The sequence below is a fragment of the Bradyrhizobium sp. CB82 genome (genome assembly GCF_029714405.1).
In the GTDB taxonomy this organism is placed as follows: domain Bacteria; phylum Pseudomonadota; class Alphaproteobacteria; order Rhizobiales; family Xanthobacteraceae; genus Bradyrhizobium.
In genome coordinates this window covers 8,726,073-9,183,844 of the sequence record NZ_CP121650.1, presented here as the reverse complement: position 1 = coordinate 9,183,844, position 457,772 = coordinate 8,726,073, and the positions used below count along the sequence as shown (strand labels likewise).

Here is a 457,772-nt window from a genome sequence, read left to right as displayed (position 1 = left end):
GGGTCGCCCGGCTCCTTGCCGTATTGGGTCGAGATGATGCCCTTGGAGATGTCGAGACCGGCAGGCTTCAGCGTCGCTGAGATCGGGCTCGCATTGATGTCGACGATGTGGACCGGCGTCCAGCCGAGGTCGGCCAGCTTCTTGATCGCCTGGGCCGCGAACTTCGGCGTCGAGGCGTCAAAGAACACGTCGGCGCCCATCGACTTCAGCTTGACCACCTGCGAGTCGACGGTCGGATCGGTGACCTCGTATGACACCTCGCCGACGATCATGCCGGCGGCCTTGTCGCCGAGGCCACTCTTCAGGCCGGCGAGATAGTCGCGGCCCATGTCGTCATTCTGGTAGAGCACGCCGATCTTGGCGTTGGGGTGATTGTCGAGAATGTATTTTGCGTAGATGCGCCCCTCGGACACGTAGTTGGGGTTATAGGCGATGGTCCAGGGATAGTTCTTCGGATCGTTGAAGCGCGCCGCACCGGTCGAGGCGAGCAGCTGCGGCACCTTCTTGCCGTTGAGATATTTCTGCACGGCGGCATTTGCCGCGGTGCCGATGAGCTGGAACGTGAACAGCACCTCGTCGCCTTCGACGAGTTTGCGCACCTGCTCGACCGTCTTCGGCGGCGAGTAGGCGTCGTCATACTGGATCAGGTTGATCTTGCGGCCGTTGATGCCGCCCTGATCGTTGATCATCTTGAAATAGGCGGCCTGCGTCTTGCCGATATTGGCATAGACGGAATAGGGGCCCGAGAACGGCACAGTCTGGCCGATCTTGATCTCGGTGTCAGTCGCGCCGGTGTCGTACTTCTTCTGGGCGAGCGCGGGGGACGCCGCGAGCGCAAGGGCAAAGGCCGCGGTGGCGGCCAAACGGGCTGGACGATTGTTCATCTCGGAATCTTCCTCCTGACGGAATTATCTGCCGATGGTCTGTTTCCGCCCGTTTTGAGCGGCCGCCATCGCTGTCGGGAATTGTGGAGGAAGCCCAGCCACGACGCAAGGCGCGTCAGCTTTCGGGTGGCGTTTGCGGGCGTCTCGCGACAATGTGCGCTGGTCCTTTCGAGCAGAGTGATCATGCTGAAGTCGCCACAGAACCCGGAAGCATTTGGCCTTGATCATCTGACGACGCCGATCGGGACCGCCTTGCTCGTCATCGATAACGACGGCATCCTGCGCGCGCTCGATTGGGAGGACTACGAACACCGCATGCGTGAGCTGTTGCGACTGCATTATGGCGCGGTGGATTTGCGCGCGCAGCGCGCGCCGGCCGACATGCGATCGGCGCTATCAGGCTATTTCGAGGGCGATCTCGGCAAGCTCAAGACCATCAAGTGGCGTGTCGCGGGCACGCCGTTCCAGCGCAAGGTCTGGACGGCCCTCGCAACGATTCCCTCAGGAACGACGCTGAGCTACGGCGCATTGGCTGCAAAGCTCGACATGCCCAAGGCAGTGCGCGCCGTCGGTCACGCCAACGGCTCCAATCCGATCAGCGTGGTGCTGCCCTGTCACCGCCTGATCGGCGCCGACGGCTCGCTGGTGAAATACGGCGGCGGCCTCGAGCGCAAACGCTGGCTGCTCAGGCATGAGGGGGTGGAAGTTTAGCGAAGGTCGCGCCGACCTCTCCACTGGTCAGTCCGGGCTCGCGCTGCGCGCGCCCCGGACTGACGAGTGGAGGTATTGCGCGACTCGCCGCCTTACGCCGCCGGCTGAACCGTCTTCTCGCCCGTCATCACATGGGTCAGCGCGCTCTTGATCGCGGCTTGGCGCGTCGGTGCGTTGATCTGGGCGCCGAGGAGGTCGGTGACGTAGAACACGTCGCGCGCGCGCTCGCCGAAGGTCGCGACATGCGCGGACGCGATGTTGAGGTTCAGCTTGGAGATCGCGGTGGTCAACTCGTAGAGCAGGCCGGGACGGTCGAGGCCGGAAACCTCGATCACGGTATAGCGGTCGGACCACTGATTGTTGATGATCACCTCCGGCTCGATCACGAAGGGCCGCGCCTTGCTGCGCACGGTGCGCCGCGCCACCACCTCGGGCAGCCGCAGCTTGCCTTCCAGCACGTCCTCGATCATCTCGCCGATGCGGGTCGCGCGGCGGCCCTCGTCCTCGTCGCGATCGTACTCGCGCGAGATCGAGATGGTATCGAGTGCGCGGCCGTCAGTCGTGGTGTAGATCTGGGCGTCGACGATGTTGGCGCCGGCGGACGCGCAGGCGCCGGCAATGATCGACAGCAGCCAGGGATGGTCGGCAGCGAAGATCGTGAGTTCGGTAACGCCGCGCACCTCGTCGAAGCCGACATTGATCGCGAGCTTGTGGCCGGCTTGTTCGCTCGCGCGCACGAAACGGGCGTGGCGCATCTTGCGCGGCAGCTCGACCTTGAGCCAGTAGGCCGGATAGTGCCGGCCGACATAGGCGTCCAACTCCTCCTTCGGCCATTCGGCGAAGGCGATGCGGAATTCGGCCTGCGCGGCGGCAAGGCGCTTTCCCCGATCGACCTCGGAGAAGCCGCCGGTCAGCACCGGCTCGGTCTCATAGTAGAGCGAGCGCAAAAGCTGCGCCTTCCAGCCGTTCCACACGCCGGGGCCGACGCCGCGGATGTCGGCGGTGGTCAGGATCGTGAGCAGCTTCATCTGCTCGACCGACTGCACCACGGCGGCAAAGTTCTCGATCGTTTTGCGGTCGGACAGATCGCGCGACTGCGCGACCGTCGACATGGTGAGATGTTCTTCGATCAGCCAGGCCACGAGCTCGGTATCGGCCGGGCTGAAGCCGAGCCGCGGACAGAGCCGCCGCGCCACCTTGGCGCCAGCGATCGAGTGATCCTCGGGCCTGCCCTTGGCGATGTCGTGCAACAGCGTCGCGATATAGATCACCGGCCGGTGCTCGGGCCTCGTCTTGCGCATCAGGTCGCTCGCGAGCGTGAATTCCTCGATGCCGCCGCGCTCGATGTCCTGGAGGAATCCGATGCAGCGGATCAAATGCTCGTCGACGGTGTAATGATGATACATGTTGAACTGCATCATCGAAACGATCTTGCCGAAGGCACGGATGAATTGACCGAGTACGCCGGTCTCGTTCATCCGCCGCAGTACAGTCTCGGCATCGTTGGAGGTCAGGATCTCCATGAACAGCCGGTTGGCTTCGGGATTCTCCCGGAGCTGCGCGTTGATCAGATTGAGCGAGCGCGTCACGTTACGCATCGCGTCCGGGTGGAAGGCGAGGTTGTTCTTCTGCGCCAGGCGGAAAATGCGGATCAGATTGACGGGATCGTGCTTGAACACGTCGGGCGCAGCCAGGTTGATGCGGTTGTTGTCGACGATGAAATCGTCGCTCTCGGGCACCCGTCGCTTGACGGTGCTCGGCCGCAAGCGCGCCATCATCCGGCTCAGCACCGGCGCGGGCTTGGCCTGCTGGTCTTCCAGCTTGGCGCACAGGATGGCGGTGAGGTTGCCGACTTCCTTGGCGACCAGGAAGTAGTGCTTCATGAAGCGCTCGACGTCCTGCATGCCAGGATGCGAGGTGTAGCCAAGGCGGACCGCGATCTCGCGCTGGAGATCGAAGGAGAGGCGCTCCTCGGCGCGGCCGCAGTAGAAATGCAGATTGCAGCGTACCGACCAGAGGAAGTCGGCGCAGCGGCGGAAGGTACGGTATTCCTGTGCGTCGAACACGCCGCGCTCGACGAGCTCGTCGGTGTCGCGCACGCGGTAGACGTATTTCGCGATCCAGAACAGCGTATGCAGATCGCGCAGGCCGCCCTTGCCGTCCTTGACGTTGGGCTCGACCAGGTAGCGCGACTGTCCGCCGCGGCGATGCCGCTCCTCGCGCTCGGCGAGCTTTGCGGTGACGAAGTCGGATGCCGTGCCCTGCACGACCTCCTTGTCGAACCGCGCGACCAGCTCGTCATAGAGCGGCTGGTCGCCGGTGAGGAAGCGCGTCTCCAGAATCGCGGTGCGAATGGTCATGTCGCCGCGCGCCTGCCGGATCGATTCATCGACCGAGCGCGTGGCGTGACCGACCTTCAAGCCCATGTCCCAGAGACAATAGAGGATGGCTTCGGCGACCTGCTCGCCCCAGGCGGTCTGCTTGTAGGGCAGGATAAACAAGAGATCGATGTCGGATTCCGGTGCCATCAGGCCGCGGCCGTAACCGCCGGTTGCCACGACGGCCATGCGCTCGGCGCCGGTCGGGATCGGCGAGCGGTACAGATGGCGGGTCGCGGCCCAATAGAGGATGCGGATGATCTCGTCCTGCACGTGGCACAGCCGCTCGGCGCAGCGCCGGCCGTGGCGGTCCTTCAGCAGGATCCTCTGCGCTTCCGCGCGCGCTGCGATCAGCTCGGCCTTGAGCAGTTGCGCCATCGCCGTGCGGAACGCGTCCTCGCGCCCCTCATGCTTTGCGGCAAGCGCATCGACCGCGGCGGTAATCCGCGCGCTGTCGAAGCGATCATCCATCTCCTGCTTGTGCTGGGTCGCGACACTGTCCATGACTTAACCCGATATAAGAGGCGATGAGCGCTGTCACGAGACATTAACAGGGAGACAGAGATACGTTCCGGCCGGCCTCCTCGGAAGCGCGGGCTGCCGGCGCGAGGTGTCTGTGTAACATATTGGATGTAATATACTTTTAAGCGGCCATGGTGCCGCCCATGGCAGCCCATATCAATCATGGGCTGACATCAAACCGGTCGCCCTCTATACCGCCTTGCCGACCGAACCTTTTTTGGGGAGAGAAAACAGAATGGACGCCGCACAGCTCCGCCAGATGCAGGCCCCGATCAAGGAACGCTACAAGACCGATCCGAAAGCCGCGCTGATCACGCTGAAGGCCAAGGGCTCGACCGACGGCGACGGCATCGCGTGCAAGGTTGAGACCGGCCGCGCCCTCGCGGTGGCCGGCCTCCATCCGGCGACCGGCGGCTCCGGACTGGAGCTTTGTTCGGGCGACATGCTGCTCGAGGCGCTCGTTGCCTGCGCCGGCGTCACGCTGAAATCGGTCGCGACCGCGATCGATGTGCCCTTGAAGACTGGTAACGTCTATGCCGAGGGCGACCTCGATTTCCGCGGCACGCTCGGCGTCGACAAGGAGACGCCGGTCGGTTTCGCCGAGATCCGCTTGCGCTTCGAGGTCGACACCGACGCCCCGCAGGACAAGCTCGATCTGCTGCTGAAGCTCACTGAACGCTATTGCGTGGTCTACCAGACCATCAAGAGCGGCCCGAAGGTCTCGGTGTCGATGCAGAGGATGTGAGGGAGCGAAGGTCGTAGTCCGAACATCGGTGTCGTTCCCCGCGTAGGCGCGAACCCATAACCCCAGGCCGTTGTGCCTTCGGACGGTCTTCGCGCCATCGTTGTGAACGACTGCCGTCTGTGGTTATGGATTCCGCGCTCGCGCTTCGCGCGCTCCGGAATGACGGTGAAAGTTGCCGGATCCAGCCTGCTTGTCCGGGAACGACGACGAACAAAACAAACAAGAATGCCTCCCGAACTCACCTTCCTCCTCTTTCTCCTCCTGCGCATGGCGATTGCTGCGGCGTTCGTCGTGACGGCGTCGATCATCACCGAGCGCTCGGGTCCCGTGATCGGCGCGCTGGTCGCGACGCTCCCGATTTCCGCGGGGCCCTCCTATGTCTTTCTCGCGCTCGACCACGACGCCGCCTTCATCGCGCAGGGTGCACTGGCGAGCCTTCCCGTCAACGCCGCGACGATCTTCCTCGGGCTCACCTACGTAGTGCTGGCGCAGCGGCGCAACCTCATCGTCAGTTGTGGTGCGGCAATTGCCGTATGGATCGCGCTCGCCTCGATCATCCGCCAGTTCGATTGGTCGCTGACGGCGGGCCTCGCCGCCAACCTGATCGCGTTCGGCATCTGCATTCCGCTGCTCGCGCGCTACCGCCAAGTGAAGATGCCGCTGGTCACGCTCCGCTGGTATGACATTCCCTTCCGCGCCGCGCTGGTCGCAACGCTCGTTGCCATCGTGGTGTCGACATCAGGATGGGTCGGGCCGCGCGTCAGCGGCATCATCGCGCTCTATCCGATCGTCTTCACCAGCATGATGGTGATCCTGCATCCGCGCATCGGCGGCCCGCCGACCGCGGCCGTGATCGCGAACTCCGCGTGGGGCCTGCTGGGATTCGGCATGGCAATCGCAGTGATGCACGTGGCGGTCGTGCAGCTTGGATCGCCGGTTGGTCTCACTCTGGCGCTTGCAACCTGCGTGACGTGGAATCTGACGCTGTGGCGGCGCGGACGCAGGAAAGCTGCACACTGAAGCGTAAGCAACGCGGACGGAAAGTTTGCGGGCTCAGGGCGCGTAGTTTTACGGTGTTTCGCTGCCAGTTCTCGATATCATTATTAATTTAATCTTTGTGTCTTGTCCGTAAATGTACCCGTCGGAGGCGCTCTCGGCGCTTGGTCGGAGATCGGCATCAGGGGATCATGTCCGAGTAAGCGGACATTGCAGAGTTCAGCCAACCAGTATGAGCGATCGGCCGGCCGAAAGCTCAAACTGCTCGTTACCATGGCGCGCCCGCATGCGAGCGCCCAACGCAGACTTATGACTTGATTCCGGAGGAAGCTTTGATTTTTGGTCGCAAGCCTAACCACGACCTACTCGCCTTGCTGGCCGCCAAGGCGATCAGCGCAAACGTCATGATCGCAGACGAGAGCTTCAACATCGTCTACATGAACGAGGCGATGACCGAGTTCTTCAGAGGTGCCGAATCGGACCTCAGGAAGGAGCTGCCGCAATTCAAGATCACCGGATTGATCGGCGCCAATATCGATGTGTTCCACAAGAACCCGAGCCATCAGCGCCGGATGCTCGAGAGCCTCCAGTCGCGGCACCGCGCGACGATCAGGATCGGCCGGTGGACCTTCGATCTGGTAGCAACGCCCTTGAAGCACCCCGACGGACGTCGTGCCGGCGTCGTCGTCGAATGGTCAGATGCCTCGGTGCGTCTCCAGAACGCCAACTACGAGGCCCAGGCTGCGGCGATCAGCCGGGTTCAGGCCGTCATCGAGTTCAATCTCGACGGCTCGGTGCTGACCGCCAACGAAAATTTCCTGAAGGCCATCGGCTATTCGCTGGCGGAAATCCAAGGCAAGCACCACAGCATGTTCGTGCCGCCGGTCGAGCGCGATAGCGCGGCCTATCGTGAATTCTGGGCAGCTCTCAACCGCGGTGAATACCGGGTCGGCGAATACAAGCGCATCGGCAAGGGCGGCAGGGAAGTCTGGATCCTCGCATCCTATAACGCGGTTCTGGATGACAAGGGCAGGCCATTCAAGGTCGTCAAGTTCGCAACGGACATCACCGCGGAGAAGCTGAAGAACGCCGATCTCGCCGGCCAGCTCGCCGCGATCGACAAGGCGCAGGCGGTGATCGAGTTCAACATGGACGGCACGATCATCACGGCCAACCACAACTTCCTCGCCACCCTCGGTTACGGCCTGTCCGAGATCAAGGGCAAGCATCACAGCATGTTCGTCGAGCCGTCGGAGCGCGATAGTGCGGCCTATCGCGATTTCTGGGCTGCGCTCAACCGCGGCCAGTACCAGGCGGCCGAATACAAGCGCATCGGCAAGGGCGGCAGGGAGGTCTACATCCAGGCCTCCTACAACCCGATCCTCGATCTCAACGGCAAGCCGTTCAAGGTCGTGAAATATGCGACCGACACCACGAAGCAGGTCTTGGTCCGCATGGGCAATGAGCGCGTCCGCGGCATGATGGAATCGGTCGCCGCCGGCTCAGAAGAGCTCAACGCCTCGGTGCGGGAGATCTCCGAGGCGATGACCAAATCCCGCGAGACCGCGATGAGCGCGGTGGATCAGGTCGCCTCCGCCGACGCGCAGGCCCAGCGCCTGACCGAAGCCGCGCAGGCAATGAGCGGCATCGTCGAGATGATCAACAGCATCACCGGCCAGATCAACCTGCTCGCACTCAATGCCACCATCGAATCCGCGCGCGCGGGCGAGGCCGGTCGCGGCTTCGCGGTGGTCGCCTCCGAGGTGAAGAGCCTCGCCAACCAGGCCAAGCAGGCCACCGACAAGATTGGCCAGGAGATCGGCAGCCTCAACGGCATCTCCGGCGACGTCGTCAGCGCGCTCAGTTCGATCAAGCAGGCGATCAACAATGTCAGCGAATACGTGACCTCGACCGCGGCCGCCATTGAGGAGCAGAGCACGGTCACCAACGAGATGTCGACCAGCATGCAGCGCGCGGCGGCGGAAGCCGCCGCGATCGCGGCGAGGGCGTAGGCCGGTACCAGCCTGTCGTAGGAGCTTAGCGTGAAGCGCAGTCCGCCGGGCGTTACCCGTCACTTTCGTCGCTGCGAGAGAAGAGGTGGGTTACGCTTCGCTAACCCACCCTACGGTTTCGTCACTGCTTCGGCAGCTTGGCCTTCAGCGCATAGAGCGCGTCCAGCGCCTCGCGCGGCGTCATCTCGTCCGGATGCAGCGCTTTCACGGCTTGCATCAACTGCTCGGCCTCGCTCGGCGGGGCCGCTTCCGCGGCGGCGCGTGAGGGGACCGCGAACAGCGGCAGGTCGTCGACCAGCGCACGCGCGGTCTGGCCGCGGTCTTGTGCTTCCAGTTTCGCCAGCACGGATTTGGCGCGCGTGATCACGGCGGGCGGCAGGCCGGCGAGCTTTGCGACCTGGATGCCGTAGGAGCGGTCGGCCGAGCCCGGCAGCACCTCGTGCATGAACACGACGTTGCCCTGCCATTCCTTCACCCGCACCGTGGCATTGAACATCCGCGGCAGCTTTGCCGAGAGTGCGGTGAGCTCGTGATAGTGCGTGGCAAACAGCGTGCGACAGCGGTTGCTCTCGTGCAGATGCTCGATCGCGGCCCAGGCGATCGAGAGGCCGTCGAAAGTCGCGGTGCCGCGGCCGATCTCGTCGAGGATGACGAGCGAGCGCTCGCCGGCCTGGTTCAGGATCGCGGCCGTCTCGACCATCTCCACCATGAAGGTGGAGCGGCCACGGGCGAGATCGTCGGCGGCGCCGACGCGCGAGAACAACCGGTCGACGATGCCGATGCGCGCGCGCGAGGCCGGCACGAAGCTGCCGGTCTGCGCCATCAAAGCAATCAGTGCGTTCTGACGCAGGAAGGTCGACTTACCGGCCATGTTGGGGCCGGTGAGCAGCCAGAGCTGGCCGGACTTTTGGCCGGGTGATGGCGAGAGATCACAGGCATTGGCGATGAACGGCTCGCCATTGCGCTTCAGGGCCTGCTCGACGACGGGATGGCGGCCGGCCTCGATCGCAAAGCCGAGAGAGCCGTCGACCTCGGGCCGCACGTAATTCTCGTCGAGCGCGAGTTTTGCCAGCGACGTTGCAACATCGAGCAGTGCAAAGCCATGCGCGGCGGCGCGCAAATCCTCACTGATATCAAGCGCCTTGGCGCAGAGCCGCTCGAAGATTTCGAGCTCGAGCCCGAGCGCGCGGTCGCCGGCGTTGGCGATCTTGGCCTCGATCTCCCCTAACTCGGACGTCGTGAAGCGCACTTGGCCCGCCAGCGTCTGGCGGTGGATGAAGGTCGCATTCAGCGGCGGCGACATCAGCTTATCGCCGTGCTGCGCGGTGACCTCGACGAAATAGCCGAGCACGTTGTTGTGCCGGATCTTGAGGCCTTTGATGGAGGTGTCGTCGGCGTAGCGCGCCTGCATCGAGGCGACCACCAGGCGCGAGGCGTCGCGCAGGTTCCGCGCCTCGTCGAGCGCCGGCTCATAGCCCTCGCGAACGAAACCGCCGTCGCGCTTGATCAGCGGCAATTGTTCGGCGAGCGCGGTCGCAAACTCTGCCGCGAGCTCGCGCGACGGCCGCTGCATCGCTGCCATCACCGCGGCGATCTCCTGCGGCGGCTGGTCGATTTCATTGAGCCGCGCCAGCGCCTGGTCAGCCGCCAGGATGCCGTCGCGGATTCCGGCGAGATCGCGTGGCCCACCGCGGCCGACCGAGAGCCGCGCCAGCGCCCGCGACATGTCGGGGGCACCGCGCAGGATGCTGCGGATATCCTCGCGCGCAGCGGAATCCGCGACAAAGGCGCCGACCGCGTCGAGCCGCCGCGCAATTCCTGCCGCGTCCGTCAGCGGCGCGGCGAGGCGTTGTGCGAGCAGGCGCGAACCGGCCGAGGTGACCGTGCAGTCGATGGCGTCGAGCAGCGAGCCGCGCCGTTCGCCGGCGAGCGTCCGCGTCAGCTCGAGATTGGCGCGGGTGGCAGGGTCGATCGCCATGGTCGCGCCCGAGGCCTCGCGCGCGGGCGGCGACAGCGGCGGATGTTTTCCGACCTGGGTGCGGTCGACATAGGTGACAGCTGCGGCCGCGGCAGTGGCTTCGAGGCGCGTGAGCTGCGCAAGCCCGTCCATGGTCGCGACGGCGAAATAGTCGCACAGGCGTTTCCCGGCGGTGGCTCCGTCGAAGACATCGCGGGTCAGCGGCGTCACGGCCGGCAACTCCCGCAAGACCGGCCCGAGTTCGTTGTCGCTATAGAGCGCGTCAGTGACGATCGCCTCGTTCGGGTTGATGCGCGCGAGCGTTGCGGCGAGCTCGCCGCCGGCGCATTCCGTCACCATGAACTCGGCGGTCGAGATGTCGATCCAGGCGAGCCCGAAACGGTCGCCGCCGGAAGAGGAGCGGGCGCGCGCGATCGCGAGCAAATAGTTGTTGGCCCGTGCATCGAGCAGCGTGTCCTCGGTCAGCGTACCCGGCGTGACCAGTCGCACCACGCCGCGGCGCACTACGCTCTTGTTGCCGCGCGCCTTGGCAGCGGCGGGATCCTCGGTCTGCTCGCACACCGCGACGCGGTGACCAGCTGATATCAGGCGGTGCAGATAATCCTCGGAGCGCTCGACCGGCACGCCGCACATCGGGATATCGGTGCCCTGATGCTTGCCGCGCTTGGTCAGCACAATGCCGAGCGTCTTGGAGGCGATCTCGGCGTCCTCGAAGAACAATTCGTAGAAATCGCCCATCCGGTAGAACAGCAAGAGGCCCGGATGCGCCGCCTTGATCTCCAGATACTGTTCCATCATCGGCGTCACGCGCGCGGACACTTCCGCTTGCGGCGCGGGCACGTCGTCGGGGGGAGGCACAGGGATCGGCTGCTGGACGGTCATGAGCGGCGCAACCTACAAAATTTCGTCCCGTGCTCCTATCGCTTTGGCTGGGAAGACCGGGTTTTCCACGCTGTCCGCACGGCGGGATATGGGCGCCACAGCTTCGGTCGTCGTTCCCGGCTCGGGCGCCCCCATTGCGCAATGTGGAATGACAGTTGAGATTTCATGCCAAGCATGCGCCAGGCCATGCAGCCTTGCGCGAAACCGTCAATTGACCTGCCGCGGGTGCCCTCCTAAAACTGCGCCGTCATTGAAGAATTTGGCCGGACCGCGGCACTCAGGGAGAACAACGATGCGTGATGTGTTTATCTGCGATGCCGTCCGGACCCCGATCGGCCGTTTCGGTGGCTCGCTCGCCAAGGTGCGCGCCGACGATCTCGCCGCTGCCCCGATCAAGGCGCTGATGGCCAAGCACCCCAAGCTCGACTGGTCGCAGGTCGACGAAGTGTTCTTCGGCTGCGCCAACCAGGCCGGCGAGGACAACCGCAACGTCGCGCGCATGGCGCTGTTGCTCGCAGGTCTGCCGGATTCGGTTCCAGGCCAGACGCTGAACCGCCTCTGCGCCTCCGGCCTCGATGCCGTCGGCGCGGCCGGCCGCGCGATCCGCTCGGGCGAGATCGAATTCGCGATCGCGGGCGGCGTCGAATCCATGACGCGCGCGCCCTTCGTCATGGGCAAGGCGCAGGAAGCCTTCTCGCGCTCGGCCGAGATCTTTGACACCACCATCGGCTGGCGCTTCATCAACCCGGTGCTGAAGGCGCAGTATGGCGTCGATGCGATGCCGGAGACCGGCGAGAACGTCGCCGAGGAATTCCAGGTCTCGCGCGCCGACCAGGACGCCTTCGCGATCCGCTCGCAGCAGCGCGCGGGCGCGGCGATCGCGGCGGGCTATTTCGCCGAAGAGATCACGCCGATCACCATTCCCGGCGGCAAGGCCGGCCCCATCACGGTCGACAGGGATGAGCATCCGCGTCCGGAGACCACGCTCGAGGGCCTCGCCAAGCTGAAGCCGATCGTGCGCAATCCCGGCACGGTGACGGCCGGCAACGCCTCCGGCGTCAATGACGGCGCTGCCGCGATGATCCTCGCTTCCGAGGCCGCCGTGAAGGAGCACGGCCTGACGCCCCGCGCGCGCATCCTCGGCCTTGCGTCAGCCGGCGTGCCGCCGCGCATCATGGGCATCGGACCCGTGCCGGCGACCCGCAAGCTGATGGAGCGGCTGGGTAAGAAAATCAGCGATTTCGACCTGATCGAGCTGAACGAAGCCTTTGCCTCGCAGGGCATCGCCTGCCTGCGTCAGCTCGGCGTCAAGGACGACGCTGATTTCGTCAATCCGCATGGCGGCGCGATTGCGCTCGGCCATCCCCTCGGCATGAGCGGCGCGCGCCTTGCGCTCACGGCCGTCCACGGCATGGAGAAGCGCGGCGGCAAGCTCGCGCTCGCCACCATGTGTGTCGGCGTCGGCCAGGGTGTTGCCGTTGCGATCGAGAAGCTGAATTGACGGGAGACTAGTGTCCCCTCATCCCGGAGCCACCGCAAGGGTGGAATCCGGGATCTCGAGATTCCGGGGTCTGGTCGTTCAGACCATACCGGTCCGAAGTCTGTCACAGGTACTTCGAAAAAGTCCAGCAGCTTCAGTGCTTAGCGCCATTTTTCTTCGAGTGTCACACGGTCCGATGTGTGACACTTTTCGAGGGCGTTCTGTTCACTATCCTACCCCGCGAATGGCGCAGCGTAGAGACCTCGCGATTGAAATTGAGGTGATCGGGGCAACTTCACCGGCTAGCACCAAGCAGACAATCGACAAAGTCGTTGCCACCTGCCAACGAAGCCAGCCGCATGAATGGCGCGCAGTATTTTTCTCTGTCGAGAACCCAAAGAATAAGATTGTATCAACTGACGGGTATCAGCCGACAGATCACAGATCGATAAAAGCAGTGCCGACTTTGAAATCGTAGTATTCGCCCGACCCTTGATTCAGCGCGTTACGAAAAGCGCCGTAGTATCTCGCGTTTCGAAGGGCCCGTATCGCATCCACTAAATCTGTTGCGTCATGGGAAGTCTGACCGCCTGTGCTATTAGATCGTCCAATTGTTCGCAGTCCTGATTTCTCAACGGAGGACTGCGCGTGAAAATCTGCAAGCTTCGGTTCTGGCCTCGCTTCATGCTTTGGGTGAAGCGGATGGACGCGGCTATCACCACCGCGACGCGACTGATCAACATCGCGGCCGTCTGCATCAAGCTCTGGCAACTCGTTGCGCCGTGGCTGAAAGGCCCGACGCATGAGAGATGGGAGCGGCTCGGGCGGGTCGATGCTGGCGCAGGGGCGAGTGCCGAAAAAATGTGACACTCGCCGGCGGAATCATTCAGCGACACGATTGCCCCGGATGTGACAATGCTAAGTTGCTGAAAGCACTCGATTCCGATAGACCATCCCCGGAATGACAGGGAGAAAACAACAGCATGATCATCGAGCGTGAGCGGGACGTCACGGCTGCGGCACTGGCGGTGATGGAGCGGACATCCGATCCGCGGCTTCGCCAGATCATGGTCTCCCTGGTCAAGCACCTGCATGGCTTCGTCCGCGATGTGCGCCTAACGGAAGCGGAATTCCGCGACGCTACGGCGATCGTGGCCGAGCTCGGCAAGCTGACGACCGACACGCATAATGAAGTCGTGCTGATGGCGGGCTCGCTCGGCGTCTCGCCGCTGGTGTGCCTGCTCAACAATGGCGATCAGGGCAATACAGAAACCGATCAGTCGCTGCTCGGACCGTTCTGGCGCTTGAACTCGCCGCGGGTCGAGAATGGCGGATCGATCGTCCGCTCCGAGACGCCCGGTGCGCCACTGTTCGTGAGCGCCCGCGTCGTGGACAGGGACGGCCGTCCCGTCGCGGGCGCGGAGGTCGATGTCTGGCATGCTTCGCCGGTCGGTCTCTATGAGAACCAGGATCCCGAGCAGGCGGACATGAACCTGCGCGGCAAGTTCACGACCGATCAGGACGGACGCTTCTCGTTCCGCTCGGTGATGATGGTCGGCTATCCCATCCCGACCAACGGCGTGGTCGGCCGCCTCCTCAAGGCGCAGGACCGGCACCCCTATCGTCCCGCGCATCTGCACGCCCTGATCTTCAAGCCCGGATTCAAGGTGCTGATCTCGCAGGTGTACGACCCCGCCGATCCGCACATCGACAGCGACGTGCAGTTCGGCGTGACGCAGGCGTTGATCGGCAAGTTCCTGCGCCATGATTCGCCGCATCCGACCGAGCATGAGGTTGCGACGCCCTGGTATTCGCTCGACCATACCTACCGGCTCGAGGCCGGCGAGGCCGTGCTGCCGCGTCCGCCGATCAAATAAGTCAGCCCACGGGTAGTGCGCAGCAGGATCGCTAAACCCGCTTCCCCCAATTAATTATATACTATAATGATTGGCGGAAGCGTTGACCGGCCGGACCAGAATAGCCGGGGAGGAGTTCGCCAAAAGTCGCCAGGAGTTTGGCCATGACATTCATCTATCCCGCCGACAGCAACAAGGCGCATCCCTTGCCGCTGTCGCCCGACTATAAGAGCTCGATCAAGCGGGCGCCGCACAAGCCCCTGATCCCGATGCGCCACACGCTGTCGGAGCTGACCGGCCCGGTCTACGGCCATGAGACCGTGCGCGAGGGCGACAACGATCTCACCCTTCAACACAAGGGCGAGCCGCTCGGCGAGCGCATCATCGTGCACGGCCACGTGCGCGACGAGGACGGCCGCGGCGTGCCCAATTCGCTGGTCGAGATCTGGCAGGCCAATGCCTGCGGCCGCTACGTGCATCTGCGCGACCAGCATCCCGCGCCGCTCGACCCGAACTTCACCGGCGCCGGCCGCACCCAGAGCGATGCGTCCGGTTACTACCGCTTCGTCACCATCAAGCCCGGCGCCTACCCCTGGGGCAATCATCACAATGCCTGGCGGCCCGCGCACATCCATCTCTCGGTGTTCGGTCATTCCTTCGTCAGCCGCCTGGTGACGCAGATGTATTTCCCCGGCGATCCCTTGTTCGCGTTCGATCCGATCTTCAACGCGGTGCCGGACGAGAAGGCGCGCGCGCGGATGATCTCGTCCTTCGATCTCGAGAACACGCAGCCCGAATGGGCGCTGTGCTATCGCTTTGACATCGTGCTGCGCGGCAAGAACGCCACGCCAATGGAGAACACTTAAGTGCAGGATTCTGTGAAGCCCAACGGGATCACGCCATCGCAAACCGTCGGTCCGTTCTTCAAATACGGCCTGACGCCGACCGGCGAGTATGAGTGGAACGACGCCTTCACCAACTCGACGCTCACGCCCGACGTCACAGGGGACCGCCTGCGCATCGAGGGCAAGGTATTCGACGGCGACGGCATCGCCGTGCCGGACTGCATGCTGGAGATCTGGCAGGCGGATGCGCAGGGACGCTTTGCCGATCCGCAGGACAAGCGCGCGCTGCCGAACGCCAGCTTCCGCGGCTTTGCCCGCTGCGGCACCGACAAGGACGGCAACTATTCCTTCGACACCATCAAGCCGGGCGTAGTGCCGGATCCCGATGGCAGGCCGCAGGCGCCGCACCTCCTGGTCGCGGTGTTCGCGCGCGGCATGCTCAGGCATCTCTACACCCGCATCTATTTCAGCGATGATGCAGGGCTCGCCTCCGATCCCGTACTGGCTCTGGTGCCCGTCGATCGCCGCGCGACGCTCATCGCCAGGCGCGAGGCCGGCAAGCCAGTCTATCGCCTCGACCTGCGGCTCCAGGGAGACCACGAGACGGTGTTCTTCGACGTGTGACGTCGGGCCGCCGCGTCAGGCGGCCGACGCGGCTGGCGCTTCGCCCAGTGATCATGCAGTATGGCTGCAGCACCGGGGGGCGCTTCATGACATCCTCACAACTGCCGGCGGTTGCTGAGCCCAGTTACCTCACGGCTTCGCTGCGCAAGGCCGGCGCGCTTGACGCGGGCGCCGTGCGCGAGGTGAAGGTGCTTCATCAGCGCGACACCGTCGTGTCGCACATTGCCCGGCTCGGCCTGCGCTATGTCGGGGAGTCTGCTGGTTCCCCGCAGACGCTGATCCTCAAGACGCCTCATGTCGATTTTGCCAAGACGCTCGCGCATGGCGGTCGGCACGAGGTGGCCTTCTATACGAAGCTTTCACCGAAAATGCCGCCGGGGCTGGTGCCGCGCTGCTTCGACGGGCGTTTCGAGGAGGAGAGCTCCAACTGGCATCTCCTGCTCGAAGACCTCACCGACAGCCACGAGATCGCAACCCAATGGCCGTTGCCGCCGTCGCGCGAGCAAACATTCGCGATCGTCGCCACGCTTGCACGTTGGCACGCGGTCTGGTGGGACCATCCCGATCTCGGCGACACCGTCGGTACCTGGGCGAGCACCGAAGACAGCGCGCAGCATATGGAGACCTTTGCCGGCCATTACGACCGTTTCGCCGATCTGCTCGGCGATCGCCTCAGCGAAGAACGGCGCATTCTCTTTCGCCGTCTCATCGACCAGTCCGCTCGGCTATCCGAGCGCTACCATTTACGCCGTCATCTCAGCATCACTCATGGCGATGCCCATACCTGGAATTTCTTCCTGCCGCGCACTGGTGTTGCCGACACCGTGCGCATCTTCGATTTCGACCTGTGGGGCGTCAATGTGCCGACCAACGACCTCGCTTACATGATGGCGATGCATTGGTATCCGGAACGCCGGCAGGCGCTTGAGCGCTCACTGCTCAATCTCTATCACGAGACATTGCTCGCAAACGGCATCACGGGATACACGCGCGGCGCGCTCGATCGCGATTACCGCTGGTCGGTGCTCTGGCATATCACCAAGCCGGTCTGGCAATGGGCCATCAACATCCCGCCGGGGATCTGGTGGCATCATCTAGAGCGAGTGATGATGGCGGTCGAGGATCTGGGGTGTGAGGAGTTGTTGTAGCAGCTCACGCGCCTCGGGGACCTGCTACTCCATCACCGCATGCTCCGGCCCCGCCGCCTGCTTGCGCAGCGCGGCCTTGCTTGACCCGATCATCAGGGCCAGCGGGATGGTGCAGAGGATGAAGATCATTACGAGCTGATAGTCGTGCGCGAACGCGATGATCTGCGCCTGCATGGCGACGATCTTGTCGGCCATGGCGCGGCCGGCGTCGGTGGAGAGGTTGATCATGCCGGCGACGTCCGGCATTTGCAGCGCGTGATTGAACGGGTTGATGTGCTCGGAGAGGATCGCATAGGTCTTGCGCGAGCCCTGGGTCAGCTCGGCGATGACGATGGAGATGCCGACCGAGCTTGCGACGTTGCGGAGCAGCGTCAGCATCGAGGTGCCGTCGGTGCGCAGATCGTTCGGCAGGGTCAGGAACGACACGGTCGAGAGCGGCACGAAGACGAGGCCGAAGCCAAAGCCCTGGAAGATGCTGACGGTGACGATCTCCGGCACCTGGGTCTGGTCGGTCCAACCGGTCATCTGGAACAGCGAGCCGGCTGTCAGCGTCAGCCCCGCAATGATCAGCGTGCGCGCCTCGAAGTAGCGCATCATGCGCCCGACGAGCATCATGGCGAGGAAGGTGCCGAAGCCGCGGGTCGCGAGCAGCTCGCCTGCGGTGATGATGGGATAGCCGACGACGTTTTGTAGGTAAGGCGAGGCCAGCGCCATGGTCGAGTACAGCACGAGCCCCATCACCGTCATGAAGATGCAGCCGGTGAGGAAGTTGCGGTCTTTGAACAGCGCGAAACGGATGAACGGACGCGAGGTCGTGAAGGAGTGGGCGAGGAAATAGTAGAAGGCGATCGCGGAGACCACGAACTCGGTCACGATCTCGGCCGATTCGAACCAGTCGAGCTGCTCGCCGCGGTCGAGCGCGAGCTGCAGCGCGCCGATCGCGATGGCCAGCGCCGTGAAGCCGAACCAGTCGAATTTCAGGCTGAGGTCCTTCTTCGTCTCGTCCATGAAGACCATCAGCCCGAGCACGGTGATCGCGCCGAACGGAAGGTTGACGAAGAACACCCAGTGCCAGGAATAAGTCTCGGTCAGCCAGGCGCCGAGCGAGGGGCCCATGATCGGCCCCATCATGACCCCCATGCCCCAGATCGACATCGCCTTGGCGCGTTCCTGGAGCGTGTAGGAGTCGAGCATCACGGCCTGCGACAGCGGCACCAGCGCAGCGCCGAACACGCCCTGGAGCAGGCGGAATAGCACCATCTGGTTGATGTCCTGCGCGAGCCCGCACAGCACGGAGGCGAAGGTGAAGCCGGTCGAGCAGATGATGAAGATGCGCTTGCGACCGTAGCGGTTGGCGATCCAGCCCACCGGCGCTGTCATGATTGCGGCGGCGACGATGTAGGAGGTCAGGACCCAGTTGATCTGGTCCTGCGAAGCCGACAGCGTGCCCTGCATGTAGGGCAAAGCGACGTTGGCGATCGTCGTGTCCAGCGCCTGCATGATGGTCGCGGTCATGGCGCAGATCGTCACCATGTTCCGGCGCAGGCCGGGGACCATCGCGGTGTTGGCCGGAGACGACATGGACGTCAGTCTTCCTTGTCCTGGTTGGCATTCGCCGACAGGCCGAGCAGGCCGGCGAGCGAGCGCTGATGGCCGGTGTCGATGGTGGCATAGACGCTCATGCCGGCTTTCAGCTTCTTCACGAACTTGTCGCTGTCGTCGAAATAGATCCGCACCGGCACGCGCTGCACGACCTTGACGAAATTACCGGTGGCGTTCTGCGGCGGCAGGATCGCGAACTGCGCGCCGGTGCCCGGCGACAGCGAGCCGATCTTGCCCTTGAACACGTGGTTGGGGAACGCATCGACCTCGAGCGTGACCGCCTGGCCGACCGCGACATAGGTCAGGTCGCTCTCCTTCGGATTGGCGTCGACCCAGGGGTGCGCGATGTCGACGATGGAGAACACCGGCGTGCCGGCGGCGACGAAGCGGCCGAGCTGGATCTGATCGACCTGCGCCGCCACGCCGCTCATCGGGGCGCGCAGCACGGTATGGTCGAGATTGCGCCGAGCGTCATCCAGCTTGGCCTTGGCCTGCACATAGGGCGGGAACTCTTCCAGCGGCAGGTCGGGATTGCCAAGCAGCTGTGTCTTCGCGTTGGAGAGCTGCTGCTTGACGAACTGCGCCTGCGCACCGGCCGTGACCATCGCGTTCGACGCGTTGTCCAGGTCGAGCTGCGAGCCATAATTGTTCTTCACCAGCGCCTGCTTACGCTCGACGTCGCGCTGCTTCAGGTCCATGCCCTGCTGGGCGAGATCCAGCATCTGGCCGTAGATTTTGACGTTGGCGATGAGGTTGTCGTAGGTGATACTGGCCTGCGCGAGCTGCGCCTTGGCCTCCTCCACTGCGAGGCGGAAAGGGACGGGATCGATTTCGAACAGCTCGTCGCCCTGCTTGACGAGCTGGCCCTCTTTCACGACGACCTTGGCGATCTTGCCGGAGATGTCGGGCGTCACCAGCACTTTCTGCGCGCCGACATAGGCATCATCGGTGCCGACATAGCGTCCGCCATGCAGATAAAAGGCGATGCCGCCGATCGCGGCGGCCGCAGGCAGCACCACCATCAGGAGGAAGCGGCGATAGCGGCGCAGGCCCGCCAGCAGGCGCCGGCGCGGCTCCGCCGCGAGTTTCTTGGTGGGCTTGCCGCTCGGGGCACCCTTCTGTTCGGGGGCGAATTTCAGGACTTGATCAGCCATAGCGCTGCTCCTTACGTGCTTGTTCCGCTCCGCTGGTCTGGATGGCGTTGCGCACGTTTTCCTTGATTGTTTCGAGGTGGGTGAGCAGACGATGGGCGTCCGCCGGGTTGATGCCGTCGAGCGCGTTGGCCGTGAGCTCGGACTTCAGGCCGCTCATCTTGCCGAGCAGCGCGCGGCCGGCCTTCTTCAGGTACAGCCGTTTGACGCGGCGGTCGGAGGCGTCGCTGCGGCGCTCGATCCAGTCATTGTCGCAGAGCTTGTCGATCAGCCGCGTCAAGGTGATCGGCTGCATCTCCAGGAGCTCGGCGAGCTCGGACTGCTTCATGCCCTCGCTGCGCTCGACCTTGGCCAGCACCGCCCATTGCGCGCGGGTGATGCCGTAGCGGGATGCCTCCTTGTCGGCATAGACCCGGAGCAGGCGATAGAGTTCGCCGAGCGTGAACAGGAAGTTCTGATCCACCGACGTGCGGCTCATAAGCTTGGCCTCCAATAAGCTTTGCTATAATAAGCAAGCTCATGATTATTTCATGGCCAGTTAGCGCGGCGCTGCTCCGCCGGAAAAGCATGGCTGGCAGCGATCCGAGTCGCGGCCTTTGGGTTCCCGGTCCGGAAATGCTAAAGAGGAGCGCGATGAGCCTTGCAAAACCGGCCTTTCCCGCGCCTGACCACGATCACGGCCGCTGCACCGCGGATGCCTTGACGCATGCGGAGGCCGTCTGTGAGCAGCGCGCCCAGAAATTCACGCCAATCCGCCGCGAGGTGCTCAAGGCGCTGCTCTCGAGCCACCGTCCGCTCGGCGCCTACGAGGTGATCGACGAACTGGCCAAATCGATGCCGCGGCCTGCGCCGATCACGGTCTATCGCGCGCTGGATTTCCTGATGGCCAACGGCCTCGTGCACCGCATCGAGAGCCGCAACGCCTATCTCGCCTGCGCCCACGACCACGACGCGGTCTCGGCGGTGGCGTTCCTGATCTGCGAGCGCTGTGGTCTCGTCGGCGAGATTCCGGCCGCGTCCGTTGCGCAAGGCGTCAACCAGGCTGCGCGCGCATCGGGTTTTGCCCCCAAACTGTCCGTGGTCGAGATCACGGGCACCTGCACCCATTGTCAGAAAGCTTCTTAAGATAACAACGGCGCCAAGCCGTCCCGGGAAGACATGTCGATAGAACCAACGAGCCCGTCCGCCGGCCGCCCCTTGAGCGCCGGGGCCATCGCCCTGATGCTCATGCTGTGCCTGACCTGGGGTTTCAACCAGATCGCGGTGAAGCTGGTCATCCCGGATATCCCGCCGGTGCTGCAGGCGACCATCCGCTCGATGGGCGCGCTGCCGGTGGTGTTCATCATCGGCACCTTGCGCGGCGCAAGATTCTTCGAGCGCGACGGCACGCTTGCCGCGGGTCTCATCGCCGGGCTTATGTTCGGCATCGAGTTCGTGCTGATCTATCAGGGCCTGCGTTTCACGCCGGCCTCGCGCGCCGTGGTCTTCCTCTACACCGCGCCGTTCTTCGTCGCGCTCGGCTCCTACCAGGTGCTGGGCGAGCGGCTCAGCGGCATGCAATGGCTCGGGCTCGCTGTCAGCTTTGCCGGCGTGGCGCTTGCGATCGGCGTGCCGCAGCCGAACGTGGATTCACAGGTCCTGCTCGGCGACCTCCTGATCGTCGGCGGCGCCGCGCTGTGGGCTGCGACCACGCTGGTTGCCAAGTCGACACGTCTGCGCTTCGCCCCACCGGAAAAGGCCATCGGTTACCAGGTCGCGATGTCGATCCCGATTCTGGGCCTGGCCGCGTACCTCTTGGGCGAGACCATTCCCCATACTCCGAGTCCGCTCTCGATCACGCTGATGGCGTTCCAGGCGGTCTGGGTGGTCGGAACCACGTTCACGCTTTGGTTCGCGCTGGTGAAGGCCTATTCGGCCAGCAAATTGTCGGCTTTTACCTTCATCACCCCTTTGTTTGGCGTCGTCGCTAGCTATTTCATCCTGCATGACACCCTCAGCCTCACGTTCGGGGCTGCCGCCATCCTTGTAATTGCTGGGCTTTTTCTGGTTAACCGTCCCAGCCAAGAGACTGCGGCCCCGCGCGATGCATTGCTGAATGTCACCAAAACCTGATATCTGGACCGCATGAACAAGCCCGAAAACACCATCGATTCCGACATCGCGGGGCCTCAGCCGCGCCACAACACCACCCAGGTCAAGGTCGGCGACGTCGCCGTCGGCGGCGGCGCGCCCATTGTGGTGCAGTCGATGACCAACACCGACACGGCCGATATCGAGGGCACCATCGCCCAGGTCGCAGCGCTGTCGCGCGCCGGCTCCGAGATGGTCCGAATCACCGTGGACCGCGAAGAGGCCGCCGCCGCCGTTCCGCACATCCGCGACGGCCTGCGCAAGCGCGGCATCACCACGCCTTTGATCGGCGACTTCCATTATATCGGCCACAAGCTGCTCGCCGACCATCCGGCCTGTGCGGAAGCGCTCGACAAGTACCGCATCAATCCGGGCAATGTCGGCTTCAAGGACAAGCGCGACACCCAGTTCGCCGACATCATCGAGATCGCCAACAAGCACGACAAGCCGGTGCGCATCGGCGCCAATTGGGGCTCGCTCGACCAGGAGTTGTTGTCCAAGCTGATGGACGAGAACGCGGCCTCGGCCAATCCGCGCGATGCCCGCGCCGTGATGCGCGAAGCCATGGTGCAGTCAGCGTTGCTCTCGGCGGCGCGCGCCGAAGAGCTCGGCATGCCCAAGAACCGCATCATCCTGTCGGCCAAGGTGTCGGCGGTGCAGGATCTGATCGCCGTCTATGAGGTCCTGGCGAGCCGTTCCGACTACGCCATCCACCTCGGCCTCACCGAGGCCGGCATGGGCACCAAGGGCATCGTCGCCTCGTCGGCCGCGCTCGGCATCCTGCTGCAGCAGGGCATAGGCGACACCATCCGCATCTCGCTGACGCCGGAGCCGGGCGGCGACCGCACCCGCGAGGTGCAGGTGGCCCAGGAGCTCTTGCAGACCATGGGTTTCCGCACCTTCGTGCCGCTGGTTGCGGCCTGTCCGGGCTGTGGGCGCACCACCTCGACCACGTTCCAGGAGTTGGCCCGCTCGATCCAGGATTTCATCCGCGACGAGATGCCGACCTGGAAGACGAAATATCCCGGAGTCGAAGAGCTCAACGTCGCGGTCATGGGCTGCATCGTCAACGGCCCTGGCGAATCCAAACACGCCAATATCGGCATCTCCTTGCCCGGCACCGGCGAGGCGCCGGCCGCCCCCGTCTTCGTCGACGGCAAGAAGTTCCGCACCCTGCGCGGCCCCGGCATCGCCGCCGACTTCAAGGCACTGGTGATCGACTACATCGACCAGCGCTATGGCCAGGGTGCCAAGGTGCCGGTAACGGCGGCGGAGTAGTTTGCTCCGCTGTTTTCCGCTGTTCGCGGCCCGTTACCCCATCTACCATGTTTCCAATCAACAATGATCGGGAGCAACATCCATGAGCTCGCTCGCCGGCAAGCAGGGTCCGCGCTATCGCCACATGGCGGAGGACGGCGCGCCCTATGAGACCATCGCCGTCGAAAAACTGACGCCCATCATCGGCGCGGAAATATCAGGCGTCGACATCGGCAGGCTCGTATCCGACGATGCGCGCTCCAACCGGCAGGTGGACGAGATCCATCGCGCGCTCGCCGAAAACCTCGTCATCTTCTTCCGCGACCAGCACATCACCCCAAAGCAGCACCTCGCCTTCGGCCGCAAGTTTGGCGAGCTGCATTGTCATCCCGCCGCTCCGCATCAGGACGAAGATCCCGCGCTGATGAAGATCTATGCCGACAAGAACTCGCCGCGAGCCAACGGCGAGGGCTGGCATTCCGATGTGTCGTGCGATCTCGAACCGCCGATGGGCTCGATCCTCTACATCAAGCAATGCCCGCCGCGCGGCGGCGACACGCTGTTCGCCAACATGTATGCGGCCTATGAGGCGCTGTCGGACCGCATGAAAACCTATCTCGACGGCCTCACCGCGCTGCATGACGGCGAGCCGATCTATCGCGGGCTCTACGCCAACCACGGCGTCGCCGACAAGCCGAGCTATCCGCATGCCGAGCACCCGGTGGTGCGCACACATCCGGTTACGGGCAAGAAGGCCCTCTACGTCAACCGCGGCTTCACCCGTTACATCAACGGCATTCCCCGCGACGAAAGCGACGCGATGCTCGCTTATCTCTATCAGCACGCCGAAAACCCGCTGTTCCAGTGCCGCTTCCGCTGGACCGAGAACGCCATCGCCTTCTGGGACAACCGCTGCACCCAACACCGCGCGATGTGGGACTACTGGCCGCACACGCGCTCCGGCACGCGCGTAACGGTGAAGGGCGAGCGGCCGGTGTAGCGCTTGCCGTCCTTGCGGGACATCATTGCGGCGATCGTTGCTTCGCTTCTTCCGTTGTCGCTCGCGCCGATCGACGCGAGTCATGCCGTGCCGGCGTGGAAGATCGTGCGCGCCAAGCCCAAGCCCAATGCCAAGCCCGTGCTCGAACATTGCGCGCCGGCCAAGTTCCGCATCGTCGTGGACGTCGGCCACACCGCCGAAGCCCTCGGCGCCGACAGCGCGCGCAACGATCCGGAGTTCGCGTTCAATCTCCGGCTTGCGAGGCTCATCTCTACGAGGCTGAAGTCGGAGGGTTTTGCCACGACACGTCTCTTGGTGACCGAGGGCAGGGCGAGGCCGAGCCTGTTCAAGCGCGTCAATGTCGCCAACGACTGGCGGGCCGATCTCTTCCTGTCGATTCATCACGACGCCGTGCCGGACAAACTCCTGGAGGAGTGGGAGTTCGAGGGCGCGAAAAGCCATTTCAGCGACCGCTTCTCCGGTTACTCGCTGTTCGTCTCGCGGCAGAATCCGCATTATGCGGCGAGTCTTGCGTTCGCGCGCCTCGTCGGCAGGGAGTTGAAGGCGCAGGACCTGACTTACGCGCACCAGTACACCCTGCCGCTGATGGGCCGTTATCGTCACGAGCTGCTGGACAAGGATTTCGGCGTCTATCGCTACGACCAGCTCATCGTGCTCTCACGCACGAGAAGCGCCGCGGTCCTGCTGGAGGCTGGCTCCATCATCAATCGCGACGAGGAGATGGCGATGAATTCGCCCGAGCGGCAGCAGGTGATTGCAACGGCCGTGGCGGGTGCGATGAAGGAGTTTTGCGAGAAGCGCTAATAGCGTCTTTGCGAGCGCAGCGAAGCAATCCAGAATCCTTCCGCGGAGACGGTCTGGATTGCTTCGCTGCGCTCGCAATGACGAAGCTGAGCCAATTTCGCACACATCTCTCCAATCTCGTCCCGGATCTCCGCTCGCTTGTCCGGGACGGCGAGTTGAGGATGCCGCTACAGCGGCACCCTCTGAAACTCCCTGTTCGCGAGACTGGCTTCCTCCAGATCGAGATCACGCTCGATCCGTCGCCTCGTTTCGTCGGTGATCTTGCCGTCGCGCAACAGCTCGTGGATGAACCTGCGCTCCGCGGTGATCAGCTCGCGCGTCAGCGTGGTGCCGGCGGCGGAGACGTCGTGGCCGCTCGGATCGAGCGAGTCGGGGAGCTGGCTGGCGCGGATTTCGTGCCGGGCGCGCAGCAGGCGCAGCACCTCGTCGGACAGCTTCGTCTCCTCGGCGAGCGTATCGAGCGATCTCAGGGCTGCATCGAGCGCCTGGCGGCGTGCGGCGATCTCGGCCTCGTGCTCGGCAAGGTGCTCGGAGCGGCCGGCGTCTGCCACGCCGAGCCATCGCACCACCTTGGGCAGGCCGAGGCCGACGCCGACCAGCGTGACGAAGATGACGCCGAAGGCGACGAACAGGATCAGGTCGCGATAGGGGAATGCCTCGCCGCCCGGCAGCACGAAGGGCAACGCCAGCGCGGCCGCGAGCGACACCGCACCGCGCACGCCGGTGAAGGCGAGCGTGAACGCCCATTGCCAGGGCGGTGAGGGATCGCGCCGGCGCAGGCTCGGGCTCAAGATCCGCGGCAGGTAGGTCGCGGGATAGAGCCAGGCGAAGCGCGCGATCACCACGATGAGAACGACCACGCCGGTGGCGACCAGGATCTCGTCGAGCGGGAACGCCTTCGACTTCTCGTAAAGCGCGCGCATCTGGAAGCCGGTGAGGAGGAACAGGATGCCCTCGATCAGGTAGATCACGAGGTCCCAGAAGAAGATGCCCTGCAGGCGCGTGGCCGAGGAAATCCACAAGGGCCCGTTCCAGCTCACATAGAGCCCGCAGGCGACGGTGGCGATGACGCCGCTGCCGCCGACATGCTCGGGCAGCCAATAAGCGAGGTAAGGCGTGATCAGCGACAGCGTGATCTCGACCTGCGGATCGCGCGCCCATTTGCGTGCACGCAAGGACAGCCAGCCGACCCCGATGCCGTAGGCGATCTCGCCGGCAACGATGAGGAAGAACTCGCCGGTCGCAAGCGGCAGCGAGAAGCTGCCGGTCGTGATCGCGGCGAGCGCGAAGCGGTAGAGGATCAGCGCGGTGGCATCGTTGGCGAGCCCTTCGCCTTCGAGCACGACCAGGATGCGGCGCGGCATGTGCAGCCTGCGCGCGATCGCCAGCGGCGCCACCACATCCGGCGGCGCGACGATGGCCCCGAGCAGGAAGCCGACCGTCCAGGGCATGCCGATCAGGAAATGCGCAGCGCCTGCCACCATCGCCGCGGTGAAGATCACGGCGCCGACCGCGAGCAGCACGATCGGACGCAGATTGTTCCTGAATTCGCGCCAGCTCATGGCGACGCTGGCCGAATAGATCAGCGGTGGCAGCACCAGGAGCAGCACGAGCTCCGGCGGCAGCTCGACCCGCGGCATGCCCGGCACGAAGGCAAGGCCAACGCCCGCCAGCATCAAGAGGATGGCGGGCGCGATGTTGAAGCGCCGCGCCAGGAGCGCCGTGCCGGCCAGCACGGCGAGCAGGATCAGAAATATCTGAAATCGCGCTTCCACCATCCCTTCACTTGCCCCGGAAGCGCGGCGCGGGTCAATGCGGCGCGATCATCCCAGCTGTTCGGCGACCATCCGCCCTATACTCGCGAATACGGTGTCGATCTGCGCCGCGGTCGGCGTGCCACCCTGGGTGTAGGCCACAATCAGGATCGGCGTTTCGGGCTTCGGCCAGGCCACCACGATGTCGCCGGAGGCGTCCTTGCCGTTATTGCCGGTCTTGTCGCCGATCATCCAGCGTCCCGGCAGGCCGGCGCGCAGCCGTTTTGCGCCGGTCTTGCAGTTCACCATCCAGCCGGTGAGTTGTGCGCGCGAGGCCGCGGACAACGCTTCGCCAAGCACGAGACGGCGGAAATTGCCGGCCATGGCAGCGGGCGTGGTCGTGTCGTGCGGGTCGCCTGGCGGCGAACGGTTGAGCTCCGGCTCGTTGTGATCGAGCCGCGAGGTGGTGTCGCCGAGCGAGCGCCAGAACGCGGTGAGTGCCGCCGGTCCCCCGATTCGCGCCAGCAGGAGATTGGCGCAGGTGTTGTCGCTGAGCTCGACGCTGGCCTTGCACATGTCGGCGACCGACATCGCGCCTTTCGAAAGGTTATCCTTCGCCGCCGGCGCATAGTCGAGCAGGTCGGCCTGGCCATAGCCGATCATCGCCGCAAGCCGGTCCTCGCCGCGATCGACCCGCGCCAGCACGCAGGCCGCAAGCGACGCCTTGAACGTAGAGCACATGACGAAGCGCTCGTCCGCGCGCCAGGCCAGCTTTTTGCCGGAGCGCAGGCTTTCAGCATAGAAGCCGACCCGCCCGCCACTCTCGCGCTCGTAAGTTTCGAGCGCAGGCGGGGCGCCTGCAGCAAATGCGGGACCTGCGGCCAGCGCGCACAGCGAGGCGAGCAGGGAACGACGATCGAGCAACATGGGATTCCTTGACAGCGGGAGCGTGTGGTGGCGAGCGGCGCGCCGTCCGACGCGCACTGCGGTTTCCTCTGCTGCTTCGACAAATTTGTGACGCGAGATGACGGCGCGATCACGGTGTGCTCCCCCCGCAAGGGCTCGCATGCGGGAGAGGGAGCGCGCCGTCCGAAGGGTTAGAGGCCGATCTAGCGCGGCGTATCCGGCGGCGCCGGCGTGCCGTTGCTTGGCTGCAAATGCGGCGACTGGATTTCCGGCGAGGGCGGAGCTTGCGCCGGCTTCGGCGCGGGGTGATCCATCAGCACGGATTCGGCGACGGACTGCGCAGATGGCGCGGGCGCAGGAGGCGCGACCGGCGCGGGCTGCGGCGCAGCCGCCATGCGCGGTTCGACGACAGGCTCGTCCGCCGCCGCCTCGACCTGACGGCGCGCTTTGCGCGGTGCCGGCTCGGTGACATAGGCGCGCCGACGCGTGCGTTGGGCGACGCCGCCGATGAAATCGGCCATCGCGAGCAGCACCAGCAGGAAATAGATGGAATTACCGAATTTGGGCCACATCACGAATTCGGCCACGGCCGCGCCGAACACGATCAGCGACAGCAAATGATCCATCAGGAATTTTGCGCCGGGCCGCGCGCCCTTCACGACCTCGAGCAGCAGCAGCACAATTCCGAGCGCGAGCAGGAGATCGCCCAGCGTGACCGGCCACGGCTCGCCGGTGATCATCGGCACCTTGAACAGCACATCCGTGAAGGACACGGTGGGCATCAGGAAGACGATGATGTTGTAGACCGCGAGCGGAATGAGAAGCAGCGGGAAACCGACCATCGCGTGTGCGCCTTCCTGATCGAGACATCCGGGCAGGACAATGCGGCGGCGAAGCATTTGCTCCGCCGCCGTCACCGTCTTAACTCACTGATTGGCCGAATCCAGGGGGCGAAACGCCCGCCTGTCGATACGCCGGCCTCAGGACTCTTTCTTCTTCAGGACCTGCCGGCCCTTGTACATGCCGGTCTTGAGGTCGAGATGGTGCGGGCGGCGGAGCTCGCCGGAGTCCTTGTCCTCGACATAGGTCGGCTTCTTCAGCGCGTCAGCAGAGCGGCGCATGCCACGGCGCGACGGCGAGGTTTTTCTTCTCGGAACGGCCATTATCGATTCCTCTAGGGATTGGTGTTCGGGGCATCGTCCGGCCTTCCGGACGGCTCAGCACCCGCAATGCGGGGCGAGCTGAATGCCGATCAAGGCCGGGCTTATAGAGGAACGCTGTTCGTAAAGCTAGGGTTTTGGGCCGGAAAAAGTGCCCGAAATGGGCTCAAAATCCGCGATTTTCCCGCCAGCAGGTCTGAACGGCCTGCGCCCGCGCCATATAAGTCACCGCCAGCCGCCGCACCCCAGGTCCCGGGGTGCGGGCGCTGCGTTTGACCGGGTTTGGCAGGATCGAGGCCAAAAGTCCCGCCTCCCGCGGCGAGAGACTGGCAGCAGACCTGCCGAAGGCATAGGCGCTGCCCGCCTCCGCACCGAACTGCCCCTGCGGCCCGAGCTCGGCGATATTGAGGTAAATCTCCAGGATCCGCGGCTTGGGAAGGACGAAGTCGATCCAGAGCGCCAGCGGAAACTCCAGCACTTTCCGGATCGGATCCCGCCCCTGCCAGAGGAACAGGTTTTTGGCCACCTGCTGGGTGATGGTGGAGGCGCCGCGGAACGGCGTGCCGTCCTCCTGCGCGTCGTCGATCGCCTCGCGCAGCGCGCCCCAGTCGATGCCGTGATGCTTGCAGAAATGGGCATCTTCGGCGCCGACCACCGCACGCGGCAAATAAGGCGACATCGCCGCCAGATCGATCCACTGCCGCTGCATCGGCGCGCCGCGCAAGCTGCGCCAGGCCATCAGCGTCGAAACCGGGTGGCCGGTGCTGTAGAACGGCGCGATTGCGTAGGGCAGGAGCGCCGCGACCGTAACCACCAGAGCCAGGGTTTTGACGATGCGAAAAATCGACCTTGTCCTGCGCCAAAATGGAAGTGATGAACCGGCCCGGCGATTAAGCCTGTGATAATTCGGGCCTTTTCCAGCAGTTTTAAGGCGTTCCAAGTGATTGACGGAAGCGCCGGCATAAAGGATTGTCCGGCCGAATTTTAGTTCTGGAGCCCTTCTTGATGACCGGCACGACCCCGTCCGATTTCGCCAAACGCCTGGACAAGACCGCAGACGATACCGAGGCCCTGCTGGCCAGGCTGTTGTCGGATGACATCCTGCCAGACGAGATCGCGCGCCCCAAGCGGCTGATGGACGCGATGCGCTATTCGAGCCTCGGCGGGGGCAAACGCCTGCGGCCGTTCCTGGTGGTCGAGAGCGCCGCGGTGTTCGGTGTGCCGCGCGAGGCCGCCCTGCTCGTCGGTGCGGCGCTCGAATGCATCCACTGCTATTCGCTGATCCATGACGATCTGCCGTCGATGGACAATTCCGACCTTCGCCGCGGACGGCCGACGCTGCACAAGAAGACCGACGACGCCACCGCAATCCTCGCCGGCGACGGGCTTCTGACGCTTGCTTTCGATATCGTCACCCGCGACGAGATCCATCGCGACGCCAATGTCCGGCTCTTGCTGACGCGCGCGTTGGCGCGCTGCGCCGGCATCGGCGGCATGGTCGGCGGGCAGATTCTCGATCTCGCCGGTGAAGGCCGCTTCGGCGATCGCGAGCCGGTCGACGTCGCGCGGCTCCAGCAGATGAAGACCGGCGCGCTGCTGCGCTATGGCTGCATCGCCGGCGCGATCCTGGGCCAAGCCTCGAGCGCGGAATACCAGGCGCTCGACGATTACGGCCGTGCGCTCGGCGAAGCCTTCCAGATCGCCGACGACCTGCTCGACGTCGAGGGCGACGCGGCGGCACTCGGCAAACCATCCGGCCAGGACGCTGCCCTCGGCAAGACCACCTTCGTCACCCAGCTCGGCATCGAGGGCGCCAAGCAGCGCGTTCGCGATCTGCTCGCGCGAGCCGATAGCGCCGTCTCGATCTTCGGCGGCCGCGCCGCCGTGCTGCAAGCTGCCGCGCGGTTCGTGGCGGAGCGGAAGAACTAGTTTTTCAAAGGCGGGTTAACTCGCCACGAACTCACTGCACCTCTCCCGCTTGCGGGGGAGGTCGACGCGCTCGAAGAGCGCGGCGGGTGGGGGCTCTCTCCATTCGGAGAGCGTCCATTTCGGCAACACCCCCACCCCAGCCCTCCCCCGCAAGCGGGAGAGGGAGCGCGCCTTCACCGTGATTGCGATTTTACCGGACGGTAAAGACGATGGACAAAAACGACCCCGTCCTCATCCGCTTCCGCCAGATGTCGCGGCCGGTGCGCGTGGTGTATGCGCGGCCGCGGACGTTCATCGCGCTGGCCACCGGCGTTCTGGTCTGCCTGTTGCTGCCGGGATCATTGCGGCTGGTGACGCGGCTTCTGATCGGCTGGGATGCGCTGATCGCGGTCTATCTCACCCTCGTCTACAGCATGATGCTAAACCAGGATCACAACCACATCCGCCGCGCAGCGGTGATGCAGGATGACGGCCGCTTCGTGATTCTGCTGGTGATAGCGGTAGGCGCATTCGCGAGCATCGCGGCCATCGTCGCCGAGCTCGGTACCCATCGCGGGATCGGCGAGCTCTCGCTCGCGATCACGACCATAGCGCTGTCATGGGCCGCCGTGCACACGACCTTCGCGCTGCACTACGCCCACGACTACTACCGCCACGCCAAGCCGGGCGGCCTGCAATTTCCGAGCGGCGAAAAGGACGACCACGCCGACTACTGGGACTTCGTCTATTTTTCCTTCGTGATCGGCATGACCGCGCAGGTCTCCGACGTCGGCATCACCGACAAGATCATCCGCCGCACCGCGACCGCGCACGGCATCGTTTCGTTCATCTACAACACGGCGCTCTTGGCGCTGACGGTGAACATCGCGGCGAGCGCGATCGCGACGTAAGTCGATCAGGCGCGTCAGCCCGCTCAGCCGCCTCCAATGTGCCCCTGGTGCTGCGGCAGATTGTCCGTGATCTCGTACCAGGGCGCTTTGGAGCCGACGAACATATGCGCTGAGGGGCGGATCGAGGGATCGTCGAGCAGGGTTCCCAGGGGGACGTGGATCCAATGGCCCTCGCGCACCACCGAATAGAGCAGCGAGCCGCAACGGGAGCAGTGCGCGTCATGGGTCGCGGCCTCATCGCCATAGATCAGCCGTGCACCCTCGCCCGCCGTGACGCGGAACTTGTGCCGCTCGATGCCGGCAAACGGCTTGAAGGCGGAGCCAGTGGTGCGGCGGCAGTTCGAGCAATGGCAATTCAGCGCATAGACGAATTCATCCGCGACGTCGTACTGCACGGCGCCGCAGTAACATTGTCCGGCGAGGCGGCGACGGCTTGTCGTGCTTGTCACGATCTTTCTCCAGCGCGAAATGCGGCGTGACAATCTAGCGGGTCGGCCGGCCCTTGCCGATCAGCTTTTCGCGAGCAAAACGCTGGCGGATTCGCAAGTGCCGCCCTACGCTTCTTCGTCGCGCCAACATGCCAGGGAAGGAGAGCAGCATGGGGTATGACCGTTCGAGCGTCGAGGCCGTGGTGCAGGGCTATTTCGATGCGCTCTATGAAGGCGATGCCGACAAGCTCGGCGCGGTGTTCCACCCATCCGCCGATCTGCGCTGGGTGGAAAAGGGCGAGCTCAAAATCCTGACCGTGCCGGACTGGCTCGCCTGGGTACGCAAGCGGCCGTCGGCGAAAGCCGAAGGCAAGCCGCGCGAGGACTTCATCGTCACCATCGACCGCTCGGATGACAAGACCGCCTTCATCAAGGTCAAATGCCAGCTGCCGCCGCGCTACTTCACCGACTATCTCGTGGCGATGAAGCTCGCCGACGGCTGGCAGATCGTGTCGAAATCGTATCGGTATGATCTGAAGGAGTGAAGGGCGCCCCGGGCGATCGTTCGCCAAGCATCGGATGCGTTTCCTCTTCTCTTGCGGTCCCGCAAGCGGGAGAGGTGCAGCGAGCCTGGGGCTCGGATCGCAAACCTAAAGCGCGATGAGATTGGGATGAATCATCATCGCACTTTAGGTTGTTGTTTGACCATGATCTGCGCGCAAACGCGCCGCGTTTGGCGCGAGGGAAAACCGCTTCACACTTTTCCGGATCATGCTCAAGCGAGTGCCTCTACGCCACCTGGCGCGTCCGCGCGCTCACGCTTCCCAGCGGGAGCTTGTGGCCATAGGCCATGTTCGCATCGACGGGGCTCGCCCGGCGCAGCCGGCTCGCCTCCGGCAGGTGCTCGGCATTGGCGAGGAGCTGGGTGACGAAGCTAGGGTCCGGGCGCGGCGGCACCACCACCTTGTGCGCCCATTCGAGCGTCGGGGTCAGCGGGACCAGGGCGGTCCCGCTGCCGCCTTCTGCCTCTCCTGTTCGATCCGTACTCACCATCGCAAACACTGTTCATCCGGCAAAACTGTCGCGTTTCGGGACGCGGGCAGCCGTGCGTGGGAGCTACTCGCAAGGCCTATGCCGGCCGGGTCGATTTGGTTCCGGGTTGCCTTGCAAACGTGGTTTCCAAATTGTTTATGAACTTTGCCTAGGGTCAAAGCCGAATCTCGCTCTATCCTCAGGTCGTGAGACCGTCTCCGCTGTCCCGAAACGAGGCGCCCTTGACCGCTGTTGTGCCGCAAGCCTCCGACATCCTGGCCTCCCTGGGCGAGGCCGTCTTCATCTGGGATATCGCGAGCGATGCGATCGCCTGGAGCGAGCAGGTCGGCTCCGTCTTCCCCGGCATCCCCGCCGGGCGGCTGGCGACCGGCGCCGAATTCGCCCGGCTGATCGAGCCGTCGCAGTCGCTGCGCACGGCCGCCCTGGCCCAGTCGCCGGCCGTGCACGGCGCCGACGGCACGCCCTACCGGACCGAATATGGCGTGCGCGTTGGCGCCTCCGATCCCGTCGTCTGGATCGAGGAGACCGGCCGCTGGTTCGCAGGTCCCGATGGCCGGCCGGTCCGTGCGATCGGCGCCGTCCGCATCAACAATGAGCGCCACGCCCGCGACGAAGAGCTTGCAAAGCTCGCCCGGCTCGATCCCCTGACCGGCGAGTTCAACCGCACCCATCTGATCGCGGCGCTCGCGGAAGCGATCGAAGAGTCGATGCGCTTCCGCTCGGCCTCGGCCTTCATGCTGGTCGGCATCGATCATCTCGCCCGCGTCAACGACGCCTTCGGCTTCGACGTTGCGGACGCCGTGATCCTCGACGTGGCACAACGCATCCGCACGCGCCTTCGCGGCGGCGACGTGCTCGGGCGCTTCTCCGGCAACAAGTTCGGCCTCATCCTGAAGAACTGCACCATCGACGACATGAACATCGCCGCCGAACGCTTCCTCGCCGGCATCCGCGACGAGGTGGTGCCGACCAAGTCGGGCCCGGTTTCGATCACCGCTTCGATCGGCGCGGTCAGCGTGCCGCGCTACGCCCGCAACACCGATGAAGCGATCAACCGCGCGCATGAGACGCTGGACGCCGCAAAGCGCCGCCGCGCCGGCTCGTTCGGCGCCTGGCGGCCGAATGCCGAGCGCGATGCGCAGCGCCGCGTCAACATCCGCGTCACCGACGAGATCGTCACCGCGCTGAACGATCGCCGCATCGTGCTCGCATATGAGCCTGTGGTCTCGGCCGCGTCGCGCGACGGCGCGTTCTACGAATGCCTGGTGCGGATGGAGCAGGGCGACGGGCGGACGCTGCTCGCCCCCGACATCGTGCCGGTCGCCGAGCGGCTCGGCCTGATCCGCCTCGTCGACCATCGCGTGCTCGAACTCGTCGTCGCCGAACTCGCCGCCTCGCCCGAGGTCAGGCTCAGCCTCAACATCTCGCCCGATACAACCATGGATCCCGACTGGTGGGCGTCGATCGAAACGCTGATGCAGACCCATCCGGGCGTTGCCGAGCGGCTGATCGTCGAGATCACCGAGACGGTCGCGATCCAGGACATCGACGACGTCCGCGCCTTTGTCGGCCGGCTCAAGCATTTCGGCAGCCGTATCGCCATCGACGATTTCGGCGCCGGCTACACCTCGTTCCGCAATTTGCGCAAGCTCGGCGTCGACATCGTCAAGATCGACGGCGCCTTCGTGCAGAACATCACCCATTCCGCCGACGACCGCGCCTTCGTGCACACACTGATCGACCTCGCCCGCCGTCTCGACATCAAGACGGTGGCTGAATGGGTTCAGGACGAGGAGGCAGCAAACATGCTGCGCGACTGGGGCTGCGACTACATCCAGGGCCGGCTGATCGGGCTCGCATCGGCCGAACGGCCGTGGGGCGTGGGCGCGGGCAACACGGTGCCCGCGGCGGGGTAGCGATCGCAGGGGGCGTTAGCTAAGCGTGACCCGCCACTTTCGTGCCCGCATATCCGAGAAGAGGTGGGTTGCGTCTTCGGCTCAACCATCCCTACGATCCAGAATCGTACGCGAGCTACGCCACGCAGATAGCCGGCACAGCGACTTTCTGAAACAGATGCGGGCTTGCGACCGCCGAGGCCGGATACGCCGAAATCTTCGCCCGGAATTCCGGGTGCGTGAACGCCGCGCGGAAATGGGCAGTCAATTCCCACACCGCGTGATTCAGGTAGGTCGGACTGTCGCCGATGGCGCGGTGAAGCTGGGTGGAGATGAAGCCGGGCTGCCGCTTCATGAAGGCGGCATCGTCCTGCCATGTCACAAAGCTCTGCTCGTCGGCCTTGTCATGTGCATTCCACACCCTCAATGTCATCGCCCGGCTTGACCGGGCGATCCAGTACTCTGAGACGGCCGTGATTGAATCGATAAGCCGAGACGTACTGGATTCCCCGCTTTCGCGGGTGATGATGGCGAACCAAGCTTGACTCTCTTCCTCCAAATCCCGAAAAAGCGCCCCAATTCATCCTAAAATCCCTGCCCGCCCCTGAGGAAATGCCAATGTCCCTCCAAAACCTCGAATCCACCATCAACAGCGCCTTCGACGCGCGTGACGGCATCTCGACCTCGACCAAGGGCGAGGTGCGCGAGGCCGTTGATCAGGCGCTGGAGATTCTGGACAAGGGCGCGGCGCGCGTCGCCGAGCGCGAGGCCAGCGGCAAGTGGAAGGTCAATCAGTGGCTGAAGAAGGCCGTGCTGCTCTCCTTCCGCCTCAACGAGATGAGCGCCATTCCCGGCGGCCCGGGCAAGGCGACCTGGTGGGACAAGGTGCCCTCGAAGTTCGATGGTTGGGGCGAGAACCGGTTTCGCGATGCCGGCTTCCGCGCCGTCCCCGGCGCGATCGTGCGCCGCTCGGCGTTCATTGCCAAGAACGTCGTGCTGATGCCCTCCTTCGTCAATCTCGGCGCCTTTGTCGATGAGGCGACCATGATCGACACCTGGTCGACCGTCGGCTCCTGCGCGCAGATCGGCAAGCGCGTGCACGTCTCCGGCGGCGTCGGCATCGGCGGCGTGCTCGAACCGCTGCAGGCCGAGCCCGTGATCATCGAGGACGACTGCTTCATCGGTGCGCGGTCGGAGGTCGCCGAGGGCGTGATCGTGCGCAAGGGCGCGGTGCTGTCGATGGGTGTGTTTTTGGGCGCATCGACCAAGATCGTCGATCGCGAGACCGGCGAAATCTTCATCGGCGAGGTGCCGGAATATTCCGTCGTCGTTCCTGGCGCGCTGCCCGGTAAGCCCATGAAGGACGGCCAGCCAGGCCCGAGCACCGCCTGCGCCGTCATCGTCAAGCGCGTCGACGAGCGCACGCGCTCGAAGACCAGCATCAACGAGTTGCTGCGGGACTGATCGAACCAATTTCGGTCGAAAATCGACCAAACTCCGAGCCGCACACGATGTCCGCCGCCCGGAGCTTTTTGTTGTGGATTGGACCTGGTACCTATTCAGCTTCAACGGCCGCATCAACCGGGCCAAATTCTGGCTGGCCTTGCGAGCTGGGCTGGGACCAGCAGCGCGAGCTCGAAATGGTCCCGCACATGGCTGGCCCGCCGCCGCAATGGCGTGTTAAGCCAGGGGTATGACTGACGCTGTTTCCATCACCCGCGACCTCGTCCGCTGCCCCTCCGTCACCCCGGCCGATGCCGGCGCCCTCGGTGTCCTCGAAGACCTCCTGAAGGCCGCCGGATTCACGACACATCGCGTGACCTTCTCCGAGGCAGGCTATCCCGACGTCGACAATCTCTATGCGCGGATCGGCAGCGAGGGTCCGCACATCACCTTTGCCGGCCACACCGACGTGGTGCCGCCCGGCGACGAAAGCGCCTGGAGCGTCGGCGCGTTCTCCGGCGAGGTGAGGGACGGCGTCCTGTACGGCCGCGGCGCGGTCGACATGAAGGGCGGCATCGCCTGCTCCGTCGCCGCCGTGCTGGAGCATCTCGCAGCCAATGACGGCAAGCCGCGCAGCGACGGCAAGGGTTCGATCTCCTTCCTGATCACCGGCGACGAGGAAGACGTCTCGATCAACGGCACCATCAAGCTGCTGCAATGGGCCGCGGCGCGCGGCGAGAAGTTCGACCATTGCGTACTCGGCGAGCCCTCCAACGTCGAGACCCTCGGCGACACCATCAAGGTCGGTCGCCGCGGCTCGCAATCCGGCACGCTCCATGTCGAGGGACTGCAGGGTCACGTCGCCTATCCGCACCGCGCGTCCAATCCGGTGCCCGATATCTCGCGGCTGATCGTGGCGATCTCGGACGAGCCGCTCGATCATGGCAGCGCGCAATTCCAGGCCTCAAACCTGGAATTCACCTCGGTCGACGTCGGCAACACCGCCAACAACGTGATCCCCGGCCAGGCGCGCGCCAGATTCAACATCCGCTACAACGACAATCACACGCAAGCGAGCCTGCGCGAGCTGGTCGAGACTCGGCTGGCCAAAGCCTGCGGCAACCGCATCCGCGCGCATATCGTCTGGGAGCCCTCGAACTCCAACGTGTTCGTCACCAAGCCCGGCCCGTTCACCGATCTCGCCGTCTCGGCGATCGAGGAGGTGACGGGGCGCAAGCCCGAGCTTTCAACGTCAGGCGGCACCTCGGATGCGCGCTTCATTTCGAGCTATTGCCCGGTGATCGAATTCGGCCTGGTCGGCCAGACAATGCACCAGGTCGACGAGCGCGTGCCGGTTGCGGACCTGGAGAAGCTGACGAAGGTCTATCGCGGGATTTTGGCGCGGTATTTTGCTTGAGGCTCGACTCCCACCCAGTCCTCCGCCGTCACCACGCACTCCGCTGTCATCGTCCGCGAAAGCGGACGATCCAGTATTCCAGAGACGGTGACGGATAGGGAGAAGCTGCGGCGTACTGGATGCCCCGCCTTCGCGGGGCATGACACTGGTGAATGTGGTGCGAGCGTCGCGTCTCTCTAATAATCCACCCTCACCAGATACAACCCCTCGGGCGGGGCGACGATACCGCAGGCGGCGCGGTTGCGGGCTTTGAGTGCTGCGGAGAGATCATCGGCGCTCCAGCGGCCTTCGCCGACCCACACCAGCGAGCCGACCATGGAGCGGACCTGGCTATGCAGGAAGGAGCGCGCCGAGGTGAGGATCGTCACTTCGCGCCCGTCGCGCAGCACGTCGAGCTGGTCGAGCGTCTTCTCCGGCGATTTGGCCTGGCACTCCGTATCGCGAAAGGTCGTGAAATCGTGCTTGCCGATCAGCCGTTGCGCGGCCGCATGCATCGCATCGGTATCGAGCCTGCGCGATACGCGCCAGGCATGGCCGACGTCGAGCGCGAGATTGGCGCGGGTGTTGACGATACGATAGCGGTAGTGGCGCTTCACGGCCGAGAAGCGGGCCTCGAATGTTTCCGGCACGATCACTGCTTCGAGCACCGCGATCGGAGCGGGGCGCAGATGCGCATTGAGGCCATCGCGAAGGCGATCCGGCGCAAAGGGCTTTTCGATATCGACATGCGCGACCTGGCCGAGCGCATGCACGCCGGCATCGGTGCGGCCTGCGCCGTGCACGCGCACCTCAGTGCCGCACATCGCCTTCACGGCCGTCTCGAGCGCGCCCTGCACCGAGGGCAGCGTCGCCTGCACCTGCCAGCCGCAGAACGGCGCGCCGTCATATTCGATGGTGAGCTTGTAGCGGGGCATCTCAATCCGGGTGGTGTCATCGCCCGGCTTGACCGGGCGATCCAGTACTCCGCGGCCTATCCGTTCGACCGAAAAGTCTCGGCGTACTGGATACCCCGCCTTCGCGGGGTATGACAGCGTTAGGTGAATTTGGCTCCCGCCTTCAGCGGCACGCCGCGCAAGAAGTCCGCCGCCTGCATCCGCGCCTTGCCTTCGCGCTGCAGCTCGATGATGCGGATCGCGCCGTCGCCGCAGGCAACGGTGAGCTGGTCGTCAAGCACGTCGCCCGGCGCGCCCGAACCCTTTGCGAGCTCACAGCGCAGGATTTTTAGGCGCGCGTTCTCGGTTACCCCGGCGAGTTCGCTCCAGGCGCCGGGAAAGGGCGACAGGCCGTGGATGTGGCGCAGCACCTCGCGCGCAGGCTTGGTCCAGTCGATGCGCGCCTCGGCCTTGTCGATCTTGGCCGCGTAGGTGACGCCGTCCTCGCTCTGCTTCCTGAGTTGCAGCCCACCTCGCGCGAGCGCGGCCACCGCGCGCACCATCAGGTCAGCGCCGAGCCGGGCGAGGCGATCGTGCAGATCGGCGGCGGTCATGCTGTCCGAGATCGCAACATGCTCGGCCATGGCGATGTCGCCGGTGTCGAGGCCCACGTCCATTTTCATCACCATGACGCCGCTCTCGGCATCACCAGCCATGATCGCACGGTTGATGGGCGCGGCGCCGCGCCAGCGCGGCAGCAGCGAGGCATGCAGATTGTAGCAGCCGAGCTTTGGTGCATCGAGGATCGCCTGCGGCAGGATCATGCCGTAGGCGACGACGATGGCGGCGTCGGCATCGAACGCGCGGAATTCGTCGAGCGCGTCCTGCGTCTTCAAGGTTTTCGGCGTCAGAACGGGAATGCCGAGCTTTCGCGCGGCATCTTCAACCGGGGTCGGCTGCAACTGCAGCCCGCGCCGCCCGCCCGGCTTCGGCGCACGGGTGTAGACGGCCACGATCTCATGGCCATGCGCGACGAGCTCGAGCAGCGTCGGCACGGAGAAATCGGGCGTGCCCATGAAGATGAGGCGGAGAGGCATCAACAGAACTCACTGCGTTCCCTCCCCCTTGCTGGGAGGGCTAGGGGAGGGGGGTGCCACATGGCGCGCTCTCTCGATTCACGCGCAGACGATGCGGGCGCCTCGTTGCTGGCGCCCGCAAATGATGAGCACCATTTCCTGAGCTACCCCCTCCCCCCACCCTCCCTCACAAGGGGGGAGCAGCAGCAAAAATCACTCCACCGCGCGCTTTGCGGCTTTCTCGAACTTCTTGAACACGCGGTCGCGCTTGAGTTTCGACAAATAGTCGACGAACAGTACGCCGTTGAGATGGTCGATCTCGTGCTGGATGCAGGTGGCGTAGAGGCCCTCGGCATCCTCCTCATGCAGCTTGCCATCGAGATCGGTGAAGCGCACGCGCACCTTCGCAGGCCGCTCGACCTCCTCGTAATATTCGGGGATCGAGAGACAGCCCTCCTCATAGACCGACATCTGCTCGGACGACGCGACGATTTCGGGATTGATGAAGACGCGAGGCTCTCGCGCAGTCTCGCCGTTTTCATCGCGCTTGGCGAGGTCCATGGTGATCAGACGCAGGGGCTGGGCGACCTGGATCGCCGCGAGCCCGATGCCAGGCGCGTCGTACATGGTCTCGAACATGTCGTCGGCAAGCTTGCGAATCTCCGCCGTGACCTTCTCGATCGGCTTGGAGACCAGACGCAGCTGTTTGTCCGGCAGGATGATAATCTCTCTTAAGGCCATGGCGGCGATTTAAGCCGCGCGCCCGGTGCGGTCAATGCGGTGGGGAACGCCGTTAACGTTTCGCTAACCATAAAAATTAGAGCCTCATTAACCATAAAAAATTCACTGCCGGTTAACCATAAATGTTCCCTCTTCGTTCGCGCCGTGCCGCGAATCGGCTAGAAGGGCTGGCATGAACGAGATCGTTTTTATGCTCGGCGACTGGCCGGTGCGCACCGTCGACGCCCTGATCGGTGTCAGCGGGCTGGTCCTCATCCTGCTCCTGACCATAGCCATCGTCATCGCGCGGTCCTCACGGCGCGGGGCGGAACTCGCCATGGCGCAGACCATCCGGGCCGACGAGCTGGAGGAGCGCCTGAGCCAGATGCTGCGCGCCCAAGCTGAGGCCTCCGGGCGGGTCGACGCCATGGCGCAGGCTCTCGCCGGCCGGCAGGCCGAGATGGCGCGCGCGGTCAACGAGCGGCTGGATTCGGTCACCCATCGCGTCGGCCAGTCCATGGAGCACTCGACGCGCAACACCATGGAGAGCCTGCGCGCGCTGCACGAGCGGCTCGGCATCATCGACAACGCGCACAAGAACCTTACCGACCTGACCACGCAGGTGACCACCTTGCGGGACGTGCTCGCCAACAAGCAGTCGCGCGGCGCGTTCGGCCAGGCGCGGATGGAGGCGATCGTCCAGGACGGGCTGCCGAAAGGCTCCTACGAGTTCCAGTTCACTCTCTCGACCGGCAAACGGCCGGACTGCGTCGTGTTCCTGCCCGACCAGCGGCCGCTCTGCATCGACGCAAAATTTCCGCTGGAGGCGATGACCGCGCTGCACGATGCGCGCACCGACGAGGAGCGGCGCCTCGCCACGCAGCGTCTGCGCGGCGACGTGATGAAGCACGTCAGCGACATCGCCGAAAAATATCTCGTCACCGGCGAGACCCAGGAGATGGCGCTGATGTTCGTTCCCTCGGAATCTGTCTATGCCGAGATCCATGACGGCTTCGACGACGTGATCCAGAAGGCCTACCGCGCCCGTGTCGTGCTGGTGTCGCCGTCGCTGTTGATGCTCGCGATCCAGGTGATGCAGCAGATCATGAAGGACGCGCGCATGCGCGATGCCGCCGACCAGATCCGCACCGAGGTGATCAAGCTCGGCGACGATCTGGGACGCCTGCGCGACCGCGTGCTGAAATTGCAGAAGCATTTTGCCGACGTGAACGAGGACGTGCGCCAGATCCTGATCTCCGCCGACAAGATCGAGAAGCGCGCAGGACGGATCGAGGAGCTCGATTTCAGCAAGACCGACGCGCCCGAAGGCCCGCGCCTGGTCGCAAGCGGCCCAGAGCTATTCCCGCGCAAGCTCCAGGCGGGGGAGTGATTTCCACGGTACGCTGTCATGCCCCGCGAAGGCGGGGCATCCAGTACGCCGCGGCGGTCGCGATTAAATCGAGACGCCGGTGAGTACTGGATCGTCCGCCTTCGCGGACGATGACATCGAAAGGAGTGTCGATAGTTCCTATCCCACGCGCAGGAGCGAAGGCCTTTTCAGCCAGAATCTGCTAACACCCCTCCATGACCGCACCCGACGCGACCTCCGGAACTGCCCCGGCAACCGCCGCCGATGCTTCAGCCGCCGCCTCCTGGCGCGAGAGCCTGGCCGTGTACCTGCAGCCGCGGGTGCTGATTGTGCTGTTCCTCGGCTTCTCCTCCGGCCTGCCGCTGGCGCTGTCGGGCTCGACGCTTTTGGTGTGGATGCGGGAATCCGGCGTCGATCTCGGGACCATCGGTCTCTTCGCGCTGGTCGGCACGCCCTACACGCTGAAGTTCCTCTGGGCCCCCCTGGTGGATGCGCTGCACGTGCCGCTGTTCACACGCGCCTTCGGGCGCCGCCGCGGCTGGCTGCTGTTCTCGCAACTCCTCCTGATCATCTCGATCCTGCTGCTGGCGCTGACCGACCCCGCACGCTCGCCGTTCTTCGTCGCGCTCGGCGCCCTGCTGGTGGCGACGACGTCCTCGACGCAGGACATCGTGGTCGACGCCTTTCGCGTCGAGAGCCTGCCCGAGAGCGAGCAGGCAGCCGGCATGGCCTCCTATGTCGCGGCCTATCGCATTGGCATGCTGGTCTCGACCGCCGGAGCGCTGTTCATCGTGTCCGGCTTCGAAAGCACCGGCATTTCGAAGCCGTCCGCGTGGATGTGGGGCTATATGGTGATGGCGGCGCTGGTGCTGATCGGCACCATCACCGCGCTTCTTGCTACCGAGCCAGCACAATCCGCAAAGGCGGAGGCCGCAACGCAGACCGAGACGGCGTTCGCGCGCGTGCTGCACGCCGCGATCGGCGCATTCTCGGAATTTCTGTCGCGCAAGGATGCGCTCGCCGCGCTCGCTTTCGTGGTGCTGTTTAAGTTCACCGATGCCTTCTCCGGCACCATGACGGCCCCGTTCGTGATCGACCTCGGCTTCTCCCGCAACGACTACGCGGCGATCGTGAAGGGCGTCGGACTGGCAGCGACGCTGATCGGCGGCTTTGCCGGCGGTTTCGTTGCGCGGCGCTATTCGCTGGCGACGAGCCTGTGGATCGGCGGCCTGGTGCAGGCGATCGCGAACCTGTCCTTCTCGTGGCTCGCGCTGGTCGGCACCAATCAATGGGCGCTGGCCTTTGCCATCACAGCCGAGAACTTCACGAGTGCCATCGGCACCGTGATCTTCGTCGCCTATCTCTCCGCGCTGTGCCAAAATCCGCTGCACACGGCGACGCAATATGCGCTGCTCACCGCGCTGGCCGCAGTCGGGCGCACCTATCTCTCGTCGGGCGCCGGCTTCGTGGCGAAGATGACCGGCTGGCCGCTGTTCTTCATGATCTGCGTGGTGGTCGCGGTGCCCAGCCTGATCCTGCTCGCCTATTTGCAGAAGCGCGGACATTTCGAGACGCTGGGGCCGGTGCGGGTTTAGAATTACTGCTGCATCTGTCGCCGGACGTTGCCGTTGAGCTTTTCGAACTCCAACACCAGAGCATCGCAAGCAGGCTTGGACGCCTCGCACAGCACGTTCATCTTGATCACGACGTTGCTTCCCTCCTGCATCACCCGACGCTGAATCGCCGCGGGATAGGCCGGATGCCCGGCGGGCGGAAAAGACCACAGGCTCAACGTGGCCGCATCCTCGATCACGGTCCAACCGGACTGTACGGACGTCTTCACGCCAGACTTGGCGCGCAATGCCGCAAGCGCAGCGGCAGCGGTCGTGTAGGAGGTGTCTTCCGCTGCGGCCAAGGCCATCGAAGGATTGACGCTGGTGCAGGCCAGCAGAAGGACAAAGCACGTTCCGCGCACAGCCATCGACCTCCTGAATAATTCGATTGCTTGCACTATGCTTGACGCACAACCTGAGATCAAGATCAGGGAGCATCCAACAGGACGTGGCGCCGCGCGCAACGTCCGCTACTGCCTCTTCACCAGGCTCCACTTGGTGATCACGGCCTCGCTCACCTGGCCGGGATCGCTGGCGCAGGTGACCTCGTCGACCTTGACGGAGATCTCCTTGCCGACGAATGATTTCAACTGCGCGGCCTGCGCGTCGCTGCTTGTGACGAGCTGGAATGTCTCGGGGCCGGTCTCGAGGTTGCACAGCCCGTTCGGCGGCGGCAAGCGCCGCGGCTCGGACGTGATCTGGTAGGTCGCAACCTTCTTGCCATTCTTGACGTCACGCACGCGCATGGCGTTCAGCTCGCCAGAAAGCACGTCACCGGTGTTGATCGGCTTGCCGGGCTTTGACGGCGGGGGCGCCTCATACCCTTGCTGCGCGGAGACGGCCGGCGTCGCCAGCATCATCATCGTCGCGACCAAAGCCAGCCGTTTGGCGAATCGTTTCGTCATGTCGTCCGTTCCGTCGTCTTCTGGGATTGCTAGAACAGGGTCCGCTGCCGCATTGCCGCCGATAGCGTACCTTCATCGAGATAATCAAGCTCCCCGCCGACCGGCACGCCATGGGCGAGTCGGGTCACCTTGACGTTGGCATCCTGGAGCAGGTCGGTGATGTAATGCGCCGTGGTCTGGCCGTCCACCGTCGCGTTCAGCGCCAAGATGATCTCATGCACCTGCGGATCATGCGCGCGAGCGACCAGCGCATCGATGGTGAGATCCTGAGGTCCGACGCCATCGAGCGGCGACAATGTCGCGCCAAGCACGTGATAGCGCCCTTGCGTCGCATTGGCCCGCTCCAGCGCCCAGAGATCGGCAACGTCGGCGACGACGACGATGATGGCGGGATCTCGCCGTGGGTCGGTGCAGACGGTGCAGGGATTTTGCGTATCGATATTGCCGCAGGTCTTGCACACCTGGACCTTGTCGAGCGCGACCTGCAAGGCGGCGGAGAGCGGCATCATCAGCGCCTCGCGCTTCTTGATCAGGTGCAGCGCGGCGCGCCGTGCCGAGCGCGGTCCCAAACCGGGCAGGCGCGCCAGAAGCTGGATCAGGCGTTCGATCTCGGGACCGGCAACCGCTCCCATGTCACTGGCCGAACAGTCCCGGCGGCAGGCCGAGCCCGCCGGTGAGCGCCTGCATCTTCTCCTGCATGGCGGCTTCCGCCTTGCGGCGCGCATCACTGAGCGCGGTGACGAGCAGGTCCTCCAGCACCTCGCGCTCCTCCGCCTTCATCAGCGAGGGATCGATCTTGATGCTCTTGACGTCCATCTTCGCAGTCATGCGCACCGCAACAAGGCCGCCGCCGGAGATGCCTTCGACCTCGACACTGCCGAGTTCGTCCTGCATCGCCTGCATCTTGGATTGCAGCTGCGCCGCCTGCTTCATCATGCCGAGAAAATCAGCCATGGGGGTTTGTCCTTAAAACTGGCTCAGAGATCGTCGCCGTCGGAACCTTCGAGCGGATCATCACTGCCATAGTCGGCGTTAATATTGGATTCCGGCGTCTCGGGGGCAAGCCTGCGGACCTCGACGACCTTGGTGCCGGGGAAGCGTGACAGCACTTCCTGCACCCGCGGATCGGCCTCGGCGGTGCGCGCGTGCTCCTGCTTGGCGGCCTGGTTGAGCGAGCGCAGCGTCGGCTGGCCCTGCTCATTGGAGACGACCACCGTCCAGCGGCGACCGGTCCAGAACTCGAACTTTCGCGCGAGCTCGGTGATCAAGGTCTTGGCGGCGTTGGGCTCGAGCGCGACCTCGAGCCGGCCATCCTCGAAACGCACGAGGCGCATGTCGCCTTCCAGCGCGGCCTTGGTCATGAGATCGCGCTTCTGGCCGGCGAGTGCGACGAGCTGGGCGAAGCTCGTGATGCGCAACGCCGGTGCCGAGCCTTGAGTCTCCGGCGCCGGTGCCGCCATCTGCGGCCGCGCACCGCCGAAAGAGGAAGGCGGGGACGGGGCGCGCACCGGAGCTGCGGATGCAACCGGCGCGGTCGGCGTGCTGCGCGCAGCGCTTCCGCCGCTCACCACGGGCGAAGCGCCGCCGTTCTGCTCCAGCATTCTGATCGCTTCGTCCGGCGTCGGCAGGTCGGCGACATAGGCGATGCGGACCAGCACCATCTCCGCGGCAGCGGCCGGGCGCGTTGCAGCCTGCACCTCGGTGATGCCCTTGAGCAGCATCTGCCACATCCGTGACAACACGCGCATCGAGATCTTCGACGCAAAGTCACGCGCACGCAGCCGCTCGGTCTCGCCATAGGCGACGTTGTCGGCCGTCGCCGGCACGATCTTCACGCGGGTGACGAAGTTGACGAATTCGGCGAGGTCCGAGAGCACGACGATGGGATCGGCGCCGGTGTCGTACTGGTCGCGGAATTCCTTGAAGGCGGAGGCGATGTCGCCGCGCACTAGCGAATCGAAGAGATCGATGACACGGGTGCGGTCGGCGAGCCCCAGCATCTGCCGTACGGCATCGGCTTTCACTTGGCCCGCCGCATGGGCGATCGCCTGATCGAGCAGCGACAGCGAGTCGCGCACGGAACCTTCCGCTGCGCGCGCGATGATGCCGAGCGCCTCGGGCTCGATCTCGACGCTTTCCTTCGCGGCGATATTGCCAAGGTGCTTCATCAGTACGTCGGCCTCGACCCGGCGCAGGTCGAAGCGCTGGCAGCGCGACAGCACGGTCACCGGAACCTTGCGGATCTCTGTCGTCGCAAACACGAACTTGGCGTGCTCCGGCGGCTCCTCCAGCGTCTTCAGGAAGGCGTTGAATGCCGCCGTCGACAGCATGTGGACTTCATCGATGATGTAGACCTTGTAGCGGGCGCTGGCCGGCGCATAGCGCACGCTGTCGTTGATCTGGCGGACGTCATCAACGCCGGTGTGTGATGCCGCGTCCATCTCCAGCACGTCCATGTGCCGGCTTTCCATGATCGCCTGGCAATGCACGCCCAGCGTCGGCATGTGGATGGTCGGGCCCTTCACAGAGCCGTCCGGCATCTCGTAGTTGAGTGCGCGGGCGAGGATGCGCGCGGTGGTGGTCTTGCCGACGCCGCGGACACCGGTGAGGATCCAGGCCTGCGGAATGCGCCCGGTTTCGAACGCGTTAGAGACGGTGCGGACCACCGCCTCCTGGCCGATCAGATCGTCGAAGTTGGAGGGACGATATTTTCGCGCCAGCACCCGGTACGGCGTCCCCGGCTGGGCGCCGAGCGCAAAGCCAGTCTGGCTGGCGCTGTCAGGGTCGGTGGGGGCGCCAGCGTCGGTCATCGGTCGATCCGCAATGAAATGTCTCTCGGCCGGCTTTTGCGGAAAGGAGCGCGCTGGCGGGGAGCCCGCCGGCGCAATTCGCTCGAAAAAACAGGTAGGAGACTGACGAGCGACCCGATCCGGACCTCGTTAGGGCTGCTTCCTTCCGGACCTGACCCGGTTGGCGAGTGGCTCGTCCACCGCCAATCTCCCGGTCCCTATTTGGGGCCAAAAGGGTCGGAAAGCAAGCGGGTATCACCGGGGGGTTGGGCTCGCTGGGTTGCCCAGCACCCGGGCAATTCCTTGCTCCTGCCGCCAAGAGGCTGTGCTTTCGCTGACCGTGCCGCCTTGGTAAGAACCCCGCCGGAACTTCACCCAACCAGAAAAGCGATACCAAAATGGTTACACGTCGTGATGTTGCATCGATTGTCGGGCTTGGCGTAGTGGGCGCGGCAATGGCGGCAGGCGCGGTCGTTCCACAGGCGGCGGCGCAGTCGGCCCCCGATCCCAACGAATCCACCTTCGTGCGCATCCGCCGCACCAAGAAGATGCGGATCGGCGCGGTCAATGGCGGTGCGCCCTATTACATGAAGGATCTCGCCAGCGGCCAGTGGAAGGGCTTTTACATCGACATCGCCAAGGCGCTCGCCGACGACATGGAGGCCGAGCTCGAGATCACCGAGACAACCTGGGGCAATTCGGTGCTCGATCTCCAGTCCAACAAGATCGACATCTTCTTCGGTCTCAACCCGACCCCGAAGCGCGCGCTGGTCATCGATTTCTCGATGCCCGTCTTCAACAACGCCTTCGGCTTCCTCGCCAAGAAGGATTTCAAGCCGAAGACCTGGGCCGAGCTGAATTCGCCCGACATCAAGATCGCCGTCGACCAGGGCTCCTCGCACGACCAGGTCGTCAGCCGCCTGATCCCGAAGGCGCAGATCTCGCGCCTGAAGACGGCGGATGATGCCACCGCCGCGCTGCAGACCGGCCGCGTCGATGCGCAGTGCCTGATCACCATGCTGTCGCTGACGGTGCTGAAGAAGAATCCATCGCTCGGCCAGTTCGTGCTGCCGACACCGATCTTCGCTACCACCTCCAACGCCGGCTTCCGCCGCGAGACCGACAAGACCTGGCGCGACTACGTCAACACCTGGATCGACTTCAACAAGGGCCTCGGCTTCATCCGCACGGCGATCCTGACCAACATGGAACTCGTGGGCGTGACCGAGGCGGACATACCGCCAGGCGTGACATTGTAAGGCGTGATGAGATTGCGTCGAACCGGCTCCGCAAACTCCGCTCCACGCCCTCTCCCGCTTGCGGGAGAGGGTCGGGGTGAGGGTGTCTCCACAATCGAGAACCCCTGCGAGGGGAGAACCCTCACCCGCATTGCATCATCGATGCAATGCGACCTCTCCCGCAAGCGGGAGAGGTAAAGCAAGAAAGCACGCATGTATCAGTGGGACTTCGGCATCCTGTGGAGCTATCGCTGGCTCTTCCTGAACGGGCTCGGCGTCACCGTCGGCTTTACCGTGGTAATCGTGCTGCTCGGGCTGCTGTTCGGCCTCGTCGCCGCGCTCGCGATGCTGTCGCGCTTCGGCTGGCTGCGCGCCATTGCGCTGACCTTCGTCGAGGCATTCCGCTGCACGCCGATCCTGGTGCAGCTGATCTGGTTCTACTACGCGCTGCCGATCCTGGCCGGCGTCGAGATGACGCCGATCACGGCCTCGGCGCTGGCGCTGTCGCTCTATGGCGGCTCGTTCTATTCGGAGATCATCCGCGGCGGCATCGTCTCGATCGACAGCGGCCAGTCGGAAGCGGGCGCCGCGCTCGGCATGACGCCGCGCCAGAGCATGATGCGCATCGTCTTGCCGCAGGCGATCAAGCGCATGATCCCGGCGCTGATGAACCAGTCGATCATCCAGTTCAAGAACACCTCGCTGGTCTCGGTGCTCGCCGTGCCCGACCTCGTCTATCAGAGTCAGGTCGCGGCGCATGACAGCTACCGGCCGCTCGAGACCTACACCGCAGTGGCGCTCGCTTATGCCGCGATCCTCATTCCACTGACCATCATCGTGCGGCGGGGCGAGAAGCGTTTGGCGGTCAGCGAATGAGCGATATGTCCAAGGAAACTTGCAAGATCGAGATCCGCGGCTTACGCAAGAGCTTCGGCAGCAACGAGGTGCTGAAGAACATCAACCTCGACGTCGCCAAGGGCGGCGTGGTCGCGCTGATCGGGCCGTCGGGCTCCGGCAAATCGACACTGCTCCGCTGCATCAATCTGCTGGTCGTGCCGAACGGCGGCAGCGTCCGCGTCGGCGAGACGCGGTTCGCGTTCGGAGAGGGTGCCAAGCTGCCCGACGTGAAGACGCTGGCAAGATTCCGCGCCTCCACCGGCATGGTGTTCCAGCACTTCAACCTGTTCCCGCACATGACGACGCTGCAAAACGTCATGGAGGGACCGGTTACGGTGCGCCGCATGCCCAAGACCGATGCCGAAAGACTTGCGCGAGCGCAATTGGCAAAAGTCGGGCTGCTGGAAAAGGCCGATCAATATCCGGCAACGCTCTCGGGCGGACAGAAGCAGCGCGTCGCGATCGCGCGGGCCCTCGCCATGGAGCCGGACGTGATGCTGTTCGATGAAGCGACCTCGGCACTCGACCCCGAGCTCGTTGGCGAGGTGCTCAATGTGATGCAGCAACTCGCCTCCGAAGGCATGACCATGGTGATCGTGACACATGAAATCGCCTTCGCCCGCGAGGTCGCAGGCCGCGTCGTTTTCATGCGCGACGGCGTCGTGGTCGAGGACGGCCCGGCGCGGCAGGTGATCGACAGCCCCCGCGAGGCGGCGACGCGCGCCTTCCTCAGCCATTTCCACCGCACCGGCGCATTGCCGCCAGCCACTGCAGCATCGTGATGCCAAATATCGATCGCGCCTATCTCGTCACCGGTGCCGCCAGCGGCATCGGCCGCGCCACCGCAAGGCTGCTGGCAGCTCCCGGCATCGCGCTTGTGCTGCACACGCGCTCGAACGAGGCCGGACTTGATGCGACCGCGACGGAAGCCGAAGCATGCGGTGCCGTCGTTGCAAAATGCCTCGGCGATCTCGCCAGTGAAACAGCCGTGACGCTTGCGTGCGAAGCTGCGCTCTCGTTCGGCAGGCTCGACGGATTGATCCTGGTCGGCGGCCACGCCCGCCGCGGCAGTGTGATCGGCACGCCCGCGGATCAATTCCTGCAGGCGATGGACGAGTCCGCCCTCGCCTTCACGCGCTTCGTCCAAGTTGCGCTTCCGCAGCTGCGTGCGGGGCGAGATGCGCGGATCGTTGCGGTCTCGTCCTTTGTGGCGCACGCGATCCGGCCCGAATTCGCGCCCTTCGCGGCAACGGCCGCGAGCCGCTCCGCGCTGGAAGCCTTGGTGCGGCTGACCGCGGTCGAGCTCGCCGGCGACGGCATCACCGTCAATGCGGTTTCACCTGGCCTCATCGTCAAGGACAAGCCCAGCGAGAGCCGGCTCTCGCCCGAGCAGATCGCCGCCACCGAGGCGCTGATCCCGATGCGCCGCCGCGGGCGGCCGGAGGAAGTGGCCGAAATCATCGCCTTCCTCGCGTCACCGAAGGCGTCCTACGTCACCGGCCAGGTTTGGCACGTCAATGGAGGCCTGACATGACCGAGACGACCGTCGAAAGGATTCGCCTGTTCCTGATCGAAAGCCCGATCAAGATGGCACGGCTTCAGGGCGTCGGCAACGTCAAGGGCACGGTGAAGCGCGTGCTGCTCGAGCTCACCGCGAGCGACGGCGTGGTCGGCTGGGGCGAGGCGGCACCGTGGGAGGTGTTTACGGGCACGCCGGAAGCAGCGTTTTCCGCGCTCGACATCTACTTGCGGCCGATCATCATAGGCAAGCCGGTGCGCCGCATCCGCGCGCTGATGGCGGAGCTCGACCGCGCGCTCGTCGGCCACGCGGAAGCAAAAGTCGCGATCGAGATGGCGCTGCTCGACATCGTCGGCAAGTCGTCAGGGCTTTCGGTCGCCGACCTGCTCGGCGGCCGCGTGCGCGACACGATCCCCCTCTCCTTTTCGATTGCCGACCCGGATTTCGCTGCAGATCTGGAGCGCATGCGAAAGATGGTTCCGGACGGCAACGTGATCTACAAGGTCAAGACCGGTGTGAAGCCGCATCGCGAGGACCTCGATCACCTCTCGACGATCCGCAAGGAATTCGGCGACAAGGTCGACCTTCGCGTCGACTACAACCAGGCGCTGGCGCCGTTCGGCGCCATCAAGATCTTACGCGACGTCGAGCAGTTTTTGCCGACCTTCATCGAGCAGCCGGTGCCGCGCAACTATCTCGACGTCATGGCGCAGCTGACGTCAGCGCTGGAAACGCCCGTTCTCGCCGACGAAAGCTGCTTCGATCGCCGCGACATGATGGAGGTGGTGCGCCGGCAAGCCGCGGACGCCGTGTCCATCAAGCTGATGAAGGCGGGCGGCCTGTTCGAGGCGCAAGCCACCATGGCGATCGCCGACGTCGCCGGCCTGCCCGGCTACGGCGGCACGCTGTGGGAAGGCGGCATCGGGCTCGCTGCCGGCACGCAGCTCATTGCGGCGGCGCCGGGCATCTCGCTTGGCTGTGAATTCTACATGCCGCATCACGTACTGACCGAGGACGTCCTGGAGGAACGCATCCCCAACCGCGCCGGCCATGTCGTCGTGCCCGACGGCCCCGGCCTCGGCATCCGCGTCAGCGAATCCTCGGTCCGCGCCAACGCGCGCGTGCTAGCGGAGGCGTAGGACACCGCGGCCAGCTTGGTGTCGTCCCGGATCTGCGCTCCGCTTCGCTACGCTTGTCCGGGACGACGATCGAGTATGCAAAGCGCGATCCTTCCCCTAACGGAATCGGTATCGTATGGTCGGCGCCAGATAATCAGGGTTCCTGCCCTTGCCGCCCGATCCTGTCGGGCCATCCGGACACACTCCATGCCTGATCCCGCCTGGTCGCTGCACTCCCGCCTGAAAGAGGACACCATCGATATCGGCGACCTGCCGCTGTCGAAAGTGCTGGTCATCAAGGATGCCCATTACCCCTGGCTCTTGCTGGTGCCGCGGCGCGCGGATGCGGTCGAGATCATCGATCTCGACGAGGTGCAGCAGGCGCAATTGATGACCGAGATCACGCGCGTCTCGCGTGCGCTGAAGGAAATCACCAAATGCGACAAGCTCAACGTCGCAGCGCTCGGCAACCTCGTGCCGCAGCTTCACGTCCACATCATTGCGCGCCGCACCAGCGACGCGGCGTGGCCGCGCCCGGTCTGGGGCGTGATGCCGCCCTTGGCGCATGATGCCGAGGAGGTGCAGAATTTCATCAGCGCGCTTCGTCGCAAGATCTGGTTGGGTTGAAAGAACGATTGGGTTGAAAGAACAATAATGTCAGCATTCGACTCGTTCCCACTGGGACAGCCGGCCTTCGTCAGCAACGCCCTCGATCGCGCGGCGCATCTGCGCCTCAATGACGAAAAACTGTTCGCGCTCGAGCAGAATCCGTCTTCGCGCGCTTATGTGATCTACCGCGACTCGCTCCTGGTGAAGCGCGAGGGCGAGCGCGTCCGCGCGCTGCTCTCGATCGACGAAGCCACCAAGTGCGGCGCCAATCCCGGCACGATCTTCTTAGGCTTGCGTGATGGCGCAGCGGTGTTCGGCATGGGCATGCCGCAGGCCGCGGCTGAAAAGCTGATCGGCCGAGAGGACTATGCCGTGACCGAATTGCGCGGCATGGCCATGCAGGGCGCCATCCCTCCGCAGGAGCTGTCCGCGATCGCGATGGCGAAGTCGATGGTCACCTGGCATCAGCGCCACGGCTATTGCGCCAATTGCGGTGCGCGCAGCGCGATGAAGGAAGGCGGCTGGAGGCGCGAGTGTCCTGCTTGCAAGGCCGAGCATTTTCCGCGCACCGATCCGGTCGTGATCATGCTGGTCGCCTCCGGCGACAAGTGCCTGCTCGGCCGCCAGAAGCAGTTTCCGCCGGGCATGTACTCATGCCTCGCCGGTTTCGTCGAGGCGGCCGAGACCATCGAGGATGCTGTGCGACGCGAGATCTTCGAGGAGTCCGGCATCCGCTGTACCGATGTGCAGTACTACATGACACAGCCCTGGCCCTATCCGTCGTCGCTGATGATCGGCTGTAGCGCGCGGGCGCTGACCGATGAGATCACGGTCGACCGCTCCGAGCTGGAGGACGCCCGCTGGTTCAGCCGCGACGAGGCACGGCTGATGCTGACGCGGACGCATCCGGACGGGCTTGCCGGTCCGCACCCCTTCGCCATCGCCCATCATCTGGTCGGCCGCTGGCTGCAGGGCGGGGACAAGAGCGGCGCTTAAGGCGGCTCAGCCCGATGTCTGCCAGAACCGCGCCGCGCATCCTCTGCATCGGCATCCCCGTGCGCGACCTCACCTTCCGCGTGGAGGGCGTGCCGCAGCATGGCGGCAAGGCGAACGCCACGCATCTGGAGGAGATCTGCGGCGGCAACGCGCTCAACGCCGCGATCGCCATCGCGCGGCTCGGCGGCCGCGCTGCGCTGGTCGGGCCGATGGGCGATGTACGGGAGACCTCGAGCGGCTTCATCCTCGAACGGATGGCGCGGGAGGGCATCGATGTGGGGCACGTCGTGCGAATGCCGGGCCTGACGACGCCGGTCTCGGCGATCATGATCGACGCGAGCGGCGAGCGCACCCTCGTCATCTATCGCGATCCCAAACTGTGGACGGTGAAGCTGCCTGATGCCGACGCGCTGCTCAGCGACTGCGACGCCATTTTGGTCGAGAGTCGCTGTGCCGAATTCACCATTCCCCTCTGCGCCGAGGCGCGACGCCGCGGCATTCCCGTGATCGCCGGCGTCGACCGCGCGATGTCGCAAGACGATGGCCTGCTTACGGCAGCCTCGCACGTCGTGTTTGCCAGCGCGCAGTTGCAGGAAACGGCCGGCGTCGCCGACGACGGTGGGGCCCTGAAGACGCTCGCGAGGCTGACGCCGGCATTCCTCGCCACCACCCGCGGCCCGAGTGGCACGATCTGGCTGAACGAGAGGGGCGAACTGGAGGAGATGGCGGCCTTTCCGGTCCATGCCGTGGATACGCTCGGGGCCGGCGACGTCTTCCATGGCGCCTTCACGCTTGGCCTCGCCGAAGGCCGGGACGCACGGGAGGCGCTGCGATTCGCCGCAGCCGCAGCGGCGCTGAAATGCACCCGTTTTGGCGGCGGCCTGGCCGCCCCGCAACGCGTTGAAGTTGAAGAGCTTTTTCGCGGAGGCTGATTGGTGCGGGCACCCTGCCGCGCGGAATATGGACTTGCTCTAGAAGATTTTTCTATATATGAGGGGTTTCGACCCCAAAAATGGAAAAAAGTTCCTCAAATGAGCGACCTTGCCGTCCAACTCCCAGAGACCAACCGCCGCCTCGACGCCATCGACCGCAAGATCCTGATGGTACTCCAGGAAGACGCCTCGCTGTCCGTCGCCGAGATCGGCGACCGGGTCGGTCTGTCCTCAACCCCCTGCTGGAAGCGTATCCAGCGCCTGGAGGGCGATGGGGTGATCCTCAAGCGGGTAGCGTTGGTCGACCAGAACAAGATCGGGCTCGGCATCTCCGTGTTCGTGTCGGTGGAGAGCGCCGACCATTCGGAGGCCTGGCTGAAGAAATTCGCCGAGGCCGTCAGCGCCATGCCCGAGGTGATGGAGTTCTACCGCATGGCCGGCGACGTCGATTACATGCTGCGCGTCGTGGTCGCGGACATGCACGCCTACGACGTCTTCTACAAGAAGCTGATCAGCGCGGTGCCGCTGAAGAACGTCACCTCGCGCTTTGCGATGGAGAAGATCAAGTCGGTCACCGCACTGCCGATCCCGACGGTGGTCGCGGCTTAGGTCTTACTACAGGAGCCGTCATCGCCCGGCTCGACCAGGCGATGCGGTACGCCGCGGCTTTTCAGCACACCGGCCGTCTCTGGAATACTGGATCACCCGCTTTCCGCGGGGAATGACGGCGGAGTGCGTGGTCGAGGCCGATGCGATTCGCGGCGCAGGAGATGCGGCGTGGATGGAGGAAGCCTACTCCTCCTTCTTCGACATCCGCTCGAGGCGCTCCTGCATGTCCTTCATTTGCTGGCGCAGCTCGTCGATGTTGTCGCTCTTTGGCGCCTCGCCATTGCCCTCCGGCTCGGGCTCCGGCGTCGTGGAGCGCTGCGGGGTCGCGAACGGCTTGAACATCGAGAAGGTCTGCTGAAACAGCTCCATGTTGCGTCGAACCTGCTCCTCCAGCGGAGCAAAGGGCGTGCCGGACAGGGTGTTGGCGAGTTGCTTGCGGAATTTCTCCTGCTCCTGGGTCAGCGTCGCGAGCGACTGCTCCAGATATTTCGGCACCACCATCTGCATGCTGTCGCCATAGAAGCGGATCAGCTGGCGCAGGAAGGTGGTGGGCAAGAGGTTCTGGCCGGCCTTGTTCTCCTGCTCGAAGATGATCTGGGCGAGCACCGAGCGGGTAATGTCGTCGCCGGTCTTGGCATCATAAACCAGGAAATCCTCGCCTTCCTTCACCATGGCGGCGAGATCTTCCAGCGTCACATAGGTGCTCGTTCCGGTATTGTAGAGCCGGCGGTTCGCGTATTTTTTGATGGTGGTGGGTTGGTCTGATTTCGCCATGGGCTCTCACTTGCAAACGCTGAGAACGGGAACCCGGCGGGCTATGCCGCAGGGCGGGAAGAGTACGCAACGCAACAAAATAAGCATTTTCAAAGGGCTCACGCTACCGTTTTGTGCGCCACGGTTAATTGCAGAGCAAAAACTTGCTTGCGAAAGCGCCAAGAACGCTGTTTTGAAATGCGCTGCGGCATGAATCTGGCGCCCGGCCGATTGACATGCCGCAACGACGTTAACAGGATGCCAGGCAAGACTGGCGAGCCCATTTCAACGGTTACGCCTGCCCTTCTCACCAAGAACCTCAAGCCCCAGGAGATGCCCATGTCAGACGATGTCGTCATCGTCAGCGCCGCCCGCACCCCGGTCGGAAGCTTCAACGGAGCCTTCGCGACCCTTCCCGCCCACGACCTCGGCGCCATCGCCATCAAGGCCGCGCTGGAGCGCGGTGGCATCGAGCCCGGCCGGGTCTCCGAAGTCATCATGGGCCAAATCCTGACAGCAGGTCAGGGCCAGAATCCGGCTCGCCAGGCTTCGATCATGGCCGGCATCCCCGTGGATAGCCCGGCCTGGGGCGTCAACCAGCTCTGCGGCTCGGGTCTGCGCTCGGTCGCGCTCGGCTATCAGGCGCTGGTCAACGGTGATTCCGACATCGTGGTCGCCGGCGGCCAGGAGTCGATGAGCATGGCCCAGCACGCCCAGCACCTGCGCGGCGGCGTCAAGATGGGTGCCCTCGAATTCGTCGACACCATGATCAAGGACGGCCTGTGGGATGCCTTCAACGGCTACCACATGGGCAACACCGCCGAGAACGTGGCCAAGCAATTTCAGATCACCCGCGCCCAGCAGGACGAGTTCGCGGTCGCTTCGCAGAACAAGGCGGAGGCCGCGCAGAAGGCCGGCAAGTTCAAGGACGAGATCGTTCCGGTCACCATCAAGACACGCAAGGGCGACGTGGTGGTCGACACCGACGAGTATCCGCGCCACGGCGCAACCCTCGATGCGATGGGCAAGCTGCGGCCGGCTTTCGAGAAGGACGGCACGGTGACGGCCGGCAACGCATCCGGCATCAATGACGGCGCGGCTGCCGTCGTGCTGATGACTGCCAAGCAGGCGGCCAAGGAAGGCAAGAAGCCGATCGCCCGAATCGTCTCCTGGGCCCATGCCGGCGTCGATCCGAAGATCATGGGCACCGGCCCGATCCCGGCCTCGCGTTTGGCGCTGAAGAAGGCTGGCTGGAACGTCGGCGATCTCGATCTGATCGAGGCCAACGAAGCCTTCGCGGCGCAGGCCTGCGCCGTCAACAAGGACCTCGGCTGGGATACCTCGAAGGTCAACGTCAACGGCGGTGCGATCGCGATCGGCCATCCGATCGGTGCCTCCGGCGCGCGCGTGCTGGTGACGTTGCTGCACGAGATGCAGAAGCGCGACGCCAAGAAGGGCCTTGCCACGCTGTGCATCGGCGGCGGCATGGGTATCGCCATGTGCGTAGCACGAGACTAAAGAGTGTGTTGCACGCGACTAAAAAGGGCAGCGGTTGCAAATCAAATATTCTTCGCAACCGCGTAAGCCTCGACTAAAGACAAACGCCCGGCTCACCGCCGGGCGTTTTGTTCTTGATGTCCGTCAATCCACCCGCATAATCCGTCAGTAAAAGCGTTCACTGACATCTGTAGAAGCGTCCAAGGAAACGTCGAGGGAAGGAATATAATATGGCACGTGTTGCATTGGTCACGGGTGGTACGCGAGGCATCGGTGCTGCGATCAGCAAGGCGCTGAAGGCGGCCGGCTACAAGGTCGCGGCGAGCTATGCCGGCAATGACGCGGCGGCGGAGAAGTTCAAGGCCGAGACCGGCATCAACGTCTACAAATGGGATGTCAGTTCCTTCGACGGCTGCGCCGAGGGCGTGAAGAAGGTCGAGGCCGAGGTCGGCCCGGTCGACGTGCTCGTCAACAATGCCGGCATCACCAAGGACGGTGCGTTCCACAAGATGAGCCTCGAGCAATGGAACGCCGTGATCGGCACCAACCTGGGCTCGCTGTTCAACATGTCGCGCCAGGTGATCGAGGGCATGCGTGCGCGCAAGTTCGGCCGCATCATCAACATCTCCTCCATCAACGGCCAGAAGGGCCAGTTCGGCCAGGTGAACTATTCCGCCGCAAAGGCCGGCGAGATCGGCTTCACCAAGGCGCTCGCGCTGGAGAACGCCAAGGGCGGCGTCACCGTCAACGCAATCTGCCCGGGCTACATCAACACCGAGATGGTGCAGGCGGTGCCGAAGGACGTGCTGGAGAAGTCGATCCTGCCGCTGATCCCGATCGGCCGTCTCGGCGAGCCCGAGGAGATCGCCCGCGCGGTGGTGTTCCTCGCAGCGGATGAGGCCGGCGCCATCACCGGCTCGACGCTGTCGGTCAACGGCGGCCAGTACATGGTGTGATGCGCAAGCATCACGCCCGATCATATCGATGACATCGTCGTGCCCGGGCGTGTCCCGGGCATCCATGCCTGTCCAGCCAGCCGCGGCAACGCGTGAATGACCGGACATCGGCGAGCGGAAGTGACGCCGTCCTTAGGACGGCTATGTCCGGCCATCCGCGATCGCCGCGATCCTGATCGACGGAGGCGGCCTGATCGCGGCCAAGGACATGGTGTTGCGGAAGCGGTGAGGATGCCTGCGAGCCTTTAGGGCTCCCAGCCCTTCGGCGCGAGCTCGAATTTTACGAATTCGAACGCCGGCGCCACGGTGCAGCCGACCAGCGTCCATTCGCCGGTGGTCTCGGCCATCTGCCAGGCTTGCGCCGGCACGATCGCCTGCGGCCGCTCGCCGTGCACGAGCCCCGTGCCGAGCCGGACCTCGTGCTGTGAGCAGCCATCATGGGCAATGCGCAGCGTCAAGGGACTGCCGGCATAATAGTGCCAGACCTCGACCGCATCGATGCGATGCCAGTGCGAGCGCTCGCCGCGCGCCAGCAGGAAATAGATCGAGGTCGAGCGTGAGCGTCCCTGGGCGTCGGTCGCCTGATCACGAAATGTCTCGCGGTAATGCCCGCCTTCGGGATGCGGTCTCAGCTCCAGGCGCGCGATGATCTCGGCTGCAGTCGGCATCGATCCCCGTCAGGACTTGTTCTTGCGTTCGCGCAATTCACCGAATATGGCGGCGGCGTCGGCGCCCTTCATGTGTAGCCTGGCTGCAACCGAGGGGTCATCGGCGCGCAGGAACACGTTTGCTCGCTTCTCATCACCAAGCAGTGAGGGAATCGTGGGCTTGTTCTCGGCGCGAAGCTTGGTCACCTCCGCCGCGCGGGCCTGAAGCGCCTGATTGTCCGGCTCAATGGTGAGCGCGAACTTGACGTTGGAGGCCGTGTATTCGTGGCCGCAATAGAGCTTGAAGTCATCGGGCAGCGACCGCAGCTTCAGGAGCGAATCCCACATCATCGGGTAGTTGCCTTCGAACACGCGACCGCAGCCGATCGAGAACAGCGTGTCGGCGGCGAACACCGTCTTCTCCGCGTCGAACACGTAGGAGATATGGTCGAGCGTATGACCGGGCGTCTCCAGCACGCGTGCAAGCAGGCTCCCGACCTTGACGACGTCGGCATTGACGACGCGCAGATCGACGTCGGCGATTTTCGTCGTCTTGTCGTGCGGCGCGACGACGCGGCAATTATATTTCTGCTTCAGCTCGGCGACGCCGCCGACGTGATCGCCGTGGTGATGGGTGATCAGGATGTCGGTGAGCGTCCAGCCCTCGCGCTCCAGCGCCTTGAGGATCGGCCCGGCTTCCGGCGCGTCGATCGAGGCGGTTGCCTTGGTTTCCTTATCGTGGATCAGATAACCGAAATTGTCGTTTAAACAGGTGAAAGTACGAATTTCGGCGGCCATGACATCTCCATCGCGCTCAGCCCCGTCAAACAGATATGGCGTTAACGTTGCGCAGGCAATGCAATATTCGGCGCGCGCAGGTTGCCGGGCGCATGTTACATTGCGGTCATGAGCATCGATGTCATTGATCTGCGTGACTTCTACTCGCGTCGCCTCGGGATCGTGGCGCGCCAATTGATCAATCGCGGGATCAAGGAACGCTGGCCGGGTGCCGAGGGGCAGCGGGTGCTCGGCATCGGCTATCCCACCCCCTATCTCGGCCTGTTCCGTGAGGACGCGGAGCGCTGCATTGCCTTCATGCCTGCAGCCCAGGGCGTGCTGAAATGGCCGACGGGCCGGCCCGCGCTGGCCTCGCTGGTCGATGAGCTCTCGCTGCCGTTGCCGGATGCCGCGGTCGACCGCATCCTCTTGGTCCATGCGCTCGAGATCTCTGACGACCCGGCGGCGCTGCTGCGTGAGGTCTGGCGGGTGCTGGCGCCGTCGGGCCGCGTCATTGCGGTGATCCCGAACCGGCGCGGGGTGTGGACCCGCACCGAGAACACGCCGTTCGGCCATGGCCGGCCGTATTCGCGGGCGCAGATCACCGACCTGTTGCGCCAGACCTGGTTCACGCCGACCGCCTGGGGCGAGGCGCTGTTCATGCCGCCCTATGCCGGCGGCTGGCTGTTGAAGTCGGCGCTGATGTGGGAGCGCGCGGGTGCCGCGCTGTCGCTGCCGTTTGCGGGCGTGCACATCGTGGAAGCGACCAAGCAGGTCTACCGCGTGATCCCGGCGAAACGCGAACGCGCGCGGCTGATCCCCTCGCTCAAGCCCGTGCTGGTGCCGTCCTCGACGACGGTGACGCGGAGCTGACGGCAAAACGCCCCGGACGGGCGGGGCGTTTTTCGTGTCGGATAAATCGAAGTGGGGGCCTTAAGGCTTACTCGCCGGGCGCGAGATCATCGCTCGAGGCGGCCGGCGCTGCCTCGCGGTCGGGGCGCGGGCCGTGTGGCCGGCGACGCCGCCGCGGATAGCGCTCACCGCCGCCGCCGCCTTCGAAGCCGCCCTGGCCGCCATTGGCCTGCGGCTGTGCACCGGTGATGAAGGAGGGCAGGCGATCGACGCTGCCGGCGTCCGCAATGACCGGCTGCGGTTGGTTCTGCGGTTGCGGCTGGGGTTGATATTGCGGCTGCGGACGGTGGTCGCGATCGCGATGCTCGCGCGGCTGCTGCTGGTCGCGTTGATAGGGCTGGCCCTCGCCACGGTGATGGTCACGCTGATGGTCGCGGTCGCGCACATACGGCTGCTGCTGGGGCTGCGGGACGAAGCCGGGCTCCTGGCCGAAATTGGAGAAGGTCTCGCCATCGTCATCACTGTCGTCGCTGACGACGACGACTTCTTCACCGCCGCGCGGCTGCTGCTGGTTCTGGCGGAATTGCTCCTGGGCTGCGGCAATCAGGCGGAAATAATGCTCGGCGTGCTGGTAGTAGTTCTCAGCCGCGACGGGGTCGCCGGAGGAGCGCGCGTCACGCGCGAGCTGGAGATATTTCTCGGCGATGTGCGAGGCGGTGCCGCGGATCTTGATGTCGGGTCCGTTGGACTCGTAAACCCGGGTCATCGGATTCTGGCCGCGCCGGTTATTGTTGTTGTTGTTGTTCCGGTTACGCATCCGCTGCTTGTTTTGACCGTTTCTCATGTCCTGCCTTTAATTCCAGCCCCTGAAAGGTTTGTACGCGTTACTGCTGTTGAGAGTGACCTAAATTGCTGCGGCGCAGGGTTGGCACACGCGCCGCGCGCAACTCGAATCCCTGCCCACGTCCCGGGCTCAAGTCCCGACCAAGGTCCCTGCCGATGTCGTTGACCTTCGCGTTCAACAAAGACGCGTTCCCCACCCGCCAGCGACCATCGCCGGCGAACCATTCATTCTGCCTGCCGAAACAAGCCCTGGTTTCTTGCGTAAATTTTCAAGCGCAATATCAGGCTTTCGTTCACTTTGCGGTCGGGAAGCGGCGCAGCTCCACGGACGGGCCATCGCGCTTAACAGGACCTGCGGCTTGGAACCTTCAATCCAGTGCAGCTCTCGCCTTGAGAGCCCGGCTTTCGCCCGTAGGTCTACGGGGCCGGCACCGATGTTTGACCGGAACGTAGTCGTTCCCACGGGATATTCCAAGAGGTTTTTGCAACCCAATCGGGCTTTTATGGGGGCATTTTTCGGGCCGACACGGCCCTCAAGACGCCCGCCAGATCAGCCTTGGGCGGCCTCTCCACCTCTAACGCCGCAGCCGCCATCAAGGTTTCAATGCCGCGTGCCTGACCTTGTCCGGCCTCAACCACCAGGGCGCCACCGGGGGCCAAAAGCTGGGCCGCCTGCGGGATCAGGGCGCGGTAGGCGTCGAAGCCGTCATTGCCGCCGTCGAGCGCAAGGCGCGGATCGTAGTCCCGGACCTCGACGCTCAAATTCGCGATGTCGCCGGAGGGAATGTAGGGCGGGTTCGACACGATCAGGTCGAACGGACCCGCGAGCGCGGCCGCGTAGTAGCAGGCGATGAAGGCGGAACGGTGGGCGAGGCCGAGCGCTGCGGCGTTACTCTTCGCGGTGCCGAGTGCGGTCAGGCTGACATCGGTGCCGACCCCGAACGCATCCGGAATCTCATGCAACAGCGCAAGCAGGATCGCGCCCGAACCCACGCCGATATCCGCGATCCGCGGCGGCCTCCCAGAGGCGGGATCGTCGCGAAAAATCTCCAGCGCCAGCGCGACGACCGTCTCGGTGTCGGGCCGCGGCACCAGCGTTGCGTCCGAGAGCTGAAAGGGGAGGCCCCAAAATTCCTTGGATCCGAGAATGCGCGCGACCGGTTCGCCCACGAGGCGCCGCTGGGCGTATCGTTCGAGCTGCGAGCTTTCCGCCGCGGTGAGGGGCCGGCCCGCCTGCGTGATCAGCCCGGTCAGATCGAGGCCCAGCACGGCTCCGACGAGCAGACGCGCCTCGATTTCGGCTTCGCCGATGGCGGCCGATCTCAGCCGCGCCGCCAAAACACGCCGCGTGCTCTCGATGCTGCTTCCGGGGACGAAATCTGCCACCGCTGGACCATCCTGCCTCGCAACGTGGATAGGACGATGGCCCTGCTTGCGTCAACGGAAGCGGTCGCGTTTGATCGCCGAAAATGCACGGTGACAGCCATGACGACCTATGACGATCAGAATGTCTTCGCAAAGGTTTTGCGCAGCGAAATTCCCTGTCTCAAGGTCTACGAGAACGACCGTGTCGGCGTCACCATGCCCATCAGGCTCTTCAACGTCGTGCTCTTGCCGGCGCTGTTGCGACCGAGCAGCGCGACAACCTCATGCCGCTCACCCGCTCCATCACGACGCCGAGCAGCATCACGAATAGCGATCCCGCGATCACCACAATGATGAACGAGTGAGTGTACTGAAAGGCGACGAAGCCGGCGTAGCCGCCGATCATGAACATCGCCCCATGCGCGAGGTTCAAGACGCCGAGCGTGCCGTAGATGATGGTCAGGCCGGAGCTGATCAGCGCGAGTAGCGCGCCGAGCGCGAGTCCGTTGAAGAGCTGGGAGATGAGATTGGGCCAACTGATCATGAATGCGTTTGCTTCCGAATCTCGGGGAACGATTCGCCGATCCGCAAAAGGCTGACGCCGCAGGCAGTGGCAACTGCCTGCGGCGTCACAGGGGGTCAACTCGGGTTCATGTGTATTCGCCGAGATGGCAGCCGAACGCATCCGGCTTCTGCATCAATTCGTCACTGGGACGATCTCGACGACTTCGCAATAGTCCTCCTTGTTCTTCATGTCCTTTTCCATCTTGCCCTTGACGATGATGACAGGACGGACGCACTGATGATCATCGGCGCGGTAGTGGACATCGCCGACGAAGGAGGGGATGGTCTCGCCCTTCTCATAGGCCTTGATGACGTCAGGCACCGGCGCCTGGTCCGATGAAGACGCTCAGCGCGCGCGCCCAGAACGTGCTCAAGGAGCTCGCGGGCGAGCAGCCGCCGAAGGGAAGCTGGTCGCCGTCACGCGAGCTGCTGCTGGCGCCGAGCGTCTTGCGGCCGCGCGCAATTGCGGACCGCACACGACACGCGAGATCATCGCCTGGGCGCAGGGCTGCGGCGTCACGATCAAGCCGACGATCCGGCCCGGCGGATCACTGTCGGAGATGTGGGCGCGGCTGATCGCCAATGCCTCCTCCGGCGCTCACCAGCGCCGAGATTGCTGGCGCGTTGCAGCGGTCGATCAGGCGGAGAAGCGTGCGCATCCCGATCGCGTTGCAGATCATCCTGGTGAAGATCCTGTCTCTCGAATTTCTCCAACGTCGAATAGGCGCGAATCGGCAGATCGACAGGCCGATAGCTGTGCATCCGCCGCGGCGGCCGCTTGGTTGCGGGCGGCCTTCCTTGCTAGCCTTCGTTTTGCCCGCGTTGCCGGGCGATGGCGAAGCAGCAGGCACGGCATGGGGCAGTCCAAGGGGAAGACAGGGCGTTCTAGGCGGGCCGCGCCCGCGCAGCGTTCGACCGGCCGCGCCATGCGCGATTCCGACTACGCAGCGCTCGCGCAATTCCGCTACCAGATGCGCAGCTTCCTCGCCTTCAGCGAGGCCGCCGCGGAACGCCAGGGATTGACGCCGCAGCAGCATCAGGCGCTGCTCGGCATCAAGGGCTTTGTCCGTCCGGGGCCCGCAACTGTGGGCGATGTCGCGCGATTTCTCCTGATCCGGCACCACTCCGCGGTCGAGCTGATGAACCGCATGGCGAAGCAAGGGCTGATCAGCCGGGTGGCCGACCCCGAAGATGCCCGGCGCGTCCATCTCAAGCTCACAAAAAAGGGCGAGCGGAAGCTCCAGGCGCTCTCGAGAAAGAATCTCGAAGAGCTTCGCCACGCCGCGAGCCCGGCCTTGAGCCGTCTGTTGAGGTCGTTTCGAAGCGCGCGCGAGTCCTGACCGGCGTCGTCGGTCAGGCCGCAGCACCCTGCGCCGCGAGCTGGGCGGCCTGGTGCTCCGTGGTCAGCGCGTCGATCAGCTCGCCCAGCGCTTCGCCGGCGATCACCTGCGGCAGCTTGTAGAGCGTCAGATTGATGCGGTGGTCGGTGACGCGCCCTTGCGGAAAGTTGTAGGTGCGGATGCGCTCGCTGCGGTCGCCGGAGCCGACCTTCTCCTTGCGGTCGGCCGAGCGCGCCGCTTCGACGCGCTGACGCTCGGCATCATAGATGCGCGAGCGCAGGATGTTCATCGCGGACGCCCGATTCTTGTGCTGCGAGCGGCTGTCCTGCATCATCACGACGATGCCGGTCGGAATGTGGGTGATGCGGATCGCCGATTCCGTCTTGTTGACGTGCTGGCCGCCCGCGCCCTGCGCGCGCATGGTCTCGATGCGCAGATCCTCGTTCTTGATGTCGACGTCGACGTCCTCGACCTCCGGCAGCACGGCGACGGTCGCGGCCGAGGTATGGATGCGCCCCTGGGTTTCGGTGTCGGGCACGCGCTGCACGCGGTGCACGCCGGATTCGAACTTCAACTTGGAGAATGCGCCGCGGCCCCGCACCTCGGCGATGATCTCCTTGTAGCCGCCCACAGTGCCTTCGCTCGCCGAGATCACCTCGACCTTCCAGCCCTGCAGAGCGGCAAAACGCTCGTACATCCGGAACAGGTCGCCGGCGAACAGCGAGGCCTCGTCGCCGCCGGTGCCGGCGCGGATTTCCAGCACCACGTTGCGGTCGTCCATGGCGTCCTTGGGCAGGAGGGCGACGCGGATCTTCTGCAGGAGATCCTCGATTCTGAGCGAAAGCTCATCGCGCTCGGCCTCCGCCATCGCGCGCATCTCGGCATCGGTCGCGGGATCGGCGATCAGCGCCTCGGTGTCGGCGAGCTCCTTCACCGCGGACCGATAGGTCTTCACCGCGTCGATCAGTGGGTTGATCTCGGCGAGCTCACGCGTGACCTGCACATAGCGCTCGGAGGAGAGCTGGCCGAGCGACTCGGCCTCGAGAGAGGCGTGATGTGCAAGAAGGACGTCCAATTTGGCTTCGGGGAGTGACGACATCGATCAGGTCTCAGGTGCAAAAAGGGGCGAGGCGGGGGGCGGCTTTCGGACCAGCCCGCTACAACGACAGCCCTTCGGCCTCGGCAAATTGCGTCAGCTTCTGCCGGATCGAGACGGTGCCGGCCGGCGCGTCCAGCAGCGGATCAATCATCGCGCCGGCCTTCTTGGCATCGAGGTCGAGGACCATCGCCTTCACCGGCCCGAGCGCGCTCGCCGACAGTGACAGCGAGCGGTAGCCCATCGCGATCAGCGCCAGCGCGCCGATCGGCTTGGACGCCATCTCGCCGCACAGCGAGACGGACTTCTGCGCGGCCTTGGATTTGCGCACGATCTCGCGCAGCACGCGCAGGTTCGGTGCCGACATGGTGTCGAAACGCTCCGAGACCTTGGCATTGCCGCGATCGACGGCGAACAGGAACTGGAACAAATCGTTGGAGCCGACCGAGATGAAGTCGACCTTCTTCAGGAGCTCGTCGAGCTGGTAGAGCAGCGCCGGCACCTCGACCATGGTGCCGATGTCGATGCGCTCCGGCAGCGTATGGCCGTGCTGGCGCAAATATGTCAGCTCGCGCTCGACCAGCGCCTTCGCCGAATCGAATTCGGCAACCTCGGATACCATCGGGAACATCACGCGCAGCGCCCGGCCACCGCCGGCGCGCAAGAGCGCGCGGATCTGGCCGCGCAGCAGGCCGGGGCGATCGAGGCCGAGCCGGATCGCGCGCCAGCCGAGCGCCGGATTCTCCTCGATCACCGCCTCCATATAGGGCAGCGCCTTGTCGCCGCCGATGTCGAGGGTGCGGAAGGTGACGGGCTTGGTGCCGGCCGCATCGAGCACGGTGCGGTAGAGCGCGAGCTGGTCGCTGGTGCGCGGCAGGCTCTGGCCGACCATGAATTGCAGCTCGGTGCGGAACAGGCCGATGCCGGCGCTGCCGGTGTCGTCGATATGCGGCAGGTCGATCGCAAGACCCGCGTTGATCATCAGTTCGACCGCCTCGCCGTCCTTGGTGATGCAGGGCCGGTCGCGCAGGGCCAGATACTGCGCCTGGCGGCGGGCGCGGAAACGCACGCGCTCCGCATAGGCCGCCTCGATCTCCTGCGAGGGCCGCACATAGATCGAGCCGGAGGTGCCGTCGACGATGATGGCGTCGCCGGGATCGGCGATACCCGGCGCGTTCGGCACCTCGCCGACCGCGGGGATGCCCAGCGCACGCGCCACGATCGAGACATGCGAGTTGGCGGTGCCTTCCTCCAGCACGATGCCGCGCAGCCGCTTGCGGTCGTAGTCGAGCAGCGCCGCCGGCCCCATCGCGCGCGCGATGACGATGGCATTGTCGGGCAATTGCTCGCGCGAAGGCGCGTGATCCTGGCCGACGAGATGCCGCATCAACCGATAGCCGAGGTCTTCGAGATCGTGCAGCCGGTCGCGCAAATAGGGATCGGTGGAGCGCAGCATGCGCGCGCGGGTGTCGGACTGGACGCGCTCGACGGCGGCCTCCGCGGTGAGGCCCGTCGCCACCGCCTCGTGCAGCTTGTGCGACCAGCCCTGGTCGTTGGCGAACATGCGGTAGGCTTCGAGCACGTCGCGGTGCTCGCCGCCCTCGGCGACATCGCCGCGCTCCAGCATGCGGTCGAGGTCGGAGCGCAGCTTGGCGAGCGCGGTGTCGAGCCGCTTGATCTCCTTCGGCAGATCCTCGGCGATGTAATCCTTGATGACGACGCGCGGCTCGTGCAGCACGACGTGGCCGAGCGCGATGCCTTCGGACAGGATGGCGCCGACCTTCTGCATGGAGTGGCGCGCTGCCGGCTCGAGGCCGGGCTGGGCCAGCGCCGACAGTTCACCGGAGGCGATAAGTTCCGCCAGCACCATGGCGGTGGTCTGCAGCGCCTCCAGTTCCTCCTCGACATAGGTGCGCTTGGCGCGGTTCTGCACCACCAGCACGCCGAGCGTGTTGCCGGCACGCAGGATCGGCACGCCGAGGAAGGAGTGATAAATCTCTTCGCCGGTCTCGGGACGGAACGAGAAGGCGGGGTGGCTCTGGGCGTCGCTGAGGTTGAGCGGGGTGGCCTCGCTGGCGACCAGGCCGACCAGGCCCTCATGGGCGCTCAGCACGGTATGGTGCACCGCCTCGCGGTTGAGGCCTTCGGTGGCGTAGAGCTCGAGAGTGTTGTCGACACGCAGCACATAGACCGAGCAGACCTCGGCCACCATGTTGGCGGCGATCAGCACCACGATCTTGTCCAGCCGCTCCTGGGCCGAGACCTGCTCCGCCATGGTTTCGCGGAGCCGTCTCAACAAGACGCGGGGACCTCCCGACGCGCTCCGCATGTGCCGTCAATCTCCTCCATCTGCCTGGCCCGGCGGGGATAGCCGGCGGCTGGCCCAAAACTCCAGAAAAACAACAAATTTGCTCGTCCGGCGTCGACGCAAGCCCAAATCTTCCTCGACTTGGCGCTTGTGCCGAGTCAGCACCGCCTGGACTGGGGCACAGTCTGCGGCAGCCCACCCTGTTCGCCGTATAGCGAATTGAGGCTTGTTTTGCCAAGCAAAACGCCTGCCAAACGCGAAGGTGTGTACACCTTCGCGTTTGCTGCGGCCGCTAACAGAAAATTCGTCTAAACCTGATCGAGACCGTAGAGCGTGTGCAGGGTCCGCACCGCGAGCTCGGTATAGGCGGTGTCGATCAAAACCGAGAATTTGATCTCGGAGGTTGTGATGGCGCGGATGTTGATATTCCGCGCCGCGAGCGCGGCAAACGCCTGGGCGGCAACGCCCGCATGGCTGCGCATGCCGCTGCCGATCACGGAGATTTTTGCAACGTCGGTGGCGCTGTCGAGTCGCGCATAGCCGATCTTGCCCTTGGCGGCGGTGATCGTCTCCCTGGCGCGGGCGTAGTCGGCCGCGGGCACCGTGAAGGTCAGGTCGGTGGTCTTGCCGTCCTCGGAGACGTTCTGCACGATCATGTCGACGTTGATGTTGGCGTCCGCGAGCGGCCCGAAGATCGAGGCGGCGACACCCGGCTTGTCCTCGATCTGACGCACCGAGATCTGGGCCTCGTCCTTGGAGAAGGCGATGCCGGTGACGACGTGGTTTTCCATGATCTCCTCCTCGCTGCAGATCAGCGTGCCGGGCGGCTGGTTGGCATGCGGGTCGACGTCCTCGGGCTTGTCGAAGCTCGAACGGACGAAGATCGGCATGTTATGGACCATGCCGAGTTCCACCGAGCGGACCTGGAGCACCTTGGCGCCCTGGGACGCCAGTTCCAGCATGTCCTCGAACGCGATCTTGTCGAGCCGGCGCGCCTTCGGCACGATGCGCGGGTCGGTGGTGTAGACGCCATCGACATCCGTGTAGATGTCGCAGCGATCCGCCTTGACGGCGGCGGCGATGGCGACCGCCGACGTGTCGGAGCCGCCGCGGCCGAGCGTGGTGATTCGGCCGGTCTCGGGATTGATGCCCTGGAAGCCGGCGATGACCGCGACCTCTTTCCGCTCCTTGAAGCGGTTGATGATCTCGTTGCCGTCGATGTCCTCGATGCGGGCCGAGGCATGGGCGTCGCTGGTCTTGATCGGGATCTGCCAGCCCTGCCAGGAGCGGGCCTGGATGCCCAAGCTCTGGAGCACGATGGCCAGCAAGCCCGACGTCACCTGCTCGCCGGAGGCGACCACAGCGTCGTATTCGCGCGCATCGTGCATGGGGGAGGCTTCGGTGCACCAGGCGACCAGCTCGTTGGTCTTGCCGGACATCGCCGAGACCACCACGGCAACCTCATGCCCGGCGTCGACCTCGCGCTTCACATGGCGTGCGACGTTGCGGATACGTTCGATATTGGCGACGGACGTGCCGCCGAATTTCATCACGAGGCGGCTCATGACGACGCGTGCATTCCCTCTTGAGGATCAGTATGGTGGCCCGCGCTGGACGGGCGGCCACCGACCCGCGCGTATACAGAGCGGCGAGGCCGGGGGCAAGTCGGTTCCTGACGGACCCGCCGGGGCGGGGAATGGGTTAATCGAGGTTATGGCGCGTTATATCGACGAGATCCTGCAGCCCGGCGAGAAGGTGCTGTATTCGACCAATGCGCACTGGATCTTCTATTTCCCGGCGATTGTGGGCTGGATCGTGGCCTTGGTCCTGCTTCTGATGTCCCGGCAGACGACCAGCGAGGGCCTCGTGTTGCTATGCCTCACGGCTTCCGCCCTGGTGGCGCTGGGTGCCCTCTATTGGACGATCAAGGGCTGGTTCCACCGTTTCACCACCGAGACCGACGTGACCAATTTCAGGGTTGTGCATAAGACCGGGTTCATCACCCGAAAGACCTTTGAAATGAGCCTCGACAAGGTCGAGAGTGTCGATGTCGACCAGAGCATACTGGGCCGCATCTTGAACTACGGCGATGTGACGATCCGCGGCGTGGGCGAGGGGGTCGAGAAGATCGAAACCATCTCGTCTCCACTCGCCTTCCGCAATTCGATCACCGTGCGGTAGGACGGCGCGTTTCCATGAGCATGCAGCAGAATAGTTCCGCCGCCACGATTGTTAGCCAGGCCTCGACCGTCGACGCCGGCGAGGTCGCCAAGTTCTCGAAACTCTCCGCCGAGTGGTGGGACCCCAACGGCAAGATGGCCCCGCTGCACAAGATCAATCCGCTGCGGCTCGGCTATATCCGCGACGCCGCCTGCCGCAAGTTCGAACGCAACGTGCGCAGCCTCAACTGCCTCGGAGGCCTGCGCGTGCTCGACATCGGCTGTGGCGCGGGCCTGCTCTGCGAGCCGCTGTCGCGGCTCGGGGCGCAGGTCATCGGCATCGATCCGTCGGCGAGCAACATCGCGGCCGCAAAGCTGCATGCCGGCCGGGGGCATCTGTCGATCGACTACCGCTGCACCACGGTCGAGGAGGTCGATCCGCGCGAGCGCTTCGACATCGTGCTGGCGATGGAGGTGGTGGAGCACGTCACCGACGTCAGCGTCTTCCTGAGCCGCTGCGCCGCGATGCTGAAGCCGAACGGGCTGATGGTGGTCTCGACGTTGAACCGCAACTGGAAGAGCTTTGCGCTCGCCATCGTCGGCGCTGAATACGTACTGCGCTGGTTGCCGCGCGGCACCCATGAGTGGAACAAGTTCGTCACCCCCGACGAGCTCGCCAAATATCTGCTCGACAACCGCCTCGTCATCACCGAGCAGACCGGCGTCGTCTACTCACCCTTCGCCGACAGATGGAGCCTCTCCTCCGATATGGATGTGAACTACATGGTCGTGGCGGAAGGGATGGTGTGAGGGGGCGCTTCGCTTGTCCAGGATGACGGCGGAGTTTGTGACGCGAGCATCGCTCCCATGACATCCCTGCGGTTGACCGGGCGGGTCGCAGCTTGCAACTTGGCCGCAATCTTCCCCGCATCACCGCTTCCGCCCATGCTCACCGTCACCAGCCTCTGGATTCCCTTCACCGTCATTGCTGCGCTCGGGCAGGTGGCGCGCAATGCGATGCAGCGGTCGCTCACGAAGCCGCTGGGAACCTGGGGCGCGACCAACATCCGCTTCCTGTTCGGTTTCCCGTTCTCGGTGCTGTTCTTAGCCCTTGTGCTGGTCGTTTCCGGCGATCATCTCAGCGTGCCGTCATCCGTGTTCTGGCCGTGGCTGCTGCTCGGCGCGCTCAGCCAGATCGTCGCCACCGGATTGATGCTGCTGGCCATGAACGACCGTTCCTTCGTGGTGACGACGGCTTACCTGAAGACCGAAGCAATCCAGACCGCGATCTTCGGCTTCGTCTTCCTTGGCGATCACCTGACCTTGCTCAAGGTGCTGGCGATCGTGATCGCGACCGTCGGCGTCGTCATCACAGCGCTCAGGCCGGGTGGCGAGAAGAGCTTTGCCGAATTGAAGCCGACCATCATCGGCCTCGTCGCGGCGGCTGCGTTTGCGCTGTCAGCCGTCGGCTTCCGCGGCGCCATCATCACGGTGCCCGGCGTCTCCTTCGTGACGGCGTCCTCGTTCACGCTGGTGCTCGGCCTGTTCGTGCAGACTCTGATCCTGACGGTCTACCTGCTCTGGCGCGCACCAAAGATCTTGCAGGCGATCCTCGGTCTCTGGAAGCCGTCGCTGCTCGCCGGCTTCATGGGCGCCTTCGCCTCGCAGTTCTGGTTCCTGTCGTTCGCGCTGACGGCCGCCGCCAATGTTCGCACGCTCGCGCTGATCGAGGTGCTGTTCGCGCAGGGGGTGGCCTATTACTCGTTCAAGCAGCCGGCCTCGCCGCGGGAGCTCGCAGGAATCGTGCTGATCGTGATCGGCGTCGCGGTGCTGGTGGGCGCCTAAACTAAAGCGCGATGAGGTTAGGACGAAACGTCATCGCGCTTCAGGTTCTTGTTTGCGCATGATCTCCGCGCAAACGCGTTCCGCGTTTGTCGCGAGGGAATACCGCGTCACACTTTTCCGGATCATGCTTTAGTTCCGGTCTTCCGGCAACACCGGCAGCGGCGACACCTCGATGCCTTCGTCGATCAGCGCCTTGGCCTCGTCGGGCGAGGCCTCGCCGTAGATCGGGCGGTGCTCCTTGTCGCCATAATGCATGGCGCGGGCTTCATTCGGGAAGCGCTCGCCGACATTGTCGGCATGCTTCACGATGTGATCGCGGAGTTCCTTCAGCTTGGCGCGCAGCTCGCGCTCCTGCGCCAACATCAGCGACGTCGGTGTCTGCTGCGCGGCCTCTGTCGTGGCCGGTGGCGTGGTTGGCTCGGGCGCGGCGCGCTCGCGCCCCTTCTTGCCGACGACGCGCGGCGCCATGATCGCCTTGTCGACTTTGGCGGAGCCGCAGATCGGGCAGGTCACGAGCTTGCGCTTGACCTGCTGATCGTAAGCCGACGAACTCTGGAACCAGCTTTCGAACGCGTGGTTCTGCTCGCAGCGGAGCGCATAGCGGATCATGCCGATCCCCGTACCAGATGCAGATGATCAGGGCCGGCCTTCGGATCAGCGACGCCGAAGCGGCGGCCGTGTTGCAGCGACGGAATCGCCCGGCGCGCCGTCTCGACCTTGGCCGGATCGATCTTGGCCATGATGATGCCGGGCTCGACATCGCCCTCGGCGAGGATCTCGCCCCAGGGATCGATGATGAGCGAGTGACCAAAAGTCTCGCGCTTGTTCTCGTGCAGGCCGGCCTGCGCCGCGGCAAACACGAAGCAGCCGGTCTCGATCGCGCGCGAGCGCAGCAGCACGTGCCAATGCGCCTCGCCGGTCTTGCGGGTGAAGGCGGAAGGCACGGTGATGAACGACGCGCCGGCTTCGGCGAGCGCGCGATACAGCGCGGGGAAGCGCACGTCGTAGCAGATCGTGAGCCCGACGCGGCCCCAGGGAAGGTCGGAGATCACCGCCGTCTCGCCCGGCTGGTAGTTGGCGGATTCGCGATAGCTCTCGCCGTCCGGCAGCTCGATGTCGAACATGTGGATCTTGTCGTAGCTCGCCAGCAGATTGCCGTCGGGCCCGATCAGGAAGGAGCGGTTGACCGCCTTCTCCGGCGAATAGCGCAGCGCCAGCGAGCCGACATGCAGATGGATCTTCAACTCTGCGGCGAGCGCGCGATAGGCTTTCAGCGATTTGTCGTCCTCTTCGCTGGCGAGGTGCTCGAACAGCGCCTTGCGGTTCAGCTGCATCATGTTGCTGACTTCGGGAGTCTGCACATAGTCCGCGCCGTTTTCCGCCGCCTTTCGAATCAGCTTGCTCGCCTGCTCGAAACTCGGTTCAGGCAGAAGGCCGGTGCGCATCTGCACCATGGCGGCGGTGAAAGTTCGATCTTGAGCTTGATACTGGCTCATGAGACGGCCTTGACGCTTTCGAGCAGTGCATCGAGCTTGCCTTCGCGATCGAGCGAATAGAGCTCGTCGCAGCCGCCGACATGCTTCTCGCCGATCCAGATCTGCGGGAACGTCGAGCCCGAGCCGGCGCGGTCGTACATCTCCTGGCGCCATGACGGGTTCTTGGCGATGTCGAACTCGGTGAAGGCGGCTTTCTTCCGGGTCAACAGCGACCTGGCCGCGGAACAATAGCCGCAGCCCGGCCGGGTGTAGATTTCGACAGCAGCAGTCATGTCGGATGGCGCTCTCGTTTCATGAATTGATTGAATTATATGGGACGTGACCCGGTCTCCACAACCCGGGCAAAGACCAGTGCGTCGACCCGCGCGGCCTTGGCGCGGAGCAAGGCCCGGGCACAGGCATCCAGTGTCGCGCCGGAGGTCAAGACGTCATCAATGAGGACAATGCGTCGGCCCTGCACCTCGGCTTGGTGGTCGGCAGATACCTGGAATGCGCCCTGCACATTGGTGGCGCGCTGGGCGCGCGACAGCCCGATCTGCTGCTCGGTGGCGCGGACCCGGCGCAACACGTCGCCTCTCAGCCTGACTCCAGCCTGCCGCTCGATCACGCGGGCCAGCGCGCCCGACTGGTTGTAGCGGCGGCGCCAGGCCCGCCGCCAATGCAGGGGCACCGGGATCAGCATGTCTGCCTCGCCGAGCAACTCGCGCCCCGCGCGCGCCATCCAGCGGCCCATGGCCGGCGCAAGATCGGTGCGGTCCTGGTACTTCAGCGAATGCACCAGCGTGCTCGCGACGTCGTCGTAGCGTACCGCGGCGCGCGCCCGATGATAGGCGGGCGGGCTCGCGATCGCCTCCATCGACAGCATCTCGGGGCCGGGATCGTAGACGAAGGGGATTCCGAGCCGCGGGCAATAGGGTGGGGCGATGAACGACAGCTTCGCCCAGCAGGCCGCACACACGCCCTCGCCATCGACCGGCTCGCGGCAGGACACACACAAGGTCGGCAGCGCAATGTCGAGCGCGAGCTTCGCCGCGCGCGACAGCATACGCTGGCCAGCCGAGAGCGTCCCACGCCAATGGGTGGAGATGGAACGGGACGGGACGGTTTCGGCTTTCATCTGGCAAGGCTAGCGCTACGCGACAATCCACTCAAGTTGCTCAATCTCGTGCCCCGGACGCAGTGCGGCGCCACAAGCCGCGTGTACGCGCGTCTTCGACGCGCTATGGCGCTGCGGCGCGTCACTTCGTGCCGCACCGCGTCCGCGACACGAGAGAGGAGATTGCCAGAGCCCTCGAGATCGGCGTAACCAGCGGCATGGCGCAAAATCCGCAAATCCCGCCCGCCCTGTTCAATCGCGCGCTGCTGCACATGCGGCAGCGGCGTGCGCGCGTGCAGGGGCCCGTCAGCTTCCTGCTCGACCGCGTCGACGAGGACATGGCCGATCGGCTGGCCGCGGTGATGCGCGAATTTAGCGCCGTGGCGGATCTCTGGACCCCTGGCGAGGGGCTGTCGGCGCTGCGCCCGCGCTTCGGCAACGTGCGACGGATCGAGCTCGATGCGGCGGGCCAGGAGAAGCTGCCGCTGGCGCCGGAAAGCCACGATCTCGTGGTGTCCGCGCTGGCCCTGCAATTTGTCAACGATTTGCCGGGCGTGTTCGCGCAAATCCGTCGTGCGTTGAAGCCGGATGGTCTCCTGCTCGCCGCGATGATCGGCGGCGACAGCCTGACCGAGCTGCGCCAGGCCTTTGCCACGGCCGAGGCCGAATGCGAGGGCGGCGTGTCGCCGCGCGTCGCACCGTTCGCCGATCTGCGCGACATCGGCGCGCTGTTGCAGCGGGCGGGCTTTGCGCTGCCGGTCACCGATGTCGATCGCATCGTGGTGCGCTACGACCACGCCTTTGCCCTGATGCAGGATCTGCGCCGTATGGGCGCAGCCAACGTGCTGATCGAGCGGCGGCGCACGCCGACGCGGCGCGCGACCATGCTGCGGATGGCCGAGATCTATGCGGAGCGCTTTGCCGATCCGGACGGCCGCATCCGTGCGACTTTCGACATCATCTGGCTCTCCGGCTGGGCGCCGCATGCGAGCCAGCAGCAGCCGCTCAAGCCCGGCTCGGCCAAGGTGAGCCTTGCGGAGGCGGTGAAGAAGGCGGGGAAGACGTAAGACCCTCATGGTGAGGAGGCGCGTCAGCGCCGTCTTGAACCATGCAGGCCCCTATGTGGCCCATCCTTCGAGACGACCGCTTCGCGGTCTCATCAGGATGAGGTGTTCTCCTGGGTCACATCAGCAAATCGATCAAATGCGGGATCAGCGGAATGTCCGCCGGCGGCATCGGATAGTCGCGCAGCTTGTTGGCGCGGACCCAGGCGAGGGTCTGGCCTTCGCGTGCCGTCACGGTGCCTTCCCAACGGCGGCAGATGTAGAGCGGCATCAACAGGTGGAACGTCTCGTAGGCGTGGCTCGCGAAGGTCAGTGGTGCCAGGCACGGCTCGCTGACGGTGATGCCGAGCTCCTCGTGCAACTCGCGGATGAGGCTCTGCTCCGGCCGCTCGCCGGGCTCGAGCTTGCCGCCGGGAAACTCCCAGAGGCCGGCGAGCGTTTTGCCCTCGGGGCGCTGCGCGATCAGGACGCGCTTGTCGGCGTCAACGAGAGCGCAGGCCACCACCAATGTCAGTTTGAGTTCGGCCATGCCTGAACTTATGACCGATAGTCGCCGTTGATCGCCACGTATTCCTTGGTGAGGTCGCAGGTCAGCACGCGGTCGCGGCCCTTGCCGAGGCCGAGCGCGACCTTGATAGCGATCTCCGGCGCCTTCATCGCCTCCGACACCTGTGCCTCGTCGTAAGACGGATCGCGCGCGCCGCTTTTCGCAACACGGATTCCGTTGAAGGAGATCGATAGCTTGTCGCGATCGGCGGGCTCGCCGGCCTTGCCCACCGCCATGACCACGCGGCCCCAATTGGCGTCCTCGCCGGCGATCGCAGTCTTCACCAGCGGCGAGTTCGCGATCGACATCGCGATCTTGCGCGCCGAAGCCTTGGTCTTGGCGCCTTCCACGGTGATCTCGACCAGCTTGCGCGCGCCTTCGCCGTCGCGGGCCACCTGCTCGGCGAGGTTGGCGAGCACCTGATGAAAAGCCTTGGTGAAGGCCTTCAGGCGCGGATCGCTGGCGCGGCTGATTTTGGGCGCGCCGTGCTCGGCGGCCGCGCCGGTGGCAAAGGCCAGCAACGTGTCCGAGGTCGAGGTGTCGCCGTCGATCGTCACCGCGTTGAACGTGTCCTCGACGCCGCTCTTGAGCAGCGCTTGCAGCGCGGCGGGCGCAATCGGCGCGTCGGTGAAGATGAAAGACAGCATCGTCGCCATGTCGGGTGCGATCATGCCGGCGCCCTTGGCCATGCCGTTGATCGTGACCTTGGCCTTGCCGAGCTTCACGGTCGCGGTCGCGACCTTCGGGAAGGTGTCGGTGGTCATGATCGCCTTGGCGGCGCCCGGCCAGTCGGCGGGCGCGGCGCTCTCGGCGAGGCGCGCGAGCACGCCGTCGAACTTGGTCGCATCCAGCGGCTCGCCGATCACACCGGTCGAGGCCAGGAAAATCTCGCTTTCGCTGCAGCCGACGGCCTTGGCCGCGATCTTCGCGGTCAGCGCGGTCGACGCCCGTCCGGTCTTGCCGGTAAAGGCGTTGGCGTTGCCGGAGTTGACGACGAGGGCGCGCGCTTTGCCGCCTTTGAGCTTGGCCCGGCACCATTCCACCGGCGCAGACGGGCATTTCGACTTGGTGAAGACGCCGGCGACCGCGGTACCCTTGTCCATGATCGCGAGCAACACGTCGGTGCGGTTCTTGTAGCGGATGCCGGCCTCCGCCGTCGCGAGACGGACGCCCGCGATGGCGGGCATGTCGGGAACGTGTTTCGGGGCGAGCGGGGAGACGGAGGAGGACATCGCGGGGCCTTGATGGATCTGGATAAGCAGATGGCCGGGACGAGCCCGGCCATTGCGACGTTAGATACTATTGGCGTCCGCGAAGTGACAGCGAATTCTTACTTCTTCGCCGGGGGCGCCATCTTGTTGTCGGCCGGCTTGTCGGCGGGCTTGGCCGCATCAGCCGCCGGCTGGTCCAGCCGCTCGACCTTGGCTTCCGCGCGCAGCTTGGCGACGTAGTCGGCCTGGGCCTTGCGGGTGACGTAGTTCTCGATCTGGGCCTTGACCTGGTCGAAATCCGGCGCCTTGCGGCTGCGCTTTTCCTCGACCTTGATGATGTGCCAGCCGAACTGCGACTTCACGGGGTCGGAGATCTTGCCGGGCTCCAGCGCAAAGGCGACGGCCGAGAATTCCGGCACCATCTGCTCCTTGGTGAAGAAGCCGAGATCGCCGCCGTCGGCGGAGCCCGGATCCTTGGACTTCTTCTTGGCGAGCTCGGCGAAATCGGCGCCCTTGTCGAGCTCGGCCTTCACCGCCTTGGCCTCGTCCTCGGTTTCGACCAGGATGTGGCGGGCGCGCACCTCCTGCTCGCCGGTGATCTGCTTGGAGGCCTCCTCATAGACCTTCTTCATGGCGTCGTCGGTGTTCGCAGCCTTGCCTTCCTGGGCGAGCAGGCTGTCCATCAGAAGCCGGTTGCGGGCGAACGCCAGGCGCTTCTTGAACTCGTCGCCGTCGGCGATCTTCTTGTCCTCGGCCGCCTTGGCGACGATCTTCATGTCGATCAGGAAGGCCAGCACGTTCTCGTCCTTGGTCGCCGGGTCCATCTGCGCCAGGCTCGGCCCCAGTTCCTCCTCGGCGAGCGCAACGTCGCTCTTCTTGATCTCCGCGCCGTTCACCTTGGCCAGGACCGGGTCGTCGGCGGCCCGGCCGGGACCTGCGATCAGCGCCAATGCGAGGCAGCCCGCAAGGGCGGTGGCAAGGCCGAAGCGCAGGCCGGTTTTCGTTACCGGAAACGAGGTGGTCATGGAAAATCCTTATTCTGAAGGGGGTATTTGGGCGGGGCGGACACTCGCCCAATCGGGGTGCCTTGGCAACGCGAAAAACCTGTCAAAATGATGAATTGGCGGAAAGCCGGCCGCCGTTGACAAGGCTGAGGGTGGGCCATATCTCTGGCCGGTCGCGTCCATGGCGATAGCGTTTATTTTGCTGCGTTTTTGGCCGTTGAACCCAGATTTGCTCAATTCCCACCCATATGGCGGATGACCCCGGAACGGGGCCTTGGCCGCGAGGCGTCACGGTGAGTTGATAGGCAAGTTGGTGACAACCTCTTGGCTGCAACGCGGTAATCGCGAACACAGGAATTTGGCAAGGAAATCGGTATGATCGGCGCGCTCGCCCGCAAGTTTTTCGGCTCCGCCAACGACCGGCGGATCAAGGGTTACCAGGCCCGCGTCAACGCGATCAACGCACTCGAGCCGGAACTTTCAAAACTCTCCGACGAAGCCCTCAAGGCTCGCACCGCCGAATTCAAGCAGCAGCTCGCAAGCGGCAAGACGCTGGACGACATCCTGGTACCGGCCTTCGCCACGGTGCGCGAGGCGGCCAAGCGCACGCTCGGCCAGCGCCATTTCGACGTCCAGCTCATCGGCGGCATCGTGCTGCACGAGGGCGACATCGCCGAGATGAAGACCGGCGAAGGCAAGACGCTGGTCGCAACGCTCGCTGTCTACCTCAACGCGCTCGCCGGCAAGGGCGTCCACGTCGTTACCGTCAACGACTACCTCGCCCGCCGCGACTCCAGCTGGATGGGCCAGATCTACGGTTTCCTCGGCATGACCACCGGCGTGATCGTGCACGGGCTCGACGATACCGAGCGCAAGGCCGCCTACGCCTGCGACATCACCTACGGCACCAACAACGAATACGGCTTCGACTATCTGCGCGACAACATGAAGTACCGGCTCGAGGACATGGTCCAGCGGCCGCACTACTACGCGATCGTCGACGAGGTCGATTCGATCCTGATCGACGAGGCGCGCACGCCGCTGATCATCTCCGGCCCGCTCGACGACCGGTCGGACTTCTACAACACCATCGACACCTTCATGCCGAAGCTGGAGAAGGTCACCGATTACGAGGTCGATGAGAAGCAGCGTACGGTGACCTTGACCGAAGGCGGCATGGAGAAGCTGGAGACGCTGCTGCGCGACGCCGGCCAGCTCAAGGGCGAGTCGCTCTACGACGTCGAGAACGTCTCCGTCGTGCATCACGTCAACCAGGCGCTGCGCGCCCACACGCTGTTCACCCGCGACAAGGACTACATCGTCCGCGACGGCGAGGTCGTGATCATCGACGAGTTCACCGGACGCATGATGCCGGGCCGGCGCTATTCGGAGGGCCTGCACCAGGCGCTCGAGGCCAAGGAGCACGTCGCGGTTCAGCCCGAGAACCAGACGCTCGCCTCGATCACCTTCCAGAACTACTTCCGCATGTACGAGAAGCTGGCGGGCATGACCGGCACGGCGGCGACCGAAGCCGACGAATTGTTCGACATCTACAAGCTCGAGGTCGTCGAGATTCCGACCAACCTGCCGGTCGCGCGTCTGGACGAAGACGACGAGGTCTACCGTACCCAGAAGGAAAAATACGTCGCCATTCTCGCCGAGATCGAGCGCGCCAATGCGCGCCTCCAGCCGGTGCTGGTCGGCACGGCGTCCATCGAGAAGTCGGAAGTGCTGGCCGAATTCTTGAAGCAGAACGGTTACAAGCAGATCGATTTCGGCAAGGAGAGCGCGCTGGAGAAGCTCTACGCTGCCGCCCGCGCCGGCAAGCCCGCAAAACTGTTCGCGGTCTTGAACGCGCGTTTCCACGAGCAGGAAGCCTATATCGTTGCGGAAGCCGGCGTTCCCGGCGCGATCACGATCGCGACCAACATGGCCGGCCGCGGTACCGACATCAAGCTCGGCGGCTCCCTGGAGATGCGTATCCAGCAGGAGACCGCAGGGATCGAGGACGAGGCCGAGAAGGCCAGGAAGATCGAGCAGATCAAGGCCGACATCGAGCATTTCCGCGACATCGTGCTGAAGGCCGAAGAGACCGTCGAAATCGAGCCGGCGAAGGGTTCGAAGCCTGCCAAGACCGTGAACAAGCCCGGTGGCCTCTACATCATCGGCTCCGAGCGTCACGAGTCCCGCCGCATCGACAACCAGCTTCGAGGCCGCTCCGGCCGCCAGGGCGACCCCGGTCGTTCAAAGTTCTTCCTGTCGCTGGAAGACGATTTGATGCGCATCTTCGGCTCGGATCGTCTCGACAGCATGCTGCAGCGGCTCGGCCTGAAAGAGGGCGAGGCCATCATCCATCCCTGGATCAACAAGGCGCTGGAGAAGGCGCAGCAGAAGGTCGAGGCGCGCAACTTCGACATCCGCAAGAATCTCCTCAAGTTCGACAACGTCCAGAACGACCAGCGCAAGGTGATCTTCGACCAGCGCGTCGACCTGATGAGGGACGAGAACGTCGCCGAGACCATCGCCGACATGCGCCACGCTTTCATCGAGGACCTCGTCGCCAAGCACGTGCCCGAGCATGCCTATGCCGAGCAGTGGGATGTTGCCGGCCTGAAGGAAGAGCTGAAGCGCGTGCTCGATCTCGATTTGCCGGTCGACGATTGGGCCAAGGAAGAGGGCATCGCCGACGAGGAGCTGCTCACCCGCATCGAGACCCGCGCCGACGAGCACATGGCAGCGAAGGTCGCGCAGTGGGGTCCCGACGTGATGCGTTACGTCGAGAAGACCATTCTGCTCCAGACGCTCGATCATCTCTGGCGCGAGCACCTCATCATGCTTGACCATCTGCGCCAGGTGATTGGCCTGCGCGGTTATGGCCAGCGCGATCCGTTGCAGGAGTACAAGACCGAGGCCTTCAACCTCTTCCAGGAGATGAGCGCGCATCTGCGCGAGGCCGTCACCGCGCAGCTCATGCGCGTCGAGATCGTCCCGCCGGAGCAGGAAGCGCCTATGATGCCTGCGATGGAAGCGCACAAGCTCAACCCTGATACCGGCGAGGACGAGATGGCCTTCGCCAACGTGACGCTGGCGCCGCAGGCCAACGCCGCGCAGCGCGATCCGAAGAACCCGGCAAGCTGGGGCAAGGTCGGCCGCAACGAGGATTGCCCCTGTGGCAGCGGCAAGAAGTACAAGCACTGTCACGGCCGATATGCGTGAGGTGCGGTACGTCTGAGACGCGAAGCTCGCGCCTCAGCCTCCGCTGCCGTCGCCCGGCTTGACCGGGCGACCCAGCACGCCGCGGCCTCTCCGGATCTTCGCGCTGTCTCTGGAATACTGGATTCCCCGCTTTCGCGGGGAACGACGGCTGAGTGTGTTGTGGCCGCGACGAAGACGTCGTCTACTTCACCGCCCCGAACCGGCTGTCGAACGAGTTCGACGACATCACCGGCGCTGCGCCTGCGAGCTGCGCGTCCTTGGCTCCCGCAGCGGCTGCGCTATCCGACACTGCCGGCTTCAACGGCGGGCGTGATGCGGCAACGCGCGCGTCGGCCGGCTTTGGCGACTCGGCAGGCTTGGCGGCTGCGGCCGGCTTGGCCGCTTCCTTGACCGCTTCCTTGGGCGCGTCCTTCGCGTCCTTGGCCGTTCCGTGTCCCGGCACGAACCGGGTCACCGCGGCCTTCAGCCGGGATGCCGCGGTGGGCGGGGTTGCCGAAGCGGTAGTGGCCGGCGGCGGCGATGTGGTCGCCGTGGTGTCGGCGCTGCCCATGCCCATCTTGCGGGCGAGGCCGGAGAAGAAGCCGCCACCTTCGGATTTCTCGGCGGGCGCCGCCGAGGCGACGCGGGTGTTCGCGGCGGGCGCGGGGACCGCGACGATCGGCTCGCTCTGCGGGCTTGCTGCGACAGGCTCGAGGTTCGGCTTCGGCGGGTTGACGGTGCCGGGGATCGTGCCGGGCGCCTTCGACATCGCCAGCATCTGGAGCGTGTTGCCTTCGGCGCCCTCGGACAGGCCGGTCGAGCCTTCCGGAATCTTCGCGGCGAACACCTTGTTCATGCCGCCGTCGATGCCGGTGTTCATGCGCGCAACCGGCGTGCCCTTGGCGACGAGTTTGGCGTATTCCGCTTCGTCCTTTTCCTGCTTCTCGCGCACCGCGTTCGCGATGTCCTCCGGGATCACATAAGCCGGGCACTTTGCGGAGGCGTCGAACACCGGATCGCGCTTGGCGTCCGGCGCCTTGGCGGCGTCGAAGACGTACTTCTTCTCGCAGAAGTCGACCTTCGGCTCCTGCCGCGTCACCTCGAAATGATCATTGCCTTCCTTGATCATCTTCCAGAAGGCCATGTTCGGATTGTTGCGGTGCTTGGCCATGTTCACCGGAGTCATCCGGAACGGATAGGCCTGGAACTGGAATGCCTTCTGGCCGCCGAAAAAGGATTCGCGGCCGAGCGAATAGATCTCCGCGATCTGCTCGTCCGTCATCGCGTAGCAGCCGCGCGAGGAACAGTCGCCATGCACCATCAGCTGCGAGCCGGACCGGCCCAGCGCGCGGTCGAAGGCGTTGGGATAGCCGGTGTTGAAGGAGAGGTAGTAGGCCGACTGCGGATTCATCTGGCTGGGGTTGATCGAATAGAACCCCTCAGGCGCCTGGCGGTCGCCTTCGCGCACCTTCGGGCCGAGATCGCCGGACCAGCGGCAGATCGGGTAGGTCTTGAGCAGCGCGAACTGGCCGGAGCGGGTCTGCTTCCAGACCTCGAGCTCGGCTTCCTGCTTGAACAGGCGGATCAGGATCGGCGATTGCAGATCCATGTCCTTCTCGGTCATCGCTGCGAGAAGCTTTGCCGGGACGGGCTGGTTGGCCTTGGCGTTGGTCGCGAGCGAGACCTGGTCGGTATCGCAGCCAGCCAGCAGCACGCTTGTGACAAGCGCAGCCGACGTCAAAAGCGCGCGTAAAAGCGAGCTAGAAATCAAGATGGACCCCACACTCACCGGGCATGTCAGCGAAAACCCCACTTCTGGAGCATGGCCTGACCGGCGATCCGGACCCGCGGCAAGCGGGTTTTTTGCAGACCAAGCCCCAGCGCTTATGCCCTGAAGCCATTGATTAAAATCTTACCCTCTGAGCCAAACCGTCGCAACCCAAGCGCGGATCACGAGGGCGTTGCCTCATAGGGATGGTCAACAAAGACTAAATCAGGGCGTAGCGGCCTAATTACGACCGGGATCGCCGATTCGGGCGAAAAAAGGGTTAACGGGGGTTCACCGGCCGGGACTTCACCTCTCCGCTTGCGGGGAGGTCGACGCGCTACGCGCGGCCGGTGGGGCTGCCTCCACAGCGGGAGTGTCGACTGCGGAAGCACCCACTCCGGCTCTGCCCCGCGGGCGAGCGAGCCTGCCGCCGGCGCGGCGGCCTGGAATCACCCCAGTTTCCGGCCAATTTCGAGGAATTTCTGCCGGCGCTGCTTGCGGATGGCGTCGGAGTCCAGGTTCCGCAGCTCGACGAAGGCCTGCTCGATCGCCTCGCCCGTGGTGGCGATCATCGCGGCGGGGTCGCGGTGGGCGCCGCCGACCGGCTCCTTCAAAATGCTGTCGATCACGCCGAAGCGGAGCATGTCCTGGGCCGTGATCTTCATGCTGTTGGCGGCTTCCTGGGCCTTGGTGCCGTCGCGCCAGAGGATCGAGGAGGCGGCCTCGGGCGAGATCACGCTGTAGATCGCGTGCTCCAGCATCAAGACGCGGTTCGCCGTGGTGAGGGCGATCGCGCCGCCCGACATGCCCTCGCCGGTGATGATCGCAACGTTCGGCACGCCCAGCGACAGGCAGGCATCCGTCGAGCGCGCGATGGCCTCAGCCTGTCCGCGCTCTTCCGCGCCGATGCCGGGATAGGCGCCGGCAGAATCGACGATCGACAGCACCGGCAAGCCAAACCGCTCGGCCATCTCCATCAGCCGCACTGCCTTGCGATAGCCTTCGGGCCGCGCCATGCCAAAATTGTGCTTGATGCGGCTTTCGGTGGAATCGCCTTTTTCCTGGCCCATCACGCAAATGGCTTCGCCGCGGAAGCGGCCGAAGCCTGCCACCAGCGCCTCGTCCTCACCGAACTTGCGGTCGCCGGCGAGCGGCGTGAATTCGGTGACCAGGCCCTTGATGAAGTCGGAGAAGTGCGGCCGCTGCGGATGGCGGGCGACCAGCGTCTTCTGCCATGGCGTCAGGTTCAAATAGAGGTCGGCGAGCGCCTGCGCCGCCTTATCCTCGATCTTGCCGACCTCCTCGGCGATGTCGGTGCCGGAGGCCGAGAGCGCGCGCAATTCGTCGAGCTTGGAATCGAGCTCGGCGACGGGCTTTTCGAAATCGAGATAGCTGCGCATGTGGTCTGGCATCGGTTCAATATAGGGGACGGAGCTTTAGGGCGAAGCGGATTTCGGATCGGGCCGGGAAGTGCAGGTCCTTCAATGAGTTGGCTTGTGCGCACCGATGGAGCGCGCCAAATCGCGGGCAGGAGACGGCTCTTTCTGCGGAGAAACGGCCGAAGTCAAGGCGTGTCCCGGAGCATTGTTGGTTCGATCGGTTTAGCCACGGGCTCGCCGTAACCTCTCCCGCTTGCGGGGGAGATCGCGCCGAAGGCGCGGGTGGGGGCTATCTCCACATTGGGAGCGTTCATTGTGGCGGCACCCCCACCCCAGCCCTCCCCCGCAAGCGGGAGAGGGAGCGCACCTCCTTCGTGGCGCCCGAGACCTACTTCTCCGCCAGCGGGTGCAGGTCGCGGACCAGGCTCTTCAGCCGCTCCTCCACCACATGGGTGTAGATCTGCGTCGTCGAGATGTCGGTGTGGCCGAGCAGGGTCTGCACGATGCGCAAATCAGCGCCGTTGTGCAGGAGGTGGCTGGCGAAGGCGTGGCGCAGCACGTGCGGGGAGACCAGACGGGCCTGAAGACCGGAGGCGACCGCGAGCTCCTTCAGGTCGCGTGCAAAATGCTGCCGCGTCAGGTGGCCGCTGTCGCCGAAGGAGGGGAACAGCCATTTCGAGGCGGCGAGACTGCCTTTCTTGCTCGCCTTCCCGTCACCCTTGGTGTCGCCTTTGGCCGCGTCCGTCGCGGCGAGATAATCCGCCATCGCCTGCCGCGCGGCTTCGTTGAGCGGCACCAGCCGTTCCTTGTTGCCCTTGCCGCGCACCACGATCATGCGCGCGTCGCGCTTTGCGGCCGAGCGTGGCAGCGACACCAGCTCGGAGACGCGCAGGCCCGTGGCGTAGAGCACTTCGAGCAGGCAATAGAGCCGCAAACTGCGCAGCCGCTGCGAGGGTGATGTGTCAGCCCTCTCGCTCAGCTCCTTCGCACGTCTCAGCATGCGATCGACGTCCGCGATCGACAGCACCTTTGGCAGGCCGCGGCCGCGCTTCGGCCCTGACAGGATCGCGGCCGGATCGTCGCTGCGAATCCGCTCGTTGAGCAGGAAGCGAAACAGGTGCCGCATGGCCGACAGGCGGCGCGCGACGCTGGTGGACTTGAAGCCGCGGGTATCGAGATCGGCGAGATAGTCTCGCAAGCCTTGCGTGTCCGCGCCGATGAAGTCCCGGCCCCTGTGGCCGAGGAACTCGGAGAAATCGGTGAGGTCGCGCCGGTAGGCGTCGAGCGTGTTGGGACCGGCGCCCTGTTCCGCCGCGAGCATGTCGAGGAACAGGCCGGTCAGTTGGGTATCGGAGGGTTTTGCAGGCATGCCCCGGAGGCTAGACGCTATTTCTTGAGAAATTTGTCAGACGGGATGGTCACCGTCATTTCCCGCGGCTTTGGATTGACGAAATTCGCCAGCGCGAAGATCACGCCATAGACGATGCCGGCGATCACGGCGACGACCATCAGGAAGCGGAACAGGCTGGGCATCGGGCGAAGTCTCGCAAGGGTCTCGGCAATGTCCCGGGAAGGCGAATTAACCAATGAAATCATCCAACATGTTCGCCGTTTCGTGGCAAGAGTCTCTGGCGAGGGCCCCTTGGGGGTCGTATAGGTGGCTCAACATGCCGCCTTTGGCGGCAGATTGAGCGAGATCCATGTCCGACGCCGCCATGCCAGCCCCAAGCTCGCCCGAGCCCGACATCCTGTCGGCGCTTGCGGGCCGCTCGATCGTGCTGGTCGGCATGATGGGGGTCGGCAAATCCACCATCGGCCGGCGCCTCGCCGCGCGGCTCAAGCTGCCCTTCGTCGATGCCGACACCGAGATTGAGGCGGCTGCCGGCATGACCATACCGGAAATTTTCGAGCGCCACGGCGAACCTTACTTCCGCGACGGCGAGATGCGGGTGATCGCGCGCCTGTTGGACGGCGGGCCGCTGGTGCTCGCCACCGGCGGCGGCGCCTTCATGCGCGAGGAGACGCGGGCGCGCATCGCGGCCAAGGCGATCTCGATCTGGCTCAGGGCCGACCATGACGTCATCATGCGGCGGGTGCGCCGCCGCGCCGATCGCCCGCTGCTGCAGACCGCCGATCCCGAAGGGACGGTGACCCGGCTGCTCAGCGAGCGCGAGCCGATCTACCAGAACGCCGACCTCACGATCTCCTCGCGCGACGTGCCGCACGACCGGATCGTGGAGGAATGCCTCGAGACGCTGCGCCACTATCTTTGCGGCGACCCACCTGACGATGTAGCGAGTGCCGCCAGATGACCGCGCCGTTGAAACATTCGGATCCCGTGATCGTCGATGTCGCACTCGGCGAGCGCGGCTACGACATCGTCATCGGCCGGGACGTGCTGGCCTCGCTCGGCGCGCGAGTTTCGCGCTTACGCCCCGGCGTGCGCACGGCGATCGTGACGGATCGCACCGTTGCAAGACATTGGCTGGAGCCGACCGAAGCCTCGCTCGCGGCCGCCGGCGTCCCGACCTCGCGCATTATCGTCGAGGAAGGCGAGATCTCCAAAACCTATGCCGGGCTCGAAAAGGTCAGCGAGGCGCTGATCGCGGCCAAGATCGAGCGCAACGATCTCGTCATCGCGCTCGGCGGCGGCGTGGTCGGCGATCTCGCCGGCTTTGCGGCGGCGATCCTGCGTCGCGGCGTCGATTTCGTGCAGGTGCCGACCTCGCTGCTGGCGCAGGTCGATTCGTCCGTCGGCGGCAAGACCGGCATCAACTCGCCGCAGGGCAAGAACCTGCTCGGCGCCTTCCACCAGCCGGTGCTGGTGATTGCCGATACCGCCGTGCTCGACACGCTGTCGCCGCGGCAGTTCCGCGCCGGCTATGCCGAGGCCGCCAAGTATGGCGTGCTCGGCGACGAGGCCTTCTTCGCCTGGCTGGAGAAGAACCACGCCGACATCTTCAAGGGCGGCTCGGCACGCGAGCACGCGATCGCGACCTCATGCCGTGCCAAGGCGGGCGTCGTCTCGCGCGATGAGCGCGAGACCGGCGAGCGGGCGCTGCTCAATCTCGGCCACACTTTTGGTCATGCGCTGGAAGCTGCCACCGGCTTCTCCGACCGGCTGTTCCATGGCGAAGGCGTGTCCATCGGCATGGTGCTGGCGGCGGAGTTTTCCGCAAAGCTCGGCATGATCGGTGCGGCGGACGCGGCGCGCGTCGAACGTCACCTTGCGGAAGTGGGGTTGCCGACGCGGCTCCAGGACATCGCAGGCTTCGCGCAGGAAGGGCTTGCCGACGCCGACGCGCTGCTGGCGCTGATGGCGCAGGACAAGAAGGTCAAGCGCGGCAAGCTCACCTTCATCCTGCTCGAAGCTGTCGGGCGCGCTGTGATCGCAAAGGACGTCGAGCCGCCGCTGGTGCGCGACTTCCTGAACGACAAGCTCGCGCGCAAGGCGTGATGAGCGACTGACATCGGCGGTTGGGTCATGGATTGGCTCGGATTCTCTATCGTCGTCTTCTGCCTCCTGGTTTCGGCGTTCTTCGCCGCGAGCGAGACCGCGCTGACCGGCGCCTCGCGCGCCAGCATGCTGCGGCTCTCCAAGCAGGGCAATCGAGAGGCCGTCGTCGTCTCCGGCTTGCTCGACATGCGCGAGCGGCTGATCGGCGCGCTGCTGCTCGGCAACAACATCGCCAATATCGGTGCCTCGGCGATTGCGACCGGGATCTTCACCACCTGGTTCGGCGAGGTCGGCGTGCTCTATGCGACGGGCGTGATGACCGTGCTGGTCGTGATCTTCGCCGAAGTGCTGCCCAAGACCATCGCCATCAACGCGCCCGACCGCATGGCGCTCGCCGTGGCGCGCCCGATGCGGCTGACGATGTATGTGCTGGGACCACTGTTGCATGTGGTGGAAGTCATCGTGCGCCTGTTGATGCGGCTGTTCGGCCTTGCCGGTGAGCACCAGGCGATCCTGTCGCCGACCGAGCGCCTGCGCGGCGCGGTCGATTTGCTGCACCATGAGGGTAAGTTCGAAAAGCAGGACCGCGACATGCTCGGCGGCCTCCTGGACCTGCGTGAGCTTCAGGTCTCGGACGTCATGATCCATCGCACCGAGATGATGATGATCAACGCAGACCTTCCGCCGGAGGATCTGGTGCGCGAGGTGCTGGCGACCGAATACACCCGCATCCCGCTGTGGCGCGACAAGCCCGAAAACATCATCGGCGTGCTCCACGCCAAGGACCTGTTGCGCGCCATTCGCGCCTCCGAAGGCGACACCTCGCGCATCGACGCCTCGACCATCGCGCTGCCGCCCTGGTTCGTGCCGGAGATGCGGCCGGTCTCCGAACAGCTGAAGGCCTTCCGCCGTCGCAAGACCCATTTCGCACTCGTCGTCGACGAGTACGGCGAAGTTGAGGGTCTTGTGACGCTGGAAGACATTTTGGAGGAGATCGTCGGCGATATCTCCGACGAGCATGACGTGGTCGTCGCGGGCGTGCGAGCCCAGCCCGATGGCTCGGTCGTGGTCGACGGCTCGGTGCCGATCCGCGATCTCAACCGCGCCATGGACTGGCGTCTGCCTGATGAAGAGGCAACGACGGTTGCCGGCCTCGTCATCCACGAGGCACGCTCGATCCCGGACCGCGGCCAGAGTTTTACGTTCCACGGCTTCCGTTTCCGCGTGCTGCGCCGCGAGCGCAACCGCATCACCGCACTCCGTATTTCACCGGTGCCGCGCGAGGCGGAGGTGGAGGAGGCCAAGCCGCGGCGGGCCGGGACGGCGTTTTGATTGATTTGAGCTCTCAATCCTCATGGTGAGGAGGCGCGCAAGCGCCGTCTCGAACCATGCAGGCCGGGATGCTGCAGCGGGGCCTTAATCCTTCGAGACTCGCGCAAGGGCGCGCTCCTCAGAGGCTGTGAATCTTTTTGACTGCTCGCAAGCGGTATAGCCGAAAGCTGGTGCTGTGTGATTCTCTTGCGGTGATGGATTCGCAGGAGGGATGATGGCCGCTGATGAATTGTTTGGGGATCTGCCGGAGCAGGCAAAGCCGCAAGCCGGTGCGGCGCCGCTCGCAGCGCCGCGACTTCGTGAGCCCCAACGCGATCAAATCGAGTTGCGAGCAGTGGATATCGAGAGCCTGATCGGGGAAGACCATCCGGTGCGCCTGATCTGGTCCTATGTCGAGGAACTCGACCTGAGTGAGCTGGAGAACCGGATCAAAGCGCGGGGCGATCGGCCTGGTCACCCCGCGACATCGCCGCGGCTTTTGCTGGCGCTGTGGCTCTATGCCACCAGCGAGGGCGTCGGCAGCGCGCGCGCGTTGGAGCGGCTTTGCGAGAGCCATGACGCCTATCGTTGGCTGTGTGGCGGGGTGTCGGTGAACCATCACACGCTGGCGGACTTCCGGGTCGGTTGCGCCGACCTGCTCGACCGGCTGCTTTGCGAGCATTTGGCGGTGCTGGCGAAGGTCGGCCTCGTCAATCTGGAAACGCTGGCGCAGGACGGTGTTCGGGTCCGGGCCAGCGCCGGGGCCGCTTCGTTCCGGCGGGAGGCGACGCTCGATCGGCACCTGGCCTTGGCTGAGGCGGTGGTGGAAGACCTCAAACGCGAGGTTGACGCTCGTTCGGATGCTAGCAATCAGCGCATGAAGGCCGCCAAGGAGCGCGCCGCGCGTGAGCGCAGAGCGCGCGTCAAAGCGGCGCAGACGGCGCTCGCCGAAATCAAGCAGCAGCGCAAGGAGCGCGAAGAAAAGCGCGGCAACGGCAAGAAGCCGAAAGAGCCGCGGGCCTCCACGACGGACGCCGACGCACGGGTCATGAAGATGGCCGACGGCGGCTTCCGCCCCGCCTACAACGTGCAGGTGATGAGTGCCGCCGGCCAGCCGATCGTCGTTGACATCAAGGTCTGCAACACCGGGTCCGACCGCGGCCTGATGCGGCCCATGCTGGAGCGGCAGCGCGCGCGTCCTGGCGGGTTGCCCAAGGACCATCTCGTCGATGGCGGCTTTGGCAGTGCCGAGGACATCGAGTGGGCGCACGCCGAGGGCATCGATATCTTTTGCCCGCCCACTCAATCCAAGCACGGCACCGATCCCCATCTACCGCGACGCGGCGACGGCCCGGGGGTGTTGGCCTGGCGTGCGCGCATGGCGAGCGAAGAGGGCAAGGCCCGATACAAGCCCCGGTCGATTTGCGAGTGCATACATGCCCGCTGGCGCAACTGGGACCTGCGCCAATTGACCGTGCGCGGCTTCGAAAAGGTCCGCGCCGTCGTGCTCTGGTACGCCCTCGCCAACAACATCCTGCAAGGCAACCGCCTCGCTAGCGCATAGAGGAGCGTTCATCGACATCCCCCAACCTCGCCACAGCCGCCCAGCCCACGCGTTGCCACGACGAGGAACTGCCACATGACCACGCAAAACGAGAAAGATTGGCAAGCTCTCAGGATGAGGGGAAGAAAGCCCAGTCAGCGTCTCGACTTCGTTCAGCTCCCGCCTTCCCCCGGTGCCTGCGCGTGGATCGCCAGCGCGTGCACGCCGCCGGAGAGTTCCGCGGCCAGCGTCGAATTAATCATGCGGTGACGCTCGACCCGGCTCTTCCCTTTGAAGGCGTTCGACACGATATAAACCCGGAAGTGCGTCTCGCCGCCCGCCCGGTGGCCGGCGTGGCCTTCATGCAGATGTGATTCATCGATCACCTGCAGGCTGTCCGGCGAGAAAGCTTCGCGCAACTTGTTGCTGATAGTGTCTTGTGTAGCCATGTCGTTGCCTGTCATGTGAGCATCAAGTCGCGCGGTCCCGTTCCGTCAATGCATAGGCCGCTCTTGGCGGCCGTCCTTAGGAACGCCGAAGCGAACCTTCGGCTATGGTTTTACGCCATTTGCAATGTCAAGACTTGAAGGTTTTTGCATTGCGTAGTCAAAGTCAGTCATGCCGATCGATTCATCAAAATTCTTCGACTCCATCCGCGTCAAGCCGAGAGGTGCGAAGCCGGAAGCAAAGCCGCGCGAGACCGTGGTCGGTTGCGAATGGACCGGCTGCCAGAACAAGGGCAGCCATCGTGCGCCGAAGGGCCGCGAAAATTCGCGCGAGTATTGGCACTTCTGCCTGGATCACGTGCGCGAGTACAACCAGAATTACAATTTCTTCTCCGGCATGAATGCCGACGCGGTCGCGCGCTACCAGAAGGATGCGCTCACCGGCCACCGTCCGACCTGGAAGATGGGCGCCAATGGCGGCGTCAAGAAGGGGACCGAAGCCGAGATCGATGGTGCGTTCGATCCATTCAGCATGTTCAGCGAGATCAACGGCCGCGCCAACTGGCGGCGCGGGCCGGAGGCCCAGCCGAAGGCTGAAACGCGCAAGGTGATGAACGCGGAGCGTAAAGCGCTTCAGGTGATGGGACTCGGTCCCAATGCCACGCTCGCCGACGTCAAGGCCAAGTACAAGGCGCTGGTGAAGCAGCACCACCCCGACGCCAATGGCGGCGACCGCTCCACCGAAGACCGCCTGATCGAGATCATCAAGGCGTATAATTACCTGAAGACGGTGGTGAAGGAGGCGTAGGCCTCTCACCGGTCGTGACCCGGATGACGCTTGCGCTCCATCCGGGACAGGCTTTCCTCACTCCTTCGGCATCGCCCCCACATATGACGAGCTCGGCCGGATCAGCCGTCCCGTCCGCCGATGTTCGAGTGCGTGTGCGGTCCACCCGGCAGCGCGCGCCACGGCGAAGATCGGCGTGAAGGCCTGGCGCGGGATCGCGAGCGCATCGAGCAGGATCGCAGTGAAGAACTCGACATTGGTCTCCAGCGGCCGATCCGGGTTCTTCTTGCGCAGCGCAGCGCGGATATAGGCCTCGACCTCACCGGCAAATGGCAGGTCGGCGCCGCCGTCGGCGGAAAGCCGCTCGATCGCGGCCTTCAGCACGTCGGCGCGCGGATCGCGCACGCGATAGACGCGATGGCCAAATCCCATCAGCCGTTCGCCGCGCGCCAGCGCCGCATCGACCCATGGCTGGATCCGTTCGCGCGAGCCGATCGCATCCAGCATTTCCAGCACCGGCTCCGGCGCGCCGCCATGCAGCGGGCCGGTGAGCGCGCAATAGCCTGCGGTGACCGCGGCGAACAGATCGGCCTACGTCGAGGCAACCACGCGCGTGGCGAAGGTCGAGGCGTTCATGCCGTGATCGCAGACGGTGACGAAATAGGCATCGAGCGCCGCGACCTCGCGCGGCTCGGGCGCGGCGCCACGCAGCATTCTGAGTGTGTCGGCGGCATGGCTCGCATTCGCATCCAGCGCGACCGGATCGAGCCCTTTCGCGCGCCGCGCCAGCGCGCCGGCAATCACCGGAAACGCGCCGACGATGGTCGCCTCGTGCTCCAGCCCATTCTCGGCGCGCAAGCCTGCGATACCAGCGCGAAAACCGTCGATGATGCCCATGCCGCGCGTTGCCGGCAAAAGATCCGGCAGTCGTGCAAAGGCGCGTTCGCGTGCAAGCCCGAGGCTCGCCCGCACATTGGCTTCGCTGAGCGTGCCTCCAATGGCGCCGTTCCAGAGCCGGGCGGTGACGCCCTCAAAGCTCGACTGGCGGGCGAGAGTGCCGACGCGCTCGCCGGCGATGATCAGCTCGCCGCGCGCGCCATCGACATGGCTGAGCACGGTCTCGGCGGCGGCAACCCCGTCCAGTCCGATCTGGCTTTTGGTGAGGTGGATGTTCATGGCCTGTCTCCTTTCACATCGAGAAGATCAGGCCTCTCGACAGATTGATCAATCTTGATTACATAAATCAATATGAAAAATTCCGAGGAGCTGTACCTCTCGGCCCGCGAGGCCGCCGCCGAGCTCGCGATTTCGCCGGCAACCCTCTACGCCTATGTCAGCCGCGGCCTGATCCGCTCCGAGCCGACGCCGGATTCGCGCAGCCACCGCTACCGCGCCGAGGACGTTCGTGGCCTCAAGGAACGCCGCGCGCCCTCCCCCGAGCCGCGGGGCCTGCGCAGCTTCGATGCCGACCTGCCGGTCATGGACACGGAAATCGCGACCATCACCGAAGACGGCGCGATCTATCGCGGCGTGAACTGTGTCGACCTCGCCGAGCGGGACACGTTGGAGCATGCCGCGACGCTGCTCTGGGACGTTTCCGGCGTCGATCCCTTTGCGTCAGACAATTGCCCTCATGTCTCCGGCGAGATGCGCGCGATCGCGGAGGCCGCGCGGCGTGCCGCGCCGATCGACCGTGCCATCGCGGTGCTGGCGCTTGCCTCCAGCGCCGATCCCCGCGCCTTCACCCGCGCGCCCGATGGCCGCGCGCTGGTCGGAGCCCGCATCGTCCGGCTGCTGGTTGCGACCATGCTCAATGCCGAGCCGTCGGCAGAGCCTTTGCACCAGCAGATCGCGCTCGCCTGGGCAACCGGCAACAAGCATGCGGCCGATCTCATCCGCCGCGCGCTGGTGCTGCTTGCCGAGCACGAATTGAACGCCTCGACCTTCACTGCGCGCTGCGCGGCATCGACCGGCCTCAATCTCTACGATGCCGTCATCGCCGGCCTCGCGGCGCTCAAGGGACCCAAGCATGGCGGCGCCGGCGTGCTGGCCTCGCAGCTCGTGAAGACGCTGGTGGATCGCGACGTCGAGCCGATGGTGCGCGAACGCGTCGCGCTGGGCGAGCGGTTTGCCGGCTTCGGCCACGGCGTCTACAAGCGCGGCGATCCCCGCGCGCAGTCGCTGCTCAACGCGCTGGCGCGCGCCGGCGCGCCGCGAAAATTCACGAGAGAAGTGCCGGAGCGGATTGCGGAGGCGACCGGCGAGCTCGTCAATATCGACTATGCGCTGGCCGTGCTGGTGCACGCCCTGCGCCTGCCGGCCGGCAGCGAGCTCGCGCTGTTCGCGATGGCGCGCAGCGTCGGTTGGATCGCCCATGCCAGCGAGCAGTTGCAGCACGGCCGCCTGATCCGCCCCCGCGCGCGCTATGTCGGCCCGGCGCCGGGACGGAGAGCGACGACGGCTGTCGAGTCCAGGAGTTAGAGCTGGACAGGCTTCGGTTCGATCGATTGTGGGCCGCGGGCTCGATCAACCTCTCCCGCTTGCGGGGGAGGTCGCGCCGAAGGCGCGGGTGGGGGCTCTCTCCACATCGGAGGTGTCGAATGCGGCGACACCCTCTCCCCAGCCCTCTCCCGCAAGCGGGAGAGGGAGCGCACCTCCTTCGAGGCGGCAATCAAGTCAAATCTCATTACCTTCTAGGCCCCCGGCTTCGCCGGCGCGATACCGCTGCCGTGGCGGCGGCGGATGGTCCAGATCGTAAGGCCGAGAATGATCGCGACGCCGGTGACGGTGAACATCCAGATGTGCTTGCCGACATGCTCATGATGCGGCAGTCCGGCGTATTCGTGCAGCGCGGAGACCGCGAGCACGCCGGGCAGCACATGGGCCGGCGCCCAGACCAGGATCGCGGGGATGTTCACGGCGTAGAACCGTGCCGGCTGCATACCGAGCGCGCCGGCCGTGACCGGCACGAAGGCGCGGATCGGGGGCACGAAGCGGGCGAAGAACACGGCCCAGGTGCCGAAGCGACGGAAGAAGGTCTCGCTCTCCGCGACCACGCGGGGATAGTTGGTCAGCGGCCAGGTGCTGAGGATCTCGCGCTGCTGCTTGTGCCCGATCCAGTAGGCCGAACCGTCACCCAGCACCGCACCACAGGCGGCCGCCAGCAACACCCATTGCAGCCGGAGTTCACCGCCCGGAATCAGGGCGCTCAGCGCCAGGATGATGGTCGAGCCGGGGACCACCGAACCCACCACCGGAACGGCTTCCAGGAGCGCCGCGAGGAACAGGGTCAGATAGGCCAGCCAGGCATGGGCCGAGACAAACGCGATGAAGGGATCAAGAATGGACGTCACGTCCGTCTCTGTGTCGGGCAGGGGCTTCGGTGTTCAGACCTTACATAAGTAGGGCAGGGCGGCCAAAGTGCCAAAGCAGGCCCCAAAGCCATGGAATTTCGGCGCGATTCGCAGGGCAGCCTTCCAAAAAAAGCGTTCCTTGCCTATCTGAATGAAAAGACAACGGAACTTTGATTGGGGCGCGGGCTTCTGCCAGCCTGCGGTCTCTGATAGGTTCGCAACCGCACCCAGCCGCAGCCAAAGTGCAAATAACTGGTCTCGGGACCGCCCGGGGCCTCGGAGGATGAATGACGACCGCCGCCCTGTCCAAGATTGAGGAAGTCAACGGTTTGCCCGACATGAAAGTGTCGGTGCGCCAGGTCTTCGGGATCGACAGCGATCTCGAAGTGCCGGCTTATTCCGAAGTCGATCCTCACGTGCCCGAAGCCGATGCCGATTACCGCTTCGACCGCGCCACCACGCTCGCGATCCTCGCCGGCTTCGCCAAGAACCGGCGCGTCATGGTGACGGGCTATCACGGCACCGGTAAATCCACCCATATCGAGCAGGTCGCCGCGCGGCTCAACTGGCCCTGCGTGCGCGTCAACCTCGACAGCCACATCAGCCGTATCGACCTCGTCGGCAAGGACTCGATCGTGGTCAAGGACGGCAAGCAGGTCACCGAATTCCGCGACGGCATCTTGCCCTGGGCGCTCCAGCACAATGTCGCGCTGGTGTTCGACGAATACGACGCCGGCCGTCCGGACGTGATGTTCGTGATCCAGCGCGTGCTGGAGGTCTCCGGCCGCCTGACGCTCCTGGACCAGAACAAGGTGATCAAGCCGCATCCGGCGTTCCGCCTGTTCTCGACGGCGAACACGGTCGGCCTTGGCGATACCTCGGGCCTCTATCACGGCACGCAGCAGATCAACCAGGGCCAGATGGACCGCTGGTCGATCGTCACCACGCTCAACTATCTCGGCCATGACGAGGAAGTGGAGATCGTGCTGGCGAAGGCCAGGCACTATCGCACCCAGGAAGGCCGCGACATCGTCAACAAGATGGTCCGCCTTGCCGATCTCACCCGCAACGCCTTCGCCAATGGCGATCTGTCGACGGTGATGAGCCCGCGCACGGTGATCACCTGGGCGGAGAATGCCGACATCTTCGGCGATATCGGCTTCGCCTTCCGCGTTACCTTCCTCAACAAGTGCGACGAGCTCGAGCGTCCCCTGGTCGCCGAGTTCTACCAGCGTTGCTTCAATGCGGAGCTGCCGGAATCGGCGGTCAACGTGGCGCTCAGCTGATCCAGATAGCCGAACAATGGCCTCCATCAGCGTCGAGCGCAGCATTGGGGCAACCAAGAAAGCCGTGCTCGGCGGGCTCATCGGTTACAACACCGAAAAGATGGGGAAGCAGAAGTACAAGCGCCTCGCGATTTCCCTGAAGGAGCGCGGCAAGATCGTCGGCGGGATCGTCGGTGAGGTCTGGACCACGGTGCTGTTCATCCAGCTGTTCTGGATCGAGCAGAAATACCGCGGCAAGGATCACGGCACAAAACTGATCGCGGCGATCGAGGACGAGGCGAGACGGTTCGGGGCGACCCGCTGCTATCTCGACACGATGAGTTTCCAGGCGCCGGGCTTCTACCGCTCCTGCGGCTACGAAGAATTCGGCGCCATTGACGGCTATCCGGGCGGCGTGAAGCGCCATTGGTTTACGAAGTCGCTATGAGCAGCACATCCAACTCGAAATTCCGCAACACCAAGGAAGCGCCGACCGAGCCGTTCAAGCGCTCGGTGGCGTCGTGCCTGAAGGCGATCGCCAAGACGCCCGAGCTCGACATCAGCTTTGCCGCCGAGCGCCCCGGCCTTGCGCCGGGCAAGGCGCGGCTGCCCGAACCGGCGCGGAAGATGACCAAGCGGGATGCGGCGATCGTGCGCGGCCATGCCGACTCGATCGCGCTCAAGCTCGCCTGTCACGATCCGAAGCTGCACCGCAAGCTGATGCCGGGCAATCCGCAGGCGCGCGGCGTGTTCGAGGCGGTGGAGCAGGCGCGGGTCGAGGCGATCGGCGCGCGCCGCATGGCGGGCGTGGCAAAAAACCTCACCGCAATGCTCGATGACCATTTCCATCGCGGCAAGTTCGACGAGATCACCGACCGCGCCGATGCGCCGCTGGCGGATGCGCTCGCCATGCTGGTGCGCGAACGCCTGACCGGAATGGCGCCGCCGGCGGCGGCGAAGAAGATGGTCGATCTCTGGCGGCCGACGCTGGAGGACAGGATCGGCGCGCGGCTGGATCGTCTGGATCGGCTGGTCGAGGACCAGACCAGGTTTGGCGATGCCGTGCATGACCTGTTGTCCGCGCTCGACCTCGGTGACGAGCGCAATGCCGATTCCGACGAGGACGACAATCAGGACGACAACCGCGACGGCGACAACGATCAGGCCGGGGCGGAGGGCTCGCCCGATTCCGATGCCGCGCAGGAGATGAGCGCCGACCAGGCACAGGCGACGACGGAAGAACTCTCCGAGAGCGCGATGGAAAGCGCGCAGGCCTCGACATCGGACACGTTCGACGACGGCGAACTCGGCGACGACGAGACGCCGGGGGAAGCGACGAGGCCGAATTCGCGCGGGGCCAACGAGCCGCGCGGGCCGGAATACCACGCCTTCGCGCCGAAGTTCGACGAGGTGATCGCCGCCGAAGACCTCTGCGACCATGACGAATTGGAGCGGCTGCGCTCTTACCTCGACAAGCAGCTCGCGCATCTGCAAGGCATCGTCGCGCGCCTCGCCAACCGCTTGCAGCGCCGCCTGATGGCGCAGCAGAATCGCGCCTGGGAGTTCGACCTCGAAGAGGGCATTCTGGATCCCGCGCGCCTGTCGCGCGTGGTGACCGATCCCTATCACCCGCTGTCCTTCATGCGTGAGAAGGAGGCGACCTTCCGCGACACCGTGGTGACGCTGCTGCTCGACAATTCCGGCTCGATGCGGGGACGCCCGATCACGGTGGCGGCGACCTGCGCCGACATCCTGGCGCGCACGCTGGAGCGTTGCGGCGTCAAGGTCGAGATTCTCGGCTTCACCACCCGCGCCTGGAAGGGCGGGCAGTCGCGCGAAGCGTGGCTTGCCGCCGGCAAGCCGGCCAATCCCGGCCGCCTGAATGATCTCCGCCACATCATCTACAAATCCGCCGATGCGCCGTGGCGTCGTGCGCGAAAAAATCTCGGGCTGATGATGCGCGAGGGGCTGCTCAAGGAGAACATCGACGGCGAGGCGCTCGACTGGGCGCACAAGCGCCTGCTCGGCCGAACCGAGCAGCGCAAGATCCTGATGATGATCTCGGACGGCGCGCCGGTCGACGATTCCACGCTGTCGGTTAATCCCGGCAACTATCTCGAGCGGCACCTGCGGCACATCATCGAGGAGATCGAGACGCGTTCGCCGGTGGAGCTGATCGCGATCGGCATCGGTCATGACGTTACGCGCTACTACCGCCGCGCGGTGACGATCGTGGACGCGGAAGAGCTTGGCGGCGCCATCACCGAAAAGCTCGCCGAGCTGTTCAGCGAGACGCACTCGGCGCCCGCGCAAGCCCCGAGCCGGCCGCGCCGCAAACTGCATTCGTGACCGCGTATTTCTCCCGCCGCAAATTCCTCGGCCATGCGGCGGCGGGAGCCGCGATATCAGCGTTTCCCGCAGCTGCGCGCGCTCAGCCCGCGACCCAGCCGCCGCCGAAATTTGCCGGCCAGGCCGGACACACCGTCACCGAGACTGTCAGCCTCGAGGTCAACGCGCGGCCAATTACCGCGTTCGAGCCGCGCGACCGCGCGCGCACCCGCTTCGGCGCGCTGGAGTATCGCAGCGGCCTGGTGCTGACTTCGCCCTATCGCGGTTTTGGCGGCCTCTCCGGCATCCGCTTCCTCGATACCCAAGGCGAGCGCTTCATCGCGATCTCCGATCAGGGCGCATGGTTCAGCGGGACGATCCGCTATTCCGGGCGCGACATGGTCGGGCTCGATAACGTCGAGGCCGCGCCGATGCTGAATGCAGAGGGGCGGCCGATCACCGAGAAACGCCTCTGGTACGACACCGAATCGATCGCGCTCGACGGCTCCCTCGTTTATGTCGGGCTCGAGCGCGTCAATGCGCTGATGCGTTTCGATTTCGCGAAAGGATTTACGCAGGCGCGCGGCGAGGTGCTGCCGTTGCCGCCGGCGGCGAAGAAGCTGCCGTACAACAAGGGGCTCGAGGGGATGGTGTTCGTGCCCAAGGGGCGGCCTTTGGCCGGCACGCTGATCGCTTTCTCCGAGCGCGGGCTCGACCGCGACGGCAATCTGATCGCGTTCTTGATCGGCGGTCCCTCGCCCGGCCAGTTCAGCGTGCGCCGCACCGAGAATTTCGACATCAGCGATGCGGTGCTGCTGCCGTCCGGCGAGCTTCTGGTTTTGGAACGCAAATTCTCCTGGTTCACCGGCGTCAACATCCGCATCCGCGCGCTCCAGCTGAAGTCGATCGCGCCGGGCGCGCTGGTCGACGGGCCCGAGCTCTTCGCCGCCGATCTCGGCCACGAGATCGACAACATGGAAGGCATCGACGCCCACGTCAGTGCCGATGGCGAGACCGTGCTGACGCTCGTCTCCGACGACAATTTTTCGCTGCTCCAGCGCACGCTGCTGTTGCAGTTCACGCTGGTGGAATAGTGGCGCGGCCTGTGCCAAATCCGCCGGCCGCCCCCCGCCAGCGCAATGCACTATGCCGCTGGCCAGCCATTCCTTCCGCGCGGCTAGCATTCCGGCCCCCGCCCATTACACTTCCCGCTCATCGCCCCTCCATCCCGGAGCTCTTCGCATGAGCGCCCTGTTTTCCCCGATTAAGCTGCGCGGCCTCGCATTGAAGAACCGCGTCATGGTGTCGCCGATGTGCCAGTATTCGGCCGAGGACGGCGTTGCGACCGACTGGCACTTCACCCACATCAATTCGCTGGCGTTGTCGGGCGCGTCCGTGTTCTGCATCGAGGCGACGCATGTCGAGGCGATCGGGCGGATCACGCCGGGCTGCCTCGGGCTCTACAGCGATGCCTGCGAGGCGGCGCTGAAGCAGATCATCAAATCGGTGCGCAAGCATTCCACCGCCGCGGTCGCGATGCAACTCGCGCACGCCGGCCGCAAGGGCTCATCGGCGCGGCCGTGGGAAGGCGGGCAGCTGCTGCGCGAAGATCAGGGTGGCTGGCAGCCGGTCGCGCCAAGCGCGCTGCCGCACAAGGAGGGCGAGGCGGCCCCAACCGCGCTCGACCGCGCCGGCATGGTGCGCATTCGCGACGCCTTCGTCGATTGCACGCGTCGCGCGATGCGGCTCGGCATCGACGCGATCGAGCTGCACGGCGCGCACGGCTATCTCATGCATCAATTCCTCTCGCCGATCTCCAACCGCCGCGCCGACGCGTATGGCGGCTCGCTCGAAAACCGCATGCGCTTTCCGCTCGAGCTGTTCGACGCCGTGCGCGCCGTCTTCCCGCACGACAAGCCGGTCGGCATGCGCGTGTCCTCGACCGACTGGGTCGAGGGCGGCTGGGACCTGCCGCAGACCATCGAGTTCGTGAAACAGCTGAAGAAGCGCGGCATCGACTGGGTCGACGCCTCCTCCGGCGGCGTGTCGCCGCTTCAGAAGATTCCGCTCGGCCCCGGCTACCAGGTGCCGTTCGCGGAGGCCATCAAGCGTGAGACCGGCGTGACGACGGTCGCGGTCGGCCTGATCACGGAGGCAAAGCACGCCGAGGAGATCGTCGCCTCCGGCAAGGCCGACATGGTCGCGCTGGCGCGGGCCATGCTCTACGACCCGCGCTGGGGCTGGCACGCCGCCGCCGAGCTCGGCGGCACCGTCGACGCCCCGCCGCAATACTGGCGCTCGCAGCCCGCGACGCAGAAGGCGCTGTTCGGCAAGACCACGTTCGGGGCGAGGTGAGGGGGCTCCAAATGCGCGCTACGCGTGACGCAACAGCGCCGCCCCGATCGCAACCATCGTCCCGACGGCCGATGAAGGTGTGGCGCCGCCGCTCGCGCTTCTCACCCCTCACACATCACCCCTCCGTGACTCTACTTACCTTCCGCCATCAGCCGAATTAGCCTAACCTCGCTGGCGCAAAACCCCGCGAGGCCTGCCATGCGCTATGGTGTCCGGAAGTCTGCCCACGTGCTGGAGCGTTGCGGGCTGGCACTCGCGGGGGCGGCATGCGGCCTGTTCGTTGGCGCCTATGTGGGATCGACGATCCCAATGCTGACCACGCAGGGTTTTCTGCTGCTGATGATGATCCTCGGCGCCGCCGGCTTCTATCTCGGCATCGACACGCCGCAGATGCCGTTCGACGACGCGCATTCTCGCATCGACGCCGCGGAATTTTTGAGCTCGGCCGGCACCTTCTGCGCCACGCTGACTGCCTTCGTCTCCGTCGGCGTCATCGTGCTGCGCGAGGAGCCGCATATCCTGTGGACCTGGCTCGTCCTCCTCGGCTGGATCGCCGGCGTCGCGATGCAGATCGTCGCGGGCGCGAAGGCGAGGTGGCGGAAGTAGACGCGCGCCACAAATTCCTTCGCCGGGACGACGATGGAGAATCTGGCCCGCTCCGTGCATCGAGCCCCCTAAAACACCACGCCCACCCGCGTCCCGCGCTTCCACGCCACCCGGCAGCGCTTGCGCGTGTTGACGTGCAGCAGCTCGAAGCGGTCGGGGATTTTGACCTGGCCGCCGAGATCGACGCAGGCGCCGCCCGGCGAATAGTCGATCAGCGTGCAGTTGATCACCGGCGCCTTCGGGTCGGTGATGATCTTGGCCTGTCGCGATACCAGCCCGCTCGGCTTGACGCGGGCAAATCGACGCTGATGCTGCATGTCGCTCGTCCTCCTCACGCGAAATGCGTTTCGGGAAAGAATGGAACAGAGTGTCGCACCATCATGCTAAGGCGTGGCGGAGAATTTTAGCGATTCTTCGATGCGATTAAGGAAGCATTAGCCAGGCGCGGCGCTCTGCTCCCTCGCCTTGCTCCGCTCTGCTCCCTCCCCCTTGCGGGGAGGGCGGGGAGGGGGTAGCCCAGCAAAAGGTCTCGGCCGTACGCGAGCGACGGCAACAGCAGCGTCGATCAACGCGGAGAGAGTGTGTCGCGTGGCACCCCTTCCCTAGCCCTCCCCCGCAAGGGGGGAGGGAACGCAGCGTTCGTGTGGCGCGCTCACGCCCCTCACGCCGCCTCAACACTCGTCGGCGCCTGCGGCCCCACCGGCATCGGCACGGTCACGAAATCCTTCGGCAGATTCACCGGCCTGTACTCAGGCACGTCAGCCATCCGCTGCACCACGCTCTCATGCACATGCGCGCCTGCGGGGATGACGCGCGGCTCGCAGTCGGGGATGTAGAAGCCGAAATAGACCTGCCGCTCCGGCCATTCCTTGTAGGTCGCGCTTTTCGGAATGTATTCGAGCAGGCGCCAGGCCGGCGTCATCGAATCGTGCATCTCGCCCTTCACGCTGGGCGCGACATAGCTGAACGGGCTGTTCTTGCGCTGGACGCCCCAGGCGAGCTGGTTGACCGTGCGCGGGTTGAAGTGCAGCCCCGCCTTGATCGCCTCGTCGATCATCCACAGGAGCGGATATTTCGACAGGCCCGATTCGCGCTCGGCATAGCCGCCGCCGACGTCGCAATGGCAGCCCGCGAAGTACACCTGCAGGATGTCCTGCGGCTCCTTCTTCTCATCGGGAACGAAGCGGTTGCTCCAGAACTGCTGCGGCTCGATCCACTCCTTCAGGCGGAACATGCAGCGTCGCTCGTCGATCGCGATCGCCTGGCGAAAGATCTTCACGCTCGGGTTGGCGAGCGTGAACGCCAGCTCCTCCAGGCTCGGCCAATACAGCCGGTCCGGCCGCGGCACGATCACGCTCGCAACCGTGTCCCACACGCCAATGAAGCGGATCGTCGGCCAGCGCGAGGAGGTGATGCGCGCGAACTGCGCGGCGAGATCGAAGCGGTCGGTCGGCAGCGGCCCGTCCTCGTCGCTGCCGGCATCGGCGAGATCGGGCAGGTCATTGCCGCGCCCAGTGCCCGAATATTGCTTGTAGGCGATCAGGCCCGAGCCGGCGAGGTTCGCCTGTTCGGGCGCGATCAGCCCCACCTTGTGGATCAGTCCCGCCAGCGCCCGCACGGTGTAGGCGCCGCGCGAGAAGCCGAACAAATAGATCTGGTCGCCCGGCGCGTAATGCTGAACCAGGAAGCAATAGGCCGCGAGCACGTTGTCATCGAGCCCGTAGCCGGTGGCGAGCCCCAGCACCAGGTTGACGTTGGCCTTCCAGCGGTGCCACGTCGTCGGCTCCGTCACCGTGCCGACGCCGGGATCATAGAACACGAGCTGCCGCGGCCGGGTCCTGTCGGTCTTGCGCAGGCAGCGATAGAGCTTCAGCACATTGGAGATGTTCTCGCTGATCTCGTTGCCCGTGCCGTCGCAGCAGATGACGATGTTTTTTGGCTCTGTCCTGGATTCGTTTCTGGCCTCGTGCTCCATCGAAGCGTCCCCTCCGGTGATGCTACCGGGGCGAGTATAGCCGAAGAGCGCCCCCATTGCCGCATCGGCTGTTGAAATTAACCACTTGTTAACCATCCGGTCGCCTAATGTGGACGATTGGGGGATCACCATGTCGGCCCATGTGACGCGACCGAAGTTGATGCCTGTTTCGGCCGATCCAGCCTTTCATTCGGTTGCGAGGCTGGCGGTTCGCGCTACGGCTGTCCTACGGAGCAAAACAATGTTCGGAAAGGACGACTTAGTGGACAATCTCAGCCGCGATCTGGATCGCGTGCGCGGAAGACGCGATGCCCTTGCATCCGAAGCCACGACCCTGACAGCTCAGATCGCTGAAATTGAAGCCCGCCTTTCGGAGGAGAAGCAAAGGCGGGAGCGTGATCGCGTCTTGAGCGAAATCGAAGCGATCAAAACGCGAATCAAGCACGCCGCCGGCGCGTTTGCACCCGTCGTCGATGGTCTCTCCAAGGCGATCGAGCCGGCCGCGGCCGTCGTGCCCGAGGCCCGCGAGCTCAATAGTTTCCTGTTGTCGGTGGCGACCGAAATCGACAGCGTGCTCGATCCCCTGTTGCGCGAACTGGATCAGCGCGCGGATGCGGTGCGAGCCGGCCAGGCTGCACTGGATCTGCCGAGTTCGGTCCATGATGCGCCCATCGTGCCGCCCGTCGAACCGCCGAAAGAGAGTATAGATCGCCTGCTACGTTTCCCGGCATGGCTGTCTCGCGACAAGGAGGCGGACAAAAAGGAACCAGCGGAGAACCCGCGTAGCACGGCAGCGTGAAGCCGCGCGCTGCGCACACGGACTCTCGGAGCAGAATGGCGCTTGGTTGAATCGATGCGAGCCGCGGGCTCGCTCAACCTCTCCCGCTTGCGGGGAGGTCGCGCCGAAGGCGCGGGTGGGGGCTCTCTGAAGACTCCCGATGCGGAAACAGCCTCTCCCCCACCCTCTCCCGCAAGCGGGAGAGGGAGCGCGCCTGCTTCGTGGCCTGGACTCAGGCCAAAACGTTCTGAAGCCGCGTCGCAGAGGTCCATTTCCGGCATTGGAGAGTTGTTGTTTTGCTCCGTCATTCCGGGGCGCGCCTCTTGGCGCGGGCCCGGAATCCATTGCTCAACAGTCACCGCGGTCCGATGGATCCCGGGCTCGGGACTTCGTCGCGCCCCGGGATGACGATCTGTTGTTGGGCTCGCTGGTCGCCAGGCAAGTGACTCCCCCCTCGCGCCCGCTCAGTTGGCGGTGCGGCGCAGGAAGGCCGGGATGTCGAGAATGCCGTCGTCGGTCGCATTGCGCGCAGAGGAGCGGCCGTAAGGATCGAGCGGCCGATCGGCCGCGGGGCGCGCATGTTCCGGATTCGGCCTTGCCGGTTGGCCTAGGGGGGCGCGGGCCGCGGGGCGGAGCGGCGGGCTCTCGACTTGCGGCAGCGGTGCACTGCGCTCGATGCGATCGGCGATGCGGCGGCTGTCGTTGCGCAGCCTGCCGGCGAGCTGCGTGAGTGGGCTTTCCGCGGCCGGCGTCTCTTGCGCCGGGTCGAGATTGTCGATGCCGGTCGCCACCACCGAGACGCGGACGATGCCTTCAAGGCTTTCATCGAAGGACGCGCCGACGATGATGTTGGCGTCAGGGTCAGCCTCGTCGCGAATGCGGGTCGCGGCTTCGTCGACTTCGTACAGCATGAGATCCTTGCCGCCGGTGATGGAGATGATGAGGCCACTGGCGCGCTTGATCGAGGGGTTCTCGATCAACGGATTGGAGATTGCGGCGACAGCAGCGGCGAGCACGCGCTTCTCGCCGGATGCCTCGCCCCGTCCCATCATGGCCTTGCCCTTCTCCCGCATGACGGAGAGAACATCGGCAAAGTCGAGATTGATGAGGCCTTCCTTGACGATGAGGTCGCTGATGCAGGCCACGCCCGAATAAAGCACCTGATCGGCAAGGGCGAAGGCATCGGCGAAGGTGGTCTTCGCGCTGGCCACCCGGAACAGGTTCTGGTTCGGGATGATCAAGAGGGTGTCGACCGTGTTCAGCAACTCCTCGATGCCGGTTTCGGCGGAGCGCATGCGGCGCTGGCCCTCGAAATAGAATGGCTTTGTGACCACGCCGATGGTGAGAATGCCGAGCTCGCGCGCGGTCCGGGCGATAACGGGCGCAGCCCCGGTGCCGGTGCCGCCGCCCATGCCGGCCGTCACGAACACCATGTGTGCGCCGGTCAGATGTTCGCGGATCGTATCGATGACCTCTTCGGCCGCGGCGCGTCCCAGTTCGGGCTGCGAGCCGGCGCCAAGGCCTTTGGTCACCTGGGTGCCCAGCTGGATGAGGCGCCTGGCCTTCGACATCGCCAGCGCCTGCGCGTCGGTGTTGGCGACGACGAAGTCGACCCCCTCCAGCCCGGCCGTGATCATGTTGTTGACGGCATTGCCGCCGGCGCCGCCGACCCCGAACACGACGATGCGCGCCTTCATCTCTCGAATGTCGGTGATGCCAGTCATTCTATCCTCGCGGTTGCTCCGGCAAGCTGTGAATGGAGAAAAAACCCTGTGCTACCTGCAAGCCGCGCGGTCTGATTGCACGATGGCCGCGGCCAGATGTCCCAATCGAAGCGCGGCTTGTCCGGCGAGCGAGCCGCTAGCCCTGCGACCGGTCCGCAAAGCCGCCACTTCATCTTCCAATCGTGCCGCCCACGCATTGGCTGCCCTCGTCTCGGCGGCGGCCTGCAGCAGCTCGATAGCCAGCCGATCGGCGCGCTCGCGCTCGCGCTCGAAATCCGCCCTGTAGCCGGCCGCCCTTGCCTCTAACCGCGCGATCTCCGCCTTGAACGCCTCGATCTTGAATGCCTCGATCTTTGCCATGGAGGCGGCGATGGGGTCTGCGCGGCGGCCGCGACGCGGGCGGGGCCTATGCTGGAGTTCGGAGAAATCGACGCTCACCAGCGCCTTGCCATCATCCGACCGCGAGCGCGGCAGCCGGCGACGTCTGGCAAGCGAACGAGCCGCCTCGCGCGAGATTCCGAGGCGGGCGCCTAGATCGGCATACGTCAGCAACGCGACAGACATCGGCTGTCCTCCTGGAACGAACCGGGACGGCATTTCGGGCTGATGATGACTGGACGATGACGTGAAGCTAGGCTGCGTTGGTTAATGGACGGTTAACGCGGCGGGCGGGGCGTTAGCGCTTTGGCTCTTTCGCGGCTTTGTCGGCTGCAGCCCGGTAATTCCGATCCACCCTCGACCGCCGACATGCTGGCGAGCGCGATCCGCTCGTCCCTACGCGCGAGAAGCGGCCTTCGCAAAGCGATCCAATATTGGCGCTTCGAACGCCGTCTGAGCCGTCGCGCGAGAGGCCGGGATCATAGAACTCGGCTGTCCCGGCCGCGTCTTGTCGGTCTTGCGAGAGGGGGCGATCGAGCTTCAGCGCATTGGAGAGGTTCTCGCTGATCTGCCCGTGCCGTCGTAGCAGATGATGATGTTCTTGGGGTCGGTATTGGCCTCCTGCTCCATCGAAGCGTCCCCTTCCGGCGATGCTACCGAGGCGAGTATAGCTGAAAGTGGGACGCTGATACGGCTCAGAAGATATTGGCGGCGTCGAGTCAAAGCTCAGATGACTGGTAACCAACTGTTTTGGCCTCGAAAAAAGCGACTCGATCAACAAAGGGCGCGGTCGCTACAATAGGATTGATAAAGAGTCAAGAGTGTTTATATTGATTTTGTAAGAGGAATTGATTCTGCCGGGGTGATGTCGTGGCGGGTAAGTACAAGAAGCTGAGCTTCACGGTATCTGTTGAGAGATCGGCTCAACGGTTTAGGGAGCTTATTGTCTACATTTCTAAGCGGAGCGAAGCTGACCCCCATTTCGGGGCAGTGAAGCTCAACAAGATTTTGTATTATTCGGATTTCCGGGCCTTTGAGCGATTCGGCGTACCTCTGACCGGAATGAGCTATTTCAGGCTTAAGGCTGGCCCTGCCCCGAAGGCTCTAGTTCCCATACGGCGAGAGCTCGAGGCTGAGGGTGCCATTAAGATCGAGCATGTGGATCTGGGCAATGGGTACGAGCAGCATCGCACCGTAGCTCTTCGTGAGCCCGTTCTTGAACACTTTACGGCGGACGAGCTTCAGGTTGTTGATGAGGTCATAAAGGAGCTGTGGAATCAGAACGCCACTGAAGTTAGCGATGCGAGCCACGATGTTCGTTGGCGAGTCCTTTGTAACAAAGATACAATGCCGTATGAATTTGCGTTTCTCTCCAATGAAAGCGTGACTAAGTCAGAGATTGAACGTACCCGTGAACTCGCAGAGCAATTCGGATGGTAGAGGTTGGGTTGTTCTCGAAGAACACAGTTATGAGCTTGCCGTTGCCCAATGCGGTAGCTATCAGTTCTTCGACGAGGCCTTGGCGCCTATAGAGTATGCGCTTCATAGAAATCCCGAGGGATTTGATTTGGTCCCCGGATTTGCGGACGTCTATATCGCTAGGACGAAGCTCCGGTTACTTGGTCCCGAAATCATTCCGTCTTTCCGACTTTGGTTTCGGATCGATGCGGCCAAGAGAGAAGTTCATAAGCTCTGGGTCGAACTCGCGCCGCCCGAGGATATGGGTCTTTGGGATGAGGAAGAGAGCCCATTCTAATCCAAGATTGAGGATAAAATTCTCGGGCGATTGCCTCAAGGAACTTTGCAGTGTTCTCATTTTCGGAGCAGAGCTGCGGCTTTTTTTGTTGCAAGATCGTTGAACAGACTTGGCGCGTCATAACGGCAATGAACAAAAACTTCCTGGGCCTCCGCTCGCCATGCTAGGTCGCAGTCATCTCCAAGCGTCCGTCTCAGTTTTCTTACAACTCCCACGGCTTCCTTAGCCCATGCTCGGAATTCATCCAAAGGCCAGAGTGACACGCTTTGCAGGTGAGGAAACGCTCCGGTCTCAGCCCTCTTTGTGGGACTAACTAACGAGCACCGAGAGAATGTCGGTTTCGGAAGTTACTTTTGTGAGTGCTTGATTGGCGCGCATCCAATTTGGATGACCGGTGGCCTGTCTAGCCTTTTCCGCACCCAACGCGGAGGTAGGCTTCGCGTCGGAATGGTCTTCGAATACGATGCAGTACCCGCCCGACAGCCACCAAGGATCGGGCGAGGCGTCAGACTCGTGCTTTCCAGATTGAAAACCAAGGAGGTTGCCCAACTCACGCTGGGCGGTCTCGAACGAACTGGCATTCGAAGAGGCGAGCCCGTCCAGAATAGCCTTCTCCTTCTTCGCAAACTTAGCGTCGTGAGAAGTGCCAAGCGTCAAGAGATAAGCCTCTAACCGCTCAATTTGGAGCGCAAGCGCTTCGTCCTCTGGCGCCCTTGTGCTCGTATCCGGTCTAAATCTCGCAAGACTAGACAGCCAGCGAATACCAGCAGCTGCATCTCTGGCTGCTGCAAAATGTGAACGCGAACGGGCTGACATTCCCGCGATTCCGGCAGCTTCGCCGTAGTCTGCAGCGGCACCGGCGAGGTAGTGCCAAAGAGCCCTGTACCCCCTCAATGTCTCGTCCGTGAGTCCGGCTAAGACCTTACCCGCAGACTCCAGTGCGCCCTCGTAATGCTGCTGCCACAGGCGCTTTTGATATTCGATTTCGGCGATCGCGACTTGCTGCAGTTGAGGCAGCCCGCTGGGCATCGATTGTGTGGCTATCGATCTCTTCGCTAGAATCTGACGGTTCACAGCTTCCCAAGCTGCGTTATTTCGCAAGAAGATATCGAAGTTCTCGACCAGATCATCAAACGACGTATTCGATGATTGCCTAGCTCCGAAATCAAGCTCAGCTTGCAACTCTGGATGGAGAAATCTGGTGCGGGTTGGACTGTTAAAATAATCGGTTAACTCGGTTCCGGAGATCACTACAGCAGAGAAGTCTTGCAATGAGCGCGTGCATCGCCCAACGGCCTGTACCACGCGTGTTTGTATGCGGCTCTGTAGTAATGCGTAGGCACCCATCCTGGAGACAAAAAATCGTTCCTGGGAGTTCGTTGGCAAACCATCGAGAAATAGAAGGCGGCATTCATCACCTGGGAAATCGATGCCGTCGTATCGGTTCGAAAATACTGCAACGCAACTGGTTGCCTTGGTGAAGATCTCCTTGGATTCTTCAATCTGGCTAGCCTCGAGCGGCTTCAATCCGTTGCCCTGAACGTCGGCAATCGTGTCGCCTTTCGCTCGATCGTTCGGGACGAGAACGACACTTCTCGGCACACGCTGCATTAGTGTCTTGCGCAAGTCCATTGTGTCGTCGGCATCGAGTGACATTTCCGGGAAAATAAAAAAACGCCGCCCGATTCCTTGACGGTCCCATCCTTCCGGTATGGACAGGCGGACGATGTTCTCTCTACCTGTCAGGCGCTCTAGATCTCCGCCTTCTCCGAGCGTGGCAGACATGAAAATTCGCTGACGAGCTCTAGCAAATGGAGCGTGAGTCCAGGTAGGTGGAATCAGGGGACGTACGAGTATCTCTGATGGAGAAAGGTAGAGGTGACAGGCGTGGAGATTGTCGCGCAACAACATCCACGTGAACCGTAGGCTATCAACGGGTCCAGCGTATTGGTCGATAATGTTGACCAACTCGCTGGCAATAGCAGCAAGAGCCGGCGTAGGAAGCTTATCGACCCAAGCCACGTCCGACAGACTCTCATCAATCTCGCCGATGAGTCTTCCAAAGTCTGCCTGATCCAGAAAAGGTCTCAGTAGTTCCGCGACTGCAGAGTGTAGCGGACGGTGCGCTGCTTCGTCTCTTAAGATGCGGAGGCTCCACATCAGATGCGGAGGCTCCACATCGAGGCGATGTAATTCTCAGTCGCGTGGGCATCGTCCGCGATGATGACGTCAGGGCTTTCGAAAAATGGTGAGACGTTGAAGAGGCCGCTGTAGGTTGTTACCGCAATGCGGCGCGCCGAAAGATAGTCGGCTTTTGCAGCAGCATCGAATTCGTACTTTGAACCCGTGAAGCCGTGCACACTGAGGCCGTATTGGTTCTCGGCCTGCGCGACTACTTGGTTCACGAGTTGTCTTGTCGGGCAGAGAAAGACGATCCGCTCATTGTTTTTTCGTCGAAGCCATTCTCCAATGAGCAGTCCTACGAGCGTCTTTCCGCTACCCGTCGGCAATTGCATCGCGACATCGCTCGCAAGCAAGCCGCGAGCGACGTATTGCTGCATCGTCTGTCCTTGATGAAGCAGCACCCCTGGTATCTTTCGACGCGGGAGTTCTAACAGCAGTTTTTCAGGACTGTCTGGTACGGCTTCCGGTGGCGGTGCGCTCTTGAAGGCCAAGCGATTTACTCCCACGTGCAAAAGTTGTTTGTTTGTTAGGTGCACGTCCTCGGATCCGTTAGCGTTCGTTGGCGGAGCGCGCAAGGTCTTGGCTTTGAATTCACAAAACAAAAACGGCCGGATCTTTCGACCCGGCCGTTACTCAAACTCAACTCTCTAAGCTTACACGACCAGACGCTTACTCGCCCTAGCCCCAGCTCGGAAAACTCTCAGCTCGCCTTCTTCTCAGCCTCGGCGCCGCCGACCTTCTTCTCGATCTGGCGCTTCAAGTCCAGCGCACGCGGAGAAAGATCGTCGGCGCGGGCCTTGACGAGATAGGCGTCGAGGCCGCCATTGTGGTCGACGCTCTTGAGCGCGTTGGTGGAGACGCGCAGGCGCACGTTGCGCTCGAGGGCCTCGCTGATGAACGTCACGTTGACGAGGTTCGGCAGGAAGCGGCGCTTGGTCTTGATGTTGGAGTGGCTGACCTTGTGGCCGACGAGGGGGCCCTTGGCCGTCAGTTCGCAGCGGCGAGACATGTTAAAAACCCTTATCCTTTCCCCCAGCGATTTGCGGCGGCCATTCGGGGCGCCACGGGGGTTCAAATTCTCTGTCCTTGCAGGGAGCGGGCGGACGTATAGGGGGAAGGGGCGGGTAGTCAAGGATTTGGCGGGTATTTCAGCCCACCCTCCGGTGTCATCGCCCGGCTCGACCGGGCGATCCAGTATTCCAGAGACGGCTGTATTCAACCGAGGGGCCGCGGCGTGCTGGATGCCCCGGTCAAGCCGGGGCATGACAGCGGAACGAGGGGCGACAGGTCGCCAAGCACCGTCGCCCGTAGCTCACGAAAACGGCAATGATTGAAACGCCTTACCATCACATAAAGGGCGCAATCGGGGGTGACAGAGGAGCGCGGTTCCGCGCCCCGACGGACGCGCGATTGGTCCTTTGGGCACATTGCTTGCCGCAGGTTTTGGCTTAAGTAGCAAAGACTAGCGCTACCACCGGATTGCAACTGAACGTGATCACGCCATTTCCCCATTCGCCCCGGCCGCGCCGTCGCGGTTGGCTGGCCATGGTGGCCCTTTGCGCCACGGGCGTTGCCTGGGGAAGCCTGCCTGCGGCGGCCCAAGGGCGGCTCGAGGCGCAGTATGAGGCGACGCTGTCAGGCATTCCGGTCGGCCGCGGCGCCTGGACCATCGACATCCAGGACGACGTGTTCTCGGCCGCGGCCAGCGGCGGCACCATCGGCATCCTGAAATCCTTCACCGGCGGGTCCGGCACCGGCGCCTCGCAGGGCCGCGTCGTCAACGGCGCGCTGGTTGCGACCGGCTACCAGGCCTCCACCACCACCTCGAAGAAGACCGAGGAGATCCACATCGTCCTCGACAAGGGCAATGTGAAGGAGTTCGGCATCGCGCCGGAGCCGCCGGTCGATCCCGATCGCATCGTCGTCACCGAAGCGCATCGCCGCGGCGTCTGGGACCCGATGACGGCCTCGCTCTTGCGCGTGCCCGGCACCGGCGAACCGGTGTCGCCGGAGGCCTGCCACACCGGCGCCGCCGTGTTCGACGGCCGCATGCGCTACGACCTCAAGCTCGATTTCAAGCGCATGGAGAGCGTCAAGGCGGAGAAGGGCTATCGCGGCCCGGTCGTGGTCTGCGCGCTCTATTTCGTGCCGGTGGCGGGCTACATCCCGGATCGGCCGGTAATTAAATACCTCGCAGCCCAGCGCAACATCGAGATCGCCTTCGCTCCGGTCGCGGGAACCCGGGTCCTGGTGCCGTTCTGGGTGAAGGTCCCGACCCCGCTCGGCCCCGCCATGCTCGAAGCCACCAGCTTCATCACCGCCCCCCAGCCGCCCAAGGTCGCCAAGACGCAGTGATTGCTGCGCGCCCCCCTTGGGGGAGGCTCCGACTCCTTTGCATGGGGTTGTTTTCGAGATTTTGTTTTGGCCGCGTCCGGGCGTGAATCCATTTGACTCCCGCCCGATTCTGATTCGACTCCGGCCCGTCCTCAACATTAAGGAACTCGCCCCGAAAACGCCGCTTGTGCCGATGATCAAAGCTCCATCTAGTGCGCTGAAATCGACCTGGCGCGAGATGTTGCGTGAACGAATCCGGAAGCACAGGGGAGTCAGCGATTCGGCCGCGATTCGTTCCGGAGTCGTTCCAAAGCTTAAGTGCGGCAGAGAAAGCGTTGCAAAATGAGACAGTTGCGGGAGATGCGGGGATGTCGCCTCAGCTTCGGGTGTCATTGCCCGGCTTGGCCGGGCGATCCAGTATGCCGAGGCGCCTGTGATAGAACCGAGCCGGCGCGGCGGACTGGATGCCCCCGGTCAAGCCGGGGCATGACAGCGGAGCAAGCCGGGCGATGACAGTGGTGTGTGCGGAGAGCGCTCCGACCCCAAACGGCACTGACATTCGCCCCAATCACGATTACCTAGTCCCCCAGAATGGCCTTTCCTCCCTCCTCCCTTGCTTCCGAGCGCGCGCCTGGCGCCGGCGTTACTGCGGTGCTCGGGCCGACCAATACCGGCAAGACGCATCTCGCCATCGAGCGGATGCTCGCGCATTCGTCCGGCATGATCGGGCTGCCGCTGCGGCTGCTCGCGCGCGAGGTCTATAACAAGATCGCCGATCGCGCCGGCACGGAGAGCGTCGCGCTTGTCACGGGCGAGGAGAAGATCAAGCCCAAGAACCCGCGCTACTGGGTCTCGACCGTCGAGGCCATGCCCAGGGATCTCGACGTCTCCTTCCTCGCGGTCGACGAAGTGCAGATCGCCGCCGATCTCGAACGCGGCCACGTCTTCACCGACCGCATCCTCAACCGTCGCGGCCGCGACGAGACGCTGCTGCTCGGCGCAGCCACCATGCGCCCGATCATCGAGCGACTGTTGCCCGGCGCCTCCATGATCACGCGGCCGCGGCTGTCGACCCTTGAATTTGCCGGCGACCGCAAGATCACGCGCCAGCCGCGACGCACCGCGATCGTCGCCTTCTCCGCCGATGAAGTCTATGCCATCGCCGAGCTGATCCGCCGCCAGCATGGCGGCGCCGCCGTGGTGCTCGGCTCGCTGTCGCCGCGCACGCGCAACGCGCAAGTGGCGATGTACCAGAACGGCGATGTCGATTATCTCGTCGCCACCGACGCGATCGGCATGGGTCTCAATCTCGACGTCGATCACGTCGCCTTTGCCTCCGACCGCAAATTCGACGGCTATCAGTTCCGCCGTCTGACGCCGGCCGAATTCGCGCAGATCGCAGGCCGCGCCGGCCGCGCCACGCGCAACGGCACGTTCGGAACGACGGGCCGCTGCGCGCCGTTCGAGCCCGAGCTCGTCAACGCGCTCCAGAACCACACCTTCGATGCGGTGAAGGTGTTGCAGTGGCGCAATTCAAAGCTCGATTTCTCCTCGCTCGGCGCGCTCCAGGTCTCGCTGAACTTGGCCCCCGGGCATGAGGCGCTGACGCGCGCGCCGATCGCGGAGGACATGCGCGTGCTCGATCACGCCGCCCGCGACGGCGAGGTCCGCGACAAGGCGCACGGCAAGGCGGCGGTGGAACGGCTGTGGGAGGCCTGCCAGGTCCCTGACTACCGAAAACTGTCGCCGGCGGCCCATGCCGAGCTCGTCACCACGCTCTACGGCTTCCTGATGGACAAGGGCTGCATCCCCGATTCCTGGTTCGCCGCCCAGGTCGACCAGTCCGACCGCATCGACGGCGACATCGATACGCTGTCGGGCCGGATCGCGCAGATCCGCACCTGGACCTTCGTCGCCAACCGCCCGGACTGGCTGAAAGACCCCGAACGCTGGCAGGGGATCACGCGGGAGGTCGAAAATAAATTGTCAGATGCGCTCCATGAACGGCTTACAGAGCGTTTCGTTGATCGTCGTACCAGTGTATTGATGCGCCGCCTGCGGGAGAACACGAGCTTGAATACTGAAATCGGCAAGACCGGCGAAGTCATCGTCGAAGGCCACGTCATCGGCCGTCTTGATGGGTTCACCTTTGCACCGGATGCGGCGGAAGCCGGCTCGGATGCGAAAGCCTTGCAGGCTGCGGCGCAGGCGGTGCTCGCCGGCGAGATCAATGCGCGGGCCGAAAAGCTCTCCGCAGCGCCCGACGAGCAGTTCGTGCTGACCTCGGAAGGCATCATCCGCTGGACCGGCGATGCCGTGGCGCGCCTCGTCGCCGCAGAGGAGGCGCTGCATCCGCGCATCCGCATCATCTCCGACGAGCGCCTCACGGGCGGCCCGCGCGAAAAGGTGCAGGCGCGGCTCGAGCTCTGGCTCAAGACTCATATCGAGAAGCTGCTCGGGCCGCTGTTCGAGCTGTCGAAGGCCGAGGACGTCACCGGCATTGCCCGCGGCATCGCCTACCAGCTCGTCGAGGCGCTCGGCGTCCTGGAGCGGCCGAAGATCGCGAGCGAGCTGAAGGATCTCGACCAGCCCTCGCGCGCGACCTTGCGCAAATACGGTGTGCGCTTCGGCGCCTATCACCTCTATTTCCCGCAGCTGCTGAAGCCCGCCGGGCGTGCGCTGGCCGCGCTGCTCTGGGCGCTGAAGCACGACAATGTCGATCTGTCGGCATTGTCGGGTGCGCAGCATCTGGCGAGCTCGGGCCGCACCTCGTTCCCGGCCGACAAGCAGCTTCCGCGCGATGCCTATCGCGTGCTCGGCTACAAGCAATGCGGCGAGCGCGCCGTGCGCGTCGACATCCTGGAGCGTCTTGCCGATCTGATCCGGCCTGCGCTGGCCTGGCGCGAGACCTCGCCCGGCGAGAAGCCGCTCGGGGCGTTCGACGGCCGCGGCTTTGTGGTGACGCAGGCGATGACCTCGCTGACGGGCTCGGCCGGCGAAGATTTCGCCTCGGTGCTGCGCGCGCTCGGCTATCGCATGGAGAAGCGCGCGCCGCTGCCGCCAAAGCCGGTCGTGACAGAGACGGTCGCGACCGAAACGCCGCCTGCTGAAGGCGCGGCGGAGTCCTCAAGCGAGACGGCGGCGGAAGCCGTTGCCGGACTTCCCGCGGACGACGCGGCGCCTGCCACTGAGGCTCCTGTCGAGGCTTCACCCGAGCCGGTTACCGTCGAGGACGCGCCGGGCATGGAGCAGCATGAGGAAGAGCCTCACGCCGAGCCCGCGCTCGAGGCCACGCCCGAGGCCCCGGTGACGCCCGAGGACGCGCCGGCCGACGCTGCCGCCGCCGCGGAAGCTGCCGCATCGGCCGACGCTGCCGCGCCTCCGGAAGCAGTGGCGGAAGCCGCCCCGGCCGAGCCGCAGCTCGTCGAGGTCTGGCGTCCCGGCGGCCGTCACGAGGACCGCAAGCCGCGCCACGAGCGGCATCGCCCCCGCCATCACCACCAGCCGCGTCCGCAGGAAGGCCTGCAGGCAGCTCCCGCCGCGGAGGGCGAGGCCGCAGCCACTGATGCCGCAAAGCCCGGCGAGCGCCACCGTCACGGCGGCGGTCATCGCAAGGATTTCCGCAGAGGCCGCGAAGAGGGCCAAGGCGGCGAGCGCCGCGAGCCGCGTGACGACAAGGGCCGCCGTTTCGAGGGCAAGGACCGCGACAAGGATCGCGATCGCAACAAGGGCAAGTTCGGCGATCGCGATGGCGGCCGTGGCCGCGACCGCGACAAGGGCCGTGATCGCCGTGACCGAGAATCCGGTCCCGCACATCGCCCCTATGCCTCCAGCGCGAACCCTCGCGAGCGCGATCGCCCCATCGATCCGAACTCGCCCTTCGCAAAGCTCGCCGCGCTGAAAGAACAGCTCGCCGGCCGCAAGGAGTAGCAACGTTTCTCTCTTCCCCTCTGCCCGCTTGCGGGAAGAGGGGAAGAAGGCCTCGTTCGCGAAAGGATACGATTGGAGCGCCAGCGGATCGACAAATGGCTGTGGCACGCTCGCGTGGTGAAGGCGCGCACCTCGGCGGCCGATCTGGTCGAGTCCGGCCATGTCCGCGTCAACGGCGTGCGCGAGACTTCACCGGGTCACACCATCAAGATCGGCGACGTCCTGACCATCGCGCTGGATCGGACGGTCCGGGTGATGAAGGTCATCGCGTTTGCCGAGCGGCGGGGCGATGCAAACTCGGCGCGCGTGCTGTATGAGGAGCTGGGCGAGCGCAAAGCGTAATTAATTGCGCGTCGTATTCATTTCTTGGCCGATGAAACGTGAAAACCGGTCATGATCAGCCGTTGCCGATCTTGCGGCGTGGGTGTTTACGCGCTACGCAAGCCGCGAATTTGAGAGAGCTTTTCGGAGCGTTGGATGACTTACGTCGTCACTGAAAACTGCATCAAGTGCAAGTACACCGACTGCGTCGAGGTGTGCCCGGTAGATTGCTTCTACGAGGGCGAGAACATGCTGGTCATCCACCCCGATGAATGCATCGATTGCGGCGTGTGCGAGCCGGAATGCCCGGCGGACGCCATCAAGCCGGACACGGAACCGGGTCTCGAAAAGTGGCTGGAAGTGAACGCCGAGTACGCCAAAAGCTGGCCGAACATCACCCAGAAGAAAGATTCGCCAGAGGACGCGAAGGAATTCGACGGCCAGGAAGGCAAGTTCGAGAAATATTTTTCTAAAAACCCCGGTTCAGGGGACTAACTCGGGTCAAACTTAACCCTAATACCTTAGTCAGCGCCGCAAACAGGCCAAAAAACCCCTAAATCATTGATTTTTGCGGGAAATGTGCTATATTGGGCACATTAAGCCGAACCCCGTCAGCCCCGTTGGCCCCTCTGGGTTCCCGTGAAACCTCATGTCGAACAGGGGCGTGGCCGATTTCCGCGCGCAGGCTGTGTCACAGAAAACGCGTAAAAAGAGTACTTCTGCTAAGGCGTCCCATAAGGATGTCAAAAAAGTCGCCGCGGCCAGCCGTAGCGCATCCAAGGGTCGTGCGGCGACTAAGCACACGGCTGCAAAGTCCTCGAAGAACAAAAGAAGCGCAATGCCTAACAAGACTGCCAAACCGGCCGCGAAAGCGACCGCTGCCAAGCCCGCAGCTCCCAAGGCTGCGCTCAAGCCTGCCGTGAAAGCTCCTGTTGCTGCTGCGCACAAAGCGCCTGTCGCCGCCAAGGCTCCTTCCGTCAAGGCTCCTTCCGTCAAGGCTCCTTCCGTCAAGGCCGCCGTCGGTGCTGCCAAGCCCGCCGCGAAGCCGGCTGCCGCTGCGCCGAAGGTCGAGGAAAAGAAGGTCGTGACCCAGCGCCAGGGCTTCAAGGCAAACGAATTCGTCGTTTATCCCGCTCACGGCGTCGGCCAGATCCTGGCCATCGAGGAGCAGGAGATCGCCGGGGCCAAGCTCGAGCTGTTCGTCATCAACTTCATCAAGGACAAGATGACGCTGCGCGTTCCGACCGCCAAGGTCGCCAATGTCGGCATGCGCAAGCTGTCCGAGCCCGCGCTGGTCAAGAAGGCGTTGGAAACCCTCAAGGGTCGCGCCCGCGTCAAGCGCACCATGTGGTCGCGCCGCGCCCAGGAATACGAAGCGAAGATCAATTCGGGCGACATCGTCGCGATCGCAGAAGTCGTGCGTGACCTCTACCGCTCCGAATCGCAGCCCGAGCAGTCCTACAGCGAACGCCAGCTTTATGAAGCGGCGCTCGATCGCCTCTCCCGCGAGATCGCGGTGGTGCAGCACTCGACCGAGACCGAAGCGGTCAAGGAGATCGAGGCCCAGCTCGCCAAAAGCCCGCGCCGCGCCAACGCCAAGGCGGAGGTCGCCGAAGGCGAGGCCGATGCGGACACCGAGGGCGATATCGACGATACCGACGGCGACGATGCGGCTGTCGCCGACGAGGCCGCGTAAGCTGCTTCGCGTCTCGGCAAGCAAATCCAAAGCCCGGCCGAACGGCCGGGCTTGTTCGTTTTGATGCGAGGGCGATCGCCCTCGAAGGCCTGAGCCAAGCAAAAGGAGCCGGCGGTCTGATCGTCCTGGATGCGTAACGAACACCTAGCGAACAGGTCTGTCAGCCCTTATGCTGTTCAATTCGGTCGTGAACGGCTTTGTCATGACCGCACGGTAGGATGGTCCAGGCCCGTCTGATAGGCGGGCCGTTGGCTTTATGGGAGCCCGGTGATGAGCCGCTCGAACCGTACCGAACATATCCGCCTCACCTCCCATCCGGAGCCAGGCGGAAAGGCGGCCTTCCCGATCCAGTGGGGCGCCGCGGATGCGCGCGCGCGCGGGCCGATCGTCGGCACAGTGTCGCGAGCGCAGGATCGCAATGTCATCGGCAGCCATGGCGGCTCCTACGCCGTCTATCGCGCGCTCGCGGTCTCCGCCGGCGCGCTCGATCCGATCCGGCGTCCCGATCTCACCAACACGTTTCCGGCCGCGACCATCGGGCCGTTCCCGCAATGGAGCGATCCGGAAAAGATCGTCGCGCTCGATCCCTGGGGGCATCTCGTCGCCGAGAACTTCCGCCAGGAGATCGCCGAGGGCGCAGACATCCGGCCGAGCATCGCGGTGACGCGCGCGCGGCTGGATCTGCCGGAAATCCGTGGCGCGCTGGTTGACAAGCGGCTGAAGCCGGACGGCGAGGTCGTGCACGCCAATGGCAGCGTGTCGGTGGTGAAGATCGCCATCGATCCGGTCTGGTACCTGCCCGGCCTTGCAAAGCGCTTCGGCACGACGGAGACCGAGCTGCGGCGGACGTTGTTCGAGCAGACCGCCGGCATGTTCCCCGAGCTCGTGACGCGGTCCGACATGAAGGTGTTCTTGCCGCCGATCGGCGGCACCACCGTCTATCTGTTCGGCGACGTGACCAAGCTTCCCGATCATCGCACCAAGATCACCTGTCGTGTGCACGACGAATGCAACGGCTCGGACGTGTTCGGCTCAGACATCTGCACCTGCCGCCCCTACCTCATTCACGGCATCGAGGAATGCGCGCGCGGCGCGCAGGAGGGCGGGCTCGGACTCGTCGTCTACAACCGCAAGGAAGGTCGGGCGCTTGGCGAGGTCACGAAATTCCTGGTCTACAATGCCCGCAAGCGCCAGGAAGACGGCGACGCAGCCGCCGCCTATTTCGAGCGCACCGAATGCGTTGCCGGTGTTCAGGATGCGCGCTTCCAGCAGCTGATGCCGGACACGATCCACTGGCTCGGGTTGAAGCGCATCGACCGCTTCCTGTCGATGAGCGACATGAAATATGACGCGCTCACGGGGCAAGGCATCGATATCGTCGAGCGCGTGCCGATCCCGCTGGAGCTGATTCCGGCCGATGCGCATGTCGAGATCGCCGCCAAGAAGGCGGCCGGATATTACGCAGAAGAGATTCCGACTGCGAAGGATTTGACCGACACGGTCGGACGCTCGCTGGAGAAATATTGAGCTACGTGATGGCGGCGGCCACAGAACGAGAGGCCCGATCGCTGCTCTCGGCGGAAGCGGTCCGCGCGCGCGCCGCGCAGATGCTCGACATCGGTTTGAACGACGGACTGACGCATTTTACGGTTCATCTGGATCGCATGGACGCTGTCGTGGATGCCGTGCTCGCGGTCACGCGGCGATCATATCCCGATCTGAACATCCCCTTCCACGCACGGTGGCGGCACTTCGTCCTCGGCGGCGTCGACCGTTGGTCGCGCCTCGCGGACACAGCGTCCTGGCCGGATCGCGCCACGCGGGCGCGCGCCGAGTTCGATCTCGCCATTGTCAGCGTGCTGCTGGATGCGGGTGCTGGTGCCGCCTGGCGCTACTGCGATGCCATGACGGGACGGGTAATCGGCCGCTCCGAGGGCCTTGCCCTCGCAAGCCTCGACATGTTCGCAGACGGTGCGTTTTCCGGTGACTCCCGCTCTCACTTCCGCGCCGATGCGGATGTGATCGCCCATCTCCCGCTCGCGCGGCTCGAGTCTGGTTTTCAGGCCACGGACAACAATCCGCTGCTGGGCCTTGAGGGACGCACGGATTTGCTGCGGCGCTTAGGCCAGCTCGTGGCGTCCCGTCCGCAGATCTTCGGCGCACATGATCGGCCGCGGCCGGGCGGATTGTTCGATCATCTCGCTGCACGGGCGGATAGCGGCGTGATCGCCGCACCCGTCATTCTCGCCGAAGTGCTCAGCCAGCTCGGGCCGATCTGGCCGTCGCGACTCGAACTCGCCGGCATTCCCCTCGGTGATTGCTGGCGCCACGGCGCGATCAAGACCGATGACGCGACCACAGGTCTCGTACCCCTGCACAAGCTGTCGCAATGGCTGAGCTATTCGCTGATCGAACCCTTGCAGCGCGCCGGCTTTGACGTGATCGACATCGACGGCCTCACCGGGCTCGCCGAATACCGCAACGGCGGCTTGTTCGTCGATCTCGATGTGCTGCGCCTGCGCGACCTTGCGGATGTCGAGCACTCTCATGCCGTGGACTCCCTCCTCGTCGTGGAATGGCGGGCGCTGACGGTCGCCTTGCTGGACTGCCTCGCCGAGCATGTCCGCGCGCGGCTCGGCCGCGATCGCGCCTCGCTGCCGCTTGCAAGCATTTTGGAAGGCGGCACCTGGGCCGCGGGCCGCGCCGCCGCCTTTGCGCGGAGGGCCGATGGCGCGCCACCGATCAAGGTCATCAGCGATGGTACCGTTTTCTAAGGGCTTGATTGGCAACGCTGCCGGTCACCCGGATATCGGGATCGGCGCGCGCATCATCCCGATATTGCGCTTTTTGACGAATTCAGGAGCTTTAGGTCATGGAAGGCGTCACGATCGTCGATCATCCCCTGGTCCAGCACAAGTTGACGCTGGTGCGGGACAAGTCCATCTCGACAAAATCCTTCCGCGAGCTCGTCAAGGAGATCGGGATGCTCCTGTGCTACGAGGTCACGCGCGATCTTCCGCTCGCCGAGGTCGTCGTCGAGACGCCGCTTGCGCGCATGCAGTCGGCCAAGATCGCCGGCAAGAAGCTGGTGTTCGTTCCGGTCCTGCGCGCCGGCACGACGTTCGTCGACGGCATGATGGATCTGGTCCCAACCGCGCGCGTCGCGCATATCGGGCTCTATCGCGAACCGCACAGCTTCGCGGCCGTCGAATATTTCTTCAAGTCGCCGTCCGACCTCGGTGAACGGCTCGCGATCGTGGTGACGCCGGTGCTTGCAACGGCCAACACGGCGGTGGCGGCTGTCGACCGGTTGAAGGAGCGTGGTGCCAAGGATATTCGGCTTGCCTGCCTGATCGCTGCGCCCGAAGGTCTCGAGCGGATTCGCGGCCTGCATCCGGATGTCCCGATCTGGACGGCGGCCATCGATGAAGGGCTCGACGAGCACGGCTACATCCTGCCCGGCCTCGGCGACGCCGGTGACCGCGCATACGGAACGCGATAGGGAAACGGATCGAGGCCATCGAGGAAATCGACGGACAATTTGATTTGAATTCCGGCCCCGATCCGCCAACTGCTAGATGCTGGCGAGATACCGGACTTCGAAGCCGCCGTCAGTCGCGCAATCGCTTCGCTAATGCGCGATCAGATTTTAGGTTGTTGTTTGCGCATGATCTCCGCGCAAACGCGTTCCGCGTTTGTCGCGAGGGAAAACCGCTTCGCACTTTTCCGGATCATGCTTTAGCGAGGTGATCGAATGAAGCATCCGCAGCTCCTGGCGTGGCGCGCCCTGCCAAAGTTCGGCCGGTTGCGAGATGTGCGTGTGCAGCGCAGCCACTGGGTGAGCCCGCTCCTTGCCCTGGGCGGGATGGCGTGCACGTTGTTTTCGCCCTCCCATGGACAGGAGCTTGCGCGACAAAGTCTGGACACCGCGTCAGGACAACGCCTGTTCAACAATGCATGTCGGACCTGCCACACGACCAAGGACGGCGACAATCGCCTGGGCCCGCATCTGTACAGGATCCTCGGAAGGAAGGCCGGCTCGCTGCCGGATTATAATTACTCCAGCGCGATGAAGGGGGCCGACTTCGTGTGGGACGACGAAAAGCTTGAGCGCTTCATCGCCAATCCCGATGAACTGGTACCGGGCAACAGCATGAAACCATACAGCGGACTGGCATCTGCCGACGACAGAGCAAGAATAGTTTCCTTCCTGCGATCGGACGCGACGAGCCGATAGCTCCTCCTTTCACACCCGTTCCCACCGGCTTGGCGCGGCCATGAGCGTCAATCGCAACTGAGGCCTACCCTCGACCGGAAGATAGCAGTTGCCGACGCTCACCACCGGCTTCGCCTCTCCCATATGTCCTCGCCAATGCCACAGGGTACCCTCGGTTCGGTTTCGGCCGCCGAGACGACCCGGTACGCCGGCGTCAGGCCGGCGACCTCCATTGCAAGCTTGGTTCGGATTGCCTCCTTGAACTTCTCGCGCTCCTTGATTGCCAGCATGAACGAGCCCGGGCCTCCAATCACGCAATCCTCGTAGTATAAATCAAGGTTATCGATGTCCATCATCGAGACGGTTGGTCCTTTCACCATGATCGGCAGGCCGTTGATCGTGATACCCTTCTCCAGCGCCGCATTCCGCGCCTTGGTAACCGGGCTCCCCTCGTTGTTCGCACCATCACCGGAAATATCGATCACACGTCGCAGCCCGTAGTAACGATCCTGGTCGAACAGCGGAATCGCAAAGTGGATCGCGCCGGAAATCGACGTGCGGGAGCCCCGGCGAACCGGCGTTTGCATGATCTCGGCGGCCAGCGCATCTGCTGATTCCGGGCCGTCGACCAGCCTCCAGGGCACGATGATCTTCTGATCATCCGATGCCGACCACTCGAAATAGGTCACGGAGATCCTTTTCTTCGGCCCGGCCTTGACCGCCTGAAGGAACTCCTTGGAGACGACGGCCTGCGCGTAACCCTCGCGCTGGACGCGGAGTTCGTCCTCATCCATCGAATAGGAGACATCAACGGCGATGACGAGTTCGGCATCGACGGAGGGTAAGGTATCCTTGTCGACCAATTGATACCCGATATTGCCGACGGCAGTACTGGCGACGTTGGCTCCAGCGAGAGCGCCTGCGATCAGCGCCCTCAGGAGCCAGACATACTTGCGCATGGCGGGCCTCGTTTCGGGTTGTGCTTACATGCGCGCTCCAGACACCGCGCGCGAGAATCCAGTTGATTGCGCAGACGTAGACAACCATTCACTGTGTGACGAAACGGCGCACCGGGCCCCGTTGCCGCCGCCCCGGACAAACAAAAGTCCAAGGCGACTCCTGAAATCAAGCTTGCGTCAAAATGGTATTCTCAAATCTGATACTGGTAGCGGCATACATCCGCAGGGACAGCTTGACTATCGCGGAGAGAACCCGACTGTAGTCAGTTTCGGAGCCTTCTTCTGCGCGATCATGCTCTGGCGCGGAGTCAGCACGGCGATCTGATGGGGAGAAGCCGGCATACCAGCAGACTCCAGCCTCGGAGCGGGAGACTGCTCTTGAACCCCGGATGCGCCCATCACCGCAACCTGGTGCCACGTGATCGGAAAGCCAGTGAGCTCAAAGCTCGGAAGTTCTGCTGCCCTCGCAGAGAAGCCGACCACCATCGCCGGCCCAATCGCGACCATCAAGAACATCTTCTTCATGGCAATCTCCTTCCGTCGGCTATCGCGAAGAGTGAACCAGCTCACATCCCGCCACGACAAATTGAATTATGCTATTTTTCCTGCGCACCGTAACTCGTCACACTAGCAAACGAACGGCAGATCTTCTTGGTCAATTGCGAACGGCGGAACTGAAACCGGGTGCGCGAATTGTCAACACGCTCGGATTGTCGTTCGGCTGAACAGGTTGCCGGCGCTGGGTTCTGATCGAAGGAGCGCCTCACGTGGCTCTGGGAATCGACTCAATCAGCAAATGCCTCGGCGCTCTCCTGGAGCCGCGTCATACTCGGTGCCTGCAGGGATTTTTCCAGCATCTCTCGCCTCGACTCCGCTCTTGCTTCGCGAGGTGTTGAGGCCCGTTTGAGGTCGAAGCCCATGAGTGAAACAGGAAAGCGCCAGACGTCGGAATGCTTGCCTGAACTCGCAACATTTCGACTTTCGACTGACAAGTTTCCCGAGCAACGGCGCCTGTCCATGTGGCGCGAGGAATTCGGCGAAAAGATCATTCGCGTCGATATCGAGCCGTTGTCGGATGTTCCATTTCACGCCAGATCGACGTTGCGCGTCCTGCCGGGGCTGAATACGTTTTCTGCCACCTCATCGCCGCTTCAGTTTAGCCGCACATGCGATGCGGCCGACGCTGATGGATCCATTGCCATCATCATAAACATGACGAAGGACTGCGTCGTAGCTCAGCGCGGCCGGGAGGTGGCCCTGCGCGCGGGCGACGCCGTCGCGGTGCATCACAGAAGCAAAGGCAGCGTGAGCTTTGCGGAAGGAAGCTACTTCGCTCTGGCAATCCCTCGTGCCGAGCTTGCGTCGCGCCTGAGTGATATCGACGAGCCGACGATGCGGCTCATTCCGCGCGAGCAGACCACCTTGCGTCTCATTAAGAGCTATATGCGTCCGCTATGGGACGAACTTCGTTTGGCCACAGCCGACTTGCGTTGCCTGGTGGCGACGCATGTTCATGATCTTTCGGCAATGATGCTGAGCCGCGATCGCCTGTCGGGCGAGAGCAACGCCAGCGCGGTTGTGGCAACGCGGCTGGCTGCCGTATTGGACTACATCGCTGCCCATTTCGACGATCCGGAACTTAATCTGGAAACAGTTGCGCATAGCCAGGGCGTCTCTCCGCGCTATCTGCAGCGGCTGCTCGAATCCTCGGGATCGTCGTTTACCGCTCAGGTGAATGAGTTGCGCCTGCAACGAGCGTTCGCGCTTCTCACGGATCCGGTTGCGAGCCCGCGATTGATTTCCGACATCGCATTGGAGGCCGGATTTTCCGATATCTCCTATTTCAATCGATCGTTTCACGCGCGTTTTGGCGAGTCGCCGACCGGCATACGGGCCCAGGCCAGAAAATCGGGTTGACGTCGCCGGCGGACTGTAGCGCTGCGGCCGGTACGCTACGCGACGATGTCTGTGCCTGAAGCCACGCGCGCCTGCGTCCAGATTGCGATCGGCTGCTCGAGGCCGCGGACGATCTGCGGGGCCTGGGCTCTCAGCGGACGAAACGCCGCATCCGTCTCGCCGAGCTCGATCCTGGCGCGCCTGACGAGATCGTCGCTCGCCACCAGCGCGCAGCCGAGCGTGCGGGTCAAGGCTTCGAGCCGGCTTGCCGCGTTTACGGTCGAGCCGATCACTGCAAATTCGAGACAGGTCACCCCGATATCGCCGAGCACGACCGGGCCGTAGTGCAGGCCGAAGCTGACGCGGATCGGAGGCTCGCCGGCCGCTCCGCGTTGCTCGTTCCAGCGATCGGCGGCCGCCATCATCGCCTGGGCGCAGCGTAGCGCGTTGATGGCGTCGGCCTTGCCGACGAAGGGCGTGCCGAACGTCGCCATCAGGCCGTCGCCGAGATATTTGTCCAGCGTGCCGCTGTGACCGAATACCTCCTGCTCCATCAGCGCGTGGAATTCGCGCAAGGTGCGCACGACGTCTTCCGGCGTGCGCGCGTCGGCAAAGGCCGTGAAGCCGACGATGTCGACGAACAACACCGCGACGTTCTGCGTGCGCACCTGCTTCAGCGGCTCGTCATGCTTCGACAACTCCTCGACCACGTTCGGCGAAAAATAGCGCGCAAGATTGCCGCGCTCGCGCTCCACCGCGGCATGGCGGATCAGCAGATCATTGCTGCGGCGCACCGCGATCGCGAGCGTCACCGCGACGATCATGAACACGACGATCTCCTGGATACGTCCGCCGAGGCTGATCGAGCTCGGCGAGATCAGCCGAAACAGATTGTGGTCGCTGCCGACCGCGGCGGCGATGCGGGCCGTCAGCTCGGGAGCGCGATCCGGCTGCCACCACACCCAGGCGACGCCGATCATCCAGAGCGCCGCAGTCCACGTTCCCACCGCGATGACCGTGCGCCAGGAATAGGCCAGCGTCGCTCCGGACAGCATCACGAAGAAATAGATGAAGTTGCCGAAATGGAATTGCATCGCCACCGGCCAGTGCGCGGAGCTGAAGGGATTCGGCACGACGAGGATGAACGTCAGCAGCGCGAGGTCGCAGAACAGCAGCGCAAGCTCCGCCCGGGACACGCCGACCCGTCCAATCCTGACCTGGGCCCAGCCGATCAGCGCAAACAGGCCAAGCAGCACCACATAGTAGAATTGCTCCCATGCCGGATTGATGATCAGCAGCAGGCAGGCGATCACCGCGAGCGCGACATAACGCGTCTGCACGGCCAGTCGCAGGCCTTCCTGCTTGGCTGCCGCCAGCGCGGCCTGGGCGAACTCGACGGTTTCGGTATCGCGCCGGCGGCGCGGACGCGGCAATACGGCGGAGAGGTCAAGGCGCTCGACAAGCGTGGTCACGGGGCGGTCTCCTCGCGTGGGCCTTTGCAGCGCAGACGTCGGCAGCCGCAATGAATGATAAGTCTAGTTATACTTCCGTTGGAGGTCATCAGCCGTGTAGGGTAGATTAGCCTTACTGTGTCCCTAACCCTCATGGTGAGGAGCGCGAAGCGCGTCTCGAACCATGAGGCCCCCGCCTGTGGCCCCCATCCTTCGAGACGCTTGCTTCGCAAGCTCCTCAGGATGAGGAGTTAGAGCGTTTATGACGCAGCAAGGTTAGCGAAGCGCAACCCGCCAACTTCGCCCCGCAATCCTGGAAGCAGTGGTGGGTTACGCGTTCGGCTAACCCACCACACAAATCACGGCGATGGAGACGCCCTCACTTCACCGGCCGCTTCTCGAGCTTTCTCGCCAGTGTGCGGCGGTGCATGCCGAGCCGCCGTGCGGCTTCCGAGATGTTGAAATCCGTCTCGATCAGCGTCTGGTGGATACGCTCCCATTCCAGCGTCTTGATCGAGGTGGGGCGCGCGTCCAGGGCGACATCGGCGTTGCCTTCAGCTCTCTGGAACGCGGCTTCGATGTCGTCGGTGTTGGAGGGCTTTGCGAGATAGTGGCAGGCCCCGAGCTTGATCGCCTCCACCGCGGTGGCGATGCTGGCAAAGCCCGTGAGCACCACGATCAGCATGTCGGGATCATGGCTGTGCAGCAGCTCGACGCAGGCAAGTCCCGAGGCCCCCCCGAGCTTGAGATCGACGACGGCGCGGCCGAATGACTTGTCCTCGAGCTCCTTCCGGACCTCTTCGATCGAGGCCGCGACCACGACAGAATAGCCGCGGCGCTCGAATGAGCGCTTCAGCGTACGCGCAAAACCGGAATCGTCCTCGACGATGATCAGGGACTGCTCAGGCGTCAAAACCGCCTCCGATGGCAAGCGTGGAGAGCGGCAGCACGAGCCGCACCGTGGCGCCGCGCTTCCTGTGGTTCTCGGCCGTCACCGTGCCCCCGAGCTTGCGCACGACGTTCACCACCAGGAACAGGCCAAGCCCGCCGCCGGCGCGTCCCTTGCTCGACTGGTAGGGTTTTCCGAGCTGCGCCAGCATTTCGGGCACGAAGCCCGGGCCGCGGTCGCTGATCGACAGCACGAGCTTGTCGTCCTCGCGCTCCGCCAGGAGCTCGACCCACTCGCGCGAGACCTCGTAGGCGTTGTCGAGCACGTTGAAGATCACCTGCTTCAGCGCAATGTCGGAGACGATCGCGATGTCCTCGCCGAAGGTGTTGGTGAAGTAGAGCGTGCGCGCCGAGCGCGCGTTGCGCCATTCCTCCACCAGCGCGGTCAGGAACGCGGCCACCGTCGTCGGCGCCGATCCCTCTCCGCGGGCTTCGCCGGTGGAGACCAGGATCCCGGTCACGATCGACTTGCAGCGCTGCAGCGAGGTCTCCATTTCGGCGAGGTCCTCGGCGAGCTCCTCGCGGCCGGCGAGCTCCGGCATCCGGCGCCAGTCGTTGAGGATGACCGAGAGCGAGGCGAGCGGGGTGCCGAGTTCATGCGCCGCGCCCGAGGCGAGCAGGCCCATGCGGACGATGTGGTCCTGCTCGGCTGCATGCTGGCGCAGCGCCGCCAGATGCGCGTCACGATCGCGAAGGTTCCGGTTGATGCGGGTCACGAACACCACCAGCAGCACGGCGTTGAGCGCAAAGCCAACGAGCATGCCGACGACGGTCAGGCTGTAGGTGTCGCTCAGGGGGTTCTGCGGCAGGTCCAGCGGCCGGTAGGCGAGCGTCAGCCAGACGAAGGCGGCGCAGGTCAGTGCCACCAGCGACCAGGTCGAGCGGGCATCGAGCAGCACCGCGCCCAGCGTCACCTGCAACAGGAACAGCGAGGTGAAGGGATTGGTGGCGCCGCCGCTGAGGTAAAGCTGGGCCGTGAGCGCTGCGACGTCGAGCATCAGCGCGACCAGCAGCTCGTTGTTGGTGATCGCGGCGCGGTGGCGCACCCAGACCAGGCTCGAAATGTTGAGCAGCACCAGCGCCGAGATCACCGCACCCATCCGCGTGAGCGGCAGCTCGATGCCGAGCCCGAAATGCGCTGCGCCGATCGTGACGATCTGGCCGACGACCGCGGTCCAGCGCAGCTGGATCAGCAGCGCCATGTTCTTGCGGTTGGTCTCGTCGTCGGTCGGTGAGGGCAGGGACGTTGCGGTCAGGTCGGTGCGGCCGTCGGCCTGCGCGGGAAGCGCAGCCGCGTCATGTCCGAGAGAGAGCTCTTCCTTCTCAGGTCGGCTCGACGATCGTTCCAGCATCTGATCCCGTCCCGCGGGCGGCGGTCTCGCCGGCCCCTTCGTGGACAAAGCGCCTGCGACGAAACAGCCCGCCGCCGAATGTGACGAAAAGTCTACCAGCCAGCATAAAGGCCAGCGCAAACCATGTCAGCGCGTAAATCAGGTGGTTATTGGGAAAGCGGATCACGGTCAATCCGCCGATCGGATAGACGCTGGCGTTGGGCGCGGCGTCGGCATCGATGAAGAAGGGCGCGACCGCACCAAGGCGGCGCGCCGCGGCAATCGCCGCGACGTCGCGCGAGAACCAGCGGTGATGCACGGGATCGTTGTCGCGCAGGAAGCCGCCCCTCGGCTCCGTCATGCGCAGGAGACCGGTGATTTCGATCGCATGGGGCGCATTGGCTTCCGGCCGCGTCGCGGGATCGCGCTTGTCAGCCGGCACGAAGCCGCGATTGATCAGGACCAGCGCGCCGCTGTCGCGCTGAAGCGGCGTCAGCACCCAGAAGCCGGGGCCTTCCTCGGTCACGGCCTTGACCAGCGTCTCCTGGTCGTTCAGCAGGCGGCCGGTGACGCTGACGTGACGGTATTCGTCGCTCGCGGCCGTGACAGCGGGCCAGACCGTGGGAGAGGGCAGGGAGGTCGGAGCGGCATGGACGCGCTGCTCGACGCGGTCGATCAGCGCCAGCTTCCAGGCGCGCCGCTCGATCTGCCAGACGCCGAGACCGATCAGGATAGCAATGGCGATGAGAGAGAGCGTCGTGAGCCACGGGGACGGGCGCGCTGCCCTGGTGAGCCTGCGCGTATTCCATCCCTCGTGTCTCACGGCCGCACTCACTTCATTCCGCTCATCTGGTGGACCGGCATCATGTTGCCGTTGAGGTGATTCATCACCCACAGCGAGCCGGACAGCGCGATCACGACCATGACGATGGTGAAGATCATCGCCATCATGCTCCAGCCGTCCTCGGCCTTGGTGTTCATGTGCAGGAAGTAGATCATGTGCACGACGATCTGGACCACCGCGAAGGCCATGATCGCGAGCGCGGTGACGTGCTTGTTGGGAAGCGCGCCGCCCATGACCAGCCAGAACGGAATCGCGGTGAGCACGACCGAGAGCACGAAGCCCAGGAGATAGGTCGAGAGCGAGCCGTGTGCATGCGCCTCGTGATGATGATCGGCCGCGTGGGCGGCGTGAGCTTCGGTTTTCATCGCAGCATTCCCATCAGATAGACAAAGGTAAAGACGCCGATCCAAACCACGTCGAGGAAGTGCCAGAACATCGACAGGCACATCAGCCGGCGGCGGTTCGCCTCGATGAGGCCGAAGCGGGCGACCTGCGTCATCAGCGTCATCAGCCAGATCAGACCGCAGCTGACGTGCAGGCCGTGGGTGCCGACCAGCGTGAAGAACGACGACAGGAAAGCGCTGCGCTGTGGGGTAGCGCCCTCATGGATCATGTGGGCGAACTCGGAGAGCTCGATGCCGATGAAGGCGAGGCCGAACAGGCCGGTGATCGCGAGCCAGGCCTGCGTCGCGGCGACCCGGTTCTGCTGCATCGTCAGCATCGCAAAACCGTAGGTGATCGACGACAGCAGCAGCATCGAAGTGTTGACCGCGACCAGCGACAGGTCGAACAGATCTTTCGGCGCGGGACCGGCGGCGTAGTTGCCGCCGAGCACGCCGAAGGTCGCAAACAGGATCGCAAAGATGAGGCAGTCGCTCATCAGATAGATCCAGAAGCCGAGCGGCGTGCTCCAGCCTTCCGGGTGCGGATGTTCGTCGACGAGATAGAAGACCGGCTCGGCGGCCTGGTCGGGTTTGACTGCAATCGTCATGCTTGGGCTCCGGCGAGCAGCTTGGTCCGCGCTTCCTCGGTCCGGACGACGTGGTCGGCCGGGATGTCGTAGTCGCGGTGATAGTTGAAGGTGTGGCCGATCGCGACCGCGAGCAGCGCAACGAAGCTTAGCGCGGCGAGCCACCAGATGTACCAGATCAGGCCGAACGCCATCGCGGTCGAGAGACCGGCGAGGATGATGCCCGTGCCGGTGTTGCTGGGCATGTGGATCGGCTTGAAGCCGGCGAGCGGACGCTTGTAGCCGCGGCGCTTCATGTCCCACCACGCGTCGTTGTCGTGAACGACGGGGGTGAAGGCGAAGTTGTAGTCCGGCGGCGGCGAGGAGGTCGCCCATTCCAGCGTGCGCGCATCCCAGGGATCGCCGGTGACATCCTTGAGCGCTTCGCGCCGGAGGATGCTGACGGCGAACTGCATGAGCATGCAGAGGATGCCGAGGAAGACGAGGCCGGCACCGATCGCGGCGATGACGACCCAGATCTGGAGGGACGGATCGTCGAACACGCGCAGGCGGCGGGTCACGCCCATCAGCCCGAGCACATAGAGCGGCATGAAGGCGAGATAGAAGCCGGTGACCCAGAACCAGAACGACAGCTTGCCCCAGAACGGATCGAGCCTGAAGCCGAACGCCTTCGGGAACCAGTAGCCGATGCCGGCGAACACGCCGAACACCACGCCGCCGATGATGACGTTGTGGAAGTGCGCGATCAGGAACAGGCTGTTGTGCAGCACGAAGTCGGCCGGGGGAACAGCGAGCAGCACGCCTGTCATGCCGCCGATCACGAAGGTCAGCATGAACGCGACCGTCCACATCATCGGCAATTCGAAGCGGATGCGGCCGCGATACATCGTGAACAGCCAGTTGAACATCTTCGCGCCCGTCGGGATCGAGATGATCATCGTGGTGATGCCGAAGAAGGAGTTGACGCTGGCGCCCGATCCCATCGTGAAGAAGTGGTGCAGCCAGACCAGGTACGACAGGATGGTGATGACCACGGTGGCGTAGACCATCGAGGTGTAGCCGAACAGCCGCTTGCCCGAGAAGGTCGAGGTCACCTCGGAGAAGATGCCGAACGCGGGCAGGACCAGGATGTAGACTTCGGGATGGCCCCAGATCCAGATCAGGTTCACATACATCATCGGGCTGCCGCCGAAGTCGCTGGTGAAGAAGTTGGTGCCGATATAGCGGTCGAGCGAGAGCAGCGCGAGCACGACGGTCAGCACCGGGAAGGAGGCGACGATCAGCACGTTGGTGCAGAGCGAGGTCCAGGTGAAGACGGGCATCTTCATCATGCTCATGCCCGGCGCGCGCAGCTTGACGATGGTGCAGATCAGGTTGATGCCGGATAAGGTCGTGCCGACGCCTGCGACTTGCAGTGCCCATATGTAATAGTCGACGCCGACGTCGGGACTGTAGCCGATGTTCGACAGCGGCGGGTAAGCGAGCCAGCCCGTGCGGGCGAATTCGCCGATGAACAGCGACATCATCACCAGCACCGCGCCGCCGACCGTCATCCAGAAGCTGAAATTGTTCAGGAACGGGAACGACACGTCGCGCGCGCCGATCTGGAGCGGCACGACGTAGTTCATCAGGCCTGTGACGAACGGCATCGCCACGAAGAAGATCATGATCACGCCGTGGGCGGTGAAGACCTGGTCGTAGTGATGGGCGTTGAGATAGCCGTCCGAGCCGCCGAAGGCGATCGCCTGCTGGAGGCGCATCATAAGGGCGTCGGCAAAGCCGCGCAGCAGCATGACGATGCCGAGGATCATGTACATGATGCCGATGCGCTTGTGGTCGACGGTGGTGAACCACTCGCGCCACAGATAGCCCCACAGGCGGAAATAGGTCAGGCCGGCGAGCAGCGTGAGGCCGCCGAGCGCAACCACCCCAAAGGTGCCGACGACGATCGGCTCGTGCAGCGGCAGCGATTCGAGACTGAGCCGTCCGAAGACGAGCTTGATGAGATCAGGATTGGTAGACATGCGTGCTCTCTCAGGAGTCTGATTTCGGACGCTGGCCGAGGAAGAAGGACGTCGACTTGAGCGGCGTGAAGGTCGGCCGCTTCAACCCGGCGCCGAGCAGCGGCGAGGTGTCGGTGGGGGCCTTGGTCGCGGCGGTGGTCTGTCCCTGCGGAGCATCCGGCGTGCAGGTGCCGGCCACGAAGATCGGCTCGGGTCCGAGCGCGGTGCCGCGGCGGGCGTATTTGTCATAGGTGAGCGGCAGGGTGTTGTTCAGCCCTTCATGGCCGGCGCCACCCTTGGCGTCGATCGCCATCATCTCGCTCATGCACATCTTGCCGGGCTCGACGCACATGTTGAGGATGAGGCGGTAGAGATCGGCATCGATGCTGGCGAAGCGGCGCACCGGCTCGTTCTGGGTCGGCTTCTCGAGCTGGAGATATTCGCTGCGGCCGAGCGTGCCGCCGGCGGCTTTTGCCTTCGCGATCCACTCGCCAAAGCCCTTGTCGTCGAGGCCGTGGAAGGCAAAGTGCATGCCGGAGAAGCCGGCGCCGGAGTAGTTCGCCGAAAAGCCCTTATAAGTGCCGGCGTGGTTGACCACGGCGTGGAGCTTGGTTTCCATGCCCGGCATCGCATAGATCTGGCCGGCGAGCGCGGGGATGTAGAACGAGTTCATCACCGTCGAGGCGGTGATACGGAAGTCGATCGGGCGATCGACGGGAGCCGCGAGCTCGTTGACGGTGGCGATGCCGTAGTCGCGATAGATGAAGAGCCACTTCCAGTCGAGCGCGACGACATCGACCTCGAGCGGCACGGTCGCCTCATCGACCCGCTGATTGGCGGCGATGCGGTCGAGCGAACGATAGGGGTCGAGCAGATGCGTGCCCATCCAGGTCAGCGCGCCCAGGCAGATGATGATCAGCAGCGGCGCCGACCAGATCACCAGTTCGAGCTTGGTCGAGTGGTCCCATTCGGGCTCGTAGCGCGCGGCTTTGTTGGCCTCGCGGTAGCGCCAGGCGAACAGCACCGTCAGCGCCATCACGGGCACGACGATCAGCAGCATGAGCACGGTGGAGATGATGACGAGGTCGCGCTGTTGCGCTGCGATATCACCGGCCGGCGCAAGCACGATGAAGTCGCAGCCGCCGAGAGCGGCAGCTAAAGGTAGTAGCGCCAGGAGCCGTAAACGGGACACGGGTAGGCCTTTTGGTTGGAAATTTCGTAGTCCAGCCAATGCGTAGCTGCGGCGCACCAATTGGGACATTGGACAATTTGTCCAATGTTGCAGTGCGGAATGGTGGGCCAGAGAGGGCGGAATGCCCGGCGACCGCCGGGTGGTCGGCTTTGGTTTTCAGGACGTTAAGAGCACACGATGGCGATGGCACAGACCCCCGCAATGGCAGGCGCAAATCCGGGCGAGCATGGTCACGACCAGGCCAATCCCGGCGAGATCGCCATCGGCGTCATCATCGGGCGCACGTCGGAGTTCTTCGACTTCTTCGTCTATGCGATCGCCTCGGTGATCGTGTTTCCGCGCCTGGTCTTTCCGTTCGCTACCGAACTGACCGGCACGCTCTATTCCTTCGCCATCTTCGCGCTCGCTTTCATGGCGCGGCCGCTCGGCACCGTCATCTTCATGACGATCGACCGCGAATACGGCAAGACCGCCAAGCTGGTCGCCGCGCTGTTCCTCCTGGGCACCGCGACCGTGGCGATCGCGTTCCTGCCCGGCTACAGCGAGATCGGCGCGGCCGCGATCTGGCTCCTGGCGCTGGCGAGAGCAGCGCAAGGTCTCGCCTGGGGTGGCGCGTGGGACGGGCTTGCCTCGCTACTCGCGCTCAACGCGCCGCAGAACAAGCGCGGCTGGTACGCGATGGTGCCGCAACTCGGCGCTCCGCTCGGGCTGATCGTGGCCAGCGCGCTGTTTGCGTATTTCGCCGGCAATCTCTCGGCCGACGATTTCTTCGATTGGGGCTGGCGCTATCCGTTCTTCGTCGCCTTCGCCATCAACGTCGTGGCGCTGTTCGCCCGCCTGCGCATGGTCGCGACGGAGGAATATGCCTCGCTGTTCGAGACCCGCGACCTGCAGCCCTCGCGTATCTCCGACACCGTCGCGCGCGAAGGCCACAACATCATGCTCGGGGCCTTCGCGCCGCTGGCGAGCTTCGCGCTGTTCCACATGGTCACGGTGTTTCCGCTGTCCTGGGTGTTTTTGTTCACGCGTGAAAGCCCGGTGCGCTTCCTGATGATCGAGATCGTCGGCGCCGCCTTCGGTGTCGCGGCGATCGTGGCCTCCGGCCTCATCGCCGACCGCGTCGGCCGCAAGTCGCTGCTGATGGGCTCGGCGATCGCGATCGCGGTCTATAGCGGCTTTGCCCCGCAGCTGCTCGATGCCGGTGCATTCGGCGAGACCATCTACATGGTGCTCGGCTTCATCCTGCTCGGTCTGTCCTTCGGCCAGTCCTCCGGCGCGATCGCGTCCAACTTCAAGCAGATGTATCGCTACACGGCCTCCGCGCTGACCTCCGACATGGCCTGGCTGTTCGGCGCCGGCTTTGCCCCGCTCGCCGCGCTCCTGCTCGCGACGAATCTGGGCGTCATCGCCTCGGGCGCCTATCTGCTCTCCGGCGCATTGTGGACGCTGATGGCGCTCTGGCTGAGCGGCCAGCGCGAACGCGGCGAGATGGATGCGGGTGGTTAGGGCTCAAGCTTCGTAGGGTAGGCAAAGGCGCATTTGCGCCGTGCCCACCGTCCTTCCACGACTGCGAGAAGAGGTGGGCACGCTTCGCTTCGTCCACCCTTACAAAAACTCAATCCACCACGATCTTCACGCGGTCGCGCACTTTGACCTGCGCATGGGCGTCGAGGCCGTTGAGTACGCGGAAGCGCTCGGTCGGGTGATCGACGCCGGCCATGCGGTGGGCGAGCGATTCCACGGTGTCGCCGGGCTGCACGGTGATCACCTTGATGCGCAAGGGACGTGCGGCCTGGATCTCCTCGAGCGTCAGGCGGCGGAATGAGTTCACCGTCTCGCGGGCGTTGCGCTCGCTCTCGGTGGTCTTCTGCCGGGCCGCGAAGATGAAGCGGTAGACGTCGCTGCCGAAGCGCAGCGCGTAGACCTTGAACTGCCACTGGTCGCCCTTGGCGGTCACGGAGGCCGCCGGGAAGCCGTTGATGGTGATGTCCTCGGTCGAAGTCTTGTCGACGCCTTCCATCCAGCCGGAATTGAGATAGTCGCCGAGCGTCTGCTCGGCCGGCACCCGCACGACGTCGAAGCGCATCGCCTGCGTGCCGCCCTCGCGCACGCCGATCACCGCCTGCGCGGTGTTGTCGAGCGTGAAGTTGTCGGGCGCCTGGAAGGTGAAGCCAAGCTTGGGGTGCAGGAAGCGGCGGCCGCGGACGAAGCCTTCGCTCGGGTCCTCGCCGTAGACGATGTTGTCGATCGCGCCGAGATAGGTCTCGCGGTCGCGCTCGGCGCCCTCAGGCGCTGCATATTGCCGCGCGATCGTCTGCGCGTTCTGCACGCGCTCGGGCGTTGCCGGATGGGAGGATGTGAAATCCTGCGCGCGCGGATCGAGCGCGCTCTTGCCGGCCTTCAGCTCGGCATTGCGCTCCATCGCCGAGAGGAAACGAGCCGCGCCATAGGGATCGAAATGCGCGCGCGCGGAGATGCCGACGCCGATGCCGTCGGCCTCGAACTCCTGGTTGCGCGAAAAGCTCGCCATGGTGAGCTTGGTCTTGGCGAGCGCGAGCGCGGTGAGCTCGGGGTCGTTGCTCATGTCGGTGACGACGCGGGTGACGATCGCGGCCTGGCGCGCCTGGTCCTCGCGCATCGCGGCGTGCTTGGACAACACGTGCGCCATTTCGTGGCTGAGCACGGACGACAATTCGGACGTATCGCTCGCGAGCGCGAGCAGGCCGCGCGTGACATAGAGCTGGCCGTTCGGCAGCGCGAAGGCGTTCACCGCGCCGGAATTCAGGATCGTGACCTTGTAGCCCTGGTCGGGTCGATCGGAGGCCGCGACCAACCGCTCGACTGTCTTGGTGACGAGTTGCTCGAGCCGTGGATCGTCATAGACGCCGCCATAGCTGGCAAGGATGCGCTCGTGCTCCTTCTCCGTGGCCGGCGTCTGCGCGACTGCGGGCTTCGTCGGCTTGGGCAGGGTGACGGCCGGCGCGGTCGCGGTCTGGAACCGGCCCATGTCGCCGCAGCCCGAGAGCAGCGCGCCCAGGCCACAGGATAGGCCGAGCCAAAGCGCGGCCTGCGCAGCCCGAAGGCGGCGGCTCACCTCTGTTCCGCGTCCCAAAACCCCATCCACGTCGCTTAACCCGTGCTGGCCTTTAAGGCCTTACCCCGGCTAGTCCGCGCCCAGCAACTCGACCTGTTCCACCCGGAGCGCGTCAATCCGCGGGCCCACATTCCCCTCGACCCAGCCCCGGACCCGAATCTTCCGATTCTCCAGGGACTTGAGAACGATCCCGGCGCTCTCGAAGGCCGGAACCATGCGCCGTGAAATAGTCACAGCAAAGCCGCGTGTCCAGTTCCGGCCAAAGTTGAGGTAAGTCGTTGCCCCAGCTTGCCGGACGGAGAGGACTTTGCCCTCGACCACAACGAAGCGCCCGATCCCGGCCAAAATATCGTCCGGACTTTCCGCGTTTTTTATGGCCAACGGGTCAGCCCAGCTGCCCTTTTTTCCGCGCCGCGCCTCGGCCTCCGCCGACATCAGGGCGGCCGCGCAGTCCTTGTCCGCGATCTCGGCCGAGACGATTGCATCACCTTGGGACAACAATAGGGCCTGCACGGAGCCATCGCTCTCGCCGACGAAGACCAGCGCGCCCTGGCGACCATAGCGGTCCGGCGTGTCATCGGTACCCCGCAGGCGCACGTCGCGGCCGGCAAGCATCGCGGCCAGCGCCTGCTTCGTCGTCGCAGTCGGCTCGATGCCGGAGAGGCGCACCTCGCGCCCATCGTCGAGGCGCAAGCTGCGCGCATCGACGATGGCGGCGACGTGGCCTTCGCCCTGGGATTCGAATTGGCAGGCGGCCCCAAACGCGGAGGCATATGACGCGACGAGAAGCGCGGCGGCAAGGAAGGTGAGTGGTCGGTTCACATCGTCCGGGGAGGTTGTGGTGCGTTCCATACTTACCTCAAACGTGGCGCGTTACGAAGAGGCCACTGATTGATCAGCGCTGGAACTATGTGTTGGCTCGTCCGTCCCGCATATCCGTCATTGCGAGGAGCGAAGCGACGAAGCAATCCAGAATCCGTCCGCGGAAAGACTCTGGATTGCTTCGCGGAGCCTGTCATCGGGCCGCGCTTCGCGCGGACCCGGTGGCTCGCAATGACGGCGTGGAGGCAGGCGGGGCCCAAGCGCCATTCCGCTTTGCGGAAAACAAGCGCGCGATAATGCACGACAGCCGCGCGCTTGCTGCCCTCTTTCGCATGCGGCATGATCGCGGCAATACCAAACCAAGAGCAATAACCAAGCCGCCACCAGAGTACGGCACGATAAGGGAGGTTCTCGATGAGGAGGATTTTGTCCGGCATTTTTGCCGCGGCGTTGGTCGCGAGCGCAGCGCAGGCCCAGGACAAAGCCCAAGACAAGTCGCCACTCAAGCTCGGCGGCATTCTCGACATGTCGAGCCTCTACGCCGACATCACCGGTCCCGGCAGCGAGATGGCGGCCAAAATGGCGGCGGAGGATTTCGGCGGCGAGGTGCTGGGCCGCAAGATCGAGATCCTCGCAGCCGATCATCTCAACAAGGCGGACCTTGCCGCCAACATCGCACGCGACATGATCGACAATCAGGGCGTCGAGATGATCTACGACGTCGCGGCGTCTGCGACCGCGCTCGCCGCCGGCGAGATCGCGAAGGCGCGCAACAAGATCGTCATCTTCAACGGCCCGGGTTCGATCCGCCTCTCTAACGAGGCCTGCGGCCCTTATACCGTGCACTACGTCTTCGACACCTTTGCGCAGGCCAACACGACCGGACTTGCCGCCGTGAGGTCCGGGCTCGACACCTGGTTCTTCCTGACCGCCGATTACGCCTTCGGTCAGGATCTGGAGAAGGACACCAGCAACGTGGTGGTGAAGACCGGCGGAAAGGTGCTGGGCAACGTCCGCCATCCGCTCAACACCTCGGATTTCTCGTCCTTCCTGCTCCAGGCGCAGGCCTCCAAAGCCAAGGTTATTGGCCTTGCCAACGCCGGCGGCGACACCGTCAACGCCATCAAGCAGTCGGCCGAGTTCGGCATCATGAAGGGCGGCCAGAAGATTTCGCCGCTGCTCGCCTTCGTCACCGACATCGATTCGATCGGGCTCGAGACCGCGCAGGGGTTGCTGCTGGCGGAAGCCTTTTATTGGGACCTGAATGATGAGACGCGCGCCTTCTCAAAACGCTTTCAGGAGCGCGTGAAGCGGCCGCCGACCTCGGCGCAGGCCGGTGTGTATTCCTCGGTCACGCACTACCTGAAAGCCGTGAAGGCGGTCGGCACCACCGATGCCGCCGCGGTCATGAAGGTGATGAAGGAGACGCCGATCAACGACTTCTTTGCCAACGGCGGCAAGATCCGCGACGATGGCCGCATGGTGCACGACATGTATCTGTTCGAGGTCAAGAAGCCGTCGGAGTCCAAGGGCCGCTGGGACGACTACAAGCTGCTCGCCACCGTGCCGGGCAACGAGGCGTTCCAGTCGCTCGAGCAGTCGCGCTGCCCGCTGGTGAAGAAATAGAACTTTACCGCCGTCATTGCGAGGACCGAAGCGACGAAGCAATCCAGGATATTTCCGCGGGTGCATTTCTGGATTGCTTCGCTGCGCTCGCAATGACGGTGTGGTGATGGCCCGGTCAAACAACAACAAGGACAACATCCCATGAGCAACGACATGGTCCTGCAAAAGCTCGAAGGCGGGCTGCTCACCATCACCATGAATCGTCCCGAGCGCAAGAATGCGCTCAACCCCGACATGGTGCGCGGGCTGATCGAGGCGGCGCGGCGCGCGGCCGATGATCCCGAGGTGCGCGCGGTGCTGTTCAAGGGTGCCGGTGGCAGCTTCTGCGTCGGCGGCGACGTCAAGTCGATGGCCGAGGGCCGCGCGCCGCTGCCGTTCGAGATTAAGCTCGCGAACCTGCGCCGCGGCATGGAGGTGTCGCGCATCCTGCACCAGATGCCCAAGCCTGTGGTGGCGCAGCTCGACGGTGCGGCGGCTGGCGCGGGTCTCTCGATGGCGCTGTCCTGCGATCTGCGGATCGCCAGCGAATCCTGCAAGATCACGACGGCGTTTGCCAAGGTCGGCTTCTCCGGCGATTATGGCGGCACCTATTTCCTGACCCAACTGATCGGCTCCGCGCGGGCGCGAGAGCTTTATCTGATGTCGCCGGTACTGAGCGCGAAGGAGGCGCAGGCGATCGGAATGGTGACGAAAGTGGTGCCCGATGCCGAGATCGATGCCGCCGCGCACGAGCTCGCATTGTCGCTGGCGCAGGGCCCGTCGATCGCGCTCGGCTACATCAAACGCAACATCAACAATGCCGAGCACCTGCCGCTCGAGGATTGCTTCGACGGCGAAGCCATTCATCACACCCGCTGCGGTGACACCGAGGACCACAAGGAAGCCGCAAAGGCTTTTGTCGAGAAGCGGAAACCCGCCTTCTAGGGCGCCTGACCATGGCCGGCTATATGCGCTTGCGCCAGATCTGCCTGGTCGCGCCGCAGCTCGAACCCGTGATCTCCGATATCGCAGGGATCATGGGCCTTGCCGTCTGTTATCGCGACGTCAATGTCGCGAAGTATGGCCTTGAGAACGCATTGCTGCCTGTCGACACGATCCTGCTTGAGGTGGTGGCGCCGTCTAGGGACGGCACCGCAGCCGGCCGCTTCATTGCCAAGACCGGCGGCCGCGGCGGCTATATGGCGATCTTCTGCTGCGACGATCCGGACGAGCGCGGCCGCAGTGCGAATGCCATGGGCGTGCGTACCGCGAACGTGATTGATCATCCGCCCTATCACGGCGTGCAGCTCCACCCGCGCGACTGCCGCGCCGCCTTCATCGAGTTCAATCACACCAAAGGCAGCGACGATATTTTGGGCCCCTATCCGCCGGCGGGGCCGGACTGGCAAAAGTTCATCCGCAAGAACGTGACGCAGGCGCTGACGGCGGTCGAGATGCAGAGCCCGGATCCGCAAGGCTTGGCCGGGCATTGGGGCAAGCTGATCGGCGCCGCGCCGGGCAAGGCGGAGAGCGGCGAGACCGAGCTGAGGCTGCCCAATGCCAGCGTCCGCTTCGTGAAGGGCGGAGGTGAGATCATGAGCGCGCTGGAGTTCCGTGTCGCGGATGTGGCCGGTGTTCTTCACGCCGCGCGGGAGAGGGGGCTCGCAGTGGCGGGGAATGAGTTTCTGCTGGGTGGGGTAACTTTCCGCGTGAGTTGATTGCTTGATGGTTGTCCGTCACCGTGAGGAGGCTGCGGCCGCGCGGCCGTCTCGAAGGGCGACGGCCACCAGCCGGGCCGTTCATCCTTCGAGGGCCGCTTCGCGGCCACCTCAGGATGACGGATTGAACAGGACAAGGGACCCGCCCCATGCCGCATCCGCTCGACTCTTTCTTCGCGCCGGCAAGCATCGCGCTGATCGGCGCCTCCCGCGATCATGAGAAGATCCCGGGGCGGCTGCTGTCGATGCTGTGCAGGAACGAGTATCCCGGCAAGATCTATCCGGTGAATCCGAACTACGCGGCGATCGACGGGCGCACTTGCTACAAGTCGATCGCGGACATCGGCGCGCCGATCGATCTTGCCGTCATCATCATCCCGGCGCGCGCGGTGCTGGCGGCGCTCGAAGAATGCGCAGCCGCCGGCGTGAAGAACGCCGTCATCATCTCCTCCGGCTTTGCGGAGGAGGGCGGCGACAGCGCCGCGATGCAGGAGGCAATCGCGGCGCTGGCACGGCGCACGGGCATGCGTATCTCCGGCCCGAACGCCGAAGGTCTTTTCAGCCAGGCGCAGCGCGTGGCGGCGACGTTCAGCCCGGCGGTCGACGTCAAGCCGGGCGTGGCGCCGCTGGTCGCGACCACGCGTCGGATCGGCATCGTCGCCCAGAGCGGCGGCATCGGCTTTGCCTATTACAATCGTGCGAAAGCGCTCGGCGTTGCCGTGAGCTACGTCGTCTCCACCGGCAACGAATCCGATCTCGGCGCCGGCGAGTTCCTGGACTATATGGTGCAGGACGCCTCGACCGACGTGATCCTGCTGTTCATCGAAGGCATTCGCGACGTCAAGAAATTTTTCACGGCCGCGCGGCGTGCCGCCGAGATCAAGAAGCCCGTCATCGTGACCAAGGTCGGCCGCAGCAGTGCGGGCGAGCATGCGGCAGCGTCGCACACCGCGAGCATGGCCGGCTGGTCCGCCGCCTATGACGCGGTGTTCGCCAAATACGGCTTCATCGTCTCTGACGATCTCGACGAGGCGCTGACGATCGCCGCGGTGCTCGCCAGCAATCCGCTGCCGAAGGGCGATCGTGTCGCGGTCGTCACCGTCTCCGGGGGCGCAGGCATCTGGGGCACGGATGCGGTGGCGCTTAGAAGCTTGCAGGTCCCTGAGCTCTCCGAGCCCATCCAGGCGGAGATCGCAAAATTGATGCCCTCCTACGGCACGGCGCGCAACCCGATCGACGTCACCGCCCAGGGCGTGATCTCGGGCGGTCTGCAACGAAGCGTCGATCTGCTCGCCGTCTCCGACGAGGTCGACGCGATCCTGGTCATGCTGTCGCTGTCGAGCGAGGTGCGGATGCCCTTCAAGGAGGCGGAGCTGAAGCCGGTGCTGGCGGCGCAGAGAAAGCCCGTGGTGTTTTATTCCTATACCTTGCCGTCGGACTTCGCGCGGCGGGAGCTGGCAAAATCCGGCGTCGTCGTGCTGTCGGGCCTCACCCATGTCGGCGTCGCGCTCCGCCAGCTCGTGGACTTCGCGACGTTTGACCTGCCCAGGCCGGTGGACGAGATGCGGCTTCCGGCACGCGATCTCTCGGCATGTTTGAAGTCGCCGGTCCTGTCCAAGGCCGACAGCAAGGCCCTGCTTCGTGCGGCCGGCATCGCGCTGCCGGACGAGGTGCTGGTTGCGGAGAAGAGCGGCCTCGACGAGGCGATTGCGCGCGTCGGGTTTCCCCTGGTGATGAAGATCCAGTCGCCCGATATTCCGCACAAGAGCGAGGTCGGCGGCGTGCGGGTGAACATCACGACCAAGGGCGAGGTATTTCTGGCGTTCGAGCAGCTCCTGAACAATGCGCGCAAGCATCGGCCGGATGCGCCGCTTCAGGGCGTGCTGGTTGGGCCGATGGCAAAGAAGGGCATCGAGATCATCGTCGGCACGATGACGGATCAGACGTTCGGCCCGATGGTGATGGTGGGGCTTGGCGGTATTACAACCGAGTTGTTTCGCGACGTGATCTACCGCCCGGCGCCGGTGAGCCCGGACGAGGCCGGCGCGATGCTGGCCGGATTGAAGGCGGCGCCGCTGCTGAATGGGTTTCGCGGGGCGGCCAAGGCGGATGTCGCGGCACTATCGCAGTTGATCGCCGACATCTCCGTACTCGCAGCAAGGCATGCGAAGGAAATTGCGGAGATCGAGCTCAACCCGGTGCTGGTGCATCCGGAGGGGCAGGGCGTCACGATCGTCGACGCGCTGGTGGTGCGGCGGAGGTAAACCCTCTTCCCTTGTGAGAGAGGGTGCTGCGCGAAGCGCAGCGGGGTGAGGGTCTCTCTCCGCGAATGAATCGCTTGCAAAGAGTATGCGGCGAGAACCCCTCATCCGGCGCCATAGCCGAAGCTTTGCTTCGGCGTTCTCTAAGGACGGCCGCCAGAGGCGGCCTATGCCACCTTCTCCCACAAGGGAGGAAGGAACAAAAGCAATCACCGCCCCCTGAAATTCGCCGCGCGCCGCTCTTCCGTGGCTTTCACGCCTTCCTTAAAGTCCTCCGTCGCGCGCAGCCGCGTCTGTTCGGCGAGCTCATGGTTCGTGGCGGCCATGACGCGATCGGCGAGTCCGTTGCGCATCGTCGCGCGCGTGGAGATCAGGCCGAGCGGCGAGCATTCGGCGATTTCGCCGGCGAGCCTCAAAGCGGCTGGCTTCACCTGGTCCTGCGGCACCAGCTCGTTGGCGAGGCCCCATTTGTAGGCCTCTTCGCCGGTGACGCGGCGGCTGGTATAGAACATCAGCTCGGCGTTGTTCTTGCCGATCAACTCGGGCAGCGTCACGGTGAGGCCGAAGCCGGGGTGGAAGCCGAGTTTTGTGAAGTTGGCCGAGAAGCGCGCCTCCGGACAGGTGACGCGGAAGTCGGCGGAGACCGCAAGCCCAAGCCCGCCGCCGATGGCCGCGCCATGCACGGCGGCGACGATCGGCTTCTTGGCGCGAAATATGCGCACGGCCTGGATGTAGAGATGGTTGATCGGCCCAAGGCTGTCGGCGGGATCGCCCTTCGCTGCTGCCTCGGCCGCGCGCGCCTCCTGCTCCTGCCGCGCTGGGTCGTTGAAATTGGCGCCGGCGCAGAACGCCTTGCCCTGCGCCGAGAGCACAGAGGCGCGGATCTCGATGTCGCGATCGAACTCGTCGAGCGCGTCAGCGATCTGGTTGATCAGGGAGATGTCGAAGAAGTTGAGCGGCGGCCTTCGGATCTCGATAGTGCCGACATGCCCGACCTTCTCGACGCCGATATCCTTGTAGCTGCTCATGATGATCCTCGTTAGCGCAAACCAAGTCCGCGGGCGATGATGCCGCGGAGCACTTCGGTGGTGCCGCCCTGGATGGTCAGTTTCGGCGCGGTCTTGATGGCGAAATCGAGCTGCCGCTCCAGTGTCTCGCGATTGCCGGCAGTCTCTTCGACGAACGCGGCGAGATCGCGCACGCGATGCGGAAGCTGCTGCTCCCACACCGTGCCGATGTCCTTGACGATGGAGGCCTCCACCACCGGCTCCTTGCCGGCTTGCAGCATGCCCGCAACCGAGACCGACATGCGCCGCATGGTGTGGAGCTGCGCGACGAGGCGGCCGATGCCTTCGGCGCTGCGGGTATCCGGATCGTTGCCGACTGCGCGCACCAGCTCGGTCAGCACGTAATAAGTTTCGAGGAAACGTTCCGGGCCGCTGCGCTCGTAAGCGAGCTCGGACGTCGCCTGCTTCCAGGCGCCATCGACCTCACCGAGCACGTGATCATCCGGGATGAAATGGTCAGTGAAGACGACCTCGTTGAACTCGTGCTGGCCCGTGATCTGGCCGATCGGGTTCACCTTGATGCCCGGCTGCTTCATCTTGACCAAGAATTGCGTCAGGCCGTGGCGACGGTTTTCCTTGGTCGGCTGCGATGTCCGGAAGATCGCGATCATGTAGTCGGCGATATGCGCCGACGAGGTCCAGATCTTGGTGCCGTTAATGAGATAGCCGCCGTCGGTCTTGGTTGCCCGCGTCTTGGCCGCGAACAGATCGGAGCCGGAGTTCGGCTCGCTCATGCCAATGGCGAAGCACAATTCGCCGCGGCAGATGCGCGGCAGGATGTCCATTTTGATGTGCTCCGGTGCGTATTTGAGCAGGATCGGTCCGCTCTGCCGGTCGGCGACGAAGAAGCGGCGTGTCGGTGCGTTGGCGACGCGCATCTCTTCCGTCACCACATAGCGCTCCAGGAAGGAGCGCTCATGGCCGCCATATTTCTTTGGCCAGGTAATGCCGATCCAGCCACGCTCGCCGACGCGGCGGGAGAATTCCGGCACGTCGGTGTCTTCGCGATTCGGCTTGAACGGGTTGAAGGTGCCGCGGGCCATTTCTTCGGCGAGGAAGGCGCGCACCTCCTTGCGCAGCTCCTCGCATTTGGGCGGCAGGCGGATCGGATCGAAACGGAGGGCAGCGGTCATGTGTCTCGTTCCCTGAACTCAGCGTGAGGCGACCAGCGGCCACAATTCATCGGCGCCGCGATTTGCAACGAGCTTGCCGAGCTCGACGGCCCAATAGCTCTCCGAGCCGAAATCGTCGCGCCAGGCCAGCGCCCGCAGCGAATAGCGATGCAATATGTGCTCGAGGGTGAAGCCGATCGCACCGTGAACCTGATGCGCGATGGCGCCGCCCTTCTCGGCTGCTTCCGCGCAGCGGATTTTTGCGGAGGCAGCCTCGAGATAGACCTCGTCGTTGAAGGCGGTCGCGTTCGCGATGGCATCGGCGGCGGAGGTCGCCGCGGCCAGCGCCGCAGCGGACTCGCCGGCGAGCTTTGCGAGGTTGTGCTGCACCGCCTGGAATTTCGAGATCTTCTTTTCGAATGCAACGCGCTCGTTGGAGTAGCGCACGGAAATGTTGAGCATCGATTCCAGCGCGCCCGCGATCTGCAGACTGCGCGCGACGCCACCGATCAGCATCATCGTGGTCTGGTCAAGGTGCTTTGGCGCGGGCTTGACGGTGATGGGCGCGACCTTGTCGAGCGTCACGACATCGCTGTCGTCGTAGCCGACATTGAGGCCGGCCTCGATCTTCGTCTTGCCGGCATCGACCAGCGCGATGGATACACCGCCCGCGCCGTGCGCCAGCACCGCAAAATGCTTTGCAGCTTTCGCAAAGGGCACGCCGCGAACGCGGCCGGAGAGCGAGCCATCGGGATTGAGGGTGATGCGGTCCTTCGGGTTCGCCGGCAGCACCGTCATCTCGCCCTCGGGGGAGCCGATCTTCGCCTGCGCAAGCAACCAGCCGGCGAGCATGGTTTCTGCCAGGGGAACTGCGATCGCAAAACGTCCCGCCGCGTTGAGCAGGGCAAAGCCGTCGGCGAGGCTCGCGCCGGAGCCGCCAAGATCGTCCGGCACCCACGCCAAGGGCAGTCCGGCCTCGCTCAGCGCCTGCCACAGCGGCACTTTCCACGCCTCCTTCCTGTCGTTGTTGATGGTTTGCGGATCGGCGAGATCGGCGAAGATTTTCTCCGCGGTCTCGACCACGATGTTGTCACTCTCCGCCACAGCGTTCCCCGTGTTTTGCCATTGGCGCATCCGTCTTTTCGAACGGGTGCGCAGGTCTCTTCTTGCGCCCGATGATCGGAAAAAGCCACGGTCCTGACAAGCGTTGATCGCAGGTCCGCCTGCGGCGCGGGCATGCGCAAAAGGGCTAATTCCGCTTAGCGGAGTTTGATCGATTTGCAGCCGTCCGCAAACTCGTTAAACAGAACCGCTGGCATTCAGAACGAGCGAGGATAACGGGATGGCAAGGGACGGCTTGTGCGCAATCGTGACGGGGTCCGCATCAGGTCTCGGCGCGGCGACCGCGCAAATTCTTGCGCGCGGCGGCGCGCGGCTCGTCATCAACTATTCGTCGAGCCGGAAGGAAGCAGAGGTTACGGCGGAGGCTTGCCGCAAGGCCGGCGCGGCCGAGGTCGTGATCGCACAGGGCGATGTCTCGCGCGACGAGGATTGCCGCAGGATCGTCGCGGCGGCGCAGGCCTGGGGCCGGCTCGACGCGCTCATCAACAATGCCGGCACGACCAAGCACGTCGCTCACGCCAATCTCGATGGTCTGTCGGCGGAAGACTTTCAGCGGCTCTACGGCGTCAACACCATCGGCCCGTTTCAGATGGTGCGTGCGGCGCGTCAGCTGCTCGAAGCGGGAGCGAGCGCCTCGGGGCGGGCGTCAGCGGTGGTGAACGTGTCCTCCGTTGCCGGTATCAGCGGCGTCGGCTCCTCGATCGCCTATGCCGCCAGCAAGGGCGCGCTGAACACCATCACGCTGTCGTTGGCGCGCGCGCTAGCGCCGCTCATCCGCGTCAATACGGTTTGCCCCGGCTATATCGACACGCCCTGGTTCACCAAGGGCCGCGGCGAGGAAGGCGCCAAGCAGGTGCGCGACAGCGTGGTCGCGAAAGTGCCGCTTAAGGTCGCCTCAAGCGCCGACGACATCGCGCAACTCGTCTGCTTCCTCGCGACGCCGGCCTCCACCAACATGACAGGCGAGATCGTGCGCATGGACGCAGGGCTGCATTTGGTGACCTAAACTCGTCATTGCTGTCGATGTTCAATAATTGCGAGCGAACCGAAGCAATCCAGAAAGCATCCGCGGCAACAGTCTGGATTGCTTCGTCGCTTCAGCGCAAAATTGCTCCGCAATTTTGTCGCGAGCTCCTCGCAATCACGGCGGAGACGGCTTACGCCGTCAACTCTTTATCACCCCGCTCGCGACCAGCCGGTGCCAGATGAACAGCACTACCACCGCGCCAATGGTGGCGGTGATGAACCCCGCGCCCTGGTCCGCACTGTAGTGGCCGATCGCCTGGCCAATGAAGGTCGCGAGAAATGCGCCGGCAATGCCGAGGATGGTGGTGAGGACGAAGCCGCTCGGGTTGTTCGGCCCCGGCGCAAGCCAGCGCGCGATGAGGCCGGCGACGAAGCCGACGATGATGATCCATAACAGGCCGCCGATGCTCATGTCCGTGCTCCCCTTCTCGACGCGTGAAATCAGATCCTGTCCGAAAGCTCGTTCTCGGTCGGCAGCCGTCCATCCGGCGTCAGGTGATCGACCACCTGCGGCAGGTACTGGCTGAGACCGGACAGGAGCTCGTCGCGCGACAGGCCGCTCTCGGCAGACAGGCTCTGGATCTGATCGGCGCCGAGCGCGTTGGCGAGATCGCCTGGTGCGATCGGCTTGTTCTCACCCTTGCCAACCCAGGAATTCGCGGTCTCGCCATGGCCGCCCTGCTGGAGCTGTTTGAGGAGATCGCCGAGGCCGCCGCTAAGCACGCTGCCGGCAGCACCGCCCGCGATCAGGCCGCCGAGGCCGCCCTTGAGCACGTCGCTGAGCCCCCCGCCGCCGGGTACGCTGCCCGGAAGCGCTCCGCCACCTGCATTGGCCGGCGTGGGCGGCGGCAAGGGTGAGGATTGCGGCGCCGCGCCGGGCTGGCCAGCGGTCAAATGTTTGAACGCTTTCCACGCCAGCAGACCAAGGATCGCCATGGTCATCGGCGACATGCCACCGGAGGATTGTTGTGAACTCGGCGTGCCGGGGCCGCGCGGTCCGTTCTGCATGCCGTTGAGGACGTCGAGTAGACCCATGGTGCTCTCCCGCTGAACATGCCCCGGGGCAAAAACATATGGGGCTCTCATGACGGTTACAAGGCAGTCGCGCCGCAACCGCAGGGTTCGATGGGCAAGCGGCGCGGCCTTTGCTATCGAAGGTTCGGTCAAGCCAGGTCCGGTCAACGTCGCTGTCGAAAAGCGGCAAGATGTTTCGAGGAGCAGAGAAGGTGGTGACGGATCGACCGGTCGCGGTGGCGGGGGCGGGCGCCATCGGCTGCTTCGTCGGCGGCATGCTCGCTGCCGCCGGCCGCCGCGTGGCGCTGCTGGTGCGGCCGCGGGTGAAGACCGAGATCGAACGGTTTGGTTTGCGGTTGACCGATTTCGACGGAGCTGAGCGGCGGCTCTCCGCAGGCCAGCTCGCGCTTTCGGAAGATGCCTCAATTTTTCACGGTGTTGGCGTCGTTCTGGTGACGGTGAAGAGCGCCGACACGGCTGAGATCGCCGAGCTGATCGCCCGGCACGCGCCGGAGGATGCCGTCATCGTCTCCTTGCAGAACGGTGTCGGCAATGTGGGAACGTTGCGCGACAAGCTGCCGGGGCGGCGCGTGCTCGCCGGAATGGTGCCGTTCAACGTGATCGGGATGGGCGAGGGGCGCTTCCACCGGTCGACCTCCGGCGACATTCATGTCGAGAAGGATGAGGCCGATACGGCTGCGACACTGGCCGTGCCGGGCCTTAGCATGCGCGCGAGCCCGGACATCACCGGTGTGCAATGGGGCAAGCTCATCATCAACCTGAACAATGCGCTGAGCGCCCTGTCCGACGTGCCGCTTGCCGCGCAGCTTGCGAGCCGGGACTGGCGAAGATTGTTTGCGGACCAGATGGCCGAGGGGCTCGCGGCAATGACGGCGGCGGGCATCAACCCAGTGTCGGCGACGCCGATTCCGCCGCGCTGGACGCCAACGCTGCTGCGACTGCCCGATACGATCTTCAACATGATCCTGGGGCGGACGATGAAGATCGATCCCGAGGCGCGCTCCTCGATGTGGCAGGATCTGAAGCAGGGACGCAAGACCGAGATCGACTATCTGCAAGGGGCGATCATCGCGCTGGCGGACCAGCATGGGGTGGACGTGCCGCTGTGCCGCCGCATTGCTGCGCTGATCAGGGAGGCTGAAAGCGCGGGCAACGGCCCGCCGCGCCTGACGCCGCCGCAGATCCGCGGTGGTGCGTGAGCACTGGTCCGATCGGAGGAGTGCCGATGAAGTCCGTTCCGATGATGGCAATCGCAGTTGCGATGCTCTGCGGTGCATCCACGCTCGCGCAGGCGCGTCCGCCCACCGTCACACCGTCGCCCGGCTATGACAGGCGGTTGCAAGAAAGCCGCGCGGCGCCGAGCGGCACGACGACGACGGTTGCTCCGGCTGGTCCGCCGGCGACCACGCACAGGCATTCACGGAAGAAGCATGCGAACTGATGCGCATCGACCTGCGCGCATCATCGTAGCGTGAGCAAAGCGATACCGTCGCTCGCAGAGCAAGGGCGGAGCGTGCCCGCCACGTCGGTTGCATCAATTGCGATCGTGGAGAGATGGTGGGCACGGCGCGCGAAGGGCGCGCCTTCGCCCAACCTGTGGCATTCGCGGGAGAGGCTGCCGTCAGCCCTTCTTCGCCTTGCTCGGCGGCGGGCTGAACAGCTTCTTCAATTCGTTCAAGCTCTCCGATAGCCGCGGCCATTCGCAGGAGAACGAGCCCTTGGTGCACCCCTTCGCACGCGCTTTGGCATCGCCAGTCGCGGTCTGCTGCTTCGGCCGCTCGACCGGAACCGGCACGCGCGCGGTCTCGGTGCGCAGTGCGACCTGCTGGACTTGCTCCTGCTGTTGCTGCTGTTTGGCGGCGGCTTCGGCAGCAAGGTTGGCGCGGCGCTGATCGGCAAGATAGGCGGCGTAGGATTGGTCGATTTTCTTCTGTTCCTCCGGCGTCGGATTGGGACCGGCGATGTCGAAGCTTCGATCCTGGAGAATGTCGTAATAGGTGTACCCGCCACCCATCTTGCGACGGCCGGCGAATTTGGCGTTGCACTCGGCGAGCGCGGCCGTCTTCTCCTGCTTGGTTGCGTATTTCTCGGCCCGATCGGCGCATTCCTCGAAATCAGCCGGTGCGCGCTTCCACCATTGCGCATGAGCATGCGCGGGCATCAGCAGGGTGAGCCCTGCAGTCAAGCCAAGCAACAATCTCGCGCTACGCGATGCGATCACGAACGACATTCAACAGATGCAATCTTTGTGGAACTCAGCTGAATCAGCCGAATTTTCGCCTGTTTCCAGCCACTTGTCACCCGTGGAACCTGGCATTTTCATGGCAGGATTGCTGACATTTTTTGCTTGACGTGGCCGGCAGGTCACAGCGGCAGAGCACGCGATGCGCATAGAGTTTGCAAAGTTTTCGCATGAAGAGGATTCTTGGCCATGAGATGGCAGACATATGTCGCAACGATCGCGTTGGCGCTGCTGTCGTGCCACGCGAATGCCGCCGATGAGGACGCACCCAACCGCGCGCCGGTGAAGGCGGTCGCCGATGCCCGCATTGCGGTCGGCGATCAGGGTCTCCTGCCACTTTATCTCTCGAGCGATTGGGCGCTGCCGCTGCCGTCGATCACCCGGGCCGTCATCGTGCTGCACGGGCGCTTGCGCAATGCGGATGTCTACTACAAGTCGGCGCGGACGGCACAGGCGGCAGCCGGCGAAGAGGGCCGGGCCACCATCATGATCGTTCCGCAGTTTCTGGCGCAGATCGACGTCGACGCATACAAGCTGCCCGACGAGACGTTGCGCTGGTCGCTGGAGGGATGGGAGGGCGGCGAGGCCGCGCTCGCGCCGAACCCGGCCTCCTCGTTCGAGGCACTCGATGCGATCCTCGCCAAGCTTGGCGACCGGCGCATCTTTCCGAATCTCAAGCACGTCGTGGTCGCCGGCCATTCCGGCGGCGGCCAGGTCGCGCAGCGTTATGCCATCGCGGGCAGGGGCGAGGCTAGTCTGGCGCGGCAGCACATCGAGGTGCGCTATGTCGTCGCTAACCCGTCATCCTATGCGTATTTCAGCAGCGAGCGGCCCGAGCCGTCGATCGTCGCCTCCTGCCCCGACTACAACAACTGGAAATACGGCATGGAGGGACGCCCGCCTTACCTGGCGGACCCGACGCCCGCAGCACTCGAACAGCGCTATGCCGAGCGCGAGGTGATTTATCTGCTCGGCACGCTCGACACCAATCCCGAGCATCCGGCGCTGGACAAGAGCTGCATGGCGCGCGCGCAAGGACCCTATCGCTACGCCCGCGGCCACGCCTATGCGGACGCGATGGCCAAGCGCGACCACGGCACGCCCAATCACAAGCTCTTCGACGTCGCCGGCGTCGGCCACGACGGCGACAAGATGCTGACCTCGAAATGCGGGCTCGCAGCGCTCTTCGATCTGCCGGGCTGCACCGCGGACCGGTGAGCTGCAGATGCTTTGAAGGCTCGGCTCTGGCTGTTACACGTCGTCCCGTGAGCCCACGATGACGAATTTCTTGAAGGACAGGCTCACCGCTACGAGCATCCCGAGAGCTTTGAGTTCGTCAGCGCGCCGCCGCGCGACGATTCTGGCGAGGTCCGTCGCACCATGTTGCGCGACGAGCGCGCGGCGTGGTGAAGGAGGACCGATCGTTCCAGGTCAGTTGCTGAACGCGCCGGGGCAATTGCCGAGGCCGCGGAAGCACTCGTCGTTGGTTGGGGTGCGGCCGGTGTTCTGCGGCGGTTGCGGGACCGGGGTTTGTGGGAAAGGGACCTGCTGTGGCGCCTGCCCGTTCGGATTGACCGAGAACCCTGATACCTGACCCGCTGGCGTGTTGCAGTAGCAGGGGTAGCCGTTGGGAGCGACATAGGGGGCGATGAAGCCGCACCAGAATTGCGGCGTCTGACACACCATCTGGACCGGCTGGGCTCCGGCCTGCTGCGCGAGCGCGATTGCGATGGCCGCCAGATACAGTCTCTTCATAGCCGCCTCACGTGGTCGGCGCCCTGGCGGATCGCTGTGGGAATATCCGTTGCCGAAGTGCCGGCGTCATATCCGGCCGTCATGGCCTGGACCCGCTGTTGAGGCGTGCCGTGATGCTGGGGATTGTTGAAATTGTAATCTCCCTTCGAGAATAGGCTCTGAGCAAAGGTCTGGACGTGCTCCCGCGAATGCGAATGGTCGCGGCCGAGATAGAAGCCGGCGATATAGTCGGCATGAAGCTCGACGAGCTGCGCGGTCGCTCCCGAAAGCAACTGCGTGTAGCCGTTGAAGAATTGGTAGATGTGGCCGCATTCGTGAGCGCAGATGCCAGCCACCGCGACGCCGCCCCAATCGGAGTTACTGAACTCGCGGTTGATGAGGTTCAATCCGATGTAGACGGTCCCCTGCGTGTCTGGAACGACGCTGTCCGGCACTGCATAGGCGTTCGGGCTCGGATCGTCGATGAACTTGAAGCCAGGGCTGATCGGAAGGACGTTCAGGATCTTCCGGAGCTCGGCAATCATCGCGTGGTCGATCTGCGTATTGCCCGAGGTCGCATGCGTCGTGAAATTCTGCAACGCCGCGGGCGCCAACGAGCAGATCGTCGGTGCGTCCTGGGCATATGATCGTCCGACGACGAATGAAGCTCCAAGCCCGGCGACAAGCGCGCGCCGTGTGCAACTAGTACACATTGCCTTCCCCCTACTAGCTTAGGTTGATCGTCCATAATCTTGGATTTGCAGTCAAGCCCCGCCCGAGGTTGTCCCGTGCGTCGCGGCGATCGCAGAAAAGGGGGCGGTCGCGATCTTCCGGCAGTACATTGTTAGATTGTATCGATTTCGCTTCTGCAATTTTGTTGCTGCGATGGCCCGGATGTGCCTGGGTAAGGGCGCTTCGACACGCTCGCGCCTGCATTCTACCGACATCGAAATGGCATTTGCTCCGCTTCGTCGGTAGTCTCCTCAACACTTCAGCGATATGATTAACGCTGCAACGGCCGCGCAAAGCTGAGTTCGTGGCCGTCGGGGTCGGTGAGATGGAAGTAGCGCTCGCCCCATTCGGCATCGCGTGGCGTGGTCGAGGGCTGCCATCCGGCCGCGAGCGCCCGCTGATGAATGGCATCGACGTCGGCGACGTAGAAGATGACGCGGCCCCACCAGGACCAGTGCTTGTCCGCCGGCTGGGCAATCAGGTTGAGATAGCCGGGACCGGCGCGGAGGCTCGTGAACGTTTCCGCCTCGCCGCCGTGCAGAACCTCAAAACCCAGCGAACGGTAAAACCCGACGGCACGTGCCATGTCGTGGGTGGCGAGTGTGATGGCGCTGATGCTCTCGATCAAGGTGCGCTCCCCCGTGGACTGGACCGAGCGATATTAGAGCGCAGATGAAACGATTGACGATGGCCAATGTTTCTCTGCGTGGAGATGCGGACATCCAACAGGCGGGAGGTCCTGATGCGAATACCTGCAACGCCGGATGGCGCGCTGCCAAAACCCGGAACGACGGAGGCGATCGAGCTCGGCTGCACCTGCGCCGTGATCTCCCATGACTCCAAGACGGACGAGCTGGAGCCATCCGGGATGCTGGTCGCGCCCGACGCGAATTGCCCGGTTCACGGCACGGCGGCCCAGCTCGAGGAGCATGACTGAGACCACCGGATTGCCGCCCTTCCGGCGCATCGCAACGCTGGCGATTTGCGACCCGCTCTGCTATGGAGACCATAGGTGCCTGCACCCCTTGCAGGTTCCGCGGTCCCGTAGCTCAGCCGGATAGAGCGGCGGTTTCCTAAACCGTAGGTCGCATGTTCGAGTCATGCCGGGATCGCCAGTCCTTCCGATGCAAGAAACCCAATAAACACCGGTACTTCCTCGATGTGCGCGCTTCGTTCCGCCATCGATTTCGGCCTCTTGGGGCCGACTCCGTATGCTCCGTACAGTACGTGGAGTTACAAGGGGTTACGCAGGGTCGCATCGGCTCCATGCAACACGGATGCAACACGAAGATCGGTGGTTGTTCAGCCTTCGTACAGGGCTGAATCGTTCAAAAGGGGCCGCTAGGAGTAGCCGAAGCGAGTAGGCGACGTAGGCGCTTGAGGCCGCCATCTTTGGACATAAGATCGACAAAATGCTCGCAAAAGTGGAACGTCCGAATGGCAGCGAAAGCAGCAGCACATCCGACTGTGTGACTAGGGACGATAGGCTACCCTAGCGGAAGCGGACGCCCCGCTGTTCATTTGGAGTACTTATCTATGTTGTATTTATTGCAACGAGTGAAAGTGATGCTCGCTGTCGAGAAGAGTCCGGAACGTTGGAGTTTCTGCTTCCAACTCTCAGTAGGCTAAAGCATTCAACCGGCGCCCCTTGCGGGCGCCGTTGGCTTTTTCGGGCAAGCCAAACCGATAGACAATGCGATCCGCCGTTTTCTCCCCGAAACACTGATGAGGTTTGATTTCGCTCGTGCACAACATGCTCGCATGGAAGGCATTCACGATTTCACGTCTGCCGGTTCGACCGAGCTTCATTTCTATCTCGACGTTCTTCGTCACTCAGCTATCTTGCATTTTTGCCGGTGATTTCTAACAGTGATTGCAGATGCGTTGGAGTTGTCGAGACTGCGACATGTGCGAACGCCTCGTTTTGATATCGTTGTCGATCGCGGTCGGTCTGGCATTGGTGTTGGGCTTTGGAGTAGCTCCCGCGGCAAGCCAGACGCTTCCAGACCCGCTACCGAAGAACGTCCCTTTCTCCGAGCTCACCGGAAATTGGCAATTCATTCCGGTCCCTCTGCCCGATCGCGACGTAAGGCACATCCTGGTGTCCAAGGCCCAGAATCGAATCTGGGTCGGGACGAACGGGGGCGTGGCTTCCTACGACGGGATCGCCGCAAGAACTCCGAAATTCGAGAGAGTCGAAGCGCAGCAGTCCATTCGGGTAAATTCCATGGTCGAGACGCAGGACGGCTCGGTTCTGGTCGGATCGTCCAACGATAGCGTCTGGCTGTGGAAGGACGAAACGATTGCAAACATATTCGGAGCCTGCCCTGGATCGGCCTGTCCAACGGGCGACTGGGCGTTCGCAAGGGGTAACCAAGGTTCGATCTATGTCGCATCCAATAGGTTTGGCCTCCAACAGACGGAAGCGCTCGCCAAACTCAAGCAGGCCATCCCCGACCATCTCGTTGTTGTGCAAACGACCGCCTCTTTTCTGGGCTTTGCGGGAGAGAGACTTATCGCGACGTCAGAATCGGGCTCGATATCGATGATCGATACGCTCTCGGGCAAAGCGACGCCGTTGCCGCCGATCAAGTTGCCATCGGGCAGCAACTTCGTGCGCAATGTTTCGTATTCCGCCGGAGCGATCTTCATCGGGACTGACGCGAATTGCGTCGCGGTGCGGCTCGACGACAGGCCGTCGACGACACCGCTCGCGGACGGCAATTGCAGCGCCACGTACATGCAACGGGACGGCACCGTTTGGCTGTCCACCGACAGCGTGTACCGACATGACCGTAGTGACTGGAAGCGCTGGACACCGGAGCGGAGCGGTCCGCTTACCGCGACTTCCGTCGTCGACGACGATCATTCCAACGTCTGGATCGGCTCCGCTTTGGGACTTTGGCGTTACTTCGACGTTTCGCGCGACCGGGATTTCGGCAGCCAAGTATCGTCGATGCTGCCGGATGCGAACGGCGGACTGATCGTTGGCCTTCAGAACGATGAGGTGTGGCGGCTAAATCGGGCGTTCGGGGCGACAAAGCTCGAGGTCCCTGTCTCAAAGGAAGCGCCCAGTTCGAGCTACTATCATGGAGCGCTCTTGGCGACTTCTCCGGAGGGTAGACTTTGGGTGCTCACCGCCGCTGGCTTGTTCGCCGCCTCTGGAGAGAAATTTGATCGGGTCGCGGACTATCCCGTACCGTTCAAGGGCCAAGTAGTTCCTTCATCTCTGACGATTGCTGCCGGCGGTAAAGCCTGCGTCGGCCTATCTTGGGCGCCGGTCGCGCTCTGTCTGACCGATGGCACTTGGAAGAAATCGGCCGAAGCGATCGAACAGGACGGAGGTGCGGCTATAAGTGCGGTGGCCTTCGACGATGCTGGTTCGTTGTTGGCCGTAGGCATGCAAAGCATCGTCGTCGTAGCTGATGGCCCGAAGGAAATCGGGCCGTTCGATTTCGCCCCATTCGCAAAGAAGCACCTGTTCGGAGCCGTTGCTTTCACCTCCGCAATCAAGGGTGTGGATGCCTTGGCTTCCGGTGGCTGGGGCGGAACCGTGCTTCTGAAGAGAGATGGAAAAGGTTATTCAGTTGTCCGGCGCGGCGCCTCGAATCTGCAAGAAGAGCCGTACATCATCCGTCAGTTTGCCGTTCATCCTACGCTCGGCGTTCTCGCGGCAAGCGATTCTGGGCTCTTTCGTTGGGAGGGCACGTCCACGGAAGGTGGTTGGCGAAACCTCAGGGAGATCGATCCAAGGCTTGCCCTTCCAATCGACGGCATAGTTCCGTCGACTGGCCGGTCCTTCTGGGAGGCGTCGGACTCGCGAGTGTCCTTGATCGATCTGCCCACGGCGTCGCCAACAACTACACTCGATCGAACGCCCGCCGCCACGATTATTAAGACGAACGCAGTGACTTATAGAATTGCGGTCCCAGGACTTGTCGGGAATCCCTCGACCAATACGACGAACCTCGCCTACGATCCGCCGATCGCGAACGCGCCCGACCACCTCCAGGGTCCGGAGAATCGATTGGACTTGTCTAATCTCTTCGACTGGACGCACTATCGCGTCACCACGATCGTCACGGACGGCTTTCTCAATATCGGATCTCCGGCAACGTCCGATTTCGATGTGCGGTTGCCGTTCTTCCGAAACCCAATTGAGCTCGGCGCTACGATACTTCTGGCAATCGGGCTGGCTGGTTTGTTGCTGACGCGGCGAGGTCCGACCGGTTTTGTACTGCGAAGGGTCGGCGGTCTCAAGTGGTCGACGGACAGATCGGATATTCGGTACGCCGTTGAGATTGCTGACATCGGCGATGATCTGGTCCGCTTCGCATTGAAAGCTCCATCTGAAATAACACCTGTCCAATTCAAGGCCGACTTGCCGTCGTCGCAACTCGACGGAACACCGAAAGAGGTGCTTCCGCACTTGGTAAGCATGGCGGAGGGAAAGCTTCGGGCTTCCCGCGAAGAATTCTGCTCAGTCATCGATCGCGTCGCCCCCATTCTAGCATGACAGTTGCATTTTTCGTCTGAGGTGAGCGCGGCGAGCGTCGGCCTGGTGAGCTCGCCGCCAAAGCGACCATGCGAGAACACGGTCGATCGAGATGCGCCGTTGAGCGAGCTTGATAGCGATGCGACGGATTTCCTGGATCGACCAGCGGATCAGGAACGATGTTTGGTGCGCCGGCGTCGTGTTTTTTTGAGTGCTGGCTCAGCGTTGGCCCGATGACGGATGACGGCCATCATGGCAAAGGCAAGCATGACGAGTGAGACATGGCGATGCCAGCCATGCCAGGAGCGAGTTTCGTTGTGATCAAGACCGAACTCGTTCTTGGCAGTTTCGAAGCTGTCCTCGATGGCCCAGCGATGGCCTTCCACCGACACCAGCTTCTGGATGGAGGTGCCCTTGGGGCACCATGTGGAGAAGAAGGCCAAGCTGCCGTCGGCAATGTTGCGGCGGATCAGAAGACCCCGCGTCCATTCCCCGGCAAGGTCGTCGTTGTATTCACTGGCTTCGAGATCGGCCAACTCGAGATAGGCCCAGTCGTGCCAGCGCGGACCTTTGGTCCCTTCGCCGGACGACAGGTGGTGCCAGGCCTTCTTGGGAAGACTCTGCGCGATCGCGGCGGCGGTGCCGGCGACAGGCTGCTGCTTGCCCCAGGAACGGAACACATGATTGGACGCAACACCCAGAACATAGCCTTTGCCCGCCTTGCGCAGCAGGGTTTCGATCTCGCCCGTGCCATACACGCAATCCGCCGCCACGAACGAGAACGGCACCTTTGCGGCGGTCGCGCGAGCGATCATTCGACGCGCGATCTTGGGCTTCGTCGCAAAGCCCACACCGCTCGGGACATGCGCTGCCTTCAGGCGAGCGGGGTCGTCCGTCCATTCCTTTGGCAGGTAGAGCGCCCGGTCGACGAAGGCATGGCCATGCCGCGACACATAGGAGGCGAACACTCCGATCTGGCAATTGGTGATCTTGCCCGCCGAGCCAGTGTACTGGCGCGCGACCCCGCACGAGGCCTTGCCCTGTTTCAAAAAGCCGGTCTCATCGATGACCAGGACCGCGTCCTCATCGCCAAGCGATTCCAGCGCGTACTCGCGCACAATGTCGCGCAGCGCGTCGGCGTCCCAATGCCCTCGGCCCAGAATCGCCTGCTGGCGCCACGGGCCTGGATCGCCAGCCGCCTCCGCCCGCATCCAACCCGTCTTGCGCGGTTCGTTGCCCAACAGTCCGTCGAGAAACTGCCACGCCGAGGCCGCGACCCGCTCCTGCGTAAACAGCGGACGGATGCGTTGCTTGGCATCTCGCACCGAGGAAGCCCATAGCGTCAGCGTATCTTCAACCGACGCACCACCAATCATCAGATCCCGAATCATGGTCACCCATGGATTCAGAACTCACCGAAAATAGCAACTGTAATGCTAGGCGACGAGGCGCTTCCTCAAAATCTCCGCTTCGTCACGAGCCAACCCGGAAACGGAGCGATGAGTGTGGATCTATCGAAAACGTTACTTTGGTTCCCTTTGGAGTTGGCCGACGACGGTGCAGGCAGCCTTATGCAGCTCAAGTACGCGATAGGAAGAACGGTCTCGGCGGACGTTCTTGTTCAGGCAAAGCCACCTCGATCGTCCAGACTTAGAGTCGCAGTTTTCGCACCTCGCCTCCGCGAGATGGTTGGAGAACAGATCGAAACCGATCTCCCGAACGCGTCGGTCGAAGCGAAGGCGGTCGCCGATGCGGCGCGATCTTGGGGGGCGGAGGTCGTGTTAGTTCGTCCGGAGGCGACGAAAGAAGAGGTGCTCGAAGCGATTTGCTGCTCACATTTCTTTCACTATGCGGGGCATGCCGAGTTTCTGCCGGACGCGGCCGAAGCGAGCTACCTGCCCATCCTGGATGACCGGATCACTGCCGAGGAAGTCGCGGCAGCCCTCAAAGCGAAGCCGCACAACCTGGTTCTAGCTTTCATCAACGGGTGCGGCACCTCGCGAGAGGCCACATGGGAGCGCGGCGCGCAGGTCTATGGCTTCGCTTCCGCCTTCGTCACTAACGCGACCTATTTCATTGGAGCGCAGTGGCCGATCGGGGACGACTTCGCTGCCGGCTTCGCATCGGCATTCTATGCGCGCCTTTTTCCTCCTTCCTACGATCTCTGGTGGCGGATCGTGCGCCGAAATCGTCTCGAAGGCGTTCCGTTCGCGGAAGCGCTCCGTTTGGCGAGACTTCACCTGAAGGAAATGGGTCCACGCGCTACGCAAACGTGGTCATCCTACGTGTTCTACGGGGATCCGACCAGGCGCCTCGTCCTAGAATAGAAAATGGCTAGAAAAACCGAAATCATAGGGTTCTGAACATGCTGCGAAGATATGCGATCCTCGAAGCCCCGAAGCGGCTGCGTTCCGGCGGAGCGTCGCCGAGCGCGGGTCCACGAACGGATGGTGCCAGCATCCGGATCTATGAAGCCGATCTTTCCAAGAAGAACGTATCGGACATCGAAAATGACCCGAACGTCGAGGATTGTGGTCTCATCATGCCGACGGCTCTGATAAGCCCGATCGAGAAGCGGCAGTTGAGTGTGAACGACGTTTTGCCGACCGCTTGGGGAATCTCGGCTGTCCGCGCCGACCGCTCGAAGCTCGACGGGGCCGGTGTCACCGTCGCGATCCTCGACACCGGAATCGATAGGAATCATCCTTCGTTCTTTGGCGTGGATATCGAAGAGGAGGATTTCGGCGGATCCGGGAACGGCGACGATGATGGACATGGGACGCATTGTGCGGGCACCATATTCGGCAAAGACTCCGGAGGTACTCGCATCGGGATTGCTCGAAACATCAGCAAGGCTTTCATAGCGAAAGTCTTCAAGAACGACGGGAGCGGCGACTCCCTATCTATCTTTAGGGCGCTCAACTGGGCGGCGGACAAAGGCGTCAACATTGTCTCGATGTCACTCGGTTTCGATTTTCCCGGCATGGTGGACCGCCTCGAACAACAAGGCTACCCGAAGGAACTTGCCGTCTCGATCGGGCTCGAGCACTTCAAAGATAACCTAAGGATGTTCGACTCCATGATGGGGATGATTGACGCGGGGAAATCATTCGGGCGGGGTCCTATGGTGATCGCTGCGGCTGGCAACGAAAGTCAAAGGCAGAAGGACCCTCGGTTTCGAATATCGGCGTCACTGCCTTCGGCAGCGTCGAGAGTTATCTCGGTCGCTGCCGTACGTGACGCTGGAGGCAAATTCGAGATCGCTGACTTCTCCAATGGCCGCGCTAAGATCTGCGCACCTGGCCAGGATGTTCTGTCGGCAGGAAAGAAAAATGGATTCGCGGTCATGAGCGGAACGAGCATGGCGTGCCCCCATGTCGCCGGTCTGGCCGCGCTCTGGTGGCAGAAGATCGCTTTGTCAAAAGTCCGACCAAATGCCGAATCTGTCGGAGAAAAGCTTCTGACGTCCGCCGATCCCACTTCCGTGGCGGACTTCGATCCCGACGACTCCGAGAGAGGCTTCGCGTTGGCTCCGGAATGAGGCCGCTTCGAGGATGATTGAATCCGAGAAGAGCTATTATCGTGGCCGTTGAAATTGATCTTCGGCCCCTCCGATTACCGACGCGAGCTGCCATCGTTCGGATCGCTCGTTCGGCGCGCACGGTCTCCAGGCGTCCGACGCTCGATGACCTCATTCATCGATCGAGCTTTTATTGGACGCCGGACGAGACGAGGACGTTGCTCGAGCGCGTCAAGGCGGAAGTAGATGCGGGAACGGCGGAGCTCGCGCTCGCGACGGCGACGTCGACTGAACTTCATAATCTCGAGGCCCATGTCGCCGCGATGATCGTGGCAGCACACTACAAGATGGAGGCAGAGGGCGCGGCGGCCTTCAAGCGCGCGGCTGCATCCGTCGATGCATTGAACACCGGCAGCAAGGAATGCATCGAACGTAACAGGCCGAATGTCGCCATTCCTCTGCTTCTGCGGGTGGCGACGTCGCTGCCGTTCGTCGTGCGACCCAATTCGATCGCCCCCGGCTCCACCCTTTGTGCGCTGGCGACCGCGTTTCAGGATCTTCACCAGTTCGATCTGGCAGCCCGAATCTATCGCGAGGCAGAAATGGCCTGTCCGCGATCTGATCCAAAGCACTGGTTTCAACTCAGTATGATTTTCTCGGACTTCGGCGTAATGCGACTGTCCGAGGGGCGTTTCGAAGAAGCGTCTAGGCTGCTGTTCGATGCGATCGAATTCACGCGAAAGAGCGACGAGGCGCCGCCTTCCGACTTGATTACCGTACTGATAAACGCCGCTCATAGCGAGCGTACGCGAGGAAATCCCGCTTCGTCCCAGGCTCTTCTTAACGAGGCGATCACGTTCGGCCGAAAAGCCCGAGTAATGGAGAGCGCCATCTACGTGCGGGCGCTCATCCATCTCGCCGACCAAAGCAGCGATGCCGGACGCATAGCGCGGGCGCTACGTAATTGCCGACGCGCGCAAAAGATTGCCGCGAAATTCTCGGCGCGGTTGGAGGCTGAGGCTCATTCGATGGAGGGCGAATGTCAGCGCAGGGCCGGTAAATTGAGAGCTGCACGCAAGAGCTTGCGCTGTGCTTACGATCTTCTCGAAACGAGAAAGGATGACGATGCAGACGAGCGGATCGAAGTCCGGCTGCTGTTGTCCGATGTCGAGAGGCAATTCAGCAATTTCGCGGTGGCCGAGCAGTTGCTTGATGAAGCTCAGATTATCGCCGAGCGCTACGGGGAAGGCTGGTTCGGCAATGTAGACACGCTCAAGGTGCGCGGCCGGATAGCATGGGACTTGGGAGAAATGCCGCGATGCTTGGCGATTCGGCAGGAAGCCATACGGCTGATGGGCGATCAGGTGCCGCGCGACCATCCCAAGAGACTGTTGTTGGAAGGTGAGTTAGCCGAAGCTCTAGCACAGTGCGGCGATCGCTCTCGGGCTCTGAAGGTCCTTGAATCCTGCATTCGGAAAGAGGCAGCGCTGATCGCGCGGCTGGTCGACCGACGAAATGGCCTACTCGAACTCGGGCAAATCAGAACGACGCGCCATCACATCGAACTGTACATCATACTCGTTCTTCAGAGCGGTCGTAGATCCGCAAAAGCGCTTGATCGGCTATTGGATACTATCCTCGCATTCCGTGGACTGGCCACGGCGATCTGGAAGTCCATTCGATCTGGCGCAAGTTCGCGGAGCAAACCCGAGAGCAATCAAGGGCCGGTTTCCGACTCTGTTTCATTGGCGCTGACAGAGACTTACGAATTCGCAGGACGCCGTCTTAGACTCTTCTTCGTTCGATTTCGCCAACGGACGATATTGATCGAGTTGGGAGATTCGACCTGTCTCGAACAGTCGTTCTCCAGCTGGGCGGTTGACGATAAGACCAAAACGGGCGTTTCGAACGAACTCGGCCAATTCGCTCGAAACCTGACTCGGCATTCCGAGGGCGCTGCGTCGCTAATCTGGCTACCGGATCATGGCTTGTCCAGATATCCGATCGGCGCTCTACCTCTCGGGGATGACCGAATGCTCACAGATGCATTCTGCATCGCGCAACCGCGCGACGCGTATGCTCTCAACCGCGAACCAAAGGAGGTGGTGGCATCGAGTTCGCCCCTGCTCATCGGAGTCACAAGGTTTGGACCGGAACGAGATCTTGAGCCGCTGCCTTGGGTCGGAGAGGAAATATCGGTCGTCGAGAGATTGATGGGGCGACGGTCTCCCGTCGTGCTCATGGAAGAGAAGGCGGAGTACGCCGCCGTTCTGCGGCAGCTCGCGCGGCGTCCGCGCATCGTTCATATCGCAACCCACGGAATGGTTGCGGGACCGGGCAGCCCACATGGTGGGACGCGCGGAAGGGCTGTTCGAGCCGCCGATAGCGATCCTTTGGCCGGCACGTCACTTGTTCTTGGAGAAGGAGCTATCGGCGCGCCTCCGTCATTGCTCTCGGCGCGTGATATCGCGCGCCTCGATCTTACCGGTGTGAAGCTCGTGGTCATATCGGCGTGCGATTCCGGGGTGGCCTCGGCCGACGCGAGCGAAGGCGTGTTGGGTCTTCAAGCAGCCTTTCACGCGGCGGGGGCAGAGGCCGTCGTCACGACGCTGTGGAAGCTGCCGGACAAGGCGACGGCCTACCTCGTTGGGCAGATGTACGCGGCTATTGAGGCTGGTGAAACAGTGGTCGAGGCGCTTAGACAGGCGCAAGTCCGCACGCGCCGCAAATGGCCTGACAAATCAAACTGGGGCGGGTGGGTATTTTCCGGCCCAGTTTGATGAGACGACAGCGTGGGTCTTGACCGCCCCGTCGTCCGATATGAGTGCGGGAGAGCTCGATGTGTGACCAGGCCGACTGCTCATGTCCAGGCATAATGAGATCGTCGCGTAGGCGCTGGCACATTTAGCCTCATTTTGCCACGAACTGGAGAGTCCGGCGGGCGAAGCGGCTTCCCATCAATAGAAAATCGATGGTCACGGGAAGTGCTCCGGCTTCGGTCGGAATGACGACGAAAGAAGCTGCCGCCTGATCTTTTCCTGCCGCAAACTCGACTACGTTTTCCGTAGGCGGCTCGATGCGGGCTCGTGGAGCCCCGACACGTATCGAAAACTTGAGAGCGGCTGGCCAAGGATTCAACGTGTCGAGCACCGTCGGCCTCTCGAGCTTTAAGTCGATCACTCGTATGGTCCGGCTCAGAGCGGCGACGATCCTCAAAGGTTTGCGCTGCCCGATCGTCGATAATTCAGGATGATCTGTCACGATCTCCGTCACGCACGGGACGCGTTCGCTTTGCAGAAATCCGGCGATGGTCTGTGTCGGCGCGAACTCCTTCAGCGCGACCGACAACAACGTGAACGATGCCCGTCGTTCCTGTTCCGGACCGGCGATCAGCACCGGGACGGCTGCCCTAGCGGCGGCCAATGCAAATCTGTTCGAGTTGCCATCTTTCGTCGGTCGAGAGGCGTGATCGGCAAGGCGTGCCAGTTCCATGCGTGTCCGGTCGTAATCGGGGCGCGATTGTAGACAGGCCTGCAGGCCTCGAATTGCCTCGAGGACCGACATCTTCCTTTTCTGGGGCGGTTCAATAGACACGCGCGAAACCTCCCTCGGGCGCCTCTTTGCGACGACCGGCTCGGATTCTCGTACGACAACGGTCAACTGCGAGAATGGCTTATCCACGCGGCCGGAGCGGCCTCTGCCGTGCACCGCGGAACGCTTCATCTTGAGGCCCTGGCCGACGTGAGCCTCGCTGACCACCAAGCGGTCTACATCAAGATCGTGATTGTTCTCGGCGTTCGCTATGGCCGATTGAAGACATTTTTTGACGTCTACTGCGACACGTTTACGCGCAAACTGCAGGTCCGACAGCGCGCTCACCGCGGACTTGCCGCGGATCAAAGCCGCAACTAGATTTAGCTTCTGAGGCGACACGCGGAGCATCCTAGCCGTCGCCCTGGCTTCGACCGTAGCGACCGACTTGCGTTTCTCTTTCGCGATTTTGCGACGAACGTGATGCGATTCCGCTGCTTGAAAAGCGTGCTTGTGCCGATGGCGTTCTTCGACTCGTGCGTCCATCAGGCCGCCATGTCCATGATGTGGTCGCCGAACGTGAAGCGGTAGCACAGCGCCCGCACCGTTTCTTCGTCGGAGACGCTGACGGCCTGTTTGGCCTTGCCATAGGCCTTGATCGGATCTTCGCCCGTCAAATAGGCCGCGTAGAACGCGCTTGCGAATTTCTCCGCCAAATCGCTGTGCAGTAACATATCCACGAAGATGCTGCATCCGACGCGCACGGCGAAGGCCGCGGCCACGCCAGCATGCAAGAGCATCGTACCTTTACCTAACGAGCACAGATTGAAGAAGCCAAGCTCCATCGCCGCTCGGCTCGACTGAACGTTCGCTAGAACGTCGCCCACCTCCAGTTTCTCGGAGCAGACGTCGTTTGCCACTTGGATCGCCGCGCTCCAATCTGGCCCCGGTCGACCGTGGACGGATAGCGGCGGAATTAGATGGCTCGCCACGTGTATGACGCTCGGATCCATCGTCATCCATAATGCGTCGAACTCGGTCGGGCAGTGCGCGATGACCGTGTTCATATCTTTTGGAAATCGCTGCAGAGCGACTGCGTTGCCGCTTGCGCGGCTTTCGATGCCATCCATTTCGGCAATCATAGGCTTGTCGTTACCGTGAATGGCGAACATTCTGCGGACCGGCCACACTGGTGGAAGTCCACCGCTCAAATTGACGCGTTGAAGAACAAGTTGTCGGGCTCCAAGGAAATCGGAGACGTTGGCGGAAGCCCCGGGTTTGATGAGGTGCAGGAAATTCCACGGGGCATGAAGGTATTCGGAGTCGATTACGACCATTCCGCCCTTGGCGGAAAGCCATGCGAGCGCTTCGGCTTTGAACGCCGGATCTGGCTGTCCGCCGGCCGCGTCCCATACCTTTCCCAGCAGGGAGTCAAGGAAGAGCCAGCCCAAATTGGCCGCCCCCCTTAGCTCGTCGTTCTGGTTGCCGATCCGTGCCATGTATCTTTCGACCTTGAGTCGGATGGCATCCGCATACGAGTGGAGAGTAGTGATGACGTCACGGCTCTCGAACGTGAGCGTACGCTTGGTGTCCTCGTGCGTGACCCTTCCAGTGATGTGTCCGATGGCGGGGTGTTGCAGAGAAATCGTGACGAGCGGGAGAGGCATGAAAACGCGTCTGCTGGCAAAAAGCGAAGGTACAATCTTCGGTAAGCATTACCTAAACGTCGTTTCATATCAACCGCTATTCCTGACGAACGCGCTGCCGACGCTGCTGGCGCACGTTTGCCAGCGGTCGCCGCAACCGCGCCGACGTCGGTTAGCCAAGACGGGCCGGCCTGCGGAAAAAGCGAGGACGGCGTGGCGATAGAATGGTCGGGGATGGCGCGGCCGCAGGCACCCAGTCTTGAGTTGTCCACCGGAACCGCAGTTGCGCTTGACTCCAAAAGAGTCTACACTGTGTGCGATCGGCTGGGCGGGGCACCCCATATGACGTTGCGCGATCCGGGATATGCCGAAGATATATCCATACCTGGACGTGATCGACGCCGACCGTTTCAAGAAATATGCTGTGAAATGCGGGCTTTCGGCCTCGAGTTTGACGAGGATTCTGCTCGTTCGCCGGTTGGCCAGGCCCTCGCAAGGTCCTCTGATTCTTCCGAAATCGCCCCCGAACAGGGGCAAGATCGTAGTCAGCCTGCCGGTGCCGTTATTAACCGCCGTGGAGGTCTACGCCGCCGGCTACGGCGGGACTGCACCGCATATCGCGGCTCTCGAGATTTTGGCGGAAATCGAGCAGCGCACGTTGGAACACTTCTTGCTGAAGGGGTAACCCTAAGCTTCAGGTTATTCCCCATCCGCCCGCGAAAAATGCCAGTATTGGAGCTTTCCGCCGTAAGAACCGTCTCGGCTCAGCCTAGTTGTTTTTGTGCATCATTTTTCGGGTTTCGTGCGGCATGAGTTTTGGACCAACGAGATCTGGTCGGATCGGTTCGCGGCAGCCTCGGCAGCACGACGGTCGGCATATCTGGATTTTGGCGGGTGTCGGCGACGCGCCTGAACAGGCTTCGCTTCAATTCTCTCCGAGCACGATTTTCCTACGTGCCTTCGACGGGCTGGAAGTCGCGCTGGCCGGCGAAGTGCTATTGACCGGTCCTCGCCGATCCATTTCCCCGAAGTCCGGCCGTGGAGCTCCTTTCGAAGGTGGACATGCTTTGACCGGGCCAAGAGCTGGTTGGCGGCCCGCGGGCGGCGCGACGGCCGAATCTCCTGATGGAAGGTATGTCGCCGAGTTGATGGAGTTGCTCGCTATCGATCGTAAAAGTGCGCCGGCTTGGCTTATGAGTGCGATCGGACAAGCGCTCGTTTCTCTACGCGAGAACAAATTGCTAAGAACCTTCTACGCCGCACTTCTGGCGCAGGGTGTCGCGACTTCGGTATCCGTGGGGCAATGGGGGACATGCGACTTCGACGAGTGGCGATTCCGTGGTCACGCGCGTCCGATTGATCGCTACGTGAGGAAGTTATTTGCGATCAAATGCACGACGCGGGCGGCGGCGCCTAATGCGGAATTGGCGGCGCCATCCAACCTTTCGGACATGTGTCACACGGTGATACCGAGTGCGTATTTCGTCTGCGTTCGGAACAGCAGTGTTCAGAAGCGCGGCGATGGCTTGGACGTCGATGTCGAGGTTGAGGCTGGTCACGTTCCGCCGGCCGATTGGATTCCGAAGGAAAGGCGCAGTACCGCTAGGTTCGAGATCGAACCACCCGGCGCATCGAGCCGATCGACGCTCGTCGTTCCCTCGGGGCAACGTAGCAGCACGCAAAGGCTGCACTTCAATACTCACATCAAAAAAGGGCAGGCGCACATAACCGTGCTGGACGAGCACAAGCGCCGTTATGATCTGCCGATTGATCTTGCCTGACACGCTCGGTAAGACCGGACAAGCAGGGGCGTGGAACGGGACGATTGCGCCGTTCGCATGCGATCAAAGTTCACTCATCATCGAGAGCGCTCGGCATCCCCGTTGACCGCCGCCAAAGGTGAACGTGACCTGATCAGTAGGCCGACGGCACCGGCTCCTCCACGACAAGTCGGCCTAATCGGGATACGTTCGCCTTCTACCAAGCGTGAATCAGATATCGACCCAGCTCGGTATTCTCAGGGACTTCCGCCTTAGCAGTGAACTTTTGACGGGACGCTGCGCGATCGGCGTCCGGCGTTTGCCGCCGGAAGCCACACTACCTGGGCGGCGCCGTATCTTGAGGAAGGGAAGGTGGTACGCCGTTCGCTGTCCCGGGGTCAGGCTGCAGCCTGTGCCCACTGACGAGTCGCATGTTGCGAATAGAGATCAGGAGCGCGACGCAACTGGCGAGGGCGAAACCGTACAGTAGTTGGGTATAATCTTCGGCCGAAAGGATGCCTGCATATTGCAAGGCCAACAGGCTTCCAACGGCCGCGATCGAGGCGACGTTGCCTACGATCGCCCAAGGAAAGGCCTTGAGCGCATAACTTCGTAGATTCGCGTATGGAGCTTTGTCGCTATCCAGCAGTGCCAGAAGTGTGGATGCGGTGAGCGCCATCCCGAGCGCGAAGAGAAAGTCGATTCCAGGAATGTAGGAAGAGACGACGTAGGTATGGATACGTTGCCGATACTTCTCTCCCGTCGAATGGTACCGTGTGTCTATACTTGCCAACAGCTTCGAGATCTCTTCTAGGCGCGAGGCGTCCTCGCGCATTCGTGCCTCGAGCTGGGGCCGGGACTCGCGATAGCGGGTCAAGATATGCCCCTCCACGGCCGACCGCGCGTCCGCATACCCGAGCTCCGTTGATCGCGCTTTGGTAATCAGCGCATCCAGCGACACTCCCGTTCGCCTCGGGAATTCTTGCCGGATAGCGAGACAAAGCGTGCGGGCGTACTTGGGCAGGCTGGTGCAGGCACTGGCCTTAGCGAGGAGGCCGTGAAGGCGCCACGTCTTTTCCAGCAATGCCGCGTTGGCCGAAGCGGAGGCCGCGATGGCCGCGAGCGTGCTTTTGGCATCTTCAGCGGCCGAGGACGTCGCGGCGAATGTCGATGCTTCCCCATCGAGCTCGGCGTGCACTTGCGAAAGGTTAAGCTTCGCCGAAGCCTGCATGTCGGCCAAGTCTTGACGGAGCTGCTCCAACTCCTGAGGCTTTTCGATTTCTCCCAGCGACGGTAGCGGAGGAGAGCCTTGATTCAGCAGGCTGGCTGTGCGGCTAAGACCCATTTCGAGTTGCGCCGTCTGCAAGCTGCCGAGACGCTCGAGAAGTGCCTTGGCTTCTTCTTCGTTTTTCTCCAACTCGATTTTGACCAGCGTCCCGCTGCCGACACATGGGCGAACGATTTCAGCGATGCTCCGTCGCATCGCATCGCCGGCGGCGTCCGCGGCTCCGCCAAATCTGCGACCAGCTTCGGTGGCGGCCGCGGGTTGGACGAAGATTTTTACCAAAGCCTCGAGGACGCAACCATTGGCCAAGAAGACCGCGAACCCCTTGAGCGGATCGCCCTCGTCGAAGGCACGCAAACCGGAATTGGCGAGACTGTCGAGCAGGAGGAGTATGTCGGCGTCCCGTGCTCTTTCGATGTCCTCTGAAAACGGCAGCAAGCCCGCGTTTGTCTGCGCCTCCCGTGAGCCAATTGCGGCCTCGACCTGTCTCAATTCTCCCAAGGCGGCGTCGCAATCCTGCCGAAGTTTCGGCAACGTTCCTTGACTGGTTTCGTAGCTCGAGAGGTCCTTTCGATACTGGCTCACTTGCTCCGAATAGCGATCTGACCGGTACCTTCTCTGATCGTCCGAAATATCAGTGAGTTGGGACGGAGGAGACGGTTCGTACGGGCGCGTCATGCGCTCGATCGCCGACACCTGGCTCTGCAAAGCATTCAGTCGGTTCGCGACCTCGCCCCGGCGCTGCTTCAGCGGAGCCAAAGCGCGGGCGCACTCCGACAGGAATTGATCGCGTCGAGCCACGGCGGGACCCATGTTCGTTCGGGAAAGCAGCGGATCGACCATAGACCGCGAAGGTGCGGCACCGGAAAGCGCGATATTCCAGATTATCGGGGGGATTGCGTCGCCGAAATCAAGCGTTGCAGAGAGCTTGTTCGCTTCGAGGTCTCCCGGACGGATCAGGATGTTTGCCAACGAGGGGAGATCGAGCGCCTCCAACGGCCCTTTGGAGGCTTCGTCCGCGAAACGATTGAAAATCGGCAGTATGTCTGGTCGCTCGGACGCAATACGATCCCTCAATCCTTCGAGTCGGTTCTGATCGAGAGCCGACTTCAGGATATTCGACCATGCGGATATTGCGGGACCTTGCAACACAATGCTGCCCGTCGACATGCCCGCTTGCGTCGGAACGCGCAGCCAATCGTCGTCTTTCGGAAACGCGTCGGCGAGGCGATCCGTCAGTTCGAAATAAGCCGTCATCGGCATTCCTCGGATTCACCGTCGTTAGGGCGATCCTGAAAGTCCATCGAGGATGCGGTCGATCGAAATGCCCTCGTTGCGGTAGTAGGTGGACTTTGAGGCGCTATTTGGCTCGGTGAGCCAGCCGCCGCTGTGATGGAGCGCCACAACGTCCCACGCCGAGTCGAAGACGGGCGATCCCGATGAGCCGGGCAGGGTGTCGGTCAGATACTGCACGCGACCGTTGCCCGCAAAGACGACTACATTGGAGAATAGCGAGATTTGCTTCGGCCCGCCGCCGGGATGTTGAACGATGTTGACGTGATCGCCAACGGCGAGTGCTTTTCTTTTCAAGGCCAGCGCGCCCCATCTGGATACGGGATCGCCTTCAAGCGTCACGGCTGTCCAATCGTCGGCCACTGAGGTGCGTAGCGTCTCGGGTAGCAGACCCACTTCCTCGATCTTTGCATCGAGCCCGTCCACCGTCTGCTGATAATTGAACTGAACGACTGCTCCACGAGCCGAATCCTTCGTGGGTAGCACGTGGTTGTTGGTGATGAGGACGTTTGCTTCCGTAATGAATCCCGATCCGGAACTGCCATCCTCCCGCTTTACCCGAACGACCGACTTTGATCGCGTAAGACCGATCTGGAGGTAGTTGATAGGCACGAGCGTACTCTTCTGGCCGATTATCTTCTCCAGGCCCGATGCCTGTGGGCCATTCCAGTTTGTCGCCTCCGGTCCTTTGATGGTGGGCGGCGGGCGCCCTTCCTTTGCGCGCTTGAGCGATTCGTCTCCCGGAAACTCTTCGAGCGCCGCATCGACGATGGCATCCGTTTTGTCTTGCGGTTTGGCGTACTGAAGGATGTTGAACCACGTGCTGATCGCTTTGCTTTCAAAGGTGATGAACGCGGTCCGTAGGCCAACCTTCGTAGCTATCCTGCGAGCATCGCTGTCCAATGGATAGAGGTTCGCGAGAATCTCATTGAGTTGGGCGAGCGCCTGATAATCCCACTTACTCAAAGGCCGTCCTCATACTGAAGCGAGTACAACAACGCTTGTTGCTTCCCGGAGGAGATTGCATATTCGACCAGACGTGTGGCCTCATCTCCGATCGCTCCTCCCTGAGACCATCGTCGCCATTCGATTCCTGCATTTGCGGAAATCCGTTTTAGGTCCGTCAAGCCCGCGGCTTGCGAAAGACGCTTGACGAGGACCTCCGTGAAGTCGATGCCGCGGATAGTATCTTCGACCCGACGCTCGATCAGGCGGAGCTGGGCGCGCTGATCTCGTCGCAGGGACTCCGGACTGGTGAATTCGGCGTCCCACATAGGCTCGGCGATGTCGGCTGCGGTGAGATAATTTCCCTCACGATCGTTGGCCAGACGATAGGCCTCGAAAAAGCGGGAAAGGTCGGCTCTAAACCCTTCGTCTCTCGTATCGGCGGTGGCGTAGACGAAGTCGAACAGCCGGACGGGGCCGTCCCAGTATTCCATGATCGAAAACGGATGGGCTTGGATCGGCGCCCCATCCTCGACGTCCAGCACGTTCTCCACGTTATCTAGGACGAGGCAGCCACGCGGCAATTGCTGCATGATCGGAAACTGCGCCGCCCATTGCAGCGGCATCGCCCTCCAGCGCGTCGCGCCACAAACGATGACGCTGCCTTCCCGCAGTCGATGGTGGTCCCAGACATCGGGAGAGATGAGTGCGGGAACCCCGGTCGAAGCGTTACAGGAGGCGGTCAAGGTCGCCAGCCGGTAACCGCTTTCCGAAGGTGACAGCTTCAACGTACCGACGCCACCTGAAACGGTTTGCGATTTTCCTCTTGGAGTGTAGGTCAGCCAGCCGTCGCTCTTCGATTCGATCTGAGAGGGGTGCACGGTCCGCATGCGCTGCGAGCCCGGTAGCCAGTAGAGACCGGGAACGCGAGCGACCCACTCGCTCACCGCGACCTTATAAAGAGTGCTTACGGTGTCCCATCTGTTCGGATCGGGTGAACTTGTCCGCCGCCCGGGCCGCCCTTCGTCCAACCTCGTGTGCGAGTGAAGTCTTAGAAGATCGCGCCAGATCTCCTGATCATCGTAGAAGCCAGACCCGTACGCAGGCGCGCGGGCCTCTTCTTCGCCGATCTGCCCTTCGGCCAAGGGGGTGTCGGCGAGAGAGTAATTGGCCAGAGCCTCTCCGACTTTGGCCGACTGCACGCCGATCTGAAGTCCATTCGACATTCGACCTCCCTGGCGCCTCGAATATCTCGAGGCGGCCGGTCGCCAAGCCGTACTGGCAGTAGAATAGCCACCGTTGCACATCTGTCGAGTGTGTTGTCGGCGCGGGCGGGGTTGGGCGAGGATTTCGGCCTGGTGAGCCTCAATTACCGGGATCTATCACAGAGCCGCGTGGGCGCGCGTTTTCTCCGACGAGGGGCCCTCGATAGATGCGCCTGCCTTCGGGGTGACGCAGCTGAGTGGTTTAGCGCGGACGCGAGCCGGGCTGGAGGGGCGGCGTCCCCTTAGGAGGGTCTACCGCGCCTCGCAGCGGGGCAGCGATACTACCGCCTACGACATTATCCCGAAAAACATCCTGGGAAACTGTTTGCGTCCGAGCGCAGCGTGCTCGCGAACGGCCTAGCCTGGCCGACCCCCTTCTTCCTCGCCCCTTCCCCTGTCCCTTCCGGTCGCCTCCCATCCGAATGCATCCGAATGGTCGACGTCGTCGCCCCTCAGGCCGTATCGCGTGATCAGAAAAGTTTCGAGCGACTTCTCATCCACCCTTGAGAAGTGGACATCGAGATCCCACCACCTCAGATATGCGATCTGGAATGCACGACGGTGTCCGCGCAGCATCTCGTCTGTGATGAGATCGGGATCGATCGCGGAGTCCGGCCGTTCGACGAACTCCAAGGCCGGACGGAGCCTTTCCATGGCATCCGTCTCGGACGCGATATCGTCGGTCAGAGGGTGTCGAAGGTTGATGGCGGCATTCGCGATGATCGACAGGATCTCCCAATCCTTCAGGCCTTCGGTGCGCCATTCGGTCAGGAGCTTACGCCGTTCGGGATGAGCCATGAGACGCCGGGCCGTGAACCCGATACAGGTGACGCATTTTTCGTACCTGATCTCGATCCGTTTCAACGCTTCCTCTTGCGAGTAGCCGGGTCCAGGCCCCCCTTTGGGATCGAGCTGCGGATGGCTGCGGCACTCGAACTTGCGGTCCGCCAGCAGAGGCTGCGCTGCCTGTCGTCCATCCCGGTCGAAGTTCGCGTCGTCCACCCATTCTCGATGAAGTTCGCGATAGGGAAGCGCGACGTGGATCTTGCCGGCAGCGTCGAGGAAGGCTTCCTTAATGACGGTCTCCAGGCGATCGGTCGGGAGGACCGAGAGTAGATTGAGCACTCCGGCGATCGGCGCGAGGGTTTCGGATGACCAGCGGCGCAGGTCCTTTCCGGACAGCTCTCTGCGGATTCCAAGATCCACAGTTACCGTGCCGTTGCCGGTGTTGCTCTCGTCGATCTTGATGTGAGGCCGCTTCTCGGAGAGCGAGATGTTAAGATGTACGCGCGCCGACAACAGACAGAGGTCGCGGCCGGCTAATGAGACCAGCGCTATCTGCAGGCTCGCGACGAACTCTTCGGCTACAGCGATGGTCTCAATATCGTTGATGAAGCCAGCGGTCCAACGGATTCCGAGAGCGGACCAACTGATGGTGCGCGAAGCGCCTAGATCACCGAATGGCCGATCTAGGAAACTTTGCTCCATCGTACTCCAGACTTCGTCCCATGTACCTTTGGTCCAAAATCCTTCGGTATCGAGCGACGCCCGAACGACCGACTCTCGAAACGGGGCGGGCCAGATAGACAGCGCGCGATCGACCGCCGCGAGTTGGGATGGTCCCGACCGGGCGGCGAAGCCGCGGAGTGCCGCTGCCTGGCCAAGTTGCTTTTCGATATCCGAGTGCTTCTGCTGTTCGAGTGGATCGGGATCCTGCTCGAAGTGAGCGAGCATCGCGAACAGGAGAAGATGCAGATACGACACGGAATTCCCAGCTCCGTCCTCGGCGTCCGCCGCGCAAAAAAGCAACTTCGGGGCCGTGGACGCGACCTTGAGGTCGTCGGACGAGCGGGCGAGGTAGGCAGCCGCGAGAGCCACATACTTTGCCGCGTAAGCCGCGCCGAGTTCGAGGTACGACGTCGCGAGCATGAAGCTCGCCTGCTGAAAGCGTACCATCGAGTCCCCGGTGAACCACCGGACTTGGATACGATGCAGATCGCGCACGGCGCGCAGTAGGTCGTCGGCCTCGTAGAACGCCAGAGCGCGCTCGAACGTGCTTTCGGTCGCGAGCACTAGTCCTTGTCGCTTGGCGAGCAGTTCGTCGACGCGTTCGGCGAACTTCTCGAATCGGGGGTGGTGTCCCAGTGTACCGGTCATCTTAGCGAGATGACTTGCGAACTCGGCGATCGGAAACAGCGGCGTCTCTTCAGCTTCCTCCAGCATCCGCTCCCAATCGTCGAACGTCTGATCGACGGAAGGTTCCGCCCCGGGGCCGTCCGGAAGCAGCTTCAGATAGCCGCGAATGTCGAGCAGACCGCTCCGTCGTCCTGGCCCCGGCGCAGTCGCGATCTCCCGATCGAGAAGGGAAAGCAAGTTTGTCCGCCAGGCGAAAAGATCGGCCGGCTCCATGTCGAGCTGTCTCAAAAGCAATCCACCGAATGCATAGGTCTGAAGGACGGCCGCGTCCTTTAGATCCGCGACGGCGAGCCAATCCCCCAGATCGGTGAAATAATTCCTCAACCTGTCTGCCTGGCTCGTCATTTCGCCTTTTCCGCGTAAGTGGGCGACGGCGATTTCGTAGATGGCGGAGCGCTGCAGGTGCCTGGGAGCGGGTGGCTCGAGGAACCTCTCCATCAATCCGATCCAGAGCAGGAGATTCGGTCGCGCCTCCTCGTGGAACGTGGCGCGACGTAGACCGAACTTGATCTCCGAGAAGTCCGCGGCACTGAGCGGCAGTGGCGTGCGGGAGATCCAACGTCGCAGCAGTGTCCCGTACCAACCGTCTTCGTCAGCCACCGCGGGGAGGATCTCGGCAGGAATGTGCAGGAATTCCTGTGCGATCCAGAAGACGTCGCGGTCCGCCAGCAGCTCGGCGATTGCCGTCCCGTCGAATATCTCCAGGGCCACGCCGTAGTTCTCGGTGGCCCATTTCTGCAGCGCATGACGCTTGGCGATCGGTAGGTTTTGTCCGAAGAAGCAGAATATTTCTTCGACCTTGCCTCCTTTCGTCGCAGTAGCGACGTCGGTCCTCACCTTCTTTTCTATCCGCTTCTCCAATGAACAGCAGAATACGGCCTTGCCGTCCGACACGTTGCGGTCGAAGAGACCGATCTTGGCCCCGGTGCTGTACGTCTCGAAATCGCGTCCTTGGTCGCCGCCGGCGCCGACCGGGCCTGTCGCGGGTATTATGTTTCGATAGATCCGCGCCCGCGCCAGATGCCGGCAGAGGCTTTCGAATTCGTGATGGCCGTTGCGGGCAGAAAGTTCACCGAGATGAAAACGGATAACGTTGGCGAGCTTGACGGGCGTCAGCCGGCTTGGTGGCGCAGGGACCGGATTCATTTGCTTTCGTTCGCATCCTTTGTCGTTGATGCCGATGTGTCCTCGTCAGCCGGTCTCCGGCTAGATCATTCCTGGTCCAGGAATCTCTGGGTTGCTCTGAGCGTCGGAATGAGCTCGTTGTCGGCATAGATGCACCCGGTCGAGTCGATTGGGCGCTGACGTTCTTTGCCGCTTTCGGACGGGGAGTGCCCTTCGCCCCTGGCAAGCCGCTCGACCATCGGACCATATCCGGGGCGCCATGCTTCGGCGCCAGGAAAGGTGGACCGGAGCGCGGAAAGTATGGCCATGCCCGAGTAGTCGAGGTCCCCCCAGAAGAACGTAGTGACATCGGGCATCGAGAACAGTGCGATTTCGAAATCCGTCATGGCGCCGGGTGAACTATCGCGCGAATAATAGATGCTGACGCCCTGTTCCTTGCGAAGTCGCTGCGCCGCTCCGCGGAAGCCGCTGGAATAAATGAGTGCGGTATCCACCAAATCCGTACGTCGCCGCAGGCGTTCGAAGCTCACATGGTTCTCGACAAACAGGAACGATGATGGGGTACGCCGCAAGTGAACGTTCAGGATGATGGGCTGCTCCGGGAACGGACATTCGTCAAGTTCCAAAAGGGCGGCAACGACGTCGCCGCGGCCATCAAGGATCTTCGATAACCCCCAAAAGACTCGAGATGACACCTCACGCAAGAGCAGCGGTTCTCCGACCATATCGCGGATCGAAAGGAACCTGGCGAACACCTCGTCGATAGGCCGTCGGCCCAGTTCGATCGGAGAGGCCGACAATTTCGCGACTGTCGCTGGCGGTAGCGGTGGATCATGTAGCTCCAGCAGGGAGCGCCAACGGGCGGAGTACGAAGGTGCTTTTCGGGGTCGTGCCAGCGCCGCGCGGACGGCATCCTCCGTCGAATCGCTCCAGTCGATGTCGATGTATGGGCGCCGCTCTTCACGCGAACCATGTCTGCGGTGAAGCCGATAGCCGATCCTGAGTATTCCCGATGTGGCGAGGCCGTCGATGCGGGCCCAAGCCACTTCCCGCGTATTTAGGCTGTCGGCATCATAGATCTCGGGAGCCAGTTCGGCGTCGATATTCAAGCGCACCGCATGCGTACGTTCGGCGGCGGGCCGACTGTCGAGGCGGTCGAGCGCACGGCCGAGTATCCGGTGAACGAAGGGATCGCGAAGTATACGAGTGGTGTCGTCCGAGGCAACGGAAGCGCATTTCATGAACCGCCGCCCGACTGCGCGATACGGCTTCTGTCGTCCTTAACGACAGAAAGCTCTGGGGGATCGGTGCTCTCGAAGGACGCCCTGACTTTGTCGGTGGTCGCTTTTCGATGCGTGTTGTAGAGCGCCTCCACTCGGGCGCGATCGAGATTGATGACGTTCACATCCGATCGCTCACCCGCTTGTGTCGTGTACTTGGAGAAATTGATCCGCACGTCGAATTCATCGAGCACCGCTGCCGTGGACCGCGTCGGCGCCGCGCAGACGATCTGCAATCCGAGCTCCTTTAGGAAACGCAGCACTCGGCGTGTGCGCGTCTCGTCCATTTGTGCGAAAACCTCGTCCAGAAAGATCGAACGGAAGTGCGCCTTTTTCTGCTGTGAGAACAGCTTAAATGCGGACGCCATCACAGCCGCTCTTATGACATAGATCGGGGTCTCCGACTCGCCTCCGGAACCGGAGCCCCATTTCGAAAGAAGGACGGCTGCATCGCCGCGCGCACGTTGGAAATCGTAGGTGCGGTAGTTCCGATAGTCCGCGATGCGACGCAATTCCGTCAACGCTCGCTCACCATCCTGCTCATCGAGGAGCAGATCGCGAATTCGGATCAGCGTATCGCGTTCCGCGGGTTCGAGTTCCGGCGCGGTAAAGAGATCAAGGTTGACCTTCCTGGTCTCGCTCAGGCCTCGGATTTTCTGGAACAGGCGGATATAGTCCTCGAATTCGGACCTAAGGGAGTGAACGAGCTCGAAGGTGTCGCCGCCGAAATTTATATGCTCGAGATTTGAGTTCAGAACGTTGATGGTATCGGGGCGACCTTCGACGTTGCTCAGGACCGTCGAACAGAAATCGGTCGTAAAGGAAGAGCTGAAGCTGCGTTCGGCCATGTCGCATTGCGCCCGCCGTTCCGGCAGCCCGGTTTCCTTTTGGCTTCGGATCTGATCGCGGAGCTGTCGCCAGATGTCATGCATCCATGTCGTAACAATTTCGGCAGAGTGGCGTGGCATGTAGCTGAAGACGGGCACGTCGATCTTCTGAAAATCCAGCGCGTCTCGATTGTAGGCGTCGAGTTTGTTGTTGACGTTGTTTACCGCATTCGTGACGGCGTTCGCGCGCTCGCTGCTCCGCCGTTCGTGGGAGGTTACGGGTCGCTTCGCTGTTATCTCTCCTTCGAAACGCTTTGGCCATTCGTCCGGCAAGAGGAATGCTGTCCTCATCAATTCTTGATGCCCGTCACGCGCCCGTTCGGCGGCCGGCTGCAGGGCTTCGAGTGTCTGGGTGTCCTTTTCGATCTGGCCGTCGAGGGAATTGATCGTGATTTCCAGGCCGCCTTTCTTCTCCCGTAGTTTGCCGACCGCACGGGCGAGCTCGGTGATTTCGGCGTCGAGGCTTTTCGACTGCGCCTCAAGTTGGTCGAAACCGGAGAGGTCGAGCTTTGAAAGGTCGTCGCGCCCCATTTGCCTCAAGCCCGCGGCATCGTAGAAGTCGGAAGGATCCTTGGTACCGAGTGCTAGTGAGGCGGGGCTCGCAATCGCAAGTGCATCTACCAGCTTCTTCTGTTGCGCAGCGAGCCGATTCTTTTGGATCTCGAGTTCTCTTCCGCGACGAAGGAGGATCTCCCGCTGTTTGCGGCGGATCTCTGCGCCGAAAACCATTTCTTCGTCGGGGCACCTGCGCTGTTGGTAGCGATAGCCTTGCGTCGACCAACCGTCCTGCATGACGCCGCTTCGTGTGCCCTTGAGCGTATCGGTGTCATGAACCCTGATGGTGCGGCCATAGCGGGCCTTGAGATAGCCGGCACCTTCGACGTCCTTGTCGATCCTTAGCAAATGAATGATTGAGTCCGTCTCAACCCTTGGATTGTCGCTGATCGCAAGGGAAAGTTGGGGTACCGAAATGTCGCCACGACGCCCCGAATTCTCGCGGCGGAAGGCTTTCGCGTGCTTCACGACGTCGGCTTCGAAATTTCTGTCGTAGAGCACCGTAAAGCGATCGTAGCCGATATAGCCCTCGAGAGCGGCCTGCCATTCGGGCTTGGCGACGTCGACTACGTCGCAAAGAACGCGGGGGTTCGCCTCAGGTAGCTGTGTCCTCAATCGCGTGAGAAACAGATCGACCGCTGGCGGATATTCGACTTCACCGACCTTGAGCCGCTCGGCACGTCGCAGGATGTCGCGGGCTTCGGTGGTTAAGTCGTTGAGCTGTTGGTCGACGTTTCGGTAGGCCTGGTTGAGGGCTGACCTCAGTCCAGTTTCGGCGTTGATGGTTTCGTGCCAGGCCGTCGTGAGGCAAGTTATTAGCGCGGTCGTGATCCGCGTTACTTCAGGAAGGGCGCTCTCGGCCAGATCGAGATCTATTGCCTTCAAGGCTGCCTCGAGGGCGGGTAGGGATATCTCGTTGAATTTCGTGCGTAGGGCGGAGACGGCTTCCTTTTGCTGCGCCAGTTCGGGGATGGCGTCGACGGCGTTCTCTATGATGGAGATGTCCTTCGACGATTTGCTGAAATCCCGGACGGCTTCCGCGAATCGTGTCGTGACGGCGTCCATCAAGCGTTGTTGCTCGTTGATCAGGTTTTCGAGCTCGATCTTCTTCGCATAATTGGTGTGATCGTGCATTCGCACGATTACTTCACGAAGTTGTTCGCGCTTAAGGACCTCAAGTGCGTCGCCCTTGCCTATTTCGTCGTTGACGGAGGCCAAGGCCGTGGCCTCGATTTTGCGTTCCTCCAGTTTTTGCCCGCGCGCCTCCTGGACATCCAGCGCTTTGCGGATGTCGACCAGGGCCTTGAACATCCGCTCGTCCATGAACGCTTCGAAGGCGTCATGCAGTTCCTTATCGGCCTCTTCGAGCCGAAGAATGTTTCGCTCCATCCGAGCCGCTTCGATCTTCAGCTTGGTCACTTCTCGGATGGTTTCGATGAGCCGCTGAATAAGGCCCTCGTTGTTGACATTTTCGAGAATCTCTTCCCGAATGAGACCGTCGATGTCGTTTGGTTGGCGGTACGCGATCGCGCTCACAAAGGCCTTTACGGCGGCATCAGCTTCTTCACGGGAAACCGGCGTCGTATCGCCCTTTAAGTGGGCATAAAGCATCGACAGGTATTCGCCGTTTGTCTTGAAATCTCGTACGCTCGGGCCGTATTTGAGCCGAAGCGACACAAGGAGCTCAGAGGGTCTCAACACCATGCCGGGGCCGGATGTGAGATCCTCCAGGCCGGCGACATGGCCCCGAATGAGAACGCGTGTGACGTCGTTCACTGGAGCCGCGTCACGATCGACGGCCGCCTCTACACCTACGATTGCCGTGAATGGTTCTCCGTAGGAGCCGTCGTTTGCATCGCGGTTCCAGGAAACGCAAACATACCCGTGCGCACCCGCCGGTCGGAGAAAGCGACCCATGCCGTCGCTTCCGACGACGTAGGATGCAAGAGTCCGCTGCGTCTTTTTCGACGATTGGCCCGCTTGGGCTTGAGCGGTGTTGAATTTGGATTTCAGGCTGCCGCCGCCACCCATAACGGCCACGACGGCGTCGATGAGATGCGTTTTCCCCGAGCCGCTTTCGCCGGCCAGAAGCGTATACGTTCCGAGCGGGTAGTCCCGATCGGGAAGACCACCCCAATTAAGCGTTGTGACCTGAGCGATATGCATTAAGGATCCCAGAAACTCTAAATTGAGGAACGCGATAGTTGTGACGACTAAGATCTTTCGAGAGGAATAATCGTAGCGGACGCGATCGGTTGCGGCTCGACATGTCCTGCTGGCTTGCGGGACTGCTCGAACGTCGCTTGGGCGTTGCGGATGTTCTGGTCGAGGACCAGAGTGAGGATTTCGGGCCTGATGACGATGACTGCGTCCTCATCACCGAGCTCGTCGATGCGGATGTCGATCGCGCCGTGCTTCTTGAGCTTCATGAAGAGTGCGCGCCGGTCCGTTGTCGTGGCGGGAAGACCGAAACCGAATGTCGTGTTCAGGAACAGTACGAAATCGGTGAGCTTGACAGTAATCCTGCCCGCTGAATCGACGCGCTTTTCGAGAAGTTGGTCGTCGTAGAGCATGCGAAGTCCGAGGAGAGCCACCGCCAGCGCTTGGAATACGGCAGGTCTGATTTCACGACGCGCCTCGAGATCGTCTTCCGGATCGGGTAGCCCCACGGTTCCGTGGCGTGAAGGCACTAGGCGAAAATGCGGAGGCCGCGTCGCGTTCGTCAGCACCACGGGGAAGGCGTAGGAAAGATATTCGGATATCTCTGCCTCGCATCTCGCCGCGACATCGTACAGTCGAAGTGCGTCGCCGCCATCGGCGCGCGTAAGCAGCCCTCTGGAGAGAAGAATGGCGCAGATCGCGCGAAAGTCTTCCTGCCGAATGCCCTTCGCTCGTAACCGGACGTCGATATCCTGCATCTCAGGTTCTCCGTACGAACCGGAAGTTGTCGGCTTCGAACACGCCGTTCCCCCGGCGCTCGGTGCGCGCTAGGACATCGAGTTTCCGGTTATTTGCCATCCCGCGTACGGATTCGACCGCAGACAGGGCCAACAGGAGCGCTCGAGCGTCATTCACCGGCAGGTCGAGAAGATCGACGGCTCCCTGATCGGCAACGAGTCTTTCGATGGTGTCCACGACCTCGGTCGATGAAATCGCGAAGGCTTCCTCGAGTGCGCTCCGGATGGCAGCTTTCAACTGTTCTTCCGCGCTCGGTGGCTCAGTGTAGAGCTCGACGGGCGTTTCGCGGCGGGGGGCACGCGCCGCCAGGGCGATGCCTGCCGGGTCGATGAGATCCGTACGAAGCGGAAAAACTGCGCGAAGTACCTCCCGCAGGAGCTCCCGGCGTTGGCCTTCGTCGGTATCGCGCACGAGCGTGGCGATGTCGAGCAATGCGCTGTTGCCCGAAGACTGCAGACGTATTATCCGCATGATCAGGTTCGTGAATCGGCTCGAGAACTGACCTACGGCTTGAGCGAGCTCTTCATGCTTGGTCCTTCGTGTCGAACCGACGATGTCGCGGATGCGTTCGGTGATAAACGCATGAAGCGGTGCGCCTTCCGCGTCCTCGTCGAGGCCTGGATTGTCGAGCGCGATCTGCTGATTGACGAGGACAAGCGTATCCGGATGAAGGGCATCGATGCGTAGCGTCAGGTCGATGATCTCGCTCGCATGGTTGTGAATATTGTCGCTCGTGAGGTATCGCTCGCCGCGCCGTTGGAATTCGCCGACGCCGAGAAAATAGTCGTCGATCGCTTCCTTCGCTGCACCATAGTTGCGCGTCAGGAGCTGTCTCTGGTGTTCGTTAAAGATGTCGGCAACCTGGCAAACATCCTCGAAGATCGAAGTCGAATATTCGTATGCGTCGACGAGATACTCATGATTGTTGTCACGCAGAAAGGATTCGAGGGCCGTTCGGCAGGCACGGATACTTCGTTGACGGCCGTTCGCACTGCGGCGCCTCGTCTCGGAAAACATTTTCGCGATGCGCTTGCCTTCCAACGTGAACCGCCAGAGAACGGTCAAGTGCGTCGCGTCGGTATACGACTCGATGATGCCGAATTTGGTGAGGCGAGCGACGAGTCTCCGGGCGTATTCACCGTCGTCGTATGATTGATCGAATTCCGCATCCTCGCCGTTCTCGGCGTCGGATCCGTCATTGGCGCGAACGATCAGGTCGCGGTTCTGCGTGATGGTCGTGCTGACGATGTCGACCAGGCGATGTCGATTGAGGACAAGATCGTAGTCCGCGGCGGAGCCAAGCAGGCGATCGTAGAGATCGACGGTCACCTCGAAGGCGATGCCGCGATGCCGGCCGGTGAAAGGTCTGAAGATGTCTTGCTTTACGCGTGAAAAGTAGCGTTCCTGCACCATTGGATTCTGCCCCCGAGGGCAATATCGAACCCGTCCGGATCGAACATTTCAAGAACAATTTCGTCTAATGAGAGAAAGAGGGAGCCGGCGCAATCTTGAGGGGCGCGATCTTCGCCGAAAAATCTGCTAGTAGTTTGATATTGTTAATGTTTAGGCCTTTTTTGCCGCCGGCAGCCTTCTGACGCGAGCCTCACCGCTGCCATATCGGGTCGCCGGGTCCCCGCAGGGCGGGAACGGGAGACCGGCGCCGGTGCCTCGGCCCTCCCCGCCTCGGATACGTCGCACTCGTGCATCATCGTGAGAATGCGGTCGGTGACCCGCTCGATCGAGGCCTCCTTGATCTGGCGGCTGGCGATGGCCGCGAGGACCGCGCCGCCTCGCTTCCTACAGTTGTCGCCGGCGAGGCGTCCGGGGTGGTCGACCGCGATGCGACCCACCTTCATTATGGTGGAGGCGTAGGGGTGGATGTCGCGGCGGTCGTGCCGCAGGATCTTTCCGACCTCCCGCTGAACTCGTCAGAGCAACACACTCGCGCGCGACGTTGCCGCCCAAAATACGATCATGGCCGCGCTCCCGTGCTCGCGGGCTGCCATTCTTCGATCCACATTTGGATCAATTTCCATAGAGCGATCTCGCCGGAGAAGCCCGCTATCGTTCCGAGAATGCGAAGGTCGAAGCACGCGAGCTCCATGGGACCGCCGACGGCGGCGGCCTCGGTCGCGAGATCGAGCCTGGTGCACTTCTGGGTGTACGCGGCAAAATCATCTTGTCCGATAGAGCCAAACCGACGCTCTTCGAAGAAATTCCTAAGCCGGGACGCCGCTCGTCGAACGTGTTCCGGAAAGACCGTCGTCTCCACGATCACCAGGTCGCAGGCCTTGTTCACGCGTTCGCCCATCTGATTCTCCATTTCGGTTGTCGAGTTCGCCCCCCGGGCGCGGCTCTCGCTTCCGGCGTCTAGGGTTACTTCGCGACGACAAGCTCATGAAAGTCGAACGTGCTGCCGTTGTGGTTCCAGAGTTCCGGAGGAGTCCGGCGCAAGAACCTGGATATGATTTCGCGACCGATATGCTCGGCAAGCCTGCCCGCATCACGGTGTTGGAACGGATCCGCCGGATTAGCCTGAGCGACATGCCAAAGGCTCGCCAGGTAGGTGTCGGTGACCGAACGCAAATCGTCCGTGTCGATCTTGATCGTGACGCTGGTCTTCATCGAAGTGCCTCTCGTTTAGGGAATCGGATTTCCTCTACTGTACGAAACGTCCATTGCCCGAAGTGGGTTACCGGTCGAGACGAGCAGCGGTGCTCGATACGGCCGAGTCCAGGAGCGCTCCGAAGCGAAGGATCGAGCGCGGCGCGTACTTGATGCCGCCGGTCGTCGGTAGTTGCACGAAATCCCATTCGTTCTTGACGGCGCTCGGGATGCGGAAGGCTTCGGTGGCGTACACCCTCTTACGCCGCCCCACCGGCTCTTCGATGACGCCGAACAGAACGCTGCCCTGCACGTCGTTCCACAGCATGCTGACGCCGACTCCGGTGAAGCCGGATGTCGAAGATTGATGCGCGGCCTTCCAAAGATTGAGGAGCAGTTCGGCCAAATCGGTCCCGAAGGAGATCGACTTCGTGCTAGGGAAGATGTCGGCGACGCCGCGCGAAGGCTCTTGTCCGCCTGTTTCGGCCTGCAAGTCCATGCAACCGAATCTCGTCGTGACTCTTGCTATCGCGGTGGTGTTGGGCTGTTGGCTGCCGATGGCCATCAAGATGGTCGCGCCGTCGGCGGCGAGAGATTTCGCGTTAGTGGACAACGCGCAGGGGATCAGCTCGGCCTCTAGCAGCGCGTCGATCGACTTGGCGACCAAAAGACGATCGAGACAGAGCCGCTCCGCGATCTCCTCGCGAAACCACTTCGATTCGAATAGACGGTGCCTTGCGTCGAACGCCTTCTTCGGCAATTTGGCTCTAGTGCTGGATGTCATATTTGTTCCGATCTTCAGCCGGCCATCACGATCGCTTCCGCGCGATCTCTGGCTTTCTCGACGTTCATCCGGGCTTCGAAGAGGTAGCCGTAGATGTCGAAGGTCTGGATGATGCTGGCGTGACCCATCATCGTTTGAATCCGCTTGGGCGAAAAATCGGCCTCGATCCACAGCGCGGCGCAGAAATGCCTCAAGGCGTGCATGCCGAATTTGGCGACCGCCCTGCTGCTCTGCTTTCCCTTGTTGGTGACGAGCTTCTGCCTCGTGACCCCGGCCTCGATCTGCGCCAGCCTTAGGAATCGATTCATCAGGTTTGCGTGGTTCTGTACGGTGCCTCGGGAAGTCGGAAACACGAGGCCCAGATCGCTTTTGGGGCACCGGAGCTTCCATTCCTTCAAGGCTTTCGCGGTGGTGTCGTTCATCACGATGTCGCGCGTTCCGGCGTCAGACTTCGGCTGGGCGACGATTCCCCAACGGTCCGCCCGCTTCGTGATCGAGATCATCCCCTTCTTGAAGTCGACGTCGGTCCAGCACAAGGCACGAAGCTCGGATCCCCGCAGACCGCAGAATACGAGCACGTACAGCATCGCCAGATAGTCGGCCCACTCTGCTGCCGTCTTTTCGATTATCGCCTTCACCTCCTCCACGGAGGGCATGGGAGGTCGCTTCTTCTTCTTTTTGTGTTTGTAGGGCGTCAGTGAGATGACGTTCTTGACGAGCCACCCCTTGGTCTGGGCGTAGCGAAGCACGGCACCCACTTCGATGCGGACGCGGCGAACGATTTCGTGTGACCGCGACTTATCGAGGACATCTTCGTAGAGCTGTGTGGCGTCTGCGGTGCTGAGTTGACCGATCTTCCGGTCCCCCCAGAGCGGCTCACTGAAATCCCTGAAACGCTGTTCGTAGACGGCGGTGGTGGAGCGCTCGAGACCCGCCGCCTTGCAGTCCTGGATCCAGGCTTTCGCGACTTCCCGGAAGGTCTTGGATTGGCTGGCTGGTACGTGCGTGCCTGCGGCGACTTCCGCCCGTGCTTCCACGAGCCAGTCGTCCGCCTCCTTCCTGGTTCGAAACTGCTTGTGCCTGCGCTTGCGGGAGCTATCGCGGTAGTCGACCTGCCAAACGGTTCGCTTTTGACCCGTCTTCGTCGCCTTCAGCGTACGCTTTCTGATACTCGCCATCGTTACTCGGCTCAGGCCGCCCAAGGCGGACATTTGACACAACTAACTGACAGCGCTAGAAAATCTCTTAGGTGTGAAAATAGCGCTTGCCAGATGTAGAAAACACATTTAGGGTAGCTTGTCAAATCTCGAGCAGATCGCTGGGCAAGGCGGGTCGAATGTGCCGACGGTCTATTCGGTCACCAGGAATTGCGATGCGCATCGAATTCGTTGAGGTCAGCCTTCGGGGAAGGCACACGGTGCCGTTCCGCTTCTTGGCGGTGACGCGCCATGGCTAATTCTCGCCAACTCGTAGAGTGCTTGGCGCAGCTGACCGGCGATCCCTTGTCGCGCGTGGTCGGACACATGAGGAGCCTCCGGGAGGCCGAACTCGTCATTCCCAACAAGGGACGCGGGATCACCGCGCCACGGATGACGCCGCACGACGCCGCGGCTCTCTACTGCGTGATCTATGCCTCGCCGACGATTCAAGAGAGCGCGCCGACGTTGATCGAACTGAAAAAGCTCGAGTCGCAGGGGCGTGTGCGGTTCCCGCCGAGCGATCGCCCTAATCGGCTGCGTCACCTGCCGCCGTTGACTCTAGGTTTGGATCGCAGCCACTCGGTCGTCGATGGTTTGGCGGCGGCCATAGCGTTCTTCATGAGCGAGGACAAGCTGAGCGGTCAATACGACGAGTGGCGCGGCCGGGGGAAGAAGTTCGGCATCTACTCCAACTTCGAGATCCGTGCTCCGCAGTTTTCCGCCTCCCTGACGTTGGGTGTTCATGGAGATCGCTCGGAAGAGTGGATTTATGGGCGGCAAGGCGAACTCGACTCCATTCGCACGGGGCAGTGCAGCGAGATCACGCTGCGCAAGCTCGCGGCCTGCCTCAACTCCTAGAGCCTGACGCCATGACCACGGAGAAGGACATCCCCAAAGACGCCGACCTGATCGGCGGCGGCGACCGGATCGCTCAATTCCTCTTCGGGCAAGCGGACGAGCAACTGCGCCGGGAGGTTTATCACCTGGCCGAGCATCACGATCTGCCGGTGTTCAAGGTCGGCAACAAGATCTACGCGAGGAAGACGAGGCTGACGGAGTGGATCAAGTCTCGGGAGGCGGGCGTCGAGCCCCCTCGCAGGTAACCGGCCGCAACAAACCGCAGGTGAATAGATGTCCGAAAATGCGCAGCAGGCAAGAAGGGATGCGTTTGGAACCGATGCGTTCTCAAAGGGGGCAGCTAGGAATCTCGAACTAGGCGACGAATTGATCGTAAACGCCGTCGACGCTTTGGTCGATGCGAACGTGATGCCCTGCGATCTGGCGGATAACTCGGACGCCCTTGCCGTCGACGGGGCCGCGATATTGATGGCGATCGGGTCGCGCCAGACCGAAGCCGCCTCCATTCTGCGGGTAACGAGACGTCTGTCTACGATGCCCTTCGAGTTCGAGATCGGAGACCCGGCGGAGCCGGTAGCGGACAGGTTCAATCTCTTCCCCGAGGAAGCGGCGTATTCCTTTGGCAGCGATCTCGCGGCCGTTTTGAAGAATATGTGGCAAGCGGCACGCGGAACGACCAAAAAGCTCAAGGGCGTGTCGATTACCATGGCGTGGAGCGACGAGCGAGCCAGCCACCTCTTTGGTGCTATCGAACAGGGCAAGGGTGGACGCCAACGCATCTACTCTTCCGAACCCTCGCAATGGCCGACCAAGAGCGACACTCCGTTTGGCGGCATTATCTACTCGCCCAAGGCGCTGCTTCGCTTCGCCGCCCATCTGGATGCCACGATGGCGGGTACAGCTGCGAGCCTGGACGAAGTCGTGGCGCTACATGGCCGACGACCGTAACACCTGTTGCGTAGGTGGCCTGTGCCACTTCTTGGCCAGGAAACACGATCTTCTATCGTTCAAGGTCGGGATCGATGTCTACCCGCTATCGATCGCATCATCGCGTGTGCGCCGCAGGGCTGCTCGACGTCGAAGGGAAAAAAGATGACTGAAGTTACCGTGAAGCTGGAGCCGGATACGCTGAGGCTGTTCTTGTACATAGCCGGCGAAGCGCGGCATTGGGACGGGATGCCGCCGATCGAAGGTCTGATGCCGTTCTCGCCCGAAGACAAAGGCCGACTGACGCAATTGAAAAGGCAAGTCCTGCTCTATGTCGAAGAGGTCGATCCGCACAACCATCAGATCCACTTCACGCGCATTGGCGCTGCCCTTGCCGCGCAACATGGCGTCATGATCCGCTGATTGCGGTGATCGACCAGACGATCGTCGACTTAATCAACTCTATGGGGGACAGCATGTTGGATCAGGCTCGCGCGGATCGCGTCCGCTGGATAGGACTGGATACGAAAACGTGGCCCAATCCGCATCGACTGGAGATGAAGCGGGTAGGAACGTCAGAGTGGGCCTTCGGCGTTATCGCTTCTGACGAAGTTTCGCCCGGCGGCATCAAAGGTCCGCAGCAATCTGGGCGAAGAAATCGGTGCTTATGAAACTATCGAGGATCTGATTGCGGCCGGCTGGGCCGTGGACTAATGGCCCGCCTGCTGCAGCGAAGAAAGTCTTCTCATGTCTGAAATCAGTCAAATGTTGGAAGCCGTCCGTAGAACGGTTGAATCCTCGCAGGCGTACGAATCGTACGCCGAACGACACAACATCCGTTCTGCCGCCAATCTTACCGTGACTGACGCCGAGATCGCCGCTTCGATCGCCGCCCGCATCGAAGATCGGATCCGAGACAAAGTGGTTGTCGAGATCGGCGGCGGAATCGGCTTGCTATCGCTCTACATGGCCGCCATCGCACGCAGGGTGTATTGCATCGAAGCTAATCCGATGTGGGCGGCGAGCTTCACGCATCTCTTGATCGAGATGAAGCCGAAGAACCTGAGCTACATATTCGGGGCAGCCGACGAGTTCGTCGGCGTCATCGCGGCAGATGTCGCTGTGATCTGCACTCACAGCGACGTTGCGGGGATGGTCGCCATGGGCACGCAGTTGGCAAACGAAGCGATCGACGTCTACGGCGAAATGATCGAAGCCAAACCGAGCGCTTTCGACCCGTTGGCTCGTGAATTGCGGGCTTTGCCTGATCGGCGCCTGAGGTGATTTGGAGGCGAAGTCGAGCGGGTGAACGTGAATGATGCGGCCTCCCGCTCGCGGCGGCTCCATTCCATCTCATGATTGAAGGTGAAGATGATGCCCTTGAAGGCCATAACATCTTGCACCGCGACCAGAGAAGTTGCTTCGGCGGACAAGCGCGGAATCATAACTTCGATGAAGCTTGCACCGGCTTGACGGGCAGCCTTTTATTGGTTACAAAAAGACACCGATGTGATTGGGGCGGTGTCTTATTAGCATTGCGAACTACGACCAGGGCAGTCTCTTCTCCGACGACAAATTGGAGCAGGCAGCGCGAGAACTTGAAGCGTCTGGGCGTTATCGCGTCCTAAGGCGCATCGAGCAACGCGCAAGCCTCCCGTCATCGCCTGGCTGTTCCACGAGAAGAGCCGTCTTTCTGGACGTCGAAACGACGGGATTGGACGTGGTCAACGACGAGATCATCGAGCTTGCGATGGTCGGCTTCGACTACGACATGTCCGGAAATGTCCTGTCGGTTCTTCCGCCTTTCTCTGCACTTCGCGATCCTGGTCGTGCGATTCCGCCGACGGTGACGGCATTGACCGGCTTGACCGACGAGATGGTCGCCGGACACGTCATCGACGTGAAGAAGGTCCACGAATACCTGGACCAAGCTGCCGTCGTCATCGCGCACAATGCCGGTTTCGACCGTCAGTTCTCTGAACGGTTCTGCGAAGGCTTCGCGGCGCTCCCTTGGGCTTGCTCGCTCAACGAGGTGCCTTGGCGGGATGAAGGATTCGAGGGATCGAGGCTAACGCACCTCGCGACCGGATATGGACTTTTCTTCGAAGGTCACCGCGCGGTCCATGATTGTTTCGCTGGCATCGAGATCCTCTCGCGACCTCTGCCGCGCAGCGGGCGTACCGGCCTGGATGTGCTGCTGGAATCGGCGCGCGCCGCCCGTTTCCGCATCTGGGCGACCAATTCGCCGTACGAGCTCCGCGAAATCCTGAAGGCGCGTGGTTATCGTTGGAGCGACGGCAGCGATGGGCGGCCGAAAGCCTGGTACGTCGATGTCGCCGAGGATCGCCTAGACGACGAATCGGACTTTCTGCGCCGGGAAATCTATCGTCGGACGGACATGGAAATCTTGTCACGTCGCATCACCGCCTACGACCGCTATTCCGCGCGGGTGTAGGCCGGCTCGGGTTGAGCCAACGTCCTTCCGATCGCGAGATCGGCTGCAACCGGATCCGCCCGCGCGCGGGCCCGTTCTCAAACCGCCTCGATGAGGACGAAGGCTGCCGCAAGCCCGTCGCGGCAGACGATGCTCAAATGAGTTTTCGGAACGCTGCCGCCCGTCAATCTGCGAGCCCGCTTGAGCGCTCCTCCGGACAAGTGAAGGTAGGGGCGCCCAGCCGCAACCAGGACCTCGATGTCGGTCCATCTAACGCGCTCGGTGATCCCGGTTCCCAACGCCTTGCTGCAAGCCTCCTTTGCGGCGAAGCAGGTCGCGTAGGTCGCGGCCGGTTCCGATGCGGCCGAGGCGCGGGCCTGTTCCGCCGACGTAAAAAGACGATTTATCAAGGTCTTGCCACGATCTGCGACCGTGTCGGCAACCCGCTCGAGCTCGCAAAGGTCACTTCCGATGCCGACTATCAGCGCCCACCTCCAAAAAAATCAGACAGAATATGTTTGATTTTCGGACATTCATTGTTATCATCTACCGGCAAGGAGGCCAACATGGCAACGATCACGGCTCCCGCAGTCACCAAGGTTCCGGTTTACCCCGCCACCGAACTTGCGGCAGTCCTGCAAGAGGAACTGGTCCGGGCGGTCCGGCGCAGGTATCGGCGAAAGGGGTTGCCGCTGCCAAAGGACGACGAGGCCGTCGTCATCATGTCGATCGAACTGGACTCGCTGACCGTGGTCGAACTGATTGCGGTGCTCGACGATCTTCTGCCGTTCAAGGTCACCGAGTCGGTGGTCAAGGCCGGAGGATACGGCTCCATCGCGGCCGCCGTGAAGCACGTGGTCGGCAGGGTGGAGAAGAAATGGGGTAAACACTACGCCGGAGTGAAGGCATGAGCTCGGAGCCGCGCGATAGCGAAGCCCAGCGGCGGCGTCTCGGCGAAAAGCTGCGTACGGCCCGCGAGTACGTCGGCTTTTCTCAGGACGAGGTCGCGAGCTTCCTCGACGTGCCGCGCACGGCGGTCACCAACATCGAAAGCGGTCAGCGCAAGGTCGATGTGCTTGAACTGAAACGTCTCGCTGATCTGTACAGGCAGCCTATCGCGCACTTTACGGGCGGCGAGGAAGACGCGGGCGCCGCATTTTCGCCCGACGTGACGCACTTGGCGCGTCAGGCCGCGAAGCTCTCCCCGAAGGATCGCGAGGAGCTCGGCCGGTTCGCCGATTTCCTGAAGATGCGATCGGGAAAGAGCGAATAGATGGCCGATTACGCCTCGTCGATCCGCAAGGCCACGCTGGAGGCGGGACGACTGCACCGCGACCTAGCCGTGCAGGCGAGCGTCATACGAGGTGCCGGTCGCGTCGACGTATTCGGTTCGATCGCGAAACTGGACGTGCCGTTGTTGTTCACAAAGCTCGACGGTTTGCTCGGGGTCTATCTCCGCGAACCTTCGCCGGGCATCCTGATAACGACGCAGCGCCCGAGGAACCAGCAGAGGTTCACTGCCGCTCACGAACTCGGTCATCACTATCTTGGCCACCAGCCGAGCCTCGACGACGAGGACATGCTGAGGCGCGCGCCCTTTCAGGCGCGAAAGGGTGACAACCCGCAGGAAGTGGAGGCCGAGGCCTTCGCCGCCGCTTATCTACTGCCTCGCTGGCTCGTGGACTATCATTGCGAACGGCAGGACTGGACCGACGAGGACCTGACGGATCCGGTCAATATCTATCAATTGGCGCTGCGCGTCGGAACGAGCTACGAGGCGACGGTGTGGACGCTTCACCGTTACGACGTGTTCGATCGCAAGGCGGCCTCGGCCTTGGCCGGCGTGCAGGTCAAGAAGATCAAGCAGAAGATCCTTCGGGGTTACGAGCCCGAAAGCTATCGCGGCGACGTGTGGCTGCTCACCGATCGGGACGCCGACATGAGGATCGAGGGCGGTCCGCAGGATCTGCTCGTCGTCAGGCTGCCCGAGCACAGTGGGTCGGGCTATCTGTGGCGCGTCCAGACGATCGACGGCGAGGCGTTGGCGGTGGTCGCCGATGGCCGTGAACCGCTGGATGCCGACGGTGTCGGCGGGCCCACGTTGCGGCAGATAACAGCCGCGGCACGAGACCGGAAATCGGGCGAGCTTCGGCTTGCCGAAATGCGGCCGTGGCAGCCGACGAAGCCGTTGAACGTATTCAAGGTTAGTTACAGCCTGGAAGGTGCAGAAGCCCAAGGCTGGTTCAAGGATCAGCGCCAACAGCACCGGCAAAGGCTCGAGGCTGCCTGATGGCGAAGATCGACGTTCTGAAGGATCTGAGGTCAAGCTTCGGGCCAATTCGCGATCAAGGGCCGCGCCCGACTTGCCTCGCGTTCGCCGTGAGCGACGCCCATGCCGCACTTCGACAACCGTGGAAGCCGCTGTCCTGCGAATTCGTCTTCTATCACGCTCAGCGCCGAGCGGGACGAGCCCCGACGAAACCGGCTCTGCTGAGTTCGGTGCTGACCACGTTGCGGGTCGACGGGCAGCCGATCGAAACCGATTGGCCGTATCTCGACGACCTGCCCGCCGATCTCGACGCCTACGGCCCGCCGTCCGGGCTGTCGGTGTTCAGGCGCAACGGCGAAGCGAAGTCGGACAAGTTGGCCGGGATCGTCGCCCAACTCGATGCCGGCTTGCCGGCCGTCGTGTTGCTGTTTCTTTCCGACGCGTTCTATGAGCCGGACCGGAATGGAATCGTCGAAGAGCGGCCTGGCGAAACGCCGGATCCGGCGCGGGCCCATGCCGTGGTCGCAGTTGGCCACGCGCGCATCGGCGGCAAGCGCGCGATTCTCGTCAGGAATAGTTGGGGCGACGAGTGGGGCATGGACGGCTACGGCTGGCTGTCCGAGGATTTTCTGGCGCCGAGACTGAGGCGCACGGTGGTTTTGGAGGAGGAAGTGCATGTTCCTGGAAAGAATCTCGCGGCCTAGGTGCGTCGAAGCGTGGTTGGCGGCATCGCAGGCCGTTGAGGCAGCGCCGGGACACGAGGCACACAATGTCTTGATCGACATCGAAGACCCGTTGGCAGAGACCGATGCCGATCGGGAGGCCATCGAGTTGGTCGATGAATTCCTGACCGAGAACACCGAGACGGGATTTCCGGTGCGCACGGTCGCCAACACCATCTTTCCGCAGTCGCTCTACGAGGACCATGGCGCGCCGGCGTTCTACGATATCTATATGAAGAAGGTGTTCCCGCGGCTGAAGCGGTCGCCGCAGGATTGGGGACGATACTTCGAGCGCATGATCGCGTACCCCATCGTCGACGACGTGGATAATCTCCTTGAGCGGCTGATTTTGAAGATGAAGCGCAACGTTGACGGCGGCCGGCCGTTTCGCAACATCTACGAGCTGCCGATCTACAATCCCGTCAAGGACGCCGAAGGCCGGCCGCGGGGAGGGCAATGTCTCAGCTACATGAGCTTTAAGCTCGACGGCGAGCAGCGCCTGCTGCTTTCCGCCGTATACCGCAATCACTTCTACACCGAGAAGCTGCTCGGCAATCTCATCGGGCTCGGCCGGCTCATGCAGTACGTCGCCGAACGCGCAGGCGTTACCGTCGGCTCGCTTTCGATTCTGTCGACGCATGCGCTGGTGGACACGGGGACTACGACGCGCGGTGAAGTGAATCGGCTCCATTCGGAATGCGCGGCGCTGCTTTCCGACGAGATGGAGGACGCTTGAGGTTAGAACAACTGACCGGTGCGCTCCTCGTCCGGCGGGACCACGCCGTAGTGCGCGAAGACTCCTTCCAGAAATTCCGACTGCCCGCCGTAGCTCGGATGCCGGACCTGTAGCGCCTGGATGTCGAGATCGGCCAGCGCGAGCTGGGCGTCCCGGCCGATGGCCAGCACCGACCGCGGACGCAGGTTCTCCAGCAGCCATACGAGCAACGGTCTACAGGCCTGCCGTTCCGCTCGGCTATGACAACGGTTCGTCATCGGGTCTCCCGCCGCGTGCGGATGAAGCGGAAAGACGTTCCACAGGAACACCGGCTTGCCGATCGTATCGAGCGCGTGCCAGATCACTCTCGCCGTGCGCTCGGCCATCGCGGGCCCTTTGGTCGAGCGTCTGAGTCTGCTGCTGCCGAGGAGTTTCGCGTGCGCCGCCAGGTGCATCTCGTCGGTGAGCGCGAGCCCTGTCCGTCGGCCGCCGCGATAACCGAGATCCCTCGCGATCCAGAGCGAGTCCACGCCGTGTTTGAGCGCCGCATCGAGCACGATCGCGAGGTTGCGGCGCCTGATCGCCGGCGCGTTGGTCTCGTCGAAATCGAGACAGGCGTCGGCGTAGGGATTGAAGACCGAATCGAAACGCAGTCCGGCCAGCGTTTCGACGAATGACTCTTTGGTGGTGGGGGATATCGCCGTCATTTCAGGGGCTCGAAGGTGATGGTGCGTTCGTTCAGATCGATCGTCACCGCGCCGCCGCGGTGTTGCCGTAGCTCCCTGAATATCCTGAACCCCTCCAGGATTGCACGTTCCCATTGCCAAAGTGGCCGATTTTCCACCTCGTATCCACGGACGAGTTCGTGCACCGCCTTCAAAAGCCCGTAGTCGAGGCTGTCGACGTTCCGAAAATCCTTGTTGCGTACGCCGTGGTTGAAGATCCAGGTCGAGATGCCTTCCTCGATGATGCCGGCGCGGGCTCCATCCTCGTTCTCGTCGACCTCGGGTTTGCTCTTGCGCTTGAGCTTCAACAAGCTTCGCAGCGTCGGCGACCAGCCGAGAACGGCGGCGAAGGCGAGATGGAACACGTCGTGGAAACGGTAGTCGTCCGGCTCGAGGCGATTGTCGGTGAGGCGGCTGCCGATGTTCACGCCGTTGAGCTGCTGCACCACGTAGTCGCGGCCGTCGACCTGCCGCTCGGTGAACACGAACTTCGCGTGTCTGGGAAGCTGTTCCTCTGCGGGGTAGTCGGCGTCGAACAGATCGCCCCAGTCGGGTCGATCGGGCCAGCGCCCCAAGGCCTTCTCGACGTTGCGGCGAGCGGCCTCTTCCAGGCTGACCTCCGCGCCATCGGCCGCGACGAGCAACGCCCGGAAGATCTCGACCAGATCGGCCGAAAGCACGTCTCGATTGTTTCCGATGCGGTCGCTGCTCCAATCCTCGAGCAGACGTCCGACGCGACCGGCGAGCGAAAGCAGGCGCCGTTCGACGGAATCGGTTGCGGTCGGCCCCTGAAAACTTCGTCCCGCCTGCTGTAGATCGGCGAAGGTCGTAGCGCCTGACCTGCCGGCATAGTCCCAGTTGTCCAGCGACGCCGGCAGACGTTGGGCGATGGCGGAAAGGGGTATTTCGGCGCGCAATGCCGTATTGGCGAAGTACCAGAGCGTGTCGCCGAGCTCCTCGAGTACCTCGTCGTGATAGGCGACAAACGCGTCTTTGTCCCGCTGCTTCTTCTTCAGGGCGCTGAGGAGCCCTCCGACCTCGCCGAACAGGCCGAGCAGCACGAATCCGATGCCTTCCGTTCCGGCCCTCGCGTTCCGGTCGGTCCGGGTGGTGAATTGCTGATATTCGTCGAGGCCGATCGGTTCGGCGTCGAACAGCGAGTGCTGCGAGCGAAGCAGCGTCGTTCCATCGATCATCCCGGGTATCCTGTCATGCTCCGATGGGCTCCTGTGACCGACCGGAGAATCCCGAATTTCGTGGTCGCCGTCCGGTTGTACTGGTCGGGACATGAGTTATAGATGAGTCCATGCCCGATCGCGCCATATTCCTTCACCTAACCGACGCCCACGTCTCTGCCAACGGCGTGCCGCACGCGCGCGACGATATAAAGGTCGAGGTCCCGGGCCTGCTCGGCGGCACGCGTGAAGCGGCACTTGTCCACCTGTTTTCCCGCTTCGCCGAGCGGCTCGAAAAGGAAAAACTTTCGCTCGACGGCGTCATATTCTCCGGCGACGCCCAGGAGAAGGGCGGCCCTGGCGGTCACGAGTTGGTGCTCAAGCTGATCCTGGACAAGCTCGGTCCCTTCGGGATCGTTCCGGGCAAGATCGTTGCTACGCCGGGCAATCATGACGTACCTCAGGGTTCCCTGCCGAGCGATCCCGCCCGGTACGCCGCATTCAACAAGGTATGGCGGGATGCCGGCTGCATCGTCCCATGGCTTGACGGCATAGATACTATTCCGCAGATCGCGCACCCGGATCGCCACCGGCTCGTCGCAGCGGATCTGAGCTGGGCGGTCTTTCCGATCAACACCAGCAATTGGTCGCATGTCGCAGCCGAACTGCCGGAGCCGCTGAAGAACGTCTGGAGCCGCATTCCCGAAACGATGGCGCCGGATGATCCCGACGAGGCCGCCAAGATCGCCCGCCAACTCGCGAGCCTGGTGCGGTTCGACATGGCGCGAGTGTCCGACGAACAATTGGATGTGCTGCGTCGGCTAATGGCCGACACGGCCAAGCCGCCAGGCGGCCGGCAATTGCGCGTCGCCGTGATGCACCATCATCTGCGGTCTCCGTCGCTTCGCGAAGAGCTGAAGGCGTTCGCCGACATCTCCAATCTCGAGCACGTGCGTGCGATGCTGCGTGCCGGCGGCATCGACGCGGTCATCCACGGTCACAAGCACGAGCACGCGGTCTACTACGATCATGTCTACGCGGCCGACGGCGAAGAGGCGCAACGGATCCTCGTGATTTCGGGAGCGACGTTCGCGCAGGGCAACGAGCAGAACGCGATGCGTCTCGTCGACGTCGGCGGTCTTCCGCACGTTCCCGAGATTTCGGTGCAGCCGCTACCGTTGCCGCGTTCCGGGTCCGACTGGCGTCCGGGACCTGCCGTCCGCCGTCGTCTCTGGATCCAGCGCGAGCGCTCGGGGGCTCCGGTCCAGATCGTTCCGCATGCGCCCATCGTGATCGAAGGGACCGATCTCGACGAAGTCTATGCGCGCGCCTGCGCCGCCGCCTCGGACGATGCGAAGCGCGCGACGCTCATCGTCCATCTCGACACGCCCTGGACGCGGAACGACGCGCTGCCGCTGCCGACCCAGTATCCGCTGCCGACCGGGCACGACGACCCGCGCGAAGTCTGGCTGCGCGATCTCGTGGGTTGGTGGCAGCGCGATCGCTCCCAATTGGAGCACCGCATTCCATACGTTCACGGCGCCCGGTTGCGCCGGTACGGAGGAAAGATCGACCAGATCAGGCGGATCATCGATCTCCTCAAGATGAAGGAGAGCACGCGCGCGCTTGCGATTCTGGTCGACCCCTTCCGCGATTTCAATCAGGATCTGACGCGCGAGGAATTCGCCTCGTTCTGTCTGGTCGAATTCCGCCGCCGCAACGAGGGTACGCGGACCGTCGTCGATGCGATCGCCTTCTACAGGGCGCAGGAATTCGCGAGATGGTGGCCGATCAACATCGCCGAGCTTCGGCTGCTTCAGAACGAGATCTGCGAGGAGACCCGCTTCGAGCCCGGACGGATAACGACGGTCGCAGCCGACGCGCGCACGATAGCGAGATCCCCGACGCAGGTGGCGATGCCGATCGTGGACCGGTGGCTCGACCAGATTCCCGAGCGACTGCATCTGCTGGCCGATGCGCTCGTGCATCGCCAGGTCAGGGGACGGGCGCAGGAGAAGGCGGTCGCCGGTTGGCGATCGGCTTTGGCGGAGCTCCGAGCCGCTACCGATGCGTTCAATCCGGACGGCGTGCCGCTGGCTATCGAGGGCCTGGCCACGCTGGCCGCTTATATCCAGGCGAGCGCGGCCCCCGAGGATGACGAGGTGCTTGCGATGGCGGGCCGCCTTCGCGAGCTCGCTGATCACAATCAGCAGTACGAGCGCACCAAGCGCGAAGCGTCGGATCACGCGCGTTGGTCGCAGACCGCCAAGCGCTATCTCGACGAGCTGGAGCAAATGACGACCGCGCGGACATCGGTGCAGGACGGATCGGCCTAGCGCGCGGCGCGGCCGCGTGACATCGGCGATCCGGTATCGTACGATGACGCACGGGTTCCGCGTCAGATTCTCCGGAGCCCGCACCCGACACGAACTCACATACGCCAACCGATCCGAGGAACGCCCTTGTCAGCCGTTTTCCCTGATCTCGTCATCGTCATCCCCGGCCTCATCGGCTCCGTTCTCGAGAAGGACGGCAAGGCGATCTGGGGCTACACGCTCGGTGCGGCGTGGCGTGTCGTCGCGGGTGGTGCGCTGGATCTGCTCCAACTCAAGGGAGCCGACGACGAACGGGATGATCTCGGAGACGGGATCAAGGCGACCGGGCTGATTTCCGACGTGCAGTTGATCCCCGGTCTCTGGAAGCTCGAAGGCTATTCGATTCTCGCCGAGAAACTCGTCGGCGACATGAAACTGATCCGGAACCAGAACTATCGCGAATTCCCTTACGACTGGCGCCGAAACAACCGCGTGTCCGCGAAGAAGCTTGCGGCCCTCGTCCCGGGCTGGCTGCAGGAATGGAGGGACAAGAGCGGAAATGCGCAGGCCAAGGTGATTTTCGTCGTGCATTCGATGGGCGGGCTCGTCGCGCGCTACTACGTCGAATGCCTCGGCGGCTGGAAGACGACCAGGACGCTGCTCAGCTTCGGCACGCCCTATCGCGGTTCGGGAAATGCCCTGGGGTACATCTGCAACGGCTTCTCCTGGGACGTCGGGCCCCTGAAGGCTTTCGACGGGACCAAGGCGATCCGCTCCTTCGATTCGATCTATCAACTGCTCCCGACCTATCCTTTCGTCGACGTCGGCGCGACGGATCTTGCGCGAGTCGGCGATCTCGAGTTGCCGAATCTGGATCGCGGGCGCGCGTCTGCTGCCGCGGCCTTCCATCACGAGATCGAGACGGCTCAGGCCGCCAATGCCAAGGACGAAGCGTACGCCGTGTCAGGACCCAAAGTACGGCCTGTCGTCGGCATCGAACAGCCGACCTTGCAGTCCGCCAAGCTCGACGGCACGACGTTGACGATGCTGCGGTCGCTAGGCGGGCGCGATCTGAAGGGAGACGGCACCGTTCCGCGGCCTTCGGCGATACCGCTCGAGCTGACGCAGCAAAGCGCTTCGTATGTGGCGACGACGCATTCCGCCTTGCAGAGCGACGATGGCGCGCTGGGCCACGTGCGCGGCGTGCTCACGGAGGCCGACATCGACCTTTCGAAGTTCCGCGAGGTCGGAGTGGGTACCCTGGGTCTCGACCTGCAGCATGCGTATGCCGCGGACCGGGCCGTCGAGATATCCGCGGTCGCGTCCGATTACGTGCAGTCGATTCCCGGCCGGATCACGCGTCTCGACGCCGCGCAGCAGGAGACGGCGATCACGCTGCGACCGGCCAGCGGCGACAAATATGTCGGTTCGGTCAAGCTTCCGGCCGGGCTCTATCGCGTCAACCTCGCCGAGCAGGGCTTTCATCCGGTCAGCGACGTCTTCCTGGTCCTCGAGGAATGAGGGCGGAGACGGCGGATGCCTGAAACGATCTACTGGACCTGGTCGCTCGAACGCGGCGGAGAACCCGCGCTGACGAAAGAGCCGGACCTGGCGCAGGACCTGCAGCGGGAGACCGACGAGCTGCATTCGGGGCTGGTCTCGTTTCTCGATGCCTTTTCTGGATCGATCTTCTATTTGAAGCTCACGCGCTTCGAGGACCGGCTGCTTCGAGCCGAGGGCTCGATAGCGGCCGAACAGCGCTTGCGCGACCTCGAGAAGCTGTTGCTCGATTTTTCGTCGCGTCACGGGCTTCGTTTCGAAAACCGCATGATCGTGACGGCCCCGTTCCGCTCCGCGGAGCCGCTCGATGAAGCCTACGAATACGGCCACGCACGCCCGAAGCCGAAGCTGCAGACGGAGACGATGGAGGCTGTGATCGCTCCATCGCCCGTGTCGGTCAATCGCTTTCCCGCGATACGGACCGACGACGTGCCGGAACGATCGAAGTCGTTCACCTTCGAGGTCGATCTGTCGACGCAACGCGACGCGGGCACGACGGGAGGCGAGGTGACGTTCGCCGACATTCCGGCAGACTGGTCGTCGCTGGACGTCGACGTGGAAGTGTTTTCGGCGGGCCTGTCGTTCGGTACCGGCGAGGAGCGCAAGCAGATCCGGATCATGCGCGCCGGCGACTCCGTGTCGGCGAAGTTCGAAGCGACCGTCAGAGCGGACCTGTCGCCCGAGGTGACGACCATCGAGATCGTCGCCATGTTCTCGCATGGCGGGCGCTTCAGCGGTGTCGCGCGCAAGACGTTGGCGCTCGCGGCTCCGGCGAAGCCCGAACCCAGGGCACCCGCGACGAGCGATGCAGCATTGAGTTCGGGCGCCGTTGCCATCGTCCCCGGCGCGTCCGCACCCGAACTCACGATCAAGATCCTCGCCGTCGGCGGTGAAGGCAAGTATCTGTGGAGCCTGGAAGCTCCGAAAGTCAGGGGTGTTGGGCCCGCATCGTGGTCGGGTGTCTCCGATATCGGAGGATCGACGGCCGATTTCGCGCTTACTTTGCTCAAGGAGTGTCCCCGCCTGAAGCCGGGGCAGCACGCGAGCGTCCTTCAAGGCATCGGCGAAGGCATCTGGGGCGCGACGCCGAAGGCCTTCCGCGAGTTATATCTTCAGCTCCGCAAGAAACTCGGCGCTGGCTTTCCGATTCAACTCGTGACCGACGAGCCGCACGTACCTTGGGAGATGATGCATCCCGACCGGGACGCGGGCATCGACGACGCCGATCATCTCTTCATGGCTCACCCGATCAGCAGGTGGTTCATCAGTTCGGAAGGCCGGATGCCGCCCTCCTTCAAGTCCGGATCGATCGCGAGCTTCGTGCCGGATTACACCGACGGCTCCGGACTGCCCGCTGCGGTCGACGAAGGAAGCTGGCTCGTCTCGAATCTTTCCGCCGTCGCGATGGAGGCCACCTACGGCGCGTTCACCAGGTTCTGGGGAGCCGGGGCGCCGAGCGAGCCGGTCGCAGTGCTTCACTTCGCCGGTCACGGTCAGGCGGAAGATGCGGCCAATGCGAAGCTGAAGCTGCTGGACGGATGGGTCTACAGCAACGAGGTCAACAGCAAGGTCAAGTTGGGCGAGAGGTTCGGGACCTTCATGGTCATCAATGCCTGCGAGGTCGGCGCGTCCGACTATCGGCTCGGATTGATCTCGGGGTGGGCCGCGCGTCTCGCCGATCAGGGCTTCGGCGGAGTTCTCGCGCCGTTGTGGGCCGTGCAGGACGAGCACGCCTCGTCGGTCGTCAGGGACTATCTTCGGGATTTCGTCGGGGGATATCCGATCGGCCAGGCCATGCTCAAGGCCAGGGTCGCCTATCGCGACAAGTCCTCGACGCCGTACGCCTACGTCTGCCACGGAGACGTCATGGCGGCCATGGTGAAGCCCGCGACGTCCTGATCAGGTGGAGACCGGCACGAGAGCGCCATCGACCAGCACGCCCGCCGGGATCCGGTTGCTGACGTCGACCATGAGGTCGCCGCTCGTCTCGGGCGTCCGGATCGATACGATCAGCGAAAAGCGCACCGGCCGTTCGTAGTTGTCGAACTCGGTCATGTCTCCCCACCATCCCCTGATCGGAGCGATCGATATGCCGTCTCGCTCGGCCAACCGATACGCGGGACCGCGCCAGATATCCTGCACGAGCGTGCCCCTCTGGATGAATCCGGACAGCAGCCACCCGTCGTCCTGTGCCGGCACCGGGCTCGCGGCAGGGCCGTCGTTGGGTGCGAAGAGGTTAAAGCGCGATTGCGCTCGCCCGTGACCTTCGCCGAATCTCTTGACGTCCATCTTCAGCCGGTGCGAGGCGTATCGTTCGTTCGCGCGATCTCTGGACGCGGCGTGGGGATCCGGCTCGACGAAGTAGGACAGCGTGCATCGAAGCTCCGTCGGCGTGCTGCCGAGCGCTCTCAGCACGTCGGTGGGCCATGGAAGCCTGAAGTATTTCATCTGCCTCAGCCGGACCGGCTGCAGGACCCCGCCCTTCGTTGGCCTTTCGTAAGGATGAAGTTCGTCTTCTGCGATGAGCGTCAGCGCGTTCGATGCGCTCGAGAACAGCCTCTGTTCGTTCGGGACGCCCCATCCGAACCGGTCGAGGATGGCGCGCCATGCGTCGAGCTCGCTGAGGCCGGATCTGACGAGAGATTTCTGATGCTCGATCATGATCGGCGTCCACTCGGCCGAGTGGACGATCAGGCCGCGAACGGTCTCCATCCTGTAGCTTGGATAGCGGTTCATCAGTCTGGCACCCAAGCCCGACGCCAACGCGGTCGCGGCACTGGTCTCGCAACACATGGCCAGGGGATTTGCGGGCGCATCGCGTGAAGTCGTCATCACGAGGTGGTCGGACGACGGCTGGGCGTAAAGGCCGGGATCCTCGACGTAGAAGTTGCCGCCTTCCATCACGATGTCGGGCTTCGAGGCGTGCGACCCCGGCCAGCTCGCCGCCGTCCTCGACGTCGGCATTAGGTCGCCCGTCGGCGCCAGAAGCGTGTTGCCGTGCTCCTTCAGGCTCACCGCGCCGACGGACAGCGCGTTCAAGGCCTGCGCCGGCGATTCGATGCCGTAGGCGGCGTTGCGATCGGCGTAGTCCGCGACGAGATAGGGTTGGGTCGCGGTCCTGCGAACGTTTCCGACCGCTGCGCAGAACAACCGTGTCGAGACGCCGTCGCCGTAAGCGAGCTTGTCGAGCACGGCCGAGGTGCTTGTCGGTCGTCCGTCGTCGGCTTCGCCTTGCGCCGTCTGCGCCAGGCAGAAGATCCTCGAGTGCGGTTCCTTCTCGACGATCTCGACGGCCCGTTGCATCGCGTCGCGTGCCGGGATGTCGCCGGGTGCCTGCGGCGCGGTCACCACGACGGATTCGAGGCTGGCCTGCAGCACGATCGGCGTTGTGGATTGCGCGATGTCGGAGAGATCTCCGTAAAGCGCGAGTCCCGCCATCTTCGTGCCGTGCCCCTGCCTGTCGGTCGTTCCCCACGTGGGTTCGACGGCGTAGCACTTGTCTGCGGGCAGCGACCGTTCCAACAAGGTGTGGGCTCGATTGACGCCGGTGTCCAACATCGTGACGCGGGGGGCGCCCGGCCAGGCCGGAAGGACGCGGCTCGCGATTTCTTCGACGGTCTTGGCCTTCTGCTCCGGCACGAGGTCGAAGAAGTCGGCGACGAAGGACGATGCGCTGCGCAATTCGACGATCGCGGCGCTGCTCTGTACGACGCGCTGCAATTCTTCCGGCGACGCAAGGATGTTCCGGATCACGACTTCCACGAAATCGGTGGGGCGACCGATCTGCTCCAGACCAAGTCGCCCGATCGCGTTGGTGAACGAATCCTGGAAGCCCTTCCGGGTCCAGACCTCCCATTTGGTCCTCCCGATGGACCTCGGGTAGCGTTCCAACGCATCGGTCCAAAGGTCGCGAAGCGTCGTCGTCCTGATCGAGGAGCCGCTCTCGAACAGCCTGAAATTCCTCGGCCGTCTTTCGGTCTCCCACTCCTCGTGGTCGTCGCCTTCCGCGCGGTCGTCCTCGTCGTCCGTCCATTCGGCGTAACGGTCGAGGTTGTCGCGTAGCGATTTCAAGGCGGACTTGGTGACGAAGAAGGTGGCTTGATCCACGTTTTCGCCGAAGCTCCGGACGTCCTCCGGGACACGTCGCACGTTGAAGAGCTTCAGGCCGCGGGTCATCGACCGCGCCGTTCCGACGTCCAGCGCGATCTTCGGGCGAGCCGTCACGGTGACGGGAATGCCGCGTTCCGACGACTTGACGCCTTCCTCGCCCTGAGCGGCCAGATAGGCATCCATATCGGCCACGGCGGAATCGAGGCTGGAACGGAGGACGGCCGCATGACCTGGTCTGTCCTCTACGGCAGGGATGGCTTTGGTGCTTCCGCCGCCGGGCGTCCTGAAACGTCCCGAGGCTTGTCCTAGCCCCCGAAGGAGAAGGTGTCTGTAGAGCTGAACTTCGGCCATCGATCCGTCCCGAACGGACCGACTCGATTCGGCCCTCCTATTCCTTGTGGATCATACCCCGGTCCCGCAGGGCCTGAAACAGGACTTCGGAGGTGAGCCGGCCGGCGTGGTCGAGGACGGCGTCCCGGGCGGCGTCTTCGGAAGCGGCGACCAGATCCGCCTGGCTCAAACCCTGCACGGCGTCGTCGATCGAAGACCAGTCCAGGGCGTCGATGTCGAACTGCAGCAGGTTGTTGCGGAGCACCTGGCGGGCCTCCTCGCGGGTCGGTTTGGCATATCCCAATACTGAATCGAACCGCCTGAAGATTGCGGGATCGAGCAGCGAGCGATGGTTGGTGGCGGCGATGATCACGCTGCCGGACTGATCGTCTTCGAGGAACTGCAGGAAGGAATTGAGCATGCGGCGGGCTTCGCCGATGTCGTTGTCGGCGCCGCGTCGCGATGCGAGCGCGTCGACCTCGTCGAACAAGTAGACGCCGCGGATGGTGTGCATGGCGTCGAAGATCAGGCGCAGCTTCGCCGCGGTCTCGCCCATGAACTTGGTGATAACGCCGTCGAGCAGGATCGTAAATAGCGGAAGCCTCAGCTCTCCCGCGATCGCCGCGGCGGTCATCGACTTGCCGGTGCCGGGCGGTCCCGAAAACAGAAACTTTCTTCTCGGCCCGAGTCCCCGCTCCTCGAGGGCGCTACTTTCCCTATGCTCGCGAACGAGGCGCCGGATCTGCCGGCGCAAGTCGTCGCCGAGCACGACGTCGGCCAGATGGATCTCGGGGTATGTGGCCCGCACGAGGCCGGCCAGTTCGCCGCGCGGCGCACCGATCGGTATCGGCCGGTTCGGGCGGGCCGCGATGGACTTTCGCGCGTTCTCGACGATGAGCTTGATCTCGTCGGCGACCTTTGTCTTGCCGGAGCGGTTCGCGTCGTCGGCGATGTGCTCGGCGATGGAGAGAAACTGTTCGCTGTCGCCCGCGGCGTGACTGCGGATCATCGCGATAACTTGTTTCGAACTGGTCATGCATCCCTCCGTGCGCCTGTGGTGCGTGCTGCTAGTACGGTCCTGAGCGCGCCCGCGACCTCGGGCATCATATCGGCAAATTTATGCAATATAAGCATCGGGTCTTCTGATGAGACCGGCGAACGCGCTTCGTCCGCAAGGGCGCCTGATGGAATGCCGGCCTTCAGCAATGCGTGCGCCTTTTCGGCCATATCCGGCGAAAAAGCCTGCTGACTTATCGAGCGGCTCAGAGTGGAGGGATCGACATCCATCAGCTTCGCGACCTTTCGCAGGCTCGCGCCGGCGCGCCTGCGCTCTTCTTGGAGCAGGTGGATTAAATCATCGTGTGCGCGTCGCTTCGGTCGGCCTCGCATGATGCTTATATTGCGTATATTGCGTTCGCCCGCAAGTCATTTCTTCGCGATCAAAATGGCGGGCGCAGTCGACCTCTTCAGTCTGGCTTCGCGCGGTCGACCGCCGCCGACGACAGGTCCAGCCTGGTCCACATCACGACGCCTTTGGCAGCTGGGACCGGGTCGCTCTCCACGCCGACCACCATGGCGGCGCCGAGCTGACGCAGGAGTGCGAACAGACGCCAGAGGTCGGCCTCGTCGCCTCCGCGCAGGAGCCTGCGGAGTTCCCCTTCGGTGAGGCCGTTGTCCTCCGCGACCTGAGCGACCGCCAATCCCCTCTGCGCCGCGATGCGCACGACTTCCTCCGCCAGAAACAGTCGCAGCGTTTCGCCGTCGCCTTCCGCGGTCCCGCAGATCGGCGGCTTCGTTTCCGTCTCGGTCTCTCTGGTCGACTGCATCGCTTTGGTCTCCGTTGGTGTCTGCTGCATCGGGACGCTCCCCGACAGTTTCATCCGGCGTTAGCTGAGCCCGGCATGGGCTATTGCGGACCGCTCGCCATCGACGCGAGGCGGATTCGCCACGGCGTACCTCTTGATCAGCACCATCGTGTCTCGCCCGAACTGGAACCCGTACCGGTCCTTCAGTCGCTGGTGCCGATCGTCGTTGGTCTCGTCGGCGTCGCCGCTGTCCCATTCGCGCAGTACGACTTCGCAAGCGTCGACGTGGCGGCGGTGCCGTTCGCGCTGCTTGGCGGTCTTCAGCCCGATGTCGGTCGGAAACGCCAATTTGAGCCCGCTGATCTGCGTCGTGTGCAGCCCGAAGAGATCGGCGGCCTCTTCGGTGGTGAGGATGCGGCGGTTCAGAAGCTCGGCGGCCTTCGGAAAAAACTTCCGGATCGCGCGGTCGACGTCCGGCAGTCGTTCTTTTCCAGCTTTCGCGAGTCGAAGTGCCCGCAATTCGCCGATGAAGGCGCGGTCCTGCTCCGTCGACCGGGGCCGGCGCCGCTGCGGCCTGCGTCGCCGCGCCGCTTCATTTGCCTTGTGCGCTTCCTTCTCCTCCGCCGTCATGTTCAGCCTTGCGAGAAGCGTCGCAAGACCGCTCCGTGAAAGACCCAGCAACTCGCACGCCTGGACTCTGGGCAGATCGCCGCTCTCGATCAGCGACACCAACTCCTCCTTCCTTGGCTCGACCAGGGTCTCGATGGCGGCGACCTGAATGCGCGAGACGGGGAGCTTCTGCGCCAGCAGCCACGCCACGAACGGATGATCCGGGCCCAGTCGCGGATCTCTTGGCTTGCCCTCGCGCGAGGCCTGGGTCTGAAGCTTGTCCGGCAGGTCCGTGCCTAGTCGGCGGGCCAGCTCGAGCGCGAAGCGGTCGTTGCCGAGAGCGCGCGGCAGCGCGCCGCCGAAGGGATCGCGCTTCTCGAACAGCGCCAAGATGTCGCGGAGCGGCGCCTTGGCGGGCGGCTTTGCGGGGTCGCCGCTCTCGAAATAGCGGAGTGCGGCCTCCTCGGCCGGTTCGAGAACGTCGCCGTCGCCCAGCATCTCGCTGCAGAACCGGCGCAGCATGGTCTTGCTGGAGCGCGCGAACCCGAGGTGTCTGTCGATCTGGAAGAAGGTCCGGCCGAAGAAGCCGTTGGACTGCGCGTTGCCGGAGGTCGTCTGCAGCAACGGCGCGTTGGGGCGCTTGTCGGGCGCGGCATCGAGGTAGGGTTCGACCGCGATGCGCAGCGCGGGGACGACCGGCACCATTCGCTTGACGCCGCGGGAGGTCACCACCAACACGTCCCTGCCGCCCGGGCGCCAGTGCTTGCGTTTCATGCGGACGAGGGGCTTGGTGCCGGTACGGCCGAGAACGAGCAGCGCGACGACGGCGACGATCCGGACGGCATCGGCCAGGCGCCAGCCGGTGCCGGAGTAGAAGGCGACGCGGAGCAGCATGACGACGTCGCCCGGGGAGAGACGGGTCGGGCCGGCACCGGCGCAACGTGACAGTCGAGGGTGTGCCGCTCAACCATCTGGTCGGCAACCGCTTCTGGCTCGGCGAGGCACTGCTGGAAGGGACCGGGCTTGTGGAGCCGTGCCGCCACATCGAGAAGATCACCGGCAAGGCGGTCGCCAAACACCTGATCAATCGCTCCGGCCTCTACTGCAAGATTCTGCAAGGCGGCATCGTCAGGGTTGGCGATGCCGCGCGAAGTGCAATCGTCGTGCTTGCCTTGCTGGCGAGTTAGGTCGTTGCTGCACGTCGGGCACAAACTGGTGCGCTCAGCTCTTTTCGAAGAATGCAACGCCGATCCTTCAGCAACCATATGACACGAGGCGCTGTTGAAGTCTGTCACTTCCTTGGCAGGCGATGGGTACTTGCAACGCCTGCTTCCCGACGGGCCGCCGTCCGGCTTCGATGGCCGGGAACGGACCCAACGGTTGGACCGTGCCGCTTGCAACCCTTCGCGTTACGGATCACGGGGGCCGCACAGTCACGGAAGACACGCATCGGGTGCAACTTGCCGGCGTTGCGATTGACTACGCCGAAGAGCGGAGGATGGCGGGAAGGACATCGCCAAGGAATTGGTGAAGGAACTTGACGCACTTTGGTGCCAGGACCGACTGATTGCGATATTCCGGCTTGGTCAGACTCCTCCATCAGAGCAACTTTGAAAGGGTTAGACATCAAGCGTGAACTCCCGAGCCCAATTTTCCGTGGTTTCCCTTTGCATCAATGGAGTACTGTTTTTCTCGGCCTGGGGGCGTGGGGATGGCGCACTACCGAGCTTACCTTTTGGATCACGACCGCCACGTTATAAGCGTGGCCCATTTGCAGTGTGCCGACGAGCAGGAAGCACGGGAACGTGCTGAACAGCTAGTCGATGCCAATGACATCGAGCTATGGCAACTCGATCGGCGTATTGCAGTGTTTAAAGCCGTTACTAGCCGACCTTCGAAGGCGGCAAGCCAAACGAAGCAGCGAGCGCAGCGTCCTACCGACAAATGAGCGCAAGTCATCCATTCAAGCTGGACAGCTTGCTGCTGCAGATCATCGCAAATTGCGAGAGGGATCTCAGCCGGTCGCGGCGTCTATGACCCAGGTGACGGTCCTTTCCAGGGTCTCAAAGCCAGAGGCAATCGCTCGCGACTATGTAACCGTTGCCGCGGCCCGCCGAGCTCGCGAGGCCACTGCGCGAGGCGCGCGAACGCTTTTTAGTCTGCGCAGCAGCGCCCGCTTAAAGAAGGCAGCCGGATCTAGGCCGTAGCTCAGCGCTGCGACGAAGAGCAGACTGCATCCCACGCCAGTAGCCTTGTCAGTCTATTACTCCAATCCGGTGTCGCCTTAGCGAGCGAAGGGCATCAGCCAGTCTCGCCGAAGCACGAGGCCCGCCGGTTCACATGGCGGGTTTGTGCTCAATCTGATCGTGTTGAAATTGTTCTACTCTCGTTTAGCGTTGGGCGCGTTCCTCGAAGTCCGGAAAATTACCGTCTGGAGCACTGTCCGGAATTTTTCACCGCAAATGTAGCCTATCGGACAGACCGCATCAGCGAGTGGCAGTAAGCTTTGTCGACAAGCTTACGGGTTGCCCCTTTTGCCTGTTTAGACCCCGCCCTTCAATTTAGTACTTCCGTTCTTCCCAAGAGAGTTGGAACGGGGCCTTCCATGGGGACACACAGTCCTGCAACATAGCAATGAATGCGCGAACAGAATTGAACGCCGTTAGTGAACAAGTTCACAGATCATGCGCTGACTTGAAACTAAGGTGACTACGGAATTCGTGGTGGAAATATCTCTGTCGAGTGGGGTATCATCATGAAAAATCTGTTCTTGATCGCAACCGCCATTGCTACCCTAGCAGGTGCAACGACCCATCAAGCTGGCGCATGCGCGCTAGGCCTTCCCAGTTTTGAAGTGACAGGCTTTCCGATCTCGCGGCACCAAGTGGCAGTGCTGGGAGCGGAGCAAGTTGAGGAAAGTTCGGTCACCCCAAAGCTAATGTTGGCTGGGATGCCGGCTTCTCCCCATCAGATTGCCGTTCTGACACCGCGTCCAAAGCCTCGGATAGTTGAGGCCTCTGCTGACCCTAGTCAGCTCACCGTAGGCCGATCGCAGCCTGGCTCGCGGAAAAGCATCGCCGAGATATGTGTCTCTGACTGATATTGTGGGACCTTGCGCCACCCGCCTTCGGGCGGGTTTCTTTTGTCGTGAAGAGGACGAAAGCACCCGCCGGCTGAGCAGTTTCAGACTGACGGGCGTCGTTCGCGCAGCGCGTTCGAAAACACATTTTCATGTGACTATGCGAGCAAAACCAAACGCCCGCGGGAAAGTTGCTGAGGCAGGCCCTATATGGGCAACCACCGGAGTTCGCGTCGGATGGCTGCGGTTCGTCAACTCGATCCAGTGCCTCGGTGCTCAGTCGTCTGGCGCCTGGCGCCCCTGGGCGGTCAGCTCGTATCGATCGCTGTTCTTTATCGGCCAGCCGCCTTCGACCATACGAAGCGCGAAAGTCTTGGTGTAAACCGGATGTCTGCCTCTGTTGAAACCCGGCGCTGCGCAGTCACCTGGGTGGCCGTAGCCCGGGCGAGTTAAGCCAATCCTGAATATGCGCGGCCGTTTCGGCTTGCCGGACCTTTCGCCGCAGCCGCGCGCGCTCGATACCTGACTTGGCACCTCGCACCTTTGCAAGCAGCCGCTTGGTCTCCTCAGCGGCGAGCCGCTCTTCAAGTGCCAGGGATTGAGGGATAGGGCGACGCTTTTCCATAGTGCTACTCCCTGTTTTGGGGTGGGAGCGCAACCGGCGTTCTCATCACCGATAAATGCCACGGGCCGGACGGTGATGATGGAACTCTATACCCAAAACGGTCGGTCGATAAGTGCAGTTGTGGACACTCGGTAGCCGGCTTGGGTCAAGTCGCGTTGCTGCCCCGCAGCGGCAACGCCAGTTGCACTGCAACGGGGCGGGTCGCGTTGCTCTCAACAAAGGCTTGCAGCGCCGGCGAGGAGGCGATCGCGGCGTCCGCCGCCCGCTGGGCGAGTTCGTCGGCGATGTCGGCGGTGGCATCGCGCGACCAGCCTTCGATGGCATTGAAGACGACTATCCGCAGAGGGTAGGCGTATTGTCCCGAAAGGATGTCGCGAAGCACCGTCTCGCGGTCCGTGTCAGCCTCGTCGGTCTCCCGCCAGGCGCAGCCGGCCCGGGCGCCGAAATCCTCGAGCACGAGGTAGATGTCGCGATCGAGGCGATCGGACGGCACGATCGACGGCGCGTAACGCATGACGGAACTCCATTGCTGACTAAAGCCAAACCACGTTGCCAGAGGTGACGTTCCCACCGCTCGCCGCGATCGGAATGTACAGGGAACGCGCGCCCGTTCTCGCAAGTTTGGTGGGGCTACCAACCAAAAGTGTCATCAAGACTCACTGGCCCGTCTTTATTTGCTCAGTGTACAATCGCAAATTTGTCGCCACTTCGTACCCAGTTCTCCCAGTTTCCTTGCTGCAATAGCTGGTAGTTTCCAACTTCGGTCACCTCGGACAGGGGGACGGGCTCATGGAAATATTTCGCGCCGAGAAGATTTGCGTTGTCGAGGACAACTCAAGCAGAACCTGCCGCATCTGTGGCAAGAAAATGAAGCTTGTACGAACAGTGGTGGACTCTGAGACTGGAAGTATCACTCACATGTTCGAATGCGGGTGCGGAAAGCGCTTCTGGGACGACTAAGGCACACCTCTGCAACGGAACGAAGGCGATCGACGAGGCCCTGCCGCTGTTCTACAAGGTGGTCCAGCTCGATCCGGACTTTGCCTCCGCCCATGCGATGGCAGCCTGGTGTCATTTCTGGCGGAAGATAAATGGGTGGATGACCAATCGGCCGCAGGAAGTCGCGGAAGGCATTCGATTGGCGCGCCTCGGGGTGGAATTGGGCAAAGACGACGCCGTCGCGCAGTCCCCTTACTCGCTGGAATGAAAAAGAATTGGAGGTTCAGTTTGGCGCGCATAGCGCGCTGTAAAATACCAACTGGCGCGCTCCACACGATTCGGACGTGTGACTCTTCGCCTTCGGAATGGCTTTCGCCGCCACCTTCCACAAGGCTTTCACCCTCTCGCGCCGAGCACCGCTCGCGCGGCCGCGACATATTCCCGCCAGTGCGTTTCCGCGTAGCGCTCGGCCTGTCTTGCACAAGTGATGTCGGGCGCGTGCGCGGCTGCGATCAGCCTGGCAAAGCGCTCTTCGGCGACCGTCATGTCTGCGGCGTCGGCGGTCGAAGGATAAGCGCTAGCCGGCCCCTGCGGTGCTGCGACGAGTCCCGCCATTCCGGCTAGCAACACGCGGCGTGATGTCTTCATTGGTTCATCCTCTCTGGTCCTGGTCGCTCGAGCCTGACGGGCGAGTGTGTCGTGGCGATCGCGGCAGGGTAACGGCGCCCGCCCGGACAGTCCACAGATTGCCGATATGATTTGACACCGCGAGTGATCGCGACGCCATTTGGATGGACGCCGCGAGCGCCGTCTTATGCCATACGCGACTGATTTCCGGGCGCGGTGGATTTTCGGTAGAATGGACGCCCCCGCGAGAACGGTCGCCGAGCGCATCCGCAAGCGCGTCATGAGCTTGCATATCGCCGCCCACAAGTTCCAGTTCGGCGTCACCGTGAGCATCGGCATCGCCGAGGCCGGCGACAGCACGTCCGGTATCGACGCATTGATGGGCGCAGCCGATCACGCGCTCTATCAGGCCAACGCCGAAGGCCGCAATCGCTGCACCGCCTGATCGCCCCCGTCGCCTGCAAGCAAGGCGGCGGAGTGATCGGGCAAGCGTTGCCGGCGTCTATTCCGGCACCGGCACGTCGAACGTATTCAGCGTGACCGAGACCATGCAATAGACGCCGACGAGATAGGACAATTCCGCCGCGCCGTGCTCGCCGAACTCCTTCACCGCAGCGCGCCAGGTCAGCTCGGGCAGCACGCCGCCGCTGACCAGCGCGGACGCCATGTCGTAGGCGACGGCCTCCTGCTTGGTCAGGTCGACCGGCCGCTGGCCGGCGACGATGGTCGCGAGCTTCTCGTCCGACAGGCCGCGCTGCTCGGCCACCAGCACATGGGCATAGAGCTCGTAGCCGGAGCGGAAATGCGAACCGGTGACGAGGATGGCGACCTCGCGTACCGGTGCAGGCAGCAACGGATTCGATGCGATCGCCTTGACCAGGTCCCATACCGGCCCGCCGAAGCGTGGCTCGCGAAGCCACGGATTCCAGGGGCCGAGCAGCGCGCCGTCCTCGCGCATGTTTACAAAACCCTTGAAATGGTCCGTGATGCCCGCTCGCATGTCGGCATAGAGCGGCTTCTGCTCGTCGGTCAGCTCTTTCGGATCGAGAATGGGAAGGCGCACGGCAGGTCTCCTCGTTCAGGAAGCGGCGAGCCTCGCCCGGGCAACGGCGCATGGCAAGTGAAGTTGCCGTGACATCCATGCGACGGGGTAGTCGCGCCTTCACAACTTCAGCGTTAGACTGCCTAAACGTCCAAGAGCCGCGCAGCCGGCCGCCTGAAGCATTGCAACAGGGAGAGCGTCATGTCCGATCCGCAGCGACGGGAGTTTCTGGCTGCCGCAGCAGGCGTAGCCTCGCTGGCAGCCTTGAGTGGCCTGCAGCCGGCGGTTGCCGGCGATCCCAGCTTCATGAACAACGTCCCGGATCCGGACGTGTCGGGCAAGGAGCTGCCGACCTTCAAGTTTGCGCTGGAGAGGTCGCAGGGCAAGGTGATCGGCGACAGTTTTGGCAAGGAAGCCACCGTGATCCAGCTTCCGATCTCCAAGGGCATTGCCGGCGTCTCGATGCGGCTCGAGCCCGGCGCGATGCGCGAATTGCACTGGCACGCCACCGCGGCCGAGTGGGCCTTCATCATGGAGGGCCGCGTCCGCACCACGGTGATCGACCCTCAAGGTTTTGCCGAGACCAATGATTTCGATCCCGGTGACGTCTGGTACTTTCCGCGCGGCCACGGGCACATGCTGCAATGCCTCGGCGACGAGCCCTGCCACTTCATCCTGATCTTCGACAATGGCTACTTCTCCGAGTTTGGCACGTTCTCGATCACCGACTGGCTCGGACATGCGCCAAGATCGCTGCTCGCGAAAAACTTCGGCCTGCCGGAGACGGCGTTCGCGAGCTTTCCGAAGGACGAGGTATATTTTGCTCGCGGCAAGCTGCCTCCGGCTGAGCCGTCAGTGCCGTTGCAGGGCTGGAAGCTGCCGCCGGAGACGCACAAATATCGCCTGCTGGCGCAACCGCCGCATGCGGCGTTTCCGGGTGGCCGCGAATGGCGGGTGGATTCCAGCCGCTTTCCGATCGCCAAGACGATCACCGGTGTGATCCTCGATCTCGACGTGAGCGCGCTGCGCACGCTCCATTGGCATCCGAATGCCGACGAATGGCAATATGTCATCGACGGCACGGTGAGCGTAACGCTATTCGGCTCCCACGGCCGCTTCCGAACCGAGCAGCTGGAGCGCGGCGACGTCGGCTACATCCCGCAGGGTTATGGCCACTCGATCGAGAATATCGGCGATCGGCCGGCGCGGATGCTGATCGGCTTCAATGCCGGCGTCTACGAGACCATCGACCTCGCGCAATGGATCGCCGGCAACCCGGTCGACGTGCTCGCCACGAACTTTGGCCAGCCCGCCGAGCTGTTCGAAAAATTTCCACACCAGGACGTGTTCATCGCCGACAAGAGCGGGCGTGGATAAATTCACGCAACCGGCTCGCCCAGCGTGTGCATCAGCCGGTTGGCCCAGCCGAAGATCGCGGCCGACAGCACGAGGTCGAGCTGCTCGAGCTCGCTCATTCCAGCATCAGCCAACTTGCGTGCGTCATCCGCCGTGGCCTCGATCGGCGTCGTCGAGAGTTTTGTGGCGAAATCGAACAAGGCCTGCTGACGCGTCTCCAGGCTGGCGTTGCGCTCGTCGGCAAAGATCTCCTCCACGACATCGTTTCGTCCCGTGAGGCCGATGAAGCGCGAGGCGTGCACGGCTGCGCAATAGATGCAGCGGTTGACGATGGAGGCAGAGAGCGCACCGAGCTCGCGCTCGGCAGACGACAGACCGTCCTTGCCGTACATGATCATGTTGAACAGCGGCGAGCGGACCTCGAGCGATTCCGGATCGTGGGCCAGCGTCAGCACGTAAGGCGACACACCCTTGTTCGACGGCGTCACCTTCATCGCCGCGAGCTGTTCCGGCGTCGCGGAGGCGAGCTCGACCGGGGTGACGTAAGGTGACCAGGTCGGGATCGTGGCGGTGAAGTTGTGAACGACGTCGCTCATCGGGCCTCGATTGCCTTGAGAAGCTTCAGGCCCGCAACGACCCGCAACTGATAGTTCACGAAGGCGGCAAGCTCCGACAGCCGCACGATGTCGGCCTCGCTGACCCCGGCGCCCTTCAGCGTCTCGACGTCCTGTCGCGTTGCCTCGCGCGGGGAGAGCGTCAAAAGGTCTGCGTGGCGCGCCAGAGCGTCGTTCAACGCATTGCCGCAAGTGCCGCCGGGCTCGGCGAGGGCGGTGAGATCCAGATCATGCGAATGCGCGAGATAGGATTCGTAGTGTGCGGTCAGCGCGGCATCGCCGACATGCCGGCACATCCGCGCCGCGAGCGCCGCGCGCAGGCCGTGGCTCAGGCCGCCGGGCTCGCGCGGCACCAGCACCGCGTCATGGGCGGCTTCGCTCAGGCGCAGGATCTCAGCGCGCACTTTCAGCGCCTGACCAAGCTGCGATCCCTCGGGCACGCCGGCCATCGTTTCGATCAGCGTCACGCGGCACCTCGCGAAATCTGTGGGTTTGCGGCATCGGCGACCGCAAAGCCGAGCGGCTTGCCTGTTTCCAGGAAGGCCGACAGCTCGGTTTCATAAGGCGCGGGATCGAGGCCGCGCGCGGCGAGCCATTGCGGTTCATAATAGGTCTGGCGGTAGCGCTCGCCGGAATCGCAGATCAACGTGACCAGCGATCCCGTCTCGCCCGCGTTACGCATTTCGTTGGCGAGCCGGCATAGCGCCAGGAAATTGGTGCCGGTGGAGCCGCCGACCGCCCGGCGCAGCCGGCGTGTCAGCAGATTCATCGCCGCGATCGTCGCCGCGTCCGGAATCTTCATCATGCGGTCGACCACGCCGGGCACGAAGGAGGGCTCGCAACGCGGACGGCCGACACCTTCGATCAGCGAGGGCCGCTCGCAGGTCTGTGTGCGGTCTTGCCGGCGGAAGCAGTCGAAGAAGGCGGAATGCTCGACGTCGGCGACGCAGAGGCGGGTCGGGTATTGCCGATAGCGCAGGTAGCGCCCGATGGTGGCCGAGGTGCCGCCGGTGCCGGCGCCCATCACGATCCAATCCGGCACCGGGCGCGGCTCGCCCTTGAGCTGGGTGAAGATCGACTCGGCGATGTTGTTGTTGCCGCGCCAGTCGGTGGCGCGCTCGGCAAAGGTGAACTGGTCCATGTAGTGGCCGTTCAGCCGCGCGGCGAGCGCGGCGGCCTCCGCATAGAGCGCGCGGCTATCGTCGATCAGATGGCAATTGCCGCCATAATGCTCGATCGCGGCAATCTTCTCCGCCGAGGTCGTGCGCGGCATCACCGCGTAGAAGGGCACGCCGATCATCTGCGCGAAATAGGCTTCCGACACCGCCGTCGATCCCGACGAGGCCTCGATCACCGGTGTGCCTTCGAGGATGTGACCGTTGCAAAGCGCGTAGAGGAACAGCGATCGGGCGAGGCGATGTTTCAGGCTGCCGGTCGGATGGGTCGATTCATCCTTCAGATAGATGTCGATGCCGACGAGAGCCGGCACGATCAGCCGGATCAGGTGCGTATCCGCCGTGCGGCACTGGTCGGCCTCGATCGCCGCTACAGCCTCGTCGACCCAGCCGCGCCTGTAGGCCGGTCCGGCCGGGTTTTGATGGCGGAAAGGGGCTGGCTCCTTTGGCATCACAAAAATCTCTCATAATTCTCCTTGCGCATCAAGAAATATTGTTCATGCTATATTCGAATAATGCAAGCAGCCTGCGCATGAACAATGACGTTATCGACATCCGGCTCTTGGAGGCCTTCGCGGCGGTGATGGCGGCCGGCAGCATTACCGGCGCGGCGCGGCTGCTCGGCCGCTCGCAGCCGGTCGTGACGCGGCAGATCCAGGATCTCGAGGCCGATGTCGGCTATCTCCTGTTCTCCCGCAACGGTCCGCGCATCAGCCCGACGCCGAAGGGCGTGCTGTTTCATGCCGAGGTCGAGCGGCTGTTGATGGGCTTGAAGCACATCCGCCAGCGCGCCAATGCGATCGGTGCCGGCGCGTTGCCGGTGCTAAGCCTCGCGGCCATCCCTGCGCTCGCGGCGGGCTTCATTCCCGCCGCGCTTGCTGCGCTGGAGCGCGGGCTGTTGCCGGGCCAGGTGCATGTGCAGGCGCTCTCGGCCGAGAATGTCGTGCAGTCAGTGCTGTCGCAATCGGTGGATTTCGGGCTCGCCAGCCTGCCGGTCCAGCATCCCGGTCTCGACGTGCAATGGGTCTGCGAGGTGCCCTGCGTCGCCTGCCTCGCGATGGATCACCCGCTCGCAAAGAAGAAGGTGATCCGGCTGAAGGATCTCAGCGGCGGCCGCCTGCTCACGATGGCCAATCCCTATCGGTTGCGCCGCCGGGTGGACGAGGCGCTGGAGCGCGAGGACGTCGTGCCCGCCGAGGTCATCGACACCAATTCCTCGATGACCGCGATTGCGATGGCCAAGCAGTCGCTTGGCATCGCCATCGTCGAGCCGGTGCTGACCTCGAGCCTTCCGGTGGAAGGCGTCGTCACCCGGCGTTTGGATGTCTCTATTCCTTTCCTGTTTGCCGCGCTCTCCCCGACGGGACGCGAGCTGACGCCGACGGTCGTCTCCCTCAACGACGCGCTGCGCGCGGCGGTGACGCTCATGCCCGGTGCAAAGCTGCATAGCGGCGCGGCTGCGAGCCTCGAGCCGGACGAGGCGGCCGACGAATTCGAGAAAGCTACTTCATGACGACGATGACGCCCAACGCAGCCGGCCTCGCGGCGCTCGAAGAGCGACTCAAGCAGGACCTGTCCTGGCTGGAATTGCCCGCCAAATCCTGGGTGCCGCGTCGCGTCGTGGATGGCGAGGCCATCATTGACGTCGTGATCGTCGGCGCCGGCATGGCGGGCCTCGTCGCATCGGCCATGTTGAAGCGGCTCGGCGTCGACAATCACCTCGTGCTCGACCGTGCGCGCGCCGGCGAGGAGGGGCCTTGGGTCACCTTCGCGCGGATGCGCACGCTGCGTTCGCCGAAGGAATTGACCGGCCCGGCGATGGGCATGCCGGCGCTGACCTTCCGCGCGTTCTTCGAAGCGCAATACGGCCGGGAGGCCTGGAAAACGCTCGACCGCGCGCCGCGCACGATGTGGATGGACTATCTCGTCTGGTACCGCACGGTGCTCAGTCTGCCGGTTCGCAACGAGGTGACGGTCGAGCACATTCACGCGCGAGCCGACGAGCTGTTCGAACTCGGTATCAGCGAGTGCGGGGCCTTGCGAAAAATCCTGGCGCGCCACGTCGTGCTGGCGACCGGGCGCGACGGCCTCGGCGGAGCCTACGTGCCGCCGCTGGCGAACCGCATCGACCGGCGCTTCTGGGCACATTCCTCTGAAACGATCGACTTCGAAAAACTGCGCGGCAAGCGTGTCGCCGTGGTCGGTGCTGGCGCGTCGGCAATGGACAATGCGGCGGTCGCGCTGGAGAACGGCGCCGCGCGGCTCGATCTCTTCATCCGGCGCGCCGACATTCCACGCATCAACAAGTTCACCGGCATAGGCAGCCAGGGCGTCGTGCACGGATTTGCCGGCCTCCCCGACGCGTGGAAATGGCGCTTCCTCGATCACACGCTGAAGGCGCAGACGCCGCCGCCTCGCCAAAGTGTGTTGCGCGTCGCGGCTTATCCGCATGCGCATTTTCATCTCGCAAGCCCGATCGACGATCTCGTCGTTGAAGGCGACCATCTGGTCGTGACCACGCCCAAGGGACGTTACGCAACCGACTTCGTCATCTTCGGCACCGGCTTCAAGGTCGATCTCGCGCTGCGGCCCGAGCTCAAGGAGTTCGCGTCGCATATCCGCTTCTGGCGCGATCGCGTCCCGACGCCGGAGGGCATGGAAAATGCCGAGCTCGCCGGCTCGCCCGACCTCGGCGACATCTTCCAGTTCCAGGAGAAGGTGCCGGGCGCCTGCCCGATGCTGTCGCGGCTCTACGGCTTCAACTATCCGGCGACGCTGAGCCATGGAAAGCTCTCCGGTGACATCCCCGCGATCAGCGAAGGCGCGGACCGGCTCGCGCGCGGCATCGTCCGCCGGCTGTTCGTGGAGGATCGCGCTGTCCACTTCGCCAGTCTCAAGGCGTTCGCCACGGCCGAGATCCTCGGCGACGAATGGGTCGACGCCGACGCCACTCATCAACCCGCCGAATAATCCAGCAACCGGACAGGCAAGCACGAGATGCAGACGAGCAGAAAGGCCATCGTGGCGGCGGTCGCCGGCAATGCGATGGAATGGTACGACTTCACGGTGTTCGCGCTGATGACGCCGGTCATCAAGAACTTGTTCTTCCCGGTCGATCCGAAAGTCCCAGGCAGCGAGATCAACGCGCTGCTGCTGACCACCGCGCTGTTCGGCACCGGCTTCTTCATGCGGCCGGTCGGCGGCCTCGTGCTCGGCTATTTCGGCGACCGCAAGGGGCGGAAGGCGGCGATGACGCTCGGCATGGGCATCATGGCGCTCTCGGTTGCGCTGCTTGCGCTGACGCCGACCTATGCGACGGCCGGTATCGCCGCGCCGCTGATCGTGCTGCTGGCGCGGCTGCTCCAGGGCTTTTCGGTCGGCGGCGAGTTCGGCACCTCGACGGCCTATCTGATTGAAGCCGCGCCCCCTGGCCGCACCGGCTTCTACGGCTCCTGGCAGATCGCAGGCCAGCTCATGGCGAATGTCCTCGGCGCGGTGCTCGGCGCCGCCCTGACGTTGACTTTCACGCAGGAGCAGCTCGCGGCTGGTGCCTGGCGCATCCCGTTCTTCGTCGGCCTCGTGATCGTTCCGATCCTGCTCTACATGCGCGCCAAAGTCGTCGAGCCCGAAGCCTCCCAGCGCAACATGGCGACCGTGCACAAGGAGCGCTTCGTCGCCGCGCTGAAACATCCCGGCCGCAACTTCCTGATCGGCATGGGCATGGTGGTCGCGAGCGCGGTCTCGTTCTACGTCACCTTCGGCTACACCGTGACCTATGCCAAGGAGGTGCTGAAGCTGCCGCTGATGCAGAGCTTCCTGGTGCAGATGATCGCGGCGATCGTCATGGTCGTCGTCGTCCCTATCGCCGGCGCGGTCTCCGACCGCTATCCGCGCAAGCTACTGCTGCTCGCCTCCCTCACCGGTTATTTCGTCTCGCTCTATCCGCTCTATGCCTGGGTGATCTCCGAGCCGTCAATCGCAAAGCTCCTGGTTGCCCAGGTCGTGATCGGCTTCTTCAGCGCGTTCTTCCTCGGCGTCTACTGCACCACGCTGGTCGAGCTGTTCCCGGTCCGCGTCCGCTCGACCGCGCTTGCGATCGTCAACAATGTCGCCGTGCTGATCTTCGGCGGTTTTGCGCAGTTCTTCGTGACCTGGCTGATCGCGCTCACCGGCTCCCCACTCGCGCCTATCTTCTACGTCATGATCGGCGTCGGCCTCGGCCTGATCTCGGTGATAGCGATGCGGCCCGAGGACGGCGAGCGCGGCGTGGCCGCGGCGGAGCAGGTTGCCGAACAGGTCTCGTGACGGCGCGCTTGCTCAAAACTCCAGCGGCGCGTTGTCGACGACCTCCTTCATGACGAAGAAGGTCCTGGTCTGGCGTACGCCGGGCAGCGCGATGAGCTGTTCGCCGTGGATGCGGTTGAAATCCTCCATGTCGCCGACGCGGATCTTGAGGAAATAATCGAAGTCGCCGGCCACGAGATGGCAGTCGAGCACGAATTTCAGCTTTGCCACCGCCTGCTCGAAGATCGCGAAGCTCTCCGGCGTCGAGCGGTCGAGCACGACGCCGACCATAACCAGCGTGCCCTTGGCCACCTTCTTAGGTGCGACCATGGCGCGCACCGAGGCGATAAAACCATCCTCGAACAGGCGCTGGGTGCGGCGATGGCAGGTAGCGGGGCTGATGGCGACTGTTTCGGCCAGCTCGGCATTACTGAGCCGGCCATTATTCTGTAGCAATCGCAATATCTTAAGATCGACGCGGTCGAGTCGGATGGCCATGGAAAAAGCTTCCGTGGATTGCGGCTTTTGTGAAAGAAAATAGCTTCATTAGCTGCCTATGTGCAAGGATAGGCCGGAAATGAATGCCGCTTTGAGAGCACATTTCCCGCGGCTAATGCTAGTCGCTCCCTCCAGCTCAACCGCCAATCGGGATGACCTTACGATGCTGGAAAAATTCGCGCGCTATCCGCTGACCTTCGGGCCGACGCCAATCGAGAAGCTGGAGCGGCTGTCGAAACATCTCGGCGGCAATGTCGAGATCTATGCCAAGCGCGAGGACTGCAATTCCGGCCTCGCCTATGGCGGCAACAAGCTGCGCAAGCTCGAATACATCATCCCCGATGCGATCGCCTCGAACGCCGACACGCTGGTCTCGATCGGCGGCGTGCAGTCCAACCACACCCGCATGGTCGCCGCTGTCGCGGCCAAGATCGGCATGAAGTGCCGCCTGGTGCAGGAGGCCTGGGTACCGCACGAGGATGCCGTTTACGACCGCGTCGGCAACATCCTGCTGTCGCGCGTGATGGGCGCCGACGTGCGCCTCGTCGAGGACGGCTTTGACATCGGCATCCGCAAGAGCTGGGAGCAGGCGATCGAGGAAGTGAAGGCCGCGGGCGGCAAGCCTTACGCAATTCCGGCCGGCGCCTCCGTGCACAAATATGGCGGCCTCGGCTATGTCGGCTTCGCCGAGGAGGTTCGCCGCCAAGAGAAGGAACTCGGCTTCAAGTTCGACTACATCGTCGTCTGCACCGTCACCGGCTCGACGCATGCCGGCATGCTGGTTGGCTTCGCCGCGGATGGCCGTGCGCGAAAGGTGATCGGCATCGACGCCTCCTTCACGCCGGCGCAGACCAAGGCGCAGGTGCTGTCGATCGCGCAGAACACGGCAAAGCTCGTCGAGCTCGGCAAGGAGCTCGTCGAAGACGACGTCGTGCTGATCGAGGATTACGCCTATCCCGCCTACGGCGTGCCGTCGGAGGAGACCAAGGCAGCCATCCGCCTCACCGCGCGTCTCGAAGGCATGATCACCGACCCCGTCTACGAGGGCAAGTCGATGCAGGGCCTGATCGACCTCGCAAAGAAGGGCCATTTCGAGAAGGGCGCCAAGATCCTCTACGCCCATCTCGGCGGCGCACCGGCGCTCAACGGCTACGGCTACGCTTTCCGGAATGGGTGACGGAACGCGAGCGGCGTACCCCACCAAGACGGTCGTCCCGGGGCGCGGCGAAGCCGCGAGCTCGGGAGGCCCATAACCACGGGGGTTGCGGCGCGAAGCTGGTAACCACGAGCCGTCGTCAAACAACTTCCTGTGGTAATCGCGACGAGCGCAAGCGCTCGCGCGGGGATCCCGGATCGCGCTCCGCTTCGCCGCGCTTGTCCGGGACGACGTGTGGAGGGATTGAGCGCGCCAACGACCGCTGCGCCGCGCCCTACCGTGTCCTGATCAGCCGCAGCAGCTCCTCGCCGTAGTGCTCGAGCTTCTTGTCGCCGATCCCCGGCACGTTGCGCAACTCATCCAGCGTGGTCGGCCAGGCGCGGACGATGCCGTCGATCGTTGCATCGTGCAGCACGACATAGGCGGGCACGCCGCGCTCGCGGGCGACCTCGGAGCGCCAGGCGCGCAGGCGTGCGCGCAATTCGGGATCGACGTCGCCCTGTGGCGCGCTCGACGCCGGCGCAAGATCGCCGCGGCGGGATTTCGCGCGGCTGGCGCGAAGGCGCGTCCCCGGGGCTTCCTCGCGCAGCCAGACCTCCGTCTCGCCGCGCAAGACGCCGCGCGAAGACTCCGTCAGCTTCAGCGCGCCAAAAGCCTCGCTGTCGCTCTGCAAATGCCCCATCGCCACCAATTGCCTGAGCACCGTACGCCACTGCTTCTCGTTGAGCTCACGGCCGACGCCGAACACGGTCAGCTTGTCGTGGCCGAACTGCGTCACTTTCTCGGTCAGGCGTCCCACCAGAACGTCGATCAGGTGCATGGCGCCGAAGCGCTGTCCGGTGCGGTAGACGCAGGACAAGAGCTTCTGCGCCAACACCTTGCCGTCGCGCATCTGCGGCGGCGTCAGGCAGTTGTCGCAATTGCCGCAATTGTCGGCCATGACCGTCTCGCCGAAATAGGCGAGCAGCCGCCGGCGCCGGCAATGCGCGGTCTCGGCAAGTCCGACCAGCGCGTCGAGCTTGCCGATCGAGGCCCGCTTGAACGCGTCGGAGGCGCCTGACTCGTCGATCATGCGGCGTTGCTGCACGATGTCGGAAAGGCCGTAGGCCATCCAGGCAGCGGACGGATTTCCGTCGCGGCCGGCCCGCCCGGTCTCCTGATAATAGGCCTCGATACTCTTGGGCAGGTCGAGATGCGCGACGAAGCGCACGTCCGGTTTGTCGATGCCCATGCCGAAGGCGATGGTCGCGACGATGACGATGCCGTCCTCATTCAGGAAGCGATCCTGGTTGCGCGAGCGCACACCGCCATCGAGCCCGGCATGATAGGGGAGCGCCGGAATGCCGGCATCGCTCAAGGCGGCAGCGACCTCCTCGACCCGGTTGCGTGACAGGCAATAGACGATGCCGGCCTCGCCGCCATGGCGCTCGCGGATGAACTCCTTCAGTTGCGCCACCGAGTTGCGCTTGTCGACGATCTCGTAGCGGATGTTCGGCCTGTCGAAGCTGGAGACGAATTGCGGCGCATCCGCGAGTTGCAGCCGCTCGACGATCTCCTTGCGCGTCAGTTCGTCGGCGGTGGCGGTGAGCGCGATCCGCGGCACGTCGGGAAAGCGCTCGGCGATGACCGAGAGCGCGACATATTCAGGACGAAAATCGTGCCCCCATTGCGAGACGCAGTGTGCCTCGTCGATCGCAAACAGCGCGACCCTGGCCTGCGCCAGCATTGACAGGCAGCGCGGCGTGACCAGCCGCTCGGGCGCGATATAGAGCAGGTCGAGATCACCAGCGATCAGGCGGCGCTCGACCTCGGAGGCTTCTTGCGGTGTCAGCGAGGAGTTCAGCGCGGCAGCGTTGACGCCGGATTCGATCAGGCCCGCGACCTGATCGCGCATCAGAGCGATCAGAGGCGACACCACGACGCCGCAGCCTTCGCGCAAGAGGGATGGCAACTGGTAACAGAGCGACTTGCCGCCGCCGGTCGGCATCAGCACCAGGCAATTACCGCCCGCCGTCACATGCCGGACGATTTCGCCTTGCGCGCCACGGAAGCCGGAGAGCCCGAACACCGAATGCAGCACCGACAACGCGTCGCGGCCATCGGCCGGCGCGGGTTGGGAAGCGGTGGAGGGGGCGGACATGGGCGGCTAGTCTGATAGTGCCGTGAGATTTGGTCCACGGCAGTCGCATGGCGGGGCGGCTGTGGCAAGTGTGTTTGCGCAACACGGGGAATGCCGATCAGCGAGAAGGGGAGAAGAGAGCTACGCCCCGATTCGCCGTAGGCCTTCGGCGACCGTCACGATCGGAACGTCGTGCTTCCGCGCCGCCTTCAATGCGTGGTGCAATAGGGACGGCGAGCAGCCATAGGGGCTCGGCCGGGTGACGACGTCGTGGCCGTAGAAGATCAGCCAGCCGCCGCTCGCAGTGGTCTCGTCGAAATAGCGGTCGATGCCGCCGGCATCGATGTCCTTGTCGATCAAAGGCGTGGAACGCAGCAGATGCAGGTCGATGACGTCGCGATTGACGCCGGGAAGGATGCCGCGTGCCGAGCGGAAGCTCTTGGTGAGCTGCGGCTTGCGCCAGATCGAGGCGAGACCGTAAGGGTACGCGAAATTCTCGAGCCTGATCGTCGGGTCGAGCGCGCGAAAATAGGTGCGGTTCTGCTCGATCTCGCGCGCCAGCGCGGTTTGATCGAGATCGGCTGCACGGCGGTGCGAGAACGTGTGGCAGGCGATCTCGTGGCCGCGATGATGGAGTTGCAGAATCGCGTCATTGGATAATCCGAGCCAGTGTCCGGACCACTGCCCGATCTGGCTGCCGGCCAGATAGAACGTGCCGCGTCCGCCATATTCTTCCAGCATGGAGGCGCCACGGCTCGCGGCGCTGTCGGGAGCGTCATCGAAGGTGAAGCTGACCATCGGCGCACGTGCCGACAGCCGGTGCGCCGAGACCGCAAAATGCCGGGCCAGCCGATTGCTCACGCGTCCGTTGATTGCCGACCACACCGGGGTTGCTTCCCTGTATTTCCAAGCGGGGCGGTAGCAATGAACCATCCGCCCTCGGCCTGACGCAAGCCTTACGATTCGTTATGCCTAACGGACGGTCCACCCGCCTCTTTAGCGCAGAGATAGCGGCATCGCCGCATCTTCGGCGAGAAAATCGAGCCAGTTCCTGAAAAGCACAGCCGCGGCGCTTCCTGCGGCGATATCACCGCGCAAATTCAGCCCGGGCAGTTCGCTCGCCATCGCCGGATGACGCTGATGCTTGGCGCGCTTTTCGAAGCGGATGAGCTTCTCCTCGGTCGCTGCGTCAAAATAGCTCACGGGCAGTGCTGGATAGGTCTCGCGTTCGCGCGCCAGGAAGCGGCCGATATCGCGCAGATATTCACGCTGCAGCGACAGCGCGTCATACTCTGGATGGCCCTGGAAGAATACGAAACGGCTGGCATATTGCCGGGTGAAGACGTCGACGCCGGCCTTGGTCGACCGTGTCAGCACCTGGTAGTCATGCTTGGTGAGGTCGGCTTCTGCGACCTCGTTCAGCCTTGAGTGTGAGACTTTCAACTGCGCCGGCGCGGCGCGCGTCAGCCGATCGCTGCCGATCGTCTCGCAGTCGAAAATGCCGTGGCATTTGGCGGCAAGCGGCCGCCGCGCGATCCGGTCGAGATGCAGCACCGCTGCATGCGCGGCAAGGCACGACCAGATCGTCGAGCGCGTGTTGGTCCTCGCCCAGTCGATGATGTCAGTGAGATCGCGCCAGTAGGGCTCCTGATCGAGGTCGGGCGCGACCGGCTCGGCGCCGGTCACGATCAATCCGTCGTATCTTTGCCGCTTCAGATCGGAGAGGTCGGAATATTCGCTCTCGACATGCCAGCGCGCTTCCGACGAGCGCTTGACCGAGGGCAGCGAAAAACGCTGGAAGCGGATGCGGCGCGCGCCGGCGGCGGCTTGCAACAGCTTCATGAACTGTCGCTCGGTCGCCTTCAGTGCCGGATCAGGCATGTTGTTGATCAGACCGATGGTGATCTCGCGACCATCGTCGCGCGCGTCACCCTGCGCCGGCACCAGGGCCGGGCTCAAAATACCTTGATCCTTGTCGATCAAGACGGTCATCGGCGCGGCCGCCTACTCCGCAGCCTGAAGCCGTTCAGACGGGCAGGCCTTGGCCAGCGCCTGGTCGATATCTTCGATGATATCGGCGATATGCTCGATGCCGATCGAGAGGCGGATCGTCTCCGGCAGCACGCCGGCCGCGCGCTGCTGCTCGGCCGACATCTGCCGATGCGTGGTCGAGGCCGGATGGCAAGCGAGCGATTTTGCATCGCCGATGTTGACAAGCCGCGTGATCAGCTTCAGCGCGTCATAAAACGCCTTGCCGGCCTCCATGCCGCCCTTGATGCCGAAGGTGAACAGGGACGAGCCATGGCCCGCGAGATATTTCTGCACCAGCGAATAATATGGGCTGTTCGGGAAGCCGGCATAGTTGACCCAGGCCACGCGCGGGTCAGAGCGCAGGAATTCCGCGACCTTGCGTGCGTTCTCGACGTGGCGCTCCATGCGTAGCGCCACGGTCTCGATACCCTGGAGCAGCAGGAAGGCGTTGAAGGGCGACAGCACCGAGCCCATGGTGCGCTGATAGATGCTGCGCGCACGCTCAATGAAGGCGGTCTTGCCGAAGCGCTCGGCATAGACGAGGCCGTGATAGGACGCGTCCGGCGTGTTGAAGGCTGGGAAGCGTGCGGCGTGCTGCGCCCACGGGAACCGTCCGGAATCGACGATCGCGCCACCGAGCGTGGTACCGTGGCCGCCCAGAAATTTCGTCAGCGAGTGTGCAGCGACGTCGGCGCCGTAATCGAACGGCTTGAGCAGGATCGGCGTCGCCACCGTGTTGTCGACGATCAGCGGCACGCCATGGGCATGCGCGGTCTTCGCCAGCGCCTCGATGTCGCAGACATTGCCGGCGGGGTTGCCGATGGACTCGGCGAACACCGCGCGCGTGTCCTCGTCGATCAGCCTTGCGATCGCATCTGGCTTGTCGCTCTCGGCAAAGCGGCCCGTGATACCCTGGCGCGGCAGGATGTGGGAGAGCAGGGTGTGCGTGGTGCCGTAGAGCTGCGGCACGGAAACGATGTTGCCGCCGTGATCGGCAACGTTGACGAAGGCGAAATGCAGCGCCGCCTGTCCGGTTGCGACCGCCAACGCGCCGACGCCACCTTCGAGCTCGCTGATGCGCTTCTCCAGCACGGCCGTGGTCGGATTGGCGATGCGGCTGTAGCGATAGCCTTCCGCTTCGAGATTGAAGAGAGCTGCACCGTGATCGGCGCTGTCGAATGCATAGGCCGCGGTCTGGTAGATCGGTACGGCGACCGCATGTGTGGTCGCTTCTGGTTCGTAGCCGGCGTGAATAGCGATCGTTTCGTTGCGCATCGTCCACCTCCGCGTCCAGCGGGTCGCACTTATTGGCACGTCAATGGATGTGCGTTATCCGCCGTCCTCGTGTTAGAGGCGGGTGGTAAAGCGAGCAATAATTCGTCTAGAGATCGACGAAGTAACCCTAACGACGACTGCCGAATTAGCTAAAAGTTGAATCAATCTGTGCACGCTGCCTTCCTTCTCCCCTTGTGGGAGAAGGTGGCGCGAAGCGCCGGATGAGGGGTTGTCTCAGCGCGCGCAGACCGCGAGAGGTTTACTCGCGGAGACAACCCTCACCCGGCTTCGCTACGCGAAGCAACTCACAAGGGGAGAGGGCGCAGTGAGTGTGCCTCACTCTCCGACCGCGCGCCGCACCTGTTCGCCGATCTGCGACAGCACGAGCTGCGCCTGCGGCAGGATCGCACCCATGGCGTGGAAATTGTGGACCATGCCGTCGTGGCAGACATGCTCGACGACGACGCCGGCCGCCAGCAGCTTGCGCGCGTAGGCGTTGCCCTCGTCGCGCATCGGGTCGAACTCGGCGGTGTGGATGATCGCCGGTGGCAAGCCCGTCAGCCGCGCTGCGCGAAGCGGCGAGATGCGGGGATCGGCGGCATCGATGCCGTCAGGTAGATAATCGGCGAGATCGGCGTTGATCGTGATGCGATCGATCAGGTGATTTTCGGCAAAGGCCTCGCGCGACGGCGAGGTCTCCTCGAAATCCAGCACCGGGCAGATCAGGCATTGCGCGACGATAGAGAGCCCGGCGTTCTGTGTCGCTTCCTGGCATACGACGGCCGCCAGCGTCGCGCCGGCGGAATCACCGCCGATCACCAGGCGCTCTGCGTCGATGCCGAGGAGACCAGCGTTCCGCGCCACCCATTCGGTTGCGGCGATCGCGTCGTCGATCGCGGCGGGGAATTTGTGCTCGGGCGCGAGCCGGTAATCGACCGATATCAGGCGGCAACCGGTCACGTGCGCGATGCCCGCGGCGATGCGGTCATGGGTCTGGATGCTGCCGGCCACGAGCCCGCCGCCGTGGAAGAACACGAAGCCCGGCGCTCGCGGTGCGGCGTTTTCCGGCGCATAGAGGCGGTAGGCCAGCTCGCCGCCAGGGCCGGGCAGCGTGCCGTCAGTCGTCGCAACGCCCGGAGCCTCCGCGCGCGCAAACTGCATCAGCTTCGCCAGCGACTGCCGCCGCGCTTCGACGCTCGGGCGGGTGCGCGCCGCCGGCCCGGCCGCGGCCATCATGGTCAACAAGCGCTTTGCAAGCGGATCGAGCGGCATTGGGCGTTCTCTCGGGATCGCTGCCTTGAATCTGTGGCTCAGCAATCCAGAATCGAGCCCCATCGGTCAAGTTCCATGCAGGAAATCCTTTAGGAATTCGGCTAATAGTGCCGCATATTGCGGCATCACGATAAGGGGAGGTCGGTCCATGGCCGAGAGCATAAAACCCATCGAATACTCGCCGAGCTGGACCTTCTTCGAAGGCAAGTGGCACGAGGGCAACGTGCCGATCATGGGGCCGCGCACGCATGGCGCCTGGCTCGGCTCCGTGGTGTTCGACGGCGCTCGCGCGTTCGAAGGCGTCGCGCCCGATCTCGACCGCCACGTCGCCCGCGCGAACCAGTCCGCGATCAACTTTGGCCTCAAGCCGGTGGTCGACACCGACACCTGGATGACGCTCGCGCGCGACGGCATTGCGCGCTTTGCACCGAAGGCCGAGCTCTACATTCGTCCGATGTACTGGGCGCAGAACGGCGCCGGTGGCGGCGTGCTGTTCGACCCTGAGACCACCACATGGTGCCTGTGCATCTACGAAGCGCCGATGCCAAAGCCGGTCGGCAACGCGATCACGCTGTCGCCGTTCCGCAGGCCGACGGCGGAATGCGCGCCGGTCGAGGCAAAGGCAGCCTGCCTCTATCCGAACAATTCGCGCGCGCTCGCCGAAGCCGCCTCCCGCGGCTTCCAGAACGCCCTGATGCTCGATATGCTCGGCAATGTCGCGGAGTTCGGCAATTCCAACGTATTCATGGCGAAAGACGGCGTGGTCTACACGCCGGCGCCGAACGGCACCTTCTTGAACGGCATCACGCGCCAACGCGTGATCGGGCTGCTGCGTGCCGACGGTGTCACAGTGGTCGAGAAGACCTTGCGCTATGCCGATTTTCTCGCTGCCGACGAGATTTTCTCGAGCGGCAATTTCGCCAAAGTCACCCCCGTCATTCGCATCGACGATCGAGAGCTGAAGCTGGGCCCGTTCTACACCAAAGCGCGCAAGCTCTATTGGGACTTTGCCCACGCCGTGAAGCTCGCGGCGTAGGGCTGCTCACTCGCGCCTGCGAAAACGGCTGAACTGAAACGCCTGCGTCGAATCCCAGGGCGTGCGGTGAACGTCGCGACGCGTCTCCAGCAGCTCGAAATCTGGGCCAAGCTCTGCGGCGAGACTGTTGCCGTCATAGCGCTGCACCGGCAGCCCGCTGCATTTCTCCGGACCGTCGAGCGCGAAAGTGCCGATGATGACGTGACCGCCTCCGCACACCGCCGATCGCAGGCGATCGACATACGCAACCCGATCGGAGCGCTCGGTCAGGAAATGAAATGCGGCGCGGTCGTGCCAGACATCGTATGAGCGTGCGGGCCGCCATGTCGTGACGTCGGCAACGATCCAGTCGACGTCGGCGGCGGCAGGGCCGATCCGTGTCTTCGCAGCGTCCAGCGCATGGGCGGAGAGATCGAGTACCGCAATGGAGCGGTAGCCTTGCTGCAGCAGCACATCGACCAGGCGCGACGCTCCGCCGCCGACATCGATGATGGCGGCGTCACGGCCTGGATTCGCTGCGCTGATCATCTGAAGCGAGATGGCCGGGCTCTCCTGGAACCAGCTCACCTCGGTCTCGCCCTTGGTCGTGTAGACGCGTTCCCAATGTGTGCTGCGCTCGGACATCACGGTCGCTCCGTTTGGAGCCGAACCTTATCACGTTCTCGTCACGGCCCGTACAGCACGAGCTCCGTATCGGTAAGGTCGGCCAGTTGCGGCCGGTGCGGGCCCTTGAAATATTTCCGGCCGCGCCGTTCGGTGTAGACGCCGGTGAGGCCGGGGATGGGGCCATTGGAATCGACGATGACCGAGATCTTGCCGAGCCGTAGCAGCAGGCGGCCGATGCGGCCGGCGCAGGCGACGAATTCGGCGACGCTGCGGCAATAGATCAGTTGCATCGCAGGCGGCGCGATCCAGCCGCGGCGGATGCGCACCGGTTGCAGGATGAAGGGGAACACGCCCTTCGGCGTACGGACGACGAGGCTCAGGCAGTTGTAGCGCGCATGCCGCGTCAAAAGCTCGGTCTCGGCCTCGCAGAGGCCCTGGACCTGCTTGGCGTGCGGCGCGATCACCTCGATTTTGGTCCAGCGCGGCGCGCGCGACAGCGCTGGCACCGAGAAGAACAGGCCGGCGCAATAGGCCTTGAATCCCTGCGTCTCGATGGTCGGCCAGGTCCACACCGCCGGGCTGATGTTGAGATAGGTCACGTCCTTGTGCCGCTGCGCGATCTTGGTGAGGAACGGCGCGTAGTTGCGGAACGCCGGCTCGACGTACCAGCTCGATAGGTTGCAATGGATGGCGACGTTTTCGCCGTCCTTGCGCGCCGTGTAGATCAAAAGCAGCACGCCGACCGGCATGCCCTCATTGTCGAGCATGTAGCCGAAGCGCGGATAGCCCTCGGGCACAGGGCGAAACGCTTGCCGGCGCAGGCCTTGGATCCAGTAGTCGCGCGAGCGGCCGACGAAGCCGCGCGTCAGCAGGTCCGCGATGGCATCGACATCGGACTCAGTGATCTCGCGGCATCGGATCTTGGTGTGGATCACGCTCGTCTTACCCGTGGAAATGATCGGCCTGTTGCTTAGCGCCAGCCTTCGACATGAGCATCCGCCGCGACATGCGGCGACAGGCCCAGGATGTCCCGCACCTTGGCGGGCCAGGCGGAGAGGTCGACGCCGTGGGTGTGGAACATCGCGACGGCGAGGCGGTCCATGCCGAAGGCGACGCAGCCGGTGTGGGCGGGTTCGCCATTGGCGTCCTGAATGCCCCAGGTCATGCCGAAATGCTCACGGTGATAGTTGAAGCTCATACAGGCCGTCGGCTGTTCCTCCGAGCGCAGCGGAATGAGCAGCTCGAACTTGAGCTGCTGCTGCTTCTGGCTCACCGCCTTGATCTGGCCGATGCGGCCGAAGAAGGGATCGCTGGCATAGTCGACACGGAAGGTCAGGCCGAGGTCGCGGGCGATTGCCTGCGCGCGCATCATCCAGCGCTCGCGAAAATCGGCGACGTCATCGGGGCTGCCGATGCAGACATATTCGCGCATCCGGAACGATTGCAGCCGGTCGAGATGACGCGACGGCTCGCGGCGGAAGCAGTCGGCGGCGACGTCAAAGCGCAGGCCACCTTTCGGCAGTTGCCCGCGGCTCGCCGCGATCGGATAGACGGGATAGCAGGCCGCAGGCGATAGCACGAGATCAGCAGGCGAGAGCGATGTGGTCCAGTCGCCGCCGGCGTCGAAGCGGCTCACCGCGGCGTTGATCTCGCGTTCGGTACCATGCAGGCCACAGACGCAGCCGAGCAGGTTCGGGAAGCTCTTGAGGTAGCCGGATTTCTCCAGCTGCGCTCGGCTCATCACGGGCGGAAAGCGCATCGCCTCGGTGCCGGCCTCACGGTGCCGCGTGATCAACGCGGCGAGCCGCTCCACGACATCCTCATAGAGCGCGGTGCGGGCGTAGACGCCGTCCGAACCCATGCGGTGAAACAGCACGTCGGTGAGATGGTCGAGCGGATCAACCGCTTGCGGTGCGGTGTCGGGCGAGGTCGGGAGGACGGCAACGTTCATGGTCAAAACTTCCTGTTATCTGCAATTCTTCTTGTTGGTCGCGTAGGCTCGTCAGTCTCGAAGGCTTGTCAGTCGCGAAGGCTTGCCGGCATGCCGCTCATCAGGGTCGACGTCGCGGCGTTGGCGAGGATGCGGTCATTGTTGATCATGATCGGCGCGGAGAGCACGTCGCGCAGATGGCGGCCCATGGTGAAATCGCCGTCATTGCGATAGCCGGCGAGGCCGGTCGTGCGCATCGCGTGCATTACCGTCTCGACCGCAAGCTCGGAGGCCTGCACCTTGAGAAGCGTGATCGAGGATTGGAAATCGAGCGAGCCGAGCGCGCGCTCGTCATGCTCATGATGGGCGAAGGCATCGATATTGGAGGCAATCAGCGCGCGCAGTTTTGCCAGCGACATCTTCGCGGCGGTGAAATGGGCGGCCGCCGGTGGCATCTGGCCGCCGGAGGCGCGGGCCGCCTTGCGGATGAACGCCTGCGCGCGCGTCACGGCGGCAGCCGCAACGCCGGCCCAGGCCGACGACCAGCACAGATGCGCAAACGGCGTCATCGTCTGTGCGTGGATCCTGTCATAGGATTCCGGGAAGACACGGTCGGCGGGGCAGTCGACCCTCAGCTCGAAGCCGGTCGAGCAGGTGCCGCGCATCCCGAGCGTTTCCCAGCCCAGCGTCCGCTTCAGCGAATAGTCGTCCCTGGCGAGCGCCAGCAGCACCTGGTCGGAGGCGACTGCGTCGCCCGCGCGGCGCGCGATCGTGACGAGGCCGTCGGCTTCGGCGCCGTAGGAGATCACGGTGGCGTCGCGCGTCAGCGCGATCATGTCGCCTTCATGATCGACCGCAGCCGCGCTCGCGCGGATATTGCCGCCGTTCTGGCCTTCGGTGGTGGAGGAGGCGAGCAGCCACTGGTCGCGGCCAACCCGGCGCATCATGGTCTCCATCCAGGGAATGCCGTGGCCGTGCCTGATAACGCACGCGACCTTGGTTGTGTGCATCGCGTAGATCATTGCGGTCGAGGCGCAGGCGCGCCCGAGCGTGTAGCAGATGTCGGTGACGTCGTAGATCGAGGCGCCGAAGCCACCGAATTCGACCGGGATCATCACGCCGAGCAGCTTTTGCTCGCGTGCGGCATCGAATGCCTTGTGAGGAAAGCGGCCGTCGCGATCGACGCCATCGGCTTCGGCGGCTGCCACCGTCGCCATGCGCACGGCGCGTTCCACCAGAGAAGGGCTGTGCTCGAGAAAGCCTGCCTGAGCGTCGTCGACAGATTGAAGAGCCGCTTCACGCACGTTCATGATGGTCCGCCTCCGGTTCGTCGTTCGAGATCGGCAGGGCTCACGCCATGACAATCTTCCGACCATGTTTGCTTGACCGGGAGGCTACGGATTTAATTCAAATTCGTCGACGAAATTGAAGGTAAACAAGGCTTAATTCGGAACGAGCAGTTAAGACCCGGTTTTTTGCGCCACCCGAGTTTCCGAGGTCGCGTTAATGATGGAAGAAGCCACGAGTTTTAGTCAATCTGAGTCATCGTTTACTAAGAAGCGCGAGTTAAGGGTTTCGCCCATTGCGGGATCGGCCCGTCATGCCCATCGTAGACGCGGTCCGGATCCTATCAGAGTATGGGATAATTCAGATGCAGGCGTTCGATACCGATGTGCGGGATCGCATCATCAAGCTGGTGAAGGGCATCCTCGAGCAGAATTCGCTCGCCGTGGACATCGCGCCGGGTGCGCGCCTCGTCGACATCGGCCTGACCTCGATGGACATGGTCAACCTGATGCTCGGCGTGGAGGCCGAGTTCGACTTCACCATCCCGCAATCCGAAATCACGCCGGACAATTTCCAGTCGGTCGATACGCTCGTGCGAATGGTGGCGAGCCAGTTGCAGCCGGTGAAGGCGGCGTAGTTCGGCCCTCTCCTCCGTCATTGCGAGCGAAGCGAAGCAATCCAGACTGCCCCCGGGGGCAGTCTGGATTGCTACGTCGCTTCGCTCCTCGCAATGACGCTAATCGCTCACTATCCCCGTTCCAAATCCGCCTCAAAACTGGCATAGCTTAACCACGTTGCACATCGCGGACGGGGTGAAGCAGGCATGACGCAGGCGGTATTGGGCATCATCGGCGGCTCCGGCATCTACGACCTGCCGGGCCTCGAGGGCGCGCACGAAGAGGTGATCGGGAGCCCCTGGGGCGAGCCGTCGGCGCCGGTCAGGCGCGGCACCATCGCCGGTCTGCCGATCGTGTTCCTGCCGCGGCATGACAAGGGCCACCGCCTGTCGCCCTCCGACATCAACTATCGCGCCAATATCGACGTCCTGAAGCGCGCCGGCGTCACCGATCTGGTGTCGCTCTCGGCCTGCGGTTCCTTCAAGGAGGAACTGCCGCCGGGCACCTTCGTGCTCGTCGATCAGTTCGTCGACCGCACCCACAAACGCGAGAGCTCGTTCTTCGGCAGGGGCTGCGTCGCGCATGTCTCGATGGCGCATCCGGTCTCGCCGCGGCTGCGTATCCACCTCGCCGCCGCGGCCGAAGCCGAAGGCATCGCAATCGCGCGCGGCGGCACCTATGTCTGCATGGAGGGACCGCAATTCTCGACGCTTGCGGAAAGCATGAGTTACAAGACGCTGGGTTATTCCGTGATCGGCATGACCAACATGCCCGAGGCCAAGCTCGCCCGCGAGGCAGAAATCTGCTATGCCACCGTCGCCATGGTGACGGATTTCGATTGCTGGCATCCGGATCACGACGCCGTCACCGTGCAGGACATCATCCGTGTGCTGACCTCGAATGCGGACAAGGCCAAGGCGCTGGTCGCGCGACTAGCAAAGGATTTTCCGCGCGAACATGAGCCGTGCCCGATCGGCTCGGACCGCGCGCTCGACACCGCGCTCATCACCGCACCGGAGGCGCGTGATCCGGAGCTTCTGAGGAAGCTCGATGCCGTCGCGGGGCGCTTGCTCCGCGCATAGGACGAAAGGCAGAACGCCATGAAGGTCGACGGCAAGCATTATCGCAGCATCTGGCGCGAGCGCGACGGCTGGTCGGTCGGAGCCATCGACCAGCGCCGGCTGCCGTACGAATTCGTGATCGCGCGTCTCACCACGAGCGAGGAGGCGGCTGACGCCATCCGCACCATGCTGGTGCGCGGTGCGCCGCTGATCGGCGCCACGGCCGCGTTCGGCATGGCGCTCGCCATGCGCGAGGACAGTTCCGACGCCGGACTGAAGCGAGCCTACGAGACGCTGGTGGTGGCGCGCCCCACCGCCATCAATCTCAAATGGGCACTCGACGAGATGCGAGCGACGCTGGCGCCGATCGATCCCCTGGAGCGCGCCGAAGCGGCTTACGCGCGCGCCGACGAAATTCTGGAGCAGGATGTCGAGATCAACCGCGGCATCGCCCGCAATGGTCTGGAGCTGATCGAGGCGATCGCCGCGAGAAAGAAACCCGGCGAAACCGTCAACGTGCTGACCCATTGCAATGCTGGCTGGCTTGCCACTGTCGACTGGGGCACCGCGACGGCGCCGATCTATCTGGCGCATGATCGCGACATCAGGATCCATGTCTGGGTCGACGAGACACGGCCGCGCAACCAGGGCGCCTCGCTCACCGCCTGGGAGCTCGGGCATCACGGCGTGCCGCATACGGTGATCCCGGACAACACCGGCGGTCACTTGATGCAGCACGGCATGGTGGATCTCGCGATCGTCGGCACCGATCGCGTCGCGGCCAACGGCGACGTCTGCAACAAGATCGGCACCTATCTGAAGGCGCTCGCCGCACGCGACAACAACGTGCCGTTCTACGTCGCGCTGCCCTCGCCAACGATCGATTTCGCGGTCAATGACGGCATCCGTGACATCCCGATCGAGCAGCGCAGCGGTGTCGAGGTTACCGACATGACCGGCCGAACCGCCGATGGACGGCTGGAGACAGTGCGGATCGTGCCCGAGGGCTCGCCTGTCGCGAACTATGCTTTCGACGTGACGCCGGCGCGTCTCGTCACCGGCCTCATCACTGAGCGCGGCGTGCTGAAGCCGGATCGTGCCTCGCTCGCCGCCGCCTTTCCGGAGCGGATCGCGACCGCAGTGGAGTAATCCGGTTCGTCAAGCGATATCGCGCCACATGTGTCATTGCGAGGAGCGCAGCGACGAAGCAATCCAGAGTCCCTCCGCGGAAACACTCTGGATTGCTTGGCTCGCAATGACGAGCTGTAGAAGCCGCGCGTGACCCTCTCTCACCCTCACACTGAGGAGCCGCGAAGCGGCGTCTCGAAGGGCGAGGGCTGGGGCCTTCATCATTCGAGACGCGCGCAAGAGCGCGCTCCTCCGGATGAGGAACTGGCGAAGTCGCTGCTGCTTTGCGGACTACCCCAGCTTCAGCCCCGTCGCCGCCTCGAGTTCCGCGATCGCCTGCGCGCCGCTCGCGACCTTGATCGTCGTCATCCCCATCTCGCGCGCGGGCTTCAGGTTGACGCCGAGATCGTCGAGATAGACGCAACTGTCCGGATCAACCTTCAGCGCCTCGACCATCATCCGGTAGATCCGCGGATCGGGCTTGCGAAGGCCGATCTTGGCGGACTCGATGACGTGATCGAACAGCGCCATCACCTCCGCGACGTAGAGCGTGCGTCCAGACATGCTGCCGATGGCATTGGCGGGAAGATTGTTGGTGATGCAGCCGGTCTTGAAGTGCACCTTGAGCCGCTTCAACGCCTCCACCATCTCAGGACGCAGATTGCCTTGCAACAGCGGCAGCACGTCGCGGCCGCGCACCTCCGCGCCCAGCGCAAGTGATTCCGCGGCGAACAGCCGGTCAAATGTTTCGATGTCGACCTCGGCGCGCTCGAACTTCGCCCAGGCGTTTTCCAGATGATTGGCGGCATTGGTGCGGCGGATGATGTCGGCGGGCAGGCCGCGCTCCTGTTCGAAGCGCGTGAAGGCCTCGAAGGGCGAGTTCGTCAACACGCCGCCAAAGTCAAAGATTACAGCTCCGATTCCCACGGTCCTGCCCTCGTCGATATCAGGTGAAAACCGCTAGCATGCTGTCGGCACGACGGCCAGCACGAACGGGCTCTTCCAAGTATCTCTTGGCTAACGGCGCTCTGGCGGCTACCACATTCGCCCATGAACAAGACGTCCATCCTGCTCGCAGCAGTGGCGCTGCTCTTCACCTCCCCCACCCGGGCCATCGTCGGCGGGGGCACGCCGCAATCCGAAGGCGTCGCGCGCTCCATCGTCACGATCGTCGGATCGCGCGGCAATTTCTGCACCGGCAGCCTGATCGCAACTAGGCTGGTGCTCACCGCCGCGCATTGCGTGCAGCCGGGCGCGGAATACAAGATCCTCGACTATGGCGCCGATGGCAAACCGCAATTGCAGAACGTGCGTACGGTTGCGATCCATCCGAGCTTCAACATGCAGGCCATGCAGTCGCATCGCGCGACCGCCGATGTGGCCTTGCTGCAACTCGAAATTCCACTCAAAGGAAAATCAACATCGCAGATCGGCGCGCCGCAAATTCCGATCGCGGTTGGTGGCCGCTTTGCCATCGCAGGGGTTGGCGTCACGGTGCCTGGCGACGGCAAGAGCGGCGGCATGACGCGCGTTGCGGGCCTCGTCGTGACCGGACAGCCCGGTACGCTGCAAATGAGGCTCGTGGACCCCGTAACCAACGGCGTTCGAGCCGGAATCGGCGCCTGCACCGGCGATTCCGGTGGCCCCGTGTTCGAGGACAAACCGAGCGGTGCCGTCATCATCGGCGTCATCAGCTGGTCGACGGGGCCGAATGGCGACGCAGGGTGCGGCGGCTTGACCGGTGTCACGCCGCTCACGCTCTACCGCGACTGGATTGTGCAGACAGCGCGGAGCTGGGGTGCGGCGCTGTGATTTGATTGCGCTTTGATCTATGTCATTTTGAAGCGGAAGCGCGGCGGGCGACATGAACCCGTCGCGGAGGAAACGCGTCGCCTGGTCAAGGGCGGCCTCAGAAGGCAAAGAACCAACAATGAATGTCGCCGTCCGTACTCAGCCCCCTGCACAGCAAGCCACTGAACATTTCGACGTCCTGATCGTCGGCGCCGGCATCTCCGGTATCGGTAGCGCCTATCATCTCACCAAGCAACTGCCAGGCACGAGCTTCGTCATTCTGGAAACCAAGGACAGCTTCGGCGGCACCTGGATCACGCATCGCTATCCCGGCATCCGGTCCGACAGCGACCTCCACACCTTCGGCTATCGCTTCAAGCCTTGGGTCGGCCCGCCCATCGCGACTGCCGAGGAGATCCTGGCCTACATGAACGACGTGATCGAGGAGAACGATCTCGGCAAGCACATCCGCTACAGGCACAAGATCAATTCGGCGCGCTGGTCGAGCGAGACCAATCTCTGGACCATCGAAGCGGTAACGACCGATACTGGCGTGGCCAAGACCTTCACCGCGAACTTCCTTTGGATGTGCCAGGGCTATTATCGCCATTCCGAAGGCTACACGCCCGGATGGAAGGGCATGGACAAGTTCAAGGGCCGCATCGTCCATCCGCAGACCTGGCCTGACGATATCGATCTCACCGACAAGAAGGTCGTGGTGATCGGCTCGGGTGCGACGGCTGCGACGCTATTGCCGAACATCGCCGACAAATGCGCGCACGCCACCATGCTCCAGCGCTCGCCGACCTATTTCCGCATCGGCCGCAACGCCATCGAAATCGCCGAGGAGCTGCGCAGGCTCCAGGTCGATGAAGCCTGGATCCACGAGATCGTGCGGCGAAAGATCCTGTTCGAGCAGGATGCGTTCACAAAACTCTGCGTTGCGAAGCCGGAGGAAGTGAAGAAGGAGCTGATCGGGCAGATCTCCGCGATCCTCGGTCCGGATTACGACGTCGGGACGCATTTTACCCCGACATATCGGCCGTGGCGGCAGCGCATCGCCTTCGTGCCCGATGCCGATCTGTTCAAGGGCATCGCCGGCGGCAAGGCCTCGGTCGTCACCGACGAGATCGAATGCTTCGTCGAGAACGGCATCCAGCTCAAGTCCGGCAAGCTGCTCGAGGCCGACATCGTCGTGACGGCGACCGGCTTCAATCTGGCGGCGCTCGGCGACATTGCATTTGAGATCGACGGCAGACCGCTCGCCTTCGGCGACACGGTCACCTATCGCGGCATGATGTTCACGGGCGTGCCGAACATGGTGTGGGTGTTCGGGTATTTCCGCGCGAGCTGGACGCTGCGCGTCGATCTCGTCGCCGATTTCGTTTGCCGGCTTCTCGGCCATATGAAGGCGAAGCGCGCCAAGAAGGTCGAGGTCAAGCTCAGGCCCGAAGACCACAACATGCCGATCCTGCCCTGGATCGATCCGGAAAACTTCAACCCCGGCTACATGATGCGCAACATGGACCTGTTGCCGAAGCGCGGCGACAAGCCGGAATGGCAGCACAGCCAGGATTACTGGACCGAGAAGGACGAGATCCCGGAGACGGATCTCGATGACAAGGCGTTCGTCTACGGGTGAGGTGCGATAAGCACCGACCGGCACTCCACCGTGGTCCCGGCCTTCGTCGGGACGGGGCTTGTTGTTGGCCTGGCAACGTCACTGCTTCGGCTGCGCCTGCCTGCGCGGCGGGCGGGCGGCTACCGGTGTGCCGCTCATCTTGTTGGCGGCCTCGCTGATGTCGAGGAGGGTGCGGCGCCCGTCCTCGATGAAGCTCGCCGACTTCTTCTTCATGGTATCGGCGAGTTCGCGGAGCCCCTTCACCTTCTCGAACAGTTCGTCGGCCTTGCCGTCGGCGAAGCCCGGCACGACGTTTTCGATCTTGGTCACCGCATTGTCGAAGCTCGCGAAGCCCTTGTCGACCTTGACCATCACGGCATCGATCTCTTCGCCCTTGCCCTTGAGGTCGGCGGTATAGTCTTCGAACGTGCGCAGGGTGCCCTTGATTGCGGCCGAGTTGCTCACGATCATGCGGTCGACATTGTGCAGGGTCTCGACGATCGACGCGGCGTCGCTGAGATCGGCAGTCAGCACGGGAATGCCGTCGTCATCCAGCGGCGCGGGCGGTGCCGAGGGCGCGCCGCCGATCAGCGAGATCGCGGCAATGCCGGTCAGCCCCTGGAACTCGATGCCGGCCACGGTGTCCTTGCGGATCGGCGCTGTGTTGTCGAGCATGACGAGCGCGACGATCTTGCGGGGATTGTCGAGCTTGATCGACACGATGTGGCCGGCCGGCACGCCGTCGAAATTGACCGGCCCGCCCCGCCGCAGACCGCTGGCCGAGCCGCCCTCGAACACCACACGCAGCTGACTGCGGCTCTGGGCTGCGTGGTACTTCTGCACGCCAAGCAGGCTGCCGAATGCCGCGGCGATCGCCAGCAGCATCACGGATCCGATCATCAAATTTCTTCTGCGCACCATTGTCCGTTCCGGCTCGCGCTCCGCCGCCCGGACAAGCGGAGTCGCGAGCCGATTTTATTGGCAAAGTGCGCCCGGTGGAAGCCGATCAATGCCCAGTCGCGCGCCGGGCCGCGCCGTTGTTCAAGACGATCAACGCGTCCACGGCGACACCGGTCTTGGTGTTGATCAGGAACGGGTTGACGTCGATCGAGGCGATCCGGTCGCCGGCGTCCGCTATCAGGTTGGAAAGGCCGACCAGGGCCTTCACGGCGGAGTCCTCATCCAGCTTCGGCTTGCCGCGATAGCCGCGCATCTTGACCCCGGCCTTGGTGCGGCCGATCAAGTGCCGTGCCTCGGCGGTATTGAGCGGCGCACCGGCCAAAGCGACGTCCTTGATCAGCTCGATATCGACGCCGCCGGTGCCGAACAGCACCACCGGTCCCATCTCCGCGTCGAGCGAGGCGCCGATCACGAGCTCGAGATCGGCCTTGACCTGCTGTGCGATCAGGATGCCGTCGAGCCTGGGCTTGCCCTTCAACTTCTTGACCCGCGCAGTGATGTCGTTGAACGCCTGCTTCACCTCGGTCGCGCTGCCGAGGTTGAGAACCACGCCGCCGATGTCGGACTTGTGCAGGATCTCGGCGCTGACGACCTTGGCGACCACGGGGAAACCGATCTGCTTGGCGATCTTCGCAGCCTCGGCCGGCGTCTGTGCGATTCCTTCCTTGGAGATCGGGATGCCGTAGGCCTTCAACAGCTTCTTCGAGGCGACTTCGTCGAGCGCGGCGCCGTTCGCCGCCTTCAGCGTCTTCTCCAGCACGCTGCGCGCCGCGGGCTTCGAGCTTGCGACGACATCGGGCACTTCCTTGGCGAGCTTTGCGTAGTCAAGCAGCGACTTGATCGCGGTCACCGCACGGTCGAGGCCCTGCATCACCGCGATATGCGGCAGCGATTTGCGCAAGGTTTTCGTGAACTCGGTGAAGCCGATCGACATCGCGCTGATGTAGATCACCGGCTTCGCACCCCGGCTCGCCATCTCGTTGACGATGCGCAAGTTGCGTTCGCGCAGCTCGTGCGGCGCCTTCGGCAGCTCGGCGTCGATGATGACGATGTCGATGTCGGGATCGTCGATCATCAGCTTGATCGATCTCATGTAGACGGAGGGATCGACCACCGCGGCAAAGCCGGCGTCGAGCGGATTGCCGACGATCGAGCCGGGACCCAGCATCTTTGCGAGCTCGCCGCTGACATGCGGGCTCAGCGGCGCAAAGTCGAGCCCGGCCGCATGGAAGGCATCGATCAGGAGTCCGCGCTTGCCGCCCGAGAGCGTCACGGCCGCAAGGCGATTACCTTTCGGCACGGTGCTGTGAACGAAACATTCGGTGGTCTCGATCAGCTCGTCGAGACCGCTCACGCGGATCACGCCCTCCCGCGTTGCGATCGCGTCGAAGGTCTCGATGGAGCCAGCAAGCGCGCCGGTATGCGCCATCGCCGCCGCCCGGCCGCCCTCGGAGGCGCCGAGCTTGAGCGCGATGACCGGCTTGCTGGCGGCACGCGCGGCCTTGCAGGCGTCGCGAAATGCCTTGGTGCTGCGCACGCCCTCGAGATAGACGACGATCACGCGGATGCTCGGATCCTCGGCGAAATAGCGCATCAGGTCCGGCGTTTCGAGCCCGGCCTCGTTGCCGGTCGTCACCATGTAGCCGACACCGACGCCGCGATCCTCCAGCGCCTGGCGGATCGCCATCACGATGGCCCCGGATTGTCCGGCGATCGCCACTGCGCCCTGGTCCATCGTGACGACGCGGTCGTCGATATTGGTGAAGAGCCTGTCGCCGGCGCTCAAATTGCCGAGGCAATTCGGCCCGGTGACGGCGAGGCCAGTCTCGCGTATCGCCTGCTGCAACTCGCTTGCGAGTTTCTGGCTCTCCTCATCCTGCAATTCGCTGAAGCCCGAGGTGACGATGGTGGCCGACCGTGCGCCGGCTGCGGCCGCATCGCGGATCACCTGCACGGCGAAGCGCGCCGGCACCAGCACAAGCACGTGATCCGGCGTTTCAGGAAGGCTTGAAAAATTCTTGTAGCAGGTCACGCCCCAGATCGTTTCGCGCTTCGCGTTGACCGGAAACAGCGAGCCTGCGAATCTGTACTTGACCAGGTTGTTCCAGATGCGCTCGGCATAGTTGCCGGGCTTGTCGGTCGCGCCAACCAGCACGATGTTGCGCGGATGCAGCATGGCGTGGATGCCCTTCACGACGTCGCTGGCGTCGGGAGCTGGAGCCCATGGTAGCGGGGCTGCAGCGGTCACCTGTGCTTCCATGGTTCCTCACCTTGTTCTTCTTGGCGTGCGTTCTTGTCGGCGCGTCCGCTCTTGTAGGGTGAGTTCGAACGAGTGGCAACCGCGAGGCCCGCATGCCGCCGCGCGGAATAGGGCATGCTGCCATCAGTATTTCAGGAGGCCGATCTTGTAGCCATACTGATAGGCGATCTGGAGGGCGAGCTAGGGCACGATGGCACGGCGGATCTCGGCCTGCGTGGGATCGAAACCCAGCGCGCGCCGCCGCAGAATCCATCTCCTTCACGTCCACTGCATAGGTGGCGGTGGTCTTCTGCGCGTCGTGGATGCGGAAGCACGACAAAACGCGAGGCAGGCGGACGAATTTGAATCCCGCCGCCTGGAAGCTCTCACCAGACCTCCCTGGGCCTCGAAGGCGAGGCGATGCCGGCCAGCAGCACGGCCAGGATGCCCGTCAGGAAGATGCCGTCGAACGTTCCGGCACCGCCGATCGAGGCGACTGGGGCGCCGAGGCGCCCGATCTTGTCGAGGTTGAGCAAATCGGCACCGATCAGAGTGCCCATCGAGCCGCCGATATAGGCGAGCGGTGCGGAATATTCGCGCGACAGCAGGAAGGCCAGGATCGCCGTGGCCACCACCGGCGCGAAGACCGGAACCGCGATGCCGACTCCCTGCACCGGTGTCGCCATCATGTGGATGACGAAGGCGATCGCGATCACCGCGATCGCGGCTTTCAGCCAGAGCTGGTAGCGCAGCACGAGATAGCTCGACATCAAGGTCGGGATCACGGCACCGCCGACATTCACCGCAAGCACCGTTCCCGGCCATTGCGTCACCAATGGCACCACGTAGCGCATGCCGAAGAAATCGACGATCTCGCCCGAGCGCACCGCCCTGCCGGGCAGCACCGTGACCGGGATGTTGAAATAGCTCCCGACCAGCGAGCCGAACAGCAGCAGCAGCGCAACGCCCGGGCCGACGCCGAGCCGCATATAGGCATAGCGCAGGATGCGGAGCTGGATCAGGATGATCAGCCCGGCGAACAGCAGCACCAGGACGGAAAACAGGCCCGGCGTGATCGGCAGGTACTGAACTTGTGAATGCATGGTCACACGGCTGGATCTGGCGCAGGTAACGGCCCTGCCAGCATCCCACGGGACGGCCGCGATGACAAACCTAGCTGCCGGTTCCAATCAGCGTCGCGTGCAGGATGTAGCGGTCCGGGCCCGACGTGAGCGCCTCGAACGGCCAGCAGGTCGACAGCACGAGCTCGTAGCCTTGTGCATGGGGATCGATGCCCGAGGCGTCGAAACGCACGACGGCCGAGGCGTCGGCCCGGTAATGGAAGCGCCTGCCGTCGCTGCGCGTGACCTCGATCTCGTCACCGATGGCAACATCCCGCAAGAAACGGAAATGCGTGTCGCGATGTGCCGCGTAGACGGCGACGCCGCGTTCGCCGGCGTCCGCGGTCTCTTCGACATGTCCGGGACCGAAGGCGAGCGCCTGGCCGCTGCTGCCCGCAAGCACGATGGCGCTGGCGCCGATCCGCTTCACCTCGATCCGTGCAACCGGCCACGTGTCCGCCCAAGACCACGGCTTCGTCGGCTGACCGCTCGCGATGCTCTTGGTAAAGGCGCGCTCCAGCAGCAACTGCGCCAGCCATGCCTTGGCGTGGATGGTGGCGCCGTCGCCGGACAGGGTGAGACCGATGAGCGCCAGAACGAGGGGAGAGATCAGGCGAGGCATTTTGCTCTCTTCTCGTCATTGCGAGGAGCGGAGCGACGAAGCAATCCAGAGTGTATCCGCGGGAACAGGCTGGATTGCTACGCTGCGCTCGCAATGACGAATCTTGTTGGACCAGTGTTGAAAAAAAGCGCGCGCGGCTGTTTGGGGCGGGGACGGGCAGCCGCGCGCGCTGAAGGGGAGGAGGTGGCTGAGGCCTCCCCTTTCATCCGGCGTCGGTGAGCAAGAGCTGACGCCGGTTGAACACGAGCAGGACCAGGCTGAGCAGAAGCAGGACCAGACCTGCGATCATCTTCAGCTCCGCGGAGGTTGCCGTCTTCGGCAGGCGGATCGTATCGGCCGCGGCCGGCGTCGGGCGTCTCGCCGCGGGCTGGCCGCTTGCATCCGCGTGGCGCTCTCTGAGCTGCGTCGCCTGCGGCCGATCGCCGAACACCTTCTCAAAATCCCAACCGGCCGGCAGGTCGATCGGCAGTTCGCTGAGCTTGAGTGCCTCGCCGCCGGGACGGCTCGGCGTCTTGTCGACGGCCACAAGGCTCGTCAACCGGGTGACGATCTGATGCTCCAGCGCGAGTGCCAGAATGGTCTTGTCGGCGTCATCCGGGCTCATCTCGTGCATCGCGCGCGCCACCTCGGCGTCGCCGATCTTGCGATTGGCCCAGAGTTTCGAGAGACCTTTGCCATCGGCTGCATTTTGCAGCGGCAGCGTCACCGACCACGGCCGGTCGCCGACACGTCCCTTGATCTCGAGCGAGCCTGACAACTTGTCGAGCTTCGCGGCGAGCACCAGCGGCTCGTCACGATAGACATCGGGAATGATCGTCGGCGTGACGTCGGCGGAGGCCTCCGAGAACTTGGCGCTAAGACCGGTCACGGCCGGATTTTCCAGCTTGGCGAACAGGCCGCGCATGCGCTCCTCGACTTGCTCGACCGAGCCGATGTGGGTGAACGCGCCGCGTCCAAGCTCGGAGGCGCGGGTCATCAGATAGGTGTTGGGCGCAGAGCCGATGCCGACCATGAAGATGCGCGAACGCCCGCGCATCGCCGTGATCGTTTCGAACAATTGCTGCTCGTTGCCGATCGCACCGTCGGTCAGGAACACGACCTGGCGGACCATGCTGGTGTCGCCGAGACGATCGGTGAGAGCGGCACGCATCGCCGGCACCATCTCGGTGCCGCCGCGCGCCTGAAGCGCGTCCACGAAAGCGGTTGCCTGCCGGACATGCTCGGTGTCGGCCGGCACGGATGTCGTAAACAGGACGTCCATGGTGTCGTCGAAGCGGATCACATTGAAGCGATCGTTCGGTTGGAGACGAGCGAGGGCGTAGTTCAGGCTGGCCTTGGCCTGGATGATCGACGTGCCGCCCATCGAGCCGGAATTATCGATCACGAACACAACTTCGCGCGGCAAGGGCTTTTGCGTCGGTTGCTCGATCGACGGCGGGGTCACGAAGGCGAGCAGGTAATCGGCGCCGCCGACATGCTCGCGGAACAGGCCGACCGACGGCGCTTTCTCGGCCGCGGGCTTCCAGGTCAACTCGAAATCGCGGTCCGCAGGCACGGCGTCATCGGCAAGACGAACGATCCGCGTTGCACTGTCGGGGCTCTCGATCTTGACGCCATGGTAATGGCTCTTGACTTCGCCGAGTGCAAAGCCGCCCTGGAGGCGAACCGTGATGCTGGTCGGATTGACCGGCGGATTCTTGGCGGGATCCAGCACGGGCGGCGAGATACGGTCACGATCCGGCACCGGGTCGGTCTTGCTCGCACCCCAGCCGGAGCCGTCGGGGCGGAAGTCGACGCTCTGCACGATCGGCGCCGGATTGTAGCGCGGCCCGACCACGAGCGGCACGCGCAGCGAATATTCGTTGCCGGACTGGTGCACCGGCTCCTGATATTCGATCTGCACCAGCACGGTTTCACCCGGGCCGATATTGGCGACCGAGTTGGTGAAGATGTTCGGCCGCTCCTGTTCGGAGAGTGCGGCCTTCTGGCCGTCGCGGCGCGCCTGCTCGTAGATCATGCGCGCCTGCTGCCGCTCCTTGATGTCGCCGACGATGACGCGGTCGCCGACCACCATCTTCAGCGTGTCGACCGCGCCGTTGCTGGCCATCGGATAGACATAGGTCGCTTCGACCCAGTCCTTGGTGGGATTCCTGAACACCTGCGTGACTCGGGCGCGCAGCGTCGGGCCGGAGACGGTGACGTCGACGTCGATGCCGAGACGGAGGGCTTCCGTGGTGGCGCCGTCGTCCTTCAGAAGCAGCGTCCCGGAACGGGCCTCGCCTGGTTGCAGCAGGCTTGCCTGCTCTGACGTGACCGACCAGCTCGGCACGAAGCTCACGAGCAGGGCTACGAAGGCGATCAGGATCACGGCAATCCCCTGCGCCAGCAGGAATAGCCCCAGATTGATCAACCTTCGCAGCATGGGGTGTTCGTTACCGTCGCTCTCGTCATAAATGCTCATCTCACCTGCTCCCGAAGCACGTTTGGTTGCCCTCTATTTCGGCCGCGGAGCCCTGATTTCGCGAGCAGAATGATCGGCAATGTTCGGCCGCCGGCCACCCGGTCGACCGCCGCGGCGACGGTCCCGTGCGGTTTTGTGCTGATTTGTCCGGCCTGCTAGAATGCCCGCCTGGAGCAGGGAATAACGATGCAGACGCCGGACAAGCCGCTTACCGACGAGCAAAGCCACGAGGTCGCGGAGAAAATCCGGGAGGAGCTCGCCAAACGCCGTATCTCCCGTCAGGCGCTGGCCGAGCAGGCCAAGCTCAGCCTGTCGACGCTGGAGAAGGTGCTGGGCGGCCGGCGTCCGTTCACGCTGGCGACCACGGTGCGGCTGGAGCAGGCGCTGGGGGTCTCCCTGCGGAAAAATTCGGCAGCGCCACCGGCGCCTGCCGCAGGCAACGATGTCGCGCCCGACAGTCTCGGCTCCTATTCGCACCGTGCGGTGACCTGGCTCGAGGACGTCTACATCACGTTGCGGCCGTCATTCGGCGACAAGGACGCGCTGTTTGCCTACCGCACCGAGATCGCTTGGGAGCCGAAAGTATCGTCGCTGGTCTTCCGCGAGGGCGAGCGCACGGACGCCGCCTATGAGCATACCGGTGAGGTCGCCGTCCCCCATCAGTCCGGCTTCATCTATCTCGTCATCAACCGGCACGGGCAGCATCGGGTGATCACGGTGTCGCGGCCTACGGTGGCCGGCGAGATGTACGGCATCATCTCGACGTTGCGCGCTGGCCCCGGCTCGCAACTGACGCCGATCGCGGCGCCGATCGCTTTCGTGCCGGCGCGAAACGTCAAGACGCCGACCTTGGGACGGATTTCTCCCGACAACGTGAATTATGCGCTGTATCGTGACCATCTGCGCCGTACGGTGGACGAGCCGTTCGCGCTGTTCCTTCCCGTCTAGCGGCCCTTTCATCCCGGGGGGTCGTCTTTACCTCGACGGCGCGCGCATCGCGTTCGATCGCGATCCGTGACGGCCGCTTCGACATCGGGCTCGAACTGCCATCGTAGGGCAAGGCAACGCTGGCATGGACCTGTCCGCGCTTTGCGGACGCGGGCGATCCGCGCCGCCTCGGCCTGCCGGTGGTCGCGATCAAGTGGCGAGCGCACGCGACGCTTGACGCTCAGGCGGTCGCGGACTTGGCCTTGTCGACTTCCGAAGGCGCGGAAAATTTCTTGCGCAGCGTCGGCTTGTGGATCTTGCCGGTGGCGTTGCGCGGCAGCGCGTCGACGAAGCGGACCTGGCGCGGGCATTTGAAGCGCGCGAGATTGGCGCTGCAGTAGGCGAGGATGTCCGCTTCGCTCAGGCGTTGTCCCGGCCTGACCGCGACGATGGCAAGGCCCACCTCGCCCCACTGAGCATCGGGAATGCCGATCACGGCGGCTTCCGCGATTGCCGCGATCTGATGCAGGACGTTCTCGACCTCGGCCGGATAGACGTTCTCGCCGCCGGAAATGTACATGTCCTTCCAGCGATCGACGATATAGTAGAAGCCTTCCTCGTCGACGCGCGTCGCGTCGCCCGTGTGCAGCCAGCCGTCGGTGAAGGACGATATGTTGGCCTCCGGCCGGTTCCAGTAGCCGGGTGTGATGTTCGGTCCCTTCACCCAGAGTTCGCCAAGCTCGCCGACATCGGCATCGCGTCCGTCCGGCCGCACGATCCGCACCTCCGTATGCAGCACCGGCTTGCCGGCGGAGCCGGCCTTGCGCGCCGCATCCTCACGGTCGAGCACCAGCACGGCCGGCGAGGTCTCGGTCATGCCATAGCCCTGCTGCAGCGCGACACCGCGCGTCTCCCAGACCTTCAGCAGCGGCACCGGCATCGGAGCGCCGCCGACGCCGCAGGTCGCGAGCCGGCTCAGATCGGTGGCTGCGAAGGCCGGATGCTGCGCCATGAACTGGTAGATCGCAGGCACGCCGAAGAAGACATTGATGCCTTGCGCGGGATCGCCGATCAGTTGCAGCGCAAGGGCCGGATCGAAGGCGCGCATGATCAGCACGGTACCGCCGGCATGCAGCGCCGGGTTGGTGTAGCAATTGAGACCGCCGGTGTGGAACAGCGGCAGCACGGTGAGCAGCACCGTTGACGGTCCGATGCCGGCGGGACCGCCGAGATTGACGCAATTCCAGAACGTCATGCCATGGGTGATGATCGCGCCCTTGGGATGGCCCGTGGTGCCCGAGGTGTACATGATGGTTGAGGTATCATCGAGCGTGACTTGCTCGATCCGGTCGAGCGACTTTGCCGCGGCGATGCCGGCTTCGTATGAGCCGCCAGGACCGAGCAGCAGGGTCGTGCGGACGCCGCAGAGCTTTGCCACTGCAAGCGCTGTCTCGGCAAGATCGCCGTCATGGACCATCACCTTCGGTGCGCAATCGCCGACGATGAACTGCAATTCCGGAACGGTGAGGCGGGTGTTCAGCGGTACGAAGACGGCGCCGAGGCGGAAGCAGGCGAACTGTATCTCCAGCGTGTCGGTCGTATTCTGCGCCAGCACCGTGACGCGATCGCCGCGCGAGACCTTAAGGCTGTCGCGAAGGGAGGTGGCGAGGCGCGAGATCCGCGCGTCGAATTGTGCGTAGCTGAAGCGGCGCCCGCTGGCGAGGTCGACGACCGCGATCTTGTCTGGCGCGCGGCGGCTGTGATGGGCGATCCAGTCGTAGTGGCGAACAGCCAAGTGTCTCTCCACCAAGTGTGTCTCCACCAAGTGTGTCTCCACCAAGTGTGTCTCCACCAAGTGTCCCTCCACCAAGTGTCCCTCCACCAAGCGTCCCTCCATTTGCGGTCTTGCGCCGCCGCCTGTCATTGCCGTGCAACATGCCCAGGCCGGCCCCGAACGGCCGGCCGGAGTTTTTGTACAAGGTTCTTTTTTGCTTCGGAGTTGGTCCGCGCGGGGCCTAAATTGTCTTGCGTTGAGTTGCTGGAACGCGGATCGACCGAAGTCGGGTGCCCGAGGCCAGCCACTCGACGCAAGTGAGCGAGATGGTGTTCCGGCCATGGTGGCACCAGGAATCGCCGCCAGCGAAAGCGACCACGCGATGAAGAGTCCGTTCTATACCGCCGATCACGATGCCTTCCGCGCCGTGATGCGCCGCTTCGTCGAGAAGGAGATCGAGCCCCACGCCCATGAATGGGATGAGGCCGGCGAATTCCCGCGTACGCTGTATCGCAAGGCCGCGGAGATCGGCCTTTTGGGGCTTGGATTCCCTGAGGAATATGGCGGCGTCGCCGCCGACCAATTCATGAGGATCGTGGCGAGCCAGGAGCTGGCGCGCGCCGGTGCCGGCGGCATCAGCGCATCGCTGATGAGCCACACCATCGGCTCGCCGCCGATCGCGCGCGCGGCGCGGCCTGAGATCAAGGCCAGGGTGCTGCCCCAAATCCTCGCTGGTGAAAAGATCTCCGCGCTCGCGATCACCGAGCCGAGCGGCGGCTCTGATGTTGCGAACCTCCGCACCAAGGCGCGGCGCCACGGCGATCACTACGTCGTGAGCGGCGAGAAGACCTTCATCACCTCGGGCATGCGTGCCGACTATCTGACCGTTGCCGTGCGCACAGGCGGCGAGGGCGCCGGCGGCGTCAGCCTGCTCCTGATCGAGGGCGATACGCCCGGCCTATCGCGGACCAAGCTGAACAAGATGGGCTGGTGGGCATCCGACACGGCGACGCTGCATTTCGACGAATGCCGCGTGCCGGCCGAGAACCTGATCGGCGAAGAAGGGCAGGGCTTCAAGATCATCATGCAAAACTTCAACAGCGAGCGCATAGGTATGGCGGCCAGCTGCACGGCCTTTGCCCGTGTCTGTCTCGACGAGGCGATCGCCTATGCCAGGGAACGCAAGACGTTCGGCAAGCCGCTCGCCCAGCACCAGGTGATCCGCCACAAGATCGTCGACATGGCGCAGAAGGTCGCAGCAAGCCAGGCGATGCTGGAGATGCTGGCCTGGCGGCTGGAGCATGGCGAGAGCCCGGTCGCCGAAATCTGCATGATGAAGAACCAGGCGACGCAGACGATGGCGTTCTGCGCCTCGGAGGCCGTGCAGATCTTCGGCGGCGCCGGCTTCATGCGTGGCATCAAGGCCGAGCGCATCTACCGCGAGGTCAAGGTCAATGCCATCGGCGGCGGCACCGAGGAGATCATGAAGGATCTGGCCAGCCGGCAGATGGGGTTGTGATACGCGTCATTCCGGGGCGCGCGTAGCGCGAGCTATGATGCGCAATTGCGCATCTGAGAATCCATCGGGCCGCAAATACCCGTGGAGAAATGGATCTCATCGCTTCGCGATGCCCCGGAATGACGAGGGAGAGAAATGCTGTTCACCGCCGACCACGACGACATCCGCCGTAGCCTGCAAAAATTCATCGCCAACGAGATCAACCCTCATGTCGATGAATGGGAGAAGGCCGACATCTTCCCGGCACATGAGCTGTTCAAGAAGATGGGCAGTCTCGGTTTCCTCGGCCTGAACAAGCCGGTCGAGTTCGGCGGCTCCGGGCTCGACTACTCCTACGCGCTGATGATGGCGGAGGAGTTAGGGGCGATCACCTGCGGCGGCGTGCCGATGGCGATCGGGGTGCAGACCGATATGGCGACGCCGGCGCTCGCCCGCTTCGGTTCGGACGAGGTGCGGCGCGAGTTCCTGGCGCCCTCGATCGCCGGCGACTATGTCGCCTGCATCGGCGTCTCCGAGCCGGGCGCGGGCTCGGACGTCGCCTCCATCAAGACGAGTGCGCGCTCCGACGGCGACGACTACGTCATCAACGGCGGCAAGATGTGGATCACCAACGGCACCCAGGCCGACTGGATCTGCCTGCTCGTCAACACCAGCGACGGGCCCGTTCACCGCAACAAGTCGCTGATCTGCGTGCCCATGAAGAGCAAGGGCGTCGCGGTGGCCCGCAAGCTCGACAAGATGGGCATGCGCTCCTCCGACACCGCGCAGATCTTCTTCGACAATGTCCGCGTGCCCAGGCGCAACCGGATCGGCGAGGAGGGCAAGGGTTTTACCTACCAGATGATCCAATTCCAGGAGGAGCGGCTGTGGGGCGCGGCGGCCTGCTTGAAGGCGCACGAATACATCATCGATCAAACGATCGAATACACCCGCACCCGCAAGGCCTTCGGCCAGAGCATCCTTGACAACCAGGTCGTGCACTTCAAGCTTGCGGAGATGCAGACCGAGGTCGAGCTGTTGCGCGCGCTGGTCTATCGTGCCGCCGAGGCGCTGGTGGCGGGAGAGGATGTAACGAAGTTCGCGACCATGGCCAAGCTGAAGGCCGGCCGCTTGGGACGTGAGCTTACCGACGCCTGCCTGCAATATTGGGGCGGCATGGGCTTTACCAACGAGACGCCGGTCAGCCGCGCCTATCGTGACAGCCGCCTGACCTCGATCGGCGGCGGCGCCGATGAGGTCATGCTGATGGTCTTGTGCAAGATGATGGGAACGCTGCCCGGCAGCACGAAAGTTTGAGCATGATCTTTTCGGAAAACCGCTGCACACTTTTCTGGGTCATGCTCTAGGGGAAACGCCTGATGATCACGCTCTATCACTGCGACGCCGCGCGCTCCTTCCGCCCGCTCTGGATGCTGGAGGAGATGGGCCTGCCCTACGAGTTGAAGATGCTGCCGTTCCCGCCGCGCGTCTTCGCCAAGGAGTACCTCGCGATCAATCCGCTAGGCACGATCCCGTTCATGATCGACGGCGAGACCAAGATGACGGAATCGTCCGGCATCTGCCACTACCTAGGCACCAGATACGGCCCGACACCGCTGATGGTCGATGCCAATGATCCCGATTTCGGCGCCTTCTTGAACTGGATGTATTTCAGCGATGCGACGTTAACATTCCCGCAGACGCTGGTGCTCCGTTACGCCCAGCTCGAGCCGGAAGAGCGGCGCAATCCGCAGGTCGCCGGCGACTATGCAAAATGGTTCCTCGGTCGCTTGCGCGCGGTCGAGGCAGCAACCGCAAATGCCGAGACCTTGTGCGCCGGCCGCTTCACCGCCGCCGACATCGTGATCGGGTATGCCCTGCGGCTTGCAGAAAGCATCGGGCTTTCGCGTGACTTCGGGCCAAATGTCGCAGGCTATTGGGCGCGGCTGCAACAGCGCGAGGGTTTCAAACGGGCGGTGGTGGCGGAACAGAAGGCTGGTATCGCGCAGAACATCGCGCCAAGGCTGAGGGCCTAAGCACTTCGGCGTCCTGCGCGGACGACGGCACGGTTTCAGGTTCCGGGGCGATCCTTCGGGATGCCCCGGATTTGCACCTTTGTGACAGCGCTATCGCGCAGTGACTCCGCCCAAAATTCCGCTAAGGTGGCCTCCGTCCGCAGCGGCCCGAAGAGCCGCTGCGAGGAGGACCGCCGATGGAAGGCCCAAAAATTAAGGATAGCGGTCGCGAATCAGACCATTTGATGCTGATCACGCCGGAACGCGTGTTCTATGCGGGGCTGCTCGGCCGGCCACGCCGGCGGACCGCTGGTTGCTGCCACGTCTATGTCGCGATCAAGGGCAGCCTGCATCTGACCATCGACGACACCCATACCACCGATGTCCTTGTCGTGACCCTGCCGAACCAGCGGCACACCATCGCGAGCGATTACCGCACCGTCATCAGTGTGACGCTCGAGCCCGAGAGCATGCCGGACGGCGTGATCGAAGCGCTGCGGCAACGCCTGACTGGGCCGGACAAGGCAGCCTACGCGCGAAAGATCCTCGCCGCCTACGCATTCCTGCGCCAGCGCCGCTATGGCGACGTTGCCACCGCCGAATTCGACGAGATGTGTTTTGGCGAGGCGCTGCCTCGCCGCATGCTCGACCCGCGCGTGATGCGGGCGATCGCGCGCATCGAGCGCTTCTCCGGCGAACCGGCGACGGCCGATACCTGCGCTGCTGAAGCGGGCCTCTCGGCTTCGCGCTTCCTGCATCTGTTCAAGGAAGAGACCGGCATTTCGTTCCGCTCCTTCCGTGCCTGGAAGCGCGCGCGGTACCTCCTTCATTTCGCCAACCAGGATCTCAACCTCGCCCATCTCGCGCAGGACATCGGCTATCCCGACAGCACCCATTTCAGCCATTCGATCCGCCGCTTCTACGGCCTCAAGCCGCGCGCCATCTTCGTCGGCTCGCGCGATCTTGCAATCTATCGCAGCGGTGAGACCGTGAAGCTTGCGGAAGCAAGCTAGCTGACGGATTTTGTAGGGTGGGTTAGCGTAGCGTAACCCACCATTTCAGCTACCGCGGGATGGGCTTTGGTGGGTTACGTCCTCGGCTAACGAACCCACCCTACGGCAGTGTGCCAAATCTCTAGCTTCTCTGCGCAAGAAGCCGCGACCTCCCGCGTCACATGATCGCAGCGCTGCATTCTCAACCTGCGAGAGCCCTAAGGCATGAGCGACAAGGCCGTCATCACCTGCGCGCTGAACGGCGTGCTCACCGATCCCCGGCAGCACAATGTGCCGGTGACGCCCGAAGAGATGGCGCGGGAGGCCAGGGCTGCGTTCGACGCTGGCGCCAGCATCATGCACATCCATCTGCGCCAGCAGGCGCCGAACAAGGGGCACCTGCCGTCCTGGGAGGTCAGCGTCTCGCGCGAGATCCAGCAGGCGATTCGCGAGGCCTGCCCCGGCGTGATCATCAATCACACCTCGGGCGTGTCGGGGCCGAACTACGGCGGTGCGCTCGATTGCATTCGTGAAACCAAGCCTGAGATCGCCGCCTGCAACGCCGGCTCGCTGAACTATCTGAAGGTCAAGGCCGACAACAGCTGGGCCTGGCCGCCGATGATGTTCGACAATGCTGTCGAGAAAGTGAAGGACTATCTCGACGTCATGAACGCGGTCGGCACCATCCCCGAGTTCGAATGCTTTGACGTCGGCATCGTCCGTTGCGTCGGCATGTACACGCAGGTCGGCATGTACAAGGGACCGCTCGAATACAACTTCGTCATGGGCGTTGCCTCCGGCATGCCCGCCGATCCCGAGTTGCTGCCGATCCTGCTCAAGCTGAAGCGCCCCGAAGCGCATTGGCAGGTTACGGCGATAGGCCGCGAAGACATCTGGCCGCTGCACCAGCGCTGCGCCGATCTCGGCGGGCATCTGCGAACTGGCTTGGAGGATACCTTCTATCTCGCCGACGGCAACAAGGTGACGTCGAACGGGCAATTGATCGAAGCGGTGGTCGCCTGCGCGCGTCGCGCTGGCCGCGAGATCGCGAGCCCGGCCGAGGCGCGGAAGATTTTTGGGACGAATCGTTAGGTATTGCCCCAGACGTCATTGCGAGCGAAGCGAAGCAATCCAGAATCTTTCCGCGATGGCAGTCTGGATTGCTTCGTCGCTTCGCTCCTCGCAATGACGAGTAGGATAGGTTTCATGTCCATCATCGAAAACACCATCTCCCCCGGCGGCGCCGCCTATCACGTCAATCGCGATGGAATGTTCGCGCTGATCGACCGCATGCGTGCGCTGGAAGAGCGGACGCGCGCGGCCTCAGCCGCCGCGAAGGATCGCTTCCACAAGCGCGGGCAGCTGCTGCCGCGCGAGCGCGTCGCGCTGGTGCTCGATCCCGGCGCGCCGTTCATCGAGCTCTCCACGCTGGCGGGTTACATGTTTGATGTGCCCGATCCCGACAAGAGCGTGCCCGGTGGCGGTGTCATCGCCGGCATCGGCTTCGTCTCGGGCGTCCGTTGCATGGTCAGCGCCAGCGACGCCGGCATCGATGCCGGCGCGCTGCAACCTTATGGCCTCGACAAGACGTTGCGCGTGCAGGAGGTCGCGCTGGAGAACAAGCTGCCTTACGTGCAGCTCGTCGAAAGTGCCGGCGCCAATCTCTTGCGTTACCGCGTCGAGGATTTTGTCCGGGGTGGCAACATCTTTCGCAACCTCGCGCGGCTCTCGGCCGCGGGCCTGCCGGTCGTCACCGTGACGCATGGCTCGTCGACCGCCGGTGGCGCTTACCAGACGGGTCTGTCGGATTACATCGTCATGGTGCGCGGCCGCACCCGCGCGTTCCTTGCAGGTCCGCCGTTGCTTAAGGCCGCAACCGGCGAGATCGCGACCGAGGAAGAGCTCGGCGGCGCCGAGATGCACACGCGGATCTCCGGCCTCGGCGACTACCTCGCCGAGGACGATCGCGACGCCTTGCGCATCGCGCGCGAGATCATGGCGGCCTTGGAATGGGAGCGGCCGGGCCGCGCTGTCGCGCAGTACAAGCCGCCGCGCTACGACCAGAACGAGCTGCTCGGCATCATGCCGATGGACCACAAGCGCCCCGTCGACATGAAGCAGGTGATCGCCCGCATCGTCGACGATTCCGATTTCACCGAGATGGCGCCCAATTACGGTCCCGCAACGGTCTGCGGTCATGCCCGCATCGAGGGCCAGGCGATCGGCATCATCACCAATAACGGCCCGCTCGATCCGGCCGGTGCCAACAAGGCGACGCACTTCATCCAGATCTGCTGCCAGACCCGCACGCCGCTGCTGTATCTGAACAATACTACCGGCTACATGGTGGGCAAATCTTACGAAGAAGCCGGCATGATCAAGCACGGCTCGAAGATGATCCAGGCGGTGACGTCGGCGACCGTGCCGCAGATCACGGTCTATTGCGGCGCGTCCTTCGGCGCCGGAAATTACGGCATGTGCGGCCGTGGCTTCCATCCGCGCTTCTGCTTCTCCTGGCCCAATGCCAAGACCGCTGTGATGGGCGGCGAGCAGGCGGCCGAGACCATGGCCATCGTAACCGAAGCTGCCGCGGCGCGGCGGGGCAAGCCGATCGAGAAAGACAAGTTAGAGGCCATGAAGACGCAGATCATCGGCGTGTTCGACGGTCAGATGGACGTGTTCTCGACCAGCGCCCGCGTGCTCGACGACGGCGTGATCGATCCGCGCGATACCCGCGCGGTCCTGTCCGAGGCGCTCGCGATCTGCCGCGAGGGCGATGCGCGCTCGCCTCAGCGCATGCAGTTTTCGGTGGCCCGCCCATGAGGAACGGATCAGTGCAGCACCGGCCGTTCTTCAAGGTCCTGGTCGCCAATCGCGGCGAGATCGCATTGCGCGTGATGCGCAGCGCGCGGCAGCTAGGCCTTGGTGTCGTCGCGGTCTATTCGGACGCCGATCGCGATGCGCTTCACGTCAAGCACGCCGATCAGGCCGTGCGCATCGGCGCAGCGTTGCCGGCCCAATCCTATCTCAACATGCCCGCGATCATTGCCGCGGCCAAGGCGAGCGGCGCGGACGCCGTTCACCCCGGCTATGGCTTCCTCGCCGAGAACGAGGCGTTTGCGAGTGCCTGCAAGGATGCCGGCCTCGTCTTCATCGGCCCGTCGCCGCAGGCGATCGAGGCGATGGGCAACAAGGCCGGCGCCAAGGAGATCATGAAGAAGGCCGGCGTGCCCATCGTGCCCGGCTATCAGGGCGCAGACCAGAGTGACGATCGGATGCTGGCGGAAGCCGGGAAGATTGGCTTCCCCGTGATGATCAAGGCGGTGGCCGGTGGCGGCGGCCGTGGCATGCGGCTCGTCAGCGATGCGGCGTCTTTGCCCGATGCGTTGCGCAGCGCGCGGTCGGAAGCGAAGGCCGCCTTCGGCGATCCCACTGTCATCCTCGAACGCGCGATCCAGAATCCGCGGCACATCGAGATTCAGGTGTTCGGCGACTCCCAAGGCAACGCCGTCCATCTCGGCGAGCGCGATTGCTCCGTGCAGCGGCGTCACCAGAAGCTGATCGAGGAGGCGCCGTCGCCGGCGGTAACATCAGAGCTGCGCGCGAAGATGGGCGAAGTCGCCGTCGCCGCCGTGAAGGCGCTGCGCTATGAAGGCGCCGGCACGCTGGAATTCCTTCTCGACGCAAGCGGCGCGTTCTACTTCATGGAGATGAACACGCGCCTCCAGGTCGAGCATCCCGTGACCGAGGCGATTACCGGGCTCGATCTCGTCGAACTGCAACTGCGCATCGCCCGCGGCGAGCCGCTGCCGGTGAGGCAGCAGGATATCAAATTTACCGGGCATGCCATCGAGGTGCGGCTGTGCTCGGAGGATGCCGCGCACGATTTCATGCCGCAGTCCGGCCGCATGGAGCGCTGGCAGGTGCCGGACGGCGTGCGTGTCGATCACGCACTGCAATCGGGGGCGGAGATCCCGCCCTTCTACGATTCCATGATCGCCAAGGTCATCAGCCATGGCGCGACGCGCGAGGAGGCGAGGGGGCGGCTGATCTGTGGTCTGGAGCAGCTTACCGCCTTCGGCGTCACCACCAACCAGGCGTTCCTGATGTCGTGCCTGCGTCATCCCGGCTTTGCCAGGGGCGAGGCGACCACGGCCTTCATCGGCGCGCATCGCGACGAGCTTCTTGCGCCGCGCAGGGACGCGTTCGACGCGGCGCTGGCGGGCTTGCTGCTCTACGTCACCAACCCGCACGCCCCGTCATGGCGGGCCGGGCGGAGTCTGGCGGCAACGTTTCCGCTCCCGGCGAGGATCGAGATGGACAGTCACGCGCATGAGCTCGAAGTCACGCGCGGGCGGGATGGCAGCTACACCGTCGCCACCGAAGGCCGACAGGACAGGTTCGAGATTGACCAGCTCGATCCCGACGCCATCCGCTTCCGCCACGACGGCGTGATGGACAGCGCAAAATTCCTGCGCGACGGCGACCGGCTCTACCTCCAGCACCGCGGCATCCCGCTTGCGGTCACCGATCTCACCCTCGCTGCGCCGAAGGCCGCGGCAACCAACGGCGGCGACGGCAAGGTCCGCGCCGCCATGAACGGCCGCGTCGTCTCGGTGCTGGTCGAGCCGGGCGACCTCGTCACTGCCGGCCAGCCGGTGATGACGCTGGAGGCGATGAAGATGGAGCACGTCCACAAGGCCGGTATCGACGGCGTGGTCGCGGCGATCGATGTCACCGAGGGCGAGCAAGTGGTGACGGGGAAGGTCGTTGTGGAGATCGAGTCAGGTTAGTTTGTTGTCGTCCTGGTTTTCGCCAGGACGACGTTAGAGGGCGCGCCCCGTCCCGTCGTTGAGCAAACACGCCACGTGATGCCCCTCGCCGGCCGCTACCAGCGCCGGCCGCTCCATCTTGCACCGCTCCATCGCAAAGCGGCAGCGCGTGTGGAAAGCGCATCCCGACGGCGGATTGACCGGGCTTGGCACGTCGCCATCGACCAGAGGTGCGAGCCGCTTCGCATGTGGGTCGGCGATCGGCACCGACGCGAGCAGGGCTTGCGTGTAGGGATGGCGCGGATTCCTGAACAGATCGTTCCTGTCCGCGATCTCCACGATGCGGCCGAGATACATCACCGCGACGCGGTGGCTGATATGGGCGACCACGGCCAGATCATGCGCGATGAAGAGATAGGAGAAGCCGTGCTGCCGCTGCAGGTCGATCAGGAGGTTGATCACCTGCGCCTGGATCGAGACGTCGAGCGCAGAAACCGGCTCGTCGCAGACGATCAGCCGCGGCTGAAGCGCCAGCGCCCGCGCGATACAGATACGCTGGCGCTGGCCGCCGGAGAACTGGTGCGGGAAGTTGCGCATCTGGTCGGGCCGCAAGCCCACCTGCTCGAATAGTTTTGCGACGCGCGTCTCCAGCGCCTTGCCGCTCGCAAGCCCATGCACGGCGAGCGGCTCGCCGACGATGCCGCCTGCGGTCATGCGCGGATTGAGCGAGGCAAACGGATCCTGGAACACGATCTGCATCGCACGACGATGTGGCCGCAACTCGCTCTTGGAGAGATGCGTTATGTCCTCTCCCTCGAGGCGAATTTGGCCCGAGGTCGGCTCGACCAGTCGCAACACGCTGCGCGCCACCGTCGACTTGCCGCAGCCGGATTCGCCGACGAGGCCCAGCGTCTCGCCAGTACCAAGCGAAAAGCTGACGCCATCCACCGCATGCACGGTGCCGACCTGCCGCCGCAGCATGCCGGCGCGCACTGGATAGTGTTTCATGAGATCGCTGACCTCGAGCAGCACCTCGCTCATGCCACCTCCTCCGAGACTTCCGCCGCACGCCAGCAGGCCGCGAGATGTCCGCCGCCCCAATCCATGAGCGGCGGATATTCCTCGCAGCGCTTCACCGCGAGCTTGCAGCGCGGCGCGAAGGCACAGCCTTTGGGCAGGCGAACCAGTGACGGCACTGTGCCGGGAATTTCGTTCAGCCGCGCCTGCACTGCTGCGCCGGACGCCGGCACCGCCGGGATCGACGCCATCAGTCCGCGCGTATAGGGATGCTTTGGTGCGGCGAACAGTGCCTCGACGCTTGCCTCCTCGACTTTCTTCCCCGCATACATCACGATCACCCGCTGCGCGGTTTGCGCAACGACGCCGAGATCATGGGTGATCAGCACGAGGCCGGTGCCGAGCTCCTTCTGGAGGTCGAGGATCAGCGCCAGGATCTGCGCCTGGATGGTGACGTCGAGCGCGGTGGTCGGCTCGTCCGCGATCAGGAGGGCAGGCCGGCAGACCAGCGCCATCGCAATCATCACGCGCTGGCGCATGCCGCCGGAGAGCTGATGCGGATATTCCCTGGCCCGTCGCGCCGGTTCGGGAATGCGCACCAGCCGCAACATCTCGACCGCGATGTCGTTGGCTTCCTTCGCCGACAGGTTCCGATGCAGGCGCACGGCCTCGACGATCTGGTCGCCGATCCGCATGACCGGATTGAGCGAGGTCATCGGCTCCTGGAAGATCATGGAGATGCGATTGCCCCGGATCGCGCGCATCTTCGCATCGTCCAGCGCCAAGAGATCGGTGCCCTCGAGCGTCACGGAGCCGCCGACGATGCGGCCGGGCGGATCGGGGACGAGCCGCATCAAGGACAGCGCGGTCACGCTCTTGCCGCAGCCGGATTCGCCGACGATCGCCAGCGTCTCGCCGCGCCGCACGTGGAAGGAGACGTCGTCGACCGCCTTGAAGAGCCCGGAATTGGTGAAGAATACCGTTTTCAGGTTCTTCACATCGAGGACGATATCGCCTGCGCCCGTCATCAGCCGCGCTGCCTCGGATCGAGGATGTCGCGAAGCGCGTCGCCGAACAGATTGGTGCCGAACACGGCGAGGCTGATGGCTACGCCCGGGAAGATCACCAGCCACGGCGCGGTGCGGACATATTCGGCCGCGGATTCCGACAGCATGCGGCCCCAGGACGGGTAGGGCTCGGGAATGCCGAGGCCGAGGAAGGAGAGCGAGGCTTCGGTCAAAATGGTCGAGCCGAGCTGGGCGGTAGCGAGCACGATCAGCGGCGCGAGCGTATTCGGCAGCACGTGGCGGAGCGCGATGCGCACCTCGCTCATGCCGATCGATTTGGCGGCTTCGACGAACGGCTGTTCGCGCAGCGCCAACGTGTTGGCGCGAATCACGCGCGCCACCGTCGGGATCAGCGGAATGGCGATCGCGATGATCACGTTCGGCAGTGATGGCCCGAGCGCGGCCGTCATCACCAGCGCCAGCACCAGAAGCGGCAGCGCCTGGAGGATGTCGGAGACACGCTGGAATACGAGATCGACCCAACCGGAGAGATAGCCCGATGTCAGGCCGACGATCACGCCAATGGAGGCGCCGAGCGTGGTCGAGCCGAGCCCGACCGCGAGCGAAATCCGTGCGCCGTGGATGATGCGGCTGAAGACGTCGCGGCCGAAGGAATCCGTTCCCATCCAATGCAGTGCGCTCGGGCGTGCCAGCGCATGCGCGGCATCGACGCTGAGGGGATCGAAGCGGGCGAGGACGTTGGCAAAGATCGCGGTGAACACGAACAGCGTCATGATGATCAGCCCGGACGCGCCCAGGACATGTCGCTGCGCCAGGAACAGCACGCGCCGCCGGCCACCGGTCGCGCCGGCGCCGGCGCGCTTCAGTTCGAGATCATAGTCGATCGTGGCCAAGCAGGTCTCCTAATCCGTAAACCGGATGCGTGGGTCGAACACCGCGTAGAGCATGTCGACGGTGAAGTTCGCGAACACGACGACGACAGCGATCAACATCACGAGGTTCTGCACGATCGGATAATCCCGCCAGCGGATCGCTTCGACCAGGAAGCGCGCGACGCCGGGGATGTTGAACACGGTCTCGGTGACGATGAGGCCGCCGATCAGGAATGCCGCCTCGATGCCGATCACGGTGATGACGGGAAGAATCGCGTTCTTCAGCGCGTGATGATAGTTCACCGCGGCGTCGGAGGCGCCCTTGGCGCGTGCGGTGCGGATATAGTCCTGCCGCAGAACCTCCAGCATCGAGGAACGCGTGATGCGCATGGTGAGCGCGGCGCTGCGGAAGCCGACCGCGGCGGCCGGTACGGCATAGGTCGCAAACGCTTCGAGCCAGGTCTGCGGATTGGGATTGAAGATCGGCATCTGGCCGAACATCGCGACCGACGCAGTGAGGATCAACAGCCCGAGCCAGAACGAGGGCAGCGACAGGCCGCTGAGGCTGATGACGCGCAACGCATAGTCGAGCTTTGTCCCCTGCTTCACCGCGCTGATCACGCCCAAGGGAATGCCGATCGAGGCAGAGAACAGCAGCGCGAGGCCCGCGAGCCGCGCCGTGATCGGAATGCGCGGCAAGATCTCCTGGAGCGCCGGCTTCTCCGAGACATAGGAGTAGCCAAAATCGCCACGCAGAAAACCGCCGATCCAGTGCAGATATTGCACCACCAGCGGCTGGTCGATGCCGAGCTCCTTTTCCAGATTGGCCTTGTCGGCGGGATCGACGTAACCGGCCGCGGCGAACAGGATGTCGACGATGTTGCCGGGCACGATGCGCAGCAGCAAGAAGATGACGATCGAGATCCCGAACAGGGTCAGGAGCATCAGGAACAGGCGGCGAACCAGATAGGCAAACATCTTTCGCCCTCCCCTCGAGCCTCTAACAGCCCGTCCGCTGCGCTACTTGTCCAGCCACACATCCTCGTAGCGATAGCCATTATAGGAGCTGTTCGACATGACCGTCACGCCCTTGACATAGGGCTGCCAGCACGTGCCGGCACGCGCATGGAAGATGATGGGACGGGCGACATCCTCCTGCAGCTTCTTGTCGATCTCCCACACCAGCTTCTTGCGCTTGGCGAGGTCGGTCTCCTGGGACTGCACGTCGAACAGCTTCTCGATCTCCTTGTTGCAGTAGTTGGTGTAGTTGCGCTCCGAGCCGCAGGAATAGTTCTCGTAGAAGGACTGGTCGGGATCATCGACGGCATTGCCGGTCAGGTTGAGGCCCAGCATGTAGTCCTTGCGTGCGACCTTCGGGAACCAGTTGGCGGTTTCGACGACATCGAGCTCGCCATCGATGTAAATGCTCTTGAGCTGGTCGATCAGGATCACCGCGGGATCGCGATATTCCGCGAGATTGCGGGTGGAGATCTTGACCGCAAGGTGCTTGTCCGGGCCGTAGCCCGCCTTCTGCATCAGCTTGCGGGCCTCTTCGCGGTTGGCGTTCACATCCGGTCCGTAACCCGGAATGCTCTCCAGCATGTCCCTCGGCATGCCCCAGAGACCCTGCGGCGTCGGCAGCATGGTGCCGCCGATATCTGCCTGCCCTTCGAACAAGATGGAAACGAAGGCCTTGCGGTCGAGCGCCATCGCCATGGCGCGGCGGATGTCAATGTTGTCGAAAGGAGGCGATGTCGAATTGACGATGATGTTGGTCGAAACGTTGGTGGGCTCGACTGTACAGACCGCGTTCGGTGCCTGGGATTTCACGTCCTTCAGCAGCGGGATGGTGATGTGCGTCGGGAACGTCATGTCGAACTTGCCTGCGACGAAGGCGAGGATCGCGGTCGAGCGGTTCGGGATGATGGTGAACTCGATGCCGTCGAGATAGGGCCGGCCCTCCTTCCAGTAGTCGGGATTGCGGGTCAGCTTGATCGATTCATTGGCCTTGAACTCGACGAACTTGAAGGGCCCGGTGCCGATCGGATGCGTGCGCATGTCGCCGGGCGAGACGTGGCAGGGATAGACCGGCGTATAGCCGGAGGCGAGCAGCGCCAGCAGCGAGGGCTGCGGCCGCTTCAGGTTGAACGAGACCTCGAGATCGCCGTTGGTCGAGACATCATTGACCTCGTTGTACCAGGCCTTGCGCGGGTTCTGCCGGAACTTCTGCTGCGACTTGCCCATCAGTATGTCGAAGGTGCATTTGACGTCGGCCGAGGTGAACGGCTTGCCGTCGTGCCATTTCACGCCCTGGCGCAGCCTGAAGGTCAGCGTCTTGTTGTCGTTGCCCCAGGCCCAGCTCTCGGCGAGATCGGGGACAATGGTGTCCATGCTGTTCTGCGCCACGTCCTGCTTGTAGATGACGAGGTTGTTGAAGACAGGCATGAAGGGAACATTGATCGAATAGGTCGCGCCTTCATGGATTGAGGCGTTGGCGGGGCTGTCGCGGTGATACATCCGCAAGATGCCGCCCTGCTTGGGCTCGTTTTTGGGCTCGCCGGCGAGCGCGGTGGTTGAGATCGTCAGCACCGATAGCGCCACTATCGCGGCGAGCGCAATCACGCTCCGCATGCGTCTCTCCCTCGAGCCTCAAGGCCTTGTTGCAGGCCTTGTTGCGGCCTGTTTGACGGCGACGATAGCCATGCGCGCGAGGGCAGGCAACGGCCAACGCCCGTTGCCGTCTTGGCAATTCGGATGACGTAAAGCCGCACGTCTCACAATGTGAGAGAGGCGGATGTCATTGCGCTGGTGACCGGAACCGGTTCGGCGTTACGGCTGCGCTTGCGTGCGGGACGGCAGCAGCGCCAGGGCGATCGAGGGCAGCGGGAAGAACAGGGCGCCCAGGACGAACCAGACGCCCCGCGAACGTCCCTTCTCCGCCGCGTATTTCGCAGTGCAGCGTCCGCACAGGATCAGGATGGCAAGAAGGCCGACGACGAAGAGAAGCGCGGCAAGCATGGGGGCTCCTGTCAATGCCTTGCGCCGAATTTAGGGGATCGCGGTCGTGGCGGCGACGAGACCGGCACCCCCGGACATCAAAACTCGGAGAGCGGCGGGCTACACCTGCAGCGTGTCGCCGCCCTTGAGGTGCAGCATCTTCCGTGCCTCGTCGGAGCTAGCGACCTCCAGACCAAGGCCCTCGATGATCTTGCGAGCGAGACGTACCTGCTCGGCATTCGACGAGGCCATGCGGCCCGGCGCGGCCCACAGCGAGTCCTCGAGGCCGACGCGGATATTGCCGCCCATGGCGGCGGCCATCGCCGCGATCGGAAGCTGATGCCGTCCGGCGCCCAGTACCGACCAGATGAACTTGTCGCCGAACAGCCGCTCCGCGGTGCGCTTCATGTGCAGCACGTCCTCGGGGTGCGGGCCGATGCCGCCTTGCAGGCCGAACACGGTCTGCACGAAGAGCGGCGGCTTCACCAGGCCCTGATCGAGGAAGTATTGGAGATTGTAGAGATGCGCTGTGTCGTAGCACTCGAATTCGAAGCGGGTTCCGGTTTCCGACAGCGTCTTCAGCACGAACTCGATGTCCTGGAACGTGTTACGGAACACGATGTCCTTGTTCTCGACATGCTTGCGCTCCCATTCGTGCTTGAAGGTCTTGAAGCGTTTGAGCATGCCGAAGAAGCCGAAATTCATCGAGCCCATGTTCAGCGAGGCCACTTCCGGCTTGTACACCGCGGCGGGCCGCACGCGCTCGTCCACCGTCATGGTCGGCGAGCCGCCGGTGGTGAGGTTGATCACGGCGTTGGAACGTTGCTTGATGATCTTGAGGAACGGCGCAAAGGCTTCCGGAGACTGATCGGGCTGGCCAGTCTCGGGGTTGCGCGCGTGCAGATGAACGATCGCCGCCCCCGCCTCGGCGGCTTCCACCGCTGCGTCCGCGATCTCCTGCGGCGTCACCGGCAGGGCAGGGGACATCGACGGCGTGTGGATCGCGCCGGTGACGGCGCAGGTGATGATGACTTTGCGGGCCGTTACTTTGCTAACCATGGGTTTGCAACTCCGAGGCGGCTGTGATCTACCGTCACGCTTAGCATCAAGACACGATCGGAGCCATCATGGATCTCGACATCAAGGGGTTGCGCGTATTGGTGACCGCGGGGGCGGGCGGCATAGGGCTTGCAATCGCCCGTCGCTTCCTTGCCGAGGGCGCAAAGGTGCATGTCTGCGATGTCGACGAGATGGCGCTTGCCGCGCTTGCGAACAGCGATCCCGCCATCACACGCTCGCAATGCGATGTCTCTGATCGCGCAGCGGTGAAGGCGATGTTCGACGAGGCGGTTCGCATGCTCGGCGGGCTGGACGTGCTCGTCAACAATGCCGGCATCGCCGGCCCGACCGCGAAGGTCGAGGAGATGAATCCGGAGGACTGGGACCGCTGCGTCGAGGTCTGCCTCACCGGCCAGTTCAATTGCACGCGGCTCGCAGTGCCGCTGCTGCGCGAGAGCAAGAACGCCTCGATCGTCAACATCTCGTCCGCGGCCGGAAAGGTCGGCTTCGCCATGCGTACGCCTTATGCTGCGGCGAAGTGGGGCGTCATCGGCTTGACCAAATCGCTCGCGATCGAGCTCGGCCCGGACAAGATCCGCGTCAACGCCATCTTGCCCGGTCTCGTCGCCGGCGACCGCCAGCGCCGCGTGCTGGAAGCGAAAGCACAACAGCGCGGCGTGTCCTATGCCGAGATGGAGCGCATCGCGTTCTCCTATACCTCGATCAAGGACTACGTGACGCCCGAGCAGATCGCCGATCAGATCCTGTTCATGGCAAGCCCCCGCGGCCGCACCATCTCCGGCCAGGCGATTTCGATCTGCGGCGATACGCAGATGTTGGGGTGAAGCTGTCGCCAGCGTCGGCGCCGCGCTCCCTCGCCCCGCAAACGGGGAGAGGCTAAGAGTCACACAATCCGCGATGTCTTGTTTCCCCAATAGCGATCCCGCAGCAGGCGCTTGTAGAGTTTTCCGGTCGGCAGGCGCGGCAATTCCTTTTCGAAGTCGACCGAGCGCGGCACCTTTTGCCGCGACAGGGATTTTGCGCAGAACGCGATCAGCTCCTCGGCGAGCGCCGGTTCCGGCACCACGCCCGGCATCGGCTGCACCACTGCTTTTACCTCTTCGCCGAGATCGGCATTGGGCACGCCGAACACCGCGGCGTCCGCGACCTGCGGGTGGGTGATCAGCAGATTCTCGCATTCCTGCGGATAGATGTTCACCCCGCCCGAGATGATCATGAAGGTGGCGCGATCGGTGAGGTAGAGGAAACGGTCCTCGTCGACATAGCCGACGTCGCCGACCGTGCTCATGCTGCCGTCAGCCGAGCGCGCTTCCTTTGTCTTCTCGGGATCGTTGAAATACTCGAACGTCGAGGCCGTCTTGAACCACACCGTGCCGGCGGTGCCGGTCGGGCACTCCTTCATGTTCTCGTCGAGAATATGCAGGTCGCCGAGCATGATCTTGCCGACGGTGCCGCGATGGGCGAGCCATTCCTCGGTGTTGCAGGCGGTGAAGCCGAGACCTTCGGTCGCGCCGTAATATTCGTGGATGATTGGCCCCCACCATTTGATCATGTCGTCCTTCACCAGCGCCGGGCAGGGCGCAGCGGCATGCACCGCGATCTCGAGCGAGGACAGGTCGTGGCGCCTGCGCACCTCCTCCGGCAGCTTCAGCATGCGCGAGAACATCGTCGGCACGATCTGGGTGTGGGTGATGCCCCATTGCTCCACGAGCTCGAGGTAACGCTCCGGATCAAAGCTCTCCATGATGATCACGGTGCCGCCCATGCGGATCGTGAGATTGACCGCGGCCTGCGGCGCAGAGTGATAGAGCGGCGCCGGCGACAGATAGACCATGCCCTCGCGGTAATGCCAAAGCTTGGTGAGGAAATCGAACAGCGGCATATTGTGCCGGGGCGACTCCTCCGGCAGCGGCCGCAGGATACCCTTCGGCCGTCCCGTCGTGCCCGACGAATAGAGCATCGCCGTGCCCAGCCATTCGTCGGCGATCGGCGTCTTCGGCAGGTCTGCCGTCGCCTGCTCCAGCCCAACGATACGATCGCTCTCGGAAGGACCATCGGCGACGACGCAGAGCTCGACCTTCGGACATTCCTTCAGCGCTTCGCGCGCGATGTCGAGCTTGGCCACCGAAGTGATCAGGATACGCGACTGGCTGTTGGTCAGGATGTAGGCGAGCTCGCCCGCGGTGAGGAACGAGTTGACGCAGGTAAAATAGAGCCCGGACCGCTCGCCCGCGCCGCAGGCTTCGAGATAGCGCGAATTGTTCTCCATGAAGATCGAGTAGTGATCGAGCCGCTTCAGTCCGCGCTTGCGAAACAGATGGGCCAGCCGGTTGCTGCGCGCATCGAGCTCGCGATAGGTGACGGTCTCGCCCGTGCCGGCCATGATGAAGGCAGGTTGCAGCGGGCGTAGATGGGCATGCGTACCTGTGTACATCGATCCTCCGGCTAGAGCTATGCGGCGAGAAGCAGGATTTCGCGGATCTGCGCAGGACCATCGATCCTGCGCGGGTTGCGCGGTACCCAGGGCGTGCGCATCGCCTGCTCGGCGATGGAATCGAAATGATCCGGTGAGACGCGCATCTCGGAAAGGCTGCGCGGCATGCCCAGCGAGCGGATGAAGGCGTCCAGCACGTCGGCGGCATCTTTGCCGGGAAAGCCCATCGCGGCCGCGACGATCATCTGGCGCTCGGCATTGTCGGACGCGTTCCAGCGCATCACCGCCGGCAGCATGATGCAGGAGGTGTAGCCATGCGGCACGTCGAAGGCCGCGCCCAGTACGTAGCCGATGCCATGGCTTGCGCCCATGGGAACGCCGGCGGCGAGCGCGCCCATCGACAGCCAGGTACCGATCTGCGCGTCCATCCGCGCGTCGAGATCTCCCGGGTTGGCCTTCACCCGCGGCAGCGCATCTGCGAGCATCGCGAGCCCCTTCACCGCTTGCGCGTCGGCATAGGGATGTGTCTCACGCGAGCAGATCGCCTCGACGCAATGATCGACGGCGCGGATGCCGGTCGAGAGGAACAGCCATTCCGGCGTGTGCACGGTGATGGCGGGATCGAGGATCGTCGCGCGCGGCACCACCAGCGGATGGCGCAGCATCTGCTTCACATGGGTGTTGCGGTCGGTGACCCCCGCGATGGCGCTGAACTCGCCGCCGGCAATCGTGGTGGGTACGCTGATCTGCCGCACGGTAGGCACATTCATCTCGGGGTCTACACCCCGGTGGACGCGGATGCGCTCGATGCCATCGGTGCTGTCGATGCTGTTGGCGAGGCAAAGTTGCACCGCCTTGGCGCCGTCGGTGATCGAGCCGCCGCCGACGGTGACGATCAGGTCCGCCTTCACCGCGCGTGCCGCATTGGCGGCCGCAATCACTGCTTCGCGCGGCGTATGCGCCGGCATGGCGTCGAACAGGCCCGCACAGCGCGTGCCCAACGTCTGTCGGATCCTTGCGATTTCGTCGGTCTGCCGGTTGAGCGTGCCCGAGACCATCAGGAAGGCGCGGTTCGACCCCAAGCGATCCATCTGCGCCAGAATGGCGCCCGCGGCCGGATGGCCGAACACGACCTCCTCGATCGCGCCGAAAACGACACGCCCTTGATGCACGCCTGTCCTCCCGGCAATTCGTCTTGTTCTTGTTCGAACAATCTAGCCGAGCCGCGGGCGCCCGTCATGCGCGAAGACGCTGGCTGTGTTCCCCCTCTCCCCGACTGAGCTGGGAGGGTTGGGGTGAGGGAGGCTCTCCGCGAGGACGGTGAGAGTTGAATTCGTGGAGGCCCCCCTAACCCCCGCGCAAGCGGGGAGAGGCGAAGCCCGCCTCCTCATTCATGAGCCCGGCGAATAGGCCCAATCGCTTTCCGTGGACTCATCGGCGCCAGTGCGGCCCACTATCTCTCCGCAACCCGGCCACCCGGCTAGGGCGTCCCGCCAAAGATGCGCCGTCCTTCGTCTTGAAGAGTTCATCATTGAAACCCATCTTGTGCCGCCTGCGGGTAAGCAGCTACCCTGCTTACTGCCGCAGCACCAAGGAAGGGGCAAGACATGAGCGAGCCGAACCCGAGGCCAGTCCGACGGCATTCCCTGCCTGGTCCTTTCCTTGCGGTTTTGGCGCTGACAGCTGCCGGCCTCCTCGCAGGCTGTGACAAGCCGGCCTCGCAGGCGGCAGCTCCCCCGGCGCCCCCTGTCACGGTCGCCCAGCCGGTCAAGCGCACCGTCACCGATTGGGAAGAGTTCACCGGCCGCTTCGAGGCGGTGGAAGAGGTGCAGGTGCGCCCGCGGGTCGGCGGCTTCGTCAACTCGGTCGAATTCCAGGACGGCGCGATCGTCCACGCCGGCGATCTCCTCTATGTGATTGACTCCCGTCCGTTCGAGGCGGTCGCCGAGCAGGCTGACGGTCAGCTTTCGGACGCGCGCGCCAAGGTGGAGCTTGCCAAGCGCGAGCTCGATCGCGGCCTCAACCTGGTCCAGACCAGCGCCGTCTCCGAGCAGGTCGTCGACCAGCGCCGCCAGGCCTTGCAGGCCGCGCACGCCGCCGAGATGCAGGCCGAAGGCGCGCTGAAGGCCGCCAAGCTCAATATCGAGTTCACACATGTGGCGGCACCGCTCACCGGCCGCGTCAGCCGCCACCTCGTCAGCCCCGGCAACCTCGTCCAGGGCAGCGACACCGGCACCTCGACACTGCTGACCTCGATCGTGTCGCTCGATCCAATCTACATCTATTTCGACCTGGACGAGGCGACCTATATCAAGAACAGCAAGCTCTGGTTCGAAGGCAAGCGCCCGAGCTCGCGCGATACGCCGAACCCGGTGCAGGTGACGTTGGCCGGCGAGACCAAGCCGTCGCATGACGGCACCATCAACTTCCTCGACAATCGCCTGGACGTCTCTACCGGCACGCTGCGCAGCCGCGCTGTCATCAAGAACACCGATCTCTCGATCCTGCCTGGGCAGTTCGGCCGCGTGCGCCTGATCGGCAGCGCGCCCTACGAGGCGTTGCTGATTCCCGACGTCGCGGTCGCGACCGACCAGTCCCGCAAGATCGTCTTCGTGGTCAAGCCGGATGATACCGTCGAGGCGCGGCCCGTGACGCTCGGTCCGCTCGATGAGGGGCTGCGCGTGATTCGCGAAGGGTTGAAGGCCGACGACCGTGTCATCGTCGACGGCATCCAGCGCGCCCGCGTCGGCGCCAAGGTCAGCCCGCATCAAGCCCAAGCGCCGGCGGGTGGCAAGTCATGAACCTCGGCCGCCTCTCCATCAACCAGCCCATCCTGGCGATGGTGCTGTCGATCGTGCTGCTGATCGTCGGCGCGCTCGCCTATACCACGCTGCCGGTCTCCGAATATCCGCAGGTGGTGCCGCCGACCGTGGTGGTGACCACGCAATATCCCGGCGCTTCCGCGCAGACCGTGTCCGACACGGTGGCTGCTCCCATCGAGCAGGAGATCAACGGCGTCGAGGACATGCTGTATCTCTACAGCCAGGCGACGTCGAACGGCCAGCTCACCATCACCGTCACCTTCAAGCTGGGCACCGATCTCGACAAGGCCCAGGTGCTGGTCCAGAACCGGGTCGCGATCGCGCAGCCGCGTTTGCCTGAGGAAGTCCAGCGCAACGGCGTCACCACGCGCAAGAATTCGCCCGACATCCTGATGGTCGTGTTCATGCTGTCGCCCGACGACACGTTCGACCAGCTCTACATCTCCAACTACGCGCTGCTCCAGGTCCGCGACCAGCTGCTGCGGCTCGACGGCGTCGGCGACATCCAGATCTTTGGCGCGCGCGACTATTCGATGCGGCTGTGGCTCGATCCCGACCGCATCGCCAATCTCGGCATGACCTCGGACGAGGTGCTCGCCGCGATCCGGTCGCAGAACGTGCAGATTGCCGGCGGCCAGATCGCCGAGCCGCCGATCGCGGACCGCGCCTTCCAGCCAAACCTGACCTTCACGGGGCGCCTGAAGGACCAGAGGCAGTTCGAGGACATCCTGATCAAGGCCGGCTCCGACGGCCGCACGGTGCGCCTGCGCGACGTCGCCCGCATCGAGCTGGGCGCGCTGTCCTACACCACCAACAGCTTCCTGTTGCGCAAATCGGCGGTCGCGATGCTGGTTACCCAGCGACCCGGATCGAACGCGCTTGCGACGGCGAAGAACATTTCCGACACGATGGTCAAGCTCAAGGCGAGCTTCCCGAAGGGCCTCGACTACAACATCGGCTACAACCCGACCGAGTTCATCGCGCAATCCGTCCACGAGCTGATCAAGACCATCTACGAGGCCATGCTGCTCGTGGTCATCGTGGTGCTGGTCTTCCTGCAGGGCTGGCGGCCCGCGATCATTCCGATCGTCGCGATACCGGTCTCGCTGGTCGGCACCTTTGCGGTGATGGCGGCGCTCGGATTTTCCATCAACAATCTCACTTTGTTCGGCCTCGTGCTCGCCGTCGGCATCGTGGTCGACGACGCCATCGTCGTGGTCGAGAACGTCGAGCGGCATCTCGAGCACGGCATGAGCCGGCGCGACGCAGCGCTCAAGACCATGGAGGAGGTCGGCGGCGCGCTGGTCTCGATCGCGCTGGTGCTGTGTGCGGTGTTCGTGCCGACGGCGTTCCTGGGCGGCATCTCGGGACAGTTCTTCCAGCAATTTGCCGTCACCATCGCGGTTGCGACCGCGATCTCCTGCTTCTGCTCGCTGACGCTGTCGCCGGCGCTGGCCTCGCAGATCCTCACACCGCATGACGAGAAACGACCACCGGCGCGGTGGAATTTCATCGCGCGCGGCTGGGACGCGTTCACCGGCGTCTTCAACCGCGTGTTCGACCGCCTGTCGCACGGCTATGCCGCTGTTGCCAATTTCGTGATCCGGCATTCGGTGGTGATGCTGCTGATCTATGTCGCGCTGATCGGCAGCGCCGGCTGGCTGATCGCGACGACGCCGCAGGGCTTCATCCCCGCGCAGGATCGCGGCTACGTCATCGTCTCCGTGCAGTTGCCGGGCGCAGCGTCGCTCGCGCGCACCACCGAGATCGTGCGTGAGATCGAGCGCATCGCGCTCGATACGCCGGGCATCGTCCGCGTCGCCGCCTTTGCCGGCTTCTCCGGCGCGACGCGCACGCAGGCCGGCAATGCGGCGGCGCTGTTTCCGGTATTCGAAGAGCCGGAGGTGCGTCTGAAGAAGGGGCTTTCCGCGGGCGCGATCACCGGTGAGCTGCGCAAGCGCCTTTCCGCGATCCAGGGTGCCTTCATCATCGTCATTCCTCCCCCGGCGGTGCCCGGCATCGGCACCGGCGGCGGCTTCACCATCCGCGTACAGGACCGCCAGGGCCGCGGGCCGGGAATGCTCGCGGCTGCAACTGACGAGCTCGTGGCCGCAGCGCGCAAGGCGCCCGAGCTGACCTCGGTGTTCTCGCCGTTCACCGCGAATACGCCGCAGCTCTTCGTCGACATCGACCGCACCAAGGCCCAGAAGCTCGGCGTTCCCATCGCCAACATCAACGCTACGATCCAGACCTATTTCGGATCGACCTATGTCAACGACTTCAACCTGTTCGGCCGCACCTATCACGTCACCGCGCAGGCCGACCTGCCGTTCCGGAAAGAGTCCAGCGACCTTTCGCGGCTGCGTACGCGCAATGCCGCCGGCGACATGGTGATGCTGGGCAGCGTGGTCGATTTCCGCGACGTCTCGGGCCCGGACCGCGTCGCGCGCTACAATCTTTATGCGGCGTCCGAATTGCAGGGCGAGCCGGCGCCGGGCACGAGCTCGACCACCGCGCTCAACACGATCAAGAAACTCGCGGATGACACCTTGCCGAGCGGCTTCACCTTCGAATGGACGGACCTGTCCTACCAGCAGGTCACCGGCGGCAATGCCGGCCTCTACGTGTTCCCGATCTGCGTGCTGTTCGTCTATCTCGTGCTGGCCGCGCAGTACGGCAGCTGGTCGCTACCGTTCGCGGTGATTCTGATCGTGCCGATGTGCCTGTTAGCTGCCACCATCGGCGTCCGCATCATGGGGCAAGACGTCAACATCCTCACGCAAATCGGCTTCGTCGTGTTGGTGGGACTAGCCGCGAAAAACGCCATCCTGATCGTGGAGTTCGCCCGCGACATCGAGCTCGAAGGCAAGCCGCGGCTGCAGGCCGTGATCGAGGCCTGCCGTCTGCGCCTGCGGCCGATCCTGATGACGTCCTTTGCCTTCATCCTCGGCGTGCTGCCGCTGGTGGTCTCGACCGGCTCGGGCTCGGAGATGCGCCAGGCCGTCGGCGTCGCCGTATTCTTCGGCATGCTCGGCGTCACGCTGTTCGGCCTGGTGTTCACCCCGATCTTCTACATGATCGTGCGTAACCTCGCCGATGGGCGCGGAAAGAAGGCGGAAGTTGCGACGTAACGTAACGTCGGTCGTTGCGGCCACACCCACATCAAGCAATCACGGTGTCGATCTGCGCTCCGCTTCGCTGCGCTTGTCCGGGACGACGAGTCGAGCTCTGGGAAGCGCCGCGCCCATACTAACGGCTGAGGCCGAAATGGATGGGCAGGGACGGGGTTCTTCACTAGTATCCGCGCGATTTCAAAATAGAAAACTGCTGGGAGTTAAACTATGAAATCAGCACTTTTGGCTGCCGCCGCTTTGTCCGTGCTGCTGGCGGCGCCGGCCTCCGCGCAAAACGCCAATCAAGGCGTCAAGATCGGCATCCTCAACGACCAGTCCGGCGTCTACGCCGATTACGGCGGCAAATGGTCGGTCGAAGCCGCAAGAATGGCGATCGAGGATTTTGGCGGCGAGGTGCTGGGCCAGAAGATCGAGCTCGTCACCGCCGATCACCAGAACAAGCCGGATCTCGCCACCTCCATCGCGCGGCGCTGGTACGACGTCGAGAACGTCGACATGATCACGGAGCTGACGACCTCGTCGGTCGCGCTCGCGATCCATGAGCTTTCCAGGGAAAAGAAGAAGATCGACATCGTCGTGGGTGCGGCGACCTCGCGCCTGACCGGCGATCTCTGCCAGCCCTATGGCTTCCACTGGGCCTATGACACCCGTGCGCTCGGTGTCGGCACGGGCGGCGCGCTGGTGAAAGCCGGCGGCGACACCTGGTTCTTCCTGACTGTCGACTACGCGTTCGGCTACGCGCTGGAAAAGGATACGACCGAAATTGTGACCGCCAACGGCGGCAAGGTGTTGGGGTCTGTCCGCACCCCCCTGAACTCATCGGATTTCTCGTCGTTCTTGCTGCAGGCGCAAAGCTCAAGAGCGAAAATCATCGGGCTTGCCAATGCCGGTCTCGATACCAACAACTCGATCAAACAGGCAGCCGAGTTCGGCATCGTCCGCGGCGGCCAGAAGCTCGCCGCGCTGTTGATGACGCTGGCTGACGTTCACGGTCTCGGACTCGAAGCTGCCCAGGGCCTCGTACTCACCGAAGGCTATTACTGGGATCTCAACGACCGCACGCGCAATCTGGGTGAACGCTTCTTCAGGCGCACCGGGCGGATGCCGAGCATGATCCATGCCGGCACCTATTCGGCGACGCTGAGCTATCTGAAGGCCGTGAAGGCAGCGGGCACGAAAGATCCTGACGCCGTCGCCAAGAAGCTCAAGGAGCTGCCGGTCGACGACGATTTCGCGCAGGGCAAAGTGCTGGAGAACGGCCGCATGGTCCACGACATGTATCTGTTCGAGGTCAAGAAGCCGTCGGAATCGAAGCGGCCCTTCGACTACTACAAGCTGCTCGCCACCGTCCCAGGCGACAAGGCATTCTTCACCGCCAAGGAAAGCGGCTGCCCGGCGACGAAGTAAGGCTCTCGTGTCCCCGGTGCAGCGCCTCTTTGGCGGTGCACCGCAGAGCCGGGACCCACGCCACCTCAAGTCTTGAAACAAGTTTGGATCTCCGTTCAGCGACGCAGCGTTACACGCTGCGCCGCGCCCGCGTGCGAGCGCCGCCGCCTCAATGTACCAGCCGCGACAGCACCGCGACCAGCGCGCCGACCCACAGCGCGATGCTGGCGAAGGCCTGGATGGCGAAGCCGGGGCTGCGCTTGGCGGCTTCCTTGGAATAGCCGAGGAAATAGATGATGCGGCCGATGACCCAGACCGCGCCGATTACGGCCGCGATGGCGTCACTGACATAGATCGCGAACAGCCAGAGCGACGGCAGCAAGATCGGCATCCATTCCAGCGTATTCATCTGGATGCGGAAGGCGCGCTCGAAGTCGGGATGGCCCGACATCGCCGGCGCCTTGACGCCGGTCCTTGCGCGCGACCGCGCGACGTTGACGCCGGTGAAGAAGCAGAACGCCACGGCCAGCAGCGTGACGAGCGCGGTGAGATGATACATTGCAAGGCCCCCTTGAAGTCGCCGGACGCTCAATAACCCGTCAGCTCGAGATAGCCAACGCCGTCATGGCTGCCGGAGAAGCTGATCGGGCCTTCCCAATAGGAAAATCCGGTGCCCATCCAGGCCGCAGGGTTGAGCGGCTTGCAGGCGATCGTGAACGACCGCGAAGGGATTGCGATCTGCCATTCCACCGGCAGCTTGCGTCCCGCGACCGCGGCCCATCCTTTCGGCGTCATCTGGATGTCGGCGGCAAAGATCTGCTGCGTGCGGCCGTCGGGCGAGATCCAGTTGCCGAACGGATCGTCCTTGCCGTCCTTCTGCCGCAGCCGGTACAGCATCAGCTTGTCGCCCGATGAAAGGTGCAGCGACAGCCAGTCCCAGCCGGTCTGGTCGGCGGCGAGCGGCTGGCTGCTCCATTCACGGTCCATCCAGGCCTGGCCTGACACATCGATCGTCTTGTCGTCGATGACGAGGTTGCCACGCGCGCGAAAAAACGGCTGGCTGTAGTAATACGACGCCTGGCCGCGCTCGGATTTGCGGCTGAAGCCGCCGTCGCCTTGCAGCATCACCGGACGATCGGCCTGAAGCGTCAGCGCATAGCTGAAATCGGTGCTTGACGCCTTCAGCGTCAGCGGCGCCAGCGTGTGATCATCGGTGCGATCAGCGCCCTTCATCTCCCAGTCGTCGATCCAGGCCGTGAACGGCTTTGCGTCCACACCCGCCTGCCCGACGCCGCCGCGCGCGAACAGCTCGTTGAAGCGGTGGGTGTCGGCGCGGGTCACCGCGGCATGGCCCATCCAGAGCTGCTGATTGGCCCAACCCTCGCGTTGCGGGCCCGCCTCGGTGGCCTGGCGAAACAGCGTCCATTGCAGGCCGCAAGCCGCGCCGCTGGCGTCGATCAGATTCGCCGTGAGGTACCACCACTCGATGCGGAAGTCCGGATGCGGTCCGTGGTCGGCGGGGAAAGAAAACACCTTTCCAGGCGTGACCGGCGCAAAGCCATCCGCGGTCTCACCGAGACCGGCGTAGCCCTGCGCGAGCGTACGGCGCGACAGCGCCAATGCGGCGAGGCCGCCGGCGAATGCGCGTCGCGAGATTCTGTCAGCGTTCATTGGCGAACACTTTCACCAAATTCGCCGCCTGCATCCGTGCGAGCCGCGCCACCGGCAGCAATGCGGCGAGCAGCGAGGCGAGCAGCGCGACCGCAACCAGCTCCACCAGTTGCAGCGGAAACACGTGGAACGGCAGGCGCCAGCCGAACGCTTTTACGTTGACGATCGCGATCAGGCACCAGGCCACCACGAGTCCCAGCGGCAACGCCAGCAGCGCCGTGAACAGCGCGACCGCCAGCGTCTTGGTCAGCTCGATCGCGGCAAGGCGTGACCGCGTGAGGCCGATCGCCCAGAGCGGCGCAAGCTGCGGAAGGCGCGAATTGGCAAGCGTCAACAGGCTGGTCAGAAGCGCGATGCCGGCGACGCCGAGGGTGAAGGCGTTCAGCGCTCCCGTGACCGCAAAGGTGCGGTTGAAGATGCGGATCGACTCCGCCTTCACCGTCGCCTGGTCGGCGACGCTGCGGCCGTCGAGGGCAAACTGCTTCTGCAATGCCGTGATCAGGCCGGGAATCTTCTCTGGCGAAACAATGAGTCCGATCCGCGTCTGCGGCGTCTGCGGAAAGCGACGGATCAGCGCCGCAACGTTCACTGCGAGCTGTCCCTTGGGGTTGCCGTAATCGGCATAGATGCCGGCGATGTCGAGCGCCCAGCTGCCGCCCGGCGTGGGGATCTCGATGACGTCGCCGACGCGCAAGCCCAGCCGCCGGCCCAATTGTTCGCTGACGAAGGCGGCATCGCCCGGCACGAGCTGCGCCCAGGCGCGCGGCGCGGCTTCGAGCAGCGGCCATCGCTCGCGATAGAGCGCGTGGTCGGGCAGGCCGAGCAGCTCCACCGGCTGTCCCTCGATCTGCGCCTCCGCCCGTCCGCCGCTCAGGATCGCCTGCACCTCGCCGCGCTCGCGCAGCCACGTGCGGATCGCAACCGCCTTCGCATTGTCGGGCGCGCTGATATAGACGTCGGCGGCGAGGCGCCCATTCAGCCAGGTGATGAAGGTGCGGCTAAACGTTTCCACCATGGTGGAGACGCCGACATTGACGGCGAGTGCAAGCAGCAGCGCCATCAGCGCCAGCGAGAGTCCGGAGAGCTGCTGCCGGCTGTCGGCCCAGAACCACAGCGCAAGCGGGCGGCGCGCGCTGCGCTGGCCGATCAAGAGGATGATTTCGAGCAGCGCGGGGAGGATCAGCGCCGCGCCCAGCATCAGCGCGGCGAGCACGCCAAAGCCTGCGATCAGCGAATCCCCATAGAGCGATAGCAGCAGCGCCACCGCGAACACGCCGAGGGCCGCCGCGCTCTGCAGGATCAGCCAGCGGCGTTGCGCCTGCCGCCAGGCCTGCGGCTGCGCGGTCGCAAGCAAGGGTAGCCGCATTGCCTTGAGCAGGCTGGTCACGGCCGCGATCAGCGCGCCGATGATGCTGATGCCGATCCCGGCGAGCCACCATTCGCCGCGCAGCGAAAGTTGCCCCGGGATCTGCGCGCCATAGAGCCCGCGCAGCGAGGCCGCGACATCCGGCAGCAGCGCCGCCGCGATGACATAGCCGCAGACGAGCCCGACGAGCCCCGCGGCGAACGCCAGCACCACCAGCTCGATCACCAGCACGCTGTTGAGCATCCGCGCTGAGGCGCCGCAGGCACGAAGCGTGCGCAGCATCGGCAGCCGCTGCTCGAAGGCAAGGCCGACGGCCGAATTGACGATGAAGAGCCCGACGAAAAACGACAGCAAGCCAAAGGCGGTGAGGTTGAGATGGAAGCTGTCGGTGAGGCGTTCGAGCTCGGTCTGCGCGCTCGGCTCGACCCGCTGCAAGCGGTCGCCGACGACGCTCGCGAGCGGTGCAGGCTTGCCCTTGGCCTTGCGGATCAGGAGCCGCGAGAGCTGGCCTTGCTTGCCAAGCAGCCGCTGCGCGACGCCGATATCGACCACCAGCACGTCGGGCACGAGCTGCGGCTGCGCGTGCAGCGGCGGCAGTTTTGCGCCGCTGCTGATCAGCGGCGCCGCGCCCTCGGTCGCGTCGAGATCGGCGAGCGTCTCCGGCGCCACCAGTGTCTGGCCCGGCGGCGCGACGAAGGCGCGCAAATCGGACGCGCCGAGCCGCGGCGCGTTGCCGACCTCGGCCGGCAACGTCACCGGCTCGATGCCGAGCAGGCGCAACGAGCGTCCGTTGATCTGGACGCGGCCCTCCACGACCGGCGAAACCGGCCAGCCGGCGCGGCTGAGCGCAACGAACATGCCTTCCGAGAACGTTGCGGCATCGGGTGCGACCAGCATCGGCGTGCGCACGCCGCCGAACGTTGCGGCTGCGCGATCATAGGCGTTGCGCGCCTGCTGGTTGATCGCCTGCACGCCGCTCCACAGCGCGGTTGCCGCGATCAGGCCGATCAGCAGCGTCGCGAGCTGCATCGGATGACGCCGCCAGTGGCTGAGCAGCACGGCGAGGATCCAGAGCGCGCGTCTCATGTGATCCGTCCAGCATGCAGCGTGACGTGGCGGTCGAGCGTGCCGGCGAGATGCAGGCTGTGCGTCACCATCAGAAAACCGCAGCCGGTTCGTGCCACGAGATCGCGCGTCAGGGCCAACACGTCGTCGGCGGTCGCCTCGTCGAGATTGCCGGTCGGCTCGTCCGCGAGGAGAAGTGACGGCTTGATCGCGAGCGCGCGCCCGATCGCGACCCGCTGCTGCTGGCCGCCGGAGAGCTGCTCGGGATAGCGCCGCAACAGCTTGCCGAGGCCGAGCCGCTCGATCAGCTCGCCATGCCAGCCGGCATCATGACGGCCGGCAATCCGAGCCTGAAACGAAAGGTTGTCCTGGACCGACAGGCTCGGGATCAGGTTGAACTGCTGGAAGACCAGCCCCAGCCGATCGCGCCGCAACGCCGCGCGCCCTGCATCCGGCAGCGCGGTGACCTCAAGGCTTTCCAGCATGATCGTGCCGCCGTCGGCGCCATCCAGCCCTGCGATCAGGTGCAACAGCGTGCTCTTGCCGCTGCCGGATTCGCCGGTCAGCGCGACGCGCTCGCCGGGGCGCACGTCGAGATCGACGCCGCGCAGCACATGGACCGGCTCGCCGGCCGAGGAGAAGCTCTTGGAGAGGTTTTTGATCTTCAGCACAGACCTGCCACTTTTCTCCCTCCTCTCCCATAGGGAGAGGTAGGAAAGCTGCGTAGCACAGTTGATGCGGAAATGCCGGGGTTGCGTTGCCGTTCAAGCCGTTGTTAGCTCCCAAAACGGCCAAATCAAAAGTGCCGAGAAGACGGGGACAGAGATGAGCGCTCAGGGAACGCCCAAAGCAGCGGGCGGCACGACAGTTAAGACAGCGTCCAAGGAAACACCAAAGGGCGCCTGGACCGTCACCTTTCTCCTGTTTCTCTTCATGGTGGTGAATTTCGCCGACAAGATCGTCGTGGGTCTCGCCGGCGTTCCGATCATGACCGATTTGAAGCTCGAGCCGGAGCAGTTCGGCCTGCTCGGGTCATCCTTCTTCCTCCTGTTCTCGATCGCCGCCGTTGTCGTTGGCTTCATCGTCAATAGGGTGTCCACGCGCTGGGTGCTGCTGACGCTCGCCGTGATCTGGGCCCTGGCGCAGTTTCCGATGGTCGGCACCGTCAGCTTCACCACGCTCCTGATCTGTCGCATCGTGCTCGGTGCCGGCGAGGGGCCGGCGGCGTCGGTCGCCACGCATGCCATCTACAAATGGTTCCCGGACGAGAAGCGCGCGCTGCCGACCGCGTTCCTGTTGCAGGGCTCGGCCTTCGGCGTCATCCTGGCGGTGCCGGCGCTCAACTGGGTCATCGTCAATCATTCCTGGCACTATGCCTTCGGCGCGCTCGGCGTCGTCGGCCTGATCTGGGTCGCGGCGTGGCTCGCGCTCGGCAGGGAAGGGCCGCTGGAGGACACGCAAGCGCTGGCGGCCACAGAGCCAAAGATTCCCTATCTCCAGCTTCTCACCTCGTGCACCTTCATCGGCTGCGCGGCGGCGACTTTCGGCGCCTATTGGGCGCTGTCGCTTGGGCTCACCTGGTTCACGCCGTTCATCGTCAAGGGGCTCGGCTTCTCGCAGAATGATGCGGGCTTCATCTCGATCCTGCCCTGGGTGTTCGGCGCCACTATCGTCATCCTCACCGGGTGGATCTCGCAGGTGATGATGGCGCGGGGCTCGACCACTCGTGTCGCCCGCGGCGTACTCGGCTCGGTGCCGCTGGTCATCGGCGGTCTCGTCCTTGCATTGATGCCGTACGTCCCGGGCGGGGCCCTGAAGATCGCGATGCTTGTGATTGGCCCGGGCCTGTGCAGCGCGATCTATGTGGTGTGCCCGCCGATGCTCGGCGAGTTCACGCCGGCCTCGCAGCGCGGCGCCATCCTGGCGATCTACGGCGCGCTCTACACGCTCGCCGGCATCATTGCGCCGAACGTGATGGGCACCGTGATCCAGCGCGCCGGCAACATGCTCGACGGCTACATGACCGGCTTCACCATCAACGCGGTGGTCATGATCGGCTCCGGCGTGCTCGGGCTGCTGCTGCTCTGGCCGAACACGGAAAAGGCAAGGCTGACTCGCGGCGCCGCTCAGCAGGCCGGCGCACTGAAGGGCGCGGTTTCGCCAACGTAAGCCCAATGCAACCTGTCGTCCCGGACTCGCGCGGAGCCTGTCATCGGGCCGCGCTACGCGGACCCGTTGGCGCGCCCCGGACGACACCGAGTGAGTTGAGCTGCTGGTAGCCCAATCTGCAGCGAACTATCGGCCCGCCTGCTCGCGCCGCTCCGTCAGCAGCGACAGGACCACCGTGGCCGCCATGAACACCACCGACGCGCCGAACACCCAGTGCGGCGCGTTCTGGTCCATGATCCAGCCGAACAGCAGCGGGCTGATGATGCCACCGATATTGAAGCCGGTGGAGACGATGCCGAAGGCACGCCCCGCAGCACCAGCAGGCGCCGCATTGCGCACCAGCATGTCGCGCGAGGGTGCGATCACGCCGGAGAGGAAGCCCGCAACGGTCATCGCAACCGTCAGCAGCAAGCCGGGCAGTGCGACGAGCGTAATCAGAAGCACGATCGCGGCGTTTGCGGCGAAGCACGCGGCGGCGAACTGGCCATGGCGCTCGGTGCGATCGGCGAGGAAGCCGCCCGCGAGCACGCCGACGGCGCTTGCCCCCAAAAATGCCGTCAGCGCGACATTGGCGGCCGAGTAGGACGCGGCATAGCCGCTCATCAGCGCCACCACACCGAAATTGCTGATGCCGGCAATCGACAGGCTGAGCAGCATGAACAGCGCGGTCAGCATGATCAGCGCCGGCGTGATGACCGCCTGTGTTGGCGCAGCTTTGTTTCCGGGCTTCTTCCTGTGCGCGCCGGCGTCGGGAATGCTCATCACGACGAGCAGCAGCGCGCAGAGTACGCCGATCACGCCCGATGCGATCAGCGCGCCGGCGCCACCCGAGACCGTGACCAGTGCAGCGACGATCGCGGGCGTCACCGCGCCGCCGAGATAGCCGGCGAAGGTGTGAACCGAGAAGGCGCGGCCCATCCGCGCCTCGTCCATGTGCTCGGCGAGGATCGCGTAATCGGCGGGATGATAGACGCTGTTGGCGAGCCCGAGCAGCACCGCGCAGATGATCAGCGAGGCGTAGCTCAGATGCAGGCCGAGCAGCACCAGCGACAGCCCGCCGATCAAGAGTCCGATCAGCAGAATCCTTCGCGCACCAAAATGGTCGACGAAGATAGCCGGTCGGCGCCTGTGTCAGGCCGGACACAACTGCAAACACGGTGAGTGCGAAGCCGAGCTCGATATAGCCGACGCCGAGCTGGCTCTTGAGGAACGGAAACAGCATCGGCAGCACCAGCAGATGGAAATGACTGACCCAATGCGCGATCGAGATCCCCGTCAGCGTGCGCAGCGCGCTGTCGCTCTTCCCCTGTTGCGCTGCGGCGAGAACGTCGGCCATCGCAGTTCCGTTTCACTCCCTCCTGTGGGTAACGGAAACTATCGGCGCGAGCGGTTATTTGTCCATGAATGCCGGCGCATGGCAGGTAACGCGGTGGGAGCAGTGAGGGGCCGTCCTGCGACGCGTGCGAGGCGTTTTCTCCGCTGTCATCGCCCGTGAAGGCGGACGATCCAGTATTCTAGAGGAGGCGAAGGGATACGGAGAGGCCGCGGCGTACTTGATGCCCCCGTCAAGCTGGGGCATGACAGCAGTGTGAGTTGCTCGACCCTCGCGTCGATCCGGGTAGTCCGCCGCCACCCTCACAGCGGCTCGTCGTCCGGGCCGTAGCGGTCACGTTTGGGGGTAGCGATGTCGCCGTCTTCGTAGTCGTCGTCGGTGTCGCGCGGCGGCTGCGGTTTTTTCGCGGTGTCATCCGCCTTCTTCGGCGGCGGGGTCTTGTTGCCGGCCTTGGCCATGACCTTCTCCGGATGATGAAGCTATCCGCGCATGCTAGCCGGACCCGCCCCGTTCCGCTTGACCTTTCTCAACCGGCACTGGGGGCACCAGCCGCCCTCACGCTCGCACCACGGGCCCGCCAGCCTTCTTCCAGGCGTCGATGCCGCCGGCGATGTGCGCGGTGTTGGCAAGCCCGGCCTGTTTTGCGGCGGCAACCGCCATTGCCGAGCGCTCACCGAAGGCGCAGAAGAACAGGACGCGGCGGCCGGTGGCGGCCGCCACCTCGCGCAGCATGCCGCCAGGCTTCAGGCTCTCCTCGATCGACGGATAGGGCGCATGCAGCGCGCCCTCGAGCATGCCGTGCTTGGCGCGCTCATTGGTCTCACGCAGATCGACCAGCAGGATGTCGGGCCGGCCGAGCGCGCGGATGGCGTCGACGGCGCTCAGCACGCGGCCCTCCTTCTCCAATTCCTCCTGATGCAGGCCGACATGCATGTTGGCTGGTACCGCCACATCCATCATCTTCGGATTGGGCAGCTTCAGGTTGGCCATCAACTCGATATATTCGTCGATCGAGCGCACCTGGAGACGGGGATTGTAACGCTTCTCCTCGCCGATGGTGGAGACGGTGTCGCCCTTGTAGTCATGCGCGGGGAAGACCAGCGTCTCGTCCGGCAGCTTGAGCAGGCGATTGAAGATCGAGTCGTATTGTGCGCGCGAAGAGCCGTTCTGGAAGTCGGTGCGGCCGGTGCCGCGGATCAGCAGCGTGTCGCCGGTGAAGACGCGGTCGCCCATGAGATAAGAGTAGGAGTCATCGGTGTGGCCGGGCGTGTACATCACGTCGAGCGACATGCCCTCGATCGTCACCTTGTCGCCGTCGGAGACCCGCATCGCCACCACGTCGGCCTTGCTCTGGTCGCCCATGATGGTCATGCAGTGGGTGCGGTCGCGCAGCTCGCCGAGCCCTGTGACGTGGTCGGCATGCAGGTGGGTGTCGACGGCCTTGACCAGCTTGAGATCGAGCTCGCGCAGCAATTGGCAATAGCGGTCGACCTTCTCCAGCACGGGATCGAGGATCAGCGCTTCGCCGCCCGCGCGGCTGGCCAGCAAATAGCTGTAGGTCCCCGAAACGCTGTCGAACAGTTGGCGAAAGATCATGGCAGACCCCCGGCGAAGGCTGATTCCAAATTCTATTACGTCAGCAACAATAAAGAGAAGCAATTCACTGTTTCTAGAGATAAATATGAAATATTTTGCTGCACCGCTTCCAGCGTCGCTCCGGGGCGGTCCGCAGGACCGAACCCGGAATCCTTTTGGCCGCAGGGCGTGAGAGATGGATTCCGGGCTCGGCGCTACGCGCCGCCCCGGAATGACGGAGCGGGCATCACGGCCGCACCAGCGTGTATCCATTCTCGGTCAGAAACAGGATCTGGCCGACCCCGACCTGCACCGGCGTCGCGGACGGAATGAAATCCGGCCGCCGGCCGGTCTCCCGCTCGATCGTGTCGACGGTGTTGAGGCAGATGTCGAAGCGGACACCCTGCGCGATGAGGCTCTCGACCTGCTTGCGGTGCTCGTTGGTGCCGAGCAGGAGGTCGATGCCGGGACCGAACGCCACCACCTCGATGGCGACCTTGTCGGGATCATAGGCCTTCAGGAGATTGTTGGCGACGCTGAGCACCAGCGCCTGCTTCTTGGCATCACCGTCGGAGAGCTGGAGCACGACCTTGTGCTCGGCGAATGGCTTGTCCTGCAACGGCACCTGCTGGGCGAAGGCGGGCAGCACCAAAGCCCAGGCGACCAGCGCCGACAGCATCGCGCGAAGGATTGGTGAACGCGTCATCCCTGTCCCGCAATTCCCGGATTGTCCTCGACGCCCCTGAGCGTGACGCCGGAGCCTTTGTTCTCCGGCATCCGGCCCGAGCGCAGATATTTTGCGACCACGTCCCAGACGGGCGCGCCTTGCTGGGCGTTGACCGACGCCCAGCCCGCGACCTTGTAGCTTCGGTGCGCTTCGAGCGGCGTGCCACCGTCGAGCGCCAGCGCGGAGATGCGGCTGCCGATCGCCGCCGTCGGCGTGCAGGTGTAGCTGAGGCCGCCGGCACGCACCATATCGCCACCCTGCTGGTGGTAGGGATCGGGGTTGAAGAGGTTGTCGCAGATGTCCTCCAGCACATCCTTGATCTGGTCGCCGGTCATCTCCTGCACGTAGGTCTCGGGATAGGAGATCGCGGTCTCCGCCAGCACATCCTCGAGTGTGAGCGGCTGGCCGGCGAGCGCGGTGATACCCCAGCGGAATCCGGGCGACAGCGCGAGCTCGGCATCGAGCTCGTGGCGCAGCGCCGAGCAGATGAGCTCATCCATGGGGCCGGAAAAATTACCGCGGCGATAGAGCAGCCGGTCGGGCGTTGCGATCTTCTCCGACCAGTCGGTGACGTGCGGCTCGCGCACCTTGCCGATCAGCTCGGCCATCGCGGGGTCCGGCTTCAACAATTCGGAATAGACGGGCAGCAGGTGATAGCGAACATCGCTGACCTTGCCCTTGGCGAGCTGGAGATCGAGCACGGCGAGAAATTTGCCATTCGAACCGGCATTGCTGACGAGTGTCGTGCCGCCCGCATTCGTCACGGCAACCGGTTGCGGGACGGCGTCATGGGTGTGGCCGCCGAGGATGACATCGATGCCGGTAACGCGGCTCGCAAGCTTCAGATCGACGTCCATGCCGTTGTGCGACAGCAGGATGACGGCATCGACCTTGTCATTGCCGCGCAAGCCATCGACGAGTTTCTGGAGCTCCTCCTCGCGGATGCCAAAGGTCCAGTCCGGCGTGAAGCGCTTGGGATGCGCGATCGGCACGTACGGAAAGGCCTGGCCGATGATGGCGACGCGATGGCCGCCGAGCTCCTTGATGGTCGACGGCTTGAACACGCGACCTGTCGCCTTGTCGAAAGCCAGCGCATCGTTGAAGGCGGCTTCCTCGGTCAGGAAGACGTTCTGCGCCAGAAATTCGCCCTTGAAGCGTTCGAGATTGTCGCGCAGCACCTGCTCGCCATAGGTGAATTCCCAATGGCCTGTCATCGCCTCGATGCCGAGCAGGTTGGCGATCTCGACCATGCCACGGCCCTGCACGACGTTCGCAAGCCCCGTGCCCTGCCAGAGGTCGCCGCCGTCGAGAAGCAGCGAACGCTGCTCGCCGACGTCGTTGCGCATCCGGTCGATCAGCGTCTTCAGATGCGCAAAGCCGCCGAGCCTGCCGAAGCGGGCCGCGGACTTGTCGAACTCGAAACAGGTGAAGGCATAGGCGTCCGCGCTGTCGGGCCGGATGCCGAAACGTTCGAGGAAGGCGCGGCCGACCAGATGCGGCGGCCGTCCCGTCATCTCGCCGATGCCGATATTGACGCTGGGCTCGCGGAAATAGACCGGGTTGAGCTGCGCATGCGTATCGGTGATGTGCAGGATGCGCGCATTGCCGAAGCGTTCGAGGTCGTAGATGCTGGTGGTGTCGGCGCCGCGCGCAAGCCCCGGCAGCCCTGCCGTGACGGCGGCAGCGCCTGCGGCTCTTAGGAAATCACGGCGGCGGATAGCCATCTCAAATTCTCCGCGCCCCGAGAGAAGACGACGATCGTCGGAAGGTTCCACGAGAGCCAGTCTAGCGGATTTCCATCGCCTTCCAGGCTTCTTTTTCCGACGTCGCCTGGAAGATCGAGGCCTTCGCCAGCGCTTCGGCCTCCTTGGCGGCGGCAACCGCGCGGTCGAAATCGCCGCCGTCGCCGGCTTTCTTCGCGGCGGCGAGAGTCGAAATGGTCGGCGTCCACTGATTGCGCAAGCCGGCCGCCTCCTTGGCGGTGGCTTCCGCCGCGGCATAGGCCGCCTTGTAGTCGGCTTCGCTGGCCGCGCGCGCCGGCGCTGCGGCAATCGTCAGCAGCAAGGCGAGCCCGAGTGATCGTCCGGTCATGGTCCTGCTCATGGCCGCGCCCCAGGGCCGGAAATCGGCAGGCCATTGGCGACGTAGGACAGGAAATATTCGACGTCGCGGTACTCGTCCGACTGCGGTTCCAATGGAACCGCGCGGGTCTGGCTGTTGCAGGTGACGAAGCGGCGGCTGGTCGTGCCCATGCCGCTCCATTCGGAGCGGTAGATCGGCATCGCGTTCAAAATGCCGAGCGCCGGCGCCAGGATCTCGGCGCGGATGCGCTCGCCCGGGCTCTGGACATGGCAGCTCGCGCAGGAGAAGTTCATCTGCCCGCGCCGCGTATAGAAATAGCGTTTGCCGTTCTCGTAAGCCTCGCGCGCGCGCGGATCGTCGGGGATCTTGATGTCCATCAGCTTGCCGCGCGAGGTGAAAGCCATGTAGGCGGTCAGCGAGGCCATCTCATCCTTGACGTAGGAGTAGGGCGCCTCGCCATTGGCCTCGCGGCAGCGGTTGAGCGCGAGCTCGAGCGTGACGACCTTGCCCTCCTTCTCGTCGAAGTAGGGATAGTTCTGGCGGATGCCGATGCCGCCGTTCGGAAAGCAGTCTGCGTAGGTCTTGCCGTTCTTGAACGGGGTCGCAAACATCTCCTTGCCGGCGTCGAGCGCGAACTCGTAAGGCGGGAATTCCTCCTTCTCCTGCCACTGCCGCTTCATGTCCTCGTTCATGGAATAAGGACCGTTGACGAAATCCTCGTGCTTCACGTTCGGGAATTTCTGGAAGAAGAAGTTCTGGAACGCCTTGGCCTCAGTGGCGGGATCGATCTTGTCGGCAGCGATCACGCGCGGCGCGGTGAAGCAGAGCGCCGTGAGCGCGACGAGCGCGGAGCCGAGCCAGATTGCGGAGCGCGCCTTCATCACGAGATCTTCGCGGTGGTCGTATCCGACGCACCCTTGTTGTCGACCCAGCTTATCTTGAGGTCGTCGCCCTTCTTGGCCCCCTTGAAGCTGAACTTGACGTAGGGGTCCTTGGAGACCGCAGGACCCCAATCGGCGACGAACACCTCCCTGCCGTCGTGCTCGAATTTCAGTTCCTGGATGAAATGCGCCGGTATCAATTCGCCCTTGGCGTCCTTGACGAAGCCGGAATCCATCGGGTGCTGGATCAGCGCCTGCACCTCGGTGATGTCGCCGTTAGATGTTGCGCGCACGCGTATGCTTGATGCCATCGGAATTCTCCTAGCCGCCGCAGCCGCCGACGGTGACCTTGACCTCTTTGGTCGCGCTGAAGAGCTTGCCGTCGGCCTCCACGATCGCGACCACGTTGGTGGTCTTCGCCATCTTCAGCCGGTTGGCGACGCTGGGGATGGTGCCGTCCGGGATCTTGTAGCTTGCCGCCAGCGCGTTCGGATTCTCGGCGACGAAGAACGAGATCGAGGTTACCTTGTCGAGCGTCGTCGTCACGGAGATCGGGACCACACCGCCGTTCTCGGCGATCTCGGGCGCGTCGAGCTTGATCTTGTCGGACGGTTCGGCGGTCTTGCCGTAGAGCGCCTTGATCGCGTCGGTCTCGCTCTTCTGCTTGAAGGCCTCTTCAGGATATTTGTCGTTGACAGCGGCGCGCGCAGGCGTGGTTCCGAACGGCAGATTGCCGAGGCCGATCAGCGCAACGGAGGCCGCGCCTTGCAGGATCAGGCGCCGCGTCGCGAGAAGGCCGGTCATTGCACTCATCTCAGTCTCCTGGTTGATCGCTTCAGCGATCGCTTAGGTCGGCGCGGTTACAGGGTCTGGAGGAAATCAACGATCGCGTTGATCTCCTGTTCTGTCAGAATCCGGTTCCGCCCGAACGGCGGCATCATGGTCTGCGGATTGCGCTTGGTCTCGTCGAACAGGATCGCGACCAGTTCGTTGCGGTCGGGATATTTTGCCTTGATGTCCTTCAGCTCGGGCCCGATCGTGCCGGGCAGGTCACCGCCCTTGATCATGTGGCAGGTCAGGCAATTGCCCTTGCCGCGATCGAAGGCGAGCTTCTCTCCCTCGGCGGCAGCGGATTGGGCGCGCGCCGGCCCGGCGGCCATCGCGGCGAAGGTGGCCAGGATCAAGACCAGAGCGGGCTTCCGGGGAAAGGCGGTCAAGGCGTCGATCCGAGGCGTTATGTCGATGATTGCGTTTGCGAAATATAGTGCTCAAAGCACAAAGGGCACCGTCTGACAATCACGACTATGCAGGTCGCAAATCGGAGTTAATATCTTCTGCGCTGCAACCAAAGAGACCATTTGTTCGGCAGATTCGGCCCTGTCGGACCAGGGCGTTTTCAGCGTCCAGTGGCGTTTTTATCGCGTTCTCGTTTTTTCGGGGGCCTCATTTGGCTGAATATGTCGTCGAATTTGGCAAGGACGGCGGGCGCGTCGAGCCCGATGGGCGGCTCGATGCGCCCGCGTTCCATCGCAATCACGAGCCGATCTGGGCGGCGCTGGAGAAGCACCTGGCTGGCCGCCTCGGCGACGTGGTCGAGGTCGGCAGCGGAACCGGCCAGCATGTGGTCCATTTCGCCCGCCATACGCCCGATCTCGTCTGGTGGCCGAGCGACCTCAATCCGCGGCATCTGAAGAGCATCGAGGCCTGGCGCCTCCATTCCGGCCTGCAAAACATCCGATCGCCGTTGCGGGTCGATCTGTCCGACCCCGACTGGTGTCCGGAGATGAAGAGCGGCGAGGGGCCGAAGGATCTCGCGGCGGTGTTCTGCGCCAACGTCATCCACATCGCGCCGTGGAACGTGGCCGAGGGCCTGTTCGCCGGCGCGGGCCGTTATTTGCGGCCCGGCGGCACGCTGTTCCTCTACGGTCCCTTCAAGCGCGACGGCAAGCACACCGCGCTCAGCAACGCCGTGTTCGACACTTCCTTGCGCGAAGGCAATGCGGAATGGGGCGTGCGCGATCTCGCCGACGTCGAGAAGCTCGCACAACATGCAGGCCTGCGCCTGATCGATCTCATCGACATGCCCGCCAACAATCTCACACTGGTGTTCGCGCGAGGTTGAGTGGGCGCGCTCCTCTCGCTCCGAAGAAAGGGAAGCCGTCGCCCCTTGCTCCGCTGCGCTCCCTCCCCCCTTGCGGGGGAGGGTTGGGGAGGGGTAGCCCGGGTGAGGTCGGAGTTCGTGGCTACCCCCCTCCCTGCCCCTGCCCCGCAAGGGGGGAGGGAATGACGGAATGGTGCCCGCCTCACACAGTGATGCACCACCGAAGCTTAGAGGGCGACGTCCTCACGTCTCGCCGTCGTGCCAGCCGATCCTGCTTTTCAAAAATTCAAAGCCGAGCACCTGGAAGCCGGCGCGCTCCTTGTTGTCCTTGCCATAGCCATGACCGCCCGCGGCCGGCTCGTAGAACCAGGCCTCGTAGCCCATCGCCTGGAGTTTCGCCGCCATCTTGCGCGCGTGTCCCGGATGGACGCGATCGTCGCGCCGCGTGGTGGCGATCAGGATCGGCGGATAGGGTTGGCCGGGCTTTGCGGCATGATAGGCCGAATAGGTCTTCAGCCACTCCCAGTCCTCGGGTTTGTCAGGGTCGCCATATTCCGCGATCCAGCTCGCGCCCGCGAGCAGCTTTGTGTAGCGGCGCATGTCGATCAGCGGGATTGTGCAGAACAGCGCGCCGAAACGCTCGGGGTACCGCGTCAGCATGTTGGTGATGAGGATACCGCCGTTCGATCCTCCCTGCGCCGCGATGCGCTTGGCCTGCGTGACGCCGCGGCGCACGAGATCGGCGGCGACCGCCGCGAAATCATCATGCGACAGCCGCTTGCCGGCAAACCGCCCGCCATCATGCCAGCGCGTCCCGAACTCGCCGCCGCCGCGCAAATTCGCCTGCACCATGGTGCCGCCGCGCTCCAGCCACAGCCTGCCGAGCGCCGGATTGTAGTACGGCTTCACCGAGAGAGCGAAGCCGCCATAGGCGGTCATATAGACCGGCGCTTCGCCGGTCTCACCAGCGGGCCCGGTCTGCACATAGGGGATGCGCTCGCCGCCAACGGAGATGGCCTCGTGCTGGGTGACCAAGAGCCCATCGGCGGTGAACGTCTTCGGCGCCTGCTTGAGCACGGTCGGGCTGGCGACGCCCCGCTCGAGCAGCATCAGCGACGACGGTGTAAGCGGATCCTGGACGTTGGCAAGCAGATCGCCATTGCTTTCGGATTCATGATGATCGAAGCGCCAGACCTCGACGACGCCGATATCGGGAAGTCCGCGCAGCGCCTCGCGGCTCCAGCCGCTTGCCGACGGCGTGCAGACTTCGAACCCCGGCCGCAACTCGTCGAGAATCGACAGCACGAGTTTGCCTCCGGCCCAGAAGAAGCCCTGCAATGCGCGCCGGGGACCGGGCTCGAACAGAACCGCGAAATCGCGGCTGCCCGCCAGGAAAGCCGACAGCCGGATGCCGAGCACGACGTCTGCCGCATAGGTTCGTCCGGCAATGGACCAAGGCTGGCGCAGCTTCATGGCGAACCAGTCGCCGTGCGCCTGCATCCAGACGTCTGTGGGCAGATCGAGCTTCGTCATCGCGCCGGCCTCGTCCCGCAGCCAGATCACGAAATTGAAGAAGTCGATTTGATCGACGATCCAGGCCCGCGGCGCCGCAGCCGTGTCGTCGACGCTGCCGTAGACCCGCATATGGTCAGCGGTGGTTTCAAAAATTACAGGCGCTTGATCGACGGCTTGACCGCGCCGCCATGATCGAATTGTCCTGGCATAGCCGGAGGTCGTGGCCATCCCTTCGCCGTGGGCACTGGTGAGCAACAGCGTATCCGGATCGAACCAATCCACGCTGCTTTTCGCCTCCGGCAGGACAAAGCCATTCGTCACGAAGCTTTTCGTCTCGCCGTCGAATTCGCGCAAGGTGACGGCGTCGCTGCCGCCGCGCGACAGGCTAAGGATGAAGCGCGAATAATTCGGCCGCGAGGCTGTCCAGCTCAGCAGCCAATCTTCACCTTCGCTGGCCGCAAGCTGGTCGATATCGAGCAGCACCTCCCAGCCTGGATCGGATTTTCGAAACTCCTCCGGCGTGGTTCGCCGCCACAGGCCGCGCGGGTGGTTCGCATCCTTCCAGAGATTGTAGAGCAGGCCGCCGCTGCGCCCGACATAGGGAATGTTGTCCGGCCGGTCGTAGATTCCTGCCAGTATATCGCGGTCGCGCTCGAACGCCGGGCCGCCGAACTTGTCCAGCGTCAGGCGATTCTGCCGCTCGACGAAGTCGAGCGCCCGCTCGCCTTCGACCTCTTCGAGCCAGAGATAGGGATCGTCGTCGGGAGCCGCGAGCGTAGGCCTGTCGTCAACGGGCATGGTCCGAACTCCGGAGCGAACTTGCAAGGCGAGGTTGATCGAGCGCAAACCTTTGATACCGTGGCCTGCTAGATGCTGTCCAATTGCGCCCTCGGCATGGCCTGCGCTCGTTTGCGCCGGTTGTCTGCGCCGCTGCGTCCCTCCATAGTGCCGGCAAATCAACGAGCGCCGCCGGGCGGAAATGCCGATGTTAGACGTGACTTCAGCCGACGAGATTGCCGACGACACTCGGGTGCGCGCCAATGTGGTGCGTCTTGCGGCGGCGCAGGCGCTGACCGGCGCCAACTCGGCCGTGATCTTCGCCACCGGCTCGATCGTCGGCGCGACGCTCGCGCCCGACATATCGCTCGCGACCGTGCCGCTGTCGATGTATGTGCTGGGCCTTGCCGCAGGGACCTTGCCGACTGGAGCGATCTCGCGCCGCTTCGGCCGCCGCATGGCCTTCACCATCGGCACCGCCTGCGGCACGCTCACCGGTCTCGTCGGCTCGTTCGCGATCCTCAACGGCTCGTTCGCGCTGTTTTGCATCGCGACCTTCCTCGGCGGTCTCTATGGCTCGGTGGCGCAATCGTATCGCTTCGCCGCTGCCGACGGCGCCAGCGCGGCCTACCGGCCGAAGGCGGTGTCCTGGGTGATGGCGGGCGGCGTGTTCGCCGGCGTGCTCGGTCCGCAGCTCGTGCAGTGGACCATGGACGTCTGGCTGCCCTACCTGTTCGCCTTCAGCTTCGTGGTGCAGGCGGCGGTCGCCCTGATCGCGATGGGCATCGTCGCCGGCGTCGATATGCCAAAGCCTGCGCCCGCTGATCTCCATGGCGGACGGCCGTTATGGCGCATCGTACGGCAGCCCCGCTTTATCGCCGCCGCGCTGTGCGGGGTCATCGCCTATCCCATGATGAACCTGGTGATGACCTCGGCGCCGCTTGCCATGAAGCTCTGTGGCCTCAGCGTCAGCGATTCCAATTTCGGCATCCAGTGGCACATCGTCGCCATGTATGGCCCGAGCTTTTTCACGGGAGCGCTGATCGCGCGCTTCGGGGCCCCGAAGATCGTCGCGACCGGCCTCTTGCTGGAGGCGGGCGCCGCGGCGATCGGCCTTTCCGGCATCACCGCGATGCATTTCTGGGCGACGCTGATCGTGCTCGGCGTGGGCTGGAATTTCTCCTTCATCGGCGCCTCCGCGCTGGTGCTGGAGACGCACCGCCCCAGCGAACGCAACAAGGTGCAGGCCTTCAACGATTTCCTCGTCTTCGGCATGATGGCGATCGGCTCGTTCTCCTCGGGGCAGTTGCTCGCCAATTATGGCTGGTCGGCGGTCAACATGGTCGTATTCCCGCCGGTGGTGCTGGGCCTTGCCGTCCTCTCGTTCGCCTCCTATGCGCGCCGCCGCAAGGCGCGGCTCGAAGCCGCGATGGGCGAATTTCCCGACGCGATCTGAAGCGATGAGTCGCAGGGTGGGCAGAGGCGCGTAGCGCCGTGCCCACCATTTATTCTCCATTGCCTCACAAGAATTAGTGGGCACGCTTCCGCCTTCGCTCTTCGAGCTACGACGGACAAGCCGCTTTGCCCCACCCTGCGGAGTTATCCTTCCCGCTGCTTCAGCAAATCCTCCAGGTCCAGCCGCTTGGTGAACATCGCAAGCTTGCCGTCCGGCGTGCGCGGCCATTGCTCTTTCGGCCGATCCCAATAGAGCTCGACGCCGTTCTCGTCGGGATCGCGCAAGTAAAGCGCCTCGGACACGCCATGGTCGCTCGCGCCATCCAGCGCGATGCCGGCCGTGAGCACGCGATGCAGCGCATCGGCCAGCGCCGGCCGCGTCGGGTAGAGGATCGCGGTGTGATAGAGCCCGGTCGTGCCCGGCGGCGGCGGTGAGCCGCCCTTGCTCTCCCAGGTGTTGAGCCCGATGTGGTGATGATAGCCGCCGGCCGAGATGAAGGCGGCGCCCGAGCCCATGCGCTGCATCAGCTCGAAGCCGAGCACACCGCAATAGAAACCGAGCGCGCGATCGAGATCGGCGACTTTCAGGTGAACATGGCCGATGCGAGTGCCGGCATTGACGGCGGGATTGGGTGACATGTGGTTGCTCCGTGTGTCCGCTCGACATAGTGGCTGTTCCAAGACAGCGGTACTGGCCTATCCCGAAACCCAGCGTTTCCGGATCGGCAATTAGTTAGAGCGCGATAGCCTTAGGTTGACTCGATTGAGCCGCGGGCTCGGTCAACCTCTCCCGCTTGCGGGGGAGGTCGGCGCGAAGCGCCGGGTGGGGCTCTCTCTCCGCACGGGGAGTGTCCCATTGCGGAAGCACCCTCACCCCAACCCTCTCCCGCAAGCGGGAGAGGGAGCGCACCACCTTCGCGGTATCAATCGAACCAATCTCATCGCGCTTTTAGCTCAACTCCGAGACCTCACCCTCCGGCAGATCGAATTCGAACGTGTTCAGTGTCATCGATACCAGCGTGTAGTAGCCGCACAGGCCGATCACCTCGACGAGCCCGCGCTCGCCGAGCAGCTTGACCGCCTCGTCGTAGAGGCCCTTGGCGAGCCCATACGCCTCGTGCAGCGACTTCGCTACATCATAGATCATCTTGCCCTTGGGATCGTCGAACTCTGGCGTACGGCGGTCGCGGATCGCATCGATGATCTCTGGCTTCATGCCGCCTAGCAACGCCAGGCGCTTATGCGCGTACCATTCGTAATGCGCAGTCCAGTGCCGCGCCGTGACCAGGATTGCGATCTCCGAAAGTTTTGCGGGAAATACGGTGTTGAAGCGCATGACCTCGCCGAGCCGCGTCGCGTGGCGCGCCATCTCCGGGCTGTTGAGCCAGGCCATCATCGGCGCCGGTGGCTTGCCGCGTTTTCCGGCGATCGACTCGTCGTAGGTCTGCCGCTGGTCGTCGCTCATTTCGCCAGGCGAAAGTAACTTCAGGCGCATCGTCGTTTCCTCTGTGTTTTCAAGCCTCGCCTTTCGGCGACTATAGCCGAGTGCCGTCCGCCGTGAGTAGCCGGCTGCAACGGAATAGGTTGAATTCCGCGATGCGATGGCCCAGAGTCGCGCGCAACCAGTCGAATTTGAATGATGGAAACGACCCATGACTGATTCCACGACGCCTGATGCTGAGACGGCGGAGCTCGAAACATTCCGCAACGAGACGCGCGCCTGGCTGGAGGCCAACTGCCCGCCCGAGATGCGCAAGCCCGCAGCCTCCGACGCCGACGTGTTCTGGGGCGGGCGTAACGCGAAATTTTCGTCCGAGCCGCAGCGCGTCTGGTTCGAACGCATGCGCGACAAGGGCTGGACCGTGCCGGACTGGCCGAAGGAATATGGCGGCCGGGCCTTAAGCGCTGCCGAGCACAAGGTGCTGCGCGCGGAAATGGCAAAAATCGGCGCGCGGCCGCCGCTGTCGAGTTTCGGCATCTGGATGCTCGGGCCGGCGCTACTGAAATACGGCACCGAGGCGCAGAAGAAGGAGCATCTGCCAAAGATCGCGGCCGGCCTGATCCGCTGGTGCCAGGGCTATTCCGAGCCGAACGCCGGCTCGGATCTCGCTTCGCTCCAGACCCGCGCGGAGAGCGACGGCGACGACTTCGTCATCACCGGCCAGAAGATCTGGACGTCCTACGCCAACTATGCCGACTGGATCTTCTGCCTGGTGCGTACCGATCCCGCCGCGAAGAAGCATGACGGCATCAGCTTCATCCTGTTCGACATGACCTCGAAGGGCGTCTCGACCAAGCCGATCCTGCTGATCTCCGGCTACTCGCCGTTCTGCGAGACTTTCTTCGACAATGTCCGCGTGCCGAAATCGCATGTCGTCGGCGCCGTCAACCGCGGCTGGGACGTCGCGAAATATCTGTTGCAGCACGAGCGCGCGATGATCTCGGGCATGGGCGAGCGAGGCGTCGGCCGACCGCTCGGCCAGATCGCCGCTGATACGATCGGAACCGATGCGCAAGGCAAGCTCGACGATGCCATGCTGCGCGGCCGGATCGCGAGTTTCGATGTTGACGAAGCGGCGCTTGCAGCCTGCGCCGAGCGCGCGGTCGATCTCGCCAAGGCGGGGCAGGCGCACCCCGCGTTCTCCTCCGCGATGAAATATTACGGCACCGAGCTCAACAAGCGCCGCTACGAGATCCTGATGTCGGCGGGCGGCGTCGACGCGCTGGAATGGGAAAGCGAGCGTTCCAGGCAAGGCGCCCGCCCGCGCGCCTGGCTGCGCACCAAGGCCAACTCGATCGAGGGCGGCACCAGCGAGGTGATGCTCGGGATCGTCGCCAAGCGCATCCTCGATCTGCCGGGGGCTTAAGAGAAGTCCTCGTCCTGAGGAGCGGCCATTAGGCCGCATCTCGAAGGACGGCCTCATGATTCGAGACGGCGCTTTGCGCCTCCTCACCATGAGGATCAACACCGAAACCAGTCCGAACAGAACTTTGTTGGAATCCACCATGGCCCTCGTCCTCACCGAAGAACAATCGATGCTCCGCGACTCTGCGCGCGGGCTGATCAGCGACAAGGCACCGGTGTCGCATCTGCGGCACTTGCGCGACTCCAAGGACCCGACCGGCTTCTCCAAGGAGCTCTGGCAATCCTTCGCCGAGATGGGCTTTGCCGGCCTGCTCGTGCCGGAAGAATTCGGCGGCAGCGGTCTCGGCTGCGTCGAAGCCGGAATCGTCATGGAGGAGATCGGCCGCACGCTGATGCCGTCGCCATTCCTGGCGACCAGCGTGGTCGCGGCTTCCGCGCTCATGCGGGGCGGCAATGCCGCGCAGAAGTCGGACTATTTGCCGAAGATCTCGAACGGCTCGCTGCTCGCGAGCCTCGCGGTCGACGAGGGCGCCAAGCACCGGCCGCTCCAGACCAGCTTGCAAGCCGTGCGCGCTGGCAACGGCTTCAGGCTCTCCGGCGCCAAGGCGCTGGTCGTCGACGGCCATGTCGCCGACTTGTTGATCGTCGCGGCGCGCACGGCGGGGGCTGCCGGCGAGCGCGAGGGACTGACGTTGTTCCTGGTCAACCCTGCGGCCAAGGGCGTTGCCGTCGAGCGCACCATCATGGTCGATGCGCATAATGCGGCGCGCATCGAGTTCAACAATGTCGAGGTCAATGCCGATAGCGTGATTGGCGAGGTCGATCAGGGTGCAGGCCTGCTCGACGGCGTGCTCGATATCGGCCGCGGGGCGGTCGCCTCCGAAATGGTGGGTCTCAGTGAAGAGGTATTCGGCCGCACCGTCGAGTACCTGAAGCAGCGCAAGCAGTTCGGCAAGCTGATCGGCGAATTCCAGGCGCTTCAGCACCGCGCCGCGGAGCTCTATGTCGACATCGAGATCACCCGCGCTGCGGTGATGAAGGCGATGCAGGCGCTCGATGCCGACGTCGCCAAGGCCGCCTCAGCCGTCGCGGTCGCCAAGGCGCGCGCCGGCACCACCGCCACCCGCGCGGTGCAGGAAGGCGTGCAGATGCATGGCGGCATGGGCATGACCGACCAGTTCGACATCGGCTTCTTCATGAAGCGCGCCCGGGTCTGTGAGGAGTTGTTTGGTGATGCGAATTACCATGCCGAGCAGCTGGCGCGGGCGCGGGGGTATTGAGGCGCGGCGGGAGAGCGCCTCACAATCGGTGTCGTCGCCCGGCTTGACCGGGCGACCCGGTATTCCAGAGGCAGCAGTGATCTACGAAGAGGCCGCGGCGTACTGGATCGCCCGGTCAAGCCGGGCGATGACAGTTGAGAGTGTGGAAGGCGTTGCCCCAATCTCGTCATTGCGAGCGCAGCGAAGCAATCCAGAATCTTTCCGCGGAGGCAGTCTGGATTGCTTCGTCGCTTTGCTCCTCGCAATGACGAAGGAGGATGTCGTTACCGCATCGGCGGCGCGTACTGCACGCCACCCGCGTTCCAGAGCTGGTTCATGCCGCGCGGGATCTTCAGCCTGGATTTCTCGCCGATATTGCGCTCATACATCTCGCCGTAATTGCCGACGTGGCGGATGATGCGCACGGCCCAATCCTTGGTGAGGCCGAGCTGCTCGCCGTAATTGCCTTCGGTGCCGACCAGGCGCATCACTTCGGGCTTCTTCGACTTCAGGGCTTCGTCGATGTTCTCCGAGGTGATGCCGAGCTCCTCGGCGTTGATCATGGCGTAGAGCGTCCACTTCACGATCATCATCCAGTCGTCGTCGCGCTGGCGCACCACGGGCGCGAGCGGCTCCTTGGAGATCATGTCCGGCAGGATCATGTGGTCGCCGGGCTTGGAAAGGTTGAGACGGAGCGCGTAGAGCTGGGAGACGTCGGCGGTCAGCGTATCGCACTTGCCGCTGTCGTACGCCTTCACCACGTCCTCGAGCTTGTCGAACTTCACCTCTTCATACTTCATGTTGTTGGCACGGAAGTAGTCGGCGAGGTTGAGGGCCGTCGTCGTGCCCGACTGTACGCAGACCTTGCTGCCGGTCAGGTCCAGCGCGGTCTCCTTGTTGCGGGAGCGGGGCAGCATGAAACCTTCGCCGTCGTAATAGGCGACGGCCGGGAAATAGAGGTCGTAGTCGAGCTCGCGCGCCATGCTCCAGGTCGAGTTGCGCGAGAGAATGTCGACTTTCCGGCTCTGCAATTCCTTGAAACGCTCATTGGCATCGAGCGGAATGAACTTGGCCTTGCTCGGATCGTTGAAGATGGCGGCTGCCACCGCGCGACAGAAATCGACGTCAAAACCGGTCCAGTTACCCTTGTCGTCGGGGATGGAGAAGCCCGGCAGGCCCTTATTGACGCCGCAGAAGACCTCGCCGCGCCGGACCGTGCGCTTCAGCGTGCGGGTGTCGTACATTTCGTAGACAACGGCCAAAGCGCCGACCAGGACGGCGACAGCGAGCCCGATCAGCAGGCCGCCTCGAAAAGTGCGCATGATTTGTCTCTCTCGAAATAATCGGGAAGAAAAGAAAGTGTTGCGAAGGCGGGAAGCATGATCAGGATCCGGAGGGCCGCGCTAGCGCAAAGTGCGAAGGGCTTTCCGGAAAGATCATGCTGAAACGATAACCTTAGAGTTCGGGCTTCTGCCGCACGACCACCTTGGTCCCGACCGGGACGCGGTCATAAAGGTCAGCGACGTCATTATTGACGAGACGGAAGCAGCCCGACGACACCTTGGTGCCGATCGTGTCAGGCCGGTTGGTGCCGTGGATGCGGTAGACCGTGGTGCCGAGATACATGGCGCGTGCGCCGAGCGGGTTGCCGGGGCCGCCGGCCATGAAACGCGGCAGATATGGTTGGCGCTGGATCATCTCCGGCGGCGGCGTCCAGTCCGGCCATTCCTTCTTGTTGGTGATGTTCAGCAGCCCCTGCCACTGGAAACCGTCGCGGCCGACGCCGATGCCGTAGCGGATCGCGCGCCCGCCGGGCTGGACCAGATAGAGGTGACGCTCCGAGGTCGAGATGATGATGGTGCCCGGCGCCTCGGTCGTGCGGTAGTACACGACCTGCTTCTGCCATTCCGGATCGAGTTCGTAGCTGTCATCCGCGATCAGGCCCGGCTCGTCGCCGCGATCGGGCTGCTGCGCGGAGGCGTATGAGGTGGAGAGGATCAGGCCGAGTGTGGTGATCAATATCCCAGTCAGGCGACGAAAATCCGTCATTTCAAGCTCTCCCGCTGCCACAGCGCAAATCATTCGGTCGCATCAAATCTCAGGGGCAAGTTCATGGCAAGTTTTGGGCGAGCCCGGCCGGTATGTCATGAGAATGCTTTGGTTTTTTGACGAGGATCAATGCCACGAACAGGGGGATGGCGCGAAAAGCCCAGAATGGTACCGCGGTGGTGGTGCGCTCCCTCTCCCGCTTGCGGGAGAGGGTTGGGGAGAGGGTGTTTCCGCAATGGGACACTCCCCAAGAGGAAAGAACCCTCACCCGGCGCGCGGGACGATGCTTCGCATCGCCCGGTCGCGCCGACCTCTCCCGCAAGCGCGAGAGGCTCAGATCGAACTCGGGATGACATCAACTTCGGCAATTGGCACTGGACGCCAGCTAGATCTTGTTGTTCTCAGGCTTGATCCCGAGCCGCCGGACGATTTCGACGCCTACCGCGCGGGCCTCTTGCCGCGAGCCGATGCGGGGGCTGCGAAACTTTTGTCCTGATAGCAGTCTGATCGCGACGATACAGTGCTCGTCCTCCGACCTGCCGCGGCGCTCGACCGCGATCGTCTCGACGTCGCGCCCCTCGATATGGTCCGCGCGCAGCTGGCCGTCGCCCGACAAGCGTTCAACGCGAATATCGCCTTGCCGGATGACCCAGAAGGCGCCGGTGACGAGATTGGCATATCTGTAGACGGCGAACGCGGCGATCGCGCCTATCGGCAGCAGCATGATGTCGATCGGGCCTGGCGACAGGCCACGCCAGAGTTTGTAGGCGTAGGGCACGGCGGATAATCCGACGACGATCAAGGCAACGATCCTGATGTCCCTGCTGGAGAACGGCTCGACGGGCTCGCCGAGATGCATCTCGGGATTGGCGGCATCGAGCGGATTGATCGGCGCCTCGACATTGGGAACGCCGAACTGCGCGGCGACCCGTGCAACCGTGTCGTGGACATGCGTGACGTCGGAGATCGGCGGAGAGGTCAGGCGCTCCCCCGAAGCCAGCGTGAAGGCCAGGTGGAAGCGCGTCGTGGAAGCCTTGCGTCCCTGGACCTGTCCTTGGACCTGCAGTTGCGCGATGTCATCTTTCGCGACGATCCTGGTGCGGAGCCGTCCGAACGGACGCTGGCGCCCGATCAGGATTTCATTCGGCGTGATGATCCAAACCACCGCAGGTGCGAGCATGACGCCGCCGATGAACGCCGCTCCGAGCAGCAGCGCGACCACGGAGATGATCAGTTCCAGGACATCGTGCGCGAACAGGCCTGGCGTGAAGCACAGGGAAACGATTGCCGCGAAGCCGGCGATCACCAGCCGCTGCGCAATTGAGGAACCTTCACGAAGGCGGATGTCGTTGCTGGTGGTCGCGTCGTCCATGTCGGGCGGCCGATTCCGTCGGCAAGAAACTCCACGGACGCATCCGTGGAGTCAAGCAACAACGGCGGCAGGCTGGAACCGGCCAAGACATCAGCCACGTGACGTCGCTGCGGCGTCAGCTATCGGCGTTCAGCAGGCGCGCGACCGTGCGGTCGATCTCGTCATAGCGGCCCTCGCCGGCGTGCTCGAACACGATGCGGCCGGACTGGTCGATGATGTATTGCGCCGGCCAATACTGATTGTGATAGGCATTCCAGGTCCGGGAGTCGTTGTCCTGCGCCACCGGATAGCTAATGCCATGACGCTTGAGCGCGGCCTGCACGTTGGAAGCTGAGCGCTCGAACGGAAATTCCGGCGTGTGCACGCCGACCACGACAAGGCCCTTGTCCCTGTATTTGGCGTAGAGCTCGGTGACATGCGGCAGCGTGTTGACGCAGTTGACGCAGCCATAGGTCCAGAAATCCACCAGCACCAGCTTGCCGCGGAGATCGGCGAGGCTCAGCGGCTTTGAGTTGAACCAGTTGCTGATGCCAGTGAAGTCCGGCGCGATCTGCTGGCTTGCGGCGGCGGTGACAACGGGCACGACGCGCGCGGTCTCGTCGCAGATGCCGGGAATGACGGCGCCGGTGAGGGCCATGCCGGTTAGGGCGGCGGAGACAGCGAGCAACTTGAAAGTCATGGAAGTGTCCTCTGTTGAGATGTGAGCGATCACAGGCCGATCTGGCCGGTGGGATAGAAGCCGGTGAGCCACGCCACGATCAGCGTGTCGTATTGGAAGTAGGCGGCGAGGGCGAAGGCGATCACGATGACACCAAACACCTGCTGCAAACGGGGAGAGACGCGCGCGATGGCGCGCACGCGCGTGGTCACGACCTGTCCGCCATAGGCGATGGCGAGCATCGGCAGCGCCGCGCCGATCGCGTAGCCGATCAGCAGCGTGCCGGCCCAGGCGAGGTTCTTCGAGGTCGCAACGAGGGTGAGGATCGAGCCGAGCACGGGCCCTGCGCAGGGCGTCCAGACCAGGCCAAGCGTGGTGCCGAGCACCAGCCCGCCGAGCGCGCCGCCGCGCGCCGCCGTTTTCGATGCGCCGAGATCAAGCCAGCCATGAAACCGGATCGCAAGCCACTCGAACGGCGCCGGCCACAGCATCAGCAGGCCGAAGCCGAGCAGGAGAACAGCGGCGGCCTCGCGCAGCACGTTCGGATCGAAATCGAACAGGTGCGTGATCGCGCCGAGCAGCAGCGCGGTCGCGGAAAACGAGACGACGAAACCCAGCGCGATCATCCCGGGCCGCAAGTACCCGGCGCGGCCGATCGATGCGCCAAGCAGGATCGGCAGCACCGGCAGCGTGCACGGCGCGGCGATGGTGAGGACGCCGGCAAGGACAGCAAAGATCAGGTCGAGCATCGGGCCCTCATGGATGGGTTCACGAGGTTGTTTCGGGCCGGATGCTGCAGTCGTTACGTGGCGTCACGCCTTCGTGACGGGAATTGCGGCTGCATCGATGGTGCGCTCCCTCTCCCGCTTGCGGGGGAGGGCTGGGGTGGGGTGGGGGTGTCTCCACAATGGACACTCCCAATGTGGAGAGAGCCCCCACCCGGCGCTTCGCGCCGACCTCCCCCGCAAGCGGGAGAGGTGCATCGACCCTGTGGCTTGCGGTCCCGCCACCCCCAAATAGAAAACGACCCGGTGGGGGGCATCCCGTCCGGGTCGTTGGAGGTCCCTGGGAGGTTTAAGCAAACCGTAGGAGAGGTTTATAGCAAGGAAGTTCTTCCGCCTGATGTTGTGGTTTGTTTCAATTGTTTCGTCTGCGGTAACGCTTTCGTGCCCCGAGACAGGACCGATGGACAGGTCCTATCACTTTGAAATCACAAATCTTTAGGCGGCAAAGCGGTCGATGCCGGCACCCTTAAGCAAATCGGCGAGTTGCTTGCGGGCGTAGAACATCCGGGTCTTCACCGTGCTCTGGGGAATGCCGATGATCTGGCCGACCTCCTCCACCGATTTCTCGTGATAGTAGACGAGGTTGATGATCTCGCGGTGCGCCGGCGACAGCTTCGCCACGCAGGCGCGCAGGATCGCGCTGGTGTCGTTGCGGTCGAGAGCGGTTTCCGGCGTGTCGTGCTCGTCCGGAATCTGGCGCACGTCTTCCTGATCGATGTCCTCGAAGCGGCGCTGGCGCATCGCGGTCAGCGCCTTGAAGCGGGCGATCGAGAGCAGCCAGGTCGAAACCTGCGAGCGGCCCTGGAATTGGCTGGCGGTCCGCCACACGTCCAGGAAGACCTGGCTCACGAGGTCTTCGGCCGTGGTGGCGTCGCGCACGATGCGCAGGATGAAGCGGTACACCCGCACATTGTGACGGCAGTACAGCATGTGCATGGCGGTCCGGTTGCCGTCGGCAATGCTCTCCAGAAGCATTTCGTCCGAGGTCGCCTGAGCGGCAATGATGCCCTGGGATGCCTGGGCGTTGATGGCGACGACGTTCTGCATGACTGGCTCCCCGTAGCGCCGCAACCGGGCGGCGTTTCCTAGGATCAAAGTGTTAAAGAGCCAGCGTTTCGGGACGTCTGCGCGACAAGCGGAAAATGGTTTCGTGCGCCGCCAAATTGTTTCGTCGCGAAGACTGCGACGAAACATTCGGGGCAAAAAAGCCAATCATTTCAATATACGGTATTTACGGGGGTGCGGATTTTGCGGGCGGGAACGAATCTTTGGCTTCCGCGTTCTCCGCCGCTCCTTTTTGGCTGGGCGCGTCATGAGCGCATCCGAAGAGCAATGGCCGCGAAGTCCTGCGTCTACGGCCTCGTCTATTTCGATTGACGCTACGCCTTCTCGCCGCCGGGCGAGAACAGATAGCCGCCGCCCCTGATCGTGCGGATCACGGCGGGCTTGGTCGGGTCGGGCTCGATCTTGCGGCGGATGCGCATGATGCGCAGATCGACCGCACGGTCGAAGGCCTCGGCGTCGCGCGCATTGGCGAGCTCCAGGAGACGCTCGCGCGACAGCACGCGCTTCGGATTGGCCGCAAACACCTTGAGCAGTCCGAATTCCGATGCGGTCAGCGGGTGCTCGTTGCCTTCGTCGTCGCGCAGCGCCTGCGCTTCGAGATCCAGCCATTTGGTGCCGAAGCGCACCAGCTGATCCTTGTCCGACTTCGCCGTGGTGGTTTCCGCCGCCACGGCTTTCACCGGCGCGCTCCGTCGCAGCACCGAGCGGATGCGTGCCATCAATTCGCGCAGCTCGCACGGCTTCGCCACATAATCGTCGGCGCCGAGCTCGAGGCCGACGACGCGGTCGATCGGACTCGCGGTCGCCGTCAGCATGATCACCGGCACGTTGATGCGACTCTTGAGGTCGCGGATGATCGACAGGCCGTCTTCCTCGGGCATGTTGAGATCGAGCACGACGAGATCGGGCATGCTGCCCTGGATCGCGGTGCGCAAGGACTTGCCGCCGTCGCACAGCGTCACGGTGAAGCCGTGCATCTTGAGGTAATCGCCGACCATTTCGCGGGCCGGGGCCTCGTCGTCGACGATCATGATGTGCTGGCTTTGGGTCATGGCATCCAGATCTTGGCGTTCAGGCTATGGCATTTCGGTCGCGGGCAGCGTGATGGTGAAAGTCGAGCCCTTGCCGGGGCCGTCGCTCTCGGCGGTCACCTCGCCGCCATGCATGTCGATAATACGCTTGACGATGGAAAGCCCAAGGCCCGTCGAGCTCTCGCCGGCGGTCGGCTTGGCGGAAAGCCGCTGGAACCGGCCGAACAGGCGGCCGAGATCCTCCGGCGACAGGCCCGCGCCATCGTCGTTGACGCGAATGACGGTGTCGTTGCCCTCATGCGTGACGGTCACGCTGATCTTGCCGCCGATCGGACTGTACTTGATTGCGTTGCTGATCAGATTGTCGATCGCCTCGCGGATGCGGTCGGTGTCGCACATCGTGACGATGTTGGCCGGCGCGGTGACGCCGATGGTCTGCTGCTTGTTGACGGCGAGCGGCTGGTTGGCCTCGGCGACCTCCTGCACCAGGGAGGCGACGTCAACCGGCTCGCGGCGGATCGTGATATCGAAAGCATCTGCCATCGCGTCCGAGATCAGGTGATCGACCATCGTGGTCAGGCGCTTGGTGGCGTCGCGGATGTGATCGACCTGGCCGGTGACGCTGCCGCTCGAGGCGCCCGTGGTGATCAGCTCCTTCAGCATCTCGGTGCGGCCGAGGATGACGCCGAGCGGATTCTTCAGGTCGTGCGCAACGGTGCCCAGAATCTCGTTCTTGAAGCCGTTGGCGCGCTGCAGCCGCAGCCACTGCGCCGAAAGCCTTCGGTTCGCCTGCATCAGCGCGCGGGTGCGCTGGGCGACGCGGTCCTCGAGCTGAGTATTGGCGTCCTGGAGTTGCTGATAGAGGATGACGTTGTCGAAGGCGATCGAGAGCCGGCTGGAGAAGATCTCGACCAGCGAGCGGTCGGTCTCCGACAGGTCGCGCTCGGCCTGCAGGAGCACGACGACCTCGCGGCCGCTGCCGGTGCGCAGATAGATCACGCTGTGGTGGTCGGCGAATTCGTTCTTGCGGCGCTGGAAGGCGGCTTCCACGAGCGCGCGCAGATCGGGGTCGAGCGCTTTCGAGGTGGTGGTGCCGATGAAGCGGCTGTAGCAGCCGGAGCCCGCCAGCACCGACAGCTCCGCGCCCGCCGTTCCGCCATTGTCGCGCAGGACCAATATACCGGCACAGTCGACGTTGAGCAGGGAGGCGAGCTGGGTCAGCACGCCCTCGGCGAGCCGCTGCATCGACTTGAAGTCGTAGAGGGTGGAGGCGGCGTCGATGATGATCTCGAGGCCGCGCCGGGTCTGCATCATGCGCTCGAGCTGCTGATAGGAGCGCAGCGCCGCGGTCAGCGAGGTGAAGAGCTTGTCGGCGGTGAGCTCGGTCTTCGCCTTGTAGTCGTTGATGTCGTACTGAACGATGACGCGCCGCTCCGGCGCCTGGCCCGGCTGTCCCGTGCGCAGGATGATACGGACGGTCTCGTTCCGGACCTCGTTGCGGATGAATTCGACGAGCTCGAGCCCCGCGACATCCGTCTCCATGATGACGTCGAGCAGCACGGCGGCGATGTCGTGGTGCTCGCGCATCAGTTTGCGGCCCTCGGCGGCCGAATAGGCGGAGAGGATTTCGAGACCCTGGCCGTTCAGGCTGTAGTCCGACAGCGCGAAGCGGGTGCCGTCATGCACGGCGGGATCGTCGTCGATGACGGCGATCTTCCATTTCCGCGCAGTCGTATCCTCCGCCGCGGTGGCGGTGTCGTCAATCAGGTGGAGGACATCGTCCTGTTCGGCCATTGAGAAGTCCCGTCAATCTCTGTGCTTTGCGCGCCGCCCTTGGCGACCCGAGGCATGATAATGCGAAAAGTGGTGCCTTGTCCCAGCTTGGATTCCAGCATCATCCGCCCGCCGAGCTGCTGGGTGACCAGGTTATAGACGATATGGAGGCCGAGACCCGTGCCGCCTTCATTGCGCCGGGTGGTAAAGAAAGGGTCAAAGGCCTGCCGCTGCACGTCCGGCGTCATGCCGGCGCCGTCGTCGGCAAAGCTGATCTCGATGTCATCAGACCCGCGCGGCCGTGCCGAGATCGAGATGGTGCCGGCGCGGCCGCCGGCGAAGGCGTGGTTGGCGGCGTTGAGGAACAGGTTGGTCAGGATCTGGCCATAGGAGCCGGGATAGCCGTCGAGCAGCAGGCCCTCGGGCACGTCGACGTTGAGCGTGATCGGCGAGCGCTTCAGCACCGGGCGCAGGCTCGCGATGATCTGGTCGGTGGCCTCGCTGAGCGAGAACTGCCGCCGCTCGGCATGGGAGCGGTCGACCGCGACCTGCTTGAACGACTGGATCAGTTCGCCGGCGCGCTGGAGGTTGGCGACGAGCTGCTGCGAGGCGTCGCGTGAGGACTGCACGAACTCCTCGAGCTGCGAGCGGCGCAAGGCGCCGTCGCCTTTGAGCTGCGCCTCGAAAATCTCGCTGCGCCGGGCGAAACTGGAGGCAACCGTGAGGCTGATGCCGATCGGGTTGTTGACCTCGTGGGCGACGCCGGCAACGAGGCCGCCGAGCGCGGCGAGGCGCTCGGCGTCGATCAGGTTCTGCTGCGCGGTGTTGAGCTCCAGGAGCGCGCTCTCGGCCTTCTCCTTCGAGGCGCGCAACTCGTCCTCGGTCTGGCGCTTGGCGATCGCATTCTCGCGGAACACCTCCACGGCGCGCGCCATCGCGCCGACCTCGTCGCGCGCCGTGATGCCCTGCACCTCGCGGTCGAGATCGCCGATCGTGATCGCGCGCATCGCCGTCATGATCTGCTGCAATGGCAGCCGGATCGACAGCGCGATCAGCACGCCGACGGTGAGGATGATGCCGAGGAAGATCACCGCAATTGAGAGGACTCGGCGAGAAATGTCCGACAGCGTGCGGTCGAACGTCTCCTGCGCGCGCTGCTCGCGCTGGCGCATCTTGGTCGAGAGGTCGTCGATGGCGCCGATCGCCTCGGCCTGGCTCGCGTCGATGGTGTTGCGCAGGAGCTCGGTGCGGCTGGTGAGCTGCTCGGAGAGGTTTGCAAAGCCCTCGCGCAGCGCGGCGGTGCGAGTGGCGAGCTTTTCCAGCGCCATGCGCTGAAGATCGTTGTCGGCGAGATCCCGCATCACCGGGATCGTCTTCTCGATCGTCTCGGTGTTGCGGCGGGCGTCCTCGGCCGCGGCCGGCGAGAGCGAGAGATAATAGGAGTTGGCCGCGACCAGCATGGCGGTGAAGGCTTCGCGGGACTTGCCGAGCGAGGGCCAGATCAGCGCATCGCGATGGCCTGTGGCGCCTTCGATAATGGAATAAAGACCCGCCATGTCCTTGGCGGGGCCCTGCACCTGCTCCTCATAGGTCTTGGCGATGGTCGCCTGCACGCTGCGCAATTCGCCAAAACCGTTGAGGAAGCGTTCGGTGGTGCGCTCGAGCTCCTCGACCGAGCCCGACAGCATCGGGTCCTTGGCGGCGCGGTTGGTCAGCGTACCCAGCACGGCCTCGCGGAGCAGCAGGATCTCGGCGAACAGGTCCGGGCTCGGCTGGTTGATGTAGCGATGGATAAGGTTTTGCAGGCGCCCGGTCTCGCTTTCGAGCAGCGCCAGGATCTTGTCGGACTCGCGCACCTGGCGGACATCGTCCCAGGCGGAGGCCAGCACCTGCGCTCCGTTCCAGATCATCGCCACCAGCACGACGACCACGGCGGAGTTCAGCGCGGCGATCGACAGGATGCGCCAGCGGATCGGGACGGCGCGCAGCAGGCCGACGAGGCGGGCGCGCACGCGTCCGACCGGGCCGGGCGGCCTTTCCTTCTGCTCGCTGTGTCCAAGCGCTGCCAAGAGGCCTCACTCCACCTTGCGAATGCGTCCGATCAGCGCGGCCGCGGCGGGGTCCTGCGCGGCCTTGGCGTAGATGGGGGCCATCGCATCCTCGAACGGCTTGCGGTCGATATCCCTGACGACGGCGACGCCGGCAGCTTCCGCCTTGCGCAGCGACTGCCCCTCCAGATCGCGCCACTTCTCGCGCATGAAGTGGCTGGAGCGTCGCGCGGCCTCGCGGAAAATCTGCTGGTCCTCCTCCGACAGGCTCCGCCACGCCTTCAGCGACATCACCAGCACCTCCGGGCTCATCGTGTGTTCGGTGAGCGTGTAGTAACCTGCATATTTGTAATGGTCCGTGGTCACGAAGGACGGCCAGTTGTTTTCAGCACCGTCGATCAGACGGGTCGCGAGGCCCGTGAGCACCTGCCCGTAGGGTAGTTCGACCGGCTCGGCGCCGAGCGAGCGGATCATCGCCGACATCAACTCCGATTGCTGCACGCGGATCCGCAGGCCCCTGAGGTCGGCCACGCTCTTCACCGGCCGGACGCCGTTGTAGATCGACCGAGCGCCGGAATCGTAGAAGGCAAGGCCCACGAAGCCGAAAGGTTCGAAGCTGCCGAGGATTTCGCTGCCGATCGGTCCATCCAGCACTTTCTGCATGTGTTCGATGGAGCGGAACAGGAACGGCATGGCCAGCACATTCATCGCCGGGACGAAGTTGCCGATCAGCGCCACGTTGGTCCGGTTGAGGTCGATCGCGCCAACCCGGGTCTGCTCGATCGTCTCCTTCTCCTCGCCGAGCTGGCGGGAGTGAAACACCTTGACCTCATGCCGGCCGCCGGTGCGTTCCGCGATCAGGGCGCCCATGTAACGCAGCGCCTGGACGGTTGGGTAATTCTCGGTCTGGGTGTCGGCGGCGCGAAATTCGCGCGCAAACGCTCCCGTCGCGCACATCGCGAACAAGAGCACGACGAAAACCACTCCGGTCCGCGAGAGTTCGGCACGGCTCAACACTGGCACACTTAATCCCTCAGTGATGGAGTCTATGGCGGGATGAAAAGGTTCAATGCAATCTAGCAGAAGGGCGGGGGAAGGCCATCCTGCTCCTCGAGCATCGAAGCGGGTCGATTGTGCAGCGCGGCCAATTCTTTTCCTGATTGAAACCAGCAATGCTGCGTCTTAAGCAGGTGCGGGGCAAAAGCCGCCTTTGTCGGCGCGAGACGGGATGAACGATCGTGGTTGCAGCCTTGCGTCTTTTGCAGATCATCGCCGTCTCAGCGGCCCTCGCCTTGGTGTCGATCGTCCCGGCCTCGCCGGCCCGCGCCGCGACCGACATCCAGCTTTGGCACGCGATGTCCGGCGAGCTTGGCCGTCAGTTGGAGAAGCTCGCTTCCGATTTCAACGCCTCGCAATCCGACTACCGGATCGTGCCGAGTTACAAGGGCAACTACACCGAGACGGTGACGGCGGCGATCTTCGCCTTTCGCTCGCGCGGCCAGCCGGCGATCGTCCAGGTCAACGAGGTGGCGACCGCCACCATGACCGCGGCCAAGGGCGCGATCTATCCGGTGTTCAGCCTGATGAAGGATCAGAACGAGCCGTTCTCGCCCGGCGCCTATCTGCCGGCCGTATATGGCTATTACTCGGACGCGGCCGGCAATCTGCTGTCGTTTCCGTTCAACGCCTCGACGCCGATCCTCTACTACAACAAGGCCATGTTCCGTGACGCCGGCCTCGATCCGCAGACGCCGCCAAAGACCTGGCCGGAGCTTGGGGCTGCCGCTAAGCGTCTGCGCGAGGGTGGGGCGCCGTGTGGCTTCACCACGTCCTGGCCGTCCTGGATTCACGTCGAGAATCTCTCGGCGTTTCACGATCTGCCGCTGGCGACCAAGGCGAACGGCTTTGGCGGACTGGATGCGGAATTGCGGATCAATAATCCGGTCGTCGTGCATCACGTCGCGCAGCTCAGCGAGTGGCAGAAGGACAAGGTGTTCGACTATAGCGGCCGCGGCCAGTCGGCCGAGCCACGCTTCCAGAAGGGCGAATGCGGCATCTTCATCGGCTCCTCGGCGACGCGCGCCGACATCAAGGCCAATTCGAAGTTCGAGGTCGGCTATGGCATGATGCCGTACTGGCCGGATGTGAAGGGTGCGCCGCAGAACTCGATCATCGGCGGCGCCACGCTGTGGGTGCTGCGCGACCGTCCGCGCGACGAGTACAAGGGCGTCGCAAGATTCTTCGCTTATCTGTCGCAGCCGGGCGTGCAGGCAGCCTGGCACCAGAACACCGGCTACCTGCCGATCACCCGAGCCGCCTTCGAGCTGACGCGCGCACAGGGCTTTTACGAGCGCAACCCCGGCACCGCGATCTCCTTCGAGGAGATCACGCTGCATCCGCCGACCGAGAACTCGAAGGGCATCCGGCTCGGCTCCTTCGTGCTGATCCGCGGCGTCATCGAGGATGAGCTGGAGCAGGCCTTTGCCGGCAAGAAGGAGGCCCAGACGGCGATGGATTCCGCAGCCGAGCGAGGCAACAAGCTGCTCCGCCAGTTCGAACGCGCCAGCCCTGAGCGGTAGCTGAGCTGCCCAATCTGAATGCGTTCGCCAAATTGGCCTATTTGATGAGCAGAATAGGTTCTCTGTATGCAATTCGCAGCCGCGAAACCTGCCTCATTGCTGCGGCGTTTTAGAATTTTCTATCGCTATGTCAGTCGGTTAGTCGCGCCTTAGCATCTCGTTAAGCTTTGGCACGAACCTTGCGAAGCCTGTTCCAACCAAAAGCCTTTTGCGTTGGAGCATTGCCATGAAGCGCCGCGATTTCCTCAAATCCGTTTCTGGATTGGCAGCCGGCGCAGTGCTCCCGGCCGCGCCGCACGTGATCTCCGCGGCCAAGGCCGATGCGCGCTCGGAGACGCTGCTGATCGTCTCCGAGGGCGGTCCCAACAATCTCGACATCCACGGCGTCGGCACCAACGTGCCCGGCTATGAAGTGTCCTGGAATTGTTACGACCGCCTGATCAGCCACGAGATGAAGAGCGGTCCCGGCGGCGTACCTTACTACGACCGCGACAAGTTCAAGGGCGAGCTCGCCGACGACATGAAGATCTCCGACATGTCGGTCACTTTCAAGCTGAAGAAGAGCGCCAAATTCCACGACGGCACGCCGGTCACCGCGAAGGACGTGAAGTGGTCGCTCGATCGCGCAGTCAGCGTTGGCGGCTTCCCGACCTTCCAGATGAGCGCGGGCTCGCTGACCAAGCCCGAGCAGTTCGTCGTGGTCGACGATGACACGGTGCGAGTCGATTTCCTCAAGAAGGATCGCCTGACGATTCCCGATCTCGCCGTCATCGTGCCCTGCGTCGTCAATTCGGAGCTCGTGAAGAAGAACGCGAGCGAGAAGGATCCCTGGGGCCTTGAATACACCAAGCAGCAGACCGCGGGCTCCGGCGCCTACAAGGTAACGAAGTGGACCGCCGGCACTGAAGTCGTGATGGAGCGCAATGAGGATTGGGTCGGCGGCCCTTTGCCGAAGATCAGGCGCGTGATCTGGCGCATGGTGCCGCAGGCCGGCAACCGCCGTGCGCTGCTCGAGCGCGGCGACGCCGACATCTCCTACGAGCTGCCGTTCAAGGACTTTCAGGAGATGAAGGCGAACGGCAAGCTCAACGTGGTGTCGCTGCCGTTCTCCAACGGCATCCAGTACATCGGCATGAACGTGACCAAGCCGCCGTTCGACAATCCCAAGGTCCGGCAGGCGATGGCCTATGCGATGCCGTACCAGAAGATCATGGATGCCGTGCTGTTCGGGCTCGGCAATCCCATGTTCGGCGCGGCCGCCGACAAGGCGACGGAGGTCGCCTGGCCACAGCCGCACAAATACAGCACCGACATGGAGAAGGCGAAGGCGTTGCTCGCCGAGGCCGGCTACGCCAACGGCTTCGAGACGACGATCTCGTTCGACCTCAATTTCGCAGGGGTCAACGAGCCGCTCTGCGTGCTGGTGCAGGAGAGCCTCGCGCAGCTCGGCATCAAGACCACGATCAACAAAGTGCCCGGCGCCAACTGGCGCACCGAGCTGAACAAGAAGGAGATGCCGCTGTTCACCAACGTGTTCTCGGGCTGGCTCGATTACCCCGAGTACTTCTTCTACTGGTGCTATCACGGCAACAATTCCGTCTTCAACACCATGAGCTACAAATCGCCCGAGATGGACAAGCTCATCGACGGCGCGCGCACGGCGGCCGCCATCGGTGACAAGTCAACCTATGATGCCGACGTGAAGGGCTTCGTCGATCTCGCCTTCGCCGAGGTGCCGCGCATCCCGCTCTACCAGCCCTTCGTCAACGTCGCGATGCAGAAGAACGTCTCGGGCTATCAATACTGGTTCCACCGCCGCCTCGACTACCGCGCCATGGCGAAGGGGTGAGCTGTCATGGGTGAGGTGAGCACGCAGGGGGGAGGGAGCGCAGCGGAGCAAGTGGCGAGCGCCAGTGCGTTTGTGCGCGTGAGGCAGGGGAACGCTTCGCCATGCTGACCATGATCGGCAAGCGCCTGATGTTCGCGATTCCCTCGCTGATCGGCGTCGTCATCGTCACCTTTCTGCTGACGCGCGCTCTGCCCGGTGATCCCGCCGCTTATTTCGCCGGTCCCGCCGCAACGAAAGAGGCCGTCGAGCAGATCCGCAAGAAGCTCGGCTTCGACAAGCCGCTGATCGAGCAGTTCTTCCGCTACGCGGGCGATCTCGCGCATGGCGATTTCGGTACCTCGCTGACGACCGGCCAGCCGGTCGCGACCGAAATCCGCAACCGCCTGCCGGCCTCTGCCGAGCTGACGCTGCTCGGGCTCATCGTGTCGATCGCCATCGCGATTCCACTCGGCGTTCTCGCGGCAACAAGGCCGGGCTCCTGGATCGATCATCTCTGTCGCGTCACGACGACGGCCGGCGTGTCGCTGCCGGTGTTCTTCACCGGCCTCGTGTTGGTCTATGTCTTCTACTTCCAGCTCGGCTGGTCGCCGGCGCCGCTCGGCCGCTTGGATGTGTTCTACAGTGCGCCGCCCACGATCACCGGCTTCTATTTGATCGACACGCTGATCGCGCGCGATTTCGAGGCGTTCCGCTCCGCGTTCAGCCAGCTCATCCTGCCCGCGACGACGCTTGCGATCTTCTCGCTGGCGCCGATCGCGCGCATGACGCGCGCCTCGATGCTCGCGGTGCTCGCCTCCGACTTCGTCCGCACCGCGCGCGCCAGCGGATTGTCGCCCGCCACCGTCATCGTCACCTACGCCTTCCGCAACGCGATGCTGCCGGTCATCACCACGCTCAGCATGGTGTTCTCGTTCCTGCTGGGCGCCAACGTGCTGGTGGAAAAAGTGTTCGCCTGGCCCGGCATCGGTTCCTACGCGGTGGAGGCGCTGATATCGTCGGACTTCGCACCGGTGCAGGGTTTCGTGCTGACCATGGCTGTGATGTACGTGCTTTTGAATCTCGTGATCGACATTCTCTACGGCGTGATCGATCCACGCGTACGTTTGGAGGGGTAGGGTGGAGCTATGAGCACCGTTGCGCCTGCTGTTGACCCCGCCGGTCCCGCCCGCACGTCGGGACTCGTCGCGATCCTCGAACAAACCCGCTACGTGCTCGGCGAGAACAAGGTCACGAGCTTTGCCTTCGCGCTCCTGATCCTGATCCTCGTTGCCGCAATCCTCGGTCCCTACGTGGTGCCGTACGATCCGCTCGCCTCCGACACCGCTGCAACGCTGAAGCCGCCGTCGATGGCGCACTGGTTCGGCACCGATCAGCTCGGCCGCGACATTTTCAGCCGCGTCATCGTGGCAACCCGGCTCGACACGTTCATCGCGGTCGCCTCCGTCGTGCTGGTGTTCCTGATGGGCGGCCTCGCCGGCATCGCAGCCGGCTATTTCGGTGGCTGGACCGATCGCATCGTCGGCCGCATCGCCGACACAATCTTGGCCTTCCCGCTGTTCGTGCTGGCGATGGGCATCGTCGCCGCGCTCGGCAACACCGTGCAGAACATCATCCTGGCCACCGCCATCGTGAACTTCCCGCTCTATGCGCGCGTCGCCCGCGCCGAGGCCAACGTCCGCCGCAATGCCGGCTTCGTGCAGGCGGCGCGTCTCTCCGGCAATGGCGAATTCCGTATCCTCCTGGTGCACATCCTGCCGAACATCATGCCGATCATGATCGTGCAGATGTCGCTGACCATGGGCTACGCCATCCTCAACGCCGCGGGCCTGTCCTTCATCGGTCTCGGCGTGCGCCCGCCGACGGCGGAATGGGGCATCATGGTCGCCGAGGGCGCGGGCTTCATGGTGTCGGGGGAGTGGTGGATTGCACTGTTCCCCGGCCTTGCGCTGATGCTCGCCGTGTTCTGCTTCAACCTCCTCGGCGACGGCCTGCGCGACATCGTCGACCCGCAGCGAAGGACGTGATGTTGATTTCGCATTCCGCTGTATCGCTCCCTCCCCCCTTGCGGGGGAGGGTTGGGGAGGGGGTAGCCCCGGGAGAGATCTGAGTTCGTGGCTACCCCCTCCCTGCCCCTCCCCCGCAAGGGGGAAGGGAATGAGGGAGTCGAGCTCACCTCACAGGCAATTTCCTCGCAGAAATTGTCCAATGAATCCAACCCCTTTCCCCTTTGCATGGGGTTGTTTTCGCGATTTTTGGTTGGCGCCCCAGCTCGGATGCCGACATGACAGCCCCGCCGCTGCTCGACGTCCAGGATCTCACGGTCGAATTCACGACCCGCCGCGGCATCGTGAAGGCGGTGCAGCACGTCAACATCTCCGTCGCCAAGGGCGAGACGCTGGCGATCGTTGGCGAGTCCGGCTCGGGCAAGTCGGTGACGTCATATGCGGTGATGCGCATCCTCGACCGCGCCGGCCGTATCGCCGAGGGCTCGGTGATGTTCTCCGGCATCGACGTGAAGGCCGCGAGCGAACACCAGATGCGCGACCTGCGCGGCCGCGAAGTCTCGATGATCTTCCAGAACCCGCGCGCGGCACTCAACCCGATCCGCAAAGTCGGCGATCAGATCGAGGATGTCTTGCGCACCCATGTGCAGCAGGCGCAGGTCGCCGATCACGGCGAGAAGGCGCTTCTGGCGCTGGAGCAGGTCAAGATCGCCCGCCCGCGCGAGCGTTACCACGCCTATCCGTTCGAGCTGTCGGGCGGCATGTGCCAGCGCGTCGTCATTGCACTGGCGCTCGCCTGCAATCCACAGCTCCTGATCGCGGACGAGCCGACCACCGGTCTCGACGTCACCACCCAGAAGGCGGTGATGGACCTGATCGTCGAACTGACCAGGCGGCGGGCGATGTCGACGATCCTGATCACGCACGATCTCGGCCTTGCGGCGGCCTATTGCGATCGTGTGGTGGTGATGGAGAAGGGCAGGGTGGTGGAGACGGCGAAGGCCGCCGACATCTTCGCCAACCCGCAACATCCGTATACCCGCAAACTGATGCGCGCGACGCCGCGGATCGGCGTGTCGCTGCGGGATTTGCTGCCGGAGGAGGAAGGAGGTGCGACGGCTTCCTTCGCCTCTCCCCGCCTGCGGGGAGAGGCCGACGCGAGCAGCGCGGCGGGTGAGGGGGCTCTCCAAGCACCGTGCTCGCGGTGAGCCCTCCTCACCCCGACGCTCTCAGCGCGAGCGAAGCTCGTCGCGACTCCGCAAGCGGGAAGAGAGAGAAGGAAAAGCCCCTCCTCCTCATTGATAAGCTCGTCAAGGAATACCCGCGCCAGGGCGCGACCGCCGTGCTCGGCAAGCTGTTCGGCCGCAAGCCGCCAGTGGACCCGCAGGTGTTCCGCGCGGTCGACGGCATCAGCTTCTCCATCGGCCATGGCGAGAGCGTTGGCCTCGTCGGCGAATCCGGCTGCGGCAAGTCGACGACGTCGATGATGGTGATGCGGCTATTGGACCAGACCTCGGGCCGGATCCAGTTCGACGGCGAGGAGATCGGCAGCATCATGCCGAGCGCCTTTGCGCGCCTGCCGCTGCGCAGCCGCATCCAGATGGTGTTCCAGGACCCGACCGACAGCCTCAATCCGCGCTTCACCGCGGCGCGCGCCATCGCCGACCCGCTTCTGCGGCTCGGCAACATCAGGGAACGCGATGCGTTGCGGGCGCGCTGCGAGGAGCTCGCGACCATGGTCGGCCTGCCGCACAATCTGCTCGACCGCTTCCCGCACCAATTGTCGGGGGGACAGAAGGCCCGCGTCGGCATCGCCCGGGCGATTGCGCTGCATCCGAAGCTCGTCATCCTGGACGAGCCGACTGCGGCGCTCGACGTCTCGGTCCAGGCTGTGGTGCTGAATCTGCTCCAGGACCTCAAGGCATCGCTGGGTATGAGCTACCTGTTCGTCTCGCATGATTTGAATGTAGTGCGCTTGTTGTGCGATCGTGTCATTGTGATGCGGACGGGTCGAATCGTGGAAGAGGGGACTTCCGAAAAGGTCCTCAGCGATCCGCAGGACGACTACACGAAGGAGCTGCTGACGGCGATTCCGCATCCGCCGTTGCCGGTGCACTAGGGCGTGATCCGGAAAAGTGCGAAGACTTTTCCGAAAAGATCATGCTCAAATAACAACCTGGAGAGCCTGCTTTGGGAGCGTGATGGCCGCCGAACCACTGGACGATTATATCGACGCCGTCGCGAAAGCGCTGGCATTGCCGATCGAGGAGGCCTGGAGGCCGGCCATTCGCGCCAACCTCGAAGTCTCGCTGCGGCTCGCCCGCCTCGTCGACGAATTCGCGCTGCCGGACGAGACCGAGCCGGCGCCCGTGTTCAGCGCCTGATGTTGCCATGACGACAGCTCCCGAAGCGACGGCTGCGGAGATTGCCAGGGCAGTGGCGGGCGGCAAGCTGTCCGCGATCGATGCGACCGACGCAGCGCTCGCCCGCATCAAGCGGCACGACACGATTCTCAATTCCTTCACCGACGTCACCGCCGATCGCGCTCGCGCCAAAGCGCGCGCGATCGATGCCGACATCGCGGCCGGCAAAAAGGTCGGCCCGCTCGCAGGTGTCCCGTTTGCGGTGAAGAACCTGTTCGACGTTGCGGGCCTGCCGACGCGCGCCGGCTCGAAGATCAACCGCGACCGCACGCCTGCCACGCGCGATGCCACGCTGATCGAACGGATGGAAGCCGCAGGCGCCGTGCTGGTCGGCGCGCTCAACATGGGCGAATACGCCTACGACTTCACCGGCGAAAACGTTCATGACGGCCCCTCGCGCAATCCGCATGATACGACACGGATGAGCGGCGGCTCTTCCGGCGGCTCGGGCAGCGCCGTCGGCGGCGCGCTGGTGCCGATCGCGCTGGGCTCGGATACCAATGGCTCGATCCGCGTGCCCTCGTCGTTCTGCGGCATCTTTGGCCTGAAGCCGACCTACGGCCGGCTGTCGCGCGCGCGCTCGTTTCCGTTCGTGGCGAGCCTCGACCATCTCGGTCCGTTCGCGCGCTCCGTCACCGACCTCGCGCTTGCTTACGACGCGATGCAGGGCCCGGATGCCGACGATGCCGCCTGCACCACGCGTGGTATCGAGCCGGTGACGCCATTGCTCGGCGAATCCATCTCGGGTCTGCGCGTCGCAATTGCCGGCGGCCATTTTCGGAAGAACGTCTTCCCCGAAGCGGTCGAAGCCGTGAGCCGCGTCGCCAAGGCGCTCGATGCAACGCGCGTGGTCGACATTCCCGAAGCCGCGCGCGCCCGCGCGGCGGCCTATGTCATCACGACGACCGAAGGCGCTTCGCTGCATCTCGATCGCCTGCGCGCGCGTCCCGATGACTTCGACCCCGCGGTGCGGGACCGGCTGATCGCGGGCGCCATGGTGCCGGCGGCGCTGGTCGACCGCGCGCAGAAATTCCGCCGCTGGTATCGCGCGCAGCTCGCGGAAATCTTCAAATCGGTCGACGTGCTGCTCGCGCCCGCGACGCCCTGCACGGCGCCAAAGCTCGGGCAGGCGACGTTCACGCTCGACGGCGTCGAATTGCCGGTGCGCGCCAATATCGGCATCCATACCCAGCCGATCTCGTTCATCGGTCTGCCCGTGGTTGCGGTGCCCGTGCCGCTCGAGCCGCTGCCGATCGGCGTGCAGATCATCACGGCGCCCTGGCGCGAGGATATCGCGCTGCGTGTTGCGTACGCATTGGAACGGATGGGCGTGGTAACCGTGCCGTCGCCCAGAGGGTTTTGAGATGGAGATCGATCTTCCCGACGTGATTGCGGAGGTCAAAGCCGCTTTCGAGCGCTACGAGACGGCTCTGGTCACCAACGACGTCGCCGTGCTCGGCGAGCTCTTCCGCAACGACCCGCGCACCTTGCGCTACGGCATAGGCGAGAACCTCTACGGCTATGAGGCGATCTCCGGCTTTCGCGCCGCGCGCTCGCCGGTCGGGCTGAACCGCCGCACCGCGAAAACCGTGATCAGCAGTTACGGCCGCGACACCGCGGTCGCGTCCACGCTGTTCTATCGCGACACCATGCAGGGTAAGGTCGGCCGGCAGATGCAGACCTGGGTCCGTTTCCCCGAGGGCTGGCGCATCGTCGCCGCCCATGTCAGCATCATCGACGAGCCGAAAGAGACCTGATCGCATGACGCTTGACGATCTTACGCCTGGAGCCCTGCCGACTGAGACGGTAGTGCCGCGCGTCGACCGGCCGCTGCCTTCGGTGCAGAAGGTCACGCGCGCCGAGGAGCTGCGGCTTCAGCTCGCGGACGAGATCGTGCGCGGAACCCTGCCGCCCGGCTCGCCGCTGGATGAGACCGACATCGCGCGGCGCTTCAACGTCTCGCGCACGCCGGTGCGCGAGGCGCTGCGTCAGCTCGTGGCAAGCGGTCTCGTCGAGGCGCGCGCCCATCGCGGAGCGGTGGTGGCGCAGCCTTCGATCGAGCGGCTGACGAGCATGTTCGAGGCGATGGCGGAGTTGGAAGCCCTGTGCGCCGGCCTTGCCGCCGAGCGGATGTCGGCGGCCGAGCGCCACGGTCTGGAGGCCGTTCACGAGGAGCTGCGGGTGCTGAGCTACACCGGCAATCCGGAGCGGTTCCACGAGGTCAACGAGCGCTTCCACAACGCGATTTATGCCGGCTCGCACAACGGCTACATCGCCGAGATCACGCTTGCCACGCGCGTGCGCGTGCAGCCGTTCCGCCGCGCCCAGTTCCGCAATCTCGGTCGGCTCGCCAAGTCGCAAGCCGAACATGACCGCGTCGTCGTCGCCATCATGCGCGGCGACAAGCAAGGCGCCGCCGCCGCCATGCGCGCGCATATCGAACTGGTGCGCGGGGAGTATGAGATCTACGCGGTGTCGGTTTGACGCCGTAGCGTGGCGTTGTCGGAGCCAAACGCGCGCAGCGCCGTGCCCACCATCTTACCCGAGGCACGATGGTGGGCACGCTTCCGCCTTCGCTCTTCGAGCTACGGCGGACCACCCTACGCAAGTTACGCCATCGCCGCTTCCGCCATATAGGCACGCCAGCCGCCATAAGCTGTGATGTCGCGCGCTGCGCCGAGCACTTCGGGCTCGACGATAAACCCCTTCACGCTGCGACCGTCGGCGAGCTTGATGGTGCCGACCGACAGCGGCGCGGGAATTGCGTTGACGAACTTGCCGAAGGCGGACGCCGACAGGGACCAGATCTCCAGCTCGATCGCCGATCCCTTGCCGGCCTCGACGCGCAGCATGCCGGGCTTTGGCGGGGTCGTGTCGAGCGCATAGAGCCTGTAGTCGGGCGCCGTGTTCGTTGCTTCGATCAGGCGTGCGTTCAGCGCCTTCAATTCGCCGTTCAGCGCCATGCCCGACAGATGCGCGCCGACGACCGCAATCGGAATCTCGTCGGCGCCGCTGGCCGGCAGCGGAGCGAGCGGTGCTCGCGCCACGCCCTTCGCGCCAACGCTGAGCTTGGTGTCGGCGTGAAATACGCGGCCGATGCTCGCAAGGAACCCATCGCGGCCGGCGGGTGCGAGCAGCGTGATGCCGAAGGGCACGCCGTCGGCGCGCATCGAAGCCGGCAGCGCGAGGCCACAGAGATCGAGCAGGTTGACGAAGTTGGTGTAGGTGCCGAGCCGACTGTTGAGCTCGATCGGGTTGGCGAGCACCTGCGCGGTCGAATACACCGTGGGCGCCGTCGGCACCACCAGCGCATCCATATGCGCAAACGCGCGCTCAGCGATCTTGCGCAGGCCTTGTAGCCGGTAGAGTGCGGAGAAGGTTTCGGCGGCGGTAAGCCGCGCGCCGGCGGCGGTGATCTCGCGCGTCACCGGGTGGATCGCATCGGGCGTGGAGGCCAGGAGATTGCGGATCACGAGATAGCGCTCGGCGACCCAGGGGCCCTCATAGAGCAGCCGCGCGGTCTCGTAGAACGGCTCGAGGTCGAACTCGACGAGCGTCGCGCCGAGCGCCGTCCAGCGCTTCAACGCCTCGCCATAGGCGGCCTCCGATTTCTTGTCGCCGAAGAAGATCAGCTGCCCGTTGCGCGGCACGCCCAAGCGAACGTTGGCCGGGAAGGGCGTCATCGCGCCAAACGGCCGGTCGCGCGAGAACGGATCGGCCTGATCCGGCCCGGCCATCACGGAAAGCGCGAGCGCGGCATCGTCCACCGTGAGGGCGAATACCGAGATGCAATCGAGCGTACGGCACGCCGGCACGAGTCCTGCGGTCGAGATCATGCCGAGGCTTGGCTTCAGCCCGACGATGTTGTTGAGCATCGCCGGCACGCGGCCGCTTCCCGCAGTGTCGGTGCCGAGCGACAGCGGCACGAGGCCGGCGCCGACGGCGGTTGCCGAGCCCGAGCTCGACCCGCCGGGAATGAGATCCTCACGGATCGGATTTTTGGGAATGCCGTAAGGCGAGCGCACGCCGACGAGGCCGGTTGCGAACTGGTCGAGATTGGTCTTGCCGATGATGATGGCGCCGGCCGCGCGCAGGCGCTCGACTGCCGTCGAGTCATGCGTCGGCGTGTAGGAGAAGGCCGGGCAGGCGGCCGTGGTCGGAAAGCCCAGCGCGTCGATATTGTCTTTCACGGCAACCGGCACGCCGTAGAGCGGCAGGTTCGCCGCATCCTTTCGCGCCGCGAGCTTCTCGGCCTCCGCGATTGCGTCCTTCTCGTCGCGCAGGCTGATGAAGACGGCATCGTCGCCATGGTCGCGGATGCGCCGATAGGTTCGTGCGACGGTCTGGGCCGGCGTCAGCGTGCCCGCGCGATGCGCGGCCACGATCGCGGCTATCGTCTCAGGCTGGTCGGCCCCCATGGCGCAAAAAACTCCGGCAACGAATCTTCACCGGCGTGAAGCAAGCGATGTGCCATTGTGTACACAAACCGGGCAGGTCGCCTGCGCCAGATCGTATCGAATTATCATGAGTTTACGAGAATAAGTGACAATCAGCGGCGGTGCGGTGGTAAGGCTCGGATCCGTGCATCTGCTCATCTTTTGAGCAGGAACGGCCAATCACGTGAAGCCTGCGAGGATATGCAACAGCCGCTCCCGGTTCGCCTTGCCGATCTTCTCCTCGACATGGCGCTCGTGCTCGGCGGCGAGTTGCTTGAACTTCGCCAGCGACAGTTCGCCCTGCGCGGTGAGATGCAGCGCGTGGGAGCGGCGGTCGGTCTTCGACTTGATCCGCCTGACGAGCTTGCGCCGTTCGAGGCCGTCGAGGAGGTGCACCAGCCGTGCCCGCTCGATGCCGAGGCGCTTGGCGACCGCCATTTGGGAGAGGCCCGGATTGGCGCCGATCACGGTCATCACCGAATATTGCGTCGGTCGGATGTCGACGGCAGCCAGCGTGCGGATGAAATCCTGGAATATCCAGATCTGGAAGCGCCGCACCGCATAGCCGGCGTGGCCGACCAGCGCATCGAGACCGGCCTCGTCCGCGTCATCAGGACGCGCCGCGCCATTGCCGGCCCGCTGGCGCGGTCCGCGGGCTGGCAGTTCATTTCGACCTGCACTGGCTGTCACGTTCTCTTCTCCGGCGTTGCCGCAACTGTAGCGCCTCGCCGGGCTCTGGCAAAGATTGTTGTTGACGACAACAATTGCCATGCCCAACATTATTGCCAAAGCGGCCCGGACGAGGCCGCTGCCCGGGAGGACGACCCATGAGCATGGCCGCCGCACGCGGGGAGGCCTCCAGCCTGTTCGCAACGCCCAAAACGACCGCGGAGCATCGCGCGGACGGCAGCATCCTGTTGCGCTCGCCCGAGCCCTTGCGCGAGGCCGTGCGCTGCATCGGTGACTGGCTGGAGCAATGGGCGCGGCAAACGCCGGACAGGATCTTCCTGGCGGAGCGCGGCGAGGCCGATGCGCCGTGGACCACCATCACCTACACGCAAGCCTTGCGGCAGGTGCGCGCGCTGGCCTCGTGGATCCTCGCGGAAGGCCTGAGCACCGAGCGTCCGCTCGTCATCCTCTCCGACAACAGCATCGATCACGCGCTGCTCGCGCTGGCCGCGCAGCATGTCGGCGTGCCCTCCGCCGCGATCTCGCCGGCCTACTCGCTGATGTCCAGGGATTTCGACAAGCTCAGGAGCATGATCGGCCTGCTTCAGCCCGGCGCGATCTATGTCAGCGACATAAAACCGTTTGCCGCGGCGCTCGCGGCCATCAGGCCACTGCACCAGGCGGAGATCGTGAGCGCTAACGCCGATGACAGCAATGCGTTGTCCTTCCGTGCGCTCGCCGCGACGCCGGAATCTGCCGACGTCGCAACTGCCTTCGCTGCGGTCACGCCGGACACGATCGCGAAATTTCTGTTCACCTCCGGGTCAACCGGCTCGCCGAAGGCGGTGATCAACACCCAGCGCATGCTGACGTCCAACCAGCAGGCCAAGGCACAGACCTGGACCTTCCTCGAACATAGCCGCGATGATTTCGTGATTCTCGACTGGCTGCCCTGGAGTCACACCTTCGGTGCCAATCACAACTTCAACATGGTCCTGCGTAACGGTGGCTCGCTTTATATCGACAGCGGCAAGCCGGCGCCGGGTCTGTTTGCGACCTCGCTCGCGAACCTCAAGAGCGTGACGCCGACGGTCTATTTCAACGTGCCGCGCGGCTTCGACATGCTGATCGCGGCGCTGCGCAGCGATGAGGAACTGCGACGCCGCTTCTTCGGCGGGGTCAAATTCGCCTTCTATGCCGGCGCTGCGCTCCCGCAGAATCTCTGGGATGCGCTCGAGGAGCTCTCGATCAAGACGGTCGGTCGCGCGTTGCCGATGGTGTCGGCCTGGGGCTCGACGGAAACCTCGCCGCTCGCGACCGATTGCCACTTCCTCGCCGAGCGTTCCGGCAATATCGGCGTGCCGGTCCCCGGCACCGAGCTGAAACTCGTCACCTCCGGCGACAAGCTGGAGGTACGCGTGCGCGGGCCGAACGTGACGCCCGGCTACTGGAAGGCGCCGGATCTGACGAAGCAGGCCTTCGACGAAGAAGGCTTCTATCTCATCGGCGACGCCGTGAAATTGGCCGACAGCGCGCGTCCCGAGCGCGGCCTGTTCTTCGACGGCCGCGTTGCGGAGGACTTCAAGCTGAACTCCGGCACCTGGGTCAGTGTCGGCACGCTGCGCGTCGCCGGCATCGCGGCGCTCGCGCCGCTGGCGCAGGACATCGTCGTCACTGGCCATGGCGGCGACGAGGTGCGCTTCCTGGTGTTCCCCAATGTTGCAGGCTGCCGCGCGCAGGCGGGGCTGCCGGATACGGCCGCCGTGAGCGAGGTGCTCGGCCACGACAAGGTGCGAAGCGCGATCGCGCAGGGGCTCGCAAAGCTGAAAGCGCAAGGCGCGAATTCCTCCGGCCACGCCACGCGCGCGCTGCTGCTGGCCGAGCCGCCGTCGGTGGATGGCGGTGAGATCACCGACAAGGGCTACATCAACCAGCGCGCCGTGCTGACCCGCCGCGCCGCCGCAATGGCGCGGCTGAACGATGATGCGTCGGCCGAATGGATTGGCTGGGCCGGGTGAACTGAACCGCACCGGACAATCTCGTGCCCCGGACGCAGTGCGGCGCGTAGCGCTGCATTGCAGAGCCGGGGCCCATTTCTTTTGTGAGCGGCTCCATGGGTTCCGGCTCAGCGGCGCGTCATTTCATGCCGCGCCGCGTCCGGGACACGACATGAGCCCCGCTTGCCAAGATATCGATTTTGCGTAATAATTATAAAACATAATCAAATAGGGAGGCCGCCGTGAGGCCTGGCTTGCTATCGGCAGTCGCGCTGGCTGCCCTCCTTGGATCCACCGCGCTCGTTCGCGCCGAAGGTGCGGGCTGCTCGCCCGTCACCACGGCGTCGCTGTCCGTCTCCGGTGTCGAGATCGTGGCTTCCAAGCTTCAGGAGGCCGACAACGGCCTGCCCAAGCATTGCATCGTGACCGGCCTTGCCAACCAGCGCACCGGCGCGGACGGAAAGTCCTACGCCATCCAGTTCGAGCTGCGGCTGCCAGCGGAGTGGAACGGCCGTTTCCTGCATCAGGTGAACGGCGGCAATGACGGCGTCGTCATCCCCGCGCTCGGCGACAAACCGGACGGCTGGACCTCCGGCGGCACGGTGCCGCTCGCTCGTGGTTTTGCAGTGCTGTCATCCGACAGTGGGCATTCCGGCTCCGATCCCGCGAACAAGCCGCTTGGGCTCGCCGCCGGTGCGGCCTTCGGGCTCGATCCGCAGGCGCGGCGCGATTACGGCTACGCCGCTGACATGACGCTCTCGCCGGTTGCGAAGAAGATCATCGCGCTGCATTACGGCCGCCAGCCGGATCGTTCCTACATGGCAGGCTGCTCGAACGGCGGACGTCATGCGATGGTGGCTGCCTCGCGCATGCCGGAAAACTATGATGGCTTCCTCGTCGGCAATCCCGGCTTCGATCTGCCGCGCGCCGCGGTCCAGCACGCCTGGGACGTGCAGGCCTTCCTGAAGGCCGATCAGGATCTCCGCAAGTCGATCACGAAAGAGGACGCGCAACTCGTCGCCTCGCGCATCACCGAGGCCTGTGATGCGCTCGATGGCGCCAAGGATAGCCTCACCTCCAATCTCGCCGCCTGCCAGAAGGCGTTCGACCTCAAGAGTCTTGTCTGCGCGCCCGGTCAGACCAAGTCTTGCCTTTCGGAAGCCAAGGTTGACGCGCTGAAGACCAGCCTTGCCGGGCCGAAGAACTCGAAAGGCGAGGCGCTCTATTCGGACTGGCCGCTCGATGGCGGCATCGGTACCGGCAATTGGCGCGCCTGGAAGGTCGAGAGTCCCGTCGCACCCTGGAACAATTTTCCGATCATCGCGACCATGGGCGCGGCGTCGCTCAACTACATCTTCTCGACTCCCCCCGTCGCGGTGGAAGGCAGCAGCGACAAGCTGATCGACGCGCTGAAAGCCTACGACTTCGACAAGGACGCGCCAAAGATATTTGCGAAAGACGGTATGTTCACGGAGTCGGCGATGGATTTCATGACGCCGCCCGACGTCGACGATCCCAAGCTCGCCGACCTGCAGAAGGCAGGGCACAAGATGCTGATCTATCACGGCCAGGCCGATCCGGTGTTCTCGGTCAACGACACCATCCGCTGGTACGATCGGCTGAACAAAAATGCGCTAGGCAACGCCAACAATTTTGCTCGGCTCTTCACCATGCCCGGCGGCACGCATTGCGGCGGTGGCGTCACGCTCGACAAGTTCGATGCGCTGACCGCGCTCACGGACTGGGTGGAGCAGGGCAAGGCGCCCGAGCGGATCGTCGCCTCGATCAATCCGGCGAACAAGGAAGTCCCGGCGGCGTGGAGCGCGAACCGCACCCGGCCGCTCTGCCCGTATCCGTCGTTTGCTGCTTACTCCGGCACGGGTGACGTCGAGGACGCCGCGAACTTCGTCTGCAAGACGCCGTAGACGCGGCGACCGCCTCCTGGCGCAACTGCTTCGGCGACCGCACATGTGCGTCGGCCAACTCGTCGCACGCAGCGAAGGCGGGGTGATGCTGTCGGCGCTGGCGCGGCGCATCGCGATGATCGAGATCGCGGGCGAGCCGAACCGTCAACAACACGCGGCGCGGGCTCGACAGCCTGCCGGTCACCATCACTCCGGCCTGACAAGGAGATTGATGCCCGCGATCACCTTCATTCATTCCGCCGGCAACGCGGCGTTGCCGCGAGCGCGATCTCCTCACCTCTAGCTTGGTGGGAGAGGTCGACGCGATCGCGTCGGTCGCACGCAGGGCGCCAACGTGATGGGCGCAATAGGACCAAAGTAAGATGACAGATCGACGACCCTCTGTACGATGGATCTCCTCGGTGAGGACAGAGGCTGAGACATGCATAGAGAATTCATCGTGTTCGAGAACGGCGTCGCAACCCGCATCGTATCGGTGGTCGGCGCCCAATTGCGGAGTTCGCTGCCGCGAAGCTGCCATAGGGAAGGGGGCGACGCATGTTCGTGACGGTCGTTGCCGTTCTCTGCCACCTCGGGGGCGTCGCTGCGGGCAGTTGCGTCGAGGAAATCGTTACCGACAGCAACATGACGCCGGAGATCACGTTTCAAGAATGCATGAAGGGTGCGCAAGCACCACTTGCGAAGTGGATGGGTGAGCATCCGATCTACCATTCAAACTGGCAGATCGAGCGCTATAAATGCGTGCCGGGTCACTATGAGATCAAAGGCAGGGCATAAAGCGCGATGAGATCAGGATGAATCGTCATCGCGCTTTAGGTTGTTGTTTGCGCATGATCTCCGAGCAAGCGCGTTCCGCGTTTGTCGCGAGGCAAAGCCGCTTCGCACTTGTGCTTTAGACAGGACATAAAGAGGCCGCCCAACCGGGGCGGCCAAGAAGGCTCGAGGTCCCGGCAGGGAGAAGCCGGAAGAAAAGATCCAGAACCTCGTACTCAGAACGGCCAAGAGGAAAAACCGTTCGACCGACACCGTAAGTCATCGGCGACGGAACAGTGACAGTCCTAAAGTACTAGGCATTCTACCCCACCACCTTGCTGCTGCCTTGCGTGATCAGCCGTGCGGCGCGCTGGTCGCGGACGTAGATCCAGAGCCAAGTGAGCGCCACGGCGAGGCGGTGGCGCAGGCCGATCAGGAAGTAGATGTGGGCGATGCCCCAGATCCACCACGCGATCGCGCCGCGCAGTTTTACGCGACCAAAATCGATCACCGCGAGGCGCTTGCCGATCTGTGCGAGGCTGCCGGCGTGCGTGTAGCGGAACGGGCCGAGCTTCTCGCCGCGCAGCCGTGCCTTGATGAGGTTCGCAACGTAGCGCCCCTGCTGCTTGGCCGCCGGCGCGATGCCTGGCACGGGCTTGCCGTCCCACGCGGGAATCGTGACGGTGTCGCCGATGGCGAAGACATCCGGGTGGCCGGGCACGGTCAGATCATCCGCGACCTCGACGCGGCCGGCGCGATCGGCCGGCGCATTCAGCCATTCGGCAGCTGGCGAGGCACGCACGCCCGCGGCCCAGATCTTGGTTTTCGCGTTGAGCCGCTTCCCGCCATAGACGACGCCGTCGCGGTCGACCTCGGTGACGGGCTGGCCCAGCACGACCTCGACGCCGATCTTCTCCAGCGAAGCCCGCGCATAGGCCGAGAGATCGTCGGCAAAGCCGGCGAGCACCCGCGGTCCCGCCTCGATCAGCACGACGCGCGCCTTGCGCGTGTCGATGTTGCGAAAATCGCCCGGCAGCGTGTGATGCGCCATCTCGGCGATGGTGCCGGCAAGTTCGACGCCGGTCGGACCGGCGCCGATGATGACGAAGGTCAGCCGCGCTGCGCGGCGCGCCGGATCGGTCTCACGCTCGGCGCGCTCGAAGGCTACCAGGATATGACGGCGCAATGTGGTCGCGTCCTCCAGCGTCTTCAGGCCCGGCGCGAACTGCTCCCATTCGTCGTGGCCGAAATAGGCGTGGCGGACGCCGGTTGCGAGCACCAGCGTGTCGTAAGGAACTTCGCTGCCATCATCGAGCAGCACGGCGCGCCGCTCGGCATCGACGCCGCTCACGGTCGCAAACAGCGTCGTCACTTCCCGCCGCGCCCGCATGAGGTGGCGGACCGGCCAGGCGATATCGCTGGTCGCAAGCGAAGCGGTCGCAACCTGATAGAGCAGCGGCTGAAACAGATGATGGTTGCGGCGGTCGATCAGCGTGATCTCGACCGGGCTGCCTGCGAGCCGATAGGTCGTCTCAAGCCCGCCAAAGCCGGCTCCGACGATGACGACGTGGTGGGGTTTCGCAGTCATGAATGCGGCCTCGATTCGCTGGGTGTGCGCCACTCATTTAAGAGCGAAGACGGGGTGTTGGTCCAATAGCCGTCATCAATTGATGAAATAGCGACGGCATATCGCAGGAGGCGCGAACATCCGCCGCGGCCCTCGCCAAAGTGCGTAGAACTATATTTCTTGCCATCGGGGATAGGGGAGAATTATGGTGCAGGAGTGCGCTGAGCCATTGACGGTTCACACGATTTTGCGTCCTAAACAGAATGATCCGGAAGCGGGCCATCCGCCATTTCGGGGCAAGGAAAATGAGGAGGGGAGTGGTTATGAGGACGGCATTCTGGCTGGCGGGCGCGGCTGCGCTGGTGCTGGCAAGCCCGGCATCGGCTGGCGACACCATCAAGATCGGCTTCGTCTCGACCTTCAGCGGCCCGACCGCTGTCATCGGCAACGACATGCGCAACTCTTTCGAGCTCGCGCTCGACCATCTCGGCCGCAAGATGGCCGGCAAGCCGGTCGAGGTGATCTACGAGGATGACCAGCAGAAGCCCGACGTCGGCAAACAGAAGACCGAGAAGCTGGTGCAGTCCGACAGGGTCGATTTCATCGTCGGCTACATCTGGTCGAACGTGCTGCTCGCCTCGCTCAAGACCGCGGTGGATTCGCAGACCTTCCTGATCTCGGCCAATGCCGGCCCGTCGCAGCTCGCCGGCGAGCTCTGCTCGCCTTACGTGTTCTCGACCTCCTGGCAGAACGACCAGACGCCGCAGGCGATGGGTCAGTACATGAATCAGAAGGGCGTCAAGAGCGTCTTTCTGATCGGGCCGAACTACGCCGCGGGCAAGGACATGCTCGCGGGCGTCAAGAGCACCTTCAAGGGCGAGATCAAGGGCGAGGAATATACCGTCTGGCCGAGCCAGCTCGATTTCTCCGCCGAGCTGTCGAAGGCCCGCGCGTCAGGCGCCGAGTCGATCTTCGTATTCTATCCGGGTGCTGCCGGCGTGCAGTTCCTCAATCAATACGTCCAGGCGGGCATGAAAACCCAGATCCCGCTCTATACGGTGTTCACCGTTGACGAGCTGTCGCTGCCGCTCCAGAAGGAGAATGCGCTGGGCATTCCCGGCGCGCAGGAATGGGTCAACGACCTCCCCAACGACGAGAACAAGCGCTTCGTCACCGACTACCGCAAGAAGTACACCAACCTGCGACCGACCTATTACGGCGCGCAAGCCTACGATGCGGCCCAGCTCATCAACAGCGCGGTCGTTGCGGTGAAGGGCGACACCAGCAAGAAGGACGCGATGAAGGCCGAGATGGAGAAGGCCAACTTCAAGTCGCTGCGCGGCTCGTTCAAGTACGGCAACAACCACATCCCGATCCAGAACTTCTATCTCCAGGACGTGGTGAAGGACGCGGACGGCCAGCTTGCGCTGAAGACGGTCGCCACCATCCTCAAGGACGACCAGGACCGCTTCCACGACAAGTGCCCGATGAAGTGATATCCGGCTCTCTCCTCTCCCTCTCCCCGTTCCTACGGGGTGAGGGGCGGCGTGAGGGGGTGTCTCCACGATAAAGATTAAGAGACGGATTCGCGGAGAGTCCTCTCACCCGCAATGCCCGCCGCGCGCGAATTGCGACCTCTCGCCGTAAGCGGGGCGAGGTGACGAGTTACACCCGCATCGCGTGGTCGATACGGCCTCTCGTGAAGGCTGTCCGCTACAAACGGGCGTAGACGATCTGACGCCCTCCATTCGAAACGCTGCACTCGAATTGACGACTCGGCTTTTGACCTTCCGCGGCTGACACTCCTCGACGTCGGGGAGAGGGGCCCGTCCAATTGCGGCGAGGGAGGCGACATGAATTTCCGGTACCCGTCGGACGCGATCGTGCCGCTTCATCGAGACCACCATCACGTTGACGATGATGGCAATGACAGGTTCGCTTTCGCCTCGAGGGACTCTGCACCTTCCTCCAGGCCGATTTCTGGAGATGATGGAGCTGGCGCCCATGGCCGGCTGTGGTTTGCGGGTCAGGAGACGCACTCTCCCATTGGAAACACGAGTCGGCACGACGCCGTGTCTTCCGAGCCCGATAGTGTCCGCCACGCCACTCCATCGGCTGGAATCGGAACCGGATCGGGCAATCCAGGGCCGGGTTCGATCCAGAGCGGAGACAGCGCGGCCGGCAATGGCGGAGACGGCCATTTCTATGGAGGCATCGTTCATGCCTCCATGCTGATCTATGAGCCGATCAACATATCGGTGTCCGTCGGATACGGCTCCGTTGCCCTGGCCCAGCAAACCAACGACGTGAATGTCGATCAATCCGCCTTTCAGATAGCGGGCGTCGGGGGAGATGGCGGCAACGGCAATCTCGCGTCGGGAGGCAGCGTCGGCGGAGCCTCCGCCGGCTCCGCTGTGGTCGCGACTGGCGGCAGCGGTGGCGGCAATGGGGGCGCGGGCTATTTCTCCGGCGCGTTGGTGGACGCTCCCGTCGTGATCTACCATCCGGTCAATATTGCGCTGGCGGGCCAAGGCGGCAACGCGTACGCAGGTCAGTCGAATGCGGTCGATCTCAATCAGTCGGTCGTCCAGGTCGCAGGTGTTGGCGGGAACGGAGGAAGCGGCAACGTCGCCAGTGGCGGCAGCGTCATCACGCTCGATCCCGCCTGGGGATCAAGCAACGGCGCAAGTGCCTGGCATCTGGTCGAGACGGGTGGCAGCCAGGCCGCCAATGGCGGAGACGGCTCCTTTCATGGAGAACTCGTACATACGTCCTTCGTGCTGTACGACCCGATCAACATCGCGGTCGCGGGTTACAATTCCAGTGCTTACGCGATTCAGACCAACAGCGTGTATGTGGATCAATCCGCCCTACAGATAGCCGGCATCGGAGGATATGGCGGCAACGGCAACATTGCGGCGGGCGGCAGCGGAAGCCTTATCTCCCATGGCCTGTGGGGCGGCTCCGACGCGATCGCGACCGGAGCAAATGGAACGGGCAACGGCGGGAGCGGCCACGTTTCGGGGAGCCTGATCGATGTCAGCGTCGCGATCTATGCTCCCATCAATATCGCAATCGCCGGCCCGCATTCGACGGCGGTGGCAGGTCAGACCAACGACGTGCACATCGACCAGAGCGCGGTCCAGATCGCCGGAGTGGGCGGCGACGGCGGTCATGGCAATCTCGCGCTGGGCGGCGATCTTGCCACGCATTTTTTGTCAGATCTCCACTTGATGGCGTAGCGAGACTAAAGCGCGATGAGATTAGGACGAAACGTCATCGCGCTTTAGGTTCTTGTTTGCGCATGATCTTTCCGGAAAACCGCGTCGCACTTTTCCGGATCATGCTTTAGCCGATCGCAACGAGGCCGGCCCTCTCGATGCGCCGCGCAGGCCAGCATTTTGACGCACCCCGATGTCTGCAACGTCAAGACGTCATCACGGAGGCCATACTTTCGTGCGTAGGCCCACCAAAGCGGATGGTGTCCAATTTGACATCTATCGCCGTCAAGGCTGCGGGGATCAGAGTTGCCGAGCGTGTCCGTCTGATCGGGATGGATGATGCGTGTAAGTCAACAAACGCAGGGAGGCTCAAATGTTGCCCAAAGCGATCCACATTTCAGATTCGATCGGATTCAAATCGATCGACACCGGCGGTCAAAGCGTAGGCAACGGCGGTGACGGTACTTTCAAGGGAGCCATCATCAACAAGCCGACGCTCACCTTCGACCCAACCAACAAGGCGGAAGGTGCCGACGTGCACGTCAACACCGGTGATCACGTCAAGCAAACTGCGGACTGGGACGCCGGCGGCGCGAACGCAACCGCTTCATGGTTTGCAAAAGCCCATGGCGGAACCGCAACGTCGAACGGAAGCCAGAGTTCGGACAGCGGCTACGATACCTCCAAGGTCTACGCGAATACGGATGCCACTCAGATCAACAAACTCTGGGTGGACCAGCACCAGGACGTGGCGGCCGGTATCGGTGGCAACGGCGGAAGCGGCAATGCCGCTTTGGGCGGAGAGGTGGACTTCCACTTCGACGTGCTCTGACCAGCTGCTCGTCGCGTGGCGGGGACCGGCGGCGCGTGCCGCCGGTCCCGGATTTGCAGCCAATGGTTCGTCGTCACGTTCGATCGACGGGCAGCCGTAAGGGCCAAACCCAATCTCCGGCGGTGACGAGAAATGCTGATGCCGTCCCTCCGAACACCGCTTCTGGCACCTGCCCGGACTCCGCTGGAGGCCGCGCTTTGGGCCTGCGCGGGCCCGCTTGGTCTCGTGTTCGCGTATAGCTGCAGCTACAATCTGCTGCTATTTGCGCCTTCCATCTACCTTCTTCAGATCTACGATCGGGTCTTGTCGAGCCGGAGTGGCGACACGCTTCTGATGCTCACCCTCATCGTCGCGGTCACGGTCGTCGTCGGTGGAGTGCTTGACGCACTGCGCCGCGTCCTATTGGGCCGCCTTGGCGCATGGGTTGAAGACCGACTTCGTCCTTCCGTGCTTTCGGCGTGCCTCGAATCCGCCTTCCGCAGCGATTGGCCTCAGTCGCCGGACACATATCGGGATCTCACGGCTCTGCGCCAGTTCGTCGAATCCAGCGCATGCCCGCTGCTGTTCGATGCGCTCTGGACGCCCCTCTTTCTCTGTGTCCTTTTTCTTGTTCATCCGTTGCTTGGGGTCGTGGCGGCCTGCAGCGTGGCTCTGATGTTCGGCCTCACGCTTGCAGGCGACCTGCTCACGGACGATGCTACGGTCAAGGCCGGCGCCGCGTTGTCCAAGAGCTACGGGCGGCTTGCCGCTGCGATCGGCAATATTCACTTGATCCGCGCAATGGGAATGGTGAATGGCACGGCGCGCCTGATATACAACGACGCGCAAGAAGCGCGCAGAGAGCACGACGTTGCCCTGTCGCGGTACGCGCTCGTCATGTTTGCGACCAAGCCGTTACGTGCGCTGTCGCAGGTCGTGATCATGGGAGCGGCAGCGTGGCTCGTGCTCGACTACGGCAAGAGCCCCGCTATCATTTTTGTGGCGACACTGATGTCTGGCCGTGCCATCGCACCGGTCGAGGGTGCGATTGCAAGCTGGAAATCACTCGCGGCGGCCATGAAAGCCTATCGGCGACTCGACGCCGTGCTCGTCGCAATTCCCGCCGCGGAAGTGATTACAGAATTCTCATCCCAGCGGCCGCGGAGCGGCCTCGTCGTCGATAACGTCAGCCTGAAGCTGCCCGGGTCCAACAACTTTCTGTTGAAGGGCCTCGCCTTCAGTCTCGCGCCCGGCGAATGCCTTGGCATCATCGGTCCGTCCGGCTCGGGCAAGTCGCTGCTTGGCCAGGTCATCGCCGGACTTACGATTCCGACGCACGGTCGCGTCCTGCTCGACAATGCAGACGTATCGCTGCTCCGCGAGGGGCGAGGCGCTCGCCACCTCGGATACCTGCCGCAAGACATCAATCTCTTTGGCGAAACGATAAACGAGATCATTGCGCGGCTTGATGATGCCGATCCACGGGAGATCGTCGAGACCGCCAAGCTCGTCGGCATACATGACGCGATCATGCGGCTGCCGCAAGCTTACCACACCGTGGTTCCAAGTGGGGGCGTGGCCTTTTCTCGGGGATATCGCCAGCGCCTCGGACTTGCTCGGGCCTTTTTCCGCAACCCACGCCTCGTCGTTCTCGACGAGCCGAACGCCAGCCTCGACTACGCTGGGGAGCGGATGCTGCTGGACGCCATCGAGCAATTGAAGATCGCCAATGTCATGGTGGTCGTCGTCACTCACCGAATGGGTATTCTCGGAGCCACGGACAAGATCGCCATCATGGATGGCGGCGCGGTCGTCGCGTTCGGCGAAAGCGAGGAAATGTTCGAGCGGCATCTGAGCAGGCCCCAGGTGATATCGCAATCCGCGCCAGCCGAGATCGCGCCCTCAACCGCCAAGGTGCCGGGACAGCCGGTTCGCCCATGATCTGGAAACAGGAAACGCGCGCGCCGCTGAGCACCCCACCCACCGGGCGACGGCTCGGTATCGAGATTACCGCAATCGACGATTACGAACCCCTCGAGTTTCCATGGTGCACGGCTCCGACGCCGATCTCGCCACGCACGAGACTCCGCGGTGTGACGCTCGCAGGCAATCTGCTCGTGCTCTGCTTCATGCTGGGGCTGGGCACGTGGTCGAGCCTTGCGCCTCTGGAGAGCGCGGCGATCGCTTCCGGCGTCGTGGAATCGGAGTCGAGCCGCAAGACGATTCAACATCTGGAGGGTGGCATCGTTGGGAGGATTCTGGTTTCGGACGGTGACCTCGTACGCAGTGGCCAGACCTTGATCGCGCTGGACGACACCAGGGCTCGCGCCGAGGTGCAAAGCCTTCAAGGCCAGTTGTGGGATGCAATGGCACGTGAAGCTCGGCTTGATGCCGAGCAGCGGGGATATGAGAAGCTCTCGTTTTCGGAGACGCTGGAGCGGGCGGCCAGCGCGAACCTGGCCGCCGCCACCATTCTGTCGACGCAGCAGACCGTCTTTTTGTCGAGGCGGAAGGTGTTTCAATCGCAGGTGACGGTCCTTCGAGAGAGGAGGGGGCAGGTCGAGAAGGAGATCGAGGGCCTCAAGGCCCAAGAGGCCGCCGTCGCGCAGCGCATCGACATCGCCCGGGAGGAACTCGACATGGTCGCCACCCTCGTCAGCAAGGGTCTCGAGCGGCGACCGCGCCTATTGAACCTTCAACGGGAACTGGCCGACATTGAGGGGCGTCGGGGCGAGATCGCCGCGCAAATCTCACGTGCCGGGCAAGTGATCGGTGAATCGCAGGCGAACTTGATCAAGCTGGAGAGCGACAGGCAAAACGAGATCGCACAGGCGTTGCGTGAAGCGCAGAACCAGATATTCCAGCTCCGCGAGCGGTTGCCGGCGGCCCAGGATCAATTGTCGCGAACAGAGATCAAAGCGCCCGAGGACGGCGTAGTGACCGACCTTCGGGTTCACACGCCGGGAGGCGTGATCGGAGCGGCTGCTCCACTCATGGATCTGGTGCCTCGGCAGGATCGCCTGATTGTCACCGCGCGCCTGAGGCCAGAGGACATCGACGTGGTTCATCCCGGCTTGAATGCTGAGGTCCATCTCCTCCCGTACAATCAGCGTCGTGTGCCGCGGCTGAAGGGTATCGTGACACACGTGTCGGCCGACCGGCTTCTCGACAAGCGCACCGACCAGCCATACTACGCGACGAAAATTCGCGTCGACGACGCGCAGATTGCCGCAAACGATATCCAGATCATTCCGGGGATGCCGGTTCAGGTTTTCATCACGACAGGGCGCGGCACCGTCGCGCTTTACGCGCTAAGGCCGCTGCTCGACAGTTTCCATGGCGCGTTCCGCGAAGATTGAGTGTCGCGTGGTTGCTTCTATGCCTCGGGAATCGAAGACGCGTTCGTGTCGGTGTCGCGACCGTGTGCCGACAATCGACCGCTCCAGCGCAGAACCGCCTCGGTCCGGTTGCGTGCGTCGCATTTTCGCATGATGTGCTGAATGTGCATTTTGACGGTGTTTTCGGAAAGGTTCAGCTTGGCGGCAATTAATTTGTTTGGCAGACCAAGCTCCAGTTCCGTCAGCACTTGCTGCTCGCGAGGTGTGAAATCGGTCGTAGTCCTGTCGGTCGCGCTTCTGTCGCCATTCGAGTACGCTGATCCAAGTGCGCGAGGATATGGCTGGTCGAGCCCGGGTGCCTTGCTCAACTCGATGACCGGCAGTGGCCGGTAAACCCCTCCGGCCAGAACAAGGCGCAGACCGGCAACAGCGACTTCGATGGGAAGCGAGGTGGGGAAGAAACCACGCACACCTCGCTGCATTGCGGCCAGTGCGGTAGCCTCGTCATCACGATTGGAGATGAGGGCGATGGAGGCATTCAGGCAGCACTCCGCGATCAGCGCAAGATCGTCCTCGACGATGCCATCGTCGGGCGGCTTGTCCCCGATGCTCAGCGCGACCAGACGAACGTCGCGTGCGGACACGCTATCCAGTCCTTGGGTGGTCGCCATGTCGACGATCTCGAGTGACGCCAGTTCGCGCCTGAGAATGCTCAGAATGCTCGTGCGTGTGAGCGTGAGCGGCTCGATGAGCAGCAGAACGGGCAATTGCAGGGATTCGTTGAGCCGTTCAGCGGAATGAACCTGATCGTGCATATTATCCTCGAATGCAAAGAACTCTGTAAGTCCACCTCACCAATTCCGCGACCGCAGCGCATTGCGCATCGGAAAACCGATGCTTCAATTCCATCTTGCGGTCCCGTCTGCGCATCCCTGGGCCGGGGGCGCAGCTGTCAGTTCAGTTGCCAGGAAATTCTTTCCACGCAATTCATCGCACGATCGCGTACCCGATGTCGCGATCGCACTCCGGTCTTCGATCGCGCGCATGTCTCTGCGACCTTTGGTTCGCATCCACCTCCGTTTTAGTTGCAGATGTTGCGATAAGCGATCGCCGCTGCCGAGCTTGCCGGTCCGTTGACAACGTAGGCATCGTTCTCCTTCACGAGATAGAGAAAGGGCCTTTCTCCGGTCTCCTCGCCCGAGGCATTTTTCCCTTTGACGCGCCCGCAAATGGTATCCACGGAACGTCCCAATGTATTCTTCCTGATGGCCCGCTTCATATCGCTGAATTCGACAGAGTTGGGATCCTCCATCTTTGCTGCGATCGAAGCCTTTGCCTTATTCAATATGGAGTCAGAAACTTCCGCGGCGGAATTGGATGGCGGGACGTGGATCCGTGTTGCCGGAGGCGATGCCTTGGCCAGATTGATGTTGCCGCGCTTCTTCTCCGATGGTCTTTCGGCCGATCTTGCCGCGATCGAAGGACTCGCTTTTGCAATCAAGGGCTCCGGCCCGAGGGCAGCAGGCTTCGCTGCGGGCGGGTGAGCCATTGCGACTCTGTCAAAACAGGGTTGCGAGCCGCAGCCCAGGAAGTAACCCTGGGAGGGAGCAAAGAAGCCAAAGCCGATCAAGATTCCGGCCAGCACGCCAATGAAAAGCAGTCCCATCCGATTCGCCTCCTTGGGGGCGGAGCTCGGCTTGCACTCTGACTAAAACGTACTTTCGCGCTGGTGATCCATTAGTTGCGCAAAAGCATTAAGCGCTCATTAAGCGTTTTTCAGATCAGAGGTTGCGCATCATCCATCAGATCACGCGAAGATTGATTCAATCGGCGTTTCGCAAGACCTTGCGCTGGTGCGAGTTCGGACTCAAATCCGCTGGCGCCTTGGTGGAATTCCTTCGAATCCGGTTGGGGGCGTGTTGTGGGGATTTGCCATGACTAGCGACTATTTGCCGCGCAGCGAGAAGCGGGAGATCATTTCAACCGCAGACAATGCCATGTCCAATGATGCGCCTCGGATTCTTGTCGCCACTGCTTCGGGAAGAGTTTGACGACGATGAATCGCCGCCAGATGAAGTTCTGCGGGTTCTTGAGGAGAATGCGCGGCTTCGTTCGGTCGAGCTATCGAACCTCCAGGAAATCTATCTGATCGAGAGTGGAATGCCGCGCTGAGGCCTGCTGAAGATCGTCGGCAGCCCGGTACGAGTCAGCGCTTGGCCGCTGTCCCATCAGACGCCGCCAAACGTGTTGCATCCGCTCAGATCCGTGGCATGCTTGCCGGGCGCACCTCGCGGGCCTGGGCGGCGAGGCGGATCGCCGCATTCGCTGCGCCAAAACCCTGATAGTTGCGGCGCTCGACGATCTCGAAGAAGAAGCGTTCGTCGAAGATGTGCGTATAGACCTGGAAGAACTCGCTATCGTCCTCGCGGTCGTAGAGGATCTGGTTCTCGCGAAGTTGCGCCATCACCTCGGGCGCGAGATCGTATTTGGCTTCGATGTCGTCGTAATAATTGTCGGGGATTGCCAGAAACTCCGCGCCGCGCTTGCGCATGGCGGCCACCGTCGCAAAGATGTCCCGGCAGGAGAAGGCGATATGCTGCACGCCCGAGCCAAAGAACTCCGAGATGAAGCGCGCCGGCAACGTGCGGTTGGCTGAGGAGCCGTTGAGCACGAAGCGCAGGCTCTGGTCGCCATTGATGATCGCCTGGCTCTGCACGAGGCCGCGGGGGTCCGCGATCTCCATCTGCGGCAGGCGGGTCAGATCGAGGATGCCGGTATAGAACAACAGCCACGACAGCATCTCGTCATAGGGCATCGACTGCGCGATGTGGTCGACCGCGAGAAGCTGATCGGCGCCGGCGTTGCTTGCGACCAGCTCGAAATCGGTGTCCCAGTTCTTGCCGGCCTGGTCGAGGAAATAGAGCAGGCTGCCGCCGACGCCGTGAATGGCGGGGATCTCCAGCTCGCCCGGGCCGACGGGCTGATAGAAGGTGCGAGCCTTCAGGGCTTCAGCGCGCGCCATGGCGCGGCTGGAATCGTCGACGTCGAGCGCGATGGCGCAGACGCCGGGGCCGTGCGTGACATAGTGGGAATGCGCAAAGCCGCCGGTCTCGCAGTTGATCACGAGCTCCACCTTGCCTTGCGTCCAGCGCTCCACTGCCTTGCTGCGGTGCTTGCCGGTCTTGCGGAAGCCGAGCTGCGAGAATAAGCCGGCAAGCTCGGCCGCCTTGGTCTCGTTGACGGCGAACTCGACGAAACCGGTGCCACGGCTCTTCGCCTTAGGGGCGAGCCGCTTGTCTGCGAGCTTCGGCCATTCTGCCGCGAGCTGGTCCTGCAACAGAATGAGCGAGCGCAGGCCGTCGGTCGCCGTCTGTGCAGCGGAGCCGGCGCGGAACTGGTCGTTGAAGATTTCGAGTGACAGTGGCCCGGCATAGCCGGTCGCCGCGATCGCTTCCATGAATTCGCCGACCGGCAGATCGCCCTGGCCGGGGAAGGAGCGGAAGTGCCGGCTCCAGGAGAGGATGTCGAGCTCGAGTCTCGGCGCATCGGCAAGCTGCACCAGAAAGATCTTGTCGCCGGGGATCGAGGCCATCGCGCGCGTTGGAAAGCCCGGCGCCAGCGCGTGAAAGCTGTCGAGGATGACGCCGATCGCCGGATGGTCGGCGCGGCGCACGATCTCCCAGGCATCGCGGTAGTCGTTGACGTGGCGTCCCCAGGCCAGCGCCTCGTAGCCGACGCGTAGAGAACGTTTTGCAGCGCGATCGCCGAGCGCGCGGAAATCGTCGGCGGCGCGGTCGATGCCGCCCAGCGAAGCCGGCGAGACGTTGCTGCATATCAGGAGGAGGTCGGTGCCGAGCTCCTGCATCAAATCGAACTTGCGCTCGGCGCGGGCAAAGTTGCGCGTGCGCTGCGGCTCCGGCATGCCCTCGAAATCGCGGAACGGCTGGAAGGCGCAGATTTCGAGGTTGAGATCCTTGCAGAGGCGCGCCACCTCGCGCGGGCTTGCGCCGAACGACAACAGGTCGTTCTCGAAGATCTCGACGGCATCGAAGCCGGCCGACGCGATAGCGCGGAGCTTTTCATCCAGCGCACCTGAGAGAGAGACCGTTGCGATCGAGCGTTGGTTCATACTGTCTGCTCCATGATCCGGCCCGGCGATATTTTGTGTCCCGTGCGCGCGGCCTCGCTGACGGCCTCGACGACCGCGAGCGTGCCCATCGCATCGTCAACCGAAATCAGCGGCTTCTCGCGGCCCGCGATCAGGCTAAGGAAATGCCGGAGCTGCTCGGCGAGCGGATCGTAGGCGGAAAGTGCGACGGCCTCGCGAAGGAGCGGCGCATGCCAGGTGGGATTTTGCGGATAGGACCACAGTTCCATATACGGCACCGACAGCGAGCAGCTGGTGCCGGCAAAGATGTAGCAAGGCTGGTCTTGCCTGGGATAGACCGCGTTCTCGCCCGAGGTCAGCTCCCAGCTCCACGGTGCGGGCGTTGCATCGGACACCGTCACCGTGCCCAACGCGCCATTGGCGAATCGCAGCAGCAGCGCGGCGGTGTCCTCGACCGCGAAGCCGCGGACCTTGTTCGAGGTCAGCGCCTGCACCTCGACGATCTCGCCGCAGATGAAGCGGAGATTATCGATGTCGTGAATGAGATTGATCAGGAGAGGTCCGCCGCCCACTTCGCGCCGCCAGGCGGTCTCGAAATATTCGTCGGGCTTCCTCAGCAGCCATAACCCGGCCACGGCGGTGAGCTGGCCGAGCCTGCCGTTCGCCACCGTCTCGCGCGCCGCTTTGATGATCGGATTATGCCGGCGGTGATGACCGACCAGCATCGGCACGCCGGTGCGTTTGATCGCGGTACAGAGTCGCTGGGCGGCGGCGACCGTGTCGGTCACCGGCTTCTCGATCAGCGCCGGCGTTTCTGCGGCCGCGCAATCGAGCGCCATCTGGAGATGCAGCGCATTCGGCGAGGCGATGATCAGCCCGTCCGGCTTTTCCTGCACCAGCAGCGCGCGGTGATCGGCGTGCCAGGGTGTGTTGCGCGCTTCGGCAAACTCCTTGGCCGCCGGCGACGGATCGGCAATCCCCGCAAGCACGCAGTCCGGCGAGGCGTCGATCAGCTCGATGTGGCGGCGGCCGATCAGGCCGGCGCCGGCAACGGCGATGCGCATCTGCGCGGTCATGCCGCACTCTCCTCCATTGCGCCGCCGAGGAAGAGTTGCCCGATGCGGGGATCGCCGAGGATATGCTCTGCCTTGTCGACGCCGGCGCCGTTTGCGCCGATGATGGTGGTGATGGTGGCCTGCGGCACGGTGAAACTCGTGCCGTTCGGAATCGTCGTCTTGCCGTAGCCGCCGACGGGATTGTGAACCGAGAGAATCGGGGCGCTCATCACTCGCCTCCTACCGCATGATTCGGAAAAGTGCGCAGCAATTTTCCGAAAAGATCATACGCACACAACAATCTAAAGTGCGATGACGATTCATCTCATTCTCCAACGCGCTTTAATGTCCGAGATGGGCTTCGATTACGGCTGGGTTCCTGTGCACCTCGTCCGGTCGCCGCATCGCCAGGCCCTTGCTCTGACATCACCATCACGCGCGAGCACAGCGAGACCACGAATTCCATGTTGTGCTCGATCGCCACGAAAGTTGCGTTCTTCTCGCGGTTGATTGCGATCAGGCGCTCCTTGAGGTCCGCCAGCATCGTCGGTTCACGCCGCCGGGTCAGTTTTGCAAGCGGCCTTGTTTCCGGCCGCTTTCCGTCAAGCTGCCTGATAGGCGCCGCTGCGTGCCGCCATCACGGCGTCAAAAGCCTCTCCCATGACCTCGGTCGACGGGGCAAGGCCAGTGAACAGTTCGAACGCGTCCGCGGCTTGGTAGATCGCGAGCTCGCGCCCGGTCATGATCCGTGCGCCCGTGGCCTTCGCGGCCGCGAGCAGCGGGGTGATCAGCGGTGAGTAGACGGCGTCGGCGACCCAGAGGTTTGCACGCAGCAGCGCCGGCTGCACCGGGGTGTCCCGGTTCGGCAGCATGCCGACCGGCGTGCCGTTGACCAGGCCGGTTGCGCCCTCGAGCGCATCCTCGACGCTCGAGGCGACCCTCGCGCCGACCTTTGCGTCGTTCGTGTTCAGGAGCGAGGCGAGCTTCTCCGCCCGCGCCGGCTCGCTGTCGACGATGCGAATGTCGGAGACCTTCCGGCTCGCCAGCGCAAAGGCGATCGCCTTGCCGACGCCACCAGCGCCGATCAGGGCGACCGCGTTGTCCGCAGGCGCCAGCAGCGGCGCCACCGCGCGGGCAAATCCCGTGGTGTCGGTGTTGTGGCCGATCAGCCGGCCATCCCGGACGACGACGGTATTGACTGCGCCCAAGGCGGCAGCGCCCGGCGCAAGCTCATCGAGCAGCGGCACCACTTTTTCCTTGTAGGGATAGGTGACGTTGACGCCGGCGAAGCCGAGGCGCCGCACCCCCTCGAGCATTGTGCTGAGGCCGGCGGCATCCGCGCCGGCGACCTCGATGAGCTGGTAGTGGCCGCGCAGCCCCAGCGCCTCGGCGGCGCGCTCGTGCATGGAAGGCGAGGCGGAATGCGCAATCGGCGCGCCGATCAGGCCGGTGAGGATTTTCTGAGGTCGGCGGGTTGACATATCCGGATTGGTCTCGGTGTGTGTTTCGCCACGCGGTGTTGCGCGGAAATTGGCAAAGCTCAAGCCCGACGATAGCCTGACCCCTGTCTAACACAATTACTCATTTATCCTACGAACCTAACATAATGTTATTTCTTGCGCCCGCGTGCCGCGGCGCCCTTCTGGCTGCTGTGCGAGGGCTCGATCGCGCGCATCTCGGCGCGTAGCTGCTCGATGAAATATTCGACATGGAGCGAGAGCGGCGCGCCGCGCTTGACCGCGACATAGGTGTCGAACCGCGTCGGCTCGGTGATCTTCAACAGCTCGATGCCGGGATAGCCGCCATGAGCGACCGTGAACTGGTCGATGATCGCGATCCCGAGTCCCGCCTTCACCAGCGCGCATACGGTGGTGCCGAAGCGGGCGCGGATGGTGATGTTGTAGTCGAGCCGGTGACGGGCAAAGATCGCGGCCATGATCCGCCCGTAAGGATCGTTCGGATCGATGCCAATCAGCGGATAGCGCGTGATCTCGGCCGCCGAGACCTGCTTGCGGCCAGCGAGCTCATGGCCGGGCGGCACGATGCAATAGAGCTCGCCCGAGGCGAGCGGCATGAAGTCGAGGCCGGAATGTTCGAGGCGATAGCTCATCGCGACACACTCGCCGCGGCCGAGCATGAGATAGTCGATCGCTTCCTCGAGTTTCAAGATGTTGATGTCGATGCCGAGGTCCGGATAGCGCCGCCGCACGCGCTCGATCGCGCGCGGTACCATCACCTGCGCGATGCTCGGCACCGAGCCGATGCGCAGCTCCGACAATCCGCCGCGGCCGATCTTGGAGATGATTTCGGAGAGGTCGTCGACCTTCTTGTAGACGCCGTTGATCTGCTCGAAAATGTTCTCGGCCTCGGGCGTCGGGAAGTAGCGTCCATTCTGGCGCTGGAAGAAGCGGATACCAAGCGAGCGTTCGGTGTACTTGACGAGACGGCTGATGCCGGGCGCCGAGACGTTCAACAGCTTCGCCGCGCCGCCGATGGTCCCCGTCACCATCACGGCACGGATCACTTCGACCTGGCGCAGCGTCATCATGCTCTTGGACAATCCCCGATGGACGATCGTGAGCGACGATCATCTCACGACAGACGTCATGTCATCCAGCCGCAAATGTCCGTCAAATGAACGGCTGTGTGGTTTTCCCGTGCAGGGGGGGGACGCCGGTCCAACGACGTTGGCAAGGTTGTTTCGACCAAAATCAGCCCGTTATAATGGAATGTCGGCGCCGTGGCATGATCCGTCTCATCGGCGCCATTGCTGCAACTGCGTTCTAGCTCGCCGGTCCCTCGGGCGAGGCGCTGTCGGGCAGATCGGCGCGTTCGCTTTCCAGCACCTCGCGCGCGAACTCGATGATCTTCTGCTTGTTCGCTATCTCGCGGACAGCGAAGAACACGCGGTTGAGTTCCAGGCCGAGCACGCTGTTGAGGGCGATGTTCTCGTCTTCCATCGTGGCTTTCCCGCTCCAGACGCCACAGGTGTAACTTGACGCCCATTCTTCCACAAGTAGATTAAATCTTCAGTGCGGGTCGCCACCGCAAAACTACGGGAGCGACAAGTTGAGTCAACCTCCAAATACATGCTATACGGGAGGGCGTGGGTCAGGAAACGCGCCGATGTCCGCCGTAGACTCTGCCGTAGATTATGGCCGGGAAGCGCTCGACTTCATTGAAGGCCTGGGGACCTACCGCAAGGTACCGGACGCCATGAATGCGCTCGAAGCGGCGTTCGGTCGCTTCGGCTTCGAAACCATCATCGTGACGGGATTGCCGAATCCCGACCAGCGGTTTGCACAGATGGTGCTCGCCAAGTGCTGGCCGCCGGGATGGTTCAGTCTCTACACTCAGAACAACTATGACCGTGTCGACCCGGTGGTGCGGCTGTGCCGGCAATCGGTCAATCCGTTTGAATGGTCGGAAGCGCCCTATGATGCCGACCTCGAGCCGGATGCGGCCGAGGTGATGAATCGCGCCACCGATTTTCGCATGTCGCGCGGCTTCATCGTGCCGATCCACGGGCTCACCGGCTACGAGGCCGCGGTGTCGCTCGGTGGCGTCCATCTCGACCTCAATCCCCGCAGCAAGCCGGCGCTGCACCTGATGGCGATTTACGGCTTCGACCATATTCGCCGCTTGCTCGAACCGGCGCCGCATCCCTCGGCGCGCCTCACCCCGCGCGAGCGTGAGGTGATGGTCTGGGCCTCGCAGGGCAAGTCGGCCTGGGAAATCGGCCAGATCCTGCACATCACGCAGCGCACTGCCGAAGAACATCTTGCTACTGCGGCGCGCAAGCTCGGCGCCGTCAACCGCACGCATGCGGTTGTGCTGGCAATTCGCAACAAGATCATCAATCCTTAAGCGACATACTGGGAAATTTCCCAGTATCGAACCTGCCTCTTTTCGCAGAGGCTGCCCCCATTGAGGCTGAATGGGGGTTTTTCATGATTCACGCAATTTCCGCGGTAAATCGTCACCTTTATGAAGACGTGATCGAGCAGCATTTCCGACTGCGCCACGACATCTTCGTCGAGGAGCGGCGCTGGGAGACGCTGCGCAAGCCGGATCGCCGCGAGATCGATTCCTACGACAACGAGGACACTGTCTATCTGCTTGCGCTGGAGGGGCGCCGCGTCATTGGCGGTCACCGGCTCTACCCGACGACCAAGCCCTCGATGATGAGCGAGGTCTTCCCGCATCTGGCTGCGGTTCGCGGCTGCCCTGCCGATCCACTGATCTGGGAGTGGTCGCGCTACTTCATCGTGCGTGATCGCCGCGACGGAGCTCTCAACCTGCAACTGATGGCGGCGGTGCAGGAGTTTTGTCTCGGCCAGGGAATTGCGCAGGTCAGCGCAATCATGGAAACCTGGTGGTTGCCGCGCTTTCAGGAGGCCGGCTTCGTCGTGACTCCGCTCGGCTTGCCGGCGCTGGTGGAAAACGCGTGGACCTTGGCGGCCACGATCGACATTCGCCGGCAGACGCTCGATGCACTGCATGGTCGCATCGGCGTGGCTTCGATCGTGCGACAGGACGGTCCCCGTCTGGACGCCGTCGCCCGTGCCAACCTCTGCGGCTTCGCTGCTGCGCAACGAAAGAGCGCCTGAGATGTCGAACATGATGCGGGACAACCAGATCATTGCGCGAACCAAGGACGAGAACCTCTGCTACATGTCCGACATGGCGCTCGAGCTCGCGCAGATGGCGGAAGACTCCGGACTGGCTACGCTTGCCTATCTGTTCCGGATGGCTGCGCTGGAGGCCGCGACGGTCAACATCGAGCGTGCCGAGCCGGCCGATCTTCCCCGCCAGATGACGTCGCACTAGACGCATCCCTCTTCATTTCAACGAAGGCTTTCGCCCTCTCCCAACGAACGCCCCCGGGGTGGGGTGATCGTCGTCGGCGACGTGCGTACCGCCTCGCATCCTGCGATGGCGCGATGCGCCTGCCGCCGGTAACCTGACCGTTCAATTTTTACCCTGCGTCCTCTCCGAGCAGACGGCAGGTGCGGCAGGTTGTCTCATCCGCAAACGGCAGCCTTCTTGCAAGTCAGTTTGCAAGTCCGGGTCGGATCGAAAGCGCCGAGATGCAACAAAGTGCATGTCGGGCGCAGAATCGCTCTTGCGTCGGAACGATACTGCCGTTACCGATTTTTGCCTTGAAGAGGCAGGGGGAGCTCTTTCACTGATGGCGGCCGTGTTCGAACATCGGCGCAACGTGATGCGTGGCTGAAAGAGCATCGATGCTGCTCGTCGTCGAACAATTCCTCAACGGATTGCAGTTCGGGCTGCTTCTCTTCCTGCTGGCCGCCGGGCTGACGCTGGTGTTCGGGATCATGGATCTCGTCAATCTCGCGCATGGCTCGCTCTACATGATGGGCGCCTATTTCGCCGCGACCTTCGTGGCCTGGACCGGCAATTTCCTGCTGGGCGCGCTGCTTGCGCTCGGGGCGACGCTCGTGCTCGGCATCGTGCTCGAAGTCGTGGCGCTCAGGCATCTCTATGGCCGCGATCATCTCGACCACGTGCTCGCGACCTTCGGGCTCATCCTGTTCTTCAATGAAGCGGTGCGGCTGATCTGGGGTCCGGCGGGCCTGGCACTCCCTCTGCCGCCCTGGCTCACCGTGCCGGTGCCGATCCTGCCCGGCGTCTATTATCCGGCCTATCGGCTCGCCATCATCGTGGTCGCCCTGCTGGTCGCGCTGCTGCTCTATCTCGGCGTCATGCGCACCCGCATCGGCATGCTGATCCGCGCCGGCGCCTCCAACCGCGAGATGATCGGCGCGCTCGGCATCAACATCAAGCTGCTCTACACGCTGGTGTTCGGCTTAGGGGCTGCACTCGCGGGCCTCGCCGGCTTGATGCAGGCGCCGATCCTCACCGTGCAGATCGGCATGGGCGAGAACATCCTGATCCTTGCTTTCGTCATCATCGTGATCGGCGGCATCGGCTCGATCCGCGGCGCGTTCCTCGCGGCGATCTTCGTCGGAATGATCGACACGCTCGGCCGCGCCTTCCTGCCGAATCTGCTGCGCCAGATCCTGAGTTCGACTGCAGCGTCCACAGCAGCGCCAGCGCTGTCTTCGATGCTGATCTATCTCCTGATGGCGATCGTGCTGGTGGTGCGGCCGGAGGGGCTGTTTCCGGCCAGTCGCCGATGAAGACCCTGGGCGTGAGCAAGGTCGTCACGGCCCTGGTGCTGGCAGGCCTCGTGCTGCTGCCGCTCTATTCGCAGCTGTCTGGCAACATCTTCATCCTGACGCTGTTCACCCGCATCGTCATCCTGGCGCTGGCGGCCGCAAGCCTCAACCTCATCATGGGCTATGGCGGCATGATGAGCTTTGGCCACGCCGCCTATCTCGGCATCGGCGGCTACGCCGTCGGCATCCTGGCGCAGGAGGGCGTCGGCTCCGGCTTCGTCCAGTTTCCGGTCGCGCTCGCTGCCTCTGCGACTTACGCGCTCGTGATCGGCGCGCTGTCCTTGCGCACGCGCGGCGTCTATTTCATCATGATCACGCTCGCCTTCGCGCAGATGGCCTACTACGTCGCCTCGGGCCTCGCGCGCTATGGCGGCGACGACGGTCTCACCGTCTACAAGCGCAGCGACTTTTCCGGGCTGGTCAATCTCTCCAGCCGTGTGCAGTTCTACTATCTCTGCCTCGCCTGCCTGTTCGGCGTCATCTTCCTGATCTGGCGCATCGTCAATTCACGCTTTGGTCTCGTCGTGCAGGGGCTGCGCTCCAACGAGCAGCGGATGCAGGCGATCGGCTTTCCGGCAAAACGTTACCAGCTCGTCTGCTTCGTCATCGCGGGCACGATGTGCGGCCTTGCGGGGGCGCTGCTCGCCAACAACACCGATTTCGTCAGCCCGGCCGTGATGTACTGGACCCGCTCCGGCGACCTCATGGTGATGGTGATCCTCGGCGGCATGGGTACGCTGTTCGGCCCGGTCATGGGTGCGGTGGTATATCTGCTGCTGGAAGAATTCCTGTCGCAGATCACCGAATATTGGGCGCTGATCATGGGCCCGCTCTTGCTGCTGATCGTGCTGTTCGGCCGCGGCGGCATCATGGGCCTGCTCGGGAGGGCCGGTCGTGGCTGAACCGCTACTTCGCGTCGAAAATCTGGTGCGCCGCTTCGGCGGCATCACCGCAACCGACCGCGTCTCGCTTGATGTCGCGGCCGGCGAGCTGCACGCCATCATCGGCCCGAACGGCGCCGGCAAGACCACGCTGATCAGCCAGCTCACCGGGCACCTCTCGCCGCATGCGGGCAGCGTCTCGCTGGGCGGGCGCGATATCACCTATCTGCCGGCCTTTCGTCGCTGCGCGCTGGGGCTCGCGCGCTCGTTCCAGATCACCTCGCTGCTGCTCGACTTCACCGCTGCCGACAATGTCGCGCTCGCAGCGCAGGCGCACGCCGGCACCTCGTTCCGCTTCTTTGCCAATGCGCGGAAGGAGAAGGGCCTGCGCGATGCTGCCCATGCCGCGCTCGATCGTGTCGGCCTGTCGCATCGCGCGGATGTCCTGGTGTCCCGGCTCAGCCATGGCGAGCGGCGCGAACTCGAGCTTGCGGTTGCGCTGGCGAGCAAGCCGAAGATCCTGCTGCTGGACGAGCCGATGGCCGGACTCGGCGTCACCGAATCCCAGCGGATGGTGAAGCTGCTTCAGGATCTGCGGAAAGAAGTCTCGATCGTGCTGGTCGAGCATGACATGCCAGCGGTGTTCGCGCTCGCCGATCGCATCTCGGTGCTGGTCTATGGCCGCGTCATTGCCTCCGGTGATCCGGCCGCAATCCGAGGGAACGACGAGGTCAAGCGCGCCTATCTCGGCGATCAGCATGTGGTGACGCGCCATGGTTGACCGGATGGCTGACACGCTGCTCGACGTCGACGGCATCGAGACCTGCTACGGGCTCTCCCAGGTGCTGTTCGGCCTGTCGCTATCGATCAAGGCGGGCGAGATGGTCTCGTTGATGGGCCGCAACGGCATGGGCAAGACCACCACCATCCGCTCCATCATGGGCCTGACACCAGCACGCGCGGGCGCGATCCGCTTTGCAGGCTCGGAGGTGCGGCAGCTTCCGTCCTACCGGATCGCAAAGCTCGGCGTCGGCCTCGTCCCCGAGGGACGCCAGATCTTTCCAAACCTCACCGTGCGCGAAAATCTCGTCGCGGCCGCCGCCGACCGCTTTGACAGTGACAAACCCTGGACGCTCGCTGCGATCTACGTCCTGTTCCCGCGCCTTGCCGAGCGCGCGTCCAACATGGGCAATCAGCTCTCCGGCGGTGAGCAGCAGATGCTTGCGATCGGCCGCGCGCTGATGACCAATCCAAAGCTCCTGATCCTCGATGAAGCGACCGAAGGCCTCGCTCCGCTGATCCGCGAGGAAATCTGGAATTGCCTGTCGCTGCTCAAGAAGCGCGGTCAGTCGATCCTGGTCGTCGACAAGAACGTCGACCACCTCGCCCGCATCTGCGACCGCCACTACATCATCGAGCGCGGCAAGACGGTGTGGAGCGGCACCTCGGACGAGCTGACGGCCGAGCCGGAATTGCAACACCGGTTTCTGGGGATTTAGATTTTCCGCGGCCCTTGCCGCGTCACCGGCAATGAGGGAATGCTCGCCTCAATCCCGCGGTTTCGTCCTGGCGCAGGCCAGTTTGCGCATGGGAAAGCCCGCTATTTGGTCAATCCGTCTTACCTAAACGCATCAGTCGCGCTCAGCGCGACAGGCGATGCGCGCCGATCTCGATCAATGTGGCACGGCAAGACAGGCGGTAAATCAGGCTGAATAATTGACTCCACATGACCGAACTCCATTGTCTGATCATATGCCTGCAGAGTAGCGCGGCAGTTTTTCCGGCGGTTTTCGAGGGATGGGGAAGATGGCTTCGTCCGGCGACGATGTGATGTCGTCGGAACAGGCGGGACGAAGTCGCCTCACAGCGGTGTGAGATGTGAGCGGGTGGCGCGGTATGGCGCCGCCGTGACTACCCCTATCAGAACATCTCGAAATATTCGCGATGCTCCCAGTCAGTCACCTCGGCCAGGAAGCGGTCGATCTCGGCATTTTTGATGTGGGTGTAGTAGTCGACGAATTCTGCCCCCAGCTTTTCGCGGAAGAACGGATCGTCCTTCAGCGCGCCGACGGCATCGCGCAAGGATTTTGGCAATAGCGGCGCCTTGGCCTCGTAGGGCGTATCCGCCGACGGGCCGGGATCGAGCTTCCGATCGACGCCGTCCAGCCCCGAGAGGATCTGCGAAGCCATGTAGAGATAAGGATTGGCGGCGGGCTCGCCGATGCGGTTCTCCAGACGCGTTGCTGGATCGTTCGCTCCGCCGAGCACGCGGATCATCACGCCGCGATTGTCGCTACCCCAGATCGCGCGGTCCGGCGCCAGCGAATAGGAGCGGTAGCGCTTGTAGCCGTTGACGGTCGGTGTCGTGAACACGGTGGAAGCGCGGGCGTGATCGAGCAGACCCGCGAGCCAGGCGCGGCCGAATTCGCTCAGCGGCTGACTGGCCTCTTTCGCCATGAACAGATTCTCATCCGTAGCGCGCGAGGTGACCGACTGGTGCAGATGCCAGCCGCTCGCGAACACGTTCGGCAGTTTTGGCCGGCACATGAAGGTGGCGTGATAGCCGTGACGGCGCGCGATCTGCTTCACGGCAGAGCGGAACAGCACCATGTTGTCGGCGGGCTCGATGCCCTTCCGCGGCTGGAACGTAAATTCGCACTGGCTCGGCCCGAACTCGACCTCGACGGAGCGCAAGGGAAGCCCGAGCGCGACGATGTCGCGGCGCAGGATCTCCAACACCGGCTCCATCTGATCGAAGCGCTGTTCGGTGAGGTACTGGTAGCCGTGGTTGAGCAGGCTCACTGACGGCGGCGTGCCGGGCTGGCCGGCATCCTCTGGGCGCATATGCGCGTCATCGAGCCTGAAGATGTGGAATTCCACCTCGAGGCCCGCGACGAAGTCGCAGCCGCGCGCGCCGAGCTCATCGAGCACGCGCTTGTAAAGCCCACGCGTCGCGAACGGCACCGGCCGTCCGTCATCGAAGTAGAGATCGCACAGCAGCCAGCCGGTGGTGGGCGCCCATGGCAGCACGCGGAACGTGGTGGGATCGGCGACCATCAGCACGTCGGCCGCGCCCTCCATCTGCTTCATCCCGAAGCCGCCGCCGGCGGTGAACACCGGGAATACTGTTCGATGCGAAGAATCCTTGGCGAGCATGGTCGTGGTGATGGAGCAGCCGCTCTCCAGCGAGGCGATCGCCTCGGCCGCAATGATGGTCTTGCCGCGCAAAAGACCGTGCTGGTCGGGGAAGGCGAGACGGATGACTTCGAGGTTCCTCTCCTCGACGATCCGCCGCACGCGCAGTGCCGCGTCCTTCTGCTCAGCCGACCAAAGCCCGTGACGCGTGACGAAACTCACTTTGATGGCTCCTTCTTGCTCGGTGAGAGCGTGGCCCACGCTGGTCATCGTCCGCGAAGGCGGACGATCCAGTATTCCAGAGACGGTGACGTGTCCACGAGAGGCCGCGGCGTACTGGATGCCCCGCCTTCGCGGGGCATGACAGTGGAGCACGTGGCGCCCGCCGTTGCTTGCGGAAACGGCATGATCACTCGGCCGCCGTCAGCCGGTGCACGTCGGCAATATCCTTCGGCACCGGCGCCATCCAGGGCGCGCCGCGCCTCCGCTTGACGTCGACTTCCATCCAGTAGGTCTCCCAGCCCTGGGTCGGGCCGATGCCGTCCATGGTCGCGGGCCCCTGGATGCTGCGCGCGTTGCCCTTCTCCAGATGCAGCATCGGCTTGTCGCCGCCCACAACCTTCTCGATCTCCTGCCGCAGCAGGCGGCGATACTGCACGATCGCCTTGTCGCTCTGGCCGAGATGCTCCTTGGTGCGATCCTGGATCGCGCCCATGGATTCCACCGCCCACTGGTCGTGGACGTTGATGTCGGTGCCCATGCCGGTGTAAGTCGCAGTCTGCTGCTCGTGCGGATCAAAGCCGTAATCGTTGGCCTTGTTCTTGCGCGAGACGTAATCGGGTAGCTCATAGAGCTCGAGCCGCTGGTCGCGCATCTTCTTCTTGTCGACCGGGTTGGTATAGCTGGTGAAGATCGCGTACCAGTAGCAGCTCTCGTCATCGACCGGCACGTGCCACTGTGTGATCGTCATCTCCGTGCTCATGGGAATGACGAAGCCGTGCGGGAAGAGCTGGTTGGTCACCCGCACATGGATGCGCTCGTCGTCGATCTCGCGCAGCGCGATCAGCCGCAGGCCGTATTCGGTGTGCTCGACGTTGATGATCGGGCGATCGTATTCGCGCAGGATCTTGGTCATCGGCAAGTCGCTGCCGGCGGAGGCGCCGCGGAACTGCTTGCCGTATGCGGTCGAGGTATCCTCGTCCTCGAAGAAGCGATGCAGGTAGGACGCGTGCGCGGGATCGATACCGACTTCCAGCGCCTGGAGCCAGTTACAGGCCATGTGGCCCTTGAACGCAAAAATATGCGTACCGGGTGCGACGAAGCAGTCGATCTCCGGAAAAGCGGGCGGGGCATCCTCGCCGAGCCAGGCCCAGAGGATGCCGCTCTTCTCCACCACGGGATAGGAGCGCTGGCGGATGTTCTGGCAGAGCTTTGAATCCTTCGGCTCGGCCGGCGTCTCGATGCACTGCCCCGTCGCGTCGAACAGCCAGCCATGGAAGGCGCAGCGCAGGCCGCCATTCTCGAGCCGTCCGAACGCGAGGTCGGCGCCACGATGCGCGCAGTGCCGGTCGATCAGGCCATAGCGTCCACTCTCGTCGCGGAACAGGACAAGGTTCTCGCCGAGCAGCTTGACCGGGCGGATTGGCCGCGCGCTCTCCAGCTCGTCCAGCAGCGCCGCCGGCTGCCAGTAGCTCCGCATCAGCTTGCCGCATGGATCTTTCGGCCCGGTGCGGGTGATCAGGTCGTTCTGCTCCTGGCTCATCATGGCGGTCGCATCCTTTTTGCTCGGAGGGGCGTTGTTCGCCTATTGAACGAATGGGCGAATTATGCCATGCCTTGGTTTGGCGGCAAGCAATATTTTGCAGGCGCGGAGCGGATGCCGAAGCTGAAGCGGAACGAGACGGAGGAGCGCGCGACGGATTTCGTTGAGAGCCTGGATCGCGGCCTGCGGCTGTTGCAGCTGTTCGGCACGACCGCCGGCCCGATGACGCTGAGCGATCTTGCCCGTGCCGCCGAGCTGCCGCGCGCCACCGCACGGCGCATCCTGTTCACGCTCCAGCGCGGCGGTTTCGTCGCGACCGACGGCAAGCTGTTCTCGCTGACGCCGCATGTGCTGACGCTGGCGGCGTCGTATTTGCGCTCAAACCAGCTCGTCGCCGTGCTGCAACCGGTACTCGACCGCGTCGCGACCGCAGCGCAGGAGATTTCCTCGCTCGCGGTGCTCGACGGCGATGACGTCGTATTCATCGCGCGCGGCAGTCCGATGCGGGTGTTCTCCGGTGGGCTCGAGATCGGCTACCGCCTGCCGGCCTTTTGCACCTCGGTCGGCCGCGCCATGCTCGGCCAGTTCGACGATGCCGCGCTCGCCGCACGCCTGGAGAGGATGAAGCGCGAGGCACTGACGCCGCAGACCGTAACCGATCCGAAGCTGCTCCTGGCACAGATCGCGGCCGATCGGGCGCAGGGTTTTTCGCTGGTCGACCGCGAAGCGGAGCCGCATTTCCGCTCGATCTCCGTTCCCGCCCGCCGCTACGACGACGCCATCGTTGCCGCCATCAACATGGGTGCCCATGTCGACCGCGTGCCGGCGCAGGAGCTGATCGACCGCTTCCTGCCGCTGCTGCGCGAGGGAGCGGAGTCGGTACGCTCGCGGTTGTTGTAGGTTTGTAGGCCGGGTCAGCGAACGCGTAACCGACCGCTCCTCTCTCCGTGCGACGTAATGCGGTGGGTTACGCTGACGCTAACCCACCCTACATCTCCGTCGCTTGTGCTATAATGCGGGCAAACGCAAGAACCCAGGGAGCACGCCATGCATACCATGGTTCCCAGTGATCGCGTGGAGCATGTCGCCGTCTTCGGGCGCGACGGCACAAAGCTCGGCACGATCGAGCGGCTGATGCTCGACAAGCTGAGCGGAACGGTCGCCTATGCCGTGATCAAGACCGGCGGACTGCTCGGCACGCATCACCATTATCCTCTCCAGTGGAGTGCGCTGAAATACGATCCGCGCCGCCAGGCCTTCCAGGTCGAGGTGACGCTGGATGAGCTGAGCGCCGGCCCGTGCGAGTTCGACGGCGAGGAGTTCGACTGGGGCGACCGCTCGCGAAGCTACCAGCATCCGAACTACTGGTCGGTGTAGCGAGGCCACGCAGGGTGGGTTGGCCGGGGACGGTCTCGGTGTCTCCGCGTGCGACGGTGAAAGGCATAACCAACGCATCTCTCAACGCACGGGAAGAAAAAAGGTGGGTTACGCTTCGCTAACCCACCCTACAACCTGTTTGCGCGGCCCCGCGCGGTCTAGGCTAGCTTCAGGCTCCATCGCGGCCGACGCGCAGCAAGGTAAGACACACATACAATGACATTCTCCGGACTAGGCCTTCATCTCGGCAACCTCTCGCGCCTGTCGAATGCGCAGTCGCGCTCGATCAGTCCGGAAAATTTCACCGGCGAAAAAGGCAAGGGCGGCATGGCCGTCGATGGCCCGGCGGCACCTCAGGCGCGTGACCTCGGACGAGGCTGGAAGATCTCACCTTACGTCGTCATCGAGCCCGGCGCGACCTTTACGCTTGCCGACATCGAAGGCGCTGGCGCGATCCAACAGATCTGGATGACGATTTCACGTGGCCGTCTGCGCCGTTCCATCCTGCGCATCTATTGGGATGACCAAACGTTACCCAGCGTCGAATGTCCGATCGGGGATTTCTTTGCCTGCGGCTGGGAGGAATTTGCGCAGGTCTCCTCGCTCGCGGTCTGCGTCAATCCGGGCCGCGGCTTCAACTGCTATTGGGAAATGCCGTTCCGCAAGCGCGCGCGGGTCACGCTGGAGAACCGCAATGAGGAGGCGCAGACCATCTACTACCAGATCAACTACTCGCTGACGGACGTGCCGGCCGATTGCGCCTATTTTCACGCGCAGTTCCGGCGCACCAATCCGGTGCCGTACAAGGAGGTCCACACGCTGCTCGATGGCGTCACCGGACACGGCCACTATATCGGCACCTACATGGCCTGGGGCTCGAACAACAATGGCTGGTGGGGCGAGGGCGAGATCAAATTCTTCATCGACGGCGACGGTGAATTCCCAACCATCTGCGGCACCGGCACCGAGGATTATTTTGGCGGCGCCTACAATTTCGATCCGCGCGTGCCGTGGCAGCTCGCCAATCCCGGCGCGACCGGCGGGCCAGCGTCGCGTTATCTCGAATTCACCACGGCCTATGCCGGCCTGCCGCAGGTGATCCGCCCCGACGGCGTCTACAAGTCGCAGCAGCGCTTCGGCATGTACCGCTGGCACATTCCCGACCCCGTGCGTTTCCGACGCGATCTGCGCGTCACGATGCAGGCGCTCGGCTGGCGCTCCGGCGTCAAGGAGCCGAAATATCTGCCCTTGCAGGACGACGTCGCGTCAGTTGCGTTCTGGTATCAGACACTGCCGACGGCGCCGTTTCCGGAGCTGCCGAGTGCGGATCATCTCGAGGTGGATTGAGCGCGTGCCGCAACGGATAGCGGCCGCCTAGATACGAGCGCCGTCTCCTCCTCTCGGTCATTGCGAGCGCAGCGAAGCAATCCAGAATCCTTCCGCGTTTAGACTCTGGATTGCTTCGTCGCTTCGCTCCTCGCAATGACGAGATTGTGGGAGAAGCGGGATACCCGTTGTCAATGCCGCCGCTGGTCCGCGCCTACAACGCCACGCTACGCAGGCCGAAGCTCCGTGCCTCGTTTTGCAGCACCGGCCGCACCGCATCGATCAGCCGTGCTGCCGCGGCGTCGACACTCAGCCCCGCCGTATCCACCACCGCCGTCGCGCGGGAATAGAGCGGTTCGCGGCTGAGCAGAATGTTGCGCAGCTCCGTCATCGCAGAGCGGTCGTCGGCCATCGGGCGCAGGTCGCCCTGGCGGCGTACGCGGGCCATGTGCTCTTCCGGCTCGGCCTTCAGCCAGATCGTATAGAACGAGGACAGGATCTGATCGAAGGTCAGCGGCTCCGAGACGATGCCGCCGCCGGTTGCGAGCACCATCAGCTCATTGCGCGCGAGAAGCTGTTGCAGCGCCGCCTGCTCCATGCGGCGAAAGCCTTCCTGGCCGTAGAGCGCGATGATTTCGGCGACCGACAGCCCGTTCTGCTCCTCGATCGCCTTGTTGAGCTCGACGAAGCTCCAGCCGATCTTCTTCGCCAGCATCCTGCCGAGCGTCGATTTGCCGGCGCCGCGCAGGCCGATCAGTGCGATCCCGCAGAACGGCGCGCGCCGCGGAGCGGATGGGCTGCCGCCGGCGAGCAGGTCCTTGGCCTGTGCGATCTGGCCAGGCGTCGCCTTGCGCAGAAGGTCGCGGAACATCTGCCAGTCCGGCGCAGGCTCTATCGTCGGCAGCAGGTCTTCCAGATGCGCGCCCATCGCGTTCGACACGCGCCTGAGCAGCACGATCGAGACATTGCCTTTGCCGCTCTCGAGTTGCGCGATGTAGCGCTCGGAAATGCCGGACACCTTGGCGAGTACCTTGCGCGACATGCCGCGCAGGGCGCGCATGGTGCGCACGCGCTGGCCAAGCTGTTCGAGGAATTGGGATTCGGCGTCGGGACTTTCGGTCATTTGCTTTCTTTAGCGGATGTCCGGCGGCGCATTTATCGGAAACATAATGCCTGGTGGCATTGACAGCAAGCCAACAGAGTGTCTTTCTATGAATTATAATTCAAAAATCGGGGGAGAAGTCCGTGAGCGAGGCATCCTATAACGCGGTGACCTGGCTGCTCGACCGCAACGTCGCGGAGGGCAGGGGTAACAAGCTCGTCTTCGACGACACCGTCTCCCGCCTGACCTATGGCGAGCTCCAGCAACAGACCTGCAGAGCCGCCAACATGCTGCGCCGTCTCGGCGTCCGCCGCGAGGAGCGCGTTGCGATGATCATGCTCGACACGGTCGATTTCCCGATCGTGTTTCTGGGTGCGATCCGCGCCGGCATCGTTCCGGTGCCGCTGAACACGCTGCTGACCGCGGAGCAGTACGCCTACATCCTCGCCGACTGCCGCGCGCGCGTGCTGTTCGTCTCCGAGGCGCTCTATCCGGTCATCAGGGATGTCGTCGGCCGCATGCCGGATCTCGAGCATGTCGTCGTTTCCGGCGCGAAGCAGAACGGCCACAAGCAGCTCGCGGAAGAGCTTGCGCAAGAGACCGATGATTTCGCAACTGTGGCGACGCATCCGGACGAGCCCGCGTTCTGGCTCTATTCGTCCGGCTCGACCGGCATGCCCAAGGGCGTGCGCCACCTGCACGCGAACTTGCAGGCGACCGCCGATACCTATGCCAAACGGGTGCTCGGCATTCGCGAGGACGATGTGTGTCTGTCGGCCGCAAAACTGTTCTTCGCCTATGGCCTCGGCAATGCGCTGACCTTCCCCATGTCGGTCGGCGCCACCACCGTGCTGAACACCGAGCGGCCGACGCCGGCGCGCATGTTCGAGCTGATGAACCGATACAACCCGACCATCTTCTACGGCGTGCCGACGCTGTTCGCGGCCATGCTGAACGACGAAGCCTGCAAGCAGGAGCGCGGCGGCAACAAACTTCGCATCTGCACCTCCGCCGGCGAGGCGTTGCCGGAATCGGTGGGGAACGCCTGGAAGACGCGCTTCGGCGTCGACATCCTCGACGGTGTGGGCTCGACCGAGCTGTTGCACATTTTCCTGTCGAACGCGCCCGGCGACATCAAATACGGCTCGTCCGGCAAACCGGTGCCGGGCTATGCGGTGCGGCTCGTGAACGAGGCCGGCCAGGACGTGCCTGACGGCGAGGTGGGCGAGCTCCTGGTCGATGCGCCCTCCGCGGGCGAGGGCTACTGGAATCAGCGCCACAAGAGCCGCCGCACGTTCGAGGGGCCGTGGACGCGCACCGGCGACAAATATGTCCGCGACGCCGAGGGCCGCTACACCTTCTGCGGACGCTCCGACGACATGTTCAAGGTCTCCGGCATCTGGGTCTCGCCCTTCGAGGTCGAGAGCGCCTTGATCACACACCCGGCCGTGCTGGAAGCAGCCGTCGTGCCCGAAGCCGATCCCGAAGGCCTGTTGAAGCCGAAAGCCTTCGTCGTGCTGCGTCCCGGAGCCAGGACGAGCGATCTTCAGGAGATGTTGAAGGAGCACGTCAAGCAGAAGATCGGCCCCTGGAAATATCCGCGCTGGATCGACGTGGTGGAGTCCTTGCCGAAGACGGCAACCGGCAAGATCCAGCGCTACAAGCTGCGCGAAGGCGCGCATTGATTTTTTTCTCGTCATTCCGGGGCGATGCGAAGCATCGAACCCGGAATTTCGAGCCGCGAACATCAATCTCGAGATTCCGGATCAGCTCGCGCTGCGAGCTGTCCGGAATGACCGAGTAAATGGACATAGCAGCATGACCAGACTCACCCCCACAGGCTTCCTCTCCATCGGCGGCGCGAGCCTCGAATACAAATGGCTCGCGCCGCGTGCCGCGGATGCGCCCACCATCGTCATGCTGCATGAGGGGCTCGGCTCGGTCGGCTTGTGGGGTGACTTTCCGGAAAAACTGCAAGCGGCGACCGGCGCCGGGATCTTCCTCTATTCGCGCGCTGGCTACGGCCAGTCGAGTCCCGTGACGCTGCCGCGGCCGCTGGACTACATGCATCGCGAGGCGCTCGACGTGCTGCCGAAGCTGCTCGACGCCATTTCCTTCAAGCGCGGCTTGTTGCTCGGCCATTCCGACGGCGCCTCGATCGCGACGATCTATGCGGGCTCACATCAGGACCATCGTCTGCAAGGCATCGCGCTGATCGCGCCGCATTTCATCGTCGAGGACATCTCGTTGAAGTCGATCGCCGAGATCAAGAAGGCCTATGAGACCACGGATCTCAAGGCCAGGCTGGCGCGCTGGCACAAGGACGTCGACAGCGCCTTCCGTGGTTGGAACGGCGCCTGGCTCGCCCCAAAATTCCGCGACTGGGATATTTCCGAGTACCTCGCCTACATCCGCGTCCCCGTCCTGATCGTGCAAGGTGGGGATGATCAATATGGGACGATGCGCCAGGTCGAGATTGCCAAGGAAGAGTGTTATTGCCCGGTAGATTTGAAGGTCATTTCAGGCGCGGGACATTCCCCGCATCGTGAAGCGCCCCGAGCGACGCTTGATGCTATTGCAGAATTTGCCAAGGCGGCGCTGCGCGTGGATCAAGGTCTTGAGGGACACGCCGCGTAAGGCATTGCAGGCGCCGCTCCGCCCGGCTGCCGGCAAGCTGCCTGATCGTATGCATGAAACAAAATGCATGTATCGCGAGATGGGACCTAGACGTGCCCCAAAAGATGCACTATTGTGCATGTATTGGTAAAAACCAGCCGCGCAATCAAGCTCAAGGGTGGCCCATGGCCGGGGAAGATCGTCGCCTCGCAGGCGGTGCGAAATTCATCGATTTCCAGACCGATCCGTCGCGCTACCGGCACTGGAAGCTTGCGATCGACGGCGAAGTCGCCACGCTGACCATGGACGTGGACGAGAACGGCGGCCTGTTCGAGGGCTATCTGCTCAAGCTCAATTCCTACGACCTCGGCGTCGACATCGAGCTTGCCGACGCGATCCAGCGGCTGCGCTTCGAGTACCCGGACGTGAAGGTCGTGCTGATGCGCTCTGCCAAGAACCGCGTGTTCTGCGCCGGCGCCAACATCCGCATGCTCGCCGGCTCGACCCACGCCCACAAGGTCAACTTCTGCAAGTTCACCAACGAAACCCGCAACGGCATGGAGGACTCTTCGGAGAATTCCGGTCAGCGCTTCATCACGGTCGTGAACGGCTCGGCCGCCGGCGGCGGCTATGAGCTGGCGCTCGCAACCGATCACATCATTCTTGCCGACGACGGCTCCTCCGCCGTGGCGCTGCCCGAAGTGCCGCTGCTGGCGGTGCTGCCCGGCACCGGCGGGCTCACGCGCGTCGTTGACAAGCGCAAGGTGCGCCGCGACCACGCCGACTTCTTCTGCACCATCGAGGAAGGCGTGAAGGGCAAGCGCGCCGTCGCCTGGCGCCTGGTCGACGAGATCGCGCCCAACTCCAAGCTCGAGGCGAAGATCGCCGAGCGCGCCAAGGAATTTGCAGCGTCATCCAAGCGCAAGGGCAGCGGCAGGGGCATTGCGCTCTCGCCGCTCAAGCGCGTCATCGACGAGACCAGCATCCGTTACGGCTTCGTCAGCGTCGACATCGATCGCGCGGCGCGCATCGCCACCATCTCGATCAAGGCGCCGGAGGCTGCGCCTCCCCCCGATATCGACGGCATGCTGGCACAGGGCGCCTCCTTCTGGCCGCTCCAGGTCGCGCGCGAGCTCGACGATGCGATCCTGCACCTGCGCATCAACGAGCTCGAGATCGCCATGCTCGTGTTCAAGAGCCATGGCGAGCGCGCCCATGTGCTCGCCTGCGACGCTTTCCTCGAGGCCAACAAGGCGCACTGGCTGGTCAACGAGATCAGGCACTACTGGAAGCGCGTGCTCAAGCGCATCGACGTCACCTCGCGCACGCTGGTGACGCTGGTCGAGCCCGGCTCCTGCTTTGCCGGCACGCTCGCCGAGCTCGTCTTCGCCGCCGACCGCTCCTACATGCTGATCGGCACGCGCCAGGGCGACAATCGTCCGCCGCCGTCGATCGAACTCTCCGCGATGAATTTCGGCCCCTATCCGATGAGCCATGGGTTGACCCGCCTGCAATCGCGCTTCCAGGCAGACCCGTCCGACGTGGAGCGCGCGGAAGCCACCGTCGGCACCAGTCTCGAGGCCGAGGAGGCTGAGGAGCTCGGCCTCGTCACCTTCGCGCTCGACGACATCGACTGGGACGACGAAGTCCGCGTGTTCCTGGAGGAGCGCGCGAGCTTCTCGCCCGACAGCCTCACCGGCATGGAAGCCAGCCTGCGCTTCGTCGGTCCGGAGACGATGGAGTCGAAAATCTTCGCCCGCCTGACCGCGTGGCAGAACTGGATCTTCCAGCGCCCGAATGCGGTCGGCGAGGAGGGCGCGCTGCGCCGCTACGGCAGCGGCCAGAAGCCGAAATTCGATATGACACGAGTTTAAGGAGGCGCACGGCCATGAACATGAACATCATGAACGTCGACTACTCGACCAAGATTCCGAACAACGTGAATCTCGCCGAAGACCGCCAGGTGCTGAAGGCGTTGGAAGGCTGGCATCCCGGCTATATGGACTGGTGGAGCGACATGGGCCCAGACGGTTTCCAGGAATCGCTCGTGTATCTGCGCACCGCCTATTCGGTCGACCCGCGCGGCTGGGCCAAGTTCGACTATGTGCGCATGCCCGACTATCGCTGGGGCATCCTGCTTGCGCCGCAGGAGGAAAATCGCGTCGTGCCGTTCGGCGAGCATTATGGCGAGCCGGCCTGGCAGGAAGTGCCGGGCGAGCATCGCGCAATGCTGCGCCGTCTGATCGTGATCCAGGGCGACACCGAGCCGGCGTCGGTCGAGCAGCAGCGTCATCTCGGCAAGACCGCGCCCTCGCTCTACGACATGCGCAACCTGTTCCAAGTCAATGTCGAGGAAGGCCGTCACCTCTGGGCGATGGTGTATCTGCTGCAGAAATATTTCGGCCGCGACGGCCGCGAGGAGGCGGACGAATTGTTGCGCCGCCGCTCGGGGGATGCGGATGCGCCGCGCATGCTGGGCGCCTTCAATGAGGCGACGCCGGACTGGCTGTCATTCTTCATGTTCACCTATTTCACCGACCGCGACGGCAAGATGCAGCTGCACAGCCTCGCGCAGTCGGGCTTCGATCCGCTGTCGCGCACCTGCCGTTTCATGCTGACCGAAGAAGCCCATCACATGTTCGTCGGCGAGACCGGCATCACCCGCGTGGTGCAACGGACCTGCGAGGCCATGAGCGAGGCGGGCATCTCCGATCCCACGGACATCGCCAAGGTTCGTGCGCTCGGCGTCATCGACCTGCCGACCATCCAGAAGAAACTGAACCTGCACTATTCGCTGTCGCTCGACCTGTTCGGCTCGGAAGTGTCGACCAACGCTGCGAACGCCTTCAACGCCGGCATCAAGGGCCGCTACAAGGAGACGTCGATCGAGGACGATCACCAGCTCAAGAGCGCGACCTATCCGGTCATGAAGTTCGTCGACGGCCAGATCAAGATGGTCGACGAGCCGGCGCTGACCGCGCTCAACATGCGGCTGCGCGACGATTACACCCAGGACTGCGTCAAGGGCATGCTGCGCTGGAACAAGGTGATCTCGACGGCCGGCTACGACTTCAAGCTGACGGTGCCGCACGTCGCCTTCCACCGCCACATCGGCGAGTTCAAGGACTTGCACGCCACGCCCGAGGGTATCCTGATCGACGACGCCACCTGGGCCAAGCGCAGGGACGACTGGCTGCCGTCAACAAACGACGGCGACTTCATCGCCTCCCTGATGAAGCCCGTCACCGAGATCGGCCAGTTCGCCTCCTGGATCTCGCCGCCGAAAGTCGGCATCGACAACAAGCCCGGCGATTTCGAATACGTGAAGATCGAGTCGTAATGACCGGCGCCCGACGCTCGTCGCCCGTTACCGTATCGAAGACCGTCGTCGGTCGCGAAAGCGCGTGATGACAGTCTTCCAGAGCCAGCGCCTGGATGCGGACGCGTGGATACGGAGAAGCCGCGGCGATGCCCCGCTTTCGCGGGGGCATGATGCCCGGTTTGGCGTGAGTGCAGGGTTAAGGACCGCAGTCCAACTTACTCGGTGTCGTCCCGGCCCCTGCGCAATTGCGCACCAGGCCAGGATTGAAACTCAGGCCGCGGCAAACCGGCGAAAGCCGTTCCACATTGCGGTGGCGGCACCCGAGGTCAGCACTGGCAGGATGCGGGCGTCCTGGTAGTTGCCGTTGAGCGAGACGCGCGGCAGCGCGGTCGAATGGCCGGCATTCTCGGCGAACAGCATGCCGGGGCGCGTCGTCACCGCAGTCTTGAAGCCGCTGGCCCCGGCCAGCGCGAATTCGCGTTCGCCCGCGGCATGGCGGTCGCCATAGGGGTAGGCGAAGTGCTGCACGGGGCGCCCGAGCGCATGCTCGATCCGCGCGCGGCTCAAGGCCATCTCCTGCGTGGCGATCTCCTCGCTCTGCTTGGCGAGGTTGCAATGGGTGATGGTGTGGGCGCCGACCGTCACCAGCGGATCGGCAGCCAGAGCCTTCAGCTCGTTCCAGGACAGGCAGAGCTCGCGGCACAATGCGGCCATGTCGACGTCGTATTTGGTGCAGAGCGCCGTGATCTCGCGCTCGAGGTCGTCCTCGCCCGGCAATGCGCGTAGCCAGTCATGCAGGCGCTCGAACGCCGCCTGTTTCGCATGCGCGGTCGTGGTGTCGAGACGGAGCGCGGCGTGGCCGATCTGCACGTCGATGTGGCCCGCCTTGGCGACGATGGCCTCGAGCGCGATCCACCAGAGACATCCGGTGCCCTCGGCGAAATCGCTCGCGACATAAATGGTCGCCGGCGCGCCGAATTCGCATAGCAGGGGGAGCGCAAAATCCCGGTTGTCGCGGTAGCCGTCGTCCAGCGTGAAGGCAGCGAAGCGGGGGGTGAACCGGCCCTGCGCGAGCCGCTCATGCAACTCGTCCATCGAGACGATGTCGATGTCATGCGAGCGCAAATGGCACAGCGTGGCGCGCAGGAAGTCCGGCGTGACTTCGAGATGCCGGTTGGGCTGGAACGCATCCTCCCGGGGCGGCCGCACATGGTGCAGCATGAAAATGGCGCCGACGCCGGCGAGCAGCGGCCGCAGCAGATGGTGCGCCCCGCTGAAATAGAGTGCTTCCAGCCCGACGCGGATGACGTTGTTGCGCAGTTGTTTCATCGAAGGCTGGTTGACCCCGGCATTCCATGGTCAACCTAGGGGGGAACCCTTGAAGAAAAAGTTAGTCCGGTTGCTCGCTTCGAGCCTTCACAAGGCCGTCATTTCCGGTTTGACAGCCCGCCAAGGGTTTGTTTTGTCTCCGGTTCCAGAGTTCGGGTCGTCGAATGCAGAAGCTTTTCAGGTGGGCCAGCAAATGGTGGCCGGGGCTGATCCCCTTGGCCGTCATGTGGGGAATTGCGGGCTGGAATAACACCTTGCCGCTGGAAGCCGATTTGTCTGCCCGCTCCCTCGCAGCGCTCAAGAATACCGTTCTGGACAAGACCCGGATCGCGGTGGCCGGCCGCGACGTCACTTTTGCGGCCGAAGCGTTCTCCGAGGAGGGGCGGCGCGACGCCGTCATGGCGGTGGAAACCGTGCCGGGCGTGCGCCTGGTCGACGATCAGACCCGGCTGGTTCCCGAGGCCAAGCCTTTCGTCTGGAACGCGGAACGGGATGTCGTCCGGGTCACCCTGTCCGGTAGCGCGCCGCTCCCGGCGGTCAAGGGCCGGCTGGTGGAGGCCGCCCGCAAGGACCTTGGTGGCATCGAGGTCGCCGATCAGATGGGATTGGCACGCGGCGCGCCGCCGCGCTTCGAGAATGCCGCGATGCTTCTGCTCGACCAGGTCGGCAAGCTCAAGGATGGCAAGATCACGATCTCCGACGCCAATGTCAGCCTGTCCGGCATGGCGCGCGAGCTCGGCGGCCGCGAAGCCATTGCGGCGGCGCTGAAGAACCTGCCCGAAGGTTTTTCGGTTGCGACCAACGACATCAAGGCGCCGCCTTACATCTTCCAGGCCTACAAGGATCCGGTCGCCGCGACCGTGACGCTGACCGGCTACGTCCCCGACAACACTATCCACGCGGCCATCGCAACGGCGGCGGGGCGAAAATTCTTCGGCGAGAAGGTCGTCGACAATCTCAAGGCCAGCATCGGCGCGCCTGCTTCGTTCGGCAATTCGGTGGTCGCCGCGCTTGGGGCTCTGTCACGGCTCTCGACCGGCACGCTGGTGGTGACGGATCGCGATGTGAAGCTGTCGGGCGATGCGCTCTATGAGGGCGCGGCCGCCGATATCCGCGCCGGCCTCGGCAAGGATTTTCCCAAGACCTGGCAGTACAAGCCGGAAATCACCGTGAAGCCCGCGGCAGGTCCGGTCGATGGCACCGTCTGTCAGCAGCTGTTCTCCGAGCTCCTGACCAAGGGCAAGATCCGCTTCGAGCCGAAGCGTGCCACGATCGACCCGGACTCCGCAGGACTGCTCGATCACCTCATCGAAACGGCGCTGCGCTGCCCGAATGCCACCATCGAGGTTGCCGGCCACACCGATTCCGACGGCGAGGACGCCTTCAACCAGGCGCTGTCGGAGAAGCGCGCCCAGGCCGTGATCGACTATCTCGTCAAGGCGGGCCTTCCGGCCGATCGCTTTACAGCGGTCGGCTATGGCAGCACCCAGCCGGTGGCCGGGAACGAGACCGACGAAGGCAGGGCGCAAAACCGCCGCATCGAATTTCTGGTGAGATGAATGTCCTTTCTGCTGTCGTTCCATTGGGGTTGGCTGGTCGGATCGCTGCTGCTCGGCCTGGCGATGGGATGGATATCGGTGGTCCAGCGCGGCAACGGCACCTCGAAGGTGCTGGCGCGCTGGCTCGCGGTCCTCGCGGCCGCACTGGTCGCGGCCTCGCTCGCCCGTGTGATCCCCGGCCGATTTGGCTATTGGCTCGACCTCGGCCTGACCATGTTCGGCTGCTATCTCGTCGGCTGCACCATTGGCGCATGCCTGCGCGACTGGGTGGTCTCGCGCAGCGCGCCAGTGGCCTGAGGCCAGCGCTTGCACCCTGCCTATCCCAAGGGCGCGCTGACTGCCCTGGTACTGCGCCCTGGGCGCCGCGCACGGCCGCGACGCTCCGGCGCAGACCAAAACCGCGTCCTGGCCTGCCTTCCCACCGCCGATCGCGGGCCCAAGGATTGACGCCGGCTTAAGCCGCGGTGGAACAGTGCCGGGCTGAAATCATCAAAATTTCATGGCCCATACGCAGCATCGCGATAGAGATTCGGCAGAGGGCCGTGGCGGGAAAGAGCCAAACGATGCAGGACAAGCGCGGATACCCGTCTAAAATATTGAAGAAACGCGTTTTTGTGCGTATTGGCGAATTCCACTCCGGCCCAAAACGCGCTACTGGAGGGGCGGGGGGCATGCGCGAAGCTGGAGCCGGCGCCACGTCCGCCAGTTCGCCGGCCGAGGAAGCGTTGTTCGAGGTCTAGATGCTGGAAGCCATACGCAGGGCCATGACGTTTCTGCGCCAGAAGCAAATCCTGCATAAGCTTGGCGTCGTGATCAGCGTGACGGTCATCGGCATCGCTTGCTACGTGCTCTACCACATGCTGCGCGGCATCGACTTCAACGAGGTGGTCGAGGCGATCAAGAGCACCGAGCCGAGGCAGATTGCGATGGCGGCGCTGTTCGTGGCCGCCGGCTATTTCACCCTGACCTTTTACGATCTGTTTGCGACGCGCGCGATCGGCCACGCCCATGTGCCCTACCGCATCAACGCGCTCGCCGCCTTCACCAGCTACTCGATCGGCCACAATGTCGGCGCCAGCGTCTTCACCGGCGGCGCGGTGCGCTATCGCATCTATTCGGCCTGGGGCCTCAATGCGATCGACGTTGCCAAGATCTGTTTCCTCGCCGGCCTGACCTTCTGGCTCGGCAACGCCGCTGTGCTCGGCCTCGGCATCAGCTATCACCCCGAAGCTGCGGCCGCGATCGACCAGCTGCCGCCCTGGCTCAACCGGCTGGTCGCCATGGGCATCATCGTCGCGCTGGTCGCCTATGTCGTCTGGGTCTGGACCCAGCCGCGCGTGGTCGGTCGCGGTCCCTGGACGGTGGTGCTGCCGGGCGGCCCGCTGACGTTGCTCCAGATCGCGATCGGCATCGTCGATCTCGGCTTCTGCGCGCTCGCGATGTACGTGCTGGTCCCGGATGAGCCCAATCTCGGCTTCGTCGTGGTCGCGGTGATCTTCGTCTCCGCCACGCTGCTTGGCTTCGCCAGCCACTCCCCCGGCGGGCTCGGCGTGTTCGACGCCGCGATGCTGGTCGGGCTGTGGCAGATGGACCGCGAGGAACTCCTCGGCGGAATGCTGCTGTTTCGCGTCCTCTATTATCTTTCGCCCTTTGTCATATCTGTAATCTTGCTGACGTTTCGCGAGGTTATTATTGGCACCCGATCGAAACGCCTGCAGCAGGCGGCCCTCAAGCTCGATCCCGGCCCTGCGCGCGAAGCCGCTTATGTGAGAGAGCGCAGCGACAAGAGCGCCTGACCGGCCGACAGATTGTTCATGGAGAAGCTCGTCCCGATGGCGATCGACGCCCACCCTTCTCCCTCGGTCCAGCCCTGGTCCGACCGGCTGCGGCACTCTGCGATCATCCTGATCGTGGCGGCGCTAGCGCTGTCGGTGGTGGTCTCGCTCGGGGAATTGTCGGTGACGCGGGCGGTGGCGGTCTTCCTCTGCATCGCGGCGGCGGCGCTGATCCCCTGGCGGCTGCACGATACCGCCGCCTCGCGCGACGACGTCCGCCGCATCAACCCGGTCGAAAGCGCGGCGGTGGCCGCGGTGGTCTCGGGCATGCCGGACCCGGCCGTTCTGCTCGACCGCGCCGGCCGCGTCATCCACCTCAATGCCGCGGCAGCCCAGCTTGCGCCGGCGCTGCGCAAGAACGAGCTTGCGCAGTTCGCGCTGCGCTCGCCCGAGATCATCACCGCGCTGCGCGAGGCGATCGCGACCAGCGAGCCGCGTCGCGCCGACTATCTCGATCACGTGCCGGTCGACCGCTGGATGGAGCTGATCATCACGCCGGTTCCGGTGCCGACCACGTTCGGCGGCGCCGACAAATGCATGCTGATGACCTTCCACGACCAGACGCCGCTGCGCCGGGTCGAGGAGATGCGCGCCGATTTCGTCGCCAATGCCAGCCACGAGCTGCGCACGCCGCTGGCCGCGCTGTCCGGCTTCATCGACACGCTCCAGGGCCAGGCCAAGGACGATCCGAAGGCGCGCGAGCGCTTCCTCGGCATCATGCACACCCAGGCGACCCGCATGGCGCGGCTGATCGACGATCTGTTGTCGCTGTCGCGGGTCGAATTGTCGGCGCATGTGCGGCCCGACACGCTCGTCGATGTCGTGCCGATCATCCGCCAGGTTGCGGACGGGCTCGAACCGCTCGCGCGCGAGCGGCAGGTGAACGTCGAGATCGATCTGCCGGAGACCGCAGTGATGATCGCGGGCGACCGCGAGGAGCTGTTGCGGCTGTTCGAGAACCTGATCGAAAACGCGCTGAAATACGGCGCCTCGGGCGGGCGGGTGATCGTCTCGCTCACCATGGTCACGGCGGCCGACGGCTCGCCGGAGATCCGCGTCATGGTGCGCGATTTCGGCCCCGGGATTGCCCCTGAACACCTGCCTCGACTGACCGAGCGCTTCTACCGGGTTGACGTCGGCGACAGCCGATCGCAGGGCGGGACGGGGCTCGGATTATCGCTGGTGAAACATATTGTTAACCGGCATCGCGGCCGGCTTTTGATCGAAAGCGTGCTCAAACAGGGCGCTACTTTCACCGCTTGTTTTCCCCAGGCCAAGCCCCCGGCTTCGAGCTGAAATCCACGCTATTTCAGTCGCTTAAGCCTGTCATCCGACTGTCATGAAACCTTCGTAAAAGCACTACCGACCGCTCCTAAAGGGGCGGCGCGGGAGCGCGATCGGGCGCGCACGGCGCTTCGCTCCCCCTATGGAGACCAGCATGAATTTCATCAAAACCATCGTCGCTGCTGGCTTGGTGGCCGCATCGACGTCGGCCTTCGCTGCCGACATCACGGGCGCCGGCGCGACCTTCCCGTTCCCGATCTATTCGAAGTGGGCTGACGCCTACAAGAAGGAGACTGGCAACGGTCTGAACTACCAGTCGATCGGCTCCGGCGGCGGCATCAAGCAGATCCAGGCCAAGACGGTCACCTTCGGTGCTACCGACATGCCGCTCAAGGCCGAGCAGCTCGAGAAGGACGGCCTCGCGCAGTGGCCGATGGTCATGGGCGCCATCGTCCCCGTGGTCAACCTCGAGGGTGTGAAGGCGGGCGAGATGATGTTCGACGGTGAGACGCTCGCCAGCATCTATCTCGGCAAGATCACCAAGTGGGATGATCCGGCCATCAAGAAGCTCAATCCGAACGTGAAACTGCCCTCCGAGGCGATCACGGTCGTGCGCCGCTCGGACGGTTCAGGCACCACCTTCAACTTCACGAACTATCTCTCCAAGGCCAGCGCGGACTGGAAGAGCAAGGTCGGCGAGGGCACGGCCGTCGAATGGCCGGTCGGCGTCGGCGCCAAGGGCAACGAAGGCGTATCCGGCAACATCAGCCAGACCAAGAACTCGATCGGCTATGTCGAGTACGCCTACGCCAAGCAGAACAAGCTGACCTACGCCGGCCTCGTCAACAAGGCCGGCAAGACGGTGCAGCCGACCGTCGAGGCGTTCCAGGCTGCCGCGTCCAACGCCGACTGGTCCAAGGCGCCCGGCTACTACGTGATCCTGACCGACCAGCCCGGCGAGAAGTCCTGGCCGATCACCGCGGCGACCTTCATCCTCATGCACAAGGATGCGACCGACAAGGCGGCCTCGCAGGAAGCCATCAAGTTCTTCCGCTGGGCCTTCAAGAACGGCGGCAAGATGGCCGAGGAACTCGACTATATCCCGATGCCGGACAGCGTCGTCCAGCAGATCGAGAAGACCTGGGCCGCCGAGATCAAGAGCTGATCGCGACGTTGATGCTCGCGCTCCGTCACTTCCGGAGCGCGAGTGGCAAGATCGATCCCGGAAATCCCCTGGAATTCCGGGTCTGGTCCTTCGGGGCCATCCCGAATGACGCGGGACGGATCGTCGACAAGATCGCCTTCATCGGCGGCATGCAGATGACGTAAAGGTACCATAGGGGATCGGCGTGGCAGAGATGGCCGTTCAGAGCGATATCGTCGACGACGCCGGACCATATGACCGCGCCAAGGCCTTGAGCGCGTTCAAGCTCGGCGACTTGACCTTCTATTGGATCACACGGCTCAGCGCGATCTCGGTGCTGCTGATCCTCGGTGGCATCATCCTGTCGCTGATCGTCGGCGCCTTCCCCGCGATGAAAGAATACGGCCTGTCGTTCCTGTGGACGCAGCGCTGGGCGCCGTCGGCCGATCCGCCGGTGCTCGGCGCGCTCGGGCCGATGTACGGCACGCTCGTCACCTCCTTCATTGCGATGCTGATCGCCATCCCCGTCGGACTCGGCATTGCGATCTTCCTCACCGAGCTCTGCCCGCAATGGCTGCGCCGTCCGATCGGCATGGCGGTCGAGCTGCTCGCCGGCATTCCCTCGATCATCTACGGCATGTGGGGATTCTTCGTGCTGGGCCCGTTCCTGGCCAACACCTTTCAGCCCTTCATGATCAAGCTGTTCGATGGCGTTCCCGTGCTGGGCGCGATCTTCGCCGGCCCGCCGTCCTATCTCAGCCTGTTCAACGCCTCGCTGATCCTCGCGATCATGGTGCTGCCCTTCATCACCTCGATCTCGGTCGATGTATTCAAGACCGTGCCGCCGGTGCTGAAAGAGGCCGCCTACGGCGTCGGCTGCACCACCTGGGAGGTCGTGCGCAGCGTGGTGATCCCCTACACCCGCGTCGGCATCATCGGCGGCGTCATGCTGGCGCTGGGCCGCGCGCTCGGCGAGACCATGGCGGTGACCTTCATCATCGGCAACTCCTTCCGCATCCAGTCCTCGATCTTCGCGCCGGGCACCACGATCTCGGCGGCGATCGCATCCGAGTTCGCCGAGAGCGACGGCCTGCACCAGTCCGGCCTGATCCTGCTCGGCCTCCTGCTGTTTGTGCTGACGTTCTTCGTGCTGGCCGCAGCGCGGCTGATGCTGCTGCGGCTGGAAAAGAAGGCGGGGAAGTGACGTCATGAACCCGATCTATGTACGCCGCCGCCGCAAGGACATCGTCGTTCGCGGACTCTGCATCGCCGCCGCCGCCTTCGGCGTCACCTGGCTCGCACTGATCCTGATCACGCTGCTCTACAACGGCCTCGCCGGTCTGAACCTGCAGATCTTCGTCGCGGACACTCCGCCTCCAGGCTCGACCGAAGGCGGCCTGCGCAACGCGATCATCGGTTCGATCATCATGACCGTGATCGGCGTCGGCATTGGCGCGCCGCTCGGCCTGTTCGCCGGCACCTATCTCGCCGAATACGGCCGTAACGACAGGCTGACCTCGGTGATCCGCTTCATCAACGACATCCTGCTCAGCGCGCCCTCGATCATCATCGGCCTGTTCATCTATGGCGCAGTGGTGGTGCCGATGCGCGGCTTCTCGGCGATCGCCGGTGCGCTGGCGCTCGCCGTCATCGTGATCCCAGTCGTGCTGCGCACCACCGAGGATATGTTGCTCCTGGTGCCGAACGCATTGCGCGAGGCGGCTTCCGCGCTCGGCCTGCCGCGCTCGCTGGTCATCAAGAGGATCGCCTATCGCGCAGCGCGCTCGGGCCTCATCACGGGCGTGCTGCTCGCCACCGCGCGCGTCGCTGGTGAGACAGCGCCGCTGTTGTTCACCGCGCTCTCGAACCAGTTCAACAGCCTGAGCCTGACCAAGACGATGGCGAACCTGCCGGTCACCATCAACAATTTCGTGCAGAGCCCCTACGCCTACTGGAAGCAGCTGGCCTGGAGCGGGGCGCTGCTGATCACCCTGACCGTGCTTGCACTGAACATTGGCGCGCGCATCCTCGGCGCCGAGAGGACTGCAAAATGAGCGATCTGTCCGTTTCCGTAGGTTCCACCGGGCGTCAGGCGCCGCCGATACTGCCTGAGGCTCCGGCCAAGGTGACGGTGCGCAACCTCAATTTCTATTACGGCGAGCACCATGCGCTGAAGAACATCAACCTGACGCTCGGCACCAACCGCGTCACGGCGTTCATCGGTCCGTCCGGCTGCGGCAAGTCGACCCTGCTGCGCATCTTCAACCGGATGTACGATCTCTATCCGGGGCAGCGCGCCACCGGTCAGCTCATGCTCGATCAGACCAACATCCTCGACCCCAAGCTCGACCTCAACCTGCTGCGGGCCCGGGTCGGCATGGTGTTCCAGAAGCCGACGCCGTTTCCGATGACGATCTACGAGAACATCGCCTTCGGCATCCGCCTTTACGAGAAGATCTCCAAATCCGAGATGGACGACCGGGTCGAGAAGGCGCTGCGCGGCGGCGCGCTGTGGAACGAGGTCAAGGACAAGCTCAACGCCTCCGGCCTGTCGCTCTCCGGCGGCCAGCAGCAACGCCTCTGCATCGCCCGCACCGTGGCGGTGCGTCCCGAGGTGATCCTGTTCGACGAGCCATGCTCGGCGCTCGATCCGATCTCGACTGCCAAGGTCGAGGAGCTGATCCAGGAGCTAGCCGAGAGCTACACGATCGCGATCGTCACTCACAACATGCAACAGGCGGCGCGCGTCTCCGACAAGACCGCCTTCATGTATCTCGGCGAGCTGATCGAGTTCAACGAGACCAGCAAGATCTTCACGTCGCCCAGCGACCGGCGCACCCAGGACTACATCACCGGCCGCTTCGGCTGAGGAGACAGGAAATGGCTTCCGAACATACCGCAAAGGCTTTCGACACCGATCTCCAGGAGCTTACGCGGCTCGTTGCGGAGATGGGCGGCCTCGCCGAGCGCATGATCGTCGATTCCGTCGATGCGCTGATCCGCCGTGACGTCGCGCTCGGCCAGCGCGTGGTGGCAACCGACGCCGAGATCGATGCGCTTCAGAAGAAGATCGAGGAGCGCGCCGTGCTCACGATCGCGCGCCGCCAGCCGATGGCGGTCGACCTGCGCGAGATCGTCAGCGCCATGCGCGTTGCGACCGACCTGGAGCGGATCGGCGACCTCGCCAAGAACATGGGCAAGCGCGTCGCAGCGCTCGAGACCGATTTCCACCCGCTAAAGCTGTTCCGCGGTCTGGAACACATGACCGACCTCGTGCAGCAGCAGGTCAAGTCGGTGCTGGACGCCTATGCCGCGCATGACCTGCCGGCGGCGATGATGGTGTGGAAGGGCGACGAGGAGGTCGACGCGATCTGCACCTCGCTGTTCCGCGAGCTCCTCACCTACATGATGGAGGATCCGCGCAACATCTCGTTCTGCATCCACCTGATGTTCTGTGCCAAGAACATCGAGCGGATCGGCGACCATGCGACCAACATCGCCGAAACCGTCTTCTATATGATCGAAGGTCAGGCCATCGCGGACAAGCGTCCGAAGGGCGACATGACGACCTTCGCCACGACCGTGCCGAATACTTAAGGAGCGACGACGCCATGGGCGCACGCATTATGGTTGTTGAGGACGAGGAAGCGCTGACCGAGCTGTTGCGCTACAACCTCGAAGGCGACGGCTACGATGTCGAGACGGTGATGCGCGGCGACGACGCCGATACCCGTCTCAAGGAGCACATCCCCGATTTGATCGTGCTGGACTGGATGCTGCCGGGTCTGTCCGGCATCGAGTTGTGTCGCAGGCTTCGTACGAGGCCCGAGACCAAGCAGCTGCCGATCATCATGCTCACCGCGCGCGGCGAGGAGAGCGAGCGGGTGCGCGGGCTTGCCACCGGCGCCGACGACTACATCGTCAAGCCGTTCTCCGTGCCCGAGCTTCTCGCGCGCGTGAAGGGGCTTCTGCGGCGCGCGAGCCCCGAGCGGCTTGCCACCGTGCTCGCCTATGGCGACATCGAGCTCGACCGCGAGAAGCGCCGCGTCGCGCGCTCCGGACGGCCGATCGACCTCGGCCCGACCGAATATCGCCTCTTGGAGTTCTTCCTGGAGCATCCCGGCCGGGTGTTCTCGCGTGAGCAGTTGCTCGACAGCGTCTGGGGCCGCGACATCTATATCGACGAGCGCACCGTCGACGTCCACATCGGCCGCCTGCGCAAGCTGCTCAATCTCGGCCGCGAGCAGGACCCGATCCGCACCGTCCGCGGCGCCGGCTACGCGCTGGATGATCGGTTTGCGAAGGCCGAGCAGACGTAAAAAAGCGCGCCGGAGGCGCGCTGAATCTCCCGACCGAACGTCCCGGCCTAAAGCCGGGACGTTGCCGTTTGTGACAGGGTCAGCGCGTACCCGGCTTCGTCGGTGCGCGCCGGCGATCGGCTGCCGGCTGGTAGGCGACGCGCGAGTGCTGCGCGCAGTAGGGCAGCCCCGAGAGCGATTTGCCGCCGCAGAAGAAGAAGTCCGGGCTCGAGGGATCGCCGACCGGCCAGTGACAGGTCGCTTCGTTGAGCTCGAGCAGCGACAGGCGCTGGCTCATCGGAACGACATTGTCATAGGTGATCGGGTCGGGCTCGACCTCGACCTCGAAGGCCTGCGCGAGTGCGGTGTTGCCGCGGGCAATCGGGCGGCTCACCCGCATCATGTGCTGTGCTGGGCGCGCCTTGCGCGGCCGGGGAGCCGCCGAGGACGGGCTCTTGGCGCGGCCGGACAGGCCCAGCCGGTGCACCTTGCCGATTACGGCGTTGCGCGTCACATTTCCGAGCTCGGCAGCGATCTGGCTGGCCGAAAGCCCGGCTTCCCAGAGCTTTCTCAATTGCTCGACGCGATCGTCGGACCAGGTCAAAACCGTCATTGCACCCTTTCCTTCGCCGCACGGTCAGCCAATCCTTGGGCCGCGTGGCGATGTCTAAGCCTCGAAAAACCCGTGCTGCCAGAATCCCTTAAGGCTCGCCGGGCGCGATCGAGGCACCCGAACGTTACGCCGGTACAGGAGGACTTAGAGGATCAGAACTGCTGCACGAGATGTCGTATCTGACAGGGGAAACGCTACAATATGGCGTGACTCCCGCGCAAGAGTCTGCGGCTCCGCGTCCACATGTTCCGTAGTAAAAACCCCTCAAAATCACCACCGCAAGACTACGGGTCGCGTGGCCTACAGGGCCTTCTGGCGGCATTGACAGCGGTTTTTCCAAGCATAAAATAGTGACACGTGCCGCCCTTAAAAGGCGGCACGTTTCGTTTTCCGGGCAGGTCAATGATGCGCTGCGCAACGCAGTCTCGTGAGCCGGCCTCAACATTCAAGTGACCGTCATGACCAACAGCGCCGCGACGCATCTGCTTCCCGTCTTCGCCAGGGCCGAGCTCGGCTTCGAGCGCGGCGAGGGCTGCTGGCTGGTCGCGACCAATGGCGAGCGCTATCTCGACTTCACCTCGGGCGTCGCCGTGAATGCGCTGGGCCACGCGCATCCCGCTTTGGTCAAGGCCTTGCAGGAGCAGGCCACGAAACTCTGGCACATGTCGAACCTGTTCCAGAGCCCTGATGGCGAGAAGCTCGCGGTCAGGCTCTGCAACGAGAGCTTTGCGGACTTCGTGTTCTTCTGCAATTCCGGCGCCGAGGCAATGGAATGCGTGATCAAGGTGGTGCGCCGCTATCACGCCTCCAAGAGTCATCCCGAGCGCTACCGCATGATCACTTTCGAGGGGGCCTTCCATGGCCGCACGCTGGCAACCCTCGCCGCCACGGGGGCTGCAAAATATCTCGAAGGTTTTGGTCCGCCGATGGACGGGTTCGACCAGGTGCCGCATGGCGATCTCGAAGCCGTCAAGAAGGCCATCGGCCCGCAGACCGCGGGCATCCTGATCGAGCCGATCCAGGGCGAGGGTGGCGTGCGCTCGGCGCCTCCCGCCTTCTATCGTGCTCTGCGCCAGCTCTGCGACGAGCATGGCCTTCTGCTCGCCTTCGACGAGGTGCAGACCGGCATGGGCCGCACCGGCGATCTCTTCGCGCATCGCCGCCTCGGCGTGACCCCGGACGTGATGTCGCTCGCGAAAGCACTCGGCGGCGGCTTTCCGATCGGCGCGTGCCTTGCGACGGCCGAGGCGGCATCCGGCATGACGCCGGGCTCTCACGGCTCGACCTTCGGCGGCAATCCGCTCGCTGTCTCCGCGGCGAACGCCGTGCTCGACGTCATGCTCAAGCCCGGCTTCTTCGATCACGTGCAGAAGATGTCGCTGCTGCTCAAGCAGAAGCTCGCCTCCGTGATCGACCGCCATCCCGAAATCGTCAGCGAGGTGCGCGGCGAGGGGCTCTTGATCGGCATCAAGGCCGTGGTGCCCTCGGGCGACCTCGTCACGACCTTGCGCGACGAAAAGCTGCTCACCGTCGGCGCCGGCGACAATGTCGTGCGCTTCCTGCCGCCTTTGATCGTCACGGAAGGCGAGATCGAGGAAGGCGTCGCGCGGCTCGAGCGCGCCTGCACGGCGATCGCATCCAGTCTCAAGACACGGGCGGCAAGCTGATGAGCAAGACGCCCAAGCACTTCCTGGACATCAACGAGCTGCCGCTGTCCGAGCTCAAGAGCATGCTCGCCGCCTCCTCCGCCATGAAGGCGAAGCAGAAGGCGCATCAGCCGGTCAAGCCGCTGGAGGGCAGGACGCTGGCGATGATCTTCGAGCGCCCGTCGACGCGAACGCGGGTGTCGTTCGATGTCGCCATGCGCCAGCTCGGTGGCGAGCCCATCATGCTCACCGGTGCCGAGATGCAGCTCGGCCGCGGCGAGACCATCGCCGACACCGCGCGCGTGCTGTCGCGTTATGTCGATGCGATCATGATCCGCATCCTCAATCACGATGCGCTGCTCGAGCTCGCAGCGAACGCGACCGTGCCGGTCATCAACGGGCTGACGCGGCGCTCGCATCCCTGTCAGGTGATGGCCGACCTCATGACCTATGAGGAGCATCGCGGGTCGATCGAGGGCAAGACGGTGGCCTGGACCGGCGACGACAACAACGTTCTCGCCTCCTGGGCGCATGCCGCCGAGCGCTTCAAGTTCAACCTCAATGTCGCGACCCCGCCGGAGCTCGCGCCGAAAAAGGCGATGCGGGACTGGGTCAAGGCGACGGGCGCCCCGATCATGCTGGGCACCGATCCGGAGGCAGCGGTGCGCGGCGCCGATTGCGTCGTCACCGACACCTGGGTCTCGATGGGCGACAAGGAAGGCGAGCACCGTCACAACGTGCTCAAGCCATACCAGGTCAACGCCAAGCTGATGTCGCTCGCCAAGCCCGACGCGCTGTTCATGCACTGCCTGCCCGCCCATCGCGGCGAGGAAGTCACTGACGAGGTGATCGATGGCCCGCAATCCGTCGTGTTCGACGAGGCCGAGAACCGCCTGCACGCGCAGAAGGGCATCTTGGCCTGGTGTTTTGATGCGGTGAAATAGGTCCGGATCGCCGTCCTGGCAAAAGTCAGGATCCATTACCACCGGCTGTAGTTTGGCGAGATTGGTGATTGCCAGCTCGCGCTGCGACTCCTTTCCGGCGTTATGGGGCCTGGCTTTCGCCAGGGCGACACTGAGCTTGTGGTTTATTTGTGCGCCCATTCACGTTCGGAACGCGCTGCCTTGCGCCCCTTCCATTTTGCGCCCCTTCCATTTCACGTCCTCCGACCCCAGATAGAGCGCCATGGTCTCGCAATCCCCTGACATCAAAGCCGGGCCCGAAAGCCCGGTCCGCGCGCCGTCTTCCGTTCCCGTCGACGATGCCGTGCTGCCCTTCGAGGTCGATGCGCTCGACGTGCGCGGGCGCTTGACCCGGCTCGGGCCCGCGCTCGACGATATTCTCGCCAAGCACGATTACCCCGCGCCGGTCGGCAAGCTGCTCGGCGAGGCCATCGTGCTGACGACGCTGCTCGGCTCGGCGCTGAAATTCGAAGGCCGCTTCATCCTCCAGGCGCAGACTGACGGCCCGGTGTCATTCCTGGTGGTCGACCTCAAGGCGCCCAACCGCCTGCGCGCCTATGCCCGCTACGACGCCTCGCGGCTCGGCGAGGCCAAAGACTCCGGCTCGCTGCTCGGCCGCGGCCATCTCGCCATGACCATCGACCAGGGTCCGGACATGAGCCGCTACCAAGGCCTCGTCGCACTCGACGGCGGCAGCCTGGAAGACGCCGCGCATGAGTACTTCCTGCGCTCCGAGCAGATCCCGACCCAGGTGCGTCTCGCAGTCGGTGAGGAATGGCGCTCAAGCGACGGCGGCAAGCACCGCTGGCGCGCCGGCGGCCTCTTGATGCAGTTCCTGCCGAAGGCGCCCGAACGCGCGCGCCAGGCCGATCTGCATCCCGGCGACGCGCCCGAGGGCACCACGCCGCATACGGTTGCCGAGGATGATGCCTGGGTCGAGGCGCGCTCGCTGATCGGCACGGTCGAGGACGTCGAGCTGATCGATCCCGATCTCTCCGGCGAGCGGCTGCTGTACCGCCTCTTTCACGAGCGCGGCGTGCGCGTGTTCAAGCCGCAGAGTCTGAAAGCGGAATGCTCCTGCTCGCGCGACGCAGTGGCGTCGATGCTGAAGAGCTTTTCGCCGGATGACCGTGCCGCGATGGTCAAGGACGACAAGGTCGTCGTGACCTGCGAGTTCTGTAGCTCGGTGTATCAATTCACGCCGCATGAGGCCGGCGTCGAAAACGCGTAGCCAAGCATTCGGAAATCGTAGGGTAGGCAAAGCCACCGGGGTCGCGCGAACGCGCGCCCGATGACATGGCGTGCCCACCACTTCCGCTGCATTCGTCGTGAGACGGTCGGCACGGGGCTATGCGGCCTGGCCCACCCGACGGTGGCGTGCCGCGGGTCAGTTCAACACTCGTTTGCCGCCGTCGGGGCTGTCCAGCGAGAACGTCGGCACGTCGATCTCGAACCGCTCGCCGCTTTCGTTGACCATCTGGTAGCGGCCGGTCATGAAGCCCGAGGCGGTCGAGAGCGGGACGCCGGAGGTGTATTCGTAGCGCTCGCCGGGCGCGAGGATCGGCTGCTCGCCGATCACGCCCTCGCCCTTGACCTCCTGCTGCCGCCCCGTCGCGTCGGTGATGATCCAGTGCCGCGTCTTGAGCTGCACGGTCTCGTCGCCGGAATTGGTGATCACGATGGTGTAGGACCAGAAGTAGCGCGAGCGCTCGGCTGACGACTGCTCCGGGACAAAATTCGGCTCGACGGTCACTTCGATCTGGCGGGTCACGGCACGGTACATGGTTGCCATCATAACGAAAACCTTGCCGGGAACCAATCGCGGCCCGTGGTGTCAGCGACATCGTGCCGCCCGAATTGGCACCGAGTTACACCCCAATGTGATCCTGTTTCTTTGCGAGCAGGCCACCGGCCCGGTACACTCCTCAAACGTTGCGATTTGCGCAAGGGTTTTGGCCCGATGACCATTGCCGACCAAGTGACGGGATCGCCGATCGCCGGAACCGCGGATGCCAAGTCCCTGGAGGCGAAGTCCCTGGAGGCGAAGTCCGTCGAGGCGAAGCTCCGCGCGGCGGCGCCCGCCGTCACACTGCCCGTCATCGGCGAGCGTGAACTCCGGCTCGACCTGTTCCGCGGGCTGGCGTTGTGGCTGATCTTCATCGACCATCTGCCGCCCAACCTTTTGACCTGGTTCACCATCCGCAACTATGGCTTCAGCGACGCCACCGAGATCTTCATCTTCATATCCGGTTACACCGCGGCCTTCGTCTACGGCCGCGCGATGCTGGACTCCGGCATCGTCATCGCCACCGCGCGCGTCCTGCGCCGGGTCTGGCAGATCTATGTCGCTCACGTCTTCCTGTTCACGATCTTCCTCGCGGAAATCTCCTACGTCGCGACCAGCTTCGAGAACCCGCTCTACACGGAAGAGATGGGCATCATGGATTTCCTCAAGCAGCCCGACGTCACCATCGTGCAGGCGCTGCTGCTGCGCTTCCGGCCCGTCAACATGGACGTGCTGCCGCTCTACATCGTGTTGATGCTGGCCTTGCCGCTGATCCTCTGGCTGATGAAATGGAAGCCGGATCTCACGCTCGGCCTGTCGGTCGTGCTCTACGTGGTGACCTGGGAGTTCGACCTCTATTTCTCGGCCTATCCGAACGGCTTCTGGGCCTTCAACCCGCTCGCCTGGCAATTGCTGTTCGTATTCGGTGCCTGGTGTGCGCTCGGAGGTGCGCGGCGCATGTCGCGGATCCTGGCATCCCCCGTGACGATGTGGATCTCGATCGCCTATCTGCTGGCGGCGTTCTACGTGACGCTGACCTGGTACCTGCCACAGCTCTCCCATTTCATGCCGAAGCGGATCGAGCAGTGGATGTATCCGATCGACAAGACCGATCTCGACGTGTTGCGCTTCACGCATTTCCTGGCGCTGGCCGCGCTCACCGTGCGCTTCCTGCCGCGGGACTGGCCGGGCCTGAAATCGTCCCTCCTGAGGCCGCTGATCCTCTGCGGGCAGCATTCGCTGGAGATCTTCTGCCTCGGCGTGTTCCTGGCCTTCGCGGGCCATTTCATCCTGGCCGAGGTGTCCGGCGGCCCCGGCATGCATGCGCTGATTAGCCTCTGCGGAATCCTGATCATGTGGGCCATGGCCTGGGTGATTTCGTGGTACAAGCAAGTAGCCGACAAGAGCGGTTCGAAAACCAAAAACGCCGTCGGCAACGCCGATCTGGCGGGAGGGGGCTGATGAAGGCGAAGGTTCTCCTGAGCCTGATCCTGCTGTGCGGTGCTCTCGCCGCGCCATCCGCGCGCGCGGAGGATAATGCTGCGCCTGCTGCTCCCGCAGGGCCTGCCGCCTGTGAGGTGCCCTCCTACCTGCTCGCCACCGAAAGCCGGCTCCCGAAGGTCGCCGAGGCCGTCAAGAGCGAAAAACCGTTCGAAATCCTGGTCATCGGCAGCCGGTCGACCACCATCCCGTCGTCGGAAGAGAGTTCCTATCCGGCCCGTCTTCAGGCGAGCTTGAAGGAGAAGCTGCGATCGGAAGCGGTCCACGTCTCCGTAGAACTACAGAGCAAGAAGACGGCTGAAGAGGCCGCAATCACCTTCGTTAAGCTTATGGAAGCGAAAAAGCCTACTTTGGTCATCTGGCAGACCGGGACCGTGGATGCTATCCGATCCATTGATCCCGATGAGTTCCGCGGTGCCGTCACGGGTGGCGTTACTGCACTGCAAAATGCGGGGGCCGACGTTATATTGATGAACTTGCAGTATAGCCCGCGGACCGAAACCATGATCTCGGTGCCGCCCTATCTCGATAACATGCGCGTGGTGGCGCAGGAGCATGATATCCCGCTGTTCGACCGTTTCGCGATCATGCGTCAATGGAATGACCAGGGTCAGTTCGACCTCTTCAATCCGGCGCGCGGACCGGAGTTGGCGAAACAGGTCCATGATTGCCTTGGCCGGGCGCTGGCGCAGTTCGTCGTCGATGCCGCCCATCTTGGTCCGGCCCAGCAGCAAAACTGAGGTTTAGCGTAAATGAGTTCTTTCCGCCCTTTTGGCCTGACGGCATGTTTGGCTGCGCCCGTAGCGGTCGCGCTGCTGATCCCTGCATCGCTGTCGCCCGCCCGCGCGCAGGCCGTGGCTGCCGCGCCGACGGCCCCGCAGGCCGCTAATCCGGCGCCCGCGCCGCCGACCACGACCACCGCGACCAGCCAGCAAGAATCTCCCGGGCAGCGCGGCCTCACCGCGCGGGCCATCGACAAGGTCAAGCAGGTCGCCAAATCGGCCGGCGACATCTTTAGCCGCGTGCCGTGCCTGCCGCCCAAGGGCGGCGCGAAATCGATGGGCTCGCTGCCGCATGTCGCGAGCAAGCTGGTCGCCGGCAAGCCGGTCGTGATCGTCGCATTCGGATCGTCGTCGACGGCGGGCTTCGGTGCGAGCTCGCCCGATTTCAACTATCCCAACCGTCTCACCGCGCAGCTTCGCCGGCAATATCCGACCGCTGACATCACCGTCATCAACGCAGGTGTCGGCGGCGAGGACGCGCCCGAAATGATGAAGCGCCTCCAGAAGGAGGTGATCGACGTGCATCCGGATCTCGTGATCTGGCAGGTCGGAACCAACGCGGTGCTGCGCAACCTCGATCCGGGCGACACAGCCAAGCTCGTCGAAGACGGCATCACACGCATCCAGGCGGCCGGCGATGCCGACATCGTGCTGGTCGATCCGCAATATTCGCCGCGCGTCACCGAGCGCCCCGAAAGCGCCGGCAAGATGGTGAAGCTGCTCGGCCGCGTCGCCGAGCTCCGTCACGTCGGTATCTTCCCGCGCTTCGAGGTGATGCGCGACTGGCACGAGAAGCAGGCCATTCCGGTCGAGAGTTTCGTGATCTCCGACGGCCTGCACATGAATGATTGGGGTTACGCCTGCTTCGCGCAGCTCCTCGGCGACGACATCATCCGCTCCGTCGGCCAGATCAAGCTCGGCGTCAACGTGCCTGCCGACGTGCGGAGGTACCGGCCGATGTGAGCCGTCGTACCTCTGGCAGGTGAGCAAAGGCGCGTTAGGGCCGTGTCCACCACTCATCTAGCCAGAACGTCGGCAGAAGTGGTGGGCACGCGGAGCCTGTCATCGGGCGCGCGTTCGCGCGACCCGGTGGCTTTGCCCATCCTACGGTTCAACACAGGCCTCACGCCTTCTCCAGCGCAGCGGTGAGATCCTCGATCAGATCGTCCGCGTGCTCGAGCCCCGCGGAGAAGCGGATGAAGCCCTCGCTGATGCCGAGCGCGGCGCGGTCTTCCGGCTTCAGGCGCTGATGCGTCGTGGTGGCCGGGTGTGTCACCAGGCTCTTGGCGTCGCCGAGATTGTTGGAAATCTTGGCGAGCCTCAGCGCATTGAGCACGCGGAACGCCGCCTGCTTGCCGCCCTTGACCTCGAAGCCGACCAGCGTCGAGCCGCCGCGCATCTGCTTCTTCACCAGCGCCGCCTGCGGATGATCGGCGCGGCCGGGAAAGATCAGCCGCGAGATTTTGGGATGGCTCGCGAGCACTTCGGCGACGCGGGCTGCCGTGTCGGTCTGCGCACGCACGCGCACGCCAAGCGTCTCCAGCCCCTTGAGCAAGACCCAGGCGTTGAACGGCGAGATCGACGGCCCGGTCTGGCGCATGAAGTTATGGATGTGCTCGGCGATGAACGCTTCCGACGACAGGATGATGCCGCCGAGACACCGGCCCTGGCCGTCGATATGCTTGGTCGCGGAATAGACGACGACGTCGGCGCCTAGCGCCAGCGGGCTCTGCCAGATCGGCGTCGCGAACACGTTGTCGACGACGAGCCGCGCGCCGCCCTTGTGGGCGATCTCGGCGATGGCGGGAATGTCGAGCACGTCGAGCGTCGGATTGGTCGGGCTCTCCAGGAAGAACGTCTTGGTGTTGGGCTTGACCGCGCGCTGCCACTGATCGAGATCGAGGCCGTCGACCAGCGTGGTCTGGATGCCGTAGCGCGGCAACAGATCCTGCACCACGTAGAGGCACGAGCCGAACAGCGCCCGCGACGCCACCACGTGATCACCGGCCTTCAAGGGCGCCAGGATCGCCGTCGTCACCGCGGCCATGCCGGTCGCCGCCGAGCGGGCGGCCTCGGCGCCCTCGAGCTCGATCATGCGCTGCTCGAACATTGCGATCGTCGGGTTGGAGTAGCGCGAATAGATGAAGCCGGGGTCCTCGCCCTTGAACCGCGCCTCGCACTCCTCGGCGCTCGCGTAAACGTAACCCTGCGTGAGGAACAGCGCCTCGGACGTCTCGCCATATTGCGAGCGCAGGGTACCGGAATGGACCAGCCGGGTTTCGGGACGGTATTGTGCGGCGGACGCCGGGGACTTCGACATAGGACCTCCAATGTGACCACCTAAATGGTCACAAAAAAACCGGCCTGGATATCTCCACTGGCCGGGATCACATGGGTCCCCGGCCTGTTTAGCGATTTATTTAACGTGGCTGCAAGCCGGCCGGCTCAAATCACCACGGGATAAGTCATGCTCATATTCCGCCATGCCCTTTTCGTCAAGGCATCCATCGGATAGCGATAAAAGGTTCGTTTTTCCGCATTTTTGGATGCGTTTGACCCGAGATGAGGACCACCGGTTGACGTTCACGGTCGCCGCCGACGCCAATGGTATCCTGCCCGACCGCATGATCGCGGCGATGGCGGATGGCGGGCTCATCCTGCCCGCCTACGACTTCGTCGAGGCCCAGATCCAGCCGGCCAGCCTCGATTTGCGCCTCGGCGACATCGCCTACCGCGTGCGCGCGAGCTTCCTGCCCGGACCCGGCGCCACCGTCGCCGAGCGCATCGACGAGTTGAAGCTGCACGAGTTCAGCCTCACCGACGGCGCGGTGCTGGAGACCAACTGCGTCTACATCGTGCCGCTGCTCGAGAGCCTCGCGCTGCCGCCGGAGATCGTCGCGGCCGCCAATCCGAAAAGCTCGACCGGCCGGCTCGATGTCTTCACTCGCGTGATCGCCGACGGCACGCGGCGCTTCGACATGATCGGCGCCGGCTATCATGGCCCGCTCTATGCCGAGATCAGCCCAAAAACGTTTCCGGTGCTGGTGAGCGAGGGGTCGCGGCTCTCGCAGGTGCGCTTTCGCACCGGCGATGCCATCCTCAACATTGACGAGCTCGAGGCACTGCATGCGGCCGAGCGCCTCATCGACATCGACGAGGCCGATCTCACCGGCGGCGTCGCCGTCTCCGTCGATCTCTCCGGTGAGAAGGGCGGCGGCTTCGTCGGCTATCGTGCCAAGCGCCACACCGGCGTCGTCGATGTCGATCGCCGCGCCGGCTACGCGGTCGAGGATTTTTGGGAGCCGATCTCGGCGCGTCCGGACGGCAGCCTGATTCTCGATCCCGGCGAGTTCTATATCCTCGCGTCGAAAGAGGCCGTGCAGGTGCCGCCGGACTACGCCGCGGAGATGGTGCCGTTCGATCCGCTCGTCGGCGAATTCCGCGTGCACTATGCCGGCTTCTTCGATCCCGGCTTCGGCTATGCCGGTGCCGGTGGGCAGGGCGCCCGCGCGGTGCTCGAAGTGCGCTCGCGCGAAGTGCCTTTCATCCTCGAGCATGGCCAGATCGTCGGCCGCCTCGTCTACGAGAAGATGCTGGCGCGGCCCGATGCGATGTACGGCCAGCGCATCGGCTCCAACTACCAGGCGCAGGGCCTGAAGCTGAGCAAGCATTTCCGGGTGTAGCCACAAACTCCGCTGTCAATCCCCGCGAAAGCAGGGAATAGTACGCCGCGGCATTTCGGCTCTGGCACGAACATCTGGGAGTACCTGGATCGCCCGATCAAGTCGGGCGATGACACCTCGATGTGTGATACTCTTCGCGAGCGGAGGCGGACATGAGTGAACACCCCGAGCTCGACGCACGAATCCTCGACGATGCCGCAGATGCGCTGATCTCTTCGGATCGGGCCGGCACGATCGTCCGATGGAATCGTGCATCCTGCGCCCTGTTCGGTTTCTCCGCGCAGGAGGCGCTCGGCCAGAACCTCGACCTGATCATTCCCGAGCATTTGCGCGCCGCGCACTGGAAGGGCTTTGAGGCAGCGATGTCGAGCGGGACGATGAAGCTTGCCGGCCGGCCCACGCTGACCCGCGCGCTGCACAAGAGCGGACGCAAGCTTTACATCGAGATGACGTTTGCGCTGGTGCGGGATGCCGGCGGTGCCGTGCAGGGATCGGTGGCGATGGCGCGCGACGTGACCGAGCGGGTCGAGCGCGAGCGCGCGGCCAAGGCTGCGTCGCCGCCGCGAAGTTCGTGATGCGGAATTGCGCGAGGGACTGGCGTTCGCGCGCCATCTCGACGCACCACCATTCGATGCGAACAGCGCGCCGGCGCTGCCGGTTGCAAGCTGGCCAAGACCGCGGCTGGAAAAGGCCTATCGCAACTACGCGATGGAATATGTCCGCACCGCCGCGCCCGTGATGGTGCAATTGTTCGGACCCGAGGATGGCGGATATCTTCTGCATCTCACGGGCAAGCTGATCGGCATGCAGTATTTTGACGAGGTTGCGGCGGCGCTGGGAATGAGCCGCGGCGGCGCGACAGAGTTTGCCTCGCTCCTGAACGCGCTACTCGCGGCACAGGACGATGCGGTCGAGACGACGAGGTCCGAAGGCGCGTTCGAGATTTGCCAGCAAGGCTGGAAGCTGATGGAAGACGTCGCCGACTATCACCGCGCCTGCGCAAAAGTGTTGGAGGGGCTGTTCGAAGGGCTTGCGGCCGGGTGCGGGCGGCATATCGATGTCAGGCTGCAACCGGGTGCAGGCGGCAAGCCGCCGCTGGTGTGGAGCATCTGTTGACGAAGCTTGGGTCCACGCACTCCACCTCGCCCCGCTTGCGGGAAGCAGCTTCGACCTTCTGAATGCGCTGCCGCAGGGCACGATTGCACCGGACGCAGGAGGAATCGGCCCGTGGCGTGCTAACACGAGCCGTTCATCGCGTTCGTCCAGGGCGTGCATCAGTCAATTGACCTTGAACGTGATCATGTTGACAGACGCTCCGGCCCGATCGCCCTAGCGCTCTTCAAAAGTCTTTATCGGAGAGGAAATGTCCGACGTCGGCGTTGCCGAGATTCCGGTCGATCAGGAGGAGCGTCCCAAGCCGCCGCCATCGCGACCGGTCAAGGTTGGCGCGCCGCGCAGCGCGCTGGTCGACGGGCCGATCCTGCGCACGCTGCTCGGGCTCGCCTGGCCGAACGTGATCGGGCTGTCGGCGGGCACCTGCGTGGTGATCGCGGAAACCTCCTATATCGGTCGCCTCGGCGTGGAATCGCTCGCCGCGATGGCGCTGGTGTTTCCCTGCGTGATCCTGATGATGACGATGTCCGGCGGCGCCATGGGCGGCGCCGTGGCTTCCGCGATCGCGCGTGCGCTGGGTGCGGGCGATCGCGAGCGTGCCGGAACGCTCGCCGCGCATGCGCTCCTGATCGGCATCACCTTCGGCCTCGTCTTCATGCTGGGCATGCTGATCTTCGGGCCGCGTCTGCTCGAGCTGCTTGGCGGCCGCGGCAATGTGCTGGCGCAGGCGATCGCCTATACGCAGGTGTTCTTCGGCGGTGCGGTGCTGGCCTGGCTGCTCAATACCTTGGCCGGCGTGCTGCGCGGCACCGGCAACATGAAACTGCCGTCGCTGTTGATGCTCAATTCGGCGGTGTGCCAGATCATTTTGGGCGGCACGCTGGGTCTCGGGCTTGGGCCGATACCACAGTTCGGCATGCGCGGCGTCGCTGCCGGTGCGCTGATCGCCTACACGATCAACATCGGCGTGATGAGCTGGTACCTGTTTTCCGGCCGCGCCCGCGTCGTGCCCAAGCTGGCCGGCTTGAAAGTCCAGTGGGCGATGTTCTTCGACATCCTGAAAGTCGGTGCGGTCGCCTGCTTCTCGCCGCTGCAATCGGTGCTGACCGTCTCGATCCTCACCCACATGCTGGCGAAATTCGGTACCGCCATCCTCGCCGGTTACGGCGTCGGCGCGCGGCTCGAATTTTTGCTGATCTCGATCGCCTTCGCATTCGGCATCGCCTCGGTGCCGATGGTCGGCATGGCGATCGGCGGCGGCAAGATCGCACGCGCGCGCCGCATTGCCTGGACGGCTGGCGTGGCCGCGTTTCTCGCCGTCGGCACGCCCGCGAGCCTCGTTGCCATCTTCCCCGATCTCTGGGTCAATATCTTTACCGACAGCGCGACCGTGCGCGCGACCAGCCATCAGTATCTCTCCACCGTCGCGCCCTTCTATGCCTTCATGGGCCTCGCCACGGCAATGTATTTTTCATCGCAAGGCGCGGCTAAAGTTCTGGGGCCGGTGCTGGCGCAGACTGCGCGGCTCATCTACATCGCTGTCTGCGGTTGGTGGCTGTCGACGCATGCCGCGACCGCGCAAAGCTTCTTCTGGCTCGCGGCAAGCTCGATGGTCGTGCTTGGAACGCTCTCGTGTTCCAGCGTGGTGCTGACGCGCTGGGGGCCGCGCGCGAGCAGGGCCGAAATCCGTCCGGCGCTGTCGGCCGCCGCGGACTAAAGCGTGATGAGATCAAGTACGATCAGTCGCATGGGGACGCCTCTCCCTCCGGGAGGGTGAATCCTCGGCATCGCATCGATTCAACCAAAACCCGTCCCGCTTTAGTGATGCCTGTGGCGGCGGTGGCCGCCACCGCCGACATTCGCGAGCCGCATCAATTGTGGAATCATCGCCATGATGTCGCCGCCACCTGAGCCGCCGAGCATGCCCCTGATGTCGCCGCCGCCCACGCCCGTGCCGCTTATTGGCGCGTAGCCGCCGTAGCTATCCATCGGCATGCCGCCCAAACCGCCGCCGCCCATCATGCCGCCAAAGCCGCCATTCTCCATCATGCGGCTCATCATCGGGCCCATGGTCTTCATCAGAATGGCGAAACGGCGCTTGCCCATTTTCGCCTTCATCATCTCCAGCATCGGCGCCATCTGGGTCATCATGTCCTGACCGTCGGCGCCGCCACCGAAACCTGCCAACTGCGCGCGGGCCGGCGGGCTCGTGATGGAAAACAGCAACAGCACGGCGGCTGCCTGGCAGATCACCTTGTCAGCACCTCTCATGGCTTGCTCCTTGCATGCGTGGCGCCGCGGGGAGGGCGGAGCCAAACGGACGCACGGCGCCATGATTAGAGCCGGTGCGGAGAGGGCTCTGTGAGAATTCTCACAGAGGAACCGCTAGCCGGGGAAGGCCCTGTGCATCGCGTGCACGGCCTCTTTCGTCTGTCCCTGCACATAGGGCGCGAGCTCGTTCGGCAGCATGTCGATGATCCAGACCAGGCGGCACTTCGCTTCGCCGTCCGCGATCACCTGAACCGAGGCGCTGTAGTTCTTCAGCCGCTCGTTGTTGATCGCATAGACCAGCCGCTGCCGCGCCTCGTCGCAATCGACCAGCACTTCGCGCGCGACCGAGCCGTTGGAGAAGGTGACGATGCGCGCGTCACCGTCGAGCGTGCAGGCGGTGACGAAGCCGGGCACCAGGCGTTCGTGCAAGGCACCGAAATCACGCACCGCGTCCCACACTTTGTGTGCTGGAGCGTTGAGAGGAACGTCGTTGTGGATGGAGGCCATGGTTGAGTCCTTGATGGGGGAAGGTGGTCCTACAAGCATCCGTCATTGCGAGGAGCGAAGCGACGAAGCAATCCAGACTGTCGCCGCGGAAAGACTCTGGATTGCTTCGCTTCGCTCGCAATGACGGAGTTAGAGGCAACGCCTCACGCGCAAACCGCCTCGACATTGTTGCCATCAGGATCGATCAAGAACGCCGCGTAATAGGTCGGGCTGTAGTCCCTGCGCGGGCCGGCGCCGCCATTGTCGCGGCCCCCGGATTTCAGGCCTTCGCTGTGGAATTTCTTCACGGCGTCGTGGTCCTTGGCACGGAACGCGATGTGGGCGCCGTCGGCCTTGCGTCCCTTGTTCAGATGCAGCCAGAGCGCCGGCTTACCCTTCGGTCCGAAGCCGGCATAGCCGTCGCCGCTCGAGCACAGGACATAGCCGAGGGGACCCAGCACCGCGGTATAGAACTGCGTGCTGGCGTCGAGATCGGCAACGCGCAAGCCGATGTGGTCGTACATGATCGTCTCCATTGCAAAGCGCGCTTCGTCGTGGCGCGGCATGGAGATGACCCTAGTCAGTTGAGGGCAAGCTGCTCTTGGAGAATCTTGCGCATCCCGCGTGAGGCCTGGCGGAACTTCGTCGGGGACACGCCGGCGGCGCGATGGAAGGTGCGGACGAAGTTGGAGAGATCGCCGAAGCCAACGTCATAGGCGATGTCGGTGACCGCGATGTCATCATCGCTCAAGAGCCGCGCAGCGTGCCGCAGCCGCGAGCGCACGAGATATTGATGCGGGGTGACGCCGAGCACGCCTCTGAACAGGCGCAGGAAGTGGAAGGGACTCAAGGCCGCCTGCCGCGCGGCGTTATCGAGATCGATGTCCCGGCCCGAATTCTCATCGATCCACAGCGCGCTCTCCACCGCGCGGCGGCGGTCCCGCGCGGTCGGCGCGACCTGTTTGCGCGGTTTGCCCGAGACAACCTCGACAAAGCGCCCGGCAAAGATCTGGCCGATCTCGTCAAGTCCCAAGTCGCTGTTGCCATCTGCTGCCGTCTGGGCCAGCTCGCCCAACACCATCAGCTCAGGCAGCGGCGGCGTGGCACCGACCTGCCAGACCTCGCGCCGTCCGCCGAGGGCTTCGACGAGGTCTTCGCCGATGAAGAACGACAGGCACTCGTCGCCGCTGACATGCTCGTGCGTGCAGGTGTATTCCTCGCCGGGATGGCCGACCAGCACCGAGCCTGCCACCAGCTCGAAGAAGCCGGCCCGGCAATGGCAGCCAAAGCTGCCTTCGCGGACATAGGCGAGCGAATGGCCGGTGCGATATTCGGCAAACGGCTTGTCGTCCGGTCCCGCATCGCAGCGAAACCGCGACACCGTCATTGAAGGCGTCGTCTTCAGCGTGGTCGCTTCCATCAGACCTATCTAGGTCTGCACCCGCGGCGGGGCAACGGGCAGCAGAACCTCGAACAGCGACTTGCTGGCGACTGGATGGCCGCCCTCGAGCGAGAGCAACCGACGTTTCGACATCACCCCGCCATAAGGCGAGATCCGGTCGGGGTAGTTCCCGACCTCGAGCACGCGGTGGCAGGGCACGATGATCATGAAGGGATTCTTGCCGATCGCCTGCGCCACCGAAAGCGAGGCGCCGGAGGCGCCCAGCGCCTTGGCGACCTCGCCATAGGTACGGGTCTCCCCGCGCGGAATGTCGCGGGCGAAGTCATAGACGCGCCGATTGAAGCCGGGTACACCGCTCATGTCGAGGCTGATGTCGGGGAGATCGGCGGCCTCGCCATGCAGGAACGCAACGATGGCCTCGATCGCAAGCTCGGTATTGCCCGCCGGCCGCTGCTCGCGCGACGCGGGATGGACCTGGAAAATCCGGCGGCGGGTCGCGCCTCCGGCAATTGCACGGCCACGATCCCGGCGCCGCTCCAGACGATGCCGCAGCGGCCGATCGCCGTATCGAAAATCGCGTAAGACCGCCCCACCATGTGCACGCCCCCACTCATGCACGTCCTTAGCCGGGCAGGGATCATAACACCGCCACAATCCGACGCGCCCAAAAATCTTGCCGACACGTAAAGAAGCGTGAGGCCGACCGCGCCAAAGCGCTTGGCGTTCGGCGTCGTCTCGGCTAATCAGAGGGGGCGGACCACGCATCAAGCGGGCGTAGTTCAATGGTAGAACGGCAGCTTCCCAAGCTGCATACGAGGGTTCGATTCCCTTCGCCCGCTCCAATTGTCTGATCGGTTGAGGGCCTTGCGATGCCGGCGCGCCCTTTGATTATCCTGACCCTCGGATCTCTGTTCGGCGCAGGCGCAGCGAACGCGCAAGGCATGATGCTGACCAGTCCGGCGATCAGAGAAGGGGCAACGATCGCCAAAGAGCAAGCATTCACGGGCTTTGGCTGCAACGGCGGCAACGTCTCGCCGGCCCTGAACTGGAGCGGAGCGCCGGCGGGAACGAAAAGCTTCGCGGTCACCATGTACGATCCGGACGCACCGACAGGTCATGGCTGGTGGCATTGGCTCGTGTTCAACATCCCCGGAAACGTCGACGGCCTCCCGAAGGGGGCAGGCGACGCGAAGGCAGGGCTGATGCCGAAGGCGGTGATCCAGGGCCGCAACGACTTTGGAGCTGACGGCTATGGTGGTCCGTGTCCGCCGCCGGGCAACAAGCCGCATCGCTATCGGATCACGGTGTTCGCCCTCGACGTCGAGCGACTGCCGAACGCCACGGACGCCTCGGCATCGGCGGCGCAGATTGAGTCCGATCTCGGCTCACACACCCTCGCCAAGGCAACTCTCACCGGGCGCTATGGGCGCTGATCTGACGTCCGCGCGCCCTAAGTTGGCAGGCTCCGCAAAAACTCGATCATCGCCGCATTCACCTCGTTCGGCCGTTCCTGCTGGGTCCAGTGGCCGCAGCCGGGGAGCATCTGGATATCGCGGAGCAGCGGCACGGATTGTTTCATGTTGGCGAGATGCTCGGCGGCGCCCGGGAATGCAATGACCATGTCGTGGTCGCCGGCGATGAAGAGCGTGGGCACGGTGACCCTCACGCCTTCGAAGGCGGCCATCAGTTCCCAGTTGCGATCGACGTTGCGATAATAGTTGAGGGGGCCGCGAAATCCGCTGCGGCTGAACTCGGCGGCATAAAAATCGAGATCGGCTGCGCTGAGCCAGGACGGCAGCGGCACCGGCACGTTCGGCAGCATGCCATTCGTGCGCGACACCATGCCGACACCGACGCTCCTGCCGCTGCTCGCGGCCCTGGCGCGGAACGCGGCAGTGCCTTCGCCAGATCCGCCATAGAGCATCGCACCGAGCGTCTTCCGCGGATCCCTCTCGAATTCCGCTTCGGCCACGCCCGGCTCCTGGAAGTACAATTGATAGAACTGCGCTTCCGCCGTTTGCGGCATCAGGCTGGTCGGGGGCGCCGGGCTGCGCGGGCGGAACGGCACGCTGAGTATGGCGGCGGCACGGAAACGATCCGGCCGTAGCCGCGCCGTGTGCCAGGCGATGGTCGCGCCCCAGTCGTGTCCGACGATCGCGGCGGTCGGGGCTTCAAGTGCGTCGAGCAGTCCGACGAGGTCGCCGACGAGATGGAAGATCGTGTATTGGTCGATGGCCTTGGGCTTGTCGCTCTTGCCATAGCCGCGCATGTCGGGCGCAACGGCGCGGAAGCCGCTAGCTGCCAGCGCGGCAAGCTGATGGCGCCAGGAGTACCAGCTCTCCGGAAAGCCGTGGCAGAGCAGTACGAGCGGCCCCTCGCCCTGTTCGGCGACGTTGAGGCTGATGCCGTTGGTCCTGATTATCCGCTGCGTTGGCTGGCTCATGTAATTGCCTCGCTCATACATTGCCCCGTGCCATTCATGCATTCTAATCGGGCGTACGAGCCGCGCAAAGTTTCTAATATATTAGCCCTTCGATCCCGGCGTACGCCGCTGCCCGCGCTAAGCTTCCTCAGGCCTTGGCGGGTGCGGTCCGGTTGCCGGGCGATGTTCGGATGAGGCCAGGACCCGCACGACAATGGATCAGCAAAAGCTCGACAGGGCGATCGGTCGCCGATTGAAGACATTGAGGATGCAGGCAGGCATGACCCTGAACGAACTCGCTGCACGCTCGGGCGTCAGCCGCGCGATGATCGGGCGGGTCGAGCGTGCGCAGAGCAGCGCGACAGCGTCGCTGCTCAACAAGCTTTGCGCCGCGCTCGACGTGTCGCTGAGCGACGTGGTCGCGCTCGCCGACAAGCCGCCGGAGCGGCTGGTGCGGCTCGCCGACCAGCCACAATGGCGCGATCCCGAGAGCGGCTATCGCCGGCGTCATGCCTCGCCGACGGATGCCGCGAGCGGCATCGAGGTGATCGTCGTGGATCTGCCGGCCGGTGCGCGCGTGCCCTACAGCCCCTGGGGCCGAAACGCCTTCACCCAGCAACTCCTGATGCTGGAGGGCGCGATCTCCGTGCATATCGACGCCAAGACGCTTCGCCTGCGCGACGGCGATTGCCTCGACTTCGACGTCATGCGCGCGGTGACCTTCGAGAACGAAAGCCGGCAGGATGCGCGCTATGTCATGATCATCCGGCGCGGCGTAGCTCAAGGAAAAGCCTGATGCCGCTGATCGTGCGCAATGCCACTCTGCCACCGACATCGCGCCATGAGATGAGGAGCGTCATGCAGATCCGTACCGGCGACACCCATGATCCGCGCGTCATCGCGCTGCTCGACTATCACGTCGCGGCGGCGCGGGCGCAGACCGCGCCGGGCAGCGCCCATGCGCTCGATCTTGCCGGCCTTCGTGCGCCCGATGTCGCCTTCTGGACTGGCTGGGACGGCGAGACGCTGGTCGCGGTCGGCGCGCTGAAGGCTCTCTGCGCCTCCCACGGCGAGGTCAAGTCGATGCATACGCTCCAGACCGCGCGCCGGCGCGGTTTCGGCGCGCTCATGCTCGGCCACATCATCGCAGAGGCCCGTGCCCGCGGCATGGCGCGGCTGAGCCTGGAAACCGGGTCGTGGGATTATTTCAAGCCCGCGCACGCGCTCTACCGGGCGCACGGCTTCGTCGATTGCGGTCCGTTCGAGGGCTATGCCGAGGACCCCAACAGCCTGTTCCTGACGCTCGATCTGGCTCGGCGCTGAGCAACTCGCGACAACGACCAGGCGACCAACCGTCCCCAGCCCGTCCCTCAAAATGAGTTGCGTACCTCAGAAAACCTCTGCTAGCCTTCAGCCCATGAAGCACGACGCGCCCGCCGCGCTGACATTGAGGGACATCGCCCGCCAGGCTGGGGTCAGCCTTGCCACGGTCGACCGTGTCCTGCACAACCGGCCCGGCGTACGGCCCAACACGGTCCGGCGCGTCAAGGACGCGATCGAACGCAATTCCTTCCAGCCGCATGTTGCCGCCGCCGAGCTCGCCCGTGGCCGCGCCCGGCGCTTCGCCTTCGTGATGCCCTCGGGTCCAAACCTGTTCATGCAGCAGATCCAGTCCTATCTCGGCGAGATGACGGCCTGGCTTTCGGCTCGCCGCCTCGCGGTCGAGATGATCGCGACCGACGTGTTCGATGCGGCCGTGCTCGCATCCTCGCTGGAAGCGCTCGTCGGCACCTATGACGGCATCGCCGTGGTGGCGCTCGATCATCCCGGCGTGCGGGCGGCGATCAACGATCTCGTCGATGGCGGTGCCAAGGTGGTGACGCTCGTTTCCGACGTGCCGTCGTCGCGACGCCATCATTATGTCGGCATCGACAACATCGCAGCCGGGCGTACCGCGGGCGCGCTGGTCGGCCGGCTCGTGGGCCCAAGATCTGGTTTAAGTTCCGGCAAGGTCGCGATCGTCGCGGGCTCGCAGGGCCTGCGCGATCACGCCGAGCGCATCTTCGGCTTCAAGCAGGTGCTGGCCTCGGAGTTTGTCGAGCTAAGCGTGCTCCCGGTGCTGGAGGGGCGCGACGAGGACGAGCGCTCCTGGCAGCTATCGGCGCGCCTGCTCGCCAAACACCCTGATATCGTCGGCCTCTACAATGTCGGCGCTGGCACGCAAGGCGTTGCCAGGGCGCTGATGGAGTCCGGCCGCGACAAGCAGATCGTGTTCGTCGGACACGACGTCACGGTCCTGACGCGCAAGCTGCTGCTGCAGGGCGTGATGGATGCTGCGATCTCGCAGAACCCGGGCCACGAGGCGCGCGCCGCCGTGCGCGTGCTGCTGGCCTTGGCGCGGGGCGAGCCGATCTTGAGCGAACAGGAGAAGATCCGCATCGACATCGTGATGCGGGACAATCTGCCTTAAGGAGGCAGAACGGAAGTGTGAGGACGGCCCGCGCAAAACAGGCGACAGATCGCCAGCCGGGCCGGAAAGGGAGGACGAAACATGTTTCTCGGAATGGACATCGGCACGTCCGGTGTGAAGGCGGTGCTCGTGAGCGAAGTCGGCGCGATTGTCGCGACGGCCGCGCGCGAGCTTGCGCTGTCGCATCCTGCGCCGCTGTGGTCCGAGCAGGATCCCGACGCCTGGGTCAAAGCCGCGATCGGCGCGGTCGACGATCTCGCGGCCAGTCATCCGCACGAGGTCGCGCAGGTGCGCGGCATCGGTCTCTCCGGCCAGATGCACGGCGCGACGCTGCTCGGCGAGGACGGCCGGCCGCTGCGCCCGGCCATTCTCTGGAACGACGGCCGCTCGCATGCCGAATGCGCCAAGCTGGAGCGGCGCTGCCCGTCACTGCACGCGATTGCAGGCAATCTGGCGATGCCCGGCTTCACCGCGCCAAAGCTGTTGTGGGTCGCGGGGCACGAACCCGAGATCTTCCGGCGCGTCGCAAAAGTGCTGCTGCCGAAGGCCTATGTGCGCTACCGCCTGACTGGCGAGATGGTCGAGGACATGTCGGATGCCGCCGGCACGCTGTGGCTCGACGTCGGTCAGCGCCGCTGGTCCGCGCTTCTGCTGCACGCCACCGGCCTCGATCTGCATCACATGCCGCGGCTTGTCGAAGGCAGCGAGGTGGCCGCGACGCTCGCGCCGGAATATGCGCAGCGCTGGGGCATGGCGAGGAATGTCGTGGTTGCCGGCGGCGCCGGCGATAACGCGGCAAGCGCGATCGGGCTCGGCGCGATTGCCCCTGGCGATGCCTTCCTGTCGCTCGGTACCTCCGGCGTCATCTTCCGCGTCACTGACCGGTTTGCTCCGGCGCCTGCTTCGGCCGTGCACGCGTTCTGCCATGCGCTGCCGGGCCTCTGGCACCAGATGGGCGTGATGCTCTCGGCCGCCGCTTCGCTCGCCTGGCTTGCGAGCGTGATGGCGACGCCGACGGCCGCGCTGCTCGCGCCGCTCGGCGAGAGCGTCGATGGGCCGAGCAACATCAAGTTTTTGCCTTACCTCGATGGCGAGCGCACGCCGCACAATGATGCCGCAGCGAGCGGCGCCTTCGTCGGCTTGCGCGGCGGCAGCGGACGTGACCAGATCGTGCAGGCCGTGCTCGAAGGCGTCGCCTTCGCCGCGCGCGACAATCTTGCCGCGCTCGGCAGCGCGAGCTCGGCGATTTCGGAGGTCGATCTCGTCGGCGGCGGCTCGCGCTCGGCCTTGTGGGCGCAGATCTGCGCCGACGTGCTCGGCATCCCCGTCCATCGCGTCGAGGAAGGCGAGGTCGGGGCTGCGCTGGGTGCGGCGCGGCTTGGCCGCCTTGCCGCAACCGGCGAAGAGCCCGCCCAAGTGTGCACGCGTCCGCGGCGCCTCGCGAGCTTTGTGCCGCGCCCGTCCGCTGCTGCCGCCTATGACGACGCCTATCATCAGTGGCGAAAACTGTATCCCGCGCTGAAGGAGTTCTCCCTGTGAACGCATCCCCAAATTTCTTCGGTGCGACCGTGCCGGTCGCCTATGGCGGCACGGGCGCCAAGAGCCCGCTCGCGTTCCGCTGGTACGACAAGGACCGCATCGTTCACGGCCGCAGGCTGGAGGATCATCTGCGCTTTGCCGTCTGCTACTGGCATTCGTTCTGCTGGCCCGGCGGCGATCCCTTCGGCGGTGAGACGTTCTTGCGGCCCTGGCATCACGGCGGTGATGCCATGGCGATGGCGCGCGCCAAGGCCGATGTGGCCTTCGAGCTGTTCCGCCTGTTGGATGTGCCTTTCTTCACCTTCCACGACGTCGACGCAGCGCCCGAGGGCGCTTCGCTCGCCGAGTCGGTTGCCAACCTCAATGCCATTGCAGATCTGTTCGAACAGAAGATGGCCTCCGCCAAGGTGCGCCTGCTCTGGGGCACGGCCAATCTGTTCTCGCACCGCCGCTACATGGCGGGCGCGGCGACCAATCCCGATCCCGAGGTCTTCACCTATGCCGCCGGACAAGTGCGCGCCGCGCTCGAAGTCACGCATCGGCTCGGCGGTCAGAACTACGTGTTGTGGGGCGGGCGCGAGGGTTACGAGACGCTGCTCAACACCGATATCGGGCGCGAGCTCGACCAGCTCGGCCGCTTCGTTTCGCTGGTGGTCGAGCACAAGCACAAGATCGGCTTCAAGGGCCCTATCCTGATCGAGCCCAAGCCGAAGGAGCCGACCAAGCATCAATACGATTTCGACGTCGCCACCTGCTACGGCTTCCTCCAGCGCTATGACCTCCTCAAGGACGTCAAGCTCAACATCGAGCAGAACCACGCCATCCTCGCCGGGCACTCGTTCCAGCACGAGGTTGCGCTCGCCGAGGCCCTCGGGGTGTTCGGCTCGCTCGACATCAACCGCGGCGATGATCTGCTCGGCTGGGACACCGACCAGTTCGCGATGAACGTGGGCGAGCTCGCACTGGTGTTCCACGAGATGCTGAACTGCGGCGGCTTCAGCACGGGCGGTCTCAATTTCGATGCCAAGATCAGGCGGCAATCCATCGACCCCGACGATCTGATCCACGCCCATGTCGGCTCGATGGATGCCTGCGCGCGGGCCTTCCTCGCGGCGGCCGACATGCTCGACACGAGCGCGCTCACGACGCCGCTCGCGGAGCGCTACCAGGGTTGGGCCGGCCCCGAGGGCCGCGCCATCCTTGCCGGCCAGCGCTCACTCGCCGATCTCGCCGATCGCGCGCTGGCCCCCGGCTTCGATCCGCAGCCGCGGTCGGGCCGTCAGGAATATCTGGAATCCCTGGTCAACCGATACGTCTGAGCGAGGCTGCTGATGGCAAGCGTTGAAGCAACACGGCAGCCGGTTCTTGAATTGACCGGGATCGGCAAGGAGTTCGGCGCCATCCGCGCGCTGCACGACGTCGACATGCAAGTTTACCCGGGCGAGGTGGTCGGCCTGATGGGCGACAACGGCGCCGGCAAGTCGACGCTGGTGAAAATCATCGCCGGCAATTTCCGCCCCAGCCACGGCGAGATCCGCTTCGACGGCAATGCTGTGCATTTCCATCGGCCGATCGATGCGCGCGCCGTCGGCATCGAGGTGGTCTACCAGGACCTCGCGCTGTCAGACAATCTGACGGCGGCAGCCAACGTCTTCCTCGGCCGCGAGCTCACGCGCAAATTCGGCCCCCTCTCGCTGCTCGATCACAAGACGATGGCGGCGCGGGCGCTGGAACTGTTCGGCGAGCTGCGCTCGGAGACGCGGCCGCATGATCTCGTCAAGCAGATGTCGGGCGGCCAGCGCCAGGCGGTCGCGATCGCGCGCACCCGCCTCTCCAACGCCAAGCTCGTGATGATGGACGAGCCGACTGCGGCGATTTCGGTGCGCCAGGTCGAGCAGGTGCTGAGCCTGATCCACCGCCTGAAAGAGCAGGGCGTCGCCGTCATGCTGATCTCCCACCGCATGCCCGACGTGTTTGCGGTCTGCGACCGTGTCGTCGTGATGCGCCGTGGCGAAAAGCGCGCCGACAAGGCGATCCACGATACCAGCCCCGAGGAAGTCACCGCCCTCATTACCGGCGCGAAGGAGGCGGCATAGTGGCGATCCAGATGGAATCTCCGATCACCTTCACCAATGTCGGCAAGGCAAGATGGTGGCAACGCGGTCTCCTTGCCACGCAGACCGGCTACGTTCTGCTCGCGCTCCTGGTGCTGCTGGCAGTGATGCATTTCGCCAGTCCCTATTTCTTCACCGAAGGCAACATGCAGAACGTGGCGAAGAATTTTTCCTTCATCGCCATCGCAACCCTCGGAATCACCTTCGTCATCATCACCGGCGGCATCGATCTCTCGGTCGGCTCGATGATGTGCTTTTCCGCCATGATCACCTCCATGGTCATGGTCGAGCTGTCGGCGCCCGGATCGCTGTTCGTCCATCTGGCCGCTGACTGCAAGACCGTGGTCGCCAATGTGCCGGGCCTGATCCTGCTGGTCTCGGTGCTTGCCGGGCTCGGCGCCGCGCTGATCGTCGGGCTCATCAACGGCTTCTGCATCGCAGTGCTGGGGCTATCGCCCTTCGTCACCACGCTCGGCATGCTCTCGATCGTGCGCGGGCTCGCTTATGTCGTCTCGAACGGCCGCGGCAGCTTTCCGAGCGGGCCCGACGCCGATTATTTCTACGCGCTCACCTCGGGCGATCTGTTTGGCGTGCCCGCGCCCTTCATCTATCTGGTGATCCTCGCGCTCGTCATGGCCGTCGTGCTGCACCACACGACATTCGGCCGCCACGTCTTCGCGCTCGGCGGCAACGAGAAGGCGGCCGAGTTGACCGGCATCTCGGTCGTGCGGGTGAAGATCGAGGTCTATGTCATCTGCGCGCTCGCCGCGGGGCTTCAGGGCATCATCATCTCCGGCTGGCTCGGATCGGCGCCGGCGAACATGGCGACGTCCTACGAGCTCAACGTGATCGCGGCCGCCGTCATCGGCGGTGCCAATCTCGCCGGCGGCATCGGCGGCCCGCTCGGTGCCATCGTCGGCTGCGTGCTGCTCGAGGTGATCCGCAACGGCCTCGTGCTCGCGCAAGTCAATTCCTACTGGCAGCAGACGCTGGTGGGCGTGATCATCATCATGGCCGTGCTGGTCGACCGCATCCGTTCGCGCATGACCTGAAAGAGCTACTCCGGGGGGACAACGAATGTGTCGTCTATCCGCCTTCCGGAGCCATGGTTTTCAAATGGATAGGCACAAAAAGCGGAGGGAAAGTAATGAGGAAGATCCTGTTTGCCGGCATGGCCATCGCGATGATGGCAACCCCGGCATTCGCGCAGACCTACAAGTTCGCGGTCGTGCCCAAGGCGATGAACAACCCGTTCTTCGACGTGGCCCGCGACGGCTGCATGAAGCGCGCCAAGGAGCTCGGCAACGTCGAGTGCATATACAAGGGGCCGATCGAGCACGAACCCGCGACGCAGGCGCAGATCATCCAGGACTTCATTACCCAGAAGGTGGATGGGTTGGCGATTTCGGTCGCCGATGTCGCGGCGATGACCAAATCGATCGAGGCGGCGACCGCGGCCGGCATCCCCGTCATCACGTTTGACGCGGACGCGCCGGGCTCCAAGCGCATCGCCTATATCGGCACCAACAACAAGGACTTCGGCCTTGCGCTCGGTAAGCAATTGCTGCAGCTCCGGCCAGAGGGTGGCAAGTATGCCATGGTCTCCGGTGGTCCGGGAGCGAAAAACCTTGCCGAGCGTGTCGATGGCGTCCGCGAAGCGCTCAAGGGCTCGAAATGGGTCGAGGTCGCGGGCTCGCCGACCTTCTGCAACGACGATTCCACGCTCGCCGTTCAGCAGATGGCGGACCTGCGCACCGCGACGCCCGATCTCGCCGCGATCGTTCCGGTTGGCGGCTGGCCGATGTTCGCGCCGGAAGGCTTCAAGGCTTTCGTCAACAAGAACAAGAAGGACATCGACTCCGGCAAGCTGACGCTCGTTGTCGCCGACACGCTCAAGATGCAGCTTGAGCTCCTGCGCGACGGCTATTCCAACGCGCTGACCGGCCAGCGCCCGTTCGAGATGGGCGAGAAGTCGATGGACGCCCTGCTCGCGATCAAGAAGGGTGAGAAGGTGCCGGAGATCATCTATACCGGCCTCGACCTCGTGACCAAGGACAACGTCGCGAAACTCTTGAATTAGGAGTATTCTCAGCCCTAATACTCCTGCAATCCCTCTCCCGCTTGCGGATTACGCGAGCGGGAGAGACTAGGTTTCGGACCAACGGCATCGCGATGCGGAGCGTCAGGCATGATCATCGACGCACATCAGCACTTCTGGGATCCGGCCAAGGCCAACTATCCCTGGATGGAAGCAGCCGAGCTCGCACCGATCCGCCGCGCCTTCGGCCCCGCCGATCTCGCGCCCCTCTTGAAGCAGAACAGGATCGACGCAAGCATTTTGGTTCAGTGCCGCTCCTCGGTCGCGGAGACCGAGGAATTCTTGCGCATCGCCGCCGCGACGCCCTTCGTTATCGGCGTCGTCGGTTGGGTCGATCTGACCAACGCTGCGGTCGGCGAAATGCTCGACCGGCTGCGCGCCGCGCCGGCGGGCGACAGGCTGGTCGGCATTCGCCATCAGGTCCACGACGAGGCTGATCCCGACTGGCTGCTGCGCGAGGACGTGCAGCGCGGTCTTGCGGCGGTGTTCGCGCACGATCTTACTTACGATCTACTGGTCCGCACCCGCGAGCTGCCGGCCGCGATCGCGACGGCGCAGGCCTTTCCGCAAGCACGTCTCGTGCTCGACCATGCCGCCAAGCCGCCGATCGCAGATGGCTTCAGCCGTGACTGGGCCGACCGTATGGCCGCGCTCGCAGCCTGCGGCAATGTCTGGTGCAAGGTCTCCGGCCTCGCCACCGAGGCGCGCTGGAACGACTGGGATGCGGCGCGGCTGTTGCCCTACATCGAACACGTTGCCAAATGCTTCGGCGAGGATCGTCTGATCTTCGGCTCGGACTGGCCGGTGTGCCTGCTGGCGGGAAGCTACGGTGAGATCAAGGGCGCGCTCGAGGAATGTCTTGCAAGACTTGGTCCGCACCTGCGCGAGAAAGCGTTCGGCGCAAACGCGCAACAGGCATATCGGCTGCCTACCCCGCGAACCTGAAAGGTAAATGTCAATTCGCTGCCTGGTTCGCTGGAATGGTGTTGGAGCGGGCATCACTGACCCAATGCATCTTTGAGCGGATATTAGTCCCGACCAGCCAAAGGCGCGGCCGAGCCACGCCTCGGCAGAAACTCGCTCGGTGGGTGACACCCCCGTCTACGCCTGCCCGCGCTCGAGGCGCCGCCGCTGTGCCCTCATGCGCTTGATCTCTTCATTGAGTTCATCGATTTTTTCATCGCGCAGCGCGTCTTTGGTTTTTGGATCGGCTTCGCGGAGCTTTTCCAGCGCCTTCTCAACGGAGAGCTTGGTGGTTTCCGCCATGACAGTCCTCCCCGACTCGCCACGATGAGATCACCGAAAGTCGAGGAGCACCATTGTCCTGACGGGCAGCCGTAGGACAGTGAGACTGCCTCACGTGGCTTCGCTTCGCGAAGCCACCCTCTTCCACAAAGGAAGAGGGTGAGACAGTGTGTGTGCCCGCTCATGCGGCCGCGGGCACCTGGTCCAGAAATCCCGTGATGCTCTTGATGCGGCCGTCTTTCAGCACGGCGAAATCAGTGCCCTTGATGGGGCTGTCGACGCCGTCGGGGCCGAGGCCCCAGGAAAAGCGCAGATGCTCGCCATAGCCGTTGGGCTCACCGATCAGCTTGAACCTGAATTCGGGAAAGCGCTGCTGCACGCCCACGATCAATGCGTCGACGCCGTCATGGCCGTCACCGTGCATCAAGGGATCGACATAGCTTGCATCTGCCGTCCAGTTCTCGCTGAGCAATTCGCGCCGCCGGCTCGGTGTCCGCTCGTTCCAGAGATCGATATAGCGGCGGGCGAGCGTGATGTGATCGGTCATGATGGCCTCCTTCGAAAAGCGCCGGATGGTTCGGCTGTCCCTGACTATCGAAGGTTTGCGCGCGCCAATCGATTACCTCGGAGGTCATGCGCGTGATCCGGACCCGAAGGGCCGCGTCAGCGCAAGCGTGAAGCGGTTTTCCGACAAAATCATGCGTCAACAAACAGCTGAAGCGCGATGATATTTTCATCGCGCTTCAGGCATGCGCCATAGTCTTCGCGCGAAAATTACTTCGCCGCGGTCACCATGATCTCGACGGTGTATTGCGGGGCGGCGAGCTTGGCTTCCACGGTGGCCCGCGCCGGCGTGTTGCCCGGCGACACCCAGGCGTCCCACACCGCGTTCATCTCCTGGAACGTCTTCATGTCGGTGATGTAGATCGTGGCTGAAAGGAGCTTCGATTTGTCGGTGCCGGCCTTGGCGAGATGGCCGTCGATGGTCGCCAGAATGTCCTGGGTCTGCTTGGTCACGCTTTCACCGGCCGCCCTGCTGGCAACGACACCGGCGAGATAGACGGTGTTGCCGTGCACGACGACCTGGCTCATGCGCGGGCCGGCGTCAAAACGTTCAATGCTCATGTGGTTCTCCTGGTGGAATGGCGGCCCTGTCTAGCGCAGCGTCCTGTGCTCTGCCACCCCGGCGACGCATGCGTTGCCGGCGACGCATGCGTCGCCGCTGACGCATGCGTGGCTCAAGGAAAGAAGGCCGCGTTCGCGCAACGTTGAAGCGGTTTTCCCTCGCGACAAACGCAAAACGCGTTTGCGCGGAGATCATGCTCAAACAACAAGCTAAAGCGCGACAACGACTCATCCTAATCTCATCGCGCGCTAACGTCGGCGATCACCCCACGGCCTTCGCCGCCGCGCGCCCGGCGTTGCGGCCCGAGAACAGGCAGCCGCCGAGGAAGGTGCCTTCGAGCGAGCGATAGCCGTGCACGCCGCCGCCGCCGAAGCCGGCGGCTTCACCCACCGCGTAGAGGCCTGGAATGACCTGTCCGCTCTCGCCGAACACGCGTGAGTCCAGATCGGTCTCGAAGCCGCCGAGCGTCTTGCGCGTCAGGATGTTGAGCTTGACTGCGATCAGCGGCCCGTGCTCGGGATCGAGGATGCGATGGGGGGCGGCGGTGCGGATCAACTTGTCGCCGATATAGCGGCGCGCATTGTGGATGTTCATCACCTGCGCATCCTTGACGAAGGGATTGGCAATCTCGCGGTCGCGTGCCTCGATCTGCAGCCTGACATGGTCGAGCTTCAGGAGGTCGCTGCCGGCGAGCTTGTTCATGGCAGCCACGAGCTCCTCGAGCTTGTCGCGCACAATGAAGTCAACCCCATGGCGCTTGAACGCTTCCACCGGCGCCGGCGCGCCCTTGTTGGTGGCGCGCCGCAGTGTCATGCGCCAGCTCTTTCCCGTGAGATCCGGATTTTGCTCGGACCCCGAAAGCGCGAACTCCTTCTTGATGATGCTCTGCGTCAGCACGAACCAGGAATAATCATGGCCGGTCGACATGATGTATTTGAGTTGGCCGAGCGTGTCCGAGCCCGGAAACAGCGGCGCCGGCAGCCGCGTGCCGGTGGCGTCGAACCACATCGAGGAGGGGCCGGGCAGGATGCGGATGCCGTGGCGCGGCCAGATCGGATTCCAGTTCTGGATGCCTTCGACATAGTGCCACATGCGGTCGCGGTTGATCAGCCGCGCGCCGATGCCTTCCGTGATGCCGATCATGCGGCCGTCGACATGTTCGGGCACGCCGGAGATCATGAACTTCGGAGGCTCGCCGAGCCGCTTCGGCCAGTTCTGCCGCACCAGATCGTGGTTGCCGCCGATGCCGCCGGAAGCGACGATCACCGCCTGTGCCTTCACCGTGAAGTCGCCGACCACGTTGCGCGAGGAACTCTTGCCCCGCTCGACACGATCGGGCTCGAGGATTTTACCGCTCACGCCGTCGACCGTGCCGTTCGTGAGACTGAGTGCATCGACGCGATGGCGGAACTTGAAGGTCAGCCGGCCGCTTCGGGCCGCCTCGCGCGCGCGGCGCTCGAACGGCTCGACGATGCCGGGCCCGGTGCCCCAGGTGACGTGAAAGCGCGGCACTGAATTGCCATGCCCCATCGCGTCATAGCCGCCGCGCTCGGCCCAGCCGACCACCGGAAAGATGCGATGGCCCATCGCGCGCAGCCATGATCGCTTCTCGCCCGCCGCGAATGCCACATAGGCTTCCGCCCATTTCCGTGGCCAGTAATCCTCGTCGCGGTCGAAGCCCGCGGTGCCGAGCCAGTCCTGCAATGCAAGCTCGAACGAATCCTTGATACCGAGCCGGCGCTGCTCCGGCGAATCGACCAGGAACAATCCGCCGAACGACCAGAACGCCTGACCGCCGATTGATTGCTCGCCCTCCTGATCGACCACGATCACGCGCTTGCCCGCATCGGCGATCTCTGTTGCAGCGACCAGTCCCGCAAGTCCGGCGCCGATAACGATGACGTCCGCCTGCTCGGCCATTGAGTTCCCCCCTGTATTCATCCGGATTGAAGCCAGCCGCCGTCGCTGAGATCAAGGGGGCGCTGGGCGTAAGAGACCGTTAACTTGTTCCACTTTGGGATAGAGACCGGCCAAGTGCAGCGCGGGCGCAACACCGGATTTGAATTTGTTTTGAGCGAGCCCGCCTGCCTAGACAAAGCCGCGGTTACGACGGACGCTGGCGCCGCATCACCACCTGACACACGGATTCGAATTCGACTGGGGCGGGGGACATGAAGTTTCTGACGGGGTTGCTGGCGGCGGTGCTCCTCATCGCGAGCATTGGGGCAAGTCACGCAGTGGTTCGGATCGCGGATGACCGTGGCGGCCGGATCGGAACCTATGTCGACAAATACCAGGACCTGCGGCAATCGGGCGAAACCGTCATCATCGACGGTCTCTGCGCCTCGGCCTGCACCATCGTCCTCGGTGCCATCCCGCGCGACCGCATCTGCGTGACCTCGCATGCGACGCTCGGCTTCCACGCCGCCTGGGATTTCGGCGCCAACGGCCGCGCCGTCACCAATCCCGAAGCAACCCAGATGCTGTACGCGATGTACCCCTCGCACGTGCGGCGCTGGATCTCGCAGCGTGGCGGTCTCACCCCGCACATGATCTTCCTGAGGGGCAGGCAGCTCCAGTCGATGTACAAGCCCTGCTACCTGGACGTGCAGGCCTTCCCCAACCGGCCGTCGCGCCGGGCTCTCCCGCAGGCGGAAGAGCTGGAGTCCGCCCGGGGGCAGCTGCTTCACTGATATCATCCCGATCCCGCGGCGGGCGTTCGTTAACCCGCCCGCGGCGCTTGCCCGGGGGCGGGCCAGCGCCTATTTGAAGGGCAGGGAACCGGCGCGTATCGCCCCGGTCATTGCCATGGCTCAACCGCTGCAATCAGCACATCCGGTATCGGACAATTCGCCCACTGCCGGCAGGACGCCGTCCGTGCTGCTATCTGCGGGCGCGGGGCTCGGCGGATTTGCCGTGCTCGCCACGCTGGCGCTGTGGTTCCACTATGGCAACCAGGTGTTCTTCGAAACGATCAGGGTCGGCTTGTCGGCCTGCTTCTGATCCGTGAAACGGGATTCTCATCACGATGAGCCGGACTGCCCGCCCGCTGGTGATCTCGACCGCCTTCGCCGCAAGCCTCGTCGTCGGACTGCTCGTGATGTTCTGGGCCATGGGCGGCGTCAGCAAGGTGGCGCAGCCGGCGGCGATCGGCGGGCCGTTCGCGCTCACCGACCAGAACGGCAAGACCATCACCGACAAGAGCCTCAAGGGCAAACCGACCCTGATCTTCTTCGGCTACACCCATTGCCCGGACGTCTGCCCGACCTCGCTGTTCGAGATTTCGGAGGTGCTGCGCGCGATGGGCAAGGATGCCGACAAGGTGAATGCCTATTTCATCTCGGTCGATCCCGACCGCGACACGCCGTCGACGATGAAGGACTATCTGTCGAGCTTCGATCCGCATCTGGAAGGCCTCAGCGGCGATCCGGCCGAGACCGCCAAGGTGCTGACGTCCTATCGCGTCTACGCCAAGAAGGTCCCGACCAAGGACGGCGACTACACCATGGACCACACCGCGCTGATCTACCTGATGGACCGCGACGGCCGCTTCGTCGCGCCGTTCAACATGAAGCGCACACCGGAAGAGGCGGCGGTCGAGCTCAAGCGGTATCTTTAGGAAAGGCCCCCCGGAGACACCCTCACCCCAACCCTCTCCCGCAAGCGGGAGAGGGAGCGCACTGCCCCCTCGTGGCCGCAATCGGCGCTCGCGTTCCCGGCGGGATGGTCTATAAGGCCCTCCGATCCCAACGAAATCCCGCTAATCTCAAGCCGATGGCCCGATCGCAACAGGCGAAACTGCTCAAGACTGTCCGCCACCTCATCGGGCTGGCGGCCGCTGCCTGCCTGTTGTCGGCCGCTTCGAGCGGCCTGGCGCAGACCCCGGCCAAGCCGGCGCCGGCAGCGCCCCAGGCTTCCCCGCAAGTTGCGCCTCAAGCGGCCCCCCAAGCCGTGCCGGGCTTCTGGGACCCCCGGCGCCGCCCGGAACGGCCGGACCTGTCGCGCCTGACCGTGATCCGCTTCCTGACCGAGACCGACTATCCGCCGTTCAACTACACCGGCGCCGACGGCAATCCGGCCGGCTTCAACGTCGATCTCGCCCGCGCGCTCTGCGAGGAGATCAAGGTCACCTGCACGGTGCAGATGCGCCGCTTCGAGACGCTGGTGGACGCGCTCAGCTCGAACCGGGGCGATGCCATCATCGCGTCCATGGCGGTGAGCCCGCAGCTCCGTGCGCGCGCCGATTTCACCGATCCCTATTATCGTGTGCCGGCGCGCTTCGCCTCGCGCAAGGACGCGGTGATGCCGGAGATCCGCCCCGAATATCTCGAAGGCAAGAAGGTCGGCGTCATCGCGGGCTCCGCGCATGAAGCGTATCTCAGGGCGATGTTCACCGACGCCGAGCTGCACGGCTATCCCAATGACGAGGCCTTGCGCACCGCGCTTCGCCGCGGCGAGGTCGACTTCATCTTCGGCGACGCGATCTCGCTCGCGTTCTGGATCAACGGTACGGATTCGGGGGATTGCTGCGCCTTTTCGGGCGGCCCCTTCGTCGAGAGCCGCTTCTTTGGCGAAGGCGTCGGGATTGCCGTGCGCAAGGGCAACGACCTGTTGCGGCAGGCGCTGAACTGGGCGCTGTTCCGCGTCTGGGAAAAAGGCCGCTACACCGATCTGTGGCTGCGGTACTTCTCGGTGAGCCCGTTCTGATGTCTTCACCTCGCCCCGCTTGCGGGAGAGGTCGAATTCGAGCGGAGCTCGAATTCGGGTGAGGGGGGACTCTCCGCGAGTCTGTCTGTCACCGTGATCGCGGCAGCAGCACCTCACCCCAACCCTCTCCCCGTAAGAACGGGCAGAGGGGGTAACTGCCGGCGACGGCATCCACCTTTTTGCATTCTGCCCGGAAATCGCTATTTTCCGCGGCCCGGAGGCCCCCTGAATGTCCGTTATTGATCCCGCCGTCAGTCCGAGCGATCTTCGCGCGCTCGCCGAACAATCCAACGCCTGGCCGTTCGAGCAGGCGAAGGCGCTTGTCGCGCGGCTGAAGAAGAGCCCGAAGAAGGAGGTGCTGTTCGAGACCGGCTACGGCCCGTCCGGCCTGCCGCATATCGGCACGTTCGGCGAGGTCGCGCGCACCAGCATGGTGCGCCATGCGTTCCGCGTGCTCACCGAGGACAAGATCAAGACACGGCTGCTTGCGTTCTCCGACGATATGGACGGCCTACGCAAGGTGCCGGACAACGTGCCCAATCGCGAGATGATGGCGGCCCATCTCGGCAAGCCCCTCTCGCGCGTGCCGGACCCTTTCTCCAACGAGCATCCTTCCTTCGGCGCTGCCAACAACGCAAGGCTGCGCGCGTTCCTCGATCACTTCGGCTTCGACTACGAGTTCGCGAGCTCGACCGATTACTACACCGCGGGCCGCTTCGACGCGACGCTGCTCAAGATGCTCGCCGCCTACGACAAGGTGATGGCGATCATCCTGCCGACGCTGGGGCCGGACCGCCGCGCGACCTATTCGCCGTTCCTCCCCGTCAGCAAGACCACCGGTGTCGTGCTCCAGGTGCCGATGGTCCGCCGCGACGTGGCCGCCGGCACCGTCACCTACGTCGACCCGGACACCGGCGAGGAGGTCGAAACACCCGTCACCGGCGGCAACGTGAAGTGCCAGTGGAAGGCGGACTGGGCCTTGCGCTGGGTCGCGCTCGGCGTCGACTACGAAATGGCGGGCAAGGACCTGATCGACTCCGTGAAGCTGTCTGGACAGATCGCCCGCGCGCTCGGCGGCGCGCCTCCCGAAGGCTTCAACTATGAACTCTTCCTGGACGAGCAGGGCCAGAAGATCTCCAAGTCGAAGGGTAACGGCCTCACCATTGACGAGTGGCTGCGCTACGCATCGCCGGAATCGCTGTCGCTGTTCATGTATCGCGAGCCGAAGGCGGCGAAGCGGCTCTATTTCGACGTCATCCCGCGCAACGTCGACGACTATCAGCAATTCCTCGACGGCTTTCCGCGGCAGGATGCAAAGCAGCAGCTCGGCAATCCCGTCTGGCATATCCATGACGGTCATCCGCCGAAGGCCGACATGCCCGTCACCTTCCAGCTTCTGCTCACGCTGGTGTCGTCGTCGAACGCCGAAAACGCCGCGACGCTGTGGGGTTTCATCGGCCGCTATCGCCCCGGCGTGACCCCGCAGACACATCCCAAGCTCGACGCGATGGTCGGCTACGCCATCAACTACTATCGCGACTTCGTCGCGCCGACGAAGCAGTTCCGCGAGCCCTCGGACTCGGAGCGCGCCGCGTTGCAGGACCTGCGCGATGCGCTCTCGCAATTGCCGCTTGGGGCTTCGCCTGAGGACATCCAGAACGTCGTCTATGAGATCGGCCGCCGCGAGCCGTTCCTCGATCACGTCAAGAAAGGCAAGGACGGCCGTCCCGGCGTGACGCTGGACTGGTTCAACATGCTCTACCAGGTCCTGCTCGGCCAGGAGAAAGGCCCGCGCTTCGGCTCCTTCGTCGCGGTCTACGGCATCCAGAACGCCGTCAACATGATCGACGGTGCGCTGGCGAGGAGCGCTTAAAGCATGATCCGGAAAAGTGTGAAGCGGTCTTCCCTCGCGACAAACGCGGAACGCGTTTGCGCGGAGATCATGCGCAAACAACAACCTAAAGTGCGATGACGATTCATCCTAATCTCATCGCGCTTTAGCCGCGCGGTGACTGTCATCGTCCGCCTTGTGCGCAATTGCGCACTGTAGCGCGCGATCCAGAGGCGGTTGGGGGATACGGAGGGGCCACGGCGTGCTGGTTTCCCCGCTTCTTTCACGGGGAATAGCATCGACGAATGTGGCACTCTCACTGGCTCGCCCATACGATCCGTGCGATCCAGGCGACATCGGCGACTGCGAGCGTGCGCTCGTCCTGCGCTCCGTCGAGTGACTGCAATTCCAGCGACTTCGCCGTGCGGCGTTTCAGCGCCTTCACCAGCATCTCGCCGGCCCTCGTCTTCACCACCACGCGGTCGCCCTTGCGGATCGGCGTGCCCGGCGACACCAGGATGACGTCGCCGTCGCGATAGGGCGCGAGCGCATCGCCGGAGATCTCCAGCGCAAAGCTGTGATCGTCGTCTGGCGAGGGCAACTCGACTTCGGTCCAGCCCTTGCCGGAGGGAAAGCCCTGCTCGTCGAAATGGCCGCTCGTCGCGGCTTGCGCGAAGCCGAGCAGCGGCACCGAGCGGCCGTCGCGGGCGCCGTCGCCGATCAGTTGCACGAAGGTCTCGATCGAGGAGCCGGCAGCATTGAGCGCCTTGGCGATCGATTCGGTCGAGGGCCAGCGCTCCCGGCCGTCGGAGGTCACGCGCTTGGACTTATTGAAGGTGGTGGGATCGAGCCCCGCGCGCTTGGCAAGCCCCGAGGGCGACAGCCCGGCGCGCGCCGCGAGCCGATCCAGGGCGCCCCAGATCTGCTCGTGGGTCAGCATCCTCTGCGCCTTGGCCTGTCTGATCATCCTCGATCCGGCCCGCCTAGGAAAACTAGCCTCAAATCAACCGGTTTTCCGTTTTCGGTGCAAGAGGAGGCAGGCAAGTCTTGAGTTCGAAAGTTGTGGCCTTTACGGTCGCGCCCGGGTTTTGGACCCTTGGGAGCGAAAACCCCAAGCGACTCAACGAGCAAGCGCAAGCAGGACACCGCAACGGGTGGTCAAGATCTACAAAATTTGTGCCGCTTCGGCCTGGCGGGAGGCCGAGCGGCAGGGTGTGTACCGGGGCAGCGCGGACGACGCGCGCGACGGCTTCATCCATTTCTCGACCGCCTCCCAGGTTCCCGAAACCGCGCGAAAGCATTTCTTTGGGCAGCGTGCGCTGTTCCTGGTCGAGGTCGACGGCGATGCGCTCGGCGACGCGCTGCGCTGGGAGCGCTCGCGCAACGACGAGCTGTTTCCGCATCTCTATGGCGAGCTCGATCTCGGCGCGGTGATCTCGATCATCAATCTCAACATGCGCTCCGACGGCAATCACGACATTCCGGAGCTTGCCCCGTGATCCGCGCGTTCGACGCTCTCTCGCTGCCGGTTCTGCGCTGGCTCGATCCGGAGGATGCGCATCGCCTGGCGATCCAGGGTCTGCGCTTCCTGCCGCCGACCAAGCCGCGCGCCGATGATCCGAAGCTCGCGGTGCGCGCCTTCGGCCTGAATTTTCCCAATCCGGTCGGCATGGCCGCGGGCTTCGACAAGAGCGCGGAAGTGCCGGATGCGCTGCTGCGGCTCGGCTTCGGCTTCGTCGAGATCGGGTCGGTGACGCCGCGCCCTCAGAGCGGCAATCCGCGGCCGCGGCTGTTTCGGCTGGAGCGCGACGAGGCGGTCATCAACCGCATGGGCTTCAACAATGACGGCGCGGAAATCGCGCTGCGGCGGCTTGCCACGCGCGCGCAGAACGGCGGTATCGTCGGCGTCAATGTCGGGGCCAATAAGGATTCGCCCGACCGCGTCGCCGATTACGTCAAGCTGATCGAGACCTTTGCGCCGGTCGCGAGCTATTTCACCATCAACGTCTCCTCGCCGAACACGCCGGGCTTGCGCAATCTTCAGGAGGGCGCGCTGCTCGATGATCTCCTCGCGCACGTGATCGATGCGCGCGAGCGGGCGCGCCAGAAGGCCGGCGACACCCCGGTGCTGCTCAAGATCGCGCCGGATTTGAGCCTCGCCCAGCTCGACGACGTCGTACAAGTCGCCCGCGCGCGGAAGGTCGACGGCATGATCGTGTCGAACACGACGATTGCGCGGCCGAGCACGCTGCGCGAGCAGATGCGCGCGAAGGAGCAGGGCGGTCTCTCCGGCCGGCCGCTGTTCCGCCTGTCGACGCGCATGGTCGCGGAGACCTATGTGCGCGTCGAGGGCACATTCCCGCTGATCGGCGTCGGCGGCGTGGATTCCGGCGGCGCGGCGCTGACCAAGATCCGCGCCGGCGCGAGCCTGATCCAGCTCTATTCGTCGCTGGTCTACAAGGGCCTCGGCCTCATCGATGAGATCAAGCGCGATCTCGCTTCCACGCTGCTGCGATCGGGGCGCGACTCCCTGTCCGAGATCGTCGGCGCCGACGCCGCGACGCTCACGGCTGAGGACTGGCCGGGGATGTAGAAGGTCTCGTGCCCCGGATGCGGCGCATCACCATAGCGCGTCGAAGCGCGTGGATGGGCGTTTGGTGCTGCGCCGCGTCCGGGACGCGATGGTCACGGCTTCGGAAACGTCGCCCGAAACAGCGCCGGATAGCGTAGGCCCTGCAAGCCGCCGCGCGCCACGTAGAAGCCCAGCAGCGCGGTCCACAGTCCGGCATTGCCGAACGCTTGCAGCGCCCACCACGTACCTAAGAAAATTCCAAGCGAGGCCAGCATCAGATTGCGCATCTCGCGCGCCCAGGTCGCGCCGACATAGATGCCGTCGAAGCCGAAGGCGAACACGCCGGGCAGCGGCGCCAAAATGATGAAGACGAGGAAATCCCGTGCGCTGCGGCGGACCTCTTCGCTGGCTGTCATCAGGTTGATCAGCGCCGGGCCGAACAGCGCGAACAGCACCGCGACGACGACCGAGAAGCCAACGCCCCAGAGCAGCACCAGCCGTGTCGAATCGGCAAAGCCGCGTGCGTCGCGGGCGCCAAAGGTGCGGCCGCAGAGCTGCTGTGCGGCGTTGGCGAGTCCATCGAGGAAGAAGGCGCTGACCAGCAGGAAATTGTTCAGCACCGCGTTGGCCGCGAGCGTGACGTCGCCGGACCGCGCGCCCTTGGCGGTGAAGAATAGGAACACGGTGATCAGCGCCGCGGTGCGCACCATGATGTCGGAGTTCACCGATAGCATCCGGATCAGCTTGGCGCGGTCGAACAACCTCGCACGGGGAATGGCGAGGCCGCCTTTGGCAAGGCGCCGCGCCACTATCACGCTCAGCAGGAAGCCCGCGGCCTCCGCGATGACGGCCGCGATCGCAGCGCCCGCAATACCGGTATCATAGACGAGCACCAGCAGCACGGTGGCCGCCATGTTGATGAGGTTGATCACGATCTGCTGGAGCAGCGCCAGATTGGCGCGGGCGAGCCCCACCAGCCAGCCAAGCACGACATAATTCGCGAACGCCAGCGGCGAGGACCAGATGCGGATCGCAAAGTAGGTTTTCGTGGCGCGCGTGACGCCCTCGCTGCCGCCCATCAGGCTGAACAACACCGCAGCAAGCGGCACCTGGAGTGCGATCAGCGCCACGCCGATCAGGCCGGCCACGATGAATCCGCGCACGAGGATCGCGCTCATCTCCTGCGTCTCGCCGGCACCGAGCGACTGGGCGGTGAAGGCGAGCGTGCTCATGCGCAGGAAGGCGAACAGCCAGAATAGGCAGTCGAAGATCACCGACGCCATCGCAACGCCGCCGAGCAGAGCGGCATCGTTCAGCCGTCCGATCGCGGTGGTCGAAACCACGCCGATCAGCGGCGTGGTGAGGTTCGCGACCATCGCGGGACCCGCGATGGCGAACACCTGCCTTGTGGTGACCCTGGGATGGACCGGCGCGTGCATGTCAGAACACGAGCACCATGCCGTCCTCCGCCGCCAGATGCGGCACGTCATCGCGGCGCGACAGCATGTCGTCGCTCATATGGGTGAGGACGAGCCGCTTGGTGCCGATCTCGGGCAGATGCTGTTCCAGGGTCTTCAGGCTGAGATGGTTCTTGACCATCTTCTCGTACATGTAGGCTTCCGCGATGAAAAGGTCCGCGCCATGCGCCAGCGGAATGAGCGTCTCCGTCCATTCGGTATCGGCGCTGTAGGCGAGCACGCGCCCCTCGACCTCGACGCGGTAGCCGAAGAACGGTCCACCGGAGTTGCCATGCACGACCGGAAACGGCGTCACCGTCACGCCGCCGAAGCTGCGGCTCTCCTCCGGTGCAAGCGCGATGACCGAGAGCTCGAAGCGTTGTTTGGTCTTCGATGAGTGCTCGAACAGCGCCTCCATCACCTGCGCGAGCCGCATCTCGATCCCTTGCGGGCCGGCAATCACCAGCGGTCGCGTCCGCTTGGAGAACTGCGCGTCGAGCAGAAAGAACGGGAGGCCTGCAAAATGGTCGCCGTGGAAATGCGTGATCAGGATCAGGTCGATGTCGTCGCGATCGATCTCGAGCCGCTGCAAGGCCGGCAAGGAGGAGGCTCCGCAATCGATCAGAAAATTGGCCTGCCTGCCCGTGACATGAAAGCAGGTGTTCGCTCTGCCACCCGAGCCGAACGCATCGCCGCAGCCGACAAAGCGCAATTGCATCGGCTGCGGCCTCCCGACGGCGGAGTTACCGGCCGCGCGGCGCGCCGAACAGGCGCGACAGGAACCACACGGGAATCACGATGACAGCGCCAAGCAGGAAGTAGCGCCACAACCAGTTGACCGCGTCGAAGCCGAGGTCCCACAGCCGCTGGAACAAGAGGCGAATGCTGTGGATGATATTCCAGGGATCGAAGCCGATCGCGGCCAGCACGACGCCGACCAGGATTGAGAGCAGGACCAGGCGGAATGCGACCGCCAGCGGCGAGCCGCCGAGAAAGCGGTACAGGCCATCATGGCTTGCCGGCAGATCTCTGACGTCGTTGGCCATTTCAAAAAAACTCCCAGCGGATTCGATCCCCATTATAGGGCATGGCGAGGGACATGGGGAACCCGTAACGGGGCATCAATCGGCTTACGGGATTTTAATTCGGGCGCGCACCAGAGCTTCGATTCGGGTGCGCCGCCGGCGGCGGGCTCCCGAACCTCGCCCGCCTGCGGGAGAGGTCGCGCCGAAGGCGCGGGGTGAGGGCTCTCTCCTCTTGGGGAATCCCAATGCAGAGACACCCTCTCCCCAACTCTCTCCCGCAAGCGGGAGACGGGGCGTGCTGGCGGCAATCGAGCCTCATCGTCTTCACGCCTCAATCTCTGCCGCTTCCGCCTTCAGCATCTTTTCAAGCGTCTCCAGCCTGTCAGCCTCGCGCGGCGGTTTGTCCCAGCGCAGGCGGCTGATGCGGGGAAAGCGCATGGCGACGCCGGATTTGTGCCGCGGCGAGCGTTGCAATCCCTCGAAGGCGACCTCCAGCACCAGCCCCTTGTCCGGCTCGTGGACGACGTGGCGGACGGGGCCGAACTTCTCAGTGGTGTTGCGGCGGACGAAACGGTCGATCTCGAGCAGCTCCTCGTCGGTGAAGCCGAAATAGGCCTTGCCGACCGGCACCAGCTCGTCGCCGCCATCGCCTTCGGTCCAGACACCAAACGTGTAGTCGGAATAATAGGACGAGCGCTTGCCATGGCCGCGCTGCGCATACATCAAGACGGCGTCGATGATGTGCGGATCGCGTTTCCACTTCCACCACTGTCCCTTCGGCCGTCCCGGCAGGTACGGGGCATCGCGCCGCTTCAGCATCACGCCTTCGACGGCCTCGGCATCCTCGCCCGCGCCGGCGCTTGCGGGATCCGCGCGTGCGGCGGTGAGCGCGTCCCAGCTATCGAACGGCACGGTCGGCGATAGATCGATGCGGGCATCGCCCAGCTTCTTGATGAAGGTCTCGAGATGCCTGCGCCGCTCCGCGAAGGGCAATTCGCGCAGATCGTTCTCGTCGTCGCCGAGCAAATCGTAGGCGCGCAGGTGGATCGGATAGTCCTTGATCAGCTTTGGCGAGACGACCTTGCGGTTGAGGCGCTGTTGCAGGACGTTAAAGCTCTGCACGCGGCCGTCGCGGACGATCAACAGCTCGCCGTCGATCGCGCCGGGCAGATGCAGTGACGGCACGAGGTCCGGAAAGCTCCCCGTGATGTCCTCGCCGGTGCGCGAATAGAGCCGCACGGTGATGTGTCCGCGATCGTCGCGGCCTGCGACGGCCTGCACGCGGATGCCGTCCCACTTCCACTCGGCGATGTAGTCGGCCGGGTCGAGACTTTGGAAATCCGAGTCCTCGATCGCATGCGCCAGCATCACCGGGCGGAATGGCGCCGGATCGCAGTTGACGGGTTTTTCCGCGCGTCCCTCGAGCCAGGCGAACAGGTCGAGATAGGGCGGGGCGAGACCGGGCCAGATCAGCTCGATCTCATGCGGATCCTTGTCGCCGAGTGCTGCCGCGGCGGTTTTGGCGAGCCGTGCAGAGATGCCGATGCGAAGCGCGCCGGTGACGAGCTTGAGCAGCGCCCAGCGGCCGGTCTCGTCGAGCTCGTCGAGCCAGCGCGCGAGCTGGCCCGGCAGCTCGGTCTTGCCGAGCGTGCGCAGGGTGGTGACGACCTCGGTGAGGGTTGGGGGAGGTGGGTGGTTGTGGTGGCGGGGGCGGAGCGCATCACTCGCATCGAGCCCGGGGCACCCCCTCCGTGCCCCTCCCCAGCAAGGGGAGGGAACGGAGAGGCTCGTGCCTCCATAACGCTGCAGAATGTCAGATTCACTCTCCGAGAAGTTGTTCGCAGTCGTACTGCGCGGTCGCGTCAAACTCCGCTGTGCTCCCTCCCCCCTTGCGGGGGAGGGCGGGGGAGGGGGGTAGCCCGGAAAAGATTGCCGGCCGCCGTCACCGACAGCCTTCGGCCACATCAGCGCCACCGTCTCCGAGAGATCGCCGACGTAATCGTAGGATAGTCCGAACAGCACCGGATCGGTGCGCGCCGCGATGAGGTCACGGATCAGCCCCGGCTTGGCGTGCTTGAAGCTGAGCGCACCCGTCAGCGCCGCCAGCGCATAGCCGCGGTCGGGATCGCCGACCTCGCGAAAATAACCGTTGATCAGCCGCAGCTTGTTGTTGCGGCCGGGCTCGTAGGCGAGGCGGTCCAACAATTCGGCGAAGCGGTTCATGCCTCGGCCTCGCTTGCCAGTGGCACCTCGGTCTCCTCTTCATCACCATAGCCGACGAGATCGAGCGGCTGCGCGGCCAGGCCCTTGGCTTTGCACCAATGCACCAGCGCGTCTTCCTGGCCGTGCGTGACCCAGATTTCGCCCGCTCCGGTCGCGGCGATCGTCGCGGTCAGGCCGTCCCAATCGGCGTGATCGGAAATCACCAGCGGCAATTCGACGCCGCGTTGCCGCGCCCGCGCGCGCACCCGCATCCAACCCGAGGCGAACGCGGTGACGGGATCGGGAAAGCGCCGCGTCCAGAGATCGGACGTGGCCGACGGCGGCGCCAGCGTGATGGTGCCCGCGAGATCGGCCTTCTTCACACCCTTCACCGGCCGCATCTCGCCGAGCTCGATGCCGCGGCTTTGATAATACTGCGTGATCGTCTCCATCGCGCCGTGCAGGTAGACCGGTGCGTCGTAGCCCGCCTCGCGGAGCAGCGCGATCACGCGCTGCGCCTTGCCGAGCGAATAGGCGCCGACGAGATGCGCACGCTCCGGAAACAGCGCGACGGAGGCGAGCAGCTTCTTCACCTCGATCGCCGCATCGCCATGGCGAAACACCGGCAGCCCGAACGTCGCCTCGGTGATGAAGACGTCGCAAGGTACGAGTTCGAACGGCGTGCAGGTCGGATCCGGCGCATCCTTGTAGTCGCCGGAGGCGACGATGCAGGTGTCCTTGGCTGTCACCGCGATCTGCGCCGAGCCCAGCACGTGGCCGGCGGGGTGAAACTTCACTTTGACGTCGCCGAGCCGGATCTCCTCGCCATAGCGAATCGTTTGCGTCGTGCCGGCAAAATTCTCGCCATAGCGCAGCCGCATCATGTCCAGCGTCTCCTGCGTCGCCAGCACTGCGCCATGGCCGCCGCGCGCATGGTCGGAATGGCCGTGGGTGATCACGGCGCGCTCGACCGGGCGAACAGGATCGATGTGGAAGCTGCCCGGCTTGCAGCACAGGCCGGCAGCAGTTGGCAACAGGATGTCTTGCGGGCGCATTTCTGTCATATAGGCTGCGCCACCGCGTTCTTCGAGTCATCGGCCCCTATCGTCTTTCGGTTCCACAATGCCCCTGCGCCTGTTCTTGTCCTCCGGCGATCTGATGGCCGACCGCCGTTTCGAGTTCGCGCGCGACCTCCAGCTCAAGGGCGATCTGCCGGCCGCGGCCGATCTGCTGGAGCAGGCGATCGAGCTCGCACCGAATTTCACCTCGGCCTGGTTCACGCTCGGTGAAATCCGCGAGCAGCTCGGCCAGCGCGACAAGGCGATCGCGGCGTTCCGGGAAGCGCGCCGATCCGACGCGAGCGATCAACACGGCGCCGGCCTGCATCTGATGCGGCTTGGAGACGAGCACTTGTCGGAGATGCCGAAGGCCTATGTGCAGGCCCTGTTCGATCAATATGCGCCGCGCTTCGAGCATGCGCTGATCAACGATCTCGGCTATCGCGCCCCGTCGCTGATCTTCAAGGCCGTGCTGGCGGCGCGCGTCGCCGCGAAGAAGCCGGCCTTCTTCAAGCGCGCGATCGATCTCGGCTGCGGCACGGGGCTTGCGGCCAGCGCCTTCGCCAAGCAGGCCGATCATTTCATTGGCATCGATCTGTCGCCCGGCATGATCAAGGAGGCGCGAGCGACCGGCCTTTATGCCGAGCTCGAAGTGGCCGACATGATCGACGCCCTGCGCAGCAAACCGGACGCGAGCGCCAATCTGATCGTGGCTGCGGATGCGTTCGTGTATCTGTCCGATCTTGCGCCGGTGTTGACGGAAGCAAGGCGCGTGCTTGCCGCCGGCGGCACGCTCGGCTTCACGCTCGAGACGCATGACGGCAGCGGCGTCGTTCTGGGCGAGGGTCTGCGCTATGCCCATGCTGCGGAATATGTGCGCGGCGCCATCGCGAAGGCCGGCCTCGAGCTCCTGACACTGGAGCCGGCCTCGCCGCGCAACGAGAACAATGAGCCGGTGCGCGGTCTCGTCGTCGTCGCCGAGAAAACTTGAGTCTAGGCGCTGGGGTTGCCACGAATTGAGCGGCATTACACCGCAAGGCGCCGCTTTCCCACTTGCGATGCTCCCTCCGATATCAGCACAATGCGCCGCATTTAGGGAGACAACGCCAATGACGAAAAATCCATCGCGGCGCGATTTCAGCGCCGGCGCATTTGCGACGATCGCAGCTTCCACCCTATCAGCGCCTTACGTCTGGGCGGCAGAGAAGAAATATGATGCGGGCGCCAGCGACACCGAGATCAAGATCGGTCAGACCGTGCCGCATTCCGGCCCCGGCTCGCTCTATGGCGTGCTGGGGCGCGTCGGCGAAGCCTATTTCCAGATGCTGAACGAGAACGGCGGCATCAACGGGCGCAAGGTGAAATTCCTCACCATGGACGATGCCTACAGCGCGCCGAAATGTGTCGAGGCGACGCGCAGGCTAGTGGAGCAGGAGGAGGTGCTCGCGCTCTACGGCTCGCTCGGTACCGCGCCGCAGACCGCCGTGCACAAATATCTCAATTCCAAGGGCGTGCCGCAGCTCCTGCTCAATACCGGCGCGTCGAAGTGGAACAACCCGAAGGAATTCAAATGGACGATGGCGGGCCTGCCGCTCTATCCGACCGAAGCGCGCATCCTCGCCAAGCACGTCGTCAGCGTGAAGCCGAACGCGAAGATCGGCATTCTCTACCAGAACGATGATTTCGGCCGCGACTTCCTCGGGCCCTTCAAGAAGGTGCTGGCGGATGCCGGCGGCACCGCGCAGGTGATCCTGGAGCAGACCTATGACCTGACCGATCCGACCATCGACTCCCAGCTCATCAATCTCTCCAAGTCGGGCGCCGACGTCTTCTACAACATCTCCACCGGTAAGGCGTCGTCGCAGTCGATCCGCAAGGCCGCCGAACTCGGCTGGAAACCGCTGCAACTGCTCTCCGCGGGCTCGACCGGCAAGTCCATCCTCGGCGCCGCCGGCTTCGAGAACGCATCCGGTATCGTGGCGATCCGCTACTCCAAGGACGCCGGCCCCCGCCCCTGGCAGAACGACAAGGACGTGATCGCGTTCGACACGCTGCGCAAGAATTATCTGCCGACCGTCGATCCAGACAACACCATCGCGTACGCCGGTTATGGCCAGGCGGTGACCATGGGCGAGATCCTGCGTCGCTGCGGCGACGAGCTCACGCGCGAAAACGTGCTCAAGCAGGCCGCGAGCCTCAACGGCTTCCACTCGCCGTTCTTCCTCGACGGTGTCGACTACAGCTACACGCCCACCGACTACACGCCGATGAAGACGCTGTTCATCTCGACCTTCAACGGCAAGGACTGGCAGGTCTCCGACAAGCCGGTGACGGAGTAGGCGTGCTCCCTCTCCCCGTTCTTACGTCGTTCTTGCGGGGAGAGGGTTGGGGTGAGGGGCTCTTCGTTCACGGTGGCAGTTGGACTCGCGGAGGCTCCCCCTCACCCGGATCGCATCTAGCGATGCGATCCGGCCTCTCCCCGCAGGCGGGGCGAGGCAGAGGCCCCTCGACGAAGTCACCCCTACCGCTTACGTGTTACGTCGTGCCGCCCCGTATCCTCACCGCACCGGCCGCGCCGGCCGCGCTGTTGCCCGACCGCTTCCAGGCATGGTTCGCGGCCCGCGGCTGGTCGCCGCGCGAACATCAATTGGCGCTGCTGGAGAAGGCGCGCGAAGACGCTAGCGCGCTGCTGATCGCGCCAACCGGCGCCGGCAAGACGCTGGCGGGTTTCTTGCCGACACTGGTGGAGCTGAGTGGCGGGAGATGGCGGGAGCAGGCATCCGACGCAGCGCGCAGCGGCCTCATCTCCACCGGCCGCGCCGTTCAACGCGTCGGTGGCCTTCACACCCTCTACATCTCGCCGCTGAAAGCGCTTGCCGTCGATATCGCGCGCAATCTGGAGCGACCGATTGCCGAGATGGGATTGCCGATCAAGGTCGAGACCCGCACCGGCGACACGCCGGTGTCGCGGCGGCAGCGGCAGCGGCGCTATCCGCCGGACATCCTGCTGACGACGCCGGAGCAGCTCGCATTGCTGCTCTCCTCCGACGATGCGCCGTTCCTGTTCTCATCGCTGAAGCGCGTGGTGCTCGACGAGTTGCACGCGCTCGTGACCTCCAAGCGCGGCGATCTGCTGTCGCTCGGGCTGGCGCGGCTGTGGCGGCTCGCGCCCACGATGCGCATGATCGGTCTGTCGGCGACGGTGGCCGAGCCGGAGTCGCTGGCGCGATTCCTCATGCCGCAGCCGGGCGGCAGGGCAGCCACCGCCGATATCGTCATGGCCGGCGGCGCGGCGGCGCCGATCGTCGAGATGCTCGACACGAGCGAGCGCCTGCCCTGGGCCGGGCACACGGCGCGCCACGCGCTCGCCGAGGTCTACCAGCTGATCAAGGCCAACAAGACCACGCTCGTCTTCGTCAACACCCGCAGCCAGGCCGAGATGCTGTTCCAGGATCTCTGGCGCATGAACGACGACGGCCTTGCGATCGCGCTGCATCACGGCTCGCTCGACGTCGCGCAGCGCCGCAAGGTCGAGGACGCGATGTCGGCGGGACGCTTGCGTGGCGTGGTCTGCACCTCGTCGCTGGATCTCGGCGTCGACTGGGGCGACGTCGAGCTCGTCATCAATATCGGCGCGCCAAAAGGCTGCTCGCGCCTGATGCAGCGCATCGGCCGCGCCAATCACCGCCTCGATGAGGCCTCGCGCGCCGTGCTGGTGCCGGCCAACCGGTTCGAGGTGCTGGAGTGCCGCGCCGCGATCGATGCGATCGCGGAGAATGCGCAGGATACCCCGCCGCTCCGCGTCGGGGCGCTCGACGTGCTGGCGCAGCACGTGCTCGGCTGCGCCTGCGGCGAGCCGTTTCTCGCAGGCGAGCTCTATGACGAGGTGCGCACAGCGGCGCCTTACGCCGATCTGTCGCGGCAGGATTTCGACGACGTGGTCGATTTCGTCGCCACCGGCGGTTACGCGCTGAAAACCTATGAACGCTTCGCGCGCATCAAGCAGGACAAGCAGGGCCGCTGGCGCGTCGCCAATCCAAAAGTGCGGCAGAGCTACCGGATGAATGTCGGCACCATCGTCGAGGACGACATGCTGAAGGTGCGGCTGGTGCGCTCGCGTACCGGCGGTACCGGCTCGACCGGGGTCATCGCGCGCGGCGGCAGATTGCTCGGCGAGATCGAGGAGGCCTTCATCGAGGGCTTGGCTCCTGCCGACACCTTCGTGTTCGGCGGCGAGGTCGTGCGCTACGAAGCCCTCGTCGAGGACCAGGTCTATGTCTCCCGAGCTCACGACAAGGATCCGAAAGTGCCGTCCTATATGGGCGGCAAGTTCCCGCTCTCGACCTATCTCGCCGAGCGCGTGCGCCGCCTGCTCGATGATGGCCGCGCCTGGCGGACGCTGCCGGAGCAGGTGCGCGACTGGCTGTCGGTGCAGAAGGAGGTGTCGCGCGTGCCGGCGGTGCGCGAGCTCCTGGTCGAGACGTTTCCACGCGGCAACAAGCATTACATCATCTGCTATCCCTTCGAGGGACGGCTCGCGCATCAGACGCTCGGCATGCTGCTCACACGCCGGCTGGAGCGCGCCCGCGCCCGCCCGCTCGGCTTCGTTGCCAATGAATATGCGGTCGCGATCTGGTCGCTCGGCGACATGTCGTTCATGATTCGGAATGGTCAGCTCGATCTCAACGCGCTGTTCGATCCCGACATGCTCGGCGATGATCTCGAAGCCTGGCTTGCGGAGTCCGCGCTGATGAAGCGCACCTTCCGCAACTGCGCGATCATCTCCGGCCTGATCGCGCGCCGCCATACCGGCGAGGAGAAGAGCCGCCGGCAGGTGCTGTTCTCGACCGATCTCGTCTACGACGTCTTGCGCAAGCATCAGGCCGATCACGTGCTGCTCCGCGCCGCCCGCGCCGATGCCGCGACGGGCCTGCTCGATCTGCGCCGCTTGGGCGACATGCTCGCGCGCATCCACGGCCACATCACACACCGGGAACTCGACCACGTCTCCCCGCTCGCCGTACCGGCGCTACTGGAAATCGGCCGCGAGTCAGTTTATGGCGAAGCAGCAGACGAGCTGTTGGCCGAGGCCGCCGACGAGCTCGTCAAGGAAGCGATGGGATAGCGGCAGGGTAGGACGTGACGGCAGGCGCGCGGGTTTCGGGGGATGATGAGGACATGCGCGTTTCGAAGGTCACCATCGCCGGCGTGACGTTCGCCGCCGATCTCTCCGGCGCGCTGTTCTGGGACGAGCAGCGTCTGCTCGTCGTCTCCGACCTGCATCTGGAAAAGGGATCGAGTTTTGCGACCCGCGGCGTGCTGCTGCCGCCTTACGACACGGTTGCGACGCTCGGTCGTCTCGCCGCGGTCGTCGCGCGGCACGATCCGCGCATCGTCATCGCACTCGGCGACAGCTTTCACGATCGCAGCGCCCATGAACGGCTGTCGATTGAGGATCGCGACGCCATGACCTCGCTCCAGACCGGACGCGACTGGATCTGGATTTCAGGCAATCACGATCCGGCGCTGCCGCCCGATCTCGGCGGCACCGTTGCCGACGAAGTCGCAATCGGCCCGATCGTTTTCCGTCACGAGCCGACCGGCGCGCATGGTGAGATCGCGGGCCACCTCCATCCCAAGGCGCGCGTCACCGCGCGCGGCCGGTCGATGGAGCGGCGCTGCTTCGCCTCAGACGGGATCCGCGCCGTGATGCCGGCCTTCGGCGCCTATGCCGGCGGCCTCAGCATCCGTGACGCCGCCTTCGCGCGCGTGTTCGGCGCGCAGCACTTTACAGCGCACCTCCTCGGCGACAATCGCGTGCACGCGATTGCCGCGTCGCGGTGTTGGTGATCGTCATCAAGTTGAGTTGAGAACGATCCAGCCACGTGAACGCTGCACTCCCTCCCCCTTGCGGGGGAGGGGGGTAGCCCAGGAAAAGGTCTATCCAGCTGCGCAAGCAGGTCTTGGTCAAACGGAGAGGGTGTGCCCGTGTGGCACCCCTTGGCCCTCCCCCGCAAGGGGGGAGGGAACGCACCGACATTGCGGCGGCAGCTAAGCCGCCTTCGCTTGCACAGTATCGCAGAACTCCGCGAGCCGCTCCGCAAGTCGCAGCGTTGCGGGGCTCGCGCCTGGCGAGGCCATCAGCGCGACTTCGGTCCTGTTGATCGGCGCGAAGCCCTCCTTGGCGGTCAGGACGCGGTGATCGGGCTGGATCGCTATCTCCGACAAGATGCTCAGCCCCATGCCGGCGGCAACGGCGGCCTGGATGCCGGCGAGGCTCGATGACGTATAGGCCATGTGCCAGGGCCGGCCGGCGCTCTCCAGCGCGTGGATGGCGCCGGCGCGGTAGAGGCAGCCGAGCGGAAAACCGATCAGCGGCACCGACGACACTTTTGCATCGATCGGATGGCTCTTGCTGGTGACCCAGTGCACCCGCTCCGGCCACACCGCGATCGCACCCTTCTCGCCGGCCTCGCGCTTGAACAGCGCGAGATCGAGCTCGCCGCGTTCGAGGTCGCGGGACAGGTTCTTGCTCTGGTCGGCGCGCACATCGAGCCGCAGGCCCGGATGCGAGCGCGAGAACGTGCCGAGCAGCTTCGCCAGCCGATAGGCGGCGAAATCCTCGGGGATGCCGAGCCGGATCGCGCCTTCGTTGCCCGGCTGGCTGAGCACGTCGCGCGCCTCCTCGGCGAGCGACAACAGCCGCCGCGCATAGGAGAGCAGCCGTTCACCAGCCTCCGTCGGCCGCACGTCCTTGCCGTCGCGGTGCAGCAGCACCTGGCCGACGTCCTCTTCCAGCCGTTTGATCTGCTGGCTCACCGTCGACTGCGTGCGATGCACGCGCTCGCTCGCGCGGGTGAAGCCGCCGGCATCGACCACCGAGACGAAGCTGCGCAAAAGCTCGAGATCGAGCATCGCTCGCCTCCATTCACAAATCCACTAGACGGCAGTTAATCATTTAATTTCCAAATGACAAGGAGCATCCCTAGATCGAGGGCTCAGGAGAATTCGCATGTTGCTCGCGCCCTCGATCGCCGTCCCCCGCAGCCGCTTCAATCCGCTGCCGCTTTACATCGGCCTGTTCTGCCTGCTTTGGAGTTTTGCCTTCGTCGCCGGCAAGATCGGCGTCACCGATTGCCCGCCGCTGATCCTGCTCGCGGCGCGCTTTTCGCTCGCCGGCATTTTGATCCTCGGCGTCTCGGCGCTGCGCCGCGATGCGTGGGAGATGACCTGGCGCGATGCCGCAATGTTCGCCGTGCTCGGCATTGCCAACAACGCGCTCTATCTCGGTCTCGGCTATACAGGCCTGCAATCGGTCTCTGCCGGCCTCGGCGGATTGATCGTGTCGGCCAACCCGGTGTTCACGGCGGCGCTCGCCGCGTTGTTGCTCGGTGAGGGCATGACCTGGCGCAAGGCGACTGGCCTCTTGCTCGGCGTCTCTGGGGTCACCCTCATCGTCTGGCATCGCCTCGCGGTTGGCACCGACAGCCTGCACGGAATCATGTTCACGCTGGCCTCGCTCGCCTCCATCGTCGCCGCCACCATTTTGTTCAAGCTGTTCGCGCCGAGGGGTAGCTTGTGGATCGGCAACGGCATCCAGAACATGGCAGCCGGCATCGTGCTCACGCCGATCGCGCTGACGTTCGCTGACGTCCACGCGGTCCAGTACACGCCCGGCCTCATCAGTGCCTTCGCCTTCCTGGTGCTCGGCGGTTCGATCCTCGCTTATTTGCTCTGGTTCCATCTCCTGAAAGTGTGTGGCGCGACCGCTGCCAGCGCCTATCATTTCCTGATGCCGCCACTCGGCATGCTGTTCGCGTTCCTGGTGTTGGGGGAGCATGTCGAGGCGCGCGATCTCCTCGGCATCGTTCCGGTGGCGGTCGGCATCTACCTGGTGACGCGTCCCGCGCAATCCACCGCGACCAAGCCCGTCTCGTAACAGGAGTCCGTCATGCCCATTTCCATCACCCTGATCGGCGGCCCGACTGCGCTGATCGAGATCGACGGCTTCCGCCTCCTCACCGATCCGACCTTCGATGGTCCGGGCGCCTATCAGCTGCCGCATGTGAAGCTGGAGAAGACGATCGGCCCCGCGCTGAAAGCGGATGCGATCGGCCCGGTCGATGCGGTGCTGCTCAGCCACGACCAGCACTCGGACAATCTCGACAATTCCGGTCGCGAACTTCTCTTCAAGGTGAAGCGCGTGCTGACGACGGAGGCCGGCGCCAAGCGGCTCGGCGGTCACGTCGAAGGCCTTGCGCCCTGGGATACGACGCAGGTCAGGGATCGCGACGGCAACAGGCTGACCATCACCGCGACGCCGGCGCGCCACGGTCCGGCCGGCATCGAGCCGCTATCGGGCGACGTCATCGGCTTCGTGGTGTCATCCAGCAACACGGATAGCCGCTCGATCTATATCAGCGGTGACACCACCTGGTTCGACGGCGTTGCGGAGGTGGCGCGCCGTTTCGATTGCGGCGTGGTGCTGCCGTTTGCCGGCGCCGCGCAGACGCGTGGACCGTTCCATCTCACCATGGACACCAACGACACGATCGAGACCGCGCGCGCTTTTCCCGATGCGGTGATCGTGCCCGTGCATACCGAAGGCTGGGCGCATTTCCGCCAGAACGGCGAGGACCTGCGCAAGTCCTTCGACGTGCTCGGCTTCGGCCCGCGCCTGCGCCTGCTCGAGCCCGGCGTGCCGACGGTGATCGAGGCGCCGTGATCGCGCGCATAGCTGTCACCACCCGTCATTGCGAGGAGCGAAGCGACGAAGCAATCCAGACTGTTTCCGCGGAAAGATTCTGGATTGCTTCGCTTCGCTCGCAATGACGGAGTTCGTGGTTAGTCCTTCCGGAACACGATCGACGCGGCCCAGCCGCACATCAGCGCCAGGGCGGCGGTGACGAGGCCGTAGATCAATCCGTTCTGCCGCGCGCTGCCGGCGACGAACTGCTCGAAGCCGACCTTGACGATCTCGAATGCCGTCTCCGTCTTGGTCACGAGCGCACCGCTCGCGAACAGTTTGATTTCCACCTCATAGGTCCCGATCGGCACTTCGGCGGGCAGCGGAATGCCGGTGCGGAACAGCGTCGGTGTCAGGAACGTGACCGCGGACGGATCCTCGCGATAGAGCCCGCGCTGCGTGCGCAGCCGGATGAAGGCGCTGCGGAACGCGTCGTCCGGCACCACGTCGGCATAATCGGTGCCGACGCGTTGGGTCAGCCGCACGTTGTTGAGCCCGATCTGTTGGCGCCGCGCGATCTCGGGCGAGGTGATCTGGTCGAAGGGGCGATTGGCGAACAGCGCGAGATAGCTCGGCACCTGCAAGAATTGCCGGTAGTCGGTGTTGATCCAGATGCCGAACTTTCGTTCCTTGCGCCGCGTCACCATGTCGGCGCGCGGGCCCAGCACGGTGACGACGAGATCGTAGGCGTTGCGATTCGCAGGCGTCGCCGCGTCCCTCTCCACCGAGCCGAACAGCACAAGCTCCTCGCCGGAATAGTTCGGCGTCACGGTGACGCGGTGGTTGGAGACCGAGACGATCAGCCGCTCGGCGCGCGCGGCGCCGCCGAGCAGCAGCATCAGGAGAGCAGCCAGGAAATTCGCAATGATTGCACGTGCGATCATCCCGTCACTCCGATTTCGCGGATGGTGAAGAGGTCTTCGGGACGGATCACGAGCTCGACGGCGAAGCGCAATCCGACGGCGAGGATCAACAGGCCCAAGAGCAGCCGCAACTGCTCGCCGCGGATCTTCTGTCCGGCGCGGGCGCCGAACTGCGCGCCGGTGACGCCGCCGACCATCAGGATCAGCGCCAGCACCGCGTCGACGAGATGATTGGTCACCGCATGCAGCATGGTGGCGAACAGCATCGTGACCAGCGTCAGGATCATCGACGTTCCAATCACGGTCGAAGTCGGCACCCGCAACAGATAGATCATGATCGGCACCAGGATGAAGCCGCCACCGATGCCCATGATGGCGCCGATGAAGCCGATGATGATGCCGACCACGACGACGGGGATCACCGACAAATAGATCTTCGAGCGCTTGAAGCGCATCTTCAGCGGCAGGCCGTGGATCCAGCTGTGCGTGCGCCGCGGCGGCACGGCGCCGCGCCGCGTCCGCATCATCGCGCGCAGGCCTTCCGAGAACATCAGGCTGCCCACGGTCGTGAGCAGCACCACATAGGAAAGCGCGATCATCAGGTCGAGCTGGCCGAGCGCGCGGAGCTGCGTGAAGGTCCACACCCCGAGCGCGGTGCCCGTCACGCCGCCGCATAACAGGACGGTTGCGAGCGCCGGATCGATCGCGCGCCGCCGCCAATAGGAGATCGCGCCGGAAAAGGACGAGGCCGCGATGTGGCTCGCGACGGAAGCGACCGCGACCGCGGGCGCAATTCCGATGAAGATCAGGAGCGGCGTCATCAAGAATCCGCCGCCGATCCCGAACATGCCCGAGACGAAACCGACCGCGGCGCCCATCGCGAGCACCAGGAACACATTGACCGGAAGATCCGCAATGGGGAGGTAAAGCTGCATCGTACCACGTTCCGGCGAGACGGATCGGATTGCGGAATGCTCGCGGGAAGGCGGAACGATTGCCGCGTCCCTCATTAGCTGAATTTGGCGCGCGGAGGGATAACGAATTGATCCGCCCACCGCGTTTTTCGCCGCAGGCGGATCAGGATCTCAGAGCGTGGTGAAGGAGTGCCACAATCTCACTATCTCGCCTCAATTTGAGGAGCCTGCGCAGCAGGCGTCTCGAAGGGCGAGGCCCGGACCGAGAGCCGGCCTGCATGGTTCGAGACGCGCGCAAGGGCGCGCTCCTCACCATGAGGGGAAAATAGAAATCAATGCTCGGTCAAGGCCGCCTGGCGCTTGATCGCGACCGGCTTGGGCGCGGGCTTGGTGCTGGCCTGCGACGGGACGCTGTCCCAGCCGCCGGCGGGCGTTGCGACGTTGACGGCATCATCCGGCTGCGGCTCGGCACTGAACGTCTGGATCGCGAGCTTGGCAGCGGCGAGCGATTGCGGGTCGAGGCGCTTGGCAACATCGTCGCGCTTGGTCGCCGCATCGGAGTCACCCTGGGCGGCGGCCAGGCTGAACCATTTGTAGGACTCGGCGAGGTTCTGTTCGACGCCGATACCGCGGGCATAGAGGATGCCGAGATTGTACTGGCTGTCGGCGACGCCGCGATCGGCGGCTTTGCGGAACCACTGCGACGCGCTCTTGTAATTGGGGCCGCGTCCGCCGCCATCGGCGTCGAGCACCGCGAGATTGTGCATGGCCTTGGCATTGCCGCGCTCGGCCGCCTGCGTGTAGTAGCGGCGGGCGATGTCGGTGTCCCTCTTCACCCCCAAGCCCTTCTCATAGAGCGTGCCGAGCCGGAAGGTCGCGAGCACCACGCCGGCCTGCGCCGCGCGGTCATACCATTTGGCGGCTTCCTCGTAATTCGCAGCCACGCCTTTGCCTTCGGCGAAGCGCAAGCCGATCTCATAGGCCGCGGTCGCATCGCCCTTCATCGCGGCGGCGCGCAGCACCGGACCGCCGATGCCGTCGGCCAGCCGCTCGCTCGGCGGCACCTGGACGGTGCCGAGCCGTGTGCGCGACGGTGTCGTCGGAATTGCGCCGGTGATGTCGCCATTGCCTGCGGCGGGCGACGGCGCAGTCCCCGCCGGTGCGGGTGGGATCTCGACCGACGCGGCGCCGCTGGAGCTGGCGGGAGCGGCACTGTTGAGGGATTGCCGGCCGAGCGGGGTCGGCGAGGTCATCGACGGCGTGACCTGCTCGGGCACGGCGGGTTTTGCGCTGTTCTCGGCGGGGACGGTGGCTTGCGGCGCGGGCGCGCTCGCGGGACTCTCCATCGCCGGCGGCGGCGGGGCGTTGCCGCCGCCTTCGAGCAGGTTCATCGCCATCTTGAAGGTGCCGAGCACGATCACGACCACGCTCGCGCCGACCAGCAGCGAGCGGATCTTCGAGGTGATGGTCGAGCCTTCCTTGCCCTTGTCGTTGGCGGCGCCGCCGGCGGCGGCCTTGCCGCCACGTCCGGGCTTCTCGGGTTGCGCGGCTGCGGCCTGTGCGGCCCGGCGTGCGGCGGCGATGAAGCTCGACGACGACACCGGCTCCTTCGGCGGGGCGGGGATTTCGCTGATCGCGCTTTCGGACGCGGCAATACGCTCCGACGGCGTGGCGGCGCGTCCGCTCGGCCGCGTGCCCGGCTCCAGCGGATGATCCGGCGGCAGCTCGGGCGCGATCGCAGCGCGCGCAGGCGCGACATGCGGCTCGAGGATTTCGCTGATCGCGCGCGGCGGCAAGGGTGCCGTGACTTGGGTCGCCGGCACCGGTGGGGGAGCAGCCGGCGTTGCGGCGTGAAAGTCGCGCGGCGCCGCGACGAAGGCCACCTGCGCCGCGGCCGGATTGGGCAGATCGGGCTTGATGTCCGCTTTGGGCGGCGGCTGCGGCGGCATCGCGCTGCGCGCGGGTTCGGCCGGCATCGCCGGTGTCGCGAAGACCTGTGGCGCGGCCTGAGGTGGCGCGCTGCGCACCGCGCGCAGATCGCCCTCGATCATCGAAAGGCGATCGACGACATGGCCGAGCGTGCTGTGCACGGCTTCGAGGGAGTCCTGCGTGTGGCGGTTGGTCTCGGCCTGGCTGAAGCGGATGTCGGAAAGCTCGCGCTTGACGAGGTCGATCACGCCGGAATCGGAAGCGGGTGCCGAGCTGCGGCTCTCGGCGAGCGCGGCATAGGTCGCCTGCTGCCGTTCCAGATGCCGCAAGATGTCATGCAGCCCGTCTTCGACGCGGCTCAGATTGCCGTTGCGCGGATCGGAGGCAGCCTCGATCCGCTCCAGCAGATACGACACGCGCTGCTCGAGATGCGCGAAGGTGGAGGCGGAGTCGCCACCGACCTGCATGCGGTCGAAGCGATCGGACAGCGCGCGGATCGCGTTCTCCAGATGCTCGGTGCTTTCGGACGGCGCATGCCGCTCGCGCGTCTCCAGCGCAGCCGTGAGCGCCGCGATTCGCTGCTCCAGCACCGCAAAACTGTCGCCGCTCGGGGCGGAAGCGCGGGCGATCTGGTCGACCTTGGTCGACAGCAGCTGCACGTCCTCGGAGAGCCGTGCCAGCGCCTCGTTGGAGGCGACGTTGGATACGATGCCGCGCAGCGCCGAGATCGCGCCTTCGAGCTGCTGCACCGTGCCCGGATCGTCATTGGCGCGCAGGATCAGGTCGAGCTTGGCGCCGAGATTGCGGATCGCCTCGTCATAGCCGGTGAGCTGCTCGGCCGGCGTCAGCGTGCGCAGCACCTGCTTGATCTCGGACAGTGCGCGCTCGACGCCGGCAAGCGCCTGGCCGTCGGTGCCGGAGGTGCGCGTCTCGTCGATGCGACGATGCAGCGAGCGGATCTCGTTTTCGATCGATTCGATCGCGCGGCGCGGCATCGCCTCGGTGATGGCGTGGCGGATTTCCGCAAGCTCGTTGCGGAACGCCGTGATCGACTGCTCGATATGATCCGGGCGCTGCAGCGCCTCGATCTGGCTGGTGATCTTGAGGAGATGCCGCTCGAGCGCGGAGAAGTCGGGACTTGGCTGCGGCGGCGGTGCGTAGGCGGCGGGCGGGGCGTAAGCGGCAGCAGACGGCGCCAGGGGAGGTGCCAGGGGAGCTGCCATGGGCGCGGCAGGTGCAATCGAAGGCGCGGCGCGCGGCGGCATCTGCCTGGGCGCAAAGCTGTCGAGCTCGTTCTGCCGCGCGGAGATCTCGGCCACCGCAACGTCGAGCGAGGCGGGACTGAGCGGTGGCGAGTTGCGATAGAGTTGCGCGGCCGCGCGCTCGACCATCTCGGCCTGGCGCTGCCGCGTCTCGGCCGGAGCGGGCCGCGGTGCTGGCTGCCCTTGCGGCCGCGAGATCTGCGACAGCCGCGCATCCAGCCGCGAGATCGCATCGTTCAACTGGCGCGCGACGCCCTGCTCGCGCGAGGCGCCTTGTTCGCGCGAGGCGTCTTGTTCGCGCGAGGCGTCTTGGCGCGGCGCGGGCTTTGAAATCCGTTCGATCTGTTGGGTGATAGCGTCGAGCCGCTGGTGGATGTCGGCGACGTCGCGGCTTTCCTGACTTGGTGCCTGCGGGGCTTGTGGACGCTGCTCGTAGGACGCGCGGAAGTTCGGCGGGGTGGTGTCGCCGAGGGTGGAGTTCAGCCAATCGTTGAGTGACATGCCGGCACGGCGCGCGGCTGCCTCGGCCCGTTCCCTGACGGATGGATCGATGCCGTCAACACTCCACGATACGCGCGAATTCATGACTTCTGTCCGGTTCCGACTTCGGCATCCCACCCGATGCCTCCAGCTTTCCCGCGCGTCCCAGTTGCAGAGACAATTCCATTCGGCGCGGGTCGTCTGCCTCAAGAACCGACTTTTCTCCGTTACGGTAAATAACGGGTTAAGGAAGCCGTCGCCGCTGTCTTAAAGTTGGGCGGCGGGAACTGGGGATGAACTTGGTCGCCACGTAACCGGTGCGCTCCCTCCTCCGCGCGCGGGGCGGTTGGGGAGAGGGTGTTTCCTCAATGGGACAATCCCCAAGAGGAGAAAGCCCTCACCCGCGCCTTCGGCGCGACCTCTCCCGCAAGCGGGAGAGGTGACGGGCACCGCCTGCGCGGCTCAGCCCTTCTCGCGCTTGCCCTCGTCGATCGGCACTACGGTGCCGCGCGCGCTCATGGTCGACAGCGCCTCGAGTGCCTCCTCGCAGAAGTCGGCCACCATCTGCTCGTGCCGGGCGCCGAGGCGAAGCAGCAGCAAATTGCCGAGATCGAGCACGCCCGATGCCTCCCCGTCCGGAAAACGCTTCTTCAGGATGCGCTCGTAGTTGGCATGGCGGTCGCGGTGGTGCTCCAGGCGCGCCATCAAATCGGTGCGCAGGGGCTCGATGTCGATGCTGTCGAGGGCGTGGAGGCGGACCAGGAGGTCATCCTTGGTCGAGGCCGGGGTGCTCGGGCGCGCGGCCCAGTGCCGCAGCGCTGTTCGTCCCTCCTCGGTGAGCGTATAAACCAGCTTGTTGGGCTTGCCGGACTGCACGACCTCGCGGCCCTGGATGTAGCCGCGATCGCGCAGCTTGGAGAGCTCGCGATAGATCTGCTGGTGGTCGGCTTTCCAGAAGAAGCCGATCGAGGAGTCGAACGTCTTGGCGAGCTCGTAGCCCGTCATCGGACGTTCCGTCAGGCATGCGAGAATTGCGTCGCCCAGCGCCATGACACGCTCCCTTAAGACGTTCCCGACCAATTGACTTGACTTTATGCGCATTGGCGCATATGCGTCAATGTGCATATGACGTGGGCCAAGGACCCGCCGGCGTCGGCCTTCGGGCTCCTTTGCATGGGGTTGTTTTCGAGTTTTTCGCCAAGGGGCTTTATCAAGGGAGGCACCCTGAGAATGACCGGCCTCGATTCCTGGTACGGCTACATGAAGTCCCAAGACCGCGCTGAAGACTGCGCTGAAGCCGGCGCCGCGCTCTGGGACCTTCTGCATCCCGACGTCGTCTTTGAAAGTCCCGTGGTGCACACGCCGCAGCGCGGGCGCGACATCACCTTCAAATATCTGTCGAGCGCCGAGAAGGTGCTCGGCGGCCCTGCCTTCAGCTATGTCGGCGAGTGGAAGAGCGCGAGCGGCGCCGTGCTCGAATTCAAGACCCAGATCGACGGCATCGAGATCAACGGTGTCGACATCATCACCTTCGATAACGACGGCCGCATCACGCATTTCAAGGTCATGGTGCGTCCGCTCAAGGCCATCAACATGCTGCACCGCCTGATGGCGGAGCAGCTCGCAGCACAGTGAGGCTTTCGCCGAATTGCCTGTTCGATACCACCTGCCCTGAGGTTGCAGAAACCGCTAGACTCGCGACAAAGACTGCGCCGCAGGGCGTTTTCAAGAACACCACCACTTAACGGCCCCATGCCGGGAGAACGCCATGCCGATCTATAAAGCCCCCGTCGAAGACGTGAACTTCCTCTTCAACGACGTCTTCCAGATCGACCGCTATGACAATCTGCCCGGCTTCTCCGACGCATCGAGCGATGTGCGCGAGGCGATCCTGGGCGAAGCCGCCAAGCTCGCCGAAGAGGTGTTCCAGCCGCTCAACCGCGTCGGCGATCTCGAAGGCTGCAAGCGCACTGATGACGGCAGTGTCACCACGCCGAAGGGTTTCAAGGACGCCTTCAGGCAGGTCGCAGAAGGCGGCTGGCTCGGCCTTTCCGCGCCGACCGAATATGGCGGCCAGGGTCTGCCGGTCACGCTGAGCCAGGCGGTCAACGAATTCCAGTGCTCGGCCAACATGGCCTTCTCGATGTATGGCGGCCTCACCATGGGCGCGACCGCGGCACTGCTGGTGCATGGTACGCCCGAGCAGAAGAAGACCTACGTGCCGAAGATGGTGGCGGGCGAATGGACCGGCACCATGAACCTGACCGAGCCGCATTGCGGCACCGATCTCGGCATGCTCCGCACCAAGGCGGTGCGCCAGGCGGACGGCAGCTTCAAGATCTCAGGCACGAAGATCTTCATCTCGGCCGGCGAGCATGATCTCACTGGCAACATCATCCATCTCGTGCTCGCCCGCATCGAGGGAGCACCCGCCGGCATCAAGGGCGTCTCGCTGTTCGTGGTGCCCAAATTCCTGGTCAACGCCGATGGTTCGGTGGGGCAGCGCAACGGTGTGGTCTGCGGCTCGATCGAGCACAAGATGGGCATCCACGGCAATTCCACCTGCGTGATGAACTACGACAACGCTACCGGCTGGCTGGTCGGCGAAGAGAACAAGGGTATGCAGGGCATGTTCGTGATGATGAACGAGGCCCGCCTCGGCGTCGCAGTCCAAGGCCTCGCGCAGTCGGAAGTCGCCTATCAGAACGCCGTCGCCTATGCGCGCGAGCGCATCCAGGGCCGCGCGCTCACCGGCGCGAAGGCGCCGGACAAGCCGGCCGATCCGATCATCGTGCATCCCGACGTGCGTCGTACCCTGCTGTCGATCCGCGCCTTCAACGAGGCCGCGCGCGCCTTCGTGGTGTGGACCGCGCTCAAGAGCGACGTCGCCCACCGCTCGGAAGATCCCAAGGACCGTCAGGCCGCCGACGATCACATGGGCCTGATGACGCCGGTGCTGAAAGGCTTCCTCACCGACTACGGCTTTGCCAACGCGGTGCAGGCGCAGCAGATGTATGGCGGCCACGGCTACATCGCCGAGCAGGGCATGGAGCAGTTCGTGCGCGATGCCCGCATCGCCATGATCTATGAAGGCGCCAACGGCATCCAGGCGCTCGACCTCGTCGGCCGCAAGCTGCCGCGCGACGGTGGCCGCGCCATCATGGCGTTCTTCGGCGAGGTGATGGGCTTCGCCAAGGAGAACGGCGGCGACGAGGCGCTGAAGCCCTTTCTCGCGCCGCTCTCGACCTCGCTCGGTCATCTCCAGCAGGCCACCACCTGGCTGATGCAGAACGCGATGATGAAGCCGGACAATGCCGGTGCCGCCGCAACCGATTACCTGCATCTCTTCGGCTTCGTCGCGCTCGGCTACATGTGGGCGCGGATGGCCAAAGTCACGCTGGGGAAGATTGCCGAGTCCGGGGCCACGCCCTATCTCTCCACCAAGCTCGTCACCGGCCGCTTCTTCATGGAGCGGATGCTGCCGGAAACCGCGGCGCATCTCGCGCGCATCCAGGCCGGCTGCGCCACCATCATGGAACTGCCGGCGGAAGCATTCTAAGTCCGCTTCCGTCGCCAGGTCCCAATCGCATTTGAACATCACATCAGGAGGGCGTCATGCCTGAGGCATTCATCTACGACCACGTTCGCACGCCGCGCGGCCGCGGCAAGCCGGACGGCGCGCTGCACGAGGTCACCGCGCTGGCGCTCGCCACCGTGCCGCTGCAGGCGCTGAAGGAGCGCAACAACCTGCCCGTGGACTCCGTCGATGACGTCGTGCTTGGCGTGGTCGATCCCGTCGGCGAGGCCGGCAGCGACATCGCGCGCTTCGCGGCACTCAAAGCCGGCCTCGGCGAAGCCGTTCCCGGCGTGCAGATCAGCCGCTTCTGCGCCTCCGGGCTCGATGCCGTGAACTTCGCTGCCGCCCAGGTGATGAGCGGCCAGCATGAGCTGGTGATCGGCGGCGGCGCCGAGTCCATGAGCCGCGTCGGCATCGGCGCCTCCGGCGGTGCATGGCCAATGGACCCCTCGATGGCAGTGCCGGCCTATTTCATGCCGCAGGGCGTCTCGGCCGACCTGATCGCCACGAAATACGGCTTCTCCCGCGATGACGTCGACGCCTACGCGGTGCAGAGCCAGCAGCGTGCCGGCAAGGCTTGGGACGAAGGTCGCTTCAACAGGTCGGTGGTGCCGGTGAAGGACATCAACGGCCTTACCATCCTCGCCAAGGACGAGCACATGCGTCCCTCGACGACGATGCAGTCGCTGGCGCAGCTCCAGCCGTCCTTCACCATGATGGCGCAGATGGGCGGCTTCGATGCGGTTGCGGTCCAGTCGCATCCGGAGATCGAGCGCGTCAATTATGTGCACCACGCCGGCAATTCCTCCGGAATCGTCGATGGCGCGGGCGCCGTGCTGCTCGGCAGCAAGGAGGCAGGCACGAAGTACGGCATGAAGCCGCGTGCCAAGATCCGCGCCTTCGCCAATATCGGTTCGGAGCCGGCGATGATGCTGACCGGCCCGGTCGACGTCACCGAAAAGCTGTTTGCGCGCTCGGGCATGAAGAAGTCGGATATCGACCTGTTCGAGCTCAACGAGGCCTTCGCCTCCGTCGTGCTGCGCTACATCCAGGCGTTCGAGATCGACAACGCCAAGATCAACGTCAATGGCGGCGCGATCGCGCTCGGTCATCCGTTAGGGGCGACCGGCGCGATGATCCTGGGCACCGTGCTCGACGAGCTCGAGCGCACCAACAAGTCGACCGCGCTGGTGACGCTGTGCATCGGCGGCGGCATGGGCACCGCGACCATCATCGAGCGCGTCTAAGGTTAGGGAGCAACCAACATGACTTACAAGAACTTCAAGGTTGAGACCGACGCTGACGGCATCGCGCTCGTCACCTGGGACATCCCGGGCCGTTCGATGAACGTGCTCGACGAGACCTCGACCAGCGAGCTCGAGGCGATCGTCAAGGAAACCACGGCGGATGCCGCGGTGAAGGGCGTCGTCATCACCTCCAGCAAGGAGGCGTTCTGCGCCGGCGCCGATCTGTCGATGCTCGAGGGCATGAACCAGGCCTACGCAAGGGTCTTCAAGGAGCAGGGCGAGACGGCCGCGAACCAGATGCTGTTCGACCAGAGCCGGCGCTTCTCGCAGGTGTTGCGTTCCATCGAGACCTCGGGCAAGCCCTGGGTGGCTGCGATCAACGGGCTGGCGCTCGGCGGCGGTTTCGAGATCACGCTGTGCTGCCACTATCGCGTGGCGGCGGAGAATCCCAAGACGCGCCTCGGTCTGCCCGAGGTGAAGGTCGGCCTGTTTCCCGGGGCCGGTGGCACGCAGCGCGTGCCGCGCCTGGTGCCGCCGCAGGATGCCATGACCATCCTGCTCAAGGGCGATCCCGTCGCGCTCGACAGGGCCAAGCAGCTCAACCTGATCCACGCCATCGTTCCTGCGGCCGATCTCATCAAGGCGGCGAAGGACTGGATCAAGGGCGGCGGCAAGGCGGTCGCGCCCTGGGACGAAAAGGGCTTCAAGCTCCCCGGCGGCCCTGTATTCTCCAAGAACGGCATGATGATGTTCCCGGCGGGTAACGCCATCTACCGCCGCGAGACCTACGACAACTACCCGGCCGCGCGCGCGATCATGAGCTGCGTGTATGAGGGCCTCCAGTTGCCGATCGACGCCGCGCTGCGCGTGGAGTCGCGCTACTTCACCTCGGTGCTGCGTTCGAAGGAAGCAGCCGCGATGATCCGCAGCCTATTCCTGTCGATCCAGGAGCTGAACAAGGGTGCGCGCCGTCCGAAGGATGTGCCGCCGACCAAGGTGAAGAAGATCGCCGTGATCGGCGCCGGCTTCATGGGCGCGAGCGTCGGCTACGTCTCGGCCCGTGCCGGTCTCGACGTCGTCCTGATCGATCGCGACCAGGAAAGCGCCGACAAGGGCAGGGCGCATGCTCAGAAGGTGATCGAAGAGCAGATCAAGAAGGGCCGCGCCAAGCCCGCGGACGCCGAATCGCTGCTCGCGCGCATCACGGCGACTGCCGACTATGCGGCGCTGAAGGACGTCGATCTCGTCATCGAGGCCGTGTTCGAGGATCGCAAGGTCAAGGCGGAGACGTTTGCGAAGGCGCAGGAACATCTGAAGCCGGACGTGATCTTCGCGTCGAACACCTCGACGCTGCCGATCACTTCGCTCGCGGAAAGCTTCAAGGACCAGGGCAAGTTCGTCGGCATCCACTTCTTCTCGCCGGTCGAGAAGATGATGCTGGTCGAGATCATCCTCGGCAAGAACACCGGCGACGTCGCGTTGGCGACGGCGCTCGACTATGTCCGCACCATCGGCAAGACGCCGATCGTCGTGAACGACAGCCGCGGCTTCTTCGCCAACCGCTGCGTCGGCCGTTACGTCGCCGAAGGCAACGAGATGTTCCTGGAAGGCGTGCCGCCGGCGATGATCGAGAACTGCGCCAAGATGGCCGGCATGCCGGTCGGTCCGCTCTCGCTGTCCGACGAGGTCGCGCTCGACCTCGGCCTCAAGATCATGAAGGCGACGGAAGCGGATCTCGGCCCCAACGCCATCAACCCCGATCAGAAGAAGCTGATGGTGGAGATGGTCGAGAATCAGGGCCGCCTGGGGCGCAAGAACAGCAAGGGATTTTACGACTATCCGGAAAAGGGCAAAGGCCAGAAGAGCCTGTGGCCGGGTCTGTCAGCGCTGCAGCCCAAGCAGCTCGACCCCGATACGCTCGATGTCGAGGAATTGAAGCAGCGCTTCCTGGTGGTGCAGGCGGTGGAAGCCGCGCGCACGGTGGAGGATCACGTCATCACCGATCCGCGCGAAGCGGACGTCGGCTCGATCCTCGGCTTCGGCTTCGCGCCGTTCACCGGCGGCACGCTGTCCTATATCGACTTCATGGGGCCTAAGAAGTTCGTCGAGCTCTGCCACAAGCTCGAAGCCAAATACGGCTCCCGCTTCACCCCGCCAAAACTGCTCGAGGAGATGGCGGCGAAGGGCGAGACCTTCTATGGCCGCTTCGCGCCGAAGAAATCGGCGGCCTAGCAGCAAGAGCGGCACCTGTAGCCGGTCCGGATGGAGCGTGCGCTCCATCCGGGCGGGCTACGCGTCCGAGAAAAAAGAGGCCGGATCAGCGATCCGGTCCTTCCGCCTGTTCGTGGACGCGGAGCCTTACGCCGCCTGCGCGAGCCCTTCCCGTTTGAGAGCTTCCTGCACCTTCGGCCGTGCGGCGACGCGGGCCTTGTAGGCGAGGAGGTTCGTGAGGGCTGAGAGATCGAACTTCAACCGCTCGGCCCAGGTCAGCATGGTGAAGAGATACCCGTCGGCGACGGTGAACTGCTTGCCCATCAAATAGTCGCGACCGGCGAGCTGGCCGTCGACATATTCCAGCTTGCCCATCACACGGTCCTTGAAGAACGCCTTGGCATCGTCGGCCAGCACCGGCGAGAACAGCGGGCCAAAGCTCTTGTGTACCTCCGAGGTGAGGAAGTTCAGCCACTCCAGCAGCTTGTAGCGCTCGGAACTGTCGCGCGCGGGCGCCAGGCCCTTGGCCGAGGCCTGATCGGCGATCATCTGGACAATGACCGGGCCTTCGGTCACGATCTCGCCGCTATCGAGACCGAGCGCCGGCACCTGGCCCTTCGGGTTGACCTTCAGAAAATCCTCACCGTTTTCAAGCTTCTTGGCGCGGATATCGACCTTGACGAGCTCATAGGGCAGGTCGGCTTCCAGGAGGGCGATGTGGGGGGACAACGAGCACGCGCCCGGCGAATAATATAGTTTCATGGAATTTTCTCCTGCCGACGGTTTGGTTGGGGCGAAGGAATTCCTAGATGCACCTGCATGGAATAGTCAAGATTGATGCACGTGCATCAAGTGCGCTAAGAACATGCTACTAGCTTGAGCGGGACCATGAAACGCAAACCATCGACCGAGGCGACCGCCGCCTGGATCCGTCTGATGCGGGTGCAGAGCCGGGTGCTCGACTGTGTGGAGCAGGACCTGAAGAAGGCCGGCTTCCCGCCGCTCGCCTGGTATGATGCGCTTATCGAGCTGTCGCGCGCGCCCTCGGGCGAGCTGCGCCCGGTGGAGCTCGAGCGTCAGATGCTGATCCCGCAATATTCGACCTCGCGGCTGATCGATCGTCTGGTCGACGAGGGCCTCGCCGTGCGCCGCGAATGCAAGATCGACAAGCGCGGCCAGTTCGTCGAGATCACCGAAGCCGGCCGCGAGTTGCAGAAGCGGATGTGGGGTGCCTATTCCGCCGCAATCGAGAAGTATGTCGGCTCGAAATTGTCCGATGCGGACGCCGTCAAGCTCAGCGGTCTGCTCGACCGTCTCGGTTGCTCCTGCGGCGAGATGAAGCTGCCGATCGCCAGCGAGAGCACGCCGTTGCGATGATGCCGCAGCAAACCAACATGTCCGCGCAACCGGTGGGTTCGCGGACCATCCCTGTCACCCGCGCGCGTTCGGTCGAAGCGCTTTTGATTAGAGTTTGATATGGCGCGAGACCAGATCGATATGACGCCGCTGCAATCGCGCGACGAGCTCGTTGCGTGGTTCGAGGCCGGCTGCAAGCCGGTGGACGACTTCCGCATCGGCACCGAGCATGAGAAGACGCCGTTCACGCTCGAAGGCCGCCGTCCGGTTCCTTACGAGGGCGCGCGCGGCATCGGCGCGTTGCTCGAAGGCATGAAGCTCCTGCTCGGCTGGGAGCCGATCGTGGAGAAGGGCAACATCATCGGCCTCTACGACGTTACCGGCGGCGGCGCGATTTCGCTCGAGCCGGGCGGACAGTTCGAATTGTCCGGCGCGCCGGTCGAGACCGTGCACCAGACGCAGAGCGAGCTGATGGCGCATCTGGCGCAGGTGCGGGAGATCGCGACCCCGCTCGGCATCGGCTTCCTTGGCCTTGGCATGACGCCGTCCTGGTCGCGCGCCGACATTCCGGTGATGCCGAAGGGCCGCTATAAGATCATGACCAACTACATGCCGAAGGTCGGCAAATACGGCCTCGACATGATGTATCGCACCTGCACGGTGCAGACCAATCTCGACTTCTCCTCCGAAGCCGACATGGTCAAGAAGCTGCGCGTCTCGCTCGCTCTGCAGCCGGTCGCAACCGCCTTGTTTGCCAATTCGCCGTTTACCGAAGGCAAGCCCAACGGCTTCCTGTCGTTCCGCTCGGAAATCTGGCGCGACACCGACAATGCACGCTCCGGCATGCTTCCTTTCGCCTTCGAGGACGGCATGGGCTTTGAGCGCTATGTCGATTATGCGCTCGACGTGCCCATGTATTTCGTCAAGCGCGGTGATGACTACATCGACGTGTCGGGCTCTTCCTTCCGAGCCTTCTTCGACGGCCGCAACAACAACCTGCCCGGCGAGCGTCCGACGCTGTCGGACTGGGCCAATCATCTCTCGACCATCTTTCCGGAGGTGCGGCTGAAGCGCTACCTCGAGATGCGCGGCTCCGACGGTGGGCCCTGGGGCCGGCTGCCGGCGCTGCCGGCGTTCTGGGTCGGGCTGCTCTATGACAACACCTCGCTCGATGCCGCCTGGGATCTGGTGAAGCACTGGAGTGCACATGAGCGCCAGGCGTTGCGCGACGATGTGCCGCGCTTCGGCTTCAAGGCCCGGATCAAGGACCGCTACCTCTTCGAGATCGCCAAGGAATGCCTGGTCTTGGCCCATGCCGGCCTGCGGCGCCGCGGCCGGATCGACCAGCTCGGCCGCGACGAAACCCGCCATCTGGAGCCGCTGGACCACATCATCGATTGCGGGCGGACACCGGCCGAGGAGATGCTGGAGAAATTTCAGGGCGCCTGGAAGGAATCCGTGGAACCGGCCTACGAGGACTACGCGTTCTAGCTCAGCCGGTCAGCGGCCCGTGCCGTTCATCGCCCGTACAGGTTTGCGGCGATCAAATGACCGGCTGAAAAAAACTGAGCGCGTTCAATAACTCGAAAGCTGTTCTGATGGGGAAAGGCCGCCTGCCTGGGGCCTTGATGGCAAAGGTCATGGCACGAGCCATGGCGAGGGTCGTGGCACGGGGTATGGCGTGGGTCATGCTGCTGGTGGTCCTGCTTGCCATCGTGCCGGCGAGCGCCCAGACCGCATTCGATCGGCCCGGCGGCGATTATTTCAACACGCCCGTGGCGTCGGGCGATCCCGAGGACTGCGCGCTGCTGTGCGAGCGCGATCGGCGCTGCCGGTCCTGGAGCTTCAGCTATCCCGACGTCGAGGGCGCGCCCGCGGTGTGCTGGCTGAAGAACACCGTGCCGCCGCGCTCTCCGGCGAACTGCTGCATCTCTGGCGTGCGCGGCGCGGGTGTGATCGAGCCGCGCGTCGAGGGCGTCGAGACGTCAATCGACCGCCCCGGCGGTGATTTGCGCAATTTCGAACTGAAGGCCGACGAAGGCGAGGAGGCCTGCAAGGCCGCCTGCACCGCCGACAACAAGTGCCGCGCCTTCACCTTCGCCCGCCCCGGCTACACGGGCCGGCAAGCGCGCTGCTTCCTGAAGAAGGAAATCAAGCCGCCGCGCAGGAAGGCGGGGTTTACGTCGGGCGTGGTGCGATAAGGGCCTCGACACGTAGGGTTGGCAGAGGCGCCCTTGCGCCGATTGCGACAGAAGTGGTGGGCACGTGGAGCCTGTCATCGGGCGCGCATTCACACTCCCCGGCTGCTTTGCTCACCCTACGGCGTCTCGCTTGCCGCACACGGTAAGCTCCGGCCACAGTGACTTCCATCGCTGAGCCTTCGCCGTGTAATTCGCCGCGGAGAAATTCGGGCCTGGATTGGGGCGTGCGATCAATCCCGCGACATCGCCAAACCCATGTGGCGCGTAGACGTCGTAGCCCTCGCCTGCACGCCGGATGCCGATCTGCGTGTTCCGTGTCAGGAAGCGGTCGATGCCATCGGTCGAAGAGGTCAGCGGCGGATAGGGCAGGCCGTGCTTGTCGGCGTACCCGCGCCTGGTTGCGCACTTCGATTCTAACGCCGAGATCCGTCAGGCTGGCCGCCAGCCTGCGGATCACCGCGTCTTCCGCCTCCCACGAGGTGTCAGGGTCGAAATAGAACACATCGTAATCGGCGATGCCGTAATCGATGGCGCGCCCCGTGATCACGTTCCACGCCGTCTGCACCAGGCATCCCGACACCAGCCAGGCATCCGGCAGCGCTAGCTGAGCGAGTGCGTCGGTGATCGCAACGTTGATCGGATTTTTCAGGGCCAGGGCAAGAAACGCGTCGCGGTCCATGCGATCGTCAACCCGCGTCATACTGCGCCCGCGCCGATCTGGATGCCAGGATGCGCCAGCGCCGTCGCAAGAACGGCTCGACGTCGGCGCGCTTGGCTTTCGACAGACGGATCAGCACCATAGGATAGTCGGCGTAGTGATCGGTGAAATAGAACAGCTTTGGGCGGCTCTCGACCCGCATCGCGCGCTCGTCGATCGGTACGTCCGGCAGCACCAGGCTGTCGCCGTCCTCTTTCAGGCGCGCCAGCATCTTCTTCTTGCGTACCTTCAGGGCGGGCGTGCCGTAGGAGGAGCCGTCCTCGACCTCCGGCCACGTCAGCACAAATTTTTCTGACATCGTCGAAGGTCACCCGATTGGCCTAGCGCACAGCGGTGAAGAACCGTGCCATCCGGAAGCCCGACAGCCAGGTCCACATCGGCTGGCTGCGCATGCCGAGATCCCAGGAGCCGAGCACGGCATCGGCGCGGCCGACGAGATTGTCGATCGGCAGCAGCCCGACGCCACCGGAACGCAGGGGCACGCGGCTGTCGGCGGAGTTGTCCCTGTTGTCGCCGAGCACGAAGAGATGCCCGGCCGGCACCGTCACTTCCGGCGTGTTGTCGAGCGGGCCGTTGTCATGCATCTTGAAAATGAGATGCGAGACGCCGTTCGGCAACGTCTCGACGTAGCGATAGGCGGGCTCGCTGCCGCCGCTGTCGTCCTCGGCCTGACCCAAACCATCCGGCTTCAGCTCGGCGGGACGGTCATTGATGAAGAGCTGGCCCTGCCGCATCTGGATGCGATCGCCGGGCAGACCGACCACGCGCTTGACCCAGGCCTGCGAGCGGTCGCCGGGCCAGCGGAACACGACGACGTCGCCGAGCTTCGGCGTCTCCGCGAAGACGCGGCCGGTTTCAGGCAGATTGATCTGGATCGGCAGCGACGAGGTGCCGTAGCCATAGGGGAATTTCGAGGCGAGCAGCGCGTCGCCGATCAGCAGGGTCGGCTCCATCGAGCCCGACGGCACGTAGAATGGCTCGGCCAGCGCGCCCTTGGCGATGAACACGGCGGCGACGATGCCAGCAAGCTGGACGAGCTGTCCGCGCCAGGTGCTGTTCTTGCCCCTGTTCTTGCCACTGCTCTTGGGCTTGGTTGTTGCAGTCATTTTCTCAACGCTCATGCGCCCGTACCACCCACTGTAATCCGTTCCATCAGAAGCGTCGGCTGGCCGACGCCGACCGGCACGCCCTGGCCGTTCTTGCCGCAGGTGCCGATGCCGGTATCGAGCGCGAGATCATTGCCGATTGCGCGAATGCGATGCAGGTCGGTCGGTCCGTTGCCGATCAGCATGGCGCCCTTCAACGGCGCGCCCAGCTTGCCGTTCTCGATCTTGTACGCCTCCGTGCACTGGAAGACGTATTTGCCCGACGTGATGTCGACCTGGCCGCCGCCGAAATTCGCGGCGAACACACCGTTCTTCACCGAGGCGAGGATCTCGCCCGGCTCGCGGTCGCCCGCGAGCATGTAGGTGTTGGTCATGCGCGGCATCGGCACATGGGCGTAGCCCTGGCGGCGGCCGTTGCCGGTCGGCTTCATGTTCATCAGACGCGCGTTCTGGCGGTCCTGCATGTAGCCGACCAGGATGCCGTCATCGATCAGCACCGTGCGGTTGGTCGGCGTGCCCTCGTCGTCGATCGAGAGCGAGCCGCGCCGCGAGGCAATGGTGCCGTCGTCGACCACGGTGACGCCCTTGGCGGCCACTTGCTGACCCATCAGACCCGCAAACGCCGAGGTCTTCTTGCGGTTGAAGTCGCCCTCCAGGCCATGGCCGACCGCCTCATGCAGCATCACGCCAGGCCAGCCGGCGCCAAGCACCACGTCCATCTCGCCAGCGGGCGCCGGCACGGATTCCAGATTCACCAGCGCCTCGCGCAGCGCGCCGTCAGCCGCGTCGCGCCAGTTCTTGGTCTCGATGAATTCGGCATAGCCGGCGCGGCCGCCATAGCCCTTGCTGCCGCTTTCCTGGCGATCGCCCTGACCGGCGACGACGGAAATGTTCACGCGCACCAACGGGCGGATATCGCGATAGCTCTCGCCATCGGGGCGGAGGATTTCAACCACCTGCCAGGTCGCCCCTAAACTCACGCTGACCTGCCGCACGCGCGGATCCTTGTCGCGCAAATACGCATCGATCTCCGCGAGCAGCTTGACCTTGGCCTCAAAACCCGGCGCGTCCAGCGGATTGTCGTCGCCATAGAGCCGCACATTGCTATGCGGCGGTGGCGCGGCAAAGTTTCCCGAATAGCCGCCGCGGACCGCAGCGACCGCATCGGCTGCGCGGATCAGCGCCGGCAGCGACACGTCGGAGGAATGCGCGTAGCCGACCGCGTCGTCCTTCACTGCGCGCAGGCCAAAGCCCTGCGAGGTGTCATAGGTCGCCTGCTTCAGCCGCCCATTGTCGAACATCAGCGCTTCGGTCTGGCTGTATTCCAGGAACAATTCGCCGTCGTCCGCGCCGGAAAGCCCGCGCGCGACTTCGTGGCGAACCTGGTCGCGGTCGAGATTGGCGCGGTCGAGCAGGGAGGTTGTAGCAGGGTTGGTCATCGGCGATCCATTATCGGGAGATGTGGGGCAAGATAATGGTTTCAAAAGCGTTCGGCGAGGGGCCGGCCGTCACATTACCGAAACGACATGGTACGAATGACGGAGGTCTTAAGCCGATATTGAAGGATTGGCCTTATTTTCTGTGCGTCCTGGCTATGGCCGGTCTATGAGACGCGACGCATGTGGAAGCCCATCCTTTCGCTGGTCGATTTCGTCGACCGGTATCACGGCTTGATCATCGGCTTTGCCGTACTGGCATTGGTTCTGCTCATCAATCAGCTCATCTACCGTCGTCGCTGGACGTCCTATCCTTCCCGCGAAGACTATCTCGCTGCCCACCCCGGCTGTGCCACGGCGGACGGCGTCGTCTGCGCGAAGTGCCGGCAGAAGACGGCAAGCATGCCGGTACGCGGTAGCGGCCGCATCTTCCGCTGTACCTGGTGCGACACCGATCTGTACCGTCTCGACCGAGCATGAGGCACCGGGGCGCTTAAGGTGTGGTGGCCGCGGCGACTAAAGCCCGCCCCGCAAAAGTGTGAAGCGGTTTTCCCTCGCGACAAACGCGGAACGCGTTTCGCGCGGAGATCATGCGCGAACAACAGCCTAATCTCATCGCGCTTTAGCTTAGTCACTGCATCGTCCGCGATCACAGATCCATCACCGTCACCCCCGCGCGAGCGGCGAAGCCGTTGTCGCAGCAGGTGCGGGAGCGTAACGGAGGCCTCGAAGGATGGCGGACCAACAACCCGGACGTCGTGAGCCTACGGCAGCTTGTCGTACCCCTCGCCGAGCCCGTTCAAGCTGAGCGGGAAGCCGATGCCTTCCTCGGGGGTTTCGAAGATGATGAAGGTCGCGGTCTTGGCCGAACGGAGCTGGCCGAGCAGTTTGTCCTCCAGGACCACCTCGGCGACGCAGCCGTTGGGCAGACAGCGCACGAAACCGGCGCGGCCGACGTCCTGGTTGTCGAGCTTCAGGCCGAGGCCGGAGGGCAGCAGCACGCCGAGCGGCGCGACTACCCGCATCAGCCGGCTCTTCTGGTCGGCGGTTTTCAGCACGATCACGGTCAGGCCGGCATTGGAGCGGTCTTCGGCGACGACGCTCTGGATCAGGGCGCATTGCTCGGCTTGGGCGCCGGGCGGGGTGTCGCAGCGAATCTGCCAGTCACCATGGACCGAGCGCACCGCGCCTTGCGCGTGGGCAAGGCCTGGCAGGAGGAGGACGGCGGCCATCTGAAGGCCGGCCAACACGCCAAGTCGGCGGTCAGGAGCGGGTTTCGCCATGCGTGTCGAAAGCCCCATCGGTCGATCCCTCTGTTCGCAACCTGCCTGGGCGGCTTCGCTGCCACTCAGGATACGGAAATGACGGCGGCTTGAAGGCGGATCCCAAGCAACCAACAAGCAAATCCCGCGCCGCGCCGGTCGCCTTTTCCCGCACGAATCAGGCTCCAGCGGGGCCGCCGGTCAGTGCCTACAACGGGCAATCCCGCTGTCAAGCCGCGACACTCCCGGGAACAGTATTTTTGTCTGAAATATCTTGCGGGTGATGGCAGGCAGACCGGGTTCAAGACTGCATTGCGAGAGATCAAGAATTATGGTTTGAGAGGCTTGATTTCGGCGTTCTAGCGATCTGGCCCCACGACCTCTTAGAGGTATTCTTGCGCGGCGGTTTGTCGGACGGGCGGATCGAATAAGCGTTCCCCAAAAATAGGGGGGTGCATTGGGGTGATTTCGTAAGGGGAGCGCGAGCGGCATGAGGATGTCGATGGGCCGGATGGGCCGGCACTTGCTGGGATTGGCCGTAGCTAGCCTGACGCTGGCCACTGGCGGCGCGGCATTTGCCGAGCTCGGACAGCCGCAGCCGTGGGAATGGCATCTGCAGGCCTCCGGTTCCCCGGTGATGGACAACATCGTCTGGTTCCATAACTTCCTGTTCGTCCTCATCACCGTGATCACGCTGTTCGTGCTGGCGCTCCTGGTGGTCGTGGTCGTGAAGTTCAACGCGCGGGCCAATCCGGTGCCGTCGCGGACCACCCACAACACGCTGATCGAGGTGCTCTGGACGCTGGTGCCGGTGCTGATCCTGGTCGGCATTGCGGTGCCGTCGTTTCGCCTCCTGTTCCTCGAGCTCGACGTGCCGAAGGCGGACCTGACCATCAAGGCCACCGGCAAGCAGTGGTACTGGTCCTACGCCTATCCCGACAACGGCAAGTTCGAGTTCGACTCGCTGATGGCACAGGACAAGCAGCCCCGCCTGCTCGGCGTCGACAACGAAATGGTGGTGCCGGTCAACAAGGTGATTCGCGTCCAGACCACGGGCGCCGACGTCATCCACGCCTTCGCGTTGCCGGCCTTCGGCGTCAAGATCGACGCGATTCCGGGCCGCTTGAACGAGACCTGGTTCAAGGCGACCAAGACCGGCATGTATTACGGCCAGTGCTCGGAGCTCTGCGGCAAGGACCATGCCTTCATGCCGATCGCGATTCGCGTGGTCAGCGACCAGGAATTCGCCTCCTGGGTTGAAACGGCGAAGAAGAAATATGCGAGCGGCGGCACGAGCACTTATGCCTCCGCGGCCGGCCCGGCGCAGTAAGCGCCGGTTCAGGGGACGAAAGGGCGGGACCTTTCGGGGTCCGAACGGGACGCAAGGCAGGATTTGAAAATGGCAACGAGTGCAGCGACACACGGCGATCACGCCCACGACGATCACGCCCATCCGACCGGATGGCGGCGCTACGTCTATTCGACCAACCACAAGGACATCGGCACGATGTACCTGATCTTCGCGGTCATCGCGGGCATCATCGGTGCCGCGATGTCGATCGCGATCCGCGCCGAGTTGATGTACCCGGGCGTGCAGATCTTCCACGAGACCCACACCTACAATGTGTTCGTGACCAGCCACGGCCTGATCATGATCTTCTTCATGGTCATGCCGGCCATGATCGGCGGCTTCGGCAACTGGTTCGTGCCGCTGATGATCGGCGCGCCGGACATGGCGTTCCCGCGCATGAACAATATCTCGTTCTGGCTGTTGCCGGCCTCCTTCGCACTGCTGCTGATCTCGACCTTCGTCGAGGGCGAGCCGGGCGCCAACGGCGTCGGCGCAGGCTGGACGATGTACGCGCCGCTGTCGACCTCGGGCCATCCGGGCCCGGCGGTCGACTTCGCGATCCTGTCGCTGCATCTCGCCGGTGCCTCGTCGATCCTCGGGGCGATCAACTTCATCACCACGATCTTCAACATGCGCGCGCCGGGCATGACGCTGCACAAGATGCCGCTGTTCGTCTGGTCGATCCTGGTGACGGTGTTCCTGCTGCTGCTGTCGCTGCCGGTGCTCGCCGGCGCGATCACCATGCTGCTCACCGATCGCAACTTCGGCACCACCTTCTTCTCGCCGGACGGTGGCGGCGATCCCGTGCTGTTCCAGCACCTGTTCTGGTTCTTCGGTCACCCCGAGGTGTACATCCTGATCCTGCCCGGCTTCGGCATGATCAGCCAGATCGTCTCGACCTTCTCGCGCAAGCCCGTGTTCGGCTATCTCGGCATGGCCTACGCCATGGTCGCGATCGGCGGCATCGGCTTCGTGGTGTGGGCACACCACATGTACACGGTCGGCATGTCGTCGGCGACGCAGGCCTATTTCGTCGCCGCGACCATGGTGATCGCGGTACCCACCGGCGTGAAGATCTTCTCCTGGATCGCCACGATGTGGGGCGGCTCGATCGAGTTCCGCGCGCCGATGCTGTGGGCCGTGGGTTTCATCTTCCTGTTCACGGTCGGCGGCGTCACCGGCGTCGTGCTGGCGAACGCAGGCGTCGACCGCGTGCTGCAGGATACCTACTACGTCGTGGCGCACTTCCACTACGTGCTGTCGCTCGGCGCCGTGTTCGCGATTTTCGCCGGCTTCTACTACTGGTTCCCGAAGATGTCGGGCTACATGTACAATGAAACGCTTGCCAAGGCGCACTTCTGGGTCACCTTCGTCGGCGTCAACATGGTGTTCTTCCCGCAGCACTTCCTCGGCCTGTCGGGCATGCCGCGCCGCTATGTCGACTATCCCGACGCGTTCGCCGGCTGGAACCTGATCTCCTCGATCGGCTCCTACATCTCCGGCTTCGGCGTGCTGATCTTCCTCTACTGCGTGTTCGATGCCTTCGCCCGCAAGCAGGAAGCGGGAGCCAACCCCTGGGGTGCCGGTGCGACCACGCTGGAGTGGACGCTGCCCTCGCCGCCGCCCTTCCACCAGTTCGAAGTGCTGCCCCGCGTGCAATAAACAGCCCGCGGCGCCTTTGACGGGCGCCGCGGCTCTATCACGAAGCGAGTAGGTTAAGTGTCGGTCCTCGATCACGACGCCATCGATATCAGGATCTCCGAGGCGGAGGTCGGTGACTACATTGCGCTTTTGAAGCCGCGGGTGATGTCGCTCGTGATCTTCACCGCGCTGGTCGGGCTGATGATGGCACCCGGGCATTTCCACCCTGTGCTCGCGATCACCTCGCTGCTCTGCATCGCCGTCGGCGCCGGCGCCTCCGGTGCGCTGAACATGGCGCTGGAGGGCGACATCGACGCCAAGATGTCGCGCACGGCGAACCGGCCGATCCCGCGCGGCCGCATCACCAAGCCCGAAGCGATGGCGTTCGGCATGACGCTCGCCTTCTTCTCGGTGATGACGCTCGGCATCCTCGTCAATTGGATCGCGGGCGCGCTGCTTGCCTTCACCATCTTCTTCTACGTCGTGATCTACACGCTGCTCCTGAAGCGCTGGACCGCGCAGAACATCGTGATCGGCGGCGCTGCCGGCGCGCTGCCACCGGTGGTCGCCTGGGCCGCGGTGACCGGCACGGTCGACGTCGAGCCGCTGCTCCTGTTCCTCATCATCTTCTTCTGGACCCCGCCGCACTTCTGGGCGTTGGCGCTGTTCCGCTCCGACGATTATGCCCGCGCCGGCATCCCGATGCTGCCCAACGTCGCCGGCCCCGATGCGACGCGGTTGCAGATCCTGCTCTACACCGTCGTGCTGATTGCGGTGGCTGCGGCGCCCTGGGCGCTCGGTTATTTCGACTGGATCTACGGCGTCACCTCGCTGGTGCTCGGCGCCGGCATGCTCGTGCTCGCCATCAACGTCTATATGCGGCGTGAGCGCAGCCAATCGCTGCGCGCGACGCGCAAATTGTTTGCTTTCTCCATTCTTTATCTGTTCGCGCTGTTCGCGACGCTGCTTGCCGAGGTCGTGTTCCGCGCCCTTGCTCCGATGGTAGGGGGCGCATGACGCTGGCATGGCCGACAAACCCGAGCCAGATGGAATCGTCCTCACCGAGGCGCAGAAGAAGAGCCGCCGTCAGCGCTCGATTGCGATCGCGCTCGCGCTCGGCGTGCTCGTCGTGCTGTTTTTCGCGGTCACCATGGTCAAGGGACCGGCGGTGCTAGTTCGGCCATTGTAGGAAAGATGGATCAGAAGCCGACCATATCGCGGGATGAGGGCCGGAGGGCCACGAAGGGCCGTGGTCTTTCTAATGGTCTTGGCCGCGACGCGCTGGTCGCCTCGATCTGCGGCGGCGTGGTCGCGCTGATGGTCGGTGCCTCCTACGCTGCCGTGCCGTTCTACAATTGGTTCTGCCGCGCCACCGGTTTCAACGGAACGACGCAGGTCGCGACCTCCGCACCGGCGAGCGGTCCCGTCGCGCGCAAGATCGCGGTGCGCTTCGATGCCAACGTCGCGCCGGGCCTGCCCTGGAGGTTCGAACCGGAGCAGACCGAGATCGAAGTCAATATCGGCCAGGTCACGACCATCTACTACACCGTGACCAACCAGGCCGCACGCACGACGGCAGGGCAAGCGGCCTACAACGTCGCGCCGCTGACGGTCGGGTCCTATTTCCAGAAGATCAACTGCTTCTGCTTCACCGAGCAGACCATGGCGCCCGGCGAGAAGCGGGAGATGCCCGTGGTGTTCTATGTCGATCCATCGATCATCGACGACCACGACAATGACGGGCTGGGCACGATCACGCTGTCCTATACGTTCTATCCGGTGCGCGAGCCGGCGGTGAAGCCGCTCGCAGCCGGCGATGACGACAAGCGCAAAGGCAATCTTTGATCGCCGGGCTCAGATCCGGGGATTGGATTTGAAGGGGATAAGTGCCTGACAGGCACGGGCTAAGGAGAGAGACGGAAATGGCGACCGCGCAAGGCAAGCATCACGACTATCACCTGGTCGATCCGTCTCCGTGGCCGGCCGTCGGCTCGGTCTCGGCCTTCGTCATGGCATTCGGCGCCATCGCCTGGATGCACCACATGTTCGCGGCCGCGCCGATCATCTTCGGCATCGGCACCGTCGGTGTGCTCTACACCATGGCGAGCTGGTGGGGCGACGTGATCAAGGAAGCCCAGTACAAGGGCGACCACACCCGCGTCGTGCAGCTGCACCACCGCTACGGCATGATCCTGTTCATCGCCTCCGAGGTGATGTTCTTCGTCGCCTGGTTCTGGGCCTTCTTCAATTCGGCGCTGTTCCCGGCTGATCCCGTCCACGCCACGCGCGATGCCGTGTTCGGCTGCGGCCTTGGCACCCAGATGGGCGCCTGCAGCGTGCCCGGCACCTGGCCGCCGCATGGCATCGAGACCTTCGATCCCTGGCACCTGCCGCTCCTGAACACGCTGATCCTCCTGACCTCCGGCACCACCGCGACCTGGGCGCACCATGCGCTGCTGGAGAACGACCGCCAGGGCCTCAAGTACGGTCTGATCCTCACCATCCTCCTGGGCGCGACCTTCACCTGCGTGCAGGCCTATGAGTACAGCCACGCCGCGTTCTCCTTCGCGGGCAACATCTACGGCGCGACCTTCTTCATGGCGACCGGCTTCCACGGTTTCCACGTGCTGGTCGGCACCGTCTTCCTGCTGGTGTGCCTGGCGCGCGCCTATGCCGGTCATTTCACGCCGAAGCAGCATCTCGGGTTCGAGTTCGCCGCCTGGTACTGGCATTTCGTCGACGTGGTCTGGCTGTTCCTGTTCATCTGCATCTACGTCTGGGGTCGCGGCGCCGAGACCATGGCGCACGGCGCGCACTAAAGCCCGATCGATCGTGATATAAGGGGCGCCCTCATCGGCCGCCCCTTTTGCTTAAGGTGTGGAGAGGGGAAGGAAAGTGCATGACCGAGTATCCTCCCACGACCGTTCTCCAGAGCGCGATGCGCGGGCTCGCCTGCAAATGCCCGCGCTGCGGACAGGGCAAGCTCTATGCGGGCTTCCTCACGCTCGCTCCGTCGTGTGAGATTTGCGGCCTCGATTACGCCTTCATCGATTCCGGCGACGGGCCGGCGATCTTCATCATCATGCTGGCCGGCGCCATCGTGGTGGCTTGCGCGCTGATCGTCGAGGTCAAGTACCAGCCGCCGTTCTGGCTGCATGCGGCACTGTGGTTGCCGCTGATCCTGGTCACCACACTGTTGCCGTTGCGGTCGATGAAGTCGCTGCTGATCGCGCTGCAGTTCCACCACAAGGCGGCGCCGGGCCGATTGGTCGACCGCGCGAAATGAACGGGACCGCGACGCGCCGCCGCGGCGTGACGGGCTTTGGCCTGTTCACGCTCGCCATGATCGCAGCCTTCATCGCTCTCGGTGTCTGGCAATTGCAGCGCCGCGTCGCCAAGCATGAGTTGATCGCGGCGCTGACAGAGCGGCTTGCGGCATCGCCCATCGCGCTGCCGCCGCCCGCACAGTGGAGCACGCTCAACGCGGCCGATGACGAGTTTCGCCGCGTGAGCTTCACCGCGACCTACGCGCCACTTCCCGACGCCATGGTCTACAGCTCCGGCTCGGCCGTGCGCAAAGATGCCTCCGGTCCCGGCACCTGGGCCTTCCTGCCGGCACGGCTGCCGACCGGCGAGATGATCGTGATCGATGCCGGCTTCGTCGAGAACACGATGCAGGATCGGTCCGTCGAGGATCGTGCTGTAACCAAGCTCGTCACCGGCGGGCCGGTCACGCTCACCGGGTACTTGCGTTTTCCGGAAGAGGCGGGCTGGCTCACGCCCGCGGAGAACCGCGAC

Annotated in this window: 407 protein-coding genes, 2 tRNA genes, 1 other RNA gene, 17 pseudogenes and 1 riboswitch (2 of these 428 cut by a window edge); of the genes and pseudogenes, 222 read left to right on the top strand and 205 right to left on the bottom strand. The window is 64.0% G+C overall.

Features of this window, described 5'->3' with window-relative positions; all coding sequences use genetic code 11:
• A protein-coding gene (locus QA640_RS43470) for an ABC transporter substrate-binding protein (RefSeq protein ID WP_283038722.1) crosses the window boundary here: on the bottom strand, window positions 1-884 show its 5' portion. It extends 343 nt beyond the left edge of the window; the window shows 884 of its 1,227 coding nt (coding positions 1-884); the start codon lies at window positions 882-884; its stop codon lies beyond the left edge, outside the window.
• Between the two features lie 183 nt (window positions 885-1,067).
• Here QA640_RS43470 and QA640_RS43465 point away from each other — a divergent pair, with 183 nt between their 5' ends.
• The gene (locus tag QA640_RS43465; RefSeq protein WP_283038721.1) at window positions 1,068-1,595 is read left to right on the top strand and encodes a methylated-DNA--[protein]-cysteine S-methyltransferase; all 528 of its coding nucleotides are present in this window, start codon (window positions 1,068-1,070) and stop codon (window positions 1,593-1,595) included.
• A gap of 92 nt (window positions 1,596-1,687) precedes the next feature.
• Here the strand turns inward: QA640_RS43465 and QA640_RS43460 are convergent, their stop codons facing one another.
• A complete protein-coding gene (locus tag QA640_RS43460) occupies window positions 1,688-4,477 on the bottom strand; it encodes a [protein-PII] uridylyltransferase (RefSeq protein ID WP_283038720.1) in 2,790 nt (929 codons plus the stop codon).
• Between the two features lie 253 nt (window positions 4,478-4,730).
• Here QA640_RS43460 and QA640_RS43455 point away from each other — a divergent pair, with 253 nt between their 5' ends.
• From QA640_RS43455 to QA640_RS43445, 3 genes are all read left to right on the top strand, one after another.
• The gene (locus tag QA640_RS43455; RefSeq protein ID WP_283038719.1) at window positions 4,731-5,240 is read left to right on the top strand and encodes an OsmC family protein; all 510 of its coding nucleotides are present in this window, start codon (window positions 4,731-4,733) and stop codon (window positions 5,238-5,240) included.
• A 225-nt stretch (window positions 5,241-5,465) separates the two neighbouring features.
• Entirely contained in the window at window positions 5,466-6,260 is a 795-nt protein-coding gene (locus QA640_RS43450; RefSeq protein ID WP_283038718.1) for a hypothetical protein, read from the top strand.
• A gap of 311 nt (window positions 6,261-6,571) precedes the next feature.
• A complete protein-coding gene (locus QA640_RS43445) occupies window positions 6,572-8,248 on the top strand; it encodes a PAS domain-containing methyl-accepting chemotaxis protein (RefSeq protein WP_283043068.1) in 1,677 nt (558 codons plus the stop codon).
• Between the two features lie 121 nt (window positions 8,249-8,369).
• On the opposite strand, the gene mutS is transcribed toward QA640_RS43445, so the two are convergent.
• Window positions 8,370-11,108 (bottom strand): DNA mismatch repair protein MutS, encoded by a 2,739-nt coding sequence (gene mutS, locus QA640_RS43440; protein WP_283038717.1) that lies wholly within the window; start codon window positions 11,106-11,108, stop codon window positions 8,370-8,372.
• Window positions 11,109-11,400: 292 nt separating this feature from the next.
• On the opposite strand from mutS, the gene pcaF reads away from it, so the two are divergent.
• The 6 genes from pcaF (at window position 11,401) to QA640_RS43410 (ending at window position 17,061) form a co-directional block, all read left to right on the top strand.
• Window positions 11,401-12,609, top strand: a complete 1,209-nt coding sequence (gene pcaF, locus QA640_RS43435) for a 3-oxoadipyl-CoA thiolase (RefSeq protein ID WP_283038716.1) — start codon at window positions 11,401-11,403, stop codon at window positions 12,607-12,609.
• Window positions 12,610-13,290: 681 nt separating this feature from the next.
• Complete coding sequence (locus QA640_RS43430; RefSeq protein WP_283038715.1) at window positions 13,291-13,455, top strand: hypothetical protein; 165 nt, start codon at window positions 13,291-13,293, stop codon at window positions 13,453-13,455.
• Window positions 13,456-13,571: 116 nt separating this feature from the next.
• Window positions 13,572-14,465 (top strand): dioxygenase, encoded by an 894-nt coding sequence (locus QA640_RS43425; protein WP_283038714.1) that lies wholly within the window; start codon window positions 13,572-13,574, stop codon window positions 14,463-14,465.
• 143 nt (window positions 14,466-14,608) lie between these two features.
• The gene (pcaH, locus tag QA640_RS43420) at window positions 14,609-15,310 is read left to right on the top strand and encodes a protocatechuate 3,4-dioxygenase subunit beta (RefSeq protein WP_283038713.1); all 702 of its coding nucleotides are present in this window, start codon (window positions 14,609-14,611) and stop codon (window positions 15,308-15,310) included.
• Window positions 15,311-15,913 (top strand): protocatechuate 3,4-dioxygenase subunit alpha, encoded by a 603-nt coding sequence (pcaG, locus tag QA640_RS43415; protein WP_283038712.1) that lies wholly within the window; start codon window positions 15,311-15,313, stop codon window positions 15,911-15,913. It begins immediately after the preceding gene.
• Between the two features lie 86 nt (window positions 15,914-15,999).
• Complete coding sequence (locus QA640_RS43410) at window positions 16,000-17,061, top strand: phosphotransferase (RefSeq protein ID WP_283038711.1); 1,062 nt, start codon at window positions 16,000-16,002, stop codon at window positions 17,059-17,061.
• A 24-nt stretch (window positions 17,062-17,085) separates the two neighbouring features.
• On the opposite strand, the gene QA640_RS43405 is transcribed toward QA640_RS43410, so the two are convergent.
• Genes QA640_RS43405 through QA640_RS43395 form a run of 3 tightly spaced genes read right to left on the bottom strand, consistent with a single transcriptional unit; the run spans window position 17,086 to window position 20,292 of the window.
• Window positions 17,086-18,642, bottom strand: coding sequence for an MDR family MFS transporter (locus QA640_RS43405; protein ID WP_283038710.1), 1,557 nt, complete (start codon window positions 18,640-18,642; stop codon window positions 17,086-17,088).
• A gap of 5 nt (window positions 18,643-18,647) precedes the next feature.
• A complete protein-coding gene (locus QA640_RS43400) occupies window positions 18,648-19,817 on the bottom strand; it encodes an HlyD family secretion protein (RefSeq protein ID WP_283038709.1) in 1,170 nt (389 codons plus the stop codon).
• Window positions 19,810-20,292, bottom strand: coding sequence for a MarR family transcriptional regulator (locus tag QA640_RS43395; protein WP_283038708.1), 483 nt, complete (start codon window positions 20,290-20,292; stop codon window positions 19,810-19,812). Before QA640_RS43395 ends, QA640_RS43400 begins: the two co-directional genes overlap by 8 nt.
• A 155-nt stretch (window positions 20,293-20,447) precedes the next feature.
• On the opposite strand from QA640_RS43395, the gene QA640_RS43390 reads away from it, so the two are divergent.
• The 5 genes from QA640_RS43390 (at window position 20,448) to QA640_RS43370 (ending at window position 25,026) form a co-directional block, all read left to right on the top strand.
• Window positions 20,448-20,939 (top strand): transcriptional repressor, encoded by a 492-nt coding sequence (locus QA640_RS43390; RefSeq protein WP_283038707.1) that lies wholly within the window; start codon window positions 20,448-20,450, stop codon window positions 20,937-20,939.
• A gap of 96 nt (window positions 20,940-21,035) precedes the next feature.
• Window positions 21,036-21,926, top strand: coding sequence for a DMT family transporter (locus QA640_RS43385; RefSeq protein WP_283043067.1), 891 nt, complete (start codon window positions 21,036-21,038; stop codon window positions 21,924-21,926).
• Window positions 21,927-21,938: 12 nt separating this feature from the next.
• The gene (gene ispG, locus QA640_RS43380) at window positions 21,939-23,222 is read left to right on the top strand and encodes a flavodoxin-dependent (E)-4-hydroxy-3-methylbut-2-enyl-diphosphate synthase (protein WP_283038706.1); all 1,284 of its coding nucleotides are present in this window, start codon (window positions 21,939-21,941) and stop codon (window positions 23,220-23,222) included.
• Between the two features lie 82 nt (window positions 23,223-23,304).
• Window positions 23,305-24,201, top strand: a complete 897-nt coding sequence (locus QA640_RS43375; protein ID WP_283038705.1) for a TauD/TfdA family dioxygenase — start codon at window positions 23,305-23,307, stop codon at window positions 24,199-24,201.
• A 3-nt stretch (window positions 24,202-24,204) separates the two neighbouring features.
• Complete coding sequence (locus QA640_RS43370) at window positions 24,205-25,026, top strand: N-acetylmuramoyl-L-alanine amidase (protein ID WP_283038704.1); 822 nt, start codon at window positions 24,205-24,207, stop codon at window positions 25,024-25,026.
• A 167-nt stretch (window positions 25,027-25,193) separates the two neighbouring features.
• On the opposite strand, the gene QA640_RS43365 is transcribed toward QA640_RS43370, so the two are convergent.
• The 5 genes from QA640_RS43365 to QA640_RS43345 all read right to left on the bottom strand — a co-directional run bounded on the left by QA640_RS43365 (window position 25,194) and on the right by QA640_RS43345 (window position 29,663).
• Window positions 25,194-26,801 carry a Na+/H+ antiporter gene (locus QA640_RS43365; protein WP_283038703.1) on the bottom strand — a complete coding sequence of 536 codons (1,608 nt, stop codon included), beginning with the start codon at window positions 26,799-26,801 and terminating at the stop codon, window positions 25,194-25,196.
• Between the two features lie 48 nt (window positions 26,802-26,849).
• Entirely contained in the window at window positions 26,850-27,707 is an 858-nt protein-coding gene (bla, locus tag QA640_RS43360; RefSeq protein ID WP_283038702.1) for a class A beta-lactamase, read from the bottom strand.
• Between the two features lie 182 nt (window positions 27,708-27,889).
• On the bottom strand, window positions 27,890-28,528 hold the full coding sequence (locus QA640_RS43355) for a hypothetical protein (RefSeq protein ID WP_283043066.1): 639 nt from the start codon (window positions 28,526-28,528) through the stop codon (window positions 27,890-27,892).
• Window positions 28,529-28,666: 138 nt separating this feature from the next.
• A complete protein-coding gene (rpmF, locus tag QA640_RS43350) occupies window positions 28,667-28,849 on the bottom strand; it encodes a 50S ribosomal protein L32 (RefSeq protein ID WP_024509484.1) in 183 nt (60 codons plus the stop codon).
• Between the two features lie 163 nt (window positions 28,850-29,012).
• Window positions 29,013-29,663, bottom strand: coding sequence for a transglycosylase domain-containing protein (locus QA640_RS43345; RefSeq protein WP_283043065.1), 651 nt, complete (start codon window positions 29,661-29,663; stop codon window positions 29,013-29,015).
• A gap of 188 nt (window positions 29,664-29,851) precedes the next feature.
• Between QA640_RS43345 and QA640_RS43340 the strand changes: the two genes are divergently transcribed.
• Together QA640_RS43340 and QA640_RS43335 are read left to right on the top strand one after the other, a co-directional pair.
• Window positions 29,852-30,775 (top strand): polyprenyl synthetase family protein, encoded by a 924-nt coding sequence (locus tag QA640_RS43340; protein WP_283038701.1) that lies wholly within the window; start codon window positions 29,852-29,854, stop codon window positions 30,773-30,775.
• Between the two features lie 209 nt (window positions 30,776-30,984).
• Window positions 30,985-31,665, top strand: coding sequence for a DUF1345 domain-containing protein (locus QA640_RS43335; protein ID WP_283038700.1), 681 nt, complete (start codon window positions 30,985-30,987; stop codon window positions 31,663-31,665).
• 23 nt (window positions 31,666-31,688) lie between these two features.
• On the opposite strand, the gene QA640_RS43330 is transcribed toward QA640_RS43335, so the two are convergent.
• Window positions 31,689-32,114: a GFA family protein gene (locus QA640_RS43330; RefSeq protein ID WP_283038699.1), complete on the bottom strand. Its 426-nt coding sequence runs from the start codon at window positions 32,112-32,114 to the stop codon at window positions 31,689-31,691.
• Window positions 32,115-32,263: 149 nt separating this feature from the next.
• Between QA640_RS43330 and QA640_RS43325 the strand changes: the two genes are divergently transcribed.
• On the top strand, window positions 32,264-32,638 hold the full coding sequence (locus QA640_RS43325; RefSeq protein WP_283038698.1) for a nuclear transport factor 2 family protein: 375 nt from the start codon (window positions 32,264-32,266) through the stop codon (window positions 32,636-32,638).
• A 244-nt stretch (window positions 32,639-32,882) separates the two neighbouring features.
• On the opposite strand, the gene QA640_RS43320 is transcribed toward QA640_RS43325, so the two are convergent.
• Window positions 32,883-33,146, bottom strand: coding sequence for a hypothetical protein (locus QA640_RS43320; protein WP_283043064.1), 264 nt, complete (start codon window positions 33,144-33,146; stop codon window positions 32,883-32,885).
• Between the two features lie 221 nt (window positions 33,147-33,367).
• On the opposite strand from QA640_RS43320, the gene QA640_RS43315 reads away from it, so the two are divergent.
• On the top strand, window positions 33,368-35,062 hold the full coding sequence (locus QA640_RS43315) for a bifunctional diguanylate cyclase/phosphodiesterase (RefSeq protein ID WP_283038697.1): 1,695 nt from the start codon (window positions 33,368-33,370) through the stop codon (window positions 35,060-35,062).
• Window positions 35,063-35,177: 115 nt separating this feature from the next.
• Here QA640_RS43315 and QA640_RS43310 read toward each other — a convergent pair whose 3' ends face one another.
• A complete protein-coding gene (locus tag QA640_RS43310; RefSeq protein WP_283043063.1) occupies window positions 35,178-35,495 on the bottom strand; it encodes an antibiotic biosynthesis monooxygenase family protein in 318 nt (105 codons plus the stop codon).
• 164 nt (window positions 35,496-35,659) lie between these two features.
• Here QA640_RS43310 and dapD point away from each other — a divergent pair, with 164 nt between their 5' ends.
• Together dapD and dapE are read left to right on the top strand one after the other, a co-directional pair.
• The gene (gene dapD / locus QA640_RS43305; protein WP_283038696.1) at window positions 35,660-36,505 is read left to right on the top strand and encodes a 2,3,4,5-tetrahydropyridine-2,6-dicarboxylate N-succinyltransferase; all 846 of its coding nucleotides are present in this window, start codon (window positions 35,660-35,662) and stop codon (window positions 36,503-36,505) included.
• Window positions 36,506-36,734: 229 nt separating this feature from the next.
• A complete protein-coding gene (gene dapE, locus QA640_RS43300) occupies window positions 36,735-37,901 on the top strand; it encodes a succinyl-diaminopimelate desuccinylase (RefSeq protein ID WP_283038695.1) in 1,167 nt (388 codons plus the stop codon).
• Window positions 37,902-38,077: 176 nt separating this feature from the next.
• On the opposite strand, the gene truA is transcribed toward dapE, so the two are convergent.
• From truA to def, 3 genes are all read right to left on the bottom strand, one after another.
• Complete coding sequence (truA, locus tag QA640_RS43295; RefSeq protein ID WP_283038694.1) at window positions 38,078-38,815, bottom strand: tRNA pseudouridine(38-40) synthase TruA; 738 nt, start codon at window positions 38,813-38,815, stop codon at window positions 38,078-38,080.
• A gap of 119 nt (window positions 38,816-38,934) precedes the next feature.
• On the bottom strand, window positions 38,935-39,870 hold the full coding sequence (gene fmt, locus QA640_RS43290; RefSeq protein ID WP_283038693.1) for a methionyl-tRNA formyltransferase: 936 nt from the start codon (window positions 39,868-39,870) through the stop codon (window positions 38,935-38,937).
• A 192-nt stretch (window positions 39,871-40,062) separates the two neighbouring features.
• Window positions 40,063-40,590 carry a peptide deformylase gene (gene def, locus QA640_RS43285; RefSeq protein WP_283038692.1) on the bottom strand — a complete coding sequence of 176 codons (528 nt, stop codon included), beginning with the start codon at window positions 40,588-40,590 and terminating at the stop codon, window positions 40,063-40,065.
• Window positions 40,591-40,762: 172 nt separating this feature from the next.
• Here def and rmuC point away from each other — a divergent pair, with 172 nt between their 5' ends.
• Both rmuC and QA640_RS43275 read left to right on the top strand, forming a co-directional pair.
• On the top strand, window positions 40,763-41,959 hold the full coding sequence (gene rmuC / locus QA640_RS43280) for a DNA recombination protein RmuC (RefSeq protein WP_283038691.1): 1,197 nt from the start codon (window positions 40,763-40,765) through the stop codon (window positions 41,957-41,959).
• A 194-nt stretch (window positions 41,960-42,153) separates the two neighbouring features.
• The gene (locus tag QA640_RS43275; protein ID WP_283038690.1) at window positions 42,154-43,533 is read left to right on the top strand and encodes an MFS transporter; all 1,380 of its coding nucleotides are present in this window, start codon (window positions 42,154-42,156) and stop codon (window positions 43,531-43,533) included.
• A 2-nt stretch (window positions 43,534-43,535) separates the two neighbouring features.
• On the opposite strand, the gene QA640_RS43270 is transcribed toward QA640_RS43275, so the two are convergent.
• The 6 genes from QA640_RS43270 to ffs all read right to left on the bottom strand — a co-directional run bounded on the left by QA640_RS43270 (window position 43,536) and on the right by ffs (window position 47,457).
• Window positions 43,536-43,919 carry a hypothetical protein gene (locus QA640_RS43270; protein ID WP_283038689.1) on the bottom strand — a complete coding sequence of 128 codons (384 nt, stop codon included), beginning with the start codon at window positions 43,917-43,919 and terminating at the stop codon, window positions 43,536-43,538.
• A 102-nt stretch (window positions 43,920-44,021) separates the two neighbouring features.
• Complete coding sequence (locus QA640_RS43265; protein ID WP_283038688.1) at window positions 44,022-44,456, bottom strand: hypothetical protein; 435 nt, start codon at window positions 44,454-44,456, stop codon at window positions 44,022-44,024.
• A 29-nt stretch (window positions 44,457-44,485) separates the two neighbouring features.
• A complete protein-coding gene (recR, locus tag QA640_RS43260) occupies window positions 44,486-45,088 on the bottom strand; it encodes a recombination mediator RecR (protein ID WP_283038687.1) in 603 nt (200 codons plus the stop codon).
• Window position 45,089: 1 nt separating this feature from the next.
• A complete protein-coding gene (locus QA640_RS43255; RefSeq protein ID WP_283038686.1) occupies window positions 45,090-45,410 on the bottom strand; it encodes a YbaB/EbfC family nucleoid-associated protein in 321 nt (106 codons plus the stop codon).
• Window positions 45,411-45,433: 23 nt separating this feature from the next.
• The gene (locus QA640_RS43250; RefSeq protein WP_283038685.1) at window positions 45,434-47,266 is read right to left on the bottom strand and encodes a DNA polymerase III subunit gamma/tau; all 1,833 of its coding nucleotides are present in this window, start codon (window positions 47,264-47,266) and stop codon (window positions 45,434-45,436) included.
• Window positions 47,267-47,360: 94 nt separating this feature from the next.
• An RNA gene (gene ffs / locus QA640_RS43245) (signal recognition particle sRNA small type) lies at window positions 47,361-47,457 on the bottom strand.
• 186 nt (window positions 47,458-47,643) lie between these two features.
• Here ffs and QA640_RS43240 point away from each other — a divergent pair.
• The 9 genes from QA640_RS43240 to QA640_RS43200 all read left to right on the top strand — a co-directional run bounded on the left by QA640_RS43240 (window position 47,644) and on the right by QA640_RS43200 (window position 55,163).
• A complete protein-coding gene (locus QA640_RS43240) occupies window positions 47,644-48,504 on the top strand; it encodes a transporter substrate-binding domain-containing protein (protein ID WP_283038684.1) in 861 nt (286 codons plus the stop codon).
• A gap of 192 nt (window positions 48,505-48,696) precedes the next feature.
• On the top strand, window positions 48,697-49,359 hold the full coding sequence (locus tag QA640_RS43235; protein ID WP_283038683.1) for an amino acid ABC transporter permease: 663 nt from the start codon (window positions 48,697-48,699) through the stop codon (window positions 49,357-49,359).
• A 5-nt stretch (window positions 49,360-49,364) separates the two neighbouring features.
• Window positions 49,365-50,162 (top strand): amino acid ABC transporter ATP-binding protein, encoded by a 798-nt coding sequence (locus QA640_RS43230; RefSeq protein ID WP_283043062.1) that lies wholly within the window; start codon window positions 49,365-49,367, stop codon window positions 50,160-50,162.
• Window positions 50,162-50,914 (top strand): SDR family oxidoreductase, encoded by a 753-nt coding sequence (locus QA640_RS43225; RefSeq protein WP_283038682.1) that lies wholly within the window; start codon window positions 50,162-50,164, stop codon window positions 50,912-50,914. The genes QA640_RS43230 and QA640_RS43225 overlap by 1 nt, the downstream gene beginning before the upstream one ends.
• Complete coding sequence (locus tag QA640_RS43220; protein ID WP_283038681.1) at window positions 50,911-52,038, top strand: muconate cycloisomerase family protein; 1,128 nt, start codon at window positions 50,911-50,913, stop codon at window positions 52,036-52,038. The genes QA640_RS43225 and QA640_RS43220 overlap by 4 nt, the downstream gene beginning before the upstream one ends.
• A gap of 186 nt (window positions 52,039-52,224) precedes the next feature.
• A complete protein-coding gene (locus QA640_RS43215) occupies window positions 52,225-52,644 on the top strand; it encodes an HIT family protein (RefSeq protein ID WP_027520822.1) in 420 nt (139 codons plus the stop codon).
• 27 nt (window positions 52,645-52,671) lie between these two features.
• Window positions 52,672-53,622: an NAD(+) diphosphatase gene (gene nudC / locus QA640_RS43210; RefSeq protein WP_283038680.1), complete on the top strand. Its 951-nt coding sequence runs from the start codon at window positions 52,672-52,674 to the stop codon at window positions 53,620-53,622.
• 14 nt (window positions 53,623-53,636) lie between these two features.
• A complete protein-coding gene (locus tag QA640_RS43205) occupies window positions 53,637-54,554 on the top strand; it encodes a PfkB family carbohydrate kinase (RefSeq protein ID WP_283038679.1) in 918 nt (305 codons plus the stop codon).
• A 99-nt stretch (window positions 54,555-54,653) separates the two neighbouring features.
• Window positions 54,654-55,163 carry an Lrp/AsnC family transcriptional regulator gene (locus QA640_RS43200; RefSeq protein WP_283038678.1) on the top strand — a complete coding sequence of 170 codons (510 nt, stop codon included), beginning with the start codon at window positions 54,654-54,656 and terminating at the stop codon, window positions 55,161-55,163.
• Between the two features lie 183 nt (window positions 55,164-55,346).
• Here QA640_RS43200 and phaR read toward each other — a convergent pair whose 3' ends face one another.
• Window positions 55,347-55,937, bottom strand: a complete 591-nt coding sequence (phaR, locus tag QA640_RS43195; RefSeq protein ID WP_283038677.1) for a polyhydroxyalkanoate synthesis repressor PhaR — start codon at window positions 55,935-55,937, stop codon at window positions 55,347-55,349.
• A gap of 318 nt (window positions 55,938-56,255) precedes the next feature.
• Between phaR and QA640_RS43190 the strand changes: the two genes are divergently transcribed.
• Together QA640_RS43190 and phbB are read left to right on the top strand one after the other, a co-directional pair.
• The gene (locus QA640_RS43190) at window positions 56,256-57,434 is read left to right on the top strand and encodes an acetyl-CoA C-acetyltransferase (RefSeq protein WP_283038676.1); all 1,179 of its coding nucleotides are present in this window, start codon (window positions 56,256-56,258) and stop codon (window positions 57,432-57,434) included.
• A 209-nt stretch (window positions 57,435-57,643) separates the two neighbouring features.
• Entirely contained in the window at window positions 57,644-58,369 is a 726-nt protein-coding gene (gene phbB, locus QA640_RS43185; RefSeq protein WP_283038675.1) for an acetoacetyl-CoA reductase, read from the top strand.
• Between the two features lie 245 nt (window positions 58,370-58,614).
• Here the strand turns inward: phbB and QA640_RS43180 are convergent, their stop codons facing one another.
• On the bottom strand, window positions 58,615-59,037 hold the full coding sequence (locus tag QA640_RS43180) for a cupin domain-containing protein (RefSeq protein WP_283038674.1): 423 nt from the start codon (window positions 59,035-59,037) through the stop codon (window positions 58,615-58,617).
• A gap of 9 nt (window positions 59,038-59,046) precedes the next feature.
• Complete coding sequence (gene gloB / locus QA640_RS43175) at window positions 59,047-59,814, bottom strand: hydroxyacylglutathione hydrolase (RefSeq protein ID WP_283038673.1); 768 nt, start codon at window positions 59,812-59,814, stop codon at window positions 59,047-59,049.
• Window positions 59,815-59,922: 108 nt separating this feature from the next.
• Between gloB and QA640_RS43170 the strand changes: the two genes are divergently transcribed.
• Window positions 59,923-60,666 (top strand): methyltransferase domain-containing protein, encoded by a 744-nt coding sequence (locus QA640_RS43170; protein WP_283038672.1) that lies wholly within the window; start codon window positions 59,923-59,925, stop codon window positions 60,664-60,666.
• Between the two features lie 67 nt (window positions 60,667-60,733).
• Here QA640_RS43170 and QA640_RS43165 read toward each other — a convergent pair whose 3' ends face one another.
• Entirely contained in the window at window positions 60,734-61,489 is a 756-nt protein-coding gene (locus QA640_RS43165) for a DUF4167 domain-containing protein (protein WP_283038671.1), read from the bottom strand.
• Between the two features lie 500 nt (window positions 61,490-61,989).
• Window positions 61,990-62,826, bottom strand: a complete 837-nt coding sequence (prmC, locus tag QA640_RS43160; protein WP_283038670.1) for a peptide chain release factor N(5)-glutamine methyltransferase — start codon at window positions 62,824-62,826, stop codon at window positions 61,990-61,992.
• 147 nt (window positions 62,827-62,973) lie between these two features.
• Here prmC and QA640_RS43155 point away from each other — a divergent pair.
• Window positions 62,974-63,060, top strand: a pseudogene (locus tag QA640_RS43155) (HIT family protein); the annotation flags it as partial.
• Here the strand turns inward: QA640_RS43155 and QA640_RS43150 are convergent.
• The 4 genes and pseudogenes from QA640_RS43150 to QA640_RS43135 all read right to left on the bottom strand — a co-directional run.
• Window positions 63,060-63,188: pseudogene (locus tag QA640_RS43150) on the bottom strand (ATP-binding cassette domain-containing protein); the annotation flags it as partial. The pseudogenes QA640_RS43155 and QA640_RS43150 overlap by 1 nt on opposite strands.
• A pseudogene (locus tag QA640_RS43145) lies at window positions 63,146-63,397 on the bottom strand (branched-chain amino acid ABC transporter permease); the annotation flags it as partial. The pseudogenes QA640_RS43145 and QA640_RS43150, both read right to left, overlap by 43 nt.
• A 106-nt stretch (window positions 63,398-63,503) precedes the next feature.
• Window positions 63,504-63,736, bottom strand: a pseudogene (locus QA640_RS43140) (branched-chain amino acid ABC transporter substrate-binding protein); the annotation flags it as partial.
• Window positions 63,732-63,893, bottom strand: coding sequence for a hypothetical protein (locus tag QA640_RS43135; RefSeq protein ID WP_283038669.1), 162 nt, complete (start codon window positions 63,891-63,893; stop codon window positions 63,732-63,734). The gene QA640_RS43135 and the pseudogene QA640_RS43140, both read right to left, overlap by 5 nt.
• 378 nt (window positions 63,894-64,271) lie before the next feature.
• Here QA640_RS43135 and QA640_RS43130 point away from each other — a divergent pair, with 378 nt between their 5' ends.
• Complete coding sequence (locus tag QA640_RS43130) at window positions 64,272-64,757, top strand: MarR family transcriptional regulator (RefSeq protein WP_283038668.1); 486 nt, start codon at window positions 64,272-64,274, stop codon at window positions 64,755-64,757.
• A 13-nt stretch (window positions 64,758-64,770) separates the two neighbouring features.
• On the opposite strand, the gene prfA is transcribed toward QA640_RS43130, so the two are convergent.
• The 3 genes from prfA to QA640_RS43115 all read right to left on the bottom strand — a co-directional run bounded on the left by prfA (window position 64,771) and on the right by QA640_RS43115 (window position 69,726).
• Complete coding sequence (gene prfA, locus QA640_RS43125) at window positions 64,771-65,856, bottom strand: peptide chain release factor 1 (RefSeq protein ID WP_283038667.1); 1,086 nt, start codon at window positions 65,854-65,856, stop codon at window positions 64,771-64,773.
• Between the two features lie 58 nt (window positions 65,857-65,914).
• Window positions 65,915-68,182, bottom strand: a complete 2,268-nt coding sequence (ptsP, locus tag QA640_RS43120; protein WP_283038666.1) for a phosphoenolpyruvate--protein phosphotransferase — start codon at window positions 68,180-68,182, stop codon at window positions 65,915-65,917.
• 287 nt (window positions 68,183-68,469) lie between these two features.
• The gene (locus tag QA640_RS43115) at window positions 68,470-69,726 is read right to left on the bottom strand and encodes an aspartate kinase (RefSeq protein WP_283038665.1); all 1,257 of its coding nucleotides are present in this window, start codon (window positions 69,724-69,726) and stop codon (window positions 68,470-68,472) included.
• A gap of 148 nt (window positions 69,727-69,874) precedes the next feature.
• Here QA640_RS43115 and QA640_RS43110 point away from each other — a divergent pair, with 148 nt between their 5' ends.
• From QA640_RS43110 to QA640_RS43100, 3 genes are all read left to right on the top strand, one after another.
• Complete coding sequence (locus tag QA640_RS43110; protein WP_283043061.1) at window positions 69,875-70,342, top strand: PH domain-containing protein; 468 nt, start codon at window positions 69,875-69,877, stop codon at window positions 70,340-70,342.
• A gap of 14 nt (window positions 70,343-70,356) precedes the next feature.
• Complete coding sequence (gene ubiG, locus QA640_RS43105) at window positions 70,357-71,130, top strand: bifunctional 2-polyprenyl-6-hydroxyphenol methylase/3-demethylubiquinol 3-O-methyltransferase UbiG (protein WP_283038664.1); 774 nt, start codon at window positions 70,357-70,359, stop codon at window positions 71,128-71,130.
• A 135-nt stretch (window positions 71,131-71,265) separates the two neighbouring features.
• Window positions 71,266-72,165, top strand: coding sequence for an EamA family transporter (locus QA640_RS43100; protein WP_283038663.1), 900 nt, complete (start codon window positions 71,266-71,268; stop codon window positions 72,163-72,165).
• A 129-nt stretch (window positions 72,166-72,294) separates the two neighbouring features.
• On the opposite strand, the gene QA640_RS43095 is transcribed toward QA640_RS43100, so the two are convergent.
• Genes QA640_RS43095 through QA640_RS43080 form a run of 4 tightly spaced genes read right to left on the bottom strand, consistent with a single transcriptional unit; the run spans window position 72,295 to window position 74,778 of the window.
• Entirely contained in the window at window positions 72,295-72,774 is a 480-nt protein-coding gene (locus QA640_RS43095) for a DUF1178 family protein (protein ID WP_283038662.1), read from the bottom strand.
• Window positions 72,771-73,661 carry a carbon-nitrogen hydrolase family protein gene (locus tag QA640_RS43090; RefSeq protein ID WP_283038661.1) on the bottom strand — a complete coding sequence of 297 codons (891 nt, stop codon included), beginning with the start codon at window positions 73,659-73,661 and terminating at the stop codon, window positions 72,771-72,773. The genes QA640_RS43095 and QA640_RS43090 overlap by 4 nt, the downstream gene beginning before the upstream one ends.
• Window positions 73,658-73,933, bottom strand: a complete 276-nt coding sequence (grxC, locus tag QA640_RS43085) for a glutaredoxin 3 (RefSeq protein ID WP_283038660.1) — start codon at window positions 73,931-73,933, stop codon at window positions 73,658-73,660. The genes QA640_RS43090 and grxC overlap by 4 nt, the downstream gene beginning before the upstream one ends.
• Before the next feature lie 35 nt (window positions 73,934-73,968).
• Window positions 73,969-74,778, bottom strand: coding sequence for a ComF family protein (locus QA640_RS43080; protein ID WP_283038659.1), 810 nt, complete (start codon window positions 74,776-74,778; stop codon window positions 73,969-73,971).
• Window positions 74,779-74,975: 197 nt separating this feature from the next.
• Between QA640_RS43080 and QA640_RS43075 the strand changes: the two genes are divergently transcribed.
• Window positions 74,976-75,824, top strand: coding sequence for a methyltransferase domain-containing protein (locus QA640_RS43075; protein WP_283043060.1), 849 nt, complete (start codon window positions 74,976-74,978; stop codon window positions 75,822-75,824).
• A 115-nt stretch (window positions 75,825-75,939) separates the two neighbouring features.
• Here the strand turns inward: QA640_RS43075 and QA640_RS43070 are convergent, their stop codons facing one another.
• From QA640_RS43070 to QA640_RS43060, 3 genes are all read right to left on the bottom strand, one after another.
• Entirely contained in the window at window positions 75,940-76,350 is a 411-nt protein-coding gene (locus QA640_RS43070; RefSeq protein WP_283038658.1) for a (deoxy)nucleoside triphosphate pyrophosphohydrolase, read from the bottom strand.
• 8 nt (window positions 76,351-76,358) lie between these two features.
• Window positions 76,359-77,600: a bifunctional glutamate N-acetyltransferase/amino-acid acetyltransferase ArgJ gene (argJ, locus tag QA640_RS43065; protein WP_283038657.1), complete on the bottom strand. Its 1,242-nt coding sequence runs from the start codon at window positions 77,598-77,600 to the stop codon at window positions 76,359-76,361.
• 98 nt (window positions 77,601-77,698) lie between these two features.
• Window positions 77,699-78,604, bottom strand: coding sequence for a peptidylprolyl isomerase (locus tag QA640_RS43060; RefSeq protein WP_283038656.1), 906 nt, complete (start codon window positions 78,602-78,604; stop codon window positions 77,699-77,701).
• Between the two features lie 354 nt (window positions 78,605-78,958).
• On the opposite strand from QA640_RS43060, the gene secA reads away from it, so the two are divergent.
• Entirely contained in the window at window positions 78,959-81,799 is a 2,841-nt protein-coding gene (secA, locus tag QA640_RS43055; RefSeq protein WP_283038655.1) for a preprotein translocase subunit SecA, read from the top strand.
• Window positions 81,800-81,980: 181 nt separating this feature from the next.
• Here secA and QA640_RS43050 read toward each other — a convergent pair whose 3' ends face one another.
• From QA640_RS43050 to QA640_RS43035, 4 genes are all read right to left on the bottom strand, one after another.
• Window positions 81,981-83,549 (bottom strand): L,D-transpeptidase family protein, encoded by a 1,569-nt coding sequence (locus QA640_RS43050; RefSeq protein WP_283038654.1) that lies wholly within the window; start codon window positions 83,547-83,549, stop codon window positions 81,981-81,983.
• A gap of 446 nt (window positions 83,550-83,995) precedes the next feature.
• Window positions 83,996-84,958, bottom strand: coding sequence for an acetyl-CoA carboxylase carboxyltransferase subunit alpha (locus tag QA640_RS43045; protein ID WP_283038653.1), 963 nt, complete (start codon window positions 84,956-84,958; stop codon window positions 83,996-83,998).
• Window positions 84,959-85,313: 355 nt separating this feature from the next.
• Window positions 85,314-86,294 carry a site-specific tyrosine recombinase XerD gene (gene xerD, locus QA640_RS43040; protein ID WP_283038652.1) on the bottom strand — a complete coding sequence of 327 codons (981 nt, stop codon included), beginning with the start codon at window positions 86,292-86,294 and terminating at the stop codon, window positions 85,314-85,316.
• Between the two features lie 17 nt (window positions 86,295-86,311).
• A complete protein-coding gene (locus QA640_RS43035) occupies window positions 86,312-86,458 on the bottom strand; it encodes a histidine kinase (RefSeq protein ID WP_283038651.1) in 147 nt (48 codons plus the stop codon).
• 167 nt (window positions 86,459-86,625) lie between these two features.
• On the opposite strand from QA640_RS43035, the gene QA640_RS43030 reads away from it, so the two are divergent.
• The 4 genes from QA640_RS43030 (at window position 86,626) to QA640_RS43015 (ending at window position 91,257) form a co-directional block, all read left to right on the top strand.
• Window positions 86,626-87,237: a shikimate kinase gene (locus QA640_RS43030; protein ID WP_283038650.1), complete on the top strand. Its 612-nt coding sequence runs from the start codon at window positions 86,626-86,628 to the stop codon at window positions 87,235-87,237.
• Window positions 87,234-88,382 (top strand): 3-dehydroquinate synthase, encoded by a 1,149-nt coding sequence (gene aroB, locus QA640_RS43025; RefSeq protein WP_283038649.1) that lies wholly within the window; start codon window positions 87,234-87,236, stop codon window positions 88,380-88,382. The genes QA640_RS43030 and aroB overlap by 4 nt, the downstream gene beginning before the upstream one ends.
• 27 nt (window positions 88,383-88,409) lie before the next feature.
• The gene (locus tag QA640_RS43020; RefSeq protein ID WP_283038648.1) at window positions 88,410-89,714 is read left to right on the top strand and encodes an HlyC/CorC family transporter; all 1,305 of its coding nucleotides are present in this window, start codon (window positions 88,410-88,412) and stop codon (window positions 89,712-89,714) included.
• A gap of 211 nt (window positions 89,715-89,925) precedes the next feature.
• The gene (locus tag QA640_RS43015) at window positions 89,926-91,257 is read left to right on the top strand and encodes an IS1182 family transposase (RefSeq protein WP_283035583.1); all 1,332 of its coding nucleotides are present in this window, start codon (window positions 89,926-89,928) and stop codon (window positions 91,255-91,257) included.
• A 152-nt stretch (window positions 91,258-91,409) separates the two neighbouring features.
• Here the strand turns inward: QA640_RS43015 and QA640_RS43010 are convergent, their stop codons facing one another.
• On the bottom strand, window positions 91,410-91,685 hold the full coding sequence (locus tag QA640_RS43010) for a BolA family protein (RefSeq protein WP_283043059.1): 276 nt from the start codon (window positions 91,683-91,685) through the stop codon (window positions 91,410-91,412).
• Between the two features lie 169 nt (window positions 91,686-91,854).
• Between QA640_RS43010 and QA640_RS43005 the strand changes: the two genes are divergently transcribed.
• Window positions 91,855-92,490 (top strand): DnaJ domain-containing protein, encoded by a 636-nt coding sequence (locus QA640_RS43005; RefSeq protein WP_283038647.1) that lies wholly within the window; start codon window positions 91,855-91,857, stop codon window positions 92,488-92,490.
• A gap of 57 nt (window positions 92,491-92,547) precedes the next feature.
• On the opposite strand, the pseudogene QA640_RS43000 reads toward QA640_RS43005, so the two are convergent.
• A pseudogene (locus QA640_RS43000) lies at window positions 92,548-93,645 on the bottom strand (citrate synthase/methylcitrate synthase).
• Between the two features lie 72 nt (window positions 93,646-93,717).
• Here QA640_RS43000 and QA640_RS42995 point away from each other — a divergent pair.
• Entirely contained in the window at window positions 93,718-94,950 is a 1,233-nt protein-coding gene (locus tag QA640_RS42995; RefSeq protein WP_283038646.1) for a citrate synthase family protein, read from the top strand.
• A 212-nt stretch (window positions 94,951-95,162) separates the two neighbouring features.
• Here the strand turns inward: QA640_RS42995 and QA640_RS42990 are convergent, their stop codons facing one another.
• Entirely contained in the window at window positions 95,163-95,822 is a 660-nt protein-coding gene (locus QA640_RS42990) for a DedA family protein (RefSeq protein WP_283038645.1), read from the bottom strand.
• A 287-nt stretch (window positions 95,823-96,109) separates the two neighbouring features.
• Here QA640_RS42990 and cobS point away from each other — a divergent pair, with 287 nt between their 5' ends.
• The 6 genes from cobS (at window position 96,110) to QA640_RS42960 (ending at window position 102,376) form a co-directional block, all read left to right on the top strand.
• Entirely contained in the window at window positions 96,110-97,108 is a 999-nt protein-coding gene (gene cobS / locus QA640_RS42985) for a cobaltochelatase subunit CobS (protein WP_283038644.1), read from the top strand.
• Between the two features lie 16 nt (window positions 97,109-97,124).
• Window positions 97,125-97,535 (top strand): GNAT family N-acetyltransferase, encoded by a 411-nt coding sequence (locus QA640_RS42980; RefSeq protein ID WP_283038643.1) that lies wholly within the window; start codon window positions 97,125-97,127, stop codon window positions 97,533-97,535.
• A complete protein-coding gene (cobT, locus tag QA640_RS42975) occupies window positions 97,532-99,436 on the top strand; it encodes a cobaltochelatase subunit CobT (protein WP_283038642.1) in 1,905 nt (634 codons plus the stop codon). The genes QA640_RS42980 and cobT overlap by 4 nt, the downstream gene beginning before the upstream one ends.
• Window positions 99,433-100,509 carry an esterase-like activity of phytase family protein gene (locus QA640_RS42970; protein ID WP_283038641.1) on the top strand — a complete coding sequence of 359 codons (1,077 nt, stop codon included), beginning with the start codon at window positions 99,433-99,435 and terminating at the stop codon, window positions 100,507-100,509. Before cobT ends, QA640_RS42970 begins: the two co-directional genes overlap by 4 nt.
• A gap of 148 nt (window positions 100,510-100,657) precedes the next feature.
• Window positions 100,658-101,770 carry an NADH:flavin oxidoreductase/NADH oxidase gene (locus tag QA640_RS42965; protein WP_283038640.1) on the top strand — a complete coding sequence of 371 codons (1,113 nt, stop codon included), beginning with the start codon at window positions 100,658-100,660 and terminating at the stop codon, window positions 101,768-101,770.
• A gap of 198 nt (window positions 101,771-101,968) precedes the next feature.
• A complete protein-coding gene (locus QA640_RS42960) occupies window positions 101,969-102,376 on the top strand; it encodes a hypothetical protein (RefSeq protein WP_283038639.1) in 408 nt (135 codons plus the stop codon).
• A 68-nt stretch (window positions 102,377-102,444) separates the two neighbouring features.
• Here the strand turns inward: QA640_RS42960 and QA640_RS42955 are convergent, their stop codons facing one another.
• Complete coding sequence (locus QA640_RS42955; RefSeq protein ID WP_283038637.1) at window positions 102,445-102,693, bottom strand: PilZ domain-containing protein; 249 nt, start codon at window positions 102,691-102,693, stop codon at window positions 102,445-102,447.
• Between the two features lie 344 nt (window positions 102,694-103,037).
• Window positions 103,038-104,351 (bottom strand): DUF2235 domain-containing protein, encoded by a 1,314-nt coding sequence (locus QA640_RS42950; protein WP_283038636.1) that lies wholly within the window; start codon window positions 104,349-104,351, stop codon window positions 103,038-103,040.
• Window positions 104,352-104,592: 241 nt separating this feature from the next.
• Here QA640_RS42950 and QA640_RS42945 point away from each other — a divergent pair, with 241 nt between their 5' ends.
• Window positions 104,593-105,150, top strand: a complete 558-nt coding sequence (locus QA640_RS42945) for a hypothetical protein (RefSeq protein WP_283038635.1) — start codon at window positions 104,593-104,595, stop codon at window positions 105,148-105,150.
• A gap of 443 nt (window positions 105,151-105,593) precedes the next feature.
• Here the strand turns inward: QA640_RS42945 and ftsZ are convergent, their stop codons facing one another.
• Window positions 105,594-106,853, bottom strand: coding sequence for a cell division protein FtsZ (ftsZ, locus tag QA640_RS42940; protein WP_283038634.1), 1,260 nt, complete (start codon window positions 106,851-106,853; stop codon window positions 105,594-105,596).
• A 51-nt stretch (window positions 106,854-106,904) separates the two neighbouring features.
• Window positions 106,905-107,417: a hypothetical protein gene (locus QA640_RS42935; protein ID WP_283038633.1), complete on the bottom strand. Its 513-nt coding sequence runs from the start codon at window positions 107,415-107,417 to the stop codon at window positions 106,905-106,907.
• Between the two features lie 684 nt (window positions 107,418-108,101).
• Here QA640_RS42935 and QA640_RS42930 point away from each other — a divergent pair.
• Window positions 108,102-108,671: a Panacea domain-containing protein gene (locus QA640_RS42930; RefSeq protein ID WP_283038632.1), complete on the top strand. Its 570-nt coding sequence runs from the start codon at window positions 108,102-108,104 to the stop codon at window positions 108,669-108,671.
• Between the two features lie 625 nt (window positions 108,672-109,296).
• On the opposite strand, the gene QA640_RS42925 is transcribed toward QA640_RS42930, so the two are convergent.
• From QA640_RS42925 to rpmB, 3 genes are all read right to left on the bottom strand, one after another.
• Window positions 109,297-110,772 (bottom strand): helicase C-terminal domain-containing protein, encoded by a 1,476-nt coding sequence (locus tag QA640_RS42925; RefSeq protein WP_283038631.1) that lies wholly within the window; start codon window positions 110,770-110,772, stop codon window positions 109,297-109,299.
• 374 nt (window positions 110,773-111,146) lie between these two features.
• Window positions 111,147-111,662, bottom strand: a complete 516-nt coding sequence (locus QA640_RS42920) for a DEAD/DEAH box helicase (protein ID WP_283038630.1) — start codon at window positions 111,660-111,662, stop codon at window positions 111,147-111,149.
• Between the two features lie 209 nt (window positions 111,663-111,871).
• The gene (gene rpmB / locus QA640_RS42915) at window positions 111,872-112,180 is read right to left on the bottom strand and encodes a 50S ribosomal protein L28 (RefSeq protein WP_283038629.1); all 309 of its coding nucleotides are present in this window, start codon (window positions 112,178-112,180) and stop codon (window positions 111,872-111,874) included.
• 536 nt (window positions 112,181-112,716) lie between these two features.
• Between rpmB and QA640_RS42910 the strand changes: the two genes are divergently transcribed.
• The 9 genes from QA640_RS42910 to QA640_RS42870 all read left to right on the top strand — a co-directional run bounded on the left by QA640_RS42910 (window position 112,717) and on the right by QA640_RS42870 (window position 123,689).
• Complete coding sequence (locus QA640_RS42910; protein WP_283038628.1) at window positions 112,717-113,526, top strand: DUF3108 domain-containing protein; 810 nt, start codon at window positions 112,717-112,719, stop codon at window positions 113,524-113,526.
• Window positions 113,527-114,096: 570 nt separating this feature from the next.
• Entirely contained in the window at window positions 114,097-117,435 is a 3,339-nt protein-coding gene (locus QA640_RS42905) for a helicase-related protein (protein ID WP_283038627.1), read from the top strand.
• A 72-nt stretch (window positions 117,436-117,507) separates the two neighbouring features.
• Window positions 117,508-117,777 carry an RNA-binding S4 domain-containing protein gene (locus QA640_RS42900; RefSeq protein WP_283038626.1) on the top strand — a complete coding sequence of 90 codons (270 nt, stop codon included), beginning with the start codon at window positions 117,508-117,510 and terminating at the stop codon, window positions 117,775-117,777.
• Between the two features lie 135 nt (window positions 117,778-117,912).
• Window positions 117,913-118,251, top strand: coding sequence for a ferredoxin FdxA (gene fdxA / locus QA640_RS42895; RefSeq protein ID WP_283038625.1), 339 nt, complete (start codon window positions 117,913-117,915; stop codon window positions 118,249-118,251).
• Window positions 118,252-118,594: 343 nt separating this feature from the next.
• Window positions 118,595-119,452 carry a CarD family transcriptional regulator gene (locus tag QA640_RS42890; protein ID WP_283038624.1) on the top strand — a complete coding sequence of 286 codons (858 nt, stop codon included), beginning with the start codon at window positions 118,595-118,597 and terminating at the stop codon, window positions 119,450-119,452.
• Between the two features lie 270 nt (window positions 119,453-119,722).
• Window positions 119,723-120,979 carry a GTP cyclohydrolase II gene (locus QA640_RS42885; protein ID WP_283038623.1) on the top strand — a complete coding sequence of 419 codons (1,257 nt, stop codon included), beginning with the start codon at window positions 119,723-119,725 and terminating at the stop codon, window positions 120,977-120,979.
• Window positions 120,980-120,987: 8 nt separating this feature from the next.
• The gene (locus QA640_RS42880) at window positions 120,988-122,226 is read left to right on the top strand and encodes a URC4/urg3 family protein (protein WP_283038622.1); all 1,239 of its coding nucleotides are present in this window, start codon (window positions 120,988-120,990) and stop codon (window positions 122,224-122,226) included.
• A gap of 98 nt (window positions 122,227-122,324) precedes the next feature.
• Window positions 122,325-122,954, top strand: a complete 630-nt coding sequence (gene upp / locus QA640_RS42875; RefSeq protein WP_283038621.1) for a uracil phosphoribosyltransferase — start codon at window positions 122,325-122,327, stop codon at window positions 122,952-122,954.
• 252 nt (window positions 122,955-123,206) lie between these two features.
• Window positions 123,207-123,689 carry a c-type cytochrome gene (locus QA640_RS42870; protein WP_349253683.1) on the top strand — a complete coding sequence of 161 codons (483 nt, stop codon included), beginning with the start codon at window positions 123,207-123,209 and terminating at the stop codon, window positions 123,687-123,689.
• Window positions 123,690-123,787: 98 nt separating this feature from the next.
• Here the strand turns inward: QA640_RS42870 and QA640_RS42865 are convergent, their stop codons facing one another.
• Together QA640_RS42865 and QA640_RS42860 are read right to left on the bottom strand one after the other, a co-directional pair.
• A complete protein-coding gene (locus QA640_RS42865; protein WP_283038620.1) occupies window positions 123,788-124,627 on the bottom strand; it encodes a DUF1194 domain-containing protein in 840 nt (279 codons plus the stop codon).
• Between the two features lie 237 nt (window positions 124,628-124,864).
• On the bottom strand, window positions 124,865-125,152 hold the full coding sequence (locus tag QA640_RS42860) for a hypothetical protein (RefSeq protein WP_283038619.1): 288 nt from the start codon (window positions 125,150-125,152) through the stop codon (window positions 124,865-124,867).
• A 393-nt stretch (window positions 125,153-125,545) separates the two neighbouring features.
• On the opposite strand from QA640_RS42860, the gene QA640_RS42855 reads away from it, so the two are divergent.
• Window positions 125,546-126,544 carry an AraC family transcriptional regulator gene (locus tag QA640_RS42855; protein ID WP_283038618.1) on the top strand — a complete coding sequence of 333 codons (999 nt, stop codon included), beginning with the start codon at window positions 125,546-125,548 and terminating at the stop codon, window positions 126,542-126,544.
• A gap of 35 nt (window positions 126,545-126,579) precedes the next feature.
• Here QA640_RS42855 and QA640_RS42850 read toward each other — a convergent pair whose 3' ends face one another.
• From QA640_RS42850 to cyoA, 8 genes are all read right to left on the bottom strand, one after another.
• Complete coding sequence (locus QA640_RS42850) at window positions 126,580-127,995, bottom strand: adenylate/guanylate cyclase domain-containing protein (protein WP_283038617.1); 1,416 nt, start codon at window positions 127,993-127,995, stop codon at window positions 126,580-126,582.
• A gap of 358 nt (window positions 127,996-128,353) precedes the next feature.
• Window positions 128,354-128,887, bottom strand: coding sequence for a response regulator transcription factor (locus QA640_RS42845; RefSeq protein WP_283038616.1), 534 nt, complete (start codon window positions 128,885-128,887; stop codon window positions 128,354-128,356).
• Window positions 128,877-130,274 carry an ATP-binding protein gene (locus tag QA640_RS42840; RefSeq protein WP_283038615.1) on the bottom strand — a complete coding sequence of 466 codons (1,398 nt, stop codon included), beginning with the start codon at window positions 130,272-130,274 and terminating at the stop codon, window positions 128,877-128,879. The genes QA640_RS42845 and QA640_RS42840 overlap by 11 nt, the downstream gene beginning before the upstream one ends.
• Complete coding sequence (locus QA640_RS42835) at window positions 130,246-131,076, bottom strand: SURF1 family protein (RefSeq protein ID WP_283038614.1); 831 nt, start codon at window positions 131,074-131,076, stop codon at window positions 130,246-130,248. Before QA640_RS42835 ends, QA640_RS42840 begins: the two co-directional genes overlap by 29 nt.
• An 8-nt stretch (window positions 131,077-131,084) precedes the next feature.
• A complete protein-coding gene (gene cyoD / locus QA640_RS42830) occupies window positions 131,085-131,462 on the bottom strand; it encodes a cytochrome o ubiquinol oxidase subunit IV (protein ID WP_283038613.1) in 378 nt (125 codons plus the stop codon).
• Window positions 131,459-132,088: a cytochrome o ubiquinol oxidase subunit III gene (gene cyoC, locus QA640_RS42825; RefSeq protein ID WP_283038612.1), complete on the bottom strand. Its 630-nt coding sequence runs from the start codon at window positions 132,086-132,088 to the stop codon at window positions 131,459-131,461. Before cyoC ends, cyoD begins: the two co-directional genes overlap by 4 nt.
• Window positions 132,085-134,091, bottom strand: coding sequence for a cytochrome o ubiquinol oxidase subunit I (gene cyoB / locus QA640_RS42820; protein WP_283038611.1), 2,007 nt, complete (start codon window positions 134,089-134,091; stop codon window positions 132,085-132,087). Before cyoB ends, cyoC begins: the two co-directional genes overlap by 4 nt.
• A 10-nt stretch (window positions 134,092-134,101) precedes the next feature.
• Window positions 134,102-135,262, bottom strand: a complete 1,161-nt coding sequence (gene cyoA / locus QA640_RS42815) for a ubiquinol oxidase subunit II (RefSeq protein ID WP_283038610.1) — start codon at window positions 135,260-135,262, stop codon at window positions 134,102-134,104.
• Between the two features lie 177 nt (window positions 135,263-135,439).
• Here cyoA and QA640_RS42810 point away from each other — a divergent pair, with 177 nt between their 5' ends.
• Window positions 135,440-136,768 carry an MFS transporter gene (locus QA640_RS42810; RefSeq protein ID WP_283038609.1) on the top strand — a complete coding sequence of 443 codons (1,329 nt, stop codon included), beginning with the start codon at window positions 135,440-135,442 and terminating at the stop codon, window positions 136,766-136,768.
• A gap of 109 nt (window positions 136,769-136,877) precedes the next feature.
• Here the strand turns inward: QA640_RS42810 and QA640_RS42805 are convergent, their stop codons facing one another.
• Together QA640_RS42805 and QA640_RS42800 are read right to left on the bottom strand one after the other, a co-directional pair.
• Window positions 136,878-138,269 (bottom strand): M48 family metalloprotease, encoded by a 1,392-nt coding sequence (locus QA640_RS42805; RefSeq protein WP_283043057.1) that lies wholly within the window; start codon window positions 138,267-138,269, stop codon window positions 136,878-136,880.
• 156 nt (window positions 138,270-138,425) lie between these two features.
• The gene (locus QA640_RS42800; protein WP_283038608.1) at window positions 138,426-139,208 is read right to left on the bottom strand and encodes a thermonuclease family protein; all 783 of its coding nucleotides are present in this window, start codon (window positions 139,206-139,208) and stop codon (window positions 138,426-138,428) included.
• Window positions 139,209-139,592: 384 nt separating this feature from the next.
• Here QA640_RS42800 and QA640_RS42795 point away from each other — a divergent pair, with 384 nt between their 5' ends.
• From QA640_RS42795 to QA640_RS42780, 4 genes are all read left to right on the top strand, one after another.
• Window positions 139,593-140,804 (top strand): ABC transporter substrate-binding protein, encoded by a 1,212-nt coding sequence (locus tag QA640_RS42795; protein WP_283038607.1) that lies wholly within the window; start codon window positions 139,593-139,595, stop codon window positions 140,802-140,804.
• Window positions 140,805-140,945: 141 nt separating this feature from the next.
• Complete coding sequence (locus tag QA640_RS42790; protein ID WP_283038606.1) at window positions 140,946-141,728, top strand: enoyl-CoA hydratase; 783 nt, start codon at window positions 140,946-140,948, stop codon at window positions 141,726-141,728.
• 11 nt (window positions 141,729-141,739) lie between these two features.
• Window positions 141,740-142,501, top strand: coding sequence for a hypothetical protein (locus tag QA640_RS42785; RefSeq protein ID WP_283038605.1), 762 nt, complete (start codon window positions 141,740-141,742; stop codon window positions 142,499-142,501).
• A gap of 149 nt (window positions 142,502-142,650) precedes the next feature.
• Complete coding sequence (locus QA640_RS42780) at window positions 142,651-144,765, top strand: acetate--CoA ligase family protein (protein ID WP_283038604.1); 2,115 nt, start codon at window positions 142,651-142,653, stop codon at window positions 144,763-144,765.
• A 206-nt stretch (window positions 144,766-144,971) separates the two neighbouring features.
• Here the strand turns inward: QA640_RS42780 and QA640_RS42775 are convergent, their stop codons facing one another.
• From QA640_RS42775 to QA640_RS42765, 3 genes are read right to left on the bottom strand one after another with little or no spacing between them, the layout of a single operon-like run.
• Window positions 144,972-145,790, bottom strand: a complete 819-nt coding sequence (locus QA640_RS42775; protein WP_283038603.1) for an enoyl-CoA hydratase/isomerase family protein — start codon at window positions 145,788-145,790, stop codon at window positions 144,972-144,974.
• 11 nt (window positions 145,791-145,801) lie between these two features.
• Window positions 145,802-146,962: an acyl-CoA dehydrogenase family protein gene (locus QA640_RS42770; RefSeq protein WP_283038602.1), complete on the bottom strand. Its 1,161-nt coding sequence runs from the start codon at window positions 146,960-146,962 to the stop codon at window positions 145,802-145,804.
• Between the two features lie 18 nt (window positions 146,963-146,980).
• Window positions 146,981-148,045, bottom strand: a complete 1,065-nt coding sequence (locus QA640_RS42765) for an acyl-CoA dehydrogenase family protein (protein WP_283038601.1) — start codon at window positions 148,043-148,045, stop codon at window positions 146,981-146,983.
• 238 nt (window positions 148,046-148,283) lie between these two features.
• Here QA640_RS42765 and QA640_RS42760 point away from each other — a divergent pair, with 238 nt between their 5' ends.
• Entirely contained in the window at window positions 148,284-149,069 is a 786-nt protein-coding gene (locus tag QA640_RS42760; RefSeq protein ID WP_283038600.1) for an SDR family oxidoreductase, read from the top strand.
• Between the two features lie 159 nt (window positions 149,070-149,228).
• On the opposite strand, the gene QA640_RS42755 is transcribed toward QA640_RS42760, so the two are convergent.
• Together QA640_RS42755 and QA640_RS42750 are read right to left on the bottom strand one after the other, a co-directional pair.
• The gene (locus QA640_RS42755) at window positions 149,229-149,501 is read right to left on the bottom strand and encodes a GlsB/YeaQ/YmgE family stress response membrane protein (protein ID WP_283038599.1); all 273 of its coding nucleotides are present in this window, start codon (window positions 149,499-149,501) and stop codon (window positions 149,229-149,231) included.
• A gap of 29 nt (window positions 149,502-149,530) precedes the next feature.
• Window positions 149,531-150,124 carry a YidB family protein gene (locus tag QA640_RS42750; RefSeq protein WP_283038598.1) on the bottom strand — a complete coding sequence of 198 codons (594 nt, stop codon included), beginning with the start codon at window positions 150,122-150,124 and terminating at the stop codon, window positions 149,531-149,533.
• A 191-nt stretch (window positions 150,125-150,315) separates the two neighbouring features.
• On the opposite strand from QA640_RS42750, the gene QA640_RS42745 reads away from it, so the two are divergent.
• The gene (locus QA640_RS42745; RefSeq protein ID WP_283038597.1) at window positions 150,316-151,323 is read left to right on the top strand and encodes a 2-dehydropantoate 2-reductase; all 1,008 of its coding nucleotides are present in this window, start codon (window positions 150,316-150,318) and stop codon (window positions 151,321-151,323) included.
• A 26-nt stretch (window positions 151,324-151,349) separates the two neighbouring features.
• Complete coding sequence (locus QA640_RS42740) at window positions 151,350-151,565, top strand: hypothetical protein (protein WP_283038596.1); 216 nt, start codon at window positions 151,350-151,352, stop codon at window positions 151,563-151,565.
• A 180-nt stretch (window positions 151,566-151,745) separates the two neighbouring features.
• On the opposite strand, the gene QA640_RS42735 is transcribed toward QA640_RS42740, so the two are convergent.
• On the bottom strand, window positions 151,746-152,354 hold the full coding sequence (locus QA640_RS42735; protein ID WP_283038595.1) for a hypothetical protein: 609 nt from the start codon (window positions 152,352-152,354) through the stop codon (window positions 151,746-151,748).
• A gap of 201 nt (window positions 152,355-152,555) precedes the next feature.
• Between QA640_RS42735 and QA640_RS42730 the strand changes: the two genes are divergently transcribed.
• Complete coding sequence (locus tag QA640_RS42730) at window positions 152,556-153,584, top strand: alpha/beta hydrolase (protein WP_283038594.1); 1,029 nt, start codon at window positions 152,556-152,558, stop codon at window positions 153,582-153,584.
• Between the two features lie 213 nt (window positions 153,585-153,797).
• Here QA640_RS42730 and QA640_RS42725 read toward each other — a convergent pair whose 3' ends face one another.
• The 3 genes from QA640_RS42725 to QA640_RS42715 all read right to left on the bottom strand — a co-directional run bounded on the left by QA640_RS42725 (window position 153,798) and on the right by QA640_RS42715 (window position 155,460).
• Window positions 153,798-154,121, bottom strand: a complete 324-nt coding sequence (locus QA640_RS42725; RefSeq protein ID WP_283038593.1) for a hypothetical protein — start codon at window positions 154,119-154,121, stop codon at window positions 153,798-153,800.
• On the bottom strand, window positions 154,118-154,813 hold the full coding sequence (locus tag QA640_RS42720) for a hypothetical protein (protein WP_283038592.1): 696 nt from the start codon (window positions 154,811-154,813) through the stop codon (window positions 154,118-154,120). Before QA640_RS42720 ends, QA640_RS42725 begins: the two co-directional genes overlap by 4 nt.
• Before the next feature lie 290 nt (window positions 154,814-155,103).
• Window positions 155,104-155,460 (bottom strand): VOC family protein, encoded by a 357-nt coding sequence (locus QA640_RS42715; RefSeq protein WP_283038591.1) that lies wholly within the window; start codon window positions 155,458-155,460, stop codon window positions 155,104-155,106.
• Between the two features lie 114 nt (window positions 155,461-155,574).
• Between QA640_RS42715 and QA640_RS42710 the strand changes: the two genes are divergently transcribed.
• Both QA640_RS42710 and QA640_RS42705 read left to right on the top strand, forming a co-directional pair.
• Entirely contained in the window at window positions 155,575-155,769 is a 195-nt protein-coding gene (locus tag QA640_RS42710) for a hypothetical protein (RefSeq protein ID WP_283038590.1), read from the top strand.
• Between the two features lie 101 nt (window positions 155,770-155,870).
• Window positions 155,871-155,947: transfer RNA gene (locus QA640_RS42705), tRNA-Arg, on the top strand.
• 502 nt (window positions 155,948-156,449) lie between these two features.
• Here QA640_RS42705 and QA640_RS42700 read toward each other — a convergent pair.
• On the bottom strand, window positions 156,450-156,665 hold the full coding sequence (locus QA640_RS42700; RefSeq protein WP_283038589.1) for a hypothetical protein: 216 nt from the start codon (window positions 156,663-156,665) through the stop codon (window positions 156,450-156,452).
• A gap of 73 nt (window positions 156,666-156,738) precedes the next feature.
• Between QA640_RS42700 and QA640_RS42695 the strand changes: the two genes are divergently transcribed.
• The gene (locus QA640_RS42695; RefSeq protein WP_283038588.1) at window positions 156,739-159,348 is read left to right on the top strand and encodes a hypothetical protein; all 2,610 of its coding nucleotides are present in this window, start codon (window positions 156,739-156,741) and stop codon (window positions 159,346-159,348) included.
• Between the two features lie 149 nt (window positions 159,349-159,497).
• On the opposite strand, the gene QA640_RS42690 is transcribed toward QA640_RS42695, so the two are convergent.
• Complete coding sequence (locus tag QA640_RS42690; RefSeq protein ID WP_283042818.1) at window positions 159,498-160,718, bottom strand: IS701 family transposase; 1,221 nt, start codon at window positions 160,716-160,718, stop codon at window positions 159,498-159,500.
• Window positions 160,719-160,826: 108 nt separating this feature from the next.
• Between QA640_RS42690 and QA640_RS42685 the strand changes: the two genes are divergently transcribed.
• From QA640_RS42685 to QA640_RS42675, 3 genes are read left to right on the top strand one after another with little or no spacing between them, the layout of a single operon-like run.
• Window positions 160,827-161,654, top strand: coding sequence for a CHAT domain-containing protein (locus QA640_RS42685; protein ID WP_283038587.1), 828 nt, complete (start codon window positions 160,827-160,829; stop codon window positions 161,652-161,654).
• Window positions 161,655-161,692: 38 nt separating this feature from the next.
• Window positions 161,693-162,868 (top strand): S8 family serine peptidase, encoded by a 1,176-nt coding sequence (locus QA640_RS42680; RefSeq protein WP_283038586.1) that lies wholly within the window; start codon window positions 161,693-161,695, stop codon window positions 162,866-162,868.
• A 41-nt stretch (window positions 162,869-162,909) separates the two neighbouring features.
• Window positions 162,910-165,627 carry a CHAT domain-containing tetratricopeptide repeat protein gene (locus QA640_RS42675; protein WP_283038585.1) on the top strand — a complete coding sequence of 906 codons (2,718 nt, stop codon included), beginning with the start codon at window positions 162,910-162,912 and terminating at the stop codon, window positions 165,625-165,627.
• A gap of 841 nt (window positions 165,628-166,468) precedes the next feature.
• Here QA640_RS42675 and rplV read toward each other — a convergent pair.
• Together rplV and QA640_RS42665 are read right to left on the bottom strand one after the other, a co-directional pair.
• Window positions 166,469-166,846, bottom strand: a pseudogene (gene rplV / locus QA640_RS42670) (50S ribosomal protein L22); the annotation flags it as partial.
• Window positions 166,847-166,923: 77 nt separating this feature from the next.
• Window positions 166,924-168,045, bottom strand: a complete 1,122-nt coding sequence (locus tag QA640_RS42665) for a hypothetical protein (protein ID WP_283038584.1) — start codon at window positions 168,043-168,045, stop codon at window positions 166,924-166,926.
• A 370-nt stretch (window positions 168,046-168,415) separates the two neighbouring features.
• Between QA640_RS42665 and QA640_RS42660 the strand changes: the two genes are divergently transcribed.
• Entirely contained in the window at window positions 168,416-168,709 is a 294-nt protein-coding gene (locus tag QA640_RS42660) for a hypothetical protein (protein ID WP_283038583.1), read from the top strand.
• Between the two features lie 202 nt (window positions 168,710-168,911).
• Window positions 168,912-169,805 carry a hypothetical protein gene (locus QA640_RS42655; RefSeq protein ID WP_283038582.1) on the top strand — a complete coding sequence of 298 codons (894 nt, stop codon included), beginning with the start codon at window positions 168,912-168,914 and terminating at the stop codon, window positions 169,803-169,805.
• Between the two features lie 316 nt (window positions 169,806-170,121).
• Here the strand turns inward: QA640_RS42655 and QA640_RS42650 are convergent, their stop codons facing one another.
• The 12 genes from QA640_RS42650 to QA640_RS42595 all read right to left on the bottom strand — a co-directional run bounded on the left by QA640_RS42650 (window position 170,122) and on the right by QA640_RS42595 (window position 188,139).
• Window positions 170,122-172,326 carry a hypothetical protein gene (locus QA640_RS42650; protein ID WP_283038581.1) on the bottom strand — a complete coding sequence of 735 codons (2,205 nt, stop codon included), beginning with the start codon at window positions 172,324-172,326 and terminating at the stop codon, window positions 170,122-170,124.
• A gap of 24 nt (window positions 172,327-172,350) precedes the next feature.
• On the bottom strand, window positions 172,351-173,328 hold the full coding sequence (locus tag QA640_RS42645) for a trypsin-like peptidase domain-containing protein (protein WP_283038580.1): 978 nt from the start codon (window positions 173,326-173,328) through the stop codon (window positions 172,351-172,353).
• Window positions 173,325-174,509 carry a hypothetical protein gene (locus tag QA640_RS42640; protein WP_283038579.1) on the bottom strand — a complete coding sequence of 395 codons (1,185 nt, stop codon included), beginning with the start codon at window positions 174,507-174,509 and terminating at the stop codon, window positions 173,325-173,327. The genes QA640_RS42645 and QA640_RS42640 overlap by 4 nt, the downstream gene beginning before the upstream one ends.
• A 420-nt stretch (window positions 174,510-174,929) precedes the next feature.
• Entirely contained in the window at window positions 174,930-177,914 is a 2,985-nt protein-coding gene (locus QA640_RS42635) for a hypothetical protein (RefSeq protein WP_283038578.1), read from the bottom strand.
• 65 nt (window positions 177,915-177,979) lie between these two features.
• Entirely contained in the window at window positions 177,980-179,134 is a 1,155-nt protein-coding gene (locus QA640_RS42630; protein ID WP_283038577.1) for a Wadjet anti-phage system protein JetD domain-containing protein, read from the bottom strand.
• Window positions 179,131-182,781: an SbcC/MukB-like Walker B domain-containing protein gene (locus QA640_RS42625; protein ID WP_283038576.1), complete on the bottom strand. Its 3,651-nt coding sequence runs from the start codon at window positions 182,779-182,781 to the stop codon at window positions 179,131-179,133. Before QA640_RS42625 ends, QA640_RS42630 begins: the two co-directional genes overlap by 4 nt.
• Window positions 182,782-182,828: 47 nt before the next feature.
• A complete protein-coding gene (locus tag QA640_RS42620) occupies window positions 182,829-183,533 on the bottom strand; it encodes a hypothetical protein (protein ID WP_283038575.1) in 705 nt (234 codons plus the stop codon).
• Between the two features lies 1 nt (window position 183,534).
• Window positions 183,535-184,902 (bottom strand): Wadjet anti-phage system protein JetA family protein, encoded by a 1,368-nt coding sequence (locus QA640_RS42615; RefSeq protein ID WP_283038574.1) that lies wholly within the window; start codon window positions 184,900-184,902, stop codon window positions 183,535-183,537.
• 643 nt (window positions 184,903-185,545) lie between these two features.
• Window positions 185,546-185,884, bottom strand: coding sequence for a hypothetical protein (locus QA640_RS42610; protein WP_283038573.1), 339 nt, complete (start codon window positions 185,882-185,884; stop codon window positions 185,546-185,548).
• 65 nt (window positions 185,885-185,949) lie between these two features.
• Window positions 185,950-186,198 (bottom strand): hypothetical protein, encoded by a 249-nt coding sequence (locus tag QA640_RS42605; protein WP_283038572.1) that lies wholly within the window; start codon window positions 186,196-186,198, stop codon window positions 185,950-185,952.
• A 67-nt stretch (window positions 186,199-186,265) separates the two neighbouring features.
• Window positions 186,266-186,844 (bottom strand): hypothetical protein, encoded by a 579-nt coding sequence (locus tag QA640_RS42600; protein ID WP_283038571.1) that lies wholly within the window; start codon window positions 186,842-186,844, stop codon window positions 186,266-186,268.
• 131 nt (window positions 186,845-186,975) lie between these two features.
• Entirely contained in the window at window positions 186,976-188,139 is a 1,164-nt protein-coding gene (locus tag QA640_RS42595; RefSeq protein WP_283038570.1) for a site-specific integrase, read from the bottom strand.
• A 300-nt stretch (window positions 188,140-188,439) separates the two neighbouring features.
• Between QA640_RS42595 and QA640_RS42590 the strand changes: the two genes are divergently transcribed.
• The 11 genes from QA640_RS42590 (at window position 188,440) to QA640_RS42540 (ending at window position 196,106) form a co-directional block, all read left to right on the top strand.
• Entirely contained in the window at window positions 188,440-189,018 is a 579-nt protein-coding gene (locus QA640_RS42590; RefSeq protein ID WP_283038569.1) for a hypothetical protein, read from the top strand.
• 11 nt (window positions 189,019-189,029) lie between these two features.
• Entirely contained in the window at window positions 189,030-189,263 is a 234-nt protein-coding gene (locus QA640_RS42585) for a DNA-binding protein (protein WP_283038568.1), read from the top strand.
• Window positions 189,264-189,291: 28 nt separating this feature from the next.
• Entirely contained in the window at window positions 189,292-189,966 is a 675-nt protein-coding gene (locus tag QA640_RS42580) for a hypothetical protein (RefSeq protein WP_283038567.1), read from the top strand.
• 144 nt (window positions 189,967-190,110) lie between these two features.
• Window positions 190,111-190,368: a hypothetical protein gene (locus tag QA640_RS42575; protein ID WP_283038566.1), complete on the top strand. Its 258-nt coding sequence runs from the start codon at window positions 190,111-190,113 to the stop codon at window positions 190,366-190,368.
• 324 nt (window positions 190,369-190,692) lie between these two features.
• Window positions 190,693-191,229: a hypothetical protein gene (locus QA640_RS42570; RefSeq protein WP_283038565.1), complete on the top strand. Its 537-nt coding sequence runs from the start codon at window positions 190,693-190,695 to the stop codon at window positions 191,227-191,229.
• 229 nt (window positions 191,230-191,458) lie between these two features.
• Complete coding sequence (locus tag QA640_RS42565; RefSeq protein WP_349253682.1) at window positions 191,459-192,400, top strand: 3'-5' exonuclease; 942 nt, start codon at window positions 191,459-191,461, stop codon at window positions 192,398-192,400.
• Between the two features lie 11 nt (window positions 192,401-192,411).
• The gene (locus tag QA640_RS42560; RefSeq protein WP_283038563.1) at window positions 192,412-193,290 is read left to right on the top strand and encodes a hypothetical protein; all 879 of its coding nucleotides are present in this window, start codon (window positions 192,412-192,414) and stop codon (window positions 193,288-193,290) included.
• Window positions 193,287-193,652, top strand: coding sequence for a helix-turn-helix transcriptional regulator (locus QA640_RS42555; RefSeq protein ID WP_283038562.1), 366 nt, complete (start codon window positions 193,287-193,289; stop codon window positions 193,650-193,652). Before QA640_RS42560 ends, QA640_RS42555 begins: the two co-directional genes overlap by 4 nt.
• Window positions 193,653-194,669: an ImmA/IrrE family metallo-endopeptidase gene (locus tag QA640_RS42550; RefSeq protein WP_283038561.1), complete on the top strand. Its 1,017-nt coding sequence runs from the start codon at window positions 193,653-193,655 to the stop codon at window positions 194,667-194,669.
• Window positions 194,669-195,352: a C1 family peptidase gene (locus QA640_RS42545; protein ID WP_283038560.1), complete on the top strand. Its 684-nt coding sequence runs from the start codon at window positions 194,669-194,671 to the stop codon at window positions 195,350-195,352. Before QA640_RS42550 ends, QA640_RS42545 begins: the two co-directional genes overlap by 1 nt.
• Window positions 195,353-195,368: 16 nt before the next feature.
• Window positions 195,369-196,106 (top strand): hypothetical protein, encoded by a 738-nt coding sequence (locus QA640_RS42540; protein WP_283038559.1) that lies wholly within the window; start codon window positions 195,369-195,371, stop codon window positions 196,104-196,106.
• Between the two features lie 2 nt (window positions 196,107-196,108).
• On the opposite strand, the gene QA640_RS42535 is transcribed toward QA640_RS42540, so the two are convergent.
• Window positions 196,109-196,792 (bottom strand): uracil-DNA glycosylase, encoded by a 684-nt coding sequence (locus tag QA640_RS42535; RefSeq protein ID WP_283038558.1) that lies wholly within the window; start codon window positions 196,790-196,792, stop codon window positions 196,109-196,111.
• Window positions 196,789-198,006: a nucleoside triphosphate pyrophosphohydrolase family protein gene (locus tag QA640_RS42530; RefSeq protein ID WP_283038557.1), complete on the bottom strand. Its 1,218-nt coding sequence runs from the start codon at window positions 198,004-198,006 to the stop codon at window positions 196,789-196,791. Before QA640_RS42530 ends, QA640_RS42535 begins: the two co-directional genes overlap by 4 nt.
• 110 nt (window positions 198,007-198,116) lie before the next feature.
• Here QA640_RS42530 and QA640_RS42525 point away from each other — a divergent pair, with 110 nt between their 5' ends.
• From QA640_RS42525 to QA640_RS42515, 3 genes are all read left to right on the top strand, one after another.
• The gene (locus tag QA640_RS42525; RefSeq protein WP_283038556.1) at window positions 198,117-200,321 is read left to right on the top strand and encodes a metallophosphoesterase; all 2,205 of its coding nucleotides are present in this window, start codon (window positions 198,117-198,119) and stop codon (window positions 200,319-200,321) included.
• A 126-nt stretch (window positions 200,322-200,447) separates the two neighbouring features.
• Complete coding sequence (locus QA640_RS42520) at window positions 200,448-201,821, top strand: hypothetical protein (protein ID WP_283038555.1); 1,374 nt, start codon at window positions 200,448-200,450, stop codon at window positions 201,819-201,821.
• A 15-nt stretch (window positions 201,822-201,836) separates the two neighbouring features.
• Window positions 201,837-203,759, top strand: coding sequence for a CHAT domain-containing protein (locus tag QA640_RS42515; RefSeq protein ID WP_283038554.1), 1,923 nt, complete (start codon window positions 201,837-201,839; stop codon window positions 203,757-203,759).
• Here the strand turns inward: QA640_RS42515 and QA640_RS42510 are convergent, their stop codons facing one another.
• From QA640_RS42510 to QA640_RS42490, 5 genes are all read right to left on the bottom strand, one after another.
• Window positions 203,760-206,153 (bottom strand): S8 family peptidase, encoded by a 2,394-nt coding sequence (locus QA640_RS42510; RefSeq protein WP_283043056.1) that lies wholly within the window; start codon window positions 206,151-206,153, stop codon window positions 203,760-203,762.
• Between the two features lie 205 nt (window positions 206,154-206,358).
• Complete coding sequence (locus tag QA640_RS42505; RefSeq protein ID WP_283038553.1) at window positions 206,359-207,336, bottom strand: ATP-binding protein; 978 nt, start codon at window positions 207,334-207,336, stop codon at window positions 206,359-206,361.
• Window positions 207,333-207,587, bottom strand: coding sequence for a hypothetical protein (locus QA640_RS42500; RefSeq protein ID WP_283038552.1), 255 nt, complete (start codon window positions 207,585-207,587; stop codon window positions 207,333-207,335). The genes QA640_RS42505 and QA640_RS42500 overlap by 4 nt, the downstream gene beginning before the upstream one ends.
• Before the next feature lie 179 nt (window positions 207,588-207,766).
• On the bottom strand, window positions 207,767-208,156 hold the full coding sequence (locus QA640_RS42495) for a hypothetical protein (protein ID WP_283038551.1): 390 nt from the start codon (window positions 208,154-208,156) through the stop codon (window positions 207,767-207,769).
• 30 nt (window positions 208,157-208,186) lie between these two features.
• Window positions 208,187-209,608: a hypothetical protein gene (locus QA640_RS42490; protein WP_283038550.1), complete on the bottom strand. Its 1,422-nt coding sequence runs from the start codon at window positions 209,606-209,608 to the stop codon at window positions 208,187-208,189.
• A 47-nt stretch (window positions 209,609-209,655) separates the two neighbouring features.
• Here QA640_RS42490 and QA640_RS42485 point away from each other — a divergent pair, with 47 nt between their 5' ends.
• Window positions 209,656-209,901, top strand: coding sequence for an MOSC domain-containing protein (locus tag QA640_RS42485; RefSeq protein WP_283038549.1), 246 nt, complete (start codon window positions 209,656-209,658; stop codon window positions 209,899-209,901).
• Window positions 209,902-212,563: 2,662 nt separating this feature from the next.
• On the opposite strand, the gene QA640_RS42475 is transcribed toward QA640_RS42485, so the two are convergent.
• Window positions 212,564-212,932, bottom strand: coding sequence for a hypothetical protein (locus QA640_RS42475; protein WP_283038547.1), 369 nt, complete (start codon window positions 212,930-212,932; stop codon window positions 212,564-212,566).
• A 450-nt stretch (window positions 212,933-213,382) separates the two neighbouring features.
• Between QA640_RS42475 and QA640_RS42470 the strand changes: the two are divergent.
• Window positions 213,383-213,601 (top strand): annotated as a pseudogene (locus QA640_RS42470) (CadC-family transcriptional regulator); the annotation flags it as partial.
• Window positions 213,602-213,753: 152 nt separating this feature from the next.
• Here the strand turns inward: QA640_RS42470 and QA640_RS42465 are convergent.
• Window positions 213,754-214,005 (bottom strand): hypothetical protein, encoded by a 252-nt coding sequence (locus QA640_RS42465; RefSeq protein WP_283038546.1) that lies wholly within the window; start codon window positions 214,003-214,005, stop codon window positions 213,754-213,756.
• A 223-nt stretch (window positions 214,006-214,228) separates the two neighbouring features.
• Between QA640_RS42465 and QA640_RS42460 the strand changes: the two are divergent.
• Window positions 214,229-214,429, top strand: a pseudogene (locus tag QA640_RS42460) (diguanylate cyclase); the annotation flags it as partial.
• A gap of 57 nt (window positions 214,430-214,486) precedes the next feature.
• On the opposite strand, the gene QA640_RS42455 reads toward QA640_RS42460, so the two are convergent.
• The gene (locus tag QA640_RS42455; RefSeq protein WP_283038545.1) at window positions 214,487-215,047 is read right to left on the bottom strand and encodes a carboxymuconolactone decarboxylase family protein; all 561 of its coding nucleotides are present in this window, start codon (window positions 215,045-215,047) and stop codon (window positions 214,487-214,489) included.
• 180 nt (window positions 215,048-215,227) lie between these two features.
• Between QA640_RS42455 and QA640_RS42450 the strand changes: the two genes are divergently transcribed.
• A complete protein-coding gene (locus tag QA640_RS42450; RefSeq protein ID WP_283038544.1) occupies window positions 215,228-216,403 on the top strand; it encodes a cupin domain-containing protein in 1,176 nt (391 codons plus the stop codon).
• A gap of 2 nt (window positions 216,404-216,405) precedes the next feature.
• Here QA640_RS42450 and QA640_RS42445 read toward each other — a convergent pair whose 3' ends face one another.
• The 3 genes from QA640_RS42445 to QA640_RS42435 are packed head-to-tail and all read right to left on the bottom strand — an operon-like array spanning window position 216,406 to window position 218,623.
• Window positions 216,406-216,978, bottom strand: coding sequence for a peroxidase-related enzyme (locus QA640_RS42445; RefSeq protein ID WP_283038543.1), 573 nt, complete (start codon window positions 216,976-216,978; stop codon window positions 216,406-216,408).
• A complete protein-coding gene (locus QA640_RS42440; RefSeq protein WP_283038542.1) occupies window positions 216,975-217,463 on the bottom strand; it encodes a hypothetical protein in 489 nt (162 codons plus the stop codon). Before QA640_RS42440 ends, QA640_RS42445 begins: the two co-directional genes overlap by 4 nt.
• Window positions 217,460-218,623, bottom strand: coding sequence for a PLP-dependent cysteine synthase family protein (locus QA640_RS42435; protein WP_283038541.1), 1,164 nt, complete (start codon window positions 218,621-218,623; stop codon window positions 217,460-217,462). Before QA640_RS42435 ends, QA640_RS42440 begins: the two co-directional genes overlap by 4 nt.
• Before the next feature lie 80 nt (window positions 218,624-218,703).
• Here QA640_RS42435 and QA640_RS42430 point away from each other — a divergent pair, with 80 nt between their 5' ends.
• Genes QA640_RS42430 through QA640_RS42420 form a run of 3 tightly spaced genes read left to right on the top strand, consistent with a single transcriptional unit; the run spans window position 218,704 to window position 222,476 of the window.
• Window positions 218,704-219,684 (top strand): LysR family transcriptional regulator, encoded by a 981-nt coding sequence (locus tag QA640_RS42430; RefSeq protein ID WP_283038540.1) that lies wholly within the window; start codon window positions 218,704-218,706, stop codon window positions 219,682-219,684.
• Entirely contained in the window at window positions 219,681-221,141 is a 1,461-nt protein-coding gene (locus QA640_RS42425; protein WP_283038539.1) for an NAD(P)/FAD-dependent oxidoreductase, read from the top strand. Before QA640_RS42430 ends, QA640_RS42425 begins: the two co-directional genes overlap by 4 nt.
• Before the next feature lie 27 nt (window positions 221,142-221,168).
• Complete coding sequence (locus tag QA640_RS42420; protein ID WP_283038538.1) at window positions 221,169-222,476, top strand: citrate-proton symporter; 1,308 nt, start codon at window positions 221,169-221,171, stop codon at window positions 222,474-222,476.
• 12 nt (window positions 222,477-222,488) lie between these two features.
• Here QA640_RS42420 and QA640_RS42415 read toward each other — a convergent pair whose 3' ends face one another.
• The gene (locus tag QA640_RS42415) at window positions 222,489-222,953 is read right to left on the bottom strand and encodes an Lrp/AsnC ligand binding domain-containing protein (RefSeq protein ID WP_283038537.1); all 465 of its coding nucleotides are present in this window, start codon (window positions 222,951-222,953) and stop codon (window positions 222,489-222,491) included.
• 163 nt (window positions 222,954-223,116) lie between these two features.
• Between QA640_RS42415 and QA640_RS42410 the strand changes: the two genes are divergently transcribed.
• Window positions 223,117-224,130, top strand: a complete 1,014-nt coding sequence (locus tag QA640_RS42410; RefSeq protein WP_283038536.1) for a 1-aminocyclopropane-1-carboxylate deaminase — start codon at window positions 223,117-223,119, stop codon at window positions 224,128-224,130.
• 253 nt (window positions 224,131-224,383) lie between these two features.
• Here the strand turns inward: QA640_RS42410 and recQ are convergent, their stop codons facing one another.
• From recQ to QA640_RS42385, 5 genes are all read right to left on the bottom strand, one after another.
• Entirely contained in the window at window positions 224,384-226,249 is a 1,866-nt protein-coding gene (recQ, locus tag QA640_RS42405; protein WP_283038535.1) for a DNA helicase RecQ, read from the bottom strand.
• Window positions 226,250-226,369: 120 nt separating this feature from the next.
• Window positions 226,370-227,089 carry a polysaccharide deacetylase family protein gene (locus tag QA640_RS42400; RefSeq protein ID WP_283038534.1) on the bottom strand — a complete coding sequence of 240 codons (720 nt, stop codon included), beginning with the start codon at window positions 227,087-227,089 and terminating at the stop codon, window positions 226,370-226,372.
• Window positions 227,090-227,224: 135 nt separating this feature from the next.
• The gene (locus QA640_RS42395; protein ID WP_283038533.1) at window positions 227,225-228,220 is read right to left on the bottom strand and encodes a homoserine O-succinyltransferase; all 996 of its coding nucleotides are present in this window, start codon (window positions 228,218-228,220) and stop codon (window positions 227,225-227,227) included.
• Window positions 228,221-228,232: 12 nt separating this feature from the next.
• The gene (locus tag QA640_RS42390) at window positions 228,233-229,534 is read right to left on the bottom strand and encodes an O-acetylhomoserine aminocarboxypropyltransferase/cysteine synthase family protein (protein ID WP_283038532.1); all 1,302 of its coding nucleotides are present in this window, start codon (window positions 229,532-229,534) and stop codon (window positions 228,233-228,235) included.
• Window positions 229,535-229,870: 336 nt separating this feature from the next.
• Window positions 229,871-230,806 carry an alpha/beta hydrolase gene (locus tag QA640_RS42385; protein WP_283038531.1) on the bottom strand — a complete coding sequence of 312 codons (936 nt, stop codon included), beginning with the start codon at window positions 230,804-230,806 and terminating at the stop codon, window positions 229,871-229,873.
• Window positions 230,807-230,954: 148 nt separating this feature from the next.
• Between QA640_RS42385 and QA640_RS42380 the strand changes: the two genes are divergently transcribed.
• Entirely contained in the window at window positions 230,955-231,842 is an 888-nt protein-coding gene (locus QA640_RS42380; RefSeq protein ID WP_283038530.1) for a branched-chain amino acid aminotransferase, read from the top strand.
• A 6-nt stretch (window positions 231,843-231,848) separates the two neighbouring features.
• Here QA640_RS42380 and QA640_RS42375 read toward each other — a convergent pair whose 3' ends face one another.
• The 4 genes from QA640_RS42375 to QA640_RS42360 all read right to left on the bottom strand — a co-directional run bounded on the left by QA640_RS42375 (window position 231,849) and on the right by QA640_RS42360 (window position 235,688).
• On the bottom strand, window positions 231,849-232,466 hold the full coding sequence (locus QA640_RS42375) for a class I SAM-dependent methyltransferase (RefSeq protein ID WP_283038529.1): 618 nt from the start codon (window positions 232,464-232,466) through the stop codon (window positions 231,849-231,851).
• Window positions 232,467-232,507: 41 nt separating this feature from the next.
• Complete coding sequence (locus QA640_RS42370; protein WP_283038528.1) at window positions 232,508-233,383, bottom strand: acyl-CoA acyltransferase; 876 nt, start codon at window positions 233,381-233,383, stop codon at window positions 232,508-232,510.
• 35 nt (window positions 233,384-233,418) lie between these two features.
• Window positions 233,419-234,399 carry an amino acid--[acyl-carrier-protein] ligase gene (locus QA640_RS42365; protein ID WP_283038527.1) on the bottom strand — a complete coding sequence of 327 codons (981 nt, stop codon included), beginning with the start codon at window positions 234,397-234,399 and terminating at the stop codon, window positions 233,419-233,421.
• 68 nt (window positions 234,400-234,467) lie between these two features.
• On the bottom strand, window positions 234,468-235,688 hold the full coding sequence (locus QA640_RS42360; protein ID WP_283038526.1) for an acyl-CoA dehydrogenase family protein: 1,221 nt from the start codon (window positions 235,686-235,688) through the stop codon (window positions 234,468-234,470).
• Between the two features lie 341 nt (window positions 235,689-236,029).
• Between QA640_RS42360 and QA640_RS42355 the strand changes: the two genes are divergently transcribed.
• The 3 genes from QA640_RS42355 to mtnA all read left to right on the top strand — a co-directional run bounded on the left by QA640_RS42355 (window position 236,030) and on the right by mtnA (window position 238,492).
• Window positions 236,030-236,302, top strand: a complete 273-nt coding sequence (locus QA640_RS42355; RefSeq protein WP_283038525.1) for a phosphopantetheine-binding protein — start codon at window positions 236,030-236,032, stop codon at window positions 236,300-236,302.
• A gap of 186 nt (window positions 236,303-236,488) precedes the next feature.
• The gene (locus QA640_RS42350) at window positions 236,489-237,364 is read left to right on the top strand and encodes an S-methyl-5'-thioadenosine phosphorylase (RefSeq protein ID WP_283038524.1); all 876 of its coding nucleotides are present in this window, start codon (window positions 236,489-236,491) and stop codon (window positions 237,362-237,364) included.
• A gap of 18 nt (window positions 237,365-237,382) precedes the next feature.
• Window positions 237,383-238,492: an S-methyl-5-thioribose-1-phosphate isomerase gene (gene mtnA / locus QA640_RS42345; RefSeq protein ID WP_283038523.1), complete on the top strand. Its 1,110-nt coding sequence runs from the start codon at window positions 237,383-237,385 to the stop codon at window positions 238,490-238,492.
• 270 nt (window positions 238,493-238,762) lie between these two features.
• Here mtnA and QA640_RS42340 read toward each other — a convergent pair whose 3' ends face one another.
• Window positions 238,763-239,398 carry an HAD-IA family hydrolase gene (locus QA640_RS42340; RefSeq protein ID WP_283038522.1) on the bottom strand — a complete coding sequence of 212 codons (636 nt, stop codon included), beginning with the start codon at window positions 239,396-239,398 and terminating at the stop codon, window positions 238,763-238,765.
• Window positions 239,399-239,521: 123 nt separating this feature from the next.
• Between QA640_RS42340 and QA640_RS42335 the strand changes: the two genes are divergently transcribed.
• A complete protein-coding gene (locus QA640_RS42335; protein WP_283038521.1) occupies window positions 239,522-240,283 on the top strand; it encodes a trypsin-like serine protease in 762 nt (253 codons plus the stop codon).
• Between the two features lie 118 nt (window positions 240,284-240,401).
• The gene (locus QA640_RS42330; RefSeq protein WP_283038520.1) at window positions 240,402-241,904 is read left to right on the top strand and encodes an NAD(P)/FAD-dependent oxidoreductase; all 1,503 of its coding nucleotides are present in this window, start codon (window positions 240,402-240,404) and stop codon (window positions 241,902-241,904) included.
• A gap of 78 nt (window positions 241,905-241,982) precedes the next feature.
• On the opposite strand, the gene QA640_RS42325 is transcribed toward QA640_RS42330, so the two are convergent.
• From QA640_RS42325 to QA640_RS42305, 5 genes are all read right to left on the bottom strand, one after another.
• On the bottom strand, window positions 241,983-242,804 hold the full coding sequence (locus QA640_RS42325; protein WP_283038519.1) for an MlaD family protein: 822 nt from the start codon (window positions 242,802-242,804) through the stop codon (window positions 241,983-241,985).
• 85 nt (window positions 242,805-242,889) lie between these two features.
• A complete protein-coding gene (locus QA640_RS42320) occupies window positions 242,890-245,103 on the bottom strand; it encodes an acetate--CoA ligase family protein (RefSeq protein ID WP_283038518.1) in 2,214 nt (737 codons plus the stop codon).
• A 365-nt stretch (window positions 245,104-245,468) separates the two neighbouring features.
• Window positions 245,469-246,185, bottom strand: coding sequence for a DUF1614 domain-containing protein (locus QA640_RS42315; protein ID WP_283038517.1), 717 nt, complete (start codon window positions 246,183-246,185; stop codon window positions 245,469-245,471).
• Window positions 246,186-246,255: 70 nt separating this feature from the next.
• Window positions 246,256-246,825, bottom strand: a complete 570-nt coding sequence (locus QA640_RS42310) for a class GN sortase (RefSeq protein WP_283038516.1) — start codon at window positions 246,823-246,825, stop codon at window positions 246,256-246,258.
• 202 nt (window positions 246,826-247,027) lie between these two features.
• Window positions 247,028-249,286 (bottom strand): marine proteobacterial sortase target protein, encoded by a 2,259-nt coding sequence (locus tag QA640_RS42305; protein WP_283038515.1) that lies wholly within the window; start codon window positions 249,284-249,286, stop codon window positions 247,028-247,030.
• Between the two features lie 186 nt (window positions 249,287-249,472).
• Between QA640_RS42305 and QA640_RS42300 the strand changes: the two genes are divergently transcribed.
• Window positions 249,473-250,234 (top strand): helix-turn-helix transcriptional regulator, encoded by a 762-nt coding sequence (locus QA640_RS42300; protein ID WP_283038514.1) that lies wholly within the window; start codon window positions 249,473-249,475, stop codon window positions 250,232-250,234.
• Between the two features lie 220 nt (window positions 250,235-250,454).
• On the opposite strand, the gene QA640_RS42295 is transcribed toward QA640_RS42300, so the two are convergent.
• Window positions 250,455-252,008: a long-chain fatty acid--CoA ligase gene (locus tag QA640_RS42295; RefSeq protein WP_283038513.1), complete on the bottom strand. Its 1,554-nt coding sequence runs from the start codon at window positions 252,006-252,008 to the stop codon at window positions 250,455-250,457.
• 361 nt (window positions 252,009-252,369) lie between these two features.
• On the opposite strand from QA640_RS42295, the gene QA640_RS42290 reads away from it, so the two are divergent.
• The 7 genes from QA640_RS42290 (at window position 252,370) to QA640_RS42260 (ending at window position 261,285) form a co-directional block, all read left to right on the top strand.
• On the top strand, window positions 252,370-253,506 hold the full coding sequence (locus tag QA640_RS42290; protein ID WP_283043055.1) for an acyl-CoA dehydrogenase family protein: 1,137 nt from the start codon (window positions 252,370-252,372) through the stop codon (window positions 253,504-253,506).
• Between the two features lie 135 nt (window positions 253,507-253,641).
• On the top strand, window positions 253,642-254,802 hold the full coding sequence (locus QA640_RS42285; protein WP_283038512.1) for an acyl-CoA dehydrogenase family protein: 1,161 nt from the start codon (window positions 253,642-253,644) through the stop codon (window positions 254,800-254,802).
• Window positions 254,803-254,864: 62 nt separating this feature from the next.
• Window positions 254,865-255,521, top strand: coding sequence for a glutathione S-transferase (locus QA640_RS42280; protein WP_283038511.1), 657 nt, complete (start codon window positions 254,865-254,867; stop codon window positions 255,519-255,521).
• Between the two features lie 191 nt (window positions 255,522-255,712).
• On the top strand, window positions 255,713-256,513 hold the full coding sequence (locus tag QA640_RS42275) for an AraC family transcriptional regulator (RefSeq protein WP_283043054.1): 801 nt from the start codon (window positions 255,713-255,715) through the stop codon (window positions 256,511-256,513).
• Window positions 256,514-256,717: 204 nt separating this feature from the next.
• Window positions 256,718-257,584 (top strand): 3-keto-5-aminohexanoate cleavage protein, encoded by an 867-nt coding sequence (locus QA640_RS42270; protein ID WP_283038510.1) that lies wholly within the window; start codon window positions 256,718-256,720, stop codon window positions 257,582-257,584.
• Between the two features lie 114 nt (window positions 257,585-257,698).
• Window positions 257,699-259,315 (top strand): acyl-CoA carboxylase subunit beta, encoded by a 1,617-nt coding sequence (locus QA640_RS42265; protein WP_283038509.1) that lies wholly within the window; start codon window positions 257,699-257,701, stop codon window positions 259,313-259,315.
• Window positions 259,312-261,285, top strand: coding sequence for an acetyl-CoA carboxylase biotin carboxylase subunit (locus tag QA640_RS42260; RefSeq protein ID WP_283038508.1), 1,974 nt, complete (start codon window positions 259,312-259,314; stop codon window positions 261,283-261,285). The genes QA640_RS42265 and QA640_RS42260 overlap by 4 nt, the downstream gene beginning before the upstream one ends.
• Window positions 261,286-261,318: 33 nt before the next feature.
• Here the strand turns inward: QA640_RS42260 and QA640_RS42255 are convergent, their stop codons facing one another.
• The 7 genes from QA640_RS42255 to QA640_RS42225 form a co-directional block, all read right to left on the bottom strand.
• Complete coding sequence (locus QA640_RS42255) at window positions 261,319-262,305, bottom strand: dipeptide ABC transporter ATP-binding protein (protein WP_283038507.1); 987 nt, start codon at window positions 262,303-262,305, stop codon at window positions 261,319-261,321.
• On the bottom strand, window positions 262,302-263,309 hold the full coding sequence (locus tag QA640_RS42250; RefSeq protein ID WP_283038506.1) for an ABC transporter ATP-binding protein: 1,008 nt from the start codon (window positions 263,307-263,309) through the stop codon (window positions 262,302-262,304). The genes QA640_RS42255 and QA640_RS42250 overlap by 4 nt, the downstream gene beginning before the upstream one ends.
• Complete coding sequence (locus QA640_RS42245) at window positions 263,309-264,202, bottom strand: ABC transporter permease (protein ID WP_283038505.1); 894 nt, start codon at window positions 264,200-264,202, stop codon at window positions 263,309-263,311. Before QA640_RS42245 ends, QA640_RS42250 begins: the two co-directional genes overlap by 1 nt.
• A gap of 9 nt (window positions 264,203-264,211) precedes the next feature.
• A complete protein-coding gene (locus tag QA640_RS42240; protein ID WP_283038504.1) occupies window positions 264,212-265,159 on the bottom strand; it encodes an ABC transporter permease in 948 nt (315 codons plus the stop codon).
• Between the two features lie 42 nt (window positions 265,160-265,201).
• Window positions 265,202-266,812, bottom strand: a complete 1,611-nt coding sequence (locus QA640_RS42235; protein ID WP_283038503.1) for an ABC transporter substrate-binding protein — start codon at window positions 266,810-266,812, stop codon at window positions 265,202-265,204.
• Between the two features lie 198 nt (window positions 266,813-267,010).
• Window positions 267,011-267,199 carry a hypothetical protein gene (locus QA640_RS42230; protein WP_283038502.1) on the bottom strand — a complete coding sequence of 63 codons (189 nt, stop codon included), beginning with the start codon at window positions 267,197-267,199 and terminating at the stop codon, window positions 267,011-267,013.
• A gap of 99 nt (window positions 267,200-267,298) precedes the next feature.
• Window positions 267,299-268,237, bottom strand: coding sequence for a 3-keto-5-aminohexanoate cleavage protein (locus QA640_RS42225; protein ID WP_283038501.1), 939 nt, complete (start codon window positions 268,235-268,237; stop codon window positions 267,299-267,301).
• A 68-nt stretch (window positions 268,238-268,305) separates the two neighbouring features.
• Between QA640_RS42225 and QA640_RS42220 the strand changes: the two genes are divergently transcribed.
• Window positions 268,306-269,082 (top strand): SDR family oxidoreductase, encoded by a 777-nt coding sequence (locus QA640_RS42220; protein WP_283038500.1) that lies wholly within the window; start codon window positions 268,306-268,308, stop codon window positions 269,080-269,082.
• Window positions 269,083-269,141: 59 nt separating this feature from the next.
• Here the strand turns inward: QA640_RS42220 and QA640_RS42215 are convergent, their stop codons facing one another.
• Window positions 269,142-270,692 carry an AMP-binding protein gene (locus QA640_RS42215; protein ID WP_283038499.1) on the bottom strand — a complete coding sequence of 517 codons (1,551 nt, stop codon included), beginning with the start codon at window positions 270,690-270,692 and terminating at the stop codon, window positions 269,142-269,144.
• A gap of 17 nt (window positions 270,693-270,709) precedes the next feature.
• Window positions 270,710-271,864 (bottom strand): iron-containing alcohol dehydrogenase, encoded by a 1,155-nt coding sequence (locus QA640_RS42210; RefSeq protein WP_283038498.1) that lies wholly within the window; start codon window positions 271,862-271,864, stop codon window positions 270,710-270,712.
• Between the two features lie 435 nt (window positions 271,865-272,299).
• Here QA640_RS42210 and QA640_RS42205 point away from each other — a divergent pair, with 435 nt between their 5' ends.
• The 3 genes from QA640_RS42205 to QA640_RS42195 all read left to right on the top strand — a co-directional run bounded on the left by QA640_RS42205 (window position 272,300) and on the right by QA640_RS42195 (window position 278,055).
• Window positions 272,300-273,493 carry an efflux RND transporter periplasmic adaptor subunit gene (locus QA640_RS42205; protein WP_283038497.1) on the top strand — a complete coding sequence of 398 codons (1,194 nt, stop codon included), beginning with the start codon at window positions 272,300-272,302 and terminating at the stop codon, window positions 273,491-273,493.
• Window positions 273,490-276,645 carry a multidrug efflux RND transporter permease subunit gene (locus tag QA640_RS42200; protein ID WP_283038496.1) on the top strand — a complete coding sequence of 1,052 codons (3,156 nt, stop codon included), beginning with the start codon at window positions 273,490-273,492 and terminating at the stop codon, window positions 276,643-276,645. The genes QA640_RS42205 and QA640_RS42200 overlap by 4 nt, the downstream gene beginning before the upstream one ends.
• 210 nt (window positions 276,646-276,855) lie before the next feature.
• A complete protein-coding gene (locus QA640_RS42195) occupies window positions 276,856-278,055 on the top strand; it encodes an ABC transporter substrate-binding protein (protein WP_283038495.1) in 1,200 nt (399 codons plus the stop codon).
• 148 nt (window positions 278,056-278,203) lie between these two features.
• Here the strand turns inward: QA640_RS42195 and QA640_RS42190 are convergent, their stop codons facing one another.
• From QA640_RS42190 to QA640_RS42175, 4 genes are read right to left on the bottom strand one after another with little or no spacing between them, the layout of a single operon-like run.
• Complete coding sequence (locus QA640_RS42190) at window positions 278,204-278,593, bottom strand: MAPEG family protein (RefSeq protein WP_283038494.1); 390 nt, start codon at window positions 278,591-278,593, stop codon at window positions 278,204-278,206.
• Window positions 278,594-278,622: 29 nt separating this feature from the next.
• Entirely contained in the window at window positions 278,623-279,705 is a 1,083-nt protein-coding gene (locus QA640_RS42185) for a lipocalin-like domain-containing protein (RefSeq protein ID WP_283038493.1), read from the bottom strand.
• Complete coding sequence (locus QA640_RS42180; protein ID WP_283038492.1) at window positions 279,695-282,157, bottom strand: ABC transporter permease; 2,463 nt, start codon at window positions 282,155-282,157, stop codon at window positions 279,695-279,697. Before QA640_RS42180 ends, QA640_RS42185 begins: the two co-directional genes overlap by 11 nt.
• Entirely contained in the window at window positions 282,154-282,807 is a 654-nt protein-coding gene (locus tag QA640_RS42175; protein ID WP_283038491.1) for an ABC transporter ATP-binding protein, read from the bottom strand. Before QA640_RS42175 ends, QA640_RS42180 begins: the two co-directional genes overlap by 4 nt.
• Before the next feature lie 154 nt (window positions 282,808-282,961).
• Here QA640_RS42175 and QA640_RS42170 point away from each other — a divergent pair, with 154 nt between their 5' ends.
• Window positions 282,962-284,305, top strand: a complete 1,344-nt coding sequence (locus tag QA640_RS42170) for an MFS transporter (RefSeq protein WP_283038490.1) — start codon at window positions 282,962-282,964, stop codon at window positions 284,303-284,305.
• Between the two features lie 126 nt (window positions 284,306-284,431).
• On the opposite strand, the pseudogene QA640_RS42165 reads toward QA640_RS42170, so the two are convergent.
• From QA640_RS42165 to soxX, 10 genes and pseudogenes are all read right to left on the bottom strand, one after another.
• Window positions 284,432-285,641: pseudogene (locus tag QA640_RS42165) on the bottom strand (MFS transporter).
• A gap of 299 nt (window positions 285,642-285,940) precedes the next feature.
• Entirely contained in the window at window positions 285,941-286,096 is a 156-nt protein-coding gene (locus tag QA640_RS42160) for a hypothetical protein (protein WP_283038489.1), read from the bottom strand.
• Between the two features lie 97 nt (window positions 286,097-286,193).
• A complete protein-coding gene (locus tag QA640_RS42155; protein WP_283038488.1) occupies window positions 286,194-287,234 on the bottom strand; it encodes an MBL fold metallo-hydrolase in 1,041 nt (346 codons plus the stop codon).
• 226 nt (window positions 287,235-287,460) lie between these two features.
• Entirely contained in the window at window positions 287,461-287,919 is a 459-nt protein-coding gene (locus QA640_RS42150) for a hypothetical protein (protein ID WP_283038487.1), read from the bottom strand.
• Entirely contained in the window at window positions 287,916-289,664 is a 1,749-nt protein-coding gene (gene soxB, locus QA640_RS42145) for a thiosulfohydrolase SoxB (RefSeq protein WP_283038486.1), read from the bottom strand. Before soxB ends, QA640_RS42150 begins: the two co-directional genes overlap by 4 nt.
• A gap of 61 nt (window positions 289,665-289,725) precedes the next feature.
• Window positions 289,726-290,031 carry a hypothetical protein gene (locus QA640_RS42140; protein WP_283038485.1) on the bottom strand — a complete coding sequence of 102 codons (306 nt, stop codon included), beginning with the start codon at window positions 290,029-290,031 and terminating at the stop codon, window positions 289,726-289,728.
• An 8-nt stretch (window positions 290,032-290,039) separates the two neighbouring features.
• Window positions 290,040-290,903 carry a sulfur oxidation c-type cytochrome SoxA gene (gene soxA / locus QA640_RS42135; protein WP_283038484.1) on the bottom strand — a complete coding sequence of 288 codons (864 nt, stop codon included), beginning with the start codon at window positions 290,901-290,903 and terminating at the stop codon, window positions 290,040-290,042.
• A complete protein-coding gene (gene soxZ, locus QA640_RS42130; protein ID WP_283038483.1) occupies window positions 290,903-291,214 on the bottom strand; it encodes a thiosulfate oxidation carrier complex protein SoxZ in 312 nt (103 codons plus the stop codon). The genes soxA and soxZ overlap by 1 nt, the downstream gene beginning before the upstream one ends.
• Window positions 291,215-291,224: 10 nt before the next feature.
• A complete protein-coding gene (gene soxY, locus QA640_RS42125) occupies window positions 291,225-291,716 on the bottom strand; it encodes a thiosulfate oxidation carrier protein SoxY (protein WP_283038482.1) in 492 nt (163 codons plus the stop codon).
• A 47-nt stretch (window positions 291,717-291,763) separates the two neighbouring features.
• Entirely contained in the window at window positions 291,764-292,120 is a 357-nt protein-coding gene (gene soxX / locus QA640_RS42120) for a sulfur oxidation c-type cytochrome SoxX (protein WP_283038481.1), read from the bottom strand.
• Between the two features lie 230 nt (window positions 292,121-292,350).
• Between soxX and QA640_RS42115 the strand changes: the two genes are divergently transcribed.
• Window positions 292,351-293,025: a DUF938 domain-containing protein gene (locus QA640_RS42115; protein ID WP_283038480.1), complete on the top strand. Its 675-nt coding sequence runs from the start codon at window positions 292,351-292,353 to the stop codon at window positions 293,023-293,025.
• 222 nt (window positions 293,026-293,247) lie between these two features.
• Here the strand turns inward: QA640_RS42115 and QA640_RS42110 are convergent, their stop codons facing one another.
• Entirely contained in the window at window positions 293,248-295,317 is a 2,070-nt protein-coding gene (locus tag QA640_RS42110; protein ID WP_283038479.1) for a prolyl oligopeptidase family serine peptidase, read from the bottom strand.
• Between the two features lie 187 nt (window positions 295,318-295,504).
• Here QA640_RS42110 and QA640_RS42105 point away from each other — a divergent pair, with 187 nt between their 5' ends.
• Window positions 295,505-296,752: an MFS transporter gene (locus tag QA640_RS42105; RefSeq protein WP_283038478.1), complete on the top strand. Its 1,248-nt coding sequence runs from the start codon at window positions 295,505-295,507 to the stop codon at window positions 296,750-296,752.
• Window positions 296,753-296,895: 143 nt separating this feature from the next.
• On the opposite strand, the gene QA640_RS42100 is transcribed toward QA640_RS42105, so the two are convergent.
• Window positions 296,896-297,390, bottom strand: coding sequence for a VOC family protein (locus tag QA640_RS42100; RefSeq protein ID WP_283038477.1), 495 nt, complete (start codon window positions 297,388-297,390; stop codon window positions 296,896-296,898).
• A gap of 310 nt (window positions 297,391-297,700) precedes the next feature.
• Entirely contained in the window at window positions 297,701-298,246 is a 546-nt protein-coding gene (locus QA640_RS42095) for a carboxymuconolactone decarboxylase family protein (protein WP_283038476.1), read from the bottom strand.
• Between the two features lie 157 nt (window positions 298,247-298,403).
• Here QA640_RS42095 and QA640_RS42090 point away from each other — a divergent pair, with 157 nt between their 5' ends.
• Both QA640_RS42090 and QA640_RS42085 read left to right on the top strand, forming a co-directional pair.
• Window positions 298,404-299,618, top strand: a complete 1,215-nt coding sequence (locus QA640_RS42090) for an acyl-CoA dehydrogenase family protein (protein ID WP_283038475.1) — start codon at window positions 298,404-298,406, stop codon at window positions 299,616-299,618.
• A gap of 139 nt (window positions 299,619-299,757) precedes the next feature.
• On the top strand, window positions 299,758-300,897 hold the full coding sequence (locus QA640_RS42085) for an acyl-CoA dehydrogenase family protein (protein ID WP_283038474.1): 1,140 nt from the start codon (window positions 299,758-299,760) through the stop codon (window positions 300,895-300,897).
• Between the two features lie 263 nt (window positions 300,898-301,160).
• On the opposite strand, the gene QA640_RS42080 is transcribed toward QA640_RS42085, so the two are convergent.
• The 10 genes from QA640_RS42080 to QA640_RS42035 all read right to left on the bottom strand — a co-directional run bounded on the left by QA640_RS42080 (window position 301,161) and on the right by QA640_RS42035 (window position 312,680).
• Window positions 301,161-302,198, bottom strand: coding sequence for an amino acid ABC transporter substrate-binding protein (locus QA640_RS42080; protein WP_283038473.1), 1,038 nt, complete (start codon window positions 302,196-302,198; stop codon window positions 301,161-301,163).
• Window positions 302,199-302,331: 133 nt separating this feature from the next.
• Window positions 302,332-302,925, bottom strand: coding sequence for a L,D-transpeptidase (locus QA640_RS42075; protein WP_283038472.1), 594 nt, complete (start codon window positions 302,923-302,925; stop codon window positions 302,332-302,334).
• A gap of 385 nt (window positions 302,926-303,310) precedes the next feature.
• Window positions 303,311-304,297, bottom strand: a complete 987-nt coding sequence (locus tag QA640_RS42070) for a hypothetical protein (protein ID WP_283038471.1) — start codon at window positions 304,295-304,297, stop codon at window positions 303,311-303,313.
• A 115-nt stretch (window positions 304,298-304,412) separates the two neighbouring features.
• Complete coding sequence (locus QA640_RS42065) at window positions 304,413-304,976, bottom strand: thioredoxin family protein (protein WP_283038470.1); 564 nt, start codon at window positions 304,974-304,976, stop codon at window positions 304,413-304,415.
• A gap of 29 nt (window positions 304,977-305,005) precedes the next feature.
• Window positions 305,006-305,704 carry a cytochrome c biogenesis protein CcdA gene (locus QA640_RS42060; RefSeq protein ID WP_283038469.1) on the bottom strand — a complete coding sequence of 233 codons (699 nt, stop codon included), beginning with the start codon at window positions 305,702-305,704 and terminating at the stop codon, window positions 305,006-305,008.
• 471 nt (window positions 305,705-306,175) lie between these two features.
• Complete coding sequence (locus QA640_RS42055; RefSeq protein ID WP_283038468.1) at window positions 306,176-306,787, bottom strand: sigma-70 family RNA polymerase sigma factor; 612 nt, start codon at window positions 306,785-306,787, stop codon at window positions 306,176-306,178.
• Between the two features lie 332 nt (window positions 306,788-307,119).
• Window positions 307,120-307,857 carry a response regulator gene (locus QA640_RS42050; protein ID WP_283038467.1) on the bottom strand — a complete coding sequence of 246 codons (738 nt, stop codon included), beginning with the start codon at window positions 307,855-307,857 and terminating at the stop codon, window positions 307,120-307,122.
• Between the two features lie 24 nt (window positions 307,858-307,881).
• On the bottom strand, window positions 307,882-309,630 hold the full coding sequence (locus QA640_RS42045) for a DUF3369 domain-containing protein (protein WP_283038466.1): 1,749 nt from the start codon (window positions 309,628-309,630) through the stop codon (window positions 307,882-307,884).
• Window positions 309,600-311,678 carry an ATP-binding protein gene (locus QA640_RS42040; RefSeq protein WP_283038465.1) on the bottom strand — a complete coding sequence of 693 codons (2,079 nt, stop codon included), beginning with the start codon at window positions 311,676-311,678 and terminating at the stop codon, window positions 309,600-309,602. Before QA640_RS42040 ends, QA640_RS42045 begins: the two co-directional genes overlap by 31 nt.
• Before the next feature lie 6 nt (window positions 311,679-311,684).
• Window positions 311,685-312,680, bottom strand: coding sequence for a TRAP transporter substrate-binding protein (locus tag QA640_RS42035; protein WP_283038464.1), 996 nt, complete (start codon window positions 312,678-312,680; stop codon window positions 311,685-311,687).
• 215 nt (window positions 312,681-312,895) lie between these two features.
• On the opposite strand from QA640_RS42035, the gene ugpB reads away from it, so the two are divergent.
• From ugpB to QA640_RS41990, 9 genes and pseudogenes are all read left to right on the top strand, one after another.
• The gene (gene ugpB / locus QA640_RS42030) at window positions 312,896-314,236 is read left to right on the top strand and encodes a sn-glycerol-3-phosphate ABC transporter substrate-binding protein UgpB (RefSeq protein ID WP_283038463.1); all 1,341 of its coding nucleotides are present in this window, start codon (window positions 312,896-312,898) and stop codon (window positions 314,234-314,236) included.
• A 226-nt stretch (window positions 314,237-314,462) separates the two neighbouring features.
• Entirely contained in the window at window positions 314,463-316,085 is a 1,623-nt protein-coding gene (locus tag QA640_RS42025) for an ABC transporter substrate-binding protein (protein ID WP_283038462.1), read from the top strand.
• Window positions 316,086-316,186: 101 nt separating this feature from the next.
• Window positions 316,187-317,200 carry an ABC transporter permease gene (locus tag QA640_RS42020; protein WP_283038461.1) on the top strand — a complete coding sequence of 338 codons (1,014 nt, stop codon included), beginning with the start codon at window positions 316,187-316,189 and terminating at the stop codon, window positions 317,198-317,200.
• Between the two features lie 9 nt (window positions 317,201-317,209).
• Complete coding sequence (locus QA640_RS42015; RefSeq protein WP_283038460.1) at window positions 317,210-318,109, top strand: ABC transporter permease; 900 nt, start codon at window positions 317,210-317,212, stop codon at window positions 318,107-318,109.
• Window positions 318,110-318,366: 257 nt separating this feature from the next.
• Window positions 318,367-320,207 (top strand): annotated as a pseudogene (locus QA640_RS42010) (ABC transporter ATP-binding protein).
• 82 nt (window positions 320,208-320,289) lie between these two features.
• Window positions 320,290-320,472: a DUF4089 domain-containing protein gene (locus QA640_RS42005; protein ID WP_283038459.1), complete on the top strand. Its 183-nt coding sequence runs from the start codon at window positions 320,290-320,292 to the stop codon at window positions 320,470-320,472.
• A gap of 7 nt (window positions 320,473-320,479) precedes the next feature.
• Complete coding sequence (locus QA640_RS42000) at window positions 320,480-321,874, top strand: AtzE family amidohydrolase (RefSeq protein WP_283038458.1); 1,395 nt, start codon at window positions 320,480-320,482, stop codon at window positions 321,872-321,874.
• Between the two features lies 1 nt (window position 321,875).
• A complete protein-coding gene (gene hpxZ / locus QA640_RS41995; RefSeq protein WP_283038457.1) occupies window positions 321,876-322,268 on the top strand; it encodes an oxalurate catabolism protein HpxZ in 393 nt (130 codons plus the stop codon).
• Between the two features lie 4 nt (window positions 322,269-322,272).
• The gene (locus QA640_RS41990) at window positions 322,273-322,995 is read left to right on the top strand and encodes a GntR family transcriptional regulator (RefSeq protein ID WP_283038456.1); all 723 of its coding nucleotides are present in this window, start codon (window positions 322,273-322,275) and stop codon (window positions 322,993-322,995) included.
• Between the two features lie 125 nt (window positions 322,996-323,120).
• Here QA640_RS41990 and atzF read toward each other — a convergent pair whose 3' ends face one another.
• On the bottom strand, window positions 323,121-324,929 hold the full coding sequence (gene atzF, locus QA640_RS41985) for an allophanate hydrolase (RefSeq protein ID WP_283038455.1): 1,809 nt from the start codon (window positions 324,927-324,929) through the stop codon (window positions 323,121-323,123).
• Between the two features lie 198 nt (window positions 324,930-325,127).
• On the bottom strand, window positions 325,128-325,637 hold the full coding sequence (locus tag QA640_RS41980) for a MarR family transcriptional regulator (RefSeq protein ID WP_283043053.1): 510 nt from the start codon (window positions 325,635-325,637) through the stop codon (window positions 325,128-325,130).
• Between the two features lie 137 nt (window positions 325,638-325,774).
• On the opposite strand from QA640_RS41980, the gene QA640_RS41975 reads away from it, so the two are divergent.
• From QA640_RS41975 to QA640_RS41960, 4 genes and pseudogenes are all read left to right on the top strand, one after another.
• Window positions 325,775-327,634 carry a feruloyl-CoA synthase gene (locus QA640_RS41975; protein WP_283038454.1) on the top strand — a complete coding sequence of 620 codons (1,860 nt, stop codon included), beginning with the start codon at window positions 325,775-325,777 and terminating at the stop codon, window positions 327,632-327,634.
• A 221-nt stretch (window positions 327,635-327,855) separates the two neighbouring features.
• Complete coding sequence (locus tag QA640_RS41970; protein ID WP_283038453.1) at window positions 327,856-329,538, top strand: tannase/feruloyl esterase family alpha/beta hydrolase; 1,683 nt, start codon at window positions 327,856-327,858, stop codon at window positions 329,536-329,538.
• 40 nt (window positions 329,539-329,578) lie between these two features.
• A pseudogene (locus tag QA640_RS41965) lies at window positions 329,579-329,738 on the top strand (cytochrome P450); the annotation flags it as partial.
• 337 nt (window positions 329,739-330,075) lie between these two features.
• Window positions 330,076-330,315, top strand: coding sequence for a hypothetical protein (locus QA640_RS41960; protein ID WP_283038452.1), 240 nt, complete (start codon window positions 330,076-330,078; stop codon window positions 330,313-330,315).
• Window positions 330,316-330,613: 298 nt separating this feature from the next.
• On the opposite strand, the gene QA640_RS41955 is transcribed toward QA640_RS41960, so the two are convergent.
• The gene (locus tag QA640_RS41955) at window positions 330,614-331,879 is read right to left on the bottom strand and encodes an NAD(P)/FAD-dependent oxidoreductase (protein ID WP_283038451.1); all 1,266 of its coding nucleotides are present in this window, start codon (window positions 331,877-331,879) and stop codon (window positions 330,614-330,616) included.
• Between the two features lie 302 nt (window positions 331,880-332,181).
• On the opposite strand from QA640_RS41955, the gene QA640_RS41950 reads away from it, so the two are divergent.
• The 5 genes from QA640_RS41950 to QA640_RS41930 all read left to right on the top strand — a co-directional run bounded on the left by QA640_RS41950 (window position 332,182) and on the right by QA640_RS41930 (window position 339,249).
• Window positions 332,182-333,354, top strand: a complete 1,173-nt coding sequence (locus tag QA640_RS41950) for an ABC transporter substrate-binding protein (protein ID WP_283038450.1) — start codon at window positions 332,182-332,184, stop codon at window positions 333,352-333,354.
• A gap of 732 nt (window positions 333,355-334,086) precedes the next feature.
• Window positions 334,087-335,100 carry a hypothetical protein gene (locus QA640_RS41945; protein ID WP_283038449.1) on the top strand — a complete coding sequence of 338 codons (1,014 nt, stop codon included), beginning with the start codon at window positions 334,087-334,089 and terminating at the stop codon, window positions 335,098-335,100.
• Between the two features lie 352 nt (window positions 335,101-335,452).
• Window positions 335,453-335,911, top strand: coding sequence for a hypothetical protein (locus tag QA640_RS41940; RefSeq protein WP_283038448.1), 459 nt, complete (start codon window positions 335,453-335,455; stop codon window positions 335,909-335,911).
• A gap of 132 nt (window positions 335,912-336,043) precedes the next feature.
• Entirely contained in the window at window positions 336,044-337,831 is a 1,788-nt protein-coding gene (locus QA640_RS41935) for an ATP-binding cassette domain-containing protein (RefSeq protein WP_283038447.1), read from the top strand.
• Complete coding sequence (locus QA640_RS41930; RefSeq protein ID WP_283038446.1) at window positions 337,828-339,249, top strand: HlyD family type I secretion periplasmic adaptor subunit; 1,422 nt, start codon at window positions 337,828-337,830, stop codon at window positions 339,247-339,249. Before QA640_RS41935 ends, QA640_RS41930 begins: the two co-directional genes overlap by 4 nt.
• A 17-nt stretch (window positions 339,250-339,266) precedes the next feature.
• Here the strand turns inward: QA640_RS41930 and QA640_RS41925 are convergent, their stop codons facing one another.
• The 9 genes and pseudogenes from QA640_RS41925 to QA640_RS41885 all read right to left on the bottom strand — a co-directional run bounded on the left by QA640_RS41925 (window position 339,267) and on the right by QA640_RS41885 (window position 347,351).
• Entirely contained in the window at window positions 339,267-340,043 is a 777-nt protein-coding gene (locus QA640_RS41925) for a response regulator transcription factor (protein ID WP_283038445.1), read from the bottom strand.
• Window positions 340,044-340,309: 266 nt separating this feature from the next.
• Window positions 340,310-340,894, bottom strand: a complete 585-nt coding sequence (locus QA640_RS41920; protein ID WP_283038444.1) for a hypothetical protein — start codon at window positions 340,892-340,894, stop codon at window positions 340,310-340,312.
• Between the two features lie 591 nt (window positions 340,895-341,485).
• On the bottom strand, window positions 341,486-343,357 hold the full coding sequence (locus QA640_RS41915; RefSeq protein WP_283038443.1) for a sugar phosphate isomerase/epimerase and 4-hydroxyphenylpyruvate domain-containing protein: 1,872 nt from the start codon (window positions 343,355-343,357) through the stop codon (window positions 341,486-341,488).
• Window positions 343,354-344,412, bottom strand: a complete 1,059-nt coding sequence (locus tag QA640_RS41910) for a Gfo/Idh/MocA family oxidoreductase (RefSeq protein WP_283038442.1) — start codon at window positions 344,410-344,412, stop codon at window positions 343,354-343,356. The genes QA640_RS41915 and QA640_RS41910 overlap by 4 nt, the downstream gene beginning before the upstream one ends.
• 80 nt (window positions 344,413-344,492) lie before the next feature.
• Window positions 344,493-344,621, bottom strand: a pseudogene (locus QA640_RS41905) (ABC transporter ATP-binding protein); the annotation flags it as partial.
• 112 nt (window positions 344,622-344,733) lie between these two features.
• Window positions 344,734-344,941, bottom strand: a pseudogene (locus QA640_RS41900) (ABC transporter ATP-binding protein); the annotation flags it as partial.
• A gap of 52 nt (window positions 344,942-344,993) precedes the next feature.
• Entirely contained in the window at window positions 344,994-345,872 is an 879-nt protein-coding gene (locus QA640_RS41895) for a shikimate dehydrogenase (RefSeq protein WP_283038440.1), read from the bottom strand.
• Window positions 345,873-346,000: 128 nt separating this feature from the next.
• Window positions 346,001-346,939, bottom strand: a complete 939-nt coding sequence (locus tag QA640_RS41890) for a LysR family transcriptional regulator (RefSeq protein ID WP_283038439.1) — start codon at window positions 346,937-346,939, stop codon at window positions 346,001-346,003.
• A 235-nt stretch (window positions 346,940-347,174) separates the two neighbouring features.
• The gene (locus QA640_RS41885) at window positions 347,175-347,351 is read right to left on the bottom strand and encodes a hypothetical protein (RefSeq protein ID WP_283038438.1); all 177 of its coding nucleotides are present in this window, start codon (window positions 347,349-347,351) and stop codon (window positions 347,175-347,177) included.
• 166 nt (window positions 347,352-347,517) lie between these two features.
• On the opposite strand from QA640_RS41885, the gene QA640_RS41880 reads away from it, so the two are divergent.
• The 7 genes from QA640_RS41880 to QA640_RS41850 all read left to right on the top strand — a co-directional run bounded on the left by QA640_RS41880 (window position 347,518) and on the right by QA640_RS41850 (window position 352,974).
• A complete protein-coding gene (locus tag QA640_RS41880) occupies window positions 347,518-348,258 on the top strand; it encodes a LuxR family transcriptional regulator (RefSeq protein ID WP_283038437.1) in 741 nt (246 codons plus the stop codon).
• A gap of 83 nt (window positions 348,259-348,341) precedes the next feature.
• Window positions 348,342-349,001, top strand: a complete 660-nt coding sequence (locus QA640_RS41875) for an acyl-homoserine-lactone synthase (RefSeq protein WP_283038436.1) — start codon at window positions 348,342-348,344, stop codon at window positions 348,999-349,001.
• A 1-nt stretch (window position 349,002) separates the two neighbouring features.
• Window positions 349,003-349,221, top strand: coding sequence for a hypothetical protein (locus tag QA640_RS41870; RefSeq protein ID WP_283038435.1), 219 nt, complete (start codon window positions 349,003-349,005; stop codon window positions 349,219-349,221).
• 416 nt (window positions 349,222-349,637) lie between these two features.
• Window positions 349,638-350,555 (top strand): branched-chain amino acid ABC transporter permease, encoded by a 918-nt coding sequence (locus tag QA640_RS41865; protein ID WP_283038434.1) that lies wholly within the window; start codon window positions 349,638-349,640, stop codon window positions 350,553-350,555.
• Window positions 350,552-351,496, top strand: a complete 945-nt coding sequence (locus tag QA640_RS41860; protein ID WP_283038433.1) for a branched-chain amino acid ABC transporter permease — start codon at window positions 350,552-350,554, stop codon at window positions 351,494-351,496. Before QA640_RS41865 ends, QA640_RS41860 begins: the two co-directional genes overlap by 4 nt.
• Entirely contained in the window at window positions 351,489-352,256 is a 768-nt protein-coding gene (locus QA640_RS41855; RefSeq protein WP_283038432.1) for an ABC transporter ATP-binding protein, read from the top strand. Before QA640_RS41860 ends, QA640_RS41855 begins: the two co-directional genes overlap by 8 nt.
• Window positions 352,249-352,974: an ABC transporter ATP-binding protein gene (locus QA640_RS41850; RefSeq protein ID WP_283038431.1), complete on the top strand. Its 726-nt coding sequence runs from the start codon at window positions 352,249-352,251 to the stop codon at window positions 352,972-352,974. The genes QA640_RS41855 and QA640_RS41850 overlap by 8 nt, the downstream gene beginning before the upstream one ends.
• A 421-nt stretch (window positions 352,975-353,395) precedes the next feature.
• On the opposite strand, the gene QA640_RS41845 is transcribed toward QA640_RS41850, so the two are convergent.
• Both QA640_RS41845 and QA640_RS41840 read right to left on the bottom strand, forming a co-directional pair.
• Window positions 353,396-354,832, bottom strand: coding sequence for a glutamine synthetase family protein (locus QA640_RS41845; protein ID WP_283038430.1), 1,437 nt, complete (start codon window positions 354,830-354,832; stop codon window positions 353,396-353,398).
• A 187-nt stretch (window positions 354,833-355,019) separates the two neighbouring features.
• Window positions 355,020-356,375: an aromatic ring-hydroxylating dioxygenase subunit alpha gene (locus QA640_RS41840; protein ID WP_283038429.1), complete on the bottom strand. Its 1,356-nt coding sequence runs from the start codon at window positions 356,373-356,375 to the stop codon at window positions 355,020-355,022.
• Between the two features lie 111 nt (window positions 356,376-356,486).
• On the opposite strand from QA640_RS41840, the gene QA640_RS41835 reads away from it, so the two are divergent.
• The 3 genes from QA640_RS41835 to QA640_RS41825 all read left to right on the top strand — a co-directional run bounded on the left by QA640_RS41835 (window position 356,487) and on the right by QA640_RS41825 (window position 359,096).
• Entirely contained in the window at window positions 356,487-357,272 is a 786-nt protein-coding gene (locus QA640_RS41835; protein WP_283043052.1) for an IclR family transcriptional regulator C-terminal domain-containing protein, read from the top strand.
• Between the two features lie 147 nt (window positions 357,273-357,419).
• Window positions 357,420-357,749 (top strand): PRC-barrel domain-containing protein, encoded by a 330-nt coding sequence (locus tag QA640_RS41830; protein WP_283038428.1) that lies wholly within the window; start codon window positions 357,420-357,422, stop codon window positions 357,747-357,749.
• Window positions 357,750-357,965: 216 nt separating this feature from the next.
• Complete coding sequence (locus tag QA640_RS41825; RefSeq protein WP_283038427.1) at window positions 357,966-359,096, top strand: glycoside hydrolase family 172 protein; 1,131 nt, start codon at window positions 357,966-357,968, stop codon at window positions 359,094-359,096.
• Window positions 359,097-359,289: 193 nt separating this feature from the next.
• Here the strand turns inward: QA640_RS41825 and QA640_RS41820 are convergent, their stop codons facing one another.
• Window positions 359,290-360,198: a helix-turn-helix transcriptional regulator gene (locus tag QA640_RS41820; RefSeq protein ID WP_283038426.1), complete on the bottom strand. Its 909-nt coding sequence runs from the start codon at window positions 360,196-360,198 to the stop codon at window positions 359,290-359,292.
• A 122-nt stretch (window positions 360,199-360,320) separates the two neighbouring features.
• Between QA640_RS41820 and QA640_RS41815 the strand changes: the two genes are divergently transcribed.
• From QA640_RS41815 to boxB, 4 genes are all read left to right on the top strand, one after another.
• A complete protein-coding gene (locus tag QA640_RS41815) occupies window positions 360,321-361,862 on the top strand; it encodes a benzoate-CoA ligase family protein (protein ID WP_283038425.1) in 1,542 nt (513 codons plus the stop codon).
• 133 nt (window positions 361,863-361,995) lie between these two features.
• Window positions 361,996-362,814, top strand: coding sequence for an alpha/beta hydrolase (locus QA640_RS41810; protein WP_283038424.1), 819 nt, complete (start codon window positions 361,996-361,998; stop codon window positions 362,812-362,814).
• Window positions 362,815-362,978: 164 nt separating this feature from the next.
• Window positions 362,979-364,667, top strand: a complete 1,689-nt coding sequence (gene boxC, locus QA640_RS41805) for a 2,3-epoxybenzoyl-CoA dihydrolase (RefSeq protein WP_283038423.1) — start codon at window positions 362,979-362,981, stop codon at window positions 364,665-364,667.
• Window positions 364,668-364,681: 14 nt separating this feature from the next.
• A complete protein-coding gene (boxB, locus tag QA640_RS41800) occupies window positions 364,682-366,133 on the top strand; it encodes a benzoyl-CoA 2,3-epoxidase subunit BoxB (protein ID WP_283038422.1) in 1,452 nt (483 codons plus the stop codon).
• A gap of 252 nt (window positions 366,134-366,385) precedes the next feature.
• Here the strand turns inward: boxB and QA640_RS41795 are convergent, their stop codons facing one another.
• Complete coding sequence (locus QA640_RS41795; RefSeq protein ID WP_283038421.1) at window positions 366,386-367,444, bottom strand: polysaccharide deacetylase family protein; 1,059 nt, start codon at window positions 367,442-367,444, stop codon at window positions 366,386-366,388.
• A 164-nt stretch (window positions 367,445-367,608) separates the two neighbouring features.
• Here QA640_RS41795 and QA640_RS41790 point away from each other — a divergent pair, with 164 nt between their 5' ends.
• From QA640_RS41790 to phoB, 11 genes are all read left to right on the top strand, one after another.
• Complete coding sequence (locus QA640_RS41790; protein ID WP_283038420.1) at window positions 367,609-369,003, top strand: OmpA family protein; 1,395 nt, start codon at window positions 367,609-367,611, stop codon at window positions 369,001-369,003.
• Entirely contained in the window at window positions 369,004-369,300 is a 297-nt protein-coding gene (locus tag QA640_RS41785) for a hypothetical protein (RefSeq protein WP_283038419.1), read from the top strand.
• A gap of 443 nt (window positions 369,301-369,743) precedes the next feature.
• The gene (locus tag QA640_RS41780) at window positions 369,744-370,799 is read left to right on the top strand and encodes a lysylphosphatidylglycerol synthase domain-containing protein (protein WP_283038418.1); all 1,056 of its coding nucleotides are present in this window, start codon (window positions 369,744-369,746) and stop codon (window positions 370,797-370,799) included.
• Between the two features lie 36 nt (window positions 370,800-370,835).
• Window positions 370,836-372,134, top strand: coding sequence for an ATP-binding protein (locus QA640_RS41775; RefSeq protein WP_283043051.1), 1,299 nt, complete (start codon window positions 370,836-370,838; stop codon window positions 372,132-372,134).
• A 142-nt stretch (window positions 372,135-372,276) separates the two neighbouring features.
• Window positions 372,277-373,287, top strand: a complete 1,011-nt coding sequence (gene pstS, locus QA640_RS41770; protein ID WP_283038417.1) for a phosphate ABC transporter substrate-binding protein PstS — start codon at window positions 372,277-372,279, stop codon at window positions 373,285-373,287.
• 11 nt (window positions 373,288-373,298) lie between these two features.
• Complete coding sequence (locus QA640_RS41765; protein ID WP_283038416.1) at window positions 373,299-373,451, top strand: hypothetical protein; 153 nt, start codon at window positions 373,299-373,301, stop codon at window positions 373,449-373,451.
• A 29-nt stretch (window positions 373,452-373,480) separates the two neighbouring features.
• A complete protein-coding gene (gene pstC, locus QA640_RS41760) occupies window positions 373,481-374,470 on the top strand; it encodes a phosphate ABC transporter permease subunit PstC (RefSeq protein ID WP_283043050.1) in 990 nt (329 codons plus the stop codon).
• A gap of 4 nt (window positions 374,471-374,474) precedes the next feature.
• Window positions 374,475-375,320, top strand: coding sequence for a phosphate ABC transporter permease PstA (gene pstA / locus QA640_RS41755; protein WP_283038415.1), 846 nt, complete (start codon window positions 374,475-374,477; stop codon window positions 375,318-375,320).
• On the top strand, window positions 375,317-376,135 hold the full coding sequence (gene pstB, locus QA640_RS41750) for a phosphate ABC transporter ATP-binding protein PstB (protein ID WP_283038414.1): 819 nt from the start codon (window positions 375,317-375,319) through the stop codon (window positions 376,133-376,135). Before pstA ends, pstB begins: the two co-directional genes overlap by 4 nt.
• Window positions 376,136-376,146: 11 nt before the next feature.
• Window positions 376,147-376,863, top strand: coding sequence for a phosphate signaling complex protein PhoU (phoU, locus tag QA640_RS41745; RefSeq protein ID WP_283038413.1), 717 nt, complete (start codon window positions 376,147-376,149; stop codon window positions 376,861-376,863).
• Between the two features lie 14 nt (window positions 376,864-376,877).
• Window positions 376,878-377,585 carry a phosphate regulon transcriptional regulator PhoB gene (phoB, locus tag QA640_RS41740; RefSeq protein ID WP_074122952.1) on the top strand — a complete coding sequence of 236 codons (708 nt, stop codon included), beginning with the start codon at window positions 376,878-376,880 and terminating at the stop codon, window positions 377,583-377,585.
• Window positions 377,586-377,664: 79 nt separating this feature from the next.
• On the opposite strand, the gene QA640_RS41735 is transcribed toward phoB, so the two are convergent.
• A complete protein-coding gene (locus QA640_RS41735) occupies window positions 377,665-378,177 on the bottom strand; it encodes a GcrA family cell cycle regulator (protein ID WP_283038412.1) in 513 nt (170 codons plus the stop codon).
• A gap of 458 nt (window positions 378,178-378,635) precedes the next feature.
• Between QA640_RS41735 and QA640_RS41730 the strand changes: the two genes are divergently transcribed.
• From QA640_RS41730 to QA640_RS41720, 3 genes are all read left to right on the top strand, one after another.
• Complete coding sequence (locus tag QA640_RS41730; RefSeq protein WP_283038411.1) at window positions 378,636-379,844, top strand: aspartate aminotransferase family protein; 1,209 nt, start codon at window positions 378,636-378,638, stop codon at window positions 379,842-379,844.
• Window positions 379,844-380,767 carry an ornithine carbamoyltransferase gene (gene argF, locus QA640_RS41725; RefSeq protein WP_283038410.1) on the top strand — a complete coding sequence of 308 codons (924 nt, stop codon included), beginning with the start codon at window positions 379,844-379,846 and terminating at the stop codon, window positions 380,765-380,767. The genes QA640_RS41730 and argF overlap by 1 nt, the downstream gene beginning before the upstream one ends.
• A gap of 241 nt (window positions 380,768-381,008) precedes the next feature.
• Complete coding sequence (locus QA640_RS41720; RefSeq protein ID WP_283038409.1) at window positions 381,009-382,016, top strand: Hsp33 family molecular chaperone; 1,008 nt, start codon at window positions 381,009-381,011, stop codon at window positions 382,014-382,016.
• A gap of 156 nt (window positions 382,017-382,172) precedes the next feature.
• Here QA640_RS41720 and apaG read toward each other — a convergent pair whose 3' ends face one another.
• Complete coding sequence (gene apaG, locus QA640_RS41715) at window positions 382,173-382,568, bottom strand: Co2+/Mg2+ efflux protein ApaG (protein WP_027521510.1); 396 nt, start codon at window positions 382,566-382,568, stop codon at window positions 382,173-382,175.
• Window positions 382,569-382,745: 177 nt separating this feature from the next.
• Here apaG and QA640_RS41710 point away from each other — a divergent pair, with 177 nt between their 5' ends.
• From QA640_RS41710 to QA640_RS41700, 3 genes are read left to right on the top strand one after another with little or no spacing between them, the layout of a single operon-like run.
• Window positions 382,746-384,032, top strand: coding sequence for an OpgC domain-containing protein (locus QA640_RS41710; protein WP_283038408.1), 1,287 nt, complete (start codon window positions 382,746-382,748; stop codon window positions 384,030-384,032).
• Complete coding sequence (locus tag QA640_RS41705) at window positions 384,032-384,811, top strand: SGNH/GDSL hydrolase family protein (protein WP_283038407.1); 780 nt, start codon at window positions 384,032-384,034, stop codon at window positions 384,809-384,811. The genes QA640_RS41710 and QA640_RS41705 overlap by 1 nt, the downstream gene beginning before the upstream one ends.
• A 12-nt stretch (window positions 384,812-384,823) precedes the next feature.
• Window positions 384,824-385,816: an SGNH/GDSL hydrolase family protein gene (locus QA640_RS41700; RefSeq protein WP_283038406.1), complete on the top strand. Its 993-nt coding sequence runs from the start codon at window positions 384,824-384,826 to the stop codon at window positions 385,814-385,816.
• A 160-nt stretch (window positions 385,817-385,976) separates the two neighbouring features.
• On the opposite strand, the gene QA640_RS41695 is transcribed toward QA640_RS41700, so the two are convergent.
• A complete protein-coding gene (locus QA640_RS41695) occupies window positions 385,977-387,173 on the bottom strand; it encodes an O-succinylhomoserine sulfhydrylase (protein WP_283038405.1) in 1,197 nt (398 codons plus the stop codon).
• Window positions 387,174-387,240: 67 nt separating this feature from the next.
• A riboswitch (SAM riboswitch) is annotated at window positions 387,241-387,320 on the bottom strand.
• Between the two features lie 109 nt (window positions 387,321-387,429).
• On the opposite strand from QA640_RS41695, the gene QA640_RS41690 reads away from it, so the two are divergent.
• The 4 genes and pseudogenes from QA640_RS41690 (at window position 387,430) to QA640_RS41675 (ending at window position 391,366) form a co-directional block, all read left to right on the top strand.
• A complete protein-coding gene (locus QA640_RS41690) occupies window positions 387,430-388,536 on the top strand; it encodes a 2'-deoxycytidine 5'-triphosphate deaminase (protein WP_283043049.1) in 1,107 nt (368 codons plus the stop codon).
• 152 nt (window positions 388,537-388,688) lie between these two features.
• Window positions 388,689-389,111, top strand: coding sequence for a PAS domain S-box protein (locus QA640_RS41685; protein ID WP_283038404.1), 423 nt, complete (start codon window positions 388,689-388,691; stop codon window positions 389,109-389,111).
• A gap of 4 nt (window positions 389,112-389,115) precedes the next feature.
• Window positions 389,116-389,652 (top strand): annotated as a pseudogene (locus QA640_RS41680) (hypothetical protein); the annotation flags it as partial.
• A 247-nt stretch (window positions 389,653-389,899) separates the two neighbouring features.
• Window positions 389,900-391,366 carry an MATE family efflux transporter gene (locus tag QA640_RS41675; protein ID WP_283038403.1) on the top strand — a complete coding sequence of 489 codons (1,467 nt, stop codon included), beginning with the start codon at window positions 389,900-389,902 and terminating at the stop codon, window positions 391,364-391,366.
• A gap of 101 nt (window positions 391,367-391,467) precedes the next feature.
• Here QA640_RS41675 and QA640_RS41670 read toward each other — a convergent pair whose 3' ends face one another.
• The 5 genes and pseudogenes from QA640_RS41670 to QA640_RS41650 all read right to left on the bottom strand — a co-directional run bounded on the left by QA640_RS41670 (window position 391,468) and on the right by QA640_RS41650 (window position 394,404).
• Window positions 391,468-391,920, bottom strand: coding sequence for a hypothetical protein (locus QA640_RS41670; protein ID WP_283038402.1), 453 nt, complete (start codon window positions 391,918-391,920; stop codon window positions 391,468-391,470).
• A gap of 114 nt (window positions 391,921-392,034) precedes the next feature.
• Entirely contained in the window at window positions 392,035-392,427 is a 393-nt protein-coding gene (locus QA640_RS41665; protein WP_283038401.1) for an SRPBCC family protein, read from the bottom strand.
• Between the two features lie 143 nt (window positions 392,428-392,570).
• Entirely contained in the window at window positions 392,571-392,930 is a 360-nt protein-coding gene (locus tag QA640_RS41660) for a VOC family protein (RefSeq protein ID WP_283038400.1), read from the bottom strand.
• A 56-nt stretch (window positions 392,931-392,986) separates the two neighbouring features.
• Window positions 392,987-393,826 carry an AraC family transcriptional regulator gene (locus QA640_RS41655; protein ID WP_283038399.1) on the bottom strand — a complete coding sequence of 280 codons (840 nt, stop codon included), beginning with the start codon at window positions 393,824-393,826 and terminating at the stop codon, window positions 392,987-392,989.
• A gap of 9 nt (window positions 393,827-393,835) precedes the next feature.
• Window positions 393,836-394,404 (bottom strand): annotated as a pseudogene (locus tag QA640_RS41650) (methylated-DNA--[protein]-cysteine S-methyltransferase).
• 172 nt (window positions 394,405-394,576) lie between these two features.
• On the opposite strand from QA640_RS41650, the gene QA640_RS41645 reads away from it, so the two are divergent.
• Together QA640_RS41645 and QA640_RS41640 are read left to right on the top strand one after the other, a co-directional pair.
• Window positions 394,577-394,650 (top strand) — tRNA-Gly (locus tag QA640_RS41645).
• 99 nt (window positions 394,651-394,749) lie between these two features.
• Window positions 394,750-395,241: a YbhB/YbcL family Raf kinase inhibitor-like protein gene (locus QA640_RS41640; RefSeq protein ID WP_283043048.1), complete on the top strand. Its 492-nt coding sequence runs from the start codon at window positions 394,750-394,752 to the stop codon at window positions 395,239-395,241.
• Between the two features lie 17 nt (window positions 395,242-395,258).
• Here QA640_RS41640 and QA640_RS41635 read toward each other — a convergent pair whose 3' ends face one another.
• Window positions 395,259-396,251, bottom strand: coding sequence for an alpha/beta hydrolase (locus QA640_RS41635; protein WP_283038398.1), 993 nt, complete (start codon window positions 396,249-396,251; stop codon window positions 395,259-395,261).
• Between the two features lie 259 nt (window positions 396,252-396,510).
• Between QA640_RS41635 and QA640_RS41630 the strand changes: the two genes are divergently transcribed.
• From QA640_RS41630 to QA640_RS41590, 9 genes are all read left to right on the top strand, one after another.
• Complete coding sequence (locus QA640_RS41630) at window positions 396,511-397,026, top strand: XRE family transcriptional regulator (protein WP_283038397.1); 516 nt, start codon at window positions 396,511-396,513, stop codon at window positions 397,024-397,026.
• Window positions 397,027-397,088: 62 nt separating this feature from the next.
• Window positions 397,089-397,553 (top strand): GNAT family N-acetyltransferase, encoded by a 465-nt coding sequence (locus QA640_RS41625; RefSeq protein ID WP_283043047.1) that lies wholly within the window; start codon window positions 397,089-397,091, stop codon window positions 397,551-397,553.
• Window positions 397,554-397,647: 94 nt separating this feature from the next.
• On the top strand, window positions 397,648-398,700 hold the full coding sequence (locus QA640_RS41620; RefSeq protein ID WP_283038396.1) for a LacI family DNA-binding transcriptional regulator: 1,053 nt from the start codon (window positions 397,648-397,650) through the stop codon (window positions 398,698-398,700).
• Between the two features lie 81 nt (window positions 398,701-398,781).
• A complete protein-coding gene (xylB, locus tag QA640_RS41615) occupies window positions 398,782-400,239 on the top strand; it encodes a xylulokinase (RefSeq protein ID WP_283038395.1) in 1,458 nt (485 codons plus the stop codon).
• Entirely contained in the window at window positions 400,236-401,558 is a 1,323-nt protein-coding gene (xylA, locus tag QA640_RS41610) for a xylose isomerase (RefSeq protein ID WP_283038394.1), read from the top strand. The genes xylB and xylA overlap by 4 nt, the downstream gene beginning before the upstream one ends.
• A 12-nt stretch (window positions 401,559-401,570) precedes the next feature.
• Complete coding sequence (locus QA640_RS41605) at window positions 401,571-402,335, top strand: ATP-binding cassette domain-containing protein (RefSeq protein WP_283038393.1); 765 nt, start codon at window positions 401,571-401,573, stop codon at window positions 402,333-402,335.
• Window positions 402,336-402,346: 11 nt separating this feature from the next.
• On the top strand, window positions 402,347-403,405 hold the full coding sequence (locus QA640_RS41600) for an ABC transporter permease (RefSeq protein ID WP_283038392.1): 1,059 nt from the start codon (window positions 402,347-402,349) through the stop codon (window positions 403,403-403,405).
• Between the two features lie 95 nt (window positions 403,406-403,500).
• Window positions 403,501-404,433 (top strand): sugar-binding protein, encoded by a 933-nt coding sequence (locus QA640_RS41595; RefSeq protein WP_283038391.1) that lies wholly within the window; start codon window positions 403,501-403,503, stop codon window positions 404,431-404,433.
• A 108-nt stretch (window positions 404,434-404,541) separates the two neighbouring features.
• Complete coding sequence (locus tag QA640_RS41590) at window positions 404,542-405,396, top strand: amidohydrolase family protein (protein WP_283038390.1); 855 nt, start codon at window positions 404,542-404,544, stop codon at window positions 405,394-405,396.
• Window positions 405,397-405,552: 156 nt separating this feature from the next.
• On the opposite strand, the gene QA640_RS41585 is transcribed toward QA640_RS41590, so the two are convergent.
• Both QA640_RS41585 and QA640_RS41580 read right to left on the bottom strand, forming a co-directional pair.
• Window positions 405,553-405,717, bottom strand: a complete 165-nt coding sequence (locus QA640_RS41585) for a hypothetical protein (RefSeq protein WP_283038389.1) — start codon at window positions 405,715-405,717, stop codon at window positions 405,553-405,555.
• Between the two features lie 160 nt (window positions 405,718-405,877).
• Entirely contained in the window at window positions 405,878-406,243 is a 366-nt protein-coding gene (locus QA640_RS41580; protein ID WP_283038388.1) for a nuclear transport factor 2 family protein, read from the bottom strand.
• Here QA640_RS41580 and QA640_RS41575 point away from each other — a divergent pair.
• Window positions 406,242-406,424 carry a hypothetical protein gene (locus QA640_RS41575; protein WP_283038387.1) on the top strand — a complete coding sequence of 61 codons (183 nt, stop codon included), beginning with the start codon at window positions 406,242-406,244 and terminating at the stop codon, window positions 406,422-406,424. The genes QA640_RS41580 and QA640_RS41575 overlap by 2 nt on opposite strands.
• Before the next feature lie 46 nt (window positions 406,425-406,470).
• Here the strand turns inward: QA640_RS41575 and QA640_RS41570 are convergent, their stop codons facing one another.
• Both QA640_RS41570 and QA640_RS41565 read right to left on the bottom strand, forming a co-directional pair.
• Window positions 406,471-406,821, bottom strand: a complete 351-nt coding sequence (locus QA640_RS41570) for a RidA family protein (RefSeq protein ID WP_283038386.1) — start codon at window positions 406,819-406,821, stop codon at window positions 406,471-406,473.
• A gap of 262 nt (window positions 406,822-407,083) precedes the next feature.
• Window positions 407,084-408,742 (bottom strand): FAD-binding dehydrogenase, encoded by a 1,659-nt coding sequence (locus tag QA640_RS41565; RefSeq protein ID WP_283038385.1) that lies wholly within the window; start codon window positions 408,740-408,742, stop codon window positions 407,084-407,086.
• A gap of 251 nt (window positions 408,743-408,993) precedes the next feature.
• On the opposite strand from QA640_RS41565, the gene QA640_RS41560 reads away from it, so the two are divergent.
• The 5 genes from QA640_RS41560 (at window position 408,994) to QA640_RS41540 (ending at window position 413,402) form a co-directional block, all read left to right on the top strand.
• Window positions 408,994-409,515, top strand: a complete 522-nt coding sequence (locus QA640_RS41560) for a hypothetical protein (RefSeq protein ID WP_283038384.1) — start codon at window positions 408,994-408,996, stop codon at window positions 409,513-409,515.
• A gap of 115 nt (window positions 409,516-409,630) precedes the next feature.
• The gene (locus QA640_RS41555; protein WP_283038383.1) at window positions 409,631-409,825 is read left to right on the top strand and encodes a hypothetical protein; all 195 of its coding nucleotides are present in this window, start codon (window positions 409,631-409,633) and stop codon (window positions 409,823-409,825) included.
• Window positions 409,826-409,850: 25 nt separating this feature from the next.
• Window positions 409,851-410,441: an SCO family protein gene (locus QA640_RS41550; protein WP_283038382.1), complete on the top strand. Its 591-nt coding sequence runs from the start codon at window positions 409,851-409,853 to the stop codon at window positions 410,439-410,441.
• A gap of 155 nt (window positions 410,442-410,596) precedes the next feature.
• Entirely contained in the window at window positions 410,597-411,529 is a 933-nt protein-coding gene (locus tag QA640_RS41545) for a transporter substrate-binding domain-containing protein (RefSeq protein ID WP_283038381.1), read from the top strand.
• Window positions 411,530-411,758: 229 nt separating this feature from the next.
• Window positions 411,759-413,402, top strand: coding sequence for a lysine--tRNA ligase (locus QA640_RS41540; protein ID WP_283038380.1), 1,644 nt, complete (start codon window positions 411,759-411,761; stop codon window positions 413,400-413,402).
• A gap of 274 nt (window positions 413,403-413,676) precedes the next feature.
• On the opposite strand, the gene QA640_RS41535 is transcribed toward QA640_RS41540, so the two are convergent.
• A complete protein-coding gene (locus QA640_RS41535) occupies window positions 413,677-414,327 on the bottom strand; it encodes a helix-turn-helix transcriptional regulator (RefSeq protein ID WP_283038379.1) in 651 nt (216 codons plus the stop codon).
• Between the two features lie 187 nt (window positions 414,328-414,514).
• Between QA640_RS41535 and QA640_RS41530 the strand changes: the two genes are divergently transcribed.
• The gene (locus tag QA640_RS41530; protein ID WP_283038378.1) at window positions 414,515-414,859 is read left to right on the top strand and encodes a DUF952 domain-containing protein; all 345 of its coding nucleotides are present in this window, start codon (window positions 414,515-414,517) and stop codon (window positions 414,857-414,859) included.
• Complete coding sequence (locus QA640_RS41525) at window positions 414,856-415,953, top strand: quinone-dependent dihydroorotate dehydrogenase (protein WP_283038377.1); 1,098 nt, start codon at window positions 414,856-414,858, stop codon at window positions 415,951-415,953. Before QA640_RS41530 ends, QA640_RS41525 begins: the two co-directional genes overlap by 4 nt.
• Window positions 415,954-416,045: 92 nt before the next feature.
• On the opposite strand, the gene QA640_RS41520 is transcribed toward QA640_RS41525, so the two are convergent.
• The 5 genes from QA640_RS41520 to QA640_RS41500 all read right to left on the bottom strand — a co-directional run bounded on the left by QA640_RS41520 (window position 416,046) and on the right by QA640_RS41500 (window position 421,671).
• Complete coding sequence (locus QA640_RS41520) at window positions 416,046-417,371, bottom strand: MATE family efflux transporter (protein WP_283038376.1); 1,326 nt, start codon at window positions 417,369-417,371, stop codon at window positions 416,046-416,048.
• Between the two features lies 1 nt (window position 417,372).
• Window positions 417,373-418,107: an MBL fold metallo-hydrolase gene (locus tag QA640_RS41515; RefSeq protein ID WP_283038375.1), complete on the bottom strand. Its 735-nt coding sequence runs from the start codon at window positions 418,105-418,107 to the stop codon at window positions 417,373-417,375.
• A 25-nt stretch (window positions 418,108-418,132) separates the two neighbouring features.
• On the bottom strand, window positions 418,133-418,435 hold the full coding sequence (locus tag QA640_RS41510; protein ID WP_283038374.1) for a DUF6460 domain-containing protein: 303 nt from the start codon (window positions 418,433-418,435) through the stop codon (window positions 418,133-418,135).
• Window positions 418,436-418,738: 303 nt separating this feature from the next.
• Window positions 418,739-420,637 (bottom strand): ATP-dependent DNA ligase, encoded by a 1,899-nt coding sequence (locus QA640_RS41505; protein ID WP_283038373.1) that lies wholly within the window; start codon window positions 420,635-420,637, stop codon window positions 418,739-418,741.
• Window positions 420,634-421,671, bottom strand: a complete 1,038-nt coding sequence (locus tag QA640_RS41500; protein WP_283043046.1) for a ligase-associated DNA damage response exonuclease — start codon at window positions 421,669-421,671, stop codon at window positions 420,634-420,636. The genes QA640_RS41505 and QA640_RS41500 overlap by 4 nt, the downstream gene beginning before the upstream one ends.
• A 67-nt stretch (window positions 421,672-421,738) precedes the next feature.
• On the opposite strand from QA640_RS41500, the gene QA640_RS41495 reads away from it, so the two are divergent.
• The 4 genes from QA640_RS41495 to pdeM all read left to right on the top strand — a co-directional run bounded on the left by QA640_RS41495 (window position 421,739) and on the right by pdeM (window position 427,524).
• Window positions 421,739-422,665: a methyltransferase domain-containing protein gene (locus QA640_RS41495; protein WP_283038372.1), complete on the top strand. Its 927-nt coding sequence runs from the start codon at window positions 421,739-421,741 to the stop codon at window positions 422,663-422,665.
• A 118-nt stretch (window positions 422,666-422,783) separates the two neighbouring features.
• Window positions 422,784-424,013 carry an ABC transporter substrate-binding protein gene (locus tag QA640_RS41490; RefSeq protein WP_283038371.1) on the top strand — a complete coding sequence of 410 codons (1,230 nt, stop codon included), beginning with the start codon at window positions 422,784-422,786 and terminating at the stop codon, window positions 424,011-424,013.
• A 203-nt stretch (window positions 424,014-424,216) separates the two neighbouring features.
• Complete coding sequence (locus QA640_RS41485) at window positions 424,217-426,799, top strand: ligase-associated DNA damage response DEXH box helicase (protein ID WP_283038370.1); 2,583 nt, start codon at window positions 424,217-424,219, stop codon at window positions 426,797-426,799.
• A 53-nt stretch (window positions 426,800-426,852) separates the two neighbouring features.
• Entirely contained in the window at window positions 426,853-427,524 is a 672-nt protein-coding gene (gene pdeM / locus QA640_RS41480) for a ligase-associated DNA damage response endonuclease PdeM (protein WP_283038369.1), read from the top strand.
• 201 nt (window positions 427,525-427,725) lie between these two features.
• On the opposite strand, the gene QA640_RS41475 is transcribed toward pdeM, so the two are convergent.
• The gene (locus tag QA640_RS41475) at window positions 427,726-428,589 is read right to left on the bottom strand and encodes a LysR substrate-binding domain-containing protein (RefSeq protein WP_283038368.1); all 864 of its coding nucleotides are present in this window, start codon (window positions 428,587-428,589) and stop codon (window positions 427,726-427,728) included.
• A 97-nt stretch (window positions 428,590-428,686) separates the two neighbouring features.
• Between QA640_RS41475 and QA640_RS41470 the strand changes: the two genes are divergently transcribed.
• Entirely contained in the window at window positions 428,687-429,613 is a 927-nt protein-coding gene (locus QA640_RS41470) for a DMT family transporter (RefSeq protein WP_283038367.1), read from the top strand.
• A 12-nt stretch (window positions 429,614-429,625) separates the two neighbouring features.
• The gene (locus tag QA640_RS41465; protein ID WP_283038366.1) at window positions 429,626-430,399 is read left to right on the top strand and encodes an MBL fold metallo-hydrolase; all 774 of its coding nucleotides are present in this window, start codon (window positions 429,626-429,628) and stop codon (window positions 430,397-430,399) included.
• Between the two features lie 119 nt (window positions 430,400-430,518).
• Here the strand turns inward: QA640_RS41465 and QA640_RS41460 are convergent, their stop codons facing one another.
• From QA640_RS41460 to QA640_RS41445, 4 genes are all read right to left on the bottom strand, one after another.
• Window positions 430,519-431,304, bottom strand: coding sequence for a TIGR02186 family protein (locus QA640_RS41460; RefSeq protein WP_283038365.1), 786 nt, complete (start codon window positions 431,302-431,304; stop codon window positions 430,519-430,521).
• Window positions 431,301-432,218 carry a sulfite exporter TauE/SafE family protein gene (locus QA640_RS41455; RefSeq protein ID WP_283038364.1) on the bottom strand — a complete coding sequence of 306 codons (918 nt, stop codon included), beginning with the start codon at window positions 432,216-432,218 and terminating at the stop codon, window positions 431,301-431,303. Before QA640_RS41455 ends, QA640_RS41460 begins: the two co-directional genes overlap by 4 nt.
• 311 nt (window positions 432,219-432,529) lie before the next feature.
• Window positions 432,530-435,973 carry a hypothetical protein gene (locus QA640_RS41450; protein WP_283038363.1) on the bottom strand — a complete coding sequence of 1,148 codons (3,444 nt, stop codon included), beginning with the start codon at window positions 435,971-435,973 and terminating at the stop codon, window positions 432,530-432,532.
• A 357-nt stretch (window positions 435,974-436,330) separates the two neighbouring features.
• On the bottom strand, window positions 436,331-436,918 hold the full coding sequence (locus tag QA640_RS41445) for a PadR family transcriptional regulator (RefSeq protein ID WP_283038362.1): 588 nt from the start codon (window positions 436,916-436,918) through the stop codon (window positions 436,331-436,333).
• Window positions 436,919-437,098: 180 nt separating this feature from the next.
• Between QA640_RS41445 and QA640_RS41440 the strand changes: the two genes are divergently transcribed.
• The 4 genes from QA640_RS41440 (at window position 437,099) to QA640_RS41425 (ending at window position 442,924) form a co-directional block, all read left to right on the top strand.
• Complete coding sequence (locus QA640_RS41440; protein ID WP_283038361.1) at window positions 437,099-437,503, top strand: nuclear transport factor 2 family protein; 405 nt, start codon at window positions 437,099-437,101, stop codon at window positions 437,501-437,503.
• Window positions 437,504-437,636: 133 nt separating this feature from the next.
• On the top strand, window positions 437,637-439,427 hold the full coding sequence (locus QA640_RS41435; protein ID WP_283038360.1) for an acyl-CoA dehydrogenase C-terminal domain-containing protein: 1,791 nt from the start codon (window positions 437,637-437,639) through the stop codon (window positions 439,425-439,427).
• A gap of 56 nt (window positions 439,428-439,483) precedes the next feature.
• A complete protein-coding gene (locus QA640_RS41430; RefSeq protein ID WP_283038359.1) occupies window positions 439,484-440,692 on the top strand; it encodes an acetyl-CoA C-acetyltransferase in 1,209 nt (402 codons plus the stop codon).
• An 18-nt stretch (window positions 440,693-440,710) separates the two neighbouring features.
• A complete protein-coding gene (locus tag QA640_RS41425) occupies window positions 440,711-442,924 on the top strand; it encodes an FAD-dependent oxidoreductase (RefSeq protein WP_283038358.1) in 2,214 nt (737 codons plus the stop codon).
• A gap of 126 nt (window positions 442,925-443,050) precedes the next feature.
• Here the strand turns inward: QA640_RS41425 and gstA are convergent, their stop codons facing one another.
• Window positions 443,051-443,665: a glutathione transferase GstA gene (gstA, locus tag QA640_RS41420; protein ID WP_283038357.1), complete on the bottom strand. Its 615-nt coding sequence runs from the start codon at window positions 443,663-443,665 to the stop codon at window positions 443,051-443,053.
• Window positions 443,666-443,791: 126 nt separating this feature from the next.
• On the opposite strand from gstA, the gene QA640_RS41415 reads away from it, so the two are divergent.
• The 3 genes from QA640_RS41415 to QA640_RS41405 all read left to right on the top strand — a co-directional run bounded on the left by QA640_RS41415 (window position 443,792) and on the right by QA640_RS41405 (window position 446,460).
• Window positions 443,792-444,280: a MarR family winged helix-turn-helix transcriptional regulator gene (locus QA640_RS41415; RefSeq protein WP_283038356.1), complete on the top strand. Its 489-nt coding sequence runs from the start codon at window positions 443,792-443,794 to the stop codon at window positions 444,278-444,280.
• Between the two features lie 99 nt (window positions 444,281-444,379).
• Entirely contained in the window at window positions 444,380-445,750 is a 1,371-nt protein-coding gene (locus tag QA640_RS41410; protein WP_283038355.1) for a glutamate--cysteine ligase, read from the top strand.
• 107 nt (window positions 445,751-445,857) lie between these two features.
• Window positions 445,858-446,460 (top strand): PAN domain-containing protein, encoded by a 603-nt coding sequence (locus QA640_RS41405; protein WP_283038354.1) that lies wholly within the window; start codon window positions 445,858-445,860, stop codon window positions 446,458-446,460.
• A 111-nt stretch (window positions 446,461-446,571) separates the two neighbouring features.
• On the opposite strand, the pseudogene QA640_RS41400 reads toward QA640_RS41405, so the two are convergent.
• The 4 genes and pseudogenes from QA640_RS41400 to tldD form a co-directional block, all read right to left on the bottom strand.
• A pseudogene (locus QA640_RS41400) lies at window positions 446,572-447,139 on the bottom strand (nucleotidyltransferase family protein).
• Window positions 447,140-447,146: 7 nt separating this feature from the next.
• A pseudogene (locus QA640_RS41395) lies at window positions 447,147-447,489 on the bottom strand (MmcQ/YjbR family DNA-binding protein).
• 9 nt (window positions 447,490-447,498) lie between these two features.
• Complete coding sequence (lepB, locus tag QA640_RS41390) at window positions 447,499-448,299, bottom strand: signal peptidase I (protein WP_283038353.1); 801 nt, start codon at window positions 448,297-448,299, stop codon at window positions 447,499-447,501.
• Window positions 448,296-449,723: a metalloprotease TldD gene (tldD, locus tag QA640_RS41385; RefSeq protein ID WP_283038352.1), complete on the bottom strand. Its 1,428-nt coding sequence runs from the start codon at window positions 449,721-449,723 to the stop codon at window positions 448,296-448,298. Before tldD ends, lepB begins: the two co-directional genes overlap by 4 nt.
• 180 nt (window positions 449,724-449,903) lie before the next feature.
• Between tldD and QA640_RS41380 the strand changes: the two genes are divergently transcribed.
• Window positions 449,904-450,200, top strand: coding sequence for a hypothetical protein (locus QA640_RS41380; protein WP_283038351.1), 297 nt, complete (start codon window positions 449,904-449,906; stop codon window positions 450,198-450,200).
• 284 nt (window positions 450,201-450,484) lie between these two features.
• Here QA640_RS41380 and QA640_RS41375 read toward each other — a convergent pair whose 3' ends face one another.
• On the bottom strand, window positions 450,485-451,021 hold the full coding sequence (locus QA640_RS41375; RefSeq protein WP_283038350.1) for an invasion associated locus B family protein: 537 nt from the start codon (window positions 451,019-451,021) through the stop codon (window positions 450,485-450,487).
• 451 nt (window positions 451,022-451,472) lie between these two features.
• On the opposite strand from QA640_RS41375, the gene coxB reads away from it, so the two are divergent.
• From coxB to QA640_RS41335, 8 genes are all read left to right on the top strand, one after another.
• On the top strand, window positions 451,473-452,312 hold the full coding sequence (gene coxB / locus QA640_RS41370) for a cytochrome c oxidase subunit II (RefSeq protein WP_283038349.1): 840 nt from the start codon (window positions 451,473-451,475) through the stop codon (window positions 452,310-452,312).
• A 69-nt stretch (window positions 452,313-452,381) separates the two neighbouring features.
• Window positions 452,382-453,995 carry a cytochrome c oxidase subunit I gene (gene ctaD / locus QA640_RS41365; protein ID WP_283038348.1) on the top strand — a complete coding sequence of 538 codons (1,614 nt, stop codon included), beginning with the start codon at window positions 452,382-452,384 and terminating at the stop codon, window positions 453,993-453,995.
• A gap of 57 nt (window positions 453,996-454,052) precedes the next feature.
• Complete coding sequence (locus tag QA640_RS41360) at window positions 454,053-454,991, top strand: heme o synthase (RefSeq protein ID WP_283038347.1); 939 nt, start codon at window positions 454,053-454,055, stop codon at window positions 454,989-454,991.
• A gap of 7 nt (window positions 454,992-454,998) precedes the next feature.
• Window positions 454,999-455,163: a CoxF protein gene (locus QA640_RS41355; protein WP_092238203.1), complete on the top strand. Its 165-nt coding sequence runs from the start codon at window positions 454,999-455,001 to the stop codon at window positions 455,161-455,163.
• 5 nt (window positions 455,164-455,168) lie between these two features.
• Window positions 455,169-455,819, top strand: a complete 651-nt coding sequence (locus tag QA640_RS41350; RefSeq protein ID WP_283038346.1) for a cytochrome c oxidase assembly protein — start codon at window positions 455,169-455,171, stop codon at window positions 455,817-455,819.
• 77 nt (window positions 455,820-455,896) lie between these two features.
• On the top strand, window positions 455,897-456,793 hold the full coding sequence (locus QA640_RS41345; protein WP_283038345.1) for a cytochrome c oxidase subunit 3: 897 nt from the start codon (window positions 455,897-455,899) through the stop codon (window positions 456,791-456,793).
• Window positions 456,794-456,873: 80 nt separating this feature from the next.
• Window positions 456,874-457,260, top strand: coding sequence for a DUF983 domain-containing protein (locus tag QA640_RS41340; protein WP_283038344.1), 387 nt, complete (start codon window positions 456,874-456,876; stop codon window positions 457,258-457,260).
• Window positions 457,257-457,772, top strand: partial view of an SURF1 family protein gene (locus QA640_RS41335; protein WP_283038343.1) — the 5' portion only. Its footprint extends 240 nt past the window's final position; only the first 516 of its 756 coding nucleotides appear in the window; it begins with the start codon at window positions 457,257-457,259; its stop codon lies beyond the right edge, outside the window. The genes QA640_RS41340 and QA640_RS41335 overlap by 4 nt, the downstream gene beginning before the upstream one ends.

Coding starts and splice junctions, on each gene's coding strand:
- QA640_RS42530 (WP_283038557.1), bottom strand. CDS start 198,006: ATGATCGATGGAACGACGCTGCTTCGCTCGCAGCACTCGCTGTTCGAC.
- bla (WP_283038702.1), bottom strand. CDS start 27,707: ATGTTGCTCGATCGTCGTTCCCTGCTCGCCTCGCTGTGCGCGCTGGCC.
- QA640_RS42625 (WP_283038576.1), bottom strand. CDS start 182,781: ATGCATATCGCTCAGGTCACAACGCTTAATTGGGGTGGTCTTCCCGAT.
- QA640_RS41465 (WP_283038366.1), top strand. CDS start 429,626: ATGCCCATTTCCATCACCCTGATCGGCGGCCCGACTGCGCTGATCGAG.
- QA640_RS41515 (WP_283038375.1), bottom strand. CDS start 418,107: ATGCAATTGCGCTTTGTCGGCTGCGGCGATGCGTTCGGCTCGGGTGGC.
- QA640_RS41790 (WP_283038420.1), top strand. CDS start 367,609: ATGCAGAAGCTTTTCAGGTGGGCCAGCAAATGGTGGCCGGGGCTGATC.
- QA640_RS41735 (WP_283038412.1), bottom strand. CDS start 378,177: ATGACGGTTTTGACCTGGTCCGACGATCGCGTCGAGCAATTGAGAAAG.
- QA640_RS41435 (WP_283038360.1), top strand. CDS start 437,637: ATGCCGATCTATAAAGCCCCCGTCGAAGACGTGAACTTCCTCTTCAAC.
- QA640_RS42535 (WP_283038558.1), bottom strand. CDS start 196,792: ATGACGGCGATATCCCCCACCACCAAAGAGTCATTCGTCGAAACGCTG.
- QA640_RS41950 (WP_283038450.1), top strand. CDS start 332,182: ATGAGGACGGCATTCTGGCTGGCGGGCGCGGCTGCGCTGGTGCTGGCA.
- QA640_RS42140 (WP_283038485.1), bottom strand. CDS start 290,031: ATGACCGGACGATCACTCGGGCTCGCCTTGCTGCTGACGATTGCCGCA.
- QA640_RS41585 (WP_283038389.1), bottom strand. CDS start 405,717: ATGGCGGAAACCACCAAGCTCTCCGTTGAGAAGGCGCTGGAAAAGCTC.
- dapD (WP_283038696.1), top strand. CDS start 35,660: ATGTCCCTCCAAAACCTCGAATCCACCATCAACAGCGCCTTCGACGCG.
- QA640_RS42045 (WP_283038466.1), bottom strand. CDS start 309,630: ATGGCCGAACAGGACGATGTCCTCCACCTGATTGACGACACCGCCACC.
- QA640_RS42265 (WP_283038509.1), top strand. CDS start 257,699: ATGTCCATCATCGAAAACACCATCTCCCCCGGCGGCGCCGCCTATCAC.
- QA640_RS43405 (WP_283038710.1), bottom strand. CDS start 18,642: ATGTCGTCTCCGGCCAACACCGCGATGGTCCCCGGCCTGCGCCGGAAC.
- QA640_RS42365 (WP_283038527.1), bottom strand. CDS start 234,399: ATGAACGTTGCCGTCCTCCCGACCTCGCCCGACACCGCACCGCAAGCG.
- fdxA (WP_283038625.1), top strand. CDS start 117,913: ATGACTTACGTCGTCACTGAAAACTGCATCAAGTGCAAGTACACCGAC.
- xylB (WP_283038395.1), top strand. CDS start 398,782: ATGTTTCTCGGAATGGACATCGGCACGTCCGGTGTGAAGGCGGTGCTC.
- QA640_RS43070 (WP_283038658.1), bottom strand. CDS start 76,350: ATGGCCGAACTCAAACTGACATTGGTGGTGGCCTGCGCTCTCGTTGAC.
- QA640_RS42735 (WP_283038595.1), bottom strand. CDS start 152,354: ATGTCGTTCGTGATCGCATCGCGTAGCGCGAGATTGTTGCTTGGCTTG.
- QA640_RS41895 (WP_283038440.1), bottom strand. CDS start 345,872: ATGTCAACCCGCCGACCTCAGAAAATCCTCACCGGCCTGATCGGCGCG.
- QA640_RS42780 (WP_283038604.1), top strand. CDS start 142,651: ATGCCGCATCCGCTCGACTCTTTCTTCGCGCCGGCAAGCATCGCGCTG.
- QA640_RS42635 (WP_283038578.1), bottom strand. CDS start 177,914: ATGAATCCGGTCCCTGCGCCACCAAGCCGGCTGACGCCCGTCAAGCTC.
- QA640_RS42000 (WP_283038458.1), top strand. CDS start 320,480: ATGACGACAGCTCCCGAAGCGACGGCTGCGGAGATTGCCAGGGCAGTG.
- QA640_RS43100 (WP_283038663.1), top strand. CDS start 71,266: ATGCTCACCGTCACCAGCCTCTGGATTCCCTTCACCGTCATTGCTGCG.
- QA640_RS41505 (WP_283038373.1), bottom strand. CDS start 420,637: ATGAACCGCTTCGCCGAATTGTTGGACCGCCTCGCCTACGAGCCCGGC.
- QA640_RS42810 (WP_283038609.1), top strand. CDS start 135,440: ATGGCGATGGCACAGACCCCCGCAATGGCAGGCGCAAATCCGGGCGAG.
- QA640_RS41660 (WP_283038400.1), bottom strand. CDS start 392,930: ATGTACGACCACATCGGCTTGCGCGTTGCCGATCTCGACGCCAGCACG.
- hpxZ (WP_283038457.1), top strand. CDS start 321,876: ATGGAGATCGATCTTCCCGACGTGATTGCGGAGGTCAAAGCCGCTTTC.
- rmuC (WP_283038691.1), top strand. CDS start 40,763: ATGAACGAGATCGTTTTTATGCTCGGCGACTGGCCGGTGCGCACCGTC.
- soxZ (WP_283038483.1), bottom strand. CDS start 291,214: ATGGCATCAAGCATACGCGTGCGCGCAACATCTAACGGCGACATCACC.
- QA640_RS41710 (WP_283038408.1), top strand. CDS start 382,746: ATGACCATTGCCGACCAAGTGACGGGATCGCCGATCGCCGGAACCGCG.
- aroB (WP_283038649.1), top strand. CDS start 87,234: ATGACCGCGCCGTTGAAACATTCGGATCCCGTGATCGTCGATGTCGCA.
- QA640_RS41605 (WP_283038393.1), top strand. CDS start 401,571: ATGGCAAGCGTTGAAGCAACACGGCAGCCGGTTCTTGAATTGACCGGG.
- QA640_RS42020 (WP_283038461.1), top strand. CDS start 316,187: ATGCTGACCATGATCGGCAAGCGCCTGATGTTCGCGATTCCCTCGCTG.
- QA640_RS42790 (WP_283038606.1), top strand. CDS start 140,946: ATGAGCAACGACATGGTCCTGCAAAAGCTCGAAGGCGGGCTGCTCACC.
- QA640_RS41575 (WP_283038387.1), top strand. CDS start 406,242: ATGATGGCCTCCTTCGAAAAGCGCCGGATGGTTCGGCTGTCCCTGACT.
- QA640_RS42805 (WP_283043057.1), bottom strand. CDS start 138,269: ATGGGCCGGTTCCAGACCGCGACCGCGCCGGCCGTCACCCTGCCCAAG.
- QA640_RS42080 (WP_283038473.1), bottom strand. CDS start 302,198: ATGCGCACTTTTCGAGGCGGCCTGCTGATCGGGCTCGCTGTCGCCGTC.
- QA640_RS43455 (WP_283038719.1), top strand. CDS start 4,731: ATGGACGCCGCACAGCTCCGCCAGATGCAGGCCCCGATCAAGGAACGC.
- QA640_RS43075 (WP_283043060.1), top strand. CDS start 74,976: ATGGCGCAAAATCCGCAAATCCCGCCCGCCCTGTTCAATCGCGCGCTG.
- QA640_RS42255 (WP_283038507.1), bottom strand. CDS start 262,305: ATGAGCGAGGTGCTGCTCGAGGTCAGCGATCTCATGAAACACTATCCA.
- QA640_RS42150 (WP_283038487.1), bottom strand. CDS start 287,919: ATGACGCGTTCACCAATCCTTCGCGCGATGCTGTCGGCGCTGGTCGCC.
- QA640_RS42505 (WP_283038553.1), bottom strand. CDS start 207,336: ATGACCAGTTCGAAACAAGTTATCGCGATGATCCGCAGTCACGCCGCG.
- QA640_RS42775 (WP_283038603.1), bottom strand. CDS start 145,790: ATGAGCAGCTACAAGGATATCGGCGTCGAGAAGGTCGGGCATGTCGGC.
- QA640_RS41410 (WP_283038355.1), top strand. CDS start 444,380: ATGGCGCGAGACCAGATCGATATGACGCCGCTGCAATCGCGCGACGAG.
- QA640_RS42065 (WP_283038470.1), bottom strand. CDS start 304,976: ATGACTTTCAAGTTGCTCGCTGTCTCCGCCGCCCTAACCGGCATGGCC.
- QA640_RS42860 (WP_283038619.1), bottom strand. CDS start 125,152: ATGAAGAAGATGTTCTTGATGGTCGCGATTGGGCCGGCGATGGTGGTC.
- ubiG (WP_283038664.1), top strand. CDS start 70,357: ATGAGCATGCAGCAGAATAGTTCCGCCGCCACGATTGTTAGCCAGGCC.
- pstA (WP_283038415.1), top strand. CDS start 374,475: ATGAACCCGATCTATGTACGCCGCCGCCGCAAGGACATCGTCGTTCGC.
- QA640_RS41925 (WP_283038445.1), bottom strand. CDS start 340,043: ATGCACGATCAGGTTCATTCCGCTGAACGGCTCAACGAATCCCTGCAA.
- QA640_RS42310 (WP_283038516.1), bottom strand. CDS start 246,825: ATGCCTCGCCTGATCTCTCCCCTCGTTCTGGCGCTCATCGGTCTCACC.
- QA640_RS42230 (WP_283038502.1), bottom strand. CDS start 267,199: ATGCTTGCCGCGCTTCTCTTCGTCGTCGGCCTTCTTGCCATCCTGATC.
- QA640_RS41545 (WP_283038381.1), top strand. CDS start 410,597: ATGGCCCGATCGCAACAGGCGAAACTGCTCAAGACTGTCCGCCACCTC.
- QA640_RS42075 (WP_283038472.1), bottom strand. CDS start 302,925: ATGACGGATTTTCGTCGCCTGACTGGGATATTGATCACCACACTCGGC.
- QA640_RS42905 (WP_283038627.1), top strand. CDS start 114,097: ATGGCCTTTCCTCCCTCCTCCCTTGCTTCCGAGCGCGCGCCTGGCGCC.
- QA640_RS41730 (WP_283038411.1), top strand. CDS start 378,636: ATGACCAACAGCGCCGCGACGCATCTGCTTCCCGTCTTCGCCAGGGCC.
- QA640_RS42870 (WP_349253683.1), top strand. CDS start 123,207: ATGAAGCATCCGCAGCTCCTGGCGTGGCGCGCCCTGCCAAAGTTCGGC.
- QA640_RS42380 (WP_283038530.1), top strand. CDS start 230,955: ATGGCCGAGAGCATAAAACCCATCGAATACTCGCCGAGCTGGACCTTC.
- QA640_RS42755 (WP_283038599.1), bottom strand. CDS start 149,501: ATGAGCATCGGCGGCCTGTTATGGATCATCATCGTCGGCTTCGTCGCC.
- QA640_RS43400 (WP_283038709.1), bottom strand. CDS start 19,817: ATGGCTGATCAAGTCCTGAAATTCGCCCCCGAACAGAAGGGTGCCCCG.
- QA640_RS41860 (WP_283038433.1), top strand. CDS start 350,552: ATGAAGACCCTGGGCGTGAGCAAGGTCGTCACGGCCCTGGTGCTGGCA.
- QA640_RS42445 (WP_283038543.1), bottom strand. CDS start 216,978: ATGAGCGACGTCGTTCACAACTTCACCGCCACGATCCCGACCTGGTCA.
- boxB (WP_283038422.1), top strand. CDS start 364,682: ATGAACATGAACATCATGAACGTCGACTACTCGACCAAGATTCCGAAC.
- QA640_RS43385 (WP_283043067.1), top strand. CDS start 21,036: ATGCTCATGCTGTGCCTGACCTGGGGTTTCAACCAGATCGCGGTGAAG.
- QA640_RS42665 (WP_283038584.1), bottom strand. CDS start 168,045: ATGCCTCTCCCGCTCGTCACGATTTCTCTGCAACACCCCGCCATCGGA.
- QA640_RS42225 (WP_283038501.1), bottom strand. CDS start 268,237: ATGGTTAGCAAAGTAACGGCCCGCAAAGTCATCATCACCTGCGCCGTC.
- QA640_RS41630 (WP_283038397.1), top strand. CDS start 396,511: ATGACCCTGAACGAACTCGCTGCACGCTCGGGCGTCAGCCGCGCGATG.
- QA640_RS42180 (WP_283038492.1), bottom strand. CDS start 282,157: ATGAGACGCGCGCTCTGGATCCTCGCCGTGCTGCTCAGCCACTGGCGG.
- QA640_RS42350 (WP_283038524.1), top strand. CDS start 236,489: ATGACGCAGGCGGTATTGGGCATCATCGGCGGCTCCGGCATCTACGAC.
- QA640_RS41865 (WP_283038434.1), top strand. CDS start 349,638: ATGCTGCTCGTCGTCGAACAATTCCTCAACGGATTGCAGTTCGGGCTG.
- QA640_RS41910 (WP_283038442.1), bottom strand. CDS start 344,412: ATGACCGCGCAGATGCGCATCGCCGTTGCCGGCGCCGGCCTGATCGGC.
- QA640_RS41705 (WP_283038407.1), top strand. CDS start 384,032: ATGAAGGCGAAGGTTCTCCTGAGCCTGATCCTGCTGTGCGGTGCTCTC.
- QA640_RS41850 (WP_283038431.1), top strand. CDS start 352,249: ATGGTTGACCGGATGGCTGACACGCTGCTCGACGTCGACGGCATCGAG.
- atzF (WP_283038455.1), bottom strand. CDS start 324,929: ATGGGGGCCGACCAGCCTGAGACGATAGCCGCGATCGTGGCCGCGCAT.
- QA640_RS43080 (WP_283038659.1), bottom strand. CDS start 74,778: ATGAAAGCCGAAACCGTCCCGTCCCGTTCCATCTCCACCCATTGGCGT.
- QA640_RS42500 (WP_283038552.1), bottom strand. CDS start 207,587: ATGGATGTCGATCCCTCCACTCTGAGCCGCTCGATAAGTCAGCAGGCT.
- QA640_RS42585 (WP_283038568.1), top strand. CDS start 189,030: ATGACCACGGAGAAGGACATCCCCAAAGACGCCGACCTGATCGGCGGC.
- QA640_RS41665 (WP_283038401.1), bottom strand. CDS start 392,427: ATGGCCTCCATCCACAACGACGTTCCTCTCAACGCTCCAGCACACAAA.
- QA640_RS42695 (WP_283038588.1), top strand. CDS start 156,739: ATGTGCGAACGCCTCGTTTTGATATCGTTGTCGATCGCGGTCGGTCTG.
- QA640_RS42960 (WP_283038639.1), top strand. CDS start 101,969: ATGCGCTATGGTGTCCGGAAGTCTGCCCACGTGCTGGAGCGTTGCGGG.
- grxC (WP_283038660.1), bottom strand. CDS start 73,933: ATGACTGCTGCTGTCGAAATCTACACCCGGCCGGGCTGCGGCTATTGT.
- QA640_RS41825 (WP_283038427.1), top strand. CDS start 357,966: ATGACATTCTCCGGACTAGGCCTTCATCTCGGCAACCTCTCGCGCCTG.
- QA640_RS41885 (WP_283038438.1), bottom strand. CDS start 347,351: ATGGAAGACGAGAACATCGCCCTCAACAGCGTGCTCGGCCTGGAACTC.
- rpmB (WP_283038629.1), bottom strand. CDS start 112,180: ATGTCTCGCCGCTGCGAACTGACGGCCAAGGGCCCCCTCGTCGGCCAC.
- QA640_RS42710 (WP_283038590.1), top strand. CDS start 155,575: ATGCGAATACCTGCAACGCCGGATGGCGCGCTGCCAAAACCCGGAACG.
- pcaH (WP_283038713.1), top strand. CDS start 14,609: ATGACATTCATCTATCCCGCCGACAGCAACAAGGCGCATCCCTTGCCG.
- QA640_RS41880 (WP_283038437.1), top strand. CDS start 347,518: ATGTCCGCCGTAGACTCTGCCGTAGATTATGGCCGGGAAGCGCTCGAC.
- QA640_RS42090 (WP_283038475.1), top strand. CDS start 298,404: ATGACTGATTCCACGACGCCTGATGCTGAGACGGCGGAGCTCGAAACA.
- QA640_RS43010 (WP_283043059.1), bottom strand. CDS start 91,685: ATGGCTACACAAGACACTATCAGCAACAAGTTGCGCGAAGCTTTCTCG.
- QA640_RS43045 (WP_283038653.1), bottom strand. CDS start 84,958: ATGCCAGACCACATGCGCAGCTATCTCGATTTCGAAAAGCCCGTCGCC.
- QA640_RS42320 (WP_283038518.1), bottom strand. CDS start 245,103: ATGGAAGCACAGGTGACCGCTGCAGCCCCGCTACCATGGGCTCCAGCT.
- QA640_RS42360 (WP_283038526.1), bottom strand. CDS start 235,688: ATGAACGTGCGTGAAGCGGCTCTTCAATCTGTCGACGACGCTCAGGCA.
- QA640_RS41960 (WP_283038452.1), top strand. CDS start 330,076: ATGTTCGTGACGGTCGTTGCCGTTCTCTGCCACCTCGGGGGCGTCGCT.
- dapE (WP_283038695.1), top strand. CDS start 36,735: ATGACTGACGCTGTTTCCATCACCCGCGACCTCGTCCGCTGCCCCTCC.
- QA640_RS42305 (WP_283038515.1), bottom strand. CDS start 249,286: ATGAGCATTTATGACGAGAGCGACGGTAACGAACACCCCATGCTGCGA.
- QA640_RS42610 (WP_283038573.1), bottom strand. CDS start 185,884: ATGGGCGAACGCGTGAACAAGGCCTGCGACCTGGTGATCGTGGAGACG.
- recQ (WP_283038535.1), bottom strand. CDS start 226,249: ATGTCCGCCCCCTCCACCGCTTCCCAACCCGCGCCGGCCGATGGCCGC.
- QA640_RS43460 (WP_283038720.1), bottom strand. CDS start 4,477: ATGGACAGTGTCGCGACCCAGCACAAGCAGGAGATGGATGATCGCTTC.
- QA640_RS41425 (WP_283038358.1), top strand. CDS start 440,711: ATGACTTACAAGAACTTCAAGGTTGAGACCGACGCTGACGGCATCGCG.
- QA640_RS42050 (WP_283038467.1), bottom strand. CDS start 307,857: ATGACCCAAAGCCAGCACATCATGATCGTCGACGACGAGGCCCCGGCC.
- QA640_RS41560 (WP_283038384.1), top strand. CDS start 408,994: ATGAAGTTTCTGACGGGGTTGCTGGCGGCGGTGCTCCTCATCGCGAGC.
- QA640_RS42025 (WP_283038462.1), top strand. CDS start 314,463: ATGAAGCGCCGCGATTTCCTCAAATCCGTTTCTGGATTGGCAGCCGGC.
- QA640_RS43225 (WP_283038682.1), top strand. CDS start 50,162: ATGCCAAATATCGATCGCGCCTATCTCGTCACCGGTGCCGCCAGCGGC.
- QA640_RS42800 (WP_283038608.1), bottom strand. CDS start 139,208: ATGGAACGCACCACAACCTCCCCGGACGATGTGAACCGACCACTCACC.
- prfA (WP_283038667.1), bottom strand. CDS start 65,856: ATGTCGTCACTCCCCGAAGCCAAATTGGACGTCCTTCTTGCACATCAC.
- argJ (WP_283038657.1), bottom strand. CDS start 77,600: ATGTCCTCCTCCGTCTCCCCGCTCGCCCCGAAACACGTTCCCGACATG.
- QA640_RS41780 (WP_283038418.1), top strand. CDS start 369,744: ATGCTGGAAGCCATACGCAGGGCCATGACGTTTCTGCGCCAGAAGCAA.
- QA640_RS41875 (WP_283038436.1), top strand. CDS start 348,342: ATGATTCACGCAATTTCCGCGGTAAATCGTCACCTTTATGAAGACGTG.
- QA640_RS41695 (WP_283038405.1), bottom strand. CDS start 387,173: ATGTCGAAGTCCCCGGCGTCCGCCGCACAATACCGTCCCGAAACCCGG.
- QA640_RS42195 (WP_283038495.1), top strand. CDS start 276,856: ATGAAATCAGCACTTTTGGCTGCCGCCGCTTTGTCCGTGCTGCTGGCG.
- QA640_RS43230 (WP_283043062.1), top strand. CDS start 49,365: ATGTCCAAGGAAACTTGCAAGATCGAGATCCGCGGCTTACGCAAGAGC.
- QA640_RS42215 (WP_283038499.1), bottom strand. CDS start 270,692: ATGTACACAGGTACGCATGCCCATCTACGCCCGCTGCAACCTGCCTTC.
- QA640_RS41635 (WP_283038398.1), bottom strand. CDS start 396,251: ATGAGCCAGCCAACGCAGCGGATAATCAGGACCAACGGCATCAGCCTC.
- QA640_RS42330 (WP_283038520.1), top strand. CDS start 240,402: ATGAATGTCGCCGTCCGTACTCAGCCCCCTGCACAGCAAGCCACTGAA.
- QA640_RS43220 (WP_283038681.1), top strand. CDS start 50,911: ATGACCGAGACGACCGTCGAAAGGATTCGCCTGTTCCTGATCGAAAGC.
- QA640_RS42690 (WP_283042818.1), bottom strand. CDS start 160,718: ATGATTCGGGATCTGATGATTGGTGGTGCGTCGGTTGAAGATACGCTG.
- QA640_RS42770 (WP_283038602.1), bottom strand. CDS start 146,962: ATGACCGCTGCCCTCCGTTTCGATCCGATCCGCCTGCCGCCCAAATGC.
- QA640_RS41940 (WP_283038448.1), top strand. CDS start 335,453: ATGTTGCCCAAAGCGATCCACATTTCAGATTCGATCGGATTCAAATCG.
- QA640_RS42945 (WP_283038635.1), top strand. CDS start 104,593: ATGTTCGGAAAGGACGACTTAGTGGACAATCTCAGCCGCGATCTGGAT.
- QA640_RS42355 (WP_283038525.1), top strand. CDS start 236,030: ATGCAGGCGTTCGATACCGATGTGCGGGATCGCATCATCAAGCTGGTG.
- QA640_RS42110 (WP_283038479.1), bottom strand. CDS start 295,317: ATGCCCGTTGACGACAGGCCTACGCTCGCGGCTCCCGACGACGATCCC.
- QA640_RS42390 (WP_283038532.1), bottom strand. CDS start 229,534: ATGCGCAACGAAACGATCGCTATTCACGCCGGCTACGAACCAGAAGCG.
- ptsP (WP_283038666.1), bottom strand. CDS start 68,182: ATGCGGAGCGCGTCGGGAGGTCCCCGCGTCTTGTTGAGACGGCTCCGC.
- QA640_RS43205 (WP_283038679.1), top strand. CDS start 53,637: ATGTCTGCCAGAACCGCGCCGCGCATCCTCTGCATCGGCATCCCCGTG.
- QA640_RS43450 (WP_283038718.1), top strand. CDS start 5,466: ATGCCTCCCGAACTCACCTTCCTCCTCTTTCTCCTCCTGCGCATGGCG.
- gstA (WP_283038357.1), bottom strand. CDS start 443,665: ATGAAACTATATTATTCGCCGGGCGCGTGCTCGTTGTCCCCCCACATC.
- QA640_RS41430 (WP_283038359.1), top strand. CDS start 439,484: ATGCCTGAGGCATTCATCTACGACCACGTTCGCACGCCGCGCGGCCGC.
- QA640_RS43090 (WP_283038661.1), bottom strand. CDS start 73,661: ATGAGCCAGTATCAAGCTCAAGATCGAACTTTCACCGCCGCCATGGTG.
- QA640_RS42760 (WP_283038600.1), top strand. CDS start 148,284: ATGGCAAGGGACGGCTTGTGCGCAATCGTGACGGGGTCCGCATCAGGT.
- QA640_RS42550 (WP_283038561.1), top strand. CDS start 193,653: ATGGCCGATTACGCCTCGTCGATCCGCAAGGCCACGCTGGAGGCGGGA.
- QA640_RS41500 (WP_283043046.1), bottom strand. CDS start 421,671: ATGCGCCCGCAAGACATCCTGTTGCCAACTGCTGCCGGCCTGTGCTGC.
- QA640_RS42545 (WP_283038560.1), top strand. CDS start 194,669: ATGGCGAAGATCGACGTTCTGAAGGATCTGAGGTCAAGCTTCGGGCCA.
- QA640_RS42220 (WP_283038500.1), top strand. CDS start 268,306: ATGGATCTCGACATCAAGGGGTTGCGCGTATTGGTGACCGCGGGGGCG.
- QA640_RS42785 (WP_283038605.1), top strand. CDS start 141,740: ATGGCCGGCTATATGCGCTTGCGCCAGATCTGCCTGGTCGCGCCGCAG.
- QA640_RS41550 (WP_283038382.1), top strand. CDS start 409,851: ATGAGCCGGACTGCCCGCCCGCTGGTGATCTCGACCGCCTTCGCCGCA.
- QA640_RS42925 (WP_283038631.1), bottom strand. CDS start 110,772: ATGTCTGCCACGCTCGGAGAAGGCGGAGATCTAGAGCGCCTGACAGGT.
- QA640_RS41820 (WP_283038426.1), bottom strand. CDS start 360,198: ATGACCGAAAGTCCCGACGCCGAATCCCAATTCCTCGAACAGCTTGGC.
- QA640_RS42015 (WP_283038460.1), top strand. CDS start 317,210: ATGAGCACCGTTGCGCCTGCTGTTGACCCCGCCGGTCCCGCCCGCACG.
- QA640_RS42750 (WP_283038598.1), bottom strand. CDS start 150,124: ATGGGTCTACTCGACGTCCTCAACGGCATGCAGAACGGACCGCGCGGC.
- QA640_RS41870 (WP_283038435.1), top strand. CDS start 349,003: ATGTCGAACATGATGCGGGACAACCAGATCATTGCGCGAACCAAGGAC.
- recR (WP_283038687.1), bottom strand. CDS start 45,088: ATGGGAGCGGTTGCCGGTCCCGAGATCGAACGCCTGATCCAGCTTCTG.
- QA640_RS42795 (WP_283038607.1), top strand. CDS start 139,593: ATGAGGAGGATTTTGTCCGGCATTTTTGCCGCGGCGTTGGTCGCGAGC.
- QA640_RS42270 (WP_283038510.1), top strand. CDS start 256,718: ATGAGCGACAAGGCCGTCATCACCTGCGCGCTGAACGGCGTGCTCACC.
- QA640_RS42980 (WP_283038643.1), top strand. CDS start 97,125: ATGGCCTCCATCAGCGTCGAGCGCAGCATTGGGGCAACCAAGAAAGCC.
- QA640_RS42580 (WP_283038567.1), top strand. CDS start 189,292: ATGTCCGAAAATGCGCAGCAGGCAAGAAGGGATGCGTTTGGAACCGAT.
- QA640_RS41775 (WP_283043051.1), top strand. CDS start 370,836: ATGGCGATCGACGCCCACCCTTCTCCCTCGGTCCAGCCCTGGTCCGAC.
- QA640_RS42720 (WP_283038592.1), bottom strand. CDS start 154,813: ATGTGTACTAGTTGCACACGGCGCGCGCTTGTCGCCGGGCTTGGAGCT.
- QA640_RS41590 (WP_283038390.1), top strand. CDS start 404,542: ATGATCATCGACGCACATCAGCACTTCTGGGATCCGGCCAAGGCCAAC.
- QA640_RS41340 (WP_283038344.1), top strand. CDS start 456,874: ATGACCGAGTATCCTCCCACGACCGTTCTCCAGAGCGCGATGCGCGGG.
- QA640_RS43335 (WP_283038700.1), top strand. CDS start 30,985: ATGGACAAAAACGACCCCGTCCTCATCCGCTTCCGCCAGATGTCGCGG.
- QA640_RS41535 (WP_283038379.1), bottom strand. CDS start 414,327: ATGATCAGACAGGCCAAGGCGCAGAGGATGCTGACCCACGAGCAGATC.
- QA640_RS41785 (WP_283038419.1), top strand. CDS start 369,004: ATGTCCTTTCTGCTGTCGTTCCATTGGGGTTGGCTGGTCGGATCGCTG.
- fmt (WP_283038693.1), bottom strand. CDS start 39,870: ATGCCTCTCCGCCTCATCTTCATGGGCACGCCCGATTTCTCCGTGCCG.
- boxC (WP_283038423.1), top strand. CDS start 362,979: ATGGCCGGGGAAGATCGTCGCCTCGCAGGCGGTGCGAAATTCATCGAT.
- QA640_RS43005 (WP_283038647.1), top strand. CDS start 91,855: ATGCCGATCGATTCATCAAAATTCTTCGACTCCATCCGCGTCAAGCCG.
- QA640_RS43215 (WP_027520822.1), top strand. CDS start 52,225: ATGCCTGATCCCGCCTGGTCGCTGCACTCCCGCCTGAAAGAGGACACC.
- QA640_RS43265 (WP_283038688.1), bottom strand. CDS start 44,456: ATGACGAAACGATTCGCCAAACGGCTGGCTTTGGTCGCGACGATGATG.
- QA640_RS41565 (WP_283038385.1), bottom strand. CDS start 408,742: ATGGCCGAGCAGGCGGACGTCATCGTTATCGGCGCCGGACTTGCGGGA.
- QA640_RS42285 (WP_283038512.1), top strand. CDS start 253,642: ATGCTGTTCACCGCCGACCACGACGACATCCGCCGTAGCCTGCAAAAA.
- cyoC (WP_283038612.1), bottom strand. CDS start 132,088: ATGACGATTGCAGTCAAACCCGACCAGGCCGCCGAGCCGGTCTTCTAT.
- secA (WP_283038655.1), top strand. CDS start 78,959: ATGATCGGCGCGCTCGCCCGCAAGTTTTTCGGCTCCGCCAACGACCGG.
- QA640_RS41640 (WP_283043048.1), top strand. CDS start 394,750: ATGATGCTGACCAGTCCGGCGATCAGAGAAGGGGCAACGATCGCCAAA.
- QA640_RS42235 (WP_283038503.1), bottom strand. CDS start 266,812: ATGCGGAGCGTGATTGCGCTCGCCGCGATAGTGGCGCTATCGGTGCTG.
- QA640_RS43165 (WP_283038671.1), bottom strand. CDS start 61,489: ATGAGAAACGGTCAAAACAAGCAGCGGATGCGTAACCGGAACAACAAC.
- ftsZ (WP_283038634.1), bottom strand. CDS start 106,853: ATGACTGGCATCACCGACATTCGAGAGATGAAGGCGCGCATCGTCGTG.
- QA640_RS43240 (WP_283038684.1), top strand. CDS start 47,644: ATGGTTACACGTCGTGATGTTGCATCGATTGTCGGGCTTGGCGTAGTG.
- QA640_RS41470 (WP_283038367.1), top strand. CDS start 428,687: ATGTTGCTCGCGCCCTCGATCGCCGTCCCCCGCAGCCGCTTCAATCCG.
- QA640_RS43340 (WP_283038701.1), top strand. CDS start 29,852: ATGACCGGCACGACCCCGTCCGATTTCGCCAAACGCCTGGACAAGACC.
- QA640_RS42250 (WP_283038506.1), bottom strand. CDS start 263,309: ATGACGGGCGCAGGCGATATCGTCCTCGATGTGAAGAACCTGAAAACG.
- QA640_RS42435 (WP_283038541.1), bottom strand. CDS start 218,623: ATGCCAAAGGAGCCAGCCCCTTTCCGCCATCAAAACCCGGCCGGACCG.
- QA640_RS41935 (WP_283038447.1), top strand. CDS start 336,044: ATGCTGATGCCGTCCCTCCGAACACCGCTTCTGGCACCTGCCCGGACT.
- rpmF (WP_024509484.1), bottom strand. CDS start 28,849: ATGGCCGTTCCGAGAAGAAAAACCTCGCCGTCGCGCCGTGGCATGCGC.
- QA640_RS42840 (WP_283038615.1), bottom strand. CDS start 130,274: ATGCTGGAACGATCGTCGAGCCGACCTGAGAAGGAAGAGCTCTCTCTC.
- QA640_RS42410 (WP_283038536.1), top strand. CDS start 223,117: ATGCTGGAAAAATTCGCGCGCTATCCGCTGACCTTCGGGCCGACGCCA.
- QA640_RS42415 (WP_283038537.1), bottom strand. CDS start 222,953: ATGGCCATCCGACTCGACCGCGTCGATCTTAAGATATTGCGATTGCTA.
- QA640_RS42965 (WP_283038640.1), top strand. CDS start 100,658: ATGAGCGCCCTGTTTTCCCCGATTAAGCTGCGCGGCCTCGCATTGAAG.
- apaG (WP_027521510.1), bottom strand. CDS start 382,568: ATGTACCGTGCCGTGACCCGCCAGATCGAAGTGACCGTCGAGCCGAAT.
- QA640_RS41835 (WP_283043052.1), top strand. CDS start 356,487: ATGCCGAAGCTGAAGCGGAACGAGACGGAGGAGCGCGCGACGGATTTC.
- QA640_RS41405 (WP_283038354.1), top strand. CDS start 445,858: ATGGGGAAAGGCCGCCTGCCTGGGGCCTTGATGGCAAAGGTCATGGCA.
- ctaD (WP_283038348.1), top strand. CDS start 452,382: ATGGCAACGAGTGCAGCGACACACGGCGATCACGCCCACGACGATCAC.
- QA640_RS41540 (WP_283038380.1), top strand. CDS start 411,759: ATGTCCGTTATTGATCCCGCCGTCAGTCCGAGCGATCTTCGCGCGCTC.
- QA640_RS43270 (WP_283038689.1), bottom strand. CDS start 43,919: ATGGCTGTGCGCGGAACGTGCTTTGTCCTTCTGCTGGCCTGCACCAGC.
- QA640_RS41930 (WP_283038446.1), top strand. CDS start 337,828: ATGATCTGGAAACAGGAAACGCGCGCGCCGCTGAGCACCCCACCCACC.
- QA640_RS42185 (WP_283038493.1), bottom strand. CDS start 279,705: ATGAACGCTGACAGAATCTCGCGACGCGCATTCGCCGGCGGCCTCGCC.
- QA640_RS43095 (WP_283038662.1), bottom strand. CDS start 72,774: ATGATCCGCTATGCGCTCCGCTGCGAGCAGAACCACGCGTTCGAAAGC.
- QA640_RS41455 (WP_283038364.1), bottom strand. CDS start 432,218: ATGCAGCTTTACCTCCCCATTGCGGATCTTCCGGTCAATGTGTTCCTG.
- QA640_RS42240 (WP_283038504.1), bottom strand. CDS start 265,159: ATGTTTGCCTATCTGGTTCGCCGCCTGTTCCTGATGCTCCTGACCCTG.
- QA640_RS42515 (WP_283038554.1), top strand. CDS start 201,837: ATGCCTGAAACGATCTACTGGACCTGGTCGCTCGAACGCGGCGGAGAA.
- QA640_RS43410 (WP_283038711.1), top strand. CDS start 16,000: ATGACATCCTCACAACTGCCGGCGGTTGCTGAGCCCAGTTACCTCACG.
- QA640_RS42725 (WP_283038593.1), bottom strand. CDS start 154,121: ATGAAGAGACTGTATCTGGCGGCCATCGCAATCGCGCTCGCGCAGCAG.
- phoU (WP_283038413.1), top strand. CDS start 376,147: ATGGCTTCCGAACATACCGCAAAGGCTTTCGACACCGATCTCCAGGAG.
- QA640_RS43395 (WP_283038708.1), bottom strand. CDS start 20,292: ATGAGCCGCACGTCGGTGGATCAGAACTTCCTGTTCACGCTCGGCGAA.
- QA640_RS41810 (WP_283038424.1), top strand. CDS start 361,996: ATGACCAGACTCACCCCCACAGGCTTCCTCTCCATCGGCGGCGCGAGC.
- QA640_RS43275 (WP_283038690.1), top strand. CDS start 42,154: ATGACCGCACCCGACGCGACCTCCGGAACTGCCCCGGCAACCGCCGCC.
- QA640_RS41920 (WP_283038444.1), bottom strand. CDS start 340,894: ATGGGACTGCTTTTCATTGGCGTGCTGGCCGGAATCTTGATCGGCTTT.
- QA640_RS41520 (WP_283038376.1), bottom strand. CDS start 417,371: ATGCACGCGCCGGTCCATCCCAGGGTCACCACAAGGCAGGTGTTCGCC.
- QA640_RS42465 (WP_283038546.1), bottom strand. CDS start 214,005: ATGAAGACATCACGCCGCGTGTTGCTAGCCGGAATGGCGGGACTCGTC.
- QA640_RS42525 (WP_283038556.1), top strand. CDS start 198,117: ATGCCCGATCGCGCCATATTCCTTCACCTAACCGACGCCCACGTCTCT.
- soxY (WP_283038482.1), bottom strand. CDS start 291,716: ATGAGTGCAATGACCGGCCTTCTCGCGACGCGGCGCCTGATCCTGCAA.
- QA640_RS42595 (WP_283038570.1), bottom strand. CDS start 188,139: ATGGCGAGTATCAGAAAGCGTACGCTGAAGGCGACGAAGACGGGTCAA.
- QA640_RS42325 (WP_283038519.1), bottom strand. CDS start 242,804: ATGGTGCGCAGAAGAAATTTGATGATCGGATCCGTGATGCTGCTGGCG.
- QA640_RS42190 (WP_283038494.1), bottom strand. CDS start 278,593: ATGTATCATCTCACCGCGCTCGTCACGCTGCTGGCCGTGGCGTTCTGC.
- QA640_RS42680 (WP_283038586.1), top strand. CDS start 161,693: ATGCTGCGAAGATATGCGATCCTCGAAGCCCCGAAGCGGCTGCGTTCC.
- QA640_RS42385 (WP_283038531.1), bottom strand. CDS start 230,806: ATGCCGCTCGATCCGCTTGCAAAGCGCTTGTTGACCATGATGGCCGCG.
- xerD (WP_283038652.1), bottom strand. CDS start 86,294: ATGCCTGCAAAACCCTCCGATACCCAACTGACCGGCCTGTTCCTCGAC.
- QA640_RS41830 (WP_283038428.1), top strand. CDS start 357,420: ATGCATACCATGGTTCCCAGTGATCGCGTGGAGCATGTCGCCGTCTTC.
- QA640_RS42420 (WP_283038538.1), top strand. CDS start 221,169: ATGCAGACGAGCAGAAAGGCCATCGTGGCGGCGGTCGCCGGCAATGCG.
- QA640_RS43190 (WP_283038676.1), top strand. CDS start 56,256: ATGTCAGACGATGTCGTCATCGTCAGCGCCGCCCGCACCCCGGTCGGA.
- QA640_RS43255 (WP_283038686.1), bottom strand. CDS start 45,410: ATGGCTGATTTTCTCGGCATGATGAAGCAGGCGGCGCAGCTGCAATCC.
- QA640_RS41795 (WP_283038421.1), bottom strand. CDS start 367,444: ATGAAACAACTGCGCAACAACGTCATCCGCGTCGGGCTGGAAGCACTC.
- QA640_RS42200 (WP_283038496.1), top strand. CDS start 273,490: ATGAACCTCGGCCGCCTCTCCATCAACCAGCCCATCCTGGCGATGGTG.
- QA640_RS43130 (WP_283038668.1), top strand. CDS start 64,272: ATGGGGCAGTCCAAGGGGAAGACAGGGCGTTCTAGGCGGGCCGCGCCC.
- QA640_RS43180 (WP_283038674.1), bottom strand. CDS start 59,037: ATGCCGACTGCAGCCGAGATCATCGCGCGCCTGGAGCTGAGACCGCAT.
- QA640_RS41580 (WP_283038388.1), bottom strand. CDS start 406,243: ATGACCGATCACATCACGCTCGCCCGCCGCTATATCGATCTCTGGAAC.
- QA640_RS42510 (WP_283043056.1), bottom strand. CDS start 206,153: ATGGATGCCTATCTGGCCGCTCAGGGCGAGGAAGGCGTCAAGTCGTCG.
- QA640_RS42205 (WP_283038497.1), top strand. CDS start 272,300: ATGAGCGAGCCGAACCCGAGGCCAGTCCGACGGCATTCCCTGCCTGGT.
- QA640_RS41595 (WP_283038391.1), top strand. CDS start 403,501: ATGAGGAAGATCCTGTTTGCCGGCATGGCCATCGCGATGATGGCAACC.
- cobS (WP_283038644.1), top strand. CDS start 96,110: ATGACGACCGCCGCCCTGTCCAAGATTGAGGAAGTCAACGGTTTGCCC.
- phaR (WP_283038677.1), bottom strand. CDS start 55,937: ATGGCGAAATCAGACCAACCCACCACCATCAAAAAATACGCGAACCGC.
- QA640_RS42950 (WP_283038636.1), bottom strand. CDS start 104,351: ATGGAGCACGAGGCCAGAAACGAATCCAGGACAGAGCCAAAAAACATC.
- tldD (WP_283038352.1), bottom strand. CDS start 449,723: ATGACCAACCCTGCTACAACCTCCCTGCTCGACCGCGCCAATCTCGAC.
- QA640_RS42430 (WP_283038540.1), top strand. CDS start 218,704: ATGAACAATGACGTTATCGACATCCGGCTCTTGGAGGCCTTCGCGGCG.
- QA640_RS42910 (WP_283038628.1), top strand. CDS start 112,717: ATGGTGGCCCTTTGCGCCACGGGCGTTGCCTGGGGAAGCCTGCCTGCG.
- QA640_RS43375 (WP_283038705.1), top strand. CDS start 23,305: ATGAGCTCGCTCGCCGGCAAGCAGGGTCCGCGCTATCGCCACATGGCG.
- QA640_RS43325 (WP_283038698.1), top strand. CDS start 32,264: ATGGGGTATGACCGTTCGAGCGTCGAGGCCGTGGTGCAGGGCTATTTC.
- QA640_RS42290 (WP_283043055.1), top strand. CDS start 252,370: ATGAAGAGTCCGTTCTATACCGCCGATCACGATGCCTTCCGCGCCGTG.
- QA640_RS41720 (WP_283038409.1), top strand. CDS start 381,009: ATGGTCTCGCAATCCCCTGACATCAAAGCCGGGCCCGAAAGCCCGGTC.
- cyoD (WP_283038613.1), bottom strand. CDS start 131,462: ATGAAAACCGAAGCTCACGCCGCCCACGCGGCCGATCATCATCACGAG.
- QA640_RS42155 (WP_283038488.1), bottom strand. CDS start 287,234: ATGATCTTTCGCCAACTGTTCGACAGCGTTTCGGGGACCTACAGCTAT.
- QA640_RS41945 (WP_283038449.1), top strand. CDS start 334,087: ATGCTGATCTATGAGCCGATCAACATATCGGTGTCCGTCGGATACGGC.
- QA640_RS41555 (WP_283038383.1), top strand. CDS start 409,631: ATGGCTCAACCGCTGCAATCAGCACATCCGGTATCGGACAATTCGCCC.
- QA640_RS42935 (WP_283038633.1), bottom strand. CDS start 107,417: ATGTCTGTCGCGTTGCTGACGTATGCCGATCTAGGCGCCCGCCTCGGA.
- QA640_RS41620 (WP_283038396.1), top strand. CDS start 397,648: ATGAAGCACGACGCGCCCGCCGCGCTGACATTGAGGGACATCGCCCGC.
- QA640_RS41765 (WP_283038416.1), top strand. CDS start 373,299: ATGCTCGCGCTCCGTCACTTCCGGAGCGCGAGTGGCAAGATCGATCCC.
- QA640_RS43355 (WP_283043066.1), bottom strand. CDS start 28,528: ATGGTCGGTTTCCCGCTGCTTCTCATTCCGCTCGCGGTCTACAACATC.
- argF (WP_283038410.1), top strand. CDS start 379,844: ATGAGCAAGACGCCCAAGCACTTCCTGGACATCAACGAGCTGCCGCTG.
- QA640_RS42095 (WP_283038476.1), bottom strand. CDS start 298,246: ATGCGCCTGAAGTTACTTTCGCCTGGCGAAATGAGCGACGACCAGCGG.
- QA640_RS42375 (WP_283038529.1), bottom strand. CDS start 232,466: ATGTCCGAGCGCAGCACACATTGGGAACGCGTCTACACGACCAAGGGC.
- QA640_RS41440 (WP_283038361.1), top strand. CDS start 437,099: ATGACCGGCCTCGATTCCTGGTACGGCTACATGAAGTCCCAAGACCGC.
- pcaF (WP_283038716.1), top strand. CDS start 11,401: ATGCGTGATGTGTTTATCTGCGATGCCGTCCGGACCCCGATCGGCCGT.
- pstB (WP_283038414.1), top strand. CDS start 375,317: ATGAGCGATCTGTCCGTTTCCGTAGGTTCCACCGGGCGTCAGGCGCCG.
- QA640_RS43020 (WP_283038648.1), top strand. CDS start 88,410: ATGGATTGGCTCGGATTCTCTATCGTCGTCTTCTGCCTCCTGGTTTCG.
- QA640_RS41350 (WP_283038346.1), top strand. CDS start 455,169: ATGGATCAGAAGCCGACCATATCGCGGGATGAGGGCCGGAGGGCCACG.
- coxB (WP_283038349.1), top strand. CDS start 451,473: ATGAGGATGTCGATGGGCCGGATGGGCCGGCACTTGCTGGGATTGGCC.
- QA640_RS42890 (WP_283038624.1), top strand. CDS start 118,595: ATGCCTAACAAGACTGCCAAACCGGCCGCGAAAGCGACCGCTGCCAAG.
- soxA (WP_283038484.1), bottom strand. CDS start 290,903: ATGAAGGCGCGCTCCGCAATCTGGCTCGGCTCCGCGCTCGTCGCGCTC.
- QA640_RS41915 (WP_283038443.1), bottom strand. CDS start 343,357: ATGAACCAACGCTCGATCGCAACGGTCTCTCTCTCAGGTGCGCTGGAT.
- cobT (WP_283038642.1), top strand. CDS start 97,532: ATGAGCAGCACATCCAACTCGAAATTCCGCAACACCAAGGAAGCGCCG.
- truA (WP_283038694.1), bottom strand. CDS start 38,815: ATGCCCCGCTACAAGCTCACCATCGAATATGACGGCGCGCCGTTCTGC.
- QA640_RS41975 (WP_283038454.1), top strand. CDS start 325,775: ATGAGCATGGCCGCCGCACGCGGGGAGGCCTCCAGCCTGTTCGCAACG.
- QA640_RS42280 (WP_283038511.1), top strand. CDS start 254,865: ATGATCACGCTCTATCACTGCGACGCCGCGCGCTCCTTCCGCCCGCTC.
- QA640_RS41700 (WP_283038406.1), top strand. CDS start 384,824: ATGAGTTCTTTCCGCCCTTTTGGCCTGACGGCATGTTTGGCTGCGCCC.
- QA640_RS42865 (WP_283038620.1), bottom strand. CDS start 124,627: ATGCGCAAGTATGTCTGGCTCCTGAGGGCGCTGATCGCAGGCGCTCTC.
- QA640_RS41625 (WP_283043047.1), top strand. CDS start 397,089: ATGCAGATCCGTACCGGCGACACCCATGATCCGCGCGTCATCGCGCTG.
- QA640_RS42425 (WP_283038539.1), top strand. CDS start 219,681: ATGACGACGATGACGCCCAACGCAGCCGGCCTCGCGGCGCTCGAAGAG.
- QA640_RS42160 (WP_283038489.1), bottom strand. CDS start 286,096: ATGGCCAAGGCCGGCAACAAGACCCCGCCGCCGAAGAAGGCGGATGAC.
- QA640_RS42055 (WP_283038468.1), bottom strand. CDS start 306,787: ATGCAGAACGTCGTCGCCATCAACGCCCAGGCATCCCAGGGCATCATT.
- QA640_RS43060 (WP_283038656.1), bottom strand. CDS start 78,604: ATGACCACCTCGTTTCCGGTAACGAAAACCGGCCTGCGCTTCGGCCTT.
- ispG (WP_283038706.1), top strand. CDS start 21,939: ATGAACAAGCCCGAAAACACCATCGATTCCGACATCGCGGGGCCTCAG.
- QA640_RS43235 (WP_283038683.1), top strand. CDS start 48,697: ATGTATCAGTGGGACTTCGGCATCCTGTGGAGCTATCGCTGGCTCTTC.
- QA640_RS42570 (WP_283038565.1), top strand. CDS start 190,693: ATGTCTGAAATCAGTCAAATGTTGGAAGCCGTCCGTAGAACGGTTGAA.
- QA640_RS42730 (WP_283038594.1), top strand. CDS start 152,556: ATGAGATGGCAGACATATGTCGCAACGATCGCGTTGGCGCTGCTGTCG.
- QA640_RS42685 (WP_283038587.1), top strand. CDS start 160,827: ATGAGTGTGGATCTATCGAAAACGTTACTTTGGTTCCCTTTGGAGTTG.
- QA640_RS41890 (WP_283038439.1), bottom strand. CDS start 346,939: ATGATGACGCTGCGCCAGGTCGAAGTGATCCGTGCCGTGATGGTGACG.
- QA640_RS41685 (WP_283038404.1), top strand. CDS start 388,689: ATGAGTGAACACCCCGAGCTCGACGCACGAATCCTCGACGATGCCGCA.
- QA640_RS42070 (WP_283038471.1), bottom strand. CDS start 304,297: ATGGACGACGCGACCACCAGCAACGACATCCGCCTTCGTGAAGGTTCC.
- QA640_RS42740 (WP_283038596.1), top strand. CDS start 151,350: ATGAAGTCCGTTCCGATGATGGCAATCGCAGTTGCGATGCTCTGCGGT.
- QA640_RS42605 (WP_283038572.1), bottom strand. CDS start 186,198: ATGAAGACCAGCGTCACGATCAAGATCGACACGGACGATTTGCGTTCG.
- QA640_RS43110 (WP_283043061.1), top strand. CDS start 69,875: ATGGCGCGTTATATCGACGAGATCCTGCAGCCCGGCGAGAAGGTGCTG.
- QA640_RS43430 (WP_283038715.1), top strand. CDS start 13,291: ATGGACGCGGCTATCACCACCGCGACGCGACTGATCAACATCGCGGCC.
- cyoB (WP_283038611.1), bottom strand. CDS start 134,091: ATGTCTACCAATCCTGATCTCATCAAGCTCGTCTTCGGACGGCTCAGT.
- QA640_RS42885 (WP_283038623.1), top strand. CDS start 119,723: ATGAGCCGCTCGAACCGTACCGAACATATCCGCCTCACCTCCCATCCG.
- QA640_RS41570 (WP_283038386.1), bottom strand. CDS start 406,821: ATGAGCATTGAACGTTTTGACGCCGGCCCGCGCATGAGCCAGGTCGTC.
- QA640_RS41990 (WP_283038456.1), top strand. CDS start 322,273: ATGACGCTTGACGATCTTACGCCTGGAGCCCTGCCGACTGAGACGGTA.
- QA640_RS42260 (WP_283038508.1), top strand. CDS start 259,312: ATGAGGAACGGATCAGTGCAGCACCGGCCGTTCTTCAAGGTCCTGGTC.
- QA640_RS42170 (WP_283038490.1), top strand. CDS start 282,962: ATGAGCGCTCAGGGAACGCCCAAAGCAGCGGGCGGCACGACAGTTAAG.
- QA640_RS41460 (WP_283038365.1), bottom strand. CDS start 431,304: ATGATCGCACGTGCAATCATTGCGAATTTCCTGGCTGCTCTCCTGATG.
- QA640_RS43425 (WP_283038714.1), top strand. CDS start 13,572: ATGATCATCGAGCGTGAGCGGGACGTCACGGCTGCGGCACTGGCGGTG.
- QA640_RS42855 (WP_283038618.1), top strand. CDS start 125,546: ATGAGTGAAACAGGAAAGCGCCAGACGTCGGAATGCTTGCCTGAACTC.
- QA640_RS43115 (WP_283038665.1), bottom strand. CDS start 69,726: ATGAGCCGCCTCGTGATGAAATTCGGCGGCACGTCCGTCGCCAATATC.
- mtnA (WP_283038523.1), top strand. CDS start 237,383: ATGAAGGTCGACGGCAAGCATTATCGCAGCATCTGGCGCGAGCGCGAC.
- QA640_RS42555 (WP_283038562.1), top strand. CDS start 193,287: ATGAGCTCGGAGCCGCGCGATAGCGAAGCCCAGCGGCGGCGTCTCGGC.
- QA640_RS43035 (WP_283038651.1), bottom strand. CDS start 86,458: ATGCCCAGCCTGTTCCGCTTCCTGATGGTCGTCGCCGTGATCGCCGGC.
- gloB (WP_283038673.1), bottom strand. CDS start 59,814: ATGGCCGCCGAAATTCGTACTTTCACCTGTTTAAACGACAATTTCGGT.
- QA640_RS43250 (WP_283038685.1), bottom strand. CDS start 47,266: ATGACCGACGCTGGCGCCCCCACCGACCCTGACAGCGCCAGCCAGACT.
- QA640_RS41345 (WP_283038345.1), top strand. CDS start 455,897: ATGGCGACCGCGCAAGGCAAGCATCACGACTATCACCTGGTCGATCCG.
- QA640_RS41495 (WP_283038372.1), top strand. CDS start 421,739: ATGCCCCTGCGCCTGTTCTTGTCCTCCGGCGATCTGATGGCCGACCGC.
- QA640_RS42315 (WP_283038517.1), bottom strand. CDS start 246,185: ATGCATTCACAAGTTCAGTACCTGCCGATCACGCCGGGCCTGTTTTCC.
- QA640_RS42630 (WP_283038577.1), bottom strand. CDS start 179,134: ATGAAATGCGCTTCCGTTGCCTCGGACGACACCACTCGTATACTTCGC.
- QA640_RS41510 (WP_283038374.1), bottom strand. CDS start 418,435: ATGGCCAACGACGTCAGAGATCTGCCGGCAAGCCATGATGGCCTGTAC.
- QA640_RS43390 (WP_283038707.1), top strand. CDS start 20,448: ATGAGCCTTGCAAAACCGGCCTTTCCCGCGCCTGACCACGATCACGGC.
- QA640_RS42450 (WP_283038544.1), top strand. CDS start 215,228: ATGTCCGATCCGCAGCGACGGGAGTTTCTGGCTGCCGCAGCAGGCGTA.
- QA640_RS41445 (WP_283038362.1), bottom strand. CDS start 436,918: ATGGCGCTGGGCGACGCAATTCTCGCATGCCTGACGGAACGTCCGATG.
- QA640_RS42100 (WP_283038477.1), bottom strand. CDS start 297,390: ATGTCACCCAATCCCGCCGTCAATGCCGGCACTCGCATCGGCCATGTT.
- QA640_RS42395 (WP_283038533.1), bottom strand. CDS start 228,220: ATGACCGTCTTGATCGACAAGGATCAAGGTATTTTGAGCCCGGCCCTG.
- QA640_RS43015 (WP_283035583.1), top strand. CDS start 89,926: ATGATGGCCGCTGATGAATTGTTTGGGGATCTGCCGGAGCAGGCAAAG.
- pdeM (WP_283038369.1), top strand. CDS start 426,853: ATGCGCGTTTCGAAGGTCACCATCGCCGGCGTGACGTTCGCCGCCGAT.
- QA640_RS41840 (WP_283038429.1), bottom strand. CDS start 356,375: ATGATGAGCCAGGAGCAGAACGACCTGATCACCCGCACCGGGCCGAAA.
- QA640_RS41670 (WP_283038402.1), bottom strand. CDS start 391,920: ATGAGAGGTGCTGACAAGGTGATCTGCCAGGCAGCCGCCGTGCTGTTG.
- soxB (WP_283038486.1), bottom strand. CDS start 289,664: ATGGCTATCCGCCGCCGTGATTTCCTAAGAGCCGCAGGCGCTGCCGCC.
- QA640_RS43030 (WP_283038650.1), top strand. CDS start 86,626: ATGTCCGACGCCGCCATGCCAGCCCCAAGCTCGCCCGAGCCCGACATC.
- QA640_RS41600 (WP_283038392.1), top strand. CDS start 402,347: ATGGAATCTCCGATCACCTTCACCAATGTCGGCAAGGCAAGATGGTGG.
- QA640_RS41380 (WP_283038351.1), top strand. CDS start 449,904: ATGTGGAAGCCCATCCTTTCGCTGGTCGATTTCGTCGACCGGTATCAC.
- QA640_RS42490 (WP_283038550.1), bottom strand. CDS start 209,608: ATGCTGCTCCGCGTCGCCTTCTACTCCGGCACCGGCTGGCGCCTGGCC.
- mutS (WP_283038717.1), bottom strand. CDS start 11,108: ATGACCGTCCAGCAGCCGATCCCTGTGCCTCCCCCCGACGACGTGCCC.
- nudC (WP_283038680.1), top strand. CDS start 52,672: ATGTCAGCATTCGACTCGTTCCCACTGGGACAGCCGGCCTTCGTCAGC.
- upp (WP_283038621.1), top strand. CDS start 122,325: ATGGAAGGCGTCACGATCGTCGATCATCCCCTGGTCCAGCACAAGTTG.
- QA640_RS42335 (WP_283038521.1), top strand. CDS start 239,522: ATGAACAAGACGTCCATCCTGCTCGCAGCAGTGGCGCTGCTCTTCACC.
- QA640_RS42955 (WP_283038637.1), bottom strand. CDS start 102,693: ATGCAGCATCAGCGTCGATTTGCCCGCGTCAAGCCGAGCGGGCTGGTA.
- phbB (WP_283038675.1), top strand. CDS start 57,644: ATGGCACGTGTTGCATTGGTCACGGGTGGTACGCGAGGCATCGGTGCT.
- QA640_RS42620 (WP_283038575.1), bottom strand. CDS start 183,533: ATGCAGGATATCGACGTCCGGTTACGAGCGAAGGGCATTCGGCAGGAA.
- QA640_RS42300 (WP_283038514.1), top strand. CDS start 249,473: ATGCAGACGCCGGACAAGCCGCTTACCGACGAGCAAAGCCACGAGGTC.
- QA640_RS42575 (WP_283038566.1), top strand. CDS start 190,111: ATGACTGAAGTTACCGTGAAGCTGGAGCCGGATACGCTGAGGCTGTTC.
- QA640_RS42495 (WP_283038551.1), bottom strand. CDS start 208,156: ATGCAGCAGACACCAACGGAGACCAAAGCGATGCAGTCGACCAGAGAG.
- pstC (WP_283043050.1), top strand. CDS start 373,481: ATGGCCGTTCAGAGCGATATCGTCGACGACGCCGGACCATATGACCGC.
- QA640_RS43320 (WP_283043064.1), bottom strand. CDS start 33,146: ATGGTGAGTACGGATCGAACAGGAGAGGCAGAAGGCGGCAGCGGGACC.
- QA640_RS42085 (WP_283038474.1), top strand. CDS start 299,758: ATGGCCCTCGTCCTCACCGAAGAACAATCGATGCTCCGCGACTCTGCG.
- QA640_RS42005 (WP_283038459.1), top strand. CDS start 320,290: ATGGCCGCCGAACCACTGGACGATTATATCGACGCCGTCGCGAAAGCG.
- lepB (WP_283038353.1), bottom strand. CDS start 448,299: ATGAGCGTTGAGAAAATGACTGCAACAACCAAGCCCAAGAGCAGTGGC.
- QA640_RS41675 (WP_283038403.1), top strand. CDS start 389,900: ATGTCCGACGTCGGCGTTGCCGAGATTCCGGTCGATCAGGAGGAGCGT.
- QA640_RS43200 (WP_283038678.1), top strand. CDS start 54,654: ATGAGCGACCTTGCCGTCCAACTCCCAGAGACCAACCGCCGCCTCGAC.
- pstS (WP_283038417.1), top strand. CDS start 372,277: ATGAATTTCATCAAAACCATCGTCGCTGCTGGCTTGGTGGCCGCATCG.
- QA640_RS41955 (WP_283038451.1), bottom strand. CDS start 331,879: ATGACTGCGAAACCCCACCACGTCGTCATCGTCGGAGCCGGCTTTGGC.
- QA640_RS42650 (WP_283038581.1), bottom strand. CDS start 172,326: ATGACGGCTTATTTCGAACTGACGGATCGCCTCGCCGACGCGTTTCCG.
- QA640_RS42105 (WP_283038478.1), top strand. CDS start 295,505: ATGTTAGACGTGACTTCAGCCGACGAGATTGCCGACGACACTCGGGTG.
- QA640_RS43465 (WP_283038721.1), top strand. CDS start 1,068: ATGCTGAAGTCGCCACAGAACCCGGAAGCATTTGGCCTTGATCATCTG.
- QA640_RS41475 (WP_283038368.1), bottom strand. CDS start 428,589: ATGCTCGATCTCGAGCTTTTGCGCAGCTTCGTCTCGGTGGTCGATGCC.
- QA640_RS41415 (WP_283038356.1), top strand. CDS start 443,792: ATGAAACGCAAACCATCGACCGAGGCGACCGCCGCCTGGATCCGTCTG.
- QA640_RS41450 (WP_283038363.1), bottom strand. CDS start 435,973: ATGAATTCGCGCGTATCGTGGAGTGTTGACGGCATCGATCCATCCGTC.
- QA640_RS41375 (WP_283038350.1), bottom strand. CDS start 451,021: ATGGGGCTTTCGACACGCATGGCGAAACCCGCTCCTGACCGCCGACTT.
- phoB (WP_074122952.1), top strand. CDS start 376,878: ATGGGCGCACGCATTATGGTTGTTGAGGACGAGGAAGCGCTGACCGAG.
- QA640_RS43170 (WP_283038672.1), top strand. CDS start 59,923: ATGAGCATCGATGTCATTGATCTGCGTGACTTCTACTCGCGTCGCCTC.
- QA640_RS41355 (WP_092238203.1), top strand. CDS start 454,999: ATGGCCGACAAACCCGAGCCAGATGGAATCGTCCTCACCGAGGCGCAG.
- def (WP_283038692.1), bottom strand. CDS start 40,590: ATGGCCTTAAGAGAGATTATCATCCTGCCGGACAAACAGCTGCGTCTG.
- QA640_RS42060 (WP_283038469.1), bottom strand. CDS start 305,704: ATGCTCGACCTGATCTTTGCTGTCCTTGCCGGCGTCCTCACCATCGCC.
- QA640_RS41490 (WP_283038371.1), top strand. CDS start 422,784: ATGACGAAAAATCCATCGCGGCGCGATTTCAGCGCCGGCGCATTTGCG.
- QA640_RS42475 (WP_283038547.1), bottom strand. CDS start 212,932: ATGCGTTACGCGCCGTCGATCGTGCCGTCCGATCGCCTCGATCGCGAC.
- QA640_RS42880 (WP_283038622.1), top strand. CDS start 120,988: ATGGCGGCGGCCACAGAACGAGAGGCCCGATCGCTGCTCTCGGCGGAA.
- QA640_RS41655 (WP_283038399.1), bottom strand. CDS start 393,826: ATGGAAGCGACCACGCTGAAGACGACGCCTTCAATGACGGTGTCGCGG.
- QA640_RS42995 (WP_283038646.1), top strand. CDS start 93,718: ATGAAAAATTCCGAGGAGCTGTACCTCTCGGCCCGCGAGGCCGCCGCC.